At 69.7% G+C, this 452647-nt stretch carries 409 protein-coding genes, 3 tRNA genes, 6 pseudogenes and 1 riboswitch (2 of these 419 only partly in view); of the genes and pseudogenes, 215 read left to right on the forward strand and 203 right to left on the reverse strand.

Translation table 11 applies throughout. The annotated features are described in order from the left end of the window. A protein-coding gene (fabG, locus tag LGR69_RS10605; RefSeq protein WP_007559069.1) for a 3-oxoacyl-[acyl-carrier-protein] reductase crosses the window boundary here: on the reverse strand, positions 1-575 show its 5' portion. It extends 163 nt beyond the left edge of the window; 575 of the gene's 738 nt are visible here — the first part of the coding sequence; the start codon lies at positions 573-575; its stop codon lies beyond the left edge, outside the window. Between the two features lie 19 nt (positions 576-594). Then, complete coding sequence (gene fabD, locus LGR69_RS10610; RefSeq protein WP_007559068.1) at positions 595-1536, reverse strand: ACP S-malonyltransferase; 942 nt, start codon at positions 1534-1536, stop codon at positions 595-597. Between the two features lie 268 nt (positions 1537-1804). On the opposite strand from fabD, the gene rpoZ reads away from it, so the two are divergent. From rpoZ to LGR69_RS10625, 3 genes are all read left to right on the forward strand, one after another. Next, positions 1805-2215, forward strand: coding sequence for a DNA-directed RNA polymerase subunit omega (gene rpoZ, locus LGR69_RS10615; protein WP_007559067.1), 411 nt, complete (start codon positions 1805-1807; stop codon positions 2213-2215). Positions 2216-2429: 214 nt separating this feature from the next. Beyond that, positions 2430-4676 (forward strand): RelA/SpoT family protein, encoded by a 2247-nt coding sequence (locus tag LGR69_RS10620; RefSeq protein WP_091863856.1) that lies wholly within the window; start codon positions 2430-2432, stop codon positions 4674-4676. Between the two features lie 448 nt (positions 4677-5124). Next, the gene (locus LGR69_RS10625; RefSeq protein ID WP_007559065.1) at positions 5125-5766 is read left to right on the forward strand and encodes a LabA-like NYN domain-containing protein; all 642 of its coding nucleotides are present in this window, start codon (positions 5125-5127) and stop codon (positions 5764-5766) included. 15 nt (positions 5767-5781) lie between these two features. On the opposite strand, the gene LGR69_RS10630 is transcribed toward LGR69_RS10625, so the two are convergent. The 3 genes from LGR69_RS10630 to dapA all read right to left on the reverse strand — a co-directional run bounded on the left by LGR69_RS10630 (position 5782) and on the right by dapA (position 7926). Beyond that, a complete protein-coding gene (locus LGR69_RS10630) occupies positions 5782-6348 on the reverse strand; it encodes a peroxiredoxin (protein ID WP_230365992.1) in 567 nt (188 codons plus the stop codon). Between the two features lie 188 nt (positions 6349-6536). Continuing rightward, complete coding sequence (gene smpB, locus LGR69_RS10635; protein ID WP_007559061.1) at positions 6537-7010, reverse strand: SsrA-binding protein SmpB; 474 nt, start codon at positions 7008-7010, stop codon at positions 6537-6539. A gap of 16 nt (positions 7011-7026) precedes the next feature. Continuing rightward, on the reverse strand, positions 7027-7926 hold the full coding sequence (gene dapA, locus LGR69_RS10640) for a 4-hydroxy-tetrahydrodipicolinate synthase (RefSeq protein WP_007559060.1): 900 nt from the start codon (positions 7924-7926) through the stop codon (positions 7027-7029). A 296-nt stretch (positions 7927-8222) separates the two neighbouring features. On the opposite strand from dapA, the gene LGR69_RS10645 reads away from it, so the two are divergent. Beyond that, positions 8223-10478 (forward strand): lytic transglycosylase domain-containing protein, encoded by a 2256-nt coding sequence (locus LGR69_RS10645; protein ID WP_230366228.1) that lies wholly within the window; start codon positions 8223-8225, stop codon positions 10476-10478. A gap of 145 nt (positions 10479-10623) precedes the next feature. On the opposite strand, the gene LGR69_RS10650 is transcribed toward LGR69_RS10645, so the two are convergent. Next, the gene (locus LGR69_RS10650) at positions 10624-10839 is read right to left on the reverse strand and encodes a transcriptional regulator (RefSeq protein ID WP_007559058.1); all 216 of its coding nucleotides are present in this window, start codon (positions 10837-10839) and stop codon (positions 10624-10626) included. A 236-nt stretch (positions 10840-11075) separates the two neighbouring features. Between LGR69_RS10650 and LGR69_RS10655 the strand changes: the two are divergent. Continuing rightward, a pseudogene (locus tag LGR69_RS10655) lies at positions 11076-11273 on the forward strand (peptide-methionine (S)-S-oxide reductase); the annotation flags it as partial. 179 nt (positions 11274-11452) lie between these two features. Here the strand turns inward: LGR69_RS10655 and LGR69_RS10660 are convergent. Further along, a complete protein-coding gene (locus LGR69_RS10660; protein ID WP_230365993.1) occupies positions 11453-12403 on the reverse strand; it encodes a prephenate/arogenate dehydrogenase family protein in 951 nt (316 codons plus the stop codon). Continuing rightward, complete coding sequence (locus tag LGR69_RS10665; protein WP_230365994.1) at positions 12381-13511, reverse strand: pyridoxal phosphate-dependent aminotransferase; 1131 nt, start codon at positions 13509-13511, stop codon at positions 12381-12383. Before LGR69_RS10665 ends, LGR69_RS10660 begins: the two co-directional genes overlap by 23 nt. A 194-nt stretch (positions 13512-13705) precedes the next feature. Here LGR69_RS10665 and LGR69_RS10670 point away from each other — a divergent pair, with 194 nt between their 5' ends. The 6 genes from LGR69_RS10670 to metW all read left to right on the forward strand — a co-directional run bounded on the left by LGR69_RS10670 (position 13706) and on the right by metW (position 16997). After that, positions 13706-13999 (forward strand): hypothetical protein, encoded by a 294-nt coding sequence (locus tag LGR69_RS10670; protein ID WP_007559055.1) that lies wholly within the window; start codon positions 13706-13708, stop codon positions 13997-13999. Positions 14000-14125: 126 nt separating this feature from the next. Next, on the forward strand, positions 14126-14293 hold the full coding sequence (locus LGR69_RS10675; protein ID WP_007559053.1) for a hypothetical protein: 168 nt from the start codon (positions 14126-14128) through the stop codon (positions 14291-14293). Between the two features lie 125 nt (positions 14294-14418). Then, positions 14419-14598 carry a hypothetical protein gene (locus LGR69_RS10680; protein ID WP_007559051.1) on the forward strand — a complete coding sequence of 60 codons (180 nt, stop codon included), beginning with the start codon at positions 14419-14421 and terminating at the stop codon, positions 14596-14598. Between the two features lie 89 nt (positions 14599-14687). Further along, positions 14688-14894 carry a hypothetical protein gene (locus LGR69_RS10685; RefSeq protein ID WP_230365995.1) on the forward strand — a complete coding sequence of 69 codons (207 nt, stop codon included), beginning with the start codon at positions 14688-14690 and terminating at the stop codon, positions 14892-14894. 211 nt (positions 14895-15105) lie between these two features. Further along, on the forward strand, positions 15106-16311 hold the full coding sequence (gene metX, locus LGR69_RS10690) for a homoserine O-acetyltransferase MetX (RefSeq protein WP_007559049.1): 1206 nt from the start codon (positions 15106-15108) through the stop codon (positions 16309-16311). Further along, positions 16308-16997 carry a methionine biosynthesis protein MetW gene (gene metW / locus LGR69_RS10695; RefSeq protein WP_091863788.1) on the forward strand — a complete coding sequence of 230 codons (690 nt, stop codon included), beginning with the start codon at positions 16308-16310 and terminating at the stop codon, positions 16995-16997. The genes metX and metW overlap by 4 nt, the downstream gene beginning before the upstream one ends. Here the strand turns inward: metW and LGR69_RS10700 are convergent. Genes LGR69_RS10700 through LGR69_RS10710 form a run of 3 tightly spaced genes read right to left on the reverse strand, consistent with a single transcriptional unit; the run spans position 16994 to position 19338 of the window. Continuing rightward, positions 16994-18358: a sensor histidine kinase gene (locus tag LGR69_RS10700; RefSeq protein ID WP_230365996.1), complete on the reverse strand. Its 1365-nt coding sequence runs from the start codon at positions 18356-18358 to the stop codon at positions 16994-16996. The two genes, metW and LGR69_RS10700, sit on opposite strands and share 4 nt — an antisense overlap. Next, positions 18355-19017, reverse strand: a complete 663-nt coding sequence (locus LGR69_RS10705) for a response regulator transcription factor (RefSeq protein WP_230365997.1) — start codon at positions 19015-19017, stop codon at positions 18355-18357. The genes LGR69_RS10700 and LGR69_RS10705 overlap by 4 nt, the downstream gene beginning before the upstream one ends. Positions 19018-19032: 15 nt before the next feature. After that, complete coding sequence (locus LGR69_RS10710) at positions 19033-19338, reverse strand: PepSY domain-containing protein (protein ID WP_007560993.1); 306 nt, start codon at positions 19336-19338, stop codon at positions 19033-19035. 169 nt (positions 19339-19507) lie between these two features. On the opposite strand from LGR69_RS10710, the gene LGR69_RS10715 reads away from it, so the two are divergent. The 4 genes from LGR69_RS10715 (at position 19508) to trpB (ending at position 22371) form a co-directional block, all read left to right on the forward strand. Beyond that, a complete protein-coding gene (locus LGR69_RS10715; protein ID WP_230365998.1) occupies positions 19508-19855 on the forward strand; it encodes a thermonuclease family protein in 348 nt (115 codons plus the stop codon). 446 nt (positions 19856-20301) lie between these two features. Then, a complete protein-coding gene (locus LGR69_RS10720; protein ID WP_230365999.1) occupies positions 20302-20697 on the forward strand; it encodes a type II toxin-antitoxin system RelE/ParE family toxin in 396 nt (131 codons plus the stop codon). Then, entirely contained in the window at positions 20666-20992 is a 327-nt protein-coding gene (locus tag LGR69_RS10725) for a helix-turn-helix domain-containing protein (protein ID WP_268868493.1), read from the forward strand. Before LGR69_RS10720 ends, LGR69_RS10725 begins: the two co-directional genes overlap by 32 nt. A gap of 137 nt (positions 20993-21129) precedes the next feature. Then, a complete protein-coding gene (gene trpB / locus LGR69_RS10730; RefSeq protein ID WP_007560986.1) occupies positions 21130-22371 on the forward strand; it encodes a tryptophan synthase subunit beta in 1242 nt (413 codons plus the stop codon). A gap of 341 nt (positions 22372-22712) precedes the next feature. Here the strand turns inward: trpB and LGR69_RS10735 are convergent, their stop codons facing one another. Next, positions 22713-23231, reverse strand: coding sequence for a ComEA family DNA-binding protein (locus LGR69_RS10735; protein ID WP_230366001.1), 519 nt, complete (start codon positions 23229-23231; stop codon positions 22713-22715). Positions 23232-23356: 125 nt separating this feature from the next. On the opposite strand from LGR69_RS10735, the gene LGR69_RS10740 reads away from it, so the two are divergent. After that, complete coding sequence (locus LGR69_RS10740) at positions 23357-25201, forward strand: ABC transporter ATP-binding protein (RefSeq protein WP_230366002.1); 1845 nt, start codon at positions 23357-23359, stop codon at positions 25199-25201. Positions 25202-25393: 192 nt separating this feature from the next. Beyond that, positions 25394-26314, forward strand: a complete 921-nt coding sequence (locus tag LGR69_RS10745; RefSeq protein WP_007560981.1) for a cell envelope integrity EipB family protein — start codon at positions 25394-25396, stop codon at positions 26312-26314. Positions 26315-26504: 190 nt separating this feature from the next. Here the strand turns inward: LGR69_RS10745 and LGR69_RS10750 are convergent, their stop codons facing one another. Beyond that, complete coding sequence (locus LGR69_RS10750) at positions 26505-26801, reverse strand: DUF3572 domain-containing protein (RefSeq protein ID WP_007560979.1); 297 nt, start codon at positions 26799-26801, stop codon at positions 26505-26507. An 80-nt stretch (positions 26802-26881) separates the two neighbouring features. On the opposite strand from LGR69_RS10750, the gene LGR69_RS10755 reads away from it, so the two are divergent. After that, complete coding sequence (locus LGR69_RS10755) at positions 26882-27253, forward strand: response regulator (protein WP_007560977.1); 372 nt, start codon at positions 26882-26884, stop codon at positions 27251-27253. A 79-nt stretch (positions 27254-27332) separates the two neighbouring features. Next, complete coding sequence (locus LGR69_RS10760; protein WP_230366003.1) at positions 27333-28706, forward strand: PleD family two-component system response regulator; 1374 nt, start codon at positions 27333-27335, stop codon at positions 28704-28706. Positions 28707-28712: 6 nt separating this feature from the next. Here LGR69_RS10760 and LGR69_RS10765 read toward each other — a convergent pair whose 3' ends face one another. Further along, positions 28713-35168: an autotransporter domain-containing protein gene (locus LGR69_RS10765; protein ID WP_230366004.1), complete on the reverse strand. Its 6456-nt coding sequence runs from the start codon at positions 35166-35168 to the stop codon at positions 28713-28715. A gap of 624 nt (positions 35169-35792) precedes the next feature. Here LGR69_RS10765 and LGR69_RS10770 point away from each other — a divergent pair. From LGR69_RS10770 to LGR69_RS10780, 3 genes are all read left to right on the forward strand, one after another. Continuing rightward, positions 35793-36998: a DUF2252 family protein gene (locus LGR69_RS10770; RefSeq protein ID WP_230366005.1), complete on the forward strand. Its 1206-nt coding sequence runs from the start codon at positions 35793-35795 to the stop codon at positions 36996-36998. Between the two features lie 459 nt (positions 36999-37457). Continuing rightward, a complete protein-coding gene (locus LGR69_RS10775) occupies positions 37458-38420 on the forward strand; it encodes an acetyl-CoA carboxylase carboxyltransferase subunit alpha (protein WP_007560969.1) in 963 nt (320 codons plus the stop codon). A gap of 115 nt (positions 38421-38535) precedes the next feature. Continuing rightward, a complete protein-coding gene (locus LGR69_RS10780; protein ID WP_007560967.1) occupies positions 38536-39267 on the forward strand; it encodes a DUF1796 family putative cysteine peptidase in 732 nt (243 codons plus the stop codon). A gap of 147 nt (positions 39268-39414) precedes the next feature. Here LGR69_RS10780 and LGR69_RS10785 read toward each other — a convergent pair whose 3' ends face one another. Next, on the reverse strand, positions 39415-40353 hold the full coding sequence (locus tag LGR69_RS10785) for a LysR family transcriptional regulator (RefSeq protein ID WP_230366006.1): 939 nt from the start codon (positions 40351-40353) through the stop codon (positions 39415-39417). Between the two features lie 107 nt (positions 40354-40460). Between LGR69_RS10785 and LGR69_RS10790 the strand changes: the two genes are divergently transcribed. Further along, entirely contained in the window at positions 40461-42059 is a 1599-nt protein-coding gene (locus LGR69_RS10790) for an MFS transporter (RefSeq protein ID WP_230366007.1), read from the forward strand. On the opposite strand, the gene LGR69_RS10795 is transcribed toward LGR69_RS10790, so the two are convergent. Next, positions 41947-42849: a LysR family transcriptional regulator gene (locus tag LGR69_RS10795; RefSeq protein WP_230366008.1), complete on the reverse strand. Its 903-nt coding sequence runs from the start codon at positions 42847-42849 to the stop codon at positions 41947-41949. The two genes, LGR69_RS10790 and LGR69_RS10795, sit on opposite strands and share 113 nt — an antisense overlap. 96 nt (positions 42850-42945) lie before the next feature. Here LGR69_RS10795 and LGR69_RS10800 point away from each other — a divergent pair, with 96 nt between their 5' ends. Beyond that, on the forward strand, positions 42946-44121 hold the full coding sequence (locus tag LGR69_RS10800; protein WP_230366009.1) for an MFS transporter: 1176 nt from the start codon (positions 42946-42948) through the stop codon (positions 44119-44121). A 167-nt stretch (positions 44122-44288) separates the two neighbouring features. On the opposite strand, the gene LGR69_RS10805 is transcribed toward LGR69_RS10800, so the two are convergent. Next, positions 44289-44540: a CCDC90 family protein gene (locus LGR69_RS10805; protein WP_230366010.1), complete on the reverse strand. Its 252-nt coding sequence runs from the start codon at positions 44538-44540 to the stop codon at positions 44289-44291. Between the two features lie 474 nt (positions 44541-45014). On the opposite strand from LGR69_RS10805, the gene LGR69_RS10810 reads away from it, so the two are divergent. Both LGR69_RS10810 and LGR69_RS10815 read left to right on the forward strand, forming a co-directional pair. Next, a complete protein-coding gene (locus LGR69_RS10810) occupies positions 45015-46475 on the forward strand; it encodes a L,D-transpeptidase family protein (protein ID WP_230366011.1) in 1461 nt (486 codons plus the stop codon). 61 nt (positions 46476-46536) lie between these two features. Then, positions 46537-47691: a sensor histidine kinase gene (locus LGR69_RS10815; RefSeq protein WP_230366012.1), complete on the forward strand. Its 1155-nt coding sequence runs from the start codon at positions 46537-46539 to the stop codon at positions 47689-47691. Between the two features lie 9 nt (positions 47692-47700). Here LGR69_RS10815 and LGR69_RS10820 read toward each other — a convergent pair whose 3' ends face one another. Continuing rightward, the gene (locus LGR69_RS10820) at positions 47701-47874 is read right to left on the reverse strand and encodes a YqaE/Pmp3 family membrane protein (RefSeq protein ID WP_091863769.1); all 174 of its coding nucleotides are present in this window, start codon (positions 47872-47874) and stop codon (positions 47701-47703) included. Positions 47875-48190: 316 nt separating this feature from the next. Between LGR69_RS10820 and LGR69_RS10825 the strand changes: the two genes are divergently transcribed. After that, the gene (locus LGR69_RS10825; protein ID WP_230366013.1) at positions 48191-48487 is read left to right on the forward strand and encodes a GIY-YIG nuclease family protein; all 297 of its coding nucleotides are present in this window, start codon (positions 48191-48193) and stop codon (positions 48485-48487) included. Positions 48488-48672: 185 nt separating this feature from the next. Here LGR69_RS10825 and LGR69_RS10830 read toward each other — a convergent pair whose 3' ends face one another. The 8 genes from LGR69_RS10830 to LGR69_RS10865 form a co-directional block, all read right to left on the reverse strand. Beyond that, positions 48673-50259, reverse strand: a complete 1587-nt coding sequence (locus tag LGR69_RS10830) for a c-type cytochrome (RefSeq protein ID WP_230366014.1) — start codon at positions 50257-50259, stop codon at positions 48673-48675. A gap of 22 nt (positions 50260-50281) precedes the next feature. Continuing rightward, positions 50282-50629 (reverse strand): hypothetical protein, encoded by a 348-nt coding sequence (locus LGR69_RS10835; RefSeq protein WP_007560945.1) that lies wholly within the window; start codon positions 50627-50629, stop codon positions 50282-50284. After that, positions 50629-51129, reverse strand: a complete 501-nt coding sequence (locus LGR69_RS10840; protein ID WP_007560943.1) for a TspO/MBR family protein — start codon at positions 51127-51129, stop codon at positions 50629-50631. Before LGR69_RS10840 ends, LGR69_RS10835 begins: the two co-directional genes overlap by 1 nt. Further along, complete coding sequence (locus LGR69_RS10845) at positions 51126-52340, reverse strand: geranylgeranyl diphosphate reductase (protein ID WP_230366015.1); 1215 nt, start codon at positions 52338-52340, stop codon at positions 51126-51128. The genes LGR69_RS10840 and LGR69_RS10845 overlap by 4 nt, the downstream gene beginning before the upstream one ends. A gap of 4 nt (positions 52341-52344) precedes the next feature. Continuing rightward, a complete protein-coding gene (locus LGR69_RS10850) occupies positions 52345-53718 on the reverse strand; it encodes a BCD family MFS transporter (RefSeq protein ID WP_230366016.1) in 1374 nt (457 codons plus the stop codon). A 389-nt stretch (positions 53719-54107) separates the two neighbouring features. Then, on the reverse strand, positions 54108-54992 hold the full coding sequence (gene chlG, locus LGR69_RS10855; RefSeq protein ID WP_230366017.1) for a chlorophyll synthase ChlG: 885 nt from the start codon (positions 54990-54992) through the stop codon (positions 54108-54110). A gap of 600 nt (positions 54993-55592) precedes the next feature. Beyond that, entirely contained in the window at positions 55593-57038 is a 1446-nt protein-coding gene (gene ppsR, locus LGR69_RS10860) for a transcriptional regulator PpsR (RefSeq protein WP_007560935.1), read from the reverse strand. A gap of 30 nt (positions 57039-57068) precedes the next feature. After that, the gene (locus tag LGR69_RS10865) at positions 57069-57980 is read right to left on the reverse strand and encodes a cobalamin B12-binding domain-containing protein (protein WP_230366018.1); all 912 of its coding nucleotides are present in this window, start codon (positions 57978-57980) and stop codon (positions 57069-57071) included. Positions 57981-58304: 324 nt separating this feature from the next. Here LGR69_RS10865 and bchF point away from each other — a divergent pair, with 324 nt between their 5' ends. The 16 genes from bchF to LGR69_RS10945 all read left to right on the forward strand — a co-directional run bounded on the left by bchF (position 58305) and on the right by LGR69_RS10945 (position 76992). Continuing rightward, a complete protein-coding gene (gene bchF / locus LGR69_RS10870) occupies positions 58305-58811 on the forward strand; it encodes a 2-vinyl bacteriochlorophyllide hydratase (RefSeq protein ID WP_230366019.1) in 507 nt (168 codons plus the stop codon). Then, complete coding sequence (locus tag LGR69_RS10875; RefSeq protein ID WP_370881358.1) at positions 58808-60085, forward strand: ferredoxin:protochlorophyllide reductase (ATP-dependent) subunit N; 1278 nt, start codon at positions 58808-58810, stop codon at positions 60083-60085. The genes bchF and LGR69_RS10875 overlap by 4 nt, the downstream gene beginning before the upstream one ends. A 4-nt stretch (positions 60086-60089) precedes the next feature. Then, positions 60090-61670 (forward strand): ferredoxin:protochlorophyllide reductase (ATP-dependent) subunit B, encoded by a 1581-nt coding sequence (bchB, locus tag LGR69_RS10880; protein ID WP_230366020.1) that lies wholly within the window; start codon positions 60090-60092, stop codon positions 61668-61670. After that, positions 61660-65406 (forward strand): magnesium chelatase subunit H, encoded by a 3747-nt coding sequence (locus LGR69_RS10885; RefSeq protein ID WP_230366021.1) that lies wholly within the window; start codon positions 61660-61662, stop codon positions 65404-65406. The genes bchB and LGR69_RS10885 overlap by 11 nt, the downstream gene beginning before the upstream one ends. Next, entirely contained in the window at positions 65403-66296 is an 894-nt protein-coding gene (gene bchL, locus LGR69_RS10890) for a ferredoxin:protochlorophyllide reductase (ATP-dependent) iron-sulfur ATP-binding protein (RefSeq protein ID WP_230366022.1), read from the forward strand. Before LGR69_RS10885 ends, bchL begins: the two co-directional genes overlap by 4 nt. Continuing rightward, positions 66296-67150 (forward strand): magnesium protoporphyrin IX methyltransferase, encoded by an 855-nt coding sequence (bchM, locus tag LGR69_RS10895; RefSeq protein ID WP_230366023.1) that lies wholly within the window; start codon positions 66296-66298, stop codon positions 67148-67150. Before bchL ends, bchM begins: the two co-directional genes overlap by 1 nt. Next, positions 67147-68574, forward strand: a complete 1428-nt coding sequence (locus tag LGR69_RS10900; RefSeq protein ID WP_091863758.1) for a BCD family MFS transporter — start codon at positions 67147-67149, stop codon at positions 68572-68574. Before bchM ends, LGR69_RS10900 begins: the two co-directional genes overlap by 4 nt. Positions 68575-68592: 18 nt before the next feature. Further along, positions 68593-69372, forward strand: a complete 780-nt coding sequence (puhA, locus tag LGR69_RS10905; RefSeq protein WP_091863757.1) for a photosynthetic reaction center subunit H — start codon at positions 68593-68595, stop codon at positions 69370-69372. Continuing rightward, positions 69369-70025 carry a photosynthetic complex putative assembly protein PuhB gene (puhB, locus tag LGR69_RS10910; RefSeq protein ID WP_007560914.1) on the forward strand — a complete coding sequence of 219 codons (657 nt, stop codon included), beginning with the start codon at positions 69369-69371 and terminating at the stop codon, positions 70023-70025. The genes puhA and puhB overlap by 4 nt, the downstream gene beginning before the upstream one ends. Positions 70026-70036: 11 nt before the next feature. Beyond that, positions 70037-70513 (forward strand): photosynthetic complex assembly protein PuhC, encoded by a 477-nt coding sequence (gene puhC, locus LGR69_RS10915; RefSeq protein WP_007560913.1) that lies wholly within the window; start codon positions 70037-70039, stop codon positions 70511-70513. After that, positions 70513-70809: a hypothetical protein gene (locus LGR69_RS10920; protein ID WP_230366024.1), complete on the forward strand. Its 297-nt coding sequence runs from the start codon at positions 70513-70515 to the stop codon at positions 70807-70809. The genes puhC and LGR69_RS10920 overlap by 1 nt, the downstream gene beginning before the upstream one ends. Continuing rightward, a complete protein-coding gene (gene acsF, locus LGR69_RS10925) occupies positions 70806-71894 on the forward strand; it encodes a magnesium-protoporphyrin IX monomethyl ester (oxidative) cyclase (protein WP_230366025.1) in 1089 nt (362 codons plus the stop codon). Before LGR69_RS10920 ends, acsF begins: the two co-directional genes overlap by 4 nt. Position 71895: 1 nt before the next feature. Then, entirely contained in the window at positions 71896-72690 is a 795-nt protein-coding gene (gene puhE, locus LGR69_RS10930; protein ID WP_230366026.1) for a putative photosynthetic complex assembly protein PuhE, read from the forward strand. A gap of 110 nt (positions 72691-72800) precedes the next feature. After that, the gene (gene hemA / locus LGR69_RS10935; protein WP_007560903.1) at positions 72801-74018 is read left to right on the forward strand and encodes a 5-aminolevulinate synthase; all 1218 of its coding nucleotides are present in this window, start codon (positions 72801-72803) and stop codon (positions 74016-74018) included. A 107-nt stretch (positions 74019-74125) separates the two neighbouring features. Further along, positions 74126-75142, forward strand: a complete 1017-nt coding sequence (bchI, locus tag LGR69_RS10940) for a magnesium chelatase ATPase subunit I (RefSeq protein WP_230366027.1) — start codon at positions 74126-74128, stop codon at positions 75140-75142. After that, positions 75139-76992, forward strand: a complete 1854-nt coding sequence (locus LGR69_RS10945; RefSeq protein WP_230366028.1) for a magnesium chelatase subunit D — start codon at positions 75139-75141, stop codon at positions 76990-76992. The genes bchI and LGR69_RS10945 overlap by 4 nt, the downstream gene beginning before the upstream one ends. Positions 76993-77037: 45 nt before the next feature. Here LGR69_RS10945 and LGR69_RS10950 read toward each other — a convergent pair whose 3' ends face one another. Then, entirely contained in the window at positions 77038-77184 is a 147-nt protein-coding gene (locus LGR69_RS10950) for a hypothetical protein (protein ID WP_163005950.1), read from the reverse strand. Between the two features lie 207 nt (positions 77185-77391). Between LGR69_RS10950 and bchO the strand changes: the two genes are divergently transcribed. The 6 genes from bchO to LGR69_RS10980 all read left to right on the forward strand — a co-directional run bounded on the left by bchO (position 77392) and on the right by LGR69_RS10980 (position 83439). Next, complete coding sequence (gene bchO, locus LGR69_RS10955) at positions 77392-78297, forward strand: alpha/beta fold hydrolase BchO (protein ID WP_230366029.1); 906 nt, start codon at positions 77392-77394, stop codon at positions 78295-78297. Positions 78298-78409: 112 nt separating this feature from the next. Next, the gene (locus LGR69_RS10960) at positions 78410-79192 is read left to right on the forward strand and encodes a gamma-glutamyl-gamma-aminobutyrate hydrolase family protein (protein ID WP_230366030.1); all 783 of its coding nucleotides are present in this window, start codon (positions 78410-78412) and stop codon (positions 79190-79192) included. Between the two features lie 291 nt (positions 79193-79483). Continuing rightward, positions 79484-80242, forward strand: a complete 759-nt coding sequence (gene gntA, locus LGR69_RS10965) for a guanitoxin biosynthesis heme-dependent pre-guanitoxin N-hydroxylase GntA (RefSeq protein WP_230366230.1) — start codon at positions 79484-79486, stop codon at positions 80240-80242. A gap of 75 nt (positions 80243-80317) precedes the next feature. Then, complete coding sequence (locus tag LGR69_RS10970) at positions 80318-80914, forward strand: DUF1989 domain-containing protein (RefSeq protein ID WP_091865300.1); 597 nt, start codon at positions 80318-80320, stop codon at positions 80912-80914. A gap of 301 nt (positions 80915-81215) precedes the next feature. Next, positions 81216-82955, forward strand: a complete 1740-nt coding sequence (locus LGR69_RS10975; RefSeq protein WP_230366031.1) for a methyl-accepting chemotaxis protein — start codon at positions 81216-81218, stop codon at positions 82953-82955. Positions 82956-83055: 100 nt separating this feature from the next. Next, entirely contained in the window at positions 83056-83439 is a 384-nt protein-coding gene (locus LGR69_RS10980; protein ID WP_230366032.1) for a VOC family protein, read from the forward strand. Between the two features lie 61 nt (positions 83440-83500). Here LGR69_RS10980 and LGR69_RS10985 read toward each other — a convergent pair whose 3' ends face one another. The 3 genes from LGR69_RS10985 to LGR69_RS10995 all read right to left on the reverse strand — a co-directional run bounded on the left by LGR69_RS10985 (position 83501) and on the right by LGR69_RS10995 (position 86359). After that, positions 83501-84754: a cytochrome P450 gene (locus LGR69_RS10985; protein ID WP_230366033.1), complete on the reverse strand. Its 1254-nt coding sequence runs from the start codon at positions 84752-84754 to the stop codon at positions 83501-83503. A gap of 77 nt (positions 84755-84831) precedes the next feature. Continuing rightward, positions 84832-86112, reverse strand: a complete 1281-nt coding sequence (locus tag LGR69_RS10990) for an NAD(P)/FAD-dependent oxidoreductase (RefSeq protein WP_230366034.1) — start codon at positions 86110-86112, stop codon at positions 84832-84834. A 1-nt stretch (position 86113) separates the two neighbouring features. Beyond that, positions 86114-86359 carry a ferredoxin gene (locus tag LGR69_RS10995; RefSeq protein ID WP_091865309.1) on the reverse strand — a complete coding sequence of 82 codons (246 nt, stop codon included), beginning with the start codon at positions 86357-86359 and terminating at the stop codon, positions 86114-86116. A gap of 284 nt (positions 86360-86643) precedes the next feature. Between LGR69_RS10995 and LGR69_RS11000 the strand changes: the two genes are divergently transcribed. Then, positions 86644-87204: a hypothetical protein gene (locus tag LGR69_RS11000; protein WP_122159701.1), complete on the forward strand. Its 561-nt coding sequence runs from the start codon at positions 86644-86646 to the stop codon at positions 87202-87204. A 22-nt stretch (positions 87205-87226) separates the two neighbouring features. Here the strand turns inward: LGR69_RS11000 and LGR69_RS11005 are convergent, their stop codons facing one another. From LGR69_RS11005 to LGR69_RS11045, 9 genes are all read right to left on the reverse strand, one after another. Then, positions 87227-88978, reverse strand: coding sequence for a class I adenylate-forming enzyme family protein (locus LGR69_RS11005; RefSeq protein ID WP_230366035.1), 1752 nt, complete (start codon positions 88976-88978; stop codon positions 87227-87229). Further along, positions 88975-89745, reverse strand: coding sequence for an SDR family NAD(P)-dependent oxidoreductase (locus tag LGR69_RS11010; RefSeq protein ID WP_230366036.1), 771 nt, complete (start codon positions 89743-89745; stop codon positions 88975-88977). Before LGR69_RS11010 ends, LGR69_RS11005 begins: the two co-directional genes overlap by 4 nt. Before the next feature lie 241 nt (positions 89746-89986). Further along, positions 89987-90769 carry an SDR family NAD(P)-dependent oxidoreductase gene (locus LGR69_RS11015; RefSeq protein ID WP_230366037.1) on the reverse strand — a complete coding sequence of 261 codons (783 nt, stop codon included), beginning with the start codon at positions 90767-90769 and terminating at the stop codon, positions 89987-89989. Position 90770: 1 nt separating this feature from the next. Next, on the reverse strand, positions 90771-91829 hold the full coding sequence (locus tag LGR69_RS11020; RefSeq protein ID WP_230366038.1) for a phosphotransferase family protein: 1059 nt from the start codon (positions 91827-91829) through the stop codon (positions 90771-90773). After that, entirely contained in the window at positions 91826-93061 is a 1236-nt protein-coding gene (locus LGR69_RS11025; RefSeq protein WP_230366231.1) for an acyl-CoA dehydrogenase family protein, read from the reverse strand. Before LGR69_RS11025 ends, LGR69_RS11020 begins: the two co-directional genes overlap by 4 nt. Before the next feature lie 208 nt (positions 93062-93269). Further along, complete coding sequence (locus LGR69_RS11030; RefSeq protein WP_230366039.1) at positions 93270-94775, reverse strand: ATP-binding cassette domain-containing protein; 1506 nt, start codon at positions 94773-94775, stop codon at positions 93270-93272. Further along, positions 94772-95692 carry a branched-chain amino acid ABC transporter permease gene (locus tag LGR69_RS11035; RefSeq protein WP_230366040.1) on the reverse strand — a complete coding sequence of 307 codons (921 nt, stop codon included), beginning with the start codon at positions 95690-95692 and terminating at the stop codon, positions 94772-94774. Before LGR69_RS11035 ends, LGR69_RS11030 begins: the two co-directional genes overlap by 4 nt. Positions 95693-95903: 211 nt before the next feature. After that, positions 95904-96779, reverse strand: a complete 876-nt coding sequence (locus LGR69_RS11040) for a branched-chain amino acid ABC transporter permease (protein WP_007560867.1) — start codon at positions 96777-96779, stop codon at positions 95904-95906. Between the two features lie 19 nt (positions 96780-96798). Continuing rightward, complete coding sequence (locus LGR69_RS11045; protein ID WP_230366041.1) at positions 96799-98058, reverse strand: ABC transporter substrate-binding protein; 1260 nt, start codon at positions 98056-98058, stop codon at positions 96799-96801. Between the two features lie 312 nt (positions 98059-98370). On the opposite strand from LGR69_RS11045, the gene LGR69_RS11050 reads away from it, so the two are divergent. The 5 genes from LGR69_RS11050 to LGR69_RS11070 all read left to right on the forward strand — a co-directional run bounded on the left by LGR69_RS11050 (position 98371) and on the right by LGR69_RS11070 (position 103629). Then, positions 98371-99396: a cyclase family protein gene (locus LGR69_RS11050; protein ID WP_230366042.1), complete on the forward strand. Its 1026-nt coding sequence runs from the start codon at positions 98371-98373 to the stop codon at positions 99394-99396. 10 nt (positions 99397-99406) lie between these two features. Continuing rightward, positions 99407-100357 (forward strand): 3-hydroxyacyl-CoA dehydrogenase family protein, encoded by a 951-nt coding sequence (locus tag LGR69_RS11055; protein WP_230366043.1) that lies wholly within the window; start codon positions 99407-99409, stop codon positions 100355-100357. Continuing rightward, positions 100354-101112: an SDR family NAD(P)-dependent oxidoreductase gene (locus LGR69_RS11060; protein WP_230366044.1), complete on the forward strand. Its 759-nt coding sequence runs from the start codon at positions 100354-100356 to the stop codon at positions 101110-101112. Before LGR69_RS11055 ends, LGR69_RS11060 begins: the two co-directional genes overlap by 4 nt. Before the next feature lie 268 nt (positions 101113-101380). Next, complete coding sequence (locus LGR69_RS11065; RefSeq protein ID WP_230366045.1) at positions 101381-102265, forward strand: beta-keto acid cleavage family enzyme; 885 nt, start codon at positions 101381-101383, stop codon at positions 102263-102265. A 134-nt stretch (positions 102266-102399) separates the two neighbouring features. After that, positions 102400-103629 carry an ABC transporter substrate-binding protein gene (locus tag LGR69_RS11070; RefSeq protein WP_007560858.1) on the forward strand — a complete coding sequence of 410 codons (1230 nt, stop codon included), beginning with the start codon at positions 102400-102402 and terminating at the stop codon, positions 103627-103629. 16 nt (positions 103630-103645) lie between these two features. Here the strand turns inward: LGR69_RS11070 and LGR69_RS11075 are convergent, their stop codons facing one another. After that, positions 103646-104515, reverse strand: coding sequence for an aldo/keto reductase family oxidoreductase (locus tag LGR69_RS11075; protein WP_230366046.1), 870 nt, complete (start codon positions 104513-104515; stop codon positions 103646-103648). A 92-nt stretch (positions 104516-104607) separates the two neighbouring features. Here LGR69_RS11075 and LGR69_RS11080 point away from each other — a divergent pair, with 92 nt between their 5' ends. Beyond that, entirely contained in the window at positions 104608-105537 is a 930-nt protein-coding gene (locus LGR69_RS11080) for a LysR family transcriptional regulator (RefSeq protein WP_230366047.1), read from the forward strand. On the opposite strand, the gene LGR69_RS11085 is transcribed toward LGR69_RS11080, so the two are convergent. Both LGR69_RS11085 and LGR69_RS11090 read right to left on the reverse strand, forming a co-directional pair. Then, the gene (locus LGR69_RS11085; protein ID WP_230366048.1) at positions 105512-107278 is read right to left on the reverse strand and encodes a methanol/ethanol family PQQ-dependent dehydrogenase; all 1767 of its coding nucleotides are present in this window, start codon (positions 107276-107278) and stop codon (positions 105512-105514) included. The two genes, LGR69_RS11080 and LGR69_RS11085, sit on opposite strands and share 26 nt — an antisense overlap. A gap of 107 nt (positions 107279-107385) precedes the next feature. Then, a complete protein-coding gene (locus tag LGR69_RS11090; RefSeq protein ID WP_007560851.1) occupies positions 107386-107982 on the reverse strand; it encodes an LOG family protein in 597 nt (198 codons plus the stop codon). A gap of 227 nt (positions 107983-108209) precedes the next feature. On the opposite strand from LGR69_RS11090, the gene LGR69_RS11095 reads away from it, so the two are divergent. Then, positions 108210-109625, forward strand: a complete 1416-nt coding sequence (locus LGR69_RS11095) for a LysM peptidoglycan-binding domain-containing protein (RefSeq protein ID WP_230366232.1) — start codon at positions 108210-108212, stop codon at positions 109623-109625. A 5-nt stretch (positions 109626-109630) separates the two neighbouring features. On the opposite strand, the gene LGR69_RS11100 is transcribed toward LGR69_RS11095, so the two are convergent. Next, the gene (locus LGR69_RS11100; protein ID WP_122162694.1) at positions 109631-110965 is read right to left on the reverse strand and encodes an aminotransferase-like domain-containing protein; all 1335 of its coding nucleotides are present in this window, start codon (positions 110963-110965) and stop codon (positions 109631-109633) included. Between the two features lie 103 nt (positions 110966-111068). On the opposite strand from LGR69_RS11100, the gene LGR69_RS11105 reads away from it, so the two are divergent. The 5 genes from LGR69_RS11105 (at position 111069) to LGR69_RS11125 (ending at position 115983) form a co-directional block, all read left to right on the forward strand. Then, positions 111069-111269, forward strand: a complete 201-nt coding sequence (locus LGR69_RS11105) for a DUF1127 domain-containing protein (RefSeq protein ID WP_230366049.1) — start codon at positions 111069-111071, stop codon at positions 111267-111269. Positions 111270-111355: 86 nt separating this feature from the next. Continuing rightward, the gene (locus tag LGR69_RS11110) at positions 111356-113278 is read left to right on the forward strand and encodes an ABCB family ABC transporter ATP-binding protein/permease (protein WP_230366050.1); all 1923 of its coding nucleotides are present in this window, start codon (positions 111356-111358) and stop codon (positions 113276-113278) included. Positions 113279-113391: 113 nt separating this feature from the next. Next, complete coding sequence (locus LGR69_RS11115; protein WP_091863463.1) at positions 113392-114366, forward strand: ABC transporter substrate-binding protein; 975 nt, start codon at positions 113392-113394, stop codon at positions 114364-114366. A gap of 4 nt (positions 114367-114370) precedes the next feature. Further along, positions 114371-115180, forward strand: a complete 810-nt coding sequence (locus LGR69_RS11120) for an ABC transporter permease (RefSeq protein ID WP_050731717.1) — start codon at positions 114371-114373, stop codon at positions 115178-115180. A gap of 8 nt (positions 115181-115188) precedes the next feature. Continuing rightward, on the forward strand, positions 115189-115983 hold the full coding sequence (locus LGR69_RS11125) for an ABC transporter ATP-binding protein (protein WP_230366051.1): 795 nt from the start codon (positions 115189-115191) through the stop codon (positions 115981-115983). A 28-nt stretch (positions 115984-116011) separates the two neighbouring features. Here LGR69_RS11125 and LGR69_RS11130 read toward each other — a convergent pair whose 3' ends face one another. Then, positions 116012-116911, reverse strand: a complete 900-nt coding sequence (locus LGR69_RS11130; RefSeq protein WP_230366052.1) for an NAD(P)-dependent oxidoreductase — start codon at positions 116909-116911, stop codon at positions 116012-116014. 493 nt (positions 116912-117404) lie between these two features. On the opposite strand from LGR69_RS11130, the gene LGR69_RS11135 reads away from it, so the two are divergent. The 4 genes from LGR69_RS11135 (at position 117405) to LGR69_RS11150 (ending at position 123140) form a co-directional block, all read left to right on the forward strand. Next, positions 117405-118787: a dicarboxylate/amino acid:cation symporter gene (locus LGR69_RS11135; RefSeq protein ID WP_122162695.1), complete on the forward strand. Its 1383-nt coding sequence runs from the start codon at positions 117405-117407 to the stop codon at positions 118785-118787. Then, the gene (locus LGR69_RS11140; protein WP_230366053.1) at positions 118787-119707 is read left to right on the forward strand and encodes an ROK family protein; all 921 of its coding nucleotides are present in this window, start codon (positions 118787-118789) and stop codon (positions 119705-119707) included. Before LGR69_RS11135 ends, LGR69_RS11140 begins: the two co-directional genes overlap by 1 nt. Before the next feature lie 424 nt (positions 119708-120131). After that, positions 120132-121844, forward strand: coding sequence for an enoyl-CoA hydratase-related protein (locus LGR69_RS11145; protein ID WP_230366054.1), 1713 nt, complete (start codon positions 120132-120134; stop codon positions 121842-121844). Positions 121845-122243: 399 nt separating this feature from the next. Continuing rightward, positions 122244-123140 carry a bestrophin family protein gene (locus LGR69_RS11150; RefSeq protein ID WP_230366055.1) on the forward strand — a complete coding sequence of 299 codons (897 nt, stop codon included), beginning with the start codon at positions 122244-122246 and terminating at the stop codon, positions 123138-123140. Between the two features lie 8 nt (positions 123141-123148). Here LGR69_RS11150 and LGR69_RS11155 read toward each other — a convergent pair whose 3' ends face one another. Beyond that, positions 123149-123730 carry a histidine phosphatase family protein gene (locus LGR69_RS11155; RefSeq protein ID WP_230366056.1) on the reverse strand — a complete coding sequence of 194 codons (582 nt, stop codon included), beginning with the start codon at positions 123728-123730 and terminating at the stop codon, positions 123149-123151. A 125-nt stretch (positions 123731-123855) separates the two neighbouring features. Between LGR69_RS11155 and LGR69_RS11160 the strand changes: the two genes are divergently transcribed. The 4 genes from LGR69_RS11160 to metH all read left to right on the forward strand — a co-directional run bounded on the left by LGR69_RS11160 (position 123856) and on the right by metH (position 130096). Beyond that, positions 123856-124866: an ArsR/SmtB family transcription factor gene (locus LGR69_RS11160; RefSeq protein ID WP_230366057.1), complete on the forward strand. Its 1011-nt coding sequence runs from the start codon at positions 123856-123858 to the stop codon at positions 124864-124866. A gap of 77 nt (positions 124867-124943) precedes the next feature. Continuing rightward, positions 124944-125864, forward strand: a complete 921-nt coding sequence (gene metF, locus LGR69_RS11165) for a methylenetetrahydrofolate reductase [NAD(P)H] (RefSeq protein ID WP_007560829.1) — start codon at positions 124944-124946, stop codon at positions 125862-125864. 126 nt (positions 125865-125990) lie between these two features. Then, positions 125991-126164: a hypothetical protein gene (locus LGR69_RS11170; RefSeq protein WP_230366058.1), complete on the forward strand. Its 174-nt coding sequence runs from the start codon at positions 125991-125993 to the stop codon at positions 126162-126164. 179 nt (positions 126165-126343) lie between these two features. Continuing rightward, entirely contained in the window at positions 126344-130096 is a 3753-nt protein-coding gene (metH, locus tag LGR69_RS11175) for a methionine synthase (RefSeq protein WP_230366059.1), read from the forward strand. 239 nt (positions 130097-130335) lie between these two features. On the opposite strand, the gene LGR69_RS11180 is transcribed toward metH, so the two are convergent. The 4 genes from LGR69_RS11180 to LGR69_RS11195 all read right to left on the reverse strand — a co-directional run bounded on the left by LGR69_RS11180 (position 130336) and on the right by LGR69_RS11195 (position 135331). After that, complete coding sequence (locus LGR69_RS11180) at positions 130336-131340, reverse strand: SMP-30/gluconolactonase/LRE family protein (RefSeq protein WP_230366060.1); 1005 nt, start codon at positions 131338-131340, stop codon at positions 130336-130338. A 110-nt stretch (positions 131341-131450) separates the two neighbouring features. Continuing rightward, positions 131451-133181, reverse strand: a complete 1731-nt coding sequence (gene araD / locus LGR69_RS11185; RefSeq protein ID WP_007560822.1) for an L-arabinonate dehydratase — start codon at positions 133179-133181, stop codon at positions 131451-131453. Continuing rightward, positions 133181-134551, reverse strand: coding sequence for an MFS transporter (locus LGR69_RS11190; protein ID WP_007560821.1), 1371 nt, complete (start codon positions 134549-134551; stop codon positions 133181-133183). Before LGR69_RS11190 ends, araD begins: the two co-directional genes overlap by 1 nt. A gap of 60 nt (positions 134552-134611) precedes the next feature. Further along, positions 134612-135331, reverse strand: a complete 720-nt coding sequence (locus LGR69_RS11195; protein WP_230366061.1) for a ribonuclease activity regulator RraA — start codon at positions 135329-135331, stop codon at positions 134612-134614. A gap of 186 nt (positions 135332-135517) precedes the next feature. Between LGR69_RS11195 and LGR69_RS11200 the strand changes: the two genes are divergently transcribed. The 7 genes from LGR69_RS11200 to LGR69_RS11230 all read left to right on the forward strand — a co-directional run bounded on the left by LGR69_RS11200 (position 135518) and on the right by LGR69_RS11230 (position 142446). Continuing rightward, the gene (locus LGR69_RS11200) at positions 135518-136210 is read left to right on the forward strand and encodes a GntR family transcriptional regulator (protein ID WP_230366062.1); all 693 of its coding nucleotides are present in this window, start codon (positions 135518-135520) and stop codon (positions 136208-136210) included. Between the two features lie 152 nt (positions 136211-136362). After that, entirely contained in the window at positions 136363-138033 is a 1671-nt protein-coding gene (locus LGR69_RS11205) for a thiamine pyrophosphate-binding protein (protein WP_230366063.1), read from the forward strand. Between the two features lie 63 nt (positions 138034-138096). Then, complete coding sequence (locus tag LGR69_RS11210) at positions 138097-139674, forward strand: aldehyde dehydrogenase (NADP(+)) (protein ID WP_230366064.1); 1578 nt, start codon at positions 138097-138099, stop codon at positions 139672-139674. A gap of 125 nt (positions 139675-139799) precedes the next feature. Continuing rightward, positions 139800-139874 (forward strand) — tRNA-Gln (locus LGR69_RS11215). Positions 139875-140537: 663 nt separating this feature from the next. Further along, entirely contained in the window at positions 140538-141275 is a 738-nt protein-coding gene (locus LGR69_RS11220) for a LuxR family transcriptional regulator (RefSeq protein WP_230366065.1), read from the forward strand. A gap of 89 nt (positions 141276-141364) precedes the next feature. Next, positions 141365-142024 carry an acyl-homoserine-lactone synthase gene (locus LGR69_RS11225; protein ID WP_122159733.1) on the forward strand — a complete coding sequence of 220 codons (660 nt, stop codon included), beginning with the start codon at positions 141365-141367 and terminating at the stop codon, positions 142022-142024. 23 nt (positions 142025-142047) lie between these two features. Further along, a complete protein-coding gene (locus tag LGR69_RS11230; protein ID WP_230366066.1) occupies positions 142048-142446 on the forward strand; it encodes a hypothetical protein in 399 nt (132 codons plus the stop codon). Between the two features lie 34 nt (positions 142447-142480). Here the strand turns inward: LGR69_RS11230 and LGR69_RS11235 are convergent, their stop codons facing one another. Together LGR69_RS11235 and LGR69_RS11240 are read right to left on the reverse strand one after the other, a co-directional pair. After that, positions 142481-143809 (reverse strand): Y-family DNA polymerase, encoded by a 1329-nt coding sequence (locus tag LGR69_RS11235; protein WP_230366067.1) that lies wholly within the window; start codon positions 143807-143809, stop codon positions 142481-142483. Next, on the reverse strand, positions 143806-144258 hold the full coding sequence (locus LGR69_RS11240; RefSeq protein WP_230366068.1) for a LexA family protein: 453 nt from the start codon (positions 144256-144258) through the stop codon (positions 143806-143808). Before LGR69_RS11240 ends, LGR69_RS11235 begins: the two co-directional genes overlap by 4 nt. 122 nt (positions 144259-144380) lie before the next feature. On the opposite strand from LGR69_RS11240, the gene LGR69_RS11245 reads away from it, so the two are divergent. Further along, positions 144381-144677, forward strand: coding sequence for a hypothetical protein (locus LGR69_RS11245; protein WP_230366069.1), 297 nt, complete (start codon positions 144381-144383; stop codon positions 144675-144677). 3 nt (positions 144678-144680) lie between these two features. Here the strand turns inward: LGR69_RS11245 and LGR69_RS11250 are convergent, their stop codons facing one another. Next, positions 144681-145070 (reverse strand): hypothetical protein, encoded by a 390-nt coding sequence (locus LGR69_RS11250; RefSeq protein WP_230366070.1) that lies wholly within the window; start codon positions 145068-145070, stop codon positions 144681-144683. 421 nt (positions 145071-145491) lie between these two features. Between LGR69_RS11250 and LGR69_RS11255 the strand changes: the two genes are divergently transcribed. The 4 genes from LGR69_RS11255 to LGR69_RS11270 all read left to right on the forward strand — a co-directional run bounded on the left by LGR69_RS11255 (position 145492) and on the right by LGR69_RS11270 (position 149097). Further along, a complete protein-coding gene (locus LGR69_RS11255) occupies positions 145492-145965 on the forward strand; it encodes a hypothetical protein (RefSeq protein ID WP_230366071.1) in 474 nt (157 codons plus the stop codon). A gap of 9 nt (positions 145966-145974) precedes the next feature. After that, on the forward strand, positions 145975-147324 hold the full coding sequence (locus tag LGR69_RS11260) for a KGGVGR-motif variant AAA ATPase (protein ID WP_230366072.1): 1350 nt from the start codon (positions 145975-145977) through the stop codon (positions 147322-147324). After that, complete coding sequence (locus LGR69_RS11265; RefSeq protein WP_230366073.1) at positions 147321-148811, forward strand: hypothetical protein; 1491 nt, start codon at positions 147321-147323, stop codon at positions 148809-148811. Before LGR69_RS11260 ends, LGR69_RS11265 begins: the two co-directional genes overlap by 4 nt. Positions 148812-148923: 112 nt before the next feature. Next, positions 148924-149097 carry a sunset domain-containing protein gene (locus tag LGR69_RS11270; protein ID WP_230366074.1) on the forward strand — a complete coding sequence of 58 codons (174 nt, stop codon included), beginning with the start codon at positions 148924-148926 and terminating at the stop codon, positions 149095-149097. Between the two features lie 146 nt (positions 149098-149243). Here the strand turns inward: LGR69_RS11270 and LGR69_RS11275 are convergent, their stop codons facing one another. From LGR69_RS11275 to LGR69_RS11330, 12 genes are all read right to left on the reverse strand, one after another. Continuing rightward, the gene (locus LGR69_RS11275; protein WP_230366075.1) at positions 149244-149582 is read right to left on the reverse strand and encodes a hypothetical protein; all 339 of its coding nucleotides are present in this window, start codon (positions 149580-149582) and stop codon (positions 149244-149246) included. A gap of 94 nt (positions 149583-149676) precedes the next feature. Continuing rightward, entirely contained in the window at positions 149677-150087 is a 411-nt protein-coding gene (locus LGR69_RS11280; RefSeq protein ID WP_230366076.1) for a 3TM-type holin, read from the reverse strand. Between the two features lie 2 nt (positions 150088-150089). Beyond that, positions 150090-150764, reverse strand: a complete 675-nt coding sequence (locus LGR69_RS11285; RefSeq protein WP_230366077.1) for a glycoside hydrolase family 19 protein — start codon at positions 150762-150764, stop codon at positions 150090-150092. Positions 150765-150880: 116 nt separating this feature from the next. Next, the gene (locus LGR69_RS11290) at positions 150881-152275 is read right to left on the reverse strand and encodes a hyaluronate lyase N-terminal domain-containing protein (protein ID WP_230366078.1); all 1395 of its coding nucleotides are present in this window, start codon (positions 152273-152275) and stop codon (positions 150881-150883) included. After that, positions 152272-154392: a phage tail protein gene (locus LGR69_RS11295; protein WP_230366079.1), complete on the reverse strand. Its 2121-nt coding sequence runs from the start codon at positions 154390-154392 to the stop codon at positions 152272-152274. Before LGR69_RS11295 ends, LGR69_RS11290 begins: the two co-directional genes overlap by 4 nt. Next, positions 154389-154865, reverse strand: coding sequence for a C40 family peptidase (locus tag LGR69_RS11300; protein WP_230366080.1), 477 nt, complete (start codon positions 154863-154865; stop codon positions 154389-154391). The genes LGR69_RS11295 and LGR69_RS11300 overlap by 4 nt, the downstream gene beginning before the upstream one ends. Positions 154866-155757: 892 nt before the next feature. After that, positions 155758-156618: a hypothetical protein gene (locus LGR69_RS11305; protein ID WP_230366081.1), complete on the reverse strand. Its 861-nt coding sequence runs from the start codon at positions 156616-156618 to the stop codon at positions 155758-155760. 701 nt (positions 156619-157319) lie between these two features. Then, positions 157320-158186 carry a DUF2163 domain-containing protein gene (locus LGR69_RS11310; RefSeq protein ID WP_230366082.1) on the reverse strand — a complete coding sequence of 289 codons (867 nt, stop codon included), beginning with the start codon at positions 158184-158186 and terminating at the stop codon, positions 157320-157322. Continuing rightward, on the reverse strand, positions 158183-158794 hold the full coding sequence (locus LGR69_RS11315) for a DUF2460 domain-containing protein (protein ID WP_230366083.1): 612 nt from the start codon (positions 158792-158794) through the stop codon (positions 158183-158185). Before LGR69_RS11315 ends, LGR69_RS11310 begins: the two co-directional genes overlap by 4 nt. Continuing rightward, entirely contained in the window at positions 158791-161106 is a 2316-nt protein-coding gene (locus LGR69_RS11320) for a baseplate megatron protein TIM-barrel domain-containing protein (protein ID WP_230366084.1), read from the reverse strand. The genes LGR69_RS11315 and LGR69_RS11320 overlap by 4 nt, the downstream gene beginning before the upstream one ends. A 3-nt stretch (positions 161107-161109) precedes the next feature. Next, on the reverse strand, positions 161110-164286 hold the full coding sequence (locus LGR69_RS11325; RefSeq protein ID WP_230366085.1) for a glycoside hydrolase family protein: 3177 nt from the start codon (positions 164284-164286) through the stop codon (positions 161110-161112). 518 nt (positions 164287-164804) lie between these two features. Beyond that, a complete protein-coding gene (locus LGR69_RS11330) occupies positions 164805-165773 on the reverse strand; it encodes a helix-turn-helix domain-containing protein (RefSeq protein WP_230366233.1) in 969 nt (322 codons plus the stop codon). Between the two features lie 263 nt (positions 165774-166036). On the opposite strand from LGR69_RS11330, the gene LGR69_RS11335 reads away from it, so the two are divergent. The 3 genes from LGR69_RS11335 (at position 166037) to LGR69_RS11345 (ending at position 169226) form a co-directional block, all read left to right on the forward strand. Then, entirely contained in the window at positions 166037-166432 is a 396-nt protein-coding gene (locus tag LGR69_RS11335; RefSeq protein WP_230366086.1) for a Ros/MucR family transcriptional regulator, read from the forward strand. 3 nt (positions 166433-166435) lie between these two features. Next, positions 166436-167566 (forward strand): HD-GYP domain-containing protein, encoded by a 1131-nt coding sequence (locus LGR69_RS11340; RefSeq protein ID WP_230366087.1) that lies wholly within the window; start codon positions 166436-166438, stop codon positions 167564-167566. Positions 167567-167747: 181 nt separating this feature from the next. After that, complete coding sequence (locus LGR69_RS11345) at positions 167748-169226, forward strand: methyl-accepting chemotaxis protein (protein ID WP_230366088.1); 1479 nt, start codon at positions 167748-167750, stop codon at positions 169224-169226. Between the two features lie 447 nt (positions 169227-169673). Here LGR69_RS11345 and LGR69_RS11350 read toward each other — a convergent pair whose 3' ends face one another. The 10 genes from LGR69_RS11350 to LGR69_RS11395 form a co-directional block, all read right to left on the reverse strand. Beyond that, a complete protein-coding gene (locus tag LGR69_RS11350) occupies positions 169674-169850 on the reverse strand; it encodes a hypothetical protein (protein WP_230366089.1) in 177 nt (58 codons plus the stop codon). An 11-nt stretch (positions 169851-169861) separates the two neighbouring features. Beyond that, on the reverse strand, positions 169862-170251 hold the full coding sequence (locus LGR69_RS11355; protein ID WP_230366090.1) for a hypothetical protein: 390 nt from the start codon (positions 170249-170251) through the stop codon (positions 169862-169864). Continuing rightward, on the reverse strand, positions 170248-170985 hold the full coding sequence (locus tag LGR69_RS11360) for a hypothetical protein (protein WP_230366091.1): 738 nt from the start codon (positions 170983-170985) through the stop codon (positions 170248-170250). Before LGR69_RS11360 ends, LGR69_RS11355 begins: the two co-directional genes overlap by 4 nt. 38 nt (positions 170986-171023) lie before the next feature. Further along, positions 171024-171299: a hypothetical protein gene (locus LGR69_RS11365; RefSeq protein ID WP_230366092.1), complete on the reverse strand. Its 276-nt coding sequence runs from the start codon at positions 171297-171299 to the stop codon at positions 171024-171026. 15 nt (positions 171300-171314) lie between these two features. Further along, positions 171315-171767 carry a hypothetical protein gene (locus tag LGR69_RS11370; RefSeq protein WP_230366093.1) on the reverse strand — a complete coding sequence of 151 codons (453 nt, stop codon included), beginning with the start codon at positions 171765-171767 and terminating at the stop codon, positions 171315-171317. After that, positions 171764-172249, reverse strand: coding sequence for a phage virion morphogenesis protein (locus LGR69_RS11375; RefSeq protein WP_230366094.1), 486 nt, complete (start codon positions 172247-172249; stop codon positions 171764-171766). The genes LGR69_RS11370 and LGR69_RS11375 overlap by 4 nt, the downstream gene beginning before the upstream one ends. Then, positions 172243-173040 (reverse strand): hypothetical protein, encoded by a 798-nt coding sequence (locus LGR69_RS11380; RefSeq protein WP_230366095.1) that lies wholly within the window; start codon positions 173038-173040, stop codon positions 172243-172245. Before LGR69_RS11380 ends, LGR69_RS11375 begins: the two co-directional genes overlap by 7 nt. 3 nt (positions 173041-173043) lie before the next feature. Beyond that, a complete protein-coding gene (locus LGR69_RS11385) occupies positions 173044-173517 on the reverse strand; it encodes a hypothetical protein (protein ID WP_230366096.1) in 474 nt (157 codons plus the stop codon). Positions 173518-173545: 28 nt separating this feature from the next. Then, positions 173546-173851, reverse strand: a complete 306-nt coding sequence (locus LGR69_RS11390; RefSeq protein ID WP_230366097.1) for a hypothetical protein — start codon at positions 173849-173851, stop codon at positions 173546-173548. Between the two features lie 72 nt (positions 173852-173923). Then, positions 173924-175435, reverse strand: coding sequence for a hypothetical protein (locus tag LGR69_RS11395; RefSeq protein ID WP_230366098.1), 1512 nt, complete (start codon positions 175433-175435; stop codon positions 173924-173926). Positions 175436-176071: 636 nt separating this feature from the next. Here LGR69_RS11395 and LGR69_RS11400 point away from each other — a divergent pair. After that, entirely contained in the window at positions 176072-176422 is a 351-nt protein-coding gene (locus LGR69_RS11400; RefSeq protein WP_230366099.1) for a hypothetical protein, read from the forward strand. Between the two features lie 251 nt (positions 176423-176673). On the opposite strand, the gene LGR69_RS11405 is transcribed toward LGR69_RS11400, so the two are convergent. The 3 genes from LGR69_RS11405 to LGR69_RS11415 form a co-directional block, all read right to left on the reverse strand. Continuing rightward, positions 176674-178410 (reverse strand): hypothetical protein, encoded by a 1737-nt coding sequence (locus LGR69_RS11405; protein WP_230366100.1) that lies wholly within the window; start codon positions 178408-178410, stop codon positions 176674-176676. A gap of 58 nt (positions 178411-178468) precedes the next feature. Continuing rightward, positions 178469-179002, reverse strand: a complete 534-nt coding sequence (locus LGR69_RS11410) for a hypothetical protein (protein ID WP_230366101.1) — start codon at positions 179000-179002, stop codon at positions 178469-178471. Between the two features lie 131 nt (positions 179003-179133). Continuing rightward, positions 179134-182505, reverse strand: coding sequence for a phage portal protein (locus LGR69_RS11415; protein WP_230366102.1), 3372 nt, complete (start codon positions 182503-182505; stop codon positions 179134-179136). 283 nt (positions 182506-182788) lie between these two features. On the opposite strand from LGR69_RS11415, the gene LGR69_RS11420 reads away from it, so the two are divergent. Continuing rightward, positions 182789-183931, forward strand: a complete 1143-nt coding sequence (locus LGR69_RS11420; protein ID WP_230366103.1) for a GGDEF domain-containing protein — start codon at positions 182789-182791, stop codon at positions 183929-183931. Positions 183932-183972: 41 nt separating this feature from the next. On the opposite strand, the gene terL is transcribed toward LGR69_RS11420, so the two are convergent. The 14 genes from terL to LGR69_RS11490 all read right to left on the reverse strand — a co-directional run bounded on the left by terL (position 183973) and on the right by LGR69_RS11490 (position 194299). After that, positions 183973-185586 carry a phage terminase large subunit gene (terL, locus tag LGR69_RS11425; RefSeq protein ID WP_307354645.1) on the reverse strand — a complete coding sequence of 538 codons (1614 nt, stop codon included), beginning with the start codon at positions 185584-185586 and terminating at the stop codon, positions 183973-183975. A 91-nt stretch (positions 185587-185677) separates the two neighbouring features. After that, the gene (locus tag LGR69_RS11430; protein ID WP_230366104.1) at positions 185678-186121 is read right to left on the reverse strand and encodes a hypothetical protein; all 444 of its coding nucleotides are present in this window, start codon (positions 186119-186121) and stop codon (positions 185678-185680) included. After that, positions 186114-187235: a DNA methyltransferase gene (locus LGR69_RS11435; protein ID WP_442412710.1), complete on the reverse strand. Its 1122-nt coding sequence runs from the start codon at positions 187233-187235 to the stop codon at positions 186114-186116. The genes LGR69_RS11430 and LGR69_RS11435 overlap by 8 nt, the downstream gene beginning before the upstream one ends. Positions 187236-187671: 436 nt before the next feature. After that, the gene (gene nusG, locus LGR69_RS11440; RefSeq protein WP_230366106.1) at positions 187672-188244 is read right to left on the reverse strand and encodes a transcription termination/antitermination protein NusG; all 573 of its coding nucleotides are present in this window, start codon (positions 188242-188244) and stop codon (positions 187672-187674) included. After that, positions 188241-188555 (reverse strand): hypothetical protein, encoded by a 315-nt coding sequence (locus LGR69_RS11445; protein WP_230366107.1) that lies wholly within the window; start codon positions 188553-188555, stop codon positions 188241-188243. The genes nusG and LGR69_RS11445 overlap by 4 nt, the downstream gene beginning before the upstream one ends. Then, positions 188555-189535 (reverse strand): hypothetical protein, encoded by a 981-nt coding sequence (locus LGR69_RS11450; protein ID WP_230366108.1) that lies wholly within the window; start codon positions 189533-189535, stop codon positions 188555-188557. The genes LGR69_RS11445 and LGR69_RS11450 overlap by 1 nt, the downstream gene beginning before the upstream one ends. Beyond that, positions 189535-191013, reverse strand: a complete 1479-nt coding sequence (locus LGR69_RS11455; protein ID WP_230366109.1) for a DnaB-like helicase C-terminal domain-containing protein — start codon at positions 191011-191013, stop codon at positions 189535-189537. Before LGR69_RS11455 ends, LGR69_RS11450 begins: the two co-directional genes overlap by 1 nt. Then, positions 191010-191210: a hypothetical protein gene (locus tag LGR69_RS11460; protein ID WP_230366110.1), complete on the reverse strand. Its 201-nt coding sequence runs from the start codon at positions 191208-191210 to the stop codon at positions 191010-191012. The genes LGR69_RS11455 and LGR69_RS11460 overlap by 4 nt, the downstream gene beginning before the upstream one ends. 4 nt (positions 191211-191214) lie before the next feature. Beyond that, a complete protein-coding gene (locus LGR69_RS11465) occupies positions 191215-191850 on the reverse strand; it encodes an MT-A70 family methyltransferase (protein WP_230366111.1) in 636 nt (211 codons plus the stop codon). Next, positions 191847-192398, reverse strand: a complete 552-nt coding sequence (locus tag LGR69_RS11470) for a hypothetical protein (protein ID WP_230366112.1) — start codon at positions 192396-192398, stop codon at positions 191847-191849. The genes LGR69_RS11465 and LGR69_RS11470 overlap by 4 nt, the downstream gene beginning before the upstream one ends. 10 nt (positions 192399-192408) lie before the next feature. Continuing rightward, on the reverse strand, positions 192409-192969 hold the full coding sequence (locus LGR69_RS11475) for a hypothetical protein (protein WP_230366113.1): 561 nt from the start codon (positions 192967-192969) through the stop codon (positions 192409-192411). 76 nt (positions 192970-193045) lie between these two features. Next, positions 193046-193342, reverse strand: coding sequence for a hypothetical protein (locus LGR69_RS11480; protein WP_230366114.1), 297 nt, complete (start codon positions 193340-193342; stop codon positions 193046-193048). Continuing rightward, positions 193339-193710, reverse strand: coding sequence for a hypothetical protein (locus tag LGR69_RS11485; protein ID WP_230366115.1), 372 nt, complete (start codon positions 193708-193710; stop codon positions 193339-193341). Before LGR69_RS11485 ends, LGR69_RS11480 begins: the two co-directional genes overlap by 4 nt. 355 nt (positions 193711-194065) lie before the next feature. Further along, positions 194066-194299 (reverse strand): LuxR C-terminal-related transcriptional regulator, encoded by a 234-nt coding sequence (locus tag LGR69_RS11490; RefSeq protein ID WP_122159769.1) that lies wholly within the window; start codon positions 194297-194299, stop codon positions 194066-194068. Between the two features lie 218 nt (positions 194300-194517). Between LGR69_RS11490 and LGR69_RS11495 the strand changes: the two genes are divergently transcribed. Next, positions 194518-194754 (forward strand): hypothetical protein, encoded by a 237-nt coding sequence (locus tag LGR69_RS11495; RefSeq protein WP_163005967.1) that lies wholly within the window; start codon positions 194518-194520, stop codon positions 194752-194754. A gap of 29 nt (positions 194755-194783) precedes the next feature. Here LGR69_RS11495 and LGR69_RS11500 read toward each other — a convergent pair whose 3' ends face one another. After that, a complete protein-coding gene (locus LGR69_RS11500; RefSeq protein ID WP_230366116.1) occupies positions 194784-195113 on the reverse strand; it encodes a hypothetical protein in 330 nt (109 codons plus the stop codon). Between the two features lie 87 nt (positions 195114-195200). On the opposite strand from LGR69_RS11500, the gene LGR69_RS11505 reads away from it, so the two are divergent. Beyond that, a complete protein-coding gene (locus LGR69_RS11505; protein ID WP_230366117.1) occupies positions 195201-195506 on the forward strand; it encodes a helix-turn-helix domain-containing protein in 306 nt (101 codons plus the stop codon). Between the two features lie 2 nt (positions 195507-195508). Here the strand turns inward: LGR69_RS11505 and LGR69_RS11510 are convergent, their stop codons facing one another. Continuing rightward, positions 195509-195715, reverse strand: coding sequence for a hypothetical protein (locus tag LGR69_RS11510; RefSeq protein WP_163005970.1), 207 nt, complete (start codon positions 195713-195715; stop codon positions 195509-195511). Between the two features lie 296 nt (positions 195716-196011). On the opposite strand from LGR69_RS11510, the gene LGR69_RS11515 reads away from it, so the two are divergent. The 7 genes from LGR69_RS11515 (at position 196012) to LGR69_RS11545 (ending at position 200902) form a co-directional block, all read left to right on the forward strand. Next, positions 196012-196230: a hypothetical protein gene (locus LGR69_RS11515; protein WP_163005971.1), complete on the forward strand. Its 219-nt coding sequence runs from the start codon at positions 196012-196014 to the stop codon at positions 196228-196230. Continuing rightward, positions 196227-196526 carry a hypothetical protein gene (locus tag LGR69_RS11520; RefSeq protein ID WP_230366118.1) on the forward strand — a complete coding sequence of 100 codons (300 nt, stop codon included), beginning with the start codon at positions 196227-196229 and terminating at the stop codon, positions 196524-196526. Before LGR69_RS11515 ends, LGR69_RS11520 begins: the two co-directional genes overlap by 4 nt. Further along, positions 196523-196684, forward strand: coding sequence for a hypothetical protein (locus tag LGR69_RS11525; protein ID WP_163005972.1), 162 nt, complete (start codon positions 196523-196525; stop codon positions 196682-196684). The genes LGR69_RS11520 and LGR69_RS11525 overlap by 4 nt, the downstream gene beginning before the upstream one ends. Further along, complete coding sequence (locus LGR69_RS11530; protein ID WP_230366119.1) at positions 196681-197019, forward strand: hypothetical protein; 339 nt, start codon at positions 196681-196683, stop codon at positions 197017-197019. The genes LGR69_RS11525 and LGR69_RS11530 overlap by 4 nt, the downstream gene beginning before the upstream one ends. 5 nt (positions 197020-197024) lie before the next feature. Next, positions 197025-198107 carry a PD-(D/E)XK nuclease-like domain-containing protein gene (locus LGR69_RS11535; protein WP_230366120.1) on the forward strand — a complete coding sequence of 361 codons (1083 nt, stop codon included), beginning with the start codon at positions 197025-197027 and terminating at the stop codon, positions 198105-198107. 43 nt (positions 198108-198150) lie between these two features. Continuing rightward, entirely contained in the window at positions 198151-199311 is a 1161-nt protein-coding gene (locus LGR69_RS11540) for a hypothetical protein (protein WP_230366121.1), read from the forward strand. A 382-nt stretch (positions 199312-199693) separates the two neighbouring features. Continuing rightward, complete coding sequence (locus LGR69_RS11545; RefSeq protein ID WP_230366122.1) at positions 199694-200902, forward strand: tyrosine-type recombinase/integrase; 1209 nt, start codon at positions 199694-199696, stop codon at positions 200900-200902. A 75-nt stretch (positions 200903-200977) separates the two neighbouring features. Here the strand turns inward: LGR69_RS11545 and LGR69_RS11550 are convergent, their stop codons facing one another. The 3 genes from LGR69_RS11550 to LGR69_RS11560 form a co-directional block, all read right to left on the reverse strand. Then, positions 200978-201295, reverse strand: a complete 318-nt coding sequence (locus LGR69_RS11550; protein ID WP_230366123.1) for a hypothetical protein — start codon at positions 201293-201295, stop codon at positions 200978-200980. 62 nt (positions 201296-201357) lie between these two features. After that, positions 201358-202593 carry a DUF3095 domain-containing protein gene (locus LGR69_RS11555; protein WP_230366124.1) on the reverse strand — a complete coding sequence of 412 codons (1236 nt, stop codon included), beginning with the start codon at positions 202591-202593 and terminating at the stop codon, positions 201358-201360. A 356-nt stretch (positions 202594-202949) separates the two neighbouring features. Next, positions 202950-203264 (reverse strand): hypothetical protein, encoded by a 315-nt coding sequence (locus LGR69_RS11560; RefSeq protein ID WP_230366125.1) that lies wholly within the window; start codon positions 203262-203264, stop codon positions 202950-202952. A gap of 610 nt (positions 203265-203874) precedes the next feature. On the opposite strand from LGR69_RS11560, the gene LGR69_RS11565 reads away from it, so the two are divergent. Both LGR69_RS11565 and LGR69_RS11570 read left to right on the forward strand, forming a co-directional pair. Then, a complete protein-coding gene (locus LGR69_RS11565; RefSeq protein WP_230366126.1) occupies positions 203875-205488 on the forward strand; it encodes a GMC family oxidoreductase in 1614 nt (537 codons plus the stop codon). A 106-nt stretch (positions 205489-205594) separates the two neighbouring features. Continuing rightward, a complete protein-coding gene (locus LGR69_RS11570) occupies positions 205595-206467 on the forward strand; it encodes an SAM-dependent methyltransferase (RefSeq protein ID WP_230366127.1) in 873 nt (290 codons plus the stop codon). 474 nt (positions 206468-206941) lie between these two features. Here LGR69_RS11570 and LGR69_RS11575 read toward each other — a convergent pair whose 3' ends face one another. The 7 genes from LGR69_RS11575 to LGR69_RS11605 all read right to left on the reverse strand — a co-directional run bounded on the left by LGR69_RS11575 (position 206942) and on the right by LGR69_RS11605 (position 213736). Beyond that, positions 206942-207847 carry a sigma-70 family RNA polymerase sigma factor gene (locus tag LGR69_RS11575; RefSeq protein WP_230366234.1) on the reverse strand — a complete coding sequence of 302 codons (906 nt, stop codon included), beginning with the start codon at positions 207845-207847 and terminating at the stop codon, positions 206942-206944. A gap of 92 nt (positions 207848-207939) precedes the next feature. Continuing rightward, entirely contained in the window at positions 207940-208356 is a 417-nt protein-coding gene (locus LGR69_RS11580; protein ID WP_230366128.1) for a cupin domain-containing protein, read from the reverse strand. A 41-nt stretch (positions 208357-208397) separates the two neighbouring features. Further along, positions 208398-209147 carry an SDR family oxidoreductase gene (locus LGR69_RS11585; RefSeq protein ID WP_230366129.1) on the reverse strand — a complete coding sequence of 250 codons (750 nt, stop codon included), beginning with the start codon at positions 209145-209147 and terminating at the stop codon, positions 208398-208400. A 208-nt stretch (positions 209148-209355) separates the two neighbouring features. Then, positions 209356-209811: a carboxymuconolactone decarboxylase family protein gene (locus LGR69_RS11590; RefSeq protein WP_091864824.1), complete on the reverse strand. Its 456-nt coding sequence runs from the start codon at positions 209809-209811 to the stop codon at positions 209356-209358. A 921-nt stretch (positions 209812-210732) separates the two neighbouring features. Continuing rightward, complete coding sequence (gene cydX, locus LGR69_RS11595; RefSeq protein WP_230366130.1) at positions 210733-210864, reverse strand: cytochrome bd-I oxidase subunit CydX; 132 nt, start codon at positions 210862-210864, stop codon at positions 210733-210735. Positions 210865-210922: 58 nt separating this feature from the next. After that, entirely contained in the window at positions 210923-212077 is a 1155-nt protein-coding gene (gene cydB, locus LGR69_RS11600; protein ID WP_230366131.1) for a cytochrome d ubiquinol oxidase subunit II, read from the reverse strand. A gap of 69 nt (positions 212078-212146) precedes the next feature. After that, positions 212147-213736: a cytochrome ubiquinol oxidase subunit I gene (locus LGR69_RS11605; RefSeq protein ID WP_091865270.1), complete on the reverse strand. Its 1590-nt coding sequence runs from the start codon at positions 213734-213736 to the stop codon at positions 212147-212149. Between the two features lie 103 nt (positions 213737-213839). Between LGR69_RS11605 and LGR69_RS11610 the strand changes: the two genes are divergently transcribed. Next, positions 213840-215486 (forward strand): ATP-binding cassette domain-containing protein, encoded by a 1647-nt coding sequence (locus tag LGR69_RS11610; protein ID WP_230366132.1) that lies wholly within the window; start codon positions 213840-213842, stop codon positions 215484-215486. Beyond that, the gene (locus LGR69_RS11615; RefSeq protein ID WP_230366133.1) at positions 215483-217159 is read left to right on the forward strand and encodes an ATP-binding cassette domain-containing protein; all 1677 of its coding nucleotides are present in this window, start codon (positions 215483-215485) and stop codon (positions 217157-217159) included. The genes LGR69_RS11610 and LGR69_RS11615 overlap by 4 nt, the downstream gene beginning before the upstream one ends. A gap of 311 nt (positions 217160-217470) precedes the next feature. Here the strand turns inward: LGR69_RS11615 and LGR69_RS11620 are convergent, their stop codons facing one another. Continuing rightward, positions 217471-219747: a family 16 glycosylhydrolase gene (locus LGR69_RS11620; RefSeq protein ID WP_230366134.1), complete on the reverse strand. Its 2277-nt coding sequence runs from the start codon at positions 219745-219747 to the stop codon at positions 217471-217473. A 577-nt stretch (positions 219748-220324) separates the two neighbouring features. Continuing rightward, positions 220325-221035: a Crp/Fnr family transcriptional regulator gene (locus LGR69_RS11625; RefSeq protein WP_230366135.1), complete on the reverse strand. Its 711-nt coding sequence runs from the start codon at positions 221033-221035 to the stop codon at positions 220325-220327. A 259-nt stretch (positions 221036-221294) separates the two neighbouring features. On the opposite strand from LGR69_RS11625, the gene LGR69_RS11630 reads away from it, so the two are divergent. Next, positions 221295-221990, forward strand: coding sequence for a Crp/Fnr family transcriptional regulator (locus tag LGR69_RS11630; protein ID WP_230366136.1), 696 nt, complete (start codon positions 221295-221297; stop codon positions 221988-221990). 93 nt (positions 221991-222083) lie between these two features. Here LGR69_RS11630 and LGR69_RS11635 read toward each other — a convergent pair whose 3' ends face one another. Continuing rightward, positions 222084-222308 (reverse strand): hypothetical protein, encoded by a 225-nt coding sequence (locus tag LGR69_RS11635; protein ID WP_230366137.1) that lies wholly within the window; start codon positions 222306-222308, stop codon positions 222084-222086. Between the two features lie 254 nt (positions 222309-222562). Between LGR69_RS11635 and LGR69_RS11640 the strand changes: the two genes are divergently transcribed. The 3 genes from LGR69_RS11640 to LGR69_RS11650 all read left to right on the forward strand — a co-directional run bounded on the left by LGR69_RS11640 (position 222563) and on the right by LGR69_RS11650 (position 224555). Then, positions 222563-223204 (forward strand): DUF47 domain-containing protein, encoded by a 642-nt coding sequence (locus tag LGR69_RS11640; protein ID WP_230366138.1) that lies wholly within the window; start codon positions 222563-222565, stop codon positions 223202-223204. A gap of 9 nt (positions 223205-223213) precedes the next feature. Further along, positions 223214-224203, forward strand: coding sequence for an inorganic phosphate transporter (locus tag LGR69_RS11645; RefSeq protein WP_230366139.1), 990 nt, complete (start codon positions 223214-223216; stop codon positions 224201-224203). Between the two features lie 118 nt (positions 224204-224321). Next, positions 224322-224555, forward strand: a complete 234-nt coding sequence (locus LGR69_RS11650; RefSeq protein ID WP_039902477.1) for a hypothetical protein — start codon at positions 224322-224324, stop codon at positions 224553-224555. Positions 224556-224561: 6 nt separating this feature from the next. Here the strand turns inward: LGR69_RS11650 and LGR69_RS11655 are convergent, their stop codons facing one another. Next, on the reverse strand, positions 224562-224705 hold the full coding sequence (locus LGR69_RS11655) for a hypothetical protein (protein ID WP_007560787.1): 144 nt from the start codon (positions 224703-224705) through the stop codon (positions 224562-224564). A 119-nt stretch (positions 224706-224824) separates the two neighbouring features. Then, positions 224825-225205 (reverse strand): energy transducer TonB family protein, encoded by a 381-nt coding sequence (locus LGR69_RS11660; protein ID WP_230366140.1) that lies wholly within the window; start codon positions 225203-225205, stop codon positions 224825-224827. Between the two features lie 410 nt (positions 225206-225615). Between LGR69_RS11660 and LGR69_RS11665 the strand changes: the two genes are divergently transcribed. Further along, on the forward strand, positions 225616-225861 hold the full coding sequence (locus LGR69_RS11665; protein WP_007560783.1) for a hypothetical protein: 246 nt from the start codon (positions 225616-225618) through the stop codon (positions 225859-225861). Between the two features lie 45 nt (positions 225862-225906). Here the strand turns inward: LGR69_RS11665 and LGR69_RS11670 are convergent, their stop codons facing one another. The 7 genes from LGR69_RS11670 to LGR69_RS11700 all read right to left on the reverse strand — a co-directional run bounded on the left by LGR69_RS11670 (position 225907) and on the right by LGR69_RS11700 (position 232680). After that, positions 225907-226188, reverse strand: a complete 282-nt coding sequence (locus LGR69_RS11670) for a hypothetical protein (RefSeq protein ID WP_007560782.1) — start codon at positions 226186-226188, stop codon at positions 225907-225909. Between the two features lie 173 nt (positions 226189-226361). After that, positions 226362-226436, reverse strand: a tRNA-Thr gene (locus LGR69_RS11675). Between the two features lie 85 nt (positions 226437-226521). Then, the gene (locus tag LGR69_RS11680; RefSeq protein WP_007560780.1) at positions 226522-226977 is read right to left on the reverse strand and encodes an NUDIX hydrolase; all 456 of its coding nucleotides are present in this window, start codon (positions 226975-226977) and stop codon (positions 226522-226524) included. A 242-nt stretch (positions 226978-227219) separates the two neighbouring features. Beyond that, complete coding sequence (locus tag LGR69_RS11685; RefSeq protein WP_230366141.1) at positions 227220-228722, reverse strand: heme biosynthesis protein HemY; 1503 nt, start codon at positions 228720-228722, stop codon at positions 227220-227222. Between the two features lie 123 nt (positions 228723-228845). Continuing rightward, positions 228846-231119, reverse strand: a complete 2274-nt coding sequence (locus LGR69_RS11690) for a translation initiation factor 2 (protein WP_230366142.1) — start codon at positions 231117-231119, stop codon at positions 228846-228848. After that, complete coding sequence (locus LGR69_RS11695; protein ID WP_230366143.1) at positions 231082-231801, reverse strand: uroporphyrinogen-III synthase; 720 nt, start codon at positions 231799-231801, stop codon at positions 231082-231084. The genes LGR69_RS11690 and LGR69_RS11695 overlap by 38 nt, the downstream gene beginning before the upstream one ends. A 3-nt stretch (positions 231802-231804) precedes the next feature. Further along, complete coding sequence (locus LGR69_RS11700; RefSeq protein ID WP_230366144.1) at positions 231805-232680, reverse strand: aldose 1-epimerase family protein; 876 nt, start codon at positions 232678-232680, stop codon at positions 231805-231807. 490 nt (positions 232681-233170) lie between these two features. Between LGR69_RS11700 and LGR69_RS11705 the strand changes: the two genes are divergently transcribed. Then, entirely contained in the window at positions 233171-235558 is a 2388-nt protein-coding gene (locus tag LGR69_RS11705) for a bifunctional diguanylate cyclase/phosphodiesterase (RefSeq protein WP_230366145.1), read from the forward strand. 10 nt (positions 235559-235568) lie between these two features. On the opposite strand, the gene LGR69_RS11710 is transcribed toward LGR69_RS11705, so the two are convergent. The 3 genes from LGR69_RS11710 to LGR69_RS11720 all read right to left on the reverse strand — a co-directional run bounded on the left by LGR69_RS11710 (position 235569) and on the right by LGR69_RS11720 (position 238700). Then, complete coding sequence (locus LGR69_RS11710) at positions 235569-237320, reverse strand: ABC transporter ATP-binding protein (protein ID WP_230366146.1); 1752 nt, start codon at positions 237318-237320, stop codon at positions 235569-235571. Positions 237321-237598: 278 nt separating this feature from the next. Then, a complete protein-coding gene (locus LGR69_RS11715; protein WP_230366235.1) occupies positions 237599-237889 on the reverse strand; it encodes a hypothetical protein in 291 nt (96 codons plus the stop codon). A gap of 130 nt (positions 237890-238019) precedes the next feature. After that, complete coding sequence (locus LGR69_RS11720) at positions 238020-238700, reverse strand: DNA-binding protein (protein ID WP_091859538.1); 681 nt, start codon at positions 238698-238700, stop codon at positions 238020-238022. 271 nt (positions 238701-238971) lie between these two features. Between LGR69_RS11720 and LGR69_RS11725 the strand changes: the two genes are divergently transcribed. Together LGR69_RS11725 and LGR69_RS11730 are read left to right on the forward strand one after the other, a co-directional pair. Beyond that, complete coding sequence (locus LGR69_RS11725; RefSeq protein ID WP_007560763.1) at positions 238972-239637, forward strand: response regulator transcription factor; 666 nt, start codon at positions 238972-238974, stop codon at positions 239635-239637. After that, positions 239637-240974 carry a sensor histidine kinase gene (locus LGR69_RS11730; RefSeq protein ID WP_230366147.1) on the forward strand — a complete coding sequence of 446 codons (1338 nt, stop codon included), beginning with the start codon at positions 239637-239639 and terminating at the stop codon, positions 240972-240974. Before LGR69_RS11725 ends, LGR69_RS11730 begins: the two co-directional genes overlap by 1 nt. A gap of 39 nt (positions 240975-241013) precedes the next feature. Here LGR69_RS11730 and rnhA read toward each other — a convergent pair whose 3' ends face one another. Further along, complete coding sequence (gene rnhA / locus LGR69_RS11735; protein WP_007560759.1) at positions 241014-241682, reverse strand: ribonuclease HI; 669 nt, start codon at positions 241680-241682, stop codon at positions 241014-241016. Positions 241683-242146: 464 nt separating this feature from the next. Further along, positions 242147-243538: an aminotransferase-like domain-containing protein gene (locus LGR69_RS11740; protein WP_007560757.1), complete on the reverse strand. Its 1392-nt coding sequence runs from the start codon at positions 243536-243538 to the stop codon at positions 242147-242149. 113 nt (positions 243539-243651) lie between these two features. Here LGR69_RS11740 and LGR69_RS11745 point away from each other — a divergent pair, with 113 nt between their 5' ends. Both LGR69_RS11745 and LGR69_RS11750 read left to right on the forward strand, forming a co-directional pair. Beyond that, a complete protein-coding gene (locus LGR69_RS11745; protein WP_007560756.1) occupies positions 243652-243948 on the forward strand; it encodes a DUF1127 domain-containing protein in 297 nt (98 codons plus the stop codon). 49 nt (positions 243949-243997) lie between these two features. Beyond that, a complete protein-coding gene (locus LGR69_RS11750) occupies positions 243998-244906 on the forward strand; it encodes an EamA family transporter (RefSeq protein WP_007560755.1) in 909 nt (302 codons plus the stop codon). Positions 244907-245193: 287 nt separating this feature from the next. Here the strand turns inward: LGR69_RS11750 and LGR69_RS11755 are convergent. Beyond that, a tRNA-Asp gene (locus LGR69_RS11755) sits at positions 245194-245270 on the reverse strand. 342 nt (positions 245271-245612) lie between these two features. On the opposite strand from LGR69_RS11755, the gene LGR69_RS11760 reads away from it, so the two are divergent. The 20 genes from LGR69_RS11760 (at position 245613) to LGR69_RS11850 (ending at position 265005) form a co-directional block, all read left to right on the forward strand. Next, positions 245613-245978 (forward strand): NADH-quinone oxidoreductase subunit A, encoded by a 366-nt coding sequence (locus LGR69_RS11760; RefSeq protein ID WP_007560754.1) that lies wholly within the window; start codon positions 245613-245615, stop codon positions 245976-245978. Between the two features lie 41 nt (positions 245979-246019). Beyond that, positions 246020-246619, forward strand: a complete 600-nt coding sequence (locus LGR69_RS11765; RefSeq protein ID WP_007560753.1) for a NuoB/complex I 20 kDa subunit family protein — start codon at positions 246020-246022, stop codon at positions 246617-246619. Between the two features lie 9 nt (positions 246620-246628). Beyond that, positions 246629-247276, forward strand: coding sequence for an NADH-quinone oxidoreductase subunit C (locus LGR69_RS11770; protein ID WP_007560752.1), 648 nt, complete (start codon positions 246629-246631; stop codon positions 247274-247276). A 16-nt stretch (positions 247277-247292) separates the two neighbouring features. Beyond that, positions 247293-248483, forward strand: a complete 1191-nt coding sequence (locus LGR69_RS11775) for an NADH-quinone oxidoreductase subunit D (protein WP_007560751.1) — start codon at positions 247293-247295, stop codon at positions 248481-248483. 12 nt (positions 248484-248495) lie between these two features. Continuing rightward, entirely contained in the window at positions 248496-249857 is a 1362-nt protein-coding gene (gene nuoE, locus LGR69_RS11780) for an NADH-quinone oxidoreductase subunit NuoE (protein ID WP_230366148.1), read from the forward strand. Between the two features lie 5 nt (positions 249858-249862). After that, on the forward strand, positions 249863-249994 hold the full coding sequence (locus LGR69_RS31820) for a hypothetical protein (RefSeq protein WP_268868498.1): 132 nt from the start codon (positions 249863-249865) through the stop codon (positions 249992-249994). 12 nt (positions 249995-250006) lie between these two features. Then, positions 250007-251308: an NADH-quinone oxidoreductase subunit NuoF gene (gene nuoF / locus LGR69_RS11785; RefSeq protein ID WP_007560748.1), complete on the forward strand. Its 1302-nt coding sequence runs from the start codon at positions 250007-250009 to the stop codon at positions 251306-251308. Between the two features lie 4 nt (positions 251309-251312). After that, positions 251313-251543 (forward strand): hypothetical protein, encoded by a 231-nt coding sequence (locus LGR69_RS11790; protein WP_007560747.1) that lies wholly within the window; start codon positions 251313-251315, stop codon positions 251541-251543. A gap of 10 nt (positions 251544-251553) precedes the next feature. Beyond that, positions 251554-253635, forward strand: a complete 2082-nt coding sequence (gene nuoG / locus LGR69_RS11795) for an NADH-quinone oxidoreductase subunit NuoG (protein WP_230366149.1) — start codon at positions 251554-251556, stop codon at positions 253633-253635. A gap of 10 nt (positions 253636-253645) precedes the next feature. Next, on the forward strand, positions 253646-254668 hold the full coding sequence (nuoH, locus tag LGR69_RS11800; protein ID WP_007560745.1) for an NADH-quinone oxidoreductase subunit NuoH: 1023 nt from the start codon (positions 253646-253648) through the stop codon (positions 254666-254668). A gap of 29 nt (positions 254669-254697) precedes the next feature. Next, entirely contained in the window at positions 254698-255186 is a 489-nt protein-coding gene (gene nuoI / locus LGR69_RS11805) for an NADH-quinone oxidoreductase subunit NuoI (RefSeq protein ID WP_007560744.1), read from the forward strand. 120 nt (positions 255187-255306) lie between these two features. Continuing rightward, positions 255307-255927, forward strand: a complete 621-nt coding sequence (locus tag LGR69_RS11810; protein ID WP_007560743.1) for an NADH-quinone oxidoreductase subunit J — start codon at positions 255307-255309, stop codon at positions 255925-255927. Between the two features lie 22 nt (positions 255928-255949). Further along, on the forward strand, positions 255950-256255 hold the full coding sequence (nuoK, locus tag LGR69_RS11815) for an NADH-quinone oxidoreductase subunit NuoK (protein ID WP_007560740.1): 306 nt from the start codon (positions 255950-255952) through the stop codon (positions 256253-256255). Between the two features lie 98 nt (positions 256256-256353). Further along, positions 256354-258477, forward strand: coding sequence for an NADH-quinone oxidoreductase subunit L (gene nuoL, locus LGR69_RS11820; protein ID WP_230366150.1), 2124 nt, complete (start codon positions 256354-256356; stop codon positions 258475-258477). A gap of 1 nt (position 258478) precedes the next feature. Next, positions 258479-259999 (forward strand): NADH-quinone oxidoreductase subunit M, encoded by a 1521-nt coding sequence (locus LGR69_RS11825; RefSeq protein WP_230366151.1) that lies wholly within the window; start codon positions 258479-258481, stop codon positions 259997-259999. 10 nt (positions 260000-260009) lie between these two features. Continuing rightward, the gene (nuoN, locus tag LGR69_RS11830) at positions 260010-261455 is read left to right on the forward strand and encodes an NADH-quinone oxidoreductase subunit NuoN (protein ID WP_230366152.1); all 1446 of its coding nucleotides are present in this window, start codon (positions 260010-260012) and stop codon (positions 261453-261455) included. A gap of 49 nt (positions 261456-261504) precedes the next feature. Next, positions 261505-262308 (forward strand): biotin--[acetyl-CoA-carboxylase] ligase, encoded by an 804-nt coding sequence (locus LGR69_RS11835; RefSeq protein WP_230366153.1) that lies wholly within the window; start codon positions 261505-261507, stop codon positions 262306-262308. Positions 262309-262324: 16 nt separating this feature from the next. Then, on the forward strand, positions 262325-263998 hold the full coding sequence (locus LGR69_RS11840; protein WP_007560730.1) for a ribonuclease J: 1674 nt from the start codon (positions 262325-262327) through the stop codon (positions 263996-263998). Between the two features lie 270 nt (positions 263999-264268). Continuing rightward, entirely contained in the window at positions 264269-264673 is a 405-nt protein-coding gene (gene mce, locus LGR69_RS11845; protein WP_007560728.1) for a methylmalonyl-CoA epimerase, read from the forward strand. Beyond that, positions 264670-265005 carry a DUF1467 family protein gene (locus LGR69_RS11850; RefSeq protein ID WP_007560726.1) on the forward strand — a complete coding sequence of 112 codons (336 nt, stop codon included), beginning with the start codon at positions 264670-264672 and terminating at the stop codon, positions 265003-265005. Before mce ends, LGR69_RS11850 begins: the two co-directional genes overlap by 4 nt. A gap of 31 nt (positions 265006-265036) precedes the next feature. On the opposite strand, the gene LGR69_RS11855 is transcribed toward LGR69_RS11850, so the two are convergent. Beyond that, entirely contained in the window at positions 265037-265234 is a 198-nt protein-coding gene (locus LGR69_RS11855; RefSeq protein ID WP_007560724.1) for a hypothetical protein, read from the reverse strand. Between the two features lie 658 nt (positions 265235-265892). On the opposite strand from LGR69_RS11855, the gene proS reads away from it, so the two are divergent. From proS to LGR69_RS11870, 3 genes are all read left to right on the forward strand, one after another. Continuing rightward, entirely contained in the window at positions 265893-267218 is a 1326-nt protein-coding gene (proS, locus tag LGR69_RS11860; RefSeq protein ID WP_230366154.1) for a proline--tRNA ligase, read from the forward strand. 231 nt (positions 267219-267449) lie between these two features. Next, entirely contained in the window at positions 267450-268748 is a 1299-nt protein-coding gene (locus tag LGR69_RS11865) for a lipoprotein-releasing ABC transporter permease subunit (protein WP_007560720.1), read from the forward strand. 13 nt (positions 268749-268761) lie between these two features. Continuing rightward, complete coding sequence (locus LGR69_RS11870) at positions 268762-269475, forward strand: ABC transporter ATP-binding protein (protein ID WP_007560718.1); 714 nt, start codon at positions 268762-268764, stop codon at positions 269473-269475. Between the two features lie 12 nt (positions 269476-269487). Here the strand turns inward: LGR69_RS11870 and LGR69_RS11875 are convergent, their stop codons facing one another. Then, positions 269488-270147 (reverse strand): hypothetical protein, encoded by a 660-nt coding sequence (locus tag LGR69_RS11875; RefSeq protein WP_230366155.1) that lies wholly within the window; start codon positions 270145-270147, stop codon positions 269488-269490. Positions 270148-270497: 350 nt separating this feature from the next. Here LGR69_RS11875 and LGR69_RS11880 point away from each other — a divergent pair, with 350 nt between their 5' ends. Next, a complete protein-coding gene (locus LGR69_RS11880) occupies positions 270498-270959 on the forward strand; it encodes a hypothetical protein (RefSeq protein ID WP_230366156.1) in 462 nt (153 codons plus the stop codon). A gap of 61 nt (positions 270960-271020) precedes the next feature. On the opposite strand, the gene LGR69_RS11885 is transcribed toward LGR69_RS11880, so the two are convergent. Beyond that, on the reverse strand, positions 271021-272334 hold the full coding sequence (locus LGR69_RS11885; protein ID WP_230366157.1) for a glycosyltransferase: 1314 nt from the start codon (positions 272332-272334) through the stop codon (positions 271021-271023). Between the two features lie 515 nt (positions 272335-272849). Between LGR69_RS11885 and dnaE the strand changes: the two genes are divergently transcribed. Then, positions 272850-276350 (forward strand): DNA polymerase III subunit alpha, encoded by a 3501-nt coding sequence (dnaE, locus tag LGR69_RS11890; RefSeq protein ID WP_230366158.1) that lies wholly within the window; start codon positions 272850-272852, stop codon positions 276348-276350. Between the two features lie 223 nt (positions 276351-276573). On the opposite strand, the pseudogene LGR69_RS11895 reads toward dnaE, so the two are convergent. Then, positions 276574-277248 (reverse strand): annotated as a pseudogene (locus LGR69_RS11895) (L,D-transpeptidase). Between the two features lie 100 nt (positions 277249-277348). Here LGR69_RS11895 and LGR69_RS11900 point away from each other — a divergent pair. Both LGR69_RS11900 and LGR69_RS11905 read left to right on the forward strand, forming a co-directional pair. Next, positions 277349-278260 carry a LysR family transcriptional regulator gene (locus tag LGR69_RS11900; RefSeq protein WP_230366236.1) on the forward strand — a complete coding sequence of 304 codons (912 nt, stop codon included), beginning with the start codon at positions 277349-277351 and terminating at the stop codon, positions 278258-278260. Between the two features lie 195 nt (positions 278261-278455). After that, positions 278456-279370: a manganese catalase family protein gene (locus tag LGR69_RS11905; RefSeq protein WP_007560704.1), complete on the forward strand. Its 915-nt coding sequence runs from the start codon at positions 278456-278458 to the stop codon at positions 279368-279370. 51 nt (positions 279371-279421) lie between these two features. On the opposite strand, the gene LGR69_RS11910 is transcribed toward LGR69_RS11905, so the two are convergent. Beyond that, positions 279422-280051 carry a hypothetical protein gene (locus LGR69_RS11910; protein ID WP_230366159.1) on the reverse strand — a complete coding sequence of 210 codons (630 nt, stop codon included), beginning with the start codon at positions 280049-280051 and terminating at the stop codon, positions 279422-279424. A gap of 292 nt (positions 280052-280343) precedes the next feature. Here LGR69_RS11910 and LGR69_RS11915 point away from each other — a divergent pair, with 292 nt between their 5' ends. Beyond that, positions 280344-280487 (forward strand): hypothetical protein, encoded by a 144-nt coding sequence (locus tag LGR69_RS11915; RefSeq protein ID WP_007560701.1) that lies wholly within the window; start codon positions 280344-280346, stop codon positions 280485-280487. A 3-nt stretch (positions 280488-280490) separates the two neighbouring features. Here the strand turns inward: LGR69_RS11915 and LGR69_RS11920 are convergent, their stop codons facing one another. Continuing rightward, positions 280491-281186 (reverse strand): gamma-glutamylcyclotransferase, encoded by a 696-nt coding sequence (locus tag LGR69_RS11920; protein WP_007560699.1) that lies wholly within the window; start codon positions 281184-281186, stop codon positions 280491-280493. A 19-nt stretch (positions 281187-281205) separates the two neighbouring features. Next, entirely contained in the window at positions 281206-281604 is a 399-nt protein-coding gene (locus tag LGR69_RS11925; protein ID WP_091859471.1) for a hypothetical protein, read from the reverse strand. A gap of 145 nt (positions 281605-281749) precedes the next feature. Between LGR69_RS11925 and recO the strand changes: the two genes are divergently transcribed. Together recO and parC are read left to right on the forward strand one after the other, a co-directional pair. Then, a complete protein-coding gene (gene recO, locus LGR69_RS11930) occupies positions 281750-282469 on the forward strand; it encodes a DNA repair protein RecO (RefSeq protein ID WP_230366160.1) in 720 nt (239 codons plus the stop codon). 254 nt (positions 282470-282723) lie between these two features. After that, positions 282724-284970 carry a DNA topoisomerase IV subunit A gene (parC, locus tag LGR69_RS11935; RefSeq protein WP_007560693.1) on the forward strand — a complete coding sequence of 749 codons (2247 nt, stop codon included), beginning with the start codon at positions 282724-282726 and terminating at the stop codon, positions 284968-284970. A gap of 261 nt (positions 284971-285231) precedes the next feature. On the opposite strand, the gene LGR69_RS11940 is transcribed toward parC, so the two are convergent. From LGR69_RS11940 to gltX, 4 genes are all read right to left on the reverse strand, one after another. Next, the gene (locus LGR69_RS11940; RefSeq protein WP_230366161.1) at positions 285232-285480 is read right to left on the reverse strand and encodes an amino acid transporter protein; all 249 of its coding nucleotides are present in this window, start codon (positions 285478-285480) and stop codon (positions 285232-285234) included. A 72-nt stretch (positions 285481-285552) separates the two neighbouring features. Then, the gene (locus LGR69_RS11945; protein ID WP_230366162.1) at positions 285553-286494 is read right to left on the reverse strand and encodes a DNA-3-methyladenine glycosylase family protein; all 942 of its coding nucleotides are present in this window, start codon (positions 286492-286494) and stop codon (positions 285553-285555) included. A gap of 20 nt (positions 286495-286514) precedes the next feature. Beyond that, positions 286515-287804: a citrate synthase gene (gene gltA / locus LGR69_RS11950; RefSeq protein ID WP_007560684.1), complete on the reverse strand. Its 1290-nt coding sequence runs from the start codon at positions 287802-287804 to the stop codon at positions 286515-286517. Positions 287805-288118: 314 nt separating this feature from the next. Continuing rightward, positions 288119-289540, reverse strand: a complete 1422-nt coding sequence (gltX, locus tag LGR69_RS11955; protein ID WP_230366163.1) for a glutamate--tRNA ligase — start codon at positions 289538-289540, stop codon at positions 288119-288121. Between the two features lie 170 nt (positions 289541-289710). On the opposite strand from gltX, the pseudogene LGR69_RS11960 reads away from it, so the two are divergent. The 8 genes and pseudogenes from LGR69_RS11960 to LGR69_RS11995 form a co-directional block, all read left to right on the forward strand. Beyond that, positions 289711-290628: pseudogene (locus tag LGR69_RS11960) on the forward strand (DUF4131 domain-containing protein); the annotation flags it as partial. 110 nt (positions 290629-290738) lie between these two features. After that, a pseudogene (locus tag LGR69_RS32185) lies at positions 290739-291149 on the forward strand (ISL3-like element ISMdi2 family transposase); the annotation flags it as partial. Positions 291150-291651: 502 nt separating this feature from the next. Beyond that, the gene (locus tag LGR69_RS11970; protein ID WP_082772922.1) at positions 291652-293448 is read left to right on the forward strand and encodes a patatin-like phospholipase family protein; all 1797 of its coding nucleotides are present in this window, start codon (positions 291652-291654) and stop codon (positions 293446-293448) included. 103 nt (positions 293449-293551) lie between these two features. Continuing rightward, positions 293552-294898 carry a glycosyltransferase gene (locus LGR69_RS11975; protein WP_230366164.1) on the forward strand — a complete coding sequence of 449 codons (1347 nt, stop codon included), beginning with the start codon at positions 293552-293554 and terminating at the stop codon, positions 294896-294898. Continuing rightward, entirely contained in the window at positions 294899-295114 is a 216-nt protein-coding gene (locus tag LGR69_RS11980) for a ferredoxin (RefSeq protein ID WP_066921024.1), read from the forward strand. It abuts the gene before it with no gap. Continuing rightward, positions 295111-296436, forward strand: a complete 1326-nt coding sequence (locus tag LGR69_RS11985) for an NAD(P)/FAD-dependent oxidoreductase (protein ID WP_230366165.1) — start codon at positions 295111-295113, stop codon at positions 296434-296436. The genes LGR69_RS11980 and LGR69_RS11985 overlap by 4 nt, the downstream gene beginning before the upstream one ends. Further along, on the forward strand, positions 296429-297670 hold the full coding sequence (locus tag LGR69_RS11990; protein ID WP_063986898.1) for a cytochrome P450: 1242 nt from the start codon (positions 296429-296431) through the stop codon (positions 297668-297670). Before LGR69_RS11985 ends, LGR69_RS11990 begins: the two co-directional genes overlap by 8 nt. Before the next feature lie 38 nt (positions 297671-297708). Beyond that, positions 297709-298020, forward strand: a complete 312-nt coding sequence (locus tag LGR69_RS11995; RefSeq protein ID WP_063986897.1) for a hypothetical protein — start codon at positions 297709-297711, stop codon at positions 298018-298020. 290 nt (positions 298021-298310) lie between these two features. Here the strand turns inward: LGR69_RS11995 and LGR69_RS12000 are convergent, their stop codons facing one another. Beyond that, positions 298311-299144 carry a 3-hydroxybutyrate dehydrogenase gene (locus LGR69_RS12000; protein WP_063986896.1) on the reverse strand — a complete coding sequence of 278 codons (834 nt, stop codon included), beginning with the start codon at positions 299142-299144 and terminating at the stop codon, positions 298311-298313. 160 nt (positions 299145-299304) lie between these two features. Between LGR69_RS12000 and LGR69_RS12005 the strand changes: the two genes are divergently transcribed. From LGR69_RS12005 to LGR69_RS12030, 6 genes are all read left to right on the forward strand, one after another. Then, a complete protein-coding gene (locus LGR69_RS12005) occupies positions 299305-300234 on the forward strand; it encodes a LysR family transcriptional regulator (RefSeq protein WP_063986895.1) in 930 nt (309 codons plus the stop codon). A gap of 133 nt (positions 300235-300367) precedes the next feature. Further along, positions 300368-300871, forward strand: coding sequence for a cupin domain-containing protein (locus LGR69_RS12010; RefSeq protein WP_063986894.1), 504 nt, complete (start codon positions 300368-300370; stop codon positions 300869-300871). 27 nt (positions 300872-300898) lie between these two features. Further along, positions 300899-302137 carry an MFS transporter gene (locus LGR69_RS12015; protein ID WP_082773257.1) on the forward strand — a complete coding sequence of 413 codons (1239 nt, stop codon included), beginning with the start codon at positions 300899-300901 and terminating at the stop codon, positions 302135-302137. 45 nt (positions 302138-302182) lie between these two features. Then, positions 302183-303382, forward strand: coding sequence for a patatin-like phospholipase family protein (locus tag LGR69_RS12020; RefSeq protein WP_082773265.1), 1200 nt, complete (start codon positions 302183-302185; stop codon positions 303380-303382). Between the two features lie 201 nt (positions 303383-303583). After that, positions 303584-303850, forward strand: a complete 267-nt coding sequence (locus tag LGR69_RS12025) for a hypothetical protein (protein WP_012457154.1) — start codon at positions 303584-303586, stop codon at positions 303848-303850. Positions 303851-304342: 492 nt separating this feature from the next. Further along, positions 304343-304498: a hypothetical protein gene (locus LGR69_RS12030; protein WP_230366166.1), complete on the forward strand. Its 156-nt coding sequence runs from the start codon at positions 304343-304345 to the stop codon at positions 304496-304498. 139 nt (positions 304499-304637) lie between these two features. On the opposite strand, the gene LGR69_RS12035 is transcribed toward LGR69_RS12030, so the two are convergent. Continuing rightward, positions 304638-306179, reverse strand: a complete 1542-nt coding sequence (locus LGR69_RS12035; protein WP_012457151.1) for a CYTH and CHAD domain-containing protein — start codon at positions 306177-306179, stop codon at positions 304638-304640. Between the two features lie 394 nt (positions 306180-306573). Beyond that, positions 306574-307539, reverse strand: a complete 966-nt coding sequence (gene senB, locus LGR69_RS12040; RefSeq protein WP_012457150.1) for a selenoneine biosynthesis selenosugar synthase SenB — start codon at positions 307537-307539, stop codon at positions 306574-306576. A 27-nt stretch (positions 307540-307566) separates the two neighbouring features. Between senB and senA the strand changes: the two genes are divergently transcribed. Then, positions 307567-308871 carry a selenoneine synthase SenA gene (gene senA, locus LGR69_RS12045; RefSeq protein WP_066925594.1) on the forward strand — a complete coding sequence of 435 codons (1305 nt, stop codon included), beginning with the start codon at positions 307567-307569 and terminating at the stop codon, positions 308869-308871. On the opposite strand, the gene LGR69_RS12050 is transcribed toward senA, so the two are convergent. The 4 genes from LGR69_RS12050 to LGR69_RS12065 are packed head-to-tail and all read right to left on the reverse strand — an operon-like array spanning position 308868 to position 312625. Beyond that, complete coding sequence (locus LGR69_RS12050; RefSeq protein ID WP_066925597.1) at positions 308868-309671, reverse strand: nucleoside phosphorylase; 804 nt, start codon at positions 309669-309671, stop codon at positions 308868-308870. The genes senA and LGR69_RS12050 overlap by 4 nt on opposite strands. A 9-nt stretch (positions 309672-309680) precedes the next feature. Beyond that, positions 309681-310748, reverse strand: coding sequence for a selenide, water dikinase SelD (gene selD / locus LGR69_RS12055; protein WP_066925600.1), 1068 nt, complete (start codon positions 310746-310748; stop codon positions 309681-309683). A 46-nt stretch (positions 310749-310794) separates the two neighbouring features. Then, on the reverse strand, positions 310795-311595 hold the full coding sequence (locus LGR69_RS12060; RefSeq protein ID WP_066925603.1) for an HAD family hydrolase: 801 nt from the start codon (positions 311593-311595) through the stop codon (positions 310795-310797). Beyond that, complete coding sequence (locus tag LGR69_RS12065; protein WP_066925607.1) at positions 311588-312625, reverse strand: radical SAM protein; 1038 nt, start codon at positions 312623-312625, stop codon at positions 311588-311590. The genes LGR69_RS12060 and LGR69_RS12065 overlap by 8 nt, the downstream gene beginning before the upstream one ends. Positions 312626-312719: 94 nt before the next feature. Here LGR69_RS12065 and LGR69_RS12070 point away from each other — a divergent pair, with 94 nt between their 5' ends. The 5 genes from LGR69_RS12070 (at position 312720) to LGR69_RS12090 (ending at position 317619) form a co-directional block, all read left to right on the forward strand. Continuing rightward, positions 312720-313565 carry a class I SAM-dependent methyltransferase gene (locus LGR69_RS12070; RefSeq protein ID WP_066925610.1) on the forward strand — a complete coding sequence of 282 codons (846 nt, stop codon included), beginning with the start codon at positions 312720-312722 and terminating at the stop codon, positions 313563-313565. Between the two features lie 158 nt (positions 313566-313723). Beyond that, complete coding sequence (locus tag LGR69_RS12075) at positions 313724-314611, forward strand: putative selenate ABC transporter substrate-binding protein (RefSeq protein WP_082773259.1); 888 nt, start codon at positions 313724-313726, stop codon at positions 314609-314611. Positions 314612-314621: 10 nt separating this feature from the next. Next, the gene (locus LGR69_RS12080) at positions 314622-315290 is read left to right on the forward strand and encodes an ATP-binding cassette domain-containing protein (RefSeq protein ID WP_066925616.1); all 669 of its coding nucleotides are present in this window, start codon (positions 314622-314624) and stop codon (positions 315288-315290) included. Next, positions 315287-316882 carry a PhnE/PtxC family ABC transporter permease gene (locus tag LGR69_RS12085; RefSeq protein WP_230366168.1) on the forward strand — a complete coding sequence of 532 codons (1596 nt, stop codon included), beginning with the start codon at positions 315287-315289 and terminating at the stop codon, positions 316880-316882. The genes LGR69_RS12080 and LGR69_RS12085 overlap by 4 nt, the downstream gene beginning before the upstream one ends. A gap of 74 nt (positions 316883-316956) precedes the next feature. Next, on the forward strand, positions 316957-317619 hold the full coding sequence (locus LGR69_RS12090; protein WP_066925619.1) for a hypothetical protein: 663 nt from the start codon (positions 316957-316959) through the stop codon (positions 317617-317619). A gap of 8 nt (positions 317620-317627) precedes the next feature. Here the strand turns inward: LGR69_RS12090 and LGR69_RS12095 are convergent, their stop codons facing one another. From LGR69_RS12095 to LGR69_RS12120, 6 genes and pseudogenes are all read right to left on the reverse strand, one after another. Beyond that, positions 317628-318371 carry a glycosyltransferase family 2 protein gene (locus LGR69_RS12095; RefSeq protein WP_082773260.1) on the reverse strand — a complete coding sequence of 248 codons (744 nt, stop codon included), beginning with the start codon at positions 318369-318371 and terminating at the stop codon, positions 317628-317630. Further along, positions 318368-319441: a radical SAM/SPASM domain-containing protein gene (locus LGR69_RS12100; protein WP_066925625.1), complete on the reverse strand. Its 1074-nt coding sequence runs from the start codon at positions 319439-319441 to the stop codon at positions 318368-318370. The genes LGR69_RS12095 and LGR69_RS12100 overlap by 4 nt, the downstream gene beginning before the upstream one ends. After that, positions 319438-320709, reverse strand: coding sequence for a glycosyltransferase 87 family protein (locus tag LGR69_RS12105; protein ID WP_066925628.1), 1272 nt, complete (start codon positions 320707-320709; stop codon positions 319438-319440). The genes LGR69_RS12100 and LGR69_RS12105 overlap by 4 nt, the downstream gene beginning before the upstream one ends. Positions 320710-320732: 23 nt before the next feature. Next, positions 320733-321455, reverse strand: coding sequence for a TIGR04282 family arsenosugar biosynthesis glycosyltransferase (locus LGR69_RS12110; protein WP_082773261.1), 723 nt, complete (start codon positions 321453-321455; stop codon positions 320733-320735). A 127-nt stretch (positions 321456-321582) separates the two neighbouring features. Continuing rightward, the gene (locus LGR69_RS12115; protein ID WP_066925634.1) at positions 321583-322059 is read right to left on the reverse strand and encodes a DUF411 domain-containing protein; all 477 of its coding nucleotides are present in this window, start codon (positions 322057-322059) and stop codon (positions 321583-321585) included. Between the two features lie 65 nt (positions 322060-322124). Beyond that, a pseudogene (locus LGR69_RS12120) lies at positions 322125-322304 on the reverse strand (efflux RND transporter permease subunit); the annotation flags it as partial. 215 nt (positions 322305-322519) lie between these two features. On the opposite strand from LGR69_RS12120, the gene LGR69_RS12125 reads away from it, so the two are divergent. Continuing rightward, a complete protein-coding gene (locus tag LGR69_RS12125) occupies positions 322520-322843 on the forward strand; it encodes a hypothetical protein (protein WP_066925637.1) in 324 nt (107 codons plus the stop codon). A gap of 53 nt (positions 322844-322896) precedes the next feature. Here the strand turns inward: LGR69_RS12125 and LGR69_RS12130 are convergent, their stop codons facing one another. Genes LGR69_RS12130 through LGR69_RS12140 form a run of 3 tightly spaced genes read right to left on the reverse strand, consistent with a single transcriptional unit; the run spans position 322897 to position 328522 of the window. Continuing rightward, on the reverse strand, positions 322897-326649 hold the full coding sequence (locus tag LGR69_RS12130) for an AAA family ATPase (RefSeq protein WP_066925640.1): 3753 nt from the start codon (positions 326647-326649) through the stop codon (positions 322897-322899). 26 nt (positions 326650-326675) lie between these two features. Continuing rightward, positions 326676-327914, reverse strand: coding sequence for an exonuclease SbcCD subunit D (locus LGR69_RS12135; protein ID WP_066925643.1), 1239 nt, complete (start codon positions 327912-327914; stop codon positions 326676-326678). Further along, positions 327911-328522: a metallophosphoesterase gene (locus LGR69_RS12140; protein ID WP_066925647.1), complete on the reverse strand. Its 612-nt coding sequence runs from the start codon at positions 328520-328522 to the stop codon at positions 327911-327913. The genes LGR69_RS12135 and LGR69_RS12140 overlap by 4 nt, the downstream gene beginning before the upstream one ends. A 292-nt stretch (positions 328523-328814) precedes the next feature. Here LGR69_RS12140 and LGR69_RS12145 point away from each other — a divergent pair, with 292 nt between their 5' ends. From LGR69_RS12145 to LGR69_RS12155, 3 genes are all read left to right on the forward strand, one after another. Further along, positions 328815-329528: a DNA-binding protein gene (locus tag LGR69_RS12145; RefSeq protein WP_066925650.1), complete on the forward strand. Its 714-nt coding sequence runs from the start codon at positions 328815-328817 to the stop codon at positions 329526-329528. Positions 329529-329740: 212 nt separating this feature from the next. Beyond that, positions 329741-330490: a DUF5131 family protein gene (locus LGR69_RS12150; protein WP_066925653.1), complete on the forward strand. Its 750-nt coding sequence runs from the start codon at positions 329741-329743 to the stop codon at positions 330488-330490. A gap of 24 nt (positions 330491-330514) precedes the next feature. Next, positions 330515-331591, forward strand: coding sequence for a three-Cys-motif partner protein TcmP (locus LGR69_RS12155; RefSeq protein WP_197430701.1), 1077 nt, complete (start codon positions 330515-330517; stop codon positions 331589-331591). A gap of 57 nt (positions 331592-331648) precedes the next feature. Here LGR69_RS12155 and LGR69_RS12160 read toward each other — a convergent pair whose 3' ends face one another. Together LGR69_RS12160 and dgt are read right to left on the reverse strand one after the other, a co-directional pair. Beyond that, positions 331649-332539 (reverse strand): hypothetical protein, encoded by an 891-nt coding sequence (locus LGR69_RS12160; protein ID WP_066925659.1) that lies wholly within the window; start codon positions 332537-332539, stop codon positions 331649-331651. Continuing rightward, complete coding sequence (dgt, locus tag LGR69_RS12165) at positions 332514-334106, reverse strand: dGTP triphosphohydrolase (RefSeq protein WP_066925662.1); 1593 nt, start codon at positions 334104-334106, stop codon at positions 332514-332516. Before dgt ends, LGR69_RS12160 begins: the two co-directional genes overlap by 26 nt. A gap of 1376 nt (positions 334107-335482) precedes the next feature. Here dgt and LGR69_RS12170 point away from each other — a divergent pair. From LGR69_RS12170 to LGR69_RS12180, 3 genes are all read left to right on the forward strand, one after another. After that, a complete protein-coding gene (locus LGR69_RS12170; protein ID WP_156453921.1) occupies positions 335483-335683 on the forward strand; it encodes a hypothetical protein in 201 nt (66 codons plus the stop codon). Between the two features lie 212 nt (positions 335684-335895). After that, on the forward strand, positions 335896-336399 hold the full coding sequence (locus tag LGR69_RS12175) for a recombinase family protein (RefSeq protein WP_197430702.1): 504 nt from the start codon (positions 335896-335898) through the stop codon (positions 336397-336399). A 227-nt stretch (positions 336400-336626) separates the two neighbouring features. Then, a complete protein-coding gene (locus tag LGR69_RS12180; RefSeq protein ID WP_066925667.1) occupies positions 336627-338717 on the forward strand; it encodes a recombinase family protein in 2091 nt (696 codons plus the stop codon). Between the two features lie 24 nt (positions 338718-338741). On the opposite strand, the gene LGR69_RS12185 is transcribed toward LGR69_RS12180, so the two are convergent. Then, positions 338742-339230: a hypothetical protein gene (locus tag LGR69_RS12185; protein WP_066925671.1), complete on the reverse strand. Its 489-nt coding sequence runs from the start codon at positions 339228-339230 to the stop codon at positions 338742-338744. A 150-nt stretch (positions 339231-339380) separates the two neighbouring features. On the opposite strand from LGR69_RS12185, the gene LGR69_RS12190 reads away from it, so the two are divergent. After that, positions 339381-340004: a type II toxin-antitoxin system VapC family toxin gene (locus LGR69_RS12190; RefSeq protein ID WP_066925675.1), complete on the forward strand. Its 624-nt coding sequence runs from the start codon at positions 339381-339383 to the stop codon at positions 340002-340004. Between the two features lie 378 nt (positions 340005-340382). On the opposite strand, the gene LGR69_RS12195 is transcribed toward LGR69_RS12190, so the two are convergent. The 4 genes from LGR69_RS12195 to LGR69_RS12210 form a co-directional block, all read right to left on the reverse strand. Next, positions 340383-340532, reverse strand: a complete 150-nt coding sequence (locus tag LGR69_RS12195) for a hypothetical protein (RefSeq protein WP_156453922.1) — start codon at positions 340530-340532, stop codon at positions 340383-340385. A 1021-nt stretch (positions 340533-341553) separates the two neighbouring features. Next, positions 341554-343569: an AAA family ATPase gene (locus LGR69_RS12200; RefSeq protein ID WP_066925678.1), complete on the reverse strand. Its 2016-nt coding sequence runs from the start codon at positions 343567-343569 to the stop codon at positions 341554-341556. Between the two features lie 420 nt (positions 343570-343989). Continuing rightward, positions 343990-344295 carry a hypothetical protein gene (locus tag LGR69_RS12205; protein WP_066921159.1) on the reverse strand — a complete coding sequence of 102 codons (306 nt, stop codon included), beginning with the start codon at positions 344293-344295 and terminating at the stop codon, positions 343990-343992. Beyond that, positions 344295-345137 (reverse strand): metallophosphoesterase, encoded by an 843-nt coding sequence (locus tag LGR69_RS12210; RefSeq protein ID WP_082772982.1) that lies wholly within the window; start codon positions 345135-345137, stop codon positions 344295-344297. The genes LGR69_RS12205 and LGR69_RS12210 overlap by 1 nt, the downstream gene beginning before the upstream one ends. A gap of 374 nt (positions 345138-345511) precedes the next feature. On the opposite strand from LGR69_RS12210, the gene LGR69_RS12215 reads away from it, so the two are divergent. The 3 genes from LGR69_RS12215 to LGR69_RS12225 all read left to right on the forward strand — a co-directional run bounded on the left by LGR69_RS12215 (position 345512) and on the right by LGR69_RS12225 (position 348689). Beyond that, on the forward strand, positions 345512-346252 hold the full coding sequence (locus LGR69_RS12215; RefSeq protein WP_230366169.1) for a DNA-binding protein: 741 nt from the start codon (positions 345512-345514) through the stop codon (positions 346250-346252). Between the two features lie 275 nt (positions 346253-346527). Further along, positions 346528-348159 carry an anti-phage dCTP deaminase gene (locus tag LGR69_RS12220; protein WP_230366170.1) on the forward strand — a complete coding sequence of 544 codons (1632 nt, stop codon included), beginning with the start codon at positions 346528-346530 and terminating at the stop codon, positions 348157-348159. Then, positions 348156-348689: a hypothetical protein gene (locus tag LGR69_RS12225; RefSeq protein WP_066924439.1), complete on the forward strand. Its 534-nt coding sequence runs from the start codon at positions 348156-348158 to the stop codon at positions 348687-348689. Before LGR69_RS12220 ends, LGR69_RS12225 begins: the two co-directional genes overlap by 4 nt. Before the next feature lie 39 nt (positions 348690-348728). Here LGR69_RS12225 and LGR69_RS12230 read toward each other — a convergent pair whose 3' ends face one another. Continuing rightward, positions 348729-350543 carry a recombinase family protein gene (locus LGR69_RS12230; RefSeq protein WP_082773169.1) on the reverse strand — a complete coding sequence of 605 codons (1815 nt, stop codon included), beginning with the start codon at positions 350541-350543 and terminating at the stop codon, positions 348729-348731. On the opposite strand from LGR69_RS12230, the pseudogene LGR69_RS12235 reads away from it, so the two are divergent. Then, a pseudogene (locus tag LGR69_RS12235) lies at positions 350533-351948 on the forward strand (ComEC/Rec2 family competence protein); the annotation flags it as partial. The gene LGR69_RS12230 and the pseudogene LGR69_RS12235 sit on opposite strands and share 11 nt — an antisense overlap. Here LGR69_RS12235 and lexA read toward each other — a convergent pair. Further along, positions 351942-352661 (reverse strand): transcriptional repressor LexA, encoded by a 720-nt coding sequence (gene lexA / locus LGR69_RS12240; protein ID WP_007560676.1) that lies wholly within the window; start codon positions 352659-352661, stop codon positions 351942-351944. The pseudogene LGR69_RS12235 and the gene lexA overlap by 7 nt on opposite strands. 298 nt (positions 352662-352959) lie before the next feature. On the opposite strand from lexA, the gene LGR69_RS12245 reads away from it, so the two are divergent. Together LGR69_RS12245 and LGR69_RS12250 are read left to right on the forward strand one after the other, a co-directional pair. Then, positions 352960-353556: a biliverdin-producing heme oxygenase gene (locus LGR69_RS12245; RefSeq protein WP_230366171.1), complete on the forward strand. Its 597-nt coding sequence runs from the start codon at positions 352960-352962 to the stop codon at positions 353554-353556. A gap of 89 nt (positions 353557-353645) precedes the next feature. Continuing rightward, positions 353646-354101 carry a hypothetical protein gene (locus LGR69_RS12250; RefSeq protein WP_230366172.1) on the forward strand — a complete coding sequence of 152 codons (456 nt, stop codon included), beginning with the start codon at positions 353646-353648 and terminating at the stop codon, positions 354099-354101. Between the two features lie 23 nt (positions 354102-354124). On the opposite strand, the gene LGR69_RS12255 is transcribed toward LGR69_RS12250, so the two are convergent. Next, positions 354125-354340, reverse strand: a complete 216-nt coding sequence (locus LGR69_RS12255; protein WP_050731571.1) for a hypothetical protein — start codon at positions 354338-354340, stop codon at positions 354125-354127. An 84-nt stretch (positions 354341-354424) separates the two neighbouring features. Between LGR69_RS12255 and LGR69_RS12260 the strand changes: the two genes are divergently transcribed. Continuing rightward, positions 354425-355669: an NRAMP family divalent metal transporter gene (locus tag LGR69_RS12260; RefSeq protein WP_230366173.1), complete on the forward strand. Its 1245-nt coding sequence runs from the start codon at positions 354425-354427 to the stop codon at positions 355667-355669. A gap of 65 nt (positions 355670-355734) precedes the next feature. Beyond that, positions 355735-356274: a formaldehyde-activating enzyme gene (fae, locus tag LGR69_RS12265; RefSeq protein ID WP_007560667.1), complete on the forward strand. Its 540-nt coding sequence runs from the start codon at positions 355735-355737 to the stop codon at positions 356272-356274. Here the strand turns inward: fae and LGR69_RS12270 are convergent, their stop codons facing one another. From LGR69_RS12270 to LGR69_RS12285, 4 genes are all read right to left on the reverse strand, one after another. After that, the gene (locus LGR69_RS12270; RefSeq protein ID WP_230366174.1) at positions 356275-356895 is read right to left on the reverse strand and encodes a Uma2 family endonuclease; all 621 of its coding nucleotides are present in this window, start codon (positions 356893-356895) and stop codon (positions 356275-356277) included. Positions 356896-356958: 63 nt separating this feature from the next. Then, positions 356959-357426: a hypothetical protein gene (locus LGR69_RS12275; protein ID WP_122159817.1), complete on the reverse strand. Its 468-nt coding sequence runs from the start codon at positions 357424-357426 to the stop codon at positions 356959-356961. Positions 357427-357470: 44 nt separating this feature from the next. Beyond that, a complete protein-coding gene (locus LGR69_RS12280; RefSeq protein WP_007560661.1) occupies positions 357471-357920 on the reverse strand; it encodes a response regulator in 450 nt (149 codons plus the stop codon). After that, positions 357917-359038 carry a histidine kinase dimerization/phosphoacceptor domain -containing protein gene (locus tag LGR69_RS12285; protein ID WP_007560659.1) on the reverse strand — a complete coding sequence of 374 codons (1122 nt, stop codon included), beginning with the start codon at positions 359036-359038 and terminating at the stop codon, positions 357917-357919. Before LGR69_RS12285 ends, LGR69_RS12280 begins: the two co-directional genes overlap by 4 nt. A 522-nt stretch (positions 359039-359560) precedes the next feature. Between LGR69_RS12285 and LGR69_RS12290 the strand changes: the two genes are divergently transcribed. Then, entirely contained in the window at positions 359561-360079 is a 519-nt protein-coding gene (locus LGR69_RS12290) for a cytochrome P460 family protein (protein WP_122159819.1), read from the forward strand. Positions 360080-361758: 1679 nt separating this feature from the next. Here the strand turns inward: LGR69_RS12290 and LGR69_RS12295 are convergent. From LGR69_RS12295 to LGR69_RS12305, 3 genes are read right to left on the reverse strand one after another with little or no spacing between them, the layout of a single operon-like run. After that, positions 361759-365049, reverse strand: coding sequence for an error-prone DNA polymerase (locus LGR69_RS12295; protein ID WP_230366175.1), 3291 nt, complete (start codon positions 365047-365049; stop codon positions 361759-361761). Beyond that, a complete protein-coding gene (locus LGR69_RS12300) occupies positions 365046-366563 on the reverse strand; it encodes a DNA polymerase Y family protein (RefSeq protein ID WP_230366176.1) in 1518 nt (505 codons plus the stop codon). The genes LGR69_RS12295 and LGR69_RS12300 overlap by 4 nt, the downstream gene beginning before the upstream one ends. Continuing rightward, positions 366490-367281, reverse strand: a complete 792-nt coding sequence (locus LGR69_RS12305; protein WP_230366177.1) for an ImuA family protein — start codon at positions 367279-367281, stop codon at positions 366490-366492. The genes LGR69_RS12300 and LGR69_RS12305 overlap by 74 nt, the downstream gene beginning before the upstream one ends. A gap of 230 nt (positions 367282-367511) precedes the next feature. Here LGR69_RS12305 and LGR69_RS12310 point away from each other — a divergent pair, with 230 nt between their 5' ends. Next, positions 367512-368360 carry a collagen-like protein gene (locus tag LGR69_RS12310; protein ID WP_230366178.1) on the forward strand — a complete coding sequence of 283 codons (849 nt, stop codon included), beginning with the start codon at positions 367512-367514 and terminating at the stop codon, positions 368358-368360. 270 nt (positions 368361-368630) lie between these two features. On the opposite strand, the gene LGR69_RS12315 is transcribed toward LGR69_RS12310, so the two are convergent. Continuing rightward, positions 368631-369956, reverse strand: a complete 1326-nt coding sequence (locus LGR69_RS12315) for a TIGR03862 family flavoprotein (RefSeq protein ID WP_230366179.1) — start codon at positions 369954-369956, stop codon at positions 368631-368633. 73 nt (positions 369957-370029) lie between these two features. Beyond that, positions 370030-370560 (reverse strand): GNAT family N-acetyltransferase, encoded by a 531-nt coding sequence (locus LGR69_RS12320; RefSeq protein WP_230366180.1) that lies wholly within the window; start codon positions 370558-370560, stop codon positions 370030-370032. A gap of 287 nt (positions 370561-370847) precedes the next feature. Here LGR69_RS12320 and LGR69_RS12325 point away from each other — a divergent pair, with 287 nt between their 5' ends. The 3 genes from LGR69_RS12325 (at position 370848) to LGR69_RS12335 (ending at position 373960) form a co-directional block, all read left to right on the forward strand. Continuing rightward, a complete protein-coding gene (locus tag LGR69_RS12325; protein ID WP_370881359.1) occupies positions 370848-372377 on the forward strand; it encodes an MDR family MFS transporter in 1530 nt (509 codons plus the stop codon). 10 nt (positions 372378-372387) lie between these two features. Then, positions 372388-372708 (forward strand): quaternary ammonium compound efflux SMR transporter SugE, encoded by a 321-nt coding sequence (sugE, locus tag LGR69_RS12330; RefSeq protein ID WP_007560642.1) that lies wholly within the window; start codon positions 372388-372390, stop codon positions 372706-372708. 217 nt (positions 372709-372925) lie between these two features. Continuing rightward, the gene (locus LGR69_RS12335) at positions 372926-373960 is read left to right on the forward strand and encodes a TerC family protein (protein WP_230366181.1); all 1035 of its coding nucleotides are present in this window, start codon (positions 372926-372928) and stop codon (positions 373958-373960) included. Positions 373961-374049: 89 nt separating this feature from the next. Here the strand turns inward: LGR69_RS12335 and LGR69_RS12340 are convergent, their stop codons facing one another. From LGR69_RS12340 to LGR69_RS12350, 3 genes are all read right to left on the reverse strand, one after another. Beyond that, positions 374050-374802, reverse strand: coding sequence for an N-acetylmuramoyl-L-alanine amidase (locus LGR69_RS12340; RefSeq protein ID WP_230366182.1), 753 nt, complete (start codon positions 374800-374802; stop codon positions 374050-374052). Between the two features lie 2 nt (positions 374803-374804). After that, entirely contained in the window at positions 374805-375566 is a 762-nt protein-coding gene (locus tag LGR69_RS12345) for a TerB family tellurite resistance protein (RefSeq protein ID WP_230366183.1), read from the reverse strand. Positions 375567-375722: 156 nt separating this feature from the next. Continuing rightward, positions 375723-375992, reverse strand: a complete 270-nt coding sequence (locus LGR69_RS12350; protein WP_007560631.1) for a hypothetical protein — start codon at positions 375990-375992, stop codon at positions 375723-375725. Between the two features lie 211 nt (positions 375993-376203). Here LGR69_RS12350 and LGR69_RS12355 point away from each other — a divergent pair, with 211 nt between their 5' ends. Next, on the forward strand, positions 376204-376836 hold the full coding sequence (locus tag LGR69_RS12355; RefSeq protein ID WP_230366240.1) for an urease accessory protein UreE: 633 nt from the start codon (positions 376204-376206) through the stop codon (positions 376834-376836). A gap of 860 nt (positions 376837-377696) precedes the next feature. Next, entirely contained in the window at positions 377697-378500 is an 804-nt protein-coding gene (locus LGR69_RS12360) for an outer membrane protein (protein WP_230366184.1), read from the forward strand. A 133-nt stretch (positions 378501-378633) separates the two neighbouring features. Here the strand turns inward: LGR69_RS12360 and LGR69_RS12365 are convergent, their stop codons facing one another. Further along, the gene (locus LGR69_RS12365; protein WP_230366185.1) at positions 378634-378846 is read right to left on the reverse strand and encodes a hypothetical protein; all 213 of its coding nucleotides are present in this window, start codon (positions 378844-378846) and stop codon (positions 378634-378636) included. A gap of 458 nt (positions 378847-379304) precedes the next feature. Between LGR69_RS12365 and LGR69_RS12370 the strand changes: the two genes are divergently transcribed. Both LGR69_RS12370 and dusA read left to right on the forward strand, forming a co-directional pair. Further along, positions 379305-380180: an SDR family oxidoreductase gene (locus LGR69_RS12370; RefSeq protein WP_230366186.1), complete on the forward strand. Its 876-nt coding sequence runs from the start codon at positions 379305-379307 to the stop codon at positions 380178-380180. 154 nt (positions 380181-380334) lie between these two features. After that, the gene (dusA, locus tag LGR69_RS12375) at positions 380335-381351 is read left to right on the forward strand and encodes a tRNA dihydrouridine(20/20a) synthase DusA (RefSeq protein ID WP_307354731.1); all 1017 of its coding nucleotides are present in this window, start codon (positions 380335-380337) and stop codon (positions 381349-381351) included. 12 nt (positions 381352-381363) lie between these two features. Here the strand turns inward: dusA and LGR69_RS12380 are convergent, their stop codons facing one another. From LGR69_RS12380 to cobS, 3 genes are read right to left on the reverse strand one after another with little or no spacing between them, the layout of a single operon-like run. Further along, entirely contained in the window at positions 381364-382056 is a 693-nt protein-coding gene (locus LGR69_RS12380; protein WP_007560615.1) for a retropepsin-like aspartic protease family protein, read from the reverse strand. Further along, positions 382053-382265, reverse strand: a complete 213-nt coding sequence (locus LGR69_RS12385) for a DUF1289 domain-containing protein (protein WP_122159831.1) — start codon at positions 382263-382265, stop codon at positions 382053-382055. Before LGR69_RS12385 ends, LGR69_RS12380 begins: the two co-directional genes overlap by 4 nt. Before the next feature lie 52 nt (positions 382266-382317). Continuing rightward, positions 382318-383142, reverse strand: coding sequence for an adenosylcobinamide-GDP ribazoletransferase (gene cobS, locus LGR69_RS12390; RefSeq protein ID WP_230366187.1), 825 nt, complete (start codon positions 383140-383142; stop codon positions 382318-382320). A 142-nt stretch (positions 383143-383284) separates the two neighbouring features. Here cobS and cobT point away from each other — a divergent pair, with 142 nt between their 5' ends. The 3 genes from cobT (at position 383285) to queC (ending at position 385627) form a co-directional block, all read left to right on the forward strand. Further along, positions 383285-384322: a nicotinate-nucleotide--dimethylbenzimidazole phosphoribosyltransferase gene (cobT, locus tag LGR69_RS12395; RefSeq protein ID WP_230366188.1), complete on the forward strand. Its 1038-nt coding sequence runs from the start codon at positions 383285-383287 to the stop codon at positions 384320-384322. Positions 384323-384555: 233 nt separating this feature from the next. Further along, a complete protein-coding gene (queD, locus tag LGR69_RS12400; RefSeq protein ID WP_007560611.1) occupies positions 384556-384912 on the forward strand; it encodes a 6-carboxytetrahydropterin synthase QueD in 357 nt (118 codons plus the stop codon). Continuing rightward, positions 384902-385627, forward strand: coding sequence for a 7-cyano-7-deazaguanine synthase QueC (queC, locus tag LGR69_RS12405; protein WP_230366189.1), 726 nt, complete (start codon positions 384902-384904; stop codon positions 385625-385627). The genes queD and queC overlap by 11 nt, the downstream gene beginning before the upstream one ends. Here queC and LGR69_RS12410 read toward each other — a convergent pair. Then, on the reverse strand, positions 385608-386180 hold the full coding sequence (locus tag LGR69_RS12410; RefSeq protein WP_230366190.1) for a TetR/AcrR family transcriptional regulator: 573 nt from the start codon (positions 386178-386180) through the stop codon (positions 385608-385610). The genes queC and LGR69_RS12410 overlap by 20 nt on opposite strands. 207 nt (positions 386181-386387) lie before the next feature. On the opposite strand from LGR69_RS12410, the gene LGR69_RS12415 reads away from it, so the two are divergent. The 4 genes from LGR69_RS12415 to panB all read left to right on the forward strand — a co-directional run bounded on the left by LGR69_RS12415 (position 386388) and on the right by panB (position 389820). Further along, complete coding sequence (locus LGR69_RS12415) at positions 386388-387359, forward strand: quinoprotein relay system zinc metallohydrolase 2 (protein ID WP_230366191.1); 972 nt, start codon at positions 386388-386390, stop codon at positions 387357-387359. 41 nt (positions 387360-387400) lie between these two features. Next, the gene (locus LGR69_RS12420; protein WP_091859347.1) at positions 387401-388219 is read left to right on the forward strand and encodes a quinoprotein dehydrogenase-associated SoxYZ-like carrier; all 819 of its coding nucleotides are present in this window, start codon (positions 387401-387403) and stop codon (positions 388217-388219) included. Between the two features lie 2 nt (positions 388220-388221). Beyond that, the gene (locus LGR69_RS12425; RefSeq protein ID WP_230366192.1) at positions 388222-388818 is read left to right on the forward strand and encodes a rhodanese-like domain-containing protein; all 597 of its coding nucleotides are present in this window, start codon (positions 388222-388224) and stop codon (positions 388816-388818) included. Positions 388819-389001: 183 nt separating this feature from the next. Beyond that, positions 389002-389820, forward strand: a complete 819-nt coding sequence (gene panB, locus LGR69_RS12430; RefSeq protein WP_230366193.1) for a 3-methyl-2-oxobutanoate hydroxymethyltransferase — start codon at positions 389002-389004, stop codon at positions 389818-389820. Here panB and LGR69_RS12435 read toward each other — a convergent pair. Beyond that, on the reverse strand, positions 389811-390692 hold the full coding sequence (locus LGR69_RS12435; protein ID WP_230366194.1) for a LysR family transcriptional regulator: 882 nt from the start codon (positions 390690-390692) through the stop codon (positions 389811-389813). The two genes, panB and LGR69_RS12435, sit on opposite strands and share 10 nt — an antisense overlap. 77 nt (positions 390693-390769) lie before the next feature. Here LGR69_RS12435 and LGR69_RS12440 point away from each other — a divergent pair, with 77 nt between their 5' ends. Beyond that, entirely contained in the window at positions 390770-391990 is a 1221-nt protein-coding gene (locus tag LGR69_RS12440) for a YbfB/YjiJ family MFS transporter (protein ID WP_230366195.1), read from the forward strand. A 26-nt stretch (positions 391991-392016) separates the two neighbouring features. Here LGR69_RS12440 and LGR69_RS12445 read toward each other — a convergent pair whose 3' ends face one another. Continuing rightward, on the reverse strand, positions 392017-393924 hold the full coding sequence (locus LGR69_RS12445) for a tetratricopeptide repeat protein (RefSeq protein WP_230366196.1): 1908 nt from the start codon (positions 393922-393924) through the stop codon (positions 392017-392019). A gap of 202 nt (positions 393925-394126) precedes the next feature. After that, the gene (locus LGR69_RS12450; protein ID WP_007560599.1) at positions 394127-395122 is read right to left on the reverse strand and encodes an NUDIX hydrolase; all 996 of its coding nucleotides are present in this window, start codon (positions 395120-395122) and stop codon (positions 394127-394129) included. Between the two features lie 299 nt (positions 395123-395421). Here LGR69_RS12450 and thiE point away from each other — a divergent pair, with 299 nt between their 5' ends. From thiE to LGR69_RS12465, 3 genes are all read left to right on the forward strand, one after another. Next, positions 395422-396132: a thiamine phosphate synthase gene (thiE, locus tag LGR69_RS12455; protein WP_007560597.1), complete on the forward strand. Its 711-nt coding sequence runs from the start codon at positions 395422-395424 to the stop codon at positions 396130-396132. Next, entirely contained in the window at positions 396129-396944 is an 816-nt protein-coding gene (gene thiD, locus LGR69_RS12460; protein ID WP_230366197.1) for a bifunctional hydroxymethylpyrimidine kinase/phosphomethylpyrimidine kinase, read from the forward strand. The genes thiE and thiD overlap by 4 nt, the downstream gene beginning before the upstream one ends. 97 nt (positions 396945-397041) lie before the next feature. Then, a complete protein-coding gene (locus LGR69_RS12465; RefSeq protein WP_050735790.1) occupies positions 397042-397668 on the forward strand; it encodes a helix-turn-helix domain-containing protein in 627 nt (208 codons plus the stop codon). Here the strand turns inward: LGR69_RS12465 and LGR69_RS12470 are convergent. The 7 genes from LGR69_RS12470 to LGR69_RS12500 form a co-directional block, all read right to left on the reverse strand. Further along, entirely contained in the window at positions 397643-398581 is a 939-nt protein-coding gene (locus LGR69_RS12470) for a homoserine O-succinyltransferase (RefSeq protein ID WP_230366198.1), read from the reverse strand. The genes LGR69_RS12465 and LGR69_RS12470 overlap by 26 nt on opposite strands. A 38-nt stretch (positions 398582-398619) precedes the next feature. Next, positions 398620-398725: riboswitch (SAM-I-IV-variant riboswitch) on the reverse strand. Positions 398726-398841: 116 nt separating this feature from the next. Further along, positions 398842-399855 carry a helix-turn-helix domain-containing protein gene (locus LGR69_RS12475; protein WP_459560863.1) on the reverse strand — a complete coding sequence of 338 codons (1014 nt, stop codon included), beginning with the start codon at positions 399853-399855 and terminating at the stop codon, positions 398842-398844. Positions 399856-400094: 239 nt separating this feature from the next. Beyond that, positions 400095-400676, reverse strand: a complete 582-nt coding sequence (locus LGR69_RS12480) for an ABC-type transport auxiliary lipoprotein family protein (RefSeq protein WP_230366200.1) — start codon at positions 400674-400676, stop codon at positions 400095-400097. A 121-nt stretch (positions 400677-400797) separates the two neighbouring features. Beyond that, on the reverse strand, positions 400798-401880 hold the full coding sequence (locus LGR69_RS12485) for an MlaD family protein (RefSeq protein ID WP_230366201.1): 1083 nt from the start codon (positions 401878-401880) through the stop codon (positions 400798-400800). Between the two features lie 98 nt (positions 401881-401978). Then, positions 401979-402788, reverse strand: coding sequence for an ABC transporter ATP-binding protein (locus tag LGR69_RS12490; RefSeq protein ID WP_007560588.1), 810 nt, complete (start codon positions 402786-402788; stop codon positions 401979-401981). 10 nt (positions 402789-402798) lie between these two features. After that, entirely contained in the window at positions 402799-403923 is a 1125-nt protein-coding gene (locus LGR69_RS12495) for an ABC transporter permease (protein WP_230366242.1), read from the reverse strand. 66 nt (positions 403924-403989) lie between these two features. Further along, positions 403990-405165, reverse strand: a complete 1176-nt coding sequence (locus tag LGR69_RS12500; protein ID WP_007560586.1) for an MFS transporter — start codon at positions 405163-405165, stop codon at positions 403990-403992. 150 nt (positions 405166-405315) lie between these two features. Between LGR69_RS12500 and LGR69_RS12505 the strand changes: the two genes are divergently transcribed. Further along, positions 405316-406305 carry a hypothetical protein gene (locus tag LGR69_RS12505; RefSeq protein ID WP_230366202.1) on the forward strand — a complete coding sequence of 330 codons (990 nt, stop codon included), beginning with the start codon at positions 405316-405318 and terminating at the stop codon, positions 406303-406305. 63 nt (positions 406306-406368) lie between these two features. Continuing rightward, positions 406369-406809, forward strand: a complete 441-nt coding sequence (locus LGR69_RS12510) for a DUF1489 family protein (protein ID WP_007560584.1) — start codon at positions 406369-406371, stop codon at positions 406807-406809. A gap of 262 nt (positions 406810-407071) precedes the next feature. Here the strand turns inward: LGR69_RS12510 and LGR69_RS12515 are convergent, their stop codons facing one another. Then, entirely contained in the window at positions 407072-414592 is a 7521-nt protein-coding gene (locus LGR69_RS12515; protein ID WP_230366203.1) for an apolipoprotein A-IV repeat region-like domain-containing protein, read from the reverse strand. Positions 414593-414882: 290 nt separating this feature from the next. Here LGR69_RS12515 and LGR69_RS12520 point away from each other — a divergent pair, with 290 nt between their 5' ends. Continuing rightward, positions 414883-415200, forward strand: coding sequence for an Hpt domain-containing protein (locus LGR69_RS12520; RefSeq protein WP_230366204.1), 318 nt, complete (start codon positions 414883-414885; stop codon positions 415198-415200). A gap of 212 nt (positions 415201-415412) precedes the next feature. After that, positions 415413-415733, forward strand: a complete 321-nt coding sequence (locus LGR69_RS12525) for a 2Fe-2S iron-sulfur cluster-binding protein (protein WP_007568306.1) — start codon at positions 415413-415415, stop codon at positions 415731-415733. Positions 415734-415739: 6 nt separating this feature from the next. Here LGR69_RS12525 and LGR69_RS12530 read toward each other — a convergent pair whose 3' ends face one another. After that, a complete protein-coding gene (locus LGR69_RS12530; RefSeq protein WP_230366205.1) occupies positions 415740-416915 on the reverse strand; it encodes a vWA domain-containing protein in 1176 nt (391 codons plus the stop codon). Positions 416916-417252: 337 nt separating this feature from the next. On the opposite strand from LGR69_RS12530, the gene LGR69_RS12535 reads away from it, so the two are divergent. Then, positions 417253-417660: a hypothetical protein gene (locus LGR69_RS12535; RefSeq protein WP_230366206.1), complete on the forward strand. Its 408-nt coding sequence runs from the start codon at positions 417253-417255 to the stop codon at positions 417658-417660. A 30-nt stretch (positions 417661-417690) separates the two neighbouring features. Here LGR69_RS12535 and LGR69_RS12540 read toward each other — a convergent pair whose 3' ends face one another. Continuing rightward, a complete protein-coding gene (locus LGR69_RS12540) occupies positions 417691-419526 on the reverse strand; it encodes a cation:proton antiporter domain-containing protein (protein ID WP_007568310.1) in 1836 nt (611 codons plus the stop codon). A gap of 319 nt (positions 419527-419845) precedes the next feature. On the opposite strand from LGR69_RS12540, the gene LGR69_RS12545 reads away from it, so the two are divergent. From LGR69_RS12545 to LGR69_RS12555, 3 genes are all read left to right on the forward strand, one after another. Further along, positions 419846-421108 carry a hypothetical protein gene (locus LGR69_RS12545; protein ID WP_007568311.1) on the forward strand — a complete coding sequence of 421 codons (1263 nt, stop codon included), beginning with the start codon at positions 419846-419848 and terminating at the stop codon, positions 421106-421108. Beyond that, positions 421105-421749 (forward strand): hypothetical protein, encoded by a 645-nt coding sequence (locus LGR69_RS12550; protein WP_007568312.1) that lies wholly within the window; start codon positions 421105-421107, stop codon positions 421747-421749. The genes LGR69_RS12545 and LGR69_RS12550 overlap by 4 nt, the downstream gene beginning before the upstream one ends. Positions 421750-421987: 238 nt before the next feature. After that, on the forward strand, positions 421988-422839 hold the full coding sequence (locus tag LGR69_RS12555; protein ID WP_230366207.1) for an AAA family ATPase: 852 nt from the start codon (positions 421988-421990) through the stop codon (positions 422837-422839). A 3-nt stretch (positions 422840-422842) separates the two neighbouring features. Here the strand turns inward: LGR69_RS12555 and LGR69_RS12560 are convergent, their stop codons facing one another. Next, entirely contained in the window at positions 422843-423772 is a 930-nt protein-coding gene (locus LGR69_RS12560) for a class I fructose-bisphosphate aldolase (RefSeq protein ID WP_230366208.1), read from the reverse strand. 183 nt (positions 423773-423955) lie between these two features. Between LGR69_RS12560 and LGR69_RS12565 the strand changes: the two genes are divergently transcribed. Beyond that, positions 423956-424480 carry a SixA phosphatase family protein gene (locus tag LGR69_RS12565; RefSeq protein WP_230366209.1) on the forward strand — a complete coding sequence of 175 codons (525 nt, stop codon included), beginning with the start codon at positions 423956-423958 and terminating at the stop codon, positions 424478-424480. A 174-nt stretch (positions 424481-424654) separates the two neighbouring features. On the opposite strand, the gene LGR69_RS12570 is transcribed toward LGR69_RS12565, so the two are convergent. Further along, a complete protein-coding gene (locus LGR69_RS12570; protein ID WP_007568317.1) occupies positions 424655-425686 on the reverse strand; it encodes an alpha/beta fold hydrolase in 1032 nt (343 codons plus the stop codon). A 194-nt stretch (positions 425687-425880) separates the two neighbouring features. Here LGR69_RS12570 and LGR69_RS12575 point away from each other — a divergent pair, with 194 nt between their 5' ends. Together LGR69_RS12575 and olsB are read left to right on the forward strand one after the other, a co-directional pair. After that, positions 425881-426363, forward strand: coding sequence for an Hsp20 family protein (locus LGR69_RS12575; protein WP_007568319.1), 483 nt, complete (start codon positions 425881-425883; stop codon positions 426361-426363). A gap of 154 nt (positions 426364-426517) precedes the next feature. Continuing rightward, positions 426518-427510 (forward strand): l-ornithine N(alpha)-acyltransferase, encoded by a 993-nt coding sequence (gene olsB / locus LGR69_RS12580; RefSeq protein WP_007568321.1) that lies wholly within the window; start codon positions 426518-426520, stop codon positions 427508-427510. 240 nt (positions 427511-427750) lie between these two features. On the opposite strand, the gene LGR69_RS12585 is transcribed toward olsB, so the two are convergent. Next, the gene (locus tag LGR69_RS12585; protein WP_007568323.1) at positions 427751-428203 is read right to left on the reverse strand and encodes a hypothetical protein; all 453 of its coding nucleotides are present in this window, start codon (positions 428201-428203) and stop codon (positions 427751-427753) included. Positions 428204-428413: 210 nt separating this feature from the next. On the opposite strand from LGR69_RS12585, the gene LGR69_RS12590 reads away from it, so the two are divergent. The 4 genes from LGR69_RS12590 (at position 428414) to LGR69_RS12605 (ending at position 436530) form a co-directional block, all read left to right on the forward strand. Beyond that, positions 428414-429274: a Kdo hydroxylase family protein gene (locus LGR69_RS12590; RefSeq protein ID WP_091859285.1), complete on the forward strand. Its 861-nt coding sequence runs from the start codon at positions 428414-428416 to the stop codon at positions 429272-429274. Positions 429275-429301: 27 nt separating this feature from the next. Then, entirely contained in the window at positions 429302-429601 is a 300-nt protein-coding gene (locus LGR69_RS12595) for an antibiotic biosynthesis monooxygenase family protein (RefSeq protein ID WP_007568328.1), read from the forward strand. Between the two features lie 290 nt (positions 429602-429891). After that, a complete protein-coding gene (locus LGR69_RS12600) occupies positions 429892-435192 on the forward strand; it encodes an alpha-2-macroglobulin (RefSeq protein ID WP_230366210.1) in 5301 nt (1766 codons plus the stop codon). A gap of 213 nt (positions 435193-435405) precedes the next feature. After that, positions 435406-436530, forward strand: a complete 1125-nt coding sequence (locus tag LGR69_RS12605; protein ID WP_007568332.1) for a mechanosensitive ion channel family protein — start codon at positions 435406-435408, stop codon at positions 436528-436530. A gap of 150 nt (positions 436531-436680) precedes the next feature. Here LGR69_RS12605 and rlmN read toward each other — a convergent pair whose 3' ends face one another. After that, on the reverse strand, positions 436681-437955 hold the full coding sequence (rlmN, locus tag LGR69_RS12610; protein WP_230366211.1) for a dual-specificity RNA methyltransferase RlmN: 1275 nt from the start codon (positions 437953-437955) through the stop codon (positions 436681-436683). A 196-nt stretch (positions 437956-438151) separates the two neighbouring features. On the opposite strand from rlmN, the gene LGR69_RS12615 reads away from it, so the two are divergent. Continuing rightward, positions 438152-438811, forward strand: coding sequence for a class I SAM-dependent methyltransferase (locus LGR69_RS12615; RefSeq protein WP_230366212.1), 660 nt, complete (start codon positions 438152-438154; stop codon positions 438809-438811). Positions 438812-438880: 69 nt separating this feature from the next. Here the strand turns inward: LGR69_RS12615 and grxD are convergent, their stop codons facing one another. The 6 genes from grxD to recQ all read right to left on the reverse strand — a co-directional run bounded on the left by grxD (position 438881) and on the right by recQ (position 445650). Further along, positions 438881-439219, reverse strand: coding sequence for a Grx4 family monothiol glutaredoxin (grxD, locus tag LGR69_RS12620; RefSeq protein WP_043347809.1), 339 nt, complete (start codon positions 439217-439219; stop codon positions 438881-438883). A gap of 42 nt (positions 439220-439261) precedes the next feature. Then, on the reverse strand, positions 439262-439756 hold the full coding sequence (locus tag LGR69_RS12625) for a DUF29 domain-containing protein (protein WP_091859273.1): 495 nt from the start codon (positions 439754-439756) through the stop codon (positions 439262-439264). A gap of 24 nt (positions 439757-439780) precedes the next feature. Beyond that, positions 439781-440017 (reverse strand): BolA family protein, encoded by a 237-nt coding sequence (locus LGR69_RS12630; RefSeq protein ID WP_007568343.1) that lies wholly within the window; start codon positions 440015-440017, stop codon positions 439781-439783. Positions 440018-440045: 28 nt separating this feature from the next. Beyond that, the gene (purL, locus tag LGR69_RS12635; RefSeq protein WP_230366213.1) at positions 440046-442271 is read right to left on the reverse strand and encodes a phosphoribosylformylglycinamidine synthase subunit PurL; all 2226 of its coding nucleotides are present in this window, start codon (positions 442269-442271) and stop codon (positions 440046-440048) included. Between the two features lie 182 nt (positions 442272-442453). Next, entirely contained in the window at positions 442454-443617 is a 1164-nt protein-coding gene (locus LGR69_RS12640; protein ID WP_007568345.1) for a hypothetical protein, read from the reverse strand. Between the two features lie 191 nt (positions 443618-443808). Further along, positions 443809-445650 (reverse strand): DNA helicase RecQ, encoded by a 1842-nt coding sequence (gene recQ / locus LGR69_RS12645; RefSeq protein ID WP_007568346.1) that lies wholly within the window; start codon positions 445648-445650, stop codon positions 443809-443811. 86 nt (positions 445651-445736) lie between these two features. On the opposite strand from recQ, the gene LGR69_RS12650 reads away from it, so the two are divergent. Next, positions 445737-445982, forward strand: a complete 246-nt coding sequence (locus LGR69_RS12650) for a type II toxin-antitoxin system VapB family antitoxin (RefSeq protein ID WP_230366214.1) — start codon at positions 445737-445739, stop codon at positions 445980-445982. Beyond that, the gene (locus LGR69_RS12655; protein WP_230366215.1) at positions 445982-446383 is read left to right on the forward strand and encodes a type II toxin-antitoxin system VapC family toxin; all 402 of its coding nucleotides are present in this window, start codon (positions 445982-445984) and stop codon (positions 446381-446383) included. The genes LGR69_RS12650 and LGR69_RS12655 overlap by 1 nt, the downstream gene beginning before the upstream one ends. 50 nt (positions 446384-446433) lie before the next feature. Here the strand turns inward: LGR69_RS12655 and denD are convergent, their stop codons facing one another. From denD to LGR69_RS12680, 5 genes are all read right to left on the reverse strand, one after another. Beyond that, the gene (gene denD, locus LGR69_RS12660; RefSeq protein ID WP_230366216.1) at positions 446434-447411 is read right to left on the reverse strand and encodes a D-erythronate dehydrogenase; all 978 of its coding nucleotides are present in this window, start codon (positions 447409-447411) and stop codon (positions 446434-446436) included. A 31-nt stretch (positions 447412-447442) separates the two neighbouring features. Then, positions 447443-448717, reverse strand: a complete 1275-nt coding sequence (otnK, locus tag LGR69_RS12665) for a 3-oxo-tetronate kinase (protein WP_230366217.1) — start codon at positions 448715-448717, stop codon at positions 447443-447445. Beyond that, entirely contained in the window at positions 448714-449496 is a 783-nt protein-coding gene (otnI, locus tag LGR69_RS12670; RefSeq protein WP_230366218.1) for a 2-oxo-tetronate isomerase, read from the reverse strand. The genes otnK and otnI overlap by 4 nt, the downstream gene beginning before the upstream one ends. Before the next feature lie 14 nt (positions 449497-449510). Further along, positions 449511-450425, reverse strand: coding sequence for an L-threonate dehydrogenase (gene ltnD / locus LGR69_RS12675; protein ID WP_230366219.1), 915 nt, complete (start codon positions 450423-450425; stop codon positions 449511-449513). A gap of 113 nt (positions 450426-450538) precedes the next feature. Then, on the reverse strand, positions 450539-451858 hold the full coding sequence (locus LGR69_RS12680) for an MFS transporter (RefSeq protein WP_230366220.1): 1320 nt from the start codon (positions 451856-451858) through the stop codon (positions 450539-450541). Between the two features lie 347 nt (positions 451859-452205). Here LGR69_RS12680 and LGR69_RS12685 point away from each other — a divergent pair, with 347 nt between their 5' ends. Then, positions 452206-452647, forward strand: partial view of a LacI family DNA-binding transcriptional regulator gene (locus tag LGR69_RS12685; RefSeq protein WP_230366221.1) — the start only. The gene runs 566 nt beyond the window's last position; the window shows 442 of its 1008 coding nt (coding positions 1-442); the start codon lies at positions 452206-452208; its stop codon lies off the right edge, out of view.

The following is a 452647-nucleotide window of genomic DNA, read 5'->3' on the forward strand; positions in this document are numbered from 1 at the left end:
GCGTCGGTCATGGGGGAGCTGATGAAGCCCGGCGCGATGCAGTTGACCGTGATCCCGCGCGAGGCGACCTCGGCGGCGAGCGCCTTGGTCATGCCGACCAGCCCCGCCTTGGCGGCGGCGTAGTTGCCCTGGCCGGGATTGCCGGTCGAGCCCACCACCGAGCCGATATTGACGATCCGCCCGGAGCGGCGGCGCATCATGCCCTTCACGGCCGCCCGCGAGAGCCGGAAGGCCGCGGTGAGGTTGACGGCGAGCACCTGCTCCCACTCGTCGTCCTTCATGCGCATGAACAGGTTGTCCCGGGTGATGCCGGCATTGTTGACCAGGATGTCGAGAGGCCCGATCGCCGCCTCGGCGGCCGGGACCAGGCCCTCGACCGAATCCTTGTCGGAGAGGTCGGCCGCCACCGGGCTCGCCCGCTCGCCGAGTTCCGCCGCGAAGGCCTCCAGCGCCGCCGGCTTCGTACCCGAGAGCGCCACGGTGGCGCCCTGGGCGTGCAGCGCGCGGGCGATCGCCTGGCCGAGGCCGCCGGTGGCGCCGGTCACGAGGGCTTTCCGGCCGGTGAGATCGAACATGCGGGTATCCCCTTATACGTTAGAGCGCGAAGGCCGCCACGTCCGCGGGCGTACCGATCGCCGTGGCCCGCGCCTGGGGCGCGATGCGCTTGACCAGGCCGGTGAGCACCTTGCCGGCGCCGAGCTCGTAGAACTGGTCGACCCCCGCGCCCGCCATGGCGGCGACGCTCTCGCGCCAGCGGACGGTGCCGGTGACCTGCTCGACCAGGGCCGCCCGGATCGCCTCGGGCTCGGCCACCGGGGCGGCCGTGACATTGGCGTAGAGCGTCACCCGGGGCGCCTTCAGGTCGACCTTGGCCAGGGCCGCCGCCATCGCGTCGGCGGCGGGCGCCATCAGCCGGCAATGGAACGGGGCGGAGACGTTGAGCATCACGGCGCGCTTGACCCCGCGCTCCGTGGCGATGCCGACCGCGCGCTCCACCGCAGCCCGGTCCCCGGACAGCACCACCTGGCCGCCGCCATTGTCGTTGGCGACGTCGCAGACCGCGCCGCCGGATTCGAGCGAGGCCGCCTCGGCGATGCCGCGCGCGGCCTCGACATCGGTGCCGATCAGGGCCGCCATCGCGCCGACACCCGGGGCCACCGCCGCCTGCATGGCCTCGCCGCGCAGGCGCAGCAGCCGGGCCGCATCCGCGATCGACAGGCTGCCGGCGGCCGCGAGCGCCGCGTATTCGCCGAGCGAATGCCCGGCCACGCAGGACACGTCCCGGGCGAGGTCCAGGCCGCGCTCGGCCTCGAGCACCCGCAGGGCCGCGAGGCTCGCCGCCATCAGGGCCGGCTGGGCGTTGGCCGTGAGGGTCAGCTCCTCCACCGGCCCCTCGGCCATCAGCCGCGACAGCGGCTGGGACAGGGCGTCGTCGACCTCGTCGAGCACGGCCTTCGCCTGGGGGAATTCCTCCGCCAGCCCCTTGGCCATGCCGACCGCCTGGCTGCCCTGGCCGGGAAAGATGAGTGCGCGCATGGTCGGTCCTGTCGCTCTCGTCTCGTCGCGGTCGCCGTGCGACACGCGGCCCCTGTCGGCCGGAATTCTGGATTGCGCGGCGCGCACTCGCACCCGAGGGCGCGAGTGTCAACAATGCGTCGCACAATCCGCGAGGCCCGCCGCCCCGGCCATCGCCCGCCAGACGCGCGCCGGGCGCAACCCGCTGTGCTTGTTGCACAACGGCATTCCGTGTAGAGTGAGGCCACACCCGACATCACCCGTCGCTTAAGCTGAGGAGCCGCCCCGCATGGCGCGCGTCACCGTCGAAGACTGCATCGAGAAGGTCGAGAACCGGTTCGAGCTCGTGCTGCTGGCGAGCCACCGGGCGCGCCTGCTGGCCGCCGGCGCCCCGCTCACCATCGACCGCGACCGCGACAAGAACCCGGTCGTGGCCCTGCGCGAGATCGGCGACGAGACGATCACGGCCGACGACCTCAAGGAGCAGCTGATCCACTCGATGCAGAAATACGTCGAGGTGGACGAGCCGGAGGCCGAGACCGTGCCGCTGCTGTCGAGCTCGCCGGCCGCCGCCGCCGTGGCCCCGCAATCCTCCAGCGATGATTCGGCGGTCCAGTTCGACCGCATGAGCGAGGAGGACCTGCTGCGCGGCCTCGAGAACCTCGCTCCGCCGGTCGAGACCGACGACGAGGGCGAGTAAGCCACCGAGCGAGCCGCACGACGTGGGTCTGGATGATCACGACTTGAACGAGACCGGACCCGGCGGAGACGCCGGGTTCTCTCGTTCGGACGGCGATACGGTCGCAACCGGCGCTTTTCCGCCGCCGGGGGCTGGCGCGGGCACGCCCGTTGCGGGAGAGTCGGACGTGACCCCGACCCCGCGCGCCATCCAGGAACCGACGACGGCCCGGCGGATGATGCGCCAGTACGAGCTCGTCGAGCGAGTCAAGCGCTACAACCCGGCCGCCGACGAGGCTTTGCTCAACCGGGCCTACGTGTACGCCATGCAGGCGCACGGCACGCAGAAGCGCGCCTCGGGCGATCCGTTCTTCGCGCATCCCCTCGAAGTCGCCGCAATCCTCACCGACCTGCATCTCGACGACGCCACCATCGTGGCCGCGGTCCTGCACGACACCGTGGAGGATACCGAGGCGACGCTGGAGGAGATCCGCCGGCTGTTCGGGCCGGAGATCGGCGCGCTGGTCGACGGCCTGACCAAGCTGAAGCGGCTCGACCTCGTCTCCAAGCAGGCCGCCCAGGGCGAGAATTTCCGCAAGCTGCTGCTTGCTGTCGCCGCGGATGTGCGCGTGCTGCTGGTCAAGCTGGCCGACCGCCTGCACAACATGCGCACGCTCCAGCACATGCGGGAGGACAAGCGCCACCGCATCGCCCAGGAGACCCTGGACATCTACGCGCCGCTCGCCGGCCGGATGGGCATGCAGGAGCTGCGCGAGGAGCTGGAGGACCTGGCCTTCCGCAACATCGAGCCGGAGGTCTACGCCACCATCACCCAGCGGCTCGCCCGCCTGACCGCCAAGTCGGAGCGGGTGGTCGAGACCATCGCGCAGGTGCTGACGGAAAAGCTCTCCGCCCAGGGCATCACTGCCGAGGTCAGCGGCCGGCAGAAGCGGCCGTTCTCGATCTGGTCGAAGATGGAGCGGAAGTCGGTCGCCTTCGAGCAGCTGTCCGACATCTTCGGCTTCCGGGTGATCGTGGATACGGTCCAGGATTGCTACGCCGCGCTCGGGATCGTCCATACCAGCTGGCCGATGGTGCCGGGCCGGTACAAGGACTACATCTCGACCCCGAAGCAGAACGATTACCGCTCGATCCACACCACGGTGATCGGGCCGAAGAGCCAGCGCGTCGAGCTGCAGATCCGCACCCGGGCGATGGACGACATCGCCGAGTACGGCATCGCCGCCCACGCCCATTACAAGGAGCTCGGGATCGATTCGGCCAAGGAGGCGGCCCGCGAGGGCAGCGTGCATCCCAAGCTCGCGGCCGAGAGCGGCGCCTATCAATGGCTGCGCCGGACCATCGAGCTCCTGGCCGAGGGCGACAGCCCGGAGGAGTTCCTAGAGCACACCAAGCTGGAGCTGTTCCAGGATCAGGTGTTCTGCTTCACCCCGAAGGGCCGGCTGATCGCCCTGCCGCGGGGGGCGACGCCGATCGACTTCGCCTACGCGGTGCACACCGATGTCGGCAATTCGGCGGTGGGCGCCAAGATCAACGGCCGGATGGCGCCGCTGCTGCACGAGCTCGCCAACGGCGACGAGGTCGAGATCAGCCGCTCGGACGGGGCCTCGCCGCCGGCCGCCTGGGAATCCCTGGTGGTGACCGGCAAGGCCCGGGCGGCGATCCGGCGGGCGACCCGGGCGGCGGTGCGCCGGCAATATGCCGGGCTCGGCCGCCAGATCCTGGACCGCGCCTTCGAGCGCGCCGCCAAGACCTTCTCCGAGGACAAGCTGCGGGGCGCCCTGCCGCGGCTCGCCCGGGCCACCACCGAGGACGTGTTCGCGGCGGTCGGGCGCGGCGAGATGTTTTCCGGCGACGTGGTGCGGGCGGTCTATCCCGACCATCGCGACGAGCGCCGGCCGTCCACGCCGCAGGGCGCGCTGAACGGCGCCGGCCGCCTCGTGCGCTCGGCCGACCAGACCATGCGGCTGACCTTCCCGGGCGCCGAGGGCAAGGCCGAGGACCGCAGCGACGCGATCCCGATCCGCGGCCTCACAGGCGACCTGCCGGTGACCTTCGCGCCGAACGGCGGCGCCGTCCCGGGCGACCGGATCGTCGGCATCCTGACCCCGGGCGTCGGCGTCACCGTCTACCCGATCCAGTCGGCGGCGCTCGCGGCCTTCGACAACGAGCCCGAGCGCTGGCTCGACGTCCGCTGGGATACCGAGGCCTCGGGCAGCGAGCGGTTCCCGGCCCGGCTGGCGCTGAAGTCGATCAACGAGCCCGGCGTGTTCGCCCAGATCGCCCAGGTGATCGCCGACCACGACGGCAATATCGACAACATCTCGATGAAGCGCCGCACCCAGGACTTCACCGACATCACCATCGACCTGTCGGTCTGGGATCTCCAGCACCTGACCGCGATCATCGCGGAGCTGCGCGGCAAGCGCCCGGTCAACAGCGTCGAGCGCGTGAACGGCTAGGGTGCCCGGCCGCCGGATCGGATCCCGGGACGGCGCCAGCCCGCCTGATCGCAAGGGCCCAACAGCGAGGCGATCGGGCGCGCGCAAGATGACCGGTCGCTCGAACACCCAATAGACCTAAGGTTTATCGGATCAACTCAGGTCTTTCATCCCAAGGACTCGGCGCGATACGTCGCGATACGACTTTTTTCTCGACGTCCCAGGGAAACCGCGCTATCGAGAGCCGCATTCCTTCCGGTTGACTTGACAGGGCTGTGTTTCGCCCGAATGGTTGAAACGCCCGGGCGACGGTCACCCCGGAAGGGGACCACGCTTTTCCGTCCCGGATTTCTTTCTATCTCGTCATTCGTTCACGACGATACGGCCTGGGTTTTCCGCCCGGATTTCGAGCAGCCGTTTCAGCACACGATTTCCGGCAACCCATATTCTTTCAGGATTCGACTCATCCATGGCAGCACCGCAGCGCAGCGCCCTCTTCATCGACGGCGCCAACCTCTACGCGACCACCAAGGCCCTCGGCTTCGATATTGACTACAAGAAGCTGCTCAAGGAATTTCAGGCTCGCGACAACCTGCTGCGCGCGTTCTACTACACCGCGATGATCGAGGATCAGGAATATTCCTCGATCCGGCCGCTGATCGATTGGCTGGATTACAACGGCTACCGCGTCGTGACCAAGCCCGTGAAGGAGTTCACGGACTCGATGGGCCGGCGCAAGTACAAGGGTAACATGGATATCGAGCTGGCGATCGACGCCCTCGAGCTCAGCCCGCATATCGACCACATGGTGCTGTTCTCCGGCGACGGCGACTTCCGCTCGCTGGTCGAGGCGATGCAGCGGCGCGGCGTCAAGGTGACGGTGATCTCCACCATCCAGACCCAGCCGGCGATGATCTCCGACGAGTTGCGGCGGCAGGCCGACGAGTTCGTGGATCTCGCGAGCCTCTCGAACCGCATCGGCCGCGAGCCGAGCGAGCGCCCGGTCCGGGCTGCCGGCGAGACCGCCAGCCGCTACCGCGGCGAAGCCCGCCCGAGCCCGGCCCTCGAGAACCGCTACGGCATCCGCCAGCCGGAATCCGAAGAGGGCTGAGACCGGGGCCAAGCGTCAGGCGCTGCCGTCGAGCCAGTCGATCACCTGCTGCGCGCTGCGATCGGCGGGGAAGACCGGGTAGAAAACCTGGCTGACGACGCCGTCGTCGATCACCAGGGTGAGGCGGCGCATCAGAACTTGCCCGCCCGCCTGGAAGACCGGCAGGCGCGCGGCCATCGTAAAGGCCCGGTGCGGATCGGCGAGCAGCGGGAAGGTGAGGCGCAGCCGCTCGGCCGCCTCCCGCTGGTAAACGCTGGTCTGGGTCGAGAGGCCGTAGACCTGGGCGACGCCGCGCCCCCGCAGGGCGGCATGGTTATCCCGGAAATCGCAGGCCTGCGGGGTGCAGCCCCGGGCGCCCGGAATCGCGTCCCAATCCGGCGTCAGGGCCGGCTGTCCCGGCTCGCCGGTGCGGGGGTAGGCATAAGCGACCGTGCGACCGGTCAGGCGCGCGAGCGACACGGTCGTGCCGTCGGTCGCCGTCAGCGCCACGTCGGGCAGCCTCATCCCGCGCAGGTGATCGGCGGCGCCGTCATCCACGGGGGCGGGGAGGTCGGCGGGCAAGGCGTCGGGACTGGGCTGCATGGGCGGCTCCTCGGATCGCGCGAGCCTAGAGCGCCGCGGGCCGAAGGTGAATCGCCAGTTTTGGACTTCGCCTAGCCAGACATCACGCGCGGAGCGACGTGAGCCCGGGGCAGCGCGACATCCGGAGATCGCGCACTGCCCTGGGTTGCTTCGCTGCGCTCGCAATGACGGAAGGGCCGTGAACCGATCTACCCCCGGTCCCGCAGCAGCCGCGCCCGGTCGCGCTGCCAGTCGCGCTCCTTGGCGGCCTCGCGCTTGTCGTGGGCCTGCTTGCCCTTGCCCAGGCCGAGCTCGATCTTCGCCCGGCCCTTGTCGTTGAAGTAGATCTTCAGCGGCACCACCGTGTAGCCCTGGCGCTGGGTGGCGCCGATCAGCTTGTTGATCTGGCGGCGATGCAGCAGCAGGCGGCGCGGGCGCTTCGGCTCGTGGTTGAAGCGGTTCGCCTCCAGATATTCCGGGATATAGGCGTTGAACAGCATCAGGTCGGTGCCGGAGGGGCCGGCATAGGCCTCGCCGATCGTCGCCTTGCCGCCGCGCAGGGACTTCACCTCGGTGCCGGTCAGGGCGATGCCGGCCTCGAGCGTGTCCTCGATCGTGTAGTGGAAGCGCGCGGCACGGTTGTCGGCGACGACGCGCCGACTGGGCTCCGGTTTCGGGGCCATGTGTGTGTGACTCTCCTCAGCCTTCGAGCAGACCGGCGTGGCGCAAGGCCGCGTCGACGATCGCCCGGGTCGCGTTCGAGACCGGCACCAGCGGCAGGCGCAGGTCCTCGGTCATATGGCCGAGCTTGGCCAGCGCGTACTTGGTCGGGCCCGGATTGGCCTCGGCGAACAGCCCGCTCTGGAGCGGGAACAGCCGGTCCTGCAGGGCCAGCGCCTTGGCGTAGTCGCCGGCGAGCGAGGCCTCCTGCAGGTCGGCGCAGAGGCGCGGCGCCACGTTGGCCACCACCGAGATGCAGCCATGGCCGCCCTGGGCGTTGTAGCCGAGCGCCGTCGCATCTTCGCCCGAAAGCTGGAGGAAGTTCGCCCCCATGGCCTGTCGCTGCTGGCTGACGCGGTCGATCTTGGCGGTCGCGTCCTTCACGCCGGCGATGTTCTTCAATTCGAAGAGCCGGGCCATCGTCTCGACACTCATGTCGACGACGGAGCGCGGCGGGATGTTGTAGATGATGATCGGAATGCCGACCGCGTCGTTGACGGCCTTGAAGTGGGCGTAGAGTCCCTCTTGCGTCGGCTTGTTGTAATAGGGCGTGACCACCAGCACGGCGTCGGCGCCGGCCCGCTCGGCGTGGCGCGCCCGGGCCACCGCCTCGGCGGTGGAGTTGGAGCCCGCACCCGCCACCACGGGCACGCGCCCACCGGCCTCGTCGATGCAGGCCTCGACCACCCGGTCGTGCTCGGAATGGGTCAGGGTGGGGCTCTCGCCGGTGGTTCCGGTCGGCACCAGGCCGTGGCTGCCCTGCTCGATCTGCCAGCGTACGAATTTCCGGAACGCGGCCTCGTCGAAGGCGCCGTCGCGGAACGGCGTCACAAGCGCGGTGAGCGAGCCCCGCAGGCGGCTCCCGGTCATCTCGGTCATCTCAGGCGTCCCAAAGAGGCTCAGCTGGGGTCTCGGCGGATGGGCTGGTCGCGGCGCTCTCGGCGCCGTGCGTCCCGCGCGCCGTTCGGCCGCGGACGGGCAGACATAGGCGGTCGCGCCACGGTGCGCAAACAGATCGTGGCGAGGGTTTACGGGTTCTTAATGCCCCCGCGCCGATCTTCATTTCTTTCCACTCCGGTCGCGAGAAGGGGGGAAACGTGATCCGAGCCCAGTCGATCCGAGGTCCCGTGATCCGCGCGCTGGCCTCGACGCGCACGCCCCTGGCGGCGGCGGCTCTGGTCACGACCCTCGGGGTAGCGCTCGCCGGCCAGGTCGGCACCGACGCGCCGGCCTCGCAGCCGACGCCGCCCGCGAGCGACGCCGCCCTGTCCCCGGCCCAGACCCGGAGCACCGAGGCCGAGGCGGTCGCCGATCCGGTCACGGCCGACGCCCTCAAGCTCGACCCGGCCCAGACCGCCAAGGGCTCCGACCGGGGCGAGGAGGCCGCGGGCAAGATCCCGGCGGCGGCCACCGCCTACGCCTCGGCCGATCCCGACGCCCCCGTGGTCTTCCCGCTGCCCGACGCCGCGCTGACGCCGGCCGCGCCGGTGCCCGAAGTCCCGGACCCGGGCAAGCCCAAGATCTCGGGGGACACCGATCCGACGCTGCTGCGCGGCGCCATCGACCTCTACCGCAAGGGCCGGGTCGCCGACGGCGACCGGATGCGCGACGGCTTCACCGATCCCGCCGCGAGGGCGCTGCTCGAATGGGTGGCGATCCGCGCCGGGGCCGGCATCGGCTTCGCCCGCACCGTCGCCTTCACCCGCGCCAACCCGACCTGGCCGGCCGGGCCGCTGCTGCGCCGCCGGGCCGAGGAGGCCCTGCTCTCCGAGCGCAAGCCCCCGGCCGTGGTCCGGGCCTATTTCGCCACCGCCAAGCCGGTGAGCGCGCCGGGCAAGTTCGCCCTGGCGCTGGCGCTCCGGGCCGACGGATACGACACCGACGCCGCCGAGATCGTGCGCGACCTGTGGCGCACCGAGAGCTTCGGCAAGAGCCTCGAGGCCAAGATCCAGGACGCCTTCCCGGGCGTGCTCACCCGGATCGACCACCGTTACCGGATGGAGCGGGCGCTCCTGAAGGACGATTGGGAGAGCGCCGGCCGGGCGGCGGGCTATGCGGGGGGCGCGTATGCCAGCCTCGTGCGCGCCCGCCGGGCCGTGGAGGACAAGACCGGCGCGCCGGCCGCGCTCGCCGCGGTGCCGCCCTCCCTGCGGGGCGACGCCTCCTACATCTTCTCCCGGGCGCAGTTCTTCCGCCGGGCCGACAAGCCCGAGGAGGCCGCCGCGATCCTGGCCGCGGCGCCCACCAACCCGGACGTGCTGGTCGACGGCGACGAGTGGTGGATCGAGCGCCGGATCGTGGCGCGCAAGCTCCTCGACCTCGGCAACGCCAAGACCGCCTTCGCGGTGGCGAGCGGCCATGCCGCGCGTACCCCCGAGAAGCGCCTCGAGGCCGAGTTCCACGCCGGCTGGATCGCCCTGCGGTTCGCCGGCGACCCGGCGAGCGCCGCGCAGCATTTCGCCCAGATGGCGACCATCGCGGAGAGCCCGGTCTCGCTGGCGCGGGCCGCCTATTGGCAGGGCCGGGCAGCCGAGGCGCTGGGCCAGCGCGAGGCGGCCAAGGGCTTCTACGAGCGGGCCGCCCTGCAGCCGATCGCCTATTACGGCCAGGTCGCCCGGGCCCGGCTCGGCCAGACCAGCCTGCCGCTGCGCGCGCCGGCCGATCTCGAGGGCGGCGAGCGGCAGGCCTTCGAGGACAGGCTCTACATCCGGGCGCTGCGCATGCTCGGCGAGGCCGGGCTCAAGGACCTGGCGCTGCCGCTCTACATCGACGCCGCCCGGGATCTCACCGACCCGCGCGAGATCCAGGCGCTCGGCGACCTCGCCACCGAGATGAAGGATGCCCGCGCCCTGGTGGCGATCGGCAAGCTCGCGGTGCAGCGCGGCCTGCCGCTCGACGCCCACGCCTACCCGACCATCGGGATCCCGGCCTACGAGACCTTCACGGCGGTGCCTCAGGTCGAGCGGGCCATGGTCTACGCCATCGCCCGGCAGGAGAGCCAGTTCGACCCCCGGGCCCAGTCCGGGGTCGGCGCCCGCGGCCTGATGCAGATGATGCCGGCCACCGCCCAGCGCACCGCCCGCCGGGTCGCCACGTCCTTCGACGTCGACCGCCTGACCAGCGACCCGGCCTATTGCGCCAAGCTCGGCCAGGCCCATCTCGGCGAGCTGATGGAGGATTGGCGCGGCTCCTACGTCCTCGCCTTCGCCTCCTACAATGCCGGCGGCGGCAACGTGAAGAAGTGGATCGACGCCTACGGCGACCCGCGCAAGGGCGACGTGGACGTGATCGACTGGGTCGAGCGCATCCCGTTCACCGAGACCCGCAACTACGTGCAGCGGGTGATGGAGAACCTGCAGGTCTACCGCTCCCGCCTGGACGGCCGCAGCGCCCTGCTGATCGACGGGGATCTGCACCGCGGCGCGCGGTAGGGAGCCGGGCGTTCGCAGCGCGGGGTGGGATGGTCACGCATCCGATGCCGGCGCATCTCCCTCCTCTCCGGGGGAGGGAAGGCGCGCGTGTCAGTCGCGGCCGTCATCCGCAGACGGAACCGCGCTCGACCAGCGCTCGCACCGCTTACCGCTGCTCGCTCGCGATGATGGCGCGCAGGGCGGTGAGGGCGCGTTCCCGGCCGGCGTCGGTCCTGATACAGGACCAGAGGCGCAGGCATTCCTGCATGTCGGCGGTGGCGGGCGAGCCGCTCTCGCCGTCGAAGAAGCGGTCGACCGGGATGCCGAGAATGTCGGCGAGCGTCAGCAAGGTCTGGGTCCCCGGCTTCCTGGTGCCGCTCATGAGGGACAATCCCTGTACCGGTATACGGTATAATCGAACCAGTTTTATAATGCAGAAAATTGTATAAAAAATCAATCCTGCTAACTTTATAGGTTTCTAAGGACTACCGCCCGCGCAGTCCGATCTCTGCGCGATAGCTTGCATCATCGTCCCGGCAGTCGTCCCACGAGCCGGGGCTGCTGGGCCCCGACACTGGACCGTTCGGCATCGCGCTCGGGCTCACCCCGCATCCCGAAGCCCGGCCGATCGTCACCCGGATCGAGCCGGGCGCGGCGTTCTACCCGGCGGAGGGCTACCACCAGGACTTCATGGCCCAGCACCCAGGCCATCCCTACATCGCAGTCAACGACGCGCCGAAGCTGGAAGCGCTGAAGCAGCTGTTTCCCGAGCGGACGGCGCCGCAGCCGGTGCTGGTGAACCGGTCGCCGGCGTGAGGCCGGGCGCCGCCGACGCCGGCCATCCCACCCGCGCCCTCATCCTGAGGTGCGAGCGCCAGCGAGCCTCGAAGGAGCCCGCCAGCCGGCCTTGCGATCCCTGGAGGGCTCCTTCGAGGCCTCCGCTGCGCTGCGGCGCCTCAGGATGAGGGGGTGAATTGGAGGAGCCCTCTGTCGCCCTACTCCTCCGGCGGCCGCGGGCGGCCGAAATCGGGGGCGGCGGTCTCCTGGCCCTGGGCCACGATGCTGCGCCGGATCGCCCGGGTGCGGGTGAACATCGCGTGGAGGGCGTCGCCATCGCCCCAGCGGACCGCCTTGGCCAGCGCCGAGAGGTCCTCGTTGAACCGGCCGAGCATCTCCAGCACCGCCTCACGGTTGTTGAGGAAGATGTCCCGCCACATGGTCGGGTCGGAGGCGGCGATGCGGGTGAAATCGCGAAATCCGCTGGCCGAGAACTTGATCACCTCGGATTGCGTCGCCTCTTCGAGGTCCGCGGCGGTGCCGACGATGTTGTAGGCGATCAGGTGCGGCAGGTGGCTGGTGATCGCCAGAACGTGGTCGTGGTGCTCGGCGCTCATGGTCTCGACATTGGCGCCCATGCCCTCCCACAGGGCCCGGACCCGCTCCACCGCCGCGGGGTCGGTGCCCTCGGGGGGCGTCAGGATGCACCAGCGGTTCTGGAACAGGGTCGCGAAACCCGCATCCGGCCCCGAGAACTCGGTGCCGGCGATCGGGTGGCCGGGGACCAAAGCGACGCCCTCCGGCAGGTGCGGCCGGATCGCGGCCACCACGGCGCCCTTGACCGAGCCGACATCCGAGACGATCGCGCCGGGCTTCAGGTACGGCGCCAGCTCGGCCGCCGCCGCCCCGATGGCGCCCACCGGCACGCACAGGATCACCAGGTCGGTCTCGGAGGCACCCTCTCGCGGATCGCCCGTGACCACGTCGGCGATGCCGAGCTCGGCGACCCGTTCGCGCACGGCCGCGTCCCGGTCCAGGGCGACGATCGTGCCGGCGAGATTGTAGCGGCGGGCGGCCCGGGCGATCGAGGAGCCGATCAGACCGAGCCCGACGATGGTGAGGCGCCCGATGGGCGGGGTCGCGGCCTCAGGCAAAATCCCCTCCGGCATGCGCGCCCCGCACGAAGTCGCCGAGCGCCGCCAGGAAGGCGGTGTTCGCCTCGGCCCCCGCCACCGTCACCCGCAGGGCGTTGGGCAGGCCGTAGGCGCTGACCCGGCGGGTGATCAGCCCGCGCTCGGTGAGGAAGGCGTCGGCGTCGGCGGCCGAGCGCCCCGGTTCGTCGGGGAAGTGGATCAGCACGAAATTGGCGACGCTCGGCGTCACTTTCAGGCCGAGCGCCCGGGCGCCGTCGGTGAGCTTGGGCAGCCACTCGGCGTTGTGGGCGGCGGCCGCCGCCATGTGCGCCTCGTCGGCGATGGCGGCCGCGCCCGCCGCGATGGCCGGGCCGGAGACGTTGAACGGCCCCCGGATGCGGTTGACCGCATCCGCCACATGGGCCGGGGCCAGCATCCAGCCGATCCGCACAGCGGCAAGCCCGTAGATCTTCGAGAAGGTCCGGGTCATCACGACGTTCTCGGCTTCGAGCGCGAGTTCGAGCCCGGCCGAGTAGTCGTTCGCCCGCACGTATTCGGCGTAGGCGCCGTCGATCACCAGCAGCACGTTGGCCGGCAGGGCGGCGTGCAGGCGGCGGATCTCGTCGAACGGCAGGTAGGTGCCGGTCGGGTTGCTCGGGTTGGTGACGTAGACGATCCGGGTCCGCTCGGTGACCCGGGCCAGGATCGCGTCGACATCGGTGGTGTAGTCGCGCTCGGGCGCCACCACGGGCGTCGCGCCGGAGGCCAGGATCGCGATCCGGTAGACCAGGAACCCGTGCTCGGAATAGATGCCCTCGGTGCCCGGGCCGCCATAGGCGTAGGCCAGCAGCGAGAGCAGCTCGTCGGAGCCGGCGCCGCAGACGATCCGCTCGGGATCGAGCCCGTAGCGCTTGGCGATGGCCGTGCGCAGAACCGTCGCCCGCCCGTCCGGGTAGGTCTCCAGCTTGGCGGTCGCCTCGTGGAGCGCCGCCAGCGCCGCCGGGCTCGGCCCCAGCGGCGTCTCGTTGGACGAGAGCTTGTGGACCTTGCCGCCGCCGGGCCGCCCGCTCTTGCCGGGCACGTAGGTGTCGATCGCCAGGATTCCGGGGCGCGGTTCCGGGCGGACGGGTTTGGGGGCGGACATGGCTCGGCGACTCGGATGCGCGGGCGGGAGTTTCGTTTGTCGGGTCCGTCTACAGCATTTCCTCCTTGGGTGAAGCCGGAGGGGCGGGGCTGCACCTCGAGGTTTAAGTGCCTGCCGGGATTGGACACGCCCTGGTTGGTCGGGGGAGCTTCGCTATGTTCCCCCGGATCCCGCTTGCGACAAGGACGGATCCCATGCCCCTCACACGCTACCTGGATGGCGGCGCCCATATCCTGCCTGCCGACGACAGCCTGATCCGGTTCGCCATGACCAACGGCGAGCGGGTGATCGGGATCGACGTGCCGATCCCGGTGCTGCGCCAGCATTTCGGCGGGGCCGACCTCGCCCCCCTCGACCTGTTCGCAAAAAATCAGGCGGCGATCGAGGCGGCCGCCAGCGCCGCCTACGACAAGACCGCGACGCCCAACGACCTCCTCGACATGGGCCCGGAGGATTTCGCCACGCCGCCGGGCGCGGCCACGCTCTGAGGCGGAAGGTCCCGCCCCGCGGCGACGCGCAAATGCCGCGGGGCACTCGCCACGTTTCGGCCTGTTGATCCGGAGAAGGGGCCGCGTCGGGCGCGTCGCGCCCCGCATGCCCCTGGACGGATCCATATGCCCGGTGACCTGATCCCCTGCAGCCTGTTCCTGATCGGGATCCTCACCTCCGTGGCCGCGGATTGCCGGATGCGCCGGGCCGAGGCCTCGGCCTGGTCGAACGGCTGCATCACCGCCGTCGGGGCCGCCATGGTGTTCGTCGCCTGCGCCGTCGCGATCCGCTGATCGCCCCGGAAGCCACAACCCGCGTCCCGGATGGGCCTCCGGAGGAACCTGCGGCCCCGATACGCACTTCCCCAGCCGTGATCCTGGGCCGCATTCCGTGGTGCGGCCGGCTCGGTGAGGTTTCCATGATTTCGATCCAGGCGATCGTCGGCTGCGCGCTCGTCCTGTCCGGGCTCTGCGTCGAGAATCTCGCGAGCCGGAGCTGGCGGGGCGGTGTCCGTGCCGACCGGCTCGACGCCCGCGCCGCCCTGGCGCTCGGGCTCCCGGCCCTCGGTCTGGCCTTGATGGCGGCCCCGATCGCCTGAGCCGGGCTGAACCCCGGGGACGTGCCTCGGCGCACCGCGAAGCGTGGCTGATCGACCTAGATCCCGTCATCGAGAAACGAGGACGGATCATGGACTTCATCGTTGGTGTCATCCTGGAAGGCGCGGCCTGGGCCGCGCACGCGGCCCTCGAAGGCGTGCTGCAGGCCGTGCCCGCCCAGACCGGCCTCGAGCTGACCGGTTCCGCGGTGGAAGCCGTGGTGACGGCGACGGGCGACGTTCTCGGGCCCACCGGGACGGCCCCTGCCGCGGCGCCCGCGCGGAGCGACGCGCCGTAGGGCGATCCGCGGAGCGCAGGCCCGAGGCCGGACAGGCCGGACCAGGCCGCGCGGACTGGGCATTCTTGCACCGGTCCCTGCGTTGACGCTCGTCCCCTTGAGCATTACCTCCCGGTCTCGCTGGCCGCGTCGGGCGAGTGCGGCGCGTCACGCGATCCCGCGCTTCCCTGCCGCGGACCGGGATCGCCGACACACGGTCGTCAAGTCCCGCATGGATACCCAACCCGAGACCGCGCTGCGGCCGGACCCGATCGACGAGACGGCCGGGCGCCTGGCGGAGCCGTCGCAGGCGCTCGACCCCAAGAGCCTGGTCATGCGCTTCGGCGCGGACACGCCGCTTCTGACCGATGCCGGCGTCGAGCTCGCCCCCTTCCAGATCGCCTATCAGACCGCCGGTACCCTGAACGCCGCGGGCACCAACGCGGTGCTGATCTGCCACGCGCTCACCGGCGACCAGTATTTCGCCCATCCGCATCCGGTCACCGGCAAGCCCGGCTGGTGGGAGACCCTGGTCGGCCCCGGCAAGCCGGTGGACACCGACCGCTACTTTGTCGTCTGCTCGAACGTGATCGGGTCCTGCATGGGCTCCACCGGCCCGGCCTCGATCGATCCCGCCACCGGGCGGCCCTACGGGCTGAACTTCCCGCTGGTGACGATCCGCGACATGGTCCGGGCCCAGGCGATGCTGCTGGAGCGGCTCGGCGTGCGCGACCTATTCCTCTGCATCGGCGGCTCGATGGGTGGGATGCAGGTGCTGCAATGGGCGGCCCTGTACCCCGACCGGGTCTTCGCCGCGATGCCGATCGCCACCGGCCCGCGCCACTCGGCCCAGAACATCGCATTCCACGAGGTCGGCCGGCAGGCGATCATGGCCGATCCGGCCTGGGCCGACGGGCGCTACCTCGAGGAGGGCACGCGGCCGTCCAAGGGGCTCGGCGTCGCCCGGATGGGCGCGCACATCACCTACCTGTCCGAGCCGGCTTTGCACCGGAAGTTCGGCCGGCGGTTCCAGGGCGGCTCGGCGCCGACCTTCTCGTTCAACGCCGATTTCCAGATCGAGAGCTACCTGCGCCACCAGGGCCTCAGCTTCGTCGAGCGGTTCGACGCCAACGCCTATCTCTACCTGACCCGGGCGATGGATTACTTCGACCTCGCCGAGGACCATGGCGGCGCGCTGGCCAACGCCTTCCGGGGCATCAAGACCCGGTTCTGCGTGATCTCGTTCACCTCCGACTGGCTGTTCCCCACCGCCGATTCCCGGGTGATCGTGCACGCGCTGAACGCCGCCGCGGCGCCGGTCGCCTTCGTGGAGGTCGAGACCGACAAGGGCCACGACGCCTTCCTGCTCGACGAGCCGGCGATGTTCTCCGCCGCCCGCGGCTTCATCGACGCCGCCGCCCGGGCCCGCGGCCTGTGAGCAACCCCACCCTCCGCCGCACCCACGGCGCGCCCTGGGACACCACGGACGCTCTGCCCCGCACCGCCGAGGGCAACGGCGCCCGGGTCGATCACATCGTCGTCCTGGGCCTCGTGCCGCCGAGCGCCCGGGTGCTTGATATCGGCTGCGGCGACGGCTCGCTGCTGGCGCTGCTGCGCGACCGGCGCGGCATCGACGGCCGGGGCATCGAGCTGTCGCGCGACGGGGTGAATGCCTGCCTGGCCCGGGGCCTGTCGGTGATCCAGGGCGACGCCGACACCGACCTGGCGAACTATCCCGACGACGCCTTCGACGTGGTCGTGCTGTCCCAGACCATCCAGGCGACCCGCAATCCCCGGATCGTGCTGGAGCACCTGCTGCGCATCGGCCGGCAGGTGATCATCTCGTTCCCGAATTTCGGGCATTGGCGAGTCCGGTCGGAGCTCGCCCTGCGCGGCCGGATGCCGGTCACCGAGATCATGCCGGATGCCTGGTGGGAGACCCCCAACATCCACCATTGCACGATCCGGGACTTCGTCGGCCTGTGCCGCCTGATCGGCGCCCGGATCGAGACCGCCACGGCGCTCGACGCCAGCGGCCGGCCGATGCGCTTCTCCATGCCCTGGTGGGTCTGGAACCTTTTCGGCGCGCAGGGCGTGTTCCTGCTCCGGCGCGGGGCGGATTAGCGCCCCGGCTTTCCGGCCTCCGCCGATTCCGTCCAGGTCAGCGCGGCCCGCAGCCCGCCCCGCTCCGAGCGCCCGAAGGCGAGCTGGGCGCCCGCGGCCTCGGCGACGTCCCGGGCGATGGCGATGCCGAAGCCGGTGCCCGGGCGGCTCTCGTCCCAGCGCTGGCCGCGGCCGATCCCGGCGATCGCCGCGTCGCTCATGCCGGGACCATCGTCCTCGACGGTGAGCCGCGAGCCCCCGGGCCCCGTGATCCCGGCCACCCGGACCCGCCGGTGCGCCCACTTGCGGGCATTGTCGAGGAGGTTGCCCAGGACCTCCATCAGCTCGCCCTCGTCGCCCGGATAGGCGAGCCCGTCCGGCACGGCCACCTCCCAGGCCAGCGAATCCCCCTCCGGCAGCCGCTGCATAGTGGCGACCAGGCGCTCGGCCACCGGGGCGACCCGGCAGGTCCGCCGCCGCAGGTCGCCGGCCGCCGCGATCCGGGCCCGGGCGAGCGCGCGCTCGACCTGGCCCGCCATCGCCCGGGCCTGCTCGGCGATCTCCCCCGACAGGCCGGGATCGGCCGGCCCGGTCCGGCGCGCCAGGGCGTCGAGCACCGCGAGCGGGGTCTTGAGGCCGTGGGCCATGTCGGCGGCCGCGGCCCGGGCCCGGACCAGGGCGCGCTCCTGCGCGTCGAGCAGGCGGTTGAGGTCGGTAACCAGCGGCCGGACCTCGTCGGGGAACTGCTCCGGCAGCCGGGTCCGCGTCCCGGCATGGACGGCGCCGAGATCCTGCTGCAGCACCCGGAACGGCGCCAAAGCCCGGTGCACGAACAGCCATAGGGCCAGGGTCAGCACCACGAACAGGGCGGCCAGCGCCGGGACCAGCAGGCGCAGGAACGTGGCTCGGCTGGCGGCCAGGCCGCGCCGGTCCTCGGCCACGATCACCCGCAGCCCGGTCTCGGCGCCGCGCGGGCCGATCTCGACGGGGCGGATGACGGCGATCAGCCGGCCGCCATCCGGGCCGGTGGCCTCGACGGTTGCGGGGGCGTCGCCGGCGCCCGGCCCCAGGTCGAGGCGCTTGTCCCAGAGCGAGCGCGAGCGCAGGACCTCGCTTCCCGCCTCGACCTGCCAGTACAGGCCGCCATAGGGCGTGGAGAACCGCGAGTCCGGCGGCTCCCGGGAGACGGTCGGGCGCCCGTCCGGCGCGATCCCGACCCGTCCGGCGATCAGCTTGGCGGTCCGGTCGAGCTCGTCGGCGGTGCGGGCATCGAGCACCTGGTCGAGGATCAGGGTGAGGCCGATGCCGGCGAGCAGCAGGGCGAGCGCGATCAGCGCCGCCGCCGCGAGCCCCAGCCGCAGCCGCAGGGAGTCGCGCCTCACGGCGCGTCCGCGACGCGGTAGCCCTGGCCCCGGCGGGTCTCGATCACCCCGGGCCCGAGCTTGCGGCGCAGGCGGGTCAGGAGCGCCTCCAGCGCGTTGGCCTCCCGCTCGGTGCCGACCCCGTGGAGATGGTCCAGAACCTCGCCCGCCGGCACGACCTGGGCCTGGCGGTGCAGCAGGAAGGCCAGGAGCCGGTATTCGAGGGCGGTCAACTCGGTCGCCCGGCCCGCGACGCTCACCGCCCGGCTGCGGGTGTCGAGTTCCACATCCCCGGCCCGCAGCACCGGCGAGGCGTGGCCGGCGGTGCGCCGCAGGATCGCCCGCAGGCGCGCGACCAGCTCCTCCATGCGGAACGGCTTGACGAGGTAATCGTCGGCGCCGGCATCGATGCCCTCGACCCGCTCGCGCCAGCCGTCCCGGGCGGTGAGGATCAGGACCGGCAGCGCCACTTCCGCCGCCCGCAGCCGGCGCAGCACGCCGAGCCCGTCGAGGCGCGGCAGGCCGAGATCGAGCACCATCGCGTCGTAGGGCTCGGTCTCGGCGCGGAACCACGCGGCCTCGCCGTCCGCGACCACGTCGGCGACGTAACCGGCCTGTTCCAGCCCGGCTTTCATGTCCGCGGCGATGCGCGGCTCGTCCTCGACCACTAGGACGCGCACGGCCGGCTCCCGGTCTCAATCATCGTCGTCCTCGTCCAGGATCTTGAGCGAGCCGGCATCGACCTTGACGGAGCGGCGCTTCCCGTCGGCGCCGAGGATGCGCAGCTTGTACAGCCACTGCCCGTCGTCGCGCTTCAGATCGACCGCCACCACGTCCCCCGGCACCGCCGCGCGGGCGGCCCGCAGGACCTCGTCGAGGGGGCGGATCTCGCCCTTCTCCAGGGCGCGGCGGGCGCGGTCGGCATCCTCCGAGGCGCGTGCCGGCCAGGCCGCGCCGGCGAGCAGCAGGAGCGCGGCGCGGCGCGACGGGGGCTGGATCATGCGGAGACGGGCTCGACCATGGCGGGGCAAGTGGGGTCCGAGCGCGCGAAATCATCCCGCGCCCGCACGGCATGACGCCCCCAGCCTGACGGGAGGCTGACAGGCGCCGTCAGGGTCGCGGGGCCGGATCCGGTCAGAAGGCGGGCCGTCCTCTTGCGGAGTTGCCTCCATGTCCCTGATCCTCGGTGCCCTCCTCGCCTGTGCCGCCGGCCTCGCCGGCATCGTGCTCTGCCCCGACGACTCCACCCGGCGCTCGCGGCTGCCACTGCTGGTAGCGTTCCTGCTGGGCAGCCTCGCCTGGCACGCCCCCGCCAGGGCGGCCGAGCCCCCGAGTGGCCCGGCCCGGGTGCTCGATGGCGGGACCGTCATGGTCGGCCCACACCGCGTCAGCCTCTACGGCATCGCGGCGCCCGATGCCGACCAGACCTGCTCGGACGCCCAGAACCGGCCCTATCCGTGCGGCCTGGCGGTGCGCGATCGCGCGGAGCCGGCCTGCGCGGCCGCCGATCGGGCCTAAGGCGGGCCGCGGCGGATCGAAGCCGGATCTCAGGTGACCGCCACCGCCTCGGCATGGTCGGTGCCGCCGCGGCAAAGGCCGGCAGCCGTAGCAGCAGGGCCGAGGCCAGGACGAGCCCGATGGCGGCGCCGAGGAGCGGGCGGATGGTATCGCCAAGAACCATGCCGTCCTCGTGCGAGACCCGCTCTGCAAGACATGCGCGGCTTGATGGCACCGGCGTGTTCGCACCCGGTCGTGCTCAATGACGTGCGCCGTGGTTCCACAGCGTGCTCGACCGGTGCCACCAACCACCACAGCCCCGCCTTGAACCATAGCACAAAGTACCATATTTTTCGGATCAACGGTTCGGGGACGCATGGGCCACACAGCGGCACAGGCAGACGCAAGCCGACGGGAGCAGGACATGAGACCATGCTGGAGCTGTCCGCACCCCGTGAAGCCGTCCTATGCGCATCTTCCTGCCGCTCGACTTTGCGAAACGGGCCGCGAAGCAGAAGGTGACCGACGACGATCTGCGCGAGGCGGTCGCCCGTGCCGAACGCGACCTGATCGATGCGCGACTCGGGCTGGCTCTGATCAAGCAGCGCATCCCGCGCGCCGGACAGGGCCGCTCCGGCGGCTTCCGCAGCATCATCGTCTACAAGCGCGGGACGATCGCAATCTTCCTGCACCTGTTCGCCAAGAATGCCAGGGCGAACCTGACCAAGACCGAGACGCAGGTGTTCCGCGACCTCGCAGCGACCCTCGCCAGCCTCAGCGACGAGGCGCTGGAACGGGTCGCCGCCGCGCAAAGCTGGAGACGGATCGACGATGGGAAGCGTGAAGACGCCATACCGCAGTGATGCGCTCAGGTCGGCGCACCGGATCGCCCAGGATCTCCACGCCGCCGGCGCCATCGACAAGGCGACGATGCGCCGGTTCGACGTGTCGTGCCTGACGCCGGTCGAGGAGCTCAGGCCGGAGGCGATCCGCGCCATCCGCGAGACCGCGCAGATGAGCCAGGCGATCTTCGCCATGGCCCTCAACGTGACCACGTCGCTGGTCAGCAAATGGGAGCGGGGTGAGAAGAAGCCCGGCGGCCCGTCGCTGAAGCTGCTCGCGCTTGCCAGCCGGAAGGGTATCGACGCCATCCTGTGAGGGGCAAGACCCCGCGATCGAGACTATAGGCCCCAGCCGTCGTGTTTACGAGGGCGGGAGGACGCATTGCGGCGGCGTCCGCATGGGTCTAGGCACCCGGCAACAGATCGCTCTTCGCGTCCGGAAGGACTTGCCCCGTGACCATCGCCCCCGAACCGAATTCCTTCCGCACCGGCCCCGACGAGCGCGGCCGCTTCGGCATCTTCGGCGGCCGGTTCGTCGCTGAGACTCTGATGCCGCTGATCCTCGAGCTGGAGGCGGCCTACGAGGCCGCCAAGGCCGATCCGGCCTTCGCGGCCGACATGGCGAGCTACGGCACCCACTATATCGGCCGGCCGAGCCCGCTCTATTACGCCGAGCGCCTCACCGAGCACCTGCGCGCCCAGGCGCCGGCCGGGCAGGGCGCCAAGGTCTACTTCAAGCGCGAGGAGCTGAACCATACCGGCTCCCACAAGGTGAACAACGTGCTCGGCCAGATCCTGCTGGCCCGCCGCATGGGCAAGCCGCGGATCATCGCCGAGACCGGCGCCGGCCAGCACGGCGTCGCCACCGCGACGCTGTGCGCCCGGTTCGGCCTGAAATGCGTGGTCTATATGGGCGCGGTCGACGTCGCCCGGCAGGCGCCCAACGTCTTCCGGATGAAGATGCTCGGCGCCGAGGTGATCCCGGTGGAATCCGGCACCAAGACCCTCAAGGACGCGATGAACGAGGCCCTGCGCGACTGGGTCACCAACGTCGCCGACACGTTCTACTGCATCGGCACCGTGGCCGGCCCGCACCCGTACCCGGCCATGGTCCGCGACTTCCAGTCGGTGATCGGGCGCGAGACCCGGGAGCAGATGATCGCGCAGGAGGGCCGCCTGCCGGATTCGCTGATCGCCTGCATCGGCGGCGGCTCCAACGCCATGGGGCTGTTCCACCCGTTCCTGGACGACCGCGAGGTCGAGATCTTCGGGGTCGAGGCCGCCGGCCACGGCGTGGGCTCCGGCCTGCACGCCGCCTCGCTCACCGGCGGCAAGCCCGGGGTGCTGCACGGCAACCGCACCTACCTGCTGATGGACGCGGACGGGCAGATCTCCGACGCGCACTCGATCTCGGCCGGCCTCGACTATCCCGGCATCGGCCCCGAGCACGCCTGGCTGCACGAGATGGGCCGCGTGAAGTATCTCTCGGCCACCGATTCCGAAACCCTGGAGGCGTTCAAGCTCTGCTCGATGCTGGAGGGCATCATCCCGGCCCTGGAGCCGGCCCACGCCCTGTCCAAGGTGCTGGACATCGCCCCCCAGCGCCCGGCCGATCACCTGATGGTGCTCAACATGTCGGGCCGCGGCGACAAGGACATCCCGCAGGTGGCGGAGATTTTCGGGACGAAGCTCTAGGCTTTTTTAGAGCCTCTCACAAAACTCCCGCCGCACCGTCGCGTGCGAAGGGAGGGTTCCCGGGGACCTGGAGTTTTGTGACGTGCTCTTAGCCCCGCGCCTATCTCATCCACGACCTCATCCTGAGGCGGCGCAGCGCAGCCCTCGAAGGAGCCCGCCTCCGGGGCCGCTGCGCGGCATCTTAGGATGGAGCGACGGTTTGGGAGGGCCGCAGCCTCATCGTCATTGCGAGCGCAGCGAAGCAACCCAGTGAGGCGCCACGTCTTGAGATCGCGCGCGGCCCTGGGTCGCTTCGCTGCGCTCGCGACGACGGCGCTCAGCCGAGACATCGCGGGCGCGCCTCACCGCACCGTCACCTGATCCTTGATCTTCTCATAGACCGCCCGGCTGAGGACGCGCTTCGACAGGAGCTGGTCCACGGAGGCGTAGGGGCGCTTGGCGATGATCGCCCGGCCGATCGCGCCGCCGCCCCGGAGCTTGTTGAGGTCGGCCGCCGAGGCGGTGTTGAGGTCGAGGAGGACCGGGGCCCGGGGGCCGGCGGACTCCTCGGCCCGGTCGATCTCGGCCTGGCCCTGCTGGACCGGCACGGGCTCGTTCGGGAAGGCGAGGGCGTCGGACGGCATCTGGGCGGGACGCGCGGGCACCGCCTCCGGGGGCGGCGCGGCAGGCCTGGGGGCGGGCTCCGGGGTCCGCGGGGGCGCGGTCTGCTCCGCCGGGACGGGCTCGGCCGGCGCCTCGGCCACGGGGGCCGGGATCGGCGCGGGCGGCGGGTTCGGCAGCAGGAACTGCACCAGTGCCGCCAGGATGCCGGCCAAGATCAGTAAGACCGAAATACGCAGGATTGCAGGGCCGCTCAGCACGCGTCACTCGACGATGAAATTACACTCTTCAGGCCTCAGATAATGCGCTCTCTACCCGTCGGCCAATCGGACGAAGGCCACCCGAGCCCGGCCGTCGACAGGCAATCCACCCAGGTCGGCCGCCGGTGAGCGTTCGGATCGCCCGCCTCGGCGAGCGCCTGGGGGCGCTGCGCTACCTGCCGGCCCTGTTCCGCGAGATCGCCGCGGCGAGCCCGCGCCTGCTCGCGGCGAGCTTGATCCTGCGCCTCGTGGCGGCCTGCCTGCCGATCCTGTCGCTCTACCTCGCCAAGCTGATCCTCGACGGCATCGTGGCCGAGCATGCCCGCCCGGCGCCGGCGGCGGGGCTTTCGGACTGGCTCGCCGATCCCCGCCGGGCCCGGCTCGTCTGGCTGGTGGCGGCCGAGCTCGGGCTGGCCCTGCTCTCCGACCTCACCGGCCGGCTCGCGAGCCTGACCGAGACCCTGATCGGCGACCTCTACGCCAACGCCGCCTCGATGCGGCTGATGGCGCATGCCGCCTCCCTGGACCTCGCGCAGTTCGAGGACAGCGCCCAGCAGGACCGGCTGGAGCGGGCGCGCCGGCAGGTCAGCGGCCGCACCGGACTGATCGGCACCGTCTTCGGGCAGTTCCAGGCCCTGGTGACGCTGGCCTCGCTCACCGCCGGTGTGGCGGCCTTCACGCCCTGGCTGGTAGTGCTGATCGCCGCCGCCCTGGTGCCGGCGCTCCTCAACGAGTGGCACTTCACCAAGGCCGGCTATCGCCTGGCCTGGATCCGCAGCCCGGAGCGGCGGCGGATCGATTACCTGCGCTACCTCGGCGCCAGCGTCGAGACCGCCAAGGAGGTCAAGCTCTTCGGCCTCTCGGGCTACATCACCGCGCTCTACGGGGCGCTGGCGCAGACCCTGCTCGCCGAGAACCGGGCGCTCGCTACCGCCCGGGCGCGCTGGGGTTTCGCCTTCGCGAGCCTTGGCACCCTGGCCTATTACGCGGCCTACGCGGTGATCGTCTGGCGGACCGTGGCCGGCGCCTTCTCGATCGGAGACCTCGCCTTCCTGGCCGGCGCGTTCCAGCGCCTGCGCGGCGGCATCGAGGGGCTGCTGCTGGGGCTCACCCAGATCAGCGGGCAGGCGCAGTATCTCGACGATTTCTTCTCGTTCTTCGCGATCCGGCCGGAGATCCGCTCGCCCGCGCAGCCCGTGCCGGTGCCGAGCCCGATCCGGAAGGGGCTGGTGTTCGAGGATGTCGGCTACCGCTATCCCGGAACCGAGACCTGGGCCCTGCGCGGCCTGTCCTTCGCGGTGCGGGCCGGGGAGACCGTGGCGCTCGTCGGCGGCAACGGCGCCGGCAAGACCACGATCGTCAAGCTGATGACCCGGCTCTACGACCCGCACGAGGGCCGGGTGCTCCTCGACGGGCGGCCGCTCGCCGCCTACGACCTCGACGACCTCCGGGCCCGGGTCGCGGTTATCTTCCAGGATTTCGTCCGGTTCGACCTCACCGCCGGCGAGAACGTCGCGGTCGGCCGGATCGCGGCGGCCGACGACCGGGACCGGATCGCGGCGGCTGCCGCCCGAGGGCTCGCCGCCCCGGTGATCGAGCGTCTGCCGGAGGGCTACGCCCAGCCGCTCGGCAAGCGCTTCGCCGGCGGCGTCGACCTGTCCGGGGGCGAGTGGCAGAAGGTCGCCCTGTCCCGGGCCTATATGCGTGAGGCCGAGATCCTGATCCTCGACGAGCCGACCGCGGCCTTGGACGCTCGGGCCGAGCACGACGTGTTCGCCCGGTTCCGGGAGCTGTCGGCGGGCCGCACGACGGTGCTGATCTCGCACCGCTTCTCGACGGTCCGGATGGCCGACCGGATCCTGGTCCTGGAGGGCGGCCGGCTGCTCGAGGAAGGCAGCCACGCCGCCCTGATGGGGCAGGGCGGCCGCTACGCGGAGCTGTTCACCCTGCAGGCGCAGGGCTATCGGTGAGCGTCACGGTCTCGAAAGGTCCGGGACCTTTCGCGGGTCCAGGGCGGCGCCCTGGTCCATCGGGCCTCCGCCCCGATACCCCGCCAAAGGGCTCAGCCCTTTGGGAACTCCATATTGCGGGCCGCCCCGATGCCCGAGGATTGCCCCTTTCGCGTCGCCTGCTATCTGGCGGACCTTGAACCGGGATTATCCATGCGCCTCTCGCATCTCCTGACGGCCGGCCTGCTCGTCTCCGCCTGGGGGGCACACGCCGCGCCGGCCGTATCCGAGCCGCCGGCCCCCGAGGCTAAGGCCGAGGCCCCCGCACCTGGCCAGGAAGCCAAGGAGATCGTTCTGGCCAACCACCGGGCGGTCTACGACCTGTCGCTGGCCGAGGGCGGCGGCACCCGCTCGGTGGAGAGCGCCCGCGGCCGCATCGTCATCGATTTCCGGGGCGATGCCTGCCGCGGCTACACGATGCTGACCCGGCAGGTGACCGAGCTCTCCTCGGGCGAGACCGGCCCGCGCCTGTCGGACATGCGCAGCACCACCTTCGAGGGCGGCAAGGGCCGCGAGTTCCGGTTCAAGACCACGACGCTCACCAACAACCAGCCGGCCGCCCCGGTGGACGGCACCGCCTCGGAGCAGGGGCAGGGGGAGTCGGTCACGGTGAAGCTCAAGGGCGCGGCCAAGCCATTCACCGTGGAGGGACCGGTCCTGTTCCCGAGCGAGCACATGCGCCACCTGATCGCGGCAGCCCGCGCCGGCCAATCGACCCTCTCGGCCAAGGTGTTCGACGGTTCCGACGACGGCAAGAAGATCTACGACACCTTCGCGGTGATCGGCCATGCCGGAACCGGCCCGGCCGCGGATACCGCCCGCGACAAGCCCCTGCGCGACGGCCCGCTCGCCGGCATGCCGCACTGGCCGGTGCGGCTAAGCTACTACACGCCGGGGGTGGGCGAGCGGACGCCGATCTACACCCTCGGCTTCGACCTCTACGAGAACGGCGTCAGCGGCGCCCTCAAGCTCGATTACGGCGAATTCGCCATCCTGGGCGACATGACCGCCCTCGACATCGACACCCAGGCTGGCCGCGCCGCCAAGGATGGAGACAAGGGCTGCACGCCGTGAGGCTGAAGCCTGCAGAACCATCCCGTCATTCCGGGGCGCCGTAGGCGAGCCCGGAAACCAGATCCGCCGACGATGCAAAACCGAGGACCGTCCGAGGTTCTGGATTCCAGGCTCCGCTGCGCGGCCCCGGAAAGACAAGGTAGGTGACGAGACGTCCGCGGTTCGACCCCAGACGCGGCAAACCGCCGCCTCAGGCCCAGTCGTCCTCCGGCTGCGGCGACAGGATGCGCCAGGCCGCGGCGATCCGTTCGGGCTTGATCTCCAGCGCCCCGGCGCAGGCCATCAGCACGCCCTCGTCCCCCATCACATGGTCGAGGACGCCCGCCAGGAAGGCCGGTTCCTGGGCGCTTTCCCGCAGGGTCTCGGGGCTCAGGCCGCTCGCCGCCAGGAAGGGCAGGAGGCGGTCATCCTCCGCCACGATCCACAGCAGAACGTCGAGGGCGAGCCGTTCCGCAGATTCGGCCCCTTGAAGAGGTTTGCCATTCATCAACATGTGATCGCTACAAAGGTCATCAAGGGGCTTCACGGCCCGCTAATCATGATCGGCGCGCACCGGGACATCGGATCATGAAAAAGACGGTGCTGATCGTCGAGGACAACGAACTGAACATGAAGCTGTTCAACGACCTCTTGGAGGCGAACGGCTACGCGACCCTGAAGACCGCCCACGGCATCGAGGCGATCGAGCTGGCCCGCGCGCATCACCCCGACCTGATCCTCATGGACATCCAGCTCCCCGAGGTCTCCGGCCTCGAGGTGACCAAATGGCTCAAGGAGGATGACGACCTCAAGAGCATTCCGGTCATCGCCATCACGGCCTTCGCCATGAAGGGCGACGAGGAGCGGATTCGCGAGGGCGGCTGCGAGGCCTATCTGTCGAAGCCGATCTCCGTCGCGAAGTTTTTGGCAACGGTTCGCGCGTATCTTGAGCCTCGGTGACGCCGGAGCGGCGCGCCGATAACGGCGAACGGCCGACCGCCCCGGGCGGAACCGCGCAACCGCGCGTCAGCGAGGAACCATGTCGGCCCGCGTCCTGATCGTCGACGACCTGTTCCCGAACGTGAAGCTTCTCGAGACGAAGCTCGGGCTCGAATATTTCGACACGATCGCCGCCATGAACGGGCCGGACGCGATCGCGATCTGCGAGAAGGGCCTGTGCGACCTCGTCCTGCTCGACGTGATGATGCCCGGCATGGACGGGTTCGAGGTCTGCCGCTACCTGAAGAACAACCCCGTCACCGCCCACATCCCGGTGGTGATGGTCACGGCGCTGGACCAGCCCTCCGACCGCCTGCGCGGCCTCGATGCCGGCGCCGACGACTTCCTCACCAAGCCGGTGGACGACACCGCCCTATTCAGCCGGGTGCGCAGCCTCGTGCGCCTCAAGGCGGTCACCGACGAGCTGCGCCAGCGGGCGCTGGCCTCGCGCGAGTTCGGCATCGGCGACCCCCTGGCGTTGGCCACCGCCGAGACCGGCCTCGACGCCAGGATCCTGCTGATCGAGGACCGGCCCGGCTCGGCCGAGCGCATGGCCGGGGCCCTGCGCCAGCACCACGCGGTGACGATCGAGCCCGACCCGCAGGCGGCTCTGCGCCTGGCTACCGAGGGTGGGTTCGACCTCGCCCTGGTGAGCCTCGACCTCGCCGGGTTCGACGGCCTGCGCCTGTGCAGCCAGCTCCGCTCGCAGGATGCCACCCGGGCGATGCCGCTGATCATGGTGGCCGAGGAGCACGACCGCGCCCGCGTGGTGCGCGGTCTCGATTTCGGCGTCCACGATTTCCTGATGCGCCCGGTCGACCGCAACGAGCTGATGGCCCGGGTCCGCACCCAGGTGAAGCGCAAGCGCTTCACGGACGCCCTGCGGGGCGCCATGCAGGCCTCCCTGCAGCTCGCCGTCACCGACGCGCTCACCGGCCTGCACAACCGGCGCTACCTCGACAACCATCTCGGCGCGCTGTTCGCCGACGAGGCCGCCCGGCGCCCGGGCCTCGCCGCCCTGATCCTCGATATCGACCGGTTCAAGGCGATCAACGACAGCTACGGCCACGAGGCCGGCGACGAGGTGCTGCGCACCTTCGCCGAGCGGGTCCGCCAGGACACGCGGCCGGTGGACATCGTCGCCCGCTACGGCGGCGAGGAGATCGTGGTGATCCTGCCGGAGGCGGGCCTGGCGGAGGCCCGGGCCATCGCCGAGCGCATCCGCGAGAAGGTCGAGGCGCTGCCGTTCTCGGTGCAGCGCGCGACCCGGACGATCCCCGTGACGGTCTCGATCGGCGTCGCGATCCGCCACCCGGAGGATGCCGGCCCGGGCGACATGCTCAAGCGCGCCGACATCGCCCTCTACCGGGCCAAGGCCGCGGGGCGGAACCGGGTCGAGCAGCAGGCGGCCTAAGGGGGTTTACCAGCGCAGGTTCAGGCTGCCCCGCATGGCATGGTCCTGGGCGCGTTCGCCCACCTGACCGGTATAGGCGAGCCCCAGCGTCAGACCCGTCGCAACCCGCGCCTCGATCCCCGCCGAAGCCACGACCGCGTCCCGCGCCAGCGGCACCCCCGCGGTCTGGAACGCACGCCCGCCCGCGAACGCCACCAGCGCCCGCGGCACCACGTCCCCGAACGCCCGCCTGTAGCCCACGAGGCCGCGCGCCAGAACCGGGACGTCCAGGCCCAGAAGATCCGCCAGACCGATCTCACCCTGGACGCCCGCGGTCGCCGTCTGCACGGCGTCATGGTGCCCGGAGATCCGCAGCGCCGCCGCACCGCCGCGCTCCTCGAACCCGTCGCGCCGGACATGCAGCGTCGTGCCGCCCACGAAGGGCTCCAGCACCCCCGGACCGTAGGCGATCCGGTACCCCGCCTCGCCGAAGGCCTGAAGCGTGTCGCCGCCCGCCTTCCCGGTCACCGCCTGCGAGAAGCCGGGGAACTGCACCTGGCGCCGGGTGTCGAACGCCTCGCTGCCGTAGACGGCACCGCCCCGTAGCTCCACTGCGCCCAGGGACGCCCTTCCATAGATCGCCCCGAACGCGCTCTCCACCTGGCCGCTCGACCGCCGCGCCGGAATGTCGAACCCGGCGACGCTATAGCCCGCCGCCACGCCTACCCGCAGATCGGTCAGGCCCGGCAGGCTCAGCGCGCCGAACCCGGTCTCGGCCCCCAGCACGAACCCGCCCATATCCCGGGTCAGGCGGGCGGCGTTGCCGTTGCCGCGCGTGCTGCCGAACGCCCCCAGGGCCTGGCCCCAGAGCGAATAGTTCGCCCGCGCCGGCGCGACCGGAACGAGGCCGATCGCCGGCTCGCCGGACAGAGCGGCCGCGTAGGCTGCCGGGACGGTGGTGCCGGCGGGGATCCGGCCGGCGAAGCCCGTTTCCGACCACAGGCCCGCCGCCTCACCAAGGGGCGCCATGCCGAAGCGCAGGTGATCGAGCAGCGTCGCCTCGACGATCGCGGCGCTCTGCGCCACGACGCCGATATCGGCAGCATGGGCCTCGCCGGAGATCGCGTTGAGGGCCTGGGCCGCGCCCGGGGCGGTCTGGTTCAGCACCGCGGTGGCCACCTGGGCGGCCGGGGAGGCGACGACCACAGTGGTGCCGCCGCTGTTGCTGATCGTCGTCGTGGTGGTCCCGTCGGCCGCCACGCTGGTATGCACCGTACTCGCCTGCGTCACCGTTGGCGCGGCCGGGCTGGCCGAGGCGCTCTGGGTCGTCGCCGAGGGCTGGGCGGTCGAGGCGCTCTGGGCCGTCGCCGATGGCTGGGCGGTCGAGGTCACGGTCGGCCCGACGCCGTTCAGCGCCGCCGCCGGCCCGGTCTGGTTCGGCGTTGTGACCACGCTGGTTATCGGCGCCGTCTGCGCGAAGCCCAGCGACACGCTGTGCGCATCGTAGTTCAAGGAGGGCGTCAGGAAGGCGAGGTTGCTGGTCGTCTGCAGCGCGGAGAATCGGCCCGTCACCCCGCCCGTGGCGGTCAGCAGCGTGTAGCGCAGCGCCGGCGTGTAGGTTCCGGCGCCGGCCAGAACCTGGACGGTCCCGCCCTGGAGCGCCACCGGACCGGTCACGTCGGTGCGGTCGTTGGCGGCGGGCGTCAGCTTGACCGTGTAGAACGAGCCCGCCGCGAAGGTTAGCGGCCCGTGGATCGACAGCGTGCCGATTACCGCGGCGCTGCCCGGTGCCAACCGGCCGCCGGCCTCGATCAGCGGATCGCCGATCTTGCCCGAACCCGCCAGCGTGCCCCCGCGCCGGACCGTCACCTCCGAGGCGCTCAGCACCCCGTCGATCTGCAGCGTCCCGCCCGCCACCGTGGTGGCGCCCGCATAGGTGTTGCGGCCGGCGAGGATCGTGGTGCCTTCCCCGTCCTGGACGAGGCCGCCCGGCCCGGTGACCGACCCGTTCAGGGTCAGGCTCGTCCCCGAGGCGGGGCGCAGGCGGGCGTCGACGGCCAGCGTCACCGGCCGGGCCGTGGCGAGGCTGGCGGTCGTCACCAGGGTGCCGCCATCGAAGCGCAGGCCGCCCGCCGACGCGCCGAGACTGGCGTCGGCGGCGACCGCCAGCGTCCCGCCGAGGAGCGCGGTGCCGCCGCTGTAGCTGTTGCTGCCCGAGAGGGTCAGGGTTCCGGTCCCGGCCTTGGCCAGGCCGCCGCTGCCCGTGATCGTGCCCGAGAAGGCGGTGGAGCTGTTGTCGGCCCCGGCCGTCAGCGTACCCGCGCCGAGGCTGATGCGGCCGGCGCCCGCCAGCGAGCCGATGCCCTGGTCGAATCCCGCCAGGTCGAGGGTCGCGCCGGAGGCCACCGCCACCGCCGAGGCCGGCGCGAACGCCCCGGCCGCCCCGGCCCGCAGGGTGCCGCCCTGGATGGTCGTGGTGCCCGAATAGGTGCTGGCGCCGGTCAGGATCGCGGTGCCGGTGCCGAGCTTGGTCAGGCCATAGCCGTTGCCGCCATCGCCGATGCCGCCGGACAGCGTCAGCGTGCCGCTTCCACCGAGGGCGGCATCGCCGGCCAGCGTGATCGCGCCCGAGACCCCGGCGGCGCCGGTGCCGGTGAGCGCCCCCGCGCCGCCCGCACCGGAGCCGGCCAGGGTCAGGGCGTTGGCGATCGTGACACCGTTGACGTCGAGCGTGCCGCCGGCCGTGACCTTGGCGGCAGAGGCGCCGAGCGCCGTGGCATTGGCGGCGCTGAGCCTGCCGCCCGAGACCGTGGTGGCGCCGGTATAGCTGTTGGCACCGGTCAAGATCGTGGTGCCAGCGAGATGGCTGACCGTGCCGGTTCCGGTGATCGTCGGCACGAAGGTGACGGCCGAGCCATCCGGGCTGCCGGTGTGGTTGAACGTGATCGTGCCGGTGCCGGCGCCGAAAGCCACCTCGACGGCCTGCACAGTGCCGGCGGCGACCGCCTTCCGGCCCGCGACCGCGCCGATGGCGAGCGTGCCGGTCGAGCCGCTCAGGGAGGCAACCGACACGGTGCCCGTGCCATTGGCGCCGGCCGATACAAGGCCGCCATCCGCCACCGTGAGCGTGCCTGTGCCGCCGTGGCCGACATAGAGGCTGTTGTTATTGGTCCAGGTCGAGCCCGTCCCAGTCACCGTCACCGTCCCGGACGACGTGGCGAAGTAGCCGATGGTGCCGTTCCTGTTCGACACTTGGCCGCCGCCCTGGATGGCGAGCGTGCCCGTGCCGCCGAAGCCGACTACGAGGCCGGCTCTATTGGTCCAGGTCGAGCCCGTCCCAGTCACCGTCATCGTCCCGGACGAGCCGGTATCGTGACCGACGAAGCCGTCGCTGTTGGACAGGCGTCCGCCCTCGGCGATGGTCAGCGTGCCGCCGCTCGACTGCACCTCGTTCGCGAGCGTGGCCTGTCCCGTCACGGTCCAGGTGCCCGTCCCGTCCTTGAGGAGCGAACCAATCGTGTTGCCGATGGTGCCGGTGATACGCCCGTCGCCGACACCGCCCAGTGTCAGCACCCAGCCGCCGCCGGAAGCGGCGAGGCTGCCCGAGAGGGTCAACCTTGCGGCATCCGCGGCGATGCGGCTGTTGTCCGTTAGCGTGATCGCCCCGGCATAGCTGTCGTCGCCCGACACGTTGCGCAGGGCGCCGCCATCGCTCACGCCCGTGCCGGCGAGCGACAGGGCCTCGTTGCCGACCGCGATCCCGCCCTGCAGCGCCAGGGTCGCGCCTGCGGCGACCGTAGTGCCGTTGGCGGCCGTGCCGTCCGCCGCGCCGAGCGCCGTGGCGTTGGCTACGCTGAGCGTGCCGCCCGCGATCGTGGTGGTGCCGGAATAGGTGCTGGCGCCGGACAGGATCGTGGTGCCGGCGAGGTGGTTGAGGCTGCCGACGCCGGTGATCTTCGGTGCGAAGGTGACGGCCGAGCCATCAGGGTTGCCGGTATGGTTGAACGTGATCGTGCCGCTGCCGGCGCCGAACGCCACCTCGCCCGCCGTCACCGTGCCGGCAGCGACCGGATTCTGGCCCGCGGCCGCACCGATGGTGAGCATACCGGTCGAGCGGCTGCCTTTCGCCAGCGTCATCGTACCGGCACCGTTCGTCCCGATCGACACGGCGCCACCCGCCGCCGCGGTGAGGATGCCGGTGCCGTTGATGTCACCGACGACGAGCGTGCTCCGATTCGTCCACGTCGAGCCAGAGCCCGTCACCGTCGCGGAAGCCGTCGTGGCGGTGTCGCCGCCGACGATGCCCCTGTCGCTCGCGACCGTGCCGCCCCCCTCCAGCCGCAGGGCTCCGCCGAATGCGTACAGGAGGTCACTGAGGCTGCTCTTCCCGGTCAGCGTCCAGGTGCCGGCTCCGACCTTGATGACGGTGCCGACGTTCCCGATGCTGCCCGAGACGATGCCGTCGCCCGCACCGCCCAGGTCCAGCTCGAAGCCGGAACCGGGAGCGCCCGCGATCGGGCCCGACAGGGTGAGCCTGCCGGCATCCGCGCCGATCCTCGTGGTGCCGGTCAGGGTGATCGTCCCGGCATAACTGTTGATCCCGGAGACGTTGCACAGGGCACCGCAGGCGTTCAGGCCATATCCGGTGAGCGACAGCGCCTCGTTGCCCACCGCAATGCCGCCCTTCAGCGCCAGGGTCGCGCCGGAGGCGACCGTGGTGCCGGTGGCCGCCGTGCCGTCCGCCGCGCCCAGCGCCGTGGCGCTCTGGATCGTGAGCGTGCCCTCCGAGATCGTGGTGGCGCCCGTATAGGTGCTGGCGCCCGTCAGGGTCAGGGTTCCGGTGCCCGCCTTGGTCAGGCTGCCGCTCCCGGAGATCACCCCGGCATAGCTCGACGTGTCGGTCCGGTTGAAGATCAGCGCGCCGGCATTGGCGACATCGGCCGCCAGCGATCCCGCGGTGGCGCCGTCGCCGACCTGGAGCGTCGCCCCGGCTGCAACCGTGGCGCCGTTCGCGTAGGCTTGATCGTCCAAAAGCTTCCAGGTGCCGCCCTTGACGTTCAGCACCTCGAAATGGATCACGTTCGCCAGCGTGCCGGCGCCGGTTCCCGTGTCGGCCTTGTCGAGGTTGAGGGTGTCGGCGCCGGCGCCGCCGTCGATCCGGCCGGTGATGGTCGAGCCGGTGAAGAGGTTGAGCGTGTCGTTGCCGCCCTCCAGGCTGATCGCCCGGCCATTGTTGCCGGTGATCGTGCCGTAATTGGTCAGGACGTCGTCACCCTCGCCCATCTGGATCGCGGCACCGTCGCCGCGGATGAAGCGGGCCGAGCCGGTGCCGGTGTAGCGCACCCCGTCCAGCGTCCCGACCGAGCCGCCGTCCACGCTGCCGCTCTGAAGGGTCACCACCGCGGTCGGATCCGGGATCGTGCCGTTGCCGATGATCGTGCCCTTGTTGACGATCGTGTCGTTGTCGGCCGCGGTGCCGAGCTTGTTCTCCAGCCGGATCGCGTAGCCGTCTTTGCCCTCGATCGTGCCGCCGACCTCGTTGGTGATCGTGGTCGCGGCGACGCCGCTGCGGCTGTTGTCGGGATTCGAGTCGTTGTTGACCACGATGCCGTACTTGGCGCCGGAGATCGTGCCGGAATTGGTGATGGTGCCGCCGCCGAGCGAGATGCCTTCGCTGTTATTGGCCCGGCCGCCCTTGTCGTAGCCGCCGGCGCCGGTGCCCTTGATCGTGCCGTAATTGGTGATCGTGCCGGCGTAGTCGATATCGACGCCGTCGCCGTCACCGTCGCCCGAGCCGGAATAGGCCCCCTCGATCGTACCGAGATTCGTGACCGTACCACCGGCATCCGAACCGACGCCCGAGCCGCTGCGACCGGTGATGGTGGCGTCGGCCGCGTTGGTCACCGTCACGGAGCCGGCGCCGTTGTTGCCGCCCAGGGTGACGCCGTGGCGGGCGCCAGAGATCGTGCCGCTGTCGGTGTTGTTCACCGTCCCAGCGGTGGCGTCCTTGAAATCGATTCCGTCGGCCTTGTCGGCGGCCTGACCATTCGTCCGGATCGTGCCAGAATTGTTGATCGTCGTCCCCTGGCCGGGCCGGATCGCGTCGTCGCCGTCGGACTTGATCATGCCGGTGGCGGTGTTGGTGATCGTGATCGTGGCGCTGCCGCTGGCGGCTGCCTCGAAATCCAGCGCCCGCTTCGTCGTCGACTGGATGGTTCCCGCGTTGTTCACCCTTACGGTGCCGCCGGTCGGGTTGACGTTGATGCGGAACGCATCGCTGTCGGATTTGATGATCGCGTCCTTCTTGTTCTCCAGAGTCAAGCTGCGGTTGTTGGCGTCGCCCGAGGCGTCGATCGCCCGGCCGCCCGCCTTGGTTGACTCGATTGTGCCGGAATTGGTGATCTTCACATCCGTGGACGCACCGTTCCAGTTGATCGCCGCCTTTTGGTTGACGGAGAGCGCGCCGCCAGCGCCGACGGTCACGGTATCACGTCCGGACACTGGTATCGCCGACTTGCTCGTCGAATTCGCCGGCACCGTATAATCGCTCGCGCCGACCGGAATCGCACGGAGCTCGACGGAAAATACGGCCAACGCGGCGATGCCGACGCGGACATTACGGTGCTTCACGCGACAGATTCCTGTTTCCGCCGCAGCCTAAGCGCAACATGCGACACATTCAAGACAAAATTGCAGGCCTACATCTGCAATACGAATATGAATGTCTTTGATTTCAGATTTTTTATCCGACATACTCTGGAAAATATATCAGACGCATTGTTTTTACATTATCGATCATCTTAGCCGGGATAATGCCATCATAGCGCTGTCGGGCCATCGATCCGGCACGGGCCGGGGATGATCCGCCCCGACGCATCGCGACGATCGCGGCCCTCAACCACGACCGTCCCGCGCCGCACGCAGGTCGGTCTGTCGCGGCGGAGGGCGCTCCCGGATCCCACAGGGAGCGGCGCCCCCGGCGGAAACGCGCCGCACGCGAGATGCGGCAAAATGCTCACCCGCGCTTAAGGATGAAAATCTAACCTCGCACCCAACATCGATCCGACCCGGTTCGGATCGGGTGCAGCAGAGGATCGGACGACGCGGATGGATATGCAGGTGCCGGCCCGGTCCGGGCGCGAGGCGAGCGAGCTGGAACAGCGCCGCCTGTGCAAGATCGCTTCCTCGCCGCACGCCTATGTCCGGGGCAGCACCGCGCAGTTCTACGACCTGATCGCCGCCATGCCGGCCGGCACCCTGCCGGAGGGGCCGCCGGTCTGGATCTGCGGCGACGCCCATCTCGGCAATCTCGGCGCGGTCGCCGGCCCCGACGGGCGGATCGACATCCAGATCCGCGACCTCGACCAGACCCTGGTGTCGAACCCAACCTTCGACCTCGTCCGGCTGGCCCTGTCGCTTGTCACCGCCGCGCTCAACGCGACCCTGCCGGGCATCGTCACCGCCCGGATGATGGATGCCATGGCGGTGGGCTACGCCGACGGGATCCTCGATCCCGAACAGGCCGAGCGGGGCGTCGCCGAATCCGAGATCGTCGCCACCACGCGCCGCCGGGCGCTCGGCCGACGCTGGCGCCACCTGTCCCGGGAGCGGCTCAAGGGCAAGGATGCCCGCCTGCCGCGCGGCGACCGGTTCTTCGACCTCGACGCCGCCGAGCAGGAGGCGTTCGAGGCGCTGAGCCGCGACCCGGAGGTGCACCGGCTGGTCCTGGCGCTCGGCGGCGCCGAGGCCGGGGCGGAGATCCGGCTGCTCGATGCCGCCTACTGGATCAAGGGGTGCAGCTCGCTGGGCCGCCTGCGCTACGCCGGCCTGGTGGAGATCCTGGGCGGCGACCGCCCGCATCTCGCCCTCCTCGACGTCAAGGAGGCGGTGCCGTTCCTCGCCCCGGCCGCCCCGGGGGCCGACATGCCGGCCGACCCGGCCGTCCGGGTCGTGGCCGGCGCCCGCGCCCTGTCGCCGAATCTCGGCGACCGGATGGTCGCCACGCATTTCCAGGGCACCCCGGTCACGGTTCGCGAGCTGATGCCGCAGGATCTCAAGATCGACGCCGAGCAATTCTCCCGGGGGGAGGCGGTGCGGGTCTCCGGCCATCTCGCTGCCATCCTCGGCCGCGCCCACGGCCGCCAGATGTCGGCATCCGACCGCCAGGCCTGGAGCGACACCGTGCGCGCCCCCGGCCAGGGCCCCGACACCCCCGGCTGGCTCTGGTCCGCGGTGACCGACCTGATGGGCGCGCACCAGCGCGGCTACCTGGAGCATTGCCGCCGCATCGCCCGGGAAGAGCTAGCGGCCTGATTTTTTTTGAAATGGGGCAGGCTGGCCGCGTTGAACGCTGGCCGGTCGATATGACGGATGGCGCTGGTCGCAGGTCGCCCATCGCGAGCGGGTAGCTGGAGTCACGGGCTTCTGGACGAGGCGCGGGTCCCCTCTCCCGAGCGGGAGAGGGACAGGGTGAGGGACCAGGGTCTTCCGGATAAGGCGGTTCCCTCATCCCAACCCTCTCCCGCACGGGAGAGGGGTCCTGTCGCGCCCTGCATGAGCCCGTGCGGAGATGACCCGCGCACCTCACGAGACCGTGCGCGCCTCGGCCTGACGCATCCTTCCGCCACCACAACTGCGCCGCCGAAAAATCCCACCCCGGGATGCGCGTGCAAAGCTGCTCGAACCCGGCGCCGGTTGACACCACCCCCGCCATCGCCAACACCTCGCGCCCGCCGCTTCCGGAGCGGCGAACCCGGGAAGACCTGTGACACGATGGCGGTGACGCGCACCTACCTCGACTTCGAGAAGCCGGTTGCCGAGCTGGAGGCCAAGCTCGAGGAATTGCGGGCGGTCGGCGAGCGAGACGGCGCCGTCTCGATCTCCGAAGAGGTCGGCCGGCTGGAGGCCAAGGCCGGCCAGGCCCTGGCCGAGATCTACGCGAGCCTCACGCCCTGGCAGAAGACCCAGGTGGCCCGCCACCCGCAGCGCCCGCATTTCGTGGATTACTGCGCCGGGCTGATCACCGAGTTCACGCCGCTCGCCGGCGACCGCAGCTTCGGCGAGGACGAGGCGATCCTGGGCGGCTTCGGCCGCTTCCGCGGGCGCCCGGTCCTGGTGCTCGGCCAGGAGAAGGGCGCCACCACCGAGGCGCGGCTGCGCCACAATTTCGGGATGGCCCGGCCCGAGGGCTACCGCAAGGCGGTCCGGCTGATGGAGACCGCCGACCGGTTCGGCCTGCCGGTGATCGCCTTCGTGGACACGGCCGGCGCCTATCCGGGCATCGAGGCCGAGGAGCGCGGCCAGGCCGAGGCCATCGCCCGCTCCACCGAGGCGTGCCTGGCGCTGGGCGTGCCCAACGTCGCCGTGGTGATCGGGGAGGGCGGCTCGGGCGGCGCCATTGCGCTCGCCACCGCCAACCGGGTGCTGATGCTGGAGCACGCGATCTACGGGGTGATCTCGCCGGAGGGCGCCGCCTCGATCCTGTGGCGCGACCAGGGCCGGGCCCACGAGGCCGCCACCGCCATGAAGATCACCGCCCAGGACCTGCTGCGGCTGGGCGTCATCGACGGGATCATCCCGGAGGCCACCGGCGGCGCGCATCGCGACCGCGAGGCGGCGATCCGCGGCGCGGGCGACGCCATCGCCGAGTCGCTCGCCCAGTTCGAGGGCCTGACCCCGGTGGAGATCCGCGACCGCCGCGCCGAAAAATTCCTCGCCATCGGCCGGACCCTGTGAGTCCGACGGCCGAAACTTTTGACGTTCGAGGCGTTCGGCCGTCGGCAAGCGCGAATGCGCGTCGCCGCAGGTGCGGTGGACCGCCCTGGAGGCGTCAGCCGCAAGGGCGAACCGTATGACTTCCCCCGGCGCGACGGGCGGCCTGCTCGGCGCCCTCGGGCGGCTCCTCGGGCGGCGCGACGCGCGCGAGCCGGGCGGGCACAACCACGTCTCGCTCGGCTGCAATTGCCAGATGGCGCACGTGCTCAAGACCCTGGACCTGCGCCATTGGTCCGGCCCGCTGGACTGGATCTTCTCCATGCCCGGCATGGTCCGGGACTGCCTGGACGACGATTTCGCCGCGCTCACCGACCGGGACCAGCTCGAGAGCATCCCCGAGGCGGAGCGGCGCGGCCCAGACATCTGGCGGGGCCGGCACCGGCTCTACCGGGAGCGGCACGGGCTCGAATGCGTGTTCAACCACCATGACCCGGCGGCGAACGCGGCGGATTACGCCTTCCTGACCGAGGGCGTGCGCCGCCTGCGCGTGGCCCTCGACACGCCCGGCACCGAGAACCGGCTGTGGATGATGACCCATCTGCACACGCCCCGGGAGACGATCGAGGCGATCGACGACCTCCTCGGCCGCCGGGCGAGCCGCAATCACCTGACCTTCCTGCAGCTCCAGCCGGAGCATCCCGGGGTGGCGGTGGTGGAGGCCGCGGACCTCCGGCCGACCTTGCGCTGGCTGACGATCCAGACCCGCTCGACCCCGGTCGGCCTGCGCCTCGCCGACCCGGCCGAGGACGCGCAGCTCGTGGAGATCATCCGCACCGAGGCGGCACGGCGGCCGGTTTTGTTCGCGTAGGGCGCGATCGCCCGGGGCCGGGCTCCCTGTATTCCAGATCTCCCCCTCATCCTGAGGCGGCGTGGCGAAGCGAAGCCCTCGAAGGCGCCCTCCAGCCAAGCGGCGCGATCCCCGGAGCCCGCCTTCGAGGCTCACTGCGTTCGCACCTCAGGATGAGGGGGTGGGTGGGAATGTTTCGGCGCGGCAGCCGCCGGGTCCTGCCTCTTCGGCCTGAAACAACCGCGCGCTCACGAAATCCACGAAGGCACGCAGCCGGGCCGACATGTGCCGCCCGGACGGCCACAGGATCGAGAACTGGCCGGGATCGGTGAGGTACGGGTCGAGGATCCGGATCAGGGTGCCCGCGCGCAGGGCCGACTCCGCCAGGAAATCCGGCATGCAGGCGATGCCCAGGCCGCCGATCGCGGCGGCCCGCAGGGCCTCCATGTTGTTGCAGGTGAGCGCGGTGCGCAGGCCCGCGGGCGGCGGCTCGGCGAGAGTCCAGTCCTGCAGCTTGCCGGATGTGGGGAAGCGGAAGCGCAGGGCGGCGTGGCCCGCGAGCTCGGCCGGGCGCCGGGGCGTGCCGGCCCGGTCGAGATAGGCCGGCGCGGCGCAGAGCACGAACCGGAACGGGCCGAGGCGCCGGGCCATCAGGCGCGAATCGACCAGGCTGCCGCTGCGGATCGCGGCATCCATGCCGGATTCCACCAGGTCGACCTGGCGATCGTTGAAATCGAGCTCGAGCTCGATCTCGGGATAGAGCGCCCGGAACTCCGGCAGCACCGGCAGCAGGAAGCGGTAGCCGACGATCGGCAGGCTGATCCGCAGGATGCCGCGCGGCGCCCGCCGGCTCTGCGTGACCAGCGCCTCGGCCTCGCGCAGGTCGTCGAGGATCGCCCGGCAGCGGGCCTGCAGCAGGGCGCCCTCCTCGGTGAGCGAGACCCGCCGGGTGGTCCGGTGGAACAGGCGCACGCCGAGTTCCGCCTCGAGCCGCGCCACGGCCTTGCCCACCGCCGAGGCCGACAGGCGCAGGTCGCGCCCGGCCTCGACGAAGCTCAACCGCTCCGCGCTGCGCACGAAGGCCGCGATGTCGCCGAGGCTGTTCATGCCGGGCGATTAGAGCGTCCCGGTCCGGAATGAAAGGACTAGGCGCGGGATTAACGGCGCCGGTTCCGCGAGCGAGGGTCCCGGCTCGTCCCGACCGGAGCCCGTCCATGCCCGACACCCCACATCCCGCCCCGACGGGCGACCCGCTGGTCCTGGCCGCGATCTGCCTCGCCGCCCTGATCCTGCCGCTCAGCTTTTCCGCCGGCGCGGTGGCGACGCCGTCCATCGGGCGCGAACTCGGCGGCTCGCCGGAGGCGCTGACCTGGATCACCAACGGCTTCATGCTGACCTTCGGCAGCCTGCTGATGGCGGCCGGGACCCTGGCCGACCGCTACGGCCGCAGGCTGGTCTTCACGGCGGGCGTGGCGACCGTCACCGGGTTTTCCCTGGCCCTGGGATTCGCCCCCGCGCTCTGGGTGATCGACCTGCTCCGGGCCGGGCAGGGAATCGGCGCCGCCGCAGCCCTGGCGGGCGGCACCGCAGCGCTCGCCCGGGAATTCGACGGCCATGCCCGCACCCGGGCCTTCAGCCTGCTCGGGACCACCTTCGGCGTCGGCCTAGCCTTCGGCCCGATCGTCACCGGCGTCCTGATCGCCGGCGCCGGCTGGCGCGCGATCTTCCTGGCCGGTGCGCTGGTGGGCGCGGCCGCGCTGGTGCTCGGGCCGCCGCGGATGCGCGAGACCCGCGACCCGCATGCGCGCAGCTTCGACTGGCCGGGGACGGTGAGCTTCACCGCGATGCTCACCGCCCTGACGGTGGCGGTGATCGAGGCACCGGGCTGCGGCTGGGACAGCCCGGCGCTGCTCGGGCTGCTCGCGGCCGCCGCGCTGCTCCTCGCAGCCTTCGTGATCATCGAGACCCGCGCCGCCCGGCCGATGCTCGACCTCCGCCTGTTCCGCTACCGGCGCTTCGTCGGCGTGCAGATGCTGCCGGTCGCGACCTGCGCGGGCTTCGTGGTGCTGCTGGTGCTCCTGCCCCTGCGCTTCATCGGCATCGAGGGCCGGAGCGAGATGGAGGCCGGGTTCCTGATGCTGGCGCTCTCGGCGCCGATGCTGGTCGTCCCGATGGCGGCCGCCGCCCTGGCCCGGCGCGTCCCGCCCGGCCTGCTTTCGGGCCTCGGCCTGCTGGTGGCGGCAATCGGCCTGGTCTGGCTCGGCTTCATCGCGATCGGCAGCCGCGCGGTTCTGGCGCCGATGCTGCTCATCGGCCTGGGCAGCGGCCTGCCCTGGGGCCTGATGGACGGCTTGTCGGTCGCCGTCGTGCCCCGGGAGCGCGCCGGCATGGCGGCGGGCATCTTCGGAACGGTCCGGGTCGCCGGGGAGGGCGTGGCGCTCGCCCTGGTCAGCGCGACGCTCGCCGGCCGCATCGCGGCGGAGCTGCGCCGGATCCCGGGCCTGCCCGACGCGTCCCGCGCACAGGCGGGCCAGCGCCTGGCGGTGGGGGATCCGGACGCCGCCCGGGCGCTGATGCCCGGCCTCGACGACGCCACCCTGACCCAGGCCTACCAGGCGGCCTTCACCACCCTGTGCTGGACCCTGGCCGCCCTCACAATCGCCTGCGCCGTAGCGGTGCTCGCGCTGCTCGCGGCGCCGCTCAACCCCCGCGCATCCGCTCCGCCAAAAAATCCACCAGCACCCGCACCCGGGCCGGCATGGCCGGTCCGCCCACGAACACCGCGTGGATCGCCTCGCGGTCCTGGGGATTGAACGGCTCCAGGAGCGGCACCAGCCGGCCGGCGGCGAGGTCGTCGGCGACGTGGAAGGTCCCGACCCGGGTGATGCCGACGCCGCCGAGCGCCAGCTGCACCAGGGTCTCGCCGTTATTGGCCGCGATCGTACCGCGCACCGGCAGGATGACGTCGCGCCCCGCTTCGCGGAACGGCCAGCCGGGCTCGCTTCGGCGGAAGGTGAAGTCCAGACAATTGTGGTCGGCGAGGTCGGCGGGCCGGCGCGGGGTCCCGGCCCGGGCGAGATAGGCGGGGGCGGCCACCACGGTCCGGCCGGTCTCGCCCAGCCGCCGGGCGGTGAGCGGGCTGTCGGCCAGGGGGCCGAACCGGATGCCGATATCGGCCCGGCCGCCGAGCACGTCGGCGATCTCGTCGCTCAGGTCGATCTCGACCACGATGCCGGGATGGCGGGCCACGAACGCCCCGAGCAGCGGCACGATCACCAGCCGGCCATGGGCGGTGGCAGCGCTGATCCGGACCCGCCCGCGCGGGCAGCCCCGGTCGGACAAAGCTGTCTCGGTCTCGTCGAGATCGGCCAGGATGCGCCGCGCCGCACGCCCGTAGGTCTCGCCTTCGGCGGTGAGGCGCAGGGTCCGGGTGGTCCGGACCAGGAGCTGCACGCCGAGCCGCGCCTCGATCCGGGCGACGATCCGGCTCACCGCCGAGGGTGTGAGCCCGAGCCGGCGCGCCGCCCCGGACAGGCTGCCGGCCTCCGCCACCGCCACGAACACCGCCATGTCCCCGGCGCGATCGGCCTTATCGCGCAGCATTCGTGCCTTCCCCGCACAGATCTTGGTCCCGCCGACGGACTACTCCCTGCGCGCCGAATCCGCCACGTGCGGGTCCGGAACAATTGGAGCCCCCTCATGGCGATCAATCCTCCCCTGCTGGCCCTGGCGATCGGCGCCTTCGGCATCGGCGTCACGGAATTCACCCCGATGGGCATGCTGCCGCTCATCGCCGGCGATCTGAAGACCTCGATTCCCGCGGCCGGCCTCGTGGTCAGCGCCTACGCGCTCGGCGTCCAGGTCGGGGCGCCGGTGATGACACTGGCCGCCGCGCGGGTGCCCCGGCGCCGGCTGCTGGTCGGGCTGATGGCGATCTTCACCCTCGGCAACCTGCTCGCGGCCGTCGCCGACAGCTACGTCATGCTGGTCGTCGCCCGGCTGGTCACGGCGCTGAACCACGGCGCGTTCTTCGGCATCGGCTCGGTGGTGGCGGCCGGGATCGTGCCGCCGGAGCGCCGGGCGGTCGCGGTCGCGTCGATGTTCTCGGGGCTGACGGTGGCGACGATCGGGGGCGTGCCGCTCGCCGCCTGGATCGGCGAGGTGCTCGGCTGGCGGGCGGCGTTCTGGGGCATCGCGGGCGTCGGCGTGGTCGCCATGCTGGCCCTGCGCCTCGCGCTGCCGGAGCTGAAGGTCGAGGCCCGGGACGATATGCGGGCCGAGTTGCGCGTGCTCGGGCGCGGCCCGGTGCTCGCCGCCCTGGCGCTCACGGTGGTCGGCGCCAGCGCGATGTTCACGGTGTTCACCTACATCGTGCCGATCCTGCGGACCGAGACCGGCGCGACGACGCCGTTCATCACCGCGATGCTGATGCTGTTCGGGGTCGGCCTGACAATCGGCAACTGGCTCGGCGGAAAGCTGGCCGACCGGTCGGTGGACGGCACGATCATCGGGTCGCTGGTAGGGCTGGTCGCGGTGCTCGCCCTGTTCGCCTGGGGCATGCGCCTGGAGGTCGGCGCGGCGCTGCTGATCCTGCTCTGGGGCGTGGCGAGCTTCGCCCTGGTGCCGCCCCTGCAGATGCGGGTGATGGAGAAGGCCGGCGGAGCGCCCAACCTCGCCTCCGCGATGAATATCGGCGCGTTCAACCTCGGCAACGCGATCGGGGCGGCCGTGGGCGGCGGCGTGATCGATGCCGGGCTCGGCTACACGACCGTGCCCCTCGCGGGCGCCGCCCTGGCGGCATTGGGCCTCGCATTCCTGCTGTGGCTGCGCCGGGACGGACGGGTGCGCGCCACCGCGGCGGCGAGCTGCGGATAATCTTTTCGGATCAGAGACCTGCAGCCATCTTTGAAGGTCCCGGATTCAAAAGGTCCGGGACCTTTTGCGGGTCCAGGGCAGAGCCCTGGGTCGAGCGAAGCTCGATGCCATCGGGGCTCCGCCCCGAGACCCCGCCAAAGGGCTGAGCCCTTTGGAAACCCGGTCCGTCAGTGCATGGTACGCGACAAAGCTACGATCGCGCCGACGATGACGATCGTCTGAAAGCCGATTGAGCCGATCACCCATTTCACGATGTCGAACTTGGCCTCGGCCAGATCGGTCTTCGTGACGAGGTTCGCGAGATCGGCATCGCGGCTCTCGCGGATCGCGCTGGTGATCGCCTCGGCCTGATCCTCGGACAGTCCGGAGGCCTTGAGCCAGCGGACCAGGGCATAGGTGTCGAGCGAGAGCGCCGTCATGGCCGACGCCAACCGGTTCCGGCCGCCGTGAGGCCTGGATCGATCCGGATACCGGTGCCCATCGCTCGCTGATTCCGCAGCCGTTGCCCGTCATCGAAAGCTGGCGATTTTACCGAACCGGCGCAAGCCGGCCGGTGCGGCGCGCGTCCCGTCATCGATAAGGCAGTCGGATCAATCACCCCGTCATTCCAGGGCCGCGAAGCGGCGCCCCGGAATGACGGAGTGGACGCGTGGGCGTCTGAACAGCCTGAGAATCCGTGGGGAAAGAATTTTCGTCGCCGCGGATCCGGCCCCAAAAGACCTTCTCCCGCAGGCCCGGCGGCATCGCCGTCCACCGGAGACTCCGGTGCAGTGTTGCACCCGGGCGCTTGCGGTAACAAAGGTGCAAGCTTAACGAGCCTATTGGGTTGGGGAGTGGCCCCCGATGTCGGCTATCAAAAGGCCGCCGGGGGCACGAAGACGACGAGGTTCCCCATGACGGCGCGTCTCGCGACTGCGCGACTGCTGGCGGCCGCTTCCCTGCTGGCCCTTGCTCTGGCCGGCTGCCAGGACGGCTCCGGGATCAGCGGCCCGACCGCGCGCAGCATCGCGCCGATCGCGCCCCAGACGCTGGCCCTGATGCAGACCAAGGGCATGCAGCAATCCGACCCGATCCTGATCCGCGCCTACAAGAAGGAAGCGGAGATGGAGGTCTGGAAGCGCGGCAGCGACGGGCGCTACGCCCTGCTGAAGACCTACCCGATCTGCCGCTGGTCCGGCCAGCTGGGCCCGAAGGTCCGCGAGGGCGACCGGCAGGCGCCGGAGGGGTTCTACACGATCACCCCGGGGCTGATGAACCCGAATTCCTCGTACTACCTCTCGTTCGACACCGGCTTCCCGAATGCCGTGGACCGGGCCAACGGCCGCACCGGCAAGTACCTGATGGTCCACGGTACCTGCTCGTCGGCGGGGTGCTTCGCCATGACCGACGCCACCATCGCGGAGATCTACGCGGTGGCGCGCGAGGCGTTCATCGGCGGGCAGCGCAGCTTCCAGTTCCAGTCCTACCCGTTCCGGATGACGGCCCAGAACATGGCCAAGTTCCGCAACGACCCGAACATGCCGTTCTGGCAGAACCTCAAGGAGGGCTCGGATTATTTCGAGGCCCTGCGTGAGGAGCCGAAGGTCGGCCAGTGCGGCACCAAATACGTGTTCGGCGGTTCGGACGCGGCGGCCGGCTCGTGCAAGCCGAAGGTCGACCCGGTCGTGGCCGAGAAGCGCGAGCGCGACGAACGCGAGGTCGCCGAGCTCGTCGCCAAGGGCACCCCGGCGGTGCGGGTCGTCTACCAGGATGGCGGCCAGAACCCGGTGTTCCGCCCGCAGAACAATGCCAGCGCCTTCGCGAGCCTCGGCGGCACCGAGACGGTGCTGCCCTACGACGCCAAGGAGTTCGGCCGGCACAACCTCGGCGATGTCAGCCGGCCCGAGACCCTGGCGGCCGGGCCGCAGGAGATCGAGATCGGACCGAAGGGCCAGCCGACCATGATGGCGGCCGCCGAGCCGGCGCCGTCCAAGGCCGCCGCCAAGCCCGTCCGGGGCCAGAAGCCAGCCGTCGCGACGCTCATGGCCAACCGGGCCGAGCCCGACCGGATCGAGACCACCGCGTCGGTCTCCGAGAAGCCGGCCCGGATCGCGGTCGCCGATGCCGACGGCGATCCGGCCAGCTACCAGAAGCTGCTCGGCTCGCTGTTCGACAAGGAGAAGCCCGCCCCCGCCACCCCGGCGGTGGATGCCGCCGTGGTGCCGGACGCGGCCAAGCCGGTGCAGGCCGCTGGGGCGGTCGCCCCGAAGGCGGCGGCCAAGCCGCACCCGGTGAAGACCGCGAAGGTCGAGACCAAGGCCGACGCGAAGCTCGCCCTGCGCAAGGGCGAGCCGGAGGCCAAGGCCAAGCCCTGATCGGCAGCCGGGGCCGGCGACCGGGATTTGGCAGGGGCGCTCTCCCGGCCTACGGTCACCCATGAACGACTTCCAGCCGGGCCTCGACGACACGGATGCGCGGCGGCTCGCGGAGCGTCACGTCGAGGCGATCCGCGAGCACGGGGGGATCTTCGTCGACGCGGTGCGGCTCACCCGCATGCCGATGATGGTCACGGACGCCGCCCTGCCGGGCAACCCGATCATCTTCGCCAACCAGGCCATGGTGGAGCTGTCGGGCTACGATCCCGAGGAATTGCTCGGGCAGGACCCGCATTTCATGAACGGGCCCGGGACCGACCCCGCGGCGATCCAGGATTATGTGGCGGCGATCCGCGAGAACCGCAGCGCGACCCTGGAGATCGAGCAGTACCGCAAGGACGGCACGCGCTACCGGGCGATGCTGTTCGCGAGCCCGCTGGATGACGGGCAGGGCAGCGTCACCAACCATTTCCTCTCGTACCTGGACATCACCCGGCGCTTCGACGCCGAGACGCGGCTGAAGGCGCTGGCCGCCGAGCTGGAGGAGCGCGTCGCCGAGCGGACCCGCACGCTGGAGGCGGCCAACGACCGGCTGACGAAGCTCGCGGCCGAGCGCGAGATGCTGCTGGTCGAGGTGAACCACCGGGCCAAGAACAGCCTGTCGATCGCCGGGGCCCTGCTGCGCCTCCAGGGACGACGCCACCCCGATCCGGCCGTGACGGCCCTGTTCGACGAGACCCAGGAGCAGCTCAACGCCATGGCGCGGGCGCATGATCTGCTGAGCCGGTCGGACCATGTCCAGCAGGTCGATGCCGGCCGCTACGTTACCGACCTGTGCACCGCGCTCACCGCGATGGCCGACGGTGACGACCGCATCCGCCTGGACGCGACCGTGGAGCCGGGGATCGCGATCAGCGCCGACACGGCGATCCCCCTCGGGCTGGCGCTCACCGAGCTCATCACCAACGCGATCAAGTACGCCTTTCCGTCCGGCCGCTCCGGCACGATCGCGGTCGGGCTCCGCCGGGACCGGCCGGGCTCGGTCGCGCTGGCGATCCGGGACGACGGGGTCGGGATGGCCGGCCCGCGCGAGGGCTCGCTGGGCTTCAGCCTGATCCGGTCCCTGGTTCAGCAGATCGACGGCGCGCTCGACATCCGCGGCGATGCCGGCGTGCGCGTGACCATCACCTTCCCGGATCTGCAGCCCGCCACCTGAGGCGGCCCGTCAGAGCAGCGGCCGCTCGCGGTTCATCAGCCAGAGGGCGTGGACCGTGCCGGGCAGCCAGCCCAGCACCCAGAGCAGGATGTTCAGCAGGAACTGGATGCCGAACCCGGTGGTGACGAGCACCGCCACCGGCGGGATGAAGATCGCAAGCAGGATACGGACGAGGCTGGACACGGGCACTCCGGGGCTCAGGGCCTGAGGGATCCCGGCTCAAACGAAGCTCGGCCTTGTCCGTTCCCGGGGGAGGGGTGCCGTGCGGCTCGTGCCACACCCTCTTCGTCATTCCGGGGCCGCGCAGCGGAGCCCGGAATCCAGATCCGCCGCGGCGTCCGAAAGAGTTCGGCGCGCGGCTGCTCGATCCTGCAATCGCGGAGTTTCTGGATTTCGGGCTCGCCTGCAGCGCCCCGGAATGACGGGGTGGGTGTCATTCAGGCTTGCGAGAAAATGGGCGATCTCGTCTGATCGACCCGTCATCGGAATCCGGCCGCGCATGGCCTACCATGTCTACATGCTCGCAAGCCGCCTGCACGGCACGCTGTATATCGGCGTCACCAACAACCTGGCCCGCCGGGTCCACGAGCATCGGAGCCGGCACAGCCCCAGCTTCACCGCGACCTACGGCGTGACGCGGCTCGTCTGGTACGAATCCTACGACCGCATCATCGAGGCGATCGAGCGCGAGAAGGCGCTGAAAAAGTGGCGCCGGAATTGGAAGATCCGGCTCATCGAGGAGATGAATCCGGATTGGTCGGACCTGTACGGTACGCTCGCCGGTTGGACCGGCTGACGCCGACGGCGCTTGTCGAATCCTCCCCGTCATTCCGGGGCGCCGCAGGCGAGCCCGGAATCCAGAACCGCCGCGGTTGTAGGACTCTCAGCCGCCGCGTTCCGACGGATTCGGATCACTCGGCGGCTCTGGATCTCGGGCTCCGCTGCGCGGCCCCGGGATGACCGAATTGATCCTCAAACAGATCAGTTCTTCGCCGGCGGCGTGGTCGCGCTGGGGACGTTCGCCGCCTGCTTCTCCGGGTTCTTCACCTGGCTGTAGGCGACGTTGGCGAAGGATCCGATCACCGCGGGCCAGCTCGGGTTGGCGTATTGCGGATCGTCGCGGCCGACCTTGCAGAAGGCGGTGGTCAGGGCGTTGACCAGGTCGTCGTCGTTGGCGCCCGTGTCGGCGGCCTTGATCTGCGGCACAAGGCGGACCAGGGTCGGCACGAAATCCTGCTGCTTCAGGCCGGTGAGGGTCGCCGCGACGCCGACCTTGTCGAAGGCCGCCTTCAGCGTGTCCTGCTCGATCTCGGCGCAGGGGGCGGTGCCGGCCAGCATGGTCTTGGTGGCGGCCCGGGCCTCGGAGGCCTTGTTGCCGGTCACCGGGGGCGCCTTGTTGCCCCAGGAATTGCGGATGTAGTCGGTGACGTTCTTGACCTCGACATCGGTCATCTGCTGGCCGATCGCGACCATCGGGGCGTAGCCGCTCTGGGCGGCCAGCCCGCCATAGATCACCCGCAGCACCGTCTCGGGCCCGTCCGACATCACCGACGTGTTGCCGGCCAGAGCCGGCACCGCGCCCTCGATGCCCTTGCCGTTCGGCTGGTGGCAGGAGGAGCAGTAGGTCAGGTAGGTCGAGGCGCCCGGCGCGTCGGCGGTGTCGAAGGCGGCGAGATCCTTGGGCTTGTAGGTCTGCTTGGCCGGGACCGTGCGCAGGTAGGCGACCATCGCCTTCAGGTCCTCCTCCTTCACCTTGGAGAGGGATTCCATGATGGTCTGGCGCATCGGGCCGGCGGCGACGCCGGGGCGGTCGCCCGGGGCGGTGCCGGTCTTGAGGTAGGTCACCACCTGCTCGTCGGTCCAGGCGCCGATGCCCTGGTGGCCGTCCGGGGTGATGTTGGGGGCGTACCATCCGTCGATCACGCCGCCGCCGAACCGGCCGGCGAAGCTCGAATTGCCGACGAGCTTGTTCTCGTTGTGGCACATGGCGCAGTGGCCGAGCCCCTCCACGAGATAGGCCCCGCGGTTCACCTCGGCGCTGGCATTCGGATCGGGCTTGAACCGCTCGTCGGTGAAGAAGGCCGTCCGCCAGGTCACGAGCGCGGTGCGGACGCTGAACGGGAACGGGATCTGGCTCTCCTGCCGCTTCTCGTTCACCGCCGGAACCGACTGGAGATAGGCCCAGATCGCCTTGGTGTCCTCATCGGTCACCTTCGTGAACCAGCCGAACGGGAAGGCCGGGTACAGGTAGCCGACATTCTTGCTGTAGCCGTGCCGGAACGCCTGATCGAAATCCTCGTAGCTCCAGTTGCCGAGCCCGGTCTCCTTGTCGGGGGTGAGGTTGGGGGTCATGATCACCCCGAACGGCATGTTGAGCGCGTAGTTGCCGGCCAGGAACTTGCCGCCCGGGGCGGTGTGGCAAGCGGCGCAATCGCCCATGGTCACGAGGTACTTGCCGCGCTCCACCGGGTCGGAACTGTCCTGCGCCAGGGCCGGGAACGCGAGCAGCAGGCCTGCCAGAATCGGGGCCGCGGCGCGGCCGGAGGAGAGGGCATTCGTGCGCTGCATGGCGACCGCTCCCGAGCCGTCTTTATAGGTTTTCCAGGGTGCTGGCCGAGAACGCGGCGCTTTGCGGCGTTGTTCCTGGCTGCAACGGGGTGCGGCGATGCGCCGTGGCGCCCGCCCGGAACCGAAATCCGAGATCGGTGAGGTGGGCCAGGAGGCCCGCCAACATCCAGCCGGCGACCACGGGCCAGCCGGCTCCGGTGAGGGCGGCGCGCAGAGCCAGCATCAGGGCCGCCCCGGAGACGAGGTTGGCCAGCAGCGCCGGCAGGGCCACGCCCCGGCGCCGCGCCAGCCAGGCCAGCAGCAGCGCCTCGGCAGCGACCAGCGCCAGGATCGCATCGACGATCCGGCCCGAGGCGAACAGGGCGTCCATCAGGCGAGCCCCCGGAACGGCGCATTGAGGCGCACGATCCGCAGGTTCAGGCAGGCGGCGACGCTGACCCAGGCGAGGTAGGGCAGGTTCATCAGCCCGGCCGCGGCGGAGACCCGGCCGGTGACCAGCACCAGCACGGCGATCGACAGCCACAGGGCGGCAACCTCGGCGAGCGCCCAGTCGGGCCGGCGGAACCGGAAGAAGAGCACGCTCCAGGCGATGTTGAGCACGCCGTTCACCGCGTAGGCGGCAACCAGCAGCAGCCGGGCGATGGGATCGGGATCGCCGTTCCAGGCCGTCACGGCCGCGATGGTGGTGAGCAGGAAGATCACGGTCCAGACCGGCCCGAAGGCCCAGTCCGGCGGCTTCCAGGCTGGGACGCGCAGGCGCCGGTACCAGGCATCCGTCCGGGTCGCGACCCCGCCGGCCACGGCCACCAGGATCGCCGCCACGGCCGCGACCGCGGGCGGCCCCCAGCCCTCGGAGCCCAAAAAGCTCACGGGGAGACCCAGCGGAACAGGTGGGCGAGGTCCTTGAAGAAGATCCGCGCGTGGGCGGCGGGCTTCGCGCGGACCAGCTCCTTGTTCATGTAGCTGTCCCAGGTGAGCTGCTGGACGTCCTTGTCCCGGCAGATCGACACGAACCGCTCGCGCAGGCCGTCGCTGCGGTACCAGACCCACTGCATCATCCCGAGGATCCAGAACACGCGGCCGTGCAGCTTCATGAAGCGGCGGCGGGCCAGAGCGAGCGCCCGGACATCGCCGGTGGCCAGGAAGCTCTTGGCCGCCTCCGCGGAGAGCTGGCCGCCCAGCATCGCGTAGTAGATGCCCTCGCCGGAGGCTGGGGCGACGACGCCCGCGGCATCGCCCGCCAGCAGCACGTCGCGGCCGTTGTCCCAGCGCTTGAGCGGCTTGAGCGGCAGAGGCGCGCCCTCCCGGCGGATCGTCTCGGCGCCGTCGAGGCCGGTGGCGACGCGGAGCGCCCGGATCGAGGAGCGCAGCGAGAAGCCCTTCTTCGCGCTGCCGGTGCCGATGCTCGCCGTCTCCCCGTGCGGGAAGATCCAGCTGTAGAAATCCGGCGAGTGCCGGCCCTGATAGTAGACGTCGCAGCGGGCGCCATCGACGGCGTCGCCGCCGGGCGCGTCCGCGGCCGGCACCCGGACGATCTCGTGATAGGCGAAGACCTGTTTCATCCGGTCGTGGCCCGGCACCTCGGCCCGGCCCACCGGCGAGCAGGCCCCGTCGGCGCCGATCACCAGCCGCGCCCGGACCGCGTGGCGGGCCTGCGCCTCGCCCTTGCCGGTGGTGAAATGGACCAGCGGCAGGCCGTCATCCGGCCGCGTGATCTTGTCGAAGGCCGCCTCGCGCAGGTCGGCGCCGGCCTGCTGAGCCCGGACGCGCAGCCACGGGTCGAAATCCTGGCGGTCGACCATGCCGACGAAGCCCTCGCCCACCGGCATGTCCACGGCCTTGCCGCTCGGCGCCACCATCCGGGCGGAGCGGATCTTGGCGACCAGCAGGGAATCGGGAATCGCGAAGTCGCGGATCAGCCGGGGCGGGATCGCGCCGCCGCAGGGCTTGATCCGGCCGGGCTTGTCGAGGAGCAGCACCGCATGCCCGGCCCGGGCCAGCTCGGTCGCTGCCGTGGCCCCCGCGGGCCCGCCGCCGACCACGACGACGTCGTAGGACGCATCACCATGCAACCGAGCCATCGCGTCACCTCGCGCCGAGGATGGGACTGAGCGGGACGGAACCGCGGCCCGGGGCCCGGACGGGCTCGAGCCGCAGGGCCAGCACCACCGCGACGAGGAACAGGATTCCCTCGGCGGCGAAGACGGCGGCGTAGGCCTGGATCGGCTCGGCCGTGATGAGCCGCACCGCGTCCACGGCGGCGGCGCCCAGGAAGCCGCCGGCCCCGAAGGCGATGCCCTGGGCCGCGCCCCAGACGCCCATGCGGGTGCCCCGCTCCCGTGCGTCGCCGCGGCCGGCGAGCGCCATCATCGAGCCGATGGCGGCGACCGCGTAGGCGCCGTTGGCGACCCCCAGCGCGAACACCACCGGGCGCAGGGGCAGGAGGTCGCCGCCGGCGGCCAGCGCGAACAGGGCGGCGGCCGAGCCGGCGCAGCCGAGCGCGATCCAGAGCCGGAGGGAGGCGAGGGGGGTGCCGCGGGCGACGAGCGTCACGCCGGCGACCAGCAGCATCCCGGCGAGCACCCCGCCATGCTGCAGCCCGGCGAGCTTGGTGGTGGCCCCGGGACTCATGGCGAAGGTCAGCCCGGCATAGGGCTCCAGGATCAGCTCCTGGGCGCTGTAGGCCAGCATCGAGACGAAGACGAAGATCGTGAAGGTCCGGGCCACGGGATCGGCGAGCACATGGCCCAGCACCGTGAAGAACGGTTTTTTGGCCGCCTCGGGCTCCGGCGCCCGCACCGGCAGGCGCCGCTCGACGCCGGCCAGCGCCAGCACCGCCACCGTGAAGGCGATGGCCGAGACCGAGCCGGAGACCGCGACGAGGCGCAGGCCCGAGAACGGATCCAGGAAGTGGCCGGCCAGCGGCGCCGTCAGGGCGAAGCCCAGGATCATCATCACCCAGACGATGGTGGCGGCCGCCCCCCGCCGGGCCGGCGCGACGCCCCCCGAGAGCAGCACCAGCAGGGAAGTCCCGGCCGCCCCGGCGCCGATCCCGACGCACAGGAATGACAGGGCCGCCAGGGCGAGGCCGAGCGCGAGATCGGTGGCGGCGAGCGCCGTGCCGCAGGCCGCCCCGAACCCGCCGAGGCAGAGGGCGGCCATCCCGCCGACGATCCAGGGCGTGCGCATCCCGCTCCGGTCCGAGCCGTAACCCCAGCGCGGGCGCAGCACCTGCGCGGCGTAGTGCAGGGCGACCAGGAACCCCGGTACCAGGGCGGGGAGCGCCAGCTCCACCACCATCACCCGGTTGAGGGTGGCGGTCATCAGCACGACGACGCTGCCCAACGCGGTCTGGACCAGGCCGAGGCGGACGATCTGGGGCCAGCCGAGGCCGTCTTCGGGCACGGCGTCGCTTCTCCCTCCCTCCCTCCCGATCTCGGGCTTGCCCGAGATCGGCATCCCGCCTGCCCAAGTCGGGCAAGCCCGACTTGGGTTGGGGGAGGGTGGCCCCCGAAGGGAGTCGGGAGAAGGGAGCGCCGCATCCTGACAGGTCGCGACAGGCGTGAAATCCTGCACCGGCGCGCTGCCCCTCTCCCGACCCTCGCTGACGCGAGGCCCACCCTCCCCCGCAGAGGGGGGAGGGGGAGGCGCGTGGGTCGGCCCGGTGCTCTCATCGAGCGCCGAAACCGCGACACGCCCCCTCTCCCGTGCGGGAGAGGGTTGGGGTGAGGGGTGCGACCGATCCGGAAAAACCTGTCCCCTCACCCTGTCCCTCTCCCGCTCGGGAGAGGGGCCCCGCGACGCATCCGTCAACGAAGCGAAAGCCGCACGCGGATCGGAAGGAGTCATCACGCCCCTCCCACCAGCGGCCGCAGCGCGAAGGCGGCGACCAGCATGCCGAGCACGTAGAGGGTCGTGCCGGTGCCGTTATACCAGGCCGCCCGCTCGCGCGGGCTCTTCAGGAACCGGGCCATCAGGGCGACCTGGCCGGCGAGCAGGGCCGCCACCAGGGCGGCGTGGCCCTCGCGCTCCCAGGCGAGCAGCAGGGCGATCACCACGACCTGCGGCACGGCCATGACCAGGCAGGCGAAGCGGGCGGCCCGGTCGGTGCCCATCTGGACCGGCAGGGACAGGAGCCCCATCCGCCGGTCACCCTCCACGGACTTGAAGTCGTTGAGCGTCATGATCCCGTGGGCGCCAATGGAATAGAGCAGGGCGACGAGCAGCACCCGCCGGTCGGGCAGGGCGGCGGCCATCACGGCGGCGCCGGTGAACCAGGGCAGGCCCTCGTAGCAGAGCCCGACCGCGGCATTCCCCCACCACCCGTTTTTCTTGAGACGCAACGGCGGGGCGGAATAGATCCAGGCGAGCACCAGCCCGAACAGGGCGGCCCCGAGGATCCACGGCCCGAGCGCGGCAGCGACCAGCAGCGACAGCAGCGTCCAGCCGAGGGCCAGGTAGAGGCCCCAGCGCCCGGGGATCCGCCCGGAGGGAATCGGCCGGCCCGGCTCGTTGATCGCGTCGACATGCCGGTCGAACCAGTCGTTGGCCGCCTGGCTGGTGGCGCAGACCAGCGGCCCGGCGAGCAGGACGCCCGCGGCGATCACCGGCCATTGCCCGTGGGCCGGCTGCCCGGACGAGATCACCCCGCAGGCGAACGCCCACATCGGCGCGAACCAAGTGATCGGCTTGAGAAGCTCGACAACGGCGCTCGGGGCGGGCGTGGTAGCCATCCCGGCACGCTACCGGGGCGACGGGGCGTGTCAAGCTGGATTTACACTTCGCGGCAAAATGTCGATCCGGCTTGGCGAACAAAGCGCCCCAGCATGCCGACGAATACAAAATCCAACACCGGCTTTGGCCGGACACGATCGTGTCAAGGGATGGTCGATTCGTCGAAGGGTAGAAGTTCTTAAACTTAGCCTTCGAAGAGTCTGCCCAGGTTCGCCGCAGCAACTCTTCGACGAGTCGCACGGGCGATCCCGCCCTCACGGTCGCGTCTGCGCCGGATCGGTGCGGATGCGCCGACGCCATCCGGCCCACGGGCTCTGCCCCGATCGGGCGCCGCCCGCCGCCTGCTGCGCTACGCTCGCAATGACCGTGGGATTTGCGGCGGCCCGCCCGGGCGTCCCGATCGCACCCGCATCCCGATAGGCTGCGCAGCCGCCGCATAGGACCCCTCAGCCGGCCGCGCGATCCCTGGACGACTCCTTCGAGGCCTACGCTACGCTCGGGCGCACAGGATGAGGGAATGGGCTGGCAATCCCGCCCATCCCCTCGTCGCCACGGCCCAAGCCAGGCTGAAGACCCCGCATCCTGAACCGCAGCAGGAATCAATCGTCTTCGCCGGGGGCGTCGAGGTCGCCGACGCCGTAGCGGCGCATCTTGGCGTAGAGGCCCTGGCGGCTCAGGCCGAGCATCTCGGCCGCGGAGGCGCGGTTGTCCCGGGTGATCCGCAGGGCCGCCTCGATGCAGAGCTTCTCGATCAGGTCCGTGGTCTCGCGGACCAGGGTCTTCATCGAGACCCGGCCGACCAGCTCGGCCATCTGCTCCACCGAGCGCGGCACGTCGCGGCTGCCGGCGAGCCGGCCCTCGGGGATCCGCCGGGGCGCGGAGCGGATCGCGAAGCCGAGGCAGGGCCGGGACCCCGGCACCGAGACGGCCGCGACCTCGACATCCTCGACGCCGCCATAAGTCCCCCGGATCACCGTGGCGAAGCGGCGGACCGAGCCGTGATCGACCAGGCTGGCGAACAGGGCCTGGGCCTCGGTATCCTCGCGGCCGAGCCACTGGTCGAGGGGCCGGCCCCGGGCCTGGCCCTCCGTGGCGAGCTGCGCCAGTTCCAGGAAGGCGGCGTTGGCCATCAGCACCCGGCGGTTGGAATCGGTGACCACGAAGCCCTCGGGCATCGCCTCGATCACCGCCCGGGTCGGGGCCTCCTGGTCGGGGCTCGCCTCGGCGGCGGCCGGATCGGCCACAAGCCGCATCAGCGCGCTCGGGCCGCCCTCGCCGCGGAACAGCGAGACCGAGACCGTCACCTCGCCGCGCCCATGCGGCAGGGTCGCGCGCACCTCCCCGGCCTGGCCGGTCGCCCGCAGGGCGGCGAATTGGGCCTCCAGCGAGCGGGCGCTGCCGGCCTCGAACAGGTCCACGGCGTCCTGGCCGGCGAGCCGTTTGGCCGGGCGGCCGAGCAGGCGCGCGGCGGCGGGGTTCGCCTCGACGACCCGGCGGGTTCCGGCATCAACGACCAGAACCGGCTCGCCGGAGATCTGGAATAGCAGCCGGTAGCGGGTCTCTGAGGCGCGCAGGCGGTCGTAGTCGCGCTCCAGGGCCTGCTGGGCATCGGTGAGCCGGCGCTGGAGCGCGGCCACCGCGCGCATGTCGCGGCCGAGGATGAGGATCGGCCCGCCCTCCACGGAGCGGAGCGAGGCGTAGCGGATCGGCAGGTCGATGCCGCTGGGGGAGGGGTGGTTGATCTGCCGCCAGCGGGTGATGCCGCCGGTCTGGGCGTCGCGCAGCAGCGCGTCCACCTTCGGCCGGCTCTCGACCGTCACGGTGTCGATCCAGCGCCGGCCCAGCCAGCCGGGGATGTTCTCCGCTTCCAGATCGGCCGCCGCGGTGGCGTCCCGGATCACCCCGTCGGCATCGACCACGAGGGACAGATCGGCCGAGGCCGCGACCAGACGTCCGACCGCCTCTCCATCGAGGTGGCCGGCCACCTGGAGCAGCGCCGCAGGGGGCGGCTGCGGGGTGGGGTGAGGCTGGGGCGTCACGGTCACCGTAATGTGATGGTTGTACTTTGGACCCTTTCAGCAGGCCAGGGCGCGTCTGTCCAGCAACGCTTCGGCGGTGGCCGGCGCCAGGCACCCGTCCGGTGCACAGGCATCGGCGCCGACGATGCCCGCCTCGCCGCCGTAGCGGGCGAAATACGGACCGCCGACGATCACCCGGACCTCGGGATTGCTGGAGGCTTGCCGGACATCCGCCACGGTGACGGTCAGGGCGGGCAGGAACACGTCGCAGGACAGCGACAGCCCGACCACGTCGAACCACTCGGTGCGCAGCAGGTTCAGAGGATCGACCCCAGGCCCGGGGACCGCGGTGGTCACGTCCCAGCCGGCCTCGCGGAAGAAGCTCGCGACGATCGACAGGCCGAAATGATGGGTCTCGCCGGGGCAGGGCAGCAGCAGCACGCTGCGGCCGTTGGCCGGCACCGACTCGTCCTCGAGCTGCGCGCAGAGGCGCCGGCTCACCGCCTGCAGCCGGCCCAGCGCCTCGGTCACGGCGAGGAAGTCGCAGACATCGTCCTCCCAGAGCTCGCCGAGGTGGCGCGCCGCCGGGGCGAGCAGGTCGAGGAGCAGGCGCGGCAGGGGCAGCCCGCCCTCGCGCAGGGCAGAAACCTGGCCGTCGAGGTCGATCGGCCCGGGGGCGAGCAGGAGGGCGCTGAAGGCCGCGATCTCGTCCGGGCTCGGCGCCCGGTCGGCCTGGGCGCGGCGGCCGGCAGGCCGGTGGGCCAGCATCAGCCGGGGCAGGATCTCCGCCTCGACCAGGCGGGCCAGCGCGTCCGGCACCGCCTTGTCGTCCGCGGTGGGGCGCGGGATGGATTGGTGGCGCACCCGCGGGCCGTCCGCGAAGGACGACCGCCCGTCGCTCATCGTGCCGCAGCCGCCGGCGACCGGCCCAGGATCCAGACGCTCACCGAAATGCCTCCAGTCTCCCATCGGCATCCCTCCCAGAAGCGGCCCCGGCCCGGATGGACCGGCGGTTCCGCATGCGCGTCGAGCACGGCGTTGTCCGCCTGTCTTCTCACGTCTTCGTCGTCGTCGATCCTCGGATCAAACCAGCCAAGCTACGAAAGCCCCAACCAGCGTTCGGAACGATACCCGAGCCGCCGATCTTGGCAATGACTTGGAACAAAGAAAATAAGCCAAACCGCATGTCATCTCAAAGAAGCGTCAAGCGCACTTGACACTTTTGGGGATGCGGCCCTAGCCTCTGCCAACGACGACGTCCCAGGACGACGCCGAGAGCAGGGGAGCGGATGCATGGGTCCCGGGGACCGGCCAGCACGACCGCTCTACACGGCCGCCGAGCGCCTGCGGCGCGACGCCTCGCCCTGGACCCTGGTGCAGGGCGTGCTGGCCCCGGTGCAATTCGCGATCTTCCTGGTGAGTCTCGCCCTGGTGTTGCGGGCGCTCGCCGCCGGGCAGGGCCAGCTGGCCGCCGAAGCATCCGTGGTGGCGAAGACCCTGGCGCTCTACGCGATCATGGTCACGGGCTCGATCTGGGAGAAGGCGGTGTTCGGCCGCTGGCTGTTCGCCCCGGCCTTCTACTGGGAGGACATGGTCAGCATGCTGGTGCTGGCCCTGCACACCGCTTACCTCGCGGCGCTCGCCACCGGCGCCCTCGGCGCTCAGGCCCTGCTGATCCTCGCGCTGGCGGCCTACGCGACCTACCTGGTCAATGCCGGGCAGTTCCTGCTGAAGCTCCGGTCCGCCCGCCTGGAAGGCGCCGGCACAGGCCAGCCGCAACTCGCGGAGGCCCTGTCGTGAACGCGCCCGTCCCGCCCCCGGTGGCCGCGTGCGGCGCCATCGACCTTCATCAGGAGCACGGCCAGCGCGCGGTGTTCTGCGGGCTCACCGGCATCGTCTGGCTGCACCGGAAGATCCAGGACGCCTTCTTCCTGGTGGTCGGCTCGCGCACCTGCGCCCACCTGATCCAGTCGGCCGCCGGGGTGATGATCTTCGCCGAGCCGCGCTTCGCCACCGCGATCATCGACGAGCGCGACCTGGCCGGGATCGCGGACGCCAACGAGGAACTCGACCGGGTCGTCACCCGGCTGATCGAGCGGCGGCCGGACATCAAGCTCCTGTTCCTCGTCGGCTCCTGCCCGTCCGAGGTGATCAAGCTCGACCTGTCCCGGGCGGCCCAGCGCCTGTCGGGGCGCCTCGCGCCGGTGCGGGTGCTGAACTATTCCGGCTCCGGCATCGAGACGACCTTCACGCAGGGCGAGGATGCCTGCCTGGCCGCCCTGGTGCCGGAACTGCCGCGGGCGACGGCCGAGGAAGCGCCGTCGCTGCTGATCGTCGGCGCGCTGGCCGACGTGGTCGAGGACCAGTTTCTCCGGATCTTGTCCGCGATGGGGATCGCCGACGTCCGGTTCCTCCCGGCCCGCCGGGCCGGCGCGATGCCGGCGGTCGGGCGCAATACCCGATACCTGCTGGCCCAGCCGTTCCTCGCCGACACCGCCCGGGCGCTGGACGAGCGCGGCGCGCGCCGGCTCGCCGCGCCGTTTCCGCTCGGCGCCGAAGGCACCACCGGCTGGCTGCGCGCGGCTGCCGAGGCCTTCGGGATCGACGACGCGACCTTCGCGGCGGCGACCGCGGCCGGGCGCGCCCGGGCCGAGACCGCGCTCGCACCGCATCGCGACAAGCTCGGCGGCAAGCGGGTGTTCTTCTTCCCCGATTCGCAGCTCGAAGTGCCGCTCGCGCGGTTCCTCGCCCGCGAGCTCGGCGTGGCGCTGGTCGAGATCGGGACGCCCTACCTGCACCGGGCGCATCTGGCGGCCGAGATCGAGTGGCTGCCCGCCGGCACCCGCGTCACCGAGGGCCAGAGCCTCGACGACCAGATGGATCGCTGCCGGGCGGCGCGGCCGGACCTCACGGTCTGCGGCCTCGGCCTCGCCAACCCGCTGGAGGCCGAGGGCCTCTCGACCAAGTGGTCGATCGAGCTGCTGTTCACCCCGGTCCAGGGCTACGAGCAGGCCGGCGACCTCGCCGAATTGTTCGCGCGCCCGCTCCGGCGCCGCGCGCTGCTGGAGGTGTAGGGCGATGCAGCTCACCCTCTGGACCTACGAAGGCCCCCCGCATATCGGCGCGATGCGCGTCGCCACCGCGATGCACGGGCTGCACTACGTGCTGCACGCGCCGCAGGGCGACACCTACGCCGACCTGCTGTTCACGATGATCGAGCGGCGGGATGCCCGCCCGCCCGTCACCTACACGACCTTCCGGGCGCAGGATCTCGGCCGCGACACCGCCGAGCTGTTCAAGACCTCGGTCGCCGCCGCCTACGCGCGCTTCCAGCCGCAGGCGATGATCGTCGGCGCGTCCTGCACCGCCGAGCTGATCCAGGACGATCCCGGGGGGCTCGCCAAGGCCCTCGACCTGCCGATCCCGGTGATCCCGCTGGAGCTGCCGGCCTACCAGAAGAAGGAGAACTGGGGCGCGTCCGAGACCTTCTATCGGTTGGTCCGGGCCCTCGCGGGGCCGGCCTCGCCCCGAAGCCCGGATGAGTCGCGGCAGCGCCCGCTCTGCAACATCCTGGGCCCGACCGCGCTCGGCTTCCGCCACCGCGACGACCTGATCGAGATCCGCCGGCTGCTCGACACGCTCGGGATCGCCGTCAACGTGGTGGCCCCGCTCGGGGCCAGCCCGGCCGATCTCGGCCGACTCAAGGATGCCGACTTCAACGTCGTGCTCTACCCGGAGACCGCCCGCAGCGCCGCCGAATATCTCAAGAAGAGTTTCGGGCAGCCGTTCACCAAGGAAGTGCCCCTCGGGGTCGGCGCCACGAATCGCTTCGTCGCGGAGGTCGCGACTCTGACCGGTATCGATCCGGCGCCGGTCCTCGACGGGCCCGGCTCGCGCCTGCCCTGGTACTCGCGCTCGGTCGATTCGACCTACCTGACGGGCAAGCGCGTCTTCGTGTTCGGCGACGCGACCCACGCGATCGGCATCGCCCGGATGGCTGCCCGGGAACTGGGCTTCACCGTCGTCGGCCTCGGGACCTACGGCCGCGAATTCGCCCGCGAGGTCCGGGCCGAGGCCGCCGAGCACGGCATCGAGGCCCTGATCACCGACGACTATCTCGACGTCGAGGCCGCGATCCGCGCCGCCGCCCCGGAACTCGTCTTGGGCACCCAGATGGAGCGCCACGTCGCCAAGCGGCTCGGCATCCCCTGCGCGGTGATCTCCGCCCCAATCCACGTCCAGGATTTCCCGGCACGCTACGCCCCGCAGATGGGCTTCGAGGGCGCCAACGTCCTGTTCGACACCCTGGTCCATCCGCTGATGATGGGCCTCGAAGAGCATCTCCTCGGCATGTTCCGGGAGGATCCCGAATTCCACGACGGCGTCGGCCCGTCGCATCTCGGCGGCACGCCGTTCGAGGCCCCGCCGGTAGCGGCACCCGCGTCCCCAACCCCGGCAGTCGCGCCGATCCTCCTGGAGGAAGCGGTCACGATCACGGACGCCCCCTGGGCCCCCGAGGCCGAGCGGGAACTGAAGAAGATCCCGTTCTTCGTGCGCGGCAAAGCGCGCAGCAACACGGAGAAGTTCGCCCGTGAGCGGCGGCTGCCGCTCATCACCCTCGAAACCCTCTACGACGCCAAGGCGCATTATGGCCGCTAGAGCGCTCCCCGCCGGCCTGGAGGCCGGCTCGTCGAAGGCGGACGCCTCGCAGCGCCGGCCGCCGATCCGCGTCGTCATCGTCACCCTCGACAACCACCTCGCGAGCGCGGTCGAGCGGGCGCGCCTGCGCCTGCGGTCCGAGATGCCCGGTGTGGTGCTCGGCTTCCACGCCGCGGCGGAGTGGGACACCGATCCCGCGGCCCTCGACGCCTGCCGCAGCGACATCGCCCAGGCCGACATCGTGCTCTCGGCCATGCTGTTCATGGACGAGCATGTCCGGGCGATCCTGCCGGCCCTCGCGGCCCGCCGCGACGCCTGCGACGCGATGGTCGGCTGCCTCTCGGCGGGCGAGGTGGTGAAGACGACCAAGCTCGGCCGCTTCGACATGAGCGGCACCAAGCGCAGCGCCCTGGACTTCCTGAAGAAGCTGCGCGGCAAGCCCGGCCAGCAGGGCAATGCCGGCCGCCAGATGGCGCTGGTGCGCAAGCTGCCGAAGATCCTGCGCTTCATCCCGGGCTCGGCGCAGGACGTGCGCGCCTACTTCCTGACGCTGCAATACTGGCTGGCCGGCTCGGACGAGAACGTCGCCGCCCTGGTCCGTTTCCTGGTGCATCGCTACGCCGCCGGCGCGCGCGCCGTGTGGCGCGACGGCCCGGCCGCGCCGGCCCCGCTCGACTATCCTGAGACCGGCCTCTACCACCCGCGCATGGCCGGCCGGATCGGCCAGGACCCGTCCCGCCTGCCGCGCGCGGCGGAGGCGCGCGGCCGGGTCGGGCTGCTGCTGATGCGCAGCTACGTGCTGGCCGGCAACACCGCCCATTATGACGGGGTGATCGCCGCCCTCGAGGCCAAGGGTCTCGACGTGGTGCCGGCCTTCGCCAGCGGCCTCGACAACCGCCCGGCCGTGGACGCCTTCTTCATGCGCGACGGACGCGCCCGGATCGACGCCCTAGTCTCGCTCACCGGCTTCTCGCTGGTCGGCGGCCCGGCCTACAACGACGCCGCGGCGGCCGAGGCGATGCTGGCGCAGCTCGACGTGCCCTACCTCGCCGCCCAGGCGCTGGAATTCCAGACGATCGAGCAATGGGAGGCGGGCGAGCGCGGCCTGTCGCCGGTCGAGGCGACCATGATGGTCGCGATTCCCGAGCTCGACGGCGCCACCGCCCCGATGGTGTTCGGCGGCCGCTCCGCGGCATCCGGCAGCGACAACGCCCGGGACATGCGCGCCCATCCCGAGCGGGTGGCGCGGCTGGCCGAGCGGGTCGAGAGCCTCGTGTCCCTGCGCCGGACGCCCAAGGCCGCGCGCAAGATCGCCGTGGTGCTGTTCAACTTCCCGCCGAATGCCGGCGCCACCGGCACCGCCGCGTTCCTGTCGGTCTACGCCTCGCTGCTCAACAGCCTGAAAGGCCTGGCGGCGGACGGCTACGCCGTCGAGGTCCCGGAGAGCGTCGACGCCCTGCGCGAAAAAATCTTGGACGGCAACGCCAAGCGCTACGGGACCCAGGCTAACGTCCATACCCGCATCCGGGCCGAGGACCATGTCCGGCGCGAGCGATACCTCGCCGAGATCGAGACCCAGTGGGGTCCGGCGCCCGGCCGCCACCAGACCAACGGCGCCGACCTGTTCGTGCTCGGCGCGCAATTCGGAAACGTCTTCGTCGGGGTGCAGCCGGCCTTCGGCTACGAGGGCGACCCGATGCGCCTGCTGTTCGAGCGCGGCTTCGCGCCGACCCACGCCTTCTCGGCCTTCTACCGCTACCTGCGCGAGGATTTCGCCGCCGACGCCGTGCTGCATTTCGGCACCCACGGGGCGCTCGAGTTCATGCCCGGCAAGCAGACCGGCCTGTCCGAGGCCTGCTGGCCGGAGCGCATGATCGGGGCGCTGCCCAACATCTATCTCTACGCGGCCAACAACCCGTCCGAGGGGACGCTCGCCAAGCGCCGCTCGGCCGCGACGCTGGTGAGCTACCTGACCCCGAGCCTGGCTACCGCCGGGCTCTATCGCGGGCTGCTCGACCTGAAGAGCTCGATGGAGCGCTGGCGCGGGCTCGACCTCGAAGCGACGGCCGAGCGCGAGACCCTCGCCCGGCTGATCCAGGAGCAGGGCGCCGCCGTCGATCTCGTCCCCGCCGAGCCGGCCTGGACCGGCGACCTCGGCGCCCGGGTCGCGAGCCTCTGGTCCGCCGTGCAGGAGCTGGAGCAGACCCTGATCCCGCATGGCCTGCACGTGGTCGGCGAAGGCGTGCCGGAGGCGGAGCGGATCGACCTGCTGCTCGCCCTCGCGGAGGCCTCGCACGGGCTCAAGCCCGATCGCGCCGGCATCGCGGCGCTCGTCGCGGGGCAGGGCGCCGAGGCGGCCTTCGCGGCTTCCGGGCTGCCGGCGGATACCGAGACCCGCGCCGCCTTCGCGGGGCTGGCCAAGACCGACGCCCTCCTGGCGCGCGACCACGAGGTCCCGGCGCTCCTGCGGGCGCTCGACGGCCGCTTCATCCCGCCGGTGGCCGGCGGTGATCTCCTGCGCAACCCGGCGATCCTGCCGACCGGGCGCAACATCCACGGTTTCGATCCGTACCGCCTGCCCTCGGCCTTCGCGGTGGCCGACGGCGCCCGCCAGGTCGAGCGCATCCTCGAGCGCTTCGCCGCGGACGGAAAACCCTGCCCCGAGAGCGTCGCCCTGGTTCTCTGGGGCACCGACAACCTCAAGAGCGAGGGCGGCCCGATCGCCCAGGCGCTCGCCCTGATCGGCGCGGCCCCGCGTTTCGACGGCTACGGCCGGCTCAGCGGTGCGGTGCTGATCCCGCTCGAAACGCTCGGCCGCCCGCGGATCGACGCGGTGGTCACTCTCTCGGGCATCTTTCGGGACCTGCTCCCGCTCCAGACCAAGCTCTTGGCGGAAGCGTCCTTCCTCGCCGCCACCGCCGACGAGCCCCTCGAAAAGAATTTCGTGCGCAAGCACGCTTTGGCGATCCAGGCCGAGCAGGGCTGCGACCTGGAGACGGCGGCTTTGCGGGTCTTCTCCAACGCCGAGGGCGCCTACGGGGCCAACGTCAACCACCTCGTCGATTCGGGGAGCTGGGACGACGATGCCGAGCTGTGCGAGACCTTCTCGCGCCGCAAGAGTTTCGCGTATGGCCGGAACGGCCGCCCGGCGCCGCAGCGCGACCTGATGAAGGCGGTGCTGGCCTCCGTCGACATGGCCTACCAGAACCTCGATTCCGTCGAGGTCGGCGTCACCTCGGTGGACCATTACTTCGACGGACTCGGCGGCATGGGCCGGGCGGTGGCCCGCGCCCGCGGCGAGGCGGTGCCGATCTATATCAGCGACCAGACCCGCGGGGAGGGGCGCGTGCGCTCCCTCGAAGAGCAGGTGGCGCTGGAGACGCGCACCCGCATGCTCAACCCGAAATGGTACGAGGGGCTGCTCAGCCACGGCTACGAGGGCGTGCGCCAGATCGAGTCGCACCTGACCAACACGGTCGGCTGGTCGGCCACCGCCAACGCGGTCCAGCCCTGGATCTACGAGCGCATCACCGAGACCTACGTGCTCGACCCCGCCATGCGCGAGCGCATGGCGGCCCTCAACCCCACCGCCTCCGCCAAGGTCGCCCAACGGCTGATCGAGGCCCACAAGCGCGGCTTCTGGACCCCCGACGCAGCGATGCGGGACGCCCTCGACCGGGCCGAGGAGGAACTGGAAGATCGTCTCGAAGGCGTCACCACAGGAGTCGCCGCATGAACATCGCCATCCGCAATCCGGTCATCGCCCGGAAGGAAGAAGGCAGCGTCCAGGTCGCCCTCGACCCGGACCTGAAGATCGAGACCGCGAAGGTGTTCGCGGTCTACGGCAAGGGCGGCATCGGCAAGTCCACCACCTCGTCGAACCTGTCGGTGGCGTTCTCGAAGCTCGGCAAGCGGGTGCTGCAGATCGGCTGCGACCCCAAGCACGACTCGACCTTCACGCTGACCAAGCGCCTCGCCCCGACGGTGATCGACGCGCTCGAGGCGGTGAACTTCCATTCGGAGGAGCTGCGCGTCGAGGATTTCGTGGTCGAGGGCTATAACGGCGTGATGTGCGTCGAGGCCGGCGGCCCGCCCGCGGGCACCGGCTGCGGCGGCTACGTGGTCGGCCAGACCGTGAAGCTCCTCAAGGAGCACCACCTCCTGGAGGATACCGACGTCGTCGTGTTCGACGTGCTGGGCGACGTGGTCTGCGGCGGCTTCGCCTCGCCCCTCCAGCATGCCGACCGGGCGCTGATCGTCACCGCCAACGACTTCGATTCGATCTTCGCGATGAACCGGATCGTGGCGGCGATCCACGCCAAGGCGAAGAACTACCCGGTGCGGCTCGGCGGCGTCATCGCCAACCGCTCGGCCAAGACCGACGAGATCGACCGGTTCAACGCGGCGGTCGGGCTGAAGCGCCTCGCCCACTTCCCCGACCTCGACGTGGTCCGCCGCTCGCGGCTCAAGAAGTCGACCCTGTTCGAGATGGAATCGTCTCCCGAGCTCGACGCGGTGACGGCCGAGTACATGCGGCTCGCCGAGACGCTCTGGGCCGGCGAGGAGCCCTGCGAGGCCGTGCCGATGAAGGACCGCGACCTGTTCGAATTTTTGGGATTCGATTGATGGCGGGCGCGAGCTACGACACCCGCAGGGGTGAACTGACCACCTATTTCGACCGCACCGCGGTCGAGGCCTGGTCGCGCCTGACCTCCGACGCGCCGGTGAGCCGGATCCGCGCCACCGTGCGGGCCGGCCGCGACGCGATGCGCGCGACGCTGCTCTCCTGGCTGCCCGCCGACATGGCGGGCCTGCGCCTGCTCGATGCCGGCTGCGGCACCGGGGCGCTCAGCGTCGAGGCCGCCCGGCGCGGCGCCGAGGTGGTCGCCATCGACGTCTCGCCGACCCTGGTGGGCCTTGCCCGGGACCGGCTTCCGGCGATCCCCGGTCCCGGCCGGATCGCGTTCCGCGTCGGCGACATGCTCGACCCGGGCCTCGGCCGGTTCGACCACGTGGTCGCGATGGATTCGCTGATCCACTATCGCGCCGCCGACATCGTCCGGGCGCTCGCGGTGCTGGGCGCCCGCACCGAGGGCTCGGTGCTGTTCACCGTGGCGCCGCGCACGGCCCTGCTCACCGTGATGCACGCCGCCGGAAAGCTTTTCCCCCGCGGCGACCGCTCGCCGGCCATCGTGCCGGTGACCGAGGGCGGCCTGCGCCGGCGGATGTCCTCGGAGCCGGCGCTCGACGGCTTCATCTGGGCGCAGAGTCATCGGGTCAATAGCGGCTTCTACCTGTCGAACGCGATCGCGCTGACGCGCGCCTCACAACAAAGCCCGCATCCTGAGGTGCCGGAGCGCAGCGGAGGCCTCGAAGGAGCCCTCCAGCCGGCCGCGCGATCCCTGGGGGTCTCCTTCGAGGCGGCTGCGCCGCACCTCAGGATGAGGGGGAAGGATGGGACGGGGGGGACCCCCGCATGAGATCCGGCCGCGCCCTGACAAACGCCCTCATGCGCCTGGGCCCGGCGATCCTGCCGTTTGCGGATGCCGCGACCGTCGAGCTGCCGATGGGGCGGCTGCTGCGGCTGGCCCTGTTCCAGGTGACCGTCGGCATGGCGGCGGTGCTGCTGATCGGCACGCTCAACCGGGTGATGATCGTCGAGCTCGGCGTCCCGTCCTGGATCGTCGCCGTGATGCTGGCCCTGCCGCTGATCTTCGCGCCGCTGCGGGCCCTGGTCGGGTTCCGGTCGGACACGCACCGCTCGGTGCTGGGCTGGCGGCGGGTGCCGTATATCTGGTTCGGCACCCTGCTCCAGTTCGGCGGCCTGGCGATCATGCCGTTCGCCCTGCTGATCCTGTCGGGCGACACCACCGGCCCGCTCTGGGTCGGGGATTTGGCCGCGGCGCTGGCGTTCCTGCTGGTCGGGGCCGGTCTGCACACCACCCAGACCGTCGGCCTCGCGTTGGCCACCGATCTCGCCCCGGCGCATGCCCGCCCGAAGGTGGTGGCGCTGCTCTGCGTCGCCCTCCTGTTCGGCATGATGGCGAGCGCCCTGCTGTTCGGGCTGTTCCTGGCCCACTTCTCGCCCGTTCGGCTGATCCAGGTGATCCAGGGCGCGGCGCTGGTCACCATCGTGCTGAACGGGGTCGCCCTGTGGAAGCAGGAGCCCCGTGATCCGAACCGGGCCCAGGCCGCGCCGGCGCGGGATTTCCGCTCCTCCTGGCGCGACTATGCCGGGCAGGGCGCCGCGCGCCGGCGCCTCGTGGCGATCGGGCTCGGCACCGCGGGGTTCTCGATGCAGGACATCCTGCTCGAACCCTATGGCGGCCAGATCCTGCACCTCTCGGTCGGGGCGACCACGGCCCTGACCGCTCTGCTCGCCGCCGGCGGCGGGCTCGGCCTGCTGATCGCCGCCCGCTGGCTCGGCCGCGGCGGCGACCCGTTCCGGGTCTCGGCCGTCGGCGTCGGCATCGGCATCCTGGCCTTCTCGGCGGTGGTCTTCGCGGCGCCGCTCGCCTCCGCTGACCTGTTCGCGGCCGGCGTCAGCCTAATCGGGCTCGGCGGCGGGCTGTTCGCCCACGGCACGCTCACCGCCTCGATGAACCGGGCCGGGCCCGAGGATACCGGGCTGGCGCTCGGCGCCTGGGGCGCCGTCCAGGCGAGCGCCGCGGGCATCTCCATCGCCGCGAGCGGCATCGTGCGCGACCTCGGCGGCGCCATCGCCCAGTCGGGGGTCCTCGGCGAGGGCATGAACGAGCCCGCGATCGGCTACCTGATCGTCTACCACATCGAGATCGCCCTCCTGTTCGCGGCCCTGATCGCCCTGGGCCCGCTGGTTCGGGAGGATGCGCGCGCGGCGATTCGCGATCGCCTCGGCGGCACCCTTGCCGAACGGACGGCCTGAGACTCGGGGAGGACAACCATGCCAACCGGCGCCATTACGGGTTACGTCGACGTCGCCCAGGTCGTGCTCTACGCCTTCTTCATCTTCTTCGCCGGGCTGGTCTTCTGGCTGCGCCGCGAGGACCGGCGCGAGGGCTATCCGCTGGAGAACGAGATCGTCGGCCGCCGCAAGGCGCCGGACCCGGTCCTGATCCCGCGCTCCAAGGCGTTCCACCTGCCGGGCGGCGAGACCACCTACGCGCCGCAGGCGATGCAGGGCCGGGACGACATCGAGACCGGGATCCCGGCCCGCAAGGTCGAGCCCTGGCCCGGCGCGCCCTACGAGCGGACCGAGGCCTCCCTCCAGGCCGGCGTCGGCCCGGGCTCCTGGGTGGTCCGCCACGACGTCCACGACAAGACCTGGGACGAGGAGTACCGGATCGTGCCCCTGCGGGTCGCCACGGCCTTCGTCATCCACGAGGACGGCCCGAACCCGATCGGCATGACCGTGTTCGGCACCGATAACGCGGTGGCGGGTGTGGTCAGCGACGTCTGGGTCGACCGCGGCGAATCGCTGATCCGCTACTACGAGGTCGAATTGCCCACAGGTGGCCGCCGGCTCATGCCGACCACGTTCTGCCGGGCCGGCGGCTTCACCAAGACGGTGAAATCCGAGGCCCTGCTCGCCGCCCAGTTCGCCGACATCCCGGCGACCCGGGATCCCGACAGCATCACCTTCCTGGAGGAGGAGCGGATCATGGCCTATTTCGGCGCCGGCACGCTCTACGCCACCCCGGCCCGGGCGGAGCCTCTGCTATGAGCGGCGATTTCCTCCCCGAGGGCACCCTGCGCGGGTTGCCCGGCCCGCTGCCGGCGAACGAGCGGATCCTGTGGCAGGGGGCCCCGACCACCGGGGGGCTGCTGGTCCGGGTCTATCACGCCCGCCTGGTCGCGGCCTGGTTCGCCGCCTGCGCCCTGGCCTTCGGGCTCACGGCCGGCTCGCCCGTCTCGGCGCTCGCCACGGTCGGCCCGACCCTGGCGGTCGGCGCGGTCGGGCTCGCGCTGCTCTGGCTGTTCGCGTGGCTCAGCCACCGGACCACGGTCTACACGATCACCGACCGCCGGGTGGTGCTGCATACCGGCATCGCCCTGCCGGTGACCCACAACGTCCCCTTCGCGCAGGTGGAGGGTGCGGCGTTGCGTGCCTTCACGGATGGGAGCGGGGATCTGCCGCTCCGGTTGCGGCCGGGGCTGCGCATCGCCTACCTTCAGCTCTGGCCGCATGCCCGGCCCTGGCGCATCGCCCGGACTGAGCCCATGCTGCGTTCCGTCCCGGATGCGGACGCGGTGGCGGCGCTCCTGGCGCGGGCGGTCGAGGCCCATGCCGCGGCGTCGCAGACGGTGCGGCCGGTGATCGTCCCGCGTCCGCGGGCGGTCCAAGAAAATCCCGGCCGCCTCGTCGCGGCCGAATAGGGAGAGGCGCGATGGGCGAGCGGGCGGAGAGCGTCGGCCGAGCCGCAGGACCGGCACCGGCCCTGCTGATGATCGGGGCCGGGGCGCTGATGGGCTTCGCCATGCTGGCCGTCCTGATCGGGCGCAGCGAGGGCATCGGCATGATCGCCCTGCCGGCGGCCAAGCCGGTCACGCGGCTCGAATTCCGCGCCGAGGACCAGGTCGACGGCTCCATCGCCCTGCGCAACGCCGCCGACCGGCAGATCGTCGCCTGGATCCGCCCCGGCGAGGACGGCTTCCTGCGCGGGACCCTGCGGGGCCTCGCCCAGGCACGCCAGCGCGACGGCCTCGGCCCGGAACAGCCGTTCAGCCTGACCCGCTACGATGACGGCCGCCTGTCGCTCGCCGATGACGCCACCGGCCGCCGGGTGCCGCTCGAAGCCTTCGGCCCGACCAATGCCGGCGCCTTCGCCCGGCTGCTCGCCGCCGCCGGCCCGGAGACGCGCTGATGGGCCTGTTCGCACGCCGCACCGTCACCGTGCCCTGCACGATCGAGATCGAGCAGACGCCCGAGAGCCTGCACGCGCACGTCACCCTGGATTCCGGCTTCGAGATCGAGCCCGGCGACGCGGTTCAGGTCCACGACGCCCCGACCTCCGTGCCCTACGGCGAGCGGCTCACCGTCCGCCGCACCGCCACCGTCACCCGGGCCGGCCTGCTGGAGCGGGTCTGGACGAAGCTCGTCGCCCATCTCGAACTGACCGAGCTCTACGAGGTCAGTTTTTCCGAGAGGAGGAAGCTGTGAACGCTCCTGTCCCGCCGCTCTCCGGCCAGCCGGTCCCGAAAACGCCGGTCAACGAATCGACCAAGGCCGCCCAGGAAACGACGTTCCTGAGCCCGCGCTTCTACACCACCGATTTCGACGAGCTCGACCGGACCGATGTCGAGCCGGTGCGCCGGGACTGGGACCTGCTCATCGCCGAGCTGCGCGCCGACCCGAACAAGCGCCACTTCACCCGCAACGCCGATTTCGACTGCGACCTGTCGCAGATGGAGCCCGAGCTGCGGAAGGAGTTCCTGGATTTCCTGGTGTCGTCGATCACCGCCGAGTTCTCCGGCTGCGTGCTCTATGCCGAGATGCGCAAGCGCGCGAAGAACAAGGACATCAAGGAGCTGTTCGGCTTCATGAGCCGCGACGAGGCGCGCCATGCCGGCTTCATCAACGACACGCTGAAGGATTTCGGCATCGGGGTGGATCTCGGCTTCCTGACCAAGTCCAAGAAATACACGTTCTTCCGGCCGAAATTCATCTTCTACGCGACGTACCTGTCGGAGAAGATCGGCTACGCCCGCTACATCACCATCTTCCGCGAGCTGGAGAAGCACCCGGAGCGGCGCATCCACCCGATCTTCAAGTGGTTCGAGCTGTGGTGCAACGACGAGTTCCGGCACGGCGAGGCCTTCGCGCTGCTGATGCGCGCCAACCCGAAGCTGACGAGCGGCGTGAACCGCTACTGGATCCGGTTCTTCCTGCTGGCGGTCTTCGCCACGATGTATGTGCGCGACCATCACCGCCCGGCCTTCCACGCCGCGCTCGGGGTCGACCCGACCGACTACGATTACAAGGTGTTCCGCATCACCTCGGAAATCTCGCGGCAGACCTTCCCGCTGGAACTCGACCTCGACAACCCGAAGTTCCGGGCCGGGCTCGACAGGCTGCTCGCCTGCTCCCGGGCGATCGCCGAGGCCCGGGCCCAGGGCGGCGTCCTGGGCAAGCTCAAGCACGGCGCCCAGGTGCTGCGCGCGGCCGCCACCTTCGTCCGGCTCTACCTCCTGCCGGTGAAGGCGAACGCCCTGCCGGCCGATATCCGCCTCCAGCCGGTCTGGTAGGATGGCGACCTACGCCGTCCCGGTCGCCTACGCCCTGGTGCTCTGGTGGTTCTCCACCGGGCTGATCCTGCTGCTCGACCACGCCCCGCGGCGCACCCATCCGTGGAGCATGGCCGGCGCGACCCTGCTGCTCGCCGGCGCCCTGGTGGCGATCCGCTTGAGCGCGCAGGATACCAGCGCGGCGGGCGCCTACACGGCGTTCACGGCGGCCCTGGCGGTCTGGGGCTGGCAGGAGATGAGCTACTACATGGGCTTCCTGTCGGGCCCGAAACCGGCCGCCTGCGCGCCGGGCCTGCGCGGGCTCGACCGGTTCTTCGCGGCGCTCGCCACCAGCCTGTGGCACGAATTCGCCATCGTGATCGGCGGCCTGGCGATCCTGGCCCTGGTCTGGGGCGGGGCCAACACCATCGCCCTCTGGACCTACGGCGCGCTCGTGGTGATGAACCTGTCGGCGCGGCTCAACCTGTTCCTCGGGGTGCGCAACCTGCACGCCGAGTTCCTGCCGGACCATCTCGGCTACCTGGCCTGCTACCTGTCCCGCAAGCCGATGAACCTGCTGTTCCCGGTCTCGGTGAGCCTCGGGACCGTCGCGGCGGGCCTGCTCGGGCGGGCGGCCCTCGGCCCGGATCTGCTGGCGCACGAGCTGGTCGGCTTCACCGTCCTGGCGACCCTGATGGCTCTGGCGACGCTCGAACACTGGTTCCTGATGCTGCCGCTGCCCTCGGCCGAGTTGTGGCGCTGGAGCCTGCCGGCCCGGGCGCCGGACCGGGCGGCACGGCCGGGCGACAACGGGTAGACCCGACCATCACGAAAGGATTTCGCGCGCGCACCAATTTGGAACTGGTCTCGTGCGAAACCCGACCTCACAGGCGGGGGCAACCCGCGAATCAATCGGGGAGAGGCGACATGGACTACGAGACCTTCTTCGGAGCCGAGATCGCCGGACTCCACCGCGAGGGCCGCTACCGGGTCTTCACCGACCTCGAGCGCCACGCCGGCAACTTCCCGCACGCCACGCACCACCACCCGGCGGGCACGCGGCCGGTCACGGTCTGGTGCTCCAACGACTATCTCGGCATGGGCCAGCACCCCGCGGTGACGGGTGCGATGCACGAGGCGATCGACCGCTGCGGCGCCGGGGCCGGGGGCACCCGCAACATCTCCGGCACCAACCACTACCACGTGCTGCTGGAGCAGGAGCTCGCCGACCTCCACGGCAAGGAGGCGGCCCTGCTGTTCACCTCCGGCTACGTGTCGAACTGGGCGGCGCTCGGGACCCTGGCCTCGCGCCTGCCGAACTGCGCGGTCTTCTCCGATTCCGAGAACCACGCCTCGATGATCGAGGGCATCCGGTTCTCCCGGGCCGAGCGCCACATCTTCCGCCACAACGACCCGGAGGATCTGAACCGGAAGCTCGCTCTGGTGGATCCGGCCCGGCCGAAGCTCGTCGCGTTCGAATCCGTGTACTCGATGGACGGCGACATCGCCCCCATCGAAGAAATCTGCGACGTGGCCGAGGCCCATGGGGCGCTCACCTATCTCGACGAGGTCCACGCGGTCGGCCTCTACGGCGCCCGCGGCGGCGGCATCGCGCAGCGCGACGGCGTCGCCCACCGCCTCGACGTGATCGAGGGGACGCTGGGTAAGGCGATCGGCGTGCACGGCGGCTACATCACCGCCTCGGAGAAGCTGTGCGATTTCGTGCGCAGCTTCGCCTCCGGCTTCATCTTCACCACCTCGCTGCCCCCCGCGGTGGCGGCGGGCGCCGCGGCCTCGATCCGCCACCTGAAGGCCAGCGGCACCGAGCGGGCGCGCCATCAGGAGCGCTGCGCCAAGGTCCGGACCGCCTTGGAGGCCGCCGACATCCCGGTCCTGCCCAACGACAGCCACATCGTGCCGGTGATGGTCTGCGACCCGGTGCTGTGCAAGGCGATCTCCGACACCCTGCTCGACGAGTTCGGCATCTACGTGCAGCCGATCAACTATCCCACGGTCGCCCGCGGCACCGAGCGCCTGCGGATCACGCCCTCGCCGCTGCACACGGATGCCGACATCGCCCATCTGGTCGGGGCGCTCTCCACGATCTGGGCGCGGATCGGGCTCCGGCAGAAGGCGGCGGAGTAGGGGTTCCCTTCTCCCACCCGCTCCCGCATCCTGAGGTGCCCGCGTAGTAGCGAGCCTCAGGATGAGGAGGGTGGATCGGATGCCCCCTCCCAGCATCGGGTCAGCGCGTGCCAACCTTCCCCTTCTCGGCCATCGTCGCGCAGGACGAGATGCGCCAGGCGCTGCTGATCGCCGCGGTGGATCCGTCCATCGGCGGCGTGCTGGTGTTCGGTGACCGCGGCACGGGGAAATCCACGGCGATCCGGGCGCTGGCCGCCCTGCTGCCGCCGATGCGGGCGGTGGCCGGCTGCCCGTACAATTGCGATCCCGACAGCCCGGCGGAGAGCTGCCCGCACTGCGCGAGCCTGCCGGGCGCGCGGCGAAAGTCCGAAAAGAAGCCGGTGCCGGTGGTGGACCTGCCGCTCGGCGCCACCGAGGACCGAGTGGTCGGAACGCTGGACCTCGAGCGGGCGCTGGGCGCCGGTGTGAAGGCGTTCGAGCCGGGGCTGCTCGCCCGGGCCAATCGCGGCTTCCTGTATATCGACGAGGTGAACCTGCTGGAGGACCACCTCGTGGATCTCCTGCTCGATGTCGCGGCCTCCGGGGTCAACACCGTCGAGCGCGAGGGGCTCTCCCTGCGCCACCCCGCCAGGTTCGTCCTGGTCGGCTCCGGCAACCCGGAGGAGGGCGAGCTGCGCCCGCAGCTGCTCGATCGGTTCGGGCTGTCCTGCGAGGTCGCGACCCCGCAGGACATCGCCACCCGCATCGCGGTGGTGCGCGCCCGCGACGCCTACGAGCGCGACCCCGAAGGGTTCTGCGCCGCCCGGGCGGGCGACGAGGCGGCGATCCGAAAGAAGATCCTGCTGGCCCGGGAGCGCCTGCCGCATCTGGCGGTGCCGGATTCGGCGCTGGAGCGCGCGGCGCAGCTCTGCCTGGCGCTCGGCACCGACGGCCTGCGCGGGGAGCTAACCCTGATGCGCACCGCACGGGCGCTGGCAGCCCTCGACGGCGCCGAGTCGGTCACCGACGACCATATCCGCCGGGTCGCCCCGGCCGCCCTGCGCCACCGCCTGCGCCGCAACCCGCTCGATGAATCCGGCTCGACCGCCCGGGTCGAGCGGGCGCTGGCGGAGGTGTTTTCGTGACGGGACGTGCGCAACCGCTCCCTCCCCCCTCTGCGGGGGAGGGTACCCTGCGCAGCAGGGGGGGAGAGGGGAGCGCCATGTCCGGACGAGGCGCGTCGGGTGCGAAACCCGCTGCCGTCGCGCCGCCCCTCTCCCGACCCTCGCTGACGCGAGGGCCACCCTCCCCCGCAGAGGGGGGAGGGAAGGCGGAAGCGTCCCAAAACATTTGGCCCGACGCCCTGCGCGCCGCCCGCCTCCTCGGCGCCGACCCGCACGGATTCGGCGGCGCGGTTGTGCGGGCGGCGCCTGGGCCGGTGCGCGAGCGCTGGCTCGATGCTGTGCGGGCGCAGCTTCCCCCGGAGACGCCCTGGCGCCGGCTGCCGCCGGGGATCGGCGACGACAGCCTGCTCGGCGGCCTCGACCTCGCCGCGACCCTGGCGGCCGGCCGGCCGGTGGCGCGGGCGGGATTGCTGGCACAGGCCGATGGCGGGCTGATCGTGGTGCCCATGGCCGAGCGGCTGCCCCCCGGCATCGCGGCCCGCCTGGCCGGCGCCCTCGACACCGGCACCGCGTCGGAGCACCTGGCGCGCTTTGGCCTCATCCTGCTCGACGAGGGTGAGGGGGACGAGTCGGTCGCCGACGCCCTTACCGACCGGCTGGCCTTCCGGATCGATCTGGGCGGCCTCGGGATCGCGGATTGCGACGCAGCGGCGCCCCGTCTCGAAGCTCCGCCCGCCCCGGAGGACGATCCGCTCGGAACGCTGTGCCGGCTGGCGGACGCCTTCGGCGTCACTTCCCTGCGCGGCCCAATCCTGGCAGCCCGGGTGGCGCGGGCGCTCGCCGCGGGGGAGCCGATCGGCCCGGACGCGATCACTGCGGCGGCCCGCCTGGTCCTGGCCCCGCGCGCCACGCGCCTGCCCGGACCGGAGGCGGCGATGCCGGAGGCCGCGGCTGCGCCCCCGCCGCCCGCGGAGAATCACGCTGCGGAGGACGCGGCGAATCCGGCGCCAACTGACGCGGCCGAGGATCGCGTGCTGGAGGCGGTGCGCGCGGCGATCCCGCCGAACCTGCTGGATCAGCTGCTGGCGGGCGGCGTGCGCCTCTCGACCGCGAAGGCCGGACGGGTCGGCCAGCCGGCGGCGGCGCGTAAAGGGCGGCCGATCGGCAGCCGGCGGGGCGATCCACGCCGCGGGCGCCTCGACCTGCTGGCGACCCTGCGGGCGGCGGCCCCGTGGCAGGCCTTGCGGCGTGGGGAAGGAGATACCCGCCCGATCCTGGTCCGGCGGGACGATCTGCGGATCCGGATCCTGCGGCAGCGGACCGAGACCACGACGGTGTTCTGCGTGGACGCTTCGGGCTCGGCCGCGCTGGAGCGTCTGGCGGAGGCCAAGGGCGCCGTCGAGTTGCTGCTGGCCGAGGCCTATGTCCGGCGCGACCGGGTGGCCCTGGTGGCGTTCCGCGGCGCCGGCGCGGAGCTGGTCCTGCCGCCGACCCGCTCGCTCACCCGGGCGAAGCGCGGCCTCTCGGGCCTGCCGGGCGGGGGCGGGACGCCGCTGGCTGCGGGGATCGATGCGGCGCTCACGGTCGCCCTCGGCGTGCGCCGGAGCGGCAGCCGGCCGGTCATCGTGCTGCTGACCGATGGGCGCGCCAACGTCGCGCGCTCGGGGGAGGGCGGCCGGGCCAAGGCCGGCGCGGAGGCCCTGCAGGCGGCCCGCGCGCTGCGCGCGGCCGGGTTGCCCGCCCTGGTGATCGATACCGGTGCCCGTGGCGAAGGCGCACGCGCGGTCGCAGACGCGATGGCCGCCCGCTACCTTGTGCTGCCCCGTGCCGATGCCGGGCTGCTCAGCGCGGCGGTGCGGGCCGCGCTCTGAGCGTCGTCGCGGGCCGGACCGGGCCGGCCCCGGTCGAGGCTCGGATCAGAGATGGATGCCGACGCCGAGATCGGCGACGCGCTGGTTGTGGGACATCCAGGCGTTCAGCATGTCGCGGAACAGGGTACGGAAGCTCCAGCGGCCGGAGGTCGAGGCAGCGATGTGATGGGTCGAGGAGGTGAAGACGATCATGGCCGGTTCCGTCGGTAGGAGATGTGCGGTGCCTGGGAGCGCCACCGTGATGCCGTCTTTGCTGCGTCGCAGCAATCGGGTTTCCGGCAGCGGTGGCATGCGGTTTCCGCATGCAATCTCAATGTCTTACGAAATACTTCCAACACAGCACGATAGCGCATCGACGCGACCCACGCTCAAGCTTGGTGCAACGCGGGATATCGGGTGGTGCTGAGCGTGCGCGACGCGAACCGGCCCGACTGGGCGGTCGAGGGCCGGGATTGGCCGCACCGGGAGGCGAGCCGCTTCGTCGAGGCGGCGGGCCTGCGCTGGCACGTCCAGGAATTCGGCCGGCCCGAGGCGCCGGCGCTGCTGCTCCTGCACGGGACCGGGGCGGCCACGCATTCCTGGCGCGGATTGGCGCCGCTCCTGGTGCAGGACTTCCACGTGATCGCCCCGGACCTGCCGGGCCACGGCTTCACCGATCCCCTGCCGGATGCCGACCTGTCGCTGCCCGGCATGGCGCGGGCGGTGTCGGGCCTCGTGGCGGCGCTCGGACGCCCGCCCGTCGTGGTGGCGGGCCACTCGGCCGGGGCGGCCGTGCTGGCGCGGATGTGCCTAGACGGCGCGATCGCGCCGCGTCTGCTCGCGGCCTTCAACGGCGCGCTCGCGCCGCTGCCGGGGGCGGCGAGCCTGCTGTTTCCCGGCATGGCCCGGCTGCTGTTCCTCAACCCGTTCACGCCGAAGATCTTCGCCTGGACGGCCGATCGGTCGGCGGCCAAGCGGCTGATCGAGGGGACCGGCTCGCGGCTCGATCCGCTGGGGGTCGATCTCTACCGGCGGCTCTTCGCCCGGGCCGGCCACGTCCGCGGGGCGCTCGGCATGATGGCGAACTGGGACCTCGCCGGGCTGCACCGGGCCTTGCCGGATTTGACGACCCGGACCCTGCTGATCGTCGGCAGCGACGACCGGGCGATCCTGCCCGACACCGCCTTCACGGTCCGCGACCGCCTGCCCGACGCCCGCGTCGCCCTGATCCGCGGGCTCGGCCATCTCGCGCACGAGGAGGCGCCGGAGCGCGTCGCCGAGGTGCTCCTCGAGGAGGCAAGGGTGATGGGCGTTCTCGGAGCCTGATGCGGCCGCCGCCACCGGTCCCGCGGGGCTGGCGCCGCCCTTGCCTGGGTCGTAGAGCCAACCGCAAGCTGTGGGATTGGCGGTAAAGCCGCGACGAGGAGTGGCCGTGACGATGGCGAGACCCGTGATCGGCGTCATCGGAAACACACGCCTGCTCGACAACCGGTTCACGGCCCAGATCGTCGGCGAGAACAACCTGCGGGCGGTGGCCGAGGTGGCCGGCGCCCTGCCGCTGATGTTCGCGGGCAGCCCGGCGGTCACCGATCTCGGCGACCTGCTCGCCACGGTAGACGGCGTGTTGCTCACCGGGGGCCGCGCCAACGTCCACCCCACCCGCTTCCAGGCGGCGCCCCACCCCGCGCATGAACCCTACGACGAGGCGCGCGACGCGGTGGCCTTGCCGCTGATCGAAGCCTGCGTCGCGCGCGGCGTGCCGCTGTTCGGGATCTGCCGCGGGTTCCAGGAGATCAACGTCGCCTTCGGCGGCACCCTGCATCCGGAGATCCGCGACTTGCCCGGGCGCCTCAACCATCGGATGCCGCGGCTCGAGAACGGCGAGATCCATCCGGATCTGGAGGTGGTCTTCGCCGACCGCCACGAGGTCCGCCTGGTTCCGGGCGGCGCCTTCGCGCGGCTGCTCGGCCGCGCAACGATCCGGGTGAACTCCCTGCACGGCCAGGGCATCCTGGAACCGGGCGCCCGCGTCGTGGTCGAGGGGATCGCCGAGGACGACACGATCGAGGCGATCCGCATCGCCGACGCGCCGGGCTTCGCCCTGGGCGTGCAGTGGCATGCCGAGCACGATCCCACGACCAACCCGATCAACCGCGCGCTGTTCGAAGCGTTCGGGGCTGCGGCGGCGCGGCAGCGTGCCGAATCCCGCCGACCTCGTTGAGCTGGATTCGCCGGGGATCGGGTCCGCGAAGTCGCGACGCGGGTAATGCAGGCTTCGCGGCTGCGCGAGCCGAGTCTATCCCGTCTTAATCTATGTTTGTCCGCTTGCCGAACATTGCGGCAGATCTTTCGCTGGGCTGTCAGATCCTTCCCGCGACGGCGCTTGATTCACCTTCTCCCCGGACGACCTGTCGCAGGCGGGAACGGCATCCTGTCGCTGGGGTTGCCCGAGTCCCGAACAGCGGTTGCCTTTCCCAGGGCATACCTGCGCAGACCTTGAGCCATGGACCGCATGCAGCTGCCGCGCGACGACCAAGAGCATCCCCGTGCCCAGGCCTTTCGCGAGTTCATCCGGAACCCGCCCTTTCCCTGCGTCGGCGCCAAGTCGGCGCTCTCGCGCGGGCGCATGAAGATCGTCGTGGCCCGGGACATCACCTCGGGCTGGGACGACATGCGCATCTACCCGGCGCTGCTCGCCTTCGTGGCGCGCTACCGGGAGGCGCCCGACCTGTTCCAGAGCTTCGCCGTGGTGTTCGAGGGGCCCGGCGACCTCTCGGAGGAGGCGTTCGAGCAGAACCTTTGGGCGCGAGCGCAATCCCTCACCGACAAGGATGCCTGGCTTGGGCAGCCCCACGACGCGCGCGTTGCGGATGATCCGGACAATCCGCATTTCTCCCTGAGCTTCGGCGGCGAGGCGTTCTTCGTGGTCGGGCTGCACCCGAATGCGAGCCGTCCGGCCCGGCAATTCTCCTCGCCGGTCTTGGTGTTCAACCTGCACGCCCAGTTCGAGCGTCTGCGCGCCGAGGGCCGCTACGAGAAGCTGCGCGCCTCGATCCTGGAGCGCGACGAGGCCCTGGCCGGCAGCCTCAACCCGATGCTGGCGCGGCACGGCGAGACGTCGGAGGCGCGCCAGTATAGCGGCCGCGTGGTCGATGCCGATTGGCGCTGCCCGATGCAGGGCCGGCCCGCGGCCCCCGCCGCGCCCGCCACCGACGATTGGCATCCGCTGGCCTCGCCGCTCGACAGCCTCGTCCCGTCCAACGGCGGCTGAGGCGTTGCGCATCGGCCTGGATCGCGGCGGCGTCTGCCGCGTTTCCGGCCGGACGAGAGCGGAAGCGGAGACATCATGGACCGGGCGGACGTGCAGCAGATCGAGCCGCGCTCAGGCGTCGCCTTCACCCTGGACCGGGGCCAGCGCCTCACGGTGATCGACCCGCGGGGCGAGCAGGTGGCCGATCTCGTCGCCTACAACCGCCACGACACGGGCGAGGTGATCTCCTCCGGGCGGACCCTGGATTATGCCAGCCGGATCTACCTGACGACGGGCGATCCGCTCTATTCCAACCGCTCGAACGTGCTGCTGCGCATCGTCGAGGACACGGTCGGGCGACACGATTTCCTGCTGACGCCGTGCTCGGCCGATACATTCCGGATCATCTACGGCGACACCGACCCGCATCGCGGCTGCTTCGGCAACCTCGCCGCGGCGCTCGCCCCCTACGGCATCGCGCCGGACGCGATCCCGGTGGCGTTCAACTGCTTCATGAACGTGCCGATCGACGGGACGACCGGGGCGCTCACGGTCGAGCCGCCGCTGAGCCGGGCCGGCGACCGGATCGTGTTCACCGCCGAGACCGATCTGATCATCGGACTGACCGCCTGCTCGGCGCTGCAATCGAATAACGGCAGCTTCAAGCCGATCCACTATCAGATCGATGGCTAGGGCGCCCACCCCAGCCCACGGCGCCAGACTTACGGCGACGTATTTTGTATTTTTTGCTTGAAAACCTCTGCAAACGAACGATCGTCTGGCGGTACGCGCGCTGAATAGACAAGAACAGATTTTTTCTTACTTCAAAACAATCAAAATACGCCGCCAGCACCCGGCGTGGACCTAATATTTACCAATCGCGTGTCAAACCTTCGCCCCGGAACAGCGCCGAGGGTCGGGGCCGCCCGTGCGGTGCCGCCCCCGGCGCTGAGAACTCTCGACGGTTTTCGCCCGTCCCGTTCCCGGTGCCCCGATGACACGCTCGCAGACCCACCGCTCGCCCGAGGGCAATCCTGCGCCCCGGTGGAGCCTCTCGAACGTCACGCTGCGCCACAAGCTGGCGGCCGTGATGGCGCTGGTGCTGGCCGCCGTCGGCGCCCTCAGCGGCCTGAACTACATGGACACCCGATCCTCGGCGCTCGAGGACCGCGCGCTGATGACTAAGAATCTCGGCGACGTCGCGCAGAGCCTGATCGGCCATTACGCGGCGCTGGCCTCCGCCGGCCGGATGCCGCTCGATCAGGCCCAGAAGGCCGCCCTCGATGCCGTCAGCGCGCTGCGCTTCGGCAATGCCGATTACTTCTTCGTCCTCGATACCGATGGGCGCCTGATCGCCAACGCGTTCAACGCCAAGAATGTCGGCAAGGTGGTCCTGGACCAGACCGATATGCCGGGCGGCAAGCGCTACTTCGCCGAGATGGTCGAGGTGGCCAAGCGCGAGGGCTCCGGTTTCGTCAGCTACATGAAGCCGCGCGCGGGCGGGACCGAGCCGGTCGAGAAGGTCGTGAGCGTGCAGCTGTTCAAGCCGTGGGGCTGGATCCTGTCCGCCGGCCTCTACCGGGACGACGTCCACGCCGCCGTGCGCAGCCGCGCCATCGCCAACGCCCTGTGGTCGGCAGGCCTCGTGATCCCGGTTCTGGCCCTGCTCCTGCTCATCGGCAACGGCCTGTCGCGGCCGATCGTGCGCCTGACCGCGGCGATGCGGGGGCTCGCCGGTGGCGACCTCGCGGTGCCGGTGGCGGATCAGGAGCGCGGCGACGAGGTCGGCGCGATGGCGCGGGCGGTGCAAGTGTTCAAGAACGCGCTCATCGCCAAGCAGGAGGCCGAGGCCGCCGCCGCCGTCGAGAACGCCGCCAAGATGCGCCGGGCCCAGGCGCTGGACGAACTGACCACGCGGTTCGACGCGCATGTCGGCGCCCTGACGCAGAGCCTGTCCTCGGCCGCCGTGGAGATGGAATCCACCGCCCGGGAGATGACGCGCACCGCCTTGCGGACGACCGACCAGTCCGGGCGGGTCGCCGCCACCTCCGAGCAGACCTCGGCCAACGTCCAGACCGTGGCGGCCGCCAGCGAGGAGATGTCCGCCTCGATCCAGGAGATCGCTGCCCGCGTGGCGCAATCCTCCACCATGGCCGACAAGGCCAGCCTCGACGCGGCGCGCACCAACGAGCTGATGCAGGTCCTGTCCCGCGGGACGGACCAGATCAGCGAGGTGATGGGCCTGATCGCCGGGATCGCCGGGCAGACCAACCTGCTGGCCCTCAACGCCACCATCGAGGCCGCCCGGGCCGGCGAGGCCGGCAAGGGGTTTGCCGTGGTGGCCGGTGAGGTGAAGGCCCTGGCGGCCCAGACCGCCAAGGCCACCGACACGATCGCCGGCCAGATCGCCGCGATCCAGAGCGAGACCCGCCACGCGGTCGAGTCGATCCGCACCATCGGGGGCACGATCGACACGATGCGCACGGTGGCCCTGAGCGTGGCCGCCGCCATGGAGGAGCAGGGCGCGGCCACGAGCGAGATCGTCCGGAACGTCACCGAGGCGGCGCAGGGGACCCAGGCGGTCAGCGCCGACATCGCCGACGTGCTCCAAGCCGCCGGCGAGACCGGCGCGGCGGCGGGCCAGGTGCTCAGCGCCGCCCAGGATCTGGCGCGCTACGCCTCGGGCCTCGGCCAGGAGGTGACCACCTTCCTCGCGGCGGTGAAAGCCGCCTGAGGACGCGATCGGGCGGGCCTGTCCGGGACCGGTAGACGGCGCCGGGCCGGTCGGCGACTATGCCGACCCAAGTGCGCCTACCCGTGCGAGGGACCGTTCGATGCGCTTCGCCCACATCGCCCTGTGGACCCACGACCTGGATGGCGCCGCCGCCTTCTGGCAACGCTATTTTCAGGCCGAGATCGGCGCGCCCTACCACAGCCAGAGGCAGAAGGGCTTCGTGTCCCGGTTCGTCACCCTGCCGGGCGACGGCGCGCAGATCGAGCTGATGACGGCGCCCTGGGTCGTGGATGGGCCGGAGCAGGATCGCGTCGGCTGGGCGCATACGGCCGTGGCGCTCGGCAGCGTCGAGGCCGTCGATACCCTCGCGGCCCGCTGCGCGGCGGATGGCTGCCTCACGTCACCGCCGCGTCGTACCGGCGACGGCTTCTACGAGGCGGTGATCGCCATGCCGGACGGGACGCCGATCGAGATCACCGTCTGAGAGGCCCAGGGCGCGCCGGCCCTGGCTTGGCCTCGGATCGCTTCAGGCGGGGCGCCTGGCATCAGGAAATCCCGTCGATCGCCACCCGCAGATGCTCGGGGCCGCGCAGGGCGGCGCCGGGCCGGTAGGGCGGCGGGTCCTCGACGAGCCGGGGGGCCTTAAGGCGCTTCGCGAGAGCGGTGAGCGCCGCCTCGGCCTCGAACCGGGCGAGCGGGGCGCCGACGCAGTAATGCAGGCTGCCGCCGAAGCCGAGATGGCGGATGCCGGCGCGGTCCGCGTCGAAGCGGTCGGGATCCGGAAAGACCGCGGCATCGCGGTTGCCGGAGGCCAGCAGCAGGACGAGGTCGGCGCCCTCGGGGATCGTGACGCCGGCGATATCGATGGCGGACAGGGTCTTGCGGGTCCGGAACTGCACCGGCGGCTCGTAGCGCAGGAGTTCCTCGATCAGCCGCGGCGCGCGGCCGGGATCCTGGCGCAGGCGCTCCAGCTCGTCGGGATGGCGCAGCAGCGTGAGCAGCCCGTTGGTGATCAGGTTCACGGTGGTCTCGTGACCCGCCACCAGCATCAGGATCGAGGTCGCGATCAGGTCGTAATCGCCCATCTTCACGCCCGCCGGCGTCGCCTCGTTGGCGAGCCCGGAGAGCATGTCGTCCTGCGGGTGGCGGCGCTTCTCCTTGATCAGGTCGGCCATGTAGCCGCCGATCGCGTCGAAGGTCCGGCTGTTCTCGGCGCGGATCTCGGTATCGGACAGGCTGTCGGGCTCGAGCGCCGTGGCGAGCTGCGTCGCCCAGCCGTGGAATTTCGGCTCGTCCTCCCGGGGCACGCCGAACAGCTCGCAGATCACCGTCACGGGAAGCGGGTAGGCGAGGTCGTCGACCGCATCGATCTCCCGGGCGTCGCGCTTCTCGTCGAGCAGCTCGGCCACCAGCCGCTCCGAGCGCACCCGCATCGCCTGCACGCGCTCGCGGGAGAACTGGTGCATCACGGAGGCCCTCAGGACATCGTGGTCCGGCGGATCGCGGAAGATGAAGACCCGGTGCCGGTCCATCATCCAATCCTTGAGCGGCTTGACGATCAGGTCCGTCAGCGGGTTGCCGGTGCGCGGACGGTCGGCCGGGGGCAGCGTCTCGGAACTGACCCGCGGATCCTGCAGCAGGCTCGCGATGGTGCCGTGCGTGGAGGCCACCCAGGTGCCGGATTCGGTCCCGTCATTTTGGCGCGAGACCGGGTTCTGCCGCAGCTTGGCGTAGACCGGATAGGGGTTCGCCCGGTTGGCGAAATCCTTGACCTGGTCGAGGAGGGTGGCGTCGGGCATGCGGCATCCGTGCTGCGGCGCTTCAGATCGAGACCCTGGCGGCTGCGTCCCGAAACCGGGGCGAGACGCCGGGCGTGTCAGGCGAAACCCGGGGCGAGGATCGTGATCCCCCGCGCCGGGCGATCGGCCGCCGCCCCGTGGGGCGGGAACGGCGCGGCGGTGGCGACCAGTTCGGCATGGGCCGGAAGCCAGCGGGCGCTGTCGACCGATACCGCGGCGACGCAGCGGCCCTCGCGGCCGTAGACGGCCACGAAGCGGCCCGAGCCGGGCTCGCCCTGGGTGAAGGCCACGGCATCCGCCCCCGTGGTCAGCCCGGCGGATTTGACCACCACGTCGCCCTGCGTCGACCAGAAGGTCGGCAGCGCGCCGTAGGGAGCCTCCGGCTTCACCCCGGCCAGCAGCCGCCCGGCATGGATTCCCTGCGCGACGGCGTGGCTCCAATGCTCCAGCGCGGCGCGCCGGCCGCCATAGAGCGGATGGGGGAAGCGGGCCACGTCGCCGGCCGCGGCGATACGGAGATCGGGCTGCCCGTCGCGGTCGAGGACATAGCCCACCGCGTCGCAATCGACGCCGCCCGGATCGGCCGAGAGGCCGGACCCGTCGAGCCATTCGGTGTTGCGGAGGGCCCCGAGGGCGATCACCGCGACATCGGCCTCGATGCGGGTGCCGTCGGTCAGATGGGCGCGCACCAACCGGCCGTCCTCGCCCTCCAGCCACTCGACCTCGCTGCCGCAGCGCAGGTCGACGCCCCGGCCTTCGTGGATCGCCCCGATGAAGCCGCCCACCGCGCTGCCGAGGACGCGCGACAGCAGCGTCGGGCCGGATTCGACCAGGGTCGCCCGCAGCCCGAGTTGCCGGCACAGGCTGGCGACCTCGCAACCGATGAAGCCGCCGCCGATCACCAGGACTCGCCGGGGCCGAGCCGCCAGGGCGGCCCGCAGAGCCGCGGCGTCGTCCCGCCCGCGCAGGGTGAAAACGCCGGACAGCCGCCCCTCATGCGGGTTCGGCCAGGGCCTGGCGCGGGTGCCGGTGGCGATCAGCAGCCGATCGTAGGGCAGGGCGCGCCCGTCGGCGAGGTGCAGGGTGCGGGCGGCGCGGTCGAGGCGCGTCGCGGCGCTGCCGAGGATCCACGCCACATCCGCGCCGAGGCTGCTCGGCAGCGTGGTGGCATCCGCCGGTGTCTCCCCGGTGAGGACATGTTTCGAGAGCGGCGGGCGGTCGTAGGGGCGGTACGGCTCGTCGCCGACGATGGTCAGCGGGCCGGAGAACCCGGCCTCCCGCATCGCCTCGGCGCCGCGCAGGGCCGCGAGGCCCGCACCCGCCACGATCACGCGCTCGACAGTCGGTCCCGACGCCATCTCAGGCGCCCCGCTCCGGATCCTCGACCCGGATCGCCTGGACCGGGCAGGCGACGCGCGCCCGCTCGATATCGGCCCGGTCCCGGGCGGCCGGGGCGGGATCGTAGATCAGGGCCTCGTGTCCCTCGATGCGGAAGGAGCGCGGCGCCGCGTAGCAGCACTGGGCATAGGCCTGGCAGAGATTGAGATCGACGCACACCCGCAGGCCGGGTGACGAGCCGGAGGATGCATCAGCAGTTGTGGACATGGCGGTGCAACCGCGGCGGCGACGGCGGGGTTCCGCGAGGATTGCAGATCCCGCCGTCGCAGGGTCCCGCCAACCGTCTCGCCGAGAGTATCGGACGCATGATCGGGGATCCTCGGCGGCGCGGCAAGGGTCGTTCACGCGAATCCAGACCGATTCACCAATCTAAAATTGTCGTGGGGGATCATCGCCAGACCGGAGCGTCGGAATTCCCCTCCGTGACGGTTCGCTCTATTGTCGCGCCGCCCGCGGACCGATCCGAAGTCCCGCGATCTCAGGAGGGCACCATGCCGTACGGTGCACGACCGAGTCTCGCCGCCCTCATCCTGTCCCTCACGCTGGGCGTGACAGGGGCCTCGGCCGAGCCGGCCTCCGGCTGGACCGACCCGCCGGCCCGCAAGCCGGTTCCGGCCGTGAGCCCGGCCGAGACGCCGAAAGCCGCGTCGCCCGCATCGCCCCCTGCCGCCTCGACCCCGGCCGCCGCGGCCCCGTCCCGCAAGGCGGTCGCCGCGCGGCCTGCCCCGAAACGCGTCGTGACGCACCATCCCGCCCCGGCAGCCAAGCGCGTGGCCGCGACCCCGCACCGGCCGCGCGTCGCCGCAGCCCCCGTGCGGATCGTTCGCCCGCCCAGGATGGTCGCGGTCGCGCCGCCGCCCCCACCGCCGCCGGACGGCTATCCGCGCTACCGGGCCTACAATTACGGCCCGGGCTATGCCGACGAGCGGCTGGAGCGCCTGCGCGCCGCGGAGGCCGCGGGCTACCTGGTCGTGCGTCGCCGCACCGTGGAATTCCCGGACGGCCGGTCGCTGCGGGTCTACCGACCGGACGACGAGGGCGAGCCGTTCTGAGCCGGAGCGCCCGCCGCCGAAGTCAAAGATCGGGCGTCGAGGCGTCGGCGAACACCGCCCGCAGCGGCGCCCGCAGGATCTTGCCCGCCGGGTTGCGCGGCAGGAGCCCGTCCCAGACGACCACGCGCACCGGCACCTTGAAGGCCGCGAGCCGCTGCGCCGCGAAGGCCCGGATCTCCTCGGGCTCGGTCTGGGCGCCCTCGGCCAGGGCCACGATCGCGCCGGGCTCCTCGCCGAGTGTCGGGTGGGGTACCGGCAGCACCACCGCGTCGATCACGTCGGGGTGCGCGTAGAGGGCGTTCTCCACCTCGCAGCAATAGATGTTCTCGCCGCCGCGGATCAGCATGTCCTTGATCCGGTCGACGATGGTCAGGAACCCCTCGTCGTCGGCGTGGGCGAGGTCGCCCGTGCGCAGCCAGCCGTCGGCCAGCACCTCGGCGGTGGCCGCCGGGTCGTCCCAGTAGCCGCGGACCACGTTCGGGCCCTTCACGCAGAGCTCGCCGATGCTGCCGGGGGCTAAGTCCTGGCCCAGCGGATCGAGGATCCGCACCTCGCAGACCGGCAGGGGCGGGCCGCAAGAATCGGGATGCGCGCGGTAATCCTCGGCCTGGTGATGGGTGAAGGTCGCCGAGGTCTCGGTCATGCCCCAGCCGGTGGCGGGGACGGCCTTCGGGAAGGCCTCGCCCAGGGCGCGCACGAGGTCGCCCGCCGCCGGGGCGCCGCCATAGGTCACGGATTCGAGGCTCGGCAGCGGCCGGCGGGCCTCTTGGGCGGCGGTGGCGAGCTGCCAGGCGATGGTCGGCACGCCGCCGGCGCCGGTGCAGCCCTCCCGGTCGATCAGGTCGAGGGCCTCAAGGGCGTCCCAGCGATGCATCATCACCAGGCGATGGCCGCCATAGAGCGCCGCCCCGAGGCTCGCGTGGCAGCCGGTGACGTGGAACAGCGGGATCACCAGCAGCGAGGCCCGCTGCGGCGCGGACGGGTCGGGCCTCAGAAGCGCCTCGCCCCGGCGCAGGGCGCTGCGCGCGGCGGAATAGGGATAGGCCATCACCGTGGTCGCCGCCGCCCGGTGGGTGCCGACCGCGCCCTTGGGCCGGCCGGTGGTGCCCGAGGTGTAGAACAGGGTCGCGTCGTCCTCGGGGTCGAGGGCGATGTCGGGCGGCGACCGGTCGGGCAGGGCGGCCCAATCCGCCACCGGGCCGATCATTGCGGAGAGCGGCGTCGCCCGGTCGTCGGGCTCCATCCGCGTGACGAAAATCCGCTCCAGGGCCGGGCATTCGGCCCGATGGGGCGCGATGCGCTCGAACCGCGCGCCGTCGGCGATCAGCACCCGCGCGCCGGAATGCTGGAGCGCGTAAGCCAGTTCCGGCCCGGTCCACCAGGCGTTGAGCGGCGTCGCGATCGCCCCGGCCAGCAGGGCGCCGTAATAGCAGACCGGCCATTCCGGCAGGTTGCGCAGGGCGATCGCCACCCGGTCGCCCTTGCCGATCCCGGCCGCCACCAGGGCATGGGCCAGGGCGGTCGCGGCGCGGGCGAAGCCCGTGAAGGTGACGCGCTCGTCCCGGTAGACCACGAAGGTCTTGTCCCCATGCCCCTGGGCGATGCGGAACAGGTCGCGCAGGGTCGGCGGCGCGGTCGTCCAGATCCGGGTCGGCACGCCGCGGATCGGCACGGTGGCGATCGCGAACGGCGCGCCCGGGGCGGTGAGGCGCGCCTCCGCGTCGCGGAAGGAGAGGGCCGGCCAGCCGGCGGGGAGGTGGGGATCGGGGCTCATCGCGCGATGGTCACGCCGCCGTCGATGACCAGCGCCTGGCCGGTGACGAACCGGCCGGCCGGCGAGGCCAGGAACACGGCCGCGCCCGCGATCTCGTCGGGCTCGCCGATCCGGCGGAGCGGCGCGGCCTCCGTGGTGGCGGCCAGCATCTCGGGATCCTCCCACAGGGCCCGGGCGAAATCGGTGCGGATCAGCCCCGGGCACAGGCAGTTCACCCGGACATTGGCCGGGCCGTATTCCACCGCGTAGTTGCGCGCGAGCTGGAGGTCGGCGGCCTTGGAGACGTTGTAGGCGCCGATCACCGGCGAACCCTTCAGCGCGCCGATAGACGAGACGATCACGATCGCCCCGTCCCGCCGCGCAACCATGCCGGGGGCGACCATCTGGATCAGCCAGTGGTTCGACAGGACGTTGTTCTCCAGGATTTTTCTGAACTGTGCGTCCGAGATGCCGGCCAGTGGCCCGTAATACGGGTTGCTGGCGGCGTTGCAGACCAGCACGTCCACCGGCCCGAGCCGGGCCTCGGTCTCACCGACGAGATCCTCCAGCTCGGCCTTCACGGAGATGCTGGCCGGGATCGCCGCGGCGCGGCCCGGGCCGTGGGCGGCCTCGATCTCGGCCACCACCGCGTCGCAGGCCGCGCGCTTGCGCGATGAGATCACCACCCGGGCGCCATGCTCGGCCATCCGCAGGGCGATCGCCCGGCCGATCCCCCGGGACGAGCCGGTGATCAGCGCGACCTTGTCGGTCAGATCGAACAGGGACATGGGCCGGCTCTGCTCCGGACGGGGCGGCACGCGCCCGCCGCCCTCATTCCGCGGGCTATGATGCTCACGCACGAACCCTTGAAATCCGCGACGCGCCCCCTCTCCCGTGCGGGAGAGGGTTGGGGTGAGGGATCAGGTCTGTCCGGAAAGGTCGCATCCCTCACCCTGTCCCTCTCCCGCGCGGGAGAGGGGACCTGCGCTAGGCTCGGCCGGCGGTCCGATTGTCCGACGTCAGCCATCGTCACACCTCCGACCCCGCCAGCATCGACCGGCGCAGGCGCGCCATGCCGGCGAGCCAGCGTTCGGGGTCGTCGGCCCGGCGGCGGGCGTAATCCGCCACCTGCGGGTGCGGCAGGATCAGGAACCGGCCGGCGGACAGCCCGTCGAAGGCCGCCTCGGCCACGGAGTCGGGCGAGAGCACGCCGTCGCGGGCGGCTGCGCTGGCCGCGCCGAGCATGGCGGTCTCGACGCCCTGCGGGCACAGGGCGGCGATCTGGATGCCGTCCGCGGCATGCGCGATGGCGAGGTGTTCCAGGAAGGCGAGGGCGGCGTGCTTGGTGGCCGAATAGGTGGCGCTGCCGATCTGGCTCAGCAATCCGGCGGCCGAGACGGTGCCGAGGAAGGCGCCCCCGCCCCGGGCGAGCCAGAGCGGGACCAGGACCCGCGCCGCGTGGACATGGCCCATCACGTTCACCGACCAGGCGCGTTCCCAGCTCGCCGGATCGGCCGAGGTCGCAAGGGCGGGATCGGGATCGCGCTCGAGGATGCCGGCATTCGAGCAATACAGGGCGATCGGCCCGATCTCGGCCTCGATCCGGGCGAGGGTCCCGGCGACGGCCTCGGCATCCGCCACGTCCATTGGATAGGCCCGGCCGCCGAGGCGCGCGGCGACGGCCTCCGCCCCGACGCCGTCCCGGTCGAGGGCGACGACGATTGCGCCCCGCGCCTGCGCGGCCTCGGCGAGCGCCCGGCCGATGCCCCGTGCGGCTCCGGTGACGGCGACGACGCGGCCGGCGAGATCCATCTCAGGCCCCCGCCCGCTCGGCGAAGGCCCAGGCCGAGGCGGCGAGCGTCGGCACCCGCGCCGCCATGGCGGCGGCGTGCTCGCTCGCGGCGTTGCCGGCCTTGGCGCGGGCGGCCACGCCCTGGAGGATGCCGACCAGCCGGAACAGGTTGTAGGCGAAGTACCAGTCGAGCTCGGGCAGGTCCGCCCGGCCGGCGGCCCGGCAGTAGAGCGCCACCGCCTCGTCCCGGGTCGGGATGCCCAAAGCCGGCAGGTCGAGCCCGCCGAGCGCACTGCGGCCGTCCGCGGGCAGCGCCCAGTGCATCAGCAGGTAGCTGAAATCGGCGAGCGGATCGCCCAAAGTCGACAGTTCCCAGTCGAGCACCGCGCTGACGCCGCCGTCGGGCGAGAAGATCAGGTTGTCGAGGCGGTAATCGCCGTGGACGATGGCGGTGCCCTGCTGCTCGGGCACGGTCTTGGGCAGCCACGCGATCAGGTGCTCGACATCCTCCAGTCGGTCCTCCTCGGCGGCGCGGTACTGGCGGGTCCAGCGGTCGACCTGCCGGGCGAAGTAGTTGCCGGGCTTCCCGTAATCGGCGAGCCCGGCCGCCTCCGGGTCGATCGCGTGGAGCCGGGCCAGCGTGGCGATCATCATAGCGTAGTGCCGGTGCCGACCATGCGGGTCGAGGCCGGGCAGGGTGCCGTCCCAGTGCACGGTGCCGCCGACCGCCTCCATCACGTAGAAGGCCGCGCCGATGATGGTTTCGTCTTCGCAGAGCGCGAAGGGGCGGGGGACGGGAAATCCCTCGCCGTAGAGCGCGCCGATCACCCGGAACTCGCGTTCCACCGCGTGTGCGGAGGGCAGCAGCGGCCCGAACGGCTTGCGCCGGAGCACGTAGGCCTGGCCGGGCGTCTCCAGCCGGTAGGTCGGGTTCGACTGGCCGCCGCGGAACTGCTGCAGGTTAAGCGGCCCGGCATAGTCGCGGACATGTTCGGCGAGCCAGGCGGCCAGCCGGGCCTCGTCGATCCGATGGCGCGGCTCGACCGGCTTCACGCCGGAGAAGGCGTCGGGGCCGCTCATGTACCCTCCCGGGCATTGGTGTAGCGCCCAAATTCGAGCCGGGCGATGGAGCGGTTGTGCACCTCGTCCGGCCCGTCGGCCAGCCGCAGGGTGCGGATATGGGCGTACATCCTGGCCAGTCCGAAATCCTCGGACACGCCGGCGCCGCCATGGGCCTGGATCGCGTCGTCGATCACCTTGAGGGCGATCCGCGGGGCGGCGACCTTGATCATGGCGATCTCGAGCTTGGCGCCCTTGGCGCCGACCTTGTCCATCATGTCGGCGGCCTTCAGGCAGAGCAGCCGGGTCATCTCGATGTCGATCCGCGCCTCCGCGACCCGCTGCTCCCAGACCGATTGCTCGCTGATGCGCTTGCCGAAGGCGACCCGCGAGACGAGCCGGCGCGCCATGGCCTCCAGCGCCGTTTCGGCCACCCCGATGGTGCGCATGCAATGGTGGATGCGCCCCGGCCCGAGCCGTCCCTGCGCGATCTCGAAGCCGCGCCCCTCGCCGAGGATCAGGTTCTCGGCCGGGACGCGCACGTTCTTCAGCACCACCTCGCCGTGGCCCTTGGGCGCGTCCTCGTAGCCGAAGACCGGGAGCAGGCGCTCGACGCGCAGGCCCGGCGCATCCATCGGGACGAGGATCTGCGATTGCTGCCGGTGGCGGGGGGCGTCCGGATCGGTCTTGCCCATCAGGATCGCGATCCGGCAACGTGGATCGCCGACGCCGGTGGACCACCATTTGCGGCCCTCGATGACGTAATGCTCGCCGACCCGGCGGATCGCGGTCTCGATGTTGGTGGCGTCCGAGGAGGCGACGTCGGGCTCGGTCATCAGGAAGGCCGAGCGGATCGTCCCGTCCATCAGCGGTCGCAGCCACTGCTCCTTCTGGGCCGGGCTGCCGTAGCGGTGCAGCACCTCCATGTTGCCGGTATCCGGCGCGGCGCAGTTGAAGCATTCCGACGCGATCCCGACCTTGCCCATCTCCTCGGCGCAGAGCGCGTAATCGAGGTTGGTCAGGCCGGCGCCGCGGTATTCGTCCGTGTCATGCTCGGGGGAGGGCGGCAGGAACAGGTTCCACAGGCCCTCGCCGCGGGCCTTGTCCTTCAGCCGTTCCATTGTGGCCGAGGGCGCGCGGCTCGCCGCCCGCTCGGCCGCCACCGCGGCGGCGGCGGGCCGGATCGCATCGGCGATGAAGGTGCGGACCCGGGTCAGCCACTGCGTCTGGGACGGACAGAGGTCGAAATCCACGGCATCCGCTCCACTCTGGCCCAGCGCCGGATGCGCCGCCTCGATGACTTCGTCCGTCCCACCCAATCCCTCATCCTGAGGCGCCCGGCGATCGCCGGGCCTCGAAGGAGCCCTCCAGCCCGCTTGCGATCCCTGGAAGCCTCCTTCGAGGGCTACGCTGCGCTTCGCCACCTCAGGATGAGGGGATGGGCGGGAGGCACGGGATTGCTTACAAATACTTCGCCCCCATCTCGCCCGCGAAGCGGTCCGGCGGGCCTTCCCAGACGATGCGGGCCTGTTCCAGCACGTAGACCCGGTCGGCATGGGGAAGCGCGAAGGTGACGTTCTGCTCGCCGAGCAGGACGGTGATCGGCGTGGTCTGGCGCAGGCGTTCCAGGGCCTTCGACAGCAGCTCCAGGATCACCGGGGCGAGGCCGAGCGTCGGCTCGTCGAGGATCAGGAGGCGCGGGCGCATCATCAGGGCGCGGGCGATGGTCAGCATCTGCTGCTCGCCGCCGGACAGCGTGCGGGCGGTCTGGCCCTCGCGGGCCTTGAGGATCGGGAACAGCTCGTAGAGCCAGTCGCGCCGCTGCACGCTCTCGGCCTTGGTGACGTGCTGGCCGCCGAGATCCAGGTTCTCGCGCACGTTGAGATCGCCGAACAGCTCGCGGGTCTCCGGCACCTGGACGATGCCGGCCCGGGCGATCGCGGCGGGGCTCAAGCGCGCGAGATCCTGGCCGTCGAACCGGATGGTCCCGGTATGCTGGACCAGCCCCGAGATGGCGTTGAACAGGGTGGTCTTGCCGGCGCCGTTGAGCCCCACCACCGAGACGAACTCGCCCTCGTGGGCGTGGATCGCGGCGCTGCGCAGGGCCTGCGCCTTGCCGTAGAGCACGTCGACGCCCGCGACGGTGAGCAGCGAGTCGGGCTTGAACGCCGCCTCCGGGCGGGCCGCGGTCTCGATGCTGCCGCCGAGATAGACCCGGCGGACGGTCGGGTCGGCCATCACGGATTCGGCCGAGCCCTCGGCGATGCGCTCGCCGAGATACATGGCGAAGACCCGGTCCACGAGGGCCGCGACGCTCTTCACGTTGTGGTCGACGAGGAGCACCGCCTTGCCCTCGTCGCGAAAGCCGCGGATCAGCTCGGAGAAGGCCGCGACCTCGCCCCCGGTCAGGCCCGCGAACGGCTCGTCCACCAGCACCACCCGGGGATCGCGGGCGATCGCCTTGGCGAGTTCCAGGCGGCGCAGATCCGCGAAGGGCAGGGTGCCGGGCCGCCGGTCAACGACCGCGCCGAGGCCGACGCGCTCGGCGATCTCCCGCGCCCGCCGCGCCACGTGCGGGTCCGCGGCCAGCCGGATCAGGCTGTCGGGCAGGAGGGCGAGGCTGATATTCTCCAGCACGGTCTGCCGCTGGAGCGGGCGGGCGTGCTGGAACACCAGGCCGACGCCAGAACGAGCGACCCGGTGGGCCGGCAGCCCGCCGATCTCGGCGCCGTCGAGGCGGATCGAGCCGGCGGTGGGCCGCTCGAGCCCCATGATCAGCTTCATCACGGTGGACTTGCCCGAGCCGTTCGGCCCGATCAGGCCCAGGATCTCCCCGGGTCGCAGGTCGAGGTCGATGTCCTTGACCGCGACCAGGCCGCCGAACCGCTTGGTCAGGCCGCGCACGGTGAGGCAGGGTTCGGCGAGGGAGGCGGCGCGGGGCGGCGCGGGCCTGACGGCGACGGTCATCGCGCTCTCCGGACGGATGCGAGGCCGAGCAGCCCCGAAGGCACGAACAGGATGACCAGCAGGGCCACCGCCGAGACCACGAAGGTCGAGAGGGGCCCGAGCGGCCGCAGCAGCTCGCCCGCGGCGATCAGGAACACGGCCCCCAGGGCGGCGCCCACGATGGTCCGGCGTCCGCCGAGCACCGCCGCGATGATCACCTGGACGCCGACCGCGGTGTCGATCAGCGTGCCGACCGAGGCGGTGCCCATGTAGAAGACCACCAGACCGCCCGCGAGGCCCGAGAAGGCAGCGCTGACCGCAAAAGCCGCGAGCTTGTGCTTGGCGACGTTGAAGCCCAGCGCCCCGGTCACGATCGGGTCCTGGCCGGCGGCCTGGAGGATCAGCCCCGCGGGCGAGCGGGCGATGGCGGTGAGCACAAGCCCGGCAAAGGTCATGAAGCCGAGCGCGATCCAGTAATTCGTGTCGGCGTCGATGGAGATCACGTCCGGCACCGTGAGGCCGATCTCGCCGCCGGTGATCCCGGAGAACACCACGATCATGTTCTGCAGGAGCAGCACCGCGACCAGGGTGATGAGCCCGAAATACGGCCCCCGCACCTTCAGGGCCGGCAGCGCCAGGGCCAGGCCGCCGACCACCGCGAGCACGGTCCCGGCCGCCAGGCAGTAGGGGATCGGCACTTCGTAGCGGTTGTTGAGGATGCCGGCCCCGTAGGCCCCGAGCCCGATCAGGAAGGTCGGGCCGAAATTCACCTCGCCGGCGAAGCCGAACAGCAGGTCCCAGGCCATGGCGAAGACGCCGAAGTAATACGCGATGGTCAGGAGCCCGAGGATGTAGCCCGAGACCCACCAGGGCAGGAACGCGGCCAGGGCGAGCGCCAGCAGCGCGACCCAGAAGCCCGGGGTGGAGAGGAGCTTCATGGGGTCAGCCTCATCGGTGAAACGACCGACCTCACTCGGGACCGAGACCCGTCCCGCCCAAACCCCTCATCCTGAGGTGCCGCGCCAGCGGCCTCGAAGGAGACCTCCAGGGATCGCGCGCCCGGCTGGAGACCTCCTTCGAGGCCTGCGCTGCGCGCCTGCACCTCAGGATGCGGGCGCAGGCTGGGGGCCCGTGGGGTGGAAGAAACCATCACCGCCGCCCCAGCAGGCCCTGCGGGCGCAGGTACATCACGGCCACGAGCAGCAGCAGCGCCGGGATCACCCGGTAGGCCGGGGAGATCAGGTAGGCGGTGGCGGTCTCGAGATAGCCGACCACGTAGGCCGCGATCAGCGAGCCGGTGACGCTGCCCAAGCCCCCCAGCACCACGATCGAGAAGGCGCTCGCCGTGAGCGGGCCCACCGAATAGGACGAGACGCCCAGGAACATCCCGAGCAGCACACCGGCGATGCCGGCGAGCAGCCCGTAGATCGCCCAGACCGCGACGTAGATCCGGGACATGTCGTGGCCGAGCAGCGTGACCCCGCGGGGGTTCATGGAGGCGGCGAGGAGGACCTTGCCGGCGCGCGCCTTGTTCACGAACAGCCAGAGCAGGCCGATCACGATCCAGCAGATCACCGCGGTGAAGATCTCGTTCTTCGGCGTGCGCACCCCGGCGATCTCGATCACGCCCTCGACGATCGGCAGCACCGTCTTCGGGTTGTCGGTGAAGAAGTAGGCGACGAGCTCCTGGATCATGATCCCCCAGAGCAGGGTGCCGGTGAGCACGAAGATCTCTTTCTCCTCGCGCGGGATCGCGCGGCTGCGCTCGATCGGGGCGACGATCGCGAAGTAGGTCACCAGGGCGGCGGCCAGGCCGCACAGGATGCCGATGCCGGCGCCCGCGTAGGAGCCGAGGCCGAACTGGGACGAGGCCGCCCAGGCCGCGACCGCGGCCATCACCATCAGCGCGCCGTGCGAGAGGTTCAGCACGCCGGAGACGCCGAAGATCAGGGTGAAGCCCATCGCGCCGAGCGCGTAGAGCGCCGAGATCGCGAAGCCGTCGACGAGGATCTGAAGCCCGATCATCGCGCTCTCCCCGCCCGCATCACTGCACCGCCGGCTTGACCGCGGGCGGGAGGACCAGCTTGCCGTTGGCCACCTCCGTCGGCCAGATCGCGACCTGCTTGCCGCTCTGCCACTGGGCCAGCAGCCCGGTGACGAAGCCCCGCCCGTACCTGATCGAGTGGGTGAAGGTCTCGTCCTTGCCGTAGAACTGGATCCGCCCGACCGTGCCGAGCCAGTCGGTCTTCTCCAGGGCGTCGACCAGCTTGTCGGCTTCGGTGGAACCGGCGCGCTTCACCGCGTCCGCGGTGTAATGCATGGCGTCGTAGGCCATGTAGCCCGCGTAGGACGGGGCGCCGCCGAAGCGCTTGATGTAGGCGTCGGTGAAGGCGTTCGTCTTCTCGGTCATCGCCACGCCCGGCACCGCGATGGCGTCGAACAGCACGCCCTGCGTGCCGCCGTTGGTGTTGGCCCAGAAGCTCGAGGAGGTCGCCTGGCCGCTGATGCCGGTCATGGCGATCGGAACCTGCTGGTTCTGCCATTGCACGGTCGGCTGCACCCCGACATGGGCGATGCCGGTCACGATCAGGTCGGGCTTGGCCGCCTCGATCTTGTTGTAGATCGGGGTGAAGTCGCCCGTATCCGGCGAGAACCGGACATGCTCCACCACCTTCAGCCCGGCCTTGGGGAGGCATTCCTCGTAGGCCGCGTCCAGCGGGCGGGTCCAGGCCGCGTCCTCGCTCATGATCGCGGCGGACTTGGCCTTGAGCAGCCCGACCAGCGCCTCCTTGGCCGAGTCGCAGACCGACTGCGCCAGGGCGTGCGAGGTCAGGTAGCCGTGGAAGGTGTAGCGGTTGCGCGCGTAGTCCTTGTGGACCGCGACGCTGATCTCGTTGGAGGCCGCCCCGGGCGTGATCATCGGGGTCTTGAGCCGGGCCGACCACGGCATCAGGGCCAGCACGACCTCGGAGATGTAGCTGGCGATGACGAGGTTGACCTTGTCCTCGCTGACCGCCCGCTGGAAGGCGCGGACCGCGTCGGAGGCGGAACTCTTGTCGTCGTAGGTCACGACCTGGATCTGGCGCCCGTCGATGCCGCCCTGGGCGTTGATCTCGTCGGCGGCGAGCTGGACCGCCTTCGGAATCGCGGACCCGGCCACCGACTGCGCCTCGGCGATCACCCCGATCTTGATCGGGTCGGCGGCGCGGGCCTGCCCGGTGAGCATCAATCCCGCCGCGAGCAGCGCGGGCAGCGTGCGCCGAATCGGGGCACGCCGAGCGACGACGCGCACGGTCTCGGACATCGGCGATTCCTCATCCCAGGTGCCCGAATTTTTTATTCGCGGGCTTGGGATGAACTGTATCCGCGCCAAAGCAGAGCACAAGACCTGCGTCGGGATCGGCCGGTGACGTTTCGGCCCAGTCGTTTTCCGCCCGGGGTATCGACTCGCTGCGCGCCGGCCTAGGCTCGGGGTGGCGCCGCGAAACGCGGGCCCGACAGCCTCGAAGAAGGGCGACGGACAGGTGAGGAACGCACGCTCGGCCGCGGCCGGGGTTCGCCCCGGACCGCGGCCCCGGATTCCGGCGACGCGCCTGCTGCCGCGGGGAACGCGCGCATGAGCCTGCGCTGGACCCGGCGCCCCGAGGGCTCGACCTGGGGGGATTTCGGTCCCGACGACGAGCGCGGGCGGCTGAACCTCCTGACCCCCGAGAAGGTCCGCCAGGGCGTCGCCGAGGTGCGCGAGGGCCTGACCTTCTGCCTCAGCCTGCCTCTCGACCTGCCGGGCGGCAACGTCCTCAATCCGCGCCGGCACCCGCCGCAGATCACCCCGACCCGGCGGGCCGACGGCCGCCCGAACATGAACTTCCCGGTCTGCGAGGAGGTCGACGGCGCCACCGACGTGATCTGCGACGACCGCGCCCTGATCCACCTGCAATACTCGACGCAGTGGGACTCGTTCGCCCATGTCGGCTCGCTGTTCGATGCCGACGGCGCGGGCGCCGCGCCGACCTTCTACAACGGCTTTCGCGGCGGCCGGGACATCGTCGGGCCGAGCACCCCCGAGGCCGCCGACCAGCCCTCCCGGGCGAAAAAGCTCGGGATCGAGCGGCTGGCCGAGGTCGGCATGCAGGGCCGCGCCGTGATGATCGACCTGCGCGCCCATCTCGGCGACGCCAAGGCCAAGGTCGGCTACGACCAGCTCGCCGGCATCATCGCGGCCGACGCGGTCGTGATCGAGCCCGGCGACATGGTCTGCCTGCATACCGGCTTCGCCGAGCGGCTGATCGCCATGGGCGGGGCGCCCGATCCGAAGCAGGTCCACAACCTCTGCGCCGGGCTCGACGGCCGGGACCCGCGGCTCCTCGACTGGATCACTCGCTCGGGCCTCTGCGCGCTGATCGCCGACAACTACGCCGTCGAGGCCTATCCAGCCGGGATAGGGCCGGCCTGCTGCGCGACCCTGCCGCTCCACGAGCACTGCCTGTTCAAGCTCGGGGTCAATCTCGGCGAGCTGTGGCACCTGACGCCGCTCGCCGACTGGCTGCGCGCCCATGGGCGCAACCGCTTCCTGCTCACCGCGCCGCCGCTCCGCCTGCCGGGCGCGGTCGGCTCGCCGGTGACGCCGGTCGCGACGGTGTGAGGGAGACACCATGACGGAAATCGCGATCGTCGGCGGCGGCCTGATGGGCCACGGCATCGCCCTGGTTCTGGCGCTCCACGGGCATGCCGTGCGGATCACCGACACGGATGCGCAGACCCGCGCCCGGGTGCCGGCGCTCATGGAATCGGCTCTGGCGACCCTGCAGGAGGCGGGCGCCGCCCCGGACGGCTGGGATTCCGCGCGGCTCGCCCAGGCCGTCCGGGTCGAGGCGGAACTCGGACCGGCGGTGGCGGGGGCCGACTTGGTCATCGAGGCGATCACCGAGAACCCGGAGGCCAAGCGGGCCCTGTTCGCCGCGCTCGACCGGCTCTGCCCGGCCGACACGATCCTGGCCAGCAACACCAGCTATCTCGACGTCTTCCCGCTGATCCCGCAGGCCCGGCAGGCGCGGGCGCTGGTGATGCACTGGTACACGCCGCCCTACATCGTCGACCTCGTCGACGTGGTCCTGGGCCCCGGCACGGATCCGGCGGTGATCGCGGCGATGCGCGACCTCGTGCTCGGCCTCGGGCAGGTGCCGATCGTGCTCAAGCGCTTCATCCCCGGCTACGTCGCCAACCGGATCCAGTCGGCGATCAGCGCCGAGGTGTTCCGGCTGCTGGACGAGGGCATCGCCGCGCCGCGCGACATCGACGACGCGATCATCCACGGGCTGAGCTTACGCATCCCGATCCTCGGCCACCTCGCCAAGGCCGACTTCACCGGGCTGGAGCTGACCCAGCGCGCCCTGGCGAATGCCAGCTACGCGCCGCCCCCGTCGCGGACCCGGTCGGAGACCCTGGACGCGCTCTGCGCTGAGGGCCGGACCGGGGTGATGGCCGGCCGGGGCTATTTCGACTGGGGCGGGCGCGAGCCGGAGGAGCTGTTCCGCGAGCGCGACCGCAAGCTCCTGGCGCTCAAGCGGGCGATGGCCGGGATCGGCCGGATGGAGGGCACATGATCGGCGCGGACCTGTCCGGACGGCGCATCCTCGTCACCGGCGCCTCCTCGGGCATCGGGCTGGCCACGGTGACGCTGTTCGCCCGCAACGGCGCCAGCGTGGCCCTGAACCACCTGCCCGACGATCCCCGCGGCCCCGCGGAGGCCGAACGTCTCGCCGCCGAAGGCCTGGCCGTGATGGCGTTGCCCGGGGACGTGTCCCGGCCCGGCGAGGCCGAGGCGATGGTGGCGGCCGGGATCGCGGCGCTCGGCGGCCTCGACGTGCTGGTCAACAATGCCGGGACCTCCGGCACCACCGCGCCCATCGCCTTCGAGGATCTCGACGCGATGACCGAGGATTTTTGGGCCACGATCCTGGCGACGAACCTGATCGGCCCGTACCGGTGCGCCAGAGCCGCAGCGGCCAGTCTGAAAGAAAGCCGCGGGACGATCGTCAACACCGCCTCCGTGGCCGGGCTCGGGCGGCGGGGCTCCTCGATCGCCTATTCGGCCAGCAAGGCCGGGCTGATCAACCTGACCCGCAGCCTCGCCCGGGCGCTGGCCCCGGAGGTGCGCGTCAACGCGGTCGCCCCGGGCCTCGTCGCCACCCCCTGGACCGAGCCCTGGCCGGAAGCCCGCAAGGCCGCCACCGTGCAGCACACGATGCTGCGCCGCATGGCCCAGCCCGAGGATATCGCCGAGACGATTTTTTTCCTTGCTGCAGGGGCCGCCTACATCACCGGCGAGACCATCACGGTGGATGGCGGGGCGATGTAGCGGGGCTCAGGCTCCTGCGGGGAGCGACGTCTATCGAGGTTTGGAGCGCGATCGCTCTCGAAGGCCGCGCGGTGCTCCCTCTCCCGCACGGGAGAGGGGACCCGTGCCCCTCACGGGCAACAGCAAGGCCCTATCCAACGACGGAAGCGCGCATATCCGGCAGCCCTTGCGAGAGGGCAAAAGCGCAGCGGTTCAAAGGCTTGACGCAGAACCTGATGGGTCAGCCCAGCTTCCCGCGGGCGGCACCGTCAGGATCAGGGAGACAACCATGTCCCGGACGACCGTCATCACCTGCGCCCTCACGGGCTCGTTCGACACGCCGCGCAAGAACCCGGCGGTGCCGGTGAGCCCGAAGGCCATCGCGCAATCGGCCCTGGAGGCCGCTGCCGCGGGCGCCGCGGTGGTCCACATCCATGTCCGCGATCCCGAGACCGCCGCGCCCAGCATGGAGCTCGCCCATTACCGCGAGGTGGTCGAGCGGATCCGCGAGTGGAACGAGTCCGTGATCCTCAACCTCACCACCGGGGCCGGGGGCCGGTTCGTGCCCGGCGATCCCGACCCGTCGGTGGCGGGCCCCGGCACCACCTTCGTGTCGCCCGAGACCCGGACCCGACACGTCGCGGCGCTGCGTCCCGAGATCTGCACCCTCGACATCGCCACAATGAATTTCGGCGAGCACCTGTTCCTCAACACCCCCGCCCACCTGCGGGCCATGGCGGCGCAGATCCGCGAGGCCGGGGTCAAGCCGGAGATCGAGGTGTTCGACCTCGGCCAGATCGAGCTGGCCCGGCACCTGATCACCGAGGGGCACCTGGCGCGGCCGCCCCTGTTCCAGATCTGCCTCGGCATCCCCTGGGGCGCCCCCGCGACCCCGGAGGCGCTGGTGGCGATGCGCGCCCGGCTGCCCGAGGATGCGATCTGGTCGGCCTTCGGCATCGGCCGTGAGGAATTCCCGATCCTGGCGGTGGCCGCCGGCATGGGCGGCAATGTCCGGGTCGGGCTGGAGGACAACCTGTACCTGGCCCGGGGCGTGCTCGCGCCCAGCAACGCCGCCCTGGTGGAAAAGGCCGTCAGCCTGCTGGCCCATCTCGACCGCGAGCCGGCCACGCCCGACGAGGCGCGGGCGATCTTCGGGCTGGCGCCGCACGGGTGAGGGGAGGCCCTGACGGATCGCCCGCATCCTCACATCCGCCCGTATCGGCGTCGGGAGCGGCCGGATAAGCTGTATTGGGACGCCATGCGAGCGACGAACAACGTCGCCGCCTACAAAAAAACAGGGAGTGAGACATGACGGTCCGCCACCGTGTCGCGGCACTGACGGGGCTTCTCTGCGCGCTCGGGGCGGGGACGGCCCTGGCGGCCGACCTCGTGCCGGTGAAGATCGGCGTGCTGAACGACCGCTCCGGCGTCTATTTCGACTCCACCGGCGAGGGCGCGGTGGTCGCCGCCCGCATGGCGGTCGAGGATTTCAAGCCGGAGTCGCACGGGCTGAAGGTCGAGGTGGTCGCCGCCGACCACCAGAACAAGCCCGATGTCGGCGCCTCGATCACCCGGCAATGGTACGACCGCGACGGCGTCGACGCGGTGTTCGACGTGCCGACCTCCTCGGTGGCGCTCGCGGTGGCGCAGATCACCAAGGAGAAGAACAAGGCGTTCGTGAATTCCGGCGGCGGCACCGCAGACCTGACCGGCCCGGCCTGCACCCCGAACACCGTGCACTGGACCTACGACACCGCGGCGCTCGCCAACGGCACCGGCAAGGCGATGCTCAAGCGCGGCGGCAAGACCTGGTACTTCATCACCGCCGACTACGCCTTCGGCCTCGCCTTGGAGCGCGACACCAAGGCGGTCGTCGAGAAGAACGGCGGCACGGTCGTGGGCGGCGTGCGCACCCCCTTCCCGAACCCGGATTTCTCCTCGTTCCTCCTCCAGGCGCAGGCCTCCGGCGCGCAGGTGATCGGCCTGGCCGATGCCGGCCTCGACGCGGCCAACGCGATCAAGCAGGCGCACGAATTCGGCATTCGCCAGGGCGGCCAGAAGCTCGCGGCGCTTCTGATCGCCATCACCGACATCCATTCCCTGGGCCTCGAAGTCGCCCAGGGACTCGAATTCACCGCCTCGTTCTACTGGGACCTCAACGACGGCACCCGCGCCTTCTCGGACAGGTTCGGCGCGCGCATGTCCGGCCGGAAGCCAACCTCGTACCAGGCCGGCGTCTACGCCAGCACGCTGCATTACCTGAAGGCCGTGGCAGCCCTGCACTCGGCCAAGGACGGCGCCGCCGTGGTCGCCAAGATGAAGGCGCTGCCCACCGACGATCCCCTGTTCGGGACGGGTACGATCCGGCCGGACGGGCGCAAGATCCACCCGATGTACCTGTTCGAGGCCAAGGCACCCTCCGAGTCGAAGGGCGAATGGGACCTCTACAAGGTGCTGGAGACGATCCCCGCCGAGCAGGCGTTTCGGCCGATGGGCGAGGGCGGCTGCCCGATGGTGGCCGGCCTGTCGGCCAAGTAGCCGCCCACGGACCCGGTCAGGCCGCCCCGATCCCGTCCAGGGTGGCCATCGCGTCGTCGGGCAGCGTCAGCTCGGCCGCCGCGAGGTTCTCGCGCAGGTGGCCGAGGGAGGACGTGCCCGGGATCAGCAGGATGTTGGGCGCCCGGCGCAGCAGCCAGGCGAGCGCCACCCGCATCGGCGTCGCCCCGAGCTCGGCGGCGACCGCCGACAGGGCGGTAGATTGCAGCGGGCTGAAGCCGCCGAGCGGGAAGAACGGCACGTAGGCGGTCCCGGAAGCGGCCAGTTCATCGATCAGGGCATCGTCGCCCCGATGCGCCAGGTTGTACTGGTTCTGCACGCAGACGATCTCGGTGATGCGCCGGCCCTCGGCGACCTGCTGCCGGGTGGCGTTGCTCAGCCCGATCCGCCGGATCAGGCCCTGGCGCTGCAGATCCGCCAGCACCGAGAGCGGCGACTCGATCGCGCCTTCGGCGGGGCCGTGGACGTCGAACATCAGGCGCAGGTTGACCACGTCGAGGACATCCACGCCGAGATGGCGCAGGTTGTCGTGGACGGCCTGCGTCAGCTCCTCGGCCGAGAAGGCCGGGTTCCACGAGGCGTCGGGCCCACGCTTGGCGCCGACCTTGGTCACGATCACCAGATCGTCGGGATAGGGGTGGAGCGCCTCGCGGATGATCTGGTTGGTCACGTGCGGCCCGTAGAAGTCGCTGGTGTCGATGTGGTCGACGCCCGCGGCCACCGCCGCGCGCAGCACCGCGACCGCGGCCGCCCGGTCCTTGGGCGGCCCGTAAACGCCGGGGCCGGCGAGCTGCATGGCCCCGTATCCGAGGCGCTTCACCCTGCGGTCGCCGAGCGAAACGGTCCCGGCCTGCGCGATGTCGGTCATGGCGAATCTCCTGTTGCCGCCCCGGATGTAGACGGCCCGGACTGCGCGGATTAGCCGTGACGATCGGCACGGGCCGTGCGGGACTTCGAACAATGGCGATGGACCTGGCGGATCTGACGGCCTTCGTGACGGTGGCGCGGGCCGGGGGCTTTCGCGAGGGCGCCCGGGCCGGGGGTGGGAGCGCGTCGAGCCTCAGCGAGGCGGTGCGCCGGCTGGAGACGCGCCTCGGCGTGCGCCTCCTGAACCGCACCACCCGCAGCGTCGCGCCGACCGAGGCCGGGGCCCGCCTGCTCGAACGGCTCGGCCCGGCCCTCGGCGAGGTCGAGGCCGCCCTCGACGTGGTGAACGGGTTCCGCGACCGGCCGGCCGGGACGCTCCGGCTCAACGTGCCGCTGAGCGCGGCGCGCCTCGTCCTCCCGGCGATCGTGCCGCCGTTCCTGGCCGCCTATCCCGAGATCCGGCTCGAACTGGTCGTCGAGGACGGCTTCGTCGACATGCTGGCGGCGGGGTGCGACGCGGGCATCCGCTACGACGAGCGGCTGGAGCAGGACATGATCGCCGTGCCGATCGGCCCGCGGCGGCAGCGTTTCGCCACCGCGGCCGCCCCGTCCTATCTCGATCGGCGCGGGCGCCCGGACCATCCGCGCGACCTCCTGGCCCATGCGTGCCTGCTGGGCCGGTTCCCGAGCGGCAGCCTGACGGCGCCGTGGGAGTTCGAGCGCGAAGGCGAGATCGTCCGCGTGGATCCGTCCGGCCCGCTGATCGTGCGCGTCGGCGCCAGCGACCTCACGATCGCGGCGGCGGTCGCGGGGACCGGGATCATCCATCTCTTCGAAGACTGGCTGCGCCCGCAGATCGAGAGCGGCGCCCTGGAGCCCGTGCTCGAACCCTGGTGGCAGGTCTTTTCGGGCCCGTTCCTCTACTTCCCCGGCCGCCGGCACCTGCCGGCGCCGCTGCGGGCCTTCGTGGATTTCATCGCCGCGCGGACGCCCGGCCTCACTCTGGCAGCGCGAACACCGTGAGTTGGCCGCCGGGCGCCGTGTATTGCGACAGGGCCGCGTAGCCGCCGACTGCGCCCGAGCCGTCGGCCGGGTCGGTCAGCCCGGCGGCCAGCCCGATGCCGGCCCAGCCGCCGATCCCGGAGAGCACCGCCACGTATTGCCGACCGTCATGCTGATAGGTGGTGACGTTGCCGACGATGCCGGACGGGGTCTTGAAGCGGTAGAGCTCGTGGCCGTCCCGGGCGTCGACCGCCTTCAGGTAACCTTCGAGCGTGCCGTAGAAGACGACGTTGCCGGCGGTGGCGAGCGCCCCGGACCAGACCGAGAACGGTTCCGGGATCGTCCAGGCGATCTGTCCCCTGGCCCCGTCCCAGGCGATGAACGCGCCGGTCCGGTCGGAGCCCTCGGGCGGATGCAGGGTCAGGGTCGCGCCGACATAGGGCTGACCCGGCGTGTAGCTCACCCGGAACGCCTCGTAATCCATGCACATGTGGTTGGTCGGCACGTAGAACAGCCGCGTCACCGGCGAGTAGGCGGCCGGCTGCTGGTTCTTGGCGCCGAGCGCCCCGGGGCAGATGTTCTTGGTGACCTCTTCCTCGTCGGCCTCGCCCGGCGCGTAGCGCGTGTCGAGGACGGGTCGGCCGTAGCCCGGAGAGGCGCGGTCCAGGTCGATCCGGCGCGCCCAGTTCACGCTGGGATCGAATTTTTCGGCCACCAGCACCTCGCCCGTGGCACGGTCGAGGGTGTAGCCGAAGCCGTTGCGGTCGAAATGGGTCAGCACCCGGCGCGGGCGCCCGTCGATCACCTGCTCGGTCAGGATCATCTCGTTGACGCCGTCATAGTCCCACTGGTCGTGGGGGGTCATCTGGTAGACCCAGCGCGCCATCCCGGTATCGGGATCGCGGGCGATGATCGCCATCGTCCAGCGGTTGTCCCCCGGGCGCTGGGCCGGGTTCCAGGTCGCCGGGTTGCCGGTGCCGTAATAGACGAGGTTCAGATCCGGGTCGTAGGAGAACCAGCCCCAGCTGCAGCCGCCGCCGATCCGCCACTGGTCGCCCTCCCAGCTCTTGAGCGAGGAATCCCGGCCGATCGGGCGCCCGAGTTCGGTGGTTTTCTCCGGGTCGACCAGCATGTCGGCATCCGGCCCGGTGGCGTAGGCGCGCCAGAGACGCTGGCCGCTCGCCTGGTCGTAGGCCGTGACGTGGCAGCGGGCGCCGTACTCGCCTCCGGCAATGCCGACGATGAGCTTGCCGTGCACCGGCAGGACCGTGGCGGTGTTGGTCTCGCCCTTGGCCGGGTCGCCGTTCCGCACAGACCACAGGACCCGGCCGGTCTCGGGATCCAGGGCGACCACGGTGGTGTCGGCCAGTTGCAGGAACAGCCGCCCCTCCGCGTAGGCCAGCCCGCGGGAGACCGTGTCACAGCACATGACCGCGATCACGCCCACATCCTGGCGCGGGGCGTAGCGCCAGAGGATCTTGCCGTCGTGGTCGAGGTCGAGGGCGTAGACCAGGTTCGGGAACGGGGTGTGCACGAACATCCGATGCCCGACGACGATCGGGGCACCCTCGTGGCCGCGCAGCACGCCGGTCGAGAAGGTCCAGGCGACCTTGAGGCGCGAGACGTTGCCGGCATCGATCTGGGCCAGATCGGAGTAGCGGGTGTTGGCGTAATCCAGCGTCTGGAGGACCGGCGGCTCTTGCGCGGAGGCCACGCCGAGGAGGCCGGCGAGCGTCAGGGCCGCCAGGATCAAGACGCGCATGCTCGGACTCCACCTGCCGCCGCCCGGCGCGGCGGCGCCGGCCTCATACACGACCGTCTGCACCGACCGTCCGGATCGCAACCGCGGCCAAGCGTCCGCGCCCGGCCTCACATCCGCTCTTTGACGATCTCCTCGGCCTGCGGATCCGGCTCGTGGCCGGCCTCGCGCAGCAGCGGCACCACCGTCGCCGCGTCCCGGGCGACGATGTAGCTGAGGTCCAGCCCCTCGCGGATGAAGCCGTGGCCGCGCATGTGCTCGAACAGGGCGAGCAGCGGCGCCCAGAAATCGGCCACCGAGACCAGCACCACCGGCTTGCGGTGCCGCCCGAGCTGCGCCCAGGTGAGCTGCTCGACCAGCTCCTCCAGGGTGCCGATGCCCCCCGGCAGGGTCACGAAGGCGTCCGAGCGCTCGAACATCAGGCGCTTGCGGGTGTGCATGTCGGGCACCACCACGGTCTCCTGCACGTCGTCGAGCATGTGCTCGCGCGCCTGGAGGAAATCCGGGATGATGCCGGTGACGTGGCCGCCGGCCGCCAGCGCGGCGCGCGCCACCGTGCCCATCAGGCCGACATCGCCGCCGCCATAGACGAGGCCCATCCCGGCCTGCGCGATCGCCGTGCCGAGGGTCTCGGCGGCGTCGCGGAAGGCCGGGTCCCCGCCGAAGCCGGAGCCGCAATAGACGCAGACTGTCCTCACCGGAGCCATCCGGCGCCCTCCATCACGCAACCGTTGCGAGCCGTCGAGAAAGCCCCCCGCGCCCGGCGCTCCACGCGCCAAACTGCTGAATTCGCGTGGGATTCACCCGCCGGAGCGGCGGGACGGCTTGGTGTCGCGACCATGTACGGTATTATGGGCGGTGCAGTCGACGGTTTTTGAGCGGGCAGGCTGCCCATTCGCCGGGCGGCCGGCAGAGCAGGGAGGCCTTCGTGGCGATGTCGAGACAGGTGCGGCGCAGTCTCGCCCTGGCGCTCGCCGGCCTCCTCGGCGGCCTCGGCCTCGTGCTGGCCCTGTTCGGCGGCGAATCCCTGCGGCGGATGATCGACCGGCACGAGCCCGAGCCCCCCGCGGCCACGGCGCCCGCGCCGCAGGGCGGCCTGCGCAGCCTGACGGATCCCGGGGCGACGGCGCAATCCGAGGCGCCGCCGATCGATTTTCGCGACGACAAGACCGGGCAGGCCAAGACCGACGCATCAAGGACCGATGCGGCCAAGCCCGGCGACGGCCGATCCGCCATACGGGATCCGGCGGCGGGCGAGGTGCGCGCGGCCGATCGTGTGCCCGACGGCAAGACGGCCGAGCCCGATCCCACCGCGGTGCCGCGCTTCGACATCGTCCGGGTCGAGCCGAACGGCGAGGCGGTGGTGGCCGGGCGCGGGGCGCCCGATGCCGAGATCGAGATGCTGGTCGACGGCAAGGCGGTGGCCCGGGCCAAGGCCGACGCGAACGGCCAGTTCGCCCTGGTTCCGCCGGCGCTGCCGGCGGGCTCCAGCGCCCTGCGGCTGCGCATGACCACCAAGGACGGACGGGCCGCGGATTCGCGCCAGAGCGTGGCGGTGGACGTGGCGCCCAACCGCGACCGGCAGCCCCTGGTGGCGCTGACCGCCCCGGACGCCGCGACGGTGGTGCTGTCGCAGCCGGGCGCGCCCGAGGCGGCGACGGGAACGGGCAGCCCGGCGGCGAAAGCCCCGGGGGCGCCCGCCACGGCCGGAAAGGCGCCGGCCACGCAGATCGCCAGCGTGGACGTGCAGGAGAACGGCCGGCTGTTCGTGACCGCGACCGGGATTCCGGGGGCGAAGCTCCGGCTCTACCTCAACGACACGCTGATCGCCCCGGGCAGCGTCGGTCCGGACGGCCGGGCGAGCTTCACGATCGGGCGCGGCGTGAAGCCCGGCCAGTACCAGGTGCGGATCGACCAGATCGACCCGCGCACCGGCAAGGTCGCTACCCGCGCCGAGGTGCCGCTCGCGGTGCCCGAGCCGACCCGCGTCGCTACCGGCGAGGGCGCCGGGCAGGAACGGCCGCGCGGCCCGTCGGGCCCGCAAGGCGCCGGAAGCGGGCAGGGGGCGCCCCGTCCTCAGGACGGGCTCGCCCAGGCAACGATGCCCTCCGCCCTCAGCGGGAATCCCACCGAGACGAGCGGCCCGACCCGGGCCGGCGCCGTGTTCGTGCCCGAGATCACCACCGCCAAGATCACCCGGGGCGACAATCTCTGGCGGATCAGCCAGCGCACCTACGGCCGGGGCGAGCGCTACACCGTGATCTACGACGCCAACCAGAACCAAATCCGCGACCCCGACCGGATCTATCCGGGCCAGATCTTCATCCTGCCGACCGACAAGCGGGGCTGACACCCTCACTCGACGATCTGGTCGTCCTCCGCGAGGGCCAGGCGGCGCAGCATCCGGAGCGCCCCGGACAGCTCCTCTTGGGACGGCGTCGACAGGGCGAGGCGGACCGCGTTCGGCGCGTGGCCGGGATTCACCGCGAAGGCCGTGGCCGGCAACAGGGCGATGCCCCGGCGCAAAGCCGCCGCCGCGAAGGCCTCGGCCCGCCAGGTCTCGGGCAATTCGAGCCAGAGATGGTAGGCCCGGGGATCGCCGACCACCGTCAGGTCCGCCAGGATCTCCCGGGCGAGGGCCTGGCGGGACGCCGCGTCCCGGCGCTTGGCCTGCGCCAGCGTCGCGGCCGAGCCGCCCGCCATCCAGTGCAGGCCGGCGGCAAGCGACAGGCCGAGGGCGGTCCAGGCGCCCTGGCGCACGGAGGCCGCGAGCCGGTCGGTGAGGTGCGGCGGGCCGGCGATCAGCCCGATCGTGAGGGCCGGCATCACCCGCTTCGACAGGCTGTCGATCAGGATCGTCCGGTCCGGCGCCAGGCTGGCCAGAGGCTGCGTGTCCGCGAGGAAGCTGTAGACCGCATCCTCGATCGCCGTGAGCCCGGTCGTCTCGAGCACGCGGGCGATCTCGGCGCGGCGGCCGGGGCTCATGGTCGTGCCGAGCGGGTTCTGCAGGGTCGGCTGGAGATAGACGCCGCCCAGCGGCGTCCCCCGGTGCGCCTGGAGGATCGCGTCGGGGCACACGCCCTCCGCGTCCATGGCCAGCGGCACCAGGGTGATCCCGAGCCGGGACGCGATGCCCCGGACCGACGGATAGGTCAGCGGCTCGCAGCCGATCCGCCCCCCCGGCGGCGCCAGGGCCGCGAGCGCGGCGGCGAGCGCCTGCCGGCCGTTGCCGGTGAACAGGATGTCGGCCGGCTGGGGCGCGTAGCCGTCCCCGGCGAGGAACCCGGCCGCGGCTTCGCGGGCCCGGGGCGTGCCGTCCGGGCCATACTGGTTGAAGCTGATCTCGGAGGCCCCGCGCGCCAGGGCGGCCAGGGTCTCGGCCAGCACGGCGTCCTGTTCCGGCAGCCGGGAATGGGTCCGTTGCAGATCGAGAGCCGCCGGGGGCGGATCCGGCTGGAGCATCACGGCCCGGCCGGGCTCGGAACGCACGAAGGTGCCGCGGCCGACCTCGCCGGTCACGAGCCCGCGCCGGCCCAGCTCCGCGTAGACCCGGCTCGCCGTCGAGACCGCGATCCCCCTTGCATAGGCGAAGTCCCGCTGGGGCGGCAGCCGGTCGCCGGGGCGTAGCGCGCCCGCGGCGATCTCGGCGGCAACGGCGTCGGCGACATCCCGGTAATCCGAGCCTCGCATCATTGCTCCGAGTGCAATGTTTCGATTGATCCGAGATCTCTATCGGTTCAATTCTGGCGCCGCAATCCCGGCCGGATCGCTTCCCGTCACCGGATCCTCCGCCATGTCGATCATCGCCTTCCCATCCGCCGCGTCCGCCCGGTCCGAGAACACGCCCGCCCGGCCCTCCCTGCTGCGGCTCTGGCTGCAGCGTATCCGGACCCGGCGGTCGCTCGCCGCCCTAAATCCGGACCAGTTGCGGGATGCCGGGATCGAACCCTGGCGCCTGCGCCACGAGATCCGGAAGCCGTTCTGGAGAGGATGATCGGCCCTGCGGCCGCTGCGGGTGCCTCGACCGTCCCACGGACCTATATGCGGGGAGACGATCGTTCCTCCCGCACAGAATTCCGCATGACCGACGATACCGCGCCTCCGGCCGGGCCTACGCCCCCGGCTGAGCGCCCCGGGCTGATCGCCACCTATCGGCGCCTGTGGCCGCATCTCTGGCCGCATGGCCGTCCGGACCTGCAGCGCAGGGTGTTCCTGGCCTTCGGGCTGCTGCTCGCGGCCAAGCTCGTCACCATGGTGACGCCGTTCACCTTCAAGTGGGTCACCGACGCGCTGGTCGCCGCAATCGGCGGCAAGGATGCCCCGTTGCCGACGGGGCTGTTTGCCGCCCCGATGCTGCTGCTCGTGCTCTACGGCCTGTCGCGGATCGCCATGTCGGCGCTCACCCAGGTGCGCGACGGGCTGTTCGCCAAGGTGGCGATGCATGCGGTGCGCCGCCTGGCGCTCAAGACCTTCGAGCACATGCACCGCCTGTCCCTGCGCTTCCACCTGGAGCGCAAGACCGGCGGCCTCACCCGGGTGCTCGAGCGCGGCCGCGCCGGCATCGAGGAATTGTCGCGCCTGATGGTGCTGACGCTGGTGCCGACCATCGTCGAGTTCGTGCTGGTGCTCGGCGTGCTGGCCTACGAGTTCGACTGGCGCTACGCGCTGGTCGCGTTCCTCACGGTCGCGGCCTATCTCGCTTTCACCTACAAGGCGACCGAGTGGCGGATCGCCATCCGCCGCCGGATGAACGCCTCGGACACCGACGCCAACACCAAGGCGGTCGACTCGCTGCTCAATTACGAGACCGTCAAATATTTCGGCGCGGAGGCCCGCGAGGCCGCCCGCTACGACGTGTCGATGGCGAAGTACGAGAAGGCCTCGACCCAGACCTACGTGTCGCTCGCCGTGCTCAATGCCGGCCAGGCGGTGATCTTCACCATCGGGATGACGATCGTGATGTGGCTCGCCGCCCGGGACATCCTGGCCGGGCGCACGACGATCGGCGGCTTCGTGCTGGCCAACACCCTGCTGGTGCAGCTGTCCATGCCGCTGAACTTCATGGGCATGATCTACCGCGAGATCAAACAGGCGCTGATCGACATCGACGACATGTTCCGCATCCTCGGGCAGAACCCGGAGATCGCCGACAGGCCCGGGGCCGCACCGCTCAAGGTCGCGGGCGGCACGGTGCGGTTCGAGGACGTGCGCTTCGCCTACACCCCGGAGCGGCCGATCCTGCGCGGCGTCTCGTTCGAGATCCAGGCCGGGCAGACCGTGGCGGTGGTCGGCCCCTCGGGCGCCGGCAAGTCGACCCTGTCGCGGCTGCTGTTCCGGTTCTACGAGCCGCAGGGCGGCCGGATCAGCATCGACGGCCAGGACATCGCCGCGGTGACCCAGGAATCCCTGCGCGCCGCGATCGGCATGGTCCCGCAGGACACGGTGCTGTTCAACGACACGATCGGCTACAACATCCGCTACGGCCGGGCCGACGCCACCGATGCGGAGCTGCGCGAGGCGGCCCAGCTCGCCCAGATCGACCGCTTCGTCTCCGGCCTGCCGGAGGGCTACGACACGCCGGTGGGCGAGCGCGGCCTGAAGCTGTCGGGCGGCGAGAAGCAGCGGGTCGCCATCGCGCGGACCATCCTCAAGGCGCCGCCGATCCTGGTGCTCGACGAGGCCACCTCGGCGCTCGATTCCTTCACCGAGGCCGAGATCCAGTCGGCGCTGGACCGGGTCAGCCGCGGCCGCACCACCCTGGTGATCGCCCACCGGCTGTCCACGGTCGTGAATGCCGACGCGATCCTGGTGCTCGACCACGGCCGCATCGCCGAGCGCGGCACCCATGCCGAGCTGCTGGAGGCCGGCGGCATCTACGCGGCGCTCTGGGACCGTCAGCGCGAGGCCGACGCGGCGCTGGAAGTGCTCCAGCGCGCCGACGCCCCGGTCCTGCCGATCCGGGTCGGGCGCGGGACGGTGCCGGCGACGGAACCGGCGGAGTAGAACACAGGGAGGCGGATTACTTCTCCGGCTGTATTCGTTATACTGCGCTGAACGGCCCATCACGAAGGCCGCGCTGCGAGACGGCTCACGCCGTCCGGTCGGGGGAGACATCCATGTTGAAGGGCCTGATCGCGGCCGGCGCAATGCTGGTCGCCCTCGGCGGGACGGTGCGGGCCGAGGACGTCGTCCGGCTCGGCAACCTGAAATTCGCCCATTACGGCGCCATCTCCTACATGAAGGAGATCGCCCCGAAATTCGGCCTGAAGATCGACGAGCGCCAGTTCGCCAAGGGTGCCGACATCTATCCGGCGATGGCCGTGGACCAGATCGACATCGCGGCCTCGGGGGGCGACGGCGCCGTGGCCGCGCGCGGCAACGGCGTGAAGCTGCTGGTGGTCGCGGGCTTCGCCGATGGCGGCGTGCGCATCCTCAAGCGGCCGGACCTGCCGGCCAAGAGCGCGGCCGAGCTGAAGGGCCTCAAGGTCGCCACCGTCCGCGGCGGCACCCAGGACCTGATGCTGCTGGCCGAGCTCGACAAGCACGGCCTCACCTGGTCGGAGCGTCCCGGCAAGGACGTGCAGCTGACCTACTTCAACAATTACGCCGACCTGAACCAGGCGCTCGGGCAGAAATACGTCGACGTGATCTGCCAGTCGGAGCCGCAATCCACCCAGGCGATCAGCGCCGGCTGGGGCGTCGAGCTGGTCAAGCCCTACGACACCCCGATCGGCAAGCCGGTGCGGCCGCTGGTGATGACCGAGAAGATGTACAACGAGCGGCCGGACGTGGCCGCCAAGGTGCTGCGCCTGTTCGTGGCCGCCACCAAGGCGTTCATCGACGACCCGGCGCTCGCCGAGAAATACGTCCGCGAGCAGGTGTTCAAGGGCCAGCTCACGAGCCAGGATTTTCGCGACGGCATGGCCAACGCGAGCTACACCTACGCCATGCCCGCCGGCCACATGCAGGTGACCACCGACTACATGGTGAAGTACGGGCTGGGTAAGATGCAGAACCCGCCCAAGAGCGATGCCGAGTGGGTCAAGCTCGACCTGCTCGAGAAGGCCAAGGCCGACCTGAAGGTCGAGTGATCCGATGGCCCTGCGCGACCTTCGCGGCGTCCTCATCCCGGTCGCGCTGCTGATCCTGTGGGAGCTGGCGAGCCGCACCGGCCTCGTCTCGGCCGTGGTGCTGCCCCCGCCGAGCGCGGTCGCGGTGAAGTGGTGGTCCGGGCTCCTGCCGGCCCTGCCATACGATCCCGGCCAGGAGAGCTACCTGTCCTGGCTGTTCTCCGGCGAGATGCCGCATGACGCGGTCTCCAGCCTGTCCCGCGTGGTCTCCGGCTTCCTGATCGGCGCCGGGCTCGCGGTGCCGATCGGCCTGGTGCTCGGCACCAATGACGGGCTCTACGGCCTGTTCAACCCGCTGCTCCAGGTCCTGCGCCCGATCCCGCCGATCGCCTACATCCCGCTCGCCATCGTGTGGTTCGGGCTCGGCAACCCGCCGGCCCTGTTCCTGATCGCGCTGGGCACCTTCTTCCCGGTCCTGGTCAACACCATCGCGGGGGTGCGCCAGGTCGATTCGATCTACATCCGCGCCGCCCGCAATCTCGGCGCCGGCTCCTGGACGATGTTCCGCCGGGTGATCCTGCCGGCCGCGAGCCCGTTCGTGCTCGCCGGCATGCGGATCGGCATCGGCACCGCCTTCATCGTGGTGATCGTCGCCGAGATGATCGCGGTCTCGGACGGGCTCGGCTACCGCATCCTCGAGGCCCGGGAATATATGTGGTCGGACAAGATCATCGGCGGCATGCTGACGATCGGAATCCTCGGCCTGATCATCGACGGGGCGATGAGCCGCCTCAACGATCACCTGCTGCGCTGGCATCGCGGCCTGGAGCGGTAACCCGGACGATGTCGGCAGAGATCGTGGTCGCGAACGCCGTCAAGGTGTTCGGCAGCGGCGCCTCGGGCGTCGCCGCCCTTCAGGACATCTCGGCGACGGTGCCGGAGGGCCAGTTCCTGTGCCTGCTCGGGCCCTCGGGCTGCGGCAAGTCCACCCTGCTCAACGCCATGGCGGGCTTCAGCCCGCTCACCTCGGGCACGATCACGGTGGGCGGCAAGCCGGTGGTCGATCCCGGCCCGGACCGGGGCATGGTGTTCCAGGAATACGCCCTGTTCCCGTGGATGAGCGTCGAGGACAACGTCCGCTTCGGCCTCGACATCAAGGGCGTGCCCCGCGCCCAGGCTAACGAGACGGTCGACCGGATCACCGCGACGCTCGGCCTGTCGGATTTCCGCAAACGCTACCCGAAGGATCTCTCGGGCGGGATGCGCCAGCGCGTGGCCATCGCCCGCATCCTCGCCCTCGACCCGCCGGTGATGCTGATGGACGAGCCGTTCGGGGCGCTCGACGCCCTGACGCGCCGCACGCTGCAGGACGAGCTGCTCCGGATCTGGGCCGATTACCGCAAGACGATCGTGTTCGTGACCCACTCGATCGAGGAGGCGATCTACCTCGCCGACCGGATCCTGGTGATGACCTACCGGCCCGGGCGCATCAAGCGCGACGTCACCGTGCCGATCCCCCGGCCCCGCGACCCGGCGTGCGCCGATTTCAACGCGATCAAGCGCGAGCTGGGCCAGCTCGTGATGGAGGAGCAGGCCCGCTTCACCGACGCGGAGCTGCACGCGCCGGCGGTGGATTGACGGGCGTTTCGGAGCGCGGCCGCTTCGCTCACCCGCCGGAGCGGACCTTCACCCCGAGCAGGCCCTCGAACGGCAGCACCATCGCGCCCTTATCCCGGTCGCCGTGGCCCTGGCGCAGGGCGGTCTGGTAGGTCGCGGTGGCCGCCGCCGTGACCGGCATCGGGAAGCCGTGCTCGGCCGCGATCGCCGCCGCGGCGACGAGATCCTTGTAGGCCGCGCCCATCGGATAGCCCTCGTCGAAGCGGCCCTGGAGGATGCGCGGCACGAAGTACTGCGACGCGTAGCTCCGGCTCGTCCCCGTGGTGACCACCTGCGCGACCTGGTCCGGATCGAGCCCCATCGCCACCGCCATCGGCAGCACCTCGGCGAGCGCCGCGATGTTGATGTCGTAGAGCACGTTGTTGATCGTCTTGGTGAGCTGGCCGGAGCCCACCGGCCCCATATGCAAGACGCTGGTGCCGATCCGCTCCAGCAGCGGCCGGACCGCCGCGACGGTCTCCGCGTCGCCGCCGCACATCACCGTGAGCGTCCCGGCCTCGGCCCCTGCCGGCGCCCCAGAGACCGGGGCATCGACGAAACGCCGCCCGGTCGCCGCCAGGGCGCCCCCGATGGCGAGCGCCTTGGCATGCGCGACGGTGCTGAGATCCACCACGATCGCCCCCGGCGCCAGCCGCTCGGCCAGGCGATCCCCGCCGAACAGGGCCGCCTCGACCACGTCGCCGTTCGGCAGGCACAGGAACAGCACCTCCGCCCCGTCGAGGGCGGCGGGATCCGCCGTCGCGACGAGGCCCGGCCCGTCGAGCCCGTCAAGGCGCGCCGGGTCGGCATCCATCGCCACGAGGGTCTCGGAATCGACGTGCTTGGCCGCGAGGTTGCGGGCGATGGGACGTCCCATCGCGCCGAGGCCGAGGATGGCGAGCTTCTGCACCGGACGCGTTCCCCCTTGCGGCCCTGGACCAGGCCAGCGGCGCTCTTTGGGACAGCCCCGCTCCCCCCGCGCCGTCATGGCGAGCGCAGCGAAGCACCCCAGTGCGGCGCGCGATTCCTGTAGGGAACGTGTCCCTGGATTGCTTCGCTGCGCTCGCAAGGACGGAAGGCCGCAGCCATCCCTTCGAGAGGACCTGTATCGAACGTATCAAGGGGCGCCGCAATCTTGGATGGCGTGTCCCACTCACGGCGGGTGGGGAGGATGCGGCATGTCCGATGCGACAAAGACGGACATCCGGTTTTCAGGTCCGCAAGGCGCACCGAACGCAACGCCGACAAATAACCAAGGGGAGAAGACTTTCAGCCGGGGATCGACAGGCTTTTGTCACACTTGGTTCGCCGGTGACGACCGGGCCGCCGTTGAGGCGGAAGGCGATTATCGCTAGCGTGCCGGCACATTGGGAGGATGCACGGCAACCGTGCACGGGATGGATATGGCACAAGCAACCCACGCGACGACCGCGCCCGGCGCCCCCCGCGAGCCCTGGTACAAGGTCCTCTATATCCAGGTCCTGATCGCCATCGTACTCGGTGTGCTGCTCGGCTGGTACGACCCAGCCACCGGCAAGGCGATGAAGTGGCTCGGCGATGCCTTCATCGGCCTGATCAAGATGATGATCGCGCCGATCATCTTCTGCACCATCGTGCACGGCATCGCGTCGGTCGGCGACCTCAAGAAGGTCGGGCGCGTCGGCGTGAAGGCGCTGGTCTATTTCGAGGTGGTCTCCACGCTGGCGCTGCTGATCGGCGTGCTGGTCGGCGAGGTGATCAAGCCCGGCGCCGGCTTCAACGCCGACCCGTCGAAGCTCGACGCCAGCAAGGTCGCGACCTACGCCAACAAGGCGGCGGCCGATTCCACCGTCGCCCACATCCTGGCGATCATCCCGAAGAGCTTCTTCGATCCCTTCGCCACCGGCGACCTGCTGCAGGTGCTGCTGATCTCGATCCTCACCGGCGTCGTCGTGACGAGCCTCGGCGAGCGCGCCGCCGCGGTGAACAGCGCGATCGACACCGCCGGGCAGATCTTCTTCAAGATCATCGGCATCGTGGTGAAGCTCGCCCCCGTCGGCGCCTTCGGGGCGATGGCGTTCACGATCGGCGAGTACGGCATCCAGAAGGTCTACGACCTCGCCTGGCTGGTCGGCACCTTCTACGTCACCGCGATCCTGTTCGTGCTGGTGGTGCTCGGGAGCATCGCCAAGGTCGCGGGCTTCTCGATCCTGCGCTTCCTCGCCTACATCAAGGACGAGCTGCTGATCGTGGTCGGCACGTCGTCCTCCGAGACGGTGCTGCCGCAGCTGATGACCAAGATGCGCCGGCTCGGCGCCTCGGATTCGGTGGTCGGCCTCGTGGTCCCGACCGGCTACTCGTTCAACCTCGACGGTACCAACATCTACATGACCCTGGCCACGCTGTTCCTGGCCCAGGCCGTGGGGGCGGACCTGACCTTCGCGCAATACGCGACGATCATCCTGGTGGCGATGCTGACCTCGAAGGGCGCCTCGGGCGTCACCGGCGCCGGCTTCATCACCCTGGCGGCCACGCTCTCGGCGATCCCGAACAGCCCGGTCCCGGTCGCGGCCATGACCCTGGTGCTCGGCATCGACAAGTTCATGTCCGAGTGCCGCGCGCTCACCAACCTCGTCGGCAACGGCGTCGCCTGCGTGGTGGTCAGCCGCTGGGAGGGCGAGCTCGACATGGTCAAGCTCAACGAGGTCATGGCCCATCCGGTGGCGATCGGCACCGACATCGCCGACCACGCGCCGCAGCCGATGGGGACCGACGGCAAGGTCACCAAGGTCGCCGCGGCGGAGTGATGCCTGCGCCCACCGGGCGGGCGCGCCTGGGCATCGATCTCGGCGGCACCAAGATCGCCGGGATCGTGCTGGATTCACGGGGCGCGACCCTGGCCGAGGCCCGGATGCCGGCGCCGCGCGGCGCCTATCGCGACACCATCGAGGCCCTGGCCACCCTGGTGGCCCGCCTGGAATCCGAGGCCGGCGCGCCGTGCAGCGTCGGCATCGGCATGCCGGGCAGCCTGTCGCCCGCCACGGGCCTCGTGCGCAACGCCAATTCTCACTGGCTCAACGGCCACCCCTTCGGGATCGACCTCGCGCAGCGGCTCGACCGGCCGGTGCGGATCGAGAACGACGCCAATTGCCTGGCGGTCTCGGAAGCGGTCGACGGCGCCGGCGCCGGCGCGCGCGTCGTCTGGGCGGTGATCCTGGGCACCGGCGTCGGATCGGGCATCGCCATCGACGGCCGCGTGCTCACCGGCCGCAATGCGATCGCGGGGGAATGGGGCCACGGCCCCCTGGCCGCGCCCCGGGCCGACGAGCAGCCCGGGCCCGCTTGCTATTGCGGCCGACGGGGCTGCATCGAGACCTGGCTGTCCGGCCCGGGCCTGGCGGCCGACCACGCCAGGCGGCACGGCGGCGGCCTCGCCGCCGAGGCCATCGTGGCGGCCGCGCGTGACGGCGACGCGCAGGCGCGCGACACGCTCGCGACCCATCTCGACCGCCTCGGCCGCGCAGCCGCCCAGGTCGTCAACCTGCTCGATCCGGACGTGATCGTGATCGGCGGCGGCCTGTCGCGGATCCCCGAGCTGATCGCCGGCCTGCCCGCAGCGATCGCCCCCCATGTCTTCTCGGATGCCTTCGACACGCCGGTTCGCGCGAGCCTGCACGGCGATGCCTCGGGCGTGCGCGGGGCAGCCTGGCTCTGGGACGCGGACTGAGCGTCCGACCGGCGCAGCGACCGACGACGCGGCCCCGATCGCGCACGAGCCGAAGAGTTTCGCGCTGCGCGGGCACAAGCCCCAACACCACGACCGTAAGCAGGCGTCGGCACTCCGGTCCCATGCCGGATGCGCAGGGATGCGGGTCCACTGGCAGCAGCGCCGGATTTGCGGCTTGCCTCCAATCCATCCCAAGCATAAGATTGTCGCGCCGAAGACAAAAGAATCAATGTTACTTGGAAAAGATAGTAATATTTGGTCAATTATCTGCGGATCGAGACTATAAATACCAAAAAACAGATAAGATATTCGTCTTAGAATTGGACGTATACAGGGAAGAAATCCGAGACGGGACTCGAATCAGCCTTCGACGTCTTGGATACCCGTAATGCGCGTCCTCCTGGTTTCGTCTGCGTTCAACAGCATGACGCAGCGATTTTTCGTCGAATTGTCCGATGCCGGATACGAGGTCGCGGTCGAGATCTACGGCGGCGACGAGCAGCGCCTCGAAGATGCGTTCGCCGCGTTCCGCCCGGACCTGACGATCGCCCCGTTCCTGACCCGCGCGATCCCCGAGCGGATCTGGCGCGAGCATCTGACGCTGATCGTGCATCCGGGCCTCGAGGGCGATCGCGGCGCCTCCGCCCTCGATTGGGCGATCCAGGAGAAATGGGCCCAGTGGGGCGTGACCCTGCTGCAGGCGGAAGCCGAGATGGATGCCGGCCCGATCTGGGCGACGCGCAACTTCCCGCTGCGCCAGGCGCCCAAGAGCAGCGTCTATCGGCGCGAGGCGATCGACGCCGCAATCTCCTGCCTGTGGGAGGCCCTCGCCAATTTTCAGACGCCGGGCTTCCGGCCCCGGCCGCTCGACTACGCGGCCCCGACCGCCCTCGGGCGCCTGCGGCCGTCGATGAAGCAGGCGGATCGCCGGATCGACTGGAGCCGGTGCGAGACGGCCGACATCCTCGCCCGGATCCACGCGGCCGACGGCGTGCCCGGCGTGCTCGACGAGGTCTACGGCCTGCCGGTCTATCTCCATGCCGCCTGCGCGGAGCCCGAACTGCGCGGCGCCCCGGGCGCGGTGATCGCCCGGTCGGAGAGCGGCGCGATCTGCCGCGCGACGGTCGACGGCGCGGTCTGGATCGGCCGCCTGAAGCCGAAGCTGGAGGGCGGCGGCGGGATCAAGCGCAGCGCCCTGGACACGCTGGGCGACCGGATCCCGGCCGACCTGCCCGTCGCCGTCCCGGCGGGCCTCGCGCATCCCAATCCGGTCGAGGAGGTGAGGCTGGAGCGCAGGGGCGACATCGTCCACCTCCACTTCGACTTCCACAACGGCGCGATGAGCACGGTGCAGTGCCGTCGGCTCCAGGCGGCGTTCCGCCAGGCCGCGGAGAGCTCCGCCAAGGTCATCGTGCTGGAGGGCGGTGACGACCTGTTCTCGAACGGCATCCATCTCAACGAGATCGAGGCCAGCGCCGACCCGGCGGCGGAATCCTGGGCCAACATCGTCGCCATGGACGATCTGGTGCGCGAGATCATCACCGCGACCGACACGGTCGTCGTCGCCGCGCTCGGCCGCAATGCCGGCGCCGGCGGCGCGATCCTGCCGCTGGCCGCCGACTTCGTGCTGGTCCGGCAGAGCGTGGTGCTCAACCCGCATTACCGCAACATGGGCTGGCTCTACGGCTCGGAATACTGGACCTACCTGCTGCCCCGCCGGGTCGGCTGGGAGCGCGCCGTCCAGTTGACCGAGGCGTGCCTGCCGATCAGCGGCCGGCGGGCCGCCGAGATCGGGCTGGCCGACGAGGCCATCTCGGGCGATGCCGATCAGTTCGCCCGAGCCGTCCAGGCCTTCGCCGCCGCGCAGGCGGAGCGGCATGCCGCGCTCACCGACCGCAAGCGCCTGCAGCGCCAGGAGGACGAGGACCGCCGGCCGCTCGATGCCTATCGCCGGCACGAGCTGACGCAGATGTACCGGAACTTCCACCAGCCGGACGCGCCCTATCACCGCGCCCGCAGCGCCTTCGTGCACAAGCGTCCGGCCTGCTGGTCGCCGCTCTCGGTCCGCATGCTGACGGAGTTGAAGCGGCTCGAGACGAGCGCCACGCCGGAGCTCATCCGGAACGCTGCGGCTTAGGAGGCCTCAGCCCGGCAGAGAAGATGGGAAGACGGATGGGGCGGGGTTCTTCTCGCCCCTCCCGAGACAATCGCCCGCGCCCGTGGATTCCGGGGCAGCGGAGCCCGGAATCCGCAACCGCAGCGGCATCAGGGTCCTGCCCTCTCGGCGGCTCTGGGTTGCCCCCTCCGGTTTCGACCGCGCCTGCAGTTCCTTGGAGTCACGCCGTGGCTTCCCCGGCGGCTATCGCATCGCGAACTAGGTAAGCGGTCATAAGAACCGCAATCCGACACCAATAAGCTGCCGTCGCACGGGCTCCGGCACATGATGCGGCACGCCGCACGGTCACGTGTCCGGGCCGACCCTTGTCGGGGCGCGAGGGGCAGGGCAGGGAGGGCCCGTCCCAGACCCGATGGCCCGATGATCGTCCGCACCCGGCCCAACCTGTTCACCCTGCTGTTCACCATGCAGGGCTCGATCCTGCCGCGCGTGGCCTGGAAGCTCGTCGGCATCGTCGCGGTCGCCTGCCTGGTGGTCTGGGCGGAGGCGCGCTGGCCGGCCTTCTTCCCGGTGACCGCGGGGGTCGCGCCGTTCACGCTGGTCGGCCTCGCCCTGTCGATCTTCCTGAGCTTCCGCAACAACGCCTGCTACGAGCGCTGGTGGGAGGCCCGGAAGGTCTGGGGCAGCCTGATCGGCGAGGTGCGCAACCTGGCCCGCCTCCTGCCGGCCCTGCTGCCGCCCGCCGAGGCGGCGCCGCATCTGCGCCGTCTCTCGGCCTTCGCGCACGGCCTTCATGCGCGCCTGCGCGGCCTCGACGAGGCCCTGGCTGTGGACGGGAAGGCCCCCGGGGCGGATCTCTGCGGTCCCAATCCCACCGATTCGGTCCTGGCCGCCCTGACCCGCGATCTCGCCGGGCTGATGCGCAGCGGGCGCCTCACCGATATCCAGTTCGGCCTCATCGAGGCGCGGATCGAGGCGCTGTCCGGCGTTCACACCGCCTGCGAGCGGATCGCCAACACGCCGCTGCCCTTCGCCTACACGCTGCTCGTCTACCGCACCGCCTGGCTCTACTGCCTGCTCCTGCCGGTGGGGCTCACGGGTTCCCTGGGTTGGGCGACGCCCGTGGTGGTGGCGCTGGTCGGCTACACCTTCTTCGGCCTCGATGCCCTGGGCGACGAGCTGGAGGAGCCGTTCGGCACCGAGCCGAACGACCTGCCCCTCGACGCGATGGTCCGCGCCGTCGACCGCATCGTCCAACACGCTCTCGGCGAGCCGATGCCGGCCCCGCTGGCGCCGGACGGGTACTGGCTGCGGTAGGGCAGGGGTCAGCCGTTCCAGTTGCGCAGGACCGGCTCGCTCCGGTCATGCTCGTAGCCCAGCACGCTGACGCTCGCGGTGCCGAGCACCAGCAGCGCGCCGCCCTCCGGTGGCAGGCCGATCCAGCGGGCGGCGAGCACGCGCAGGACATGCGCGCTGGAGAACAGGATCAGGTCCGCGTCCAGGGCGCGGATCCGGGCGATGGCCCGGTCCGCCCGGGCGCCGACATTGGCAGCATCCTCGCCGCCGGGGCAGCCGTCCCGGAACAGGCGCCAGCCTGGGCGCTCGGTGAGAATGTCCTTGGTGGTCCGTCCTTCGTAGGCGCCGTAATCCCATTCGGCCAGGTCCGGCTCGATCACGCGACCCGCGCCGAAGCCGGCAAGGGCACAGGTGGTGACCGCCCGACTCGACGGGCTCGACCAGACCGCCGCATAGGTCCGTGCAGCCAAGCGTGGCGCCAGGGTGCTGGCCGCGTCCTCGCCGGCCGGCGTCAACGGGATGTCGCTGCGCCCGGTATGCTGGCCGGACCGGCTCCAGGCCGTCTCGCCGTGGCGGACCAGGGTGATCTGCGGGAGCTGGGTCTCGGACATGCACGCCTCCGGCTGCCCGTGTTCAACGCATCCGGGCCGATCCGGCACCGCGCAGCCTAATCTACCGCGCCGCAGGCCCAACATCGCCCTTGCGCGGCCGGATAAACGGACATAAACATATCTTTATGTCTAACGCTGAGAGTCGCGCGGCGGGATCGATCCCCTTTCCGGAAGCCCTGGGCGTTCTGCGCGCGGCGGCCGAGGAGACGCGCCTGCGCATCCTGGCGCTGCTGACGGAAGGTGAGCTGTCGGTCTCCGACCTCACCGACATTCTCGGCCAGTCGCAGCCGCGCATCTCGCGCCACCTCAAGCTGCTGGTCGAGGCGGGCCTCGTCGAGCGCCATCGCGAGGGCGCCTGGGCGTTCTTCCGGCTGTCGGAGGCGCGGGCCGGCCTCGCCGACCCGCTCCTGTCAGGGCTCGACCGGACCACGCCGCCGCTCTCGGAGGATCGCGCCCGACTCGATGCGGTGCGCACCCAGAGGGCCGAGGCGGCCCAGACCTTCTTCGCCCGGCTGGCGCCGAAATGGGACGAGCTCCGCTCCCTGCACGTCCCCGAGGCCACCGTCGAGGCGGCGGTGCTCGACGCGCTCGGCGAGCGCCCGCTCGGCAGCCTGATCGATCTGGGCACCGGCACGGGCAGGATGCTCGGGCTGCTTGCCCCCCGGGCCGGCCGCGCCACCGGGCTCGATTCGAGCCACGCCATGCTGTCGGTCGCCCGGGCCAACCTGGAGCGTCAGGGCCTGTCGCGGGTGGATCTGCGCCAGGGCGACATCCACGCGCCGCCCTTCGCCCGGGCGAGCTTCGACCTGGTGGTGGTGCATCAGGTGCTCCACTATCTGGACGATCCGGCGCGCGCCTTGCGGGGTGCCGCGCGCCTCGTCGCACCCGGGGGCCGGCTCCTGGTGGTTGATTTCGCCCCGCACGATCTCGAATTCCTGCGCACCAGCCAGGCCCACCGCCGCCTCGGCTTCTCCGCGGACCAGGTTTCCCACTGGCTGGCCGAGGCCGGGCTCGCCACGGTCGCGACCCGCGATCTGGTGCCCCGGGAAGCCGGGCAGCTCACCGTCACGCTGTGGCTCGCCCAGGACATGGGCGTCGGCCGCGAGGCGGAACCGCTTCAGCGCGCGGTCGCCTGACCTCCGGGCCGGACGACCTCCACGCAACCCTGTTCACCCATATCGTCTGAACCGATCGACATAGAGGACGAGACCCGATGCGCCGTTCCACCCACCGCGCCAGCCGCGACGGCTACCACCCGATCCGCGTCTCGATCGAGTTCTTCCCGCCGAAGACCGACGAGATGGAGAAGATCCTGTGGTCCTCGATCGAGCGGCTGGCCCCGCTCCAGCCGAAATTCGTCTCCGTGACCTACGGGGCCGGCGGCTCGACCCGGGAGCGCACCCACAACACCGTCGCCCGGATGATCCGCGAGACCACCCTCAAGCCGGCCGCGCACCTCACCTGCGTGGATGCCAGCCGTGAGGAGATCGACGCGGTGGTGCAGGCCTACTGGGATGTCGGCGTGCGCCACATCGTGGCCCTGCGCGGCGATCCGGCCGACGGCGTCGGCCACGCCTACAAGCCGCATCCGGAGGGCTACGCCACGACCGCGGAGCTCGTCGAGGGGATCAAGCGCATCGGCGACTTCAAGGTCTCGGTCTCGGCCTATCCCGAGAAGCACCCGGAGGCCGCCACCCTGGAGGCGGACATCGATGCGCTGAAGGCCAAGGTCGATGCCGGCGCCGACCAGGCGATCACCCAGTTCTTCTTCGAGAACGAGGTCTACCTGCGCTACCTCGAGAAGGTGCGGGCCGCCGGGATCACGATCCCGATCATCCCGGGCATCCTCACGGTGCAGAACTTCAAGCAGGCGGCGAACTTCGCCCGCCGCACCGGCGCCTCGGTGCCCTACTGGCTGGCAGCCCGGTTCGAAGGCCTCGACAACGACGTGGAGACCCGCCGCCTCGTCGCCGCCGCCGTGGCGGCCGAGCAGGTGCTCGACCTGGTGGACGAGGGCGTCCAGGACTTCCACTTCTACTCAATGAACCGCTCCGACCTCGTCTACGCGATCTGCCACCTGCTGGGCCTGCGCGCGCAGGCGCCGAAGCTGGCAGCGGAAAAGGCGGCGGCCTAGATTCAGCTGCGCCCACACGGCGCAGCAGGGGGCAGGGGGCAGGGGGCAGGACGATGGCCGAACCGCAGGATATGATTCTTCCGCTTCTTCGGGAGATGCGGACCGAATTGCAGACGGGCTTCTCCGATGTTTGCCGGCAATTCGTTGCGGTCGCGCTTCGATAGGTTGGAGCGCCAGTGTGACGATCTCCGTAAAGCCATGACGGGCGAATCGATGCTCGGTCGCTGCGCGGCCGCGGGGGTCGGGAAGCGTCTCGACGCGATCGAGAGGCGGCTCGTCATCCTGGAAAAGACGGACTGACGCGGACCATTCCCGGGCCGGTCCGAACCTGAAACGCCAACCCGCGCCCTCATCCTGAGGTGCCCGCGCCAGCGGGCCTCGAAGGAGGGCTCCAGGGATCGACACGACATCTGGGGGCCTCCTCCGAGGCCCCCGCTTCGCTACGGCACCTCGGCTGAGGTGGTCTGTTGGGACCGATCATGACTGACTTTCCCCCCGTCGACGGCACCGAGATCGCGTCCGCGCTGCGGACCCGCGCGTCGGAGAAGATCCTCGTCCTCGACGGGGCGATGGGCACGGTGATCCAGCGCCTCGGGCTGACCGAGGCGGATTTCCGCGGCGACCGCTTCAAGGATCACCCGAACGATCAGAAGGGCAACAACGACCTCCTGATCCTGACCCAGCCGGACGCGATCCGGCAGATCCACCTGGATTACTTCCTCGCCGGCGCCGACGTCTGCGAGACCAACACCTTCTCGGGCACCACGATCGCGCAAGCCGATTATGGCCTCGAATCGATCATTCACGACTTGAACCGGGAGGGCGCGCGCCTCGCCCGCGAGGCCGCGCAGCTCGCCGAGAAGCAGGACGGCCGCCGCCGCTTCGTCGCCGGCGCCATCGGCCCGACGAACCGCACCCTGTCGATCTCGCCGGACGTGAACAATCCCGGCTACCGCGCCGTGACCTTCGATCAGGTCAAGACCGCCTATATGGAGCAGGTCCGCGGCCTCATCGCCGGCGGGGCCGAACTGATCCTGATCGAGACGATCTTCGACACGCTCAACGCCAAGGCGGCGGTGGCCGCGGCCTGGGCGGTGTTCGAGGAGACCGGGATCCGCCTGCCGATCCAGATCTCCGGCACGATCACCGACCTGTCAGGCCGGACCCTCTCGGGCCAGACCCCGGCGGCGTTCTGGAACGCCCTGCGCCACTCCGATCCGCTGACCTTCGGCCTGAACTGCGCGCTGGGCGCCCGCGAGATGCGCGGCCACATCGCCGAGCTGTCGCGGATCTGCGACACCCTGGTCTGCGCCTACCCGAATGCCGGCCTGCCCAACGAGTTCGGCCTCTACGACGAGAGCCCCGAGGCCATGGGCAAGCTGGTCGGCGAGTTCGCCGAAGCCGGCCTCGTCAACATGGTCGGCGGCTGCTGCGGCACGACGCCGGACCATATCCGGGCGATCAGCGAGTCGGTCGCCGGCAAGACGCCCCGGCAGATCCCCGAGATCCCGCGCCTGATGCGGCTATCGGGGCTGGAGCCCTTCGTCCTGACCAAGGAAATCCCGTTCGTGAACGTCGGTGAGCGCACCAACGTCACCGGGTCGGCCAAGTTCAGGAAGCTCATCACCAACGGCGACTACGCCGCCGCCCTGGACGTCGCCCGGGATCAGGTCGCCGCCGGCGCCCAGGTGATCGACGTCAACATGGACGAGGGCCTGCTCGACTCGCAGAAGGCGATGGTCGAGTTCCTCAACCTCGTCGCCGCCGAGCCCGACATCGCCCGGGTGCCGGTGATGGTCGATTCCTCGAAGTTCGAGGTGATCGAGGCCGGCCTGAAATGCATCCAGGGCAAGGCGATCGTGAACTCGATCTCCATGAAGGAGGGCGAGGAGAAGTTCATCGAGGCGGCCCGCGTCTGCCGCTCCTACGGGGCCGCCGTGGTGGTGATGGCCTTCGACGAGCAGGGCCAGGCGGATACCTACGAGCGCAAGGTCGAGATCTGCACCAAGGCCTACCGGATCCTGACCGAGCAGGTCGGCTACCCGCCGGAAGACATCATCTTCGATCCGAACATCTTCGCGGTCGCCACCGGCATCGAGGAGCATAACGGCTACGGCGTCGCCTTCATCGAGGCGACCCGGACGATCCGCGAGACCCTGCCGCACGCCCATATCTCGGGCGGCGTCTCGAACCTGAGCTTCGCGTTCCGCGGCAACGAGCCGGTGCGCGAGGCGATGCACGCGGTGTTCCTGTACCACTGCATCCAGGCCGGGATGGATATGGGCATCGTCAATGCCGGCCAGCTCGCCGTCTACGACGAGATCCCGGCGGAGCTGCGCGAGCTGTGCGAGGACGTGGTCCTCAACCGCCGCGACGATTCCACCGAGCGGCTGCTGGAATCGGCCGAGCGCTTCAAGACCGGCGCCTCGGCCCAGGCCAAGACCGCCGACCTGACCTGGCGCGAGGCCCCGGTGGCCAAGCGCATCGAGCACGCGCTGGTCAACGGCATCACCGAGTACATCATCGCCGACACCGAGGAGGCGCGGGCCGGCGTCGAGCGTCCGCTCCACGTCATCGAGGGTCCGCTGATGGCCGGCATGAACGTCGTCGGCGACCTGTTCGGCGCCGGCAAGATGTTCCTGCCCCAGGTGGTGAAGTCCGCCCGGGTGATGAAGCAGGCGGTGGCCTATCTCGAGCCGTTCATGGAGGAGGAGAAGCGCGCCAATGGCGGCGACGGCAAGCGCCAGGCCGCCGGCAAGGTGCTGATGGCCACCGTGAAGGGCGACGTCCACGATATCGGCAAGAACATCGTCGGCGTCGTGCTGGCCTGCAACAACTACGAGATCATCGATCTCGGCGTGATGGTCCCGGCCGCCAAGATCCTCGACGTGGCGCGCAAGGAGAATGTCGACATCGTCGGCCTGTCCGGCCTGATCACGCCCTCGCTGGACGAGATGGTCCATGTCGCGGGCGAGATGGAGCGCGAGGGCTTCTCCGTGCCGCTGCTGATCGGTGGCGCCACCACCAGCCGGGTGCACACGGCAGTGAAGATCCACCCGGCCTATGCCAAGGGCCAGGCGGTCTACGTCACCGATGCGAGCCGCGCGGTCGGCGTCGTGTCGAGCCTGCTGTCCAAGGAGACCCGCGACTCGACGATCGAGACCGTGCGCGCCGAATACGCCAAGGTCTCGGCCGCCCATGCCCGCTCGGAGCTCGACAAGCAGCGGCTGCCCCTGGCCAAGGCCCGGGCCAACGCCTTCAAGATCGACTGGTCGGGCTATGCCCCGAAGAAGCCGGCCTTCACGGATGCCCGGGTATTCGGCTCCTACGAGGTCGCCGACCTCGTGCCGTATATCGACTGGACGCCGTTCCTGCAGACCTACGAGTTCAAGGGCCGCTTCCCGGCGATCCTCGACGATCCGGACCAGGGTCCGGCCGCCCGCGCCCTCTACGAGGACGCGCAGGAGATGCTCAAGCAGATCGTGGCCGAGCGCTGGTTCAACCCGAAGGGCGTGATCGGCTTCTGGCCGGCCAACAGCGTCGGCGACGACATCGTGCTCTACAAAGGCGAGAGCCGCAGCGACCGGCTCGCGACCTTCCACGGCCTGCGCCAGCAGCTCTCGAAGCGCGACGGGCGGCCCAACACCTGCCTGTCGGATTTCGTGGCCCCCGCGGAGACCGGCATCGCCGATTACGTCGGCGGCTTCGTGGTCACGGCCGGCCTGGAGGAGGTTCGGATCGCCGAGCGGTTCGAGCGGGCCAACGACGATTACCGGGCGATCCTGGTGAAGGCGCTGGCCGACCGGATCGCCGAGGCCTTCGCCGAGCGCATGCACGAGCGCGTCCGCCGGGAATTCTGGGGCTACGCGCCGGACGAGCATTATTCGCCCGCCGAGCTGGCGAGCGAGCCCTATGACGGCATCCGCCCGGCGCCGGGCTACCCGTCCCAGCCCGACCACACCGAGAAGACGCAGCTGTTCGACCTGCTGAAGGCCGAGCGGCGGATCGGGGTGAAGCTCACCGAGTCCTACGCCATGTGGCCGGGCTCCTCGGTCTCGGGGCTCTATCTGGCGCATCCGCAGGCGCATTATTTCGGCGTCGCCAAGGTCGAGCGGGACCAGGTCGAGGACTACGCCCTGCGCAAGGGCATGGATATCCGCGAGGTCGAGCGCTGGCTCGGGCCGATCCTGAACTACGACCCGGCGCGGTACCTGGCCGAAGCCGCGGAGTAGGGGGGCTCGCCAGGCATCGGTTGTGAGGGACGCCTTGCGGCGCCTGAACACCCGCGTCGTCATTCCGGGGCTCGCCGCAGGCGAGAGCCCGGAATCCAGAACCACAGGCGAGCCCGAACGATGCGACGCGGGTTGCTCAAAGCCGGCAAGCTCGGCGGCTCTGGATTCCGGGCTCCGCTGTGCGGCCCCGGAATGACGACGCGTTTCGGCTCTTTCGAAGGAACTCCGAGCGACCCGCGTCAGCAGGTCCCGGCGCCGCGCGTATTGACGTAGAGCGCGTAGACCGAGTGCGAGGCGGTCATCAGCAGCAGGTTGCGGTTGAGGCCGCCGAAGCAGAGGTTGGCGCAGCGCTCGGGCAGGCGGATCCGGCCGATCGGCTTGGCCTGGGGCGAGAGGATGAGCACGCCGTCCTCGGCCTCGCTCATGCCCCAGCCGCACCAGAGGTTGCCGTCGACATCGATCCGGAAGCCGTCCGGCGTGCCGGTGCCGGCGTCGTAGAATACGCGTCCGTTGGCGGTCCTGGTGCCGGTCTCGACCACGTCGTAGACGCGGATCAGGCGGTTCGGCTTGGCGCGCGCCTCGATGACGTAGAGCTTCGATTCGTCCGGCGAGAAGGCCAGCCCGTTCGGTCCCGCGAGACCGGCCACCGCCACGCTCGCCCGCCCGGTGGCCGGGTCGATCCGGTAGACATTGCCCGGGAGTTCCGGCGCCGCCATCGACTCGTGGGGGTTGGGGCCGAAGGCCGGATCGGTGAACCAGATCGCACCGTCGGAATGGCACACGACGTCGTTGGGTGAATTGAGCGGCTTGCCGTCGAACCGGTCGAGCAGCGTGGTGATCGAGCCGTCATGCTCGGTCCGGGTGACGCTGCGGGACTTGTGCTGGCAGGTGACGAGGCGCCCTTGCCGGTCCCGGGTGTTGCCGTTGGCGTAGGCGGACGGCTTGCGGAACATTGTGAGTGCGCCGGAGGCCTCGTCCCAGCGCATGATCCGGTCGTTGACCACGTCGCTGAACAGCAGCGCGCCCATATCGCCGAACCAGACCGGCCCCTCGGCCCAGCGCAGGCCGGTGGCGACACGTTCCACGGTGGCGGAGGGGATGCGGTACTTGGCGAAGGCCGGGTCGAGCACCTCGACGGCGGGATCGGGCACGCGCTGCGACGGCTCCCACCCGGCTCCGGCCGCCCGGGCCGCCCCGAGCAGGGCCGCGCCCGCGAGCAGGCCTCTGCGTGCGATCGTCGCCATGTATCCTCCCTGTCCGGTCAGCCGCCGGCTTCGTCCACGATTCGTGGATCGTTGTTTGGCCGTGCTGCCTTGCCCCGGGCTGAGACGTCGGTCCGCGGGGAGCGCGCGGGTCAGTGAATTTCCGGCTCGGGAATGCCTCCGGCGCCCTCGAGGAAGTCGAAGTCGCAGCCCTCATGCGCCTGCCGCACGTGCTGGGCGAACAGGCGGTTGTAGCCCCGGGGATAGGCCCGGTCCGGCGGCACGAACGAAGCGACGCGCGCGGCGATCTCGGCCTCGTCCAGATGCAGGTGGATGCGCCGCTCGGACACGTCGACGGTGATCAGGTCACCGTTGCGCACGGCCGCCAGCGGCCCGCCGGCCGCCGATTCCGGCGAGACGTGCAGGATGCAGGCGCCGTAGCTGGTGCCGCTCATGCGCGCGTCCGAGATCCGCAGCATGTCGCGCACGCCCTGCCGGAGCAGGACCTTCGGGATCGGCAGCATGCCCCATTCCGGCATGCCCGGGCCGCCGATCGGTCCGGCATTGCGCAGGACCATGATGTGGTCCGGGGTGACGTCGAGGTCGAGGTCGTTCACCGCCGCGCTCATGGCGTCGTAATCGTCGAACACCAGGGCCGGCCCGGTATGCTTGAGGAAACGCGGATCGGCGGCCGGCGGCTTGATCACGCAGCCATGCGGCGCGAGGTTGCCGTACAGGATCGCGGTGCCGCCGGATTCGACGATCGGCTTGTCCAGGGGGCGGATGACGTCGTCGTTGTAGACACTCATGCCGGCGAGCCCATCGCCGATCGTGCCGCCGGTGACCGAGCGGGCGTCGAGGTGGAGGAGGGGGGACAGGCGCACCATCAGCGCCCGGATGCCGCCGGCGATATGGAAATCCTCCATCAGCCAAGCGCCCGAGGGCCGCAGGTTGGCGATCACCGGCACCTTCTGGGCGAAATCGTCGAACTCGGACAGCTTGATCGGGATCCCGGCCCGGCCCGCCATCGCCACCAGATGGATCATCGCGTTGGTCGAGCCGGCCAGGGCGTTGTGGACCACGAGGGCGTTCTCCACCGAGCGCCGGTCGAGGATGTCGGACGGTTTCAGGTCCTCCCAGATCATCTCGACGATGCGCCGGCCGCAGGCGCTGGCCATGCGGGGATGGTCGGCATCGGCCGCCGGGATCGAAGCCGCGCCCGGCAGCGACAGGCCGAGCGCCTCGGCGATCGAGGTCATGGTCGAGGCGGTGCCCATGGTCATGCAGGTGCCGAAGGTGCGGGCGATCCCCGCCTCCATGTCGTTCCACTGCTGCGTGGTGATCGTGCCGGCTTCCTTCTCGGCCCAGTATTTCCACACGTCGGAGCCCGAGCCAAGGATTTTGCCGCCGGAATGCCCGCGCATCATCGGCCCCGCCGGCAGGAAGATCATCGGCAGGTTCATGGAGATGCCGCCCATCACCGTGCCCGGCGTGGTCTTGTCGCAACCGCCCATCAGCACCGCTCCGTCCACCGGGTGCTGGCGCAGCAGCTCCTCCACCTCCATGGCCAGGAGGTTGCGGTAGAGCATCGTGGTCGGCTTGACGAAGTTCTCCGAGAGCGAGAGCGCCGGCAGCTCGATCGGGAAGCCCCCCGCCTGCCAGACCCCGCGCTTCACCTGCTCCACCCGCTCGCGGAAGTGGAGGTGGCAGGGGTTGATGTCGCTCCAGGTGTTGATGATCCCAACGATCGGCTTGCCGGTGAAATCGGCGCGCTCGTAGCCCATCTGGAGCATGCGCGAGCGGTGACCGAAGCTGCGCAGGTCGGTGGCGCCGAACCAGCGCTGGCTGCGCAGATCGCCGAGGGTCTTCTTGTGTGCGTTCATCAGACGGTCTCCGGTCTCACGCGCTCGGTCGCGGCGGCCGGTCGGCCCGCCGTGCCGCCGCGGCCCGCCCCCGTCGCGCCCGGCCGGACCGCCAGGAAGGTAATCGTCGCGGAGGCGAGCGCGCAGGCGGCGAGGAAATACAGGCCGGCCTCATAGGTGCCGGTGGCGTCCTTCAGCCAGCCCAGGACGTAGGGGCCGACGAAGCCGCCGAGATTGCCGATCGCATTGATCAGCGCAATGCCCCCGGCCGCGGCCGGTCCCGACAGGAACTCGCCGGGCATCGCCCAGAAGGCGGGCTTGGTGCCGTAGAGCCCGATCGCGGCCACGGACATCGCCGTGAGCGACCAGAGGCTGCCTAGCATCGGCCCCGCGGCGATCAGGCCGAGCATGGCGATCACCCCGGCGACCACGAAGTGCCAGCGCCGCTCGTCGTTCCGGTCCGACGACCAGCTCCAGGCGACCATCCCCACCGTGCCGACGACGTAGGGGACCGCCGTGGCCAGGCCGGTCTCCCAGTCCGTGAGCTTCAGGCTCTTGAGGATCGGCGGCAGGAAGAAGGTGATGCCGTAGGTCGCCGTGCCGATGAAGAAGTAGATCGCCGCGAGCGCCAGCACCCGGCGGTCGGTCAGCGCCTGCTTGAGCGTGAAATGCCCGTGCGCCTGGACCGTGTTCCGGCGCTCGGCCTCCAACGTGTCCTCAAGCCAGGTTCGCTCCTCGGGCGCCAGCCAGGCGGCCTTGGCGGGGCGGTCGGTCATCAAGGCGAGCACGACGAAGGCCAGCAGGATCGAGGGCACCGCTTCCAGGATGAACAGCCACTGCCAGCCGTACAGACCGAGCACGCCGTCGAGCTGGAGCAGCGCGCCGGAGATCACCGCCGTGAGGGCGTTCGAGCCCGGCACCGCCAGGAACAGGGCCGCCACCACCCGGGCCCGGTAGCGCCGGGGAAACCAGTAGGTGAAGTACAGGATCATGCCCGGGAAGAAGCCGGCCTCGGCCACCCCGAGCAGGAAGCGCATCGTCAGGAAGCTCACCGGTCCGGTGATGAAGGCCATGGCGCCCGCGACCAGGCCCCAGGTGACCATGATCCGGGCGATCCAGAGCCTAGCGCCGTTGCGCTCCAGGAGGAGGTTGCTCGGTATCTCGAAGATGACGTAGCCGAGGAAGAAGATCCCCGCGCCCCAGCCGTAAATGGTCGCCGAGAAGCCGAACTCCCGGTTCAGCCCGAACGAGGCGAAGCCCACATTCGTGCGGTCCATGTAGGCGATGAAGTAGATCAACACGATGAGCGGCAGCAGCCGCCACGAAACCTTCGCGACCGTGCGCCGCTCGATCTCCGGCAGCGCCGAGACCGCAGGCATGCCCCCCGACATAGCCCCCTCCCAATCTTGCGTTTTCGGTGCCGGCTTCACGCCGATCGGTATCGGGCGCCGTCAGCGCCCGTTCTGCTTCCGCCACGCGGCGAAGTCGGCGAGACTCTGCTCGTCGGTGGCGGGATAGAGGCCCAGGATGGAGCGGCCCTTGCGGACCTCCTCGGTGACGAAATCCTCGTAGGCGGTCATCTCGACGGCCTCGTCGGCGATCTCGTCGGCGAGGTGGGCGGGAATCACCGCCACGCCGTCGCCGTCACCCACGATCACGTCGCCCGGGAAGACCGGGGCGTCGCCGCAGCCGATCGGCACGTTGATGTCGATCGCCTGATGATGGGTGAGGTTGGTCGGCGCCGAGGGACGCACATGGTAGCTCGGCATGTCGAGTCGGGCGATCTCGTCGGCGTCGCGAAAGCCGCCGTCGGTGACGAGACCGGCGCAGCCGCGCACCATCAGCCGCGTCGCCAGGATCGAGCCGGCCGAGGCCGCGCGCGCATCCTTGCGGCTGTCGATCACGAACACCGCGCCGGGCGGGCATTCCTCCACCGCCTTGCGCTGCGGATGCGCCCGGTCCCGGAACACCGTGATCGGGTTCAGGTCCTCGCGGGCCGGGATGTAGCGCAGGGTGAAGGCCTCGCCGACCATCGTGGCGCCGCCGCCTTTGAGCGGGCGCACGCCCTGGATCATCTGGTTGCGCAGGCCGCGCTTGAACAAGGCGGTCATCAGCGTCGCCGTGCTGACGGTCTTGAGCTTGTCACGCGTCGCGATGGATAGCCTGGGCATCCGCATCATCCCCCTGAAAGCGGTCGCCGTCGAACCCGGATCATCGAGGATCCGGCCGGCGCAGATGCGCCCTGGGCGACCAGTGATATCTCAGGGCTTGAGTAGGACGCCCACCGGAGCCATTGTCAACCGGATCAGGCGGGGGCTTCGGGACAGACGGGGGGCAGCTTGGCCGGGGAGCGGATTTTGTCGGCGGGCGCCGACGCGTTCGGAATGCAGGTCGATGCCAGGCGGCCGCGTTCCCTGTCCGAGACCGCCTACGACGCGATCGAGCAGATGATCATCAGCCGGCGCCTCGCGCCGGGCGCGATGGTGTCGGAGGGGGAGCTCGGTGCGGAACTGGCCCTCGGGCGCACCCCGGTCCGCGAGGCCCTGGCGCGCCTCAAGGCGATCGGCTTCGTCGAAGTCCATCCGCGCCGCGGCGTGCTGGTCACGCAGGTGGACATCATCAAGCACCTCGAGCTGCTGGAAGTCCGGCGCCCGCTCGACGAATTGGTCGCCCGCTGCGTGATCGCCCGCGCCTCGGACGACGACATGGCGACCTTGCAGGCGCGCACCGAGGGCCTGCTCGCGGCCGCCGCGGCCCGGGACCGCGAGGTCTATTTCCGCCTGAAGCGCGCCCTGCACGAGGCGATGGTCGCGGCGGCGTACAACACGACCCTGACCGGCACGATGGGCCCGCTCCACGCCCAGTCGCGGCGCTTCTGGTACGCCCACGAACCCACCGCCAGCTTCCTCGACTGCGCCGGCATCCATGCGGCGATCGTGGCCGGGATCGCCGCTCGCAACATCGAGCGGGCGCTTGCCGAAATCGGCAGGCTGTTCGACCTCCTCGACCGGATGACGCGCCGGGCCCTCGACCGCCAGCCCCTGGTCTGACAGGTTGACCATGCCGCCCGCAGCCCTATCTTGGGACTGAGATATCAGTCGCATCCCAGGAAACGGCATCGGCCAGGCCAAGGCCGCGACAGGCCGGCCGGCTGCTCCTGGGGACATGCTCCGGGGCGCCGTCAACGCCAGGGAGAAACGACTTGAGCGGATTGCCCCAACGCACCGGCGCGCAGGTGCTCGTCGATCAGCTGATCGCCCAGGGCGTGGAGCGGGTCACCTGCGTCCCCGGCGAGAGCTACCTGGCCGTGCTCGATGCGCTGCGCGACAGCGGCATCGACGTGCTCGTCTGCCGCCAGGAAGGCGGCGCCGCGATCATGGCCGAGGCCGCCGGCAAGCTCACGGGCCGCCCCGGCATCTGCTTCGTCACCCGCGGGCCCGGGGCCACCAACGCCTCGGCGGGCGTCCATATCGCGCGCCAGGATTCGACCCCGATGATCCTGTTCGTCGGCCAGATCGCCCGGGCGATGCGGGACCGGGAAGCATTCCAGGAGGTCGATTACCGGCAGATGTTCGGCGGCCTGGCCAAATGGGCGGTGGAGATCGACGACGCGGCCCGCATCCCGGAGATCCTCGCTCGGGCCTTCCGGGTCGCGCTCCAGGGCCGGCCGGGCCCGGTGGTGATCGCCCTGCCGGAGGACATGCTCGACGATGTCGCGGCGGTGGCCGACGCCCCGCGGGTCGTCCCGGCCGAGCCGGCGCCGGCGCCGGGCGATGTGGAGCGGCTGGGCGCGCTGCTCGCCGCGGCGCGGCAGCCGATGGTGTTGCTCGGCGGCGCGCGCTGGACCGAATTGGCCCGCACGGCCCTGGCCGCATGGGCGGAGCGCCACGACGTGCCGGTGGCGGTGTCGTTCCGGCGCGCCAACCTGTTCTCCGCCGACCACCCGAATTTCGCCGGCGAGCTCGGGATCGGGCCGAACCCGGCCCTCCTGGCCCGGATCAGGGAGTCCGACCTGCTGCTCATGGTCGGCGGGCGGCTGTCGGAGATGCCGGCCCAATCCTACGGCCTCCTCGGCATTCCCAATCCCGGCCTGCCGCTGGTCCATGTCCACCCGGACCCAGCGGAACTCGGCCGGGTCTACCAGCCGGCGCTGGCGATCCAGGCCACCCCGGAGGCGTTCTGCGCGGCCCTGCCGACCTATGATGCCCCCCGGACCGGCCGCGCCGCCGAGGCGCACGCCTCCTACCGCGCCTGGTCGGAAACCCCGGAGCCGAAGCCCGGGTCATTCCAGTACGGCGCGGCGATCGCCTGGCTGCGCGAGCGGCTGCCGCCGGACGCGGTGATCTGCAACGGCGCCGGCAACTTCGCCACCTGGGTGCACCGCTACTACCGGTTCCGCGCCTTCGGCACGCAGCTCGCCCCGACCTCGGGCTCGATGGGCTACGGCCTGCCCGCCGCCGTGATGGCCAAGCGCAGCCTCCCCGAGCGGATCGTCGTGACGCTCGCCGGCGACGGCGACGTGATGATGACCGTGCAGGAATTCGCCACCGCCGTGCAGTACGGCGTCGCCATCATCGTCGTGGTCCTCGACAACGGCATGTACGGCACGATCCGGATGCACCAGGAGCGCGAGTATCCCGGGCGCGTCTCGGCGACCGAGCTGCGCAATCCCGATTTCGCCGCCCTGGCCCGCTCCTGCGGCGGCCACGGCGAGCGCGTCGAGCGGACCGAAGAGTTCGCCCCGGCCTTCGAGCGCAGCCTCGCCGCCGGCCTGCCGGCGATGATCCACTGCCTCGTCGATCCGGAGGCGCTGACACCGACCATGACCCTCGCGGCGATCCGCGCGAAGGCCCTGGCGGCACGCGAGGGCTGAGAGGCCTTCCCTGAACACCGACCCGGTGCGGATCCTCCGTACCCATACGAACAGGAGTCGACGATGACCGTGCGTGGCGAAAACCTGATCGGCGCCCAGGCCCAGCGAGGCACGCAGGCGGCATTCCGGGCCGTGGAGGCGGCCACCGGCCAGGCCCTGGAGCCCGAGTTCCCCGGCGCGAGCCTCCAGGATCTCGACCGGGCCTGCGCCCTGGCGGAGGCCGCCTTCGACACCTACCGCGAGACCGATCCGGAGACCCGGGCGGCCTTCCTCGAGACGATCGCCGCCAACATCCTCGATATCGGCGACGACCTCGTCACCCACTGCATGCAGGAGACCGGGCTGCCCCGGCCGCGGATCGAGGGCGAGCGCGGCCGCACCGTCGGCCAGCTGCGCCTGTTCGCCGGCGTGTTGCGCGAGGGCAGCGCCTTCGAGATCCGCATCGACCCGGCCCTGCCGGACCGCAAGCCGCTGCCGCGGCCGGACCTGCGCCTGCGCAAGGTCGCGCTCGGACCGGTGGCGGTGTTCGGCGCCAGCAACTTCCCGCTCGCCTTCTCGGTGGCCGGGGGCGACACCGCCTCGGCGCTGGCGGCCGGCTGCCCGGTGATCGTCAAGGCCCATCCGGCCCATCCCGGCACCTCGGAGCTGGTCGGCCGGGCGATCCAGAAGGCGGTGGCCGCGAGCGGCTTGCCCGAAGGGGTGTTCGCGCTGCTGTTCGATGCCGGCCAGTCGATTGGGCAGGGGCTGGTGGCCGATCCCCGCATCGCCGCGGTGGGCTTCACCGGATCGCGCCGGGGCGGCACCGCCCTGATGGAGATCGCGGCCAAGCGCCCGCGGCCGATCCCGGTCTATGCCGAGATGAGCAGCATCAACCCGGTCCTGCTGTTCCCGGGCGCCCTGGCGGCCCGGGGCGAGGCGATCGGCCGGGCCTTCGCGGCCTCCCTGACGCTCGGCGCCGGCCAGTTCTGCACCAATCCGGGCCTGATCCTGGCGGTACCGGGCCCGGGCCTCGACGCCTTCCTGGCCTCGGCCACGGCCGCCCTGCGGGAGACGCCCGCCGCGACCATGCTGACCCCGGGCATCCACAAGGCCTATTGCGAGGGCGTCGCGCGGCTCGCCGGCCACGCCGCGGTCACGCGCCTCGCCGAGGGACCGGAAGGCGCCGCGACCCAGGGCCGGGCGGCCCTGTTCGCCACCGATTCGAGCGCCTTCCTGGCGGAGCCCGAGCTGCAGGAGGAGATGTTCGGCGCCGCGGCCCTGGTGGTGCGCTGCCCCGACCTCGCCGCGATGCGGAAGGTTCTGGAGCATCTCGAAGGCCAGCTCACCGCCTCCCTGCACATCACGCCCGAGGACCATGCGGCCGTGCAGGACCTGCTGCCACTGCTGGAGCGCCGGGTCGGCCGCATCCTGGTCGACGGCTTCGGCACCGGGGTGGAGGTGGCCCACGCCATGGTCCATGGCGGCCCGTATCCGGCGACCTCCGACGGGCGCACGACCTCGGTGGGCAGCCTCGCGATCGACCGGTTCCTGCGGCCGGTGAGCTACCAGGACCTCCCCGACGCGCTGCTCCCCGCGGCCCTGAAACAAGCCAACCCCCTCGGCCTGCCGCGCCGGATCGACGGCGTTCTCGAGCGCCGCTGACGCGACCGGGCGTGCGGGGACGGGCCAGCCCGTCCCCGCACGCCCCAATCTCGAACGGCGCAGTTTGCGCCCGATCGAGCGCTTGCAACGCCGAGACTCCCCGTCTAGACAGCCCCAGCCCACGGTGGGGCGTCGCCAAGTGGTAAGGCAGCGGTTTTTGGTACCGCCATTCCCAGGTTCGAATCCTGGCGCCCCAGCCAAATTCCTGAAGGAAATCAAAGCCCTCAGGGCCGGGACATAACGGACACCCCGGAACAGAAGGTGTTTTTCCGGCGCACAAGAGTCGGCACAGTTTGTGAAGGCCGGCCAACAGGCCGGTTCCGAACCTCGGAAAGCTGCCAAATTCGGACGCTGCAGCTGACGCAGCGCCTGCCGCCCCTGCGAACGAGGCCTCGCCGCAGGAACGAGTGCCGGTTTGCCTGAGTTGGCCGGGTTGATTCGAACGGACTTCGGTGCGCCAAAGGCATCAAGTCGACCCGGAGACGCGGTATGGTACGCACCGCGATCCTGCTGGCGCATCCGATGACGGAATGACGGGAGCGCAGCGACGACGCCAGCCAAGTACGTGGAGGTTGTCGTTCTGCCGACGGTGCGGAAATTCATAGAGAGGCCCAACGATCGGCGTTTGGCCTAGCTCGCTGCATAGCCTCGTTCCACGACATCTAGCCCGATAATGGGTTCTTCGCGTAAATAATTTTAAAACTTTTCAGCCATTGATGCGTGTCGTCAGAAGTTCTTTGTCTGGACTGCTTGCTCTCCAGAGATCACTTCTGAATTATTACCGCTGATGCTGTGGCCGATAAATCAATCTAAAAGATATTTCATCGTCCGAGCGGAGGCTTTTCCATTCGGATAAAACTTCAATGAAACACGTTCCACAATCCGCCTTTGATATTGTTGCGAAGCTTCGGGGCGCAACTCGCTTAGAAGATATATTTTTAGTTCTAAATTCGAACGGCCGTATCTTCGGCTATGATGCGTTCGTTATGGGACATCTCCCGCTGGCGCCGACGCAGACCCTCCTGGATTGCGCAATTCTCTCAGGTTGGCCCGCCGCGTGGGAACGGCGCTATCACACCGAGCGATTCGTTCATGTCGATCCCGTCATCCGGCATATCCGGCACAGCGTCGACCCCTTCCTCTGGCGCGAGGCCCTCGATGCGCCCGGGCGTCGCGACGGTCGGCTCGTCCTCGACGAGGCCCGAGCCTTCGGCCTCGCCGAGGGTTTCTGCGTGCCGCTTCATCATGCCGGCGGCGGCGAATCGGGCGTGAGCTTTGGGGGGGAGCGGTTCGCACCCTCGAACGACGAACGCGCGGCGCTGCACCTGATCGGCATCTACGCCCTGTCGGCGGCGCAGGCGATCCTGCGCCGCAAGGCGTGCGCGGACGACAAGCGCCCTACGGCGGCGCATCTGACCGGACGCGAGATCGAATGCCTGAAGTGGTCAGCGGCCGGCAAGACGGCTTGGGAGATTTCGGTGATCCTGTCGATTTCCCGGCGCACCGTGGAGCAGCATCTGGCCAGCGCTGGGCGCAAGTTGGAGGCTGTCAGCCGCGTTCACAGCGTGGCGGAGGCTCTGAGGCGGGGCATCATAAGCTGACGGACCCTGCGCTGGATCTCCGGATTTTTACGGCTGGCTATGCCGGCTACATTTGAGGACCTTCAGGGCGTTCTCCACCGGAGCGCCCTATGTTCAGAATTCTGTCCGGCGATATTGACGTATCCGACCCAGATCTGGCCGATCGGATCTACAAATTTCGTCATGCTTATTTCGTCGAATATCTGCGATGGGAGAGCTGTCGACGACGTGACGGGCGTGAATGCGATCAATTTGACGGGCCCAATAGCATTCACATCCTCGGCGAGGAGGGCAGGGACATCCTGGCCTACGCACGCCTTCTGCCGACGACGCGTCCGCACCTGCTCTCGCATCTCTACCCTGAGATCCTGCAGGGCGGCGCTGCGCCGACGGGACGGCGGATCTACGAATGGACACGCCACGCAATCGCAGTCCAGATGCGGGAATCGGCTATGGCGACGGCCTTCTCGAACGTGGTGTCCGGCGCGGTCGCCTACGCGGCGGAGGCGCTGGATCTCGAAGGCCTCCTCGTCCAGCTCCATCCCTCTCTCATAGCACGCCTGATCGAGACAGGTTGGGATGCCGAGCCGCTCGCCCTCCCGACGAAATACCAGGGCAGCTACCTGGTGCCGGTTTACGCACGCCTCACCGAACAAACGCTTCTGACGGCACAGGCGGCCTTCACAAATTGGCGCGGGGCACGCTTGCACGTCTCGCGCGAATTTATCCGCACGGCTGCGGCTGACGTGCCGACACCGGTCCTCGGGTGAAATTCCAGACGAAAGAGATCACGATGCCATCCACGACGGCGCAAAGCGTCTTGTTCTTCCGGGTCTATCGAGAGGCCGCGCTGCCGCTCTACGACGCCCTCGTCTCGGACCTCTGCAGTTCTCCGCATCTGCCCTTCCAACTGGCGACGACCCTGGAGGATATCGGCCAAGCGTTCATAGGGTTCGCGAACGCGGTCAACGGCGAACTGAAGCGCCGCGGTGTGCTGGATCAGGAAGTTGAGCCCGATCAGACGATCGAGGCACAGATCGATGCCCTTCTCGCGCGCCTCGTCGATGGCGATTCCGCAGTGCAGGCGGGGCTGATCGGACGCGTATTCCCGGCCCTAAAGGAGGAAGCCGTTCGACGAGCCCTCAAGGTCGCGCTCGTGACCCAGCACGATCTGCCGATTGCGGCCGGCTGAAGCTTGCGGGCAAGACGTCGGGCCGACGGCGGATTCAGGCGTAGGCTGTCGGCAGCTCGCCGACCTGCGTCGTGTAGCGCGGCGTCCGCATCTCGAACTTCGTGTTCCACGCGCGCCGAGCCACTAGCCCGGCCCGAGCCGGCACCACGGCGCCGCGCCCCCACCGCGCGTTGCAGGCGTCCAGGGCGGCCATCAGCGGTTCCGACCGCTCCCGGTCCATCCGCCCGATCAGCGCTCGTGGGCTGTGCGACAGCGGCACGAGGTCGTTGGTGACGATGCCAGCCTTGGAATACCGCCACGGCCGCTCGCCGGGCTCGCGCCAGGTTCGGGCCACCCCGTGCCGGGCCGCCTTGATCAGCGCCAGCGTATCCGAGGTGTGCTCGGGCAGGGTGACCGTAGTCGAGACCGACCGCATCGGTTCGTCCCGGTCGTGCTCGCTGGTGTGGTAGAAAACCGTGACGTGGTTGGTCGCCAGCCCCTCGCGCCGTAGCTTCTCGCCCAGGCGCGTCGCGTGGGCTGAGACCGCCTCCTCGAGCGTGGCCCGATCCTCGATCCGGCCGGAGAACGAGCGCGTCACCGCGCAGCCCTTCCGCCGGGCCGGGACCATCTCCAGAGGCAGGCAGGCCAGCCCGCGCAGCTCGTGGATGATGCGCTCGCCCACCACCGTCAGGCCCTTGCGCACCGGCCGTGGATCGAGGTCGCGCAGGTCCGCGACGCTCTCCACGCCCATGGCCTCCAGCTTGGCGAGCGAGGCGCGGCCGATGCCCCAGACCTCGGCGACGCCGATCCGGCAGAGCCAGTGCTCGTAGGCCGCCACGTCGGTCAGGTCGCACACGCCCTGCAGCTCGGGCACGGCCTTGGCGATGTGGTTGGCGAGCTTCGCCAGGGTCTTGGTCGGGCCGATGCCGACGCAGCTCGGTATGCCGGTCCAACTCCGCACGGTGGCGCGGAGATCCCGGGCGAGCTCCACCCGCAGGCCCGGCGCCACGTCGGAGAGATCGAGGAAGGATTCGTCGATCGAGTAGATCTCCACCCGCGGGCTGAACTGCCGGTAGACCGCGTTGGTGCGCCCGCTCATGTCGCCATAGAGCGTGTAGTTCGACGAGAACACGCGCACGCCCTGCCGCCGGCACAGGTCGCGGATCTTGAAGTACGGCTCGCCCATGCGGATCCCGAGCGCCTTGGCCTCGGCCGTGCGGGCGATGGCGCAGCCGTCGTTGTTCGACAGCACGATCACCGGCACCAGGGCGAGCTTCGGATCGAACACGCGCTCGCACGAGCAGTAGAAGCTGTTGCCGTCGATCAGCGCCACCGCACGGCCGCCGCCGATCCGGTCGCGCTGGCGCGGGGCCGGCGCGCTCACGACAGCTGCCCGCGGGCGACGTGCCAGCGGATCGAGAACCGCACCACGCCCCAGATCACGCCCTCGCCAAGCTCGTCGACTGCGAAGGCGGGCAGGTCCGGGTTGCAGAAGGCCAGCCGGGCCACGTTGCCGTCGATCACCAAGCGCTTGCAGCTCATCTCTCCGTCCACCGCCGCGACGACGATGCTGCCATGGGACGGCTTGAGGCTGCGGTCGACGCAGGCGAGATCTCGGTCAAAGATGCCGGCGCCTTCCATCGACGATCCAGCAATGCGCCACAGGAAGGTCGCCGGCGGGTTCGGCACGAGCCAGCGCGGCAGTTCCAGCGCGCCTTCCAGGAAGTCGTCGGCCGGACTGGGGAAGCCCGCGCAGAGGGCCTGGCCGATTAGAGGGACCCGCACGGCATCGGGGCTGCCGACGAGCAACGCGTCGATCCGGTCGAGATGCACCCATGTCCTCGTGCGCTAGAACAGACAAAGAACAAAGCACTGGACTGCGCCGAGGTTCAACCGGTTCGGGCTTCCGTGCCGAAAGCGTGGTGGACGGGTGTGGACAGCGTGGAATAACGCGAATGGCAACATCGCCTTGCGCCGACTTCGCAGAAGCGGGGTTACGATGGCGATGGAAGACGGCGTTCGTAGTGCAGGTGTTCGGGCTGCATCGGAAGCAGCTGCGCCCGGCCCGCCAGGAGCCGGCGCAGACGGAGAGCGGCGCGCTGAGGAAGGCCGAGAACCTGCCTAGGCGGATGCCGGGTGTGGCGGCGCTGAAGGTGGTGGCCGACGACGAGACCGGCGAGCTAGAGGACGTCACGATCCTCGGCCAGTGGGGCGAGGTGTCGGACGATTTTGCCGAGAGCCTGCAGGGCTGATCGTCAGCCGCATCCCCTGGCGGTGAACTGCCAGACCGGCGGACCGAAGGTTTGCCCTGGCTTGGTCCGGTAGCCCGGGAAGCGGTCGAACACGATCCGGGCAGGCTCGATGCCGATCACCCAGCTGTCGTTGACCATCAGTGCGCCGGCATATTCCGCGCGCAGGAAGCCGTGCTCCGGATGCACGCCGAACAGCTGCTCGGCGGTCCAGCCGGTTCTGTGCGCCTTGGCCCCGTGCTCGTCGAGGAACGCCAGCGCATTCTCGTGCATCGCCTTCCACTTCGCCGGGAGCAGATCCCGGCATGGCGAGGCGTGCTCGGACAGGCGCTCGATCTGGTCGCGCCAAGAGGCGACAACGGGCGAGAGGTCTGACATGACGGGTGGGGTAGGCATGCAGTATTAACGCGGCGTCACTTACAAGAGGCGGGCATCATCTTCATGAACGAGAACGGCGAGTGGCCAGGCGTCAGGCTCCGTAAGACCGATCCAAGCGAGTGCCGGAGCCTGACATGATGAAGCTTCACCTAAGCATGCTGCCTCGAGGGCCGAGACGTGAGCAGTCCGCCGATTATTGCGGCCGCGGTTCGATCTCCGCGTTTGACGATTGGGTCCGAAAGGGCATCGTGCCTCGGGCCATGAGGGGCACGAACCGCTGGGACTGCAGGTTGATCAACTGCGCTTGATCACCACTCTGAGCTGGCGTCCGACGCCAGCGCTTTGATCGACGAGTGGCTGTCCAAGCATCTGTACTGATACAACCTACTCGCAACCAACATAGGTCAATCTAAATATTTGGGCAAAATGGATCATAAGTATGAGTGAACAGTACGATTTAGCTGCTTGGCGGCATCAGGGCACGGCGGACCATCTACTTAAAAACAGTGAATTCGATGACGCCGGGTATCATTATGGGATTGTAGGAGAGAACGCTCTAAAACACGCGATGCGCAGCTCAGGTATCGAAGCGTATTTCCTAGCCAATCCGCCTCAACAGCGGAATGGTCGTCGTCGGTCTGGTGATCCCCTCAGAGGCACGCCACTACGAGGTCACTTTCCCAGCCTTCAAGCCCTAGCAATACAAGCTCAACAGGTTGTGTCGCTCTACGCAACTGGAAGAGTTGCGGCCGCTCTTCAAACCGAGATAGGCAGCGCGGCATTTAACACTCGATTCCAAAGCTGGAGCATCGACATCAGGTATGCATCAACGACGTGCACGCCGGTAACTCAAGCCGTATGTGATACGTGGAAAAAAGATGCCGAAGATCTTATTCTGCGTCTTGTAATTTGAGGTATCAGCATGCCAGCTCGATTTGATACCAGCTTATACATTATGCTCGATGTCCTTGCTTCGCACCATGTTGATGTAGATCGAGAGGCAATCATCGTCAGAGACGGTGCAGGAAGACTGACTTTCGTTAAAGAAAAAATTGCGAAAAGCGAAGATTTAGTCAAAGATTTGCGTGAAGCGCTAGGAGCTTATGCTGCTCCAATGCCGATCGTCGGCGGATCTTTGGCGCTACGTTTGAGGCAAGATACGAGACTTCGTCGGGCGTCACTTCAACACAACGGATCAGAAATAGATTTTCTATATGCGGATCGTAGAATCGTGGGCGCCGATTGGATGCTTGCTCCGCAAGCCTCGCCAAATGGCGCTAAGCGACTTGTCTTTTCTTCTTTGAAGGGAGGCGTTGGACGCTCGACTGCGCTTGCGATTCTTGCGGCAGATTTATCGCGCAAAGGAAAAAGAGTTCTTGCAATAGATTTGGATATTGAGGCTCCGGGCATCGGATTTATGATGTTGCCGCCTGGGGATGGCGATGACGATCTTGATCTTAGGCCTGATTTTGGAGCTATTGACTATCTTATTGAGAACGGATTAAACGGAGTCGATGATTACGATTTAGATAAATTCATTGGTGTTAGCCCCTTTGCTGAGGGATCAATCGACGTGGTTCCCGCCATTGGTCGTGTCACTGATGAAAATCCCTCTTCAATGATCGCCAAGCTTTCCAGAGCGCTGGTAGAAGACAGCACGCCCGCTGGACCTAAAGGCTTGGCGCAGCAAATCCGTGAAATGGTAGACAGATTTTCAGCGACAAAAGATTACGATGTTATCCTGATCGATGCTCGCGCAGGAATGGCGGAAGTTAGCGCAGCCGCTCTATTGTGGCTTGGCGCTGAGATACTGTTTTTTGGCACCGATCAGCCGCAAACTTTCAGGGGGTATCGCTATATATTATCCCATTTGGTCGAGACCGCTGGTTTTTCTCAAAATGAATTAGCTGAGGATTGGAGGGAAAAGATTACGTTTGTTCAATCAAAGGCGCCTCCGTCGGCTGTTGCTCGAAGCCAATTTAGGGAGCGGCTGTATTCAATGTGCGCTGAACTAATCTATGAATCAGAGACACTCAATGCGGACGGCATTGTCGAGCTTGGAGCGTTTAATCCTGCTCCGGATGCGACGGGGCCCGGCGTGCCACATGATGCAATTTATGTGGACCACCATCCGGCTTACGAAGCCTTTGATCCCTTAAGCGATAGAGCGTCGCTCGACACCGACGTATATAGAGGGCCGTTTGGGCCCTTCCTGGAGCGCTGCCGGGCCATATTGGACCTCGAGTCCGATACGATGACCGATGGGGAATGATGTTGGACATCCAAACTGCCCTGAGAGGCGCTCTTCGCGATCTGCCTATACTCGCTGCCCATGGAACGGGCATGTCTCCTGACGCCAGCAGCATTTATTTTCCAGAGGGGCACGCTGATGCTCTGGATCCTGAGGTCGCGTTAGTTATTGGCAACCGTGGCATGGGGAAGAGTTTCTGGGCTAGCGCATTGGCAGATCCAAGGAGCAGAAGAGTTATTGGCTCTGCATACATGGGCAGAGCTCGAGCGCTGCGATCGAAAAACCTGAACGTTCATTTCGGCTTTGCTGATGCGGAGGGCGCAAACGGTTCCGTATCGCGCATCCAACTGGAGAGCGTTCCACCTAACATTCCCGCCGATGTAATATGGCGAGCGATCGTTGTCCGGATTCTGAATCCAAATGAAGCTGGACTTCCAAAGAAATTTTCTCAATACGTGGAGTGGGCTTCAGAAAACCTTGAAGAGCTGCAATCAATGCTTCGATCTGCAGATAGGCAACTTTTTGAGGAAGGCAGGCAAACGCTAGTTCTTTTCGACCAACTTGAGCAACTTGCTGACGATTGGCCCAGGATTCAGACCTTAACACAAGGTCTGTTGAAAACGGCCCTCGCAATGAGAAGCTATCGATCTGTCAAGATAAAAATATTCATGCGGCCGGATCAATCAGAGAATCGGGACTTATTTAGATTTCCTGATGCTGCTAAAATTAGTGGCAGTGGTGTTCGACTGCGTTGGCGACCGCTCGATTTGTATGGCCTTTTGTATTTTCATATCTGGAGAGATGAAGGTGGGTGCGATGCTCTTCAGTCTTTGATGCAACAACTCAGTCTGCGCATTAACGAAAATCTAGAAGCAGAGCGCATCCCCACAATGCTTGCTTATGACGAGGTTGCGCAAAGGAAGCTTTTTGAGCAGTTTGCTGGACAGTTCATGGGAGCAAACGCGAAACGTGGGCGCCCTTATACCTGGATACCTGTCCATTTGGCAGACGGTCGGCTTGAGATATCCCCTAGAACGTTTCTTAGGGTCATCAAGACCGCAGCAGATCTTGGGAATAATAGACGGACCGCAATTGATTATCTCGGCATACAGCAGGGCGTGCGCCAAGCCTCTGAAAACCGGTTAACGGAACTTTCGGAAGATTATCCTTGGGTTCAAGAGGCTTTGGCTCCACTTTCTGGTTTGCTGGTGCCAGCTGATCCGGACGAGATCGTTGGCAGATGGATAGGATCGGATGTTATTCCCAGAATCCTGGACCGCTATTCAGGTATGTCTGCTCCGCTCGATCTTGCTTTGAGCACTGGCGATCAGGAGCCGGAGATCGCGTGTTACAGCCTTTTAAATTTATTGTCTGAGATCGGAGTTTTCGAAGAACGTATCAACGGGAAGGTTAATGTGCCCGATATTTTCCGAGTGAATGCAGGGATTAGACGCCGCGGCGGTATAACGCCGGAGCAGCGCCGCTTGCTGGGCCGGGTGACGAACTGATGATCGATTGGCGTCATATTCGTGGACAGTGCCTGGACGCGAGCCAAGCGGGCTAGCGGCGTCGAGACCCGCCCGGCGATGAGAAAAGTCGCCCGCGGCCACGCTGGCGCCCATGCAGACCGCCTGCGCCATCAAGGGCAACATCTCGCGCAAGGGCGACAAGATCTACCACCTGCCCGGGACGAGGGACTACGAGCGGACCGCGATCGACAACGGCTCCGGTGAGCGGATGTTCTGCAGCGAGGACGAGGCGAAGGGGGCCGGCTGGCGCGCGCCGCGCGGGTGATTGAAGCCCGTCGAGCCAGCAGATCGGCCGATGTCCAAGTAGTTGCTCAAGGGCTGAACGGTTGGGAGGTCGCTGTCGAAATGACGAAAGGCGCCTCGGCCGAAGCTGGGGAGCCTTCTCGTACCGTGCTGGATTTGCGTTTCGTCTCAGTGCGGCGATAGCCCGACCTTTGCCAGTACGATCCCGCCGAACGCCAACAGTGCGGCCGAGGCCAGTCCCCAGCCGATCCGGCGCAGGTCCCGCACCTGTCCGGCGACCTCGGCGAGACCCTTTTCGGCCTCGGCCTTGGCGCCGTCGACCGCCTTGTCGATCCGCCGCTCGATCTCCTCCCGGGCAACGAAGTGCTCGATGTCACGCCGGTAAGCCACGCCCTCAAGCTTCTCGTCCATCCGGTCGAGCTTGCCGCCGAGCATGTCCATCTGGCGGCCGGTGGCCTCCACCCGCTCGATCAGGCGCCCGATCCACTCGGGCAGATGGTCGGCCATGGCCCCGTTCCTCCGATCGCTGCGGCTCGCCCGCGTCGCACCCGCTCGGGGTGGAGTGTCGCCCTTCATCGGACGGCTCCCACAGCGCCGGGGCTCAGCCCTTAGGCCCGATCATGTGCGGGACGGCCTTGTCCACCGAGCGGGCCAACATGTAGGCGCCGATCCCCACCGTTAGGAGCGACCACAGCTCGGCCGGCACGCCCTTGAGCGCGGCGACCACCTCGACCTGAAGCCCGATCATCGGCGAGACCACACCGACCCAAGTGATCATCGCCAGCGCCCACAGCACGGTGATCGGCCGGGCGTTGCGGGCCAGCGGGCTCTCGGAGCCGGCATCGGCCTTCATCACCTCGGCCATGGCCCGGCTGAGATCGCCCTGCTGGTCGATCAGCGCCTTCTGCAGCTCCAGCTGAACCTGGAGACGCTGACCCTCGTCGGGCAGCACCTTCTGGAGGATCGGACCGACGGCGCCGAGCAGCGCCGGGAGAAGCGCGAGGAACCCCATGGTCAGACCCCCTTCTGCATGTTGTGGCGGATCGCGTCGCGCAGGCGCGGCCACCAGGATTTCGACACCGGGCTCGGGGCGGCAACCGATGGCACCGGTACTTCGGGGGACACCGCGGCGGTCAGGCAGGCCAGGAAGATCCGGTGGTAGCCGGCGATCAGCGCGCCGTTCTTCGCCACGTCGCCGTTGATGATGTCCCGCGCGCCCACCGGATCGTCGGTCTGCGTGTTGAAGAATCGGGCGAGCGTCCGGCCGTGGCGGAACAGCCCGTCGCGCGCGCCGATGATCAGGATGGCGGCGCTCGTCTCCGGCACGAGCGCCAGGTCCGGGTTGCCGACGAGGTCGAGGCCAAGCAGCCGGCCGAAGGTCCGATAATTGTTGAGCCACGTGAGCTGGCCGGCGCCGCGGCCGTAATAGGCGCGCCCGTTGATCGGCACGCCGTACTGATGCCCGCGCCCGTGGCCGTCCTCGCGCAGCGCCAGGTTCAGCCGGCATTCGTGCCAGGCGGTCGCCAGGGTGTAGGCGACGTGACGCAAATCGGGGGGCCAGCCCAGCCGTTCCCAGGCGTCGAGAATCCCGGTGAGCCCGTCGACCTCGACCTGCGACAGGCTCGGCCCGCACAGGCCGGAAGCGCGGACATGGGCGAAGAAGATCGCCCGCACGATCGGTGCGGTCATGGCTGTCTCCACGATGACAAAGAGAGGGGGCGTGCGTGTTCGCGCTCACGCCCCGCGGCGCGGCTCGCAGAACCCGGTCGATGCGATGGCAGGGAAGCGTGGTAAGCGGCGCGCGGTCACGCCATCTGCTGAGCGCCGAAGAACGAATCGGCGGCGGCCACGTAGCCGTCGGCGCCCGTGAACCGGACGTAGACCTCGACGTAATCGTTCGCCGCTAACTTCAGGGCCGAGGCGAGGTCGACCGCCGTGATGCCGTCGACCAGCGTACCGGTGGCCGCGGCGCGTCCACGCCCGGCGGCCGTCCCGTTCCTGTAGAGCTGTGCCTCGAGCGCGGCCGGGGCGCTCGTCCCGTTGCGCTTGTAGGTCAGCGAGAGGTTGAAGCCGTAGAGCCCGGCCTCGGGGGCAACGAAGCGGTTCTTGGACGCGATGAAGGCGCCCTGATCGTTGCTGTCGGCGTTGTTGAACTGGACCTTGGTCCAGGCATCCGCGCCGACGTAGTTGTCGAAGTTGGTATAGGCGACGGACTTGGCGAAGTTGGTGATGCGCTTCCAACCGGTGCCGTCGTGCCACTTGATCGCCGTGTCCGAGCCGCTGACGTAGATCTGTCCCGTCGCTCCGCCCTTCGGGTCGGATGGCAGCGGCACCAGGCCGACGGCGCCGTTCGCCTCCACCGAGAGGACATCCGTTGCGGCCGTGGCGCCCAGCGGGGTCGCCGCAATGACCGCCCGGGTGCCCTGCGCGCCGTCCGTCCAGGTCTCGGCGGTCAGGAACGACAGCCAGGCCCGGGCGGCCGCGCTGAAGGACTTGGCGCCGCGTCCCACGGCCGAGACCTGGCCGATCAGCGCCCCAGCCTTGAGCGCCGCTGGCGCGGCGGCGGTGCCTCCCGCCGCCCTGAAGGTGAGGCTGCCGCCCTCGGCAGCCCCGTAGCTGTCCAGAGCCAGGATGGCCCGTGATCCGTCGGCGCCGGACAGGCGCAGGACCGATTGAGCAGGCGGATCGGGCAGCGCCCCGGTGTTCGCGCTGACCTCCAGAGGAGCATCGATGCGGCCGAGGATTATTCGCCCAGTGGCGGCCGACGCGACGAGCGGCGTGTAGAAGGTCGCGCCGTCTGGCGAGACCTTCAGGGCGAAGTCGTCGCTGGCGAGCGTCCCGAACAGGGCCCGGGTGGAATAGCCGGTCTGGAACAGGAAGGCGGCGTCGTTGCCGGCGGCCTTCTTGTTCACGGACACCCGCATGTTGCCCGGGCCGGGCTTGGCATCGTCCCAGGAGAGGAGCGCCACCTCGGATTTCACCGCGAGCCGGTTGGTCGTGTCGGCCTCCGTGTTGATCCCGAGCATCGGCACGCCGGCCTTCAGATCGGTCGCCGAGACGGTCGGATGGCCGCCCGGGGTGGAGCCGTCATGCACCACGAGACGCCAGTTCGTGGTGTCCACGACGAATTCGCCCGGCTTGCCGACGAAGGTCGCGAGGAACGACCACGCGTCCCGCAGCCATTGCGTGCGCACGCTCATGCGGAGGCGAGCCCCAGATCGAGAAAGTTGGGATAGGGGTCGGAGGCGAGGCCGAAATCGTCCTCGCGCGCGGCGGCCTGCGAGGCCTGCCCGAGATCCGTGCTGCTGCCGAGCGCCAGCGCTTCGGCCAGCGGCCCGAACCGGCCCGATCCGATCGGCGTCACGGTGTAGGCCGCGCAGGTCGCGAGGTCTTGGATCGCGCCGCCGAAGATGTTGAACGATTGCAGCTTCAGGGTGAGCTGTGTGCCGATATAGGCCTCCGGCACGCTGTAGCGGAACACGGCCTCGTCGAGCCGGGTGAAGGGAACTCCGGCCGCGTGGGCACCGGCCGGCGAGCCGTAGAGCCCGCGCTCCAGGTAGGTCAGGCCGTAGGCGTGGGATCCGGTGAGCGTCGCGGTGGCATAGGACACGAGCTCCTGGCCGACCAGCGCCAGGGTCACGGCGTTGCGGGCATCGGCCTCCGTGCCCGAGGCCAGGGTTCCGCCGGACCGGGCGAGATCGACCGACAGCGTGTTGCCGCGGTCGGGGTTCGCGCCGGCCGGCGCCGGCAGGTCTGCGCTCAGCACGCCCTGGCGGGCGGTGTCGGCGATCGTGCCGACCTCGACGAAGGTGGCGCCGTCGCGCGAGACCCAGACATTCGCCCCGCCCCAGAACGGGTCGGCGTTGGCGCCGGATGCGGCGATCCAGACCTGCCGGACGCCCGCGGTCAGCGCGGCGGGCGGTTCGAAGATCAGCGGGGCGTTGACCGCGGCGGGGGCCTTGCCGCGGTCGATGCCGGTCCCGGTCGCGCCGACCACAGGATAGGCCGGCGCCGTCGCGGTGCCGCGCGGGAATTCCTCCGCCGTGACGGTGAGGAGCCCGTCCTCGTCCTCCTCGATCGCCGTGATCCGCACCGGCGCCCTGGCGAGGCCGAGACCCGCGTCGGTCAGGGTGACGATGTCCATCGGCTCCAGGAGGCAGAACTCCCAGGAGAGGCGGAACGTGAACGTGTTGCGGATGTAGAGGGCGCGCTGCAGTGCGAGCTGCGCGACGAGACGGCCTATTGAAAGGGCACAGATCTCACGGGCCGTGATGGTGCCGCCGACCTTCAGGCCGTAGCGCTCGATCGCACCCTGGTCGCGGGCCTCGACCGTGGTCGACGTGTAGCCGTGGCTGCGATCGGAGCACTCGACGCGCTGGACGTTGGGCAGGCCGTAGGGATCGCTGCGCGCAATCCGGACCGGATCCTCACCGTCGGCGAACAGGAAGTCGTCGTCGGTGAGGTCGTAGACCGGCGTGATGGTGGGCACGTAGGTCACGGTCGCGCCCGAGGGCGTGGTGCCGGTGACGGCCTGATCACCGTAGGGGACGATCTTCAGGAGCGCGCCCGACCACACCGCCGCGCTGTTCGTCAGCTTCAGCCAGCGCGACAGGATCGCGTTGGCGGTCTCGGCGTCGGTCAGCGCCGGGCTCAGCCCGAGGCCGAGTGCCGCGCAATAGGTCTGGTAGGACGAATCCCCAGAGGCGCCGAACAGGGCCGCGCCGCTCAGCGCGGCGGCCGGGAAGCCGACGCCGTACTGCGCGTTGGTCAGGAAATCCGAGACCATGGCGGCCGGGTCGGCGTCCTGCCCGAGCGGACCCGCGGTGCCGGCGAGCCGTCCGACCACCTCGAAGGCGATCGAGGAGATCGTCGCGCTGGACCCGAGATCGAAGTACGGCGAGGCCAGATAGGCAGTGCCGTTGTAGGGCAGAGCCGCGGCCGGGTAGCGGGCCTGCGCAGGCGCCCACGGCTGCTGCGGGGTCGCGCCGGCGATCAGGCTGAGGAAGTTGGTCGGGAAGGGGGTGACGGTCTGGCCGTTGAACACCTCGCCGATGCCCTGGATCGGCCCCTCGGCCAGCCCGAACATGATCCAGGTCGAGTAGGTGTAGCCCGTGACGCTGCGGCCGCCGCCGCCCTTGCCGCCCGCATGCTTCTTGCGCTGCGCGTGCGTCTGGAATCCGTCGGACCAGATGACGTTCGGGGCGATGCGGTTCGTCCCGTAGACGATCGGGATCGGCAGCGCGCTCGACGAGGTCTGGACCTGCAGGCCGGTATAGTCCGGCCGGACGGTGCGCTTCTTGCCGCCAAACAGGCTCATGCGGGTTCGACCTCGGCGGCGGCACGCGCCGCCCACAGGCTGAAGAAGCGCGGGTGTCGGCCCGGCTCGGTGAGCACGGGATTGCGGGCGAGCGGCTCCTCGACCACGGCTTGGGCGGGCGAGAAAGCGTGCACCAGGGTCAGGGGCTCGGCCGCGGTCACGATGCCCCCGTGAGCGTAGGCGCGCCCGTAGCGGAACACGATCACGTCGCCGGGATCGGCCCGGGCGACCTCGGCGGCCCGGTCGAACACGAAGCCGAGATAGCGCTCGTCGTCGCGGTGCAGGTGCCAGTCCTGGGGGTAGGGCCGCGGATCGAAGGCCGGGACGAGGCCGGCATCGACGAACACGCGCACGATGAGCATGCCGCAATCGACTCCGACGCCATGGATATCGGCGCCCGGGTGGTAGGGCGTGCCGATCCAGCGCCGGGCCTCGCAGATGAGAGCCAAGCGGCCTTCAGCTTCTGAGAGCATGGCAGGCCCTCGAGATGCGGGGTATCCAACGGTACGTCCAAGGGTGCCGAGACCTACTCGACGGGAGATCAGACCCGTTTAGTGGTTCAAATCAGACGCTTGGAAACTACCTGAAAAGGTTGAAGCGAATGGCGAACTCTCGACTTGAAGGCACAGCGCCGAGATCCACATGCTTCACGAACTCGCGACCCTTTCGTGCCCGTTGCTTGCAGTCGGTCGAGCAACCGAGAGCGTGTATGATTGGGTAAACGACGCGACGGGCAAGGGTGAACTGTTGGGCTGGTGACAGACTGAGGGTGAAATACTCGGCGCCTTGGCTATATTCGGTACGCGAGCGAGAGGCTCAGCATCACAAGGATCGGTCTTGTTACTGGGTGCTGAAGATGACAGCAGTAGCGTGATTGCCGTACAGGGGAAGTATTTGATCACGGGCCTTCGCGGCCAGCCGCTCGTTTGCGAAAGTTAAGCAATGATATGAATAACTTGTATCCTGCGCCACCGTCCCAAAAGACGGAGCAACTCCCGGTATTTGCTGGTTGTTCGGTCCAGACATATTTGGCATGCCGGGATGAGGAGGTGTTCCAGGATGAGCGGTTGCAACCACTATATATAGGATCCAGTACACGATGCTTGGGCCCCTAAACAATAATCTTGCGGATTTTGAACCCGGCTAGTTTCAGAGTAGCTAGGTCGGGTGCCACTTGCCCGGCTACACAATGTGTTCCGTCAGGCAGATATCCATCATTAATGCCGACACAAGGATTGGTGCTGTTCAACAGATTTGCCGTAACATAATATATCTTTCCATTTACCTCGACGGGCTCGAGTGTTGCTGTAATTTTTATTTTGCGCTTTTTTCTTTTATCTTTGGACATAGGGGCCTCCAGATCTGCTATTGGAAACGTGCGGCGTTCTGAGCAGCAACGAAGCTGCCGATCACTGCAGCATTGTGTTGAGATGCCGCAGGTTCTGCGAGAGCTTCAACGGCCTTTAAAGCGTCGATCTTACTGAGAGGAGCGAGCGGTCCCACAGTCATAATGATTTGGCCAGTTATTGTTCTAGTTCCAGACAACAGAGACCCGCCAGTATTTGCGCTAAGTTTTGTGAATCTCCAGATCGGTGTGTAATTTGCTCCAATCGATCCTACGAATGTGAGGTCGCTCTGAAGTACGGTGAATGGAGGCTTTTTAAAATTCCCGGTTGTCGCCACGCCATAGGCAGCAACAGTCGCATTATCGTAGATGAATTCTCTGATGCGATGATCGGACTCAACTAGCGGGCCGTCCAAAATTCGATCGCAGTCTGTGTTGACGCCAAGGCTGATATTTTTGTATTGGTCGTCAAGCAATTCTGAGTTTTGCCAAATGAATGTTGTAGTTTCTAATCTCGTAGCCTGAGCGTTTCCAGTTGCTCCGAACACATTTGATATGCTTTCAACTCCCTTGAGAAGTATATCATTTGTTATGCTCGGGCTTAGGCTGGATTTGTCTTCCCAAGTAGATTTGATCGTAATTTGTGTCCCCCAATACTTTAGCCAGGGAACACTTCCGAGTTTCTCAGCGTCAAATAGCGCATTTTGAACTTCGCATTTTACCTTTGATATTAGTCGGGTTTTGAGCTTCCCTTCGCGCGAATGCCCGCGGGCATCGATGTCGTTGGGAATAATCGGATCTTTTAACGGCGTGACAGCACCACACCCAGCGAGGCATGATGTTGCAAGAATGCTGAGCACGATGGTGCGACTCGACTGCACAACGCCTCTCCATCTGATCGGGATGATTGTGCGCGGGCGCCAGCACTGGACGCAATACTGTTTTAACCAGACTGCATGGAACGCTACCCGGTGTTGCTATTGCGCATCATAGACGCTTAACCGGCGGCACTAGTAATCGGTGGATTGAACCGACAGTGGATTGAAACTTAAAATCACTAATGTGGGCAGCTTTCGGTCTTAAAGCTAAGCAGCTTCAATCCGACGGATCGTCGTTCACCGCGATGGGCATTTGCGAGTGATCGACTACGCTAGCCGCGATCCATGCTGGGTGGCCGCTGGTCCGGCAGCAGATCTTGCACTCGATCTTAATGTACGCGGGGTCGCAATTCTCGCTGTGTTACGTCCAGAGCATGGCGCTCTGGACGTAACACCGCACGCAGACGTCTTTCTCGTACAAGAGCAGCATCGTCCTGGCCCCGTCGCTCTCGGCGCGGATCAGCGCCACAAAGCGGCCGACGGCTGTCCCACAGACCTACAGCTGTATGACTTCCTCGACGGTCTCAGGCGGATCGACAGTTCGCGCAGTAACACTGCCCAGCACCACTACTTGACCGTACCCAGCGCCAGGAGTTCACTCCAAATACATGTCCGTTTTTGGGAGCCGCGCCGCTGCGCATGAAAGACCGTGTTGGGTCGTTAGCGGAAATTCCCGATTGGTATTAAACATCTGATCTTTACGACTAGAACGCGGCCTCGGGGGTTGGCACAAACGGGAAACCGCGGAAGTTGGCGTCGTTCGCGAACTTGGACCGGCAAGTCGCCAGCGTGTGGTCGCAGCCGAGATAGGCGGTGAAGGCATCACCCGCGTTCGGGAGCGCGGGCAGCGGGTAGGCGAGGGTCAGGCCGGTCGCATCGGCCGCCTTGACCGTGGCCGAGACCCCGTTGTTGCCGCCCGAGGTGAAGGTCACCGTGCCCTGCGCGAGCGCGTCGCTCGCCCCGGTCCACGGGATGAAGGTCGTGGTCGCGCCAGCGCCCACGGTCCCGGCCGAGGCGTAGGCCTGCCGCACCAGCCGGCAGCCGGTATCGTACAAGGTGTGGTTACAGGTCGGCTGCCAGACGTTGCGGGGCAGATCGATATCGAGCAGCGTCAGCTCGCTCGCCACCGTCAGGGTCGCGCTGATGCGCCCGATCTGGTCGACGCTCGACAGCCGGCCGGTGAACAGGGTGACGCCGCCGATCGGTGAGGCGTCCCAGGCGGTGAGGAACGCCCGGTCCCGCCGGATCGTGCAGCCGTCGAACACGCCCTCGCGCAGGGCCACCAGGAAGGGCACGCCGCCCACCGTGTCGGTCGGCCGGGCCGAGACCGTGATCCGCTGCTGATCCACGTCGAGACCGGTGGTGCAGCGGTAGCGCAGCCCGTCCACCAGCACGGAATCGGCGAGGTAGGTGTAGCCGTTCAGTGCCACCGGCACGTCGGCGTCGGTGTAGGTCAGGATCAGGCCGGACAGCAGCGTGAAGGTGAAGCAATCGGCCATCAGCAGCGGCTTGTCGGCCCTGGCCCGAAGGTCGGCGAGGTAGGCGACCAGGGTCGGATCAGCCGTCCTCACGTGCGCACGCTCCGGAACTTCACCGCTTCCGCCTTCCACAGCCCGGCCATGACGTTCTCGAAATCCTGCACGTCGTCGACGAACCGGCAGAGGTAGGCGAAGCTGAAATCCGCGCCGATCACCGCGCCGGCGGCCGGCGCGCCCGCGAACGTGATCCGGTTCGGTGCCGTGAGGCTCCAGCCGCCGGCGGCCGCCCCGTTGATGGAGACGGCGCGCAAAGCCGTCACCCAGCCGACCGGCTCGGAGAAGCCGCCGAGCGTGCGCAGGGCTGGGAAGGCGAGGGTGGTCCCGTCGCCGACCCCGATCGCGCCGCCCGCGACCGTGTTGTCGGTCGGATCGGTGTACAGGAACGTCCCGAAGCGGCCTTGGCAGCGCAGGAACAGGCCGAGCAGCGCCTGGAGCGAGTTCACCCCGAGGCCGGGAAAGGCCGAGCCCGAGGCCAGCCCGTCGAAGGTGACCTCGAATTCCCACAGCGGTGCCGCGTAAAGGCTGGCGCGCACCTCCCGCCCCGAGACGTGCGGGGCGAGCCGCGTCGCGAAGGTCGGGCGCTTGTGCACCGACCAGCCCTGGCCCGGCAGCGCCGGGAAGGCGGGCGGGGTGTCGGTCACCCGCGCACGCTCGTGAGCCGGAAGGCCTGCGTAGAGAACAGCAGCGCCATGAATTGCTCCAGATCCAGGTCGTCGTCGGCGAAGCGGCAGAGCAGGCTCGATCCGATGCCGAGTTCGGCCGGCACGGCGACGCGGAACGGGAGATCCCGGCCGGCGACCGAGCCGTAGAAGCCGGCCAGGCGCTCGAAGTCCCCGGCCAGCCCGCGCGCGGCGAATCCCCCGGCGGCGAGGACATCGTAGGCGAGTTCGATCTCCCAGAGCGGCGCCCGCGCCCGGGCCGCCCGCGCCTCCCGGCCGGAGACGTGCTGGGCCGCGCCGGTGCGGAACACGGGCGCGTAGCGCACCGACCACGCCAGGCCGGACAGGACCGGGAAGCTCGGGTACGGCCCCGGCACGGGCGAGGCGTCACGCGGTGGTGGCGGCAGCGCCGGCCCCTTGCCGCCGATCCACAGGCCGGCCGGCCAGTTGAGCGTGTCGCCCCAGACATCGGAGCGCAGCGGGAAGGTCGGGAACGGCCGCGCGTCCCAGTTCCAGGCCGCGAAGAAGGCGGTCTGGAGCATCGGCAGGCCGGCGGCCGAGGTCTCGTTGTTGCCGTCGACGTACCAGTATTCGTAGAGCGCCCGCAGCGCCATGGCGCAGAGCGTGTCGTCGCGCTTGGGCCGATAGGTCGCCCCGTCGGCGCTGTCCCAGACCGACCAGTACGCGGTGAAGCTCTCGGTGCTCTTCGGGTCGTAGAACACGTTCGGCTGGTTGGTGGCGCGGTCGATCGAGGCGAAGCCGTACTCGACGAAGGCGATCGACTTCGACTGCGGCACCCACCGGGTGACGGCCCCGCTCGGCACATAGCCCCGGCCGTCGCCGATATCGTAGACCGCCCGGTGCGGGTTCTTCCACCACCAGCGCAGGTGCTTGTTCGCCAGGATCTCCTGGCCCGGATAGTACCGGCTGCGGGTCTGGGTCAGGCGGTCGCCGGTCGGCCGGGAGACCTGCTGATCCGAACCCAGGGGATCGAGGCCGATCCCGAGATTGTCCGAGTCGTAGTAGAACCAGTCGTATTTCTCGCCGCCCTCGATGTTCCGCTTGAGGTAGGGCATCGCGTAGAGCGTCGGCTCGCCCGAGAGCCCGAGGCCGCCCATGGTCTCGGGGCCGGGTGGCCAGGCGGTCCGGTCGGGGGCGGGCGCGGTCCAGTTCGCAGCGTCGAGGCCGCCGCCCGCCGTGGTCCAGTCCGACAGCGGCAGGTAGTTGTCGATGGCCACGAGGTCGATGCTCGCCCGCCCGTAGAGCTGGTCGATATGCGGCCACTGCCCGGCCTCGCCCGGATGCTGGACGCCCATCCACACCGACCAGTCCGGCGAATAGCTGACGAGGTTGTGCAGCCCGGCCGCGTCCCGGGTCAGGCCGGCGGCGTCGAAGATCCCGCGCACGTCGTCGGCGAGCTGCCCGAGCCCGTCAACGAACGGATAATCCCAGGTGACGGTGCCGTCTGCGCCGGTCATGCCGGCCTTGGTCCAGCCCGGCCCGCGGATCGATTCCAGCCCGCGCAGCTCGGAGCCCAGCAGGAACAGGTCGACGCCGCCGGCCAGCACGCACAGGTTGGCGTAATGCAGGATCATCCGGCGGAACGTGTAGTCCGTGGCCGGCCCGGCATAGCCGACCGTAAGGTTCGTGGAATCGCGGGTGAAGTGCGCCGGCTTCGCCGGCCCGAGGAAGCGGGTCACGGTCGCGGCGGCCGCCGCGTTCCTGTCCTGCCGGACCGCGATGCGCCCGCGCCACGGGAAGCCCGGGCAGTCCATCAGGATGAACGGGTAGAACACCACCCGGTAGCCGCGGGCCTTCAGGTCGCGCAGGCAGCGCACCACGCTCTGGTCGGAGGGCGTGCCGCCGTAGACCGCATGGCCGTCGATATAAGTGATCGGGATCAGGATCGAGGCGCCCGCGGCGTCCCGCGAGAGCTGGGTCAGGCCCGAGACCTGCCAATTCTCCTCGACGGGCTTCGCCCCGTCGAGGCGCTGGAACGAGCCGTCGATGTAGATGGTCGACGGGTAGATCTTGCAGACGTTCGCATCGAGCGAGGACCCGAACCACGCCACCAGCAGGTTGACGGTGGTGCAACCCGGAACCTGGGCGGCCAGGGCGTCGACGGCCCGGCTGTAATCCGTGCGCCCGGAGCCCGGCCCGGCATAGGTGTTGATCGGCACGAAGGTTCGGGTCGCCGCCGAGGGCGGCGATTTCGACGCCTGATAGGGCAGGGTGTCGTAGCCGAACTCCCCGGTCGAGGGCAGCAGGTTGAAACCGGTGATGTAGTCGATCACCGGTCAGCCTGGCCCGATCCGCGACAGGCCGAGATGCGCGCCCTGCCGGACCGCCTGGTTGATCGCCCGCATCAGCGGGCGCGAATGGTTCTGGAAGAAATCCGCCACCGACGCGCCGTCCAAAGCCGAGACGTTGATCTGCGTGGTGTGGTTCAGCGCCAGGCTCGGGGACGGGCTGCCGCCCATCGCAGCGCGGAGCGCACCGGCGGGGCCGGCCGGCACGATCATCTCGCCCTGGTGGACCTGGGCGATCATGTCGTTGGGCAGCGACCACGCGCCGACGGCAAACGACGGGATCGCCGCGGCGGCGGCCGCGACCGTCGCCTCGCCGGCGGCCGCCGGGCCGACCGCGGCGGGGCCCAGCAACGGCGAGAGGAAGCCGAAGATCCCCGCGAAGGTCTCGCTGGCCGAGGCCATGATCGACTTGACCATCGCACCCGCCTGCGTGGCGAAGGAGGCGGCCGCGCCGGTCTCCTCGGCGCCGGTCCGGACGGCGACGCCCGCGGTGGTCGCGGCGGTCTTGGCGGCCTCGCCGGCCTGGTGCGCCGAGACGCCGGCGAGCCAGTCGGCGATGAGCTTGACCCGCGCCTGGACGTAGCTCTGGACGATCGACAGGGCGGTCGCCCGCGCGGCCTGCGCGATCGTGGTCTGCCCCTGGATCACGCTGAAGACGTTGCCGGTCAGGGTCGAGCCGATCTGCTCGTAGGTGCGCTTGGTGTCTTGATACTCCGCCTTCTGCATCTCGCGCTCGGCCTGGGCGCGGCGGGACGCCGATTCGGCGGAGAGCCGGTCGAGCTGGGCCATGGCCTGCCGGTACTGGCTCGTCCCCTGGCCCCAGATCTCGGCGAGCTTGCGCTGGTGGTCGCGCTCCAGATCCTCGATCTGCGCCAGCACGCTGCTGGTCTCGGCGCGGCGTTCCGCGAAGGTGAGGCCGCGCTCCTGCGCCTCCTGGCGGATGTCGCGCATGCGATCATCGAGGACACGCTTGGCGTTCTGGTAGGCGGTGTCCTCTGCGGTGGCCCGCTCCTGCGCCTCGGCCTGCTCGACCGCCCGGATGTTGGCGACCTTCTGCGCCTCCAGCTGGTTCCAGGCCGCCGTGCCACGGGCATGGAGCCCCTGCTCGACGGTCAGCGCGTCGTTGAGGATCTGCAGCCGCTCGCGCGAGCCGGTCTCCATCTCGGCGGTCTGCAGGCTCGCCTCGGATCGGGTGAGGGCGACGCGCTTCTCGGCGAGGGCAGCCTCGCCCTGCGCGAGGCGGGTCTGGAGCGCCGTGCGGGCCGAGAGATCGGCGGTCGCGTCGAGCTGGTGGCGCAGGGCGTCGTTGGCGCGTTCCTGCGCCGCGACCTCGTCTCGCTTGCCCGCCGCGTTGGCCTGCGCGGTCGCCAGCGCCTCCCGGTCGAGGGCGTTGCCGCCGGCTTGGCGGTCCTGCAGCTGCTGGCGCAGGTCGAGCTGCTGGCGCAGGGCCTCGGCCGGGGCACCGCCGGTGATGTTGTCGGCCTCCCGGTTCCTTCGGCCGGCATTGACCCCGCCATTGTTGCCCGACCGGGCCCGGATCGCATCGGCGATGGCGCCCTCGTTTCCGCTGCGGCCCGCCGCCGCCACGTCGGAAGGTAGCGAGCCGTAATTGTAGGCCACGGAGGTGAGGGAGGCCTTCGCCCGGTCGGACAAGCCCTGCCACGCCGCGCCCACCTGCGCGGCGGCCCCGGCCTGGAACTCGACCACGCGGCGCGCGAGATCGCGCTCGGCGTCCTCACGCGTCGTGACCGTGTCGGCGGTGACCGGTGAGACGCGACCGTCGGCGCCGGTCGTGGTGTCCGATCCAAACCCGACGCGGAACCGGCCGTCGCTGTCGCGATAGGCCGAGCTGCTGAAGCCTTCGAACTGCCGGATCAGCGCGGCGGCGTCGCCGGTCGCCCCCTGGAGGCGCTGACGTAGCAGGTCGATCCGGCCCATCGCCTGGTCGATGCCGGCCTGCGCGGTGCCGCTAAGAAGCCCGGCGGTAGCGTCGGCGAGTTGCCCCGCGTCGAGCGGCGTGCGGGCGAGCGCCGCGTTGCGGCGCTCGATGGTCGCCAGCTGTTTTTCAAGCGCATCGGTGACCCGGTTGGCCTCGTCCACCTGCCCGCGCAGGCGCGACGCGAACAGGCCGGCCAGCGGCCCCAATACCCGGAAGCTCTGGAGCTGTTCCTGCAGCGCCCGGGTCATCTCGTTGCCGTAGGCACGGGCCCGCTCCACCAGGGCGGACAGGAGCACAGCCTGCATCTGGTTGGCGTTGCCGCTCTGGCGCGCCAGGTCGAATTGCGTGCGCAGCTCGCGCGAGACGCCGCCGAGCGCCGCGAGATAGCCGCTGCCGGCCGCGGCCGGGTCGCGCAGGGCCGCGGTGAGCGAGGACGCCATCTGCTTCGCCTCGTCCTCGGACGACGCCATCATGGCGATCAGCGAGACGATCGAGGCATTGGCCGCACCGGTGTAGTTCGGGACGGCGGCGAGCATGGTCTCGATCGAGGCCGCCCCCTGGTCGGTCATGCCCGGGACCTTGGTCAGCTCCAGCGTGAACGACTGGAGCATCCGGGTCGCGTTCTCGAAGCCGCGGGCCTGCGCCGCAGCCTGGAGCCGGTCCATATTACCGGCGGCCGCGATGGCGCGGCCCTCCACCTCCAGCAGGCCGGAGCCGTAGATCTGCGACCCGCGCCGCCATTCCTGGAACGCGCTGCGCTGCCGTTCGATCGCGCCGGTCAGCCCTTGGGTCGAGAGCGCGGTGACATCGAGGGCGCGCGCGCCGGCGAGCGCGTTGAACGCGTATTCCGCGAGCGCGGCGGCGCCGGACCGGGCCGCCGTTGCAGTCGCCGAGATCGCGGTTCCGGCGGCCGCGTAGCTCCGGCCGGTCGCATCGGAGGCGGCCTCGTCGGCGGCGCGCAGGCCGTGATAGGCCGCGGTGAGCACCGCGACGGCGCGGGCCTGGGACGCCACCGCGCTCGTGTTCGCGGTGCTGGTCTGGATCTGCCGCAGCGAGGCGTTGGCCTCGTCGATGGCCGTCTTCAGCGCGTCGTAGCTCTGGCGCGCCACCGCGTTCTGGCCGCGGGCCGTCGTCGCGAAGCTCTGGATCGCGCCCTTGGCCTGATCGGCTGCAGTGCGGATGCCGCCTGTGTCGCCACCGAAGCGGATCCGGATGTCGTCGGCCATGGTAGGGCTCAAGCGCAATCGGGTTGACCGGGCGACGGGCACTGAGGGGAGGGCTCTCTGCCGGTCCGCTTTCGAGTCGCAGATGCATTGAAGCCGACATGGCAGCAGGGACCGCTCTCGACCCTGAGCCGAAGCCACTGGAGAACTGACGAACGGCCATTTTGGAGAAGCGCCGAAGGCCGTTTGGGTGGCTGGATTGGATCAGCAGCTGCCAATCTCGGTTGTCGGTATGTCTTTCACTTTCTAGTAAAATTTGAGCGGATTATCTCTGTTATCAACATCATTCTCTTTAATTAAATGTCATCCTACGGATAAAATTCGAGCCAAATTCTCGCGCAATCGCCGCCATTGATCTATTATACAACTATATTCCAACAGTAATATATCTGGGCATGAGCCGCCTTGAATTTGGCCATCTCGCAAAAATGGCCTCGTTTTCCGCAATCTTCGAGTTCGGTAACATCACCATCATTGTTAAATCGGCATATTTCGGGCTGCTAGCAGCGCGATAGGGATATTCAATCCAATCTCAGCTGCGATCTCGCAGCCTGATCTCTGTATTCGCGCGGCGCCATCCCATACCGGGCCTTGAAGCACCTTGAGAAATGGGACTGGCTTATGAAACCGCACCCGTAGGCCAGCACGCCTATCGGCAGATGAAGGTGGCTGCTATCAGCCAGTCTCAGGGCCGCCGTTTCTAATCGCCGCTTCCAGATCCAGTCGGAAATATTCCGATTCTGCTCCCGAAATAGTTGTTGCAAGCGCCTAAGCGACACCCCCATTGCAATTGCAAGTTGGGATGGGTCCAAAGTCGGGTCGCCCAGGTTGGCTTCGATGTAGGCTTTGGCCCTCTGCACGATGACCGTACCGGCCAGATTCCGCGGGGTTTCCTGCGCCAAGCGCTCAGCAATACTAGCGACAAGCAAATCGATTCCAATTGAAGACATTCGCTCTGCCGTATCCGGGGTGAACCGCTCCCTGTGCCTTATAAGATCCTGGAAAAAGCTGGTTACGAGCGAAGTGGATGCCTGCTTACACCCTATCGTCAGCCCGGCATACAAAGCTGCAGGACCAAGCGACCTCTCAAGCCGGGCGCGTGAGACCTCCAATACGAGCGATTGGCTCTTTTCGACAGTGGCCATGATCGTCGGTTTGCGGTCCAACACGACGAACTCACCCGCGTGCTGGACTGATTCCCGTCCGTAATGCGTGCAGTTCAGTCGCCCCGAGAGCATGACCGTGACAGATACGGTGTCGTGCTTGTTATGACGGCGGATCGTATTGGGGGTGGCCTCAGTTTGGATTGCGCTCTGAGTGATACGGGTGATCGGCAGGGAGCCGACGTCTGCCCCCTCCATCAAACCCTCAAATGGACGATCGCCGATCCGGGTAAGCTCTACGGGCACGATCCTTTCGCGGATCGTTTCATACCAAAGCTTGAAACTATCTCTTGGGTGCAGACTGGCAGTGGTTAACAAAGTCCTCATCATTCGGAACTGTGCCGACAGCCTCATCGCGCATTGAGACAAAATTTCTTGCGCTTACAGTCAAGCGCGAACTCAAACTGTAGCTCAGGATATATCAATCACCGAGCTGGCTAGATATCAATACAATGGCAATGTCGAATCACATTTTGTTTATGATCGCGGCAAAATCAGAAATCGCTCGCATACACTCGCAAACGAACCAATAAGTGCGCAGGCATCGGCGCAACCAACTATTAAAGATGCAATCTAGAAAGTCATATAAGATGAATAGCTCAACATTGACCGAACGTACAGTTGCTATTGTTTGCGCCTACGTATCCCGGAACGCTGTCACTGCAACTGAACTGCCGACATTGATTGCGAAAGTATACATGGCGCTTGTTGATATAGCAAATCCAAACCATGTAATAGAAAGTGTATTCGCCAAACCGGGCTCAAAGGTGATTAAATCATCAGTTCGTTATGACCGGATCGTCAGCTTCATTGACGGGAAACCATATAAATCGCTCAAGCGACATCTCACGGCCAACGGGTTCACGCCTGAGAAATATCGTGCCTGTTACGGTCTCCCAGCCGACTACCCGATGATAGCCCCAGCATATGCTGCGGTCCGCTCAAGAATAGCAATGCAAGCCTATCACGGCGGCAAGGTTGCATAATCGATGCAGCCCAACATTGTTATTCTAACGGATCGTCACGATCGCGGGCTGGATCTCGCCGATGCTGTTCGATCGGTTGCTCAATCACGACTCCTTTTAGCTGGCAACCCCTGGACTGACGTAGACACTATTAAAGGGGTTATCGTTGTGGCGTCATTAGACCGAAGCGATACCAAACAATGCCTCAAAGATCTTCATTATCATCTGTCTGGGCGTCGGATACCGATCATCTACTTACTGCGCTCTCGGCATGGCAGTGATTTGTACGAGGCAGGAAAGCACGGAGTAACGGCCTGCTTATCTTCATTGACTGAACCGACAAAGGTCGTTGCTGCCCTGTTTCGCCAAGTAGCACCTGACAAAACGCTGACTGACCTTCTCGTCGAGCACAGCGCTGCTCGAATCGGGACGCTTTTTTCCAAGATGATGGCAGGCGCTAAAACCGGTGCCGTCGATCTACCGGCGATTGATGCGGAAATTGATCCTGTTCTTCAAGTCCTCCGGGAAGGCGGTTTGCGACGCTGGATTAATAAAGTACAAGCGCATGATGATATGACCGTCCGACATTGCTTGCTGGTCGCTGGTGTCGTGGCTAATTTTGCGATCAGCCTCCGACTATCGGTTGAGGACCGGACCACGCTCGTTCGAGCGGCTTTGTTGCATGATGTCGGAAAAGCGCAGATCCCGGTCGCGATTCTGAACAAGCCGGAGCACCTCGATCCTGCTGAGATGGCAGTGATGCGAACCCACGCGGCGCTCGGATACGACATCCTCAGAACATCCGGGATGAGCGATCCGCTCACGCTTTTGGGAGTTCGCCACCACCATGAGATGCTGGATGGGACGGGTTACCCCGACGGCCTACGCGGCGCCGAAATCAGCGATGCCGTTCGCCTACTGACGATATGCGATATCTACTCAGCGCTGACTGAACATAGGCCATATCGTCCCGCCATGCCGCAGGTTGAAGCATTAAAAATCCTACGGAAAATGACGCCCCTAAAATTAGAATCAGCGCTCGTTGAAGCATTTGCAGCGTCTCTTGTCGATGCTGATCAATTATGCGGGCGACCATGTATTGATGAAGCTCACGAAATCAAATCTGCATCTACAGTGCCATTTCACGGGGCATAAAAAGAATAAATGGGCGACATATATCAACCTCTGGTTGATATCAAATTCTTCAGCCAAATAAGCATCTCAATATCAGAAATTAGCTTTTTATTTCGAATTATGCCGGATGATGACTAGCATAAACCAGTCGGTGTTCACGATATTCCGGCGAACATTGATAGCACCATGGAGGATAACGCGAATGATCAGCTTATTCAAAAACGATGACAGCGCTAAGATTATCGCCCTCAATCGATCTCAGGCTGTGATCGAGTTCAATGCTGATGGGACAATCCTAACAGCGAACCAGAATTTTCTTGATGTGATAGGCTATACGCTGGCAGAAATTCAGGGTCGCAATCACGCTATACTCGTAGAAACGGCATATGGTGAGAGTGTGTCTTATCGTCAATTCTGGGACAGCCTCAGACGAGGGGTTTTTCAATCATCTGAATACAAACGCATCGCGAAAGATGGGCGAGAGGTCTGGATTCAGGGGACATACAACCCAGTGGTAGATAGAGCTGGTCGTGTCATCAAGGTGGTCAAGTTCGCGATCGATATCACCGCGCAGAAACTGCGGGGCTTGGATGTCGATGGCCAACTCGCTGCCCTGCAACGCTCTCAGGCGATCATCTCATTTACTCCCGAAGGTACAATTCTCGAAGCCAACGCCAATTTCTTAGCTGCGGTGAACTATCGTCTTGACGAGATAAAAGGGCGCCATCACTCCATCTTCGTCAGCGAGGCAGAGCGCTCCAGCGAAGACTACCGCGCTTTTTGGGCAGCCTTAGCCCACGGTGCATATCAAGCTGCCGAGTACCGTAGGGTCGCCAAAGACGGGTCGGAAGTGTTCATTCAGGGCACCTACAACCCAATCACCGATGAACACGGTCGCGTATTGAAGGTGGTGAAGTTCGCGGTCGATGTGACTGAGCAGGTGCGCCGTCGCCAGCGCCGGGCCGAGGCGCAGCGCGCGATCGGCACCGACCTCGACGCGATCGGACACAGTGTGGGGGAGGTAACCCGACAGACGACGGAGGCAGCAAGCACCGCCGGACGCGTATCCGATGACATCCAAGCTGTTGCTGCTGGAGCCGAAGAACTGTCGGCATCGGTCGGTGAGATCAGTCAACAGGTCAGCCGCGCAGCGGAGATCGCTAGCGAAGCCGTCCGACAGACCGAGCGCACTGGCACCATCGTGTCGGGTCTGAGTGGACAGGCGGCCCAGATTGGGGATGTCGTCGCGCTGATCCAAGGTATCGCGGCGCAGACGAACCTACTGGCTTTGAATGCCACGATCGAAGCCGCCCGAGCGGGGATGGCCGGCAAGGGTTTTGCGGTTGTAGCAAGCGAAGTGAAAGCCCTGGCCGAGCAGACAGCCCGTGCAACGGATCAGATCCGCGGGCAAATCACGGCGACGCAGGCAGCCACGCGTGAGGCCGTTACGGCCATCGACACGATCCAGGGGACGATCCGGACTCTCAACGACGTGTCGGGCGCGATTGCGGCAGCAGTGGAGGAGCAGTCCGCTGTCACCCGAGAGATGTCAGGCAATATGCAGACTGCGTCGCACGGGGTGGCGACGATCGCGGGCGGCATGGAGGCGATCGCCCGGGCGAGCGAGCAAGTTGATGCGGCGACGCGCCAAGTGCGGGAAGCCGCGCGCGCGGTCGCCTAATGATGGCCCAGATTCCTGATTCGGGCACCGCCGCCCTTCACGATGAGTGGGATCAACTGTCGGAGGTGGGCGCCGCGATGCGGCGTAGCCTCGACGACGCTCTCTCGGTTCTCGTACGTGCGGCGATCGATGATCCGACTCTGTCCTACGCTGCGAGCTGTCATCGCATCGACCAGACTTTTGCTGTCTGGTTGGCGCCATATCGGAACCTCGGCTGGGCGATGGACCAAGCTGCGGTGCTACAGAGGGCGTTGAAGAACAGTCTAAGCCATCGACCATATCGAACTGGCGGAGATGCCCTCAGCCGGGCGAACGATGACTGTAACGCTTAGCCGGCTCCGACTGAAGTGAACTGACCGGCTGGCTTTGCACCGGGCTGATTAAGGTATCAGCCCGGACCAGAGGCGTCGGGGAAGAAACGAGGATAGAGATGATCGAGCTCTAGCCCTAATGCGCCTTCACCTGCCCGTCTGGGAACCGCAGGATCATAGCGCCGATACCGCTCGGGTCGTCGGCCGCCGCGGCGAGCGTCGGCGGCTCGGCAGGCGCCTTCACGCCCAGGAACGCGGCGACCAGTTCGTGGACCGGGGGATGGGCGGACCAGTAGCGGTAGAGCCGCCGCACGTCCCAGAGCGTCAGATCTCCGACGGTGTCGAGGGACCATCCAGTGACGGTGCAGATCCGTCCGTAGACGGCGTCGAGATCGAGGCGGCGCCCTGCGCCGCCCGCGCTTCCCCCGGGTCGGCCCCCGGCAGGTAACCGGCGAGGATCAGCACCGCACGCGTCGCCTCGGCGAGATCGGCGCTCGTGGCCTCGAGATCGCGCAAGCCGGCGATGTCCGCTTCGTGGTCGCGGACCAGCGCTGCGCTCACCACCGCGAGCCCGTAGGCGAACGGACTCTCCCCCGAGCCGCGCGCCACGAGCGGCTCCAGGACCTCGACCTGGCGCAGGGTCAGCGGACGGACGGTCCAGGACTTCCCGCCGAGAGTGAGGATGGCCGGCTGCGGCCGCGGATCTGCGCTCATCCGACATCCCCGAACGACCAGGTCGCGACGTTGCCGGCCGCGTCCGCGAACACGCTGAAGTCGAATTCCGGCATGACGAAATCCTCGAGCTTCGTACCGAAGCCGAGCTTGGACGACGTGCAGTTGTTGAACTTCACGTTCACCGCGTTGCCCTGGAACGTCGTGTAGAACTGCGCCGAGAAGGTCGGCGTCGTGCCGAGCAGCTGATTGGTAACGGTGAAGCGCTGGCCCGCGCCGGCCAACACGTAGGTGTAGTTTATCAGCAGCGACTTGCCCTTGTCGTCGGCGGCGAAGGTGTAGACCCCGTTCGCCACGCTGTACTGGCCCGGAGCCGGCGCGGTGGCGACCCGGGTGAAGGGCAGGCCTGTCAGCGCGTTGAGGACGCCGAGATCGTCGACCGCCGTCGCGGCGTTGGCGGTGGTCACCGCATAGGGCTTGTCGGCTGGGATCGTTCCGGCCTCGCCGAACGCGGTCATCACCTGCCCGGGCACCAGTGCGACGCCGTAGAACAGCGAGGCGATGGCGAGCCCCGAGATCCGGGCGACCTTCGCCTTGCCGGTGGTCTTGATCGTGCCGCGCGCGATGGCCAGCGGGTGCTGCTGCTGGCCGTAGAGTTCCTTGATCGTGGCGGTCTCGTCGATGGTGACTTCCTGCACGAGCCCGAAATTCACCGGCGTCGCGTTGGCGATGTCCGTGCGGGTGCCGATCAGGACCCCGGAGCCGAAGGAATACATGCTGCTCTCCTGTCAGGGTTTGGCGAGCGGCGGCCGTGTCAGGACGCGGCGCGCTCAATCTCGGCCACGAGCGCCTTCACGCGCTCCTTAAAGGCGTGGACGAGGTTCCACAGCGCGGTGTGATTGCCGAGCGCGGTGCCGCCGAGCATATCGGCGTGCAGGTTGTCGATCCGGGCGGCGAGCGTCGCCCCGCGCACAGGCACGGCCTCGGCCGCCGGGATACCCTGCGGCGAATGATCGGCGGTGGATCCGCCCGCGGACACGCGATCGCTCGCGGACGCCTCGCCGGCGCTCGCGTCGTCTCCGAACCCCATGATGGTCTCCTCGTGTCAGGGGAGCTCGATCGACACGGGCACGATCAGGAGCCCGTCGCCGTCGAGGTCGCCGGGCACCTTCACGGGCCGGCCGGTGATGCGGGCCATGTATTGCGTGCCCGCCAGGGTGTTGCGGCCGAGCGCCCGGTCGGCTCCGGAGGGCGCCAGGGCCCGGTCGAGCGCGTCCATGATGTCGTTGAGCTGGGCCGCGCCGATCGTGCGGTGATCCTTCGCGTCGATGTAGACGAAGATCTTGACCTCGATCGTCCGCCGCGCGACCGCGCCGGAGGACCACGCGTAGGTCTCGTCGCCGCCCTCGTGGAGGAACACGGCCGGGCGACGGGCGGCCGGCACGTCGGCGAAGAGCCGGAGCCGCCGGCTCGGCGGCGATTTCCAGGCATAGGCCTGGGCCACGACCTGCTGGAGCGCGGCCACCGCCGCGTTGCGGGGGTCGAGCGGGGCGCTCACCCCGATATCCCCCGCGCGACTGCGCCCTTCAGTGCCGCCACGATGGTGTCGGCGCGATCGGCCAGCGAGGAACGCAGGAACGAGCGCTCCGGGGTATTGGCGGTGCGAGTGAAGCTGTGCACCGCCACCGCGCGCGGGGCGATGGCGTGCCCGAAGGCCTGCGTGATCGTGCGCACGTGGGCCGCGACCGTCTCCGCGCCAGTGAAGCCGAACTCGTGCCGGGCGCCGTAGGGAACGTCGCCCGACTGGCTCACGGCGCCGGTCACGGCGTCGCCGTGCGCCTCGACATCGGAGAAGATCGAGCGGCGCAGGCGGCCCGTGACGACGTTGAGGACCTCGCCCGACAGCTTGCGCTTGACCAGGGCCTCGAGCACGAGCCGCTCGACCTGGACGACCTTGACCATCTCGCCGCGGACGGCGTCGGGCATCCGATCGAACCGCGCGACCACGCGGGTCTCCTCGACCTGGATGTCGGTCAGCACGGGGGCACCACCGAGCGGTAGGGCTGCAGCGCGGCCGACACGAAGTCGGGCAGCGCCGTGATCCGGTACGACACCGTCTCCTGGCCGCCGAGCGACTTCGACTGCATCCCGACGCGCTCGGCATAGGCCATGCGGTCCCGGATCCAGTCGAGCGCGGCGTTGGCGAGATCGGCCGGGACGTAGCCGTAGGTGATCGCCACCGTCGCCCCGCCGTCCTCCTTCGAGAAGAAGTAGCCACCGGTATCGTCGTCGACGGCGTACTGCCCCCGCCCGGGGCCACGCTCGACCCGTGTGAGCGCGTCGCCGGTGCAGTAGACAACGCCGAGATCGCTCGCCCAGGCGCCGTAGGGCTCGACTGGATACACGGCACAGGGCGCGCCAGGTGGGATGAGCAGGGGCTCTGCAGAGACCTGGTAACCGGCCGTGTAGGAGACCTCGACTGAAGTCCATCCCGGCCGCACCGGGAGCGTCAGAAGCTGCGGGCGCCCGGGCGGGGCGTCGTCGGCCGGCTGGATCGCGTAGCCCGATCCGGATCCGGTGGCCGGCGGCAGGGTGACGGAGCCGATCGCTACCCGGTCGATGGCGGTGACCGGCCAGTTCGCGAGCAGAAGGCTGCGACCTCCGACGGTGCGCGTCTCGGTGTAGCTCTGCGGCAGGATCGTAGGGCGGTTCAGGGCGGTCAGGATCGTGCGGCTGATCGCGGTGATCAGGCGCTGCGTCGCGCCGTCGGGATCCTCGCTCACGCCGAGATCGGCGAGCCGCACGAGATCGTAGGGGCTCGGGCCGGCCACGGATCAGCTGGCCGGGGCGAGCGCGGCCCGGGCGTTGGCGCGCAGCGTCTCGTTGTCGACCGGCGGCACGACCCGGATTCCGCGCTTCCTCAGGAAGGCGAACAGCTCATGGCGCTTCATCAGCTCGATCGCCTCGACCGTGACCTGCGCGGGGTCGATCCGCTCGGCCTCCTCCTGCTCCAGGCGCCGGCGCTGATCCGCGTCGGCGATCATCCGGGCGACCTCGTCGTCCGGCATCGCCGCGACGGTCTCGGTGAAGAGGGCGACCAGCCGGGCGCGGTCGGCGTCGAGCGGCCCGAGGGCCACCGAGACCGCGGTACTCGCCGCGGCAGGCGCATCCCACGGCGAGAAGCCATGCGCCTCCAGGTCGAGGCGGTGCCGCGGATCGACGAGGACGGCGCCGTCCGCGCCCACTTCGATCGCGTGGCCCTGGTGCGAGAATCCGGTCAGCCCCTCGGGGGCGCGCATCCTGATCATTTCGGGGTTCCTGCTACGGGGGAGGGCGTCAGGCCGGGGCGCCGGTCCAGACGTTGCGCCAGACCTTGGCCAGCACGTCCCAGACGACGGGCAGGGTCAGGGTGGTGTCGAAGAACAGCTGATCGACGATCGGCGCGGCCGGGCGCGCCGCGGTCGGGCCGGACAGGGCATGCGCCCCGACCCGGATCCAGCCGTTGGCCTGGAGCAGGTCCGCGTCGAACACCGGCGCGTCGAGCACGCCGCCGGCCATCCCGGTATAGGGGCGGCCGTTGGCCACCGTGGTGTGCGGGCGCCCGTCGCCGGGCGGGAACAGACGGGCGAGGGGCTCGGCCATGGATTTTACCTTTCCCGGCTCGAAATATGCACACGGGCATGGACGGCACGGCCATGGCCGCGCCGGTCGCGCTCACCCGTTGGCGATGTTGGTGATCACCGCCATCGACGGCGGGAAGTAGTGCTGCAGCACCTCGTCGGCGTAGACGCCGTACTCGTACTTGCGCGACCGCAGCGGCCACTCGATCTGGTAGTAATCCTGCCGCGCCCGGACCTGGAACACGTTTGTAATGTTGTTGATCGGGTAGGGCAGGGTGCCGGTGGTGAACAGGATCGTGCCGGCCGGCAGGTTCGGATGCACCTTGATGTCGAGGGTCGAGCCGCCGGCCATCGAGAAGCGGTTCAGGTAGGTGCGGGCCATGAAGCCGCCGCCGAGCTGATCCCGGGTCACCGAGATCTCGAACTTGTAGGCCGAGGCCGCATTGCCGGCGAGGATCTTGCGGGAGATGTTCAGCGCCTCCTGGCTGTTCACCCAGATCGTGTCGGGCGAGAGCCGGTAGACATCCCACATGTACTTCAGCACCGCGTCGATCTCGACGATGCCGCCCGCGCCGTCTGCGGTGAGCGGCGTGCCGATCCCGGCGGTGCCGGGCGCCATGGTGTAGACGTAGGCGCCGGAGCCGGCCTTGAACGCCTGGGTCAGTAACCCGTCGAAGGACAGGGCCGAGGTCGAGCGGTCCACCGCTCCGAGGGAGGCGGCGGCCTGCGTCCCCGAGGCCGCGGCCGTAATCAGCACCGAGTTGATCGTGGTGATGGCGCCCAGCACCTCCGCGCCGGCCGCGCCCCAGAACCACGCGTAGCCAAGCGCGCCGGGCACGGGCGCGACCGAGGCGGCGATCGAACCGGTGGCGCCCTTGGTCGCGACGGTGGCGGCGGCCGAACGCGCCGCCGCGCCACCGCCGAACACGTCGGTCGAGCCGTCCGCGTTGGTGCGGGTGATGGTCGACTGGATCCCGCCCGCGACGGAGCCGTTGATCACGCCGTCGAGCGCCAGCGCCACGGCGATCACCGACCAGGTCTGCTCGGCGAGCGTGCCGCCGGTCGCCGAGCCCGAGAGGGTCGGGGTCGGCGTGGTGCCCAGCGCCAGCGAGGTGTTGCCGCCGAGCAGCATCGCCTCCTCGCCGAGCATCAGGCTCTGCAGGCCGGTGCGGGCGGCGATGGCGCGGACGTCGTCGAAGCCCTGCGCCGCATACTGCGCCTCGAACTCGACGTTGGATTCGATGCCGATGCCCTTGTAGCTGGCGGTGTAGTCCGCGGTGGCGACGACCTGCACGCCACCGCGGTTGCCGCCGGACACACCGATGCGCATGCCCGACACGTTGATGCCGGTGATCGCCCGCCACGCGGCCTGGATGCCGCCCTTGCCCGAGACGCGCGGGATCATGTTCCGCAGCGGGGTGAGCACCGGGTAGAGCGACTTCGCGCCGAGCTCCAGGTCGTAGAAGGTCAGGCCGGAGGTGGGCGAGGTACCCTGCGTGAAGGTCGACTTCTGCAGATCGATCCCGAGATGCGCCAGAATCGGGTCGGTGAGCGGCTTGGACTGCGCCTCCTTGAGGAGGGCGAGGACATCGACGTGCTGGGTCATGGGTCGTGATCCTGTGCGGATGCACGGCCGCGCCAACGCTGACCCGTTCCCGGGGCGTTCGGCATCGGACGTAGAGGGGGGAGAGGGCCCTATGGGCCGGCGAGGCGACGCGCGCGATCCTTCCCCGGATCGGCGGCGTGTGGAGATCGGTGGTTGTGCGGCGCAGCTAGCGGTCTGAGTAAGGCGGGCGGTGCCTATTCACGCGGTCCGCTCGAGGTGGATTTCCGCCGGTTCACTCTGGGGCGGCAATGCATGGAAGCGGACCTCGTGTCTTCTCCCACTCACGACCAAGGCTATGGGAAAATGCAGAAACGTCGGAAGGATCATCCCTTTCGGCGTGACAGACCTTCGGCCCGCGAGCTTCACCAGCGTGGGACTTTTCCTGCCCCAAACGTCGTTGGATGACGTTCTATAATCCAGATAAAAGCGTCGTGAGATGGGAAGAAAAATGTCGAATTCGTCGCATGCGATGGATCGATTTCGTCCCAAACATACTTTACATTCAAAGTTGCATGCCGCATATGGTACAACCAAAAAGCGATCTAAGTACTAAATCTTCCCCTTTTTGGCATCTTCAATTCAGAACTCGGTCAAATCGAACGCTAAATTTGTCCTTTTATTTTTTTAGGCGCCGCAATGGTAATCGCAGCCTTGTTATTTATTGCTGGGTTTGCGCTCGGGTGGCGCTACAACGCCCTAGCGGTCGTGATGTCGACGCTCGTCATATTTTTCTGCTCGACGTTGATGTTCTCGGTATTTATCGGCTTTGAGCTCTTCCAGCTAGTGATCGTATTCGCCTATCTGATCGCTCACCAGTCGGGCTATCTTACAGGAGTCTATTTTTCATATTCCGGCGTCGCACAGGTTCGGGTGGAGCCCTCAACCGCTCCCGTATTGCCGAGCGGAGTACCACCTCACAGAGGAGTAGATCTGGGCAACGGCATTGGTGCCTTTGCTGCTCCCTCGACCGAGCCGGACAAGACGTAGTCTCTCGGGTTGGCGATGTAGATGCGGATCACGCACGGCTCGCGGCTGACATTGGACCGGCGCCGGTGCAGCCGCAACCGACGATGCTGTAGGGCGACCGCTCGCTACTGCTGCGCAGCGCCCCGACCAACGATGAACTCTATCGAGGTTTGATCGTCTGCGTCCCACAGGCCGGAAGCGGACATCGCAACGTCTGAGTGGGGTCGCAAGCGGTCGCCACCGACAGCGACTAAACCGCTGATCTGTTCGCTTCAGCGTGCAAGCGCCAGCTGCTGCGGGTTCTGATGCGAGACCTTGATCAACAAGTCCGCACGTTCTTCCGCGCTCAGCTTGGCGAGATGGTCGCGGATCGCATCTGCCGATGGCGCCTCGATCGTACCCGAGGCACCCTCAGTACCCTTTGTGACGGCGCGGCCGACGAGGTGGCGCGGCACCGGCTGATCGCCCACCATCTTGGCGAGCGCGGCGATCTGTGGAAGCACCTCGTCGGTGAGCGTCTTCTGGAGCGCGTCGCGCTGGCCGGTCATCTTGGCGAGCTCGGCCCGCACCGCCTCGATCGCGTCGCCGCCCTTGATGAGGTCGCCGCCGGCGGCCTTCCTCGCCTCGCCGCCGCAGGTGGCCCCGAGGCCGCAGGCATCGTCGTGCATGCGCTGGATCCGCTCCCGATCCGCTTGGCTGTTACGCGCCCCGACCTTGGCGAGCGCCCGCCCGCCTGGGTCGTCGGCGGGGATCGCCTTCACGAGCGCATCGTAGGCGGCGTCGGACAGCGGCCCGGCGGCCAGCGCCATCGCCTCGTCGGTCGGTGCGTCGTCCATCAGGTCCGCCATCTCGGCCGCGACCATGGTCTGGAGGAGGGTCACGCCCTGAAGCGCCCAGGCCTTCATCTGCCGGGGCAGCGCCGCGTCGCCGTCGGCGTAGACCACGTCGAACACCGCCGAGCCGACCATGCTCTTGATCTCGCACAGCAGGACGGCCAGCCGCGACACCCCGTAGAGATCCTTCGCGAGATCCGCCCCGGCGACCGATCCGCCGGCAGTCTTCTCGACCTCGGCACGGGAGCGCTTGCGCGGCCGATCCGGGGCCGGAGCCGCATCACCATCCCCTGCGCCGAGCCGCTTGCCGAGATCGGAGAGTGCATCGAGCACCGGGCCGGCCGCCGCCTTGGCGGAGGCCTCCGCCTCGACGCGGGTGTTGTGGGCGAGCGCGTCCGCCTTCTTCGCGAAGGTCGCCCCGTCCTTCGCCTTCCAGACCTGCGCGACCTCGCCGTCGGTCACAGGCGCTCCCTCGGCGGGGGAGGGGGCCGACGGCGGCTCGGGCGCGGAAAGGGCCTGGGCGAGGGCCGCCGCCTCGGACGCCTTCACCAAAGCTTCCCTGGCAGGCGCTACGAAGTCGCCGACCTCATCGGGCCGGCCGGCCGCCGCGGCGAGATCCTCGGCCTTGGCGAGCACGGCCGCGTTGGTCGGCTCGGGCGGCGGCGCGATCCGGACCGAATCCGCGAAGGGCCGCGTCTCCGCCGCGCCGTCGGCCTTCAGCACCTGGAACGTCGCCGAGGGCAGGCAGGGCAGGTCCACCAGGCTGACCTCGCTCGGGTCGGCCGTGTAGCGCATCAGGCCGTCCTCGCCCTTCCACCGCTTGGCGTAGGCGCCCCCTTGCGAGAACCCGGTGTAGACGCCCTCCTCGACCTTCCGCCATTCGGCGTCGTCGACCACCTTCGCGCAGATCTCGATCTGGCGGGCGTCGTCGTTGAAGGCGATCTGCGTGACCTTGCCGGCCGCGACCTTGCCGTGCATCGCCCGGAGATTGCCGAGCGAGCGACCGTCGGTGGCCTTTGCGATCCCGCCCGACCACTTCTCGTAGAACGGCTTGGTCGAGGCGTAATCGCAGACTTCGCCGGACCGGTCCGGAGCCTCGGCGGTGGCCACGCCGTAGACCAGCCGATTGACCGCATCGACCTTCGTCAGCGGCAAGAAGAGGGACAGCTCGGGCATGAGGGGCTCCAGCGGGCGGCGGTAACGCGCCTTGGCGATCGGGGCTGGGCGGGGAAGGCTACGTGTCGGAATGCGCGCGCAACGCGGCTTCGAGGGCGGCGATCGGATCCGTGGTTCCGCCATGCGTGTTCGCGCCGGTGGCCTCGTGGTCCTGCAACTTGCTCGGCGTCAGATAGCTTCGGGTCTCGCTGAACATGTCCGACAGACGCGCCCTGAGGCCGGCGGCCTCGTCGATGTCATCGACCTCTTCCTCTGCGATCTGTTCGTAGCCGTGCTTCTCCAGCAGGTCGTTTAGATCGGCGAGGGCCTTCTGCGCGCCCTTGTGGCTCGCCGTGAGATCCTTGTGGACCTCCTTCAGCGCGATGACGTGCTGGGCGACCCGCTTGCGGGCGTCGTGGATGCCGCCGAGGTGCTGGTCCAGCCGCACGTCGATGGCTTCGGCCTTGCGCGCGTCGTGGGGCGGGAGGTTCGCGGCGTGGTCGAGGGCATGATCGCCCGCCGTCCAGCGGCCGCCGGCATCGCGGGGATGGTCCGCTTCGTCGAAGGCCTTGCCGAGGCGGCGGCGGACCGTGTCGCATGCAGGTTCGGCCATCCGGGACCTCGCGCTGGACAGGTGCGCTGTTGAAGCGGGAATGGCGCGGTGGTAGCGTTTGCGCAGGTGCAGACCCGTCGACCGTTTCGGACGTTTAGCCCAAGGGCGATCGCGAGATCGGGCACGCGGCGTCAGCGGGCTGCGCCACTTTTGCCCCCGACCTTGTAGAACGTGTGCAGCGTCAGCGATTCGCTTCGCTTTCGGACTGCCAACACCGCATCGTAGGTCTGCGCGCCTATCGTGTGCCTGACGATCACCGTGCTCAACTGCTGAGCCCGGGTCGCGTGGCCTTGCCGGACCCGACCATTCCGAAGGATGCGAGGCAGGTTCACATAGTCGGCCGGAGCGATCGGGTTGGGATCCCCGCTACCAGCACCGTGCCGGCGGTTGATATGCCGGATGAACTCGGCGATGACGCCGTGCCGCCAGCCATCCACGTCCCGCCCGGCATGGGTTGAGAACCGGTCGCCGTGGACGCGCCCGAGATCGAGCACGTCCTGATGCGCCCGGTCGGCCAGCGCCCGCACAGCGAGCCGCTTGGCCGCACGCCCCGAACCACCCGCCCCCGCGAACTGGCCCGTCTCCGGATCCCGCGGGTGCTTCGACGGGTCGAACGCCTTGCCGACCAGATCGTCGTCCTCGACGACCGGCACCACCACGCACCGGCACGAAGGGTGTGCAGGGGACGCCTCGTCCCCGCTCGGGAAGTCCTCGTCGAGATCGATCGCACCGGCATCCGCGTTGGCTTGGCAGACCGCGCAGCAGCCTTCCTCGGCCCACCACGCCTTGCGCACAGAGACGCCGGCCTCTGCCGCGCCGCGATACCCCTCGACCGAGGCCGCGCCGTTGGCGCTGGCGACCTCGTATTCGGCAATGCGCGCGGCGCGGTCTTCCGAGAAGGCGTAATCCGCCTCGATCTCATCCGCGATCGCGTCGAGTCCGATGTTGCGCTCCAGCCCTGAGGCGATGGTCTCGCGCAGGCGCAGCCGGGTCGCCTCGGTGATGGTCCTATCCGCGTTCGCCGACGGCACGAGCGCCCCGTCGGCATCGAAGCGCATCCCAACCATCTCGGCAGCCCGGGCGCGGGCCGCCGAGACCGCCCGGGCGTTCACCTGGTTCACCAGCGCATCGCGGTCGGCCGCACCGAGTTGCACGAGGGCGCGGCGGCCCGCATCGGCGGCGACGCTTTCCAATTCGTCGGCGACCACCGGAGCGACCGCGCGCAGGTCCGCGAAGTCGAGATTGTCGAGATAGGCGTCGAGCGCGCGGCGCAGGGATTCGGAATCGTCGTGATCCGGTCCGGCCTTGGTGAGCTTGGCGAGGCCGCGCAGGCCGGCGACCACGTCAGAGCGGGTAGCCGCCAGCGCCGTTCCGAGCCGATCCGTGATCCTCCGTATGGCCCGGCGCGTGGCCGGTCGGTCGAAAGGGATGGGGTCGGCCGGCCTCCCCGTCCGGCGCTTGGCGAGATCCACGCCGGTGGCCTTGTGGGCCGGGGCCGGCAGATGGGCGATCAGGGACGACAGGCGGGCGCGCAGCTCCTCCAGGGCCGCCACGATGGCGGTCCGGCGGTCCACGTCGAGATCGCCGTCGCGCACCGCATCGATCATCGTGTCGAGCACGGCGTCCGCCACGCTCACGAGACGCGTGCGGGCCCGCTCGCCCGCGGCGACGTTCCCGGCCGCCTTGCCGAACCCGAGCGTGCCGGTGAGATGATCGAGCATCCGCGCGACCTCGGCGTCGTCGTAGCCGAGATGCGCGCCGATGTGGCGCCCGGCCGAGACCAGCGCATCGGTCAGCAGGTAATTCTCCGCGATCCAGACCGCCGCCGCGACCGCGGCCGGAACCGTGCCGCCGGATGCCGCGGTGACGATCGCGCCGCCGGCGATCACCGCCCCGCCGATCGCGGTGCGCAGGACAGTCCGCTTGAACTCGGCGCGCTCCGCGGCCTCGCTCGCTCCGCCGCCTCTTCCATCGGTCCAGCGGCCGGATGCGTCCCGCGGCTGGGCTTCGTCGAACTTGGCGAGCAACTTGGTGACTGCGTCCGATGGATCGTCACTTCGATCCTCGGCCTCCTGACCCGAGTTGCCGAAGCCGTTCGCCCCGGGCGGCGGCCCGAACGCGTCGAGCGCCGCCTTCTTGCCCTCCAGGGTGTTGGCGTCGATCGGTACGAGCCCCGCGCCGGTCAGCACCATCAGGGTGTCGGCGGCCGGGCTCGGATCGGGATCGAGGCCGAGGATCCTGCGGCCCTCGTTCAGCCGCATCAGGCCACCCGCGGTCAGCCCGCGCAGGCGCTCCGACTGCTTCGCCTCGTCGATCTGCTCGTCTTCCTGCCACGCGAATTCCAGCTCGGGCGCGGCGAGGTCGTCGGCGATCACGTCGTCGAGGACGACCTTGATCCAATCGAGCAGCGGGGCGAGCCCTTCCTCCTCGGCGATCTCCTTCTGCGTGTCGGCCGAGGCGCGGTTCATCTGCTTGATCAGCGCCTGGGGCGAGATCGAGAAGGCGAAGCACACCACCCGGGACAGCCACTCGTCGAACTCGCCCTTGAGCTGGGGCTCGCTGGTCTGGTGGAGCGCGACCTTACCGGGCACGAACCGGGCGCGCCGGCGCGCGGCCAGATTATCGGTGAACAGCGAGTCCCAGTAGGTCTGGTAGGTCGCGATCTGGTCCGGGCCCCAGGTCTCCGGCACGCCGATCAGCGCGTCCGGCACGCTGCCGCTCGTGAAATACTCCAGCGTCATCACCTGCCGGCGCAGGGCGATGTTGACCGTGGTCATCACCTGCTCGACCGGCGAGAAACCGTAGACCCGGTCGGTGCGCAGGTTGCGCGGGCGGTAGAGCAGCTCGCGGGCGGTGTAGTTCACCGCGGGCAGGCCTTTGAGGATCTGCTGGTAGGCCTCGGGCCAGACAGTCTCGCCGCCCTGGACCCATGGCAGCGGCACCCGGCCGTCCTCGGCGAGGATCGGCTTGATGGTTGCGCCGTCGATTGGCTCCAGGGCCAGGAGGTCGCCCGCTCGCGAGCGCTGCTTGAAGTTCGACCACGCGTCGAGGACGAGCACGTCCTCCAGCCCCATGCGCAGCCAATCGGTCCAGGGATGGATACCATCCGGCCTAGCCAGGAAGGCCGTGACCGCCGCGACTTTCGCAGCCGCCGACTTGCCGGCGTCGCGCGGCTTGATCGCCCATTTCATCCGGGCGGCCTGATCCTTCCGCGTCTCGATCACGAGCCGCAGCAGGTCGTAGCCATCGGCGAGGCGGCGCAGCTGCGCAAACGAGACCGGCTCATAGGCGCGCGCGGTGGTGTTGAGATTGTAGCCCGTCGGATAGTCGAACCGACGCCCGGCGACCTCGGGCGGCGCGGACGGGCGCATCGGCACCGAGGGGCCGAACCAGCCCGAAGCCCGGCCTGCCGTCGAGCCGTAGCCCGCGCTGCCATAGGTCAGGGTATAGGACAGCGGCGTGAGCGCGATGCCCGCTACGCCGCCGCGCGAGGGAGAAGCCAACGTGGTTGCCCTTCAGCGCAAGCACGAGGATGGGCTTGGCCAACATGAAGATGCTTGGAATCAGAAGCTCAGGATCGGATCCGTCTGCTTGCGATCCGTTGCGGTCGCTCCGCGCTAATCCGCTGAGGGTTCGAAACCGGACGCCTCCAGGCCCAGGAGGGATGCATGGCGTGCGATAGCTCGTCGCTGCCCACGTAGAAACAGACAACCACAGGTCAGCATCTTAACACAGCGGATAGATCTCTAGGCTATATATCGGGGCGGTCAGGCTGTAGAGGGGCCGATGAAACGTTGGATCTCCGAGCGGCTTACTCCTCTCCCAGATGAGATTCGGGTAGATCTCGCAAAAAGCTTTCTTAGCAGCCTACCGCAGGCCGCAAGCATCAGCCTGACATCGTCACTTGGTGCCGCCGTTCTCGCGTATCGTTCCGAAGCGGTGCTCGACCTGGATCTAGCGGTGCTGCTTGCGCTGATCGGTGTCTACCGCGTGGCCATCCTCATCGTGTATCGCCGTGTTGATACACCGATCACGACAATCAAATCAGCGCTTTGGTGGCAGCGCCTGCAGGCCGGCGGACTGATTGGCCAAGCCGCGCTTCTTGGCGCTCTCAGCTTCAACGCTTTCACAAATGGCGATACCGCAGCGGCGCTTCTCGCCTTGGGCTTTGTCGTGTCATTCTGCGGCGGAGCCTGTGCTCGCCTCTCCGTCGTTCCGTGGGTCCCGATCGCTACCAGTCTGCTATTGCTGGGTCCCACGATTGCAGGCGCGTTGTTGCATTCGGAGCCTCCGATTTTCGCGGCAGGAGTGTTCCTGATCGCATTCGTAGCCGTTATGGCGGAGGCAACGCTGTATCTACATAAGCTCGTGGTCGATCGCCTCGTTGCCCTACGAGAAGCGTCGTTTCAAGCGAGTCATGACGGTCTCACGAGCCTGCCGAATCGTGCGAGCTTTCATCGACATCTAGCGTCCGCGTGTCATCGGAAAGAAGCCGCGGGCCAGGACTTTGCCGTGCTCTACCTCGATCTCGACAGATTCAAAGCTGTCAATGATCGGCTTGGCCACACAGCTGGCGATGATGTTTTGATCGAAGTCGCACACCGCCTCCGACTTGGCATCGGCGCGGGCGATGTCGCATGCAGACTAGGTGGCGATGAATTCGCGATCCTCGCCGCAACCAACTCCCAACCGGCAGCGGTGGCTATCCTCGCCAAACGATTGGTCGAAACAATCACCAGACCGATTGCGACCTGCAATGGACCGGCTGAGGTTGGCGTGTCGATTGGCATAGCCCATTCGGACGCCCATACTACACCCGGGGAATCCATTTTGACTGCTGCAGACCACGCCATGTATAATACAAAGTCCAAAAATCAACAGCAGCGGCAGTTTACATCGCGCGATCAACAAACAGCGCAGGCCGCGTAAAGTGGATTTCGACCGCAGATGGCAATCTTGCAGCTTACAGCTTAGGCTGTTTTCGGCGCTTTACTGAAGCCGGCTGCAAGGAGCGGTGCAGCGTCGCCCTCGAGGACCGCGATGCGTCCGCAAGTATCAGGCGTGTAGCTCGCACCCGACTGACCGATCACCATTCCCGTGCCAGCAGGCGCCAACAGCTCGATCGTGAAGCGTGCGAAGCCGCCGCTCGGCATGGACCACCCGTGGCGCGGCCCTTCTGGAGCCGGGCTCACTGCGATCTGCCGGCGGTAGAACTCGATCAGCCCCTCGCCCGGCAGCACGCCGGCCAGCTCGTTGAACGCGTCGGCGGCCGCGTCCACCTGATCGTCGTGGCTGCCGGCCGGGAACATGCCGACCTCATCGAGAAAGGTGTCGTTCCAGGGGCCGCGGAGCAAGACCACGTTGCCGACCTCGACCTGGCTGGCGAGCGGCTTGGCGCGCACCTCCTTCGATCCGGTCGGGGCCACCGCGCTGACGATGAAGCCGGCGAGCGCCGTGACGTAATCCTCCGCCTGCGCGATGCCGGCCTGTCCCGCGTCCTTCGGGATGCGGATGCCGACCGCGGCGCCGTCCTGGTTCGCGGTGTTGATCAGCCGCTGCCGGACCTTGCCCGGGGTCTCGCGCACGCGGACCACGTCGGCGATGTAGAATCGCTTGTCCGCGCCGCGGCCCATCTTCACGCCGACGGTCCAGTCAGGATCGGCCCCCGGGCGCTTCTTCGTGCCGGCGAAATCCCAGCCGCGCACCCACTTCTCGATCGGGGGCAGGGCGTCGACGATCCCGAAATCCGCCCGGTCGAACAGGCCGCCCGCTCGTGGGGCCGGCCGCTGCTGGAACTGCCCCGCCACGGCGTAGGCCCCGAGCGGGATTTTGTCCCGCTCCACCACGGCCCGGGGAAACCGCTCGGGGAACAGCAGTTCGCCGTCCACCGTGCGCGGATCGGCGAAGATCGGCGTCCGGCAGGCGCGCTCGGCTTCGAACTCCATCGGCAGCATCAGGTGGACGTAGCCGAGGCCCAGCCGGAGGATCTGGCCCGACACGTCGCGCTCGTGCAGGCGCTGCATGATCACCACGATGGCCGAGCGGGCCGGGTCGTTGAGCCGGGTCGTGACCGATTCCCGGAAGACGCGCAGGGTCCGCTCGCGCTCCGGCTCGCTCTCGGCGGTCTCGGTCGAATGCGGATCGTCGATGATCACCCGGTCGCCGCGCCCCGCGGTCAGCGAGGTGAACGGCATGCCCTCGCGCGAGCCGGTCGCAGTGTTGGCGAACGAGATCTCGCCGGAGCGGGACAGCACGATCTCAGGCCAGAGTGCCCGATACCATTCGCTCGACACCAGGTCGCGCATGCGCCGCGCGTCGCGCTTGACGAAGTCCTCCTTGTACGAGGTGGTCAGGTACCGCAGGCCCGCGAGCCCGCACGGGCCCCACTCCCAGGCCGGCCAGAACACCGAGACGATGAGCGACTTCATCGTGCCCGGCGGGATGTTGATCAGCAGCCGGTTCTCCAGGCCTAGCGCCAGGAAACGCCCGTGAGTGATCGCCTCGAGATGGGCGCAGACCGCGTCGATGTGCCAGCCGTGCACGTAGGGCTGGTTCGGCTCCAGGACGTGCCACGCCTCACGCACGAAGCCCGCCAGCGTGGCGCAGCGGGCGCGGATGCGCTCGGCATCCTCTGCGATCCGAGCGCTCTCAACTTCGCTAGCCCGGCGACACCGCTCAGCCCGAACCTGTTCCAGGAGTGTCGCCGGCGGCAAGCGCAGCGAGGATGGGTTCAAGCGCGGCAAGTTGCTCATCCGTCGCCTTGGATAAGTCGACGTGCTGGATCGGACCGCCGTTGGCCCCGGCTATCTCATGCGATTGCGGCGGCTCTTTCCATCGCATGCGGGTCTTCGCCCAGAATATCGCAGCCGTGATGGCTTGCGGGCCGTCGCCGATCGCCTTCCTGAACAGGCTCTCGGCGACCTTAGCGTTGGCTTTCGTAATGCCCTGATCGAGCTCATCGCGGTAATGCTTCAGCAGCGTAGGCTTACTGATGCCGACTACGCGGGCAATCTCATGCTCCGGAATGCCGTAGCCGGACAAAGCCTCAACCTCGCGCCGACTTTTGTCTGTCGGCACATGCGATGGCCGGCCACCGGGATCCTTCGGATCGTCAGTCATTTCGTCGGCCTCTCACGCGTGCCTCGACGCGTGCGAACGTTTCATCCGTCCCAGCGAGAGTTGCTTCTTGGCCTGTAAAGGCCTGCCAGCGGAGCACGGCAACATCGACGTAGGCGGGATTGAGTTCGATAGCGTGGCAGGCCCGGCCAGTCATTTCGGCAGCTATGACCGTGGTACCGGAGCCGCAGAAGGGCTCGTAAACGGCCTGCCCCGGCGAGGAGTTGTTTTCGATCGGACGCTTCATGCATTCGACGGGCTTTTGCGTGCTGTGTCCCGTCTCAGATTTGCTATGGCTGATCTCCCACAGCGTGGTCTGCTTCCGGTCGCCTGCCCAATGCCCCTTCTTACCCCTACGAACTGCATACCAACACGGCTCGTGCTGCCAGTGGTAGTCCCCGCGCCCGATTGCGAAGCGCCCCTTCGCCCAGATGATGCTGGAGCGCAGCTGAAAATCGCTGGCGGTCAAACTCTCTGCGACGAGCGGCGAAAACAGACTTGCATGCCAAACATATGCAACATCACCTGGGAATAGAGCCCAGGCCTGACGCCAATCTGCGTTGTCATCGTTAAGCACACGTCCGACAGCTCGCCCAGCTATGGTCGAGCCGTCTGCCCGCATCCGCTTGTTGCGCCAGTCCGCGTCGTATTCCACGCCATATGGCGGGTCCGTCACCATCAGGAGCGGCTTCACGCCAGCGAGCACTCGTGTGACATCCTCCGGAGACGTGCTGTCGCCGCACAGGACCCGATGACGACCGAGATTCCAAAGGTCTCCACGCTGGGAAACCGCTTTTGCGGGCGCCTCAGGTACGTCGTCTGGATCGATCAGTCCTGCTTTGCGCTCGGCCAGCACATCGGCGATCGTCTCGACCGAGAAGCCCGTCAGCGCGAGATCAAAGTCGAGCTCTTGGAGCGCGCCGAATTCGCCGCGCAGCAAATCTCGATCCCAGTCGGCGTTGGCCGCCAGCTGATTGTCGGCGATGACGTAGGCTCGGCGCTGCGCCTCGTTCCAGCCCCGGGCGACCATGACGGGCACGTCCGAGATCCCGAGCTTGACCGCCGCAAGTACCCGACCGTGCCCGGATATGATGCCGCTCTCCTCATCGACCAGCACGGGGACAGTCCATCCCCACTCCCCGATTGACGCGGCGATTTGATCAATCTGCTCGTCGGAGTGTGTCCGGGCGTTGCGAGCGTAAGGTACGAGTGTCGAAACCGACCTGCGCTCAACTCGGTCTGCCGGCCAGCTTTTCATAAGGACAAGAAACCCTTGTCATGCATCGCGGCAGTGCGCGAACACCGATTCGATCAAACACTTCGAGGGAAAAGCAAATTTCAGTAGCGTTTCGGCACGAGCCCCCACCGCGGTGAGCACCTGTCGCGTCACCCGGGCCGGCAGGCGCACCCTCGCTGGAGTGCAGCTCACGTTCCGGTCATCCGCCGCCGAATAGATTTTCGGACCGGCCGCGGGTCAAGCGTTGCAGCACCGGAGGAGACAATCCGTCTCCCGGTAGGCTGTGTGCAACTTGCTCCCGGCGCGGCGCCGATCGTCACGCCGCGCCGAGCCAGGCCGGGTCAAACTCCACTGGCGTCTCCCGGCCGAAGATCGCCACGTCGGCCTTGATCCGCCCGGTGGCCAGGATCTCGCGCACCGTGGCCATGAAGCCCACGAACGGCCCGTGGATGACGGGGCGCATCTCCTCGATCCGGAAGAGCGCGGCGGCCGAGAGCTTCTCGGTGCGGGTATTGCCGGTGACCCGGTCAGCCAGCGCCTGGAGCCAATCCGCGGGCATCTCCAGCGGTCCCTCGACGCCGAGAATGTCGATCACCTGCGGGGTATCGTGCAGCGTGGCGGTCCAGCGCCGGGCATGGACCTCCTGGTCCAGGCCGGCGAACAGGTAGCCCGGGAAGAACGGGTGCCGGCCCTCGACCTTGCGCCCTCGGCGCACGGTCACCGCGCTAAATCGAGGCACCCACACGTCGACCTGCTCGGCACGCAGGGTTTCCTCGCAGCGCTCCTCGCTTGCCGTCACCACCTGCAGGACGAACCACACCCGGGCAGGATTGATGATGCGGCGCGCCTCCAGCCGCATTTGCGGGTCGTTGCCGCGCTTCCGGCTCATCGGTCGACCTCGACGACGAGGGTCAGCGAATCGCGGCTCGGTCGGGTCGGCGGCGCGTGCGGCAGCACCACCTGCGCTGCCGCCCCGTCCGCCACGGCGGAATCGACTGAAGCTCGCCCTGACGCCTCGTAGACCCAGGCAAGGTGCTCCGGGCACCACGCGGTCGGCTTGCCGGCTTTCCAGGCCACGGGCGCGCCGCAGAACCGGTGCGCGTCGGGCCGGGCGGTGTGCGGAGTGCAGGCGAACCGGCATTGGCCCTCGACGAGCTCGGCGATCCGGTAGGTGCCGGCCTGCGATGCGGGGCGGTCCATCACGCAGCCTCCAGCAGCAGGCGGGGCGGGATCCGGCATCCGGGCTGGCCCGGCGGCGGTCCGAACACGCCCTCGATCCAGGTGCCGGGATCGCGCCGGAACCTATCGATCACCGACCGCAGGAACGCCTCGGGATGGCGCCCGCTGACGCCGAGGTCGACGAGATCATCCGGATCGGGGCGGGACGCCGGGACCGCGGCGAGACCCTGCGCGGTGCGGACCTGGCGCTGGGCCGCGACGCGCTCGGCGACGGTGTTGGCCAGCAGCGACCATGTCCGGATCGGCGTCCGGCGGCTCGCGGCGAGGTCGAGCAGCGCCGGGACGATCTCGGCCTCAAGGTCGAGCCCATCCGCCACCAGCCGGGCCATCGGGCCGACGACCGGGTCCTGGACCCAGTCCCGGGGCAGGGCCTCGCGGCAGCGGCGCTCGATCCGGTCGAAGTTTTCCCGGCTGTTCCACGGCGGCGGCGCGGCGGCGACGGATCCATCGGGCCGGGCTGTTTCCGCGACGGGCGCGGCCTTGTGCCGGGTCGGCGCCTCGCGCGCGGGCGCACGCGGGGGTGAGCCGCCGCCGCCGAAGGATTCTCCTCTCCCTTCCTTTTCCTTTTCCCTTCCTACGTCGAACGTTCCGGGATCGTTCGGCGAATGCGGGTCCGGCGGATCGGGGGTCAGCGGCTTCTGCGGCTTGTCGATGCGCTGGTGATGCCAGCCCGTGACAGCCAAAAACTCTTTCCCGTCAATCGCATAGAACCGGATCAGGCCGTTCGCTGACAATTCTTGGAGCATTCCGAGAACGTCCGACGCCGTGATGTCGTCCGATGGCAGGATCTGAGCCTTGATCCGCTTGGGCGACACCGCCATCCGGCCGGCGTCATCGCAGAAATTCCACAGCCCGATGAACAGCAGGCGCGCCATCGGCGAGCATTCCATGACCTGCTCGGAGGTCCAAAATTCCGGTTTGATCGTGCGGATTCGGGCCATCAGAAGCCCCCTCTCGTCGTCTGGGCGATGGCGGAATGGGCCATGTCGCACCACAGGTGCAGCGTCGGCGTCGGGCCCGCGCGGTTCTTGCCGAGGATGAGTTCCAGGCTGTTCTGCTTGTCGATCAGCCGTGCGCCCGTCTCGGGATCGTTGGTCGCCTTGAACTTCCGCTCGAGATAGACGGCCTCGCGATAGACCAGCAGCACCGCGTCGGCGTCCTGCTCAAGCTCACCGGAATCCCGCAGGTCTTCCTTGCCGGGACGGCGGTCGAGCCGGGCCTCCTTGTCCACCTCGCGGTTGAGCTGGGCGAGCAGCACCACGCAGATATCCTCGGCCTTGGCGAGCTGCTTCAGGCCCCCGGAAATCTCGCCGATCTCCAGGACGCGCTGGCCCTGGTAGCGGTCGGAGGCGCTGATGAACTTGAGATAATCGATGAACACGACGCCGAGGCGGACGCCGATCCGGGCGAGCTTGCGCTTCTGGGCCTTCACCCCGAACGCGATCTGCGCCATCGACACGGGCGAATGGTATTCGACGTGGAGGTGTAGCCGGGCGAACCGCTTCTCCGCCTCCTCCAGCCGCCAGATCTCCTCGTCGTCGAGGTCGCGCCCGGCCATGATCCGGCCGAACGGCAACGGGTGGCCGGGGCGATAGGCGAGGTCGGCGAGGTAGCGAGCCCATTGCTGCTCGGGGGTCACCTCGGCCTGGAAGACGAGCACCCCGGCTTCGCGTGCGGCCTGGCGGGACAGCGTGGTCATCGCGACCGTCTTCCCCATGCCGGGGCGCCCGGCCAGGATCCACAGCTCCCCGCGTTGGAACCCCCCGTTCGTAGCCCGGTCGAGCTCGACGAGGCCGGACGGGATCGCGGTCGTGGCGATTAAGCCATCGCGCAGGCCGCGCACGCGCTCCAGCATCCAGGCGCCGCCCTCCGCGGCTGAGCGGCCGTCGAGATGGCTGGCGGGGACGGCAGCGCGCAGATCGAGCAGCGCTTCCTCGGTCCGCTCGATCAGCGCGGCCGGCGCGTCGTCGAGGGAGGCCTGGCAGGCACGCTCGGCCAGGTCCTCGCCCACGGCGATCAGTCGGCGGCGCAGGGCGAGATCGTGAATCGTCCGGCCGTAGGCCCCGGCATTGATGACCGTGGTGGCGTCGGCCGCCAGCCGGGCGAGATACTGCGTCACCGTCTGGCCGCCGAAATCGGCGTCGCCCAGATAGGTCTTCATCGTGATCGGGGTGGCGACCGTGCCGGCTCGGATCAGGGACGCCGCCACCGAGAAGATCTTCTGGTGGGCCTCCTCCGTGAAGTGCTCGGCCAGGAGGAAGTCCGACACCCGGTAGTAGGCGTCGTTGTTCACCAGGATGGCGCCGAGCAGCGCCTGCTCCGCATCGATGCTGTGCGGGATCGCGCGCGGCTCGGCGTGACCGCTGCTCAGCCTCCGCTGCAGCGCGCTCGACAGCTGGACGACCTCGCGACCGCTCATGCCGCACGTCTCCGCAGGCGGGCGGGCAGCATCCGCTCGGGCAGCAGCACGGCGGTGCGCTCGATGCTCGGCGCGAGCTCGGTGCCGTCGGCGTGGAAGGCGCAGGCGATCGCGCCGACGCGCTCGCCGGCGCAGAGGCAGGCTTCGCGGGATCCGCGGCAGAGGATGCGCCCGTCGGGGACGATGACCCAGCTCATGCGCCTACTCCGCGGCCATGAGGATGGGCGCCGTGGGCGCGGGCGGATCGAACTTCGTCGCCTCGTTGCCCCAGACCGTCCAGCCGGGGCGGGATTCGCGACCGAAGATCTCGAGATACGGGCCGGCGCAGAACCGCTCGACGCGGCGGTAGAATGTGTCGGGCTTCCGGCTATGCTCCCGCGCCGATTCCAGAATTACCTCGTGGACGTCGCGCGCGAGGCGCTGCGGTGAACCCCGCCGGAAGAGAAGACAGTCTTCCGCATTCTTCCGGGTCGTGAAGCCCGTTCCCATGAAGAGCTTCTCGGGATGGACGAACATCGGCTGCTGATCGCCGCGCTCGGTCTTCACCCAAACGAAGGCGCGTCCGGAGTGCCGGAAGCCCCAGGCCCGTCCGATCTCGTCCGGGGCTAGGCGTGTGCGGGAACCCGGCGGCCGGTAGGCCTTCGGCGATGTGTGCCATAGGAACAGGAAGCAGCCGTCCGGGTGTGCGAGGTCCGCGACCGGGAGGGCTGCGATCTCGTGGTCCGACATCCGCCGGTAATGCTGCGGTCTGCCCTTCACGCCGCCCGAGAACGTCCAGGGAGGATCGATCGCGATGGCGCGGTAATGCCGGTGCGGAAGGTCGGCGAACGGGCTCATGCCGCGCGAGCCCCGGTAGACAGCGGGTCGACCGAGGGCATCACGCCGGGCGCCCATTTCTCGCAGGCCCACCACAGCAGGGCGCCGGCATCGGCGCAGTCGAGATTGGGCGGCGCCCAACCGAGCGCCTCGCACGTCGCCTTGGCCCGGCGCTTGGCCTCCTCGCTGCCCAGGTTGCCTCGGCCGAGGAACGCCTTGCGCACCGTCGTCACATTGCCGGTGATCGCCATGACGCCGCGGCGGCGGGCGAAGCCGCCGATCACCTTGCACAGGGCGTAGGCCTGAAGGATCGTGCCGACGTTGCTCCCGCCCGTGGAATCGCGCTGGAGCGGTGCCTCGATCACGAGGCGGACCTGGCTCAGGTCGGGCTCGAGGTAGAGCCGATCCGCGATCCAGCCCACGGCACGGGCGTCCGCGTCGAAGAAGTCGTCGTCGGCCTTGCCGAAGGCGACGTGCGCGAACCGCGGCACCTCGCCCGGCCGGGCCTCGGCGATGCCGGTGCAGCGCTTCGACACGTCGAGCGCGATGATCAGGCCGGAGTAGGACACGGTCCCGGGCCTAATGGACCGCCTTGAGCGGTCGGAGGCCGGTGGCGAGTTGCGCGGCGCCGTTGTCGGCCGCCCCGTCGGTGCTCACCGCCGCGTTCAGCGCATCGTCGCCCGCGCGCTTCCGCCGTCCCTTGCCGTCCCGCTTGTCGCCATCCTTGCCCTCGAATTCCAGCCGGAAGGCTTCCCTGTCCTTCTGGTCGGTCCTGCGGATGTCGCTGTCGAAGGTCTCGCCGGTCACCGCCCGGCCGAGCGGGGTATCTGCCAAGTCGCCGAGCGCGTGGCGGATCTGGTCGAACGATTCCTGGTCGTCGGCCTCCAGGTCCTCGCGCAGTTTCGCAAGCTTGCGCTCGCCCGCCCGGACCTTGATCACCGTCTTCAGGGCGCGCTTCGGGATGCCCCAGGCCGCCTTGGCCTCGTCGACGATCGCCTTCACGTCCTCGGCGATCACGGCGCATTCGGCCATGTAGGCCATGTGCGCGCGCTCTTTCTTCTGGTGCAGAGCTTCGATCCGGGTGACGCACTCTCTGGTGCGGTCTGGATTCGGGCGGTTGCCGTGCTGGGCTGCGCTCATGACCGCTCTCCCATGGTCTGGTCCTGCTTGCTGGATCGAAGGCGGCGATCGGCCGCCGCCGCGTCGGCGTGGCGCGTCAGCAGCCCTCGCGCGCGAATGAGGGCAGCGGATCCCGCCGCGGTACGCAGGGGCTCTCGCCTTCGAGGGCCGCCGCGAAGGCGACGTTGGCGTGCGTGGCATGGGCGACCTCGCGCAGGTGCTGCAGAGCGTCGAGATCAAGCGCGAGCTCGATCGACCGTGCGCCGGCGACGAGGATCAGCAAGGTGGCCTCGCCGATACCTGGCCCCTCGGCCATCGTGACGGTCAGCAGGGTCCGACCGGCGGCGTCGCGCTGCACCAGACCGGCGCCAGTGAGTTCGACGCGGGCCGTCACAGCGACGCCCCGGCGGTGAGGGCTGCGTGAAGGGCCTGAGCCTGGGCTAGAAGCCGAGAAGCCCTGCGAACCAGCGCCGGATCTTCCGACCTGCCCAGGCCGCGAGCGCACTCCAGCTCGCGGGTGAGGGCCGCGATTTCATGCTCGATGTCCTCGATCGCGTATCGGGTCAGGCCGGCGCGCAGGTCGCCGTCCAGCTTCTTCAGCCGCCCGCGCAGCAAGTTGTACAGCGTCCCGGGTGTCCAGCCGAAGGCCTCGGCCACACGGTCGCGCGCCGCTTCCCAGGTCAAGCCCGTGCGATCGACATGCCGCCTCACGCAGTTGCGCGCGAGGGTTTCGGCGGCGTCGAGATAGAGGGTCGGGCTCAAGCGCCGCCTCCCTGGATGTGATGTCCCGCGGTTCTGGATGCGCATGCCGGATGCCCCATGCTGAATGACAGGCGGCTCGGCGGCGGAGGCCGGAGATGCGGGAGGGCTGTGGGAGACGCAGGCGGAAGAACACCCCGGCCGACGGCTTGGCGGCAGGACGGCGGAGGTGCGGAGCCGGCCGGAGCGTGACAGCCCCGGCCGTGGATTGCGGAGATGGGCAGGCGGGCATGCGGCTCGGGGGGGCTCCGAACGCGGGGCGCCAGACGCGTTGGCGGCGGGACGATTGCCCCGAACGGTGGCGTCGCCTCCGCCTCGATGCGGCGACAGGCGTGGGAGGCGTGCTGCGCGGCAGCCATCACGTCGGCTCCAGACCGAGCCGGCGGGCCAGCAGCACCAGCGGGCGGCGGCTCTGGAGCGTCGTGATCCCGGCCTTGTTCCGAATGCGGCGCAGGTGGCGCCCGACGCTCTGGCGGCAGAGCCCGAGCTCGGTCGCAATCTCCTTCTCGGCGAGGCCGCCGACAGCGCGACGCAGCACCGCAACCTCGACTGCAGTGAGGTTCGGCACGCCGGTCGTGGCCGGCCCCATCATGCCCCCCTCCGGAGAGGACACGCGGGCGGTACCGTCGAGCCCATGCCAACAGCGATCGAGGCGGCTATTCCAGCCAATGGAACAAGCGGGTGGAACGGAAGCGCCTGGGTCTCGCGCTTCGCTTGTAACAACGAGGCCGGGTACGCTCCGGCCCTTGAAGCGACGGGCCGGGTACGCTCAACTTCGGGGGCAGGACGTATGCCGACGGAATGGGTTCGATGTCGAAGAAAACAGAGATCCACGCGCTGGCCGGATTCCAACTGGTTCCCCTGCCGGGACCGGGCGGGCCTTACGTGATTTTGACCACAGGATGTCGGCCCGAGCACTCGAAGACGCCGGACGATTGTTTGCTTCACACGATCGGGATGCGCGTGAAGCAGGCGCGCGACTTGGCTGCCGGCTTGTTGAAGGTCGCCGATACCGCCGAGGAGATGGACGCTGGCTCTTCGACCTGAGGTCTGGAAAGGCGAAGGATCTTGAACCATCACGCAGCTGCCTCCTGAACGGCTGCGGGCGCCATGTCGTACAGAGGCTCCAGCGACCGAAAAGCATCTTCGGGTTGGAGGCCGGCCGGAGCGTTGCCTGCTCGATCGGCGATCATTCCCCAGAGGTGAGGCGAAGCCCCCCTTCCACGCCGTTTGAGGGCCCGGTTGAGCGCCAGGAATGTCTCGGCGGGAAACCGGCCTCGTGCGGCCTCGCGCCAGTTCGATACCGTCTTGGGTTTGGCTCCAACGATGTCGCCCGTCGGACCATTGCCACCGAGAAAATCGATGACCTCGTCGGTCGTCCTGAAAGAGGGAAACAGATCGGTCATGACGCGCAAAATGTCCACGTATCGTGGACGAGTCAAGTCCACAAAACGTTTGTAGCCACAGAACGTGGACAGACGCATTGTCATCGCATGCCGGAGAGATCAGAGCTGCCAGAAAGCCAGGAGTCGATCGGGCGCCGACTGCGCGAGACGCGCGAGGCGTTCAACCTATCGCCGCGCGAATTCTACGAGGTTGTAGGCTTCTCAAAGACGCAACTAGAAAATTACGAGGCCGGCCGACGGCTCATGAAACCAGCCATGGCCGTGTTGGTGATCAATGCCTTTCCAGCAGCCAAGCTAGATTTTAATTGGCTTTACCACGGGGATCTGGCCGGCACTTCGCACGACTTCGCCACGCGCATTATTGCGCGTCGCAGATCGGAACGCGCGGCTTAAGATCAGCGAACGATCTTCAGTTCCCCCTTTTTAGGCCCAGCGGCCTGCTCACAATCGGCCACGTGAAGATAATTTTCGACAAGCCAACGCGTATGCTCAATAATAGCCAAGGCTTGTGATCGGTCGCGCGGCAACTGCATAGCTAATTGCATGCCCAGCGCTTTGATATTATAGCCGGATTGACTATTGTGTCCTTTTTTATCCGACATGCCGCAGCCCCCGGTAAGCCGGATATGTTAGTTTGTCTTAAAGAGCTGCGCCAGAGGGACTACTCACAACTAACAAAGAACAAATCAAGAACATAGAAAAGTCCACGATACGTGGACAAATCCGTTGTTATGTCCACGAATCGTGGATATGCTCCATCATCACCTCAAGGGATGGAGCCACAGATGCCAGCCACCCTCGATTCGAGCCCACCGCCTTACTCAACGACGCTAGCGCTCGCCAAGGCGTCCGAAACTCAAACCGATCCACGCCGGCCCTTCTCCGAGGGGCGTTGATCATGGCGAGCCTCGATCTCCCCGCCGGCTACCGCGTGAAGCGGACGAGCACCGGCTACGCTGCGCACAGCCCCTATGGCCTGATCCGCGATGACTGCGACTGCGAGGCGGAGGCGATCTTCGCCGCCCAGGACCACGCGGATTCTCTCGCGCTGGAGGAGGCCGACGAGTTGGCGGCCATCGCGGATCTCGAGGCCGATCTGATCCGGGAGGCCGCATGAACGCGCCACACCCGATTCGCTCCCAACCGAAGAGCAGCCTCGCCGCCGCCACGCAGCTGGCCGGCCTGATCGTCCCGCGCACCGACAGCGACGCGGACATCGCCGTGATCGCCGAGCACCATGGGCATTCCGCCACGGACGAGCACCTGATGGCGCGCGTCTTCCGGCGGTTTGGCTGGCGGATGCTGACCGCGGAAGCCCTGGCCATGCTCGCCCGCGATTACGAGGCGCACGCCCGGACGCGCGAGCGGATGGACGCCGAGAACCGGGCGCTGGCCGCCGGGAGGCGCCCGTGATCCCGCTCGCGCTCTGGTTCAGCGCCTGGGCCGCCGGTTTCCGGTTCTGGGCCGACGCGCTCACGCCGCCGCGGCACCTGCCCGCCTCGGTCATCGACATCCGCGAGGGGCACGCGATCCGCGCCCGCCGCGCCCGCGCGCTGGAGCGCCGACCATGATCGTCCCCGCCACCCATGAGCTGCCCGTGCAGACCCCCAACACGTTCGCGCGCCGCCTGACACTTCTGGGCAGGCCAGGGCCGTACCGATCCAGCCTCACGACCTCCGGCGTCGTCGACGACCGCGACGGCCACATGCTCGCGATGATCTCGCCCGAGATCCTGGGCGCGCCGGCGCGCCAGGAGGCAGCCGAGATCGCGGCCCTGGCGCTGAACCGGCTCTGCGGCTTCCCGGCCGTCGAGGACCGGCTCGATCCGGCGCACCTCGCGGCAGCGCAGGCCGAGAGCGCACGGTTCGCGGAGCAGGCCGGCGGGCTAGCCGAGGCAGGGGAGTGAGCGCCATGGACGCGGTCACCCCTGCCAGCCTCGCTTCCGTCGGCGAGATATCGGATGGAATCCATTTCGGTCTCGACGAGGCGGTGTACCACGCGGATCCGGCCCTCGGCTCGACCGACCTGAAGCAGCTCGCGGCCGAGCCGGCGGCCTACTGGTTCGGCTCCGCGCTCAATCCCGGCAGGCCCGAGGAGGTCGAGGAGGCGGCGCACCGGATCGTCGGCCGGGCGGTGCACAAGTTCGTGCTGGAGGGCCCGCAGGCCTTCCACGCGCGGTTCGAGCGCCATCCCGAGGGCGATGACCTCCTCGTCACTGCCGACCAGCTCGGCGCCTGGCTGAAGGATCATGGCGAGAAGGCACCGGCAACGAAGGCCGCGCGCGTCGAGCTGATCCGCGCGCTGTGCGAAACCGATGGCGTCGAGCCGCCCCGGATCCTCGATCACCTGCTCAGGGAGGCTGCGGAGGCCGGCCGGACCCTGCTCAAGGGGGCGGATTTCGACCGGATCGTCCAGGCCGGCGGCGCGGTGCTCGACAACCCGCATCTCGCCGGATCCTTCCACGGCGGCCAGCCCGAGGTCTCGGTCTTCTGGACCGAGACGGTCGACGGCGAGCCGGTGCGCCGGAAGGCCCGGTTCGACTACCTGAAACCCCGCGCCGTGGTCGACCTGAAATCCACCCGCCCGCGCGACGGTCTGCCGTTCGTCGCCTCGTGTCGGCGCGCGCTGGGCGAGTGGAATTACCCGACCCAGGCCGCCGCCTACCTGCAGGGCCGTACCCGGCTGGCCGCGCTCGTTGCCGAGGGGCGGGTCTTCGGGGATCACGACCCGGCCTGGCTCGCCCGGGTCGCAGCCGCCGAGCAATACGCCTTCGTCTTCATCTTCTGGGCGTCGGTCGGCGCGCCGCTCACCTGGGGCGGGGTCATGTCGCCGGGCAACCCGGTGCTGGACATCGGCGCCGAATACGTCCGCCGCGCCCTGGAGAACTACGTCGGCGCCCGCCGCGCGCACGGAGTCTCCGCGCCCTGGATCACCCATCAGCCGCTCGAGGAGATCGAGCTCGATCACCTGCCTCGGTGGTTCGGCGCGGCTTGAGCCGCGGCCGCGTCCCGCCCGCACCCAACCCGGAGACACCATCATGGACGGCGAGATCATCACGCAGGACGGCGAGGTCCTGGAGCCCGGCGCGGTGGCCGCGCTGGACAGCGGCACGGTCGCCGCGATGTCGAGGGCCGAGATCACCGCGCAGGTCGAGACCGCGCGCCGGTATCCGCGCTCGGTCACCCGGGCGAGCAAGAACATCAACTCGCTGGCGACCCTCGACGACCAGGCGGCCCAGGAATGCATCTACGCCCTGCCGCGCGGCGGTAGGCCGATCCGTGGCCCATCGATCCGGCTGGCCGAGATCGTGGCGCAGCAATGGGGGAACAACCGGGTCGCGACCCGGGTGATCGAGGTCGATCGCCGCGAGAAGGTGATCGTGGCCGAAGCGGTCTTCCACGATCTGGAGACGAACGCCGCCGTGAAGGCGACGGTCCGCCGCCGCATCAGCGACCGTCAAGGCCGGCTCCTGAACGACGACATGATCGTCGTCACCGGCAACGCGGCGTCTTCGATCGCACGCCGCAACGCCATCCTGGCCGGGGTGCCGAAGGGCATCTGGCGCCGCGCCTACGAGGCGGCCGAGGGCGTGGTGAAGGGCGACGTGAAGACTTTGGCCGAGCGCCGGGCCGGCTCGATCAAGGCGTTCGGCACCTGGGGCGTGAAGCCCGAACAGATCTTCGCCGCGCTCGGCGTCGTCGGCGAGGACGAGATCACGCTGGAGCACATCCCGACCCTGATCGGCATGTTCCAGGCGATCAAGAACGGAGAGGAGACGGTCGAGAGCCTGTTCATCAACCGCGCCGCGCAGGCCGGCAAGGCGTTCGACAAGGTCTCCGACCCGCTCAACGATGGCGACACGCAGGCCGGCCCGCAGGTCGCTGCCGGGAAGACGGAGGCCGCGAACCCCGATCACGGCGAAACCGGAGATACCGCAGGTGAGGGCGCCGAGGCCGAGCCCGATCGGTCCAATCCGGTGCCGGAGGCGGCATCGGGGGCGGCCGACGGGGCGGCGCAGGACAAGACCACCATCGACCCGTCGCATCCGGACTACGACCGTGGATTCCGCGACGGCGAGGCCGGCACCAAGAAGTGCCTCAGCGAGGAGATCAAGGCGGATCCGGCCCGGTACGCCACCTGGCGGGCCGGGCATCGCGACGGCACCGCGGCCCGCGTACGTGAAGAGGCCGAAGCATGATGTCTCGCCCGAACCAAGCCGCTGCCGCCACCTCGATGGCGTCGAGCTCAACGGCATGCCGGAGGCGCGATCGTGACCGGTAAGCGGCTCGTTCACGAGCATCATCCTCGTCGGTCGAATGCGGCGCACGACGTGATGGCAGATCTGATCCGTGCGAAGGCACAAGGCTGAAAAGCGGGGAGGGGGCGATGGCGCGTGAACTTCTCGCAAGCGCTGCCGATTTGGTTCGTGAATTTGGCTTCACGGAACGACACTGGATTCGACAAGCTGCGGCTGGAAGAATCCCGGGTGCTCGACAGCCTTTCGGTCCGCGATCATCTTGGGTGTTCGATCTGCGTGCCGTGCGTCAGTGGTGGGATGCTTCGACGAGGACGGTGCCAGAATGGCCGACATCTACCTCCGCGGCAAAACGTGGTGGGGCCGGATCCAGAAGAACGGCCAGGACATCCGCGAATCCCTCGGAACACGATCTGAGAGCGTTGCTCGCCAACGTCTTGCAGTCTGGCTCGCCGACCTTGAGGCCCAGGCGTGGGGTGGGAAGCCGCGGCTGACCTTGAACGCCGTCATCGCGGCATTCATCACCGAGCATGGCCCGTCGCTGCGCCCAAGCACGCTCCGCCGCTACGGCGTGTCGATCAACTGGCTGAACGAGCACTTTAAAGGCAGGCTGCTTCTCGAACTGCGCGCCAAGGACCTGAAGGACTTCGAGACCGCCCGGCGCACGGCCGGCGCGTCGGCGCCGACGGTCCGGCGCGACCTCGCGTGCCTGTCGACGATCTTCGGCTTCGCGATCGAGAACGAGTGGGCCGACATCAACCCGGTCATCCCGTTCCTCAAGCAGCGGTCGAAGCGCGGCCTGCGAGAAGCGCCACCGCGCACCCGGTATCTCAGCCGTGCCGAGGAGGCGCGATTGCTCGAATCGTCGGTGCCCTACGTGCGCGACGCCATCCTGTTCGCGATCTACACCGGCCTGCGCCAGGAGGAGCAGTTCTCGCTCACCTGGCCGCAGATCGACCTGGCGCAAAAGCAACTCACCGTCTCGGCCGAGACCGCGAAGGGCAAGCGAGAGCGCACGGTGATCCTGCTGCAGCCCGCCCTCGACGTGCTCGCCCGGATGCCGCGACACATGAAGAGCGCGTTCGTCTTCCACCACGGCGCCGCGACGACGAAGCGAGGGCAGCGCCGAGCGGCGGCCGTAGAGCGGCCCGAGCGCAACGACGGCGAGCGATTCAATCACCTGGACCGGGGCATGCGCCGAGCCGCTGTGCGCGCGAAGGTGAAGGACCTGCGCTGGCACGATCTGCGTCGGACCCACGGCTGCCGGTTGCTTCAGGAGGAGAAGTGGTCGCTGGAGATGGTGCGTGACCAGCTTGGCCACCGCAGCGTCGTCCAGACCGAACGCGCCTATGCGTTCTTGGAGGTCGAGGCCCGGCGAACGGCGGCCCACGGAGCCGGCACAAATCCCGGCACAGGGGAGGGCGCCCTGATTGCGCAGGAGATCGACGCGGCTACCGGCAAGCCAATCGAAGCACAAAAGCCGGCACAGGGTCAGCGGACTGATCTGAAAAAACGAATTCGATCAGCACGTTAAGACTTGAGGCGACTGGCTTTTGGTACCGCCATTCCCAGGTTCGAATCCTGGCGCCCCAGCCAAGCCTCCGCTCAGTCAATGATCTGATTGCAGACGGCTCTCGGCCGCTTCTGCGGCGAGGCCGATTGTACGCAGCGCTGTTGCACGCGCTTGTCCACAGGACAGGGCGTTGACGATTTGTGCTACCGCTTCCCGTCGTGGGGCGGTAGACTGGTGGCGTAGGCCATCAGCAAAGATCCCGGGCCGGGAAAGCTCCAACCCGGCGAAACTGTTCGCGCCTTCGACCGGTCGCCGCTCGCAGGTATCGGCACGGATCAGGCTGGTGCCGACCGCGAAGGTTCCGCCATCGACCGAACGCTCGCAGATGCGGTGCGGCATAGGGATCTTGAACACCGCTCGCGGTCGGCCGTCCCCCCCTGCGCTACATCCGGCAGCAGCCACGCTTCACAGCCGCCTCACGGGCTGGTCGGCCCCACGGCCCCGACACGTGCCGCCCGAGCCTTCAGCCGTGCGGCGGCCGCGGCGTAGCCTCCGCCAGCGCCATCGATGAAGTGCATGTGCCCGCTGCTCGGAACCGGAGGGCTGATGCAGGTCAACTGCGCAGCCGATTGCCGTTCCAGACCGAAATGGCAGATCCCCTGTGCCTCTGCAGCGGCGAGCTGCGCCTCCAGCCGATCCGCGAAGGCCTCGGTGCAGTCCAGGGTCATCCGCAGCGCGTCATCGTATTTGCGGAAGTCCGTATTCCCGACGATCTCGTGCCGAAACGCGGCGGGATCGAACGCGCCTAGCCGCAAGCCTGTGCGATAGAGCAGGTATTCCGGAATTGAGCGTGCCGCGAGGCGGAGCTTGCGCCAGAGGCGGCTCTTACGAGGGCCCGGCATGGCGCGCAGTTCGAGATCCAGCCCCATCCACGGTCCGTGCATCTGCGGTCCATCGTCCTGCATCGGACGTGCGACCTCGGCACTGATCTCCAGGCTGTGCAGGATCTCTTGCACGAGTTGCCGGAAGGCCGGCGCATCGCCGCTGTGCTGCGGCACGAGCATGAGCGAGAGCATCAATGCGTGGCGGGGACGGATCTCCTGCCAGCGGCAGGAGAGGCCGGTCAGGTCAGGCTGGCTGCCGGGCTCGGCCGGTACGACGGCATAGTCGCCGGCCTTCATGGCGGCTTCTGCCCAGGGCAGACCGCCTCCGCTGAACATCGCATAGGAAACGTGAGCACTGGGCGCGTAGCGGGCTACGCGCACGTCGAGCCCGCGATCGCGCACGGCTAAGACCGGCAGGAGAGCGGTGCGCAGCTCGAGGTGCAGCGCCTCCCGGACCCAGACGGCCGTTGCCGCCAGCGCTTCTCGAGCAATATCAACGTCTTCCGGGCCAATGGCGAAGCTTGCCCCATCGCCGCCGAAGACGAAGGGAAACTCGCGCCGGCCGAGAGCATTGGAGACGGCCGCGATGATGGCTGCGCCGGCCGCATTCACCGCCTTGTAGCGGCCCAGCCCGATCTGCTGCTGGGAGCCGACGACATCGGCCACACCAAGCCACCACGTCGTGGGCAGCGGCCGATAGAGGACTGGATCCATGAGGCTGGAGAAGGTGGTGAATCGCGGCAGGCTCTCGTAGAAATCAGGAGGCGTGTGGTGCTTGGCGGGTTCGACCTGCCGAGCTGCATCCGCCGGTTTCCGCGTCGCCGCCATCGCCCTGCTCCCCGGCGCAGACTCCGGCCGCGTGACGCGCCCGGATCCCGGCACTGACATCATCCTCGGTGGAACCACCATCACCACGGTCACGTGCACGCCTACAAGCGAACGCGCGACGGCGGCGACACACTCGCGACCGCTCCGCGCAGGCGCGAGCGACACCTCTAACGCGGTTGCGGTTCCAGTTTCGATATTCGCGCGGCGTCTTCGGGACGAATGGGGCGGGGGTGCCGTCACCAGTCCGTCGTCACAGCAAGCGGTGGTGTGCCGAGGTGGGCCAACCGGCCGCCGCTGCGTGTGCAGCGGCGGCCGGTCTCTGGCCGAGGGCTCAATGAGCCGAGACGAAAGCTCCGTCAGCTGCAGACGCGCTCGTGTCCGAAGAACAAAGGGTTGTAGACGAAGCGGCAATCCCCGAAATCCGAGCTGAGGAAGTAGCGGCCTGCGGGATAATCCCAGTTGAACCCGCCGAAGCGCCGACGGAATCCACGGTGGTGGAAGTATCGATGGTGGCCAAATCCGCCGTACCCGAATCCGCGATGGCCAAATCCGCCCTGATGGCCGAAGCCGCCGTGACCGAACCCGCGGGCGTCGGCGCTGGCAGCACCGCAGGCTAGTGTCGCGAGCGCGAGACCTGCGACCATCATCGTCTTCGTCGAAATCGTCTTCATCGTGCTTCTCCCTGTTGGGGTGACAGCACTCTGCGCCCGACGATGGCCGGTCGCTGTGATCCCGGTCACAGAGAGCCGGACGCCCGGCGTGGCGCGGGATCGACGGCAGCGGCGCAGGTTCACGCTTCAACCAAAGCTCGACGGGTTGGAACCGGCCGCGGATGGCCACCGTCCGCCGCGCGCCGAAGAGGCCGCCCGGCTCAGCGATACCGGCAGCCGTCAGGAGATCGGCGCTGACGGCGCGGCGGGTTACCCACGGGATCGTGGAACGTTGTGAGGCGGGCGCGGGTGGGGCCGGGCCGAGGCGCTCACGCGTCGGACCGGTGAAGCCGGTGAGATCGATGAAGCGCACCGGGATCGCGCGCGTGAGGGGCGCAGCCAGATAGGTCGGGTCTGTAACGCATTCGGGGGCGGCTGCGAACAGGCCCTCGTCAACGTCAGCCAATACTTCCTGTGTGACGACGATCACAGTCACGCAAGCCGAAGGCATGGAACATCCACCCGAAGTCCCGCGGCTCACGAGCTGCGTCGCGGGCTCCGCAGTGATGCCGGGAGAAACCGTGCTGTTCCTCAGCAACGGCCGCGCGGCAGAAGAAGGACTCTATATATCGTGAGCCAGTCTCGTCTCGAAGATCGCGATTCCTCGCGGCGCGCGCAGGAGAACCAGCACCGCTTGGTCGCGGAGCTGCGGTCGCAATACGACGTCATCATTTGCGGCGCCGGATCCTCAGGCTCGGTCGTGGCGCGGCGCCTCGCGGAGAATGCCGATCTGCGCGTGCTGCTGATCGAAGCCGGGGGCAGCGACGATGCCGAGACGGTGCTCGACCCTGCACAATGGCCGGCCAATCTGGGCAGCGAGCGGGATTGGGGATTTCAGGCGCAGCCGAACCCCCACCTGAACGGCCGTGCCCTGTCGATGGCGATGGGCAAAGGTCTCGGGGGCGGCTCCAGCATCAACGTGATGGTCTGGGCGCGCGGGCACCGCAGCGACTGGGATTACTTCGCTGCGGAGGCTGGCGATGCCGGGTGGAGTTACGACAACGTCCTCCAGATCTATCGTCGAATCGAGAACTGGCAGGGTTCGCCGGATCCCCGGTATCGCGGCGTTTCCGGACCGGTCTGGGTCCAGCCTGCTTCGGATCCCAGCCCCATCGCACACGCGATGCTCGATGCGGCCCGCGAGATCGGCATCCCCACGTTCGCGCATCCGAATGGCGTGATGATGGAGGGGCCGGGCGGCGCGTCGATCTCGGACATGCTGGTTCGCGACGGCCGGCGCCAATCGCTCTACCGGGCCTATGTCCATCCGTGGCTCGACCGCCCCAACTTGACGGTCCTCACCGACGCGACCGTGCGGCGCGTCCTGATCGAGCAGCAGCGCGCGGTCGGCGTCGAAGTGGTTCGCGCCGGGCAGATCCTGGAGATCAGAGCCCGGGCCGAGGTGGTGCTGTCGCTGGGGGCTATCCAGACGCCCAAGGTTCTGATGCATTCCGGCATCGGGGACCATGCGGAGCTGACGCGCTTCGGCATCCCGGTGATGCAGCACCTGCCGGGCGTCGGCCAGAACTTTCAGGATCATGTCTCGTTCGGATGCATCTGGGAGTATGCCGAACCCATCGCCCCCCGGAACAGCGGCAGCGAGGCGACCCTGTACTGGACGAGCCGCCCCGGGCTCGATGCGCCGGATGTGCTCTTCTGCCAGGTCGAATTTCCCGTGCCGAGCGATCGGACCGCGGCGCGCGGTGTGCCGGCGCAGGGCTGGACGATGTTCGCCGGTCTGGCGCGCCCGGCGAGCCGCGGCCGGCTTCGGCTGACGAGTGCCGATCCCTCGGTGCCGTTGGCGATCGAGGCCAACATGATGTCCGATCCCGCGGATATGGCGACGGCCGTCGCCTGCGTGGATCTGTGCCGCGCGCTGGGCAACGCACAGGCGTTTCGGCCGCATGTCCGCGGAGAGGCCATGCCGGGCGACATCAAGGGAGGCGCGCTCGAAGACTTCATCCGTGATGCCGCCGTGACGTACTGGCACCAGAGCTGCACGGCCAAGATGGGCCGCGATGCCCTGTCGGTGGTCGATGCATCGCTGAACGTCTACGGGATCGACGCTCTGCGCATCGCGGATGCTTCGATCATGCCGCGTGTGACGGCGGGAAACACGCAGGCCCCCTGCGCCATCATCGGAGAGCGGGCGGCCCAGATGATCGCCCAGGCTCACGGCCTGTGATCACCCTGCGGGTCGCGGCCCGGCATGGTTCCGAGGCTGCCGGGTCGAGTTCCTCTCCTTCAGGCGCCACGCCGCGTCGTGGTGATTATCACTCGGGCGGTCGCCAATGTCTTTCCAAGCCGTTGAACGCACGCTGCGGCAGATGGGCGATGCGGCGCGAGGCCTTGCCGCGATCGGCGCCGCCTTACGCCTGCGGCGGGAGGCGATGGAGGTTCCTCCCGAGGTCGCGCGCCGGTTGCACGACGTGGTTGCGGCCCTGGTGCCGGGGGGCCTCGGTGAGCTCGATCAGGCGCAGGTCTCCGCGTCCCTGGCGTCCGTCACGCACGCGCTGCAGGAGGCGCGGGATCTGTTGGATAGCCTGGAACGACCGGCAGTCTGGCAGGTCCGCGATCCTGCGATGTTGCAGGCCCAAGGCCAAGCCTCACGCGTCGTCGTGCGGCACTTGGCGGCCTTGGGGGCCGAGCGCCCGGCGCTCGCAGCCGCACTCTCCGGGCGCTTCCTGGATGTCGGCACGGGTGTGGGCGGTATCGCCCTCGAAGCCGCAGCGCAGTGGCCCGCGCTGCATATCGTGGGCCTGGACATCTGGGAGCCCGCTCTCGAACTGGCCCGTGCGAACGTGGCGGCAGGCCCGTTCGGCAGCCGTATCGACTTCCGCCTGCAGGATGTGACCCAGGTCGATGATCCGGCCGGCTACTCGCTGACGTGGCTCCCGGCACCCTTCCTCTCAGAGGACGCGGCTCGGACGGCGCTCGACCGTCTGACGGCTGCCCTCAAGCCGGAGGGATACCTTGTCGTCGGACTTTACGCGCCGCCTCCGGATCCGGTCGGCGCCGCGCTTGCAGCCTTGCGGCTGGTCCGCAACGGCGGCCACCTATGGGCGTGCGCTGATATGGAGGATGAACTCCGCTCCCGTGGGTTTACCGCCATCGAGACCTGTGCGGGACAGCCGGTCACGCTCGTGATGGGACGACGCGCGTAGAACGCGCTCCGTCAAGGCAGCGCATCGAGCCCGCCGGGAGCGGCCGGGTCCAGTTGCAACGCGATCAGGACCCGTGATCGAGTGACTCGCGAGGCGCTGCCGCGTCGCGCCTTCGGATGTCTTTCGAAGCCGCGATCCGGTTGATGGGGCGCACCCTGAGGCCCCTGCCTGAACCGTTTCGGGTGTCCGCTCCCGTGCGGTTGCCCCCCGAAGCGGACCGACGGTTATCGGCCAGCCTCTGCCTGCGTGTTGAGCCGACGTGAGCGTCTCAGATGGGTGGGTTTGCGATCGTCTGCTTTCGGTCGGCAGCACGCAAGAGCGGACATCGCGCCGCGTCTGCTTCCGACTGTCGACCGAAGACCAAGGAGCGGTCGGCGGCGACCTCGGCGGTTATTGCCTTCAGCTTCCAAAGGCCGTGGCGCACCCTGAGAGGCGAATGTTCGGCAAGGCGACTCGGAGGCGCCCGCTGCCTGATCACTGTGTCCGCGAGGTAGGGTCCGGTGCCACCGCGAGCGCGTGCGCGACGTGGCGGAGCTTGTCGGGATTGCGGGTAATGTAGATCGCAGCGATCCGGCCGTCCTCGATGGCGAGCGCAGTGGTTTGGAGAACGTCGCCGCGCTCGCGGCTGATATAGCCGGGCAAGCCATCGATCCAGACGGGTTCGAGCATCTGCGCCCAGCCGTGACCCCATTTGCGCCGCACACCCTCGAACATGCGCAGGAGGCGGTCCAATCCGGTGATGGGGTTGATGAAGGCCAAAACCTTGCCGCCGCCATCGGAGCGCAACACCGCGTTCGCGGCGAGAAGAGTACGCAGCGCTGCGGTGTCGCCGCTGGTGGACGCCGCGAAGAAGGCCCGCGCGATCCGCTCACCCTCTTCGCGCTCTACGGGGAAGCGCGGACGCGCAGCCTCCACGTTCCGCCGTGCCCGGACGGCGAGTTGGCGCACGGCCGCCGCCTCCCGGCCGAGCGTGTCCGCCACCTCGCCGAGCGGCACGCCGAAGACGTCGTGGAGGAGAAATGCCGCCCTCTCGAGCGGCGACAGGCGCTCCAGCGCCATCATCAGCGTCAGCGTCAGGTCATCTTTGTCGAGCCCATCCTCCTCGTTCTCGACGAGCGGCTCGGGCAGCCAAGCGCCGATGTAGGTCTCCCGGCGGGCGCGGGCCGACTTCATCTCGTCGAGGCAGAGGCGGGTAACGATGCGCGCGAGGAACGGATAGGGAGCAGCGACCTTCGTCTGGTTCACCGCCACCCAGCGCAGCCAGGCATTCTGCACGACATCCTCTGCTTCGCTGCGCGAGCCAAGCATGCGGTAGGCGATGCGCAATAGCCGCGCGCGATGGGTCTCGAAGGTCGCCGCGGCGATTTCGGCCTGCGACATGGACCGTTCCTCGCAAACGAAGCCGGTTGAGCGAATGTGGACGACCATCGGCTATCCTTGTCGCCGTGAACAGCTGAGTTCCCGCGCCGCTGCTAGGGCCGGTCCGGCGTCGTCAATACCCGGTCGGCAGTGTCCACGACGAAGACGGCGAGGAGCTTCGAGGGCTCGGCATCGCTGGCATTGGCGCTGACACCGTGGTGATCACCGGGCATCTCGACAAAGCTTTCGCCGGTGCGGAAAACTTTCTCTGGGCCGTCGTTGATCCGGCTGCGCACCGCGCCCTCGATCACTGTTGCCGTGATGAAAGCAGATGCGGCGTGGGTGTGGGACGGTGAGGATCCGCCCGGACCGTACTCGACGAGGACGCCGCGCAGGCTCTTGCCGGGAACCGAAGGCAGCGGATGGTCGAAGATCGTCGTGACGCGGGCCTCGCCCCTCACAACATCAGCCGCCATCGCAGGAGCGGCGGAGACGGTAAAGAGGGCTGCCAGCAGAACTGCTCTGAACATGGAAGGGGACTTTCTTCGTGGAAGCGGAGAAGCGCAGCGGTTCAGGCGGCAGCGAGCCAGCTCTCGAACCGCGTCGGCCCGAGCCGCGCCGCTTCCGCATGCTCGGGAACAAGCGAACCCTTGTCGAGCGCGGCGCCGAAGTAGCGCGCCGCCCTGTCGGCTAGTACCTCCCGACGGTCGCCGGTGGATGCGATCGAGCGGGCGACGAAGTCGCGGAACGGCAGGCGGTCCGGCCCGGCGATCTCGATCGTCCCGTTGCGCGGGGAAGCAAGAGCGACATCGGCGAGCGCTGCGGCGACATCGGCGGCGGCGATCGGCTGGAAGTCGACGTCGGGAACAACGATGCAGTCGCCTGCGACGGAAGCCTGGGCAATCGTCGCGACGAACTCGAAGAACTGCGTCGCCCGGACGATGGTGTAGGGAAGGCCGGAAGCCGCGATCAATCGCTCCTGCGCCACCTTCGCGAGGAAGTATCCGTTCCCCTCAAGGCGGTCCGTGCCGACGATGGATAGGGCGACGTGATGTTTCACCCCCGCCTCGCGCTCCGCGGCGAGGAGGTTGCGGCCCGAGCGCTCGAAGAAGTCGAGCACCGCCGCGTCCTCGAAGGACGGAGAGTTCGACACGTCCACAACGGCGTCGGCTCCGGAAAGAACGCCGGCCAAGCCTTCGCCCGTCAGCGCATTCACCCCGCTGCTCGGCGAAGCCGCAACGGCCTCATGTCCTTGTCGCAGCAGTTCGGCCGTCAGATGCCTGCCGACGAGGCCGCTCCCGCCAATCACCACGATCCTCATGGTACCCGTCTCCTTGTTCGAGAACGGACGGGGCGGCTCCATGCCGCTTTCAGGCGTCCGTCGAACAAATGACGAGGCGGCCTGGGCCCGATGTGACATGCCTCGGGAAAAATCAGCGACGTGAGACGTGGAACTGCCGCCGGGGATCGATTGACATCCGCGGAAGCGGGACGACGCTGGCGCCGCCCCTGACGGAGCGCAGAGCCGACTAAACCTTCGCCTGGACCGGGAGGCGGAAGGGTGCGCCGAGGCGGTTGAACGCGTTCATCGCGGCGATCGTGATCGTCAGATCGACGAGATCCTTGGCCGCAAAGACCGCGCTCGCGGCGGCATACGCCTCATCGGAGGCGTGCGTCTCACTCACCAGCGTGACTTCCTCCGCCCAGGCGAGAGCGGCGCGGTACTTTTCAGGAAACAGGTGGGGCACTTCGGCCCAGACCGGAATCAGGACGACCTTCTCAAGCGGCATCGTCTTGAGAAGGTCCTTGGTATGCAGGGCGATGCAGTACGCGCAGCCGTTGATCTGCGACACCCGCAGGAAGATGAGGTGGATCAGCTCATGGGGTAGATCGGTGCCAGTGGTGATGTAGTGGTGAATGCCATAGAGCGCTTTGGCACCCTCCGGGGCCACCTCGTTCCAGACCAGTCGCTTGATCTCGCTCATGTCTCGTCCTTGTGCTCGGAGCGCCGGAGATCGACGTTCGAAGCCATGACGAGCCAGGCAACCCGGGTGTGACATGCGATGCCGCATTCTCTGACGAAGCGGATCACCTTTCAGCCGAGAGCATCTACGTCCGCTTCCAAGCAGGCCGAGCAGGTCGATTGACGACCGACATGGGTCGGACGCGGAATGTCCGCTTCCGGGCAGGCCGCCAACGTCCACCCGTGGCGCTTTGCCGACCGCGGCTCGGTCATGGCCGAGGCTTAAAGCCGGCGTCCCTTCCTTCGATTTTCGTCTAAATGCGATGTCTCGTGGAGCAGCGGAATGCGCCCTTGGCACTGGGCGCAGGATCGTATCAACCGTCTGTACGTACGAAGCTGAAGCGCGTGCAAAATCAAGGTCTTGCCCTAAGCCTTTGGCTATGTCCGCGCTGTGTGAGAATCCTGGCACCCCGGCTAAGCCTCCGCTCAGTCATTGAACTGTTGGCATTCGGCTCTCATCCGCTCCCGCGGCGAGGCCGATTGTACGCAGCGCTGCTGCACGCGCTTGTCCACAGGACAGGGCGTTGCCACTGTGTTCTAACCTTTACCGGCGTGGGCCGGCATATCGGTGACGACGGCGAGTCCGTTGCGATGGGCGGGCACGACCGCTTGGTGCCTCCGTAAAGCGGAGCTCTACCACGGTCGCGTTGAGCGGGGGCACCAGCACCCAGCCAGGGCGCGCACACTCGGCTGAGGGCTCAACGCGGAAAGCCTCCGCGTTCGGGATGATCCCGCTAGGCGCACAGGCACCGACCGAGGCTGCAGGATGGGTCGGGCCCGACGTGCCTGCCGCAAGCGGCCGCGCACCCTGGCCCTCTGCCCATCCTCAGGTCCCCCGCAACATTGAGCGGGGAACGTGTCTGATCGACGATCCGCGTCTCGATCATGGTGTCGGGAGCAGCGGAGTGATCTCGGGCGGCGCTTCGCGAACGCAGCGCAACTCGTACCAGAGGGCGTTCAGCACCCCGGCTGCCGCGGCGAGGCCGAGGCCGAGAACCCAGGCGAAGTACCACATTGTCGAACTCCTTCGAGAGCGGGGAGGAAGCCCGCGGCCGTCCGGCCGCGGAGCGAGCTCAATAGGCCGCCGAGCCGGGGGCGGTGATGTCGCGCTCGGAGACCTTCCCCCAGAGCACCCGGTAGACCCAGGCCGTGTAGGCGAGGATGATCGGCAGGAAGACCACCGTCGCGATCAGCATGTTGCGCAACGTCGCCCGGCTGGAGGAGGCGTCGAAGACGGTGAGCGCGTGGCCCGGATGCGTGCTCGACGGAAGGATGACGGGAAACATCGCGAGGCCGACCGTGGCGATGATGCAGGCGATGCCGAGCTTCGAGGCCAGCAGGGTCAGGCCCTCCCGCCGGGCGCGGAAGCCCATCATGGCGAGCAGCGGCGCCAGGATGCCGAGGAGCGGGACGAGGGCGAGGGCCGGATGCGCGCGGAAATTCGCGAGCCATGCGCCGGCTTCCGTGACGACCTCCTTGGCGAGCGGGTTCGAGGGGCCGTCGCCGGGCAGCGCGGTCACGACCCGGTAGCCGCCGAAGGCCCCGGCCCAGACCAGCAGGCCGCCGAGCGCGAAGAGCGCCGCGGTGGCGAGCGCCGCCCGCCCTCCGATGGCGCGGGCGCGCTCGGCGACCGGCCCCTCGGCCTTGAAGGCGAGCCACGCCGCCCCGTGGGTCACCAGCATCGCCACCGAGAGGCCGCCGCAGAGGAGCGCGAGCGGGTTGAGCAGGCCGAGCAGCGTGCCGCCGTAGATCGGCCGCAGGTCGTCCGTGAAGTGGAAGGGGACGCCCTGGAGCACGTTGCCGACGGCGACGCCGAAGATCAGGGCCGGCACCGCCCCGCCGACGAAGAGCGCCGCGTCCCAGCGCGCGCGCCAGGCCGGGCTCTCGTTCTTCGAGCGGTACTTGAACGCCACCGGCCGCAGGATCAGCGCGAACAGCACGAGGAACATGGCGAGATAGAAGCCGGAGAAGCTCAGCGCGTAGAGCGCCGGCCACGCGGCGAAGATCGCGCCCCCGCCGAGCACCAGCCAGACCTGGTTGCCTTCCCAGGTCGCCGAGACGGTATGGATCGCCAGCCGCCGCTCGATGTCGGTGCGGGCGACGAAGGGCAGGAGCGCGCCCACGCCGAGATCGAAGCCGTCGGTGACGGCAAAGCCGATCAGCAGGACGCCGAGCAGGACCCACCAGATCAGCCGTAGGCTTTCATAGTCCGAGAGAAGGGCGAGCATGCGGGAAACTCCTCGGCAGGGAGGCGCGACCGGGATCGGCCGGCCCCCGAAGGAAGGGGAGGGAGGGGGTTACTCGGCGGCGGCGAGGCGTGCGCCGGTCCCGTTCACGGTCTGGCCGGGGAAGAGCGCCGCCGGATCCTCGGCCAGCGTCTCGGGACCCTTGGCGATGGCCCGGAGCATCAGCCGCACCTCGATCACCGCCAGCACGCCGTAGACGAGGGTGAAGCCGGCGATGGTGATGAGCAGGGAGGGGATCCCGAGTTCGGAGGTGGCGAGCGCGGTCGGCAGCACGCCCTCGATGATCCAGGGCTGGCGGCCGAACTCGGCGACGAACCAGCCGAACTCGATGGCGATCCAGGGCAGCGGCAGAGCCAGCAGCGCCGCCTTGAAGAGCCAGCGGGGCGCCTCGGCCTCCCGCGCCGTGTGCCAGAGCGCGGCCCCGAACAGGGCGATCAGGAGAAAGCCGCAGGCCACCATCGCCCGGAAGGTGAAGAAGATCGACGGCACATGCGGCACGGTCGACCACGCCGCCCGATCGATATCGGCGTCGGTCGCCGTCCGCGGGTCGCCGATCAGCGGCTTGAGGAGCTGGGCGTAGCCGAGATCGGCTTGCGTCCGGGCGAAGTCGGCGCGGGCCTGGGCATCGTTACGGTCGGCCTTGATCCGCTCCAGGGCCGCGTAGGCGACGAGCCCGTTGCGGATGCGGTCCTTGGCGTGCGCGACGAGCTCGGTGATGCCGGGTATCTCGGTCGTGAGTGAGCGGGTGCCGATCAGGCCCATCGCGTAGGGGATGTGGAGGGCGTAGCGCGTCGTGCGGCTCTCCAGATCCGGGATGCCCACGGCCGTGAAGGCGGCGGGCGCGGGCTCCGTGTGCCACATCGCCTCCATGGCGGCGAGCTTCATCTTCTGGTGGTCGGTGATGGCGTAGCCGCTCTCGTCGCCGAGCACGACGACGCTGAGCGCCGAGGCCAGCCCGAAGGCTGCCGCGATGGCGAAGGAGCGCTTGGCCAGTTCCAGGTGCCGGCCCCGCAGGATGTAGAGGGCCGAGACGCCGAGCACGAAGACCGCGCCGCAGACGTAGCCGGCCGAGACCGTGTGAACGAACTTCGCCTGCGCGACCGGATTGAGCAGGACGGCGGCGAAGTCGGTCACCTCCATGCGCATCGTGTCCGGGTTGAAGGCCGAGCCCACCGGGTTCTGCATCCAGCCGTTGGCGATCAGGATCCAGAGCGCCGAGAAATTCGTGCCCAGCGCCATCAGCCACGTGACGACGCAGTGGGCCAAGGCCGAGAGCTTGTCCCAGCCGAAGAAGAACAGCCCGACGAACGTCGCCTCCAGGAAGAAGGCCATCAGGCCCTCGATGGCGAGCGGGGCCCCGAACACGTCGCCGACGTAGTGGGAGTAATAGGCCCAGTTCATCCCGAACTGGAACTCCATGGTCAGGCCGGTGGCGACGCCGAGCGCGAAGTTGATCCCGAACAGGAGGCCCCAGAACTTCGTCATGTCGCGCCAGACCTTCCGGCGCGTCATCACGTAGACGGTCTCCATCATGGCGACCAGGATCGAGAGCCCCAGTGTCAAGGGCACGAACAGGAAGTGGTACATCGCCGTCAGCGCGAATTGCAGGCGCGACAGATCGACGAGCAGCGGGTCGGTCATGGAAGATTCCTCGGCGTCCTGCAAAGCCTGTCGCCCCGGAGGCGGCATGGGCGCCTTGACCCAGATCAAAGCCGCGCTCGGCCGTCCTCGCGCACAAGGCGGCATGCCCCGTCCGCGAACGATCCGCCTCCGCCGAACCGGCGCCCGTCCCGAGCCCGCCGCCCTCGGCCTCGCCCGCGAGGCGGCGCGCGCCGGCCTGCGGCGCATCCGCGGGCTCCACGCCCTGCGCAGCGCCGCGGCTCTCGGAGGCGCCGTGGCACTCGCGCGGCTGACTGGCGCGTTGATCGAGACGGGCGAGCTCGACGGTCCGGCACTCGGCCTCGCGGTGGCCTGCGCGCTCGCGGGCGCATGGCTCGCCGCGGCGATCGAGGGGCGCAGCGCGGTGCTGGAGGCGGAGATCGGCGCAGGGCTGATCGATGCCGCGCAGGCGCAGCTGACGGCGATGCCGGCCCGCACCACCACGGCGCTGCCCAGGGGCGCGCTGATCGCCGGCCTGCAGCGCCATCCGGGGGCACTCGCCCGCCTCGTTGTCGGCCACGCCGCCGCGCGGCGCATGATGGCACTCGGGCCCCTGCTGACGGCGGCCACCCTCGCTTTGGTCTCGTGGCAGGCTGCGCTCGCCCTTGTCCTCGCGAGCCCGGTGATGATCGTCTTCTTCGCCCTCGTCGGCGGGATGATCCGGGAGCGCGCCGCGGCGCAGGAGGCGGCGCTCGGGCGACTGGCGACCCAGTTCGCCGACCGCGTGCGGGCGCTGCCGACAATCCTGGCCGCCCACGGCCTGGCGCACGAGGCGGGCAAGCTCGACCGGCGGCTCAGGGCCTATAGCGTCGGCACCATGGGCGTGCTGGCGGTCGCCTTCCTCAATGCGGGCGTGCTCGACTTCTTCTCGTCGCTCACGATCGCGATCCTGGCGGTCTTCCTCGGCCTGGGCCATCTCGGCCTCGCCGAGATCCCGGGCTTTGCCGGGCTCGCGCTCTGGCAGAGCCTGCTGATCCTGCTGCTCGCGCCCGAGTATTTCGCACCGTTCCGCCGCTACGCCGAGCTCTATCACGCCAAGGCGGAGGGCGAGGCCGCCGCGGACGCCCTCGCCTGGGTGTTTCCGCAGGACGCGACCGCGGGGGCCGTGATCGTCGGGCCGCGCCTCGAGGCGCCGGGCGTGCGCGGCCTCGTCCTGCCCCATACCGGGCCGGTCCCGGATTTCGACCTGCCGCGGACGGGCCTCGTCGCGCTCACGGGGCCGAGCGGGGCCGGCAAATCGACCCTGCTGCGGGTATTGGCCGGGGTCGAGGCGCCGCGCGCCGGTGCGGTGCGGCTGCCGGAGGCGGGCCCGAGAACCTGGGTCTCCCTGGAGAATCCCGTTCCGGCCGGTACGCTGCATCACGCGCTGACCGACGGCGTCGTGGCACCGCCCGAGGCGGTGGCACGGGCGGCCGCCGCGCTCGGCCTCGCCGACGACCCGCACTGGCCGGGCGGCCTCGATGCCCCTGTCCGGGCGGGGGCGGAAAACCTCTCCGGCGGCCAGCGGATGCGGATCGCGGTGGCGCGGCTCCTGCTGCGGCCGGGCCTCGCCTTCTGCGACGAGCCGACCGCCAAGCTCGATCCCGTCAACGCGGCGCGGGTCCGGCAGGCCCTGCGGGCGGCCGCCCGCCACCGCCTCGTCGTCGTCGCGACCCACGACCCCGCGCTGGCGGCGCTCGCCGACCGGCGGGTGAGCCTTGGCGCCACCCCGCTCGAAAGACAGGCCGCATGATCCGCTCGTCGTCCGCGGCCGGCACGGCCGGCGCCCGAAACCGCATCTGGAGCCGGGGCTGGCACCTCGCCTTCGCCCTCGCGGCCCTGGCGCTCGCCGCAAATCTGGCCCTGGCCGGCACCGCAATCGCCTTCCTGGCCGCAGTGGCGCTCGCCGGCGCGGGGCCGGCGGCCTTCGCCTTCAACTTTCACCATCCGGCCGCCCTGGTGCGCCTCTTCGCGCTGCTGCGCACGGGTGCGCGCTACGGCGAGCGCATGACCGGGCACCGCGCGGCGCTCGCCGATCAGGTCCGCCGCCGAGCGGGCTTGTTCGCGGCCCTGGCCCGGGCGCCGGAGAGCCGCGCCGCGGGCTGGCAGCTCGGCCGCCCGGAGCGGCTGGCCGACTTCATCGACGACGTTGCGGACGTCGACTACGCCCGGCTGCGTGTCGCCTTCCCGCTCGCGATCACCGGAGCGGCGCTCCTCGCGCTCCTGGCCGCGACCATTCTTCTCGCGCCGCTCGCCCTGCTGCCGCTCGCCGGGCTCGCGCTCGCCGCAACCCTCCTCGCCCGCCGCACGGCGCGCCGGCTCGCCGCCATCGAGGCCGGGACGCGGGCCGCACGCCGGGCCGCGTCGGTCGACCTCGGCGCGGCACTCGCGGGGGCCATCCCCCTCGATGCGGAAGGCCGACGCGCGGCCAGCCTGCGCGAGGCGCTCGACCCGATCCGCGCCGCGGAGCGGACGGGCGCCTCCGGGCGGCGGGCGCTGGCCCGGCTCGAAGCTGTGCTGGCCCTGGCCGGCCCAACCGCGGCCCTGGCCACGCTGCTCGCTGCCTGGAGCGCGGGCGCCCGCGGCACCGGCCTCTTGCCCGCGGCCTTCCTGGCCTTCGCCTGGCTCGGGCTCGCCGAGCCGCTGCTCGCGCTGCCCCGGTCACTCCTCGGCGCCGTCCGCGCCCGCCTCGCGCGCGGGACTTTTCCGTCCGAGGCGAGCGCGGCCGCAGAGGCGAGCGCTCCCTGCGGTGCCGCCGGGCCGCTCACCCTGCACGGCCTGCAGCTGCGCACACCGGAGGGGCGCGATCTCGGCCCGGTGCCGGACCTCACGGTTTTGCCCGGCCGCGCCCTGATCCTCGTCGGCGCCAGCGGCTGCGGCAAGACCACCCTGCTGAAGGCCCTCGCGGGCTGGAGCGAGGACCGGCCCGGGGACGAAATCCGCCTGGGGGGCGCCCGCCTCTGCGCGCAGGAGCGGCGGGCGGCGGCGCATCTCGGCCTGCACGACGCGGCCATCCTGGCCGACACCGTGCGGGAGAATCTGTTCGCGCCCGATGCCGCGGATGCGGAACTCTGGGCGGCGCTCGCCGCGGTCGAACTCGACACCCGCATCCGCTCCGGCGGCGGCCTCGACGCCTGGATCGGCGAGGGGAGCCTGTCACTCGGCGAGGCGCAGCGCCTCAACCTCGCCCGCGCCGCCCTGAGCCCGGCCCCGGTGATCCTGCTCGATGAGCCCGCCGAGCATCTCGGCGACGATCAGGCCGCCCGCATCCTCGCAGGCCTCCTGACGCTCTGGCGCGACCGCGTCGTCGTGCTCACGAGCCACCGCCCCGATCTCGCGCTGCCGGGCCGCCGCCTCGTGCTGGCGCCGCCTTTCGCTCTGGATCACGGCCCGAGCCCGGCACCGGCGGCAATCTGCGCCGCATGAACCCCGATCTCCGCGCCCGCTACGACCGGCTCCGGCTGCCCCGCTACACCGGCACCCCGACGGCGCCGCACTCCCGAGCAGGCCCGCGCCTACCCTTGCAGCCACCCGGCATCGGCGGTGCCAGGCGCGCCCATCCGGCATCCCTCGCGGAAATCGTGGTCCATCGTGCCACCACATAGCGGGACCAAACACCGAGCGCTCCGCGCATCTCCCGGAGGCGCGACCGAGCTTTGGCTGTCCCGTCTCTTGGCAGCGCCCGATCGCGTCTCGGTCCGGCGCTGCCCAAGCGTTCGAGCGAAGGCGGCCTCGACCTACCAGAGATGCATCAGGATATTGGAAAGCTTGCTGAACCAGTTGGTCGATGGCGTTTGGTGGGGCTCGGCGTGGCTGAGCTTCTGCATCATGGAGAGGGCGGCTTTTCGCTGGCTCTCGGAGATGGAGAACGTCTGATAAGTGGCGGTCTTGGCCGCCGCAGGGGCTCCGGCGGAGACCTGGGCGCCGGCACCGCTTGCGCTCGTCGGCACGGGCGCGCTGATCGGGTTGGTCGGGCTCGTGGCGGTCGGCACCGAGGCGGGTGAGGCGCTGCTCGGGGCTTGCAGGCTCGGTGCCGGTGAGCGGCTCGCGCCCGCGGCGCTGGCGAGGGCGGGCTGCGCCGTGTTGGCCGTGACGTTGGTCGAACTTGTCGTCGGGCTGGTCGGGACGATGGTGGTCGGCTGCACCGGGCTTGTCGGCGCGGGGCTCGCGGCCGGGGTGGTGGCGAGGCCGCTCGCGGGCGTCGTGGCCGTCGAAGACGGGCTCGTCGGGCTGGGTGCCGCGGATGGGGCTGCGGTGACGGGCGCGGTCGTGACGGGGGAGATCCCCGCCGATGCGGAATCCGAGGCCGTCGTGCCGGCGGACCCGGCGGTGTTCGATCCCGCGGGCGCGGTGTTGGCCATGCCGTTGGCGGGCTGCGAGGCGACCGGGGTCGTCGCGCCGGGGGCGGAAGACGTCGCACTGGCGGGCGCGGCCGGATTGGCGGGGACGCTGGCCTGTGCGGTCGGCGTGGTGGCGCTCGCGGTCGGGGTCGTGCTGCCCGCGGAACTCGGTGCCGGGATTGCGGATGGGGCCGGTGTCGCGGCGGCGGGGGTCGCGTGCGTCCCCACATTCGTGCCGGGGCTCGCCGTGCTGGCCGAGCCCGTCTGGGCGGCAGGTGCGGCGGCGCCGCTCACGGCCGGGCTCGGCGCCGCTGCCGCATTGGGCGTCACGGTTGTGCTCTGCGGCGCGGCGCCGGCGGTTACCGGGTGCGTGCTGCCGGTCGCCGAGCTAGTCGCGCTGACCGGGTTCGGGGCGGCGCTGGCCGGAGCCGGCGCGACGGTCTCGCTCTTGGCCGGGCCGGTCGACGAGGCTGTGGCCTGAGGCGCTGCGCTGCCGATGCTCGAACCCGTCGCGCTCGGCGCGGCGCTGGCCGGGGCGGTCGAGACGGGGGAACTCGGGGTCGCGTCCTTGGTGCTGCCGGATCCCGTCGTCGATCCGGCGGTGTTGGCCGTCGCGGTGCCGGTTCCCGATGCGGTGCCGGTCGTCGAGCCGGTCGCCGGCTTGGCCGCTGGCGCGCCGGCGGTCGGGGCCGAGGCGGTGGTCGGGCTGCTCACGCCCGAAGACGATGCGGGGGAGGGCGTCGTGCTCGCCGCGCCGGTCGCGCTGCTCGACGGGGCTGCGGTCGTCGTCGCGCTCGGCGTCGGATTGGCGGCGGTCGCAGGCGTCGATGCGGCCGCCGAGGTGGCGCCGTACAGGCCCGGATCCTTGCCGTCCGGGCTCGACACCGTGTCCTGCCTCACGGCGACGGCGGACAAATCCTTCGAGTAGGCGCGGACGTAGTCGATCTTCGAGGTGATCGCCGTGCGGGCGATGTCGGCATTGTTGCTGCCGCCGCCCTGCGTGGCCAGGTCGACCAGCATGTACATCGGGCTGTGCAGGTCCGACGGGGTGGCCTGCGAGCCGGTCATCTGGCCGTCGACGTAGAAGCTGATCCGGTCGGCCTGCCAGTCCATGCCGTAGGTGTGATAGCCGTTCTGGTTCGGCATCACGCTGGTGACCTGGCGGTTCTGCTGCCAGGGGATGTTCGGCGTCTGGTCCGTGGTGTGGATCGTGCTGTAGACGGTGCTGGGCCCGTCGCCGTAGCGCTCGACGACGTCGAGTTCCTGATGCTGCCCGGCATTGTGCGGGTCGGGCTTCTGCTGGTTCGGCAGCAGCCAGAACGCGTCCCAGGCGCCGACCTGCTCGGAGAAGTCGGCCCGGACCTCGAAATACCCGTAGGTCTGGGAGAAATTGCCCTGGGTGGTCAGCAGGCCGGATTCCCAGCTGCCGGGCACGCCCGACGTCGTCCTGTCCGGCACCGCCGTGATCGACAGGGCACCGTTCTGGACCTGGAAGGGGTCGTAGCCGGAGCCTTTGTCCACGAAAGAGGAATGGCCGAATCCGACATCGGCGTTGGCGTCGCCGCGATCCTGCGCGCGAATATCGGCCCAGGTCGTGCCGGCGCCGGTCTGCGAGATACTGCGCGTGTTGAATTCTTCGTCGAAGGTCAGCTTGTAACCGGTCAGATCGACCATGACTATTCCCCCAGACTTTCGACAAGGCGCGATTCTGCGATCGCAGCACAAGAAAGCTTGCCTACGTGATTACAGGACGCCGCGAGCGACCGACCTGCCCAGCTGTATTTTCCTATTTTTAACGCTGTGGAAACAATACTTACGTGGTTGCTTGGCTGTCAAGATTGGTGTTTCGGCAGATTTCAAGCAGACGATTTCGATCTATGCAGATTAGCGCCAAACGATACCCTATTGGGGATTGACAGTGGCGGGCATGCCCCAGCCGCGCCTGTGTTTATTTGCCTAGACCTTCGGCGGCCTCGGGCGCGTCCGAGGCTGAGAGCGGCTGCGGCGGAGCCGGGGCTTCGCTGTGAAAGCGTGTGCCGGTCGTGGGTTAGGCGGGCGGACAACCGGCACGGGCTGGGGTCGCCGAGACCGGCTTCGGCGCGGCGCGGCGACCCTCGCGCGGGGCGGGGAAAGCGTCCGCAGCCCCCGGCTGGCGCCTCAATTTTGGGCGCGCAGCCCTCCGGCTGCCCGCCGATCACGGGCGGTCGGCAAGCCTCGGCGCGCCGCCGCAGGGCGCTGCCGCGCCATCCGCTCAGGCTTCGGCGAGCAGGCGCTCATACTGTGCCTCGGCGGGCCCGTAGGTGTCGCCGGCCAGTTCCCTGAGCCTGTCGCGGTCGAGCACGGTGATGCGCCCGTCGCTCGCCCGGACCATGCCGGCGCCGGTCAGGACATAGAGGGCCGCCGTCACGCCGGTGCGGCGCACGCCCAGCATCATCGCCATGAAATCCTGCGTGAGCGGCATCTCTTCACTGTCGAGCCGATCATGGGTCATCAGGATCCAGCGGGCGAGCCGCGCCTCGACGTTCAACGTGGCGCTTGCGTAGACCGTGTAGCCCGTCTGGATCATCAGGCTCAGGACGTAGCGGCCCAGAACGCCCCGCAGGCCCGGGCTCGCCTGCAACGCCTCGCGCAAGTCGGCCGCGCGGATGCGCAACGCCTCGCCGCCACCCTGCACGATCCCCAGGAAGGGGCCGCGATCGGTCCCGAGGACGAGGGGCACGCCGGCCAGACCCTCGGCGCCGACGAGGCCGATCTCGATCCGGCCGCCCTCGGTGGTCGCCACGAGCGAGACCAGGCCGGTCTCGACGAAATAGGCATGCGACAGCGGTTGATCGACGCCGATCAGCGTATCCTGGAGGTGGAGCGGAACGCGTTCCAGGGCCCAGGCCAGACCCGCGAAGTCCTCCGGGGCGAGAGCGCCGAGCAGGCGGTTGCGAATGTCGGATTGCCGAAGCTGAATCACGGTGCGTCTCCCAATCAGGGCAAGAGCACGCGGTCTCTCAGTCGTTCGCGCCCGAAAACTTCGGCGAACAATGACGATATTATAGTACTATTCCACACAAATAGATAGGGCGGGATCGAATGTACGCTTTCGGACCAACGATATATATTAGGATCGAAATCTGGTCCAATTCCATCGAGCCGATTTGTATATATAAATCTGCCGAATTTTATCGAATGGATACTCGGCTGACGCATGACAGATGGACTGGAACGCACGGATGCTCACTGCTCGCCCGGCCGACATGGCGGCCTACGCGACCCCGCCCAAGAGCCTCACGACCGATTTCGACTTTCCGGTGCGGGAACGCCTCGTTCCGAAGCAGAACGAGGTTCTCGTCCCCGGCGCCACGCCGGACGTGGCCCATCTGCTGCTGGCCGGCCATACCTGCCGCTACCGCATGCTGCAGGATGGCCGACGCCAGATCACCGCCATCCTGGTGCCGGGGGACATCTGCGACCTGGAGGCGCTCCTGGCCGGGCGCTCCAGCTATGCCGTGAGCACGCTGACCCGCTGCACGCTCGGCGAGATCCCGCTCTCGCGCTTCGCATCGACCCACGATCCGGTCCTGGCGGCGGTGCTGCAACGGCGCCTGCGCCGCGACGAGGCCATCGCCCGCGAGTGGATCGTCAGCCTCGGCCGCCGGGACGGGATCGAGCGGACGGCGCATCTGCTGTGCGAATTGCGCTGGCGGCTCGCCGAGGTCGGACAGGCGACGGACGACAGCTATGAATTGCGCATCACCCAGCACGACCTCGCCGACGCGCTCGGCCTGACCTCGGTGCACGTCAACCGCGTGCTGATGAACCTGCGCGCCGAACGGCTCATCCACCTGAAGGGCGGCCGGCTGACGATCATCGACCGCACGCGCCTGAAGCATCTGGCGCAGTTCGATCCGGCCTATCTGGTCCAGTGACCGCCGCATGGGCGCGGCGCGGTCGGTGCCGGCCGGTCGGCCGCATCCCGGCGGGTTCCGGGATGCGGCCTCGCGGAGGCAGGCCGGCCCGCATCAACGGGTCGGCAGGGCGGTCGCGGTGACGACCCGGGTCGCGACCGGGGCGGCCGGGACGAGACGGGGCGTGGTCGCCAGCTCAGCGGCGGGACGCGCGGCCGAGATCGCGCGGGCCTGCTCACGGTAGAGCGGCGGGGTCAGGGCGATGGCCTCGTCCGCGAGGGCGGAGCCGATCATCGGCAGGGTGGCCAGGGCGGCGACGATGAAGGAACGCAGGGTCATGGTGGGATACCTCTCGCTGTCCGGGTCAGGGGCCCGGTGTCGAGGCGATATCTACGCTGCACTGCGTCATGATCCAAACAGATCGGATCGATACTCAAAATCGATTTCGTCAATGATGGCCGGGCATTGTGGGCGGGCGGGGCATCGGCCGAGACCTCCGACACAACCGACGGGTGCGGTCCGCCGATCGCCATGCTACGCCTCTCGGGTCAACCGAGCTTGCACGGATACTGATCCTCGAACCGGGACGTCACATGCTGGGCTGGTTTCGTGCGCTCATGCCGAGGGAAGACCGGTTCTTCGACCTGTTCGAGCGCCATGCCGCCACCCTGGTCGCCGGCGCGGACGCCCTCCGGGCCCTGCTCGACGGCACCCAGGACGTGCCGGTGGCCTGCCAGGCGATCGCCGATCACGAGGATGCGGCCGACGCGATCACCCGCGAGGCCCTGCTGGCGGTGCGCCGGACCTTCATCACCCCGTTCGACCGGAGCGACATCCAGGCCCTGGTCGGCTCCCTGGACGACGCCATCGACCAGATGCTCAAGACCGCCAAGACGGTGCAGCTGTTCGAGGTCACCGCCTTCGAGCCGTCGATGCGCGAGATGGGCGCGGTGATCCAGGAGGCCGCCGCCGCCACCGCCGAGGCGCTGCCGAAGCTGCGGGCCCTGGGCGAGAACGCCACGATCCTGAACACCCTGACCGAGCGGGTGATCCAGCTCGAAGGCCGGGCCGACGACCTGCACAATGCCGGGCTGAAGGCGCTGTTCAAGGCCTCCCGGCAGGATCCCATGGCCTTCGTGGTCGGCTCCGAGCTCTACGACCATCTGGAGAAGGTGATGGATCGGTTCGAGGATGTCGCGAACCAGATCAGCAGCATCGTGGTCGAGCATGTCTGAGCCGACCGCGTGACCCTCCTGATCCTCCTCATCGCCGTCGCCCTGGTCTTCGATTTCCTGAACGGGCTGCACGACGCGGCCAATTCGATCGCCACCATCGTGTCGACCCGGGTGCTCGCACCCCGCTACGCCGTCATCTGGGCGGCGTTCTTCAACTTCGTGGCGTTCCTGATCTTCGGTTTGCATGTAGCCAGCACGGTGGGATCGGGCATCGTCGACGTCACCATGGTGACCGACCGGGTGATCCTGGGCGCGCTCGGCGGTGCGATCAGCTGGAACCTGATCACCTGGTATGCCGGCATCCCGTCCTCGAGCTCGCACGCCCTGATCGGCGGCCTGCTCGGGGCCGGCATCGCCAAGGCGGGCCTGACCGCGATCGTCTGGCCCGGGGTGATCGCCACCAGCGCCGCGATCGTGCTTTCCCCGGCCCTGGGCTTCGGCCTCGGGCTGCTGCTGATGCTGGCGGTGTCGTGGATCTTCGTGCGCGCGACGCCCCACGCGGTGGACCGGCTGTTCCGGGGGATGCAGTTCGTCTCGGCCTCGCTCTACTCGCTCGGCCATGGCGGCAACGACGCGCAGAAGACCATGGGGATCATCGCGGTGCTGCTCTACGCCCACGGGGAGGCGGGCGGCGCGTTCCACGTCCCGCTCTGGGTGGTGCTGTCCTGCCAGACCGCCATGGCGCTCGGCACGCTGCTCGGCGGCTGGCGCATCGTCCACACGATGGGCTCGAAGATCACCCGGCTGTCGCCGATGCAGGGCTTCTGCGCCGAGACCGGCGGGGCCGTGACCCTGTTCGCCGCCACCGCGTTCGGGATCCCGGTCTCGACCACCCATACGATCACCGGGGCGATCATCGGCGTCGGCGCGGCCAAGCGCGTCTCGGCGGTGCGCTGGAACGTCGCCCAGGGGATCGTGGTCGCCTGGGTGGTCACGATGCCGGCCGCGGCCCTGGTGGCGGCCCTGGTCTACGGCGTCGCGGGCTTCGTGCTGCCGTGACCGGCCGGCGCGCGAGCAGGATTGTTGCACCGGTAACGCTAAATTTTAGCTCGCCGATATAGCAAATTGTATAGGATTGTGGTGTAAATTTTACTATTCCTCAATCAGGGTCCAGTTGTTGCTTATCGCGGCCCTCCTATTCGTGGTCGGTGTGCTGGAAGGCTGGCGCTACCGGGCCCAGATGGTGGTGGCGAGCTCGATGCTCATCGCCCTCGTCTGCCTGCCGCTCTGGGCGCTCACCGCCACGATCGACGCCGAGAAGCTCCTGGTGCTGCTCGCCTACCTGGCCGCGCATCAATCCGGCTACCTCGTGGGGGCCTATGTCGGCGCCGGCCTCCACCGGGATCGGTGAACCCGCTCACCAGGTCCAGACGACCCGGCCCGTATAGAGATAGATCACCACCCAGATCCCGATCGACACGGTCAGCCACGTCACGACGACTGGTAGCGGCGGCTTCTCACCCGACTCGCGGCGCAGTCTCGCGAATGCGTCTTTCACCATCAGCCTCCCGTGCGCGACCTGCGCTGCAGACGCGAACGGAAGGAATCCAGGGAAAGTTTCAGGCTGCCGCCGCATCGGCCCGCGAGCGCCGGGACGGGCGCCCTCGGGTCGCGCGGGGCTCAGCGCCCGAACTGCACCGGAACGCTGAGGTCGGCCACCCCGGTCTCGGCCAGCAGCTCGGCGGGGGGCGCCTTGAACGGGCTCGCCCCCTGCACCGCCCGGAGCGCCCGCTGGTCGAGGCCGCGCGAGCCCGAGCTGCGCTCGATCTCGGCCTGGCGCACCGCGCCGTCGGCGGCGATCTCGACGCGCACCACCACCGTGCCGGCCGCCCCGCGGGTGTTCCCGCGCCGGTCGGCCCGATCGACCGCGTCGATCCGCGTGACGAGGGCCGACAGCCAATGGCGCACCGCGGGGGAGACGCCCGTCCGCGCCTCCGCCAGCCAGGGCACCAGCAGGAGACCGAGCACGACGGTTCCGTGAGTCAGCAGACGTGACGACATGCTGGAACAACGACCCTGTGGCTGATTGGTAGCCCGGCTATCCTCACGCCGAAGGGTTTACCGGTCGTGACCCTGCGGGCGAGCCGATGCGACGCGATACCCGCGGTGATACCGGACGCCGCGCGGACGCGACGCCGCGGTTTGCGAGCCGTGCCTCCCTGCGCACCGGGCTCGACCCGGGCCGGCACGGCGTATCGGGCGTGCGCGGGGGAAACTTGATCCAGGATGTGAAAGCCGCCTAGCCTCGCGCTTATGAACGACGATACCCCGGTTTCGACCCAAGGGGTCGCCGCGGTCATCCGCCCGGACACGGGCCGGACCTGCGGCGGCGCCCGGCAAGTCCCCGCCCGGACACGCCCGAAACCCCGGTGCGGCTTCCGCATTCACCCTTGATCCAGGAGAAGGCCCACATGACCCGATTGGCGGAGCTGCAGAGCGACCCCGCATTCCAGCAAGCCGTGCTCGCGGTGCGCGGTGCGGCCAGCACGCTGAGCGGCCGCGCCGTCACCGCGGAGGAAGCCAGCTTCCTGGTCGGCATCGCGCTGGCGACCTTCGCCAGCTCCGGCGGCCTCAACGAGCCGAGCCTCAGCCGCCTCGCCCGGTTCTCCGACACGGTCGGGCAGAACGAGACCGTCGACAGCCTGATGAAGCACTGAGGACGACTCCGGCGTCCAGGCCCGGCGAAGGCCCGGTGGAACCGGCTACAGAAAGCCGATCCGCCGGGCCAGCATCACGACCAGGGCCAGGCAGGCCGCGAGGCTGACCCCAAGCATCGCGACATTCGTCCAGAACCGGACCGGCCGGCTGGAGCCCTCGATCCCGCTGGCGCGCAGCCTGACCCAGGGAACGTAGAGGAAGAGCGCCACCACCGTCAGGACCAGGAACGCGAAGGTGGCGAACCGGCCGGACAACAGCGCGGCCCCGGCCAGGACGGTCCAGCCGAGGACGATGCCCACCATGGTGAAAAGGGCCGTCGTGTTCACGTCCGCATCATCCCTCACGCGGATGCATCGGTCCGCAATCCTGCGCGGCACGAAGGCCTGACCGGATCACGGCCGGTTCTCGTACGATCCGCGGCGCGGGTTCAACGCGCAGCGCAAGGGTTCGCGAGAACCGTGAACCAACTACGCTGACCTGGGGATGTTCGAGAGATGTCTGGTGCTGCGAGACAGGATTGAACTGTCGACCTCTTCATTACCAATGAAGTGCTCTACCACTGAGCTACCGCAGCAAGCGCCGTGGCGACCCCGCTGGGGGGCGTGTCCGTCCGGCTGAGAGGGGCCATAAAGGATCGACGGGGCGTTGGCAACGGTCGATTACGCGTCCGTCGGTTTAACTTGGCGGCAGGCGGCGCGAATGATCGCCGCGAGGCCCGGCTCGGACACGGCCTCGGCCGCCTCCGCCGGGGTGAACCAGCGCAGCTCGCGCTGGTGGACCTCGGGGAAGTTCTTGAGCTGCTTGCGCACCTCGAGCGGGAAGACCTTCACCTGGCACAGGACGGCATCCAGGTTCTTCAGGCGCTTCTGGTAGAAATAATAGCCGAGCGGCCGCTTGCCGACGTCGCCGCGCAGGCCGGCCTCCTCGTAGGCTTCGCGGGCCGCCGCCTCGAACGGCTTGCGGCCCTTCATCGGCCAGCCCTTCGGGATCACCCAGCGCCGGCTCTCCCGCGAGGTCACCAGCAGGATACGGTTCTCACCGTCGCTCCCCAGCTGGAACGGCAGGACGCCGACCTGGCGGCGCGGCTCGGCCTCGTCCTCGACGGCGGCCGTCACGGCCGCACCGGGCGGGACGAAACCCGTATGGAGCCCCGCCGGGTCGGCAGCGGGACTGGAAGGTGAAGCGGCGAACGGATGGTCGGGCCCTCGATCGGCGGTTGCCTGAAGCAGCAAGAAAATACGCTGTATCAGCAACAGCCGTCAACGTAACCGCGCGAGCCAAGGAGAAGTTCAGCACAAAACTGATAATTCCACCCGAGCTCTTTTGTTAACCGACTAACGTCAGGCCCGCCGCCGCACTATCCGGCCCTCCGGACCGGATGTTCGCCGGCGGCCGGGACCGCGGCGGCCGCCATCCCGGCCGAGACCGGATCCGCCGCCGGGGCAGGGGCGGTCTTGCTCGCGGGCATGATGGTCGGAAGCGGGGCGGCCGGCGTCGGGGCCGGATGTGCCGGGACGAGAACGGGCTGCGTCTCCTCGGGTTCCTCCGGCTCCATCGCGGGGGCGGCGGCCGCCAGCGTGTTCGGGGGCTCGCGCCACACGAAGGCGTCGAGCCGGCCGGTGACCGGCGAGACCGGCGCCCAGGTGTCGGAGGCGATCCCGTCGGCGATCCAGACCGGGTCGCGCGGCGCCCGGGCCGCCCGGGCCAGCCATTCGCGGGCCTGTCCCGACGCGGCACCGTGCTCGGCCTCCTCGATCGCCGCCATCATCAGGCTGGAGCGCACGGTCGGGCGGTCGGCGAGCAGCGGCTTCAAGGCCTCCCGGGCCCGGCCGTAATCGCGGGCATCGAGCGCCGCCTGCGCCACGGCGAGACGGGATTCCGGATCCCAGGAGGACAGCTTGGCCAGGGTCTCGGCCCGGGCCAGGCGGTCGCGGACCGAATCGCCGGGGCGCAGGCCGAGATAGACCTTGGCGAGGTCGGGATGCGGATTGGCCTTCCAGGCCGTCTCGACGACCTTGGCGGCCTTGCGCAGGTCGCCCCGGCGGGACAGGAGCCGGCCGGCGATGCGGGCCGCCGGGACCAGGTCGGGGGCGAGCTTGACCGCCTGCAGCGCACGTTCCGCGGCGAGCTCGGGCGCGCCGGCCTCGCGCTCGCCGGCGATCGCCGTCAGCAGCACGGCGCGCTGGCGCCGGGCGGTCGGCTTGTCGATCAGTCCGAGCGACGAGCGGCGCTCGATGGTCTCCAGGGCCGAGGCCCAGTCGCCGTCGGCGGATTGCGCCTCGAGCATCGCCTCGTTGGCCCAGGTGACGCTCGGGGCGAGGCGGGCGGCCTCCACCGCGTAGGCGCGGGCGGCGGTCTCGTCCTCGCGGCGGCGGGCCTCCACGAACAGGCCGCGCAGGCCGAGGACCCGGGTCTCGGGGTCGTCGACCATGCGCTGGAAGGCGCTCTCGGCGGCGTCGCGGTCGCCCGAGATCTGGGCCGCCTGCGCCTTGAGCAGCAGGGTCAGCGGCTCGGGCCCGAGCAGCCGCTCGGCATCCCCGGCATAGCGGCGGGCGGCGAGCGGATCGCCCGAGCCCACCGCCACCATCCCGCGCGAGAGGGCGGACAGGCCCTTGGCGCGGCGGCGCTCGGCCGAGCCGCGGACCAGCGCCTCCGGCAGGCCGATCACGCCGCGCACGATCGCCCAGAGCAGGCCGAGGACGATCGCGGCCGCGATGACGCCCACCAGGGCGACCGCGAGGCTGGTGCCGATCTGGTAGCCGTTCCAGACGATGGTGACGGTGCCGGGCCGGTCGGCGATCCAGACCGCCCCGAAGGCGGCGAGTGCGAGCAGGGCCAGGAAGGCGAGGGCGCGCCACATGGGGTCAGTGTCTCCTGTCGATGGCCGCCGGGCGGCCGCCGCTGGGTCCGGAAGGGGCGGGGCCGCTGGGGGCCCGCCCGGATTTGATGCAGCCGCGCAGCGCGCGGGTCGGCGCCGTCACGCCTAGCGGCCGGATGACGCCGCCGGAGCGGCACCGGGAGCCGGATCCGTCGGCAGGGCCTTGAAGGCGCCGGCGAGCAGCGTCCGCACGGCCTCCTCGGCGGCGGCCCGGGCTTTCAGCTTGGCGGCGAAATCCCCCGCCTGGTCCCGCGCCTCGGCCGGCAGCGCGGCGAAGGCCGCGGAGGCCGCCGGGAGGTCGCCGCGGTCGAGGGCCGCCTGGACCTTGGCCTCAGGCTCGTCGGACGCCTCCGGCGTCGCGGACGGCGTATCGACCTTGCGGACCTGCACGAGGCCGTCGGCCATGCTCAGGAGCTTGGTGCGGAAATCGCCGGCCTCGGCCGCGCTCTTGGCCCGCTGCTGCCGGCGCTTGGCCGCGATCTGCTCGGCGATAGGCCGGAAGTCGTTGGCGAGCTGCGCCGTCGTGGGCGCGCCGGATTCGGCGAAGGGCGCGAGCGCCGCCGCCTGGGATTCGGCGCCGGGATCGAGCTTGCGCAGGGTCGCGAGCGGCTCCGCGTAGGGCATACCGGCGGCGAGCGCCGACGCCACCCGGTCGGCCACCACGACCCGCAGGGCCGCCTGGACGGTGGCGACCTCGGCGCGCTGGGCCAGGCCCTTGTCGAGGGCTGCGATCCTGTCGGCCTGCTCCTGCAGGCGGCGATCGACCGCCTTCGCGGCCTCGGCCGCCTGAGCCTGGCCGGCCTCGGCGGCGGTGCGGCTCGCCTGCGTCGCCGCCTGGACCGCCTCGGTGGCGGCCTTCACGCGGGAATCGAGGGCCTGCTGCAGCGAATCGAGGCGCTGCCCGAGGGCGGCGTCAGCCTCGGCATTGGCCTTGGTCCGCTGCTCGACCTGACCCTGCAGGGCGGCGATCTTCTTCGACGCCTCGGCGACCTCGCCCTTGGCGGACTGATCCGATTCGAGCGCCTTCACCCGCGCATCGAGATCGGCCACCTGCTTCGGATCGATGGCCTGGACCGCGCCGAGCTTCGAATCGCCCTGCTGGTCGCGACCGGGCTCACGGCCGGGCTCCTCCTGGAGTGCGGCGACCCGCTGATCGAGGCTGTCGAGCCGCGCCGCGAGATCGGCCGGCACGGCCGGGGCCGCCCCGGGGGCCTGACCCTCCGTGGGGGTGCCGCCGGGCGCCGGGGTCTTCTCCAGCGCCTGCCGGGCCGCGGTCTCGGCGGCGGCGACGCGCTTGTCGAGCTCGGTGAGGGCGTCGCGGGGGGCGAGCCCGTCCACGCGCTTGTCTAGCGAAGCGACCTGGCCGGACAGGGACGGATCGGCGGCGTTCGGGCGCAGCATGCCGCCGATTCCGGCGCGCTCGGCGCCAAACAGCGCGCCCGCGCCGATCAGGCCGCCGAGCAGGCCGGCCGCCGCCAGCGAGCCGAACCCGGCCCGGGCGCGCCCCGGCTGCGGGCTCGGGACCGTCACGGCCTTCCCGCCCGGGACCGGTCCCTTCGGGGGCTCCTTGCCGGCATCCTTCGGCGTGTCCTTCGCTGCGTCCTTCGGCGTCTCCTTGCCGGGCGGCGGCGGATCGGGGATGCGCTTGGCCTTGAGATCGAGGATCGGGCCGGCCGTCACCGCGGCGGACGCGGCGCCGGCCGCGGTGGCGCCGGGTCGGGGCGTGCCGCCCGCCTGCGCACCCGGGCCGGGCTGACCGGGCTTGCCGGGATCCGGTTTGGCCGCCTCCGGCTTGCCGGGATCCGCTTTGCCGGGCTCGACCTTCGCACCCGCCGTCGCGGGACCGGTTGCGCCGGTGGCGCCGGGTTGCGACGCCGGGGCCTTGCCGTCACCCGGACGGCCGGACGGCCCCGGGCCGGACTTCGCGAGATCCGCGGCGCCCACCGGCGTGGTCGGTTTGCCGGCTTCGGGCCTGCCCTCGGTCGCGCCGAGGCCGCCCGGCTTGGCGGTCGTGACCGGCTCGGTCGCCGGCTTGGGCGGCGTGGCACTCGGCGCCTGATTCGCGGCGGCCTGCGCGGGCTTGGCGCCGCCGACTGCGGGCGCCGGCGACTTCGCCCCGGGCTTCACGTCGCCGGGCCTGGCATCGCCGGGCTTGGCATCGCCGGACTTGGCATCGCCGGACTTGACCTCGTCCGGCTTCGGACCGCCGGTTCCGGGCTTGTCGGCGTCGCTGGGTGGTGGCGTCACGGGCAAGTCCTCCAACTCTTCGGCGTCGCCGCGCCCCCGTAGCACCGCCGCGGCACCGGGCGCGAGGGCGAGATACGGCGGCTCTGTCGCTCTGTCACCGCGCGCCGTCACCGAGGCGAGGCGCAAGGGCATCGAGCAGGTCCGTTTCCCGCGGTCGTCCCGCGACGAAATGGACCGCGACGCCGGCTGCTTCCAGGGGAAACGCGACATCAGCCGACAGGCAGTAATGCCTCAGGCGGCGGAAAGCTCCGCCGTGTCCCGATTGGTCTGCGAGCGCCAGGGCGACGGCCGCGCTGCGGCGGGAATAATGCAGCGCGGCATCGAGCGCCCCGGCGGCCAGCGCGGCGTTCACGGCATCGGGCAGGGCGGGCACGGGCTCCGCCGCGTAGGCGACGAGGATGGCGACCGCGAATCCGGCCGCCGCCAGGCTCGAACCGGGCTCGGCCTTGCGCTCCGCCCCGGTGGCGTGGAGCAGCCGGGCGCCCGGCGGCAGGCTCTCGGCGACCAGGGCGGCGAGCCCGGCCGCGTCGCCCGACCCCTCGCGCACCGGCCCGAGCCCGGCCGCGCGCGCCAGGGCGGCGGTGCGAGCCCCCACCGCGAAGACCGGCAGGCCCCGCAGGGCGGCGGCGTCCCGGAGCGCCGGCACGGCGTTGGCGCTGGTGAGCAGCAGGCCGTCGAAGGGTCCCTCGGGCGGCGCCGCGCCGGTCGGCCGCACCGCCAGCACGGGGGCGACGAGGGGCGCATGCCCCCGCGCCGCCAGCGCCGCGCCGGTCCGGGAGGCCCCCGGCTCGGGCCGGGCGACCCAGACGCGCAACCGCTAGCCTTCCAGGGTCAGGCGGACGCCGTGGCGCGCCTGCCCGCCCGGCGGGAGCAGGCGCTGCGAATCGCGCTCCTGCAGCGGGCCCGAGAAATCCGCCCAGTCGGCGTAGCCGGTCCAGCATTCCAGCGACAGGAACGGCGCGGTCGGCTTGGTCCAGACGGCGAGATGCGGGAACTCCTCCATCTCCATCCGGATCGCCTTGTCGGGCCCGGTGAAGCGCATCCGGCGGCTCTTGGCGTTCCGGACCACGAAGGCTTCGGTGAAGATCTCCGGGTCCAGCGGCAGCGTGCTGCCCACCAACGGGATCGGCTGCTCCGCGCGCAGCAGCAGGCCGCCGGGGCCGACCTGCGGCGCGAATGGGCGCTCGGCCTGCTCGAACTCGACCGCGTAGCCGCCATCCTTGGCCCGCGCGCCACCCGCGAAGGGCCACGGGAAGGCCGGGTGGAAGCCGAGCGCGTAGGGCAGGGGCGCGTCGCCCGGATTGGCCACGGTGACCTCGAGATCGAGGCCGGCGGGACGCACCCGGGCGGCGACATCGAGCCGGAACGCGAACGGGTAGTGCCGCCGGGTCTCCGGCCCGTCGACCAGCCGCAGAATCACCGCGTCGGCGCTGCGCTCCACCACCGAGAAGGGCAGGTCCCGGGCGAAGCCGTGCTGCGCCATCGGGTAGGTCTCGGACCCGACCCGCACCTGCCCGCCGGCCGAGGCCCCGACCACCGGGAAGAGCCAGGGCGCGTGCCGGTTCCAGTGCGCCGGGTCGCCGCTCCACAGATACTCGGCCCCGCCGACCCGCCAGGAGACCGGCTCGGCGCCGTGGGTGGCGAGCGTGGCCGTGGTTCCATCCGGCGCGGTCAGGTCGATGCGCGTGCTCAAGCGGGCCTCCCGGGCGATCCTCGGACAGCCGAGGTAACGGACGCGGGCTGGGACGCAAGGGGCGCGGGCCCTCGACAGGCGCGGCGGCCCGAAGGTTCGCCCCGCCGCCCCCGTCCGCCGCCGACCCGCGGGATCGTGCTCCGAGGCCTGCCACGGCCCCCGTGACCCGCATGAGCGGAAACGCCGTTCGTCTGTTTCCGTACGGAGCCCGCAGAAGCGGAACCGTCTGCCCACGTGTGACGGGTGGATCGCCTCCGCCCTGCGGCAAAGGTTCCGAGACGAAACAGCGGCCGCAGACCCGCCGGATCGACGGCCGAAGCAGCGCGCGCCGAGAGCGCCTTCAACCACGCGTCTATAGCTGCCACAACCCGAGATTTTATAACCTATATTAGAAGCAGTCGTTTTTGGATCGCGCGATACGGCAGATTAACGGTCTAAAAAGCGGATCACTATAGCCAGAGAGTGCTATTTCCGTCCCCGGTTCTACGTGATGCTCAAGGTCGTTGGCTGCTTCGTCGATTCCCATGATGTCTGGCTCGTCGGTCTGGCGGCTCTGACATGCGCCCTGGCGGCGACCACGTGCATCGAGCTTCTGCGGCATGCCCGCAAAGCGACCCCACGGATCCGGGCGGTCTGGCTCTGCGTCGCGGCGGTGGCCGGGGGATCCGGCATCTGGGCGACCCACTTCATCGCCATGCTGGCCTTCGAGCCGAACCTGCCGAGCGCCTACGCCGTCGGCCTCACGGGCCTCTCGCTCATCTACGCCATCGCGATCACCGGGCTCGGCCTCGCCATCGCGATCACCCCCGCCCTGCCGTTCGCGGCCGCGCTCGGCGGCGTCGTCCTCGGGCTCGGCATCGCGGCCATGCACTATACCGGCATGGCCGCGTTCGAGATCGCCGGGCACATCCGCTGGGATCGCGCCCTCGTGGCGGCGTCCCTGATCCTCGGCGCGTTCTTGGCCGGCGCCGCCCTGCCGGTGGCGCTTGCGGGCGAACGGCTGAAGGGGCGCCTGACGGGCGCGCTGCTGCTGCTGCTCGCGATCTGCAGCCACCATTTCGTCGCCATGGGCGCGGTCACGATCGTGCCCGATCCGGGCGTCCTGATATCGGAGAGCGCCATCCCGGCGCGCTGGCTCGCCGTCGGCGTCGCCCTGGCGAGCCTGGCCATCCTGTTCCTCGCCGGCGCGGCGCTGACCCTCGACATCCGCGATCGCCGCCAGGCGGTCCTGGAACGGGAGCGCCTGCACAGCCTCGCCAACGCCGCGGTCGAAGGGTTGGTCGTGTGCCGCGGCGATCGCATCGTCAGCGCCAATGACAGCTTCGGCACCCTCGTGGGCGTCGCCGCCGCCGACCTGTCGGGAATCCCGCTGTCGCGGTTCCTGCCGGAGGCCGCGACGCGCCTGGCGCTGGCCACCCCGGCGGATCAGCCGGTGGAGACGGAGCTGCAGCGCGCCGAAGACGCCGCCAAGATCCCGGTCGAGCTGATCGTGCGGCCGGTCACCTACGGCAACCAGCCCCATTACGCCATCGCGGTCCGCGATCTGCGCGCCCGGCGCCGGGCCGAGGGACAGATCGAGTTCCTGGCGCACCACGATGCGCTGACCAGCCTCGCCAACCGGGCGCGCTTCAACCAGCGCCTGGATCAGGAACTGAAGGTCGCCAAGGTGACGGGCCGGCGGCTGGCGGTGCTCTGCCTCGACCTGGACCGGTTCAAGGAGGTCAACGACCTCTTCGGCCACGCGGCCGGCGACGCCATGCTGATCACCGTCGCGAAGTCGGTGAGCGCGCTCCTCGACAAGACCCAGCTGATGGCCCGGCTGGGCGGCGATGAATTCGCGATCCTCATGCCCTGCGATCAAGCGATCGCGGCCGGGCGCCTGGCCGAGCAGATCCTGGACGCCCTGCGCAACAGCGCCGACGGGGCCGGCCCGACGATCGCCACCAGCGTCGGCATCGCGCTCTTCCCCGACGACACGGATGAGCGGGCCTCGCTCCTGAGCTACGCCGACACGGCGCTCTACCGCGCCAAGTCCGAGGGCCGCGGCACCTACCGGTTCTTCGAGGCGCGCATGGGCGCACAGGTCCGCGAGCGGGGCCTCCTCGAGCACGACATGCGGCATGCCGTGGCCCGCGGCGAGATGCACCTCGTCTACCAGCCGCAGACCGACGTGCGGGACGGGTTCGTGCTCGGCTTCGAGGTGCTGCTGCGCTGGCAGCATCCGCAGCGCGGCGCGGTGCCGCCGGGCCTGTTCATCCCGATCGCGGAGGAGAGCGGCGCGATCCTGCAGATCGGCGAATGGGTGCTGCGGGAAGCCTGCCGCGAGGCCGCCGGCTGGCCGAACCCGCTCACCATCGCCGTCAACGTCTCGGGCCTGCAGCTCCACGCGCCGCACTTCGCGCAGCTGGTCCACGAGGTCCTGTTCCAGACCGGGCTGAAGCCCGAGCGCCTGGAGATCGAGATCACCGAGACGGCCCTGATCCGCGATCCCGCCCGGGCCCAGTCCACCCTGCGCCAGCTCAAGGCCCTGGGGGTGCGCATCGCCATGGACGATTTCGGGACCGGCTATTCCTCCCTGTCGAACCTGCGGACCTATCCGTTCGACCGGATCAAGATCGACGGCTCGTTCATCCGGGCGGTGGACGGCAACGAGCAGGCCGCCGCGATCGTCCGGTCCGTGCTCGGCCTCGGCCGTGGCCTGGGCCTTCCGGTCCTGGCCGAGGGCGTCGAGACGGAAGCGGAGCTCGGTTTCCTGGTCAGCGAGAATTGCGACGCCGCGCAGGGCTACCTGATGGGCCGGCCCGCCGCGATCGCGACGTTCGCCGCGCACACGCACGGCCCGGAACCCGAGAGTGACGGGCAGGCTCTGGTGGCCTGACCGCCTTCGTTCACGCCACGGCTCCCAACCCCGGCAGGATCGTCTCCGGCGGCCCGGAGGCGACGAGGCGCCCTGCCTCCAGGACGTGGACCGCGTCGGCCCCCTCCAGGGTGGAGAGCCGGTGGGCGATCAGGATCAGGGTGCGCCGGCCCGCGAGCGCCCGCAGGGCGCGCATCACCGCTCCTTGCGTCTCGTCGTCCAGCGCCGAGGTCGCCTCGTCGAACACGATCACGTCCGGGTCGTGGTAGAGCGCCCGGGCGATGCCGATCCGCTGGCGCTGGCCGCCCGACAGCCGCGCCCCGCGCTCGCCGACGCGCTCGCCGTAGCCCCGGGGCAGGGCGGCCACGAAGTCGTGGGCGCCGGCGAGCCGGGCCGCGCGCTCGACCGCGGCGCGATCCGGCGCGTCGAGGCCCAGCGCAATGTTCTCGGCCACCGTGCCGTCCACCAGAAACACGTCCTGCGGGACGTAGCCGATGCGGTTCTGCCAGGCGGGGCGGGCGCTCGCGTCGAGTTCCCGCCCGTCCACGGTGATCCGGCCGGTGCCCGGGGTGAGCACCCCCAGCAGCAGGCCCGCCAGGGTCGACTTGCCCGAGCCGGTACGGCCGGCGAGACCCACCGTGGTGTTGACCGGGATGGTCAGGTCGATGCCGCTGAGCGCCGGCCGGCCGGTGCCGTAATCGAAGCCGATGTTTTCCAGCCGGATTTCTCTCGCAAAGGGGAGGCGCTCACCGGTGCGAGGCGCGGGATGACGTTCGTCGGCGAGCTCGTCGACGATCACCTGCACCACCGGGCTGTAGAACCGCATCAGCGAGACGGAGGTGAAAATGTTCTGGAAGGCCGGCAGCATCCGGTAGCCCGCGAAGGCGAACAGCCCGAGCAGCGGCAGGATCCCGGCGACGTCGAGCCCCTGGGCCAGCGCGAACAGCACCACCACGATCACCCCGCCGAAGGCCAGGGCCTCGATGACGAAGCGCGGCATCTGGCCGGTGAGCAGGCTCGCCGCCGTGGCGACCGCGTAGGCCCGGGCCGGGGCGTCGAACCGGCCCGCGAAGGCCTCGGCCCGACCGTAGAGCTTCAGTTCCGTCAGCGCCCCGAAGGTCTCCTGCACGATCCGGAACCGGGCCTCGTTGTCGGCCACCGAGCGGCCGCCGAGCCGGGCGAGCCGGGCCCGCATGATCAGGTAGATCCCGACATAGAGGCCGCCGAAGCCGCCCCCGAGGATCAGGGCGAGCTGGGGTGCGTAGGCCAGCAGGAAGACGATGACCGCGAGTGCCGAGGTCGCCCGGGAGGCCAGCACGGTGGCCGGGGTCAGCACGCCGACCACCAGCCGGTCGGTCTCGGACAGGACGTTCTTGGCGAGCTCGGCGCTGTTGGCCTGGGCGAAGAACAGCCGCTCCCGGTCGAGGTAGCGGAACAGCAGCCGGCGGCTGAACCCGTAGCCGGCCAGATGCGTGAACAGGAGCTGCGCGTAGGTCAGCCCGGCATTGACCACGGCGGTGGTCAGGATCGCCAGAAGCGCCGCCCCGCCGGTGACCAGCAGGAAGCTGCGCTCGTCGGCGAGGCCGAGGGTCTCACGGGCCTGGGCGAGGTAGGGCACCCGTGTCGCCGCCGAGGGATCGCCGACCAGGGTCAGGAACGGGATCACCGAGGCGACGCCGACCACCTCCAGCAGCGCCGCGATCGCCAGGCCCAGCGCGATCAGGGCGAGCCGGCGCCGATCGCGCGCGCGCATGATCCGAACGAGGTCGATCAGCGCGCGCATGGTTCGGGACGGGTCGGCGGAAGGGCTCGCATGGCCGGGCCGGGCTTAGAGCGCCCGGTGCCGGAGGGGAAGGTGGCCGGGGGCGGAAGGCGCGGTGAGGATCCGCCCGGTGCCCCGAGAACATGGGCCTCCCATCCAACCCCCTCATCCTGAGGTGCGAGCTCAGCGAGCCTCGAAGGAGCCCTCCAGGGATCGCGCGGCCGGCTGGAGGCCTCCGCTTCGCTCCGTCGCCTCAGGATGAGGGGGTTGGGTGGGAGAGCGGGCGCCCAGCCGGACCGTCAGTCGAGCTTCTTCAGCGAGCCCAGATCGACGTCGCCGTTCTGGCTGGAGAAGGTCAGCGACTGGGTGCTGCCGTCCGCTTGCGAGACGCCGCCGATCCGGTGGTCGCCGCTGTCGTAGGTCGTGACCTGGCCGTCGCGCTCGATCAGGAGCCGGTGCTTGTCCGGGAAGAACGCGTATTTCATGCCGTTCTGGGAGCCGCTGGTCGCGGGCTCGCCGAGATCCTTCGGCCAGAAGGGCTCCATGCCCTTCATCGGTTCCATCGGCTTCATGGGTTCCATCGGCTTCATCGGTTCCACGGCGCGTCTCCTGTCCGGATCGGTGACGGGAGGACGCGGCAGGGCGGAAACGGTTGCATGAGCTGCCTGCCGCCGGACAGCGATGCGGTCCGGCGGCAGGCGAATGCGGCGCGGCCCGGTCTCAGGGCCGGGCGCCCGGCACCGGCCGCTCGCGGACCTGGCCGTCGAAGCCGACATGGAGTTCGTGCTCGCGCCCGTCCCGGTCCTTGGCGGCGACGTCGAGGTGGCGCGGGCCGCGTCCGGTCACCCGCACGTCGCCGTAGCCGGCGGCCTGGACGGCGGCGGTGAGTGCCGGCACGTCCGGATTCGGCCCGAGGCCCAGCCGGTCCTTGGCCCAGTCGAGGCTGCCGGTCGGAGGCCCGCCCGCCGGCCCGATCACCACCTTCCGGCCGTCGCCGTGGGTCAGGACGCTGGCATGCAGGAACCCGGTCTCGAACCGGCCCTGCACGGTCACGGCCTCGCCCTTGGCGACCAGGGTGCCGCCCTCGCCGGCGGGCCCGGTCTCGACGAGCGCCCGGCCGGTCGGATCCTGGACCACGAACTTGTTGCCGTAGATCTCGGCGACCTCGCCCTTGATCGCGGTAGCGCTCGACGGGGCCAGCGCCTGGATCGCCACCGGGTCGACCGGGGTCGGCTGGAACGGCGTTCCCTGCGCCAGGGACAGGCCGGCGGCGCCGAGCGCCAGGGGCGCCGCGATCGCGGCCACCACCCAGGTCCGGGCCGGGATCGTTCTGGCGGTCTTGGCGGGGGCGGGCTCGCGGATCTCCCGGGCGGTGCCGTCGATCGTGGTGTGGTCGGTCATCTGAATCGTCCTTCCGAAGGCTGGGGACCCGATCGGTCCGTGGCGCCTTCGTAAGTCGCCCCCGCGAATCCGGCCTGAACCGCCCGGTTCAGCCCCGGTTAAACCCGGCTCCCTATGGCCGGATCGGCGCCGAGACGCGCGGGCGACCAAGGACTTGGCCGCGCGCGCCGATGCGGGATGCCAGATTGACGGGCCGCGTGAGAAATCGGCCCTAACTTCCCGTCGCCGCGCGCTTTCCGGCATTGGGCCGGGTTTGGGGGAGGGCGAATCCGTGAAGATCCTGCTGGTCGAGGACGACGCGGCCCTGGCCACCGAACTGGCCAAGGTCCTGCGCGCGGAGAACTTCGTCCTCGACCGGGCCGCCACCGGCGAGGATGCCCAGCATCTCGGCGAGACCGAGGGCTACGACGCGGTGGTGCTCGACCTCGGCCTGCCCAAGGGCGACGGCGTCTCGGTGCTGCGGGCCTGGCGGGCGGCCGGGCGGACCCTGCCGGTGCTGGTGCTCACCGCCCGCGACGGGTGGAGCGACAAGGTCGCGGCCTTCAAGGCGGGGGCGGACGATTACCTGGTCAAGCCGGTGCGGGTGGAGGAGCTGGTGATCCGCCTGCGCGCCCTGGTGCGCCGGTCGCAGGGCGGCGGGGCGAGCCGGATCGCCTGCGGCCCCCTGAGCTTCGACACCGGGCTGGGCGCCTTCGAGCACGAGGGCCTGCCGCTCAAGCTCACCGGCCTCGAATGGCGGGTCCTGTCCTGCCTGATGCTCAACCGCGACGCGGTGGTGCCGCGCCCGCACCTGATCGAGCGGGTCTACGAGGGCGACGCGGATGTCGATTCGAATTCCGTGGAGGTGATCATCACCCGGTTGCGCCGGAAGATCGCCCCGGCCCGGATCGAGAGCGTGCGCGGCCACGGCTACCGCCTGCACGCGGATCCAGCCTGATGCCGCCGCCGAAGAAGGGCCCCCCGCCGCGCCGCTCCCTGCGGACCCGCCTGCTCGCGGCCGCCCTGGCGCTGGTGCTGGCGGCGCTGGTGGTGGCCGGGCTTGCCATCGGGGTGATCCTGCACCGCTTCGTCCGCGGGCAGATCGAGGGGCATCTCGACGCCCAGATCGTCGCGCTCCGGGCCGGGCTGGAGGCGGGGCTCCTGTCCCAGAACCGCGACGCGCCGCCCTTCGACCGGGACGGGCCGGGCTGGGCCTGGGAGGTCCGCCGCGGGGCCGAGACCTACGGCTCGGGCTCCCTGCGGGGCGGCCACATCACCGTCACCGATCCGGAGCCCGACGACGCGGCCGATCACCCGCATCCGGCGGACGGCACCGGGCCGCGGGGGGAGCGGCTGATCCTGCGCATCCTCGACGTGCCGGGGACGCCCCCCGCCACGATCATCGCGGCGGCGCCGCGGGCGGCCCTGTACGGGCCCCTGCGCGAGGCCCTGACCAGCCTGGCCCTGGCGCTCGGGGTGCTCGGCCTCTGCCTGATCGCCGGGCTGGCCCTGCAGGTGCGCCTCGGCCTGGCGCCGCTGCGGCGCCTGCGGGACGACCTCGCCGCCGTGCGCGCCGGGCGCCGGGAGCGGGTGCCGGAGGAGCAGCCCGCCGAGATCAAGCCGCTGGTGGCGGAGCTGAACGCGCTGCTCGACCAGAACGCGCAGAACCTCGAGCGCGCCCGCGGCCACGTCGCCAACCTGGCCCACGCCCTCAAGACGCCGCTCGCGACCCTGTCGATGGCCCTGGCCGATCGGGCCCGCGACCCCGACGGGGCGCTGCGCCTCCAGGTCGACGACATGGACCGGCGGGTCCGCCACCACCTGCGCCGGGCTCGCGCCGCGGCGCTGGCGGGCTCGGCCCGGGGGCGCACGCCCCTGGCGCCGCGCGTCTCGGACCTGCGCGACGCGCTGGTGCGGCTCTACGCCGAGAAGGGCGTGGCGATCGACCTCGCCGTGCCGGACGCCCTATCCGTGCCCTGCGAGGAGCAGGATCTCGACGAGATGCTCGGTAACCTCGTGGACAATGCCTGCCGCTGGTGCCGCAGCCGGGTCCGGGTCGTGGCCGCCGGCGAGGCGAGCGGCATCGTGGTGCGGGTCGAGGATGACGGGCCGGGCCTCGACGGCGCGGCCGCCGCTGCAGTCATGGAACGCGGCCGCCGCCTGGACGAGGGCGTGCCGGGCCACGGCTTCGGGCTGCCGATCACCCTCGAACTCGCCGAGCTCTACGGCGGCGGGCTCACCCTCGGCCGCTCGGAGCTGGGCGGGCTGAAGGCGGAGCTGACCCTGCCGGCGTGAAGCCGGACGACCAGGCTTCGCCGCGATCGACGTCGTCCCCTATGCTCGGCTCGATCGCAGGCGTGCGACCTCGCTCGGCCCAGTCTCGAGGTAGAAGCGGATCGCATCCTCGACCAGAGCGTCGGGCGTGACACCCGCCGCCTTCGCGGCCCGCGTGACCTGAAGGCCAAGCGCGAGATCGACGCGCAGGTTGGCACCCTGGCTCGGCGGCGTCGATGCAGCGACAGGGGCAGAGGCAGGTATCGGCGCAGCACTGTTCCGCGACTCGAGCTTGCCAAGCTTCGCTTCGCGGCGGCCCCGGTGGACGAGAGCGTCGGCGCGCTCATTGAGACGGTCGCCCGCATGGCCCCGGACCCAGGTCCATTTCACGTCGCGCGCCGCGTTCAGTTCGTCGAGGCGCTTCATGAGGTCGACATTCTTCACGTCACCCGTCGTCGTGCGCCAGCCTTTCGCCTTCCAACCGCGCATCCACTCGGTCACCGATTTGACGACGTACTGGCTGTCGCACCGCATCTCGATCGCGGCCCCGGCCGGGAAATGCTCGAGGCCCTTGATCGCAGCCGTCAGCTCCATGCGGTTGTTGGTCGTGGTGCCGGGTTCTCCGCCGCACAGCTCGACCGTATTGTCCGGAGCCGCAACGACGACCCCCCAACCGCCTGGCCCGGGGTTCGGGTCGCAACCGCCATCGGCATAAACGATCGTTCGCATCGTGGCGTCAGCCCTTCCGTAGGGGGTGGTCGATAGGAGGCCGCCAGCGATGCCCGAAATTGGCTGACAGATCGTATCTCCGGCTCAGGGCGAGACCCGCTGAAGCACGGCGGACCGTGCAGCCTCGCCATGCCCATGACACGCCGCAGGGAGGGTGGGCGTCGCGCGCGTCAGCGAGATCGAGAGTGTCGCAGATCCGCCGCCCTCAAGGGAACTCCCCCCGCGGCACTCAGACTCAAACGCGATGCGCTGCTTCACGCCGAGCCGAATTGGCCGGACGGCCGACGAATGGCTGGTTTCGAGACGCGCCAACGGCTGTCTTCACGACTGGCCTCGGTCGAAAGCAGCCTCCCTGAGCGCAAGCTGATCGCGCTCAGCCTCGTAGGGCGCCGTATCCCAGCCAAACGAGGAATGCCGCCCGGTCGCTTCGCTGCGCTCGCACAGCCGCCATGGTCCCGAGGCGATCAAGCCAGCGCCGCCCGCAGGATCGGCCGGATGCGCGGGTCGATGCAATGGGCGACGTTGAAGCGCATGTAGCCGTTCCAGTCGTCGGACAGGCTGAAGGCCGTGCCCGGGGCCAGGACCATGCCCTGCGCCAGCGCCCGGCGCGCCACCTCGGCGCCGTCGCGCCCATCCGGCAGGCGCATCCACAGGAAGAAGCCGCCCCGGGGTTGCGCCCACGGCTCCAGGCCGCAGGCGCCGAGTTCGGCCGAGGCCTGGACCATGGCGCCGGCGAGCCGCCGCTTGGTCTCGGCGAGGTGCCGGCGATAGCAGCCCTCGGTGATCAGGCTGTGCACCAAAGCCGCCGTGACGTGGCCGTTGCCGAGGCTGAGCGCGAGCTTCAGGTCGACCAGGGGCTCGACCCAGTCGGCCCGCAGCGCGATCCAGCCGCAGCGCGCGGCCGCCGACAGGGTTTTCGAGAAGCTGCCGATCTGGATCACCCGCTCCAGCCCGTCGAACCCGGCGAGCCGTGGCGCCGGCTCGGGCTCGAGATCGCCGAAGATCTCGTCCTCGACGATCAGGGTGTCGTGCGACTCGCACAGCTTCAGCAACCGGTGCGCGATGGCCGGGGCGAGGCTCGCCCCGGTCGGGTTCTGGAGCGCCGCGTTGGTCAGGTAGAAGCGCGGCCGGTGCCGCTCGAGCAGGGCGCCGAGGGCCCGCAGGTCCGGCCCCTCCGGGGTCAACGGCACGCCGATGACCGAGACCCGGTGCGCCCGCAGCAGCGCCAGGAAGTTGAAGTAGCAGGGATCGTCCACCAGGACGGTGTCGCCCGGCTGGAGCAGGAACCGGCAGACCAGGTCGAGGGCCTGGGTGGCCGATTCGACCAGCACGATCTGGTCCGGCTCGGCGCCGACGCCCTTCTCGGCGATCTTGCGGGCGATCTGGATCCGCAGGGGCTCGTAGCCCAGAGGCCGGTCGTAATTGGTCATCTCGGCCAGATCCGCCCGCGCCACCCGGCGCAGGCCCCGCCGGATCGCCTCGTGGGGCATCCAGGAATCCGGCAGCCAGCCGGCCCCGGGCTTCAACTGGTCCGAGCCGGCCTGCTGCGCCTGGCGGGTGATCCACAGCGGGTCGACGATCCGGTCGAGCCGCGGCCCCATCGCCTGGAGCGAGAGCGGCCGGGTCTTGCCGGCGACGTAGAAGCCCGAGCCCGGCCGCGCCACCAGGGTGCCCTCCGCGGCCAGCCGGTCATAGGCCTCCACCACGGTCGATTTCGACACGCCCATGGATTCCGCGAAGGCCCGCACCGACGGGATCCGGACCCCGGGCACGAGGTGGCGCGCCGCGATGCGCTCGCGGATCTCGCCGGCCACGATCTCGACGCGCGTCCCGGTGGGCTTGGGCGCGACCTGCATCCGTACTGCCTTTCCGACCGGACAATTCTTCGAAAGCGTACCGAACTGTTCCTGTCGCCGCCAGCCCGGCCCGGTCAGGATCGTCGCGTCCTGAGGAGATGGAGGATCGCGCCATGGACCAGTGCCTCACCGAGACCGCCCGCACCGGCACCCCGCCGTCCTGGATCGCCCGGGTCGTCGGGGCGATCAGCGAGGCCGCCGCGGAGGTGCGGGCGGAGCTGTCGCGCGCGGCGATGAACCGGCGCGTCCTGCACCGGCTCTCGACGCTGTCCGAGCGGGAGCTGAAGGATATCGGTCTGACGCCGCAGGACGTCGCGGACGCGGCGGTGCCGGGTTTCCGCGACGCCACCGACCTGCTGATCGGCCGGCGCGAGGCCCGCCGCCGGGCGCGGGCCGCACGCGCGTGGTGAGGCCGGCCGGGGCTGGGACGATCGCGGGGACAGTGGCAAGGATCGTTGGATGACGTTGCGCGACACGCTGTCGGCGATTCTGGTGGTCACGATCCTCGGCGCCAACTTCGTGGCGATCAAGATCGGCCTCGAGACGACCCCACCGCTGCTGCTCTGCGCCCTGCGCTTCGCCCTCGCGGCGATACCGGCCGTGCTGGTGATCCGGCCGCCCCGGGCCCCGGCCACCCTGGTGATCGTGTTCGGCCTGGCCCTGGGGGTCGGTCAGTTCGGGTTGCTGTTCACGGCGATCCGGCTGGGCATGCCGGCCGGCCTGTCGTCGCTGCTGATCCAGGTCCAGGTGCCGTTCACGGTGGCACTCGCCTGGCTGTTCCTTCGGGAGCGGCCGCGCGGGCTCCAGGTGCTCGGGGGCGTGGTCGCCCTCCTGGGCACCGCGACGATCGCCCTGGGTCGAGCCGGAGGCGCACCGCTCGGGCCGCTTCTGCTGGTCGTCGCGGCCGCGTCGGCCTGGGCCTGCGCGAACGTCACCGCGAAGCGGATCGGGCGGGTCGACATGCTCGCCCTGATGGTCTGGGGCAGCCTCGCCACCGCGGGGCCGCTGCTGGGCCTGTCCCTGATCGTCGAGGGACCGGCCGCCCTCGCCACTCTGGCGCATCCGGACTGGACGGCGGTGACGTCGATCGCCTTCCAGGCCTATCCGACGACCCTGCTGGCTTTCGGCCTGTGGACCCGGCTCCTGACCCGCTATCCCGCGGCGGCCGTGACGCCGTTCGCGCTGCTCGTGCCGGTGGCCGGAATCCTGAGCACGCACCTGATGCTCGGCGAGCCGCTGAGCCCCGACATCCTGGCGGGCGGAAGCCTGATCCTCGCCGGAATCGCCCTCAGCATCCGCGGCGGTCGCAGGCGTGCCGTGGATCCGATGCGCGTGGCGGTCGATGCGCCACCGCGGGCCGTCAGCTGAGCCGCCCATGCGCGCGTGACGTTCGGCAGACTTGCACGGACGCCCGTGCCGCGGCCGTGTCATCCCGCGCCACGAAAGCCCCCGGGATGACGCGGCGAGGGTCGCGTCGCGGACAGAGAAGCGAGTGTCAGGTCGCGCAGGAGCTCTGGCCAAACGGGTCGGGTTCGACGGCGCGGATACACCGAGCCGTCATGCCCCAACAGGCCCCAAGCCGCAGCGCAAACGTCAAACGGCCCCCGACGTGGTCGGAGGCGCGGTTCGGTCCTGATATCGAGGGATCGTGGAAGTGGCGCGGGCGACGGGGCTCGAACCCGCGACCTCCGGCGTGACAGGCCGGCACTCTAACCAACTGAGCTACGCCCGCACGGCGTGGTCGCCTCGGAGGGGCGTTTCGCCCGGCGACGGGGCGGGGTTTATGGGCCAGGCGGGGGGCTGTCAAGCGCGTCCGTGGCGGTTTCGTGCGGGACGCGACCGGATGGCCTGCGCGCTTGCGTCGTGTTGCAGGGCTGCCGCGCACGCCCACATCCCTACACAAGACAGGACGTGCACTTTGTGCGACGCGACAAGCCATTGTCACGGGTCGGCGGCTCGACTAAGCCTCCGGCCGCGCGCATCCTGGCATAAGAACAATTCCACGGGCGAATCCGGTTCGGCGGCGCACCGCGGTTTCCCACGTCAGATCGAGACGCTCTCGCGAGGCCCTGGCATGACCGGCTTGTTGGCGGACTACCTTCCGCTCATCGTGTTCATCGGCGTGGCTCTGTTCATCGCCACCGCCCTGCTGGTCGTGCCGTTCCTGGTCGCCTTCAAGAGCCCGGATCCGGAGAAGCTCTCGGCCTACGAGTGCGGCTTCAATGCTTTCGACGATGCCCGCATGAAGTTCGACGTGCGGTTCTACCTCGTGGCGATTCTGTTCATCATCTTCGATCTCGAGGTCGCGTTCCTGTTCCCGTGGGCGATCACCTTCGGAGACCTTGGCTGGTTCGGCTTCTGGTCGATGATCGTCTTCCTGGGCGTGCTGACGGTCGGTTTCGTCTACGAGTGGCGCAAGGGCGCCCTCGAGTGGGATTGATTCGCAACAGCCGCCTGCCCGCACCGTTTTCCGAGTCGCCGATGGCCCTGATCACCGACACGACCCACAGCCTGTCCCGCGCCCCCGCGGTCGCGCCCCAGCCCAAGGGGATCATCGATCCCAATACCGGCCGGCCGATCGGCGCGGACGACCCGACCTTCCTGTCGATCAGCGACGAGCTGGCCGACCGCGGCTTCCTGCTCACCACCACGGACGAGCTGATCAACTGGGCCCGCACCGGCTCGCTGATGTGGATGACCTTCGGGCTCGCCTGCTGCGCCGTCGAGATGATGCAGATGTCGATGCCGCGCTACGATTGCGAGCGCTTCGGCTTCGCGCCGCGCGGCTCGCCCCGCCAGTCGGACGTGATGATCGTCGCCGGCACCCTGACCAACAAGATGGCCCCGGCCCTGCGCAAGGTCTACGACCAGATGCCGGAGCCGCGTTACGTGATCTCGATGGGCTCCTGCGCCAACGGCGGCGGCTACTACCACTATTCCTATTCGGTGGTGCGCGGCTGCGACCGGGTGGTGCCGGTGGACATCTACGTGCCCGGCTGCCCGCCCACCGCCGAGGCGCTGCTCTACGGCGTGCTGCTTCTCCAGAAGAAGATCCGCCGGACCGGCACGATCGAGCGCTGAGGGACGGCCATGACGAACGGCATCTCGATCCTGTCGCACACGCAGCCGGAGAGCGGCGCGGGCGCCCTCACGGCGATGGCCGAGCGCATCACCGGCGCGCTCGGCCCGGCGGTGGTGTCGCACACCATCGCGTTCGGCGAGCTGACCCTGGTGGTTCAGGCCTCCGACATCATCTACGCGCTGACCTACCTGCGCGACGACCCGGCCTGCGCGTTCCGCAGCTTCATCGACATCTGCGGTGCGGACTACCCGCAGCGCGAGAAGCGCTTCGACGTGGTCTACCACCTGCTCTCGCTGCGCCACAACGCGCGCATCCGGGTGAAGGTGCAGACCGACGAGGTGACACCGGTCCCCTCGGCGATCGAGGTGTTCCCGGCTGCCAACTGGTACGAGCGCGAGACCTACGACCTCTACGGCATCCTGTTCTCGGGGCATCCGGACCTGCGCCGGCTGCTCACCGATTACGGGTTCGAGGGGCATCCCCTGCGCAAGGACTTCCCGCTCACCGGCTTCGTCGAGGTCCGGTACGACCAGGACGAGGCCCGGGTCGTCTACGAGCCGGTCCAGCTGACGCAGGAATTCCGGAACTTCGATTTCCTCTCGCCCTGGGAGGGCACGGATTACGTGCTCCCGGGCGACGAGAAGAAGTCGGCCTGAGGAGCGGAACCGCCCGATGACCGAGCACAACATCCGCAACTTCGCGATCAATTTCGGCCCGCAGCACCCGGCGGCGCACGGCGTGCTGCGCCTCGTGCTGGAGCTGGACGGCGAGGTGGTCGAGCGGGTCGATCCGCATATCGGGCTGCTGCATCGCGGCACCGAGAAGCTGATCGAGCACAAGACCTACCTGCAGGCGACGCCCTATTTCGACCGGCTCGACTACGTGTCGCCGATGAACCAGGAGCACGCCTTCTGCCTGGCGATCGAGAAGCTCGCGGGCATCGAGGTGCCCCGGCGGGCGCAGCTGATCCGCGTGCTGTTCTGCGAGATCGGCCGGCTGCTGTCGCACCTGCTCAACGTCACCACGCAGGCGATGGATGTCGGCGCCCTCACGCCCCCGCTCTGGGGCTTCGAGGAGCGCGAGAAGCTGATGATCTTCTACGAGCGCGCCTCGGGCGCGCGGCTCCACGCCAACTACTTCCGGCCGGGCGGCGTCCACCAGGACCTGCCGCCCAAGCTGATCGACGACATCGACGCGTTCTGCGACCCGTTCCTGCAGGTCGTCCAAGATCTCGACGACCTCGTCATGGCCAACCGCATCTTCAAGCAGCGCAACGTCGACATCGGCATCGTGTCGGTGGACGAGTGCATGGAATGGGGCTTCTCCGGCGTCATGCTGCGCGGCTCGGGCATCCCGTGGGACCTGCGCAAGGCGCAGCCCTACGAGTGCTACGAGGAGATGGAGTTCGACATCCCGGTCGGCCGGAACGGCGACACCTACGACCGGCAGGTGATCCGCATGGAAGAGATGCGGGAATCGGCCAAGATCATGAAGCAGTGCTGCGCCAAGCTGCGCGAGCCGGCCGGGCAGGGCCCGATCGCCGCCATCGACGGCAAGTTCGCGCCGCCGCCGCGCCGCGAGATGAAGCGCTCGATGGAAGCGCTCATCCACCACTTCAAGCTCTACACCGAGGGGTTCCACGTACCGGAAGGCGAAGTCTACGCCGCCGTGGAAGCACCCAAGGGCGAGTTCGGCGTCTATCTCGTGTCCGACGGGACCAACAAGCCGTACCGCTGCAAGATCCGCGCGCCGGGCTTCGCGCATCTTCAGGCGATGGATTGGATGTGCCGGGGGCACCTTCTGGCCGACGTGTCGTGTGTGCTGGGCACCCTCGACATCGTGTTCGGCGAAGTGGATCGGTAAGGCGTTAGCAGGATGGCAAACCGCAGACTCGCGCCGGCCTCTGAGCAGCCCGAGAGCTTCGCGTTCTCCCCTGAGAACGCCGAGTGGGCGAAGACCCAGATCGCCAAGTACCCGGAGGGCCGCCAGGCCTCCGCGGTGATCTCGCTGCTCTGGAAGGCGCAGGAGCAGAACGGCGGCTGGCTGCCGCGGGCGGCCATCGAGGCGGTGGCGGCCGAGCTCGGCATGCCCAACATCCGCGTGCTGGAGGTGGCGACCTTCTACACGATGTTCGCCCTGGAGCCGGTGGGCCGCTTCTGGATCCAGGTCTGCGGCACGGTGCCGTGCGATTCCTGCGGCGCCCGCGGCCTGAAGGAGATGCTCGAGGCGCGGCTGGGGCCCCCCGGCCACGTCTCGCCGGACGGCAACTTCTCCTGGCTCGAGGTCGAGTGCCTGGGCGCCTGCTGCAACGCCCCGATGGTGCAGATCAACCAAGATTATTACGAGGACCTGACGCCCGAATCGCTCGGCACCCTGATGGACGACCTGGCGGCCGGCCGGCCGGTCAAGGTCGGCTCGCAGACCGGGCGTAACGCCTCGGAGCCGCTGGGCGGTCCCGACACGCTGACCGACCCGGCTCTGTTCGACGGCTCTCGGGTCGGCGCCTGGCGCAAACGCTTCGAAGAGACTGCGAAGCCGGACGACTCGGCGGCGAAGTCCGACGAGGCCGCCTCGACCGACCGGCGCGCCGCCGATCAGCCGAAGCCCGCCCGGCCGGATGCCGGTCGCCCGGTCGAGCGCTCGGTGAGCGACGCGCCGGCCCAGCGCGCGGCCGACGGCAAGATCCCGGTCAAGGAGCAGGACCAGGCGGACGCGGCCGAGACCGGCCGTTCCACGGCCAAGGAAGGTGCGCCCCGCCAGGGCGACGCGGATGTGCAGGCAGCCCCCGCCAAGGCGATGTCCGAAGGCGAGCAGGCCGGCGGCGACCAGGGCAGCCAGGAGACGCCCGATCGCGGCACTGTCCCGCAGCAGCCGGAAGCCTCCGGGGCCAGCGAAGGCGAGGTCGCGGCGGAAGCCGAGGAAGCCCGCGTCGCCGGGGCGCTCGCCGCCCTGCCGAAGGACGCGACTCCCGAGCAGAAGGCGAACGCGGTCGGAACCCGTCCGCCGGGTCTCGACGGGGCCCGCGCCGGAAAGCCGGACGACCTCACCCGGATCAAGGGTGTCGGCCCGGGCAACAGCCAGCGCCTGAACGCCCTCGGCATCTACCATTTCGACCAGATCGCCGCCTGGACCCGCGACGAGATCACCTGGGTCGGGACCTACCTCGCGTTCCCGGGTCGCATCGACCGGGAGAACTGGGTCGGGCAGGCTCAATCGCTGTCGGGCACCGGGAACTGACCGCCATGTCCGCCGTCACAAACGCGCTGATCGACGAGGTGCTGACGGCCATGCCGGTGCGCCTGAGCGGCACCGACGCGGGCGTGCGCGCATCGCGCGCTTTCCGGCTCGATACCGTCGACGCTCCGGTCAGCTGAGGAACGAAGAACATGCTGTCGGATCAGGATCGCATCTTCACCAACCTCTACGGCCTGCATTCGCCGGGCCTGGAGGCTGCCAAGCAGCGGGGGGCCTGGGACGGGACCAAGTTCCTCCTGGAGCAGGGTCGCGACTGGATCATCGAGGAGATGAAGGCGTCGGGCCTGCGCGGCCGCGGCGGCGCGGGATTCCCCACCGGCCTGAAATGGTCGTTCATGCCCAAGAAGTCGGACGGGCGCCCGCACTACCTTGTCGTCAACGCCGACGAGTCGGAGCCGGGCACCTGCAAGGACCGGGAGATCATGCGGCACGACCCGCATCTCCTGATCGAGGGCTGCATGCTGGCCTGCTTCGCCATGGGCGCGCATGCCTGCTACATCTACATCCGCGGCGAGTACGTGGCCGAGAAGCACGCGCTCCAGAAGGCCGTGGACGAGGCCTACGAGGCCCGTCTCGTCGGCCAGTCGAACGTGCACGACTATCCCTTCGACATCTACGTCCACCACGGCGCGGGCGCCTATATCTGCGGCGAAGAGACGGCGCTGATCGAGAGCCTCGAAGGCAAGAAGGGCATGCCGCGGCTCAAGCCGCCGTTCCCGGCCAATATGGGCCTCTACGGCTGCCCGACGACGGTCAACAACGTCGAGTCGATCGCGGTCGCCGGCACGATCCTGCGCCGGGGCGGCGCCTGGTTCGCCGGGCTCGGCGGCAAGAACAACACCGGCACCAAGCTGTTCTGCGTCTCGGGGCACGTCAACAAGCCGTGCAACGTCGAGGCGGAGCTCGGCATCACCTTCCGCGAGCTGGTGGACCGGCATTGCGGCGGCATGCGCGGCGGCTGGGACAACCTGCTCTGCTCGATCCCGGGCGGCTCGTCGGTGCCGCTGGTGCCGGCCGAGCAGATCATCGACGCCAAGATGGATTTCGACACCCTGCGCAACCTCGGCTCGGGCCTGGGCACCGCGGCGGTGATCGTGCTCGACCGGTCCACCGACATCGTCGCGGCGATCACCCGGATCTCCTACTTCTACAAGCACGAATCCTGCGGCCAGTGCACGCCCTGCCGGGAAGGCACCGGCTGGATGTGGCGGGTGATGCAGCGGATGACCGAGGGTCGCGCGCAGAAGCGCGAGATCGACATGCTGTTCGAGGTCACCAAGCAGATCGAGGGTCACACGATCTGCGCGCTCGGCGACGCGGCGGCCTGGCCGATCCAGGGCCTGATCAAGCACTTCCGTCCCGAGATCGAGAAGCGGATCGACCGCTACACGGCCAACCCGCATTCCGACCCGATCCCGATGGCCGCGGAGTGACGGGATGGTGGACCAGCCCGACAACCTGCTGCTCGTCTACCTGCGTCGGATCGACGAGAAGGTGGATCGGCTGGCGGACGATGTCCGCGAGCTGAAGACACGCATGACCGCCGTGGAAGAGCACGTCGCAAAAGTCGATTTGTCGATCGCCGGCGTCAATCGGCGCATCGACCGGGTCGAGGCGCGCCTCGAACGGATCGAGCGACGCCTCGATCTCGCCGACGCCCCGCACTGAGATGGCACCGATGACAAAAATCCTCGTCGACGGCACCGAGGTCGAGGTTCCGGCCGAATACACGCTGCTCCAGGCCTGCGAGGCCGCGGGGGCCGAGATCCCGCGCTTCTGCTTCCACGAGCGCCTGTCGATCGCCGGCAATTGCCGGATGTGCCTGGTTGAGCTGAAGGGCGCGCCCAAGCCCGTGGCGAGCTGCGCCTACGCGGTGAAGGATTGCCGGCCCGGCCCGAACGGCGAGCCGCCGGAGGTCCTCACCCGGTCCGGCCTGACCAAGAAGGCCCGGGAAGGGGTGATGGAGTTCCTCCTCATCAACCATCCGCTCGATTGCCCGATCTGCGACCAGGGCGGCCATTGCGACCTGCAGGATCAGGCGATGGCCTACGGGGTCGATTCGACCCGCTACCAGGAGAACAAGCGCGCGGTCGAGGAGAAGCATATCGGCCCGCTGGTGCGGACCGCGATGAACCGCTGCATCCACTGCACCCGCTGCGTGCGCTTCCTGGCGGAGGTGGCCGGCGTGCCCGACCTCGGCGCCATCGGCCGCGGCGAGGACATGGAGATCACCAGCTATCTCGAGCAGTCGATGGCCTCGGAGCTCCAGGGCAACGTCGCCGACCTCTGCCCGGTGGGCGCCCTGGTGCACCGGCCGCAGAGCTACAATGTCCGGCCCTGGGAGCTGAACAAGACCGAATCGGTCGACGTGATGGACGCGGTCGGCTCGTCGATCCGCGTCGACACCCGCGGCCGCGAGGTGATGCAGATCGAGCCGCGGGTCAGCGAGGAGATCAACGAGGAGTGGATCTCCGACAAGACCCGCTACCATGTCGACGGGCTGCGGATGCAGCGCCTCGACCGGCCGTACCTGCGCGAGAACGGCCGGTTGCGGCCGGCCTCCTGGGGTGAGGCGTTCCAGGCCATCGCCGCCAAGGTGAAGGGTGCCGATCCGAAGCGCATCGGCGCCGTGGTCGGCGACCTCGCGGGCGTCGAGGAAATCTTCGCCCTGCGCGAGCTGATGCGCGCGCTCGGCACCCCCAACCTCGATTGCCGCCAGGCCGAGCCCGGGCTCGATCCGGCGCTGGGCCGCGCCTCGTACCTGTTCAACCCGACCATCCCGGGCATCGAGACCGCGGACGCGATCCTGATCGTCGGCGCGAACCCGCGCACCGAGGCCTCGCTCCTCAACGTCCGCATCCGCAAGCGCTGGCGCATGGCGCCGCTCGCGGTCGGGGTGATCGGCGAGCCGGTCGATCTGACCTATCCGAGCCACTACATCGGCGCCGGCCCCGAATCGCTCGCGGGCCTCGCCCGCGGCGAGCACAGCTTCATGGACGTGCTCAAGGAGGCGAAGGCGCCGCTGGTCATCGTCGGCGCCAATGTCGAGCCCGGTATCCTGGCGGCGGCCGCGGCCCTCGCCAAGGAAATCGGCGCGGTGACGCCGGAGTGGAACGGCTTCGGCGTGCTGCACACCGCCGCCGCCCGGGTCGGGGCCCTCGATCTCGGCTTCGTGCCCGGGGAGGGCGGACTTGGCTTCCCGGCCATGCTGGAGGCCGGCGGCGTCGATGTCCTGTTCAATCTCGGTGCCGACGAGCGCGATGTCGCCCCGGGCGCCTTCGTGATCTACCAGGGCACCCATGGCGACCGCGGCGCCTCCCGGGCGGACGTGATCCTGCCCGGCGCGGCCTATACCGAGAAGTCCGCCACCTGGGTGAACACCGAGGGCCGGGTCCAGATGGGCAACCGCGCCGGCTTCCCGCCGGGGGATGCCCGCGAGGATTGGGCGATCCTGCGCGCCCTGTCGGACGTGCTGGGCCACCGCCTGCCGTTCGATTCGCTCACCGCGCTCCGTCGGGCGCTCTACGCCGCGCACCCGCATCTCGCGGCGGTCGGGACCGTGGAGACCGGCGACGTCGCGGCGGCCGTGGACCGGCTCGCCGGCCTGGGTGGCGCGACGGGCGGCCCCGCCTTCGCCTCGCCGGTCACCGACTTCTACCTCACCAACCCGATCGCCCGCGCCTCGCGGGTGCTGGCCGAGTGCTCGCGCCTCGCCCGCGAGCGCGCCGCCGAGGCACAGCCGCTCGCGGCGGCAGAGTAGGGATCCGACGATGACGCCGCTCGAAATCCTCGGGACCGTGCTCCTGATCGTGCTGAAGAGCTTCGTGCTGCTCGCAGCGCTGCTCGTCTTCATCGCCTACGCGCTGCTCGCCGACCGCAAGATCTGGGCGGCGGTGCAGCTCCGGCGCGGCCCCAACGTGGTCGGGCCGTTCGGCCTGTTCCAATCCTTCGCCGACCTTCTGAAGTTCGTGCTGAAGGAGCCGGTGATTCCGGCGGGCGCCAACAAGGCGATCTACCTGCTGGCGCCGCTGGTCTTCGCGATGCTGGCCCTGTCGAGCTGGGCGGTGATCCCGCTCGCCGACGGCTGGGCGATCGCCGACATCAATGTCGGCATCACCTACATCTTCGCCATCTCCAGCCTGGGCGTCTACGGCGTCATCATGGGCGGCTGGGCGTCGAACTCGAAATACGCCTTCCTGGGCGCCCTGCGCTCGGCGGCCCAGATGATCTCCTACGAGGTCTCGCTCGGCTTCGTGATCATCTGCGTGCTGCTCTGCGCCGGCTCGCTGAACCTCTCGCGCATCGTGATGGCGCAGGACACCAGCCTCGGCCTGTTCGGCTGGTACTGGCTGTGGCTGTTCCCGATGTTCGTGGTGTTCTTCATCTCGGCGCTCGCCGAGACGAACCGCCCGCCCTTCGATCTGCCGGAGGCGGAGTCGGAGCTGGTCGCCGGTTACATGGTCGAGTATTCCTCGACGCCCTACCTGCTGTTCATGCTGGGCGAGTACGTCGCCATCATGAGCATGTGCGCCCTGGGCACCGTGCTGTTCCTGGGCGGCTGGCTGTCGCCGATCCCGTTCGCGCCGTTCACCTGGGTGCCGGGCGTGATCTGGTTCATCCTGAAGGCCAGCTTCCTGTTCTTCCTGTTCGCGATGGTGAAGTCCATCGTGCCCCGCTACCGCTACGATCAGCTCATGCGTCTCGGCTGGAAGGTCTTCCTGCCGATCTCGCTGGTCTCGGTCGTCGTCGTCGCCTTCGTGCTCAAGCTGACCGGCCTCGCGCCGGGCGCCTGAGCCCACCCGCCGAATCGGAGATCCGGGCCATGAAGCTCGATCAGGTCGCAAAGAGCCTGCTGCTGAAGGAGTTCGTGTCGGGGATGATCCTCGGCATGCGCTACTTCTTCAAGCCGAAGGCGACGATCAACTATCCCTTCGAGATGGGCCATCGCGGCCCGCGCTTCCGGGGCGAGCACGCCCTGCGCCGCTATCCCAACGGCGAGGAGCGGTGCATCGCCTGCAAGCTCTGCGAGGCGATCTGCCCGGCCCAGGCCATCACCATCGAGGCCGGCCCGCGCCGCAACGACGGCACGCGCCGGACGACGCGCTACGACATCGACATGGTGAAATGCATCTATTGCGGCATGTGCCAGGAGGCCTGCCCGGTGGACGCCATCGTCGAGGGGCCGAACTTTGAGTTCTCGGTCGAGACCCGTGAGGAGCTGCTCTACGACAAGCAGAAGCTCCTCCTGAACGGCGATCGCTGGGAGCGCGAGATCGCGCGCAACATCGCGATGGATGCGCCTTACCGGTGAGGCCATGACGGGGGCGCTGTTGTGCCCCCGCCGACCGGGTTCTATAGACGGGCCGCCCGCTGCGGCCCGTTTCCACGCAAGGCAGAAGGGGCCGCTTCGGCGGCCGATCCCGACGAGCGCATGACCGCAGCAGCCGCCTTCTTCTATCTGTTCGCGAGCGTCACGGTCGCGTCGGGCTTCATGGTGATCGCCTCGCGCAATCCCGTCGCCTCGGTGCTGTTCCTGATTCTCGCCTTCGTGAACGCCGCCGGGCTGTTCGTCCTGATGGGCGCCGAGTTCCTGGCGATGATCCTCGTCGTCGTCTATGTCGGCGCGGTCGCGGTGTTGTTCCTGTTCGTCGTGATGATGCTCGACGTGGACTTCGCCGAGCTGCGCCAGGGCTTCCAGCAATACTTGCCGATCGGCGGCCTGATCGGCGCGATCTTCCTGGTCGAGCTGCTCCTGGTGGTCGGCTCCTGGACGATCGATCCGGGCCTGGTGCAGGCGCCGCTGGGCAACGTCGCGGCGGCCGAGAACGTCACCAACGCCCAGGCCCTCGGCCGGGTGATCTACACGGAATACGCCTACTTCTTCCAGCTAGCGGGCCTGATCCTGCTGGTGGCGATGATCGGCGCGATCGTGCTGACCCTGCGCGACCGCCCGGGCGTCAAGCGCCAGAACATCTCGGTCCAGAACGCCCGCACCCAGAGCATGGCGGTGGAGACCCGCAAGGTGCCCTCCCGCCAGGGTGTCGAGGTCTGATGCCCGCCGGAGGTTTCGAACGATGATCGGCCTGAGCCACTACCTCACCGTCGCGGCGATCCTGTTCACGCTGGGCGTGCTCGGGATCTTCATCAACCGCAAGAACGTCATCGTCATCCTGATGTCGATCGAGCTGATCCTGCTCGCGGTCAACATCAACCTGGTCGCCTTCTCGACGCAGCTGAACGACATCACCGGACAGGTCTTCGCCCTGTTCGTGCTGACCGTCGCGGCCGCCGAATCGGCCATCGGCCTCGCCATCCTCGTGGTCTTCTTCCGCAACCGCGGCTCCATCGCGGTCGAGGACGTGAGCATGATGAAGGGCTAGGGCGCCCTTTTTCGCGCGCCCTGAGTTGACGGGCCCCGAGTGACAATCCGGATGCCGCCGCCCCGCGGTCGGCCCGGAGGACGGACTGCAAGAGAGCGATGTATCACGCGATCGTCTTCTTCCCGCTCATCGGCTTCCTGATCGCCGGCCTGTTCGGTCGGTATATCGGGGCCCGGGCCTGCGAGTACATCACGACGGCGTTCCTCGCCTTCACGGCCCTGATCGCCTGGGGCGTGTTCCTCGAGGGCGGCCACGCCGAACGGGTGCAGGTCGCGTCCTGGTTCTCGGCCGGCGACCTCACGGTCGACTGGGCCTTCAAGGTCGACGCGCTGACCCGGGTGATGCTCGTGGTCGTCACCACGGTCTCGACCCTCGTCCACCTCTATTCCGTCGGCTACATGCACGAGGATCCGCACCGGCCGCGGTTCTTCGCCTACCTGTCGCTGTTCACCTTCGCCATGCTGATGCTGGTGACGGCCGACAACCTCGTGCAGATGTTCTTCGGCTGGGAAGGCGTGGGTCTCGCCTCGTACCTGCTGATCGGCTTCTGGTACGAGAAGCCCTCGGCCAATGCCGCCGCCATGAAGGCGTTCATCGTCAACCGGGTCGGCGATTTCGGCTTCTCGCTCGGTATCTTCCTGGTCTTCGTGCTGACCGGCTCGGTGGCGTTCGACGCGATTTTCGCCAAGGTCGACGGGATCAAGACCCTGAGCTTCCACCTGCTCGGTCATGACTGGAACGCGCTGACGCTGGCCTGCCTGCTGCTGTTCATGGGCGCCATGGGCAAGTCGGCGCAGTTCCTGCTGCACACCTGGCTGCCGGACGCCATGGAGGGCCCGACCCCGGTCTCCGCGCTGATCCACGCCGCCACCATGGTGACCGCCGGCGTGTTCATGGTCGCCCGCCTGTCGCCGCTGTTCGAGGAGGCGCCGAACGCGCTGATCGTCGTCACGGTGATCGGCGGCATCACGGCCTTCTTCGCGGCCACGATCGGGCTGGTGCAGAACGACATCAAGCGGGTGATCGCCTACTCGACCTGCTCGCAGCTCGGCTACATGTTCGTGGCGCTCGGCGTCGGCGCCTACTCGGCCGGGGTGTTCCACCTGTTCACCCACGCCTTCTTCAAGGCGCTGCTGTTCCTCGGGGCCGGCTCGGTCATCCACGCGATGCACCACGAGCAGGACATGCGGAACATGGGCGGCCTGCGCTCCCACATCCCGTTCACCTGCGCCATGATGGCGATCGGCTCCCTGGCGCTGATCGGCTTCCCCTACACGGCCGGCTACTATTCCAAGGACGCGATCATCGAGGCCGCCTACGCCTCGACCCGGCCCGGCCACACGCTTGCCTTCCTGTGCACCGTGGTGGCGGCGTTCTTCACGTCCTTCTATTCCTGGCGCCTGTTCTTCATGACCTTCGAGGGACCGGCCCGCTGGGGTGTCCACGCGGCGCATGACCACCACGCCGCCCCGGCGGTCGCGCATTCAGGCACCGCTTCTGCCGCCCTGGCCCATGAGGCCGACGGCGCCCCGGGCCATACCGAAGGCGTGGCCCACGACGATCACGGCCACGACGTCGAGCCGGCCCACAAGAGCGACCTCGTCGCGGACGATCATCACGGCCACGGCCATCACGGGGACCACACGCCCCACGAGAGCCCGCTGGTGATGACCATCCCGCTGGCGATCCTCGCCTTCGGCGCGCTGTTTGCCGGGATCATCTTCCACGACCGCTTCATCGGGTCCGGTATGGATGCGTTCTGGGGCCATGCCCTGGCGCACGGCCCCGAGAACCACATCATGCACGAGATCCACGAGGTCCCGGCGCTGGTCTCCTACGCGCCGCTGATCATGCTGATCCTCGGCTTCGTCCTGGCCTTCTGGATGTATATCCGCCGTCCGGAACTGCCGGGTGCGCTCGCCGCGCAGCAGCCGTCGCTGTACCGGTTCCTGCTCAACAAGTGGTACTTCGACGAGCTCTACGACCGGATCTTCGTCCGTCCGGCCAAGGATTTCGGCCTGTTCCTCTGGAAGCAGGGCGACGGAAAGATCATCGACGGGCTCGGCCCCAACGGCATCGCGGCGCGCGTCGTCGACGTGACCCGCGGCGTGGTCCGCCTGCAGACGGGCTACGTCTACCACTACGCCTTCGTCATGCTCATCGGCGTCGCTGGCCTGATCAGCTGGTACCTGATGGCCGGCCTGCCCAAGGGTGCTCACTGATATGCTCGGCCTCGGCATCCTCTCCGGCCTGTTGATCGTCCCGCTCTGCGGGGCGGCCTTCATCCTCACCCTCAAGGGCGACGACGAGTCGGTGGCGCGCAACAGCCGCTGGGCGGCGCTCACCACCACGATCGTCACCTTCCTGCTCTCGCTGGTGGCCTGGGGCCGCTACGACGCCTCGTCGGCGAGCTTCCAGCTGGTCGAGAGCCATCCGTGGCTGGCCGAGACGATCCGGTTCAAGCTGGGCGTCGACGGCTTCTCGATGCCGCTGATCCTGCTCACCACCTTCCTGATGCCGTTCTGCATCGGCGCGTCGTGGACCTCGATCCACGTCCGCGTGAAGGAATACTTCGTCGCCTTCCTCGTCCTCGAGACGACGATGATCGGCGTGTTCGCCTCCCTCGACCTGCTGCTGTTCTACCTGTTCTTCGAGGCCGGCCTGATCCCGATGTTCCTGATCATCGGCATCTGGGGCGGGGCGCGGCGGATCTACGCCAGCTTCAAGTTCTTCCTCTACACCCTGCTCGGCTCCGTGCTGATGCTGCTCGCCGTTATGGCGATGTACTGGCAGGCCGGCACCACCGACATCCCGACCCTGCTCCAGTACCGCTTCCCGGTGGGGATGCAGACCTGGCTGTGGCTGGCCTTCTTCGCCTCCTTCGCGGTGAAGATGCCGATGTGGCCGGTCCATACCTGGCTGCCCGACGCCCACGTCGAGGCGCCCACGGCCGGCTCGGTGATCCTGGCGGGCATCCTGCTGAAGATGGGCGGCTACGGTTTCATCCGGATCTCGCTGCCGATGCTGCCGGTGGCGAGCCACGACTTCGCCCCCCTGGTCTTCGCCCTCTCGGTGATCGCGATCATCTTCACCTCGCTCACCGCGCTGATGCAGACCGACATCAAGAAGCTGATCGCCTACTCGTCGGTGGCCCATATGGGCTTCGTGACGCTCGGCCTGTTCACCCTGAACGAGCAGGGCATCCAGGGCGCGCTGTTCCTGATGATCTCGCACGGCATTGTGGCGGCGGCGCTCTTCCTCTGCGTCGGCGTGGTCTACGACCGGATGCACACCCGCGAGATCGCCGCCTATGGCGGCCTGGTGAAGCGGATGCCGCTCTACGCGGTGGCCATGATGGTGTTCACCATGGCCAATGTCGGCCTGCCGGGCACCTCCGGCTTCGTCGGCGAGTTCCTGTCGATGCTCGGCGCCTTCAAGGCCAACCCGAACGTCGCCTTCTTCTCGACCTTCGGCATCATCCTGTCGGCGGCCTACGCCCTGTGGCTCTACGCGAGGGTGATCTACGGCAAGCTGGAGAAGCCCAACCTCCAGGGCATCCTCGACCTCGACACGCGGGAGAAGATCATCCTGGCGCCGCTGGTCGTGCTGACGATATATTACGGCGTGCATCCGGCCCCGGTGCTCGACGTCTTCGCGCCCTCGACCGACGCGCTGATGGCCGGCATGAAGGCCGCCCTCGCCAACACCCAGACCGCGGCCGCCGCGCTGCCGCTCGCTCGCTGAGACGGAACAGATGCCCACCGTCCACTCCGTCCTACCCTCGCTGGCCCCGCTCCTGCCCGAGCTGATCCTCGGCGTCGGGGTGCTGCTCCTGATCCTCTACGGCGCCTGGCGCGGCGACCGCTCCGCCGAGAGCGTCAGCATCGGCGCCCTCGTCCTGCTGCTGTTCGCCCTGTTCGTGGTGCTGTCGCAGCCGACCGCCGGCCGGGTGACCACCCTTTCGGGGGCCTTCGTCTCGGACGCCTTCTCCAAGGTGATAAAGTCGCTGGTGCTGCTCGGCTCCGCGGCGACGATCCTGCTGGCGCACGACTTCTTCAAGCGCGAGCATATCGACCGGTTCGAGTTCCCGGTGCTGATCGTGCTCTGCACCATCGGCATGATGGTGATGGTCTCGGCCAACGACCTGATCGCGCTCTATCTCGGCCTCGAGCTGCAATCGCTGGCCGCCTACGTGATCGCGGCGTTCCACCGGGACGACGCCCGCTCCACCGAGGCCGGCCTGAAGTACTTCGTGCTCGGCGCGCTCTCCTCCGGGATGCTGCTCTACGGCGCCTCCCTGGTCTACGGCTTCACCGGCACGGTCTCGTTCCCCGGGATCGTCTCGGCGCTCAACGAGACGGCCGGGCTCGGCATCGTGCTGGGCATCGTGTTCCTGGCCGCGGGCGTCTGCTTCAAGATGGCGGCGGTGCCGTTCCATATGTGGACGCCCGACGTCTACGAGGGCTCGCCGACCCCGGTGACTGCCTTCTTCGCCACCGCGCCCAAGATGGCCGCCGTCGCCATGACGGTGCGGGTCTTCATCGGCGCCATGCCGGACGTGACGGCGATCTGGCAGCAGATCTTCATCTTCGTCGCCGTGGTCTCGATGGCGCTCGGCTCGTTCGCGGCCATCGGCCAGCGCTCGATCAAGCGCCTGATGGCCTACTCGTCGATCGCCAATATCGGCTACGCGCTGATCGGGCTCGCCTGCGGCTCCGAGGAGGGGATCAGCGGGCTCGTCACCTACATGATCATCTACCTGGCGATGACGCTCGGCACCTTCGCGATCATCCTGTCGCTGCGGCGCCGGGAGGTGATGTTCGAGTCGATCGACGACCTGTCGGGCCTGTCGCGCACCCATCCCTGGCTGGCCTTCTGCCTCGCCGCGATGATGTTCTCGCTGGCCGGCATCCCGCCGCTCGCCGGGTTCTTCGCCAAGTTCTACGTCTTCGCCGCCGCCATCAAGGCCGGACTCGTGACGCTGGCGGTGATCGGCGTGGTGACCAGCGTGGTCGGCGCCTACTACTACCTGCGGCTGGTCAAGATCATGTATTTCGACGAGCCCAAGGAGCCCTACGAGGCGATGGCCCCGGGCCTGCGCGTCGTGCTGGCTCTCTCGAGCGTCGTGGTGGTGCTGTTCTTCCTGCTCCCCGGACCGCTGGTCGGCGTCGCCGGCCGGGCGGCCCGGTCCCTGTTCTAGATCCAGCCTCGCTTCCGATGAGCCTGCGGCGCGATCAGAAAAGAACGCCTTGAGCTACCGTCTCGGGTCCGAGGCGCGCGCCCAGGGCCACCGCCTGCACGTCCACGACAGTCTCGGCTCGACCAATACGGAGGCCATGGCGCAGGCTCGGGCCGGGGAGACCGGTCCGCTCTGGGTGGTCACGCATCGGCAGGAGGCCGGACGCGGTCGGCGCGGCAACGTCTGGGCGTCGCTGCCGGGCAACCTGGCCGTCAGCGTCCTCTGGCCGGTGGCCGGGGTGGCGGCGGGTCACCTCGCCGAGCTCGGCTTCGTCGCGGGCCTCGCCCTGATCGAGGCGCTGGGTGCGGCCTGCGGCACCCTGCCGGATACCCGAACCGGCCGCGGCGCCCGATCTCTCGGGTTGAAATGGCCGAACGACGTGCTGCTCGACGGCCGGAAGCTCGCCGGGCTCCTGCTCGAGGCGGAGACGCTGCCGGGCGGCCGCAGGGCGGCGGTGATCGGCTTCGGCGTCAACGTCGCGGCGGCGCCGGAGGGGCTCGAGGCCACGAGCTTGGCCGCGACGGGTTACGCCGGCGGCGCCGAAGCGCTACTGGAACATCTCTCGGACCGGATGGCCGTGCGCGCGCGCGCCTGGGACCGGGGACGGAATTTCGCTGACCTGCGCGAGGATTGGCTCGCGCGGGCCGCGGGTCTTGGGTCGGAGATCGCGGTGCGCAGCGGCGAGCACATCCTGCGGGGGGTGTTCGAGACCATCGACGAGGGGGGGCGGCTCGTGATCCTCGCCCCCGACGGAAAACGGCATACCGTGACGGCGGGCGAGGTGCATTTTGGAACGGCCGCGACGGCGGCATGACGTTGGACGACGACAGATGGTGATGGGACAGGAGGAGCTGGTCTTCCTGCCGCTCGGCGGCGTGGGCGAGATCGGGATGAATGCGGCCCTCTACGGGTTCGGCCCGGAGAAGGGCCGGAAGTGGATCATGGTCGATTGCGGCATGGGCTTCGCCGGCGAGGAGCAGATGCCGGGGATCGACCTGATGTTCCCCGATCTCTCCTTCATCGAGGAGAAGCGGAAGGACCTGCTGGGGATCTTCATCACCCACGCGCATGAGGACCATATCGGGGCGATCTCGGAGCTGTGGCCGCGCCTCAAGGTGCCGGTCTACGCGACGCGCTTCGCCAAGAACCTGCTGGAGACGCGCCGCCTTTCCGAGCCCGGCGCCCCGAAGGTCGAGCTGCGCGAGGTGAAGCCCGGCCGGCGCGTCACCGTCGGCCCGTTCGAGATCGACTACATCCCGGTCTCGCACTCGATCCCCGAGTCGAACGCCATCGCGATCCGCACCGCCGCGGGCCTGGTGGTCCATACCGGCGACTGGAAGATCGACCCGACCCCGGTGGCCGGCGACATCACCTCGCCGGAGGCGTTCACGGCGCTCGGTGACGAGGGCATCCTGGCGCTGGTCTGCGACTCGACCAACGTGGTCCGCGAGGGCTTCTCGCCGAGCGAGAAGGAGGTTGCCGCAACCCTCAAGACCCTGATCGCGGATTCGCCCCACCGGGTCGCGGTCACCACCTTCGCGTCGAACGTCGCCCGCATCCGCGCGGTGGCCGAGGCGGCCGCCGCGTGTGGGCGCGAGGTCGTCGCGGTCGGCCGGGCCATGGACCGGGTGATCGACGTGGCGCGCGAGTGCGGCTACCTCGACGGCCTGCCCGAGTTCCGCCGGTCGGATTCCTGGAAGAACCTGCCCCGCGAACGGGTCGTGGCCCTGCTCACCGGCTCGCAGGGCGAGCCGCGGGCGGCGCTCGCCCGGGTCTCCCGCCGGGACCATCCGGATATCAGCCTGGCCGCCGGCGACCGGGTGATCTTCTCCTCCCGGGCAATCCCCGGCAACGAGCGCGATGTCGGGTCGATCATCAACGATCTGGTCGAGCAGGGCGTCGAGGTCATCACCGACCGGACCGAGCTGGTCCACGTCTCCGGCCATCCCCGGCGGGACGAGATGGTCGAGATGTACAAGTGGACCCGGCCGGGCACCGCGATTCCGGTCCACGGCGAGGCTCTGCACCTCGACGAGCATGCCCGCTTCGCCCGGGCCCAGGGTGTCCAGAACGTGGTCAAGGCCCGCAACGGCAGCCTCGTCCGCCTCAGCCCCGGCAAGCCCGAGGTCATCGATCACGTGAAGGCGGGCCGCCTGTACAAGGACGGCAACGTCCTGATCGACGAGAAGGACCGGGCGATCCCGGAGCGGCGCAAGCTAATGCAAGCCGGCCTGGTCTCGGTGGCGATCGCCATCGACGAGGACGGCGTCGTGCTGGGCGATCCGGCGGTGGACATCATCGGCCTGCCCAACCGCGGCCGTTCCGGCGAGCCGCTGATCGAGACGGTGGTCGATGCGGTCTCGCGCACCCTGTCGGGGATGTCGCGCGGCAAGCTCAAGGACTCGGAGGGCGTCGAGAAGACGGTCGACCGGGCCGTGCGCACGGCCGTCAACGAGGTCTGGGGCAAGAAGCCCGCCTGCCACGTGCAGGTCGTCGAGGTGTGACACTGGTTGCCGACCCGACGGCGCTCTAGTGTCTCGGGCGTGGGATGAACCGGCTTGTCTGACGACAGCCGGACGCTGCGCAGGTCCCCTCTCCCGATCGGGAGAGGGACAGGGTGAGGGGGCAGGATCTTCCGGACAGGGCGGGATCCCTCACCCCGACCCTCTCCGGCACGGGAGGGGGGGCACGTGGCGTCAGCTCGCAGTGGCTGAGCCGCAGCCCGAACAAGACGCTCTCGGAAAGAGGGCTTCGATGGTGGGAGGAATCAAAAAATGATCGGGCGGCTCAATCACGTGGCCATCGCTGTGCAGGATCTCGACGCCGCCTGCGCGGTCTATCGCGACACGCTGGGCGCCACGCTCACGCCGCCGCTGCCGCAGCCCGAGCACGGCGTCACGGTGGTGTTCGTCGAACTGCCGAACAGCAAGATCGAGCTGATGGCGCCGCTCGGCGAGGGCTCGCCGATCGAGGCCTTCGTGGCCCGCAATCCGGGCGGCGGCATCCACCACGTCTGCTACGAGGTCGACGACATCCTGGCCGCCCGCGACCGGCTGAAGGCGCAGGGCGCCCGGGTGCTCGGCACTGGCGAGCCGCGGATCGGCGCCCATGGCAAGCCGGTCCTGTTCCTGCACCCCAAGGACTTTCTCGGCACGCTGGTCGAGCTGGAGCAGGTGTGAGCCGGATCCTGACCACGCTGACGCGCTCGACCCCGGCGACCCTGGTCGCCGTGGCCGTGCTCGTGGCCGCCTTCGTGGCCGTCGGGGTGAGCCAGTTCCGGCTCACCATCGGCGGGGCGATAGCGCTCTACTTCGTCGTGTGGTGGACGCTGCTCTTCGCGGTGCTGCCCCTGCGCAACCAGCCCGAGACCCGGCCCGGGCACGTGGTTCCGGGACAGGATCTCGGCGCTCCGGCCTCCCCGCGGCTGCGCGAGAAGGCGATCTGGACGACGCTGGTCGCCGGTGTCGCCTTCCTGGCCGCTCTGGCGGTGTTCCCGCTGACGGGATTGTAGGGCAGGGGCACCTACGGAGGACGGCCGGTCCCTACAGCAGCGTCCCGGAAGACGACCGCACCGTCAGCGACTTGCCCGCCCGCGAGACGAGATGGGCGAAGGCGAGGGCGGCCGCGGAGGCCTGTGCGGCCGACGGGAAGGTCCGGTGCGATTCAGCGACCGTCTCGTCGGCTTCGTTGAGCAGGACCCAGGACCAGAGATGCTCGGCCTGGCGGATCTGAAAATGCATGGCGGGCTCACCCGGTAAGGTCCATGCCCCAGCATGCGCCGCAAAAAGGTGTTGCGGGTTAATGGCTTGCGCCGGCAAAGTCCAATAGTCGACAAACCATCGACTTGTTCGCGCTTTCACCGCTCTTCACAGCATGCCGATTGCCGCAGGCAGGCAACGCGCCCTGATCGGCAGGCAAGACTCGCGGCTGATGAGCTGGTTGGCGCCGTATTCAGGCCCCGCGCCTCGGTCGAAGGATCGGAGGCGCCGCCGCGAAGGATGTCCAACAACAAAAAAAGCAAAGCCCGAGGCCTTGCTTTTCAAGCTGCAGTGGCTCGACCTTTAATTGTCCTACGCATTGCCTGCGTGGCGGTCGGTTTTCCTCCCGAGACTCGGACCCTGCGCCGCCTCTTGCGGGCGTCGCAAACATCACGCCCCGCTTATAGGAACAACAATTCGTGTTGTCACCGGGTCTGCGAGAAAAATCTGCGCTTTCTTGCCGGCAAATGGGCAGATCGATTCCGATTGCGGCATCGGGCCCGACCGGCCGGCCCGTGGCGGCGCGGCCCGATTAGGCCGCGCCGTGATCCGACGGTGCTTGTAATTTGCGGCCCCGGCGTGTTGTGTGCCCTCGCGCCGCGGTTCCTCCCGGCCCGATCCAGGCCAAGACTCGGAAAACATGCGTCTTTCTCGCTACTTCATGCCGACCTTGCGCGAGACGCCCAAGGAAGCCGAGATCGTCTCCCACCGGTTGATGCTGCGCGCCGGCCTGGTGCGTCAGGAGGCGGCTGGGATCTACGCCTGGTTGCCCCTCGGCCTGCGGGTGCTGGAGCGCGTCTGCGCGGTGATCCGCCGGGAGCAGGATCGCTCCGGCGCCATCGAGATCCTGATGCCGACCGTCCAGTCGGCCGAGCTGTGGCGGGAATCCGGGCGCTACGACGCCTACGGCAAGGAGATGCTGCGCCTGAAGGACCGGCACGACCGCGAGATGCTCTACGGCCCGACCGCCGAGGAGATGGTCACGGAGATCTTCCGGGCGAGCGTGCGCTCCTACAAGGACCTGCCCAAGAACCTCTACCAGATCTCGTGGAAGTTCCGGGACGAGGTGCGGCCGCGCTTCGGCACGATGCGCTCGCGCGAGTTCCTGATGAAGGACGCCTATTCGTTCGACTTCGACCAGGCCGGGGCGCGCCACGCCTATAACCGCATGTTCGTGGCCTACCTGCGCACCTTCGCGGGGCTCGGTCTCCGGGCGATCCCGATGCGCGCCGATACCGGCCCGATCGGCGGCGACCTGTCTCACGAGTTCATCATCCTGGCCAAGACCGGCGAGAGCGAGGTGTTCTGCGACCGGGCCTATCTCGATTTCGAGACCCCGCCCGAGACGGTGGATTTCGACGACGTGGCCGCGCTCCAGGGCATCGTCGACGCCTGGACCTCGCATTACGCCGCCACCGACGAGATCCACGAGCCGGAGGCCTTCGCGGAGGTGCCGGAGGAGAACCGCCTGAGCGCCCGCGGCATCGAGGTCGGGCACATCTTCTATTTCGGCACCAAGTATTCCGAGCCGATGGGCGCCAAGGTCGCCGGGCCGGACGGGATCGAGCGGCCGGTCCATATGGGCTCCTACGGCATCGGCCCGAGCCGGCTGGTGGCCGCGATCGTCGAGGCCAGCCACGACGAGGCCGGGATCATCTGGCCGGATGCGGTGGCGCCCTTCGACGTGGCGCTGATCAACCTCAAGGTCGGCGATGCCGGCACCGACACCGCCTGCGCGCAGATCCAGGCGGAGCTCGAGGCCGCCGGCCTGTCTGTGCTCTACGACGACCGCGACGAGCGCCCGGGCGCGAAATTCGCCACCGCCGACCTGATCGGCCTGCCCTGGCAGGTGATCGTCGGGCCGAAGGGCCTGGCCGACGGCAAGGTCGAGTTGAAGCGGCGCGCCGGGGGCGAGCGCGAGAGCCTCGCCACCGTCGACCTGCTGGCCCGCATCCGCCGCGTCTGACCGCTCGGCTGCGGGGCGAGCGGCTCCGGAGCGCTGCCGGCCAACGCGGATCCCGGTTCGGCGCCGGCGAGCGCATCGCGACACCGCCTGCGCGCCGTTTCCGATTGCAACACGATCGGGAACGGCTCTAGGCAGCATTGCGAGCAGCAATTCTGCTTCAATCCGTGTTCATGCATCATTTTCGCCGCGGGAGCGGCGACAGCGCGGTCAATGGTGCTTAGGGCTAATCCGATGACGGGAGCAGCGGCGATCGACCGGGTGAGGAGCTTCGCGGCCTCCTTCCGCGAGGGCACGGCCCCGTTCGCGCCGTTCGAGTGGATCATTGCCGGCCGCTACCTGCGGGCGCGCCGCCGGGGCGGCGGCGTCTCGGTGGTCGCGTTCTTCTCCGTGCTCGGCATCGCGCTCGGCGTCGCCACCCTGATCATCGTGCTCTCGGTGATGAACGGGTTCCGGGCGGAGCTGCTCTCCAAGATCGTCGGCATCAACGGGCACCTGTTCGCCACCCCGATCGACCGGCCGTTCAACGATTGGGTCGACCTGTCGGAGCGCCTCTCGAAGGTGGCCGGCGTGCGCGCCGCGGTGCCGCTGGTGGAAGGCCAGGCCTTCGCCTCGTCGCAGTTCGGCGGCTCCGGCGTGATCGTGCGCGGCGTGCGCGCCGCCGATCTCGACGCGCTCGCCGCGGTGTCGAGCGCGATCCGGGGCGGCACCCTGGAGGGGTTCGACGACGGCAGCGGCGTCCTGATCGGCCGGCGCCTCGCGGATTCCCTGGGCCTCCAGGCCGGGGACAACATCACGCTGGTGACGCCGAAGGGCTCGTCCACGCCCTTCGGCACGGCGCCCCGCACCAAGAGCTACGCGGTCAAGGCGGTGTTCGAGGTCGGCATGACCGAGTTCGACCAGACCTTCGTGTTCATGCCGCTCACCGAGGCGCAGGCGTTCTTCAACCGGGAGAGCGACGTCAGCATGATCGAGATCTACGTCGACAAGCCCGATCAGGTCGGCGAGATGCGCGAGCCCCTGGAGATGGCGGCCGAGCGCCCGGTGCTGCTCACCGATTGGCGGCAGCGCAACCGCACCTTCTTCGGGGCGCTGGAGGTCGAGCGCAACGTGATGTTCCTGATCCTCAGCCTGATCGTCGTCGTGGCGACGCTCAACATCGTCTCGGGCCTGATCCTGCTCGTGCGCGACAAGTCGAGCGACATCGCGATCCTGCGCACCATGGGGGCGACCCCGGGCACGATCATGCGTGTGTTCCTGATCAACGGCGCGCTGATCGGCCTGGTCGGCACCCTGAGCGGCCTCGGGCTCGGGGTCCTGATCACCCTGAACATCAAGCCGATCCAGCATGTGCTGTTTCCCGGCGCCTGGGATCCGACCGTGCGGTTCCTCGCCGAGATCCCGGCCCAGATGAACCCGAAGGAGATCACCGCCGTGGTGATCACCGCGCTCCTGCTGTCGCTCGCGGCGACGCTCTATCCCTCCTGGCGTGCCGCCCGGCTCGATCCGGTGCAGGCCCTGCGCTACGGCTGACGGTCCGCACCCCATGAGCGATGCAAGCCAGCCCGCCGGCACTCCGCCGGTGCCGGCCCTGTTCTTTGCCCGCGTCGAGCGGCGCTACCCGCAGGCCGAAGGGGCCCTGGAGATCCTGCGCGGGGCCGACCTCGCGATCTGGCCCGGGGAGCTCGTGGCCCTGGTGGCACCCTCGGGCGCCGGCAAGTCCACGCTCCTGCACCTCGCGGGCCTGCTGGAGCGGCCCGACGGCGGCGAGGTCTATATCGGCGGGCGGCCCACGGCCGCGATGCCGGATGCCGAGCGCACCCGCCTGCGCCGCGAGGAGATGGGCTTCGTCTACCAGTTCCACCATCTGCTTCCGGAATTCTCGGCGCTCGAGAACGTGGTGATGCCGCAGCTGATCCGGGGCCTCGGCCGGGCGGAGGCCAAGGCCCGCGCCACCGAGCTCCTGAGCTTCCTGGGCCTCAAGGAGCGCCTGCCGCATCGCCCGGCCGAGCTGTCGGGGGGCGAGCAGCAGCGCGTCGCCATCGCCCGGGCGGTGGCCAACGGCCCGCGGCTGCTGCTCGCCGACGAGCCCACCGGCAATCTCGACCCCGGCACGGCCGGCCACGTCTTCTCGGTGTTGATGTCGCTGGTGCGGGCCTCGGGCCTCGCGGCCCTGGTCGCCACGCACAATCTGGACCTCGCCGCCCGCATGGACCGCCGGGTGACGATCCGCGACGGGCTGATCACACCGCTGGAGTGAGGGCGGCGTCCCTCATCGACACTTGAGCTGGTAGCGGCGCGCGACGAGACCTCCCGACGATGCGTCGAGGGAGAGGGTCGAGGCCGTACGGGCTTTGCGGCCCGAGCCGCCGTCGCAACTGTCGGTGAACACATCCCGGAGGACCTGCCCCGGCGTCGCGAGCCCGGTGGCGGGGTCGAGCTTGACGACGGTGACCGCGGTGACGCTCTCGCCCATGTTGTAGGCGCCGGATTCAAGCAGCACCTCGCTGCGTCCGTCGCGATCGACATCGGCCGCCGCGACGAGCCGCTGATACTGGACGTCCTTGGGAAGGCGGAAGAAGCGCGCCTTCATGCCGTCGCCGACCACGACGAGGACCGGTGCCGCCGCATCCGGAAACGGGTCGCTGGCCACAGGCGCCTTCTCCTGGATGAGATAGGCGCGCTCGCGGCCGTCCGCCCGCGTGAACGCACCGGCGGCCGAGCCCAGCACCACGAAATCGGTGCCCAGTTCCATGCGCAGGGCCTTCGGCGCCTCCTCCGCCATGATCCGCGCCAGCCGGACCCGCTCGTCCGGCAACACCGAAGGCTCGGCATCCCGGAAGCCGCTATCCCGATAATCCACGATGACATCCGCGGCGTAGGCGCCGTGCGCCAGACCCAGCACCATGACACTCGACAGCAGGCGGATCACCGCAACCTCCCGATGAGACGATCGTGGATCGACGCACCACGACCCTGGAAAAAACCCCGCGCCCAGCGCTCGGCCTCCGGCGTCGGCACGCGAGTCACGGTGAGCCGCATCATCGCGCGGTCGGGCCGCATGTCCAGCGATGCAGGACCATAGTCTCCATTCGCCGGCCGTCGGCGGCGTCCGTCTCGGAGATCCGGCCGAGATCCGGCAGCCTTTGCAGGGCCCCGTGCGGGTTTGGCGGGCAAAGGTGTCTCCGCTCGCGGACAAATTCGGCCGGCATCGACCCGCGCAGGAGGGCGCGCTAGGCTCGGGGCATGCAGGTCGGACGAGAGCCGGGATCGGGAGAGGCGGTGACGGATCGATCCCATGCCGCCGCCGGTCCCGATCCGGTGTGTTCGGGGATCGCGCGGGTCAGCCGGCACTTGCGCCGCCTGGAGGCCCTGGCCGCACGGCATCGCTTCCGCAAACGGGTCGTCCGCGCCCTGCGCGGCGGGGCGGGGGGTGGCACCAGCCTCCTCGTCCTGATGAAGGCCAAGATCGTGGGTTCGTTGGCCGGGAAGCTCGCGATTGCCGCGTTGGTCGGGCTCGGCCTCGCTTGGCCGTTCGCGGCGTTGGCCATCCTCACCGTCGTCGTCGCGGTGGCGTCGATCCTCAGCTGCGAGCCCACGGACCTCGACGGCTGCGACTGCAGGCGCCCCAACGCCCGACGCGAACGGCTCACGGCGCTGATCGAGCAGCGCCGGGCGTGGCTCGCCGCCCCCTCAGGGACGGTGCCGAGCATCCGGACCTTTTGGATGCCCCGGCGCACCTGATCGCCAAGCGTATCGCTGATACGGCCGGGGCGATCTCACGCGACCCCGATGGCGAAACCCCTCACCGGCGGGCGGCCTGCGCGGCGTTCCGCCCGGATCCGCGTTCGGCCTCCAGGAACGCCAACGCCTCGACCCTGTCGCAGGCTGCGCCGATCGCGTCGGGGCCCTCGGCCATGCGCGCCTTGGCCCGGGCGCAGGCGCGCGTCACGGCCGGATCGGACAGCAGGCGACCGAGGATGCGGGCGGCCCGGGCCGGCCGGAAGGCCCGGCGGCTCAAGGTCGCGCCCAGCCTCCGATCCTTGAGGCGCTGCCCCTCGTCGAAATGGTCGAACGCGACCGGGACCACGAGCTGCGGGATGCCCGCCGCCAGGGCCTGCGCCACCGTGCCGACGCCGCCATGGTGGACCAGGGCCGCGCTGCGGGGCAGCAGCGCGCTCAGGGGGGCGTAGGGCAGGTGGATGATCCCGGGCGGCAGCGGCTTCGGGATCTGGCCGTCCTGGGGGGCGAGCAGCACGCCGCGCCGGCCCATCCGGCGGCAGACCGCCAAGGCGGTCTCGAAGAAGGACGCCCCCTGGCGCATCGCCGAGCCGTAGGTGAACACGAGCGGCGCGTCGCCGGCGGCCAGGAAGGCCTCGAGCTCCGGGGGCATCGCCGGCACGTCGCCGAACCGGTCGACCAGCGGGAAGCCGAGCTGCACCGCCTGGGCCGGCCAGTCCGCCTGGGGGGCGGCGTACCAGTCCGGGAACATCAGCAGCATGCGGGTCGGGCTGTTCCACCAGTGTCGCAGCCGGGCGACCGGATCGAGGCCAAGCCGCGCGCGCAGGGCGTTCAGGGGCGGAAGCGTGAACGGGCCGACCGCCACCGTGTCGGCCCCCTGGTTGAGCCAGGCGCGCGCGGCCGCCGGGAGGATCCGGGGCAGCGGCAGCCCGGGCAGCCGGGGCGGATCGGACCGGCTCTCGATCAGGAACGGCATCACGTGCAGCGTGGCGGACGGGATGTCGTAGAGTTCCTGCGCCAACCGCGCGCCCCAGGCCAGGGGCGAGGCGACGACGATCTGCTCGACCCCGCGCGCCCGGGTCGCCCCGAGCCAGAGGCAGGTCGTCTCGGCGACCTGCATGGCGAAGTCGAACATCGGGCGGAAGCCCCAGCGCGGATGCCAGAGTTCAGGCTGGTCGATGACGGACTCGTAATCGGCGGCCGAGCCGAGCGGCTGGAAAGCGAGGCCGGCGCGGCGCGCCATCGCCTCGAACGGGGCCGGTGCCGCCAGCGAGACCCCGTGCCCGCGGGCCAGAAGCGTGTGGCCCAGCGCGATGAACGGCAGCACGTCGCCATGCGTGCCGACGGCCACCAGTGCGACCTGGATCCGTCCCCCCATGTGTTGCGCGGGAATAGCCTGCTCCTTTGACCCCCCCGGTCAAATATCGAACGCCCGTATAGGCCGGCGGCATGCCAGGCCACCCGATCTGCATCAAGCCACTATTTGTTTACCACGTTTTAAAGCCGCAGGCGCCGCAGGCCCGAAGGCGCTTTCAACGGAACAAAACATGAACATAATGGGGCGGAACACGGGAGGCACGACGATGCTGAAGCGGTTGGTCCTGACCGGAATGGTCGAGTTCATGGCGTTCGGGATGCTGTTCGCGGCTGTCGGCGCCTGGGCGATAGCACTGGCACCCGTCCGTTAGCCGGGCTTTGCGTTTTGGCGCGCGGTTCCCGCCCGAAACGCCTTATGCACAGGCGATCGGCGCCCGGGCGCGGATTGTCCACAGCGGGCGGCCGAACTGGTGCCCCCGGAACACGACCGGTGGATATCGTCGCCGATGGCTTCGCCATACGTCGACTTGGCAAGGCCGAGCGGGGATGTTGGGCGACCCCTGAACAAGGTCGGCCATGCCACGCCAGCTCAAGGAGGTCGGATTCGTCCACCTCCACGTCCATTCATCCTATTCCCTTCTGGAAGGGGCGCTGAAAGTCGGCTCCCTGGTCAAGGCCGCGGTCGGCGACCGGCAGCCGGCCCTGGCCCTCACCGACACCAACAACCTGTTCGGGGCGCTGGAATTCTCCGAGAAGGCGGCCGGGGAGGGCGTCCAGCCGATCGCCGGGGTGCAGCTCTCGGTGGCGTTCGAGGCGGCCGACCCGCACCAGCGCGCGGCGCCGACGAGCCACGGGGTCGTGCTGCTCGCCCAGGACGAGGCCGGCTATGCCAACCTGCTGCGGCTGGCCAGCCGCGCCTATTTCGACACGGCGCTCGGCGAGGCGCCGCGGGTCGAAGCCGCCGCCCTGGCCGAGTGCGGCACCGGCCTGATCGCGCTCACCGGCGGCCTGTCCGGACCCCTCGACGCGGCGTTCCGGGCTGGCCGGCCCGAGCTGGCCCTGAGCCGGCTGAAGCAGCTCAAGGCAGCCTTCGGCGAGGACCGGCTCTACGTCGAGATCCAGCGCCACGGCTTGCCCGAGGAGGCGCGGATCGAGACGGCACTTCTCGACCTCGCCGGCCGCCACGGCCTCGGGATCGCGGCGACCAACGAGCCGTTCTTCGCCAAGCCCGACGATTACGACGCCCATGACGCGCTGCTCGCCATCGCGGACGGGCGGCTGGTCTCGGACGAGCGGCGGCGCCGGGTCACCCCGCGCCACGCCTTCAAGACCCGCGCCGAGATGGCCGCGCTGTTCCACGATCTGCCGGACGCGCTCCAGGCCACGGTCGAGATCGCCATGCGCTGCGCCGTGCGGGCGCGGACCCGCAAGCCGATCCTGCCGAACTTTTCGAAGGTCGTGGCCGAGGCGATCGTCGAAGATCACGCCGGTGAACCCGGCGTTACGGCAGTGGCGAATGAACCGACCGAGCTGCGCCGCCAGGCCGAGGCCGGGCTGGAACTGCGGCTGAAGCAGCACGGCACGGCGCCGGGCTTCTCGGAGGACGATTACCGCAAGCGCCTCGCCTTCGAGCTCGACGTCATCGTCAAGATGAAGTTCCCGGGCTACTTCCTGATCGTCTCGGACTTCATCAAGTGGGCCAAGGACCACGACATTCCGGTGGGCCCGGGCCGCGGCTCCGGTGCCGGCTCGCTGGTGGCGTGGTCGCTGCTGATCACCGACCTCGACCCGCTCCGCTTCGGCCTGCTGTTCGAGCGCTTCCTCAACCCCGAGCGCGTCTCGATGCCGGATTTCGACATCGACTTCTGCGTCGAGGGCCGCGAGCGCGTGATCCGCTACGTTCAGCAGCGCTACGGCGAGCGGCAGGTCGGGCAGATCATCACCTTCGGTACGCTTCTCGCCCGCGGCGTGCTGCGCGATGTCGGCCGCGTGCTGGAGATGCCCTACGGGCAGGTCGACAAGCTGACCAAGCTCGTGCCGCAGAACCCGGCCAACCCGGTGACGCTCGCCCAGGCGATCGAGGGCGAGCCCAAGCTCCAGCAGGCCATGGAGGAGGAGCCGATCGTCGCCCGGCTCATCGACATCGCCAAGAAGCTCGAAGGCCTGCACCGCCACGCCTCGACCCACGCGGCCGGCGTGGTGATCGGCGACCGGCCCCTCGAGGAGCTGGTCCCGCTCTACCGAGACCCGAAGACCGGGATGCGGGTGACCCAGTTCAACATGAAGTGGGTCGAGCAGGCCGGCCTCGTGAAGTTCGACTTCCTGGGCCTCAAGACGCTCACCATGCTGCGGTGCTGCACCGACCTGCTGAAGCAGCGCGGCATCGAGATCGACCTGGCGAGCCTGCCGCTCGACGACAAGAACACCTACACGCCGATGGGCCGGGGCGAGACGGTCGGGGTATTCCAGGTGGAATCCGCCGGCATGCGCAAGGCGCTCTGCGAGATGCAGGCCGACCGGTTCGAGGACATCATCGCCCTCGTCGCCCTCTACCGGCCGGGCCCGATGGCCAACATCCCGGTCTATTGCGAGCGCAAGCTCGGCCGCGATGCCGGCAACGAGGCGTCCTGGTACCCGGATCCCAAGCTGGAGCCGATGCTGAAGGAGACCTTCGGCATCATCGTCTACCAGGAACAGGTGATGGAGATCGCCAAGGTCCTGGCCGGCTACTCGCTCGGCGAGGCCGACATGCTCCGGCGCGCCATGGGCAAGAAGATCCGCGCCGAGATGGATGCGCAGCGCGACCGGTTCCTCAAGGGCTGCACCGAGCGCGGGCTGACCAAGGCCAAGGCCAACGAGATCTTCGACCTCCTGGCCAAGTTCGCCGATTACGGCTTCAACAAGAGCCACGCGGCGGCCTACGCCCTGCTGACCTACCAGACCGGCTACCTGAAGGCGAACTACCCGGTCGAGTTCCTGGCCGCCGCCATGACGCTCGACATCGACAACACCGACAAGCTCGCCGAATTCCGCCAGGACGCGCAGCGCCTCAAGATCACGGTCGAGCCGCCCTCGATCAACACCTCCGGCGAGGTGTTCGAGGTGCGCGACGGCAAGATCTTCTACGCGCTCGCCGCCATCAAGGGCGTCGGCCGCGAGGCGGTGCGGGCGCTGGTGGAGGCCCGGGGCGACCGTCCGTTCAAGGACCTCGCCTGCCTGGCCCGCCGGCTCAACCCGCGGATGATCAACAAGCGCACCCTGGAGAGCCTGGTCCAGGCCGGGGCGCTGGACTGCATCGAGCCCGACCGGGCCCGGGCCTTCGCGGCGGTCGAGCCGATGATGAAGCTCGCCACCAGCGCCGCCGAGGCGGCCTCCACGGGGGTCACCGACATGTTCGGTGGCGTGGTCGCGGACGACGTGTCCCTGCGGATCCCGCCGCACGAGGTCTGGCCGATGGCCGACACGCTCAAGCGCGAATACACGGCGATCGGGTTCTTCGTCTCGGGCCACCCGCTCGACGAGTACGGCGACCTGCTGGACAAGCTGCGGGTGCAGAGCTGGGCCGATTTCTGCCGCTCGGTGCGGGCCGGGACCAGCAGCGTCGGCCGGGTCGCCGCCTCGGTGCTCGACCGGGCGGAGCGGCGCACCAAGACCGGCAACAAGATGGGCATCGTCACCCTGTCGGACCGGACCGCGCATTTCGAGGCGATCATCTTCTCCGAGGGCCTCGGCCAGTACCGCGACATCCTCGAGCCGGGCCGGCCCCTGGTGCTCCAGCTCCAGGCGAACCTGGAGGGCGAGGACGTGCGCGCCCGGATCCTGACCGCGGAACCCCTCGACCACGCGGTCGCCCGCCACCAGAAGGGCATCCGCATCCATCTCAGCGACCCGCGCGGGGTCGCGCCGGTGCAGCAGCGGCTGTCGATGCGGGGGGAGAGCGAGGTCTCGCTGATCCTCAAGCTCGACGGCGGCGACCGCGAGGTCGAGATCCGGCTCCCGGGCAAGTTCCAGGCCTCGCCCCAGCTCGCCGGCCAGCTCCGGACCGTGCCGGGGGTGGTGCAGGTGGAGGTGAGCTGACATCGGGCCGGAAGCCTGCTTGGCCGGCGATCCGTGGTCTTTGCGGAGGTCGGTCTAAGAATAGCCCCGTCATCCCGGGGCCGCGAAGCGGAGCCCGGGATCCAGAAACGTCGTCAGATCAACAACTTGCTCCGTCGGCGGCGCTGGATCCCGGGCTCGCCTGCGGCGCCCCGGGATGACAGGGCGAAGGCTGAAGCGTCCGCGGAAACATGGGATCAGCTGCCTAGCGCGCCGCCGATCTGGTCGCGGCCAGCACCACGGCCCGCGTCCCCACCGGCACGCGGCCGTAGAGGTCGATGATGTCCTGGTTCAGGAACCGGACGCAGCCCGAGGACACCATCGTGCCGATGGTGTGAGGCTCCGTCGTGCCGTGCAGGCGTTAGAGCGTGTCCTGGCCGTCCCGGTAGAGGTAGAGCGCCCGGGGCCCGAGGGGGTTGCCGGTGCCGCCCGGCAGTCCGCCGGCGAAGGGCCCGTAGCGCTGGGGCTCGCGCTGGATCATCGCCGGCGTCGGCGTCCAGCGCGGCCATTCGGCCTTGCGGGCGATGGTGGCCGGCCCGCGGAAGTTGAACGCCTCCTCCCGGCCGACGCCCACGCCGTAGCGGATCGCCCGTCCCTTCTCCCGCACGAGATAGGCGAAGCGCGCGCCCGGATCGACCACGACCGTGCCGGGGGGTTCGGCCGTGGCGTAGTCGACCTCCTGGCGCAGGAAGCGCGGGTCGATCCCCGTCAGGTCCACCGCCGGGACCGGGAAGGGCTCGCCGGGGAGGGCGGCATACATCGCGACAAAGGCGGGATCGACCGGTGGGCGCAGATCCGCCACCGGCGCCGTCTGCCGGGTGACGCAACCGGCCAGCAGAAGGGGCGTGCCTGCGAGCAGGGTCCGGCGGGTGAGGGTCATGGGTCGGCGATCTCGCGAAGGGTGCGGATCGAGAGAACCGCCACGCTGTCGCCCCGTCCAGCGGCTATGGGGTGATCGGACCCATAACCCGATGGCATCCATGGACCTGGCCCTCGCCCTGCGCGCCTTCCTCCGCACCGTCGAGCGCAGCTCCCTGAGCGCGGCGGCGCGGGATCTCGGCGTCTCGCAGCCGGCGGTCAGCAAGCATCTGCGCAACCTGGAGGCCCATATCGGCGCCCGCCTGCTGGAGCGCTCCGCCCGGCTGGTACGGCCGACGCCGCAGGGTCAGCGGCTCTATGAAGCGAGCCAGCCGGCTCTGGCCGCGATCGACGCGGCGCTGGAGGATGCCCGGACCGAGGCGGGCTCCGTCGAGGGTCGCTTGCGCCTGCACGCGCCCTCCTGCATCGGCGTGAAGCACCTGCATCCGATCGGGACGGCGTTCCAGGCGGAACACCCGCGGGTGACGGTGGATCTGGTGCTGGAGGATCGTGTGATCGATCTCGTGCACGAGGATTACGACCTCGCGCTCCGCTACGGCCGGCCGGAGGGCCAGGATCTCGTGGTCCGCCGACTCGGGTGGGTGCAGCGCATCCTGGTCGCCGCCCCCGCCTACCTGGCGCAGGCCGGCGGGATCGAGACGCCCGAGCAGCTCGCCACCTGCGCTCTCGTGGCGACCCGGGCGGCGGTCGATGCCCGCAGCGCCCTGATCCTGCATCGGGGCCGCGAGACCGTGACCGTCCCGGTGCAACCGGTGCTCCGCACCAACAACGCCGAGGTCTTGGTCGCGACCCTTCTGGCGGGGCGGGTAATGGGTCCGGTGCAGCACCTGCTGGTGGCCGATCACCTCGCGGCGGGCCGGCTCGTGCGCGTGCTCCCGGATTACGAGGTCCGCTCGACCGAGGCCTATCTGGTCTACCCGTCCGTGCGCCACATGCGCCCGGCGGTGCGCGCCTTCACCGATTTCGCCGTTCCGCGGATCCGCGCCGTGGAGGGGATGCATGCAAACGTGTGACGCGGGGACCGGCGGCCGGGCCAGCGACCATCACCTCCCGATACTGGGGCGCACGCAAGATTTTTTTCCGCTCTAACCCGCTTCGGAAGAAAAAGATTCCCCGCCGGGCACGGAAGAAGCCCGGTCGGCGGTCGGAACATGTGGGCGCCTCACCCGTAGGTTCCGAGCGCACCTCGCGCAAACGGAGCTGCCCGCATGTTCATGAAGATCGACCGCCTGCTCGCGGAGCTGCCGGAGCCCAAGAAGCCCGAGCCCAACGCAGCCGCCGCCCTGCAGGAACTGCTCGGCGGTAAGTACGGCGAGATGTCGACACTCGGGAACTACATGTTCCAGAGCTTCAATTTTCGTAACAAGACCAAGCTCCGCCCATTCTACAGCCTCGTCTCCAGCATTTTCGCCGAAGAGATCGGCCACGTCGAGCTGGTCTCGACCGGCATCGCCATGCTGAACAACGGCCCGGGCAACCCGGCCAAGGACGTCGACATCTCCAAGGCGCCCTTCGCCGAGATGCAGGATGTGCGTCTCGCCGGCAGCTTCCTGTCGAATGGCGGCGGCGCGATGCCGATGAATTCGAACGCCGCGTCCTGGAACATGGACATGGTCACGACCACCGGCAATCTGATCATCGACCTGCTGCACAACTTCCACCTGGAATGCGGTGCGCGCATCCACAAGCTGCGGGTCTACGAGACCATGAGCGAGCCGACCGGCCGTGAGGTCTGCGCGTATCTGCTGGTGCGCGGCTCGCTGCACGCGCACGCCTATGCGCTGGCCCTGAAGAAGCTGACCGGCGTCGAGATCGAGAAGATGCTGCCGACCCCGAACATCGACCTGTCGCGGGTGCCGGAGTGTCAGAAGTACCTCGACGAGGGCAAGCACCGCCGCCTCTACACCTTCAGCGAGGTCGATTATAAGGAAGCGGCCGGCGTCTGGTCGAACGACGAGGTGGCGCTGCCGGGTGATCCGCCGGGCAATCTCGAGGTGATCGACGGCGCCCCCGAGGGCGGCAAGATCCCCGAACTCGACGGCAATTACGGTGCCTTCGCGCCGGATTACGCGCCGGAAGAGATCTTCGAGATCGCCAGCAAGCTCTACAAGAAGGGCCGCTGAGCCCATCGAACCCGGCGTCGCCCCGCGCGGCGCCAAACCCTCCTACAACGTCTACAGCGGTGGCGCGGCGAGGCAGCTCCCGAGAGCCGTCTTCAACGCCACCGCATCGCTGTCCGACACGGAAAAGACCGCCGTCAGGGTCTGATCCCCGCCGCGCGGGCTCGCCTGCGTCCAGGTGAGCCGCGTGCCGGCCTGGGCGAGCGCGAGCGCGACGCCGCGCAGCGGGTCCTCGCCCCGGCGGGCGCCGGCCACCGTGAGGCTGATGCTCCTGTCGGGATCGCGGGCTTCCGCCCCCTGCGCCGCCATCCGCACGGAACGGACGCCGGCGGCGTTCGAGACCAGGATGCTTGTGAGCGGCGCGGCGTTTCCGCCGCCCTGCAGGCCGGCCACGTCGAAACCCTCAGAAAAGTCCGCGAAGCGCGGCACCGTCAGAACCGCCGACAGGCCGGATCCGGCCGGGTCGCAGGCGAGCCGCAGGGTCACCGGGTGCTGGCCCGCGCCGAGGCTGGCGTTGCCGGCGAGGTCCGTGGAGCCTGCCACCGGCCGCGACCCGTCGGGCAGCACCGGCGTGCCCCCGGTCAGGATGTCCGACAGCCGGAAACCGTGGGGCCAGGGTCCGGCGGCGAGCACGGCGACCGCAATCACCAGAATCGCTAGGGCCACGCCGATCCGGAGCCGCATCCTGTCCTCGCCTGTCGGAAACTTGCGCCTGTGGGAAACTCGGGCCGGCGGCATAGCGCATCGCGCCGGATACCGGAACCGGCGCGATGCGCTAGATCCTTGGTCCTGCATCGTCTTTTTCCGAAGGTCGGAAGCAGCCGCCTCCGATGATGCCCAGGCGATCGCGGTTCGGCCGCAACCGTTCGTTCACCACGACCGAAGGAAGGGCCCACAACCACAACCTGTGGGCCTCGCGGCAACTCCGTAAAAACCGATCGATCCTATGCACGCTCGCTCAACCCTGAGCGTCGCGATGCGCATCAAGATCCTCCTCGCCCTCACCCTCGTGGTCTACGTCACCACCGGGCGCGCGCCCGGCATCCGCGAGCCGCGCAACCCGGATACGGAGCAGGCGGGCGGCCGCGTCGTCATCGCGATGAAGCGCGCCTGGGCGTGAGCCTCACGCGCCCGGCGCGCAGGCCCTGAGCCGGGCGGCCACCAGCGCCTGAAGGTTCCAGAGATGCCGGTCGCGGATGCCGAGGCGCTCGCAGGCCTCGACGGTCCGGAACAGGTACTCGGCGCTGGGGCCGGCATGCCCGCAGGCGGCCGCGATTTTTTCCGCGATCTCGGCATCCGAGAGGCGGCCGGCGTAGCGCTCGTTGGCACGGTTGGCCAGGAAGGTCAGCGCCGAGACGGTGCCGGCCTCGGTCGCCACCGGCAGCCAGCGGGCGACGTAGCCCCGGCCGCGCATCTCGCGGCGCCAGACCGGCATCAGCGCCTCGCGGATCTCCAGGCCGGGCAGCCGGAACGCCACGCCCTTGCACAGGCCGCCGCGATCGAGCGCCAGGACGAAGCCCGGCCGCTCCGGCGTGCCGCGAAACCGCCGCTGGAGCAGGCAGAAGCGACGGTGAAAGCCCCGCACGGTCCCGATCCGGCTCTCGGCCACCGGGAATTCCGGCCGCCACATCAGCGAGCCGTAGGCGAAGACCCAGATGTCGTGCCCCTCGCGGCCCGCGGTGATCGCCTCGAGCCCGGGACGCAGCTCCGCGTCGCTCAGAACCTCGAGGGCGCTCGGGTCGTCCGGGACGGGGGTGGCGTGGGCGCGGGCGATCAGGTCGAGGCTGAGGTCGAGACGGCGCGCTTGGGGTGACGGCATGCCTGTCAACGCGGCAGGTTCAACGCGCGTTGCCCAGGGCGTCCAGTTCCGGGAACGGCTGGCTGCGGTGGCCGGTGCAGACCTCGTCGTCGTCGATCACCTCCAGCCGGTCGGCCGCATAGCGCATCACCGCCTTCGGCCGCTCGGGCTTGCCGAAGGTGCGGCCGCTCATCCGGCTCGACACGCAGTAGAGCGTCCGGCCGCCATCCTCGATCGGCCCGGCGAGCCGGCTGCCCTCGAACCGCACCGGCAGCAGCGAGACCGATCCGAAATCGACCTGCTTGAGGGCCAAAGCCGCGATCCGCTGCTTCAGGGCCGGGGAGGGCGCGTCCTCGGCGGCGGGCTTCGCCGCCTTGGGCGCGGCCGGCGCCGCGGTGATGGTCAGGGCCAAGGCAAGAACCGGAGCGACGCGGCGCATGCGGGTGATTCCTTCCCGGCCAAGCTACCGTCACCCACGGGGCGCGCAAAGGCGGCAGCGCGGCTCCGGAGCCCTTATATGAGGGGATTCGGGGTGGATCGCCGGTGCCGCGATCCGCGCCTTCTCAGCCGGTGATGTGACCTTGATGCAATGGACCGACGACGCGCTGGTGCTGGGCCTGCGCCGGCACGGGGAGAGCGGCGTCATCCTGGAGGCGATGACCGAGGCGCACGGCCGCCATCTCGGGCTCGTGCATGGCGGGCGCTCGCGCCGGATGCAGCCGGTGCTCCAGCCCGGCAACCGGGTCCGGCTGACCTGGCGGGCGCGGCTCGACGAGGGGCTCGGCGCCTACACGGTGGAGCCACTCGAATCCCAGGTCTCGCGGATGATCGGCTCGGGCATCGCCCTCTACGGGCTCGGCCACATGGCCGCGCTGCTGCGTCTCCTGCCCGAGCGCGATCCGCATCCGGCCCTCTACGAGGCGGCGGGCATCCTGGTCGATCATCTCGACAATCCGGCCGTGGCGCCGCCGCTGATGGTGCGGTTCGAGCTGGAGATCCTGTCGGAGCTCGGCTTCGGCCTCGATCTCACCGCCTGCGCGGCCACCGGGGGCAACGACGCCCTGGCCTACGTCTCGCCCAAGAGCGGCCGGGCGGTCAGCGCCTCCGCCGGAGAGCCTTTTCGCGATAAGCTCCTGGCCCTACCCACCTTCCTGCATGCAGGCGGATTGCCGGGGCCCGACGGCGTTGCGCAAGGGTTTACCTTGACGGGGTACTTCCTCGACCGGCACGTCTGGGGTCCGCGCGGCCTCGCCGCGCCGGAGGAGCGCGCGCGATTCGTTGCGCTCGGTCGCGAGGCCGAGTAATGTTCGCGCTATGTTCTGCATGCGACCGAGCCGGGGACCGCCCGAGCCTCGGTTGAGACCAACCCCGTCATTCCGGGGCCGCGCAGCGGAGCCCGGAATCCAGAGCCGCATCGTCGAACGGGTGGATGCGTCCGTCACCCCGGGCACGGCGGGCGGTTCTGGATTCCGGGCTCGCCTCCGGCGCCCCGGAATGACGGATTGCGCGTTGTGGTGGTGCTGCCGGTCGGCAGCCCCGCCCTGAGACAGGAGCCGTCATGGGCCAGCCCTTCGAGCCGCCGTCCGGCGACGGGATCGAGAGCGTCGAGCTGAAATCCGCGCTGGAGGAGCGCTACCTCGCCTATGCGCTCTCCACGATCATGCACCGGGCGCTGCCGGATGCCCGCGACGGGCTGAAGCCCGTGCACCGGCGCATCCTGTACGGGATGCGGCTGCTCCGCCTCGACCCGAACACCGCGCACAAGAAATGCGCCAAGATCGTCGGCGACGTGATGGGCGACTTCCATCCGCACGGCGACCAGGCGATCTACGACGCGCTGGTGCGCCTCTCCCAGGACTTCGCGCAGCGCTATCCGCTGGTCGACGGTCAGGGCAATTTCGGCAACATCGACGGCGATGGTCCGGCCGCCTACCGCTACACCGAGGCCCGCCTCACCGAGGTCGCCCGGTTGCTGCTCGACGGGATCGACGAGGACACGGTCGATTTCCGCCCCTCCTACAACGGCGAGAAGGAGGAGCCGGTGGTGCTGCCGGCCGCCTTCCCGAACCTGCTCGCCAATGGCAGCCAGGGCATCGCGGTCGGCATGGCGACCTCGATCCCGCCGCACAACGCGGCCGAGCTCTGCGACGCCGCGCTCTACCTGATCAGCCATCCGGGGGCGACCTCGGCCCAGCTCAACAGCTTCGTGCAGGGGCCGGATTTCCCCACCGGCGGCATCCTGGTCGACTCGCCCGAATCGATCGCCGAGGCCTACCGCACCGGTCGGGGCGCTTTCCGGGTCCGGGCGCGCTGGCACAAGGAGGATCTCGGCCGCGGCACCTGGAACATCATCGTCACCGAGATCCCCTACGGCATCCCGAAGGGCCGGCTGATCGAGAAGATGGCCGAGCTTCTCCAGGAGAAGAAGCTGCCGCTGCTGGCCGACGTGCGCGACGAATCGGCCGAGGACGTGCGCGTCGTGCTGGAGCCGCGCTCGCGCACGGTCGATCCGGTGATCCTGATGGAATCGCTGTTCCGGCTCACGGAACTCGAAGCCCGCATCCCGCTCAACCTCAACGTCCTGGTCGGCGGCCTCGTGCCGAAGGTGATCGGGCTCACCGAGTGCCTGCGGGAATGGGTCGACCACCGCCGGGTGGTGCTGCAGCGCCGCTCCCGCTACCGGCTCGGGCAGATCGACCGCCGGCTGGAGATCCTGGGCGGCCTGCTCATCGTCTATCTCGACCTCGACGAGGTGATCCGCATCATCCGCGAGGAGGACGAGCCGAAGCCCGCCCTGATGGCCCGGTTCGAGCTGACCGAGGTCCAGGCCAACGCGATCCTCGACACCCGCCTGCGCAGCTTGCGCAAGCTGGAGGAGATGGAGCTGAAGCGCGAGCTGGACGCGCTCACCGCCGAGAAGGCCGAGCTCGATGCGCTCCTGGCCTCCGAGCCGGCGCAGTGGAAGACGATCCAGGCGCAGATCCGCGCCGTGAAGAAGACGTTCGGGCCCGAGACCAAGCTCGGCAAGCGGCGGACGACGCTCGCGAGCCCGCCCGATGTCGGCGGCATCGACTTCACCGCGGCCCTGGTCGAGCGCGAGCCGATCACCGTGATCGTCTCGACCAAGGGCTGGATCCGGGCCTTGAAGGGCCACGTCTCCGACCTCTCAGGCGTCGCCTTCAAGGGCGATGACGGGCTGAAGATCGCCTTCCCGAGCGAGACCACCCAGAAGATCCTGCTGCTCGCCTCGAACGGCAAGGTGTTCACCATCGAGGCGTCCAAGCTGCCGGGCGGCCGCGGCTTCGGCGATCCGGTGCGCCTGATGGTCGACCTCGACGACGGCACCGAGGTGGTGGCGGCGCTGCCTTACAAGCCGGAGACCAAGCTGCTCATCGCCGGCTCGGACGGGCGCGGCTTCGTGGCGCCCTCCGACGCGCTGGTGGCCAACACCCGCAAGGGCAAGGGCGTGCTCGGCCTGGACGGGGACGCGACCGCCGTGGTGCTCGTCCCGGCCGACGGCGATCACGTGGCGGTGGTGAACACCGAGAAGCTGCTGCTGATCTTCCCGATCTCGGAGGTGGCCGAACTCTCCCGCGGCAAGGGCGTCCGGCTCCAGCGCTGCCGCAGCGGTGGCCTCACGGACGCGCACGTCTTCAAGCTGGCCGACGGCCTGCCCTGGCAGGACGGCTCGGCCGAGGGGCGGCTCGCCAACGCAGCGGTGCTGGAGAAGTGGCTCGGCCATCGCGGCGAGGTCGGCCTGATGATGGCGCGCAGCTTCCCGAAATTCGAGCGGTTCGGGCGCTGAGCGAAACGAGATCGTGACGGACGCCGAACCCGCTTTCTCGTCGCTGAGATCCTGCGCCGCAGCCTCGAAGGAGGGCTTGAGAGATCGCAAGGCCAGCTGGGGGCCTCCTTCGAGGCCTCCGCTACGCTCCGGCACCCAGGATAAGGGCGCGGGTGGGACAGACCCTGTCTCAGTGCGAACGCTGGCCGAGCCAGAGCGCGCCGAAGGCCAGCACACCGCCAGCAAAGGGCACCGCGAGCAGGAGAAGGAACTGGGCTGTCGTCATGGGCGAAGATCCCGAAGCGCGTGCCGCACACCCCAATGTATGGCGCCACTCATGATCCAGCAAACCGCCATCGCGATGAGCACGGGCACGAAATGCGGGCGATCCGACAGGGCGGTCGATATGAACGGCGCGAAACCACCCACGGCGAAGATCGCGACGGCGAGACCATTGGCGTAGGTCCCTGTGAACTTGATGCGCTCGTTCGCGACAAGCTTGTCGCGCGCTTCCTCGTCCAGTTCCGACATCAACCAAGCCCCCCGGCCGGCCCTAACGTTAACCCGGCCTGACCATAGGCAAAAGGAAGCCCACCGCTCGCCTCACCGCCCCGTCACGGCCGCTTCATCCGCGGCCCAGAGATGCTGGGCGGCGTACGCCCGGAACGGCCGCCAGGCCTCGGCCCGGGCGAGGAGCGCGGCCGGGCTCGGGCGGCCGGTGCCGGTCGCGAGGGCGCGCAGCAGGCCGACATCGCCCACCGGTAGCGCGTCCGGCAGCTTGAGCGCCCGCATGGCGATGTACTGGGCCGTCCAGGGACCGATTCCGCGAATCGCCGTGAAGCGCAGCACCGCCGCCTCCAGGGTCCCGGCGGGGGCGAACAGGTCCGGATCGGCGAGCGCCGCCGCCGCCAGTGCCCGGGTCGCCGCGCCGCGGGACCGGGGCATGTTCAGGGCGAGTGCCACATCGGCCTCGACCAGCTGAGCCGGCGTCGGGAAGACATGGGTCAGGGAACCGACCGGCTCCGCCAGGGGCGTCCCGAAGGCCGCGACCAGCTTTCCGGCGAGCCGGATCGCGGCGGCGACGGAAACCTGCTGACCCAAGATCGCCCGGCAGCCGGTCTCGAACGGGTCCCAGGCGCCCGGCAGGCGCAATCCGGGGCGAGCCGCCACCAAGTCCGACAGGGTCGGGTCCCGGGACAGGCAGGCCGCGATCGCCGCCGGGTCGGTATCGCAATCGAACAGGCGGCGCAGGCGCGCGGCGATCTCCGGTTCGGAGCTTGAGGCGAGGCCGTGGAGCGTCGCGTGCAGCGCATCATCGCCGAACGCGACCGCGACGATGCCGGGCCGGCCGCCGATGCAGATGGTGCGCGCATAGGTCTGGCCGCCGGTCTCGGCCGATTCGACCCCGAGGATCGCCCGCTTCGCCAGGAAGGCGCGGATCGACGCCCAATCGTAGGGCGGCCGGACGGGGAGGCGGAGCCTGGCGACGGATCCCGCGGCCTGCGCAAACGAGAGGGGCGGCCCTTCGGCCGCCCCAGGGGTCACATCGGGTTCGATGGGCCGGCTCAGCCGCGCTGGTCCACCGGCACGTAGTCGCGCTGGGTCGGGCCGACATAGAGCTGGCGCGGACGGCCGATCTTCTGCATCGGGTCCTCGATCATCTCCGCCCATTGCGCGATCCAGCCGACCGTGCGCGCCACCGCGAACAGCACGGTGAACATGTCGGTCGGGAAGCCCATCGCCTTGAGGGTGATGCCCGAGTAGAAATCGATGTTCGGGTAGAGCTTCTTCTCGATGAAGTACTCGTCCTTGAGGGCGATCTGCTCCAGCTCCATGGCCACGTGCAGCAGCGGATCCTCGGTCTTGCCGAGCTCCTTCAGCACCTGGTGCGTGGTGCTCTGCATGATCCGGGCGCGCGGGTCGTAGTTCTTGTAGACCCGGTGACCGAAGCCCATCAGGCGGAACGGGTCGTTCTTGTCCTTGGCCTTGGCGACGTACTTGCCGACGTTCTCGGGCGTGCCGATCTCCATCAGCATCTTCAGCGCGGCCTCGTTGGCGCCGCCATGGGCCGGCCCCCACAGGCAGGCGATGCCGGCCGCGATGCAGGCGAACGGGTTCGCGCCCGAGGAGCCGGCGAGCCGCACGGTCGAGGTCGAGGCGTTCTGCTCGTGGTCGGCGTGCAGGATGAAGATCTTGTCCAGCGCCTTGGCGAAGACCGGGTTGACCTCGTACTCCTCGCACGGCACCGCGTAACACATCCGCAGAAAGTTCGAGGTGTAGTCGAGGTCGTTCTTCGGATACACGAAGGGCTGGCCGATGGAATACTTGTAGGCCATCGCGGCCAGCGTCGGCATCTTGGCGATCATGCGGATCGACGCGATCATCCGCTGGCTCTCGTCCGTGATGTCGGTCGAGTCGTGGTAGAAGGCCGACAGCGCGCCGACCGAGGCCACCATCACGGCCATCGGGTGGGCGTCGCGGCGGAAGCCCGTGAAGAACCGGTTCATCTGGTCGTGCACCATGGTGTGGCGCGTGACCCGGTAGTCGAAATCGGCCTTCTGGGCCGCGGTCGGCAGGGTGCCGAACAGCATCAGGTAGCAGGTCTCGAGAAAGTCGCCCTTCTCGGCGAGCTGCTCGATCGGGTAGCCGCGGTAGAGCAGCACGCCCTCGTCACCGTCGATGTAGGTGATCTTCGATTCGCAACTCGCCGTCGAGGTGAAGCCCGGGTCGAAGGTGAAGGCGCCGGTCTTGGCGTAGAGCTTGCCGATATCGATGACGTCCGGGCCGATCGTGCCGGATTTGACCGGCAGTTCGATCTCCTTGCCGTCCACGGTGATGGTGCTGGATGCGCTCATGGAACGTGGACCCTTCTCTGGCGACGTGGCGGATGCCGGCCTCGGGTTGCCCGAGGCGACCCCGGGGCCGGAGCACGCCGCGTTATGTTGCGGGTGCTCACGCGCCATGGGTTACCCAAACGGCAGTGCAGCAGCAACGGGGTGGGTGACAACCCGACCCCTTCGCCAAGCGAAATCCAACCCGGCGCCCGCAGTTCCCGGTCGCCCGATCAGCGCGACCGGATCGTCCCGGATGTCATATCGCGGGCGAACCGGCCGGGTTTTGCAATGCGCATCGACGTGGCCCGAAAGACGCTCGCCTTCGGGACGATGCGTCAGGCCACCTGATCCCCGAGGCGGGCCAGGGTCTCGGCCCGGCCGAGCACCGCCATCACGTCGAACAGAGGCGGGGAGGTGGTCCGCCCGGTGAGCGCGGCCCGCAGCGGCTGGGCCACCTGCCCGAGCTTGCATCCGGCGGTCTCTGCATACTGGCGCACGGCGCCCTCGGTGGCGGCCGCGCTCCAGTCGGGCAGGGCTTCGAGGGCCGGCAGCACGCCGGCGAGGCGCGCCCGGCCCTCGTCGGAGAGGAGCGCCCGGGCCTTGTCGTCCAGCGCCAGGGGGCGCTGGGCGGTGAGGTAATAGGCGCTGTCGAGGAGCTCGATCAGCGTCTTGGCCCGCTCCTTCAGGCCCGGCATGGCCTGGGTCAGCTTGTCCTTCAGGTCGGGCTCGAGCGTCGCCGGCAGGCCGCGCTCGGGGCCGACATTGGGCAGGATCGTCTCGATCGCGGCGACCAGATCGGCATCGGCGCTGCCGCGGATATAGAGCCCGTTGAGGTTGGCGAGCTTGGCGAAGTCGAACCGCGCCGCCGAGCGCCCCACCGCGCGCAGGTCGAAGGCCGCGATCATCTCCTCGGTGGAGAACACCTCCTGGTCGCCGTGGCTCCAGCCCAGCCGCACCAGGTAATTGCGCAGGGCCGCCGGCAGGTAGCCGAGGTCGCGATAGGCCTCGACGCCCAGCGCGCCGTGGCGCTTGGACAGCTTGGCGCCGTCGGCACCGTGGATCAGCGGGATATGGGCCATCTTGGGGATGTCCCAGCCGAGCGCGGAGAAGATCTGGCTCTGGCGCGCGGCGTTGGTGAGGTGGTCGTCGCCGCGGATGATCTGGGTGACCCCCATGTCGTGGTCGTCGACCACGACGGCGAGCATGTAGGTCGGCGTGCCGTCCGAGCGCAGCAGCACGAGGTCGTCGAGATCGCGGTTGGCCCAGGTCACCCGGCCCTGCACGGCGTCCTCGACCACCGTCTCGCCCTCGGTGGGCGCGCGCAGCCGGATCACCGGCTTGACCCCGGCGGGCGCCTCTGACGGGTCCCGGTCGCGCCAGCGCCCGTCGTAGCGCGGGGCGCGGCCCTCGGCGCGGGCGGTCTCGCGCATCTGCGTGAGCTCCTCCGCGGAGGCGTAGCAGTGATAGGCGCGGCCGGCGGCCAGCAGCTCCTCGGCGACCGCGCGGTGGCGCTCGGCCCGGGCGAACTGGAAGACCACGTCCCCGTCCCAGTCGAGGCCGAGCCAGGACAGGCCGTCGAGGATCGCGTCGATCGCGCCCTTGGTCGAGCGTTCCCGGTCGGTATCCTCGATGCGCAGCAGCATCTTGCCGCCGGTGTGCCGGGCATAGAGCCAGTTGAACAGCGCCGTGCGGGCTCCTCCGATATGGAGGTAGCCGGTGGGCGAGGGGGCGAAGCGCGTGACGACGGCTGAGGACATCGGGCCGATATGTTCGGGGGCGGAGGGCGACGGGGCGGGGCAGGGCATTCGGGCGGCGCCCGGCGCACGAAGTGGCGCCCGTAGCACGAAGTACGCGCTGTAGCACGGGCCGAGGGGTGCGTTAAGAATCCCATGCCGGAGCTGAGTCGCCCGGCGCGAGGCGAGGGCGGATGCGGCGGATCGGCGCGAGGCTGGCGGGTGGCGCGGTGGCGCTCGCCGGGCCGCGCCCCGCATGGGCGCCGGCGCTGCGCGACTGGTTTGCCGGCGGCCTCGCCCGAGAGGTCGAGCAGCGCCGCCTGTTCCCCTGGCTGGCGGTGGCGTTCGGCACCGGGATCCTGGTGTTCTTCGCGGGCGCCGACGGGACGCCCTTTCTGGCCGCGCCGCTCGTCGGGGCGGCGCTGGCGCTCGCGCCGGTGCCGTTCCTGGGCGCGCGACCGGGGAGCCTGGCTCTCGCGCTGGCGCTGGCTGCCGGCTTCCTCGGCTTCGCCGCGGCGACCTGGCGGGTCGGGCAGGTGGCGGCCCCGATCCTGTCCCGGACCACCATCGGGCCGCTCACCGGAATGATCGAGGCGCTGGACGAGCGCGAGGTCGGTGCCCGGCTCGTGATCCGGGTCGAGAGCTTCGCCGGACTCGATCCGGTGGGGAGGCCGCACCGGGTCCGGGTCTCGTTCCGGACGGCGCCGCCCCTGCGGCCCGGGGATTTCATCGCCGCCACGGCACGATTGCTACCGCCGCCCGAGGCGGCACGACCCGGCGGCTACGACTTCGCCCGGGATGCCTATTTCCAGGGGATCGGCGCGGTGGGCTCGCTGATCGGCGCGATCACGGTTCAGGCGCCGCCCGCACCGCCGCCGCTGCGCCTGCGTCTCGCGGCCCTGCTGGACGAGGCCCGCAACGCGCTGACGCGCCGGATCGCGCAGGCCGAGGGCGGCCAGGCGGGAGCGGTGGCGGCCGCGCTGGTGACGGGCAAGCGCGGGCTGATCGGGCCGGCCGCCAACGACGCGCTCCGGGCCGCGGGCATCTATCACGTCGTGACAAGTGCAAGGGTTGGCCGGCATTTCCTGGACGCGTCCCTTGCAGCAGGAATGCGTCATCGATCCAGGGCCGTCGATCTAAGGCATGGCTGATCCCGGATCGCTCTCCGTGGGGATCAATGATTCGCGGTCCTGCAGACCAGCTCAGGTCATCCCCAAGGCCCGGAGGTCGACCTCGGCCGGAGTACACAAGGATGCCAGGGCCGGCGTGCGGGTCGACCGCCCGACGCGCCATCACCAGTGTCTTGTCGTCGTCCGTCCGTTCGGTGACCCTCTCGCTGTCGAGGAAATCCCTCAGATGGGTGGACAGCCCACGCTGCCGCCCAACCGATCTGCTGCGGCAGGATGATCCGGCAGGGCCGGAGCCCTGGCTGGACGCGGCAGCCGCAACGGGATTGCAGGGCTTCGCTGCCGGCCTGCGCCAGGATCTGGATGCCGTACGGGCTGCGATCACACAGCCCTGGAACGACGGGCCGGTGGAAGGTCAGGTCAACCGCCTTAAGCTGATCAAGCGGCAGATGTACGATCGTGCCGGCTTCGACCTTTTGCAGCAGCGGGTGCTCCATGCGGCGTGATCAACGGCCAGGAGCCGGTGCAACTTAACCAATCACCCGTCAGCAACAGAAGTGCGGCTGAATCAAAGTTCGGTGCTTATCGACACTTGGCATTGCGGGCGGTGAGGTAGAGCCGCCGACGCTCGCGCGAGAACTGCAGTCCGTCAAGCTTTTATTCAAGCTATTGGACACCCGGGTCAGGGCTGGCTGGGCCACGTCGCAGCGGTCGGCCCCTTTATAAAACTCCCACGGATCGACACTGCCAGGAAATGACGAGATTCGTGCAATTCCAATGCCGCTGCCATCCGCCATTGTAAAGCGGAAGAGCGAATTCGTTTCTTTCCAATGCCGTAATGGCATCGACAAGAATGTTTAAGGGCATTGGCGTGAGCCAAGCGAGGCATCCACCCTCCGACCGCCAAGACTGCCGTCGATGGAGGAGACGATGCCGGCGGCCCAGGATCGCGAGCGTCAAAAAGATCGCGCCGACGTAGCCTCACCAGAGCCCGCCAGGATCCGCATCATGCACGAGCGACAGACGGAGGCAGAATGCCTCGACGCCTGCAACGCACCGCCCGACCCGGCACTTGCCGTCTCGGAGCGCGCTCAGATCCCGTTCCTGTCCGGCCTCGACGAGGACGCCGCCGACGCGATCCGGTCGCGGATGACCTCGGTTGCCGTCGCCGGGGGGCGGACGCTGTTCAGAGAGGGGGACGAGGCCGACGCGCTCTATACCCTGGTGAGCGGCTCGGTGGGCCTCTCGACGCGCGACCCGCGGGACGGGAGCGTTCGCCGCCTCTTTCGACTCGCCCCCCCGGACAGCGTCGGCGAACTTGCCCTGCTCGCCGGCGAGCCGCGCTCGGTCACCGCGACGGCGCTCCGCGACAGTCACCTCCTCCGGCTCCCTCGGGCGGGGTTCGAAGATCTGATCACCCGCCATCCCGGTACGCTGCTGTACTTCGCCCGCATCCTGGCGAAGCGGCTGACCACCGCTCATACCGGAGTGACCCTGGGGCATGCGCCGCGGAGCTTCGCCTTGATGGCGGTGACGGAGGGGCTCAGGGCCGCGCCCTTCGGCGAGAGGCTGGCCCACGCGCTGGATGCCGCGCTTCCCGGGCGGACCGGCTGCCTCACCGAATGGCCGCCGGAGGCCGATGAGGCATGGTTCCACCGCTACGAGCAGGCGCACGACCGCACGGTCTTCGTCGCGCACCGGATCGACTGCCCCTGGTGTCAGCTCTGCCTACGCCATGCCGACCACGTCCTGCTGCTGGCCGAGCCCGGCGCTCCGCCCCGGCCCGGGGCCGCTGCCTACCTAGCCTCGATCCGCTCCGACTGGATCCGCATGGACCTTGCAGTGGCACAGCCGGCCGATATCCGCCTGCCGCGCCCCCTCCATCCCGAGGTCGCCGCGCTGCCTTTCGCCCTGCGCCTGCAGGTCCGGGAGAACCACGGGAGCGACTTCGCGCGGCTGGCCCGCATCGCCTCCGGCCACGCGCGTGCCCTCGTCCTCGGCGGCGGCGGGGCCCGCGGCCTCGCCCATCTCGGCGTGTTGCGGGTCCTTGCCGAGGCGGGGCTCGACATCGACCTCGTCGGCGGCACCAGCATGGGCTCGATCCTGGCCGCCAGCGTCGCGATGGACTTGAGCCTGGACGAGATCGAGACCTACACGGTGGCATCCTTCGTCGGGCGCAACCCCCTCAACGATTACACGCTGCCGTTCCACGCACTGACCAGGGGCGCCAAGGTGGATGCGGGGCTGGCCGAGCGGTTCGGGGATGCCCGCATCGAGGATCTCTGGCGTCCCTTCTTCTGCGTGTCCTCGAACCTGACGACGGGCACGGCCATGGTCCACCGGGTCGGCGCCCTCGACCGGGCAATCCGTGCCAGCATCGCCATTCCCGGCCTGCTGCCGCCGGTGGCGAGCGAAGACGGCATCCTCGTCGATGGCGGCATGATGAACAACCTGCCCGCCGACGTGATGGCGGACCTCGACCGCGGCCCGGTGCTTGCCGTCGATGTCGGCAGCGACAGCGCCTTCCAGGCCATGCCGCGGCGTGGCATGGGCGCCCGGGCGGTCCGACGCATCCTCGGCATCTCGGATCAGCTCCCCGGTATCGCCCATCTGCTCCTGCGCTCCGCGACGGTGTCGAGCGGCGCCCAGACCATCGCGGCCGTGACCCGCGCGGCGATCCTGCTCAAGCCCGCCCTTGCGGGGGTGGACCTACGGGCGTGGTCGAGCTTCGAGACGACGGCCGAGCTCGGCTACCGCTGCGCCCGGGAGGCGCTGGAGACGGGCCGCCTGCGGGCCTGGACATGAGCGTCCCCGGTGCTTGGGCGCACGCGATGGATTCGCGCACGGTAACAGAACCTTTCCTGTCGCGAATGAACGGGCATCCATTCCGGTGCTTCAGGAGGCTACCGTGAAAGTCCTGCTCGCCGCGACGCCGCTCACGGGCCACGTCAATCCCATGCTCGCCGTCGGCCGCCTGCTGGCCGACCGAGGTGACTCGGTCACCTTCGTCACCGATCCCGCCTTCGCCCCGCAAGTCCATGCAGCGGGTTTCCACTTCATCCCTTGCCCGGACCATGGGGCTGCCAGCTACCTCGAACCCCACCTGCCGCCCGGCCCGGAGCGCTGGAGCAACGAGTTCGCCCGGCGCTTCATCGACCCCATGCCGGGCCAGGCCGCCCTACTGCGCGAGCTGATCGAGGACGAGGCTCCGGATATGATCGTCGCCGGCAGCATGTTCCTTGGCGTGCTGCCCCTACTCCAGTCGAGCCGGCCGCGGCCGCGCATCGTCGTCCTGAACGTCAGCGTCCTGTTCCTCGACAGGGCGGACGGCGCCCCGGTCGGTCTCGGGCTGCCCCCCGCCCGGGACGAGAACGAGCGCGCCCGCTACCTGACGCTCGGCGCCGCCATCGACCTGGGGTTCGTGGGGCCTGTTCGGGCCCATGCCGACGGGCGGCTCGCGGCGTTGGGTCTGCCGCCCCTCCCAGCTTCCCTCACGCAATCCATCGTCCAACTGCCCGATGTTTTCCTCCAGCAAGGCGTGCCGGGCTTCGAGTTCGAATGCCGGGCACCGCCGCGCAACCTGCGCTTCATCGGCCTTCTCCCCCTTGGCCGGTCTTTGGCGCCGCGCCCGTCCTGGTGGGACGAACTGGACGGCGACAGGGCAGTGGTCCTCGTCACTCAGGGTACCCTGGCCAACGGTGACCTCACGCAGCTCGTCGTGCCGACGCTCGCCGCCTTGGCCGACCGGGACGACCTCCTCGTCGTCGCGACGACCGGCGGGAAGTCCGTCGATGCCCTCGGGACGAAGCTGCCGCCGAACGCCCGGGTCGCATCGTTCCTGCCCTTCGACGCGATCTTCCCCAAGGTCGACGTGTTCGTGACCAACGGGGGCTACGGCAGCGTCCTGCAATCGCTGGCCGCCGGGGTGCCCATCGTGGCGGCGGGCAAGACGGAGGACAAGGCGGAGGTCGCCGCCCGCGTCGGCTGGTCGGGTGTCGGGATCGACCTCGGGACGAGCACGCCGACGGGCGCGGTCCTCGGCGGGGCCATCGACCGGGTGCTCTCCGAACCCGGCTTCCGGCGCCGGGCGCAGGCGATGGCTGCCGACTTCGAGGAGCTGGATGCCGGACGGGAAATTCTCGGCGCCATCGACGAGCTCTTCCACCGCGACAAGGCTGCCTCGCCCGCCTCCCTGCCGCAGAAAACATCCGAGCCTCGCCCCCGCTCATCCGTCCACACGTTCGGAGCCTCGTGAATGCGCGTCGTGGTCGATCTCAACCGTTGCCAGGGCTACGCCCAGTGCTGCTACGCTGCCCCCGAGCATTTCGAGGTGCGGGGCCACGAGATCCTTTTCTACGACCCCGCCCCGCCGGAGGCGAAACGGGAGCAGATCGAGCGGGCGCAACAGGCCTGCCCCGTCCGGGCCATCGAGGTCGAGTCCGCGGGCCTGACCGAGGAGGCCGAACTGTGATCGGCGTGCAGCGCCCGGGCATCGTGGTGGTAGGGGCCTCGCTCGCCGGGCTGCGGGGCGCGGAGGCGCTGCGCGACGGGGGCTACGATGGCCCCCTGACGATCGTCGGCGACGAGCCCCACCGGCCCTACGACAGGCCGCCCCTGTCGAAGCATGTCCTGGCGGGGGAACTCGCGCCGGAGGCCACCGAGCTGCCCCAGCTCCGCAGCCTGCGCGCCCGGTGGCGGCTCGGCCAGCCAGCGGTGGCCCTCGACCGGGAGCGACGGGTGGTTCGCCTCGCCGATGGCGCGACGCTCCCCTACGAGACGCTGCTGATCGCCACCGGCGCGAGGGCGCGGACATGGCCGGGCGAGGGCGCGGACCTCGCCGGGATATTCACGATCCGCACGGTGGAGGACGCCCGCTCCCTGCGGAATGCCCTCGCGCAGCGTCCCGGTCGCGTCCTCGTCGTCGGTGCCGGATTGATCGGCTGCGAGGCGGCCTCATGCTGCCGAGACCTTGGCTTGGACGTCACCCTCGTCGACCCCAACCCGACGCCCCTCGCTCGCCTGCTCGGGACCGTCATCGGTGGCACGCTCGCCGGGCGGATGAGGGACGCCGGCGTCGACATCCGCATGAACACCAAGATTCACTCGTTCTCCGGCGAGAAGGGCGGGGTGCGCCGCGCTCACTTGCCGGGCGGCGCAACGATCGCGACGGACCTCGTCATCGTGGCCCTCGGCGCGACGCGCGAAACCGGATGGCTCGCCGCGGCGGGCCTCCGCGCCGATGCGGGCGGCCTGACCTGCGACGCAGCCTGCCGGGCGATGACCCTCGCGGGTGAGCTCGATCCCGCAATCTACGCGGCCGGCGACGTCGCGCGCTGGCCCAACCCCCTCACCGGCAATCGCCCGATGACGGTCGAGCACTGGGGAAACGCGGTGGACCAAGCCCGGCACGCGGCCGCCAACATGCTGGCCCGTCCCTCCGAACAGCCTCCGTACGGCCACCTGCCGGCCTTTTGGTCGAGCCAGTTCGGCCTCAACATCAAGCTCGTCGGCCTCACCGAGGGGGCGGACGCCCTGGCCGTCGTCCAGGGGGCGCGGGCCTCGCAGCGGTTCCTGGCGGTTTACGGCAGGGCCGGGCGCAGCGTCGCCGCCGTCTCCTTCGATCAGGCGCGCTGGCTACCCGCCTATGCCGAGGCCGTCGCCGCAGGGTCGGCCTTCCCGCCGATCCTCGGCGCCACCGACCAGCCGCGGATCGAGTGGCTGGAGCCTGGCTTCCCCGTCCCGCGGCGTTCCACCGACCAGGCCGCGCCGACCCTGGAGGCGGCCCATGGGTGACGACACGCTGTTTGCGCAGGTCCTCGACCCGAGGAACCGGCCGGATCCCTACCCGCTGTACGGAAGGTTACGCGAGACGCCGGTCTCCCGCCAAGCCGACGGCAGCTTCGTCGTCAGTACCCATGCCGCAGTGAGGAGCCTCATCTTCGATCCCCGGCTCAGCTCCGAAGACCTGCCGCCCTCCCGGCGGCCCCCCACGGGCAACCCCCTGAGGGACTGGATCCTCAACCCGATCAGGAACCGAGTGGTCAACGCCCACCGTCCGCTGATCTTTCGCGACCCGCCCGACCACGACACCCTGCGCGACTTCGTGATGAAGGAGTTCACCATCGCCCGGGTGCGGGAGTCCCACGCCAAGGTCGCCCGGCTCGTCGATACCCTGATCGACGCGTGCCGGGGCCGCGACACGGTCTGCCTCGTGGACGACCTGTCCTATCCCCTTCCCGTCGCTGTTATCTGCGAGCTTCTCGGCGTGCCCGAGGCCGACGAGGCGCAGTTCCATGCCTGGGCGATCCGCCTCGCGACGGCCCTGGAGCCCGACGCGCGCCACGACGAGGCGGGGCGGCGGGAGATCACCGCGACCTTCGATGCGATCTCGGACTACATGCGCCGGCTGATCCGCGAGAAGCGTCGGCGGCCGGCTGACGACATGCTCAGCGGCCTCGCCGCCCGTGGCGGCCAAGGTCGTCCGGCGATGGGGGACATCGACCTCATCTCGACAGCGATCCTGCTTCTCGTTGCGGGCCACGAGACGACGGTGAACCTCATCACCAACGGAATGCTCACCCTGCTCAGGCACCCGGACGAGCTTGAAAGGCTCAAGGTTGACCCCGCGCGAGCACCCCGCGTGATCGAGGAGATGCTGCGCTACGAGCCCCCCGTCCACTTTCGCACCCGCAAGGCGCTGGGTGCCATCGACGTGGCGGGGGTGACGATCCCGGCGGGATCGCCAGTAATCCTGCTCTTCGCGTCCGCGAGCCGTGACCCGGCACGCTTCGCGGACGCGGACCGGTTCGATCCGGATCGCCGGGACAACCAGCATTTCGGGTTCGGCGGCGGGCTTCACTACTGCGCCGGGGCACCCCTGGCGCGCATCGAGGCTGAGATCGCTCTCGTGACGCTCTGCCGGCGCCTCGTCGCCCCCCGGCTCCTAGATGACCCGCCGCCTTACCGGCCGGGCGCTTCCCTCCGCGGCCCGAAGAACCTCGGGATCACCATCGCGGGGATTACCTGACCTTTCCAGCGAAAGGTCGCCCTTGATAGGAAAATGAAATGTCTCGCAATTTCCGTATTCCCGTCGCCGCTCTCGCCCTGATGGGCGCTCTGACGGCCTTGCCCGCGACTTCCGAGACGCTCAAGGAATTGAGCGTCGCCGGTTCGGACGTCGAACTCAGCCCGTTCGAGACCCGACAGCTTCCCGTCGCCACCGCCAAGGACAAGAAGACCGGGCGGACGTTCAACGTCGTCAAGTTACCGAACGGCAAGATGATGGCCATGCAGTCGATCGAGAAACTGGGAGACCGGCTCTCCTATGCGGACGATTCGGAAATGATGTATGGCAACCATACCGGCTCAACCCGCTGACATCCGTCCCGGGGAGCTAAGATCCGCCGTGTGGCGACAGATATCGCCGCACGGCGCCGCCCTGCCTCCGGCCCGCCGGACGCTCGTTCGTAGCCGTCGCTCAGGAAGACTTGCCAACCCGACGTTCAGGCGTGCTTGTTCCGGGCGCCTGAGGTGCGCCGATGCCCGCCAGGGGGAGCAGCGTTCCTTACCCGTATGACCGCGAGGCCGAAAATGGACCTCCCCAGCCTAAAAGCCGCCGGTTGGAGGAAGGCCAGCGTTGCATGGGGAAGGGTCGGCGCGCTGCCTCCTCAATGGGCCGTCCAGCCACCGTCGACGTTGATCGAGGCGCCCGTGATCGAGGCCGCTGCCGGGCTGCATAAGAAGGCGACGGTACCGGCGATCTCCTCGACGGTGACGAAGCGTTTGTTCGGTTGCTCGGCGAGGAACACCTGACGCACGACCTCCTCCTCCGAGATGCCGTGCGCGGCCGCCTGCGCGTGCACCTGATCCGCGACGAGCGGGGTCCAGACGTAGCCGGGACAGACCGCGTTGCAGGTTATGCCGACCTCGGCAGTCTCCAGGGCCGTGACCTTGGTCAGCCCCACGACGCCATGCTTGGCCGCCACGTAGGCGCTCTTGAACGGCGATCCGATCAGCCCGTGCGCCGAGGCCACGTTGACGATCCGGCCCCAGCCGCGCCGACGCATGTCGGGCAGCACCGAGCGCGTCGCGTAAAACACCGCCGAAAGATTGATGGCCAAGATAGCGTCCCACTTTTCGGGCGGGAACTCCTCGATGGGGCTGACATGCTGGATGCCGGCATTGTTCACGAGGATCTCGACGGGCCCGAGTGCGCGCGCCGAACGGTCGACGAGGTCCATGACGGCGCCGGGCTGCGAGAGGTCGGCATCGTCGTAGCGCACGGACGTCTGGTGCCGCTCGCTCAGATCGTGACAGAGGCGCGTGATCTCGGCCTCGTCGCCGAGGCCATTGATTACGATCAAGGCGCCCTGCTCGGCCAAGGTGTTGGCTATGGCAAGCCCGATGCCGCTCGTGGAACCGGTGACGATGGCCACGCGCCCGTCGAGCGGACGCGTCGTTCCGGTCCGGTCGAGCCCGGCCGACTGAAGTATCCGTAACATTGCTGTTGCCCTGATGGACTATGGCGGGTTCCGATGGAGATTGATCGCTCAAGTCTCGTGCGCGCCAATGCCGAGGCGTAATTGGGTCGATGCGTTTTCATTATTCGCAATCGCCGGTGTCGAGGGCGAGTTGAAAAGCAACGGGGGGTAGGAGGCGGCGATGGAGATCCACGAGATCCGTTACTTTCTCGCGGTCAGCGAGTTAGGCAACTTCACCAAGGCGGCCGAGCGCTGCAGCGTGACGCAACCCGCGCTGACCCGGGCGATCCAGAAGCTGGAGGACGAACTCGGTGGGTTGCTGTTCTCGCGCGAGCGCGGTCACGTGCACCTGACCGATCTTGGACGTCTGCTTGAGCCGGAGTTCAGCGAGATGAACGCGGGACGCGAGCGCGCCAAGCGGGCCGCCTCTCGCTTCCTGCGCCTGGAAGGGGCGCAGCTCACGCTCGGCGTGATGTGCACCATCGGGCCGATGCGCTTCGTCGGCTTCCTGAACCACTTTCGGGTGGCTCATCCGGGCATCGAGTTGACCTTGATCGAGGGCGTACCGGCCCGCCTGTCGGAGATGCTGCTCGCGGGCGAGCTCGACGTGGCGATCATGGCGCAACCGGACGGGTTCTGCGACAATCTGCGAGCGAGCCCGATCTACGAGGAGCGCTTCACGGTCGCCTGCGGGTTGCTCCACGAATTCGCCCGCCGTAACGCGATCTCGATGAGCGACATGGAAGGTCAGATCTATCTGCAGCGGATCAACTGCGAGTACCGCGACCGGCTCGCCGAACTCCTGCGCGAGCAAGGCACCGGAATTCTTCGGTCCCATCGCAGTGAGCGTGAGGACTGGATCCAGAGCATGGTGGCGGCCGGGATGGGAGTCTGCTTCTTGCCCGAGTTCTCCGTCACCCTGCCGGGCATCGCCTTGCTGCCGGTGATGGACCCGGTCGTGTCCCGGCAGGTCTGTCTCGTCACGGTTGCGGGCCGGCGCTGGTCATCGCCACTCGCGGCGCTCGTGGCGGCGCTCGGCCGATATCGCTGGCCTCCCAGCCGGTTCGATCTGGGCGAGGAGGTTACTCCTGAGCCGCTGGTATCCGCGTGAGGCGGGCGCCGAGCCGATAACCGCAAGGCATCGTCCCTACGCCGTAACGGCATTTCTGCCGCGGCCGCTACCCTCGGATGATCCAGGCGCATCCCGACCGGGATGGTTCCGACGTCCATCCAGGAGGGCAGCGATGGCCACGATCCCGAAGATCCGCAATGCGGTCAGATGCAACCTGCGAAGCTCACTCATCACGATTGCGGCCATCGCGCTCGGCGCCAGCACGGCACAGGCTGGTTCCTGCCCGGCGGACAAGGTGGCCGCGAGCGGCAATGGGCAGGCCGAGAGCAAGGCCTTGGCCAAGGGCGTGACCGACACCGTGATCGCCTCGACCGACCTCGTGAAGGAGCCGGTTGGCATAAAGGACCGGCAGTTCCGGTTGCGGCGGCTGGTGATCGAGCCAGGCGGCATCGTCCCCTGGCACAGCCACGGCGACCGCCCGGCCATCATATACGTCGTCGCAGGCGAGGTGGTCGAATACGCGAGCACGTGCGCGGTGCCGATCACCCACAAGGCCGGCGAGGCGACGACGGAGACGCACGCCACCGCGCATTGGTGGAAGAACACCGGCAGCACGACCGCCGTCCTTCTGTCGGCCGACCTCTTCCACGTGAAGGGCGATCCTCACGAGATGTGAGGCCGCGAGAAGGCAAGGAGGCGGGCCATGACCCATCCCGGTACGGTCGGCCTGAACGGGCCTACGCTGCGCGAGGGCAGCTACGCGGGTGACCTCGTCCGCAACCTGGTCATCGGCCTGATGGCATTCCTGACCGTGGTGGACCTGTTCGCAACCCAGGCCATCCTGCCGTCCCTCGCCCAGGCCTACGGGGTGAGCGCCGCCACGATCAGCTTCGCCGTCAACGCGACCACGCTCGGCATGGCCCTCGGCGGTCTCGGAGTAGCCCTGCTCGGTCGGCGTATCGACAGACGCCGCGGCGTGGTCGTCAGCCTGTTGCTTCTCGCCATCCCGACAGCGCTGCTCGGTACCCTGCCGGACCTCATGACCTTTGCCGCGCTCCGGGTGCTGCAGGGCATCTGCATGGCGGCGGCCTTCACGCTGACCCTCGCCTACCTGGGCGAGGCTTGCTCCGCGTCGGCCGCGGCCGGTGCCTTCGCGGCATACGTGACCGGGAACGTTGCCAGCAACCTTGTCGGCCGGCTCGTCGCCGCCGCCCTCGTCGACCACCTCGGGCTGGTCTCGAACTTCATCGCCTTCGCGCTGCTGAACCTCGCCGGCGCCGGCCTCGCCGTGCTCGTGCTGAGAGCCCCCCCGCCCAAACCGAGCGCAGACATGGGCCGGCACGGGCAAACCTCGCCGTTCGCCGTCTGGGCTGAACACTTCGCCAACCCGACGCTACTGGCCGCCTTCGGCATCGGCTTCTGCATCCTGTTCGCCTTCCTGGGAACGTTCACCTTCGTGAATTTCGTCCTGATCGGCTCGCCCTTCCTGGTCGGACCGATGATGCTGGGCTTCGTCTACTTCGTCTTTCTGCCCTCGTTGGTGATCACGCCGCTGGCCGGACGCGTGAGCGCTCGGCTCGGGCTCCGACGCGGCTTGGCCGTGGGCCTGCTGATTGCCGGGCTCGGCCTGCCGCTGCTGACGTCCATGGCCCTCCCGCTCGTCCTGGCCGGTCTCGTCCTCGTCGGGGTCGGCACCTTCCTGGCGCAAGCCATCGCCACGAGCGTCGTCGGCCGGTCCGCAACGGGAGAGCGGACGTCGGCGAGCGGGTTGTACCTCTTTTTCTACTATCTCGGCGGCCTCGCTGGCACGGCCGTCCTTGGACAGGTGTTCGAGCGCTGGGGCTGGGGCGCCTGCGTCCTCGGCGTGGCGGCCTCGCTCGCCCTGGCGGCGGCCCTGACATTGGGCCTGCGCGAGCCGAGTTCGGCCCGAGGTGTGACATAAATCCGAAGCCCGGCGGATCGAGCCCGGACCGCGATGGAGGATGCCATGCTCGATACGGTCCCACCTCAACCTCCCACGAACTCGTCTTCCGCGCCAACGGCACCCGAACCCGAGTCGCTCGCCCATGGCCTGCGCAGGCGATTCGGGCAGATCGTGCTGGTGTTACAGGGAGGCGGGGCTCTCGGCGCCTACCAGGTCGGCGTCTACCAGGCCCTGCACGAGGCCGGGATCGAGCCCGATTGGGTCATCGGCACCTCCATCGGTGCCATCAACGCCAGCCTGATCGCGGGAAATCCCCTGGAGCGCCGCCTCGAACGTCTCGATGCGTTCTGGAGCCGGGTCGAGCATGGTCCGCTGCATCGGACTTTGTCGGCGCTGCCGGTGTTCGGCACCTACGCCGCCAACTGGCTGACGATCACGCAAGGGATCGAACCGTTCTTCACTCCCAACCCGTTTGCCTTTGCCGGGCCGCATGTGCCGCTTGGTGCCGAGCAGGCGGGCTACTACTCGACCCGCCCGCTTGAGGCGACGCTGCGGGATCTCGTCGACCAACCGACGCTGAACCACGGCGGCTGCCGCCTCACGGTGGGGGCGGCGAACGTGGGCACCGGGCAGATGCGTTACTTCGACAGCCGGGACATGCGTCTTGACCTACGCCATGTCATGGCCTCCGGAGCGCTGCCTCCAGCCTTCCCGGCGGTCCGCATCGACGGCCAGCTTTACTGGGACGGAGGTATCCTCTCGAACACGCCTGTCGAGGCGGTGTTCGACGACAACCCGCGCCGGAACTCCCTGGTGTTCGCGATCCATATCTGGAATCCGGAGGGAGCGGAGCCAACCAGTATCTGGGAGGTGATGGGCCGCCAAAAGGACCTGCAATACGCGAGCCGCGCCCATACCCACATCACTCGGCAGAAGCAGTTGCACCGGCTCCGCCACGTCGTCGCGGAGCTCGCCAGGCGCCTGCCGGAGGAGGAGCGACAAACGCCGGAGGTGCGGGAGCTTGAGAGCTTCGGATGCCTGACGCGCATGCATGTGGTGCGGCTCCTCGCACAGCCGGTGGAGGGCCAGGACCATACGGGCGACGTCGACTTCAGCCGCGACGGCATCGCGGCGCGGCGGCAGGCTGGTTACGAGAACACCCGTAAGGCACTCGCCGACGCGCCCTGGGAGCGGGCGGTCGACGAGGTGGAAGGGCTTGTCCTCCACGAGAACGCGTCCGATCCGTCCGTCGGGTCGCTCTGAGATCCCGGAGCGGTTTCCTATCGGAAGTGCATACGATTTGGCCCGCTCCAGCAGGTTTGCGCGGGATCAGCCGCGTCGGGTTGGACCGCACGTCCTCGAAGTTCGAAGCCGGAGGGCATCGTCTTGATGCGCAATCGGCATTTCACGGCGCTGGTACATTCCTCGAAAGTCTAAATCCAATAATAACTTTGGAGTTATGTCATGATGAAAACACTGACGCTCGCCGGCGCGCTCATTGTCACAACATCTGGATATGCTTTGGCCCAGCAAACCTTTTCAGCGTGGGGGCATGACTTTACCGTCTCGCAGTTCGCGCCCCAGCAGATGATGGTCGGCGTCGCGACCGACAGCAAGACGGGGCGAAAGTTCAACGTCGTGAAGCTGAAGAACGGGAAGATGATGGCCATCTCGCCGATCACCGGCATGCAGGGCATGCCCGAGATGGCCCAGGACGACATGGTCCAATAGGCCGGATTTAGGGCTCACTCATCCCTGATGGTTCGGGTGCCTCATGAAAACGCCTTCGAACGTTCTCGGGGCGCCCGTTCCGTTGTTCTGATCCAGATCGGGTGCGTGGCCAGGATCAGGCTCTGAAGCGCTAGGCATCCACCTGTGCTCGACGACATGGTCACCCTGGTCGGTGCGCGGTTCACGGGGCACGCACTGTGGACGCACTTCCGCCTGGCCTCGTTCAACCTAACGCACGGCTTTAGGAGCGCCCATGGGCGCGGGGGCATGGTGGACTACTGCTTAATAAGGACGGATCACTTAGGCGCGTCCGCGTCCTGCAAGATCATATTGCTCTTCGTTGGCGTCAAACACCGGTCACGTGAGCATTGTAGTCCATAGCACTTCTGCCAGGATCGTGATGCCATGCAAATCCATGACCTCGATCAGGCGGCCGCGTTAACGGTCTGGCCTCGTACGACTCCCGCTAGGATTGCGCGGAGCAAGGACTATGTGACCCTTCGCGAGGCGCTCGATGCGGCCGGCAAGGCCATGGCGGCGGAGGACGTCCGGACCTGGATCATCACAGAGGCCGGCGACATCCTGTCCCCGAGCTGGATCGAGGCTCGTGTGGGGACGCCCCTCGCCGGCCGCCGTCCCCACACATGACAAGCGCCAATCTGGATGCATACACGGGCGAACGGTTCGTAACTGCCCTCGTCCCATGCCGAGCAGTAAGCCACCTCAGGCATCCGCCGCCCGCATTGACGCACGTCCTCGCCGGCACCGTCTTTGGCTGGGCACTGCATCAACGCCAGAATGGCCGCACGTCGATCAATGCCTCATGCGCCTTCGCTGCCGAAGCCACGAGCTTCGTTGCCCTTGCCTCGATATCCGCGGCCGTCATCCCCGCCGCGAACAACGCCGAGCCCGAACCGGCCTCGGTCAACTCGTTAAGCAACTCGTGACCGGTGGTGATATCGTTAAGATCGCCCAGGCTGTCTTGCAGGTCTTCGAGTGCCGCAACGAACGCCATGTGGCGCTTGCTGGCTTTCTTATCAATGTAAAGGCCCGCGAAGAACTCGGCGCCATAACGCAGCTTCTTCGCCGCGATGCGGACGTTATGGCGTTCCTCGGCGTTAAGGCTCTCAAGGTCTCGACCACGCTTCTTGACCTGACGCCTGCGTTTCTCCAGCACGCCGGCCGCGAACGCAATCGCCGGCTGATCACGGCGTCGGGCATCCCTGTCGTCGCCGGACGTGAGCCATGATCCGGCGTTGATCCAGGCCACCAGTTCGAGGATGAACCTGCGCCATTCCTCCGAGGCCAGGGTCTTCCGGACGGCCTCATAGGCCTCGGTGCGCTGGGCTTCGAGGTGCTTCTCCAGGTTGAGCAGCCCACCCTCGTCCGGATGGCGCGCACGCTCGGCGGGTAAGGTCCTGGTTAGGAAGACATCGAGGTTGCGTGCCCGGCCCAGCGGCGCCGAGAGCCGCTTGAGGGCGGCCCGCATGGCCTCGCTCCGGCCGTCCGCGATCATGTCGCCGAAGAGCGAGAACGCCGACCGCAGGCGGCGGATCGCGACACGCGTCTGGTGAAGGGCGCCGACATCGCGACGTTCGAGGATGACATCCTCGTTGAGACGCATGTGCCGCAAGCAGGCGTGGGCGATGCTTCGGAAGGCGTCGGCCGCCGTCATCTCTTCCAAAAGCAGGACCGGCTCCGCCTTGCGCATGCCGTTCGGTTCACCGTCGATCAGGGCGAACCCGCGCTCCGGCTTGGTCCGGACCCCGAGCCTCACAGAGACCTGGGAACACATCTCGTGGGCGAGGTCGAAGAGGTCGGCCGGCGAACCCTCCTTCAGTTCGAGTTCGATCTCGCTGATGGTCACGGCGTCGGAAGCGCGCTTCCCGGCGGTCTGAGTGATGCGGCCTTGATCCAACGCGACCTCGATGCGCGAGGCACCCTGTTCGACATGATAGGCGAGGCGCTCGACGGCAACCGTGAACATAGGCGCGAGCTTCGTGTTCTTTCCCAGCAACTTGGCCAGGGGCGTACCTTCCAGGGCGTCGCGGTCGGGTTCCGGTCCCTCGACCGGCCGCTCCCACTCCGACCGTTCGAGCAATCCGTCGCCGGCGCCCTTCGCGGTCTGCACGTATCCATCCTTCGTGCCCCGCACCCGCAGGACGTATCCGGCCTCGCGCAGCCGCCCGTCGTGCGTATCGAAGTAGACGGAGTTCAGCTGATCCCGCTCCTCGCCGACGGCGCCCCGAAGACGCGGGTGCTCCCGCAGAATGGTCAGGTCGGACGCGTCGCAGACCAACTTAAGTTCGATTTCTTTCGGTGCTGTCATCGAATCGTTGTATCGCTCTGAACGCGACCCTTAAAGAGGGAGCGCCATCGAAAGGCGAAAATCCCCTTGGGAATGAGGTGCTCGGGAGCTGGCGACGGATCTTGCATTTCGATGGTGATGTCGACCCAGCATCGACTGCGTGGTGGAGGCACTCGATTGCCCGGGGTCCCTGAGGCTGACCGACACGGGTCCAGAATGGCGCCTTATCGGTCTAAATTTCCTGCGGGTCTGAAACTGCTTCCAAAAATTGACCCTACCCTAGAGCAGGGCTAAGCCATTGCGGGCTTAAGAATTTCGGATAGCTAGGCAGGGTCACGATCGACGTCGATCGTGACCCTGCCTCGACTTTTCATGTTCCCGAAGTTTCAAGTTCTTAGAGCGAGTTCTACTGGGGTCAAACTTCTATGCTTATCGACACGACGACGCGTCGTAGAGATTCGCGCTCCTGCGCCGGTGAAAACAGATATGCGCGCGCTGCACCTCCATTGCTCAAAGCTCGGAGAAATTGTGGATCCTCTTCGGCTCGCAGAAGCATGCCGGCGAGGGCGGCGTCGTCACCGATCGGGAAGTAGCCCGGATATGCGGGACCAAGCAGACCGATGGTACCGGGAATGCCGGAGGCGATGACCGGCAGTCCGGCTGCGATAGCCTCCGATACCACGTTGGCGCCGCCCTCCTGACGCGAACTCAGAACCATGACCCGGCCACGGGTCAGCCAGCGCCGCACCAAGGATTGGGGACGATCCCCGAGCCATAGGTATCGCGAATTGTCAGCCATCTCGGCCCGTGCCCGGGTCGCCCAGACTTCCTCATGGGCACCACCGAGATGGACGATGCGGATGTGGGACCGCACCGGAAGCCTCCGGGCCGCACGGGCGGCGCAGAACGGGTCTTTCTCGGTGCGTAGATGCCCGATCACCAGGACTTCGAAAGCCTCCTCGGAGGCCGCCCAGCGCCGTCGACGAGGCAAGGCGGATTGGAACACCACGTCGACCTTTTGGCGATGGCGTTCAGGAAGTGCGGCGGGGACCAGATCGTGCAGGCCAATCAGCCGGTCCGCGAGGTCGAGCGAGCGCAGGGTCGGCTCGGGATCCGCGGCGAGATAGTGGTAGATGTCCGTGCCCGTGAGGGCGACGATGAGCGGCCGTTCCGGATGGCGCGCCTTGAACCGCGCGATGGACGAGGAGCTGCGCCAGGCGTGCAGCGCCAGCATCAGATCGGCGTCCGCATCGTCCTCATACGTCGTCGCCACATCGACTTGATGGCCGAGATCGCCGAGGATGCGAGCCCAGCGCACTGCCGTGGTCCGGTTGCCGGCGCGGGATGTCTTCGCGGCCGGCGTGATGAGGCTGATCTTCATGGGTTCGACAGGCTTCCGGGACGATTGATGAACGCACAGGTTTCCGCCGCCGGTCTCGTGGCTATGCTGCAGGATGCCCGGGCGCGAACGCTTGAATTGGTGGCAGGCCTCGACCGTGAGCGTCTCATGGGGCCGCAGCTCGACATCGTGAATCCCCTTTTGTGGGAAATCGGGCATCTCGCCTGGTTTCACGAGCATTTCATCCTTCGCGGTCTCGACGGGCAGCCGCCCCTGATGTCGGAGGCCGACGGGCTTTACGATTCCGCGCGGGTGCCCCATGGGACGCGCTGGTCGATCCCGCTGCCCCCACTGGTCGACACCCTCGCCTACATGGCGAGCGTTCACGACGCGCTGGTCCGGCGCCTCGCTGGCCGCGAGCCCACGCCGCAGGAGGCCGAACTCTACCAGCTCGTCACCTACCACGAGGACATGCACGACGAGGCCTTCACCTATTCGCGCCAAACCCTCGGCTATCCGGCGCCGACCTTCGCAGTATCCACCTCAGCACGGGCCGCGGGTTCCGGCCCCTGGCCCGGCGACGTCCCGGTCAGCGGAGGCATCTGGCGGCTTGGGTCGGAGCCTGGCGACGGCTTCGTCTTCGACAATGAGAAATGGGCGCATCCCGTACCGGTTACGCCGTTTCGCATCGCTCGCGCGCCGGTGACGAACGCTGAGTTCGCGGCGTTCGTCACCGATGGCGGTTACCGTGAGGCAGCCTACTGGGACCCGGAGGGGGCGAAGTGGCGCGAAGGCTGCCGCGCCGAACACCCAGTTTACTGGACGCGCCGTGGGGCACGGGAGTGGACCGTGCGGAGGTTCGACCGCGAGGAGCCGCTGGCGCCCGATCAGCCGGTCATCCACGTCAATTGGCATGAGGCGAATGCCTATTGCCGCTGGGCGGGCCGCCGCTTGCCGACGGAAGCCGAGTGGGAGGCCGCCGCCGCAGGTGCGCCGGCGCTCCCCGACACCTTGAGCGAGACCAAGCGCGCCTATCCTTGGGGCGTCGAGGTTCCGACGCCCGAGCTTGCCAATCTCGATGGCGGTCACCTTGGCTGCGTCGATGTCGCGGCCCATCCCGAGGGCGACAGCGCCTGGGGTTGCCGACAGATGATCGGGAACGTCTGGGAATGGACGGCGAGCCCGTTCCTGCCTTTCCCCGGCTTCGCGCCCGACGCCTACAAGGAATACTCGGAGCCTGCCTTCGGGACGCGCAAGGTGCTACGCGGCGGCGCCTGGGTGACCCGCTCGCGCATGGTCGACAACGCCTATCGCAACTTCTTCGGCCCGGAGCGTCGCGACGTTTTCGCGGGCTTCCGGACAGTGGCGCTCTAACGCCTCGCGAACCAGGCCTTGGCGACGGCGGCAACGAGACGGAGCGCCGCCGTCGCGCCGTTGGCCTCGCCCTTCTCGAAGTCTCCGGCTTGCCCCATCTGGTTGGTGACGTGGGCAAAGCATAGGACTGCCTTGTCACGCGCTTGCGCGAAGGCATAGAGCGCTGCCGCTTCCATCTCGACGGCGAGAATGCCCCGCGCCCGGGCCGCGTCGATGGCCTGCCGGGTCTCCCGATAGGGCGCATCGGTCGTCCAGGTCGCACCTCGCTCCACCGGTTCGCCGATCTCGGTCAGGGCGGGGGCGATGGTGGCAACGAGGCCGGCCGACGCCTGCGCAAATTCGGCCGGCGGCAAGTAGTGATAGCTCGTACCCTCGTCGCGAAGCGCTGCCTCGATCAGGATGAAGTAGGGCGGGGCCCGCAAGTCCGTGATCTGACCGGATGACGTCACACTGATCAAAAGTTCGCAGCCCGCGGCGAACATCTGCTCGGCCACCAGCACGGCATAGGGCGCGCCGACCGCGCAGCCGACAATGCCGACATCATGCCCTTCGCGTTCGAACCGGTGGAGTTCACTGTGATAGCAGGCCCAGTCGGGATCGAGCCGCCCCTGGTCCGTCGCACGCAGGTAGCGGACCATGTCGCCGTCCGGGTCGAGCACGCATAGGGCGGGCACGGATCGCGCGGCGAGCCCGCGCTGCCGCCGGGCCTCACGAAGGAGGCTTTCGGGCGTGAACTCCGAGGCCCGCTCGTGCGCCTTGTCGCGCATGATTGGGGCGAGTTCCGCATCGCTCGGCTGCATCGGGGCGCCTCAGGCCTCGACCCGGATGCCGGCGGTCCCGGTTTCGAACCGCCCGACGACGGCGGCTTGGGCAAAGCCCGCGGCCCGGATTTGGACGAGGATCGCCTCGGCGCGCGCGGGCGTGCAGGTCACGAGCAATCCCCCGGATGTCTGGGGATCGGTGAGAATATGCCGGCGCCAGTCCGGCAGGTCTTCGGGAAGGGTGACCTGGCCGCCGAAGCTCGCCCAATTGCGGTGCGAGGCACCCGTGACGAAGCCGTCCTGCGCCAAGGCCTCGGCCTGTGGCAGAAGCGGGATCGCGCCACCGTCGATGACGAAGGTCAGGCCGGCGCCTCGCGCCAGTTCCAGACCATGTCCAAGGAGACCGAAGCCGGTGATGTCGGTCATGGCGTGGACCTCCGCATCGCACGCCAGATCCGCCCCGACCTTGTTAAGGCGCGTCGTGGTGGCGACGAAGTCGGCATAGCCCTCGCTGTCCAGCGCCTCGCGCTTGATCGCGGCGGAGTAGATCCCGACGCCAAGGGGCTTGGTCAGGATCGCGACGTCCCCGGCCCGCGCGTCGGCATTGCGCCTGACCCGGGCACGGTCGCACAGCCCGATGACCGCGAGGCCGTAGATCGGCTCAGGCGTATCGATGGAGTGGCCGCCGGCGATCGGGATGCCCGCCTCGGCGCAGGTGCTCGCACCGCCTTTCAGGATCCTGGCTACGACCTCAGGGGCGATCTTACCGACGGGCATGCCAAGGATGGCGAGCGCCAGAATCGGCTTGCCGCCCATCGCGTAGACATCCGAGATCGCGTTCGTGGCTGCGATGCGTCCGAAGTCATGCGGATCGTCGACCATCGGCGTGAAGAAGTCGGTCGTGGCGATGAGGCAGGTGCCGTCGTCGAGCGCCCAGACCGCGGCGTCGTCCGCCGTCTCGTTCCCGACGAGCAGGCGCTCAAACGGACCCGCCGCCGGCTGATCGGCCAGCAAGGTGCGCAGGACCTCCGGGTCGAGCTTGCAGCCGCAGCCGCCGCCATGGGCGAGGCTCGTCAGCCGGACCGGGGGCATATCGAGCTTGGGATCCTCAGACATTGCGACCTCTGACAGATGGAAACACGGGATTGTCGTAAGGCTGGTCCTACCAGACCAGGGCGGGCATCCGGTACAGGCGACCAACGCGGTCGCCAGGGGGCGTCGGCGTGTCAGTGCCGATATGCAAGGCTGAGAACCCGTGTGCGAGTGCTCCCAGGACGTCGAGCGCGTAGGTGTCTCCGACGCCCAATACGCGGCTTGGGTCGACGGCGCGATCCAGCATCGCTTCCGCCTGAGCGATGCCATTGCCGTAAATGAGGCCTCCCGGCTTGCCGGTCTCCACGACCACGCCGCCGATGTCGCGGTAGCGCCGGGCGACGAGGCCGGCAAACCGCAAACGTTTGTCGCCGACCACGAGGCTGGTGTCAGGGTTGGTGCAAAGCATCTGGAGGCCGCGCCTTAAGGCGACCGCGAGCACCAGGTCCAGGTTATGGTCCGTTTCGGGATACCCGGTGCACACGACGAATTCGGCGGTCTCCGGTTCAGCGAATGCGATGGCCAGCCCCTCGAAGAGGCACCGGTCGCGAAGCGGGCCGATATGCAGGACCGCTCGCCGGTCTTGGTCCTTAAGCAGGATTCGGGTGACGTCGGCGGCGGTGGCCACGCTGTCATAGGCAGGCGCGACCCCTCGGGCGGCCAGAGACCCAAGGAGCCGGGTCCCGGGTTCCGGGGCGTTCGAAACGAGCACCACCGTCCCACCGCAGGCCCGGAACGCGGTCAGGGCTGCCGTAGCCGCGGGGAAAACTTGCCCTTCGTTGTGCAGGACGCCGAAGACGTCGCAGAGCAGGACGTCGTAGCGCCCGGTGAGTTCGCCGAGACCGGAGATCGGCTCGGCCGTGTCAGCCACGGGCTTGGACGATGGTCGTGCAGGCGCTCTCAAGCTTCGGCAGGTCGCGGGTCGCCGCCATCGTGACTGCGAGCGGACGATCCTCTCCCCGCACGATGGGACAATAAGGGTCCACCTCGTCGAGGCGATCCAGGAGGCGCCGCCGGCCGGCGCAGCCCCCGTGGCAGGACGCTTCGTGGATGCAGCCGCGACACGGCTCGGGCAGGGACCTGGCCGCCACGAAGGGCGCGGTGTCGAGGATGCCGGCACCGGCTTCGAGCAGCGTGTCGAGGCTCTGCCCGGCGCCCCAGTACACGCAGGGCTGCACCGTGGCGCGCGGTGTCACGCGCACGGTCCCGACCCCGCATCCACCCTTGCGCGCTGGCATTCCGGCCATGGCCCGGACGAGGGGCTCGCCGATGGCAATGACGTCGGTCTCGGCCAACAGGCGCTCGAACCCGCTCCAGTATTCCTCGTAGGTCAGGGCGAAGGCGTCGGTGCGCACGGCCTGGTAGACGTTGATGCGCAGCGGTGCGTCGAAGGCCTTGGCGATGGCAGCGATCTCGTGCAGGCGGTCGAAGTTGGTGCGCATCATGACCGCGATGAAGGTGACGCCGACGCCGAGCCGTCTGCAGCGCGAGGCCTGCTCCATGACGAGGTCCCAGTTGCCGTCGCCCCGCTGCGCATCCTGCTCGGCTTTCGTCGGATAATCGATCGAGAACTCGATGTCGGCGAAAGCCTGCACGGCCGCATCGTCGATCATCGCGATGGAGTGGCCGTTCGAGGTGATGGTGAGCTTGATTGGCTCGGCCCGCAGCAGGTCGAGCAGGGCCGGGAACTGCGGATGCATCCCATTCTCGCCGGTGCCGAGATTGACCGACCGGACCGGCAAGCGGTCGAGGACCGCACGGACCTGCGTGGGACCCAGGCGGTCCACCCTGTCCGGATCGCGATAGCAGAAGCTGCAGGCGAGATTGCACTCGTTCGTCAGCCCCAGGCCTAGCGAGAAGGTGCGGACTGGATCGGGCGCGGGCATGGGCGTGGCTGTCATTCGGTCCTGCCGATAACCGCGGACAAAGGGAGAAGGCGACCGCGAGACACGCGGCCTGAAGGCTTATAAAGGGTTGTTCGCGCCAGAGGCCAGAATGGTGACATCGAGCCTTCAACCCGACCAGCAGCCAGACCTATGGAGCGAGCATGCCGACGCTTACGAGGCCGTCTTCGAGCCCCTGACCGACCGTTTCGCGCAAGCCGCCGTCGCCGCCCTTGGCCTGGCACCGGGCCAGCGCTGCCTCGACGTGGCCGCGGGCGCCGGCGGCGCGGCCCTGATGGCCGCACGAGAAGGGGCCACCGTCCTGGCCATCGATGCGGCGCCGGGCATGGTGGACCGCATCCGATTGCGAGCCATGAGGAGCGGGCTGCCGGTCGAGGCGGCATCGATGGATGCGCAGGCCCTCGCCCTGGATGACGGAAGCTTCGACGCAGCCCTATCAATCTTCGGCATCATCCTGTGTCCGGACCCGGTGCGTGCGCTCAAGGAGGCGGCCAGGTTGGTCCGGCCCGGCGGGAAAATCGCCATCGTGACCTGGACGGAGCCGCAGAACTACGAACTCATCACCCGGCTGCTGGCCGCCATCGCAGCGGTGCGCGGACCGCAGCCTTCCCTTCCGGGCACCCCGGCCCAGCTTCGCTTCAGCGATGACGCCGCCTTCCGCACCCTGTTCGGGTCCGCGAGCTTGGAGGTGGATGGCATCACGCGGATCGAGGCCGCGCTCGAAGCGCCTTCGGCCCTCTGGCTCTCCGAGAGACTGGACTTCGCTCCGGGCATCGCGGCCTTGCTGGCGGCCCAGGGCGAGGATCGAGCGGCGGTCCTCGCACGCTTCGTCACGGACCTGGAGCGCGACCAGGGCCAGGGACCCGTCGCCCTGCGTGCCATAGCTTTCCTCGGTGTCGCCTGCGCCCCTCCGGTAAATTCGGCAACCCGCCCGTAACCGCCGGATCGGCACCGACGAACGCCCTCCGTGATTTGCGGCCAAGCTGATTGCGTGGCCTTATCGCACCGTCCGGAGCTGCCGGCGGTAGACCCGTATGTGCTACGCCAGGAATGAAGCTGCGCATTGGCTGCGGCGGATCAAGCAGGGATAGTTGGATGCTCGGATTGAAGCAGATATGGCCGGTCCTCGCGACGGTCGGCTACGTCCTCGGCTGCGGTCCGGTTCAGGCGCAGGATAGAGAAATGCCCGTCTTCGTGTTCACGGGCATCCCCGATCAGGACGAAAGCCGTCTCGTCGAGCGCTTCGGCAAGGTCGCCGGTTATCTCGAAGGCAAGCTCGGCGTACCGGTCAAGTACATCCCGGTGAAGAACTATCCGGCGGCCGTCACGGCCTTCACGAACGGGCAGGTCCAGCTCGCCTGGTTCGGCGGGTTCACGGGCGTCCAGGCCCGCAAGGCGGTCCCCGGCTCGCAGGCAATCGCCCAGGGTGCCGAGGATGCCGCCTTCAAAACCTATTTCATCGCCAATACCAAGACGGGTCTCGTCAAATCCCAGGACTTTCCGAAGGATGTCGCCGGCAAGACGTTCAGCTTCGGTTCCCGCGCCTCGACCTCGGGCCGCCTGATGCCGGAGCACTTCATCCGGGAAGCGTTTCCCGGCAAGACGCCGGAGGAGATCTTCTCCCGCGTGGGATTCTCGGGCGATCACAGCCGCACGATCCAACTCGTCCAGTCCGGCGCCTTCGAGGTCGGGGCGGTCGATTACTCGGTCTGGGATCTGGAAAGCAAGGCCGGCAAGGTCGAGGGCAAGGACGTCACAGTGATCTGGGAAAGCCCGACCTTCCCCGACTACCAGTGGACGGTGCGAGGCGATGTGGACAAGACCTACGGCGCCGGCTTCACCGAGACGCTGAAGCAGGCGCTTCTCGGCATCACCGACCCTGCCATCCTCGCGCCTTTCGCCCGAACGAAGTTCATCTCCGCGACGAACGCCGACTATGAACCCGTGGAACGCGTCGCGAAATCGACTGGGTTGCTAGATTGACGGCGCGCCAGTGACAACGCCCGCCATCGTCCTTGCCGATGCCCACGCGGCCTACGGCGGGACCACCGTTCTTTCCGGGATCGACCTGACCATCCGGACCGGCGAACGCGTGGCGCTGATGGGACGGTCGGGGTCCGGCAAGTCTACGCTGCTCGCCCTCATCCACGCGCAGGTCTCGCGTGACGCGGCGCTGATCCCACAAGCGAGTGCCCTCGTGCGCACGCTTTCGGTGTTCCACAACGTCTACATGGGCCGTCTCGACCGGCGCTCGACCCTTCACAACCTGCGCACCCTAGCCTTTCCGGCCCGCGCGGACGTATCCGAGGTCGCCGAGGTGCTCGGGCGGGTCGGGATGGCCGACGCCCTCCACGCCAAGGCGGGTGCGCTCTCCGGCGGCCAACAGCAGCGTGTCTCGGTTGCGCGCGCCCTCTACAACGGGCGGCCGATCCTGATCGGTGACGAGCCGGTCTCGGCACTGGACCAGGCGCAGGGCGGATCGGTTCTGGCCCGCCTCGCCGAGCGGCACGAGACACTGATCCTCGCGCTGCACGATATCGCGCTGGCCCTCGCCCATGCCGACCGCATCGTGGTGCTCGACGGCGGCCGCATCGTCCTCGACCGACCCACCCGCGACCTCGATGCGGATGCCCTCGCTCCGTTCTATCGGGCGGCTGCATGAGCGCGCGACTGGGCACCTTCGGCTACGGGGCCATCAGCCGCTTGTTCTTCGCCCTCGCGCTTGCGGCCTTGCTTGTGGCCGACCTCGCCGTGACGAGCCTGCATCCGTGGGCGGATTTGCGGCGCCTGCTCGACGGTTTGGTTCGCCCGGATCTACTCTCAGTCGAAGTCTGGAGCGTCGTCTACACGGTCGCGTTCGCCGTGCTCGGCGTCGGCCTCGGCGCGGGCACCGGCTTCCTGCTGGCGATCCCGTTCGCGCGGTCGCGGTTCGTGCGGGTCGTCTGCACGGGCTTGCGGTCCGTGCACGAGCTGTTCTGGGCGTTGCTCCTGATGCAGGTCTTCGGCCTCTCGGCAACCACCGGCATCCTCGCCATCGCGCTGCCCTATGCCGGGATTTGCGCCAAGGTCTATTCCGAGATCATCGAGGAGGCCGACCTCGCCGCCTTGCGCGTTCTGCCGGACGGGACCGGCGCGCTCTCCGCCTTCGCCTACGCGCGCCTGCCCGACGTCGCCTCGGCCTTCCGAAACTACACGCTTTACCGTCTCGAATGCGCCATGCGCTCGACGCTGATCCTCGGCTTCATCGGTCTGCCGACGATGGGATTTTACCTGGAATCGGCTTTCCGCCAGGGTCGCTACGCGGAGGCCGGCGCACTGCTCCTCGTCTTCTACGCGCTGATCGGCTCGCGCCGGCTCTGGGTTCGCACGGCGACGCTGCCATTCCTCGCGGTCGGAAGCTTCCTCGTCCTGCCCCAAACCGTGGGCTCGACGAACATCGGCGCGAGCCTCGTTCGCTTCTTCACCCATGACATCGTCCCTGCCCCCCTACGCGCGGCAAGCCTGCTCGATGTCGAGACATGGATGCGTCTCGGCCGGTGGTTCGGGCCGATCCTGACGCAGCAGATCCTGCCGGGCGCCGCGCAGACGCTGATCCTCTCGCAGATCGCCCTGGTCGCGACCGCCATCGGCGCGCTCCTGCTGTTTCCGCTCGTCTCTCGGCGATTTGCCGGGCCTATCGGCCATCCGCTCGGTCGCGTTATTCTCGTCGTCGTGCGCTCGACGCCGGAATACATGCTCGCCTACGTGCTGCTCCAGGTCCTCGGCCCCTCGATGCTGCCGGCCATCCTGGCCCTCACCATCCACAACTCGGGCATCATCGGCTACCTCATGGGCCGTCACGCCGATGCCCTGAGCTACCGTGCCGACGCGCCCTCGGGCCTCGACCTCTACGCCTACGAGACCGTGCCGCGGCTCTACGGGCAGTTCCTTGCCTACCTGCTGTACCGCTGGGAGCTGATCCTGCGCGAGAGCGCGATCTTTGGCATCCTCGGTGTCACGACGCTCGGCTACTACGTGGACGCCGCGATCGCCGAGCTACGCCTCGATGTCGCCGTCGTGCTCATCGTCGCGACCGCCTTGATGGCCGCCGGGGTCGATGCCCTGTCACGGTTCCTTCGCAGGGCGCTGCGCATCAATGACCTGCCAACACGGCTCTCGACCGAGGGCAGCGATGTCGACCGGCGCTGCGACGGGCTAGGTGCCACCGCACCCCTCAAGGCGGAAGGGTGCCTTCCGGCACGCGGTTCGACGTAACGCGCGATGGACGGCCCGCGAACGAAGGGCATCTCCACGCATCGGCCTCCAACCCAGACAGAAGGAACAGCCCCATGCGCACCGATCCGTTCTACGACACCTGGCTGTTCCTCAGCGGGCAGCACGGGGACCAGATGGCGTTGGGCGTCTGGCGGTGGCTCGTCGTCGCACTCTTCATCGGGCTGATCCTGACGAGCATCCTAATCGCAGCTCGGGAATGGGTTGCCGATCCACTTCAGCGCAACGGCCGGGACCTCACCATGTGGTTCCTGCGCTGCCTCGTCGGAGGGATGTGGTTCCAGAACATGCTCTGGAAGCTGCCCTTCCTCTCGACCGAGAACGGTCTCTTCTATTGGACCGGCGAGGAAGTGAAGAACGCCGCCTTCCAGTGGCATCGCGACCTGGTCCAGCACGTGCTCCTGCCGCTGCCCAATTTTTACGTCCTCGACGTCCTGGTCTTCCTGACCGAGCTCGCCTTCGCGGTTTCGCTCATCCTGGGGCTTGGCGTGCGCGTCATCGGCGTGATCGGGGTCCTGTTCGTCGCGCAGCTCTGGCTCGGCCTCTACCTTCATCCCATGGAATGGCCCTGGACCTACGTCTTCCTGGCGGGCCTCATGGGTCTGTTCAGCGTCTTCGGCGCTGGCCGCAGTCTCGGCCTCGACGGCGACCTGCGCCGACGCTACCCACCCGACATGACAAACGGCGCCATCGGCGCGTTCGTGCGACTGGCGACCTGAGCACACCCTCACGTGCTTGCGGACCGCTCCCGCGAGAGTTCACGGGCCAACCGAAGGAACGTCGTGGCGATGACCCAGGCCGCCCGCATCGACACGCGCCAATCGCCCGAGACCTTCGAGACTCCGCCCCGTCGCGGCCGCTGGCCGACCGCAACCTCCTCGCAGCGCAAGCCGCCGGCGGCGGCACGCATGAGCATTTCCAGATTCCAACCGTAGGTTTCGTCGCGCATCCCGAGCCGGTCCAGCGCGTCGCGGCGGATCGCACGGAAGGGCGACATGTCCGTGAAGCTTGCCCCGTAGGCGAGGTGCAGGAGCCCGCCGGCGAGGCGACCGGCCACGATCTGGGGCAGGCTCATCGCACCGGGCTCACGGTCACCGCGCACACGTGAACCGTGGACGAAATCGGCCCGGCCCGCACGGATCGGCCCGATCAAGAGCGGCGCCCGGTCGATCCGGTCGCTGCCATCGCCGTCGACGAAGAGGAGAATGCCGGCATCCGGACGCGCAACGGCGATGCCGGCCTGGATCGCCCGGCCGTAGCCGCGACGCCGCTCGGCGACGACCCTCGCGCCGGCAGCCTCCGCCAATTGGCAGGTCGCGTCCCGCGAGCCGCCATCGACGACGACGACCTCATCCGCTCCGTTCGCCAGCAGGCCGGCCACGACCTCGCCGATGGCGGCCTCCTCGTTCAGGCACGGGACGATGGCCGAGACCACCGCCATGTCTCGTTGCGGCCGGATCTGGCCGCTCATAGGCTCCAGCGCATACCGCAGCTGCCGCAGGCCTGAGGCGGCTTGTCCGACAGGAGCGCTTCGCGGAAATCGACGTAGGCGGCGCCGTTCCAGATCTCGCGCAGGGACTGCTGGGTGGCGTCACCCAGTGTGTAATTTTCGTAGCCGCGCTGCGAGAAGGGGGCGATGCAGCACGGGAGCGCCCGGCCGTTGGCGGTGAAGTACATTACGTTCCACGGCCGTCGGCAGAGCGACCAGGGCGAGCCGTCGTCCTTACGCTTCAGGCTCATGCCGGGCTCGCTCGCCGCGCCCGACGCGGAGAAGGTGAGCCCGAGCTCTCGGGCGGTGGCCTCCGCCTCTTCGAGGATACCGGCTTCCTCACGGTCCATGCGCTCGTAGAGGGCCTGGTCGGGCCGGGCCATACCGATGGCCTCGTCCTCGAAGTAGACGAGGCGCTGAAGGTACACCTCCTTGACGCCGGTCTCGGCCGCGACCCGCACGAAGGCGGGAAGCTCGTGCAGGGTCTCCTTCAGGCCCGTGAGCCAAGCCGAGACGCGGGGTTTGGCATGGCCCTCCCGCTCCTGCATGGCTCGGAAGGCGCGGACGTTCTTGAGGATGCGTTCGAAGTAATCCTTGCCGCGGACCGCGAGGTAGGAGGCGCGGGTCGAGGCGTCGAGGGAAACGCGCAGCTCGTCGAGGCCGGCCTCGATTAGCGCGCGGCCGTTCTTCTCCGAGAGCACGGTGCCGTTGGTGTTGAAGAGGACGTAGGTGCCGCGATCCTTGAGATAGCGGACCATCCGCGGCAGGTTTTTGACCAGCATCGGCTCGCCGACCCCGTGGAGGACCGCGCGCGCTAAGTTGGGGACCTGGTCGACGATGGACGTGAACAGCTCCCAGCTCATGTCGGCGGGGGGCTCCAGCTCCACGTAGGTGCGCGGGCAGGTCGTGCAGAGGAGATTGCAGCGGTTTGTCACTTCCAGGTAGAGACAGACCGGCGGCCGCTCGGCCTCCCGGCTCACCGCCTCAGGCGCGGCCTCGTGGTAGCGACGGGGATCGAGGGCTAGCAGGATGCCTTGCGTGGCAGCGGTCATTGCGGCGATTCCTTCCGGCCAGCGGGCGATCGAACGCGGGAGGCCACGGCTGCCGCGGCGACGAGGCCGGCGAGGATGGCGGAGCGGACATCGTAGGACGGCACCGTATCGACCACCTTGTAAAGCATGAAGCCACCGACCGTGAGGACCCATCCGGGCCATGACCCGACGAGCGCCAGGAAGGGCACCGCGATCAGGAAATACCAAGGGAATTCGGGCGAAAACAGAAAGAGTAACGTCAGCACCATGAGATTGATGTCGCCCAGGCTTCGTGCCGGCGTGCGCTCCTGCCGGAACCCGGCTCGCAGCGCTAATCCCCCAAGCGTCGCGAGTGAGAGAGCCACATAGACCGCCGTGTCATACCTCCACTCCCCGACGGATTCCCGGAACAGTCGCAGAAGCGTGAAGCCCCAGCCTGAGGCGAGCCCCTCCTCCTGAACATATCCCGTGGTCAGGAAGCCGAAGACCCCCCAGCCGACCGAGAGGTAAGGCAGATATGCCGACGCGATCAGGGCCGGGACGAGTAGAATCATTCGCCAATCCCATGGACGCCACAGCGCCGGCATCACGATCAGGGCGAACGGCTTCACCATGGCTGCGAACGTGACGGCGGCGGTTCCCAGATATCTTCGTTGGGCAGCAAGGGTGAGCCAGAGCCCGAGCATGACCAGCGCGACCATCAGCCCATCGACATGGCCCTGGCTCGCGATCTCCCAGATGGTCAGAGGGTGCCAAACGTAGGCCGCCAACCGCGTCGCTGGCCGGCGCAGCCGCCGCAGCAGGGCGAGAATTGCCAACACCGTGACGACCTCGCAGGCGACGAGCCCCAACTTGATCGCAAGGGCGCTTTCCGAGACCCGCGTGACGAGCGCGAAGAACGCCTGTGCCACCGGCGGGTAGATGGTCACCGCGTAGTCCGCGCGATTGATGAAGGGGTAGACGGCCTCGTCGCGCAGGAAGGTGAGGGCCGGATCGGCCGGGACGTAGCGATAGGGATTAATGCCGGCGCCTTGGACCATCCCGTCCCAGACGTAGCGAAAGATGTCGGTCGAGAGGAGCGGTGGAGCGGGAAGCGCGATGAGGCGCATGGCGAGGCCGACGATTACGATGATGGCAACGGCCCGGCGCTCGTCAACGCCCTCGATCCGTGCCGCCGATGCCGCCAAGATCCCTGTCGGGATAGCGGTCAGTAGGAAGGCGGTGTCGCCTAGACCCTGCAGCGTCGGCATGCCGAGCGCGACGAGGATCGTCGCGGTTATGCCCATCATGGAGAGCCGCCACGCAGGTCCCATCACACGGGCATTCCGGCAAGCAGCGTCCGCGTCGCCAAGGCCGGTCCGCCGATAAGGTCAGGCAAGGCGAATGGAAGGGCGCTGCCGGTAATCTCGTCGCGAAGGTACTGTAGGGTCAGCGCATCGTCGATGTCATACCAGATCGGCAACGTCTCGACCGCCAAGGCGATGGATGCCGCCCGCTCCAAGGTCAAACGAAACACATCGGACGTACTCCATGGGATATCCGCGAAAAGTTCAGGGTGATCCCGCTTGACGCCTATCAACGTGTAGCCGCCGTCCGTGGCCGGGCCGAGGACCACGCGATCGCCGTCTCGACGTAGCGCCTCTACCGCTTGGGCCAGAAGCGCCGGGGGAAGAGTCGGGGAATCCGAATTGATCAGCACCACCGCATCGTGATCCGGCGAGGTCAGGAGCCTGCGCGCAGCCGTTGCCAGAACCTTTCCGAAGTCGGCGCCTTCCTGCAGCAAAAGTCGGAACGAGGTGGGCAACAAGCCTTGAAGCTCGACCTCCGCACCACTCGGCGCATAGACCCCATATCCCTGGCAGCCGAGAGGGACATGCATCGCCGCTATCGTGTCGGCAACGTCGCGAAGGAAGCAGCCGGACAACGCGGCCGCTTGTTCCGCACCGATGACGGCCGCCAGTCGTGTCTTGGTATGACCGGGACGTGGGGCCTTGCACATGATGCCAAGAGCTATCGTCATGGCTTCCTCGCGCACGCGCGGGCCATCAGGCGATCCGGAAGTGCACCTGATCGCTCAGGATCGGGGATGCGATGACGAGCGAGTTTTTGATTTCCATTGTCAGCCGAAAGCGCTTTATCCGTCTTTAAAGAGGAGGCGACACTCACAGGGGTTCCGATCCACGATAGCGCGCGAACATGATCCGCACCACTGGGCCAAATAGCACGACGTCGTAGGTGTCGGGCTCCATCCCCTCGACGTCCATGCCGGGGGAGCCTGAGGGCATGCCCGGAACTGCCAGCCCGGTGCCCTGGGGCTTCTCGGCGAACAGGCGCTTGATCGCACCGGCTGGGACGTGCCCCTCGATGACGTAGCCGCCGACCTGCGCCGTGTGGCAGGAGGCGAGGTCCCGCGGCACGCCGAGGCGGACCTTGAGCGGGTTCACGGGCCCCTCGGTCACCGCCACGGTGAACCCGCTTTCGCGAAGGTGGGCGATCCACTTCTCGCAGCACCCGCAGGTCGGGTCCTTGGTCACCGCGACCGTCGTCAGGTCTTGAGCGAGGGCATGGCGCCCAAATGCGGTCGATGCTGCTAGGCCCAGAACCACGGCGCGTCGGGTCATCCACATCGTCTCGTTCATGGTCGATCTCCCGGTCTCATTCCGCCGCCAATGACAAATTTCGATGTTTGAAGGATTCCATCGAACTATCGAATTACGCGAGCCGTCAGCCTTTCACCCAAGCCATAGACCGCCGGGATCACCACCAGGGTTAGGACTGTCGACGAGACCATGCCGCCAATCATCGGGACCGCGATCCGCTGCATGACCTCGGAGCCTGAGCCAGTGCTCCACAGGATGGGTAGGAGCCCAGCCATGATGGCAACCTGAGAAGGGTCCGGCCTCGGTGACCGCGGTGCCGCGACGACTGCATGGTTGGCCCGATCCGTCCCGGCCATCGAAACTTCGCATTAAAAAAGAAATCGCGGTCCAAATAATTTTCTTTATAACGAAATTCTCTTTCATTCTTTCGCTTTGAAGAAAAAAGTTGCGATGGACGGATTTTCGTTATGATGAAAAAGAGAGTGGGGAGGTTTTCGCTATGGAGGAAAGTCTCTTCAGCGACGACACCATGGCGCTGCAGTTCGGGAGACGAAGAAACCCCTTCGTCATGGGGCTCGGCAAGTTCCGCGACGCCGCGACGGCCATCGGCTTCGATTCGGGGCTCCTCGAAAGGGAGGTGAGGGTCACTGTCGGGAAGGCCCTGGATCGATGGCCGGATACGCTCCGGGACATGCCCATCCCCCCTTCCATGAAGCGGACCCTGCTCGACCGGCTACCCCGCTTGCGTCTCGTGCAGGAGGTGCGACCCGGGTTCAAGCACGGCACGTCGTTCGACGAGGACGACGTGCCGCCCCAGCGCTGAAGACATGCCCGGCCTACCCCGGGGCGACGAGGTGCTGCCCCTGGAAAATGGGCTTAACCCGGCAAGCATCCGTCGACGACCCGCACGGTGCTTCGCCCGTTGCCGCGCCGCTCGACGCGCACCTGGACGGCGATGCGATCGATCATCGCGGCCACGTGGGTGATGACCCCGACCCTGCGTCCCTGGCCCTGCAGGGTCTCAAGTGCGTCGACGGCGATGTCCAGCGTCTCGGCATCCAATGAGCCGAACCCCTCGTCGATGAAGAGGGTGTCGACGAAGGCCTGCCGTCCTTCCAGGCCGGAGAGCGCCAGCGCCAGGGCGAGCGCAACTAGGAAGCGCTCGCCGCCCGAGAGGCTGCGGGTGCCGCGCAGCTCGTCGCCCATGTCGCGGTCGAGGACGTGCAACGCGAGGTCGGCGTCCTGACCGCGAACCAGGGCGTAGCGTGGGCTCAGGATGCGGAGTTGTTCGTTCGCGAGATGCGCCAGGTGCTCCAGCGTGACCCCTTGCGCGAAGCGTCGGAACCGATCGCCGTTCGCGGAGCCCACGGCGGCATCGACCATCTCCCACCCGTCGAGACCCTCGCGCGCGGTCGCGATCTCGCGCGAAAGGTCCGCGGACTTGCCGCAGGCATCGTCGTCGCGGGCGAGCTCGGCGTCGAGTGCGCCCCTGCGCCGTTGATGGGTGGCGATGAGCCCGGCGACCGCGACGGCGGCGGCCTCCGTGCCGGGTACGTCGACGGGCGGGAGGCAGCGCAGCGCGTCGAGGTCCGTGCGACGGGCGGCCAATCCCGCCTCGGCTGCCTCGTGCGCCCGAAGCAACCGGTCCCGCGCCTCGCGCAGGGCCGTGAGGGCCTCCGGGGGCACCGCCAGGAGGTCGAGCACGGTATCGGGTTCACGGAGGCCGCATTTCGCCAGGAACCGACCCTGCGCCTCCGCCAGGACGTTCCGGGCGCGTCGGTGTTGGGCATCGGCATGCTCCGCGGAGCCCGTGGCCGTCGCATGGAGCGCGGCGGCGATACCGGACGCCTCAAGCCCCATCCGGTGGTTCTCGCGGGCCACGTAGCGGTCTGACGTGATGCGGGCACGATGGCTGTCCGTGGGTTCGCCCCCGAGAAGCCCGGCCCGGTCCCGCCGGGCATCCCCGAGCGCCGTCGCCCGATCGTCGGCGGCCCGTACCGCCGTTTCCCGAAGGCCCGTGGCGGTGGCCTCGGCCTCGATCGCCACGGCCCTGTCGGGCACGAGGTCGTTCAACGCCGCAACGAGGTCGTGGTGGTTCTCCCGTGCCGCGCGGTAGGCGGCCCCGAGCTCGGCGATGCGACGGGCCGTGCCGTCGGGATTGCGGGCGAGGTGCGCCTCGTCGAGGCCGGCGGGGGCGAGGATCGGTCCGAGCTCGCGGACGATGGATTCGACGCGGGTGATCGCCGCCGCGGCCCGGGTCCGTTCGCGTTCGGCGGCGAGGGCCGCGGCCTGACGCGGGGCGGCTTCCGCCAGGACGACCCGGTCCGCGGCGGCGATCACGCCCTCTGCGACCGCGATGGCCTTCCCCTCGACGCGGATCTCGGCGGACAAGGCACGCGCCCGTTCGAGCTTCGCGGCAAGCAACGCGCGCAGGCCTGCCGTGGCCTCGGCGATCGACCCCAGGTGATCGACGGCCCCGGACCCCAACGCGTCCGGCGGCTCCCACATCCCGGCCCGGACGCATGCCGCCGCGAGGTCGGGACGGTGTCCGGCATAGGCTTCGGCGCAGCTTAGGAGGATCACCCCTGCCTGTGCATCCTCCCGTGCGGCGCCCTCGAAACGTGCCGATGCGTCGGCCCATGCGGTCGCGGCGACGGTGATGGCCCGACCGGCGCCGGCCAGTTCGGCGTCGATCTCGAACCGCCGTCCGCGCATGGTCTCGGCCAGAAGGGTCAGGGCGTCAGACCCGTGCCCCCCGTCGATGGGATGTTCCGTCGAGCCGCAGACCGGGCAGGGTTGGCCATGGACCAGGACGCTTCGCAGGTTCGCGGCCTCGACCGATGCGCCGCGTTCTGCAAGGTCCGCCATCGCCGCGATCTCCGCCCGGGCACGGGTAGCCACGCGGAGGGTGGTTTCAGCCTCGATGCGTCGCGCCTCGGCTGCCTCGCGCAGCGCGCCGGCATCGGCTTGGCTCGCGCGTGCGCGGGCCTGTTCGGCCCAGGCCCGGTCGTGTCGCCGTGCCAGGTCGGAGACGAGGGTCATGCGCTCCATAAGGCTCCGGAGATGGGCATCGACCGCCTCCGTGCCGTCGACGTCGAACGCGCGATATTCCTCTTCGCGGATGGCGCGTTCGGCGATGTGCCCGTCGCGGGTCTCGCGGGCCGAGGTCGCCCGCTCCCGGGCCGAGGCGGTCGCGGCGTCGGCCTCTTCGATCCGGGTTTCCGCGTCCTTGAGGGCGACGAGGGCGGCATCGCGTTCGAGGGCCAGGGCCTTCCGCTTCTCGAATAGGCCGGCGATCTCGGCCCCCCTGTCAGCGAGTGGCCTCATGGCCACGTCCGCCGCGATCCGCGCGGCCGTCGCATCGCGCGATGCGGACACCGTGTCGTAGGCCTTGTCCAGGTCCAGTCGGCGGGTACGGGCCCCGTCGAGGGTCGTCTTCGCGTCCTCGGCCCTGGCGACGGCCGCGTCCGCCTCGCGGGCGAGTTCCCCGATGCGGGCGTCGAGCGCGTCGGCCGCGCTCCACGTCGGCGTGAAACCGCGGAACGCCGCCTCGCCCGCTTCGTCGGCCGCGCGCGCCATGGCCAATCCCGTGCGGATTTCCGCAAGCGCCAGGCCGGTGGCGTCGACGTCCGCCCGGGCGGTTTCCAGGACGCCTTCGGCCGCAGCGCATTCGGCTTCGGCCGCCGACAGGGCATCGGCGGGGCGCCTGCAGGGTTCGACGGCCTCGATCGCCGCCAACCGCAGGGCATCGTCCCGGCCCTCCGCGACGGCGGAGGCGGCCTGCTCGACCAGCACGGACGCCTCGGCGAACCGCGCCTCGGCCGCCGCCGACCTGCGGGCGTGGTCGAGGGCGGCGACGTGTAAGGCATGCTCGGCCGCGAGCGCCGGCATCGCCGCGTCGATCGCGTCGCGCTCGGCCGTCCTCTCCCCTCGTGCCGCCGCGTCGAGGAGACCGATGGCGTCGCGACGCGCGACGAGGAGAGCGAACGCCGCGCGTCGTTCGTCGGCGCCGGCGCGCACCCGCTTCGAGATCTCCGTGTAGACCTGCGTCCCGGTGATCTTCTCAAGCAGGTCGGCGCGATCCCCTTCGCTCGCGAGCAGGAAGGCGTCGAATTCACCCTGGGCCAGGACCACGGTCCTGCGGAACTGGTCGTATGTCAGGTCGGTCCGGGCGACGACGGCCTCGTTGACCGCGGTCTTGCCGGTGGCGACTGCGGCGCCGTCCCCGATTTGGGACAGGCTTCGGGTCTCGGCCTGCAGGCGCCCGTTGGCCCGGTTCCGGGCTCGGTAGGCCGTCCACCTAGCCCGGTAGGCGACACCGTCCCGGCCTCGGAAGTCGACCTCGGCGAAGCCCTCGCCGGCCCCGCGCCGGAGGATGGCGCGCGGATCGCCGGAGTTGATGGCCTGGCCACCCGGGTCGGGCACGTCCTCGTTGCGTCCGGCGCTCACGCGGGGATACCGGCCGTAGAGGGCGAGGCACAGCGCGTCGAGGATGGTCGACTTGCCGGCGCCGGTCTCCCCGGTGATGGCGAAGATGCCGGTGGCGGCGAGGGGACCGTCGGCGAGATCGATGTCGAACGGTGCGGCGAGGCTCGCGAGGTTCGCGCCGCGTATCGCGAGGATGCGCATCGGTCAGGCCCGGGCTTGCGGACGGTTCATGCGCCTGCCCTGGCGCGATGGAACACGTCGAGGTGCGGGGCGGCCGGCTCGATCCCGTGGGTCCGGAAGAAGGCCATGCGGAACAGGTCTTCCGGGTCCCGCTCGGCAAGGCGGACCATGGGATCGCCCACCGGCGCGAGGTCGGGCGACGGGGCATCGACGCTCGCGACCCGCACGTCGACGACCTTCACCGGGAACCCTTCGGCGATCCGATCCACCTCGGCCCGGTAGGCCGCGGGCAGCCCGTCGCGGGCGAGCCGGATCTGCAGGAAGGGCCGTGCCTCGACCGGCAGGTCGGGATCGAGGTCGAGGGCCGCGAGCCGGTCGCCGAGCTCGCCCAGCGTCGTGTCGCCTGCATCCGGCAGCCGCAGGAAGGGGACGGGCCGGTCGATGACGACGTGTTCCGTCCGTGCCGGGCCGTCGCCGAGGGTGACGAGGCTGACCCCGTGACGGTAGGCCAGTTCGGTGGCCGAGAGGGGGATCAGGGAGCCCGAGTAGCGCACGATCGGGCGCCCCACTTCCTGGGCCCGATGGAGGTGGCCGAGCGCGACGTAGTCGGCGTCCTCCGGGAAGACGTCGGGCGGGACGGCGTGCTCCCCGCCTACGAGGATCCGGCGTTCCGCCCCTTCGGATTCCAGCCCGCCGGCGACGTGCAGGTGGCCGGTGACAAGGTACGGCAACCCGGCAAGCTCAGGCCGGGCGGTCTCGTGGAGCGCGGCGTAGAGATCGCGCACCGCCCCGACGATGGGGGACCCGGCCCCCTCGCGGACGCGGCGGGCGGCGAGGCCGGGCAGGCAGGCGGCGGTGGGATACGAGACCCCGAGCACGTGACCCGCCACCGCGCCGTCCTTTCGGATCGGGACGAGATGGCCCGACAGGTCTATGGCGCCGCCGGGACGCCGCACGTTGCCGACGACATGGACGCCGATCGCATTGAGGAGAGCGCGCGGCGCCTCCAGCCGGCCGGCCGCGTCGTGGTTGCCGGCGGTGACCACGATCGTCATCGCGGGCCGGGCCCGATGCAGGCGCACCAGCGTCTCGTAGAACAGACGCTGGGCCTCGCCGGACGGGTTCTGGCTGTCGAAGACGTCGCCGGCCATCACCAAGGCGTCCGGCTTCCGTTCCTTGACGAGGGCGACGAGCGCGTCGAACACCCGCGCATGCTCATGCTCGCGCAGAAAACCCCGCAGGGTCTGCCCGATGTGCCAGTCGCCGGTGTGCAGGACGCGGATCATGGCATCACTTCCGTCGATCGTTCGTCGTGCCTGCGGCCTTGGGCGTGGTCCGAAGCCGGTACACGCGAGAGGGCGTCGGCGTTCTCGGCCAGGCGCACGCGGATCTCGTCCAGGGTGACGGGGCGGTAATCGAAGCAGTCGACGCCGACGTCGGTGCTCGCGGCGGTCCCCGGCAGGGTGCCATGGGAATGGCCGTAAAGGTGGATATCGCCGCGGTGCATCCTCGGCCAGACCCGGTGCGCGTAGTGGCTGAGGAAAAGTCCCTGTGGCGACCCATCGAGATTTTGGACGACCACGCGGGCCACGTCGACGACGGGCCCGGCCCATGGAAGCCTCACGCTGATGCGGTCGTGGTTGCCGCGAACAAGGAAGATACGACCCTTCAGTCGCGAAAGGATCGCGCGGGCGTGGGCCTCGGTGCAGCGGTAGCAGAAGTCGCCGATGTGCCAGACCGTGTCCTCGGGGCGGACGGCGGCGTTCCAGTTCGCAACCAGGGTCTCGTCGTGTTCCTCGATGGTGGCGAACGGTCGATTGAGCGCCATCCGGGGGCTCAGGATCTGGCGGTGCCCGACGTGATGGTCGGCCGTGAACAGGGTTCGTGGCGGCATTTCGAGCTCCTCGCAAGTGCGCGGAGGCTCGACGCATGGGTCGTCTGCACTCCGGAATTCAGGGGGGCGAAGGACGGCCTATGCGTTTCATCGGGAAGCTCCTCGGACGACGATTCCTTATTTCCTGGACGTGGCCCCGGCGCAAGGTCGGAGACTCCACGGGTAGCGCATAGCGGATAGCGCGACACGCGACGCGCTACGGAATCGGCAGGTTCGTTAACCATGTTCGCGTTTCCTGGCGTCCTTGGCGGGGGGGCGGGCGATGGCGGGTAGGAAGGCGGATCCGACGCGGATGGAGGATCCCCGGCGGTGGGAGGTCTTTCGTGCGGCGGACCAGATCCGGGCGGAAGGCAAGGAGCGTGTCTCGCTCCGGACCGTTTGGGCACGGGTCAAGCTGAACGCGGGAGTGGCCGGCAACAACCAGAGCGTCGGCGGGCACCTGGCGGAATGGACCCGGGAGCGCGCGTACAGCCCGATCATCGAACTCGCGGGCTTGCCGGAAGCGGTCGAGACGGGGCTGGCGAAGGCCGGCGTCGCGCTGTGGAAGGCGGCGCAGGCGGAGGCCGCGGCGATCAACGAGAGAACGCGCCTTCGCATGGCGGAGGCCATCGCGGCGGAGCGGGAGCTCCGGCACGAGGCACTGGGGATGGTGGACGCGCGGGACGCCGTGATCGAGGCCCAATGCAACGAGATCGCCTGGTTCGCGGACGAGCTCGAACGGATGAAGGAGCACCTCAGGACGGTTCGGGCACGGGATTTCTGGCAGCGTGTCATCCAGGAGGTCAGGGATATCCTTCCGGAGCGCGAGGCCTTGCACGTGGGCGACATTACGCTTCGGATCGGCGCCGACCTGGTTCAGGAGGCGGAGGAGCACGTGCAGGCCTGGAACGTCGACACGGTCAGGGGGGCCATCGACGAGCGGATATACCGCAAACGGTATTTTGTTGCGGAGGGCGGCGGTCGCTATCGGAGGCGCAGGCCGGAGGACGGCGGGGTGGCGGCCTGAGGCGTGCCGTCCTTGTTCGGGAGGGAAGCCTGACGCCACGAAGGCCATCGCGGGTTCTCCGCGATGACCGCAGGTGTCGAGCGCCGCACGGAACCGAGCGGTGACGGATGCGACAGGCGGGAGGAAAACCGTCCGGCCCGGCTGATGGAAGGCTTGGGTATCGGCCAAGCTGGTCATTGCGACAGCCGTCGATGTGTTCTAATTTTGTTCCCATGGCCCAGAGCTCTGCGATAGAGTGGACGGAGGCGACTTGGAACCCGGTGACGGGTTGCACCAAGATCAGCTCCGGCTGCGACAACTGTTATGCCGCTCGGTTCTCGGAGCGTTTCCGAGGCGTTCCGGACCATCCGTTCGAGAGCGGGTTCGATCTGACGCTTCGGCCCCGGCGCCTGGAGCAGCCGCTCCAGTGGCGACGTCCGCGGATGATCTTCGTCAATTCGATGAGCGACCTTTTCCATAAGGACGTCCCGACGACGTTCGTCGATCGCGTCTTCGATACGATGGAGCGGGCGGACTGGCACGAGTTCCAGATACTCACGAAGCGTAGCTCGCTCATGCGGGATTACGTCAACGCCCGCTATGTCTCTCGTCCGGTCCCTCCGCACATCTGGCTCGGGGTGTCGGTCGAGGATGGGACGAAGAAATCCAGGGTCACCCATCTGCGGAATACCAATGCCTCGGTGCGGTTCCTGTCCGTGGAGCCCTTGATCGGGCCGATCGGGGATTTAGATCTCCGGGGCTTGCATTGGGTCATCGTCGGGGGGGAGAGCGGACCCGGCGCACGTCCGATGGAGAAGGCGTGGGTCGTCGACCTGCAGGAGCGGTGCGGGCGTGCCGACGTCCCCTTCTTCTTCAAGCAATGGGGCGGGCGATCGCCGAAGTCCGGCGGGCGGCTACTCGACGGACGCGAGTATAACGGGTGGCCGAGGAACGCGCGCGCGGCGATGTCCGCTGCCGTGTAGGGGCGACTGATGAAGCCGGATCGGGTGACGTGGCCCCTTGAGGACCACACCAGGGCCAAGCACGAGATCCTGCGGCGCTACCTCCGGGCGTGGTTCCCGATCCTTGCGCTCGGCGGGTTCCCCCGGATGGTGTTCATCGACGGCTTCGCGGGGCCGGGCATCTACGACGACGGCAGCGACGGGTCCCCGCTGATCGCGCTCAAGGCGTTCCTCGACCAGTCCGCGCCGATCCTCGCCGAGTGCCATTTCCATTTCATCGAGAAGGAAGAGGCCCGCGCGGACCGGCTCCGGGAATGCATGGCGTCGTTGTTCGCGGCCCGGCCGCGACCGCACAACCTCCATGTCCGCGTCCATTCCGGCGAGGGTTTCGAGCAGGTCTACGCGACGGCGCTGCGCGATCATCCGCGGAACGCGCCGGTCTTCGCCCTGGTCGACCCGTTCGGCTGGAACGGCATCCCGATGACGGCGATGCGCGACCTGATGAACCGTGCCAGCGGCGAGGTGCTGGTCAACTTCATGTTCGAGGAGATCAACCGCTTCCTGACGCACCGCGACCAGCCGGACAACTTCGATGCGCTGTTCGGCTGCGCGGACTGGCGCAAGGTCGCCGCCTTGCCGCCCGCACAGCGCAAGGCCGGCATCCGCGACCTCTATGCCGCACAGCTCGTGTCTATGGCCGGGGCCCGTTTCGTCCGGCACTTCGAGATGCGCAACGGGCGCGAGCGGACCGACTACTACCTGTTCTTCGCGACGAAGAACCAGAAGGGTCTCAAGAAGATGAAGGAGGCCATGTGGTCGGTCGACCAGCGGGGCGGGATGGCCTTCTCCGATGCGACCGACCCGGGCCAGCAGGTGCTGTTCGACGGCAGCGATCTCTCCCAGCTCGAAGGCATCCTCGCGCGCCGCTTCTCCGGGGCGGCGGCCGACGTGGACGAGATCGAACGCTTCGTGGTCGAGGAGACCGCCTTCCGGGAGACGCACTACAAGGGGATACTGAAGGGGATGGAGGCACGGGTCCCGGCCGCCATCCAGGTCGAGGCTTGCCGGGAGGGCCGGAGGCGCGGGACCTATCCCGCCGGGACGCGCGTCCGGTTCGCGTAGTCCGACCACGATCCCGGTGGGCCGACCTTACCGCGCCCGGCCGAAATGCCGATCGCCTCAGACCGCCAATAACGCCGACGCCGAAGCGACGGGTCGCTTCCTCGGCATTGCCGGGCGGGGGCGTGGCCGTGCGGGTCGCGGAGGGTTCACCGACGCGGTATCGCCCAGCGGAAGCGCCTGCTGCACCGGCGCGAGGGGCAGGGACACCGGCCCGGATCCGGTCTCGACGCAGCGTTGCAGCATTCGGGCGATTGCGGCCCCGTCGAGGTCGGCCAGCATGGGGTTCGTGAAGCTGCCGCGCTCGCTCGCCATCATCCGTCCCCATCCGTTGTCCCGGATCTGCCGGGCGACGTGTTGGGCCAGCCGCGTGCCGATCGCGGCCTCCCACTTGTAGGCGTAACGGAGCGCGCGGACGGCGTTCCCGAGGGGATTGGGATTCGGTTCGAGGTTGATGTCGATCACGCGCCGGCGCACCCGATCGAAGTAGCATGACTTGGCGATGAGCCTTTGCTCGTCGACCGAGTAGAGTACGGCGTCCCAGTCGAAGAACGTGACGTCGACGAGGTCGTGCAGGGTCGCGACGGGCACATGCCCGTTCACCGCGGCCCAGGTCCGCTCAAGCGGCCAGACGTCGACCTTCCAGCGATCGAGCGCGATGCCGTAGCCGCCGAACTTGTTCACCTTGGCGCCGAGCCGCTCGACGGCCCGTTCGAAGGCCGGCATCGAGCGGGGATCGACCACGAAGTCGACGTCCGACTTGAACGCCCTGTTGCCGGCCAGCAGCAGGTCGCGGAGGAACCCTCCGATCGCGACCGCGGGCCCGTGGTCGAGCAGCATGCAGGCGAAGGCGGCGACCTCGCCCCTCGCGCACGCCTTCGTCGTGAAGAAGTAGTCCGCCCGGCCCTTCAGAAGCCGGCTGTCGTTAACGCGGGGCGGATGCGCCGACATGAAACTCCTGGAGCTCCTGGTGCAGGTCGAGAGCGTACTGGTCGGTCATGCCGGCCACCATGTCGGCCATCAATTGTAGCTCGCGGTAGCGCACCGGCAAATGCGCGTTGTCACCGCCTGTGGATGACGCCCTGTCCTCGAAGACGCGCCGGTAGTTTTCCGAGATCCGGCCGTAGGCGTAGCGCGCGAACGGGGAGGTGCGCCGCGAGCCGGGATCCTCGAACGATTCGCGCTCGGTGATGCCCCGCCATAGCATGTCGAGCAGGCCCTGGATGGTGTTGAAGCCCCCGAGTTCGATCCTGAGGACGGCCTTGTGTCGGTAGGCGTGCTCGGTGTCGAATTCCTTCATCTCGGCGGCGAAAAGCTCGGCGTCGCTAAGGTCGATCAGGGGCTTCTCGATGCCCGTGGTCATGATCGCCTCGTAGTTGGCCTCGAAGGCGTTGATGACGGCCGAGACCATTGCCGTGATGGCATGCGCGCGGAAGACCTGCATCGAGACGTCGTTGAGCTCGGAAGGCGAGAGCCGGGCGGTCCGGGCCTCGGCGGCGCCGTGCTTGCCGGCCGAGAGGACCCACTGCGCCAGCGCATTGCCCTTCAGCTTCGGCCGGCTCTCCAGCCAGGCCATCAGGTCCGCGAATGAGACGAGTTCCTTCTTCACCGCATCCTCGGCGTCGACGACGAGGTACGCGATGTCGTCACACGCCTCCATGATGTGGGTCAGGGGGTGCCGGATGACGCCGGACAGGCCCGCGGCCTCGCGGAAGCGCGCGACGAGATCGGCCTCCGAGGCGAAGTAGCCGACCTTGCGCACCGGCGCCGCGCCGCCCTTCTTCTTCGTGACGACCGCGTCGGAGGACACGGTGTACTTCATCAGCGCCGCAAGGGTGCCGAAGGTCAGGTTCAGGCCGCGGTTGTCCTTCACCACCTGGAGCCTTGTCAGGGTGCGGACCGTCTGGGCGTTGCCCTCGAACTGGCGGAAATCCTCGCGATGCTGCGTCGTCAGCCTCTCCAGGTCCCGGAGGATGCGCTTACGGCCCTCCTCGCCGACGCGGTGGGTCTCGGCATCGCCGACACCGAAGATCAGCGGGTCGTTGCGCACGATCCAGTCCCGGATCGCCTCCTCGCCCTGATGGCCGAAGGGCGGGTTGCCCATGTCATGGGCCAGCCCGATGGCGCCGAGGATCGCGGGGATCGCGCGGGCCGCCTCCGCGCGCTTACCCTCGCCCAGGCTGGTGCAGGCCTCGTCGAGGATGGTGGCCCCCAGGGGGCTGTTCACGATGTGCGTGCCGATCGAGCGCGCGAGGTTGGCGACCTCGTGGCTGTGGGTCAGGCGGTTGCGGACGCTCTCGTTGGGTTCGAGCGGGAACACCTGGGTCTTGTCGCCGAGGCGCCGCGTCGGCGTGGCAAACAGGATGCGATCGAAATCGCGCTCGGTCTCGGTGCGGCTGTCGACGAGCCAGGGCTGCGCCTCGGGCTTGGGGACGTCGACCTTTTCCTCGGCTTCCGGCTTCGGCAAACGGGTGACGCTCAGGAGCTTGCCCCAATCCAGTCTTTGCGCCTGTGCCATTCCGTCTCCATTGACGATGCGCGGGTGTCGGGATCACCGGCCGGATGGTCCCGCGTCGAAGGCGTTTCCGGGGATCACGGGCGATGCGGGCGCCCCAATCGTCCGGCGAGGTGATCGACGCCTGAGCTTAAACGTCGGAGGCGGGTCCGGGGTCCCCGCCGTTCGACTGTCCGACCGACCGCTCACGCGACCCGCGCCGCGTCGTCATACGCTCACGGCGGGCGACGTCGTGAATCTCGGTAAAGCCGGCGCGCTCATGGCGGCCCTGCGATCGCCGGACCCGACCGCCCCGACCAAGGGGCGACGGCCCAGGGCCGCGAAGCGGATCACGTTCCCCGTCGGTCGGTCCTTGACCGGCGAGGCCGTCGCGGGCCCGGACCCGCGTCCGGCGGTGGCATGAGGGCGTGCTCATCGGGCCCGAAGGCATGACGTCCCCGGCCCGCGGTGCATTCCGGGTTCGGCTAGGTTTGGGCATGCAATCCCCACAATCCACCGAAACCCTATGAAGGTTTGCACAAGTCTTCGTTTGGCATTGACGCCGATTCCCGTCGTTCGGTATGTGATCGACGTGCCTGACGGCATGACCTGCGCCGCGGCGATCGCCCGCGGCCCGCCACCGCCCTCGTAGCTGACGCTCGGGCGGGCCTTGATCCGAGGCGATGCCATGTCACCCGACCGCTCCACGCGAAAACGCGCGTCCGGGCCTGTCCTTCGGACAGCGCCATGGGCGTGCATGGCTTCAGGCCCACTCGCGCCTCGCCCGAACCGCAAACCCACCGAGGTCTAGCAGCCGCGATCGCGGCCGCCTGCCTCGCGCGTGGAGGCCGCCGCCATGACCATCTTCCCCCACATCGGTCGCATCGTCGATACGGCTAGGCGACCCTTCGACTTCCTCGACGGGATCGGCCGTCCCGGGTGCCCCGGATCCGTCGACTTCCTTGCTTCCCTGCTTGCCCGGCTGCCGCCGGGCATTCCGCCCGTTCCCGCAGTCGGCCAAGCGGCCGCGCCGTCGGGCGCCCGCCGCCGGCAGGCCCACCCCGGCATCGGCCCGGTCCGGATCCCGATGCGCGGCGGCCATGCCGCTGCCGGGGTGTCGACGCGCATCGGAAACCCCGAGCGGCATCATCGGGCGGTCGCTCCCTCATCTCATGACGCAGCCGAGGCATCCGCCGCGGGAGCGGATCCCGATGTGCGGCTTCGTCCCGTCACAGTGGGTTCGGCCAAGCACCCCGCCCGGCCATCGCGGACTGGGCGCCCATCCCTGCGGCCCGGGCCGCGGCCAAGGACGGACCGGACCGGCTCGTCAGCCAAACCCATCGCTTCGCCGACGACGACGGACGCGATGAGACCAGCGGTTGAAGCGGAGGGTTGCGACCATGGATGACGACCACGAACGCGGCGTTCCCGATCCGGGCCTCCTGAGGCTCGCCAGGGCGCTCGGACGCTACCAGGCGATCCGGGATCGCCAGCCCGGCGGCGACGATCGGGAGCGTCGGGGCGGGCCTGGACGGGATGCTCGAAGCAGCGACGGCAGGAATGGAAAACTTGCGGCGCGCCGGGCGATCGATGATGCCTGAGTGGTCTCAACGACGGGAACGTTCCTCGTGACGCCATTCCGGCCAATCGCCACCATCGCGAACGACCGGCGAAACGCCCTCATAGGCTAGGGCGACGCCTTTCGGCCCGACCCCTTGCGCGGGGTCGGCGCGGCGTACGGCCCATGCGAGCCCAGGGCCTCCCCGACGATCCCGTCACAGCGCCGCCTCCGCCCGGATGCGGTCGACCGAGCATGCGCCAGGCGCTGCCGCCCATGCCAATCAGCGAGACAGCCATGTCCAGGAAGAACAAGACGCGAGACCTCGCGGAACAAGCGTCCCCGGCGCGGCCCAGGGTCGCCGTCTACGCCCGCTACGCGAGCGTGGGGCTATCAACCGATGGCATCGACCGTCAGGTCGCCGCGGCGGTGGACCACGTCGAGGAGGTGGGCGGCGACCATGTCGCGACCTTCGCCGACCATTCGCACGGAGGTGCGTCCACGGATCATCGCCACGAGCTGCGACGCATGCTCGAAGCCGCCGAGGCCCGGTCCTTCGGGATCGTGGTCGTCGAAGATCTCGACCGGGTGTCGCGCGATCACGACACCCTCCTCACGGTGTTCGACCGGCTGCATTCGCTCGGGATCGAGGTCCATCTCCCGGGGCGGGGAAAGCTGTGCCGCACGGACGTCTCGCTCAAGGGCATGATGGAGCCCGGGGCCGGCACGACCGCGCCGGGCCGGAGGTCCCGCCGGTGAGCCCCGCGTTGACGGAACGGCGCCCAAAAGGACTTGAGCAGGTCATGCGCCGGGCTTCGATAGCCTAGGGCGACGCGCTGCCGCGACCCGTTCCGGCGGGACCGGCGCGGCGCATGACCCGATGAGGCCCCGGGTCGGCTCTCCCCCCTTCAAGCCGCTTCCCACGGGGAAGCGGGCGGTCCCGCACGCGCATGGCGCTGCCGGCCCAAGCTTCGCGAGACATTACCATGACCACGCCCGACAACACCCCGGCGCAAGGCGCCGCCCCCGCCACCCATTCCGAGCCGACCTACTTCGCACTGCGCCGGAACGACCGGCCGGAATTCGTTGCCCCGGACCTTCGAAAGGCGGTGGTCTACGCTCGCTTCTCCACGACAGGCCAGAAGGAGGTCAGCATCGATCGCCAATGCGAGTTGGCCGGCGAATACATCGAGGCGACCGGCCGTGTCCTCGCCGACACCTACGTGGACCGCGCCCGCAGCGGCGCCTCCATGGCCGGCCGCGACGAGCTCGAACGCCTGCTGGTCGATGCCACGACCGGGGCGTTCGGCATCGTGGTCGTCGAGAACGTGGACCGACTGGCGCGCGACCTCGGCATCCTCAGCACCGTCTACAAGCGGCTGCTCGGCCTCGGTATCGAGATGCACCAGCCGGGACGCGGCCGGCTTTCCCTCACCGACATCGCGGTGCAGGGATTGATGGGCGACGAGAACCGTCGCATCCTCAGCGAGCGGACGCAGTTCTCGCGGGACGTCATGGCCCGCGAGGGTCGGTTCCCGACGGGTCCCTGCTACGGCTACGCCAAGGTCCCCGGCCGCCCGGGCGAACCGGTCGTCGACGAGGCACAGGCCGAGGTCGTCCGGCGCATTTTCGGAATGCGCGCGGCCGGTCTCAGCCCCAAGATGATCACCATCGCCCTCAACCGGGCCGGGACCCTGACGGGTAAGCTCTGCCATTGGTCCGAGCGACACGTCCGGGATATCATGACGAACCCCCGATATATGGGGGTCCTCGTCTACAACCGGTATCGTTCCGGCAAGCACCCCAAGACGGGGAAGCGCCAGTACCTGCTCCGTCCACGGAAGGACTGGATCGTCACGGAGGTCCCGGACGCGAGGATCGTGGACCAGAAGCTCTGGGAGCAGGTCCAGCAGATCACCGAGGGGCGACGGGCGGATCCCGGCAGGCGGCCGAAGACGCATGCAAGGGATTACCTACTCTCCGGCCTCGCCTCGTGTCCTTCCTGCGGGGGAAGGATGCGCATCCAGCGGTTCATGCACCGCCCCCCCAAGTTCCAGTGCGCCTCGTATGCGCTGAGGAGGACCTGCGACGACAAGACGATGTCGAGCGTGATCGACGTCGAGCGCCTCGTGGTGGGCCTCGTGTCGGACGAGCTTGCGGATCCGGCCTTCACGCAGGCTTATATCGACGGGTACAATGAGGAAAGCGCGCGGAAGGATATCGAGCATGTCGGGGTGCGTGCCGAACTGGAGCGCCGCGTCGCTACGCTGGACCGCAAGCTCACGGCGTCCTTCGAAGAGGCGCTGACCAGAGGCTTCACCAACGCGCGGCTTGCCGAATGGCGCACCCGCATCGAGCGTGACCTTTCCGACGCAGAACGGGACCTCCACCGCACGCCCCGTCATCCCAAGCCTATCGGCATCGATCGCGAACGGCTGGGATCCCTCAGGCAGAGCATGGCGTCGCTCTCGGCGTCCGCTCCGTTCGAGGCATCGGACGAGGCCGGAATGATGCTGATGGCGGACTTCCGCAACCTGGTCGAGAAGGTCGTGGTCACCCGGGTCGGCATGGAGGTAAGCGTGGCCGTCATGCTGAGGGTGGGTATCCTCGTCGAGGCGTCAGGAGGACGCGACGCGACCGCCGGCATCGGTACGCGCGTCGTGAACGGCATGTACCGCATGCACCTCACGGAACGCGACGCATACAAGTTCAGCGAGGCGCGACGGATCGCCGATAGGCGCGCCGCCGACGGTGTCTACGCTCTCGACGATCGGGAATGGTCCATGATCCTGAAGGTTTTCCCACGCAACGCGGTCGATCCGGTCAAGCGTCGCATGGCCGTGGATGCGATGGTGTTCCGTCAGATGACGGGCGCTTCCTGGAACTGCCTGCCCGCTTCGTTCGGCAACATCATCAACATCCGGATCCTGTTCTACGTGTGGAAGGGACGTGGCCTATGGGACCGCATCGTCGCCGCGCTCGTCGAACACGATCCGCGGCGGTGGCAAGGCCTCGCCACGCCGCTGACCCCGACGTCCTATAAGGACCTTTGCGCCAGGGAACCGACGAATCCATAATCGGCCTCGTCTCCAGGCGGTGGGTCAGTCGGAGCCCGCCTCTGCCGGCAAGGGCTGGTCGATGGGCCAGAACTTGCCGGCCACGTTGCGGAAGTGGCTTTGGTGGTAGGCCCGCTTGTAGAGCAGCGTGTAGAGGGCGTCCGGGCCCATCCTGTCGTTATAGTGGAGATGCGAGAAGATCTCCCTTGCCGAGAGCGGCTTCCCGCTCTGCTTGATGATGTTCAGTGCATCCATCGCGACCTCGTTGTTGAACCGACGGCTCTCCGACAGCACCTCGTTCGGTCCCCGGGATGCCTTCCTGCGAGCCTTCCGAGGCGCCGGCTCGAACCCTTCGACGACTGCGTTCGAAGGTTCGACGCCACTCGACGACAGGTCGTTCAGCAGTGTCTTGCCGCTCGCGATGAACGCTTCGACGAGCTTCCGTCGCCGCGCCAGGTCGGCGATGCGTCGATCGATGGTTTCGAGCTCGGCCGCCGCACGGTCGAGGTCCCGACGAAGGCGTACGGCGTCCACTCTGCAACCTTCCGAAAGCCGCCCCGGGGCCATCCGGTCCGGGCATAAGGATTCAGGTCCAGGGAGACTCGACTTTGTCAACCATTCGAGGCATGGCGTGTCGTCACTCGAAGGGTTCGAAGTATACCCTTCGAGGTAGGGAGGGCCGACATGGACGAAACGAATGGCGAGGTGGGATTCCTGCTGGACACCAACGTCTACAGCGACGTCCGCAAGGGGCTCAGCGTCAAAGCCTGCGAATGGTATGCTGCACTCGGCTCCGAGCGACGGTACCTTGCGTGGTGCGTGCTCCAAGAGCTCCTGACCGGAGCCTTCGCGGCGGACGCCACAAAGAACCTCGAATTCGCCCTTCGGCTCCAGGCCTGGACGAGATTCCTCATCGGGACGGAGGGATTGGTGTTCCCGACGGTCGAGGTCACCGTCGAATGCTCGCGGTTGCGCGCCGAGCCGAAACTAAAGAGCCTGTGGATGACGCAACCCAAACAGGCGATCCCGAACAGCGGTGCCGACGTGGATCTGGCGGCATTGTCTCGTATCACGGGCATCCCGATCGCCTCGGAGAACATCGCCCACTTCAAGATGATCCACGCGCTGTTCGAAATCCCCGGCCTCTACGTCCCTTCCACGGGTAAGTGGGCGATCGGCATGCGGGATTCATGCACGAAGGAGCCGTGCGGACCGATCTCAGGAACCGGCGTGGCGCGCCGGACCGGTATCCGCGGTGTTGTGCATCGCCTCGCGCGCATGGTGCTCCGTGGCCGATGGATTCGGTGACGCCGATGCATCCCCGTCCGGGCATGGACCGACGACACGGGTGACCGTGTAGACGCTTCCATCGGACATTCTGACGGTCGTTCCGATAGGGCCGGAAGACCCCTTCAGAAACGAGGCCGCATCCATGCCGGCCAAGTCCGCTTCCTGATGCACATGCATGCGCTTATCCTCATCAACGCCGCCGACCCTGGGCCGGGTCGGACACAGGATGACCATGGCCACCCTCGCGGCAATCGCGTCGCATCACCCACATACGGTCTATTGCGGCGGGCCGCAACAGCTGCATGTCCACCTCTCGCTCCGTATACTGCTGCCCGTGCCAAACGCTCTGTTTCTTTTAAACGAAACAGAGCGTTTGGCAGCTTTCTATATTACAGATTACTTGCAGTGCATGAAGGCATTGAGATCGAGCGCTGTGACGCCCCCCTTGACGCCACGGCGGCCATCGCGGGCGGCGGGAGCCATCATGCCCAATTCGGTCGCAAGGGTCGAAGCAAGGTTCGGCGCGGCGTCCGGATCGCCACTCATGGATCGATCGAACGGATAGCCCGCGACGACGCTCCCTCGATGATCCGTGAGGATTGTTCCCTAGGTGCGATGCGGCCTTCTTCTTCGTGGCGGCCCCCGGGAGGGTGGCTCTCGATGGGAGGTGCCGGGCATCACGTCGTCCGCAGGCCCTGGATCGTCGGGGCCCCGCCTCGCGGATCGCAAACCCGATGGGTGACGACCGGCGCATCATACACGGGGCGATGGCGGCCATGGACGTGATGCACCGACCCGATGGGTGATCGCCAAGGGGCGGGACGGTGATCCCCATGCGAGCCGGCGTGTCGATGGGGGGTATGCCCGGGTCGCTTCCGAGGGATCGGGGAGTACGCCACCACGCGGGACGGGAACATCGGTGCGAAGGGGTACGCCCCGTCCCGGCTTGTCGTCTTCGAGCCCCGGCGGCGCTACGTCAAAGCGGGTTGGTCTCGATCCGGCCGCCGGTGGGGGCGGCCCCGTCGGCGGACAGCCCACCAATCCGATATGAGGTAGCGCCGCCGGCCGGCTTTGGATCGTGGTGTGGAACTGAATGGGGCAAGTCCCATCCCTCCCCAGCTGTGGCATTCGGGCGTTACGTCGTCGGCGACCCTGGATGCCGTCGGAGGGTCCCAGGTACCTACGGATCCCGGCTGCACCAAGCCGGTTCCGGGATCGGGCAGCCTTGAAGGGTTCGCGCTTCGCCCCGCGACGTTCGGGCGGGATATTGGATGTCGCCACCCCGACATTGTGCGGCGGACCGCATGGTCCGGCTCATTCCGGACGGCCGACCCCCACCAGGGTGGGGGCGTCGACCCGTATCGATCGTCATGGCCGTGCTTGGCCGGCCGCCTCGATGTCGGTCGGCGGGCAGGGGGGCTGTGACGGCGCGTGATGCAGCCCGGACCCGGAAGAAAGGGGCGCCGCCCTGGGAACTCCACGAGACTGGACCGATGGGTCCTTACGGGAGATCGGACGAACCGGCACGGTGCCGGGCCCTTGCATCGACGCAAGGGCCCGGATCGGATCAGGGAAGTCGGCTGGCGCCCCGGGATCGGCGGGCGCCGTGGCCACCCCGGTGCCGGCGGGTCCTCGCGGCTGATCCGGCCTTGATGATGGCGAGGATCTCATCGCCGGAGAGCACCCGGGCCTCGACCAGCCGATCGGCCAGGGCCTCGATCGTGGTGCGGTGCTCGCGGACGAGATCGGAGGCCTGGGCGTAGAGGCGAAGCAGGTCGGCCTCCACCGTGCGGCGCAGGGCGGGATCGGCACGCATGGCCTCCTCGGCCCCACCGGGTCGATAGACGAGGCTGTCGCCGAGGCCATATTCCACATGCAGCGAGACCACAGTCGTGGTGGCGCGATCGAGGTCGGAGCCGCGGCCTCCGCCCGCCCCGGTGTGGGGCACGCCGACAAGAGCGTCCATCGCGCGGCCGGCGAGTGCGACGACCGCGATGCGCTCGATCTGGGTCCGCGTGAGGAAGGCCCGCGGGGTCAGGGTCCCCCTGGCGGCCCCCTCGCTCGATTGCCGGTGGGCGATCGTTACCGTGGACATGGATGCCACGTCGAGCACGACGGCACAGACGCAATGCGCCGCTTCATGGGCAGCGATGGCCCGGATTTCCTCCGGGGTGCGGGTCTCCGTAGGGGCGACCTGGGCGATGAGGTCCGCCAGGACCATGCGGCGGCCCTCGGCACGGGCGGTCGAGCGCGCGCCCTTGACCCAGGCCACGACCTCGGCGCCGGTCGACCCGGCTCCGAGTTGCGCGACGCCCGAGATGTCGACGCCGTCGAGGTCGACACCGAGATGCTGGCGCAGGATCCCCGCAAGGGCGGTGGCGTCCGGCCGGTCGATCCGGATCACCGGATGGAGCCGGCCGGGGCGGATCAGGGCCGCGTCGAGGAGGCCGATATGGTTCGTCGCCCCGATTACAATAACCTTTGAGGTTATATTTGATGAAGTAGAGTCTAGACTTGCAAGTATCCCGTTAACGACAGGACTCCACCAGTCGCGCGCACGGTTATCCATTGCTGCTCTGTTAGGAATGCTGTCTATCTCATCTAGAAATAAAATACATGGCGCAATTGCCGCAGCTTGTGCAAGCTTCGCTTCCCATGCCTTCAGGACTCCATCCAAATGACCGGACGACGAAGTGAAGAGTTCGGATACGCTCGCCGAGATGAGCGGAACCTTCGCTGCCTTGGCGACACTGCGGATAAGGCTGGACTTGCCCAGACCGGGGTCCGAGTAGAGCGTACAGTTCTTCGAGATCTGAGAGAATTCCAGCCGCCCGGCCCTCCATTCGCCGAGGTCGCGCACGAGGGCGAGGGCCCAATCCATCGCGGCCGAGTAGCCGTGGAGCGATGCAAGCTCGGGGATATCCTCGCCGAGCGCGTCGCCGGCCGATAGGGCCCGGGTGGACGACTGTAACCGCGCAATGCAGGAAGCAGGGGAGGTACCCATCCGGATCGCCGCCGTGATGTCGTCGAACGAGAGACCGGTGGCGACCGCGGGCGGCAGCCGGCGCGCCCGCTTGCCGGTCACCGCCCGGATCACGGATGCGATGACGCGGTTCGACGGCGGCCCGATGCGAACGAAGAGGTCGGCGGCCTGGACGAGTGTGGCGGGCAGGTAGCGCGCGGGTGCCGGGCTGATGCCGGCGATGCGTGCGCCCCGCGACAGCACGGCGGAGACGTTGCCGTTTCCTTCGGTGGGTCTTTCGGAGCGGGACGCGCCCATCCTGACGATGACCTGTGCGAACGACCCCAGGTCGCGGAGGGCGAGTTCGACCCGGCTGCCCCAATCGGGTGCCGGGACCTCGATCACGAGGGCGAGGGCCCCGTGTCCCTGGACGCGGCGCAGGCCCGCCGGGCCGAGTGCGTCGAGCAGGGCCGCGACGGGCAGGGCGTCCCGGGCGTCCTGGCGACCGGCCAGGCCGGCCTGAACGTAGACGGTGTCGAAGTCGTCGGCCGGGTGGCGATCGTCGCCGAGGTCGAGGGCGGCCTGGGCGGCGACGCGCCGTGCGGATTCGATGAGGGACATGATGGCTGCCTCCTGAACGAGGCAGCCGGCCGCGATCGCGGTGCTGGTCAGGCCTCGGGGGGGATCGGGATCGCGTGGGGGGAGCGCGGCCGGGCGGCGATGCCGACGGGCCGGGCGGGCCTGCGGACAGGCCGGGGCGCGCGTTTCGGCGCAGAGGGGCGATGGGTCATGGGGTTTCATCTTGGGGCGAGGGCCGCCCGAACGTCAGCTACGAGGGCGGTGTGGGCTCCGGCCGGTGCCGGGAGCGTATGTCGCTCGATGAGCGATGGGGGATGATTACAGTATCGATTGAATTCGCGTCAAGATTAAATTCTATCTGACGGATATTTTATTGGCATCTGTGGATAACCGGCTATAAGACCAAGTCTAAGCGGATCGGAACCTCTTCGGCGGATGCCCGATATTCGGTTGGATCACGGATTATCGTGCCGGTCCGGTGGAAGGATCCGCTCTTCCGGCCCGTCGTTTGGAACCCTCCGGGTCGGCGGCGTCGCCTGAGCGTCGGATCGCCCGCGAGGTCCTGCCGAACGGGACCACGGTGCCGCTCGGGGCGCGGGCGGAGGCGCCGGCCATGCGTTCCGCCTCGTCGATGACCGCGTCGCCGAGGGCGACGAGGGCCCGGTGCATGGCCCGACGGTACGCGGTGACGCCGATCTCGTCTCGCATCACCGCGGCGCGGTTTAGGAATTCGACCGCGAGATGCAGGTCGTCGTGGACGTCGATCATCAGTTCGTTCCTTCCGTTCCGTTCGTTCTCGGCTGCGTGTCGGCGTCGGCCTGCCGGTCGGGCACCTCGACGACGAGACCTGGGATGAAGCCGGTGGCCTCCTCGACGTGGCCGCGTGGGTTGCAGACGATGCGGGTGTCGTGGATCCGGTAATCCGCATGCCGGTGGACATGGCCGTGGACCCATAGGGCGGGGCGGCACGTCCCGATGAGGTCATCGAGGTCGGTGGCGTAGCACCACGCCAGGTTCTCGTGCGGGGACAAACTCCGCCGGGACGGTGCGTGGTGCGTGACCACGACGGTGCGCTCCGGCGCCGGCCGGATCGCGCCCTGGACGTAGGCCCGGCTCGCGCGGTGCAGGCGAAGGACGTCCTCGGGCTCGATGCGATGCCTGGACGTCGGCCCGGTGCGGATCCGGCGATAGTCCTGCATGCCCTCGCGTCCGCCGGCCGACCGCAGCCCGTGGAGGAGGCCGAAGGCGCCGAGGCGAAAGTCCGTCCATAGCGTCGCCCCGACGAAGGTGACGCCCCCGATCGTGACGGCGTCGTCCATCAGCAGGTGGACGCCGAGGCGATCGGCGGCGGCCCGGCCGAGGCGGACCTGGTCGGACAGGGTGTAGCGGACCTCGCCGCGGTCCCACCAGAAGTCGTGGTTTCCCGGCACGTAGACCACGGGGACGCCATGGAAGCGTTCGGCGATCCATTCGAGCGAGCGCACGAGCGGAACCTGGACGTCCCCTGCGATGACGACCGCGTCGAAGCCCCCGGCCGGCACGTGCGCGGCAGGGTCCCACGCGTTCGCGACGTGTTCTTGATGTAGGTCGGATAGTGTCCAGAGGCGCATGTTGCGGCCCTCCGATGCCCACGGTTTTCGAGGCCGTGGTGATGACGATACCCGGGGCCTTCGCCCTCGGTCGGCCCATGGGGCCTGGTGCACGCGCCCTAAAGCGCAGGCCGTTATGCGGCCCGCGCGGCTTTCATTCGGGTACAGGCGGGCACGTTCGTCATGGGGCCCAGGTGGACGCGGGCGGGCCCGTGGTCAAGCGGGCGATGCGGATCATGGTTGACCGTTGGTTAACGGGAACCCCTCCGCCGTGCATCAACTGAGAATCCGCGAGGAACGGGAACGGGGAACGTTCCGCATTCCCGTTCCTCGAATTTTCAGGGCACCTTAACCAAGGTTCGGCCAATCTATCCTGAGGTTCGGAGGGGTTCGCGATGACGCCGCAGCAGAGGGTCTACAAGGTCTGCGACCGGATCAGCGCGGAGGGCAAGGAGGACGTCGATGTCCAGGCGGTGATCGACGAGATGAAGCGCAAGCCCCCCTACCGCGCTATGGCCCGTGGGGCGGTCATGCTGCACGTGCGGGGGTGGAAGGTGGAGCGGGCGTACAAGCCGCGGCTCGACGTGCGGGTGCTGCCCGAGCCGTTGCAGGCGGGCCTCGCCGAGCTCGCCAAGACGGTCTGGGAGGCGGCGATGGTCGAGGCGACGGCACGGCTCGAAAACCTGCGTAGGCTGGCGGAGGTGGAGCGGCTCGCCACCGACGAACTCCTGCGAGAGGCCGGCGCCAAGCTTGACAGAGAAGAGGCGACCGGCTTGCTCAGGGACGCGGAAGCGGTCCGGCTGACCGGGGAGAACGCGGCGCTCCGGGCGGAGGTGGGACGCGTGAGCAGGCGCCTCGAACACATCCGGGCGGAAGAGTTCTGGGACCGGGTGATGCGCGAGGTCTTTGCGATCATCCCGCCGCGGGGGGCGATGACGGTGGAGGGGATCCTTCCGAGGCTGCGGCAATCGACGCGCCGGGGGGCCCGGCTCCACCGCGAGCCGTTGGACGTGGAGACGCTGCGCAAGAAAATGGACGTGCGGGTCAAACACGGGAAGTTCTTCGCTAGGAACTACGACAGGACCTATCAGCGAGAACCACGCCATCTCGCCGGGACAGCGCATGGCGAGACATAGGATCGGAGCTCGCCGTTCCTCCTAAAGCGGGCGCGGCGAGACCCACGCGGGTGCGACGAGAAAAGTGGATCGGTCGATCGTGCCGATCCTGTCGATCGATGGACCGATCCGGTTCGTTCCGTGTTCAACAGGTCGTTCGCCTGGGCTGGTCACGGGACATGTACGATCGTCCGGAAAGTGTATATCGGCGACTGGCTCCGAACCCATGATTGTCTCAAGCGCCTCGGGGCCGGTCATACTCTGTAACGGTGGGGCGGGTCAGCATGGTCAACGGCGTGAGTGTCGCCCGCCCGGTCGCGGGCGCCACGGTGGGGAATGCCGGGGAAACAAGTCAGGAAGTCCTGAAGCGGTCGCGGGGAAACGAGCTCTTCATCGCCGTCGTGGGGCCCGTCGGGGCCGGGGCCGGACGGGCCGCGAAGATCATCAAGCAATTCCTGGAGGAAGCCGGGGCGTCGCGCTACGAGGTCCATGTCGTGAAGGCGAGCTCCGCCATCAAGGCGTGGGGCCGCGCCGAGGGGCGGGCGGTCGCCGGCGACGGGGCGCGCAAGACCCTCGACGGCATCATCGCCATGCAGGACCACGGCGATGCCATGCGGCTCGCCGCGCGTGACAACGCGGCCGTGGCGCGGGCCGTGGTCGGGGGGATCAGGGTGGCTAGGGCCGAGGCGAGTGGCCTCGCGGAGGGCGAGCTCGACGGCAAGCCCCGCGCCTACATCATCGACTCCTTGCGGCATCCGGCCGAGGCGCACCTTCTCCGTCGTCTCTATCAGGACGCGTTCACGCTCGTCGGCGTCGTGTGCGATCCGGAGAAACGAAGCAGGAGGCTGCGAACGGAACTCTACAACCTCGACGACCGCCAGACGGAGGCCACTAAGGCGGCGATCGCCGCCTTCATGGACCGCGATGCCGACGCCCCCGAGAAGCATGGCCAGCACGTCGTCGACACCTTCCACGAGGCGGATTTCTTCGTCGACAACTCGAAGGACGCCGAGGACGACCCGAACAACACCGCCATGAACGAACCGCTCCGACGTCTGGTCCGGCTCCTGACCCTGAGCGAGGTCATCCGGCCGAACGTCGCCGAGACGGCGATGCACCAGGCCCATTCGGCGCAGCTCAAGAGCGCATGCCTTTCGCGTCAGGTCGGCGCGGCCCTGGTAGACGCGCAGGGCAACGTCATCGCCACCGGGACGAACGAGGTGCCCAAGGCCGGGGGAGGTGTCTACGGCGAGGCCTTCGAGCCCGGTGACGACGAGCGGTGTGCCTTCAGGCCGAACAGGTACTGCAGCAGCAACCGGGAACAGAACGCCATCATCGACGCGCTGCTCGTTGCGTATCCCATGCTGCTCGCGGACCGGGAAAGGTCCGTGGTCGTCGCCGAACTCCGGCGCACGCGGCTGGGTGGGCTGATCGAGTTCAGCCGTGCCGTCCATGCCGAGATGGACGCGATCCTCTCGGCGGCGCGGACGGGTGTCTCGCCGCGCGGCACGCGACTTTTCGTCAGCGCGTTCCCCTGCCACTACTGCGCCCGCCATATCGTGTCGGCGGGGATCGACGAGGTCCAGTACATCGAGCCTTACCCGAAGAGCCGCGCGCTCGACCTGCATTGCGACGCGATCACCACCGTGTCGGAGGATTGGGAACCTCCGTCCCGCTTCCGGCATGAATCCCCGCGCGATCGCGGGGCGATCCGCGAGCCTGCGAAGCCCCGGCCGAAGGTCCTTTTCAGGCCGTTCGTCGGCGTCGCGCCCCGGATGTACGCGAGGGTGTTCCTCAAGGACCGTGACTACAAGGACAAGGTGACCGGCGATTTCGCCATGGGCGAGCCGGACTGGGGTGGTCCGTCGGACCTCTTCAAGCTACGCTATACAGACCTCGAACGGGACCTCGGGATTCGCCCAGCATGAGCCATCCGCACCTTCGTCTCGTGGCCGAGACGGCCCGCGACGAGGCTCCCGCCGTCGCACCGCGGACGCATCACGAGCAGCTGTCCCTCTTCGATTTCCGACCCGTACAGCGCGTGATCTGCTTTCCGATGGCGGACCTGCACGGTGAGGTCTTCGCCCGCGTGTTCAGCCTTGCCAGGCCGTCCATCGTGATCGATGCGCGGGCCTATCCCTACTTCGACCTCAACGCCCTCAGCCGCCAGAGGGCGTTCAGCTTGTTCGAGGACACGAGTTCCCACTATGTCCATAGGCACATCGACCTGAGGCCACCGAGCGACCAGTGCGGACGGTGGAGGGTGCGTGGCACGGCGATGGATGTCCTGACGGCGTTCGCACAGCCGTCCGACCGGACCGTGACCTGTCTCGCCGTGCTCCTCAACGGGCGGACGGACGTGGATGTCCTCGACGAGGCGCTGCGACACTCGGAGGCCGGCAGACCGGTCCACTGGCGTGTCGAGACCCTGGAAGGGGTTCCCGGCCTTTCGAGCTGACGTCCGGGGTTTCGTGGTCCACTGATGTGGCCGGACCCGTCATGGATCCCCATAGGCGGCCACCGCGGGCTCCAACCATGCACGCCGACGCTCCTCCTCCTTCTTCGTGATCTTGCGGAAGAAGCCGAACAGCCCGGGCCCGGAAGGATGCCACCGCCCATCGTGCAGCCAGTACCCATCCCGGAATCGGTGCCCGGATCCGTCGATCGCAACGATGTCGATGTGTCCGTCCTGTCCGCATCGCATCGACGTGACGGTGTCGCGCAGCATCTGCCGGACACGGATGCGCACCGCGAAGCGTTCCTCGTCGGACGCGTTCGCGCGTTCGAGTTCCAGCATCAGGGCGATGGCAGGTTCCCGACCGTCGGACTTGCCGGCATCCCTCAGGGCAAGCAGGGTCGCGGAGTTCTCCGTGATCCCCGCCTCGATGGTGGCGACCTCGCCACGGATCCTCTCGATCGCAGGTTCGGCGAACCGGTCCCCGCGCCCGAAGGCCCGCATCAGGGTCTCCGCCTCTGCCTGGAGGCCGTCCCGTCGGGCGATGGCTTCCCGCAAGGCCTGTTCGAGACGTTGCATCTCGCCGGCATCGGCCTTCGAAAGGTCAAGCTGCAGGAACCACGACAGCACCGCGTCCTCGGTCTCCTGGTAGGGGATGCGGACGTCGTTCCCACAGGTGCCCGCCCGGCTCGACGAGCAGATGAGCACGATGGTCGAGCGCTTCCCCCGGTCCCGGTAGTTCATCGGGTTGCCGCACGTCGCGCACGTGGCCACCATCCCGAAGAGGTTCGAGATGCGCGTGCCCTGCCGGCCGCCAGCGTTCGGCGTAGTGCCCAGCCGCCGCTTGTCGGCCACGCGCCGGGCCCGGTCCCACAGATCATCGTCGATCACCGCCGGATAGTAGTCCGGGATCACGTCGCCGGCGGGGATCCGCGTGCCGACCTTGATCCCGTTCCTGATGCTGGCCTCCATCCTGTGGGGCCGGAACTCGCCGAGGACGGCGCGGGTATCGGTGATCTTCTGGATCACGCCCCCGTGCCATGCGCGGCCCTTGCCCCAAGTGGGCTCCCCGTCCCTGTTGAGCCCCCGGGCGATCGCATCGCGCCCTCGGCCGTCGGCGAGCTCGGAGAAGATCCGCCTCACGATCGGCGCCCGTACCTCGTGCGGCTTGAAGCCGTCGCCGTCGACCTCAAGCCAGGACGGGATCCTCGCGGTGAGCTTACGCTTGCCGATGTCCGCCCGTTTCCGGATCCAGGTCTCCTTCAGCCGGGCGGCCTTCATCAACGACTCGTCGTGCGCCCGCATCAGGTAGACGATCGAGATGATGAATTGCATCGGGTCGGACTGGGCGTGGTAGGTCTGCCTGTCGATGATCGATCTGACGATGATGCCGTTGTTGACCAGGCGCAGGAGCAGTTCCTGCGCGATGTTGATCTCCGCCCGCGAGACGCGGTCGAGGGACTCACAGAGGAAATAGCTCCCCACCGCGATCCTTCCGGCCTCGACCTCGTCCACGAAAAGCCTGAGCTTGCCGGTTCCGCCCTTGGCGATGTTGGCGCGGGTGTAGGCCGAAACCCCGATGTCATGGAGGTTGAAGCGGGTGTCGAGCGTGAGATGCGGGTTCTCGGCGAGGTAGGCGTCGCGCAACTCGATCTGTCTCCGGAAACCGTCGCGGTGGCGTTCGCCATCGCCCTTGCTGACTTGGCGTTTCGAGCTCAAGCGCAAGTAGGAATAGGCGATCGCCGGTGCGGGGTCGGCGGGGAGGCCGGAGGGAAGACCCATCGAAGTCCAGGCTTTCTTGCGTGATGCGACCCTCCTAACACGTTGCCGGCCAACCCTGCCAATCGTCGTCTCCATCTCGGGCCTTCACATGGTGCTGGCCGCCGGCGTGGTCTTTTGGCTAATGCGAGCATTGCTCGCCTTCGTCCCGTTCTGTGCCCTGGTCTGGCCGATCAAGAAGATCGCCGCCGGGTTCGCGATGCTGGGCGTCACCGCCTATTGCGCCTTCTCGGGCTGGGACATCGCCGCCGAGCGTTCGCTGATCATGACCCTGATCATGCTGGGCGCGATCCTGGTCGATCGACCGGCTTTGTCGATGCGCAACCTGGCGCTCGCCGCTTTGATCGCCCTGGCACGGGAGCCCGAGGGGTTGCTGGGGCCGAGCTTCCAGATGTCGTTCGGGGCGGTGGCCGGGCTGATCGCCTGCGCGCGGCTGATCGACGGCGGCCTGTTCCGGCGGCCGGGGGCAGGGCGGATCGAGCGGCTCGTCGGCACCGGCCTCGCCGCCGTGACCGGCACGCTGGCGACGACGCTCGTGGCGCAGATCGCCACCGCGCCATTCGCCACCTACCATTTTCAGACGATCCAGCCGTTCGGGCTGATCGGCAACGCCCTGACCCTGCCGCTCGTCTCGCTGGTGGTGATGCCCGCGGCGGTGATCGGGATCCTGGCCTATCCCTTCGCCCTCGACCGGCCGGTCTGGTGGCTGATGGGGCAGGCGGTGGGCGGCATGCTGGCGATCTCGGAATGGATCGCCGGCTTCGATCGGGCCACCCTGGTGCTGCCGGCTTTCGGCACCGGCGCGCTGGTGCTGCTGGCGGCGGGGCTGCTCCTGGCCACGCTCCCGGTCTCGCGGCTGCGCTGGCTCGCCCTGCCGCCCGCCCTGCTGGGGCTCGGACTCGCCGCGATGCCGGACCGCTTCGATCTCTATATCGACCGGCAGGGCGGCGGCGCGGCCGTGCGCGGGACCGATGGACGCCTAGCGGCGCTGGGCAGCCCGTCGGCCTTCGTGCTGGAGCAGTGGCTGAAGGCGGATGGCGACGGCCGGTCGGCCAAGGCGGTGATCGGCGGTGTCGCGCAGAGCGGACGCTGCGACCGTCTCGGCTGCACCGCGCGCCTGCCGGATGGCCGCGCCATCGCCCTGGTCCGCGACCGGCGCGCCTTCGCGGAGGATTGCGCCCGAGCGGCGGTGGTGATCACCCGGCTCGCCGCGCCGCCGACCTGCCACGCGCCGCTGGTGATCGACCGCCGGGCGCTCGCCGCCCACGGCGCCGTCGCCCTTCGGGCCGACCGCGCGGGATTCACGGTTCGCTATGCCCACGACGAGGGCCGCTCCGTTCCCTGGCGACCGTCCCCCAATCCCGGGCCGTCACCGGTGCAGCGGACCGAAACGCCCGCTCCCGGCGCTCCGATCCCGTCCGAGCCCGACGCCGCCAGTCCCGAAGCCGCGCCCGGCGACGCGCCGACCGAGCCGCTTCAGTAGCGGCGGACGAGGCTGACGAGCCGGCCCTGGATCTGGACCCGGTCGGGTCCGAGCACGCGGGTCTCGTAGGCCGGGTTGGCGGCCTCCAGAGCGATCGAGGAGCCACGGCGACGCAGGCGCTTCAGCGTGGCCTCCTCGTCGTCGATCAGCGCCACGATGATGTCGCCGGTATTGGCCGTGTCCTGCTTGCGGATCACCACGAGGTCGCCGTCCAGGATGCCGGCATCGACCATCGAATCGCCGCGCACTTCGAGGGCGTAATGCTCGCCGCCGGCCAGGAAGTCCGGCGACATGGTGATGGCGTGGCTCTGGTTCTGGATTGCCGAGACCGGCGTACCGGCCGCGATCCGGCCCATCACCGGAATCGAGATGGCGCGCCCGCCATCATCGATCATCCGGGTGGTCGCGGGCTGGGGCGGCAGCTTGGACTTGCCACCTTCGACCACGCTCGGGGTGAAGCGGCGGGGCTCGGCCGGCGGCGCGGCGGCCTGCGACAGGCTCTCGGGGATGCGGATCACCTCGATGGCCCGCGCCCGATTCGGCAGTCGTCGCAGGAAGCCGCGCTCCTCCAGGGCCGTGATCAGCCGGTGGATGCCCGACTTGGACTTCAGATCGAGGGCGTCCTTCATCTCGTCGAACGAGGGCGGGACGCCGCATTCCTGCATGCGGCTCTGGATGAAACGCAGGAGGTCCAATTGCTTGCGCGTGAGCATCGACGGGGGACTCGCGGCTTGGCGGACCGCATCGACGCGGCCTCGGAAACAAATCACGAACACGTTAAACGTTCCGCAAGTGTTCCGCAAGCCTGATCCGGCCAAGCTTGATGGGCCGAGGCGCCCTGTCGCGCAAGCCTGCGCACTCTGCCCCTCGGCCTCACGGTGACCTGAATCGCATCGGATGGTCCGGACGCTATGAAGGTTCGTGCCGGACGGCGAGGTCCCGACCTCGACCCGGATAGAATTGGCCTCGACCGCCTGGAACGGTCGCGTGCCCCATCAAGACATGGGTCGAATGGACGTCTCAGCATCCGATATTGTCGAACCGGGCAGCCGCGTGAAGCGCCTGCGGTCCGCGACGGCGGCGGCCCATGATCAGCTCGACCGGCGGGTCATGGCGGGGCGGCCCTTCGCGAGCCTCGAACGGTACGCGCTGTTCCTGCAGGTCCAATACCGATTCCATACACGCGTCGATCCGCTCTATCGCGACGGCGCGCTGGGCTTCGTCCTGCCCGATCTCGACGGACGGCGCCGTCTCGCCCTGATCGCGCAGGATCTGCACGACGTGACCGGCCGGATCCCCGACGCAGCCGCGGAGGACGGGGACGCGATCGATCCCGTGGCCGGGCTCGGCTGGCTCTACGTCGCGGAGGGCTCGAATCTCGGCGCGGCCATCCTGATCAAGGAAGCCCGGAAGCTCGGCCTCTCGGAGGGCCACGGCGCCCGCCACCTCGCCGGGCATCCGGACGGTCGCGGGTTGCACTGGCGGCAATTCACCACCGCGCTCGACCGGATCGCGCTCGCGGGCGACGGCGAGGCCCGCGCCGCCGCCGGGGCGACGGAGGCGTTCCGGTACGTTCACCGGCTCGTCGGCGACGCGTTCGGGGGCTGAGCGCCGGTCGGGGCGACAAACGCATTGACTGGTCAAGCGGGGCCGTTTCAATGCGCCACGGGGCTGGAACTGGGCTTGGGATGACGAGGATGCGACGGCGCGCGGCTCTGCTGCCCATCGGCTTGGTGAGTGTCGGCCTGGCCTTGGCCGGCTGCACCACCGGATTCTCGTACATCTCGCGGAACTACGTCGCGCTCACCCCGCAGGTGGTCACGATCGGCTGCAAGGAGCCCTACGAGGTCTACGACAACCGGCAGCTGCGCCGGATGCTGATCGTCTCGAACGCGCTGCGCGAATATGCCGGCTGCAATCTCAGCGAGGTGCGGATCGATCCCGATCCGGCGGCGAGCCGGGTGAAGCGGTTCCGCACCGCCGCCCGCGCCTATCTGGACGAGACCGTGCGGGAAGATTGCCGGATCACCGGCGAGACGGTGTTCGACCCGCAGAAGAGCGAGTTCGCCTATGCCTGCGACGGACCGATCGAGAAGCGGGGCACGGTGGTGCCGCGCCTGCCCGGCCGCAATCCGGGCCTGAACCAGCAGTAATCCTTTTGAGGCCCGAGGACCGGTCAGGTTCCGGGCTTCGGAAACGTGCGCTCGGCGGCATCGCCGGCCGCCGCCAGCAGGGCGCGGGCGAAGGCTCGGGCTTCCGACCGGTCCAGCACGATCGCCGCCGTGACCGGGCTGCCGCCGAGGTCGGCGAGGGCGAGTTCCAGCCGCACCCCGTCCGGGACGGCACTCGCCTGGAGGCTCCAGCCGCCGCCGCGATCCGTGCTCTTGGTCATCACAACCCCTTCCTGCCTGGCAGACCCGAAAAAACGCCGCAGGCTCCCGCCGGAACGGCCCGCGCCCGCCGCTGTTCCGATCCGGTGCCGCACGCCGCTTCCCTGCCTCGCCTGTCCACCCTGCTCAAGACCGCCGGCCCCGGTCTGGTCGTGATGCTGGCCGATACGGATGTCGGCAGCCTCATCACGGCGGCGCAGAGCGGCGCCCGCTGGGGCTACTCCCTGTTGCTGCTGCAGATCCTGCTCGTGCCGATCCTGTACATCGTCCAGGAGCTCACGGTCCGCCTCGGGACCGCGACCGGCCGCGGCCATGGGGAGCTGATCCGCGCGCATTACGGGCCGATCTGGGCCTGGATCTCGTATGCCGGCCTCGTGGTCGCCGGGATCGGGGCGATCGTCACCGAGTTCTCCGGCATGGCCGGCATCGGCGACGTGTTCGGGGCGCCACGCCTCGTCAGCCTCGGATTGCCCGCCGCCCTGCTTCTCGGGCTTGTGTTCACCGGGAGCTACCGGCGCGTCGAGGTGGTGGCGATCGCGGTCGGGCTGTTCGAGCTCGTGTTCATCGGGCTCGCCATCGCGGCCCGGCCGAATCCGGGCGACATCGTCGCCTCCTTTGCCCACATGCCCCTCGGCGACAGCTCCTACCGGGTGCTGATCGCCGCCAATATCGGCGCGGTGATCATGCCGTGGATGATCTTCTACCAGCAATCAGCGATCGTCGACAAAGGCCTCGGCTGGGACCATGCCCGGAATGCGCGGCTCGACACCTTCGTAGGTGCCGTGATCTCGCAATGCGTGATGGGTGCGATCCTGATCGCGGCCGCGGCCACGATCGGCCAGGCCGGGCAGGGCACCAAGAACGGCCTCGAGACGGTCGGAGACCTCGCGGGCGCCTTCACGCCGGCGCTGGGCCCCTGGCTCGGGCAGGTGGTGTTCGGGGTCGGCATCGTCGCCGCGGCCTTCGTAGCCCTCAACGTCGTCGCGCTGGCGCTCGCCTGGGGCTTCGGCGACGTCACCGGCCGACCGCATTCCCTCGAACAATCGCCCCGCGAGGCGCCGGCCTTCTACGGCACCTTCGCCCTGGTCGTCGTGGCGGGGGCGGTCACCGTGCAGCTCGTGACGAATCTCGTCGCGCTCAACATCGCCGTCGAGGTGATGAACGCCCTTCTGCTGCCGCTGGCGCTGGGCCTGCTGATCCTGCTCGCCACCCGGGCCCTGCCGGAGGACAGACGGGTGCGGGGCGCCTACAAGTGGGTTGTCTACGGCGTGTCCGGCCTGACCGTGGCGTTCGCCATGATCGGCGTGCTCGACGGGGTCGGCCTGCTCTGAACCGATTGACGCCGCCGCCTCGATGATGTCTCCCCGGGCGGGCTGACAGAGTGGAGTCGCGACACATGCAAGAGATCTGGTTCCGCACGGGCGAGGCCACCGTGCTGGCGGCCGAGGGCCAGTACACCGACGCGATGCCCGAGGTGCTGATCGGCTCGGTGCGCGGACCGGTGGGCCAGGCCTTCGCGTCGATGATGGGGCAGGTCCAGGGCCATACCCGGATGTTCGTGGTGCGCGACCTCAACCAGCTGGTGCGCCCGGCCACGATGATGACCACGAAGGCGACGATCCACACGGCCGAATATGTCGAGCTGCTCGGCGGCGTCGTTCAGGCCGCGACCGGCGACGCGATCGTGGATTGCATCATCGAGGGCGTGCTGCCGAAGGACGGGCTCGACGAGCTGTGCATGATCATCATGATCTGGCTCGACCCGCGCTGCGCCGAGGACGACAACCTCGACCGCAAGGACCTCTACCGCACCAACTACGAGGCGACGAAGCTCGCCATCGCCCGCGCCCTCAAGGGCGAGCCGACCGTGGACGAGCTGATCGCCAACCGGAAGACGGTGAAGCACTACGCCCTCGAGGACGTGATCGAGTATTGATCAGCGTCGCGCCCGCGCCAGCGTGGTGCGGGCGTAGACATCGCCCAGCCGGCACTCGAGCCCGGCTGAGGCGATGACGAGCCGGTCGTCGGGATCCGTCATCCGACGACGGACCCAGCCGGACCCGGTCCGCTCCGACAGGGTGACGTCGAAGGCTCGTTGCTCGACGAGGAGCAAAGCCTCGCACATCGGCAGGGCTTCGTAGCCGGCGAGCTTCACGTCGATCTTTCGACGATTGAGGCTCGATAACCGGCGCCTGTCGCTCGGTGAGATGATTTCAACGGCGAGGTAGAGTGTGCCGACGACGTTCTGGCCCGGCTCGAACTCCGCCAAGTCGATGATGGCGATGTCGGGGACGTAGGTATGTCCTCGGATCGTAGGGCTGAGATCGATCGCAGGATTCGGGACGGCAATCCGACCGGGCGCCGTGCGTTCGAGGGCGTCGTTCAGCAGGCGGTCCAGATTGCTGCTGATGATCTGGTGGTCGATGCTGGGCTGAGCCTGCGTGACGAAGCAGCCCTCGATCAGCTCCCACTTTTCCTCGTCGGGGCGGGAGGCCACGAAATCCTGGAACGTGACGTGCGGCTCGGCCGGCCGCGGCCGTGTGGCGAACGCTGTCATGGCGAGTCCGTATAGGATGGCGCAGCCAGGATCGGACCGGCCGGCGCCCCGGTCAAGCCGGCTTCACCGCGGCGGGATCCGCCCCACCGAGCAGAGGGTGCGCATCGCGCTGCTGCCGGGGTCGGTGTAGCAGGAGGCCGACCAGCCGTTCTGCTGGATGAACGACTTGCGCCGCTCCGAGAGGGCGGTCCGGTACGCGTCGGCGATGATCGGCTCGACCCGCGCGGCCGGCTCACCCACGAGGATCTCGGAGGCCGCCGCCAGGTCGCGGAAGAAGGCCGCCGAGGGGCTCGGCTCGGCGGAGGTCGCCTGCACGATCGGCTCGGCCCGGCAGGTCACGTCGAACTTGATCGGGCCGGCCAGGCGGATGTCGATGCTGGGCCCGGCCCGCTTCCCGACCTTGCCGCCGATCGCCCCGGCGATCTGGTGAGCGAGGTCGTCGCAGGGCTCCGCCCGGGCGGCGGCCGGCAGGCCGACCAGGGCTGCGAGGACGAGGGCGAGGAGCGGGCGCGGAACGGCGACGTTTGGCATGGCCGGCACTCTACGCGCGGCGCCCGGCCTGTCGAGGGCCGGGTTCAGGCCCGCATCTGGGCGAAGCTCTTGAGCAGGGCCGGGGCGACCCGCATCCCCACCGGCACCAGCTCGGCCGGGGGCGGGCAGCGGACGCAATCCTCGAGATAGGCGAGGGAATCCTCCAGCACCGAGCCGGTGAACGGCTTGGCGATCACCGCCGTGGCGCCCTCCAAATCGTCCGAGAGCGCCCGGGCGTTGGCGGTCATGAAGGCCGCCGTGATGCCGCCGATATCGCGCACGGCATGGGCCACCTCGACGCCCGAGGAATCGTCGCCGAGCCGCAGATCGATCAGCACCAGTTCCGGGCGGGTCTCGTGGATGAGGGCGATCGCCTCCCCGGCCGTCATGGCGGTGCCCACGACGCGATAGCCCGCCGCCTCCAGCATCATCTCGATCTGCATCAGGATCAGGGCCTCGTCCTCGACGACGAGGATCCGCATCGGCTCGCTCATGTGGCCTCCAGACCGGTAGCCATCTCGCGGGGCAGGCGGACGTTGACGATCGTGCCCGGGTCATTCGCCTGCCAGGCGATGCTGGCACTGAGCTGGCGGCACAGGGTGCCGATCAGCCGCTTGCCGAATGAGCGCTGCTCCATGACCTGCACGGGCATGCCGACGCCGTCGTCGGCGATCTTGATGCTGAAATAGCGGTCGTCCGGCGCCACCGTCACGGAAAGCCGGCCGGCGCGGTCGCCCGGGAAAGCGTGCTTGAGCGCGTTGGTGATCAGCTCGTTCATCATCAGCGCCACCGGCGGCGCCTTGGCGACCGGGATCTCCACGGTCTCGAGGTCCAGATGCAGGCGGATACGGTCGAGGCCCGAGCCGCGCACGAGGTCGGTGGCGAGGTCGCGGGCGAACTCGGCGACGTCGAAGCGCTCGACGTTGTTGGACTGGTAGAGCCGGCGGTGGACGGTGCCGAGGGCCTCCACGCGGGTCAGCATCGCCTCCATGGCGCTGCGGGCCGCCGGATCGGTGATCGCCTTGGTCTGCATGGCGAGCAGGGCCGCGATCATCTGGAGGTTGTTCTTGACCCGGTGATCGACCTCGTGGACCAGCATGGTCTGGGTCGCCAGGGCGTCGGTCAGGTCGCGGGTCCGGCGGGCGACCTCGGCCTCGAAATGGTCCTTCTCCTGCTGGACCCGGAGATGGGCGTCCACGCGGTCGGTGACGTCGAGCTGCGAGGCGAAGAAGAACAGCACCTCGCCGGCCTCGTTGGCGACCGGGCTGAGATACAGGGCGTTCCAGAACGACGACCCGTCCTTGCGGTAGTTCAGCAGGTCGATGGCGATGTCCCGCTGCGCCGTGACGGCCTCGCGGATCAGCGCCACGGCGCCGCGATCGGTGTTCTCACCCTGGAGGAGGCGGCAATTGCGGCCGAGCACGTCCTCGCGCTCGTAGCCGGTCATCCGCAGGAACGCGTCGTTGGCGAAGACGATCGGGTTGTCGGGCAGGCGCGGATTGGTGACGATCATGGCCATCCGCGTGGCGCGGACTGCGGCGGCGAACGGATCGCCCTTACCGTGCTCGGCGTCGAGCCGGTCCGTCAGATGCCATGCGTCGGGCTGTTCCATCGAACCTGCTCTTCCATGCCCGGCGTTCGTCACCTCCGGCAATCGGCTGAGGCCTGCGCGCTCGCAGGCCGGGACCTAAACGGCCGATTCGCACGAAGGGTTCAGGGACGGTACCGTTTGACGCGAAAAACCCATCGACAGGATGCCGCACCCGGATCGGCGCCATCGTCTCCGCCCGCCTCGAGGCGCCGGGGGCATGGCCCTGGAAGACCCAACTCGAGGGACGCGGGACGCCGCTTGAGCCTTTTTCCGCCCCCGCCTGGCAAAGTGCCGCCCGGCCTCACGCCGGCATCCGAGACACGCCCCGCATCGGTTCGCGCCCCGGGCGATAGCGGCTGGGAGCCATCGACGCGGGCACCGCCCCACCCCCGAGCCCGCCGGTCCGCCACCGAAGGGCTGTGCCGAAATCCGTCCGCGGGCGGCGCGACTGCTGGTGAGAGGCCGCTCATCCGCCGCGATCCCAAGTTGCAGTGTTCACGAGTCAAGGACACGTTGGCGGCACCGATCTGACGGAGATATGCGATGGAACGCAGGCATTCGTGGTCCTGGGCGGCAGCGTGCGCGCTCGCCCTGCTGCCAGCCGCCGCCGGAAGCGCCGATGACGACGGCTCCCCGATCTTCGGCGTGAAGCTCCCTGTCGGGTACCGCGATTGGCGGCTGATCAGCATGGCTCACGAGGCCGGCAGCCTCAATGACATCCGTGCCGTACTCGGCAACGACATCGCCGTGCAGGCCTTCCGGGACGGGACGCGTCCGTTCCCGGATGGCGCCGTGATCGCGCGGCTGGCCTACGCGTATGTGCCGTCCGAGGAGAACAACGCGATCTTCGGCCAGGCTCAATCCTTCGTCCCGGGCGCACCCACGAACGTGCAACTGAGCGTCAAGGACGCGACGCGGTACGCCGACACCGGCGGCTGGGGCTACGGACAGTTCGAGGGCGGCAAGGCCAACCGCAGCGCGGCGCTGATGGGGACCTGCGCGCCCTGCCACGCCCGGGCCCCGGCGGGCGACGATTTCGTCTTCACGCACTACACGCCCTGAGGGTGCGGGGCCGCGTCGAAGCCGGCTGAGCGGCTCGCGAGACTCGGCGGTGTCGATGCCGGAGCCGCGTCCGCCTCGGACCGTCGCCCCGGACGGGCGGAATGCGCTGAGAACAGACCATCGGCTTCCGGGTAACGAGCCCAGTGAAGCTCTCCACCCGGAGCCGACCTCGAACGGGATCGACAGAGGCGTGCCGGCGGGAGGCCTCGGCGCTCTTCAGCATGCGCGAGATGGATCGAAGCCGAAAGCCTGCGCGCGACGAGCGGGTGATGGTCGGAGCGCCGCCCAGGTACTTCCCGATCATCGCGCGTCTGATCGCTTTCACGAGGAATATAATGCACGTTATAATTTGGATTGCCGAATTGCCATTTGAACAAGATCATCGGTATAGCAGTAACCATTCATAAATGCGTCAATTTGTACCTTGATATTGCCTGGCCAAAAACCAATTATACAGGGACCAACAATTCGTGGTTGCCCCGGCTGAAGAAGGTTAATCTTCGCAGTCCGCCTGCTTATTGATTGCATATATGGGTCAATATCTATGCTGGCGGCTGCTTTGTTTGCTCTTACGGGCGGTGTGATAGGAAAGTATATGCGCGTAAGCGCCGTGATATTCGTGTCGATCGTAATTCTTTTCTCACAACTTCTTTTTTCAGCGTTCTACAACGAATTCCTGTGGTACAGACTTGTGGTTGTATTTGCCCAGCTTTCAAGCCTGCAAGGGGGATACCTGATCAGTTCGGCAATATTTTCAGGAGACGTCAGCAGAAAATAGAATCAGTACATGATGAGTCGACCTTCCATCCAGCTGGCCAGGGCTACCAATACGACAGCCAGAACCAGAGCGATCATACCGACGCGAATCTTATTCGTTTTGCTCATATTACAAACGATCGATGGACGTGCTGCGGCGGATATTTATAGTGCGTAAGGCGAATTGATGGCTTCGCAGAATGCTCCGAGAGCACCACGCGCGCCTCGATTTGCCGACCCGGCAGACGGCGCAACGGCGGGTCGTGCAACACGATGCAGATACGGCCAACGGGGCTCGCTGAGGGCTGACCTGATCGCCTGTACGGAAGGAAAAGCGTTTCCTGCCGAGCGTGACCCGGTTCTGCATCGTGAGTTTGGATAGGCATCCGAAGGCTCGTCCAACCTCGACCCCGCGCGACGATACCCTTGAGCATGCGCGTGACCCTGACCTTGGCATCACGCGGCGACCGAAAGCAGATCGCGCCCTCAGGCCGCACAGGCCGACGCTCGCGTTGTCCCGCGCCATAGTCCCTGGAATAGACCGGTGACACTCATCAGGTTAATATTTATCCACTTACGCGTCGCTCTCATAGGTTAATTATTGAATAAAATCCCTATTCATGAAATATTGAGTGCACCCCTTGCGGCGCGCACATCTTGGTATCGGCCCCGAAATAGACGCGACCACAGAGCCCCGGGGGCCTTTCGCCTCAATATCTCAGATCGGCACGCCCCGTAGCTGCGCGGTCTGTACAGGCTGGCGAAACGGCTCGCGATCCAGCCCTTCGCGACCGTCTTCGATCGGATCGCGCGGCCGCCCGCGGGCTTCCTGGAGCGTCGCGCCCCCGGGTCGAGAGCGGTCGGCGAAGCGTCGGCATTCGACAACCCGCGCGCAGTGCCGGTGGGGCGTCCCGCACGGGCGCTCAGTGGAAATCCCGGCTCGGATACATCCGCCGGTCCGGGGGCGCACCGAAATCCGTGGTCTCGGGCGGCAGCCGCATCCCGGCCGCGCGCAGGTCGCGCAGGGAATCCGTGAGGTCGCGGAACCCCTCGGCGACCAGGTGGACCACCCCCTCGGCCCGCTGCACCCGGCCGCGCACGGCGAGGAAGCGGGCCTGCATGGCGGCCCGGCGGTTGGCCTCGAACACCGTCTTCCAGATGATCACGTTGGCGATGCCGGTCTCGTCCTCCAGGGTCAGGAACACCACGCCCTTGGCGGTCCCCGGCCTCTGGCGGATCAGCACGAGGCCCGCCACCGTGACCCGGGCGCCCTGGGGCAGGGCAGGATCGCAATGGGCCCGGGCCGGGATCGCGCCGATCCGGGCGAGGCGGCCCCGGAAGAACGCGACCGGGTGCCCCTGGAGCGACAGGCCGGTGGCGGCATAATCCTCGGCCACCGCCTCGGGCAGGGGCAATGTCGGCAGGTTCACCTGCGGCTCGTGCCGGAACAGGCCGTCATCGGCGTGCCAGGCGAAGAGCGGCAGCGGCGCATCGAGCAGATGGCCGCGGCGCTCGGCTCCATCCGCCTTGGCCGCCTTGCGGGACGCGGTGCCCTCCAGCGTCCGCACCATCCACAGGGCGGCGCGCCGGTCGAGGCCGAGCGACCGGAACGCGTCCGCCTCGGCCAGGCGCTCCAGGGCGTTGCGCGGCAAGGCGAGGGCCGCCTGCAGCCCCTCGATGCTGGCATAGCCGTTGGCGCGCAGCCGGACGAGCCGGTGCATCGCCGCCTCGGGCAGGCCGCGCACCTGCCGCAGGCCGAGGCGCACCGCGTGCAGCTTCGGATCCGCGGCCGGCTCCAGGGTGCAGTCCCAGGCGCTGGCGTTGACGCAGACGCCCCGCACCTCGACCCCGTGGGCGCGGGCGTCGCGCACCAGCTGGGCCGGCTGGTAGAAGCCCATCGGCTGGGCGTTGAGGATCGCGGCCAGGAAGACGTCCGGGTGCCGGCACTTCATCCAGGCGGAGGCGTAGACCAGGAGCGCGAAGCTCGCCGCGTGGCTCTCCGGGAAGCCGTAGGTGGAGAAGCCCTTGATCTGCGCGAAGCAGCGCTCGGCGAAATCCGCCGGGTAGCCGCGGCGGGTCATGCCGCCCACGAATTTTTGCTCGAAGCCGCCGATCGAGCCGACATGCCGGAAGGTCGCCATCGCCCGGCGCAGCCCGTCGGCCTCGGCCGGGGTGAAGCCCGCCGCCGTGATGGCGATCTGCATCGCGTGCTCCTGGAACAGCGGCACGCCATAGGTCTTGTGCAGCACCGTGTGCAGCTCGTCCGCCGGCCCGTGATCCGGATGCGGGGCCGGATAGACCACCGGGTCGATCCCGGAGCGCCGCCGCAGGTAGGGATGGACCATGTCGCCCTGGATCGGGCCGGGGCGCACGATCGCCACCTGCACGACGAGGTCGTAGAACTCCTTGGGCTTGAGGCGCGGCAGCATCGACATCTGCGCCCGGCTCTCGACCTGGAACACGCCCACCGAATCGGCCTTCGCCAGCATCGCGTAGGTGTCGGGATCCTCCCGGGGCAGGTCGGCGAGCGTCTCGTAGAACAGGCCGTGGTCCCGCTCCAGAAAATCGAGGCCGCGCTTGAGGCAGGTCAGCATGCCGAGCGCCAGCACGTCGACCTTCATCAGGCCGATCGCGTCGATGTCGTCCTTGTCCCACTCGATGAAGGTGCGGTCCGCCATGGCGCCGTTGCCCACCGGCACGGTCTCGTCGAGCCGCCCCCGGGTCAGGATGAAGCCGCCGACATGCTGCGACAGGTGGCGGGGGAAGCCGATCAGCTGATGCGCGAGGTCGAGGGCCTGCCGGAGCATCGGGTTGTCGGGATCGAGGCCGGCCTCGCGCACGTGCTTGTCCGGCACGTCCTTGCCCCAGGAGCCCCAGACCGTGTCGGCGATCGCCGCGGTCACGTCCTCGGTGAGCCCCAGCACCTTGCCGACCTCGCGGATCGCCATGCGCGGGCGGTAATGGATCACCGTGGCGCAGAGGGCGGCCCGGTCCCGGCCGTAGCGGTCGTAGAGGTGCTGGATCACCTCTTCGCGGCGCTCGTGCTCGAAATCGACGTCGATATCGGGGGGCTCGCCCCGGTTCTCGGAGATGAACCGGGCAAACAGCAGCCGGTGCTTGGACGGGTCCACGGCGGTGATGCCGAGGCAGAAGCACACCGCCGAATTGGCCGCCGAGCCGCGGCCCTGGCACAGGATCCCCTTGCTCCGGGCGAACTCGACCACGTCGAACAGGGTCAGGAAGTAGCGGGCATATTTCATCTGCGCGATGAGCCGCAGCTCCTCGTGGAGCGTCGCCTCGACCGCGGCCGGGATGTCGCCGGCATAGCGCCAGCGCGCCCGCTCCCAGGTCTTCTCCTCCAGATATTCCTGCGGCGTGCGCCCCGGCGGCACCGGCTCGTCGGGATATTCGTAATGCAGCTGCCCGAGAGAGAAGCTGCAGGCCTGCGCGATCTCGAGGGTGCGGGCCAGCGCCTCCGGATGGTCGGCGAACAGCCGGGCCATCTCGGCGGGGGGCTTCAGGTGGCGTTCGGCATTGGACTCCAGGCGGTAGCCGGCCTCCGCGATCCGGCAGCGCTCGCGGATGCACGTCACCACGTCCTGGAGCGGGCGCCGTTCGGGATGGTGGTAGAGCGCGTCCGAGACCGCGACCATGGGCGCTCCGTAGGTCTCACCCAGCTCGGCCAGCAGGCCGAGGCGGCGGCGCTCGTCGCCGCGGCGCGCGTGGCTCGCGCCGAGCCAGGTCCGGCCCGGGGCGGCGGCGGCCAGGGCCTCGAGCCGACCCAGGAACCCGTCCGGGGGGCGCAGGCGCCGGCCCGGCGGCATGGCGATGAACATCTGCCCCTCGGCGGCCTCCAGCATCTCGGCGAAGGTGAAGCGGCATTCGCCCTTGCGGCTGCGCCGGTTGCCCAGGGTGAGCAGCAGGCAGAGGCGGCCCCAGGCCTGCCGGTCCACGGGATAGGTCACCGCCTCGAACCCGTCCTCGGTGACGAGGCGCACGCCCGGCAGGACGTGGATCTTCAACCCCTCCGCCTCCAGCGCCCGCGCTGCCGCATGCGCCCGCACCACCCCGGCCACGGTGTTGCGGTCGGCGATCCCGAGAGCCTTGAGCCCGTAGGCCGCCCCCTGCACGACGTATTCCTGCGGATGCGAGGCGCCGCGCAGGAACGAGAAGTTCGTGGTGAGGGCGAGCTCGGCGTAGGCGGGGCCGCTCACGCGAACACCCCGTGGACGAACCACGCGGCCGGGCGGCCGGGGGCGTGCGGCCCGTCGCGGTAGAGCCAGAGCCGGCGGCCGGCCTCGCACTCGACGCGGTAATAGTCCCGGGCCGCGCCCGGCGCGTGCCACCACTCGGCCGCGATCCGCTCCGGCCCCTCGGCATGGACGATCGCGTGGATCCGGGCGCGCCAGCGGAAGCGCCGGGGCGGCCCCTCGGGCACGGTGGACAGGACGTCGAGGGCGGCCTCGCCCCGGGGGAACAGCACCAGGGGCCGGGGCGGCAGGTGGTCCGGCCAGGGCGTCGGATCTGAGGTCCAGGGGCGGGGATGGGCGGCCCGCTCGGGGATGTGGCTCGCCCGCGCCCCGAGGCGCAGGAGCGGCCGGCCGAGGCGCTGCGCCAGGGCGTCCGCGAGAGCGTCGATCCCGTCGCCCTGGGGCGCCGCCCCGAGCTCGGTCTGGCGGGCCGACAGGGCGCCGGTCACCGTCACGGTGAGCGTCACGGTCTCGAAGCCGAAGCCGGCATCGAGGCCCGCGCCGAGGCGGTCGAGGCGCAGGGACACCAGGGCGGCGACGCGCTCGGGGCAGCGCTCGGGCCGGGACAGGCCGAGATCGAGGACGCGCATCACCCCGTCGACCCGGTGCAGCACGAGGCGCAGGCCGCAGGCGCCGATTCCGTCCCGCTCCAGCCGGGGCGCGATCTCGGCCATCAGCAGCCGGGCGGTGACGACGATGTCCGATTGCCGGCCGATCGGGTCGAGGAAGCCCCGGGCGGCCCGGTACGCGGCCTCCTCGGTGAGCGGCGCCAGGGGCTCCGGCCGGCGGCCCATCGCCTGGTCGAGGCGCAGCAGCAGGGCCTCGCCGAAGCGGCGGGCCAGCGGCCCCCGGGCCAGGGCATCGACTTCGCCGACCCGGCGCAGGCCGAGCCGCCGCAGGCCCGAGACCGTGCCGGGATCGAGGCGCAGGGCCTCCACGGGCAGCGCCCGCAGGGCCGGTTCGGCCCCGCCGGGGGGCACGATCACCCGGTCGGAAGCCCCGTAGCAGGCCAGCGCGAAGGCGCCGCCGGGGGTGTCGGCGAGCGCGATCCGGGCGGGAATGTTCGACCGCGCCAGGCGCCCGGCCAGATCGTCCACGAGGGGTTCTTCGCCGCCGCGCAGGTGGCTCGCCCCGGCGACGTCGATATAGAACCCGTCCGCCGCCTCGGCGGCCCCGAACGGGGCCACGACGGGGGCGTAGCCCTCCGCCCAGCGGCAAAGGCGCAGCAGCGCCGCCCGGTCGGATTCGGAATCGGCTGGATGGACCTGGAGCGGCACGCCGATCCGCGCCCGGACCCGGCCCAGGGGCTCGCCCGGCCGCAGGCCCAGGGCGCGGGCCTCCGGGTCGAGGGCGAGGAGCCGCAGGCCGCCGGGGCCCTCGGCCGCCACCGCGAGCGGGCCCCGGTCAGGCGCGAGACCGGCCCGCCGCAGCCGCGTCACGGGCCAGTGGCTCAGGCAGACGCAGACGATGCGCGGCATGGTCCCACTCCAGAAGCCAGTCGCCGCCCCGCCCGTTGCGGCAGCGCTCGAGCCGCGCCCGCCAGCGCGGGTTGTCCAGGGTCCCGAACCGGTCCCGGGTGGCCGGGGCCGAGGCGATGCTCCACCGGGTGGCGGCGCCGTTGGGCAGGCCGGCCTGCGGCGGCCGCAGAATCAGCACCAGCGGCGGCGCGGCCCCCTCCGAGCCCGCCTCGGCGGCGAGCTGCAGGCGCCGGCCCGGCTTCAGCGGCAGGCCGTCCGCCAGGAGGCCGATCAGCACCGGCAGGGCGCGGGCGTGGAGCGCCGCCTCGAGGGCGCGAAACACCTCCGCGTCGCCCCCCGCCTCCAGCAGCAGGAGCCGGCCCGGATCGAGGCCGAGACCGGCCAGGCCATGGCCGTGGGGCAGGGGCTGGTTCGGCGCGGCGGCGATCAGCGCCGCGCCTTGCGTGCGGGCGAGCTGGGCGGCACAGAGCGCCAGGGTGAAGCCCAGGGCCGCGATCGCGTCCGCCGGCTCCATCGGGGCGATCTCGTGCGGCGGCCCGAGGGCCAGGCCGCCGCCGGGCAGATGCGCGTCGATCGCCGTCAGGCCGAGCGGCAGGACCGGCCGCGCCGCCGCCGGGCCGCCCGGACCCGCGAGGCGCGCCCGCAGGCTTGCCAGCCGCTCCCGGGGGCTGCCAGTTGCGGAGGCCCGCCCGGTCTGGTTCGCAGGGTCCAGCCCCATCTCCGTGTGCTCCGGTCATGCCGGACGATAAGAACATAACAGGAACATGTTCAAACCGTTTCCGCACGGCACCTGAATCGGACGCCGGGCCAGCGGCTTGGCCTGTGGATGGATGTGGACGCGTGTGGAATCGCCTCGGGCCGCCCGCGACCAAAGCCACGGTTGACCGAGTCCGCGAGCCGAGACCACAAGTCGTGTGCCGCGCCAGACGCGGCCGACACGGTCCGAGCATGCGCCCAGCCCTCGCCTTGACGATCCTGCTCGCCCTCTCCGGAGCGGCCCTCGCCCAGCAGCCGCCGGATCCCGGCCCCGCCCCATCCGCCGAGGCGCCCCCGCGCCAGGCCAGACCACGGCCCCGGCCCGCGCAGGCCCCGAGCCAGCCGATCATGGTCTACGACGCCCGGATCGAGGCCGGCGACCTGCGGATCTCGGGCTCGGTGCGCAAGCCCGGGGCGATCGTGGTCCTGGACGACGACATCTCGATCCAGGCCGACCGGCGCGGGCGCTTCACCTTCCGGGTCCCCTACCGGCCGCCGACCTGCGTGGTGACCCTCAAGGCCGAGCCGGACGAGCGCGAGGCCGTGGTCGCGAACTGCGCCGCCGAAGGCCCGCCGGGCCCGCCCGGCCCGCAAGGCGCCGCGGGTCCGCCCGGGGAGGCGGGTCCCAAGGGCGATGCGGGTCCCAAGGGCGACCAGGGACCGAAGGGCGACCAGGGCCCCAAGGGTGAGACGGGCGCTCCGGGCCTGCCGGGCGCCAAGGGGGATCAGGGTCCCAAGGGGGATCAGGGTCCCAAAGGCGATCAGGGTCCGAAGGGCGAAGCCGGGAGCAAGGGTGAGCCGGGGCCCAAGGGCGAGCCTGGTGCAGTCGGTGGGGCGGGACCGAAGGGCGAGGCCGGCGCGTCCGCCCTCCGGGCCGTGCGCAAGTCCGACTGCGCGGGCGGCTGCACCGTCACCTGCCCGGCCGAGGAGATCCTGGTCACGGCCCACTGCCTCAAGGCCGGCACCCCGGTCTATGACGGGGAGGGGGCCACCTGCCCGTCGGAAGCCTCGGGGATCGTCGGGTTCTGCACCCGGCCGTGAGGGCAGCGGGGGCCACAATCTCTGTCGCGGGATGCTGGGCTCCCTCTCGGCCCACAAGCTAAGATGTTCAGACATCGGCTTGTGCAGGGACTTGTGCAGGCCGCGACGCGCCCCCTCTCCCGCACGGGAGAGGGGACCCGCGCCTCGTCCAGGGACGTGGAATCCGCTCGCTTCCCGCGCGCCGGAGCGGGGGCATAAGCCAGCGCTATCGTCGACACGTTCAGGAAGCCGTCGCTCGGATCCGAGCCCCAGGCGGCGCGCTCGCCCCGATCAGCCGCCGGTCTCGCGCAGCCAGTCCAGCATCCCGGCGGCGGCGGCCCGGCCGCCCGCGAAGGCGCCCTGGAGCAGGTAGCCGCCGGTCGGGGCCTCCCAGTCGAGCATCTCGCCGGCCAGGAACAGGCCCGGACGGGCGCGCAGCATGGCCCGGGCGTCGAGGGCATCGAGGCGCACCCCGCCGGCCGTCGAGATCGCCCGCTCGATCGGGGCCGAGCCGACGAGGTCGAGGGGCGCGGCCTTGATCAGCCCGGCGAGCGCCGCGGGCTCGGCCGGCAGGGCGGCGCCGGCGGCCTCGCGCAGCAGGCCCGCGGCCACCGGCGAGAGCCCCGCGGCCTTGCGCAGGCGGGTCGCGGCCGAATCCCCCGGCCGGGCACCGGAGAGGCGGCGGGCCAGGGCGTCCCGGGTCAGGTCGGGGCGCAGGTCGACGAGGAGGCGGGCGCTGCCCCGCGCGGCGATCGCCGTGCGCAGGTGTCGCGACAGGGCGTAGACCGCCCCGCCCTCGATCCCGGCCTCGGTGATCACCGCCTCGCCCCGCACGGTAGTGCCGTCGCAGGCGAGCGCCACCCGCTTGAGCGGCGCGCCGGCAAACCGCTCCCGGAACAGGTCGGACCAGGCCACCGCGAAGCCGGCATTGGCCGGCTCCAGGGGCGCGACCTCCACGCCGAGCCCTTCGAGGAGCGGCACCCAGCGTCCGTCCGAGCCGAGCCGCGGCCAGCTCGCTCCGCCGAGCGCCAGCAGGGCCGCCCGGGGCTGGATCTCGGCCGGGCCATCGGGCGTCTCGAAGCTCATCGTCAGGTGCAGCAATCCCGCCCCAGGGTCGGGATTGCTGCGTCCGGCGGACGACCGCCGCCCCGCAGTCGCGGGGGCGGATCGCGATGCAGCGCGATCCGAGGGCCCCCGTTCGGCGATCGCCGTGAGCCGGTGGCGGGTGCGGATCCGGACCCCGAGGCGGTCGAGCCGCGCCAGCCAGGCCCGCAGCAGCGGCGACGCCTTGAAGCTCGTAGGAAACACCCGCCCGCTCGACCCCACGAAGGTCGGCTCGCCGAGTTCCGCGCACCAATCCCGCAGCGCCTCCGGGGGGAAGGCCGCGATGGCCGCGTCCAGGTGGCCGGCGGGATGGTAGCGCGCCAGAAACGCCGCGCGCGGCTCGCTGTGGGTGAGGTTGAGGCCGCCGCGCCCGGCGATCAGCAGCTTGCGGCCCACCGAGGGCATCCGGTCGTAGACCGTCACCGCGCGGCCGGCCTGCGCCAGCACCTCGGCCGCGGCCAGCCCGGCCGGCCCGCCGCCCACGATGGCGATGTTGTCTGTCTCGTCCGGCATCCGCCTGGAGAGCGGCAGGCACCCGTGCCTGTCAAGATGTGGCCGGGACCGCCCTGCGCGCCGTCACGGCTCTCTAGAACAGGGCCGACAGGGCCGGCCAATGAACCCGCAGGATCGTCCGGCCGTTCTCGGTCGGGATCTGTGAGATGGTCCGCTCCACAACCTGGCCCCCCAGACGCTTGTAGAAGCCAAGCGCAGGCTCATTGGCCTCGAACACCCACAAGTGCAGGCCCTCCGCGGCCTGCTGAGAGGCCAGCTTGCGCGCAGCCGAGCGCAGCAGCGTCGCGCCGATCTTCCTGCCGCGCATCTCCGGGAGGACGTGCAGGTTATCCACCAGGCTGCCCCAGCGCCGATCCAGGTTACGCTGCGTCGCTGCGAAGCCGACAAGCGTGCCATCGCCGGTCGAGGCGACGTCCACCAGGAAATCCGGCGACGGGGTGCTCAGCTTTCCGAGCCAATGAGAGCGACGATCCTCCTCGATCGGCCCGGCCAGAAACGCCGGGTCGAGGATCGAGCGATAGGCGTCCCGCCAGCTGGCTATGTGGATCGCCGCGATGGTCAGCGCGTCCGTCGCCTGCGCCGGACGGTAGATGATGTCGGCCATCCTCAAATTATGCGTGGGGCGCCGCAGGCAGGCAAATCCTGACGCGCCGGGCCGAAAGCGCCGGGCCACGCCGGATCGGACGCCGAATGCGGCCCACCGCTTTCGCCTGCGCCGCGACCGGGCGCGTCGTCCCGCGCCCCGTGTCACGCACAATGCAGATGACCGCGGACCGTGTAGGATCCGGCGCAACGCCTCGTTAATGCCATCCCGCTCGCGCAACCCTGCGCTGCGGCCTCGTCCCGTCCAGTGGGCCGATCCGATCCGAACCCAAGAGAGGCTTCTCACTCGTGGCGCTCTCCACCGCCGTCACCGCGACCGAGGCGGACGCCGATCCGGCCCCATCCACCACCCAGCCGCGCCTCAACCCGATCGAGATCCGCGCGATCGTGTTCGGCCTGATGACCGCGATGCTGCTCGCGGCCCTCGACCAGACCATCGTGGCGACCGCGATGCCGACCATCGGGCTCGATCTCGGCGACGCCGCGAACCTGCCCTGGATCGTCACCGCCTACCTGCTGGCCTCCACGGCGGTCACGCCGCTCTACGGCAAGCTCTCCGACATCCACGGCCGGCGGATCATGCTGCTGATCGCCATCGTGACCTTCGTGCTCGGCTCGCTGGCCTGCGCGGTGGCCCCCACGATGGTGACCCTGGCGCTCGCCCGGGGCCTCCAGGGCATCGGCGGCGGCGGGCTGATCGCCCTGTCGCAGACCATCCTGGCCGACATCATGCCGCCCAAGGAGCGGGCCCGCTACCAGGTGGTGATCGCCGGCGTGTTCGTGGCGGCCTCGGTGGCCGGGCCCCTGCTCGGGGGCTTCTTCGCCCAGCACCTGCACTGGTCGCTGATCTTCTGGATCAACCTGCCGATCGGCTTCCTCGCCTTCGCGCTGACCAACGCCAAGCTGAAGCTGCTGCCACGCAACGAGCGCCGCCACAGGCTCGACTATCCCGGGGCGATCCTGCTGATCCTGAGCTCGACCTCCCTGATGCTGGCGCTGAGCTGGGGCGGCGTGCGCTATCCCTGGAGCTCCGCGCCGGTCCTCGGCCTGCTCGCCCTGGCGGCGGTGCTGGGCGGCCTGTTCGCGGCGCGGCTCGCCACGGCGGCCGAGCCGCTGATCCCCATCGAGGTACTGAAGGACCGGGTGGTCTACAGCGCCACCCTGTCCGCCTGCTTCGCGATGGGCACCTTCATCGGCCTGACCATCTACGTGCCGATCTTCCTCGAGGGCGTGATCGGGCTCACCGCCAGCGAATCCGGCGTGGCCCTGGTGCCGCTGATGGTCGGCACCGTCACCGGGGCGACGCTGTCGGGCCGGTCGATGCTGCTGTTCCGGCACTACAAGCGCCTGCCGCTCGCCATGATGAGCCTCAGCATCGTGTGCTGCGCCGTCATCGCCCTGGAGGGCCGGGCGCTGCCGTTCTGGCTCATGGAGGTGATGCTGGCGCTGCTCTCCATGGGGATCGGGACGATCCTGCCGCTCTCCACCATCGCGACCCAGAACGCGGTGGAACCGCACCAACTCGGCATCGCCACCGCGGCGATGAACTTCTTCCGCTCGCTGGGCGGCGCCCTGATCGTGGCCGCCTTCGGGACGATCGTGCTGGGCGGCGCCGCCGGGACCGGGCACGATGTCGAGAGCCTGATCCGCGGCGCGGACCCCGCGCATCTCGCCCTGACCTTCCGCTCCGTGTTCCTGGCCGCCTGCCTCGGCCTGATGGCGGCCTTCGGGTTCCTGGCCTACATGGAGGAGCGCCCGCTCGGCGAGCGTCCCGCGGCGAGGCCCGGCGGCGCACCGAAAGCCGGCACTCCCAGATGAGGCACAGATCGTGGCCTGGCTGATCCTGCTCGCGGCCGGCCTGCTCGAGGTGGTCTGGGCCTACGCGATGAAGCGCTCGGCGGGCTTCACGGAGCTCGTCCCCAGCGTCGTGACGGTGGCGGCCGCCCTCGGCAGCTTCGTCCTGCTCGCCTTCGCCATGCGCAGCCTGCCGCTCGGCACCGCCTACACAGTCTGGACCGGCATCGGCGCGGTGGGCGCCTTCCTGCTCGGCATCCTGATGCTCGGCGAGAGCGCGAGCCCGCTGCGGATCGCGGCGGCGGCGCTGATCGTCTCCGGCCTAGTGCTGATGAAGCTCTCCGGAGAGGCCTGAGACGCGCCGGATTGCGCCGCCTCCCGATCCGTGAGCCGGCAACCTCGTTCCGGGATGCGGCGGGGATCATCCGGCCGCCGCGTCCGTGCCCTTGATTCGCCCGGTTCGCCCGCTTAACTCGCCCCTATCGGCTGCGGGCCCCTCTGGCGGGCGCTGTTCAGCGCCCGTGATGTCGGAGCCGATGCTTTCCTTCCGGAATCAGCATCAGGTCCCGCACATGATGGACGTTCTCACCGTCGAATGGCTCGGCAAGCCGTTGTGGATGTGGCTCGGCTTCCACGCCCTCGTCGGATGTCTGCTCGCCTTCGATCTCGGGCTGCTGCACCGGGACAAGGAGCACGAGATCGGCGTGCGCGAGAGCCTGCTGCTGACCGGCTTCTACCTCGCGCTCGGCCTCGCCTTCGGCGGCTGGATCTGGTGGTATCTCGGCCCGCAGGCGGGTGAGGAATACGTCACCGGCCTCGTGGTCGAGAAGTCGCTGTCGATGGACAACGTCTTCGTCATCGCCATGATCCTGGCCGCGCTCGACATCCCGCGCGCCGCCCAGCACCGGGTCCTGCTCTGGGGCATCCTGGCCGCCGTGCTGCTGCGCGGCCTGATGATCGGCCTCGGCGCGGCGCTGGTGCACCAGGTCCACTGGGTGCTGTCGCTGTTCGCCGCCTTCCTGATCTTCGCCGGCCTGAAGATCCTGTTCTCGGGCCCCGAGGAGGAGGGCGACTTCCAGAACAGCGCCGTGGTGCGCTGGATCAAGAAGACGTTCCGGGTCACGCCCGAGCTGCACGGCCAGCGCTTCGCCGTGCGCCGGCCCGATCCGGCCACCGGCAAGAAGGCCGTGTGGTTCACCCCGCTGGCCCTGGCGCTGGTGCTGGTCAACGGCGCCGACGTGATCTTCGCCGTCGACAGCGTGCCGGCGATCTTCGCGATCACCACCGACACGTTCGTGGTCTACACCTCCAACATCTTCGCGATCCTGGGCCTGCGCGCCCTCTACTTCGCGCTCGCCGCGATGGTCGACCGGTTCGCCTATCTGAAGACCGCGCTCGCCTTCATCCTGATCTTCATCGGCGCCAAGATCGTGGTCGCCGACACGTTCGAGCTCATCCACGTGCAGCCCTGGGTCTCCCTGGTCGTGACCCTGTCGCTGCTGGCGATCGGCGTGCTCTACAGCCTGTGGCGCACCCGCACCGATGCGCCGGCCCCGGCGGTCACCGGCCCGGCCCATGGCCACGAGGCGCGGGCCCACCGGGCTTGAGAGGCCAAGCCTGAGCGGCCGGGCATCAGGGCTCCGCCCCGATCACCCGACACAGGGCTGAGCCCTTTGGAAACCCCAGGGTTCCGGCTTCAAGCCGGCAGGGCGGCGATCAGGTCGCGCAGGGTGGTGATGGTCGAGGCATCGGCCACGCCATCCACCCGCGCCTGGCGGAAATGGCGCTGGAACGCCGTGACGACCGCGTGCGTGCGCGCGTCGAAGGTTCCGGTCACCGACAGGTCGTAGCCGTAGAGGGCGAACATCGCCTGCAGCGCCTCCACGGGCTGGCCGGCATCGCCCTGCGCGAAGAACCGCCCGTCCCGCAGGCCGGCCGGCGGCACGATGTGGCCGACGCCCGCGGCGGCGAGGCGCTCCCACGGGAACGTCTCGCCCGGATCCTCCTTGCGCTCGGGGGCAACGTCGGAATGGGCCAGGACCCGCTCCGGCGGGATCGGCCAGCGTTCCAGGATGTCCCGGGACAGGGCGATCACCGCGGCGACCTGCGCGTCCGGGTAGGGCGGCAGCCCGCCGGCATGGCCCGGATGGACGATCTCGATCCCGATCGAGCAGGAATTGAGGTCGCGGACACCCTTCCAGGCCCCCTGGCCGGCGTGCCAGGCGCGGCGGGCCTCCGGCACCATCTGGACGATGCCGCCATCCTCGAACACGAGGTAATGGGCCGAGACCTCGCTCAGCGGGTCGCGCAGCCGCGCCAGCGCGGCGGCCCCGCTGGCCATGCCGGTGTAGTGCAGGATCAGCATGTCGGGTCGCTGCCCGCGGCGCTCGCCATGGTTCGGCGAGGGCGCGACGCGGCGGGCGAGGGGGCTGTCCGGAACGAGGCTCACCGCTATCCGCGCTCCTGCACGATCCGGTCGTAGGCGGCGTTGATGGCCGCGAGCCGGCGCGTGGCGATCGCCACCGCCTCGGCGGGCAGGCCCCGGGCCAGCGCCCGATCGGGATGGTGCTCGGCGACGAGCGCCCGGTGGCGCGCCTTCACGGTCGCGTCGTCGGCATCCCGGTCGAGCCCCAGCACCGCGTAGGGATCGTCCGGCAGCCGCACGTGCCGGGCCGCGATGCGGCGGAACGCGGCCTCGTCGAAGCCGAAGATCCCCGAGACCGCGCGCAGGTAGCGCTCCTCCGCCTCGTGCAAGGCCCCGTCGGCGCCGGCGATCTGGAACAGGCCGTCGAGCACGTCTTCGAGGAGGGCGGGCTCGTCCCCGAAGGTCGCCGCGAGTTGCCGGGCATAGGCCTCGAAGCCGTTGGTGGTCTTCTTCGCCAGATCGAACAGCCGCTCGACGCCGGCCCGCGCCGACTCTTCGACGTGAACGACGCGGCCGAACGCCTCGACCTCGGAGGGCAGCACCACGCCGTCGGATTTGGCCATCTTGGCGGCCAGCGCTACCAGCCCGGTGGTGAACACCACGTCGCGCGGGGTCGGGCCGAAGGGCGCGCCGATTCGGTCGACCAGGAAGTGGCCCGCGACGCCGCCGATCAGCGCCCCGAGCGGGCCGCCGACGGCAAGCCCGAGCCCGGCGCCGCCGAGCTTGCCCCAAGGTCCCTGGGGCTTCCCCTGAGCCTTAGGCTGAGCCTTGTCGACCTCCTGGCTCATGGGCGGGGCGGCCCCGAACGGGATCGTGGACGCGGTGCGATCATGGTCGGCGGCTTTGGGTCCCGCACCGGGGACGCGCCCGGCCGGGGGCCGGGATAGCCGCTCCTCAGGCCGCGCGGAAGGGCCGGGACGCGTCCCGGCCCCCGCTCCGGCGCCTTAGCGGCAGTAGATGTTGCCGTAGGCATCCCGGTAGGTGCCGTAGGGGCAGCGCGGCGCGGTCGAGGCGCCCACAATGGCACCGCCGGCGCCGCCGATCGCGGCACCCGCCAGGGCACCGCCCGCGCGGCCCGTGGCGGCCGCGCCGATGGCTGCACCGGTGAGGGCGCCGAGGCCGGCGCCGCCGAGCGCGCGATCCTCGGGGGTGTTGCAGGCGCCCAGCGACAGGGCGGCGATGGTGGCGAGGGCGGCTGCGGTCAGCTTCTTCATGGTCCCCTGATCTCCCTTGTGCATCCGGTCCGGCCGTCGGCCGTGATCGTCGCGGATCGCGGTGAGCTTAGCAGGAAAGCAATGCCGGCCATACGGCTAAGGTTCCACGCGCGGCGACGGAGAGTTGCACCCGCTTCCCGTCTCGCCCTATGCCACCGCCCGAGAGGCGGCGCTCCGGCCGGGGCGCCGCGACGCCATCCGCGAGGATCCCATGTCGAGAGCCACCACGATCGTCCGCCGGGCCGCGGTTCGCCCCGACCGCGTCGCCGACACGGTGAGCCTCGATCACGCCGCCCGGGCGGCGGCCTCCGGATCCCTCGTCGCGGAGGGCGGGCTCGCCTTCGAGGTGGCGCTCACCAAGGCGGCGGCGCTGGAGGACGGCGATGCCCTGCGCCTGGAGGACGGCCGCCTGGTCGCCATCCGGGCCGCCGCGGAGGATCTCCTGGAGGTCCGCGCCGAGAACCCGGCCCGGCTGACGCGCCTGGCCTGGCAGCTCGGCGGCAACCACGTCCCCGCCGAGATCGCCGCCGACGTGCTCTACGTCCCGGCTTCCCCGGCCAATGCCGAGCTGGTGCGCGGTCAGGGCTGCACCGCGAGCCCGGTCTCGCGCGCCTTCCGGCCGGAGCGCGCCGCGCACGACCACAGCACCTGCGGGCACGACCATAGCCACGACCATCACGGACACGATCACGGGCACACGCACGATCACGGCCATCACGGGCACGACCACGCCGAAGCCCATGACCACGCCAAGGCGCACGATCACGCCAAGGCCCATGACCATGCCCATGACCATGCGCATCCCGGGCACGTCCACGGCCCCGGCTGCAACCACGACCACTGACGGGCGCGGTCGAAGCCGATCCCGGTTCGGCGCCCGTTTCGTGGCGCGGACGTTCCGGGATGCCGGGGCGGGACCGTCGACCGAATCCCGGACCCGTGGCGTCGCCGAGAGGGGCGGTTGACGGAGTGGATCTTCCGCGACCCACCGGATACCGCGCTGCTGACGACGCCCAGCCTCATTCGCGCCGGGGCCTGGATTGCTCACGGCCCCACGATGCCGACGATGGCGGTTCCATGACGGCTCCTCCGAGCGCCCGAGCGTGGAAGAGGCCGCGGTGGTGTCGCTGCGAAGCGTGGTGCTGCGCGACGGATCGTTGACCGCATTGGTCGATCGACGAGGGTTGGCGCGCCTGGCGTGACGGCCCGGACGCGCCCTGGCAGCGGGCGAAGATCCCGAGCGGGGGCCAGACCGGCCCGGCCGATTGACGGGCCCGCCCCAAGCGCCACGTCGCGATCGGCCCCGGGGCTCTCCGCCTGCCCATCGTGCGCGGCGAAGCGACCCGGAGCAGCTCACGCTCTCGCAGCGCGGCCTGTCCCGACCCGCCTTGCGCGCGCGAGATCGGCGCAGAGGATCGGAGGCTTTGCCGCATTCTCGCGCCCCGGCCGGATCGCGCCGATGGCGGCGGACACTTCCCGCCGAAGAGCAGCTTCAATCAATCGCAGGGCGTCATCGACATCAGAAACGGTCGCCAAGAACGCCTTGAAAACAGAACGCCTGAAATATTCGATCTTTCATTTCGCAAAACTTGAGGCCATCCTTCTTATACATAATGCAATCTCCAAGTGTTGCATGCAGATCACAGCCCTGAGCCCAAGCTTTGGATACGATGTCGGCAATTCGTATTCTTGGATCCCCGGACTATGCGCAAGACCATCGCTTCCCTGGCCGCCTTCACTGCGTTGACGGCAGCGGCTTCCGCAGCAGATCTGCCCCGCCGCGCGTATACGCCCCCGCCGCCGCCCGTTCCGGTCTTCTCCTGGGCCGGCGCCTATTTCGGCATCAATGCCGGTTACATCACCACGACCAAGGACAGCGTGACGACGGCCGGCGTGTTCCCGGGCAACGACGGCGTCCAGGTCGGCAACCGTCCGGCCGCTCTGGGCCTGCCGCGGGACGGCTTCACCGGCGGCGGCCAGCTCGGCTACAATTATCAGTTCACGCCCGGTTCCGGCTTCGTCGTCGGTGCCGAGGCCGATCTGGCCTATACCGACCTGAACCGCACCCGCAGCACCACCGGGCGCCTGGGCGGGATCAGCACCTTCCGGCAGATGGGCGATTTCCTCGGGACCGTGCGCGGCCGCGTCGGCTACGCCTTCGACCGCACCCTCGTCTACGCCACCGGCGGCTTCGCCTATGGGTCCGAGACCTATCGCGGCGTCTTCCAGACGGCGGCCGGCCAGCCGAACTTCTACGGCAGCAGCTCGCGCGTCGAGACCGGCTACGTGGCCGGCGGCGGCATCGAGTTCGCGCTGCCCACCGATTCCGTGTTCAACATCTTCCATTCCAACGCGGTGACCCTGAAGGGCGAGGCGCTGTACTACGACCTCGGCCGCCGCACCGTGCCGCTCGTGGCGGTCGGACCGGGCGTCGGCGCCTACGCCGCTCGCTTCCGCAACGAGGGCGTGCTCGGCCGCTTTGGCCTGAACTACAAGTTCGGCAGCTAAAGCGCAGGGCGCGACGGCCTGATGCAATCAGGCCGGATCGGGCTTCGGGACAGTCCCGGCGGAAGGCCTGTCTCGAACCCGGCCGAACGTCGATCACGCGGCCCGGACGCCATCGCCCGAGGCCGCAGGCCGTTCAGGGCCGCTTCGGCACCGGCCGCCGGCAATAGGCGCGGGCCTCCGCCTCCGTGAGCCCGTCCTGTGCCGCCGCGCATTGGTCGAGGGTCAGGCCGATGCTGGCCGCGTAGGTCTCGTTCGGCGACAGGGCGTCGCGCGCGAGGCTTGCCAGGTAGACCAGGAAGGCGGCCACCGCGATCAGCGTCGCCGCCACGAGGACGCGGTTCAGCATCCGGCCCGCCCCCGGCCGCGCAGGCGAGCCCTCCGGCGCATCACGGGAAGCCGACCAGCATCTGCGCCAGCGCGAGGAGCACGAGGCCCGCGCAGATCAGCGTGACGGCGGTGCGATCGAGGCCGGTCCGACGCATGGCGCTCCAGCCTAACACCCGTGTCGAACCGGCGCGTCGCTCACAGGACCAGGCCCCAGAGGCCCGTGGCCAGGCCGCAGGCGCGCGGCACCGCAGCGGCGAGCCCGCGCGCGATCGATGATGCGCGCGACCCGATCCTCCGGTTGATACTCGACCATGACGCCGCCTCCCTCGGTTCCACACTGAAGGCCGCCTGTTGCTGCCCTGTGTCGTCGAGCGGTCCCGCCCTGAAACGCGGCCGTCCCGCGCCCGGCGCGTCGGCGGGGCGCAGGAACACCCCGCAGGACCCATCGTTGGACTCCCATCCCAACGCGAGGCCCGCATGACCACTGATCCGCTGCACAAGTATCCGCGCCCGCCCTTCGAGGCGCAGCCGCAGAGTTTCCCAGGCAAGACCGGCCGGATGGCGCCCGAGCCCGATCACGGCGAGGAGAGCTACAAGGGCTCCGGCAAGCTCACCGGCCAGGTCGCGCTGATCACCGGCGGCGACAGCGGCATCGGCCGCGCCGTGGCGATCGCCTATGCCCGCGAGGGCGCCGACGTCGCCATCTCGTACCTGCCGGAGGAGCAGGCGGATGCCGAGGCGGTGAGCGGCTGGATCGAGAAGGCCGGCCGGCGCGCATTGCTGCTGCCGGGCGACCTCAAGGACCCGGCCTATGGCCGCTCGATCGTCGCCCGCACCGTCGAGACCTTCGGCCGCCTCGACGTGCTGGTCAATAACGGCGCGTTCCAGCAGCCGAACCAGGGCCTGGACGCCATCGAGGACACGATCTTTGAGGACCATTTCCGCACGAATGTGTTCGGCCCGTTCTACGTGACCAAGGCGGCGCTCGCCCACCTGAAGCCCGGCGCCTCGGTGATCTTCACCTCTTCGGTGAATTCCAAGCACCCGATGCCGTCGCTCATGGCCTACAGCGCCACCAAGGGCGCACTGTGCAACATGGTGCTGAGCCTCTCGCAGCTGCTCGCCGAGAAGGGCATCCGGGTGAACGGCGTGCTGCCGGGCCCGATCTGGACGCCGTTCATCCCGTCCGGGATGAGCCAGGATTCGGTGAAATCCTTCGGCGACCAGGTGCCGTTCGGCCGCCCCGGCCAGCCGGCCGAGCTCGCCTCCGCCTACGTGATGCTGGCCTCCGAGGACAGCAGCTACACCTCCGGCGCGCTGATCACCGTAGCGGGCGCGATGCCGGTATTCTGATCGCGGGCCACGACCGGGACACCGCCCGTCGCCGGACACGGCGGTGTCCCGCAATCCCGTGCGCTGTTCGGGACCCGCTCCGTCGTGGTATCAGCGGCCTCTCCCCCGACCCGCAGGACGACACCCGACGCGCGGGGCAATACGGATCTGGCACGTGACGGTGGCTGAGACTTGCGGCGCACTCCCGGGATGGCGGTTCTCCGTCGCCCCGATGATGGACTGGACCGATCGGCACTGCCGGGCCTTCCACCGCACCCTGTCGGCGCGGGCGCGCCTCTACACCGAGATGGTCACCACGGGCGCGGTGCTGCACGGGCCGCGTGAGCGGCTGCTCGGCTTCTCGGATCTGGAGCACCCGGTGGCGGTGCAGCTCGGCGGGTCCGATCCGGCCGAGCTGGCGCAGGCTGCGCGGATCGCCGCGGATTTCGGCTATGCCGAGATCAACCTCAATGTCGGCTGCCCGTCCGACCGGGTGCAGGACGGCCGTTTCGGCGCCTGCCTGATGCGCGAGCCGGCCCTGGTGGGCGATTGCGTGGCCGCCCTGAAGGCCGCGGTCTCCGTGCCGGTGACGGTCAAATGCCGGATCGGCGTCGACGACCAGGACCCCGAGGCGGCCCTCGACGCGCTCGCCGACGCGGTCGTGGCCGCCGGGGTGGACGGGCTGATCGTCCATGCCCGCAAGGCCTGGCTCCAGGGCTTGTCGCCCAAGGAGAACCGTGATGTGCCGCCCCTCGATTACGGCCGCGCCGCCCGGCTGAAGCGGCGGCTCGGCACCCTGCCGGTGGCGGTCAATGGCGGCCTGCGCGACCTCGACGCCGCGCAAGACCGCCTCGCCGAGGTCGACGGCGTGATGGTCGGCCGCGCCGCCTATACCGAGCCGGCTCTGCTGCTCGGCGTCGATCCGACGCTGTTCGGCGTCGCCGCGCCGGTGCCCGACGCATTCGCGGCCGTGGAGGCGTTCGAGCCCTACATCGCCGACGTGCTCGCCCGCGGCGAGCGCCTGCACGCGGTGACCCGCCACATGCTCGGGCTGTTCAACGGCCGGCCCGGCGCCCGGGCCTTCCGGCGCCACCTCTCGACCCACGGGATGCGGCCGGATGCCGGGCTCCAGACCCTGCGGGATGCGGTGGCGACGGTCTCCCGCGACGTGCCGGAGGCCCGGGCGGCCTGAGAGCCACGCCCGTCAGGGCGGGCTCAGGATCAGCCGGTCACCCCGGACCTCGTAGGCGGAGAGGCGCGTCAGGAAGGTCTGGCCCAGCAGGTTGCCGGCGAGCGAGCCGGGCCGGGCCACCATGGCGTTCACCCGCCGCTCGCTGATCGTGCCGACACGCAGCGAATCGAGCTGGATCGGCGCGGCATAGGCGATGCCGTTGGCCGTGGAGACCCGGGCGGTGAAATCGGCCGGCGCCGGGGTGATGCCGAGAGCCGCGGCGTTCTCGGCGGTCAGCACGACGCTGCTCGCCCCGGTATCGAACAGGAACGGCTGCACCCGGCCGTTGACCTCGGCCTCGACCCGGAAATCGCCGTCCGCACGGCGGGTGATCGTCACGGAGCCGCCGGGGCCGGACACGGCCGAGCCGGGCCGGAGATCGCCGAGCACCCGGGCGCCGACGCCCTGGAACCGGTCGCCGTAGCTGTAGCCGATCACCAGGGCGAGCCCGATCAGCGCCCAGGCGAAGAGCGCGCGCAGGTTCGGTCCGAGCGCGGACCGGAATTGCCGCCAGTAGCCGGCAACCACCAGGGCCAGGATGCCCCCCGTGGAGGCGAGGGCGGCGAGGTGGTCTGGCTCGATCACGCCGCCGATGCTGTCGCTGCCGTCGCTGAGGACCAAAACGGCCGTGACCAGCGCGATGGCGGCAAGCCCGAGATAGATCATGACGGCAGCGGCTCCTCCAAGGACGTGAACCCGGCCCCGCGCATCCGGGCGCCAAGCCCGGCCATGATGGCCCGGCGCTTGGCTTCCGGCATCCCGCCCCAGGCGGCGATCTCGTCGCGGGTCCGGCCGCAGCCGCGGCACAGCCCGCTGGCGGCGTCGAGCACGCAGACCTTGGTGCAGGGGGACGAGGGCTTGGGCGCGGGCGACATCGCCGATCCTTGGACGCGGGATCGTGGCTCGATCAAGGCCCGGGATGCCGCATCAATCCGCCGAGGCCGCCACGAGGGCGAGCAGGGCGGCGATCTCGGCGATCTGCTGGCAGGCGCCGATCACGTCCCCGGTCTGGCCGCCGATCATGTGCCGGGCGAGGCGGGTCAGCGCGAGGGCCGCGAGGCCGGCGCACAGGATCATCAGCGCGACGCCGCGCAGCGGCAGGCCGAGGATCACGCCGCCGAGCGCCACCGCGAGACCGATCGCGAGGGCGACCCACAGGCTGGCGCGGTTCGGACGACCGACCGCGGCGGAGAGGCCGCCGGGCCGGGCCGGCGGCAGCAGCACCATCGGGGCGAGGGCGGCGAGCCGCGACAGGGCGGCGACCAGGATCAGCGCGGTCGCGGCGGCGTAGCCGGTGCGGTCCAGCAGCGTCGCCAGCGCGCCGATGCGCAGCGCCAGCGCCAGGACCAGGGCCGCCCCGCCATAGGCGCCGATCCGGCTGTCGCGCATGATCTCCAGGCGCCGCTCGAGCGTGGCACCGCCGCCGAAACCGTCGGCGACGTCGGCCAGGCCATCCTCGTGGAGCGCGCCCGTGGCCAGGACCATGACGGCCACCGCCAGGGTCGCGGCCAGGAACGGCCCGAGCCCGATCCACCAGCCCGCCGCCAGCACCAGGGCGGCGGGCAGCGCCAGGATCAAGCCAGCGAGCGGCAGCATCCGGGGCAGGGCGGTGAAATCGGGGACCCGATGCGGGTCCGGCTCACCGGGCAGTTGCGGCACGGGCAGGCGGGAGTAGAACCGCAGACACCCGGCGAGGTCGTAGAGGGCGCCGCGCCCGGGCCAATCGGCCTCCCCGCCGGTCTGCCTGTCCATCGCGGCCTCTCGCCACCACCCGCCACCGCGCCCCGGTGGGGCGAGCCGATCGCGAACGGTCAGGCGGCGCAGAATCACTATAGTCGTCCCGATACGCCGTCGTCTCCCCGTTCGCGGGCGCCCACAGGAAATCATCGCCGCCATGACCGACGCCGCAAAGACAGATCCGGGCCCGTTCGACGATATCCGCAACCTGCTCAAGGCGATGCCGGGCCCAGACCGGGACGCCCAGGAGGCGGTGGCCGCAAGGGACGCGACCCTGACCAAGCCGGCGGGCTCCCTCGGACGGATGGAGGATCTCGTGTCCTGGCTGGCGGCCTGGCAGGGCAAGGCGCCCCCGAGCCTCGACCGGCCCCTGGTCTGCGTCTTCGCCGGCAGCCACGGGGTGACCCGCAAGGGCGTCTCGGCCTTCCCGGACGCGGTCAACCGGCAGATGCTCGACAATTTCGCCGCCGGCGGGGCGGCGATCAACCAGATCTGCGCCGCCTACGGTCTCGGCTTCAAGGTGTTCGACCTCGCCCTCGACATGCCGACCGGCGACATCACCGAGGGCCCGGCCCTGGACGAGCGCGCCACCGTGGCGACCATGGCGTTCGGCATGGAGGCGGTGGCCGCCGGCACCGATTGCCTCGGCATCGGCGAGATGGGCATCGGCAACACCACGGTGGCGGCCGCCCTCTACGCCGCCCTGTTCGGCGGCGAGCCCGCCCGCTGGGTCGGGCGCGGCACCGGAATCGATCAGGACGGCCTCGCCCGGAAGGTCGCGGCCGTGGAGGCGGCGCTCGCGCACCATGCCGGCCATCTCGGCGACCCGCTCCAGATGCTCGCCCGGCTCGGCGGCCGCGAGATCGCCGCCATGGCGGGGGCGATCCTGGCCGCGCGCCTGCAGCGCATCCCGGTGGTGATCGACGGCTACGTCGCCACCGCGGCGGCGGCGCTGCTCCACGCCGCCGACCCGTCGGCCCTCGACCATTGCCTGGCCGGCCACGTCTCCGCGGAGGGCGTCCACGCGGAGGTGCTGGAGCGGCTCGGCCTCGTGCCGCTGCTGGCGCTGGGGATGCGGCTCGGCGAAGGCTCGGGCGCCGGCATGGCGATCGGCCTGCTCAAGGGCGCGCTCGCCTGCCATACCGGCATGGCGACCTTCGCGCAGGCGGGGGTTTCCGGGAAGAGCGCCGGGTAGGCGCGCGAGCCACGATTCGATGCTATATCGGGCGGAGCCGATAACGGATCCGTCGATCCCGCGTCCCTCCCACCAGAGCGCCTCATCCTGAGGTGGCGCAGCGAAGCGGATCCCTCGAAGGAGGGCTCCAGGACTTCGCGGCGGTCCCTGGAGGGCTCCTTCGAGGCCCGTCGATCTCCGATCGCCGGGCACCTCAGGATGAGGGCGCGGGTGGGATCGCTACGAAAAAAACGATGAACATCACCCAAGCCTTCACCTTCGAGGCGGCCCATCGGTTGCCGAACGTGCCCGCCACGCATCGCTGCCACCGGATGCACGGGCATTCCTACCGGGTCGAGCTCACCGTCTCCGGGCCCGTGGACCCGCATACGGGCTGGGTGATCGATTTCTACGACATCGAATCGATCTTCGGCCCGCTGCTGGCCCGGCTCGACCACCATTGCCTCAACGAGATCGAGGGGCTGGAGAACCCGACCGCCGAGAACATCGCGGCCTGGATCTGGCATCGCCTGCGGCCGGACCTGCCGGGGCTCGCCCGGGTGCGGGTCGCGGAGACGCCGATGTCCTGGGCCGAGTACGATGGCGACTGAAGCTGCGATCATCGGCGACCGCTCGGCGCTGGTGCTGTTCTCCGGCGGCCAGGATTCGGCCACCTGCCTCGCCTGGGCGCTCGACCGGTTCGACCATGTCGAGACCCTAGGGTTCGATTACGGCCAGCGCCACCGGGTCGAGCTCGACCGCCGGGCGGTCCTGCGCGCCGGCATGGGCCGCATCGACCCGGCCTGGGCGACGCGCCTCGGCGCGGATCACACGGTCGCCCTCGACGCTTTGGGCAAAATCTCCGAGACGGCGCTGACCCGGGATGCCGAGATCGGCTTCGCGGAATCGGGCCTGCCCAACACCTTCGTGCCCGGCCGCAACCTCGTGTTCCTGACCTTCGCGGCGGCGCTCGCCTATCGGCGCGGGATCCGGCACGTGGTCGGCGGCATGTGCGAGACCGACTATTCCGGCTATCCGGATTGCCGGGACGACACGATCAAGGCGCTGCAGGTCGCGCTGAACCTCGGCATGGAGCGGCGGTTCGTGCTGCACACGCCGCTGATGTGGCTCGACAAGGCGCAGACCTGGGGCCTCGCCGAGGATCTGGGCGGCCAGCCGCTGGTCGAGCTGATCGTCGAGGACAGCCACACCTGCTATCTCGGCGAGCGCGGGGCGCGCCATGCCTGGGGCTATGGCTGCGGCACCTGCCCGGCCTGCCGGCTGCGGGCGGACGGTTTTTCGCGGTTCACCGCCTCTGCGGCCTGAGACCGTCCACCAGCACCGCCAGCGTCCCCGAAAACGCCGCCGGGCTCGCGAACAGCCGCTCCATCAGCAGCGCCCCCTCCAGGGTGGCGATGACGTAGCGGGCGAGCACCGCAGGCTCTGGCCCGGACCGCACACTGCCATCCGCCTGCCCCGCGCGCAGCACCGCCTCCAGCCACGTGAGGTGCCCCTCGAAGAACGTCGCGATGTCGTGGCGCAGCCGCTCGGGCAGGGCCTCGCCCTCGATGGCGAGCGCCGCGCACAGGCAGCCGAGCCCCTGCTCGACGCCGCCGAGATAGAGCTGTCCATAGGCCGCGATCCGGCCCGGGCCGTCCGGTACGTCCGCGCGGATCGCCGCCAGGGCGGCGTCGTAGCGGTCGGCATAGGCCGCCACCAGGGCCGCACCGAGATCGACCTTGGTGGGGAAATGGTGGTGGATGCTCGCCTTGCGGATGCCCACCGCCTCGGCGAGGTCGGCGTAGCTGAACCCGGCAAAGCCGCGCCCCCGGACCAGGGTCTCGGCCTGATTCAGCAGCTCGGCGCGGGTGTCTCGCATCGCTCGGACATCGTCTCTGCGGCTCGCGCGAACGTGTGACCGTCCGGCGCCCGTTCCCCAACATGCCACTTGACCGCCCAAAGATCTACCTACTTAATGGTAGGCAACTGAAAGCCCTCGCAAGTCGCCCGCTGCGCCATCGCGCCCGGCGGGACACGCCCGGCCATCGGGCATCTCGGGAGAGGCTTAAAACAGGGAGGTTCCGGCATGACGGCATCCGCCGTCCATCCAGGCGAATCCGCCGCCGCGGGCCGCACCCTGTCGCGGCGTCACGCCCTGTTCGCCGGCCTCTGCCTGTGCTGCCTGCCGACCCTGGGACGCGCCACCGAGAGCTTCACGATGGAGGAGGTCGGCCCAGGCATCTTCATGCGCCAGGGCCTGACCGCCGACGCCACCGCCGACAACGCCGACGCCATCGCCAATATCGGTTTCCTCATCGGCCGGGACGGCGTGCTCGTCACCGAGACCGGCGGCAGCCTCGCGGACGGCCAGTGGTTGCGGGCCGAGATCGCCAAGCGCACCAGCAAGCCGATCACCCATGTGGTGCTCACTCATGTCCACCCGGATCACGTCTTCGGGGCCGGGGCCTTCGTGCAGGACAAGCCGGTCTTCATCGGCCACGCCAAGCTCGCCGAGGCCCTGGGCGCGCGGGGGGAGTTCTACCGCCAGCGCTTGGTCGAGCTGCTCGGCGAGGCGCGCACCGGGCCGGTCATCTACCCGACCCTGAGCGTCGCCGACACCGCCGAGATCGACCTCGGCGACCGGCGCCTGACCTTCACGGCCCACGGGCCGGCCCATACCAGCTGCGACCTGTCGATGCGCGATTCCGGCAGCGGCCTGCTATTCCCAGCGGACCTGCTGTTCGTGAACCGGATCCCGTCGCTGGACGGCAGCCTGCGGGGCTGGCTCAAGGAGATCGAGCGGCTGAAGGCCATGGGGGCGACCCGGGCGGTGCCGGGCCACGGGCCGGTCTCGGTCGATCTCGCCCCGGCGCTCGCCGACCTCTCCGGCTACCTGACGGCCCTGCGCGACGGCACCCGCGCGGCCATCGCCAAGGATGTCCCGATCGAGAAGGCGGTGGCCAGCGTCGCCCAGGACCAGCGGGACAAGTGGGCCCTGTTCGACACCTATAACGGCCGCAACGTCACCGTGGCCTACCAGGAACTCGAGTGGGAATAGTCTTTCGAGCCTCCATATTGAGACCAACCGGGAGAAACGCCATGACGCTCAAGACCGCCCACGCGGCAGCGCTCGCCCTCATCCTCGCCACCACCGCCCTGGCGGGCCCCGTCCGGGCCGCCGGCGCCTCCGACACCGAGCAGGAGCGGGCGGCGCGCTGGCAGGAGATCGCCAAGTCGATCTTCGGCGACCGCACCATCGAGAAGACCGACAGCCTGGTGAAGATCGACGCCCCCGCCCGGGCGCTCGACGCCGCCCTGGTGCCGATCACCCTGACCATGCCGCAGGGGGATCAGATCAAGGCGGTGTCGCTGGTGATCGACGACAACCCTGCCCCCTACGCGGCGCGGTTCGAGTTCGGCCCGGCCGCCGACCCGGCGGAGCTGAAGCTGCGGGTGCGGGTCAACAACTACACCGACATGCACGCCGTGGTGGAGACCCAGGACGGCAAGCTCTACGAGGCCAAGCAGTTCGTGAAGGCGTCCGGCGGCTGCTCGGCCCCGATGGGCATGAGCGACGAGGAGGCCATGAAGGGCATGGGCGACATGCGCATGAAGTTCGCCGAGACCCAGCCCGGCAAGCCCGTGGAGGCGACGCTGATGATCCGCCACCCGAACTTCTCCGGGATGCAGATGAACCAGGTCACCCGCGACTACACGCCGGCCCGCTACATCGACAAGCTCACCGTCTCGGCGGGGGACAAGAAGGTCTTCACCATGACGGGCGACATCTCGATCGCGTCGAACCCGGTGATCAACTTCGCGTTCAAGCCGGACGGCAAGCCGCTCCAGGTGGCGGCGAGCGACAATGCCGGGGGCAGCTGGCAGCACAGCTTCACCCCGCCGAGCCCGACGAACTGACCATGGCGCGCCTGACCTCGATCGGGCGGCTGGCGGCGGCTCTGGCCGCGCTCGGCTGCCTCGCCGCCGCCCCGGCGGATTCGCCCGTGAACGTGCCCGAGCCGGAGGGGCTCTATGCCGGCCCGCCCAAGGGCTACACCCCGCCGACGCTCAAAGGCGCCGCGGTGATCGACGCCGATGCGCTCGCCGCGCTGTTGGCGGGGCCGGACAAGCCGGTGCTGATCGACGTCGCGGCCCCCGACCGCAAGCCGTCGAACTTCCCCGAAGGCCGCCTCTGGCTGCCGGTGCATCCCTCGATCCCCGGTTCGGTCTGGCTGCCGCTGGCCGGGGCCGAGCCCATCGCCCCGGAGCGGGAAGCCCTGTTCTACGCCCGGGTCGCGGAGCTGACCGGCGGCGACACGGCCAAGCCCGTCGTGGTGTTCTGCCACGTCGAGTGCTGGGGCAGCTGGAACGCCGCCAAGCGCCTGGTGCGCAAGGGCTATACCGGCGTGCGCTGGTTCCCCGAGGGCGTCGAGGGCTGGCAGGAGAAGCACGAGACCGCAACCCTGCGCGAGGACCCGGCCTGGAAGGCTGCGGCCGAACCCCAGGCGGGGCGCTGACCCGCGGGGCGGGGCGGTGTATGAGGGCCGGATGATGCGGAACGCGCCCCCTCTCCCGTGCGGGAGAGGGTTGGGGTGAGGGGCCAGGGCTCTCCGGAAAAGTCGCATCCCTCACCCTGTCCCTCTCCCGCACGGGAGAGGGGACCCGCGCTCGACCCCGATGAGCCGAAAGAGGTCCGAACCATGTCGCAGGTCGTGCAGTCCCGCCGGCTCCGAGCCATCGACATCGGCAAGCGCAAGGCCGAGGGGCGCAAGATCATCGCGCTCACCGCCTACCACGCTCACACAGCCGGCATCGTCGATCCCTATTGCGACTTCATCCTGGTGGGCGATTCGCTCGGCATGGTGATGCACGGGATGGAATCGACTATTCCCGTCACCCTGGAGATGATGATCCTGCAGGCGCAGGCGGTGATCCGCGGCACCGCCAAGGCGCTGGTGGTGGTGGACATGCCGTTCGGCTCCTACGAGGCGAGCCGGGAGCAGGCCTTCCTCAACGCCTCACGGGTGCTCAAGGAGACCGGGGCGGGGGCGATCAAGATGGAGGGCGGGGCCCATTTCGCCGAGACGGTGGCCTTCCTGGTCCAGCGCGGCGTGCCGGTGATGGGCCATATCGGCCTGACCCCGCAGGCGGTGAACACGATGGGCGGGTTCAAGGTCCAGGGGCGGGCGCCGGACGACGAGCGCCGCCTGCTGGAGGACGCGCGGGCGATCTCCGAGGCCGGCGCCTTCGCGATCGTGCTGGAGGGCATCGTCGAGCCGGTGGCGCGGGCCATCGCGACGTCGCCCCAGGTCACCGCCGCCACGATCGGCATCGGCGCCTCGGCTTTCTGCGACGGGCAGATCCTGGTGCTGGAGGACATGCTCGGCCTCTCCGAGAAGACGCCGAAATTCGTGCGCCAGTTCGGCTCGCTCCGGGCCCATATCGAGGACGCCGTGAAGGCCTATGCCGATGAGGTGCGGGCCGGCCGGTTCCCGGCGGACGATCACACCTACGGGTAGGGGCGGGCCCCGCCCGGGGCCCGATCCACGATCTCGGTGGCCTCGGGCAGCAGCGCCATGAGGGCGCGCAGGGCCGGGCTGGCATCCCCCGACCAGACCAGGCGGGTGCGGTTGCGGCGCAGGTGGAGCGGTAGCTTATGGCGCTCCACCGCCGTGCTCATCACCGCGTGGTCGAGCACCTCCGCCGGCACGATGGCCATGCCGGTGCCCGCCGCCACGCAGGCCACGATGGCGTGGTACGAGCTCATCTCCAGGACCCGGTCGTAGGACGCGCCCTCCTCGGCCAGCCACTCGATCAGGCGCTGGCGGTACGAGCAGCCATGCGGGAACGCCACCAGGGTCCGCCGGCCGGTCCCGGGCGCGGTCCGGCCGGTGATCAGCACCAGCTCCTCGTCGAAGGCCGGCACCGACGACAGGCTCGCGCGATCGAACGGCTCGGAGACGAAGGCCGCCTCGATCTCGAAGCGCTCCAGCTGCCGGAGCATGGCCCGGGTCGTACCGGTCTGCAGCTCGATCGTGACGTCGGGGAATTGCGCGTGGAAGGCCGACAGGATCGGCGGCAGCCGCGCCCCCGCCGCGCTCTCCAGCGAGCCCAGCCGCAGGACGCCGCGGACCACGCCGCTGCGCAGCTCCTGCTCGGCCAGATCGGCCATCCGCAGCAGCGCCTCGGCATGGCCCAGGAGGGTGCGCCCGGCCTCGGTAAGCGTCAGGCCGCGGCCCTCGCGGCGGAACAGGGCCACGCCCAGCCGCGCCTCGAACTGCTTGATCCGGGTCGTCACGTTGGACGGGACCCGGTGCAACATCGCCGCCGCCCGCGTGACCCCGCCCTCCCGGACCACGCAGCGGAAGATGTCGAGGTCGTCGAGATCCATCGTTCTCATCGAGAGAAACGTACGTCACAAAAATTCATTTTCCAAGAATGGCCGGCGGGTGTTCAAAGGGTGTCGCCATGAGCACGCTCCCGCACGCCCCGACCGATTCGGAACGCCCGCCCTGGCCGGTCGTCGCCAGCGGCCTCGTCGCCCTGGCGGTCGCCATGGGCATCGGGCGCTTCGCGTTCACGCCCCTGATGCCGCTGATGATGCGCGACGGCACCCTCACGGCCGCCGCGGGGGCGGAATGGGCCGCGGCGAACTACGGCGGGTATCTGGTCGGCGCCCTGACGGCCTCGTGGTTCGCCGGCAATCCGCGGCGAGGGCTGCTCCTGAGCCTGGCCGGCGTGGCGCTCACCACGGTGGCGATGGCGGCGGTCGGCCACGACGCGCCGGCCGCTCTCGGGGCCGGGCTGCGGGCCCTGGCCGGCGTGTTCAGCGCCTGGGCCCTGGTCTGCGCCAGCGGCTGGTGCCTGGCCGAGCTGGCCCGGCGCCGGGTCGGCGCGCTCGGCGCCTGGATCTATACCGGCGTCGGCTCAGGCATCGCGCTCGCCGGCACGCTGGCCTGGCTCGGCGGGATCCAGCCGGCGTCCCGGCTGTGGCTCGAGCTGGGGCTGGTCGCCGCGCTCGGCGCCCTGCTGGTCTGGTCCCTGTCCCGGGGGCAGGGTACGGAAGCGGCCGGGATCGGGGAGCGCGAGGCCGCCGCCGTCGTCCGGCGCCCCCGGAACGGCCAGGCGGCCCTGGTCCTGTGCTACGGCGTCTTCGGGTTCGGCTACATCGTGCCGGCGACGTTCCTGCCCGCCATGGCCCGCGAGCTGGCCTCCGACCCTCGCGTGTTCGGCCTGACCTGGCCGCTGTTCGGCCTCGCCGCCGCCCTGTCGGTCGCGGCCGTGGCCCGCTGGTCGAAGCGCGTGCCGCGCCAGCGCCTCTGGGCGGCGGCGCAAGGCGTCATGGCACTCGGCACCGGCCTGCCCCTGGCCGCCCACGCCCTCTGGGCGGTCGCGGCCTCGGCGATCCTGGTGGGCGGCACCTTCATGGTCGCCACCATGGCGGGCCTGCAGCTCGCCCGCGAGGCGCGGCCCGACAACCCGACGCCGCTCCTCGCCCGCATGACCGCCGCCTTCGCGGCCGGGCAGATCGTCGGCCCGGTTCTAGTGCGCCTCCTCGGCCCCGGCCGCCGGGCCGGCTGGGACGCGCTGGACTGCACCGGCGCCGTCGCCACCATGCTGCTGGTGCTCACGGCTCTGTGGCTGTGGCGCGCCGCGCGGCCCTCAGCCGAGAGCCTGGTGCCGGCCTGACGCTCCGGCATCCCCGGCCTGGCCCCTCACTGCTCCGGCAGCCCCGCGCGCCGGAGCCCGTCATAGATCCGCTCGCGCTGGGCGAGGAAGGTCGGGTCCGTGGAGGTCAGGCTACGGTAGCGGGCGAGGCTGTAGCCGGGCCGGAGCCTGAGGAACTCGGCCAGGGATGCCCGGGCTTCCTCGTCGCGGTCGAGCCGTGCGAAGGCGCAGGCGAGATAGAGATGGGGGAAGTCGAAGAGCGGGTTCACGGCCGCCGCCCGGCGCAGCGGCTCGATCGCCTCCTGATCCTGCCCGAGATGGAGCCTCGCCAACCCGTCCCGCGCCAGCCAGGCTCCGAGCAGCGGATCGCGCGGGCTGAGGCGGATCGCGGCGGCGATGTCGGCCTCCGTCCGCTCGGCCCGGCCCAGGAAGATCTGGATCAGCCCGCGATAGGCGTAGGCCCGCGCGAAGCTCGGGTTCAGAGTCAGGACCCGGTCGAAGGCGGCGAGCGCCTCCGCGTAGCGGGAGCGGGCGCGCAGGGTCTCGCCGCGCAGGTAATGGGCGAACGGATGCGTCGGGTCGCCCTGAAGCACGGAGGCGATGGCCTGCTCGGCCGTATCGAGATCCGCCGTCCGCTCCGTCGTCCAGCCGTTCAGCACCCCGTCGACCAGCACCTCGGCGAGACCGAGCCGCGCATCGGTGTTCATGGGGTCGAGGCCGAGCGCCCGCTCGAACAGGGGTCGGGCCTGGGCGTGATTGTCCCGCGCGAAGGGCCGGTTGAGCAGCGCCTGGCCGCGCATGACCAGATCCACCGCGTCGGCCGGCTGCCCGGCCCGGGCGTGGGTCGCGGCCTCCAGCAGGCGCACGCCGAGCGCCCGGCCGACCTGCGCGACGAGGACGTCCTGGGCGGCCCCAACTGCCGCGCGCGGGCCGTCGTAGCGGTCAGCCCAGAGGGAGGCGCCGGTCTCGACATCGGTGAGCTGCACGGCGAAGCGGACCTGCTCGGCACTCTGCCGCAGGCTCCCCTGCACGACGTAGCGCACGCCGAGCTCGCGCCCGATCGCCCGCGGCTCGGCCTGCCGCCCCCGGTAGGATTGGGCGGTGCCGTGCGCGATGACGAAGGTGCCCGGTGCGCGGGCGAGGTCGGCGGAGAGATCCTCGGCGAGTTGCTCGGCGAGGTAATCCTGGTCCGCGTCGCCGCTCTGGTTCGTGAGCGGCAGGACGACGAGCGACAGCCGGGGGCGCACGGTCGGCTCGCGGAGCTCGGCCGCCCGCTCGGATCCGGCGAGGTACGGCCAGGCGACAGTCAATCCTGCCGCGCCCGCGGCCAGCACAGCCGCGGCGCCGAGCGTCGGCCGGAGGGCTGCCCGGGCCCGGCGGACCTGGACGGCGCGCGACGTCCGCCCGTCCGGCGGGGGCACGGCATAGACCCGCAAGGGTCGCGCGATGTTCTTCAGCCGCTGCGGGCCGAGATCGAGGAACCGGATCTCGGGAAGGCCGCGCACCTGGAGATAAGCGGCTTCCGAGAGCCGCAACGCACCGGGATCGGCGGCGGCCTGCAGGCGCGCGGCGATGTTGACGCCGTCTCCGAAAATATCCCCGCCATGGACCATGATGTCGCCGAGATGGATCCCGATGCGCAGGCGGAACCGCCCGGCATCGCCCTCGGCCTCGGCGAGCGCTTGCTGGATCGCGACGGCGCAGCAGACGGCGTCCGTCACGGAGGCGAACTCGGCCAGCACGCTGTCCCCGGCCGTGTTCGCGATCCGCCCGCGCCGCGCCAGGATGAGGCGGTCGACGACCTCCCGCATGGCCTGGAGCGCCCGCATGGCGCCGCTCTCGTCGGCATGCATAGCCTTGGAATAGCCGGCGATGTCGGCGGCGAAGATCGCGGCCAGCCGGCGTTCCGGAACCGACCATTCCACGGCGCTCGACCGTTTGGCGTTCTGGCTCATTGCGATCCGTTCGCGACTCGACCGCCCGGGATGCTGTTCGCGCCGAAGACTGTATCGAATGCAGCCGCGCAAGTCTTGACCCTGGATGGCCGAGAATCGCAGCGCTCCAGCCTACTATTCGGCCTTATGGGAATATTCAATAACAGGATTGCTTATCCGGGGCGGATTGCAGCGCCGCGTCGCCCGGCGGGACGGGCCCGCCTTACCCCACCCGCCGCGACGGCAGCCGCAGCCCCGGGGCCGGCCGCTCGAGCAGGACTTCCCGACGGAAGCGCACCAGCCGCGCAGGCCGGCCGGCGGTGCCGCTGGTGAGGGCTTCGGTCTCCTCCACCAACCCCTGCTGGGCCACGAGACGCCGGAAGTTCTGCTTGTGCAGCTGCGTGCCCGACAGCGCCTCGACGGTGCGCTGGAGCTGGAGCAGGGTGAAGGCCGGGGGCATCAGCTCGAACACCACCGGGCGATACTTGATCTTGCCGCGCAGGCGGCTGATCGCGGTCGCCAGGACCCGGCGGTGGTCGAAGGCCATGGGCACGCCGGTCGGGTCGTTCGGCACCGCCGGCCCGGCATTGCCCCGCGCTTCCGGGATCAGGCCGGCCTCGAACAGCAATTCGTAGCGCTCGAGCACGCGCTCCTCGTTCCAGGTGCCGCCGTTCATCCCGAAGGTGAGGCCCAGACGGTCGTGGCGGCGGGTGCGGATCGCGCAATCCGCGGGCTCGGCCGCCCAGGCCGCGAGCCGCGCCTCGATCGCGTCGAGCTGGGGCGGGCGGCCGTTGCGGAAATCCTCGTACGGGAGGTAGCGGTACCAGTTCTGCCACGCCGCTTCGGCGAGGCCGGCCGGGCGCTCCTCGCGGACCAGGGCGAGATAGGCCACCGAGAGCGCGTGCGCCTCCGGCGCCTCCTCCCCGCCGGAGCGGTCGCGGTCGCCGAAGGTGTAGAGCTGCTCGACATAGCCGAGGCGCTGGTGGGTCTGGCGCTCCACCCAGGCGCGCAGGCCGCGCTCCAGGGTGGCGTGCTCGGGCACGAGCGGCCCGGCCGGCAGGCCGTCGCCGCGGCCCGGAGCCTGGTCCGGCACCCGGATGGTCAGGGCGCGCGGCTCGCCCTTGGTTGCCGCGACGATCACAGCGACGAGGCCCACGGAGGAGCGCTCCGGCAGGGCCTGTGCCCCGCCCGCACCCGTCTGCGCCTCACCGACCGTCATCGTCCCTCGAACGCCTCCGCCGCCGGGCGCGGAATCCCGGATCGGATGAGCCCCTATAGGGGCACAGGATCGTGGCGCGTCAACGCGGCGGTGTGATCCGGCTTCCGGGTCCGGGACCGGAGTCTCCGCGCGCACGGGGATCCCGGCCGATGGACCGGGCAGCGGGGGCCGCCAGGCAGACGCGATCCGGGGGGCGGCCAGTCCGGCGGCGCGCTTGCCAACGCGACCGCGGCTGCCCAAACAGGGCCGCCCGAGAGGTGCCGGCGCGGGGCCGGTCGGGGCGGGGGCAGGCGACCACGATGGCAGCGAGCGCGATCTCCGCGACGGCCGGGAGCCGGCCCGTCGATCTGCGGCTCTACGGTCTCCTCGATGTCGGCGTCTGCGGCGCGGACGGCGACCATCTGGCCCGGCTCGCCGCCGATGCGGTGACGGGCGGCGCGACCCTGCTCCAGTACCGCGAGAAGGACATTCCGGATGCCCGCGCGGCGCTCGCGCGGATCCGGGCGATCCAGGCCGCCGTCGGGGGGCGGGTGCCGGTGCTGGTCAACGACCGGGTCGACCTGGCCCTGGCGGCGGGCGCGGACGGCGTCCATCTCGGCCAGAGCGACCTCCACCCGGCCGAGGCGCGCCGCCTCCTGGGGGAGGGGGCGATCATCGGGTTGACCGTGAAGACCGCCGCCCAGGCCGACGAGCTGTACCGGCTCCCGGTCGACTACGCCTGTATCGGCGGCGTCTTCGCCACGACCAGCAAGGACAATCCCGACCCGCCGGTCGGCCTCGACGGCTTCGCCCGCATCGCCTTCCGGGCGCGGCTCGCCCGGGGCGCGAGCCTGCCGCTCGGCGCCATCGCGGGGATCGGCCTGCACAACGCCGCCGACGTGATCGGCGCCGGGGCGGACGGCGTCGCGGTGATCACCGCCCTGTTCGGGACGGAACCGGTGCGGCAGCGCGCCCGGGAGCTGCGCGCGGCCATCGACGCGGCCCTGGCGGCGCGGGGCGCCGCCCGATGAGCGGCGCCAGCCCCATCGCGGTCACCATCGCGGGCTCGGATTCCGGCGGCGGGGCCGGCATCCAGGCCGACCTCAAGACCTTCTCGGCCCTCGGCGTCTACGGCGCGAGCGTGATCACCGCGCTCACCGCCCAGAACACACGGGGGGTCCAGGGCATCCACGACGTGCCGGCCGCGTTCGTGGCCCAACAGATCGACAGCGTCTTCTCCGACCTCGCGGTCGACGCGGTGAAGATCGGCATGCTGTCGCAGATCGCGGTGATCGACGCGGTCGCCGACGGGCTGGCGCAGCAGGCCGGGACGATCCCGGTGGTCCTCGACCCCGTGATGGTCGCCACCAGCGGCGACCGGCTGATCTCGGAGGACGCCGTGGCGGCGCTCCGGGACAGGCTGCTGACGCGGGCCGACCTGATCACCCCCAACCTGCCGGAGGCGGCGGTGCTGCTCGGCGAGGCCTTGGCCGAGGACGAGGCCGGCGCAGCCGCCCAGGCCCGGCGGCTGGTGGCTTTGGGCGCCCGCGCCGTGCTGATCAAGGGCGGCCACGGGCACGGCGCCATGAGCGTCGATCACCTCGTGACCGCCGACGGTCACGCGCAGACCTTCGCAGCGCCGCGGCTCACCACGCAGAACACCCACGGCACCGGCTGCACCCTCTCCTCGGCGATCGCGGCGGGCCTCGCCCGGGGCCTGGAGCTGCCGGCGGCGGTGACGCTGGCCAAGGATTACCTGACGGCGGCCCTCAACGCTGCGGACCGGCTGGCGATCGGCTCCGGCCACGGCCCGGTCCACCACTTTCACGCGATCTGGCCCTGACTTCAGGGGGGTAGCCGCCTTGCGCCCGGGCGGCGATTGCGTTTGAAGAAGCGCACGATCGTTCGGATAACGGAACGGCCTAGGTGGACCGGTGACGATGCAGGATCAGGCGGAACGGCCCGACAGGGCGCGCGGACGCGACCTGCTGACCGGGGCGCAGGTGCTCTCCGGCCAGCTCGGCAAGACGATCCAGCGCCTGCGCAAGGCCTACAACCTCTCGCTGTCGGAGCTCGCCGAGCAATCGGGCGTGGCGAAATCGATCATCAGCCAGATCGAGCGCAACGAGACCAACCCGACGCTGGCGACGATCTGGCGCCTCTCCCAGGCCCTCGACGTGTCGATCGACCGGGTGCTGGCGGCCGGCGACGAGGAGCCGTTCATCGAGAAGACCTCCCGGGCGGATACGCCGATCCTGGTCTCGGAGGACGGCAAGGTCCGGCTGGCGATCATCGGCTGGATCAAGACGATCGAGTGGCTGCAATGGTACGAGGTCACGGCCGATCTCGGCGGCGTCCTCGATTCGGACCCGCACCAGCGCGGCTCGGTCGAATCGCTCTCGGTCGCCGAGGGCGCGTTCGAGGTCGAGATCGGCGGCAGCGTGCAGCGGGCCCGGGCCGGCGAGACCCTGCGCTACCGCTGCGACCGCCCCCACCTCGTGCGCTGCATCGAGGGCCCCGCCCGGGCCACCATGGTGGTGATCATGAAGGCGGCCGTGATGGAGTGAGGCTCTCGGCCTCACCGATCCGGGCCGGGTCGAACGGCGTGGTCCGATAGATCTCGCTGATCCAGTTGCCGAACAGCAGGTGCGCGTGGCTCCGCCAGGAATTGCGCGGCGGCTTCGACGGGTCGTCGTCGGGGAAGTAATGGGCCGGCACCGCCGCGCCGGCATCGCGGATGTACTCGTCGGCGAGCGTGGCCGTATCGTATTCCAGGTGATTGAACATGTGGAGCGACCGGCGATCCGGATCGCTCAGGAGGCACAGGCCGGTCTCCGGGCTGTCGGCCAGGATGGACAGGCCGCTTCCCTCCGGGATGTCCTCCCGGCGCACCTCCGTCCAGCGGGAAACCGGGACGCAGAACTCGTCCGAGAAGCCGCGCAGATAGGGTGAGGCCGGGGCGTGATTCCGGTGGTGGAACACGCCGAACGCCTTGTGCGGGAGCGTCCGCTTCGGGATTCCGTAGAAGTGGTAGACGGCCGCCTGCGCCGCCCAGCAGATCGTCAGACAGCTATGGACGTTCGAGCGCGTCCAGTCGAACACGCGACACAGCTCGGCCCAGTATCGCACCGCCTCGAAGGGCAGCCGCTCGACCGGGGCTCCCGTGACGATGAACCCGTCGAACCGCTCCTCCCGGACATCGCTCCAGGGCCGATAGAACGCATCCATGTGTTCGGCGGGGGTGTTGCGGGCGACATGGTCGGTCATCCGGACCAGGGTCAGCTCGACCTGGAGCGGGCTCGAACCGAGCAGGCGGGCGACCTGCGTCTCGGTGCTGATCTTGTTGGGCATCAGGTTGAGCAGGCCGATCCGCAGCGGCCGGATGTCCTGACGGACCGCGTCGGTCTCGCGCATCACCACGACGCCTTCGGCCTCCAGGGCGCGGGCTGCGGGGAGATCGTCGGGGATCTTGATCGGCACGGTGCGTCGTCCCTGTCTTCCGGGGCCGACCTCCGTGGCTTGATCCGCTTGGTTGCCGGCTCGGCCACATCCTCCTTGCGGAGCGCCACCTTGCCCGGATCGGCAGGTTGGCGTCGGGTGTCGGCCCGACTCTTGATGTGCGGCCAGGATTACCGAGACGGCTCAGGTTGTTCAAGGGCCGGCTCGCAGCCGATCGCGGATTCACGGTGCCTACGGGCGGCCCCGATCGGCACCGTGACGGAGCGATCCCGTTCCGACGCCTAGCAGGCGACCGCCTCCGACAGCGCGCGGTGGCGATAGTCGCGCGGGCTCAGGCCGTAGCGCTCCTTGAAGCGGCGGGAGAAATGAGCTTGGCTGGCGAAGCCGCACGCATAGGCCAGGGTGCCGAGCGGCATGTGGAGATATCCGGGATCGGCCATGCGGTTGGCCGCAACGCTCAGGCGGCGGTGCCAGATCCAGTCGGAGATGTGCTGTCCGCGCTCGTGGAACAGCTCCTGAAGGCGCCGCAGCGACACGCCGGTCGCGGCCGCGAGGTGGGGCGGATCCAGCGTCTGGTCGTGGAGGTTGGCCTCGATATAGGCCTTGGCGCGCTGGACCACGACGCTGCCGTGAACCGGCCGGGGCACCTCCTGCGCCATGCGCTCGGCCAGGCTGGCGACGACGAGATCGATTCCCACCCCGACCATGCGCTCGGCCACGTGAGCGGGCAGCCGGTCCCCCTCGCGCAGGAGGTTGGACAGGAACGAGCGGGTCAGGGTCGTGACCGGCAACTCGCCGCCGACGGTCAGGCCGGCGAAGATCCGGGCGGGACCCAGCACGCCCTCCAGCCGCTCGCGCGGGATCGCGATGGCCAGCACCTCGCTGTAGCCGTTGTGCTCGATCGTCCAGGGCGTGTTCGTGTCTCGGATCGCGAAGTCGCCGGCCGTGTCCGTGCTCGATCGATCGTTCTGGTCCGAGCGCACGGTGCCGGTCAGCACCATGCTCATGAACAGATGATCGGTCTTGTGATTTTCGTGCCGGAGCGTCCGCGGTGTCGTCGCCGCGCGGAGATTGCGCAGCGCGAACTTCGTGAAGTCCAGACCGCCGATACTGACGCCGTCGATCGTCGCGTCGAACGGCTCCTCGCCCAGGCAGTTCTGCGCCATCGGGACGAGGCGATCTTCGCAAACATCCCGCCAGCTGCGAAACCGATCTTTCGGTAAAACCCCGTCCGTCGAGAAGATGGTCTGCATCGCGGCCGCCCTATGGCCGCGATTGTTGCAACCTGCAACCATAAAGTTTGCAAAGTACACATGTGCACAATCGGAGGCAGAGGTTTGGCCCGCCTGCCGCGTGCCCCGCGCATTCCGGCGCGCTCACCTGACGTGCTTCCGTCCAAGCGGCAGGGACCATCGATCCGCGGCGCGCGTCCCTCAGATTGATCGGCGGCGCGGGCCGACGCCTCGCGCCGCCGCCGACCTCAGCCGGCGCGCCGGCTTCCGGAGGTGAGGTCCCGTGTCTTCGCGCGGAGCCCTCAGCGCCCGGTATTCACCCAGCGCACCACGTCGGCCAGCACGGTGGTCAGCGCCTGATCGAGGGCACGGGCGCCGTTGCCGGCGTCGATCTTGGCCACCGGGACGCGGGCGGTGAAGATCCGGGCGGCGGTCACCTTGCCGGTGCCGTCGGCCACGAGCTTCAGCGAGAGGTCGACCACCGCCTCCCCAGTCGTCGCCTGGATGTCGAAGGCGCGGATCTCGCTGATCAGCTGGTAATCGGCCACGACCTTGTCGCCGGGCCGGCTGACCGAGCGGAGCCGGCCGGAATTCTCCAGGCTCTGGAGGAGGCGGGTCTGGATCAGCCGCGGCAGCCGGTCGGCCCATTGGCCGCCGCCCAGGAAGGCGAGGGCGCCGCCCGATTCGCGCACGATGATCCGGTCGGCCTCGAAGGGCTGGATGCCCACCGGCTCCGAGACCGCGATGGAGCGGCCGGCCGAGACCGGTCGCCCGGCCGAGGGCAAAGCCGAGAGGTCGAAGGTCAGCGGTGCCGCGCCGCCACCGCAGCCGCCCAGCAGGGCAGCGAGCAAGGCGGCGGCGAGGAGGTGGGACGAGCGGGCCATACGCACAACCTGAGAAACCCCGCCGGCGAGCGGCAGAGCTGTATAAGCTATGCCGCAGAAACTATCCCTGGCCTGTATCCGTGCCGTGCGCCGGAACACATCGACCCGGCAGCGGACGATTTCAGCGGCCGCCGTTGTATTCGGGCAACGACGGCTTGCCCCCGAAGATCACCTGGCTCGGGTCGCGCTCCAGGCTGCGCACGGTCCGGTTCAGGGTGTTGAGGGTGCGCTGGCCGTCCCCGGACAGGGCCTCCACCTCCCGGCGGCCGGTGCCGCTGAGCCGGCCGAAATTGGTCGACATGCTGGCGGTGCGCTTGTCGAGATTCTCCGACATGGTGCGGAACGCCTTGCCGGCGTCGCGCACCGAGACCGCCGCGGCCCGGATCTCCGCGAAGGTGCTGGAGCCCTCCTGGCCGGCGGCGGAGCCGAGGAAGCTCTGGGCGCCGTTGAGCACCCCGTCGATCTTGTTGGCCGAGGCGTTGAGCTTGGCCGCCAGGGAGCGGGCATCGTGCACCGCCCCCTCGATGTCGGGGCTCGACTTGGACAGGGCGGCCGAGAACCGGTCGGCATTGTCGATCACGTGGCCGAGCTTCACCCCGTCCACCGCCTTGACCAGGGTCGCGATGTTGGGGCCGACATCGGCGAGCGTCTTCGAGAAGGACTCGACATTGGTGAGCGCGCGATTGATCGCGCCCTCGTTGCCGGCCACGATCCGGTCCAGCCGGGCCAGCATGTCGTCGGCCCGCTGCGCCACCTGGCGGGCGAGCGCCATCATGTCCTGCATGTCGGAGGAATCGGCGAAGATCGTCGGCGGCTCGCCATTGGCCATGGGCGTGAGCACGGGCGCGTCGGCGTTGCCGCCCGACAGCGAGATCACCGAGACGCCGGTCAGCATCGCCGAATCGAGGCGCGCGCGGGTATCGGCCCGGAGCGGCGTCGAGGGATCGACCTTGATCTGGGCCAGCACCCGGCGGGGATCCTGCGGGGCGAGGCGGATATCGGTGACCTCGCCGACCTTGATGCCGTTGAAGTTCACGCTCGAGCCGCGGGAGAGGCCCCCGACCGAGCCGGAGAACACGATGCGGACGGTCTGGCTGACCTGCCGCGACGAGCCGCCGGAGAGCCACAGCACGGTGCCGAAGCCCGCCAGGATGACGGCGAGGGTGAAGGCCCCGATGAGGGCGTAGTTCGCGCGGGTTTCCATGCGGTCAGCCTGCGGTTCCGCTCGGCGAACAGGATCGGGCCGAGCTGCGGGTCCACGGTCCCGGGCGGGACCGGGACGGGATCAGGGGGAAGGGACGGTCAGGCATGCGCCGGCACGCCGGTGGTGAGGGCGCGGGCGCGCTTGCCGTGGAAATACGAGCGCAACCAGGGATGGTCGCTCGCCAGCATCTCCTCAATCGTGCCGGCGGCGATGATCTGGCCGTCGCCGAGCGCCGCGATGCGGTCGCAGGCGGTGTAGAGGCTGTCGAGGTCGTGGGTGACCATGAACACGGTCAGGCCCAGCGTCTCCTTCAGGGTGGAGACGAGGTCGTCGAACTCGCCCGCGCCGATCGGGTCGAGCCCCGAGGTCGGCTCGTCCAGGAACAGGATCTCGGGATCGAGCGCCAGGGAGCGGGCGAGGGCCGCGCGCTTGATCATGCCGCCGGACAGCTCCGAGGGCAGCTTGTCGGCGGCGTCCGGCTTGAGGCCGACCATCTCGATCTTGAGCCGGGCGAACTCGTCGAGCAGGCGCTCGGACAGGTTCAGGTGCTCGCGCATCGGCACCTGGATGTTCTGCTTGACGGTGAGCGCCGAGAACAGGGCGCCCTGCTGGAACAGCACGCCCCAGCGCTGCTCCATGCGGCGGCGCTCGGCATAGGTCATGCCGTCGACGTCGCGGCCGAACACCTCGATCGTGCCCGCGCGCTTGGGCGTGAGGCCGAGGATCGTCCGGGTGAGCACCGACTTGCCCTGGCCCGAGGGCCCGACGAAGCCCATGATCTCGCCGGCCCGGATGTCGAGGTTCAGACCTTTCAGGATGTTGCGGTCCCGGAAGCCGACCACGAGGTCGCGCACCCGGATGATGGGCGCGGGGCCGGCTTCGGTCTCGGGCATGGCGGGGGCGATCATCAGGACGGGCTCAGAAATCGATCGCGGCGAAGAACACCGCGAACAATCCATCGAGGACGATGACCATGAAGATGGACTTCACGACTGAGGCGGTGACGTGGCGGCCCAGCGATTCGGCCGAGCCCTCCACGGCGAAGCCCTCGATCGTGGCGAGGATCCCGATGATCAGCGCCATGAACGGCGCCTTGATCAGCCCGACCATGACGTGGTGCACGCCCACCGCCGCCTGGAGCCGGACCAGGAACTGATCGAGCGTCAGGCCGCCATACAGCATGGCGGTGAGGCCGCCGCCGGTGAGCGCCGCCAGGTCGCCGATCAGGGTCAGCATCGGCAGGCCGACCATCAGGGCCAGGACCCGCGGCACGATCAGGATCTCGACGGGATCGAGGCCCATCACCCGCAGGGCGTCGACCTCCTCGCGCATGCGCATCGAGCCGATCTCGGCGGTGACCGCCGAGCCGGACCGGCCCGCCACCATGATCGAGGTGAGCAGCACGCCCATCTCGCGCAGGATCAGCAGGCCGATCAGGTTGACCACGAAGGTCTGGGCGCCGAAGCGCTGGAGCTGGAAGATGCCCTGCTGGGCGACGATGCCGCCGACCAGGAACGAGATCAGCACGATGATCGGCGTGCCGTTGAACGCCACCTGCTGGATCTGGTTGACGAGCGCCGTACCCCGGAACGTGCCCGGCCGCAGGGCCACGCGCCCGCAGGCGGCGATCACCTCGCCCAGGAAGGCGAGGGCGGTGACGAATTCGCGCCCGCCCCGCACGGTCTCGCGGCCGATCGTGTCGAGGGCGCCGAGGATCAGGCCGGGCCGGGCCGGCGGCGCGGAATCCGGCTCGCGCAGGCGGACCTCGCCCAGCAGGGTGCGATGCTCGGGCCGCACGCCGACATAGGTCAGCCTGCCCCCCGCCTGCTCGATCTCGGCGCGGGTCCGCTCGAGCACCCAGGCGCCCAGCGTGTCCAGGCGCTCGATCCCGGAGAGATCGGCCGCCACGGGACCGGCCCGCCCGGCCGCCAGCAGACGCGCCGCATTCGCCTCGACGGTCGGCGCCTGGTCGGCGGTCCAGCGCCCGTCGAGCGCCAACCGGCCGTCGGCCGGCCGGTCCCGCAGCGACGCGCCGGGAACCATGCCCTCGCTCAGCAAGACCTTCACTCCTCGATTGAGGCACCACCCTGCCGTGGGGTTATGTCGACATTACGGTTGACGATCCGTGTCCAACGTCAGCCGATCGGCGCGGCCGGAGGCGCGCGCCAGGGCCAGGCCGCCGGCGGCGAGCGGGGCCATCAGCAGGAAGGCGAGGGGGCCGCCGGCCCGGTAGGCCAGGCCGCTCGCCAGGGTCGCGACCACGGAGATGCCGGCATTGACGGCGCTGAGCGTGCCCTGCGCCCGCCCGCGCGCGCCCTCGGGGGCGAAGGCCGAGACCGCCGCCATCGCGCCGAGCTGCGTCGCCCCGAAGGTCAGGCCGTGCAGGCCCTGGAGCGGCACCAGGGCGGCCAGGTGGTCGCCGACGAGGTACATGCCGATCGCCCGCAGGATCGCGGCGCCGGCGCCGAGGGTCAGGAGCCGCACCGGACTCCGCCAGGACGCGGGCAGGGCGGTGATTCCGGCAAACAGCGCGATCTCGGACAGCACCCCGGTGGCCCAGAGCGAGCCGACCCAGACCGGCCCGATGCCCTGGCTCGTCCAGTAGATGCTGCCGAACCCGTAGATCGCCCCGTGGCTCGCCTGGATCGCCGCCGCAGCGCCGATGCAGAGCCAGAGCTTCAGCGGCAGGCGCGGCCGGTCGGCGCCGGTCGGCACCTGCGGCAGGGCCACGACCGAGCGGCTGCGCCAGGCCACGAGGCCCGCCGCCAGGGCGAGGCCGGTGAGCAGCAGCGGCACCGCGAGCTGGCCGCCCAGCGCCGAGAGCAGGAATCCCCCCGCCAGGTTGGCCAGCAGGAACGCGATGGAGCCGGCCATCCGGATCCGGGCGTAGACCAGGCGGGCGTCCCGGCGCACGGCCGCGAGCGTCAGGTAATCGATGCAGGGGACCAGCGGCGCGCCGGCCACCGCGTTGAGCAGGATCAGCAGCGCGAGCAGGGGCCAGCCGATCCCGGCGGCCCCCGGCATCAGCGCGTAGGTCAGGCTGAGGGCGAGGCTGCCGAGCAGGATCAGCCGGCGCGGGCCCAACCCCCGATCGAGCAGGCTCATCAGTGGCGCCGTCGCGACGATCCGAGTCGCGATCGGCAGCGCCAGGAGCACGCCGATCACCCCGGCATCGAGGCCGAGGCCGTCGAGCCAGATCGGCATGAACGGCATCGCGATGCCGATCTCGGTGAAGACGACGGCGTAGAGCAGCGACAGGCGCGCCGGGCCGGACGGGCGATGCAAGGATGGAGGTTCCCGGATGGGAGGCGGAGGATGCTCTCGGACCTGTGCGCCGTAAGCGCCCGTTAAACCCTCCCTGTCAATTTGCCGGCCTCCGGGTCGCGCCCTGTGCCGGCCGTCGCCGCGCCGGCCTTTCGGGTTCGGAGGGATCCCATGTCCGGTTCAGCCCCTGCAGGCGCCCTCGCCGAGTACGAGGCGATCGAGGCGACCATGTGCCTCAGCGAGCGCGGGCGCTGGTTCCTGGCCGAATATGCCCGCCGCCACCGCGCCGCCGAGACCGAGATGCTGCTCGGGGCCATGCGCCGGCTCGAACACGCGGTGACCGCCGACCGGGATCAGCAGACCGTCGGGCAGCTGCACGGCAACCTCGTCGAGATGGCCGCGGCGATCAGCCAGACCAAGGCCGAGATCGCCGCGATCAGCGCCCGCGACAACGAGCCGACCCGCCTGACGCAGGCCTCGCTGGCGCTGGACGCGATCGTGCGCGAGACCGAGCAGGCGACCTCCGACATCCTCGGCTCGGCCGAGGCGATCCAGGAGGCGGCCTGGACCCTGCGCGAGCGCGGCGCCGACGCGACGACCTGCGACGCCCTCGATCGGCACGCGACCGCGATCTACACCGCCTGCTCGTTCCAGGACCTCACCGCCCAGCGCACCGCTCGGATCGTCTACACCCTGCGCTATCTCGAGGACCGGCTGGCCTCGATGATCGCGATCTGGGGCAGCGCCGCCGAACCGATCCCGCCGATGCCGGGCGATCCGGCCGCGGGCGCCGGCCCGCAGGCCCAACCCTCCGACCTCTGCCAGAGCGACATCGACCGCTACATCGCCATGGAGGTTCCGGCCGTCACGGCCGCCGCCCTCGTCGCCCAGCCCGGAAGCCCGCCGCTCCACGAGGATATCGTGTTCGTGCCGGTCTCGGACGGGGATGGGTCCGAGACGGTCGAGACGGCCGACCCGGACGGGCTCGACGACGACGCTGATGCCGAGGACGGATCTGCGGATGCCGCGCCGGCGGAGGAGGATTGGGCCGACCTCGTGGCGGCCTCCCCCGAGCCCGCCGCCGAACCGGACGGGCCGATCCTGAGCTTCGCCGCGATCGACGCGCTGCCGCCGGAGCAGCGGCTTGCCCTGTTCGCCTGACGGCGCGGAGCGGCCCTGCTATCAGGGGCCCCCGCCCGCCGAGCGTCGTGAGACGAAAACCCCGTGGCCCTGAACCTGATCAAGCTCTGCGTCGGACCCGCCTCCATCGCCGACCTCGAAGCCCGTCAGGAACGGTACCGGGACGAGGCGTTGCGCGACGGCCGGCCGGCCGACCCGTTCCACGTCACCCGCACCCTGCCCAAGCGCCATCGCGAGATCGCCGGAAAGGGCTCGATCTACTGGGTGATCCGCGGGACCCTGTCCTGCCGGCAGGCGATCACCGCGATCGAGAAGCTGACCGGCGAGGACGGCATCCCGCGCTGCCGGCTGGTCTTCGACCCGCGCCTGATCCCGGTGACGCCCCGGCCGTGCCGTCCGTTCCAGGGCTGGCGCTATCTCACGGGGCGCGACGCGCCGGCCGATCTCGGCGCCGGACAATCGGGCGACCTCGCCGAGATGCCCGAGGCGCTGCGCCGCGAGCTGGTCGGCCTCGGCCTCCTGTAGGGGCTGCCGACCCGATCTGTCCCACCCCCGCCCTCATCCTGAGGTGCCCGCGCCAGCGGGCCTCGAAGGAGCCCTCCAGGGATCGCGCGGCCGGCTGGAGGGCTCCTTCGAGGCCTCCGCTTCGCTGCGGCACCTCAGGATGAGGGGGGGGTTGGATATCCTGTGGCCGGAACAATCGTGCGGTCGTCATCGACCGGTCAGGCCGGCGCTGACCCGGTCACGCCGGCGCGGGGCTCTCGGAGCGCCCGCGCCGGCCGTCGTCCTACGCCCCGTCGAACCGCCCGCTGGCATGGGCCAGCATCGTGTAGACCTTACCGGTCTCCGAGGTGAGGTAGGCGTCGGTCCGCTTGGCGTCGCTGTCGTTCTTGACCACGTCGCCGAGCAGCCGCTCGAACTCACCCACGTAGCGGTCGACGCTGCGGCGGAACTCCGCGTCCGAGCGGTAGCGGCGCTGGATCTCCGCGAAGGTGGTCCGGCCCTGCGGGGTGTAGATGCGCGGGTCGAACAGGTTCGGCTCGCCGCGGCGGTAGCGCTCCCACAGGTCGACCACGGTCCGGTGCTCGATCATCCGGGCGATGTCGGTCGAGATCGTATCGAGGGCGATCCGCCCGGTCTCGGCAGGGGCCTGGGACGGCGCCTGCGGCTGGGACGGGTGGCCCGACGGGGCCGGGGCGGCGGCATTGGTGGCCGCCGGCTCGGCATCGTCGTCCTCGTCCAGGGAGGCGCGGGTCAGCAGGTCGGACAGCCAGCCGCGCTTGGCACCGCCGGCCGTCATGGCGACGGGGCGGGCGGTCGCGGAGGGCCGCGGCGCCTCGATCCGGGCCGGACCGGTCGCGGCCCGGGCCGGCGCCGTCGGCAGGGACGGGGCCGGGGCAGCCTGAGCCGGCGGCGCGGACGGAGCCGGGGCGCTGCTGGCCTGCGGTGCCGCGGCGGCGCGGGACCCGCCCTCCGCGACCCGCCGCTGGGCCTGCGGCTGGGCGACATCCACCGACCGCGTGGTCCGGGACACCAGGGCCGACAGCTCGTTGAGCGCCTTGATCTGATCGGCGACCACGCGGCGCATCTCGCCGGTGGCATCCTGCGTCTCCCGCGGCAGGTCGAGGACGCCCCGGGCGAGTTCGGCGCGGGTCGCGTCGAGTTCGCCGCGGATCGAGCCCGCCATGTCCCGCAGGGACGAGACGGAGGCGCCGAACTTGGTCTGCGCCTCGTCGAGGCCGCTGCGCATCTCCCGCGCTGCCTCCTCGATCGCCCGGCGCACGCCCTGGGCCGCCTTCTCGCTCTCGGCCCCGGCGCTGTCCTTCAGGCCCTCGAAGGCGCTGGTGACCGAAGCCCCCGCACCCTCCGCCGAGCGCGTCAGCGACTCGCCGACGGCGCGGGCGCGCTCCTCGGCGGTCCGCAGCGTCCGCTCGATGGTCTCGGACAGGGCGTTGCCCTGCTGCTCCAGGGCGCTGGCGCGCGCCTCGAAGCCGGCCAGCGCCTCCGCGAGCGCCGCCTCGCGGCCCGACAGGGTCGCCCCCAGCCGCTGCTCGATCTCGGCGAGCGACGAGGCCGCCCGATCCAGCGCCGACACGTGCACGGAGGTCTGCTCGCCGAGCGCGCGGCCGCGGCCGTCGAGGGTCTCGGCGAGGCCCGACGCCTCGCGCAGCGCCGTGTTGGCGACCTCGCGCAGAGCCTCGACCTGGGCCGCGACGCCCGCGGTGGCGCGGCCGGTCTCGGAGGCGATCCGCTGCAGGGCCGACTGGACCTGCTCGACCCGGCCGGCCAGGCCCTGCTCGATCGCGCCGAGATTGGTGCCGGCTCCGGAGACCAGCTCGCTGAGCGCCGCGTTGGCGCCCTCGATCCGCTGGAGGACGGCGCCCAGCTCCCGGCCGAGCCGGTCGTTGGTCTCGAACAGCTCGGTGAGGGCGCGGCCGGCACCGTCGTCGATGGCCGCGCGCAGCAGCTCGGCCGAGGCCCGCGACTGCGCGGCCAGTTCCTCGGTCTGCAGCCGCAGGGTCTCGGCGAGCGGCACGCCGGTCTCGATCAGCACCCGCTCGATCGAATCGGCCCGGTCGGCCAGGGCCCGCGACAGGTCGAGCATCGGCCCGTCGATGGCGGAGCGCAGGCGCTCGACATGCCCTTCCAGGCTGTCCCCGACCGCACGGCCGCTGCCGTCTACGCTGGCGATCAGCGCCCCGCCCTTCTCCTCGATGGCGCGGACCAGCGCCTCGGCACTCTCCGCGAGCCGGCGCGACAGGGCCTCGCCGCGGGCATCGACCAGGGCGCCCAGGGCAGTGGCCCGGCGCTCGAAGCCGGCCCCCAAAGCCTCGGTGCGGGCGTCGATCAGGCCCGCCAAGGCGGCCTCGCGCCGGCTGAGCGTCTCGGCCAGGGCGGCGTTGTGCGCGTCGACCTGCTCGGCATGCGCCCGCGCCCGCTCGTCGAGCGCCGCGACCAGGCTGGCGGTGCGCTCGTCCATGAGACCCGCGAACGCATCGTGGCGGTCGTCGAAGGCGTTGGCCAGCGTCTCGGCGCGTTGGGCGACCAGCGTCGCGAACAACCGCATCCGGCTGTCGATGCGCTGGGTGAAGGCGTCGGCGCGGGCATCGACCCCGCGGGCGAGCGCCTCGCTCTGGGCCTCCACCGATTGCACCAGGGCTGCGGTGCGCCCTTCCACGACGCCGTCCAGGTCGCGAATCCGGGCGTCGAAGGCCTCGACCAGCGAGCCCGTACGGCCCTGGGCGGCCTCGAGCAGCGACTGGCTGCGCTCGTTGACGAGCGCCTCGATCGCCGAGCGCGCCTCGTCGAAGGTCGCGCGCAGGGTCTCGATCCGGGCGTCCAGGAGGGCGGCCACGCCTGTGGGCGCCGCGTCGAGGAGGTTGCGCAGATCCTGCGTGCGCGCCTGGACCGCCATGGCGATCTCCCGGCCCCGGTTCTCCACGGAGACCTCGAGGCTGGATTGTGCCCGCTCGAACAGGGTCTGGAGCTGGCCGCTGCGCGTCTCGAAGGCCTCGGCGAACTGGTGCTCGCGCGCTTCGAGGAGGCCGGCGATGGCCGGGCTCGCCTGCTCGATCGCGCTCTGCAGGGCCTGGGTCCGGTGCTCGATCGTGCCGGCGATCTCGCGGCTGCGGCCGTCGACCAGACGGTCGATCTCAGCTTGGGCCCGGGCGAACAGGGCTTCGAGCTGGCCGCTGCGGGCCTCGAACGCCTCGGCGAGCTGGTGCTCGCGGGCCTCCATCAGGCCGGCGATGGCCGGGCTCGCCTGCTCGATCACATTCTGCAGGGCCTGGGTCCGATGCTCGATCGTGCCGGCGATCTCGCGGCTGCGGCCGTCGACCAGACGGTCGATATCGGCTTGCGCCCGCTCGAACAGGGCCTCCAGCTGCCCGCTGCGCGCCTCGAACACGTCGGCGAGCTGGTGCTCGCGGGCCTCCATCAGGCCGGCGATGGCCGGGCTCGCCTGCTCGATCACATTCTGCAGGGCCTGGGTCCGGTGCTCGATCGTCCCGGCGATCTCGCGGCTGCGGCCGTCGACCAGGCGGTCGATCTCCGCCTGGGCCCGCTCGAACAGGGCCCGCAGATCCGCGAAGCGCGCGTCCAGCAGGTCGGCCATGTCGGTGGGGGCGGCGTCGAGGGTCTGGCGCAGGCCCTCGGTCCGGGTCGTGATCGTGTCGGCGAGTTCCTGGCCGCGCACCTCCACGAGGTCGCGCAGACCGGCCTGGGCCTCCTCGAACAGGGCGCGCAGGCGCTGCGTGCGGCTGTCGAGCGTCGCGGCGAGCTGGCGCTCGCGGGTCTCGACCAGAGCGGTGACGGCGGCGGGCGCCTCCTCCAGCATCGTCCGGAGGGCCTGGATCTTGGTGTCGACCGAGGCGGCGAAGCGGCCACCGCCGCCCTCCACCACCGCGTCGAGGGCGTTGTGGGCTTCCTCGAACAGGGTCCGCAGGCCCTGGGCGCGGGCATCCAGGGTCTCGGCGAGACGGTTGCCGCGGCCCTCGACCAGGTTCTCCAGGTGACCGAGGCGCTCGTCGAACAGGCTGCCGAGCGCCTGCGTCCGGGAATCGAGGCTGCCGGCGGCGCTGCCGAAGGCTTCTTCGACGGCGGCGATCAGGGCGCGGCCGCGGGTATCCAGCGCCTCGTTGAGCGGGCCCATGCGGCCGTCCAGGGTGCTGGCCAGGGTGCCGGCATGGCCGTCCAGCATCACGCGGATCTGGTTGGTGCGGTCGTCGAGCAGGCCGTGGACCGAGCGCACGCCCTCGTCGAGCAGGCCGCTGATGTCGGCGGTGCGGCTCGACAGGGTGTGGCCCAGGCGGCCCTCGCCGGCCTCGAGCATGCGCTCGGCATCCGCGATGGTCTGCTGGAGCTTGGCCAGGACGCTCTCGCCACGCTGGTCGATCAGCTCGGCCAGCGAGGTACCGCCGCGGTCGAACAGGCGCGCCAGCTCGGTGATGCGGCCGCCGATCGCCCCGAACACGGTCCGGCCCTTCTCGTCGAGCTCGCTCGACATGGCGGTGATGCGCTCGTCGATCAGCTTCGCCAGCAGCTCCGAGCGCTCGGCGAAGGCCGCGCGTACGGCCTCGGTGCGGGCGGAGAGGGCCGCGTCGGCGCTCTGGGCCCGCTCGTCGACCAGCTGGACGATCTCCTGGATGCGGCCCGACAGCGAGGCTTCGAGGACGCGCGTCGATTCCGCGACGGCGCCGGTGAGGGTGCCGATGCTCTCGGCCATCGCCCTGTCGATCCCGCCGGTCCGGTCGGTGATCGTGGCGACCAGGTCGCGGGTCCGGCCGGCCAGCTCCTCGTCGACCGCGCGGGTGCGCGCCTCGATCAGGCGGATCGCCTCGAAGGCCTGCACGCCGAAGCTCTCGTCCACTAGGCGGGCGCGCTCCTCCAGGGCGTTGGCGATCTCCTGCAGGCGATTGATGACGCCGGCGTCGAAATGCTCCGCGCTGCCCGCGATGCGGCGGGCCATCTCGGCGGTGCGCCGGTCGATATCCTGCCCGAGCCCTTCGGCCCGGCCATCGAGCACCGCGACCAGGTTGCGGCTGCTCTCGTCCATGATCCGGGCCATCTCCTCGGTCCGGGCGGCCAGCGCCTCGTCCAGGGCCTTGCCGCGGGAGTCGATCCGGTTGTCGACGTGGTCGACCAGGTTCGCCACGAGCTCGCCGATCTCGGCCGCGCGCTTGGCCGAGCGCTCCTCGAGCGTGCCGAGATGGGTCTCGACCAGGCTGCCGGCCTCGCGGGCGCGGGTCGCGATGGTCTCGGCCACGGCCTGGCCCTTGACGGTGATGAGCCGGTCCATCTCCTCCAGCCGCGCCCCGACGGTCTCGCCGAGATGGGCCGTGTCGCGGCCGATGCGATCGGCCAGGATGTCGCCGCGGGCGATGGTCTCCTGCAGGGCGGCGAGGCGGCTGCCCAGCGTCTCGTCGATGGCCCGGACACGGCCGTCCGCGGTCTCGGCGAAGCTCGCGCCGGTCTGGCTGAGCGTGTCGGCGATGCGGGCGCCCTGGCTCGCCACCGCGAGCACGATGTCGCGGCCGGTGCCGCTGATCCGGGTCTGGGTCTCCTCGGCGTGGCTGGCCAGGAGCTCGGCGACGCCCTTGCCGTGCGCGCCGAAGGCCGCCTCCATCTCGCCGATGCGGGCGGCGAGGTCGTCCGAGATGGCGCGGGCGGCCTGCGACAGGCTGCCGGTGGCATCGCTGGTGCGGGCCGACAGCTCGCGGTTGAGGTCGTCCAGGGCGGCGCGCAGGGCGGTCACCGCCGCGGAACCGCGCTCGCCGAACTCGGTGCCGGCGCGGTCGGCGGCGTCGCGGAAGCGGGCGAGCAGACCCGCGGTCTCGGCCTCGACGGCGCCGGTCACCTCGGCCGAGCCGTGGCGCAGGGTCTGGAGGGTATCGACCAGGCGGGCGGAGGCGTCGCGGGTATGGGCCTCGACCTCGCCGGTGACCGCGCTCGCGGAGCCGCGCAGCGACTGGACGGCGGCGGCGGCCCCGGCCTCGAAGCCGTGGCCCAGTGCCGAGAAGGCGGTTTCCAAGGTCTGGGTGGCGGCCTGGGTCCGGTCGGTGATGTGGCCGCCGGCCCGCTCGGCCGCGGCCTCGACGCGGGTCTCGAGATCCGAGGCCTGCACCGTCACGGTGTCGTGCAGGCGCGCGGCGATCCCGTCCATCCGCTCGGCCAGGGCGTTGCCGCGCTCCGCGATCGTCTCGGCGATCCGCTCGGCGGTGCCGATCAACTCGTCGCGCACCGTGCCGGCCTGGTTGGTCAGCGTCTCGCCGACGCCGCCCATGGCGAGCGCGAGGGCGGCCTGCGCGTCGCGGCCGCGGCTCTCGATCGCCTCGGCGACGGAGAGGCCGGCATTCTCGATCTCGCTGCGCAGCGCCAGGCCGCGGCCGGCGATGTCCTGGGTGAGCGCGGCGCCCGTCTCGGCGAAGCGCGCGGTGATCTGGGTCCCCATCGCGCCGAAGCGCTCCGTCAGCTCGGAGCCCCGCGACAGGAAGGCGTTCTCGAGGCCGATGACCGAGCGCTCGAAGCTCTCGCGCACGACGCCGCCCTGGCGCTCCAGGGTCTCGCTCACGCGCAGGCCGGTCTCGGCCAGGCTCTGGGCGACGGAGGCGGTGCTCTCGGCGATCCGCCCGGTGAGGGCATTCCCTGTCGCCTCGAAGGCGCCGCTCACATCGCGGGCGCGGGTCTCGAAGGCCCGCGTCAGGGTCTCGCCGACCTCCAGGAGGCTGCCGCGCACGCTCTCGCTGGTGTTCGCCAGGCTCTCGATCAGCTCGTCGCCGCGCCCGGTCATCAGGTTGACGACCCGGTCGCCCGCGTCGCCCAGGGAGGCCGTGATGGCGGCGCCGCGGGCGTCGAGCGCCCCGGTCACGCGCTCGCCGGCTCCGGTCAGCGCCATGACGATCCGCTCGGACGCGCCCTCCAGCTCCTGGCTCAGGCTCTGGTGCGAGCCGGTGATCGCACCGCGCACCCGCTCGGCGTTGGTGACGATGGATTCGCGCTGGGCGACCAGTTCCTCGACCAGGGAGCGGATGCGGATCTCGTTGTCGGAATAGGCCCGCTCCAGGGTGGCGATCTCGCCGCGGACCAGGGTCTCCAGCTCGCCGGCCCGGGCGAGCGCACGCTCGACACCGTCGCCGACCGCGGCGACTTCCCGGCGCACGGTCTGCGACATGGTCAGGACGGCATCGGTGGAGAAGCTTTCGGGCTCGGCCAGGCGCACCGCGACCTCGCCGACCGCGCGGGCGACGAGGCGCATCTCCTGGGCCCGGGCCGCCAGCATGGCGGCGATCACGAACAGGACGACCGGGCCGAGCAGGGCGGCAGCGCCCACCGTCGCCTGGAGGGCGGTGAGGCCCGAGACGACGCCGCGCAGGTCGCCGCCGGATTGCAGCCAGGCGACCAGAACCAGGCCGGCGATCCAGGCGAGGCCGGCCAGGAGGGCGAAAATATAGGGCTTGGGCGAGGACCGCACCCGCAGGGTCTGCTGCAGGATGCCGATGTTGCGCCGGTCGTCATTCGCCACCAGCGAGCGGTCGGGCGGCAGCAGGCCGCCCTCGCGGCGCGGGCGCTCGCGGCCGGGCGGGGGCAGGTCGGAAGCCAGCGGCGGGTCGAGGTCGAGGCGCGGCGGCGTCTGGCGGCCGGCCGGATCGAGGGCGCCGTCGAGCAGGGGATCGGCATCCCCGACATCGGGCAGGCGCGGCTCGGCGCGGCTCTCGGTGCCGGTCGGCGTCAGGGCGTCGAGGTTCAGCGCCTGCTCGATCGCAGAGAGCGCGGCCTCGGCCGGGTCCTTCAGCTTCTTCTCGGTCGCCATTCAACGCCTCGTCACACGGGTTTCACCGGCACCTGGGGAGGCTGATGCCAGAGACGCAACTTCCCGTTTACCATTACAGGATTAGACGCGGACACCGATTGCCGATACCCGAGCCGCCGGCCGACCCCAGAAACCGTTACCGGTATGGTTACTGGCGCCGCTGCCTTCCGGCCCCACCATCTTGGCGCAGATGAGGGGCCCTGCGCGATCCCCGTCCAGCGAATCGGGGGGTGAATCATGGGGATCGGTTCGGCAACCCCCAGAAGATTGCGGATTCCGGGAGTGCGAGCATGCTGGCCATCGACCGTGCGGAGCTCGATGCGCAGACCGGCGGCGACGCGGAGCTGGCTCATGAGGTGCTGGCGCTGTTCGCCGGGCAATGCCGATCGATCCTGCCCCGGCTCACCGACCCGGCCCTGCCGGCCCCCCAGCGCGCCGACCTCGCCCACACCCTGAAGGGATCGGCCGCCGGCGTCGGCGCCACGCGGGTCCGGGCCTGCGCGGACGCCGTCGAGGCACAGCTGCGCGCCGGCGCCGAGCCGGCCGCGCTCGACGCGCTCGTTCCGGCCGTCGCGGCGGCGCTGGCCGAGATCGAGCCCGCGCAGTGAGCTGACGCCCTCGCCGAACGGCTATCCCCTCGGGTATCCCGTTGGGCGACGCACGCTCTAAATCCGGGGCGCGCGTTCCGACCGAGCGCGCCGATGCGGCGATCGATCCGGAACGGACCGCCGCCGCCGCGCTTGCATTCCACGGCCTCAGCCGCCAAGCAGTCACCCCGCCCGTCGAAGCGAGGCCGCTCGACGCGAGCCCGGAGCCGAGCATGCCCAAGATCACTTACGTCGACCACGCCGGGACGGAGAGGACCGTCGAAGGCAGCGTCGGCGCGACCGTGATGGAGACGGCGTTGCGCAACAACGTCCCGGGCATCGACGCGGAATGCGGCGGCGCCTGCGCCTGCGCCACCTGCCACGTCTACGTGGCCGACGATTGGATCGACGTCGTGGGCAAGGCCCAGGACATGGAGCAGGACATGCTCGATTTCGCCTCGGACGTGCGCGAGAATTCCCGCCTGTCCTGCCAGATCAAGATCGCGCCGAACCTCGACGGGCTGGTGGTCTCGACCCCGGCGCAGCAGGGGTAGCAGCCCTCACCGCACCAGCGCCCGGGCCGCCGCGTCGAGCCCGTCGAGGGTCAGGGGGAACATGCGGCCGCCCACGAGCCGCTGCACCATCCCGATCGACTGGGTGTAGCCCCAGTGGGTCTCCGGCACCGGGTTCAGCCACGCCGCCTTCGGAAAATGGTCGAGGAGCCGCTGCAGCCACACGGCGCCGGGCTCCTCGTTCCAATGCTCCACCGAGCCGCCCGGCGTGGCGATCTCGTAGGGGCTCATCGAGGCGTCGCCCACGAACACCACCCGGTAGTCGCTGCCATAGGTGCGGATCACCTCCGGCAGCGGGGTCTTGGCCTCGTGCCGGCGCCGGTTCTCGGTCCAGACCGCCTCGTAGGGGCAGTTGTGGAAGTAGTAATGCGCGAGGTGCTTGAACTCCGAGCGCGCCGCCGAGAACAGCGCCTCCGCCTGCTCGATATGCCAGTCCATCGAGCCGCCGACGTCCAGGAACAGCAGCACCTTGACCGCGTTGCGCCGCTCCGGTCGCAGCCGCACGTCGATATAGCCCTGGCGGGCGCTCTCGCGGATCGTGCCGTCGAGGTCGAGCTCCTCCGCCGCCCCGGTCCGGGCGAAGCGGCGCAGCCGGCGCAGCGCGATCCGCATGTTGCGCGCGCCGATCTCGCGGTCGTCGTCGAGATCCTTGAATTCGCGCTTGTCCCAGACCTTCACCGCGCGGAAGTTGCGGTTCCCGTCCTGGCCGATCCGGATGCCCTTGGGATTGTAGCCATAGGCTCCGAACGGTGAGGTCCCGCCGGTGCCGATCCATTTCGAGCCGCCCTGGTGCCGCTCCTTCTGCTCGGCCAGCCGCTGCTTGAGCGTCTCGAACAGCTTGTCCCAGCCGAGCGCCTGCAACTCGGCCTTCTCGCCCTCGGTCAGGTACTTCTCCGCGAGCTTGCGCAGCCATTCCTCGGGAATCGCCGCGGGCGCCACCGCCTCGCCGAGGGTCTCCAGCCCCTTGAACACGGTGCCGAACACCCGGTCGAACCGGTCGAGATGCGCCTCGTCCTTCACCAGCGCCGTGCGCGAGAGGAAGTAGAAGGCCTCGACGTCGTGCTCGGCCAAGCCCCGGTCGAGGGCGCCGAGCAGGGTCAGGTACTCCTTGAGGGAGACGGGAACCTTGGCGTCCCGGAGGGCCGTGAAGAACTGCAGCAGCATCCCCGAAGAACGCGCCAGCAAAACGCCCGGGTCAAGCCCGGGCGAATCAGCCAAGTTCAGGCCGGGCCCGGCGGGACTTCTGGGCCTGTTCTTCGAGTCGTCGCCGATGGTCGACAAGATTCAGGCACGGACAAAGGCCTAGTCCAGGGCCACCCGGAGAGTCTTCAGCGGGCGCAGAGACTCATAAGTTGGGCATAAGTCGCCGAATCTGTTGATATGTGCGCGGCCAAGCCTCGTGCAGTCACTGAAACCGTCACGGGAATCGCTCAACTCGGGGCATCAGGTGTGTTCAGCCGCGAGGACGCGTGCCGCACCAAGCGAAGCGAGGAGACCTGCAATGGCGGTCATCCTGCGGAATCTGACGGATTTCAAGCGGTTTCTCGGGAAGCCGGGGGCCACGATTCAACTGGTGCGCAACACCTTCATGGATCGCCAGCCCGAATCGACCCGGGAGGCCTACCGCGCCAAGGGCATGTACGCGCCGCGCGCCGTGCAGGCCCTGTCGCGCAAGGCCGCGGTGTTCACCCTGCGAGGTTTCCCCGGGACCGTGTGGCTGTACTGGGACAGGGGCGCGCGGGGCTGGCGCTTCTCGGGGGACACCGTGACCGTCCCCCTGGTCACCGGCCTCGGGCCGGCGGACGAGCTGGTCTACCGGTGCAGCTTCGCCGACGGCTTCGAGCCGGCACCGCGCAACCGCGTGTCGCGGCAGCCCAAGCACGCCGAGGCCCATCTGGCCCCGGCCTGAATCGGCCGGCTCAGGCCCGATCAGGCCCGCTCACGCCTCTTGGCGCGCGGCAGCGGCCTCCTTCTTGGCCGGCGGCTTGCCGAGGGCCTTGCCCACCGTGCGCCGGGCGCGAAAAATCGGCTTGGCCTCGTTCTCGCGCTTCTTCAGAAGCGCGCGATACTCGTCCCGCCGCTCGTGGATCGACGCGATCACGAGGCCCATCGGCACGCCGACATCGACCAGCACCGCCTCCGACAATTGCAGGGAGGCCTCGATCGTCTCGGGCACCGCGTCGTCGACGCCGAGCTCGTACAGGGCCGAGGCGTGGCGGGCATCGCGCGCGCGGGCCACGATCGTCAGATCCGGCCGCTCCGCCCGGGCCGCCGCCACCGCCTGCTCGACCGCCCGCGGGTTGTCGAGCGTCACCACCAGGGCGCGCGCCGTGGCGATGTCGCAGCGGCGCAGGATCTCGGTGTTGCCGGAATCCCCGAAATAGACCGGCGCACCGGCGCGGCGCTGCTCGGCGACCCGCGCCGCATCGGAATCGAGGGCGAGGTAGGGGATCCCGTGGCGGTCCAGCATCTCGGCGACCTGGCGGCCGACCCGGCCGAAGCCCGCGATCACCACCCGGTTCTCGACCTTGTCGGGCAGCGGCTCCGACTTCATGGCGGCCAGGCCGGCGCTGGTGGCGCGGCGGCTCAGCCGGCGGCCCAGGGCCGCGAGCGCCGGGATCATGATCATCGTCACCGTGGTCACGATCAGGGCGGCCGCACCGACATCCTCCGGGACCAGCCCGGTGGCGACCGCGCCGCCGATCAGCACGAAGGCGAACTCGCCCCCCGGCCCGAGCAGCAGGGCCGCCTCAAGCGCCACCGGCCGGGAGATCTTGAGGGCGGGGGCCGCCATCATCACCACCGCGGCCTTGATCAGGACCAGGGCCAGCGACAGGCCGATGATCGCCCCGGGCGCCGCCATGAGCTGGGCCGGGTCCAGGTTCATGCCCACCGAGACGAAGAACACGCCGAGCAGCAGGCCCTTGAACGGGTCGATCGTCGCCTCGATCGCCCGGCGATACTCGGTCTCGGCGAGCAGCAGCCCGGCCACGAAGGCGCCCAGCGTCATCGACAGGCCGCTCGCCGCCGCCGTGAGCGCGGTGCCGACAATCACCAGCAGGCAGGCCGCCATGAAAAGCTCGGTGGAGCGCGTCCGCGCCACGAGCTGGAACAGCGGGCGCAGGGCGAGGCGGCCGGCGACCACGATCAGCACCAGCGCGATGGCGGCCTGGCCCAGCGCCATGGCCAGCGCCCAGCCCTTGTCGCCCTCGTCGCCGCGGCCGAGGACCGCGATGGCGAACAGCACCGGGGCGACCGCGAGATCCTGGAACAGCAGGACCGCGAAGCTGGCGCGGCCGGAGGGGGCGTTGAGCCGCTTCTGCTCGGCCAGGACCGGCAGCACCACCGCGGTCGACGACAGGGCGAGCCCGATGCCAACGATCACCGCGCCGGCGAGCGGCACCTGCAGCCCGTACAGGATCGCCCCGAGGATCAGCGTCGAGCAGCCGACCTGCAGCGAGCCGAGGCCGAAGACGAGCCGGCGCAGGGTCCGCAGACGCTCCCACGACAGCTCGACCCCGATCATGAACATCAGGAAGATCACCCCGAACTCGGCCAGGTGCGAGATCTCGGTGCGATTGCCGATGGTGAAGAGGTGGACGTAAGGATGCGTGTCGGCCAGCCGTCCGAGGCCGAAGGGGCCGAGCAGGGCTCCGGCGCCGATGAAGCCCAGCACCGGGGAGATCCGCAGGCGGTGGAACAACGGCACCACGATGCCTGCCGTCACGAGGAACAGGATCGCTTCCTTGTAGGAGCCGGCATGGACCTCTGGCATCGGCGGCGGATCGAACCTCCTGTTTCCGACCGGTGCGGAGGCCGATCACGGATGCGCGATCATGGGTCGACCCCGCCCCCTGGGCAACCGCTTTTGCGATCCGCAAGGCCGGCAAGGTGCGCTCGGACACAAGCCGGATACACACTTGCGGTGAGACATTTCCGCCACCCGGACGACGTTTGCCGACGATCCACCGGGGAATGGGTGCGGTGCGGCCCAAAATCGGCACAATGCCCGCATACACGCTGGAGTTAACCGGCAGTTAAGTTCGGCCCGGGCCGCGCCTTCGACGATACGACTGAGCCCACGACTGGACCCGATGGATGTGACGAGGCCGATGATCTCCATCAAGTCGATATTCTCTGGCCCCAAGGCGCCGCCGAGCCGCGACCTCGCGCGCGAGCGCCGCGAGTGGAAGCTCGAATCGGATCGGTGGCAGCACCAGCGTCACGTCGACCGCGGCTACCGGATCAAGTGGGGCTACGTCGCGATCGCCTACCTGGTCGAGTTCATGGTGATCGGCGCCTCGCTCTGGGGGGCTTGGCTGTTCGCGGGCGTCTACAGCGACGGCGACTGGCACGCCTTCTACTTCATGCTGCTGGCGCCCCTGGTCTACGCCGCCGTGGAGCTGTGCCGGGTGCCGCTCGGCATCCTGGCCCGGACCCAGCGCTCGCATTTCGTGCGCGGGCTCGCGGTGCTCGGCATCATCTTCGCGGCCGGGGTGACCACCAAGTCGGTGTCGCAGCTCGGCGAGATGATGTTCCACCCCCGCCTGATGGAGGCCGCCAGGACCAAGACCGCCCTGAAGGACGCCCAGGCCGACCGCGCCACCATCGGCGACCGCATCAAGGCGGCGGACGAGCGGGTGGCGCAGTACACCGCCGAGCTCGACCAGATCGAGAAGCGGTCCTCCGACAACGCCCAGCAGCTCGCCGGCCTCCCGGCCCAGCGCTGCGAGCGGGTGTTCGGCACCAACAGCAAGGGCCGCAAGTACCAGAACCTGAAATGCGTGGCCGATCCGCGCGTGGCCGCCCTGTCGGCGGGCGTCACCAAGGCGTCGGCCGACCGCGCCGCCCTGATCAAGAGCCTCGAGGAGGCCCGCAAGGCGCGCGCGACGCTCGATCCCGGCGCCGCCGACCGGCGCGTGGCCGATGCCGAGCAGGCCTACCGGAACGCGGTCAACCGCTCGCAGCTGCATTCCTTCACCGCGATGGTCTACGGCGTCGACCCGATCGACGTGACCGAGAGCCAGGTCCACGCCTTCCTGCGGATCTTCGTGTTCCTGCCGGCCGTCTGCGCCGCCTTCGCGTCGACCATCCTGGCGCTCTGCGCGGTCTCGACCCGCCGGACCTTCATGGATGAGGACGATCTCGGCGCCGCCGTGAACCCGGAGGCCGCGCCGTTCATGCTCGACGCGATCGCCGACGCGCTGCGCTCGAACCCCGAGCCGATCCTGCCCCGGGCGGCCAACGCCACGGGCGCGGTGATCCCGATGAACCGCCCGGCCCAGGGTCAGCAGAGCCTGCCCGGCCAGACCCTTCCGGGCCAGCAGACCCTACCTGCCGCGGGAGCCGGCGCATGAACTACGTCGCCGGCGGCACCCCTGAGAACGTCGCCCTCGCCCAGCAGGTGAATTCACGCCTGCGCGCGGATTCGAGCTACGTCGCGGCCCGGGCCTTCCTGTTCCGGGCGCTGGGCTTCGGCGCCTTCGCGTGCCTGGCCGGCATCGGCGTCGGGGCGGCGGCCTATGGCTGGGCGACCCTCAACCAGTTCGACACGGCCGCCGAGAAGATCGCCGCCGCCATGCAGGCCGCGCTCTCGGACGTGACCCTGAAGACCAAGGGCGAGGTCACCCTGACCGACAACACCCTCAAGCTCGAGGGCCTGCCCAAGCTCGGCGGCGGCACGCCGACCCCCACCAAGGCCCAGCTCGGCAGCGACGCCGCCCCGGCCTCGAAGGCGGCCGTGAACACCACCTTCACGGTGTTCAAGCAGGTGCCCTATCTCGACGGCCAGATCGTCACCGGCTGGAACTTCAAGGACAACGCCGACCAGCCCTACCAGCAGTACTGCTACTTCTCCCGCCGCTCCAACGAGTCGAAGGGTCAGGTCGAGATCAAGATCGACCTCGCCATGGACACCAAGACCCTGCCGCAACCGCAGAAATCCGACGTGAACCTGGAGATCCTGGCCCGGAACTGCGTCTGGCACGAGAAGGGTTGAGGCGACCCCAGGAATGACCCGCGGATCCAATCCTCAGCCTCATCCTGAGGTACCGGAGCGCAGCGGAGGCCTCGAAGGAGACCTCCAGAACGCACCGCGATCCCTGGAGCCCTCCTTCGAGGCCCGCTGACGCGGGCACCTCCAGGATGAGGGGGATGGATTGGAAGCAGCGTCGCGCTTGCGGCACGCCGCCACCCCGCGCTACCCGTGACCCCAGGCCAGCCTCTCCGAGACCGCGATGCGATTTTCCGGAACCGAGTCCTACGTCGCGACCCCCGACCTGACCGCCGCGGTCAACGCCGCCGTGGTCCTGGAGCGTCCGCTCCTGGTCAAGGGCGAGCCCGGCACCGGCAAGACCGTGCTGGCCGAGGAGATCGCCAAAGGCTTGGGCGCGCCGCTCATCGTCTGGAACATCAAGTCGACCACCAAGGCCCAGCAGGGCCTCTACGAGTACGACGCGGTCTCGCGGCTGCGCGACTCGCAGCTCGGCGACCCAAAAGTCTCGGACATCGGCAACTACATCCGGCGCGGCAAGCTCTGGGAGGCGTTCACCGCCCCCGAGCGCCCGGTGCTGCTGATCGACGAGATCGACAAGGCCGATATCGAGTTCCCCAACGACCTCCTCACCGAGCTCGACCGGATGGAGTTCCACGTCTACGAGACCGGCGAGACCGTGGCGGCCGTGCGCCGGCCGATCGTGATCATCACGTCGAACAACGAGAAGGAGCTGCCGGACGCGTTCCTGCGCCGCTGCTTCTTCCACTACATCAAGTTCCCCGACGCCGAGACGCTGATGCGCATCGTCGAGGTCCACTATCCGGGCATCAAGCACCGTCTGGTCGAGGAGGCCCTGCGGGTCTTCCTCGAGACCCGCGAGGTGCCCGGCCTCAAGAAGAAGCCCTCGACCTCGGAACTGCTGGACTGGCTCAAGCTCCTTGTCTCCGAGGATATTTTCCCCGAGACCCTGCGCGAGCGCGACGGCCGCAAGCTGATCCCGCCGCTGCACGGCGCGCTCCTGAAGAACGAGCAGGATGTCAGCCTGTTCGAGAAGCTCGCCTTCATGATGCGCCGGGAGCAGCGGGGCGGTTGAGCCTCAGCCGGCCCGACCGGAATAGATGTCGGTGATCTGCCCCAGCAGCTTCAGGGCGTCGGCCTTGGAGCGCTGGAAGGCGTTGCGGCCGACGATCGAGCCGAAGCCGCCGCCCGCCTGGATGGCGCGGATCTCGTCGAGGAACTTGGATTCCTCGGTCTGGGCGCCCCCCGAGAAGATCACGATCCGCCGCCCGTTGAAGGCGCATTGCACCACGTGGCGCACCCGCTCGGCCGCGGTGCCGATCGGGATGCCGGTGGATTCGTAGACTTTCTTGGCGGCCGGCTGCTCGATATGGGCGGTCGGCAGCTTGACCTTGATGATGTGGGCGCCGAGCTGCGCGGCGATCTGCGCGGCGTAGCCGATCACGTCGATGGCGGTCTCGCCCTCCTTCGACAGGGCCGAGCCCCTCGCATAGGACCAGATCACCACGGCGAGCCCGGCGCTCTTGGCCTCCTCGGCGATCTCCCGGATCTGGCCGTACATGGCGTTGCGGTGGGCCGAGCCGGGATAGATCGTGAAGCCGATGGCGCAGGCGCCGAGCCGCAGCGCGTCCGCCACCGAGCCGGTGATCGCCTGCTCCGGGTCGTCCTCGTCGGCCAGCAGGTCGTGGTTGTTGAGCTTGAGGATCAGCGGGATCCGCCCGGCATAGTCGCGCGCGCCCGCCTCCAGGAAGCCGAGCGGCGCCGCGTAGGCGCTGCAGCCCGCCGCCAGGGCGAGCTCGAAATGGTAATGCGGGTCGTAGGCCGGCGGGTTCGGGCCGAAGCTGCGGGCGGGGCCGTGCTCGAACCCCTGATCGACCGGCAGGATCAGCATCTTGCCGGTGCCGCCGAGACGCCCGTGCTCCAGCATCCGGGCGAGGTTGGTGAGCGTGCCGGGGCTGTCGGCCCCGTACCAGGACAGGATCTCGGAAACGCGGGGCGATCGATCCATCGGGCGACCTCCTTCGACAGGGACCGCCGGCCATGGCTTGTCCTGCATCGGCGGCCCAGGCTTTCGAACCGGACAAGGCCGCCGAGGTTCCCGCGCGCCGCGCTTTGAGCTAACCCGGCCCCGACAACATTGCAGCGCGCTAGGCGCCTGCCGACCCTCCCAGGCCGAGAAGGACTGAGCCCCATGCGCAGGTTGATTCTGCTGCGGCACGCCAAGTCGGACCGCCCGGCGGGCGTCGCCGACCACGAACGGCAGCTCAACGACCGCGGCCGCCGGGCCGCACCGGCCGTGGGCGCCCACCTCGCCGAGGCGGGCATCAAGCCCGACCTCGCCCTCGTCTCCACGGCCACCCGGACCCAGGAGACCTGGCAGGCGGTCGCGGCCGCCCTCGGCACGCCGGAGATGCGATCCCACCGCGAGATCTACGAGGCGCCGGCCGAACGGATCCTCGGCGTGATCCGGGGCGCGCCCGATACGGCGCGGACCGTGATCGTCGTCGGCCACAATCCGGGCCTGGGCGACCTCGCCACGGCCCTGGCCGGGGCGGGGCCGCGCAAGGAGCGCACGCGCCTCGCCACGGAATTCCCCACCGCCGCCTACGCGGTGATCGATTTCGACACGGCCGACTGGTCGGCGATCGGCCCGGGGCAGGGGCGGCTCGAGCGGTTCGTGCGCCCGCGGGACATCGACCCCGACCTGGGAGGCTGAAGCCCCCCGGCCCGCACCGCAAAAGTCCCGGTTTCAAAAGGTCTTCGACCTTTTGCGGGTCCAGGGCGGAGCCCTGGTGTCGGGTTTTGCCCGATGCATCGGGGCTCCGCCCCGACACCCCGCCAAAGGGCTGAGCCCTTTGGAAACCCGCCATGACGCGGAGGCCACAGCCGCTCAGGCCACCGGCACGGCGTGATGGGCCTCCACCTCCTGATGGGAGGGCAGGGGCGAGCCCGGCACGAAGGCGTCGAAGGCCGCCCAGAAATCCTGCCGGATGGCGTCGCGCTCGCTCAGGATCTCGTGCCGGGAATCCGGCAGGACGAGGATGTGGCCGGCCTTCATCCGGGCCGCGAACCGCTCCGTGTCCAGGGTCCCGCAGACCGGGTCGGCGCCGGCCGCGACGATCAGGGTCGGCAGGGTGATGCGCGGGGCGGCGCGGGGGTCGCGCAGGCGCGCCATCGCCCGGAACGCCTCGGCGAGCCAGGCGATCGTCGGGTCGCCGACCGCGCCGGCGCCGACCTGGCGGGCCGCGGCGGCGTTGCGGGCGTAGCGGAAAGGATCGCGCGACAGGCGGTTGCCCTCATAGGGCTTGGTGGCGATCGAGACCGGCTTGCCGAAAGGGATATAGCGGTCGCCCAGCCCGATCCGGTGCAGCGCCCGCGACAGGAACGCCGCCCCGGCGGGCCAGCGCACCATCCGGACCGACAGCATCGGCGCCACCGTCACCAGGCGCCGGAACGGCAGCCAGCCGTCGAGGGCCCCGATCAGGGCGACGCAGCCGCCCATCGAGTGCGCCAGGCCGACATGCGGCTCGGGCATCAGCGGCACCAGAATCGTCTCGGCCACCGCCTTCAGGTCGAGGCGGTAATCGTCGAAGCGGGCGACGTGGCCCTTGTGCGGGTCGCCGACCCGCCGGTCCGATTCGCCCTGGCCGCGCCAGTCGAACGCCACCACGGCGAAGCCGCGCGTCCGCAGATCCTGGATGGTCTCGTAATACTTCTCGATGAACTCGGCCCGCCCCTGGAGCAGGCAGATTGTGCCCCGGCAGGTCCGCGCAGTGGTCTGCCAATAGGCCGCCCGCAGGGTGCAGTCGTCGCGGGTGCCGACCGCGATCAGGGTGCCGCCGGGCGGCACCGGATTGTCGGGCGTGCCGCGCAGGGTCAGGAGCGGCGGCTCCCGCCCGATCTCGCCGTCGAACCGTCTCACGGGGCCACCTCCCTGCGTCCGCGCGCCGGCGTGACCGTAGCCGAAAAAATCTCGGATTCGGCCCTCGCCGCGGGTCTTGAAGGCCGATTTTCCACCCCCGATATCTCGGTTGTGCCGGCCGTCAGGCGGCACGAAAGACGGGTCCGGCCCATCGGGCGGACCAGCCCTGCATGTTGCTCGTACGAGGATATGTCATGCGTCAGTTCGATCTCGCCCCCCTGTATCGTTCCACCGTCGGTTTCGACCGTCTGTTCTCTGCCCTCGACCAGTTCGCCACCGCCGAGGCGGCGCCGACCTACCCGCCCTACAACATCGAGCGGACCGGCGAGAACGCCTACCGCATCACCGTCGCGGTCGCCGGCTTCACCGAGTCCGACCTGTCGATCGAGGTCCGGGAGAATGCCCTCACCCTGAAGGGCGAGCGCAAGGCCGAGACCAAGGCGGAGTTCCTGCACCAGGGCATCGCGGCCCGCTCCTTCGAGCGCCGCTTCCAGCTCGCCGACCACGTCCAGGTGACCGGTGCGGCGCTGGAGAACGGCCTCCTCCACATCGACCTCGTGCGCGAGGTTCCGGAGGCGAAGAAGCCCCGCCGCATCCAGATCGCCACGGCCGGCACCCCGTCCGCTCCGGTGATCGAGGGTGACGTGCGCAAGGACGCGGTCCAGCAGGCGGCCTGATCCGGCCGCCGGTTTGAGAACCCGCTAACGTGATGGAGCGCCCCGGCCCAGGCCGGGGCGTTTTCGTGTTGCGGCTGTCATAATGACGTGTGGGCTTCGTGCTCTTTAATGGGTCCGGACGGTGCACGCTCGTGCACCTGGAGTGAACCCGACCATGGTCGCCAATCTCGCCCGCGGAGCCTACAGCGCGCTCGGAGCCGGCTGGCAGAAGGGCGTGCAGTGGGGTGTCGGCGCGCCGATCGCCAAGCTGCGCCGGCGCCACGCGCTCGCCCAGCCCGGGCCGGCCGGCATCGCCGACGTCCTGTCGGCCGAGCGGGCGATCCGCCTGCCCGAGCCGTTCGAGGGGCGCAGCCTGGGCCGGATCGGCAATCTCGAGGTGCGGCTCGCGTCGAAGAAATCCGAGATCCGCCGCGCGCAGCGCCTGCGGTTCAAGGTCTTCTACGAAGAGATGGCGGCGATTCCGACCGGCTTGGCGGCTCTGTCGCGACGCGATGCCGACGGTTACGACGCGCTCTGCGACCACCTCCTGGTCCTGGACCATGCCGCGCCGCGGCGGAAGAAGCCGTTCGTCGAGCACCGCCCCAAGGTGGTCGGCACCTACAGGTTGCTGCGCGGCGAGGTCGCCGAGCGCCATGCCGGCTTCTACTCCGAGGGCGAGTACGACCTGGAGCCGATCCTGGCGGCGCAAGGGCACCGCCGGCTACTGGAGCTCGGCCGGTCCTGCGTGCTCAAGCCCTATCGGAGCAAGCGCACCGTCGAGCTGCTCTGGCAGGGGATCTACGCCTATGTCCTGCACCACCGGATCGACGCGCTGATCGGCTGCGCCAGCCTGGAGGGCACCGATCCGGACCGGCTGGCCCTGCCGCTCTCGTTCCTGCACCACCATGCCCGCGCCCCGGAGGCGTGGCGCGCCCGGGCCCTGCCGGAGCGGGCGGTGGCGATGGACCGGCTGCCGCGCGAGGCGGTGGACCCCAAGGCGGCGCTGCAGGCGCTGCCGCCGCTGATCAAGGGCTATCTCCGGCTCGGCGCGACCTTCGGGGAGGGCGCCGTGGTCGACCACCAGTTCGGCACCACCGACGTGTTCGTGGCACTCCCGGTCGAGGCGATCGGCGCCCGCTACCGCGGGCATTTCGCGCCGGCGAACTGATCAGGTCGGGACGGCGCGGAGACACGGCCGTTCCAACCCTCCCCCTCATCCTGAGGTCCGGCGGAGCCGCCTCGAAGGAGCCCTCCAGGGAGCGCGCGGCTAGCTGGAGGGCCCCCTTCGAGGCCTCCGCTGTGCTACGGCACCTCAGGATGAGGACAAGGCTGGGATCTATCCCGCTCCAACTACAGCAGGTGCCTCGCTCCTAAGGAGCGGGCCGCCCTTCCGGCGCGGCGCTTCTTCCTACAGATCCCCGAGCGCCAGCTGGCCCTGGTTGCGCGCCTTGGCGGGCGCCTTCGGAGCGGCCGCCTTGCGCTCCTTAGGCCGGGCTGCGGCCAGGGGCGGCTTCTTCGGCTTGGGGTCGCCGCGCATGCGGGCGAGCGCCTTGTCCCGGGCCACCGCCTCGGGGGCCTGGGGATCGTCCGACAGCCACTTGCCGCGCTTGATCACCTCGTTGACCCGGCCCTGGTTGACCCCGACCTTGAAGGCGATCTCCTGCTGGGTCATGCCCGTGGAGGCGTGCAGGTCGAGGATCGCCCGGGCGAGCTCGGGCGTCATCTTCTGGCCGGTCAGCCGGCGGGCCGGCTTGACCGTGCGGGTGGCGCGGTCGCGCTCGCGCAGGCGCTCCAGCAGCGCCAGCGCCATGTTCATGCCATGCTCGCGCAGGGCTTCCTCGAATTCCTTCAGGGTCGCCATCGGCGCCATCCTCCGCCGGGCTCGTGGGCCGGTTCTGTCGGGGGGAACGTGCCGGGAACGCGGCGGTTGCGCAAGCGCCCCCGGCCGGTGCCGCGGGCGGTGCCGGTGGACGGGCGATGTCATCCACCGGAAATGCGGCCCCTGGCCTCCCGGCGGCGGCTCGGCTACAGGATTGCGCCCGTTCGGCCAGGCAGGCTCAGCCCGCACACGATGATCAGCCCGATCCGCACAGTCGCCCCCGGCGAGACCTCCGAGTCCCTGTCCCGGGAGCTGGAAGCCGGCGCGGTGCTGCTGTTCCCGGACCTGCCGTTCCCCTTCAGCGCCTTCGAGCGCCGGTTCACCGAGCGGCCCTTCGCGGACGGCAAGGCCAAGAACGTCAACATCCGGGGTGAAGCCGCCGAGCTGCGCGGCGCGGCCGGCACGCCCGAGGAGCAGGAAGCCCTGCGCCAGCTCCTGATCCGCTACCGCGCCTTCGCCCGGGACCTGATCGGCACCTACCTGCCGGACTATGCCGACCGGGTGAGCCTGGCCGGGACCTCCTACCGCCCGTTCGACGTCGACCGGCGCAAGCTCAGCTGGCGGCGCGACGACACGCGGCTGCATGTCGACGCCTTCCCGTCGAACCCGATCGGCGAGAAGCGGATCCTGCGGGTGTTCCGCAACATCAACCCGGAGGGCGAGCCCCGCCGCTGGCGGGTCGGCGAGGATTTCGGGTCGATGGCGGAAAAATTCCTGCCGCGGCTGCCGCGCTATTCCCCGCTCGCGGCGCATGTCCTCGCCGCCCTGCGGATCACCAAGGCCCGGCGCTCCGAATACGACCACCTGATGCTGCACCTGCACGACGCGCTCAAGCAGGACGAGACCTATCAGGCGAGCGCCCCCCAGGCCGATGTGGCGTTCCGGCCCGGCGAGACCTGGGTGACCTTCTCCGACCTCGTGATGCACGGGGCGATGGGCGGCCGCTACATGCTGGAGCAGACCGCCTACCTGCCGGTCGCCGCCCAGGCCGATCCGGCCTTGAGCCCGCAGCGCATCCTGGCGGCCAAGCTCGGCCGCCCCCTCCACGCCTAGGCACACACGAGCGAAGGACCCGACACCATGATCCTCGAAATCGCGCAGATCGAGATCAAGCCCGGCATGGAGGCGGCGTTCGAGGCCGGCATCACCGAGGCCTCGGCGATCTTCAAGGCGGCCAAGGGCTGCCGCGCCTTCGAGGTGCGCCGCTCGATCGAGCATCCCCAGCGCTACCGCCTGATGATCCACTGGGACACGCTGGAAGCCCACACCAAGGACTTCACCGGCTCGCAGCCCTGGCAGGATTACCGCGCCCTGGTCTCGCACTGCTTCGCCGGGCCGGTCTCGGTCGAGCACACCGAGCAGGTGCTCAAGGCGTTCTGATCCGTTTCGGACGTCGCGCAGGGACGGGGCGCGACGACGGGCCTGGCCTTCGGATGAAGGAGTGACCGAAGTCGGTCCCGCTCGTCGTCCCGCGTCCGCGAAGCGAAGCCCGGGATCCAGGCCCCCGACGTGCCAAGGCCTCGCACGGACGGCGGCTTGACGGAAGCCGGCAGGGCCGAGGCCGCGCAGGCGGCCCCGAGGCGTTGCGGCGGGCCTCGCAGGTGCTAGGCTCCCCGCCGACCGGTCCCAGGGCGAATCGCCCGGGATTCGGGACCGACGGGGGCAGGCGTATGGCGTGGCGGAACCGGGTCGCGGGTGCTCTGGCGCTTCTGGCCGGCCTGGCTTACGGGCCGGCCCTCGCCCAGACGGCGCCGCCCCCCCGGCCCGCCCCGCGGCCGGCGGCCGCCCCGGTGCCGGCCTTCAAGAAGGATTTCGTCCGGTCCGATCTCGCCAGCGCCGCCGTGCGGCTCGAGGCGACGCTCAAGGCCAAGGCCGGGGGGCCGCTCAAGCCGGCCGGCCAGTCCCGCGCCGCCGGGCAGACGCTGCTCGCCGCCAACAGGCCGGACGAGGCGCTCGGCCCGCTCACCGCGGCCGTGGCGGCGGATCCTTCCGACATCCGCAACTGGCAGGCCTTCTCCCGGGGCGCCGCTGCGGCCGCGGCGGCCCTGGAGGAGGGCGACTACCAGGGCCGCGCCCGCCTGCAGGAACAGGCCGGGGCGGCGGCCTACCGGGCCTACGAGCGGTCCGGGTCACCCGCTGACGCGGCGTCGGCCCTGGCGCAGCTCGGTTCCGTGCTGACCGCGCAATCCGCGTGGCGCCCCGCCCTGGAGGCCTACGCCGCCAGCCTCGCCCTCGACGACGTCCCGGCGACCCGCGAGACCTACGAGGCCCTGCGCGCCGAGCACGGCTTCCGCATCCTCGGCTATAAGGTCGATGCCGATGCCGCCGCGCCGCGGCTGTGCTTCACCCTCTCGGAGCCGGTCCTGCCCAAGACGGACTACGCCCCCTACGTGGCGGTCTCGGGCAGCAGCAGCGCCGCCGTGACGGCGGACGGATCGCAGGTCTGCGTCGACGGGCTCAAGCATGGCGGCCGCTACGCGGTGGTCCTGCGCGAGGGCCTGCCCTCGACGGTGGGGGAGAGCCTGCTCAAATCCGCCGATTACGAGATCTATATCCGCGATCGCTCGCCGCAGGTGCGGATCACCGGGCGCAACTACGTCCTGCCCCGCACCGGACAGGCGGGCGTACCCCTGGTCTCGGTGAACGCGCCGAAGCTCGACGTCGAGGTGCTGCGCATCGGCGATCGCGGCCTGCTGCCGACCCTGCGCTCCGAGGATTTCCTGGGCCAGCTCAGCGGCGCGACCGCGAACACGCTGGCGTCCGAGAAGGGCGTGCGCGTCTGGAAGGGCACCCTCGACACCGCCAAGGCCGAGCTGAATCAGGAGGCGGTGACCGCCTTCCCGGTCCTACAGGCGGTGGGCAAGCTGGAGCCCGGCATCTATGTGCTGCTGGCCCAGCCTTCCGGCACGGGTGCGCGGGACGAGGACGGCTACGAGAGCCAGGCGACCCAGTGGTTCGTGGTCTCGGATCTCGGGCTCACCGCCACGAAGGGGCGGGACGGCGTCCACGTGGTCCTGCGCTCGCTGGCCTCCGCCCAGGTGATGCCGGGGGCCGAGATCCGGCTGATCGCCCGCAACAACGAGGTGCTGGGCACCGCCAAGACCGACGCGCAGGGCCATGCCGCTTTCGATCCGGGCCTCGCCCGCGGGGAGGGCGGCGCCGCCCCGAGCCTGGTGGTCGCCCAGGCGGGGGACGATTACGGCTTCCTCGACCTCAATCTCGGTGCCTTCGACCTGACCGACCGGGGCGTGAAGGGCCGGCCCGAGAGCGGCGGGCTGGACGCCTACCTGTTCACCGAGCGCGGGGTCTACCGCTCGGGCGAGACCGTGCAGATCACCGCCCTGCTGCGCGATCCCCGCAACGCGGCGGTGCCCGACCTGCCGCTGACCCTGGTGGTGAAGCGCCCGGACGGGGTCGAGTACCGCCGGGTCTCGGTGCCGGACCAGGGGCTCGGCGGCCGGGCGCTGCCCCTGCCGCTGCTGTCGGGGGCCATGCACGGCACCTGGCGGGTCTCCGCCTATACCGACCCGAAGGCCCCGGCTTTGGGCACGACCAGCTTCCTGGTGGAGGATTACGTCCCCGAGCGCCTGGAGGTGACCCTCAAGGCCGCCCAGGCCGCGCTGCACCGGGGCGAGGACGCGCAGGTCGATGTCGCCGCGCGCTACCTCTACGGCGCCCCCGGCGCCGGGCTCGACGTGTCGGGCAGCGTCGTGGTGCAGGCGGCGTCCGGCAGCGGCATCAAGGGTCTGGCGGAGTACACGGTCGGCCTCGACGACGAGACGGTGGAGGCGAGCGTGCAGGAGCTCGCGACCCACGCCACGACGGACGCGCAAGGGCACGCCACCGTCACCGTGCCCCTGCCGCAGGTGGCCGCACCCCGGCCCCTTGAGGCCAAGATCACCCTCGCGGTCGGCGAGCCGGGCGGCCGGGCCCTGTCGCGCAGCCTCACCCTGCCGATCCTGCCCTCCGGGCCGGTTCTCGCCCTCCGCAAGACCTCCCCGGACCTGAAGGAGGGCGACCGCGCCACGTTCGAGGCGGTCTTCGCCGCCCCGGACGGGACGCTCCTGGCCCGGCCGGGGGTGACCTGGACCCTGTCGCGGGTGGAGCGGAGCTACCAATGGTATCGCTCGGACGGCCGCTGGTCGTTCGAGGCGGTCAAGACCAACCGGCGGGTCGCCAGCGGCAGCCTCGACCTCGCGGCCGGGGCCCCGGGCCGGATCGAGGCGCCGGTCGCCCAGCTCGGCCGCTACCGGCTGGAGATCGCGGCGGCGGGCGCCCCGGAGGCGACCGCGAGCCTCGGCTTCGATGTCGGCTGGGGCGGCTCGGAGACCGCGGACGCGCCGGACCTGCTCGACCTCACCCTCGACAAGGCCGCCTACGCGGCCGGCGACACGCTGCGGGCCAAGCTCAGCCCGAAGTTCAAGGGGCAGGCCAGCCTCATGGTCGTGAGCGACCGGGTGCACGAGACGATCGAGGTCAGCGTTCCGGCGGGCGGCACCACCGTGACCCTGCCGGTGAAGGCCGAGTGGGGCGCGGGCGCCTATCTCGTCGCGACCGCCTACCGGCCCCTCGACCAGGCGGCCAAGCGCCTGCCGGGCCGGGCGCTGGGGCTCGCCTGGTTCTCGGTGGACCGCGAACGGCGCAGCCTGGGCGTCACCCTCACGACACCCGAGCGCACCCGCCCGCGGCAGGACCTGACCATCCCGGTGCAGCTCACCGGGCTGAAGGCCGGCGAGGCGGCGCGGATCACCGTGGCGATGGTCGATGTCGGCATCCTCAACCTGACCCGTTACCAGGCGCCGAACCCGACGCAATACTTCCTCGGCCAGCGGGCCCTGGGGCCGGAATTCCGCGACCTCTACGGCTACCTGATCGACGGCATGCAGGGCTCGGCCGGGGCGATCCGCTCCGGCGGCGATGCGGGCGGCGGCGAACTCGCCGACGCGCCGCCGACCCAGGCCCCGCTCGCGCTGTTCTCCGGCGTCGTGACCGTGGGGCCGGACGGGGCGGCCAGCGTGACCTTCCCGCTGCCGGCCTTCAACGGCACCGGCCGGGTGATGGTCACCGCCTGGAGCGGCAACCGGGTCGGCCAGGCACAGGCGGACGTGATCATCCGCGACCCCGTGGTGCTGACCGCGACCCTGCCGCGCTTCCTCGATACCGGCGACCGCTCGCGCCTGTTCGTGGCGCTCGACAATGTCGAGGGCCGGGCCGGCGACTACACGGTGGACATCGCCCCGTCCGGGCCGATCCTGCTGGGCGCCGGCGCCCTGCGGCAGACGATCCGGCTGGAGGCCGGAGGCCGGGGCCAGGTCGCGATCCCGATCACCGCCGCCGGGCCGGGCACCGCGCGGCTGGACCTCGCCCTGTCGGGGCCGGGCCTCGACGGCCATCTCGGCCAGAGCTTCTCGCTCGGCGTGCTGCCGGGGACCGGGGCGCTGCTGCGCCGCACGGTGCGCAACCTGGCGCCCGGGGCCGGCCTGACGGTGAGCGCCGACCTGCTGGCCGACCTGCTGCCCGGGACCGGCAGCGTCTCGCTCTCGGCCTCGGCGCTGCCCGGCCTCGACGTGCCGGCCCTGCTCCAGGCCCTCGACCGCTATCCCTACGGCTGCTCCGAGCAGATCGTCAGCCGGGCGATGCCGCTGCTCTACGTCAACCGCCTGGCCGGGCTCGACAAGCTCGCCCTCGACGGCAACGTGGACGACCGGGTGCGCGAAGCGATCGAGCGGCTGCTTGCCCGGCAGGATGCGAGCGGCGAGTTCGGCCTGTGGTCGGCGCAGAGCTCGGGCGACGTCTGGCTCGACGCCTACGTGACCGACTTCCTCACCCGCGCCCGGGAGCGCAGCTTCGCGGTGCCGCAGCTCGCCTTCACCCAGGCGCTCGACCGCCTGCGCAACACCGTGGCCAACGCCACGGAGGTGCGCGATGGCGGCGCCGACCTCGCCTACGCGGCCTACGTGCTGGCCCGCAACGGCCGGCCGGTGATCGGCGACCTGCGCTACCTCGCCGACACCAAGCTCGACGCCTTCGGCTCCGGGCTCGCCCGGGCACAGCTCGCCGCGGCCCTGGCGCTGCTGGGTGATCGGGGCCGCGCCGCCAAGGTGCTCGATTCGGCGCTCGCCCTGCTGAGATCCCAGCGGGATTCGGGCCAGTACCGGGCCGATTACGGCTCCCGCCTGCGCGACGGGGCCGGGGTGATCGCGCTGGCGGCCGAGAGCGGGCTCACCCAGGCCGCCCTGGCCCCGGTCGCCGCGGTGATCGGCGAGGAGCGGCAGGACCTTCTTCGGTCGACCAGCACGCAGGAGAATGCCTGGCTGGTTCTGGCCGCCGAGAGCCTGTCCAAGGACGCCGAGTCGCTGTCCTTCAGCCTGGACGGTGCGGCGCAGACCGGGCCGCTCGCCCGGATCTACCGGGGCCCGGCGCTCGAGGGCCGCAGCGTCTCCCTGGTCAATACCGGCCGGGCCCCGGTCCAGGTGATGCTGGGGGTGAACGGCAACCCGCTGGTGCCCGAGCCCGCCGCCGCACAGGGCTACACGGTCGAGCGCACGTTCCACCGGCTCGACGGCAGCGTGGTCGATCCCGCCCACGGCCTGCGCCAGAACGACCGGCTCGTGGTCGTGCTCAAGGTCACCGAGGACAAGGCCAGGGATGCCCGGCTGCTGCTGGTCGATCCGCTGCCGGCGGGGCTGGAGATCGACAACCCGAAGCTGCTCGATTCCGACGCCCTCCAGGGCCTCGCCTTCGCCAAGTCGGACGTGGAGCCGGTCCATACCGAGTTCCGCGACGACCGCTTCGTGGCCGCCTTCGACCGCAACCCCAGCCAGTCGGCGTTCTTCACCGTGGCCTACACGGTCCGGGCGGTGTCGCCGGGCACCTACGTGCATCCGGGCGCCTCGGTGGAGGACATGTACCGCCCGGCGCGGTTCGGTCGGACCGCGACCGGGAGCGTCGAGATCGGGGCGGCGCGCTAGGGCGCCGACTCGGGCGTCCGGCACCGGGCGTTCGGGACGAGCCGTCGAATCGCGGACGCACGCGCGATGACCGATGAAGCCACCCGAACGCAACCGTCCGGCCTCGCCCTCACCATGCCGCTGCGTTGCAGCGGCGACATGGTGCGGTGCGGAACCTCGGCTGGCGCCGTCACTTCTCCCAGGTCCCGTTCGGAACCGTGGAGGTGATGCCCGATGCCGGACCTCGATGCCCTGACCGGCCGTGCCGCCTCTGCGCTGGCCTATCTGCCGTGGTGGGCCGAAAGCCTGATCGTCGTCGTCGTCTGCTGCGCGGTGGTGATGCCGCTGCACGGCGTGGCCTACCGCTCGATGAAGCGCGCCGTGGCGGGCAAGAGCCTGTTCTGGCGCTCGCTCGTCTCGCGCACCCACGGCCCGAGCCGGCTGGGCCTGATCGTCGTGGCGATCAGCCTCGCCCTGACCACCGTACACCTGTCCTGGGAGGTGCGGGTGGCCCTCAACCAGATCCTGCTCGTCGCCTTCGTCACGCTGACCGGCTGGTGCTGCGCCACCGCGCTCCACATCGCCACGGTGATCTACCTGCGCCGGTTCAAGCTCGACGCCGAGGACAACCTGCTGGCGCGCAAGCACTTCACCCAGATGCGCATCCTCGAGCGGGCCGCCGTGACCCTGGTCGGCCTGATCACCGTCTCGGTGGCGCTGATGACCTTCGAGCCGGTGCGCCAGTACGGGGTGAGCCTGCTGGCCTCGGCGGGCGCCGCCGGCCTGATCCTCGGCTTGGCGATGCAGCCGGTCCTGTCGAACCTCGTGGCCGGCATCCAGATCGCCATCACCCAGCCGATCCGGATCGAGGACGCGGTGATCGTCGAGAACGAGTGGGGCTGGGTCGAGGAGATCACCTCCACCTACGTGGTGGTCCGCCTCTGGGATTGGCGCCGGCTGGTCCTGCCGCTCACCTACTTCATCCAGAAGCCGTTCCAGAACTGGACCCGCGACGGCGCCTCGCTGATCGGCAGCGTGTTCCTCTACGTCGACCACCGCGCCCCGGTGGCGCGGATGCGCGAGAAGCTGTCCGAGATCGCCGCCGCCACGCCCCTGTGGGACGGCAAGGTGGTGAACCTGCAGGTCTCGGACGCCAAGGAGAACACGATCGAGGTGCGGATGCTGGTGAGCGCCCGCAACGCGCCCCAGGCCTGGGACCTGCGCTGCGTGATCCGCGAGGCGATGATCACCTGGCTCCAGGCCGAGCACCCGGAGGCCCTGCCGCGGCACCGCACGGAATGGGTCGGCGCCGAGGAGCCGGCCCTGCGCCGCGCGGACGGGCATCGGATCGCGGCGTGATGGCTCAGCCCGGAGCGCCTGTTCGCCGAGGTCTTGGTTTCAAAAGGTCCGGGACCTTTTGCGGGTCCAGGGCAGAGCCCTGGGATGGCCCTCGGGGCTGCGCGCCCCGAACCCCGCCACAGGGCCTCGGGCCCTTTAGAAACCTGCCTTCTAATCGTCGGCGCCGGCGTAGAAGCTCTCCACGCCGATGCCCTCTTCCTGCATCAGCCGGGCCCGGGCGCGCAGCTTTTCGGTCTCGCTCTTGAGCTGACCGCAGGCGGCCAGGATGTCCCGGCCCCGGGGCGTGCGCACCGGCGAGGCGTAGCCGGCGTTGAACACGATCTCGGAGAAGCGCTCGATCCGGTCCCAGTCCGAGCATTCGTAGCGGCTACCGGGCCAGGGATTGAACGGGATCAGGTTGATCTTGGCCGGGATGCCCTTGAGCAGGCGGACCAGCTCGCGCGCATCCGCGTCGGAATCGTTGACGCCCTTCAGCATCACGTACTCGAAGGTGATGCGGCGGGCGTTGCTCACGCCCGGATAGGTCCGGCAGGCCTCGAGCAGCTGGGCGATCGGATATTTGCGGTTGAGCGGCACCAGCTCGTTGCGCAGGTCGTCTCGCACAGCGTGGAGCGAGATCGCCAGCATGGCGTTGGCCGCCTCGCCGAGGCGGGGGATCTGCGGCACCACCCCGGAGGTCGAGACCGTGATCCGCCGCCGGGAGAGGCCGAGCCCCTCTTGGTCGGACATCACGCCGACCGCGTCGATCACGGCGTCCAGGTTGTACAGGGGCTCGCCCATGCCCATGAACACGATGTTGGTGACCAGCCGTCCGACCTCTCCGGCCCCGGAGGCGTCGCGGCTGGGCATCTGGCCGGCCCAGTCGCCGAGCTCGTCCCGGGCGACCACGAGCTGCTGCACGATCTCGGCGGCCGAGAGGTTGCGCACGAGGCGCTGCGTGCCGGTGTGGCAGAACGAGCAGGTGAGGGTGCAGCCGACCTGGCTCGACACGCAGAGCGTGCCGCGGTCCGGGCCCGGGATGTAGACGCACTCGATCTCGGCGCCGCGATTGTGCTCCTGCGGGTTGGTGGGCGCCATGCGCAGCAGCCACTTGCGGGTGCCGTCGCGGGAGACCTGGCGGCTCGCCACCTCGGGCCGCTCCAGGGTGAAGTGCCGCGCGAGCTCGGCCTTCAGCGCCTTGCCGACATTGGTCATCGCGGCGAAGTCGGTCGCCCCGCGGAAATTGACCCAGTGCCAGATCTGGCCCGCCCGCATGCGGCTCTCGCGCTCGGGCACGCCCATGCCGACGAGCTGCGCCTTGAGCGCGTCCCGGGTGAGCCCGACCAGCGACGGCGGCCGGCCGGGGAGCAGCGCGGGCTGGAAATCGGGCGCCTTCTCGATCGCGGGTTCGGCCGCGCGGGCGCTGTCGAGCGACGGCGTCGCCATGATGATCGATCTATCCTCAGGGCGCTCACCGCCGACGGGGAAGCCGGTTCGGCGACAGGGAGCGCGTCACGACAAAGGCCCAGGCGCCGCCGGTCACGCGGGGATCGGCGGTGTCTGGGCGTTGAATGGTTCTATATAGGCGATCGCACCGGCGAACGCGAATGCGCGCCGCCCACAGGTGACCCGACGGAGTGCGATGGCAGGCGATACCGAAGCCGGACAGGCGATCTACAATTCCGGGACCCTGCAGCTCTACGACCTCGTCGTGCTGCGCCTGTCCAACCCGCTGATCTGGCGCTGCCCGACCGCGCGGATCCTCGCGCTCTACGACCGGCACGTGGGCGCGGCGCATCTCGATGTCGGCGTCGGGACCGGCTGGTACCTCGACCGCTGCCGTTTCCCGACCCCGGCGCCCCGGATCGGCCTGATGGACCTCAACGCCGACAGCCTCGACTATGCGGCGCGGCGCATCGCCCGCTACCGGCCCGAGCGCTATCGGCTCGACGTGCTCGGCGGCCGCCCGGCCACCGGCATCGCGCCCTTCGCCTCGATCGGCCTGACCTACCTGCTGCACTGCCTGCCGGAGGATATCGCGGCCAAGGCCGCCGCCTTCGACACGGTGCGGCCCTGCCTGCGTGACGATGGGACCGTGTTCGGCGCCACGATCCTGTCCGGCGGCGTCCCGACCACGGCGGCGGCGCGGGCCCTGATGCGGGTCTACAACCGGAAGGGGGTGTTCTCGAACACGGGCGACACATTGCCGGCCCTGCGGGCGGCGCTGGATCAGCGCTTCCGGTCGGTCGAGATCACCGTCGAGGGCTGCGTCGCCCTGTTCGCGGCCCGGGCGCCGCGCTGACACGGTCGATCCAGGCATGAAAAAGGGCGCCCGCAGGCGCCCTGATCCATCCGGCGAGGTCCCAAAGAGTCAGGCGGCGGCAGTCTTCACCGGGACGCCCTTCTCGGCCAGGAAGGTCTGCAGCTCGCCCGACTGGAACATCTCCCGGGTGATGTCGCAGCCGCCGACGAACTCGCCCTTGACGTAGATCTGCGGGATGGTCGGCCAGTTCGAGAAGGCCTTGATGCCCTCACGGATGCCCTGATCGGCCAGCACGTTCACGCCCTTGAACGGCACGCCGAGGTAATTGAGGATCTGTACCACCTGGCCCGAGAAGCCGCATTGCGGCATCTGCGGCGTGCCCTTCATGAACACCACCACGTCCTGGGAGGCGATCTCGTTCTGGATGGTCGTGTTGGCGTCGGTCATCACTCTATCCTCGGTTATTCGATCTCGTATGTGCGGTCTCGATCACCGGCGCGCAACCGAGGCGGCGATCACACGAAGCGCCTGATCGATATCAAAGCGTTCGGTCAAAAGGTCCTCGGCCGCAATCGGGCACGCCTTCGGTAGTCCCGGAAGGATCTGGTTCCCAAAGACGCCGAGACCAGCCTCTGCGGCCGTAACTGCGGATTTCCAGATCCTCGGCCAGTTCAACCTCTGCCGCATCGACGACTCGTACGCGTTCCAAGCCGTAATCTGGAATGTCGCGATCTCTTCGCGCCAATGCAAGCTTGATGGGGCGAGGGGCGCGGAGGCGCGCTTCAAGAGGTGAGCGAGCGTCTGGATGAGCAGGCCCTCGACCGCCCGCAAATGGGATCGCCCCACGCTCTCGATCTCCTCCGCGACGTTCGCCCAATCGACCGCATTAGACAGGTCGCTGCGGGTTCCGAGCGCGCGCAGAGCCGCAGCCTGTTCCTCGGCCCAGGTGACGATGTCGTCGTCGTAGAGACTCGGTCGGTCCATCGGGACGACTCTCGCGAACGGGCGCTAATCCTGAGGGACGCCCGTGGTCAGCGCAAGGGCGTGCAGCACGCCGCCCATCCGGCCCTGGAGCGCGCCGTAGACCATCTGGTGCTGGGCGACCCGGGTCTTGCCCTTGAAGGCCGCGGACAGGACGGTGGCGGCGTAGTGGTCGCCGTCGCCGGCCAGATCGCGGATCTCGACCTGCGCGTCGGGCAGCGCTTCGCGGATCATGCGCTCGATCTCGCCCGCATCCATCGGCATCGGGAAACTCCTGGGGCGTAAGGGGTGGTCAGGCGGCCGGGGCGGCCGGCTGGCTCGCCATGTAATTCGGCAGCCAGCCCTCGTGGGCCTCGATCAGCTCGGACAGGGATATGGTCTCGCCGCCCGGCAGGGTCAAACGGTCGGAGCCGGTCACCCCGACCACGGCGGCGTCGATACCCTGGGCCGAGGCGCTGTAGAGCAGGTCGGTGGCCGCCTCGGCGTCGACCGCGAGCAGGTAGCGGGCCTGGTCCTCGCCGAACAGGTAGGCGTGGGGGGCCAGGTTCACCGGCACCTCCGGCAGGGCCGCGCCGATGCCGCCGGCCATAGCCATCTCGGCGAGCGCCACGGCGAGGCCGCCATCGGACAGGTCGTGGACGGTGTCGACGATGCCGGCGGTGATCAGCCCGCGCACGAAATCGCCGTTGCGGCGCTCGAGCGAGAGATCCACCGGCGGCGGCGCGCCCTCTTCCCGGCCCTCGATCACCGCCAGATAGGACGACTGGCCGAGCCAGCCCTCGCCGGCACCGACCAGCACCAGCACGTCGCCCTCGCGCTTGAGCGCGATCGTGGCGTGGCGCTCCACGTCGTCGAGCACGCCGACGCCGCCGATGGTCGGGGTCGGCAGGATGCCGACCCCGTTGGTCTCGTTGTAGAGCGAGACGTTGCCCGACACGACCGGGAAGTCGAGGGCCCGGCAGGCCTCGCCGATGCCCTGGAGGCAGCCGACGAGCTGGCCCATCACCTCGGGCTTCTCCGGGTTGCCGAAGTTCAGGTTGTCGGTGATGGCGAGCGGCTTGGCCCCCACCGCGGTGATGTTGCGCCAGGCCTCGGCCACGGCCTGCCGGCCGCCCTCGACCGGATCGGCCTCGCAATAGCGCGGGGTGACGTCGCAGGTGATGGCCAGGGCTTTCGGGCCGTCCTCGACCCGCACGATCGCGGCGTCACCGCCCGGCTTCTGCACGGTGTTGCCGAGGATGAAGTGATCGTACTGCTCGTAGACCCAGCGCTTCGAGGCGAGGTCGGGCGAGCCGACGAGGCGCTTGAGGGCGTCGGTCAGCGAGGCCGGCGCCGGCACCGTGGATGCGGCGATCACCGGCTGGTGGGTGTTGGCCAGGTGCGGCCGGTCGTAGAGCGGCGCCTCGTCGCCGAGTTCCTTGATCGGCAGGTCGGCCACGGTCTCGCCGTGCCACTTGATCACGAAGCGCAGCGTGTCGGTGGTCCGGCCGATCACCGCGAAGTCGAGGCCCCACTTCACGAAAATCGCCTCGGCCTCGGCCTCCATGCCGGGCTTGAGCACCATGAGCATGCGCTCCTGGCTCTCGGACAGCATCATCTCGTAGGGGGTCATGCCGGCCTCGCGGGCCGGCACCTTCTCGATGTCGAGCTCGACACCGAGGTCGCCCTTGGCGCCCATCTCGACCGCCGAGCAGGTCAGCCCCGCCGCGCCCATGTCCTGGATGGCGATCACCGCGCCGGACGCCATCAGCTCCAGGCAGGCCTCGAGCAGCAGCTTCTCGGCGAAGGGGTCGCCGACCTGCACGGTCGGGCGCTTCGACTCGGAGGCCTCGTCGAACTCCGCGGACGCCATGGTGGCGCCGTGGATGCCGTCGCGGCCGGTCTTGGAGCCGAGATAGACGATCGGGTTCCCGACCCCGGTGGCGGCCGCGTAGAAGATCGCGTCGGTGCGGGCGAGCCCCACCGCCATGGCGTTGACCAGGATGTTGCCGTCGTAGCGCCGGTGGAAGCCGGTCAGGCCGCCGACGGTGGGCACGCCGAAGGAATTGCCGTAGCCGCCGACGCCGGCCACCACGCCCGAGACCAGGCCGCGGGTACGCGGGTGGTCGGGGGAGCCGAACCGGAGGGCGTTGAGCGCCGCGATCGGCCGCGCGCCCATGGTGAACACGTCCCGCAGGATGCCGCCGACGCCGGTCGCCGCGCCCTGGTAGGGCTCGATGTAGCTCGGGTGGTTGTGGCTCTCCATCTTGAAGACGCAGGCCAGGCCGTCGCCGATATCGATCACGCCGGCATTCTCGCCCGGCCCCTGGATCACCCAGGGCGCCGAGGTCGGGAGCCCGCGCAGGTGCTTGCGCGACGACTTGTACGAGCAGTGCTCGTTCCACATCGCCGAGACGATGCCGAGCTCGGTCAGCGTCGGGTCGCGCCCGATCAGGCCGCGGAAGCGCTCGTACTCCTCCGGCGTGAGGCCGTGCTGGGCCACGAGCTCGGGGGTGATCGGAACGTCGTTGCGGAACATGCGAAGGTCTCGGCAGAGAGCGGTCCGTCTTGAGAGACGCATACCGCGGCGAACCCGAACCGGGCTGAGATCTCAAGCTGCCCCGGCTCTAAAGCGGAAGCGCCCGCGCTGGCAACATCCGCCGACGCGGGGCAGGGGGCGTGGAGGCGGCCCGGACGGATGCGCACGGCGAGGCCGCAGCGCTAAATCCCGGTCTCGCCACCCGGCCCCTCGGGCGGCCCGTCCTCCTGGCAGCGGGCGACCAGGACGTGCACCGGCTCCGGCCCGGTGACCACGTCGAGATAGTCGAAACCGCTGTCGCGCTGGCTCGCCATGAGCAGCTGGAAATGCATCTGGAACAGGTTCCACTGGCGCCGGCCGACATCGGCGCCGGTGATCAGCTCGTGGATCGCCACCCAGCGCACGGCCGGTCGGGCGGGATCGGGTGGGGTGAGGCCGCAGGCGGCGATCGGGTTGTTCTTGTGGATCGACAGCCAATCCCAGGTGGCGCGCACGTCGAGCCATCCGATCTGCGCGGCCCGCCCGAAGCGCATGAGGCTGTCGCGGAATGTCCGGGCGGCCGGGTCGAGGCCGAGCCAGGGGATGACGCTGCCGATGCTCACGAACGAGACCGGCGTGCCGCGGCTGCCGAAGCCCGGGTCGCGGGCGAGCACCCGGTCCAGCACCTCGATGCCCAGGAAGCTCGATGAGGAATGGCCGACCACCACCACCTCGTCGGCCTCGCCTTCGGCGGCGTGGATGCGTGCCGCGAAGGCATCGAGGCGGGGGTCCATCTCGGGCGCCTCGCCCGCCGCGTAGGCATGCGTGAAGGCGGTGTCGTCCACGAGGTGGGGCACGTAGAGCGGCTTGCCGCGGGTCGCCCGGATCAGCCCGGCCAGGATCGCGTAGGCGAGCGGCGGCACCGCCACCAGGGCCCAGGGCTGGAGCGCCGCCGGCGCCAGGCTGGTGAGCCCCGCCGCCGCCGCGAGGCTGAGAAGCGCCAGCGCGATGTAGATGTAGTGGACGCAGAAGATCACCGTGGAGAACCGCCAGCCCTCCCGGCGCAGGTTCGCCATGTAGCCGGACCGCCACAGCCGCCAGAGCAGGGCCGGCACGCCCCGGAGCCGCGTCCAGTCGGATTGCGGGAACCGGGCGCGGACGATGTCCTCCCAGCGCAGCAGGACGTAGCGGGTCGAGACCCCGCGCGACTCCGCCGTCCAGGCGAGCTCGATCCCGTCCGCCGAGCGGACCGGATCGCCGACCGTGATCGCGGCGCCCCGGCGCGCGGCGGTGAACCGGGCCTCGCGGCGGAACAGGCCCCAGTAGGTCTCGGGATCGCGCGGATCGAAGCCCGGCAGGTAGAACACGATGCGGGAGGTCAGCGTCAGCGATGCCGTGCCGGCCGGCTCGCCTGGATCGTTCTGGGCCGGTGTGTCGGCGACGGGGGCGGGAATCGAAATGACGGGTCCGATCGGTACGAGTGGGCGGCGAGCGCTCTACACGACGCGGCCGGGCGCGCCGAGGGTGAAACTGCGTGGGGCTTGCGCCGGACCGGCGCTCACGCCGCCGGTGGATGGGCCAGGAACTCGCCGATCGCCGCCACGAAGCGCTCGCCATAGGCCTCGCGTTTGCGCTCGCCGACCCCGTGGACCGTGCGCAGGGCCCAGAGGTCGACGGGCTTCTGCCGGGCCATCTCGATCAGGGTCCGGTCCGGGAACACCATGAAGGCGGCGATGCCCTCGGCCCGGGCCAGGGTGGCGCGCAGGCCCCGCAGATGCTGGAACAGCGCCTCGTCCGTCTCGGAGAGCGCGATCTCGCCCTCCTCGCGCGGCGCGGCCCGGCGGCGGTCGCGGGATTCGACCTTCGGCTCCGGGTCGGGGCGCAGCTTGACCGGCTCGCGCCCGAACAGGATCGCCTCGCCCTTCTCGGTCATGGACAGGCCGCCATAGCCGTCGGCGTTCTCGGCGATCGCCCCGGCGGCGAAGAGCTGGCGCAGGATCGCCCGCCAGGCGGCCACCGGCTTGTCGGCGCCGACCCCGAAGGTCTTGAGGCTGGTATGGCCGTTGCGGCGGACCTGCTCGCTCTCCTTGCCGTGGACCACGTCGCAGATATAGGCCGCGCCGAAGCGCTGGCCGGTGCGCACGATCGCCGACAGGATCTTCTGCGCCGCCACGGTCCCGTCCACCAGGGTGACGCCGCCGCGGCACAGGTCGCAGCGGCCGCAGGGCTCGCTCGCCTCGCCGAAATAGCCGAGCAGCGATTGGCGCCGGCAGGTGGCGCCCTCGCACAGGGAGATCATCGCCTCGAGCTTGCGCCGCTCGACCCGGCGGCGCTCGTCGGAGATCTCCTTCTCGTCGATCTGGCGGCGGCGCAGCGCCATGTCGTCGAGGCCGTAGAGGGTCAGCGTGTCGGCCGGCAGCCCGTCGCGGCCGGCGCGGCCGATCTCCTGGTAGTAGCCCTCGACGTTGTTGGGCATGTCGGCGTGGCAGACGAAGCGCACGTCGGGCTTGTTGATGCCCATGCCGAAGGCGATCGTCGCGGTCATCACCACGCCGTCCTCCTGGAGGAACCGGTCCTGGTTGCGCATCCGCGTGCCCTGGTCGAGCCCGGCATGGTAGGGCAGGGCGTCGAACCCGTCCTTCTTGAGGGTCTCGGCCAGCTGCTCGACGCGCTTGCGCGAGGAGCAGTAGATGATCCCGCTCTCCGCTCGCCGATGCTTCAGGAACCGCTCGATCTGCCGGGCCGGGTTGTCCTTGGGCTGGAAGGTCAGCCGGATGTTCGGTCGGTCGAAGGAATGGACGAAGATCTTCGGGCCGCGCCCCTGCGGGAACAGCCGCTCGGCGATCTCGGCCCGGGTTGCGGCATCCGCGGTGGCGGTCAGCGCCAGGGTCTGGACGTTGCCCAGCGCCTGCCGGGCCCGGGCGATCTCGCGGTATTCCGGGCGGAAATCGTGCCCCCATTGCGAGACGCAATGGGCCTCGTCCACGGCCAGCCGCCGGACCCCGACCCCGCGCAGGGCCTCGATGCAGCCCTCCATCAGCAGGCGCTCAGGGGAGACGAACAGCAGCCGCAGCTCCCCGGACCGCAGGCTGCGCCAGGTCTCGCGCGACTCGGCCTCCGCCACCGTCGAGTTGAGGGTGGCGGCCTCGACGCCGACGCTGCGCATCTGCTGCACCTGATCGTGCATCAGCGCGATCAGGGGCGAGACCACCACGGTCAGCCCGGGATCGACCAGGGCCGGGAGCTGGTAGGTCATCGACTTGCCCGAGCCCGTGGGCATCACGGCGAACACGTCGTCGCCGTCCAGAACCGCGCCGATCACCTCGTCCTGCCCGGGGCGGAAATCCTCGTACCCGAAGGTCTTCTTCAGCGCGGCGCGGGCCTCGTCGAGGCGGGTCATCGGGATCCTTGTTCGGGGTGGCGGCGCGCGGCTTGCGGCGCCCGTGTCGAGACACTAGCCTTTCGGATCTCTACACGGGGACGGTCATGCCGCTCAACATCCGCAGCGAAGAGGTGAACCAGCTCGCGGAGAAACTGGCCTCGCGGGCCGGCGTGAGCAAGACCGAGGCGGTGCGGATCGCGCTCACGAACGAGCTGGAGCGTCAGGAGCCGCGGGTGCCGCGGGTGCCGCTCGCGGAGCGGCTGAAGCCGCTGCTCGACGAGATCGCGGCGATCCCGCGCACGGGCCTGGAGGCCGACAAGGCGTTCTACGATAGCCTGAACGACGAGTGATGTTCGTCGACGCGTCCGCGATGGTCGCGATCCTGTCGGACGAGCCGGCGGCCGCCGACTTGATTCGCTGCCTTGATGGGGCGGAGATGCCGATCACATCAGCTGTTGCCGTGTTCGAGACCGCCACAGCCCTCACACGGAAGCTCGCCCAGGATTTGGCGGCCTCGGAATCGCAGATCCTGCGCTTTCTTCTCGCGAGCGATATCCGCATCGTCCCGATTGGCGCGACCGAAAGCCACGAGGCCCTGACCGCCCATGCCCGCTTCGGCAAGGGCCGCCATCCCGCCCGTCTGAACCTCGGCGACTGCTTCGCCTATGCCTGCGCGCAGGCCCACGGCATGCCGCTGCTGTTCGTGGGCGACGATTTTCCGCAGACGGATATCCGCTCCGCCCTGGTTTGACGCCTTCGGGCCTCGGAGCCGAGACACGACCGGAAGGCCTTGATGGGGCATCAGCCGCCGTGGAACTCCGCCACGTGCTGGGCCACGATCGCGTCGAAGGAGACGTCCGCCCGGAAGCCGAGCGCCAGAGCCGCCTCCGGCTCGAACGCCTCCGGCCAGGAGGAGACGATCCGGGCGATGGTCGCGTCGGGCTCGCGCCGGATCAGCGCCACGGCTTTGTCGCCGGCCACGCGCCGCAGGGCCTCGATCTCCTCGGCCACGGTGGCGGAGACGCCCGGCATGGTCAGGCTGATCCGCGGGCCGATCGCCGCGAGGTCGAGCCCGGCGGCGTGGACCAGGAACCCCACCGCGGCGGCGGGGCTCGCGAACCAGTGGCGCACCGTGTCGGGGACCGGCAGGATCGCGGGCTGGCCGGCCAGCGGCTCGCGGATGATCCCGGAGAAGAAGCCCGAGGCCGCCTTGTTGGGCTTGCCCGGGCGCACGCAGATGGTCGGCAGGCGCAGGCCGATCCCGTCGAGGAAGCCGCGCCGCGCGTAATCGGCGAGCATCAGCTCGCCCATCGCCTTCTGGACGCCGTACGAGGAGGCCGGGCGCAGGATGAAATCGTCCGGGATCACCTTCGGGAAGGGCGGCCCGAACACGGCGAGCGACGAGGTGAAGACCAGCTTCGGCCGGTAGCCGTCCGCGGCATTGGCCCGGCGGATCGCGTCGAGCAGAAGCCGCGTGCCGTCGAGATTGACCCGGTAGCCCAGCTCCAGGTTGGCCTCGGCCTCGCCCGAGACCACGGCGGCCAGGTGGAAGATCACCCCCGGCCGCTCGGCGATGGCGGCCTCCGCGGCGCCGGGGGCGGTGAGATCCGCGGCCTCGGCCTTCACCGGGCCGGAGAAGCCTGCCGGTGCCGTGGGCGGCACGACGTCGAGCAGGGTGAGGGCGGTGAGCGGCTGACCGCCGACCGTGCCGTCCGCGACCAGGGCATCGACGAGGCGGCGGCCGATCATGCCGGCGGCGCCGAGAATCAGAGCGTGCATGGGAGACCTCTTCGTCCGATTGTTTGCCGCGTCAGGCCATCATGTCCAGGGCGCGCCCGAAGAAGTCCGGGCCGCCGAAATTGCCGGATTTCAGGGCGAGCAGCATCGGCTCGGGCCGGCCGGCGGTGCGCAGGATCGGCACGCCCGCGGCGATCTCGGGGCCGAGCAGGAACGCCCGGAGCCCGAGCCGGTCGACCACGGCGCCCGAGGTCTCGCCCCCGGCCACCACGAGCCGGCGCACGCCGCGGGCGACGAGCCCTTCGGCGATGGCCGCCAGCGCAGCCTCGATGGCGTGGCCGACCGTGTCGACCCCGTGCTCGGCCTGAAGAGCGCGCACCGCCTCGGGCGTCGCCGAGGAGGCGATCAGCACCGGGCCGGCGGCCAGACGCGCCTCGGCAAAGGCCAGCGCCTCCCCCACCGCGTCGGCCCCGGCGAGCAGGGCCGCGGTGTCGAGGCGCAGCACCGGCATCTGCGCCTCCGCGGCGGCGACCTGCTGAAGCGTCGCCTGCGAGCAGCTGCCGGCGAGGCAGGCCGCGGCCCCGCCGACCGGCTCGCCCATGGCCGCGCCGGCCGCATCCCGGGTGCCGCGCCCGTCGGCGGCGAGGGCCCGGGCGAGGCCGAGCCCGAGCCCCGAGGCGCCCACCGAGAATTTCTTCGCGATGATCGCCCGGCCGAGCACTTCGAGGTCGCTGTCGAAGATCGCGTCCGCGATCGCCGCCTGCTTGCCCTCTTCCGCCAGGGCGTCGAGCCGGGCCGCCACCGCCTCGGCGCCCCGTGCCACCGTGGCGGTGTCGATGAGCCCGACCGCGCCCGCGCTCTGGCGCGCCAGCACGCGCACGAGGTTGGCGTCGCGCATCGGGTTGAGCGGGTGGTCCTTCAGCGGGCTCTCGTTCAGCGGCACAGAACCGACGAACAGGTTGCCCTGGTAGACGCTGCGGCCCGTCTCCGGGAAGGCGGGGGTGACGAGCGCGATACGCTCGCCGGCCGCCTCCCGCAGGGCATCCATCACCGGGCCGATATTGCCGGCATCCGTGGAGTCGAAGGTCGAGCAGACCTTGAACATCACGTGGGCCGCGCCCCGGGCCCGCAGCCAGCGTTCGGCCTCGCGGGACCGCGCCACGGCCTCGTCGGCCGGGATCGAGCGGCTCTTGAGTGCCACCACCACCGCGTCGGCCTCCGGCAGGGCGCGGTCATCCTCCGGCACGCCGATGGTTTGGATCGTGCGCAGGCCCGCCTTGGTCAGGGTGTTGGCGAGGTCCGAGGCGCCCGTGTAATCGTCGGCGACGCATCCCAGCGCGAGGCTCATCGGGCTCTCCCTTGATAGGCGGCGAGCCAGCCGAGGCCGGCTACGGTGTCGGCGGCCGGGATGTACTCGCAGCCGACGAAACCGGCGTAGCCGAGCCGGTCCAGCTCGTCGAACAGGAACGCGTCGTTCATCTCGCCGGTGCCGGGCTCGTGCCGCTCGGGCACGCTCGCGGTCTGGACATGGCCGATGATCGGCATCAGCGCGCGCAGCCGCATGGTCACGTCGCCGTGCAGGATCTGGCAATGGTAGAGGTCGAACTGGAGCTTCAGGTTCGGCAGCGCAATTTCGCGGATCAGGTCCGCGGCCCGGCCGAAATCGTTGAGGAAGTAGCCCGGCATGTTGCGGGTGTTGATCGGCTCGAGCACGAGGTCGAGGCCGGCTCCGCCCAGGCGCTCCGCCGTCCAGGCCACCGCCCGGCGATAGGCCTCGGCGGCTTTGGCGTCATCGTGCGGGGCGAGGCCCGCCATCAGGTGCAGCCGGGCGACGCCGGTCGCCTCGGCGTAGCGGAGCGCCGTATCGACGCCGGCCTTCAGCTCATCCAACCGTTCAGGCAACGCCGCCAAGCCGCGCTCGCCCTTGGCGAAATCCCCCGGCGGCAGGTTGAACAGGGCCTGGGTCAGGCCGTTCGCCCGAAGCCGCTCGGCGATGGCCTCGGGCGGGTGCTCGTAGGGGAACAGGAACTCGACGGCGTCGAACCCGGCCCGGGCCGCCGCCTCGAAGCGGTCGAGGAACGGCACCTCGTTGAACATCAGGCTGAGATTGGCGGCAAAGCGCGGCATGTTTTTGGGACTCCCTAAGCCTGACCGGGCAGCTTGGCGCCCGAGACCTGCGCGTAGAGCCGCGCCACGGAGGAATCGTCGTCCCGGCCCATGCCGGCGCCGGACGCCATCAAAAACATCTGGAGCGCCGCCGCGGCCACCGGGACCGGGTACTTCTCCGCCCGGGCCATGTCCTGCACGATGCCGAGATCCTTGACGAAGATGTCGACCGCGCTCTTCGGCGCGTAATCCGCGTCGAGGATGTGGGGCACCCGGTTCTCGAACATCCAGGAATTGCCCGCCGATTTGGTGATCACCTCGTAGACGCGGGCCAGGTCGAGACCCTGCTTGGCGGCGAAGCTCATGGCCTCGCAGGCGGCGGCGATGTGGACCCCGGCGAGCAGCTGGTTGATCATCTTGAAGGCCGCGCCCTGGCCGGCTTCGTCGCCGAGCTCGTAGAGCGTGCCGGCCATGGCATCGAGGGCGGGGCGCGCCTTGGCGAAGGCGGCGGGCGAGCCCGAGGCCAGGAAGGTCAGGCCGCCATCCGCAGCCCGAGCGGCGCCGCCGCTCATCGGGGCGTCGAGATAGTGCCGGCCGGTGGCCTCCAGCCGCGCCGCCAGCGCCCGGGCGACGGCCGGATCCATGGTCGCCGAGGAGACGAAGACGGCGCCCTCGGGCATCGCCGCGGCGGCGCCGTTTTCGCCGAACAGCACCGCCTCGGTCTGGGCGGCGTTGACCACCACGCTCACCACTACGTCGGCGCCGCTGGCGGCCTGCGCGGGATCGGCCGCTGCAATCCCGCCCGCCTTCTGGAAGCGGGCGACGGCCTCCGGGTTCACGTCGCAGGCGGCGACGGAGAAGCCGGCCCGCAGGAGCGAGCCCGCCATGCCGGAGCCCATGGAGCCGAGGCCGATCACCGCGGCGCGGCCTGTCTGCGGGGTGGTGGCCATCGGGTTGGCTCCTGCTCTTGAGATTGAGGCCGCCGGCTCGGGGCCTCCGAGAAAGGCGCGGGTCCCCTCTCCCGTGCGGGAGAGGGAGCGCGTCGCGGATGAGGATCAGAGCCTCAGCGGTTGACCATCTTGGCCGGGGTGACGAACACGCAGACCGAGCCGACCACCAGCATCACCGCCAGCGCGTACATGCCGGCCGCGGTGCTGCCGGTGGCGTCGCGCAGGGCCCCGATCACGTAGGGGCTGACGAAGCCCGCGAGGTTCCCCACCGAGTTGATCAGCGCGATGCCGGCCGCAGCGCCCGCGCCGCTCAGGAAGGCGGTGGGCAGGGACCAGAACAGGGGCGAGCAGGTCAGCACGCCGGCCGCCGCCACGGACAGCGCCGCCACGGCGATCGTGGTCGAGCCAGCCGTCGCCGAGACCACGAAGCCGACGGCGCCGACGAGCGCCGGAACGATCAGGTGCCAGCGGCGCTCGCGCATCCGGTCGGCGCTCAAGCCCAGCAGGACCATCACGATGGCCGCGCACAGGAACGGGATCGCGCTGATCAGGCCGATATTGAGGTTGCCCTGCACGCCGGACGCCTTGACGATCGTCGGCAGCCAGAAGGTCAGGCCGTACTGGCCGGTGACGAAGGCGAAGTAGATCAGGCTCATGAACCACACGCGGCCGTTGCGGAACACGGTGGCGATCGAGTGGGGGCTGGATTCCTTGCCGTGGTTGTCGGCGGCGATGTCGCGCTCGAGGACCTGCTTCTCCGCGTCGGTCAGCCACTTGGCCTCGGAGGGACGGTTGTCGAGGTAGAGGAACACCGCGACGCCGATCAGCACCGCCGGCACGGCCTCGATCAGGAACATCCATTGCCAGCCGGACAGGCCCTGGGCGCCGTTGAACGCGTCCATGATCCAGCCGGAGAGCGGGTTGCCGAAGATGCCGGAGATCGGGATCGCGGCCATGAACACCGCGATGACCTTGGCCCGCCGATGGGCCGGGAACCATTGGGTCGTGTACAGGATCACGCCCGGGTAGAAGCCCGCCTCGGCGAGACCCAGCAGGAAGCGCATCCCGTAGAAGGTCCATTCCGAGTTCACGAACAGGAAGGCGCCGGAGATCACCCCCCAGGTGATCATGATCCGGGCGATCCAGACCCGGGCGCCGACCCGGTGCAGGATCACGTTCGACGGCACCTCGAACAGGAAGTAGCCCAGAAAGAAAATGCCGGCGCCGAGGCCGTAGACCGTCTCGGAGAATTTCAGCTCCTGGGACATCTGGAGCTTGGCGAAGCCGACATTCACCCGGTCGAGATACGCCACCACGTAGCAGAGCATCAGGAACGGCACGAGGCGCCAGAACACCTTCGCGTAGGTCCGGTCGACGAAGGATTTCTCCTCCGCGAGGGCAGCGCCCCGCAGCGGGGCGGCTTGAACCGGCATCGGCGTTCTCCCTGGTCCGGGCCGCGTCGCAGGGCGGTCCGGGAATGGTCTTCACCGCTCGTTCCGGCGGCGCTGGCGCGGGCTGTAGCGGCTTTTGGCAGCGCTGCCAATCCGGTTGTGCGGAATAATGCAGGCGGCTATGTCGGGGTCTAAGGCGCCGCCGAACGCGAGACCTGCATCCGATCCAACCCCCTCATCCTGAGGTGCCGAAGCGCAGCGGAGGCCTCGAAGGAGGCCTCCAGGGACCGTGCCGACATCTGGAGGGCTCCTTCGAGGCCCGCTGACGCGGTCACCTCAGGATGAGGGCGTGGTTGGGAGGAGCGGAAGAGGCACGAAAAGGCCGGGAGATGGACGGAATCCAGCCGCCGGGGCGGCTCGTGACGCTCACCGACGTCGCCCGCGAGGCGGGGGTCGGCGAGAGCACGGTCTCGCGGGTCCTGCGCAACCACGGCTCCTCTTCGAAGCGCGCCCGGGAGCGGGTGGCGGAGGCCGTGGCCCGGCTCGGCTACGTGCCGAACCGGCTGGCCGGCAGCCTCGCGGGACCGGGGGCGAGCGCCCAGCTCGCCGGGGTGATCGTGCCGTCGCTTGCCAACGTGGTCTTCCCCGACCTGCTGCGCGGGCTGACCGGTGCGCTGGACGCCGCGGGCATCCGCTGCGTGATCGGGGTGAGCGACTACGACCCGGACCGGGAGGAGGCGCTGGCCGCCGCGCTCCTGTCCTGGCGCCCGGCCGCGCTGCTGCTCACCGGGCTGGAGCACAATCCCGGGACGGTGGCCCTGGCGCGGGCCG

Origin of the sequence: Methylobacterium brachiatum (assembly GCF_020523825.1) — a bacterium.
Taxonomy (GTDB): Bacteria; Pseudomonadota; Alphaproteobacteria; order Rhizobiales; family Beijerinckiaceae; genus Methylobacterium; species Methylobacterium brachiatum.

Bases quoted from the DNA above. Each gene is read 5' to 3' on its own strand.
- LGR69_RS12250 (WP_230366172.1), top strand. From the start codon at position 353,646: ATGCGACGGCGCGCGGCTCTGCTGCCCATCGGCTTGGTGAGTGTCGGC.
- LGR69_RS11275 (WP_230366075.1), bottom strand. From the start codon at position 149,582: ATGGCCGACCATCTGCCCGAGTGGATCGGGCGCCTGATCGAGCGGGTG.
- LGR69_RS10780 (WP_007560967.1), top strand. From the start codon at position 38,536: ATGACTTCCCCCGGCGCGACGGGCGGCCTGCTCGGCGCCCTCGGGCGG.
- parC (WP_007560693.1), top strand. From the start codon at position 282,724: ATGGGCCAGCCCTTCGAGCCGCCGTCCGGCGACGGGATCGAGAGCGTC.
- grxD (WP_043347809.1), bottom strand. From the start codon at position 439,219: ATGACCGACGCCAACACGACCATCCAGAACGAGATCGCCTCCCAGGAC.
- purL (WP_230366213.1), bottom strand. From the start codon at position 442,271: ATGTTCCGCAACGACGTTCCGATCACCCCCGAGCTCGTGGCCCAGCAC.
- LGR69_RS10620 (WP_091863856.1), top strand. From the start codon at position 2,430: ATGATGCGCCAGTACGAGCTCGTCGAGCGAGTCAAGCGCTACAACCCG.
- LGR69_RS11160 (WP_230366057.1), top strand. From the start codon at position 123,856: ATGTCTAACGCTGAGAGTCGCGCGGCGGGATCGATCCCCTTTCCGGAA.
- LGR69_RS11190 (WP_007560821.1), bottom strand. From the start codon at position 134,551: ATGTCGGGGGGCATGCCTGCGGTCTCGGCGCTGCCGGAGATCGAGCGG.
- LGR69_RS12285 (WP_007560659.1), bottom strand. From the start codon at position 359,038: ATGGAACAGCCCGACGCATGGCATCTGACGGACCGGCTCGACGCCGAG.
- LGR69_RS12345 (WP_230366183.1), bottom strand. From the start codon at position 375,566: ATGAGCCAGGAGGTCGACAAGGCTCAGCCTAAGGCTCAGGGGAAGCCC.
- LGR69_RS12520 (WP_230366204.1), top strand. From the start codon at position 414,883: ATGCTGGCCATCGACCGTGCGGAGCTCGATGCGCAGACCGGCGGCGAC.
- LGR69_RS10795 (WP_230366008.1), bottom strand. From the start codon at position 42,849: ATGCTGCGCGATAAGGCCGATCGCGCCGGGGACATGGCGGTGTTCGTG.
- LGR69_RS11840 (WP_007560730.1), top strand. From the start codon at position 262,325: ATGGTGATGGGACAGGAGGAGCTGGTCTTCCTGCCGCTCGGCGGCGTG.
- dgt (WP_066925662.1), bottom strand. From the start codon at position 334,106: ATGGCACAGGCGCAAAGACTGGATTGGGGCAAGCTCCTGAGCGTCACC.
- cydB (WP_230366131.1), bottom strand. From the start codon at position 212,077: ATGCTCGCCCTTCTCTCGGACTATGAAAGCCTACGGCTGATCTGGTGG.
- LGR69_RS11825 (WP_230366151.1), top strand. From the start codon at position 258,479: ATGCTCGGCCTCGGCATCCTCTCCGGCCTGTTGATCGTCCCGCTCTGC.
- araD (WP_007560822.1), bottom strand. From the start codon at position 133,181: ATGAACGCACACAAGAAGACCCTCGGCGATCTGCGCAGCCAGCGCTGG.
- LGR69_RS12075 (WP_082773259.1), top strand. From the start codon at position 313,724: ATGCTCGGATTGAAGCAGATATGGCCGGTCCTCGCGACGGTCGGCTAC.
- LGR69_RS12050 (WP_066925597.1), bottom strand. From the start codon at position 309,671: ATGCAGCCGAGCGATGCGGAACTCGCCCCAATCATGCGCGACAAGGCG.
- cobS (WP_230366187.1), bottom strand. From the start codon at position 383,142: ATGGACAGGCAGACCGGCGGGGAGGCCGATTGGCCCGGGCGCGGCGCC.
- LGR69_RS11360 (WP_230366091.1), bottom strand. From the start codon at position 170,985: ATGTATTCCTTCGGCTCCGGGGTCCTGATCGGCACCCGCACGGACATC.
- LGR69_RS10710 (WP_007560993.1), bottom strand. From the start codon at position 19,338: ATGATCCAGCCCCCGTCGCGCCGCGCCGCGCTCCTGCTGCTCGCCGGC.
- LGR69_RS11080 (WP_230366047.1), top strand. From the start codon at position 104,608: ATGGCGATGGACCTGGCGGATCTGACGGCCTTCGTGACGGTGGCGCGG.
- LGR69_RS11580 (WP_230366128.1), bottom strand. From the start codon at position 208,356: ATGTTCAGAGCAGTTCTGCTGGCAGCCCTCTTTACCGTCTCCGCCGCT.
- LGR69_RS11920 (WP_007560699.1), bottom strand. From the start codon at position 281,186: ATGCCGTCACCCCAAGCGCGCCGTCTCGACCTCAGCCTCGACCTGATC.
- LGR69_RS11745 (WP_007560756.1), top strand. From the start codon at position 243,652: ATGGACCAGTGCCTCACCGAGACCGCCCGCACCGGCACCCCGCCGTCC.
- LGR69_RS11865 (WP_007560720.1), top strand. From the start codon at position 267,450: ATGACGGGAGCAGCGGCGATCGACCGGGTGAGGAGCTTCGCGGCCTCC.
- LGR69_RS12025 (WP_012457154.1), top strand. From the start codon at position 303,584: ATGATGAAAACACTGACGCTCGCCGGCGCGCTCATTGTCACAACATCT.
- LGR69_RS12415 (WP_230366191.1), top strand. From the start codon at position 386,388: ATGACGGCATCCGCCGTCCATCCAGGCGAATCCGCCGCCGCGGGCCGC.
- LGR69_RS10715 (WP_230365998.1), top strand. From the start codon at position 19,508: ATGTCCCTGATCCTCGGTGCCCTCCTCGCCTGTGCCGCCGGCCTCGCC.
- LGR69_RS12360 (WP_230366184.1), top strand. From the start codon at position 377,697: ATGCGCAAGACCATCGCTTCCCTGGCCGCCTTCACTGCGTTGACGGCA.
- LGR69_RS10995 (WP_091865309.1), bottom strand. From the start codon at position 86,359: ATGTCCACAACTGCTGATGCATCCTCCGGCTCGTCACCCGGCCTGCGG.
- LGR69_RS11180 (WP_230366060.1), bottom strand. From the start codon at position 131,340: ATGGCGACGATCGCACGCAGAGGCCTGCTCGCGGGCGCGGCCCTGCTC.
- LGR69_RS12625 (WP_091859273.1), bottom strand. From the start codon at position 439,756: ATGGACCGACCGAGTCTCTACGACGACGACATCGTCACCTGGGCCGAG.
- LGR69_RS11465 (WP_230366111.1), bottom strand. From the start codon at position 191,850: ATGAGCCCGTTCGCCGACCTTCCGCACCGGCATTACCGCGCCATCGCG.
- queC (WP_230366189.1), top strand. From the start codon at position 384,902: ATGGCGACTGAAGCTGCGATCATCGGCGACCGCTCGGCGCTGGTGCTG.
- LGR69_RS11125 (WP_230366051.1), top strand. From the start codon at position 115,189: ATGTCGGCAGAGATCGTGGTCGCGAACGCCGTCAAGGTGTTCGGCAGC.
- LGR69_RS10760 (WP_230366003.1), top strand. From the start codon at position 27,333: ATGTCGGCCCGCGTCCTGATCGTCGACGACCTGTTCCCGAACGTGAAG.
- cydX (WP_230366130.1), bottom strand. From the start codon at position 210,864: ATGTGGTACTTCGCCTGGGTTCTCGGCCTCGGCCTCGCCGCGGCAGCC.
- LGR69_RS11790 (WP_007560747.1), top strand. From the start codon at position 251,313: ATGGTGGACCAGCCCGACAACCTGCTGCTCGTCTACCTGCGTCGGATC.
- thiE (WP_007560597.1), top strand. From the start codon at position 395,422: ATGGCAGCGAGCGCGATCTCCGCGACGGCCGGGAGCCGGCCCGTCGAT.
- LGR69_RS11270 (WP_230366074.1), top strand. From the start codon at position 148,924: ATGCAGACCGCCTGCGCCATCAAGGGCAACATCTCGCGCAAGGGCGAC.
- smpB (WP_007559061.1), bottom strand. From the start codon at position 7,010: ATGGCCCCGAAACCGGAGCCCAGTCGGCGCGTCGTCGCCGACAACCGT.
- LGR69_RS12445 (WP_230366196.1), bottom strand. From the start codon at position 393,924: ATGAGCCAGAACGCCAAACGGTCGAGCGCCGTGGAATGGTCGGTTCCG.
- LGR69_RS11900 (WP_230366236.1), top strand. From the start codon at position 277,349: ATGGACCTGGCCCTCGCCCTGCGCGCCTTCCTCCGCACCGTCGAGCGC.
- LGR69_RS11995 (WP_063986897.1), top strand. From the start codon at position 297,709: ATGTCTCGCAATTTCCGTATTCCCGTCGCCGCTCTCGCCCTGATGGGC.
- LGR69_RS12425 (WP_230366192.1), top strand. From the start codon at position 388,222: ATGGCGCGCCTGACCTCGATCGGGCGGCTGGCGGCGGCTCTGGCCGCG.
- LGR69_RS11280 (WP_230366076.1), bottom strand. From the start codon at position 150,087: ATGGGGTTCCTCGCGCTTCTCCCGGCGCTGCTCGGCGCCGTCGGTCCG.
- LGR69_RS12175 (WP_197430702.1), top strand. From the start codon at position 335,896: ATGCGCCAGGCGCTGCCGCCCATGCCAATCAGCGAGACAGCCATGTCC.
- LGR69_RS11070 (WP_007560858.1), top strand. From the start codon at position 102,400: ATGACGGTCCGCCACCGTGTCGCGGCACTGACGGGGCTTCTCTGCGCG.
- LGR69_RS12385 (WP_122159831.1), bottom strand. From the start codon at position 382,265: ATGTCGCCCGCGCCCAAGCCCTCGTCCCCCTGCACCAAGGTCTGCGTG.
- fabD (WP_007559068.1), bottom strand. From the start codon at position 1,536: ATGCGCGCACTCATCTTTCCCGGCCAGGGCAGCCAGGCGGTCGGCATG.
- LGR69_RS11095 (WP_230366232.1), top strand. From the start codon at position 108,210: ATGTCGAGACAGGTGCGGCGCAGTCTCGCCCTGGCGCTCGCCGGCCTC.
- LGR69_RS11300 (WP_230366080.1), bottom strand. From the start codon at position 154,865: ATGCTCTCAGAAGCTGAAGGCCGCTTGGCTCTCATCTGCGAGGCCCGG.
- LGR69_RS10650 (WP_007559058.1), bottom strand. From the start codon at position 10,839: ATGAGCGGCACCAGGAAGCCGGGGACCCAGACCTTGCTGACGCTCGCC.
- LGR69_RS11145 (WP_230366054.1), top strand. From the start codon at position 120,132: ATGACGCAGCGATTTTTCGTCGAATTGTCCGATGCCGGATACGAGGTC.
- LGR69_RS12565 (WP_230366209.1), top strand. From the start codon at position 423,956: ATGCGCAGGTTGATTCTGCTGCGGCACGCCAAGTCGGACCGCCCGGCG.
- LGR69_RS11335 (WP_230366086.1), top strand. From the start codon at position 166,037: ATGAATAGCTCAACATTGACCGAACGTACAGTTGCTATTGTTTGCGCC.
- LGR69_RS11090 (WP_007560851.1), bottom strand. From the start codon at position 107,982: ATGGCTCCGGTGAGGACAGTCTGCGTCTATTGCGGCTCCGGCTTCGGC.
- LGR69_RS11115 (WP_091863463.1), top strand. From the start codon at position 113,392: ATGTTGAAGGGCCTGATCGCGGCCGGCGCAATGCTGGTCGCCCTCGGC.
- LGR69_RS12225 (WP_066924439.1), top strand. From the start codon at position 348,156: ATGAGCCATCCGCACCTTCGTCTCGTGGCCGAGACGGCCCGCGACGAG.
- bchB (WP_230366020.1), top strand. From the start codon at position 60,090: ATGCAGCTCACCCTCTGGACCTACGAAGGCCCCCCGCATATCGGCGCG.
- bchL (WP_230366022.1), top strand. From the start codon at position 65,403: ATGAACATCGCCATCCGCAATCCGGTCATCGCCCGGAAGGAAGAAGGC.
- LGR69_RS12380 (WP_007560615.1), bottom strand. From the start codon at position 382,056: ATGATCTATCTCGGGCTTGCCGCCATCGCGCTGGTCACGGCCGTTTTG.
- LGR69_RS12435 (WP_230366194.1), bottom strand. From the start codon at position 390,692: ATGGATCTCGACGACCTCGACATCTTCCGCTGCGTGGTCCGGGAGGGC.
- LGR69_RS11970 (WP_082772922.1), top strand. From the start codon at position 291,652: ATGCACGAGCGACAGACGGAGGCAGAATGCCTCGACGCCTGCAACGCA.
- LGR69_RS11220 (WP_230366065.1), top strand. From the start codon at position 140,538: ATGAAACACGTTCCACAATCCGCCTTTGATATTGTTGCGAAGCTTCGG.
- nuoI (WP_007560744.1), top strand. From the start codon at position 254,698: ATGAAGCTCGATCAGGTCGCAAAGAGCCTGCTGCTGAAGGAGTTCGTG.
- LGR69_RS11475 (WP_230366113.1), bottom strand. From the start codon at position 192,969: ATGAGCGCAGCCCAGCACGGCAACCGCCCGAATCCAGACCGCACCAGA.
- thiD (WP_230366197.1), top strand. From the start codon at position 396,129: ATGAGCGGCGCCAGCCCCATCGCGGTCACCATCGCGGGCTCGGATTCC.
- LGR69_RS11905 (WP_007560704.1), top strand. From the start codon at position 278,456: ATGTTCATGAAGATCGACCGCCTGCTCGCGGAGCTGCCGGAGCCCAAG.
- LGR69_RS10830 (WP_230366014.1), bottom strand. From the start codon at position 50,259: ATGCAGCGCACGAATGCCCTCTCCTCCGGCCGCGCCGCGGCCCCGATT.
- LGR69_RS11510 (WP_163005970.1), bottom strand. From the start codon at position 195,715: ATGTCGGATAAAAAAGGACACAATAGTCAATCCGGCTATAATATCAAA.
- LGR69_RS12020 (WP_082773265.1), top strand. From the start codon at position 302,183: ATGCTCGATACGGTCCCACCTCAACCTCCCACGAACTCGTCTTCCGCG.
- LGR69_RS11885 (WP_230366157.1), bottom strand. From the start codon at position 272,334: ATGGGGGGACGGATCCAGGTCGCACTGGTGGCCGTCGGCACGCATGGC.
- LGR69_RS10755 (WP_007560977.1), top strand. From the start codon at position 26,882: ATGAAAAAGACGGTGCTGATCGTCGAGGACAACGAACTGAACATGAAG.
- LGR69_RS12590 (WP_091859285.1), top strand. From the start codon at position 428,414: ATGATCAGCCCGATCCGCACAGTCGCCCCCGGCGAGACCTCCGAGTCC.
- LGR69_RS10865 (WP_230366018.1), bottom strand. From the start codon at position 57,980: ATGGGAGACTGGAGGCATTTCGGTGAGCGTCTGGATCCTGGGCCGGTC.
- LGR69_RS12095 (WP_082773260.1), bottom strand. From the start codon at position 318,371: ATGAGCGGCCAGATCCGGCCGCAACGAGACATGGCGGTGGTCTCGGCC.
- puhA (WP_091863757.1), top strand. From the start codon at position 68,593: ATGCCAACCGGCGCCATTACGGGTTACGTCGACGTCGCCCAGGTCGTG.
- LGR69_RS10835 (WP_007560945.1), bottom strand. From the start codon at position 50,629: ATGGACGCCCTGTTCGCCTCGGGCCGGATCGTCGATGCGATCCTGGCG.
- LGR69_RS12215 (WP_230366169.1), top strand. From the start codon at position 345,512: ATGACGCCGCAGCAGAGGGTCTACAAGGTCTGCGACCGGATCAGCGCG.
- LGR69_RS11265 (WP_230366073.1), top strand. From the start codon at position 147,321: ATGATGTTGGACATCCAAACTGCCCTGAGAGGCGCTCTTCGCGATCTG.
- LGR69_RS11065 (WP_230366045.1), top strand. From the start codon at position 101,381: ATGTCCCGGACGACCGTCATCACCTGCGCCCTCACGGGCTCGTTCGAC.
- LGR69_RS12000 (WP_063986896.1), bottom strand. From the start codon at position 299,144: ATGTTACGGATACTTCAGTCGGCCGGGCTCGACCGGACCGGAACGACG.
- LGR69_RS11260 (WP_230366072.1), top strand. From the start codon at position 145,975: ATGCCAGCTCGATTTGATACCAGCTTATACATTATGCTCGATGTCCTT.
- LGR69_RS10960 (WP_230366030.1), top strand. From the start codon at position 78,410: ATGGCGAGACCCGTGATCGGCGTCATCGGAAACACACGCCTGCTCGAC.
- LGR69_RS12575 (WP_007568319.1), top strand. From the start codon at position 425,881: ATGCGTCAGTTCGATCTCGCCCCCCTGTATCGTTCCACCGTCGGTTTC.
- metH (WP_230366059.1), top strand. From the start codon at position 126,344: ATGACTGACTTTCCCCCCGTCGACGGCACCGAGATCGCGTCCGCGCTG.
- senB (WP_012457150.1), bottom strand. From the start codon at position 307,539: ATGAAGATCAGCCTCATCACGCCGGCCGCGAAGACATCCCGCGCCGGC.
- LGR69_RS11225 (WP_122159733.1), top strand. From the start codon at position 141,365: ATGTTCAGAATTCTGTCCGGCGATATTGACGTATCCGACCCAGATCTG.
- LGR69_RS11495 (WP_163005967.1), top strand. From the start codon at position 194,518: ATGTCGAAGAAAACAGAGATCCACGCGCTGGCCGGATTCCAACTGGTT.
- gntA (WP_230366230.1), top strand. From the start codon at position 79,484: ATGCAGCTGCCGCGCGACGACCAAGAGCATCCCCGTGCCCAGGCCTTT.
- dnaE (WP_230366158.1), top strand. From the start codon at position 272,850: ATGCCACGCCAGCTCAAGGAGGTCGGATTCGTCCACCTCCACGTCCAT.
- LGR69_RS12230 (WP_082773169.1), bottom strand. From the start codon at position 350,543: ATGGAGACGACGATTGGCAGGGTTGGCCGGCAACGTGTTAGGAGGGTC.
- fae (WP_007560667.1), top strand. From the start codon at position 355,735: ATGCAAGAGATCTGGTTCCGCACGGGCGAGGCCACCGTGCTGGCGGCC.
- LGR69_RS12245 (WP_230366171.1), top strand. From the start codon at position 352,960: ATGGACGTCTCAGCATCCGATATTGTCGAACCGGGCAGCCGCGTGAAG.
- LGR69_RS12465 (WP_050735790.1), top strand. From the start codon at position 397,042: ATGCAGGATCAGGCGGAACGGCCCGACAGGGCGCGCGGACGCGACCTG.
- LGR69_RS10790 (WP_230366007.1), top strand. From the start codon at position 40,461: ATGCCCGACACCCCACATCCCGCCCCGACGGGCGACCCGCTGGTCCTG.
- LGR69_RS11665 (WP_007560783.1), top strand. From the start codon at position 225,616: ATGACCCGATTGGCGGAGCTGCAGAGCGACCCCGCATTCCAGCAAGCC.
- LGR69_RS12090 (WP_066925619.1), top strand. From the start codon at position 316,957: ATGCGCACCGATCCGTTCTACGACACCTGGCTGTTCCTCAGCGGGCAG.
- panB (WP_230366193.1), top strand. From the start codon at position 389,002: ATGTCGCAGGTCGTGCAGTCCCGCCGGCTCCGAGCCATCGACATCGGC.
- olsB (WP_007568321.1), top strand. From the start codon at position 426,518: ATGGTCGCCAATCTCGCCCGCGGAGCCTACAGCGCGCTCGGAGCCGGC.
- LGR69_RS11635 (WP_230366137.1), bottom strand. From the start codon at position 222,308: ATGACCCTGCGTTCCTTCATCGTCGCCGCCCTGGCCACCCTGCCGATG.
- LGR69_RS11355 (WP_230366090.1), bottom strand. From the start codon at position 170,251: ATGAGCGCAGATCCGCGGCCGCAGCCGGCCATCCTCACTCTCGGCGGG.
- LGR69_RS11170 (WP_230366058.1), top strand. From the start codon at position 125,991: ATGTTTGCCGGCAATTCGTTGCGGTCGCGCTTCGATAGGTTGGAGCGC.
- puhC (WP_007560913.1), top strand. From the start codon at position 70,037: ATGGGCGAGCGGGCGGAGAGCGTCGGCCGAGCCGCAGGACCGGCACCG.
- LGR69_RS12305 (WP_230366177.1), bottom strand. From the start codon at position 367,281: ATGGGGCTGGACCCTGCGAACCAGACCGGGCGGGCCTCCGCAACTGGC.
- LGR69_RS12560 (WP_230366208.1), bottom strand. From the start codon at position 423,772: ATGGATCGATCGCCCCGCGTTTCCGAGATCCTGTCCTGGTACGGGGCC.
- LGR69_RS10685 (WP_230365995.1), top strand. From the start codon at position 14,688: ATGGACTTCATCGTTGGTGTCATCCTGGAAGGCGCGGCCTGGGCCGCG.
- LGR69_RS12275 (WP_122159817.1), bottom strand. From the start codon at position 357,426: ATGCCAAACGTCGCCGTTCCGCGCCCGCTCCTCGCCCTCGTCCTCGCA.
- LGR69_RS11500 (WP_230366116.1), bottom strand. From the start codon at position 195,113: ATGACCGATCTGTTTCCCTCTTTCAGGACGACCGACGAGGTCATCGAT.
- LGR69_RS11135 (WP_122162695.1), top strand. From the start codon at position 117,405: ATGGCACAAGCAACCCACGCGACGACCGCGCCCGGCGCCCCCCGCGAG.
- LGR69_RS11585 (WP_230366129.1), bottom strand. From the start codon at position 209,147: ATGAGGATCGTGGTGATTGGCGGGAGCGGCCTCGTCGGCAGGCATCTG.
- LGR69_RS11045 (WP_230366041.1), bottom strand. From the start codon at position 98,058: ATGTCCGAGACCGTGCGCGTCGTCGCTCGGCGTGCCCCGATTCGGCGC.
- hemA (WP_007560903.1), top strand. From the start codon at position 72,801: ATGGACTACGAGACCTTCTTCGGAGCCGAGATCGCCGGACTCCACCGC.
- LGR69_RS11740 (WP_007560757.1), bottom strand. From the start codon at position 243,538: ATGCAGGTCGCGCCCAAGCCCACCGGGACGCGCGTCGAGATCGTGGCC.
- LGR69_RS11515 (WP_163005971.1), top strand. From the start codon at position 196,012: ATGGCGAGCCTCGATCTCCCCGCCGGCTACCGCGTGAAGCGGACGAGC.
- LGR69_RS31820 (WP_268868498.1), top strand. From the start codon at position 249,863: ATGTCCGCCGTCACAAACGCGCTGATCGACGAGGTGCTGACGGCCATG.
- nuoL (WP_230366150.1), top strand. From the start codon at position 256,354: ATGTATCACGCGATCGTCTTCTTCCCGCTCATCGGCTTCCTGATCGCC.
- LGR69_RS11245 (WP_230366069.1), top strand. From the start codon at position 144,381: ATGGCAACATCGCCTTGCGCCGACTTCGCAGAAGCGGGGTTACGATGG.
- LGR69_RS12650 (WP_230366214.1), top strand. From the start codon at position 445,737: ATGCCGCTCAACATCCGCAGCGAAGAGGTGAACCAGCTCGCGGAGAAA.
- LGR69_RS11290 (WP_230366078.1), bottom strand. From the start codon at position 152,275: ATGAGCGTGCGCACGCAATGGCTGCGGGACGCGTGGTCGTTCCTCGCG.
- LGR69_RS11615 (WP_230366133.1), top strand. From the start codon at position 215,483: ATGATCCGCTCGTCGTCCGCGGCCGGCACGGCCGGCGCCCGAAACCGC.
- LGR69_RS12320 (WP_230366180.1), bottom strand. From the start codon at position 370,560: ATGGCCGACATCATCTACCGTCCGGCGCAGGCGACGGACGCGCTGACC.
- LGR69_RS10670 (WP_007559055.1), top strand. From the start codon at position 13,706: ATGCCCCTCACACGCTACCTGGATGGCGGCGCCCATATCCTGCCTGCC.
- LGR69_RS11015 (WP_230366037.1), bottom strand. From the start codon at position 90,769: ATGGATCTCGCCGGCCGCGTCGTCGCCGTCACCGGAGCCGCACGGGGC.
- LGR69_RS12190 (WP_066925675.1), top strand. From the start codon at position 339,381: ATGGACGAAACGAATGGCGAGGTGGGATTCCTGCTGGACACCAACGTC.
- LGR69_RS12210 (WP_082772982.1), bottom strand. From the start codon at position 345,137: ATGCGCCTCTGGACACTATCCGACCTACATCAAGAACACGTCGCGAAC.
- LGR69_RS11150 (WP_230366055.1), top strand. From the start codon at position 122,244: ATGATCGTCCGCACCCGGCCCAACCTGTTCACCCTGCTGTTCACCATG.
- LGR69_RS10675 (WP_007559053.1), top strand. From the start codon at position 14,126: ATGCCCGGTGACCTGATCCCCTGCAGCCTGTTCCTGATCGGGATCCTC.
- LGR69_RS10885 (WP_230366021.1), top strand. From the start codon at position 61,660: ATGGCCGCTAGAGCGCTCCCCGCCGGCCTGGAGGCCGGCTCGTCGAAG.
- LGR69_RS11075 (WP_230366046.1), bottom strand. From the start codon at position 104,515: ATGACCGACATCGCGCAGGCCGGGACCGTTTCGCTCGGCGACCGCAGG.
- LGR69_RS11085 (WP_230366048.1), bottom strand. From the start codon at position 107,278: ATGCGCGTCTTGATCCTGGCGGCCCTGACGCTCGCCGGCCTCCTCGGC.
- LGR69_RS12105 (WP_066925628.1), bottom strand. From the start codon at position 320,709: ATGATGGGCATAACCGCGACGATCCTCGTCGCGCTCGGCATGCCGACG.
- LGR69_RS12585 (WP_007568323.1), bottom strand. From the start codon at position 428,203: ATGGCGACCCTGAAGGAATTCGAGGAAGCCCTGCGCGAGCATGGCATG.
- LGR69_RS12595 (WP_007568328.1), top strand. From the start codon at position 429,302: ATGATCCTCGAAATCGCGCAGATCGAGATCAAGCCCGGCATGGAGGCG.
- LGR69_RS12365 (WP_230366185.1), bottom strand. From the start codon at position 378,846: ATGCTGAACCGCGTCCTCGTGGCGGCGACGCTGATCGCGGTGGCCGCC.
- LGR69_RS12535 (WP_230366206.1), top strand. From the start codon at position 417,253: ATGGCGGTCATCCTGCGGAATCTGACGGATTTCAAGCGGTTTCTCGGG.
- LGR69_RS12015 (WP_082773257.1), top strand. From the start codon at position 300,899: ATGACCCATCCCGGTACGGTCGGCCTGAACGGGCCTACGCTGCGCGAG.
- LGR69_RS11655 (WP_007560787.1), bottom strand. From the start codon at position 224,705: ATGGTGAAAGACGCATTCGCGAGACTGCGCCGCGAGTCGGGTGAGAAG.
- LGR69_RS12035 (WP_012457151.1), bottom strand. From the start codon at position 306,179: ATGACAGCACCGAAAGAAATCGAACTTAAGTTGGTCTGCGACGCGTCC.
- puhB (WP_007560914.1), top strand. From the start codon at position 69,369: ATGAGCGGCGATTTCCTCCCCGAGGGCACCCTGCGCGGGTTGCCCGGC.
- LGR69_RS11605 (WP_091865270.1), bottom strand. From the start codon at position 213,736: ATGACCGACCCGCTGCTCGTCGATCTGTCGCGCCTGCAATTCGCGCTG.
- LGR69_RS12125 (WP_066925637.1), top strand. From the start codon at position 322,520: ATGGAGGAAAGTCTCTTCAGCGACGACACCATGGCGCTGCAGTTCGGG.
- LGR69_RS11660 (WP_230366140.1), bottom strand. From the start codon at position 225,205: ATGTCGTCACGTCTGCTGACTCACGGAACCGTCGTGCTCGGTCTCCTG.
- LGR69_RS12140 (WP_066925647.1), bottom strand. From the start codon at position 328,522: ATGCCGCCACGAACCCTGTTCACGGCCGACCATCACGTCGGGCACCGC.
- LGR69_RS12615 (WP_230366212.1), top strand. From the start codon at position 438,152: ATGGCAGGCGATACCGAAGCCGGACAGGCGATCTACAATTCCGGGACC.
- LGR69_RS12010 (WP_063986894.1), top strand. From the start codon at position 300,368: ATGGCCACGATCCCGAAGATCCGCAATGCGGTCAGATGCAACCTGCGA.
- LGR69_RS12065 (WP_066925607.1), bottom strand. From the start codon at position 312,625: ATGACAGCCACGCCCATGCCCGCGCCCGATCCAGTCCGCACCTTCTCG.
- LGR69_RS12515 (WP_230366203.1), bottom strand. From the start codon at position 414,592: ATGGCGACCGAGAAGAAGCTGAAGGACCCGGCCGAGGCCGCGCTCTCT.
- LGR69_RS11030 (WP_230366039.1), bottom strand. From the start codon at position 94,775: ATGACCGTCGCCGTCAGGCCCGCGCCGCCCCGCGCCGCCTCCCTCGCC.
- LGR69_RS11620 (WP_230366134.1), bottom strand. From the start codon at position 219,747: ATGGTCGATCTGACCGGTTACAAGCTGACCTTCGACGAAGAATTCAAC.
- LGR69_RS12605 (WP_007568332.1), top strand. From the start codon at position 435,406: ATGCCGGACCTCGATGCCCTGACCGGCCGTGCCGCCTCTGCGCTGGCC.
- LGR69_RS12170 (WP_156453921.1), top strand. From the start codon at position 335,483: ATGGATGACGACCACGAACGCGGCGTTCCCGATCCGGGCCTCCTGAGG.
- LGR69_RS11705 (WP_230366145.1), top strand. From the start codon at position 233,171: ATGCTCAAGGTCGTTGGCTGCTTCGTCGATTCCCATGATGTCTGGCTC.
- metF (WP_007560829.1), top strand. From the start codon at position 124,944: ATGCGCCGTTCCACCCACCGCGCCAGCCGCGACGGCTACCACCCGATC.
- rnhA (WP_007560759.1), bottom strand. From the start codon at position 241,682: ATGCGAACGATCGTTTATGCCGATGGCGGTTGCGACCCGAACCCCGGG.
- dapA (WP_007559060.1), bottom strand. From the start codon at position 7,926: ATGACCGAGATGACCGGGAGCCGCCTGCGGGGCTCGCTCACCGCGCTT.
- nusG (WP_230366106.1), bottom strand. From the start codon at position 188,244: ATGAGCCGGAAGCGCGGCAACGACCCGCAAATGCGGCTGGAGGCGCGC.
- LGR69_RS11120 (WP_050731717.1), top strand. From the start codon at position 114,371: ATGGCCCTGCGCGACCTTCGCGGCGTCCTCATCCCGGTCGCGCTGCTG.
- LGR69_RS11710 (WP_230366146.1), bottom strand. From the start codon at position 237,320: ATGCGCGCGCTGATCGACCTCGTTCGGATCATGCGCGCGCGCGATCGG.
- LGR69_RS12495 (WP_230366242.1), bottom strand. From the start codon at position 403,923: ATGGTTCCCGGCGCGTCGCTGCGGGACCGGCCGGCCGACGGCCGGTTG.
- LGR69_RS12005 (WP_063986895.1), top strand. From the start codon at position 299,305: ATGGAGATCCACGAGATCCGTTACTTTCTCGCGGTCAGCGAGTTAGGC.
- LGR69_RS11195 (WP_230366061.1), bottom strand. From the start codon at position 135,331: ATGCCCAGGCTATCCATCGCGACGCGTGACAAGCTCAAGACCGTCAGC.
- nuoF (WP_007560748.1), top strand. From the start codon at position 250,007: ATGCTGTCGGATCAGGATCGCATCTTCACCAACCTCTACGGCCTGCAT.
- LGR69_RS11765 (WP_007560753.1), top strand. From the start codon at position 246,020: ATGGCCCTGATCACCGACACGACCCACAGCCTGTCCCGCGCCCCCGCG.
- LGR69_RS12485 (WP_230366201.1), bottom strand. From the start codon at position 401,880: ATGGAAACCCGCGCGAACTACGCCCTCATCGGGGCCTTCACCCTCGCC.
- LGR69_RS10750 (WP_007560979.1), bottom strand. From the start codon at position 26,801: ATGAATGGCAAACCTCTTCAAGGGGCCGAATCTGCGGAACGGCTCGCC.
- LGR69_RS11455 (WP_230366109.1), bottom strand. From the start codon at position 191,013: ATGAGCGGTCGCGAGGTCGTCCAGCTGTCGAGCGCGCTGCAGCGGAGG.
- LGR69_RS11775 (WP_007560751.1), top strand. From the start codon at position 247,293: ATGACCGAGCACAACATCCGCAACTTCGCGATCAATTTCGGCCCGCAG.
- LGR69_RS10625 (WP_007559065.1), top strand. From the start codon at position 5,125: ATGGCAGCACCGCAGCGCAGCGCCCTCTTCATCGACGGCGCCAACCTC.
- LGR69_RS12290 (WP_122159819.1), top strand. From the start codon at position 359,561: ATGGAACGCAGGCATTCGTGGTCCTGGGCGGCAGCGTGCGCGCTCGCC.
- LGR69_RS11395 (WP_230366098.1), bottom strand. From the start codon at position 175,435: ATGACCCAGCACGTCGATGTCCTCGCCCTCCTCAAGGAGGCGCAGTCC.
- LGR69_RS11445 (WP_230366107.1), bottom strand. From the start codon at position 188,555: ATGGACCGCCCCGCATCGCAGGCCGGCACCTACCGGATCGCCGAGCTC.
- LGR69_RS12480 (WP_230366200.1), bottom strand. From the start codon at position 400,676: ATGGCCCGCTCGTCCCACCTCCTCGCCGCCGCCTTGCTCGCTGCCCTG.
- LGR69_RS12200 (WP_066925678.1), bottom strand. From the start codon at position 343,569: ATGTCCCTCATCGAATCCGCACGGCGCGTCGCCGCCCAGGCCGCCCTC.
- senA (WP_066925594.1), top strand. From the start codon at position 307,567: ATGAACGCACAGGTTTCCGCCGCCGGTCTCGTGGCTATGCTGCAGGAT.
- LGR69_RS10805 (WP_230366010.1), bottom strand. From the start codon at position 44,540: ATGACGGCGCTCTCGCTCGACACCTATGCCCTGGTCCGCTGGCTCAAG.
- gltA (WP_007560684.1), bottom strand. From the start codon at position 287,804: ATGAGCGCATCCAGCACCATCACCGTGGACGGCAAGGAGATCGAACTG.
- LGR69_RS10725 (WP_268868493.1), top strand. From the start codon at position 20,666: ATGGGAAGCGTGAAGACGCCATACCGCAGTGATGCGCTCAGGTCGGCG.
- LGR69_RS11980 (WP_066921024.1), top strand. From the start codon at position 294,899: ATGCGCGTCGTGGTCGATCTCAACCGTTGCCAGGGCTACGCCCAGTGC.
- LGR69_RS12270 (WP_230366174.1), bottom strand. From the start codon at position 356,895: ATGACAGCGTTCGCCACACGGCCGCGGCCGGCCGAGCCGCACGTCACG.
- nuoE (WP_230366148.1), top strand. From the start codon at position 248,496: ATGGCAAACCGCAGACTCGCGCCGGCCTCTGAGCAGCCCGAGAGCTTC.
- LGR69_RS10785 (WP_230366006.1), bottom strand. From the start codon at position 40,353: ATGAACAGCCTCGGCGACATCGCGGCCTTCGTGCGCAGCGCGGAGCGG.
- LGR69_RS10770 (WP_230366005.1), top strand. From the start codon at position 35,793: ATGGATATGCAGGTGCCGGCCCGGTCCGGGCGCGAGGCGAGCGAGCTG.
- LGR69_RS10980 (WP_230366032.1), top strand. From the start codon at position 83,056: ATGCGCTTCGCCCACATCGCCCTGTGGACCCACGACCTGGATGGCGCC.
- LGR69_RS11505 (WP_230366117.1), top strand. From the start codon at position 195,201: ATGCCGGAGAGATCAGAGCTGCCAGAAAGCCAGGAGTCGATCGGGCGC.
- LGR69_RS11020 (WP_230366038.1), bottom strand. From the start codon at position 91,829: ATGAGCGGCCCCGACGCCTTCTCCGGCGTGAAGCCGGTCGAGCCGCGC.
- LGR69_RS11715 (WP_230366235.1), bottom strand. From the start codon at position 237,889: ATGAAGCCGATGGAACCCATGAAGCCGATGGAACCGATGAAGGGCATG.
- nuoK (WP_007560740.1), top strand. From the start codon at position 255,950: ATGATCGGCCTGAGCCACTACCTCACCGTCGCGGCGATCCTGTTCACG.
- LGR69_RS10990 (WP_230366034.1), bottom strand. From the start codon at position 86,112: ATGGCGTCGGGACCGACTGTCGAGCGCGTGATCGTGGCGGGTGCGGGC.
- LGR69_RS11365 (WP_230366092.1), bottom strand. From the start codon at position 171,299: ATGGGGTTCGGAGACGACGCGAGCGCCGGCGAGGCGTCCGCGAGCGAT.
- LGR69_RS11760 (WP_007560754.1), top strand. From the start codon at position 245,613: ATGACCGGCTTGTTGGCGGACTACCTTCCGCTCATCGTGTTCATCGGC.
- LGR69_RS11720 (WP_091859538.1), bottom strand. From the start codon at position 238,700: ATGACCGACCACACCACGATCGACGGCACCGCCCGGGAGATCCGCGAG.
- LGR69_RS11340 (WP_230366087.1), top strand. From the start codon at position 166,436: ATGCAGCCCAACATTGTTATTCTAACGGATCGTCACGATCGCGGGCTG.
- LGR69_RS10665 (WP_230365994.1), bottom strand. From the start codon at position 13,511: ATGTCCGCCCCCAAACCCGTCCGCCCGGAACCGCGCCCCGGAATCCTG.
- LGR69_RS12145 (WP_066925650.1), top strand. From the start codon at position 328,815: ATGGAGGATCCCCGGCGGTGGGAGGTCTTTCGTGCGGCGGACCAGATC.
- LGR69_RS12410 (WP_230366190.1), bottom strand. From the start codon at position 386,180: ATGCGAGACACCCGCGCCGAGCTGCTGAATCAGGCCGAGACCCTGGTC.
- rlmN (WP_230366211.1), bottom strand. From the start codon at position 437,955: ATGGCGACGCCGTCGCTCGACAGCGCCCGCGCGGCCGAACCCGCGATC.
- LGR69_RS11400 (WP_230366099.1), top strand. From the start codon at position 176,072: ATGGTAATCGCAGCCTTGTTATTTATTGCTGGGTTTGCGCTCGGGTGG.
- LGR69_RS10775 (WP_007560969.1), top strand. From the start codon at position 37,458: ATGGCGGTGACGCGCACCTACCTCGACTTCGAGAAGCCGGTTGCCGAG.
- LGR69_RS10900 (WP_091863758.1), top strand. From the start codon at position 67,147: ATGAGATCCGGCCGCGCCCTGACAAACGCCCTCATGCGCCTGGGCCCG.
- LGR69_RS11255 (WP_230366071.1), top strand. From the start codon at position 145,492: ATGAGTGAACAGTACGATTTAGCTGCTTGGCGGCATCAGGGCACGGCG.
- nuoN (WP_230366152.1), top strand. From the start codon at position 260,010: ATGCCCACCGTCCACTCCGTCCTACCCTCGCTGGCCCCGCTCCTGCCC.
- chlG (WP_230366017.1), bottom strand. From the start codon at position 54,992: ATGGCTACCACGCCCGCCCCGAGCGCCGTTGTCGAGCTTCTCAAGCCG.
- LGR69_RS12600 (WP_230366210.1), top strand. From the start codon at position 429,892: ATGGCGTGGCGGAACCGGGTCGCGGGTGCTCTGGCGCTTCTGGCCGGC.
- LGR69_RS12490 (WP_007560588.1), bottom strand. From the start codon at position 402,788: ATGATCGCCCCCGCCATGCCCGAGACCGAAGCCGGCCCCGCGCCCATC.
- LGR69_RS12135 (WP_066925643.1), bottom strand. From the start codon at position 327,914: ATGATCCGCGTCCTGCACACCGGCGACTGGCACATCGGGCAGACCCTG.
- LGR69_RS10680 (WP_007559051.1), top strand. From the start codon at position 14,419: ATGATTTCGATCCAGGCGATCGTCGGCTGCGCGCTCGTCCTGTCCGGG.
- LGR69_RS11390 (WP_230366097.1), bottom strand. From the start codon at position 173,851: ATGGCCGAGCCCCTCGCCCGTCTGTTCCCGCCCGGCGACGGGCGCCCG.
- LGR69_RS11925 (WP_091859471.1), bottom strand. From the start codon at position 281,604: ATGCGCCGCGTCGCTCCGGTTCTTGCCTTGGCCCTGACCATCACCGCG.
- LGR69_RS12545 (WP_007568311.1), top strand. From the start codon at position 419,846: ATGGATGTGACGAGGCCGATGATCTCCATCAAGTCGATATTCTCTGGC.
- LGR69_RS11685 (WP_230366141.1), bottom strand. From the start codon at position 228,722: ATGTGGCGCGCCCTCGCCTTCCTGGCCCTGCTCGCACTCGCCGCCTTC.
- LGR69_RS11010 (WP_230366036.1), bottom strand. From the start codon at position 89,745: ATGTCCCTGTTCGATCTGACCGACAAGGTCGCGCTGATCACCGGCTCG.
- selD (WP_066925600.1), bottom strand. From the start codon at position 310,748: ATGTCTGAGGATCCCAAGCTCGATATGCCCCCGGTCCGGCTGACGAGC.
- LGR69_RS11910 (WP_230366159.1), bottom strand. From the start codon at position 280,051: ATGCGGCTCCGGATCGGCGTGGCCCTAGCGATTCTGGTGATTGCGGTC.
- LGR69_RS11295 (WP_230366079.1), bottom strand. From the start codon at position 154,392: ATGAGCCTGTTTGGCGGCAAGAAGCGCACCGTCCGGCCGGACTATACC.
- cobT (WP_230366188.1), top strand. From the start codon at position 383,285: ATGACCGACGCCGCAAAGACAGATCCGGGCCCGTTCGACGATATCCGC.
- LGR69_RS11810 (WP_007560743.1), top strand. From the start codon at position 255,307: ATGACCGCAGCAGCCGCCTTCTTCTATCTGTTCGCGAGCGTCACGGTC.
- LGR69_RS12630 (WP_007568343.1), bottom strand. From the start codon at position 440,017: ATGCCGATGGATGCGGGCGAGATCGAGCGCATGATCCGCGAAGCGCTG.
- LGR69_RS11055 (WP_230366043.1), top strand. From the start codon at position 99,407: ATGACGGAAATCGCGATCGTCGGCGGCGGCCTGATGGGCCACGGCATC.
- LGR69_RS12085 (WP_230366168.1), top strand. From the start codon at position 315,287: ATGAGCGCGCGACTGGGCACCTTCGGCTACGGGGCCATCAGCCGCTTG.
- LGR69_RS12550 (WP_007568312.1), top strand. From the start codon at position 421,105: ATGAACTACGTCGCCGGCGGCACCCCTGAGAACGTCGCCCTCGCCCAG.
- LGR69_RS12300 (WP_230366176.1), bottom strand. From the start codon at position 366,563: ATGCCGCGCATCGTCTGCGTCTGCCTGAGCCACTGGCCCGTGACGCGG.
- LGR69_RS11000 (WP_122159701.1), top strand. From the start codon at position 86,644: ATGCCGTACGGTGCACGACCGAGTCTCGCCGCCCTCATCCTGTCCCTC.
- LGR69_RS12100 (WP_066925625.1), bottom strand. From the start codon at position 319,441: ATGACCGCTGCCACGCAAGGCATCCTGCTAGCCCTCGATCCCCGTCGC.
- LGR69_RS12310 (WP_230366178.1), top strand. From the start codon at position 367,512: ATGCGCCCAGCCCTCGCCTTGACGATCCTGCTCGCCCTCTCCGGAGCG.
- LGR69_RS11420 (WP_230366103.1), top strand. From the start codon at position 182,789: ATGAAACGTTGGATCTCCGAGCGGCTTACTCCTCTCCCAGATGAGATT.
- LGR69_RS11490 (WP_122159769.1), bottom strand. From the start codon at position 194,299: ATGATGGGGCCGGCCACGACCGGCGTGCCGAACCTCACTGCAGTCGAG.
- rpoZ (WP_007559067.1), top strand. From the start codon at position 1,805: ATGGCGCGCGTCACCGTCGAAGACTGCATCGAGAAGGTCGAGAACCGG.
- LGR69_RS11570 (WP_230366127.1), top strand. From the start codon at position 205,595: ATGTCTTTCCAAGCCGTTGAACGCACGCTGCGGCAGATGGGCGATGCG.
- LGR69_RS12530 (WP_230366205.1), bottom strand. From the start codon at position 416,915: ATGCTGCTGCAGTTCTTCACGGCCCTCCGGGACGCCAAGGTTCCCGTC.
- LGR69_RS11575 (WP_230366234.1), bottom strand. From the start codon at position 207,847: ATGTCGCAGGCCGAAATCGCCGCGGCGACCTTCGAGACCCATCGCGCG.
- mce (WP_007560728.1), top strand. From the start codon at position 264,269: ATGATCGGGCGGCTCAATCACGTGGCCATCGCTGTGCAGGATCTCGAC.
- LGR69_RS11770 (WP_007560752.1), top strand. From the start codon at position 246,629: ATGACGAACGGCATCTCGATCCTGTCGCACACGCAGCCGGAGAGCGGC.
- LGR69_RS10800 (WP_230366009.1), top strand. From the start codon at position 42,946: ATGGCGATCAATCCTCCCCTGCTGGCCCTGGCGATCGGCGCCTTCGGC.
- LGR69_RS10950 (WP_163005950.1), bottom strand. From the start codon at position 77,184: ATGATCGTCTTCACCTCCTCGACCCATCACATCGCTGCCTCGACCTCC.
- queD (WP_007560611.1), top strand. From the start codon at position 384,556: ATGAACATCACCCAAGCCTTCACCTTCGAGGCGGCCCATCGGTTGCCG.
- LGR69_RS11535 (WP_230366120.1), top strand. From the start codon at position 197,025: ATGGACGCGGTCACCCCTGCCAGCCTCGCTTCCGTCGGCGAGATATCG.
- proS (WP_230366154.1), top strand. From the start codon at position 265,893: ATGCGTCTTTCTCGCTACTTCATGCCGACCTTGCGCGAGACGCCCAAG.
- LGR69_RS11325 (WP_230366085.1), bottom strand. From the start codon at position 164,286: ATGGCCGACGACATCCGGATCCGCTTCGGTGGCGACACAGGCGGCATC.
- LGR69_RS10815 (WP_230366012.1), top strand. From the start codon at position 46,537: ATGAACGACTTCCAGCCGGGCCTCGACGACACGGATGCGCGGCGGCTC.
- LGR69_RS10630 (WP_230365992.1), bottom strand. From the start codon at position 6,348: ATGCAGCCCAGTCCCGACGCCTTGCCCGCCGACCTCCCCGCCCCCGTG.
- LGR69_RS11050 (WP_230366042.1), top strand. From the start codon at position 98,371: ATGAGCCTGCGCTGGACCCGGCGCCCCGAGGGCTCGACCTGGGGGGAT.
- LGR69_RS12350 (WP_007560631.1), bottom strand. From the start codon at position 375,992: ATGAAGAAGCTGACCGCAGCCGCCCTCGCCACCATCGCCGCCCTGTCG.
- LGR69_RS11915 (WP_007560701.1), top strand. From the start codon at position 280,344: ATGCGCATCAAGATCCTCCTCGCCCTCACCCTCGTGGTCTACGTCACC.
- LGR69_RS11330 (WP_230366233.1), bottom strand. From the start codon at position 165,773: ATGAGGACTTTGTTAACCACTGCCAGTCTGCACCCAAGAGATAGTTTC.
- LGR69_RS11110 (WP_230366050.1), top strand. From the start codon at position 111,356: ATGACCGACGATACCGCGCCTCCGGCCGGGCCTACGCCCCCGGCTGAG.
- LGR69_RS11530 (WP_230366119.1), top strand. From the start codon at position 196,681: ATGATCGTCCCCGCCACCCATGAGCTGCCCGTGCAGACCCCCAACACG.
- LGR69_RS10850 (WP_230366016.1), bottom strand. From the start codon at position 53,718: ATGCCGATCTCGGGCAAGCCCGAGATCGGGAGGGAGGGAGGGAGAAGC.
- LGR69_RS11285 (WP_230366077.1), bottom strand. From the start codon at position 150,764: ATGACCGCACCGATCGTGCGGGCGATCTTCTTCGCCCATGTCCGCGCT.
- LGR69_RS11385 (WP_230366096.1), bottom strand. From the start codon at position 173,517: ATGATCAGGATGCGCGCCCCCGAGGGGCTGACCGGATTCTCGCACCAG.
- bchF (WP_230366019.1), top strand. From the start codon at position 58,305: ATGGGTCCCGGGGACCGGCCAGCACGACCGCTCTACACGGCCGCCGAG.
- LGR69_RS12150 (WP_066925653.1), top strand. From the start codon at position 329,741: ATGGCCCAGAGCTCTGCGATAGAGTGGACGGAGGCGACTTGGAACCCG.
- LGR69_RS11040 (WP_007560867.1), bottom strand. From the start codon at position 96,779: ATGATCGGGCTTCAGATCCTCGTCGACGGCTTCGCGATCTCGGCGCTC.
- LGR69_RS10745 (WP_007560981.1), top strand. From the start codon at position 25,394: ATGCGCCTCTCGCATCTCCTGACGGCCGGCCTGCTCGTCTCCGCCTGG.
- LGR69_RS10970 (WP_091865300.1), top strand. From the start codon at position 80,318: ATGGACCGGGCGGACGTGCAGCAGATCGAGCCGCGCTCAGGCGTCGCC.
- LGR69_RS12130 (WP_066925640.1), bottom strand. From the start codon at position 326,649: ATGCGCATCCTCGCGATACGCGGCGCGAACCTCGCGAGCCTCGCCGCA.
- LGR69_RS11730 (WP_230366147.1), top strand. From the start codon at position 239,637: ATGCCGCCGCCGAAGAAGGGCCCCCCGCCGCGCCGCTCCCTGCGGACC.
- LGR69_RS12335 (WP_230366181.1), top strand. From the start codon at position 372,926: ATGATGGACGTTCTCACCGTCGAATGGCTCGGCAAGCCGTTGTGGATG.
- nuoG (WP_230366149.1), top strand. From the start codon at position 251,554: ATGACAAAAATCCTCGTCGACGGCACCGAGGTCGAGGTTCCGGCCGAA.
- LGR69_RS12555 (WP_230366207.1), top strand. From the start codon at position 421,988: ATGCGATTTTCCGGAACCGAGTCCTACGTCGCGACCCCCGACCTGACC.
- LGR69_RS12195 (WP_156453922.1), bottom strand. From the start codon at position 340,532: ATGAGTGGCGATCCGGACGCCGCGCCGAACCTTGCTTCGACCCTTGCG.
- LGR69_RS12450 (WP_007560599.1), bottom strand. From the start codon at position 395,122: ATGACGGTCGGTGAGGCGCAGACGGGTGCGGGCGGGGCACAGGCCCTG.
- LGR69_RS10660 (WP_230365993.1), bottom strand. From the start codon at position 12,403: ATGCCGGAGGGGATTTTGCCTGAGGCCGCGACCCCGCCCATCGGGCGC.
- otnK (WP_230366217.1), bottom strand. From the start codon at position 448,717: ATGAGCCTCGCGCTGGGATGCGTCGCCGACGATTACACGGGCGCCTCG.
- LGR69_RS10985 (WP_230366033.1), bottom strand. From the start codon at position 84,754: ATGCCCGACGCCACCCTCCTCGACCAGGTCAAGGATTTCGCCAACCGG.
- LGR69_RS12420 (WP_091859347.1), top strand. From the start codon at position 387,401: ATGACGCTCAAGACCGCCCACGCGGCAGCGCTCGCCCTCATCCTCGCC.
- LGR69_RS11540 (WP_230366121.1), top strand. From the start codon at position 198,151: ATGGACGGCGAGATCATCACGCAGGACGGCGAGGTCCTGGAGCCCGGC.
- LGR69_RS10920 (WP_230366024.1), top strand. From the start codon at position 70,513: ATGGGCCTGTTCGCACGCCGCACCGTCACCGTGCCCTGCACGATCGAG.
- recQ (WP_007568346.1), bottom strand. From the start codon at position 445,650: ATGACCCGCCTCGACGAGGCCCGCGCCGCGCTGAAGAAGACCTTCGGG.
- LGR69_RS12525 (WP_007568306.1), top strand. From the start codon at position 415,413: ATGCCCAAGATCACTTACGTCGACCACGCCGGGACGGAGAGGACCGTC.
- bchM (WP_230366023.1), top strand. From the start codon at position 66,296: ATGGCGGGCGCGAGCTACGACACCCGCAGGGGTGAACTGACCACCTAT.
- LGR69_RS11210 (WP_230366064.1), top strand. From the start codon at position 138,097: ATGACCGTGCGTGGCGAAAACCTGATCGGCGCCCAGGCCCAGCGAGGC.
- LGR69_RS11140 (WP_230366053.1), top strand. From the start codon at position 118,787: ATGCCTGCGCCCACCGGGCGGGCGCGCCTGGGCATCGATCTCGGCGGC.
- LGR69_RS11630 (WP_230366136.1), top strand. From the start codon at position 221,295: ATGCTCACTGCTCGCCCGGCCGACATGGCGGCCTACGCGACCCCGCCC.
- LGR69_RS11105 (WP_230366049.1), top strand. From the start codon at position 111,069: ATGTCGATCATCGCCTTCCCATCCGCCGCGTCCGCCCGGTCCGAGAAC.
- LGR69_RS12505 (WP_230366202.1), top strand. From the start codon at position 405,316: ATGTCCGGTTCAGCCCCTGCAGGCGCCCTCGCCGAGTACGAGGCGATC.
- LGR69_RS12680 (WP_230366220.1), bottom strand. From the start codon at position 451,858: ATGCCGGTTCAAGCCGCCCCGCTGCGGGGCGCTGCCCTCGCGGAGGAG.
- ltnD (WP_230366219.1), bottom strand. From the start codon at position 450,425: ATGGCCACCACCCCGCAGACAGGCCGCGCCGCGGTGATCGGCCTCGGC.
- LGR69_RS11035 (WP_230366040.1), bottom strand. From the start codon at position 95,692: ATGAAGCTCCTCTCCACCCCGGGCTTCTGGGTCGCGCTGCTGGCGCTC.
- LGR69_RS12540 (WP_007568310.1), bottom strand. From the start codon at position 419,526: ATGCCAGAGGTCCATGCCGGCTCCTACAAGGAAGCGATCCTGTTCCTC.
- LGR69_RS11155 (WP_230366056.1), bottom strand. From the start codon at position 123,730: ATGTCCGAGACCCAGCTCCCGCAGATCACCCTGGTCCGCCACGGCGAG.
- LGR69_RS11410 (WP_230366101.1), bottom strand. From the start codon at position 179,002: ATGGCCGAACCTGCATGCGACACGGTCCGCCGCCGCCTCGGCAAGGCC.
- LGR69_RS11555 (WP_230366124.1), bottom strand. From the start codon at position 202,593: ATGGCGGCGACGCGGAAACCGGCGGATGCAGCTCGGCAGGTCGAACCC.
- LGR69_RS12115 (WP_066925634.1), bottom strand. From the start codon at position 322,059: ATGAACGAGACGATGTGGATGACCCGACGCGCCGTGGTTCTGGGCCTA.
- LGR69_RS11460 (WP_230366110.1), bottom strand. From the start codon at position 191,210: ATGAGCTGGGTCATCGTCCCCGACGGGCGCATCCTCTGCCGCGGATCC.
- LGR69_RS12370 (WP_230366186.1), top strand. From the start codon at position 379,305: ATGACCACTGATCCGCTGCACAAGTATCCGCGCCCGCCCTTCGAGGCG.
- LGR69_RS11690 (WP_230366142.1), bottom strand. From the start codon at position 231,119: ATGCCCTTGCGCCTCGCCTCGGTGACGGCGCGCGGTGACAGAGCGACA.
- lexA (WP_007560676.1), bottom strand. From the start codon at position 352,661: ATGCTCACGCGCAAGCAATTGGACCTCCTGCGTTTCATCCAGAGCCGC.
- LGR69_RS11590 (WP_091864824.1), bottom strand. From the start codon at position 209,811: ATGAGCGAGATCAAGCGACTGGTCTGGAACGAGGTGGCCCCGGAGGGT.
- LGR69_RS11545 (WP_230366122.1), top strand. From the start codon at position 199,694: ATGGCCGACATCTACCTCCGCGGCAAAACGTGGTGGGGCCGGATCCAG.
- LGR69_RS10810 (WP_230366011.1), top strand. From the start codon at position 45,015: ATGACGGCGCGTCTCGCGACTGCGCGACTGCTGGCGGCCGCTTCCCTG.
- metX (WP_007559049.1), top strand. From the start codon at position 15,106: ATGGATACCCAACCCGAGACCGCGCTGCGGCCGGACCCGATCGACGAG.
- LGR69_RS11430 (WP_230366104.1), bottom strand. From the start codon at position 186,121: ATGACTGACGATCCGAAGGATCCCGGTGGCCGGCCATCGCATGTGCCG.
- LGR69_RS11100 (WP_122162694.1), bottom strand. From the start codon at position 110,965: ATGCGAGGCTCGGATTACCGGGATGTCGCCGACGCCGTTGCCGCCGAG.
- nuoH (WP_007560745.1), top strand. From the start codon at position 253,646: ATGACGCCGCTCGAAATCCTCGGGACCGTGCTCCTGATCGTGCTGAAG.
- gltX (WP_230366163.1), bottom strand. From the start codon at position 289,540: ATGTCCTCAGCCGTCGTCACGCGCTTCGCCCCCTCGCCCACCGGCTAC.
- LGR69_RS12475 (WP_459560863.1), bottom strand. From the start codon at position 399,855: ATGGTTGCAGGTTGCAACAATCGCGGCCATAGGGCGGCCGCGATGCAG.
- LGR69_RS12070 (WP_066925610.1), top strand. From the start codon at position 312,720: ATGGTGACATCGAGCCTTCAACCCGACCAGCAGCCAGACCTATGGAGC.
- LGR69_RS12205 (WP_066921159.1), bottom strand. From the start codon at position 344,295: ATGATCGACGTCCACGACGACCTGCATCTCGCGGTCGAATTCCTAAAC.
- recO (WP_230366160.1), top strand. From the start codon at position 281,750: ATGCAATGGACCGACGACGCGCTGGTGCTGGGCCTGCGCCGGCACGGG.
- LGR69_RS11005 (WP_230366035.1), bottom strand. From the start codon at position 88,978: ATGAGCCCCGATCCCCACCTCCCCGCCGGCTGGCCGGCCCTCTCCTTC.
- LGR69_RS11520 (WP_230366118.1), top strand. From the start codon at position 196,227: ATGAACGCGCCACACCCGATTCGCTCCCAACCGAAGAGCAGCCTCGCC.
- LGR69_RS11640 (WP_230366138.1), top strand. From the start codon at position 222,563: ATGCTGGGCTGGTTTCGTGCGCTCATGCCGAGGGAAGACCGGTTCTTC.
- LGR69_RS11990 (WP_063986898.1), top strand. From the start codon at position 296,429: ATGGGTGACGACACGCTGTTTGCGCAGGTCCTCGACCCGAGGAACCGG.
- otnI (WP_230366218.1), bottom strand. From the start codon at position 449,496: ATGCCGCGCTTTGCCGCCAATCTCAGCCTGATGTTCAACGAGGTGCCG.
- LGR69_RS10845 (WP_230366015.1), bottom strand. From the start codon at position 52,340: ATGGCTCGGTTGCATGGTGATGCGTCCTACGACGTCGTCGTGGTCGGC.
- LGR69_RS12255 (WP_050731571.1), bottom strand. From the start codon at position 354,340: ATGACCAAGAGCACGGATCGCGGCGGCGGCTGGAGCCTCCAGGCGAGT.
- LGR69_RS11940 (WP_230366161.1), bottom strand. From the start codon at position 285,480: ATGTCGGAACTGGACGAGGAAGCGCGCGACAAGCTTGTCGCGAACGAG.
- LGR69_RS11750 (WP_007560755.1), top strand. From the start codon at position 243,998: ATGACGTTGCGCGACACGCTGTCGGCGATTCTGGTGGTCACGATCCTC.
- denD (WP_230366216.1), bottom strand. From the start codon at position 447,411: ATGCACGCTCTGATTCTCGGCGCCGCCGGCATGATCGGCCGCCGCCTC.
- LGR69_RS11345 (WP_230366088.1), top strand. From the start codon at position 167,748: ATGATCAGCTTATTCAAAAACGATGACAGCGCTAAGATTATCGCCCTC.
- LGR69_RS11855 (WP_007560724.1), bottom strand. From the start codon at position 265,234: ATGCATTTTCAGATCCGCCAGGCCGAGCATCTCTGGTCCTGGGTCCTG.
- puhE (WP_230366026.1), top strand. From the start codon at position 71,896: ATGGCGACCTACGCCGTCCCGGTCGCCTACGCCCTGGTGCTCTGGTGG.
- LGR69_RS11450 (WP_230366108.1), bottom strand. From the start codon at position 189,535: ATGGCCCGAATCCGCACGATCAAACCGGAATTTTGGACCTCCGAGCAG.
- LGR69_RS10975 (WP_230366031.1), top strand. From the start codon at position 81,216: ATGACACGCTCGCAGACCCACCGCTCGCCCGAGGGCAATCCTGCGCCC.
- LGR69_RS12655 (WP_230366215.1), top strand. From the start codon at position 445,982: ATGTTCGTCGACGCGTCCGCGATGGTCGCGATCCTGTCGGACGAGCCG.
- LGR69_RS12160 (WP_066925659.1), bottom strand. From the start codon at position 332,539: ATGTCGGCGCATCCGCCCCGCGTTAACGACAGCCGGCTTCTGAAGGGC.
- LGR69_RS11230 (WP_230366066.1), top strand. From the start codon at position 142,048: ATGCCATCCACGACGGCGCAAAGCGTCTTGTTCTTCCGGGTCTATCGA.
- LGR69_RS10720 (WP_230365999.1), top strand. From the start codon at position 20,302: ATGCGCATCTTCCTGCCGCTCGACTTTGCGAAACGGGCCGCGAAGCAG.
- LGR69_RS11405 (WP_230366100.1), bottom strand. From the start codon at position 178,410: ATGCCCGAGCTGTCCCTCTTCTTGCCGCTGACGAAGGTCGATGCGGTC.
- LGR69_RS12280 (WP_007560661.1), bottom strand. From the start codon at position 357,920: ATGAGCGAGCCGATGCGGATCCTCGTCGTCGAGGACGAGGCCCTGATC.
- LGR69_RS11870 (WP_007560718.1), top strand. From the start codon at position 268,762: ATGAGCGATGCAAGCCAGCCCGCCGGCACTCCGCCGGTGCCGGCCCTG.
- LGR69_RS11250 (WP_230366070.1), bottom strand. From the start codon at position 145,070: ATGCCTACCCCACCCGTCATGTCAGACCTCTCGCCCGTTGTCGCCTCT.
- LGR69_RS10825 (WP_230366013.1), top strand. From the start codon at position 48,191: ATGGCCTACCATGTCTACATGCTCGCAAGCCGCCTGCACGGCACGCTG.
- LGR69_RS12355 (WP_230366240.1), top strand. From the start codon at position 376,204: ATGTCGAGAGCCACCACGATCGTCCGCCGGGCCGCGGTTCGCCCCGAC.
- LGR69_RS12315 (WP_230366179.1), bottom strand. From the start codon at position 369,956: ATGCCGGACGAGACAGACAACATCGCCATCGTGGGCGGCGGGCCGGCC.
- LGR69_RS11560 (WP_230366125.1), bottom strand. From the start codon at position 203,264: ATGAAGACGATTTCGACGAAGACGATGATGGTCGCAGGTCTCGCGCTC.
- LGR69_RS11060 (WP_230366044.1), top strand. From the start codon at position 100,354: ATGATCGGCGCGGACCTGTCCGGACGGCGCATCCTCGTCACCGGCGCC.
- LGR69_RS12180 (WP_066925667.1), top strand. From the start codon at position 336,627: ATGACCACGCCCGACAACACCCCGGCGCAAGGCGCCGCCCCCGCCACC.
- LGR69_RS12440 (WP_230366195.1), top strand. From the start codon at position 390,770: ATGAGCACGCTCCCGCACGCCCCGACCGATTCGGAACGCCCGCCCTGG.
- LGR69_RS11610 (WP_230366132.1), top strand. From the start codon at position 213,840: ATGCCCCGTCCGCGAACGATCCGCCTCCGCCGAACCGGCGCCCGTCCC.